Origin of the sequence: Paraburkholderia sp. GAS199 (assembly GCF_050436585.1) — a bacterium.
GTDB lineage: Bacteria > Pseudomonadota > Gammaproteobacteria > Burkholderiales > Burkholderiaceae > Paraburkholderia.
The window spans coordinates 745,947-1,207,319 of the sequence record NZ_JBNDMM010000002.1; the positions used below are offsets into that span (position 1 = coordinate 745,947).

At 62.5% G+C, this 461,373-nt stretch carries 398 protein-coding genes, 4 tRNA genes, 4 pseudogenes and 4 riboswitches (2 of these 410 running past the window's edge); of the genes and pseudogenes, 232 read left to right on the top strand and 174 right to left on the bottom strand.

Going from position 1 to position 461,373, the window contains the following annotated elements; all coding sequences use genetic code 11:
• The 4 genes in view from bioA to bioB are tightly spaced (at most 34 nt apart) and all read left to right on the top strand, a layout consistent with a single transcriptional unit that may run on beyond the window.
• Positions 1-294, top strand: partial view of an adenosylmethionine--8-amino-7-oxononanoate transaminase gene (gene bioA, locus P3T18_RS09445; protein ID WP_429299647.1) — the 3' end only. 1,056 nt of this gene lie to the left of the window's left edge; 294 of the gene's 1,350 nt are visible here — the last part of the coding sequence; its start codon lies off the left edge, out of view; the stop codon is at positions 292-294.
• The gene (gene bioF / locus P3T18_RS09450; protein WP_429299648.1) at positions 294-1,478 is read left to right on the top strand and encodes an 8-amino-7-oxononanoate synthase; all 1,185 of its coding nucleotides are present in this window, start codon (positions 294-296) and stop codon (positions 1,476-1,478) included. Before bioA ends, bioF begins: the two co-directional genes overlap by 1 nt.
• Positions 1,475-2,206: a dethiobiotin synthase gene (gene bioD / locus P3T18_RS09455; protein ID WP_429299649.1), complete on the top strand. Its 732-nt coding sequence runs from the start codon at positions 1,475-1,477 to the stop codon at positions 2,204-2,206. The genes bioF and bioD overlap by 4 nt, the downstream gene beginning before the upstream one ends.
• A gap of 34 nt (positions 2,207-2,240) precedes the next feature.
• Positions 2,241-3,338 carry a biotin synthase BioB gene (gene bioB / locus P3T18_RS09460; protein WP_429299650.1) on the top strand — a complete coding sequence of 366 codons (1,098 nt, stop codon included), beginning with the start codon at positions 2,241-2,243 and terminating at the stop codon, positions 3,336-3,338.
• An 89-nt stretch (positions 3,339-3,427) separates the two neighbouring features.
• On the opposite strand, the gene P3T18_RS09465 is transcribed toward bioB, so the two are convergent.
• The gene (locus P3T18_RS09465; protein ID WP_429299651.1) at positions 3,428-4,453 is read right to left on the bottom strand and encodes a sulfate ABC transporter substrate-binding protein; all 1,026 of its coding nucleotides are present in this window, start codon (positions 4,451-4,453) and stop codon (positions 3,428-3,430) included.
• A gap of 135 nt (positions 4,454-4,588) precedes the next feature.
• A complete protein-coding gene (locus tag P3T18_RS09470) occupies positions 4,589-5,191 on the bottom strand; it encodes an RBBP9/YdeN family alpha/beta hydrolase (protein WP_429299652.1) in 603 nt (200 codons plus the stop codon).
• Positions 5,192-5,502: 311 nt separating this feature from the next.
• Between P3T18_RS09470 and P3T18_RS09475 the strand changes: the two genes are divergently transcribed.
• The 6 genes from P3T18_RS09475 (at position 5,503) to P3T18_RS09500 (ending at position 9,735) form a co-directional block, all read left to right on the top strand.
• Complete coding sequence (locus tag P3T18_RS09475) at positions 5,503-6,444, top strand: 2-hydroxyacid dehydrogenase (protein WP_429299653.1); 942 nt, start codon at positions 5,503-5,505, stop codon at positions 6,442-6,444.
• Between the two features lie 155 nt (positions 6,445-6,599).
• Complete coding sequence (locus P3T18_RS09480; RefSeq protein ID WP_429299654.1) at positions 6,600-7,526, top strand: hydroxymethylglutaryl-CoA lyase; 927 nt, start codon at positions 6,600-6,602, stop codon at positions 7,524-7,526.
• 50 nt (positions 7,527-7,576) lie between these two features.
• Entirely contained in the window at positions 7,577-8,098 is a 522-nt protein-coding gene (locus P3T18_RS09485) for a YbaK/EbsC family protein (RefSeq protein ID WP_429299655.1), read from the top strand.
• Between the two features lie 4 nt (positions 8,099-8,102).
• The gene (locus P3T18_RS09490) at positions 8,103-8,357 is read left to right on the top strand and encodes a DUF1289 domain-containing protein (RefSeq protein ID WP_429299656.1); all 255 of its coding nucleotides are present in this window, start codon (positions 8,103-8,105) and stop codon (positions 8,355-8,357) included.
• The gene (locus P3T18_RS09495; protein WP_429299657.1) at positions 8,354-8,818 is read left to right on the top strand and encodes a MaoC family dehydratase; all 465 of its coding nucleotides are present in this window, start codon (positions 8,354-8,356) and stop codon (positions 8,816-8,818) included. The genes P3T18_RS09490 and P3T18_RS09495 overlap by 4 nt, the downstream gene beginning before the upstream one ends.
• Positions 8,815-9,735 (top strand): MBL fold metallo-hydrolase, encoded by a 921-nt coding sequence (locus P3T18_RS09500; RefSeq protein ID WP_429299658.1) that lies wholly within the window; start codon positions 8,815-8,817, stop codon positions 9,733-9,735. The genes P3T18_RS09495 and P3T18_RS09500 overlap by 4 nt, the downstream gene beginning before the upstream one ends.
• 272 nt (positions 9,736-10,007) lie before the next feature.
• Here P3T18_RS09500 and P3T18_RS09505 read toward each other — a convergent pair whose 3' ends face one another.
• Positions 10,008-10,898, bottom strand: a complete 891-nt coding sequence (locus tag P3T18_RS09505; protein ID WP_429299659.1) for an alpha/beta fold hydrolase — start codon at positions 10,896-10,898, stop codon at positions 10,008-10,010.
• A gap of 305 nt (positions 10,899-11,203) precedes the next feature.
• Between P3T18_RS09505 and P3T18_RS09510 the strand changes: the two genes are divergently transcribed.
• Positions 11,204-12,163, top strand: coding sequence for an NAD(P)H-dependent flavin oxidoreductase (locus tag P3T18_RS09510; protein ID WP_429299660.1), 960 nt, complete (start codon positions 11,204-11,206; stop codon positions 12,161-12,163).
• Between the two features lie 99 nt (positions 12,164-12,262).
• On the opposite strand, the gene icmF is transcribed toward P3T18_RS09510, so the two are convergent.
• From icmF to P3T18_RS09530, 4 genes are all read right to left on the bottom strand, one after another.
• A complete protein-coding gene (icmF, locus tag P3T18_RS09515) occupies positions 12,263-15,601 on the bottom strand; it encodes a fused isobutyryl-CoA mutase/GTPase IcmF (protein WP_429299661.1) in 3,339 nt (1,112 codons plus the stop codon).
• Positions 15,602-15,676: 75 nt separating this feature from the next.
• Entirely contained in the window at positions 15,677-16,624 is a 948-nt protein-coding gene (locus P3T18_RS09520) for a LysR family transcriptional regulator (protein ID WP_429299662.1), read from the bottom strand.
• Positions 16,625-16,859: 235 nt separating this feature from the next.
• Positions 16,860-17,945, bottom strand: coding sequence for a porin (locus P3T18_RS09525; protein WP_429299663.1), 1,086 nt, complete (start codon positions 17,943-17,945; stop codon positions 16,860-16,862).
• A gap of 563 nt (positions 17,946-18,508) precedes the next feature.
• On the bottom strand, positions 18,509-19,093 hold the full coding sequence (locus P3T18_RS09530) for a hypothetical protein (protein ID WP_429299664.1): 585 nt from the start codon (positions 19,091-19,093) through the stop codon (positions 18,509-18,511).
• An 11-nt stretch (positions 19,094-19,104) separates the two neighbouring features.
• On the opposite strand from P3T18_RS09530, the gene P3T18_RS09535 reads away from it, so the two are divergent.
• The 10 genes from P3T18_RS09535 (at position 19,105) to P3T18_RS09580 (ending at position 32,391) form a co-directional block, all read left to right on the top strand.
• The gene (locus P3T18_RS09535; RefSeq protein ID WP_429299665.1) at positions 19,105-19,404 is read left to right on the top strand and encodes a hypothetical protein; all 300 of its coding nucleotides are present in this window, start codon (positions 19,105-19,107) and stop codon (positions 19,402-19,404) included.
• 266 nt (positions 19,405-19,670) lie between these two features.
• The gene (locus tag P3T18_RS09540) at positions 19,671-20,699 is read left to right on the top strand and encodes a bile acid:sodium symporter family protein (protein WP_429299666.1); all 1,029 of its coding nucleotides are present in this window, start codon (positions 19,671-19,673) and stop codon (positions 20,697-20,699) included.
• A 243-nt stretch (positions 20,700-20,942) separates the two neighbouring features.
• Positions 20,943-22,805, top strand: coding sequence for an EAL domain-containing protein (locus tag P3T18_RS09545; protein WP_429299667.1), 1,863 nt, complete (start codon positions 20,943-20,945; stop codon positions 22,803-22,805).
• Between the two features lie 183 nt (positions 22,806-22,988).
• On the top strand, positions 22,989-23,975 hold the full coding sequence (locus P3T18_RS09550; RefSeq protein WP_429299668.1) for a LacI family DNA-binding transcriptional regulator: 987 nt from the start codon (positions 22,989-22,991) through the stop codon (positions 23,973-23,975).
• Positions 23,972-25,252, top strand: coding sequence for an AGE family epimerase/isomerase (locus tag P3T18_RS09555; RefSeq protein ID WP_429299669.1), 1,281 nt, complete (start codon positions 23,972-23,974; stop codon positions 25,250-25,252). The genes P3T18_RS09550 and P3T18_RS09555 overlap by 4 nt, the downstream gene beginning before the upstream one ends.
• 5 nt (positions 25,253-25,257) lie before the next feature.
• Entirely contained in the window at positions 25,258-26,175 is a 918-nt protein-coding gene (locus P3T18_RS09560) for a carbohydrate kinase family protein (protein ID WP_429299670.1), read from the top strand.
• A gap of 759 nt (positions 26,176-26,934) precedes the next feature.
• On the top strand, positions 26,935-27,162 hold the full coding sequence (locus tag P3T18_RS09565) for a hypothetical protein (RefSeq protein ID WP_429299671.1): 228 nt from the start codon (positions 26,935-26,937) through the stop codon (positions 27,160-27,162).
• A gap of 69 nt (positions 27,163-27,231) precedes the next feature.
• Positions 27,232-27,477 carry a hypothetical protein gene (locus tag P3T18_RS09570; protein WP_429299672.1) on the top strand — a complete coding sequence of 82 codons (246 nt, stop codon included), beginning with the start codon at positions 27,232-27,234 and terminating at the stop codon, positions 27,475-27,477.
• 106 nt (positions 27,478-27,583) lie between these two features.
• Complete coding sequence (locus tag P3T18_RS09575; protein WP_429299673.1) at positions 27,584-28,561, top strand: ion channel; 978 nt, start codon at positions 27,584-27,586, stop codon at positions 28,559-28,561.
• 242 nt (positions 28,562-28,803) lie between these two features.
• The gene (locus tag P3T18_RS09580) at positions 28,804-32,391 is read left to right on the top strand and encodes an indolepyruvate ferredoxin oxidoreductase family protein (RefSeq protein WP_429299674.1); all 3,588 of its coding nucleotides are present in this window, start codon (positions 28,804-28,806) and stop codon (positions 32,389-32,391) included.
• A gap of 111 nt (positions 32,392-32,502) precedes the next feature.
• Here the strand turns inward: P3T18_RS09580 and P3T18_RS09585 are convergent, their stop codons facing one another.
• Positions 32,503-33,204: a copper homeostasis protein CutC gene (locus P3T18_RS09585; RefSeq protein ID WP_429299675.1), complete on the bottom strand. Its 702-nt coding sequence runs from the start codon at positions 33,202-33,204 to the stop codon at positions 32,503-32,505.
• A 43-nt stretch (positions 33,205-33,247) separates the two neighbouring features.
• Complete coding sequence (locus P3T18_RS09590) at positions 33,248-34,528, bottom strand: sensor domain-containing phosphodiesterase (protein WP_429299676.1); 1,281 nt, start codon at positions 34,526-34,528, stop codon at positions 33,248-33,250.
• Between the two features lie 393 nt (positions 34,529-34,921).
• Here P3T18_RS09590 and P3T18_RS09595 point away from each other — a divergent pair, with 393 nt between their 5' ends.
• A complete protein-coding gene (locus P3T18_RS09595) occupies positions 34,922-36,577 on the top strand; it encodes a Na+/H+ antiporter (protein WP_429299677.1) in 1,656 nt (551 codons plus the stop codon).
• 66 nt (positions 36,578-36,643) lie between these two features.
• Here P3T18_RS09595 and P3T18_RS09600 read toward each other — a convergent pair whose 3' ends face one another.
• The 6 genes from P3T18_RS09600 to P3T18_RS09625 form a co-directional block, all read right to left on the bottom strand.
• Positions 36,644-37,951: a solute carrier family 23 protein gene (locus P3T18_RS09600; RefSeq protein ID WP_429299678.1), complete on the bottom strand. Its 1,308-nt coding sequence runs from the start codon at positions 37,949-37,951 to the stop codon at positions 36,644-36,646.
• Positions 37,952-38,099: 148 nt separating this feature from the next.
• Complete coding sequence (locus tag P3T18_RS09605; RefSeq protein ID WP_429299679.1) at positions 38,100-39,659, bottom strand: methyl-accepting chemotaxis protein; 1,560 nt, start codon at positions 39,657-39,659, stop codon at positions 38,100-38,102.
• Positions 39,660-40,022: 363 nt separating this feature from the next.
• Entirely contained in the window at positions 40,023-40,637 is a 615-nt protein-coding gene (locus P3T18_RS09610) for a DUF2239 family protein (RefSeq protein ID WP_429299680.1), read from the bottom strand.
• A 112-nt stretch (positions 40,638-40,749) separates the two neighbouring features.
• Entirely contained in the window at positions 40,750-42,261 is a 1,512-nt protein-coding gene (locus P3T18_RS09615; protein WP_429299681.1) for a sensor domain-containing diguanylate cyclase, read from the bottom strand.
• A gap of 182 nt (positions 42,262-42,443) precedes the next feature.
• Positions 42,444-43,145, bottom strand: a complete 702-nt coding sequence (locus P3T18_RS09620; protein ID WP_429299682.1) for an NAD(P)H-binding protein — start codon at positions 43,143-43,145, stop codon at positions 42,444-42,446.
• A 227-nt stretch (positions 43,146-43,372) separates the two neighbouring features.
• Complete coding sequence (locus P3T18_RS09625) at positions 43,373-43,945, bottom strand: TetR/AcrR family transcriptional regulator (RefSeq protein WP_429299683.1); 573 nt, start codon at positions 43,943-43,945, stop codon at positions 43,373-43,375.
• Between the two features lie 470 nt (positions 43,946-44,415).
• Between P3T18_RS09625 and P3T18_RS09630 the strand changes: the two genes are divergently transcribed.
• From P3T18_RS09630 to P3T18_RS09640, 3 genes and pseudogenes are all read left to right on the top strand, one after another.
• Positions 44,416-46,128, top strand: coding sequence for a methyl-accepting chemotaxis protein (locus P3T18_RS09630; protein ID WP_429299684.1), 1,713 nt, complete (start codon positions 44,416-44,418; stop codon positions 46,126-46,128).
• Between the two features lie 417 nt (positions 46,129-46,545).
• Positions 46,546-47,033, top strand: a pseudogene (locus tag P3T18_RS09635) (DUF3237 family protein).
• Positions 47,034-47,277: 244 nt separating this feature from the next.
• Positions 47,278-48,258 (top strand): integrase, encoded by a 981-nt coding sequence (locus P3T18_RS09640; RefSeq protein ID WP_429299685.1) that lies wholly within the window; start codon positions 47,278-47,280, stop codon positions 48,256-48,258.
• A 63-nt stretch (positions 48,259-48,321) separates the two neighbouring features.
• Here P3T18_RS09640 and P3T18_RS09645 read toward each other — a convergent pair whose 3' ends face one another.
• The 6 genes from P3T18_RS09645 to P3T18_RS09670 all read right to left on the bottom strand — a co-directional run bounded on the left by P3T18_RS09645 (position 48,322) and on the right by P3T18_RS09670 (position 54,209).
• Positions 48,322-48,675, bottom strand: coding sequence for a hypothetical protein (locus P3T18_RS09645; protein WP_429299686.1), 354 nt, complete (start codon positions 48,673-48,675; stop codon positions 48,322-48,324).
• Positions 48,676-48,938: 263 nt separating this feature from the next.
• On the bottom strand, positions 48,939-49,661 hold the full coding sequence (locus P3T18_RS09650) for a hypothetical protein (RefSeq protein WP_429299687.1): 723 nt from the start codon (positions 49,659-49,661) through the stop codon (positions 48,939-48,941).
• Between the two features lie 32 nt (positions 49,662-49,693).
• Entirely contained in the window at positions 49,694-50,671 is a 978-nt protein-coding gene (locus tag P3T18_RS09655) for an ADP-ribosylglycohydrolase family protein (protein ID WP_429299688.1), read from the bottom strand.
• 206 nt (positions 50,672-50,877) lie between these two features.
• Positions 50,878-51,486 carry a PH domain-containing protein gene (locus tag P3T18_RS09660; protein ID WP_429299689.1) on the bottom strand — a complete coding sequence of 203 codons (609 nt, stop codon included), beginning with the start codon at positions 51,484-51,486 and terminating at the stop codon, positions 50,878-50,880.
• Between the two features lie 128 nt (positions 51,487-51,614).
• Positions 51,615-52,364: a lysozyme inhibitor LprI family protein gene (locus P3T18_RS09665; protein WP_429299690.1), complete on the bottom strand. Its 750-nt coding sequence runs from the start codon at positions 52,362-52,364 to the stop codon at positions 51,615-51,617.
• 81 nt (positions 52,365-52,445) lie between these two features.
• On the bottom strand, positions 52,446-54,209 hold the full coding sequence (locus P3T18_RS09670; protein ID WP_429299691.1) for a lysozyme inhibitor LprI family protein: 1,764 nt from the start codon (positions 54,207-54,209) through the stop codon (positions 52,446-52,448).
• A gap of 290 nt (positions 54,210-54,499) precedes the next feature.
• On the opposite strand from P3T18_RS09670, the gene P3T18_RS09675 reads away from it, so the two are divergent.
• On the top strand, positions 54,500-54,742 hold the full coding sequence (locus P3T18_RS09675; protein ID WP_429299692.1) for a helix-turn-helix domain-containing protein: 243 nt from the start codon (positions 54,500-54,502) through the stop codon (positions 54,740-54,742).
• 3 nt (positions 54,743-54,745) lie between these two features.
• Here the strand turns inward: P3T18_RS09675 and P3T18_RS09680 are convergent, their stop codons facing one another.
• The gene (locus tag P3T18_RS09680) at positions 54,746-55,444 is read right to left on the bottom strand and encodes a recombinase family protein (protein WP_429299693.1); all 699 of its coding nucleotides are present in this window, start codon (positions 55,442-55,444) and stop codon (positions 54,746-54,748) included.
• A 180-nt stretch (positions 55,445-55,624) separates the two neighbouring features.
• On the opposite strand from P3T18_RS09680, the gene P3T18_RS09685 reads away from it, so the two are divergent.
• The 3 genes from P3T18_RS09685 (at position 55,625) to P3T18_RS09695 (ending at position 61,207) form a co-directional block, all read left to right on the top strand.
• A complete protein-coding gene (locus P3T18_RS09685) occupies positions 55,625-56,548 on the top strand; it encodes a hypothetical protein (protein ID WP_429299694.1) in 924 nt (307 codons plus the stop codon).
• A gap of 2,693 nt (positions 56,549-59,241) precedes the next feature.
• Complete coding sequence (locus tag P3T18_RS09690; protein WP_429299695.1) at positions 59,242-60,498, top strand: reverse transcriptase family protein; 1,257 nt, start codon at positions 59,242-59,244, stop codon at positions 60,496-60,498.
• Positions 60,491-61,207 carry a retron Ec48 family effector membrane protein gene (locus P3T18_RS09695; protein WP_429299696.1) on the top strand — a complete coding sequence of 239 codons (717 nt, stop codon included), beginning with the start codon at positions 60,491-60,493 and terminating at the stop codon, positions 61,205-61,207. The genes P3T18_RS09690 and P3T18_RS09695 overlap by 8 nt, the downstream gene beginning before the upstream one ends.
• A gap of 218 nt (positions 61,208-61,425) precedes the next feature.
• On the opposite strand, the gene P3T18_RS09700 is transcribed toward P3T18_RS09695, so the two are convergent.
• The 8 genes from P3T18_RS09700 to P3T18_RS09735 form a co-directional block, all read right to left on the bottom strand.
• Entirely contained in the window at positions 61,426-62,379 is a 954-nt protein-coding gene (locus P3T18_RS09700) for a hypothetical protein (RefSeq protein ID WP_429299697.1), read from the bottom strand.
• A gap of 191 nt (positions 62,380-62,570) precedes the next feature.
• On the bottom strand, positions 62,571-67,550 hold the full coding sequence (locus tag P3T18_RS09705) for a DEAD/DEAH box helicase (protein WP_429299698.1): 4,980 nt from the start codon (positions 67,548-67,550) through the stop codon (positions 62,571-62,573).
• A gap of 133 nt (positions 67,551-67,683) precedes the next feature.
• Positions 67,684-68,217: an AlpA family phage regulatory protein gene (locus P3T18_RS09710; protein WP_429299699.1), complete on the bottom strand. Its 534-nt coding sequence runs from the start codon at positions 68,215-68,217 to the stop codon at positions 67,684-67,686.
• Positions 68,218-68,552: 335 nt separating this feature from the next.
• A tRNA-Ala gene (locus tag P3T18_RS09715) sits at positions 68,553-68,628 on the bottom strand.
• Positions 68,629-68,698: 70 nt separating this feature from the next.
• The gene (locus P3T18_RS09720; protein WP_429300078.1) at positions 68,699-69,043 is read right to left on the bottom strand and encodes a c-type cytochrome; all 345 of its coding nucleotides are present in this window, start codon (positions 69,041-69,043) and stop codon (positions 68,699-68,701) included.
• Between the two features lie 26 nt (positions 69,044-69,069).
• The gene (locus P3T18_RS09725) at positions 69,070-69,861 is read right to left on the bottom strand and encodes a BON domain-containing protein (protein ID WP_429299700.1); all 792 of its coding nucleotides are present in this window, start codon (positions 69,859-69,861) and stop codon (positions 69,070-69,072) included.
• Positions 69,862-69,887: 26 nt separating this feature from the next.
• Positions 69,888-70,475: a phosphoheptose isomerase gene (locus P3T18_RS09730; protein WP_429299701.1), complete on the bottom strand. Its 588-nt coding sequence runs from the start codon at positions 70,473-70,475 to the stop codon at positions 69,888-69,890.
• Positions 70,476-70,693: 218 nt separating this feature from the next.
• Positions 70,694-71,197, bottom strand: a complete 504-nt coding sequence (locus tag P3T18_RS09735) for a YraN family protein (protein WP_429300079.1) — start codon at positions 71,195-71,197, stop codon at positions 70,694-70,696.
• A gap of 37 nt (positions 71,198-71,234) precedes the next feature.
• On the opposite strand from P3T18_RS09735, the gene rsmI reads away from it, so the two are divergent.
• The gene (gene rsmI / locus P3T18_RS09740; RefSeq protein ID WP_429299702.1) at positions 71,235-72,113 is read left to right on the top strand and encodes a 16S rRNA (cytidine(1402)-2'-O)-methyltransferase; all 879 of its coding nucleotides are present in this window, start codon (positions 71,235-71,237) and stop codon (positions 72,111-72,113) included.
• Between the two features lie 104 nt (positions 72,114-72,217).
• Here rsmI and P3T18_RS09745 read toward each other — a convergent pair whose 3' ends face one another.
• Positions 72,218-72,820 (bottom strand): septal ring lytic transglycosylase RlpA family protein, encoded by a 603-nt coding sequence (locus P3T18_RS09745; protein ID WP_429299703.1) that lies wholly within the window; start codon positions 72,818-72,820, stop codon positions 72,218-72,220.
• A 636-nt stretch (positions 72,821-73,456) separates the two neighbouring features.
• On the opposite strand from P3T18_RS09745, the gene P3T18_RS09750 reads away from it, so the two are divergent.
• From P3T18_RS09750 to P3T18_RS09760, 3 genes are all read left to right on the top strand, one after another.
• On the top strand, positions 73,457-74,101 hold the full coding sequence (locus tag P3T18_RS09750) for an MBL fold metallo-hydrolase (RefSeq protein ID WP_429299704.1): 645 nt from the start codon (positions 73,457-73,459) through the stop codon (positions 74,099-74,101).
• Positions 74,098-74,727: an exonuclease gene (locus P3T18_RS09755; protein ID WP_429299705.1), complete on the top strand. Its 630-nt coding sequence runs from the start codon at positions 74,098-74,100 to the stop codon at positions 74,725-74,727. Before P3T18_RS09750 ends, P3T18_RS09755 begins: the two co-directional genes overlap by 4 nt.
• A gap of 90 nt (positions 74,728-74,817) precedes the next feature.
• Positions 74,818-75,276 carry an Lrp/AsnC family transcriptional regulator gene (locus tag P3T18_RS09760; RefSeq protein WP_012431468.1) on the top strand — a complete coding sequence of 153 codons (459 nt, stop codon included), beginning with the start codon at positions 74,818-74,820 and terminating at the stop codon, positions 75,274-75,276.
• Positions 75,277-75,319: 43 nt separating this feature from the next.
• On the opposite strand, the gene P3T18_RS09765 is transcribed toward P3T18_RS09760, so the two are convergent.
• From P3T18_RS09765 to P3T18_RS09775, 3 genes are all read right to left on the bottom strand, one after another.
• Positions 75,320-76,573, bottom strand: a complete 1,254-nt coding sequence (locus P3T18_RS09765; protein WP_429299706.1) for a cation diffusion facilitator family transporter — start codon at positions 76,571-76,573, stop codon at positions 75,320-75,322.
• 251 nt (positions 76,574-76,824) lie between these two features.
• On the bottom strand, positions 76,825-77,127 hold the full coding sequence (locus P3T18_RS09770) for an H-NS family nucleoid-associated regulatory protein (RefSeq protein ID WP_429299707.1): 303 nt from the start codon (positions 77,125-77,127) through the stop codon (positions 76,825-76,827).
• A gap of 394 nt (positions 77,128-77,521) precedes the next feature.
• Positions 77,522-78,184: a HugZ family protein gene (locus tag P3T18_RS09775; RefSeq protein WP_429299708.1), complete on the bottom strand. Its 663-nt coding sequence runs from the start codon at positions 78,182-78,184 to the stop codon at positions 77,522-77,524.
• A gap of 249 nt (positions 78,185-78,433) precedes the next feature.
• Here P3T18_RS09775 and P3T18_RS09780 point away from each other — a divergent pair, with 249 nt between their 5' ends.
• A complete protein-coding gene (locus tag P3T18_RS09780) occupies positions 78,434-79,645 on the top strand; it encodes an MFS transporter (protein ID WP_429299709.1) in 1,212 nt (403 codons plus the stop codon).
• A 537-nt stretch (positions 79,646-80,182) separates the two neighbouring features.
• Here the strand turns inward: P3T18_RS09780 and P3T18_RS09785 are convergent.
• The gene (locus P3T18_RS09785) at positions 80,183-80,512 is read right to left on the bottom strand and encodes a hypothetical protein (RefSeq protein ID WP_429300095.1); all 330 of its coding nucleotides are present in this window, start codon (positions 80,510-80,512) and stop codon (positions 80,183-80,185) included.
• Between P3T18_RS09785 and P3T18_RS09790 the strand changes: the two are divergent.
• Positions 80,449-81,756: pseudogene (locus P3T18_RS09790) on the top strand (collagen-like triple helix repeat-containing protein); the annotation flags it as partial. The gene P3T18_RS09785 and the pseudogene P3T18_RS09790 overlap by 64 nt on opposite strands.
• 155 nt (positions 81,757-81,911) lie before the next feature.
• Here P3T18_RS09790 and P3T18_RS09795 read toward each other — a convergent pair.
• The 3 genes from P3T18_RS09795 to P3T18_RS09805 form a co-directional block, all read right to left on the bottom strand.
• A complete protein-coding gene (locus tag P3T18_RS09795) occupies positions 81,912-82,928 on the bottom strand; it encodes a cupin-like domain-containing protein (protein WP_429299710.1) in 1,017 nt (338 codons plus the stop codon).
• 141 nt (positions 82,929-83,069) lie between these two features.
• A complete protein-coding gene (locus tag P3T18_RS09800; protein ID WP_106283890.1) occupies positions 83,070-84,215 on the bottom strand; it encodes a branched-chain amino acid ABC transporter substrate-binding protein in 1,146 nt (381 codons plus the stop codon).
• A gap of 433 nt (positions 84,216-84,648) precedes the next feature.
• Positions 84,649-85,752 (bottom strand): NAD(P)H-dependent flavin oxidoreductase, encoded by a 1,104-nt coding sequence (locus P3T18_RS09805; protein WP_429299711.1) that lies wholly within the window; start codon positions 85,750-85,752, stop codon positions 84,649-84,651.
• A 272-nt stretch (positions 85,753-86,024) separates the two neighbouring features.
• On the opposite strand from P3T18_RS09805, the gene P3T18_RS09810 reads away from it, so the two are divergent.
• Entirely contained in the window at positions 86,025-86,723 is a 699-nt protein-coding gene (locus P3T18_RS09810; protein ID WP_429299712.1) for a dienelactone hydrolase family protein, read from the top strand.
• A 220-nt stretch (positions 86,724-86,943) separates the two neighbouring features.
• Positions 86,944-88,485 (top strand): amidase, encoded by a 1,542-nt coding sequence (locus P3T18_RS09815; RefSeq protein ID WP_429299713.1) that lies wholly within the window; start codon positions 86,944-86,946, stop codon positions 88,483-88,485.
• Between the two features lie 217 nt (positions 88,486-88,702).
• Here the strand turns inward: P3T18_RS09815 and P3T18_RS09820 are convergent, their stop codons facing one another.
• From P3T18_RS09820 to P3T18_RS09835, 4 genes are all read right to left on the bottom strand, one after another.
• Positions 88,703-89,014: a high-potential iron-sulfur protein gene (locus P3T18_RS09820; protein WP_429299714.1), complete on the bottom strand. Its 312-nt coding sequence runs from the start codon at positions 89,012-89,014 to the stop codon at positions 88,703-88,705.
• 197 nt (positions 89,015-89,211) lie between these two features.
• Positions 89,212-90,318, bottom strand: coding sequence for an NAD(P)/FAD-dependent oxidoreductase (locus P3T18_RS09825; RefSeq protein ID WP_429299715.1), 1,107 nt, complete (start codon positions 90,316-90,318; stop codon positions 89,212-89,214).
• 317 nt (positions 90,319-90,635) lie between these two features.
• Positions 90,636-90,827 (bottom strand): hypothetical protein, encoded by a 192-nt coding sequence (locus P3T18_RS09830; RefSeq protein ID WP_429299716.1) that lies wholly within the window; start codon positions 90,825-90,827, stop codon positions 90,636-90,638.
• Positions 90,828-91,086: 259 nt separating this feature from the next.
• Positions 91,087-92,064 (bottom strand): AAA family ATPase, encoded by a 978-nt coding sequence (locus tag P3T18_RS09835; protein ID WP_429299717.1) that lies wholly within the window; start codon positions 92,062-92,064, stop codon positions 91,087-91,089.
• A gap of 271 nt (positions 92,065-92,335) precedes the next feature.
• Here P3T18_RS09835 and P3T18_RS09840 point away from each other — a divergent pair, with 271 nt between their 5' ends.
• The gene (locus tag P3T18_RS09840) at positions 92,336-92,833 is read left to right on the top strand and encodes a hypothetical protein (RefSeq protein ID WP_429299718.1); all 498 of its coding nucleotides are present in this window, start codon (positions 92,336-92,338) and stop codon (positions 92,831-92,833) included.
• Positions 92,834-92,897: 64 nt separating this feature from the next.
• Positions 92,898-93,695 (top strand): endonuclease/exonuclease/phosphatase family protein, encoded by a 798-nt coding sequence (locus P3T18_RS09845; RefSeq protein ID WP_429299719.1) that lies wholly within the window; start codon positions 92,898-92,900, stop codon positions 93,693-93,695.
• A gap of 68 nt (positions 93,696-93,763) precedes the next feature.
• On the opposite strand, the gene P3T18_RS09850 is transcribed toward P3T18_RS09845, so the two are convergent.
• On the bottom strand, positions 93,764-94,744 hold the full coding sequence (locus P3T18_RS09850) for an aldose 1-epimerase (protein ID WP_429299720.1): 981 nt from the start codon (positions 94,742-94,744) through the stop codon (positions 93,764-93,766).
• 308 nt (positions 94,745-95,052) lie between these two features.
• Between P3T18_RS09850 and P3T18_RS09855 the strand changes: the two genes are divergently transcribed.
• The 16 genes from P3T18_RS09855 (at position 95,053) to P3T18_RS09930 (ending at position 114,012) form a co-directional block, all read left to right on the top strand.
• On the top strand, positions 95,053-96,135 hold the full coding sequence (locus P3T18_RS09855; protein WP_429299721.1) for a LacI family DNA-binding transcriptional regulator: 1,083 nt from the start codon (positions 95,053-95,055) through the stop codon (positions 96,133-96,135).
• 110 nt (positions 96,136-96,245) lie between these two features.
• The gene (locus P3T18_RS09860; protein WP_429299722.1) at positions 96,246-97,265 is read left to right on the top strand and encodes an ABC transporter substrate-binding protein; all 1,020 of its coding nucleotides are present in this window, start codon (positions 96,246-96,248) and stop codon (positions 97,263-97,265) included.
• A 391-nt stretch (positions 97,266-97,656) separates the two neighbouring features.
• On the top strand, positions 97,657-99,222 hold the full coding sequence (locus P3T18_RS09865; RefSeq protein ID WP_429300080.1) for a sugar ABC transporter ATP-binding protein: 1,566 nt from the start codon (positions 97,657-97,659) through the stop codon (positions 99,220-99,222).
• Between the two features lie 25 nt (positions 99,223-99,247).
• The gene (locus tag P3T18_RS09870; protein ID WP_429300081.1) at positions 99,248-100,222 is read left to right on the top strand and encodes an ABC transporter permease; all 975 of its coding nucleotides are present in this window, start codon (positions 99,248-99,250) and stop codon (positions 100,220-100,222) included.
• 55 nt (positions 100,223-100,277) lie between these two features.
• Complete coding sequence (locus P3T18_RS09875; RefSeq protein WP_429299723.1) at positions 100,278-101,237, top strand: ABC transporter permease; 960 nt, start codon at positions 100,278-100,280, stop codon at positions 101,235-101,237.
• A 591-nt stretch (positions 101,238-101,828) separates the two neighbouring features.
• A complete protein-coding gene (locus P3T18_RS09880) occupies positions 101,829-102,599 on the top strand; it encodes a ferredoxin--NADP reductase (RefSeq protein ID WP_429299724.1) in 771 nt (256 codons plus the stop codon).
• A 448-nt stretch (positions 102,600-103,047) separates the two neighbouring features.
• On the top strand, positions 103,048-103,848 hold the full coding sequence (locus tag P3T18_RS09885; RefSeq protein WP_429299725.1) for a sensor histidine kinase: 801 nt from the start codon (positions 103,048-103,050) through the stop codon (positions 103,846-103,848).
• A 10-nt stretch (positions 103,849-103,858) separates the two neighbouring features.
• The gene (gene rqpR, locus P3T18_RS09890) at positions 103,859-104,515 is read left to right on the top strand and encodes a response regulator transcription factor RqpR (protein ID WP_429299726.1); all 657 of its coding nucleotides are present in this window, start codon (positions 103,859-103,861) and stop codon (positions 104,513-104,515) included.
• Between the two features lie 146 nt (positions 104,516-104,661).
• Positions 104,662-106,059, top strand: coding sequence for an amino acid permease (locus tag P3T18_RS09895; protein WP_429299727.1), 1,398 nt, complete (start codon positions 104,662-104,664; stop codon positions 106,057-106,059).
• A gap of 298 nt (positions 106,060-106,357) precedes the next feature.
• Positions 106,358-106,888, top strand: a complete 531-nt coding sequence (locus tag P3T18_RS09900) for a (2Fe-2S)-binding protein (RefSeq protein ID WP_429299728.1) — start codon at positions 106,358-106,360, stop codon at positions 106,886-106,888.
• Positions 106,889-106,898: 10 nt separating this feature from the next.
• On the top strand, positions 106,899-109,283 hold the full coding sequence (locus P3T18_RS09905) for a xanthine dehydrogenase family protein molybdopterin-binding subunit (RefSeq protein ID WP_429299729.1): 2,385 nt from the start codon (positions 106,899-106,901) through the stop codon (positions 109,281-109,283).
• Between the two features lie 22 nt (positions 109,284-109,305).
• A complete protein-coding gene (locus P3T18_RS09910; protein ID WP_429299730.1) occupies positions 109,306-110,103 on the top strand; it encodes an FAD binding domain-containing protein in 798 nt (265 codons plus the stop codon).
• Positions 110,104-110,217: 114 nt separating this feature from the next.
• On the top strand, positions 110,218-111,105 hold the full coding sequence (locus P3T18_RS09915) for an AAA family ATPase (protein ID WP_429299731.1): 888 nt from the start codon (positions 110,218-110,220) through the stop codon (positions 111,103-111,105).
• Positions 111,106-111,176: 71 nt separating this feature from the next.
• Entirely contained in the window at positions 111,177-112,436 is a 1,260-nt protein-coding gene (locus tag P3T18_RS09920) for a vWA domain-containing protein (protein ID WP_429300082.1), read from the top strand.
• Positions 112,427-113,017 carry a CoxG family protein gene (locus P3T18_RS09925; protein ID WP_429299732.1) on the top strand — a complete coding sequence of 197 codons (591 nt, stop codon included), beginning with the start codon at positions 112,427-112,429 and terminating at the stop codon, positions 113,015-113,017. The genes P3T18_RS09920 and P3T18_RS09925 overlap by 10 nt, the downstream gene beginning before the upstream one ends.
• Complete coding sequence (locus P3T18_RS09930; RefSeq protein WP_429299733.1) at positions 112,990-114,012, top strand: XdhC family protein; 1,023 nt, start codon at positions 112,990-112,992, stop codon at positions 114,010-114,012. Before P3T18_RS09925 ends, P3T18_RS09930 begins: the two co-directional genes overlap by 28 nt.
• A 20-nt stretch (positions 114,013-114,032) precedes the next feature.
• Here P3T18_RS09930 and P3T18_RS09935 read toward each other — a convergent pair whose 3' ends face one another.
• Positions 114,033-114,773: a PepSY-associated TM helix domain-containing protein gene (locus P3T18_RS09935; RefSeq protein WP_429299734.1), complete on the bottom strand. Its 741-nt coding sequence runs from the start codon at positions 114,771-114,773 to the stop codon at positions 114,033-114,035.
• 341 nt (positions 114,774-115,114) lie between these two features.
• Between P3T18_RS09935 and P3T18_RS09940 the strand changes: the two genes are divergently transcribed.
• Positions 115,115-117,019, top strand: a complete 1,905-nt coding sequence (locus tag P3T18_RS09940; protein ID WP_429299735.1) for a DUF3857 domain-containing transglutaminase family protein — start codon at positions 115,115-115,117, stop codon at positions 117,017-117,019.
• A 31-nt stretch (positions 117,020-117,050) separates the two neighbouring features.
• Here the strand turns inward: P3T18_RS09940 and P3T18_RS09945 are convergent, their stop codons facing one another.
• Together P3T18_RS09945 and P3T18_RS09950 are read right to left on the bottom strand one after the other, a co-directional pair.
• Positions 117,051-118,079 (bottom strand): serine/threonine protein kinase, encoded by a 1,029-nt coding sequence (locus P3T18_RS09945; RefSeq protein ID WP_429299736.1) that lies wholly within the window; start codon positions 118,077-118,079, stop codon positions 117,051-117,053.
• Positions 118,080-118,191: 112 nt separating this feature from the next.
• On the bottom strand, positions 118,192-118,404 hold the full coding sequence (locus P3T18_RS09950) for a hypothetical protein (RefSeq protein WP_408499083.1): 213 nt from the start codon (positions 118,402-118,404) through the stop codon (positions 118,192-118,194).
• Positions 118,405-118,722: 318 nt separating this feature from the next.
• On the opposite strand from P3T18_RS09950, the gene P3T18_RS09955 reads away from it, so the two are divergent.
• From P3T18_RS09955 to P3T18_RS09975, 5 genes are all read left to right on the top strand, one after another.
• Positions 118,723-121,905: an efflux RND transporter permease subunit gene (locus P3T18_RS09955; RefSeq protein ID WP_429299737.1), complete on the top strand. Its 3,183-nt coding sequence runs from the start codon at positions 118,723-118,725 to the stop codon at positions 121,903-121,905.
• 108 nt (positions 121,906-122,013) lie between these two features.
• Positions 122,014-123,210 (top strand): efflux RND transporter periplasmic adaptor subunit, encoded by a 1,197-nt coding sequence (locus P3T18_RS09960; protein WP_429299738.1) that lies wholly within the window; start codon positions 122,014-122,016, stop codon positions 123,208-123,210.
• 35 nt (positions 123,211-123,245) lie between these two features.
• On the top strand, positions 123,246-124,718 hold the full coding sequence (locus tag P3T18_RS09965; protein ID WP_429300083.1) for an efflux transporter outer membrane subunit: 1,473 nt from the start codon (positions 123,246-123,248) through the stop codon (positions 124,716-124,718).
• A 118-nt stretch (positions 124,719-124,836) separates the two neighbouring features.
• Positions 124,837-126,117 carry an MFS transporter gene (locus tag P3T18_RS09970; RefSeq protein WP_429299739.1) on the top strand — a complete coding sequence of 427 codons (1,281 nt, stop codon included), beginning with the start codon at positions 124,837-124,839 and terminating at the stop codon, positions 126,115-126,117.
• Between the two features lie 269 nt (positions 126,118-126,386).
• On the top strand, positions 126,387-126,572 hold the full coding sequence (locus P3T18_RS09975; RefSeq protein WP_120297341.1) for a hypothetical protein: 186 nt from the start codon (positions 126,387-126,389) through the stop codon (positions 126,570-126,572).
• 180 nt (positions 126,573-126,752) lie between these two features.
• Here P3T18_RS09975 and mgrA read toward each other — a convergent pair whose 3' ends face one another.
• Complete coding sequence (gene mgrA, locus P3T18_RS09980) at positions 126,753-127,796, bottom strand: L-glyceraldehyde 3-phosphate reductase (protein ID WP_429299740.1); 1,044 nt, start codon at positions 127,794-127,796, stop codon at positions 126,753-126,755.
• A 219-nt stretch (positions 127,797-128,015) separates the two neighbouring features.
• Here mgrA and P3T18_RS09985 point away from each other — a divergent pair, with 219 nt between their 5' ends.
• The gene (locus tag P3T18_RS09985) at positions 128,016-128,222 is read left to right on the top strand and encodes a DUF3185 family protein (protein ID WP_429299741.1); all 207 of its coding nucleotides are present in this window, start codon (positions 128,016-128,018) and stop codon (positions 128,220-128,222) included.
• Between the two features lie 17 nt (positions 128,223-128,239).
• Here P3T18_RS09985 and P3T18_RS09990 read toward each other — a convergent pair whose 3' ends face one another.
• Positions 128,240-129,001, bottom strand: a complete 762-nt coding sequence (locus tag P3T18_RS09990; protein ID WP_429299742.1) for a phytanoyl-CoA dioxygenase family protein — start codon at positions 128,999-129,001, stop codon at positions 128,240-128,242.
• Between the two features lie 460 nt (positions 129,002-129,461).
• On the opposite strand from P3T18_RS09990, the gene P3T18_RS09995 reads away from it, so the two are divergent.
• The gene (locus P3T18_RS09995; protein WP_429300084.1) at positions 129,462-129,830 is read left to right on the top strand and encodes a hypothetical protein; all 369 of its coding nucleotides are present in this window, start codon (positions 129,462-129,464) and stop codon (positions 129,828-129,830) included.
• 159 nt (positions 129,831-129,989) lie between these two features.
• On the opposite strand, the gene metK is transcribed toward P3T18_RS09995, so the two are convergent.
• Positions 129,990-131,180 carry a methionine adenosyltransferase gene (gene metK / locus P3T18_RS10000; protein WP_429299743.1) on the bottom strand — a complete coding sequence of 397 codons (1,191 nt, stop codon included), beginning with the start codon at positions 131,178-131,180 and terminating at the stop codon, positions 129,990-129,992.
• A 305-nt stretch (positions 131,181-131,485) separates the two neighbouring features.
• On the opposite strand from metK, the gene P3T18_RS10005 reads away from it, so the two are divergent.
• The 9 genes from P3T18_RS10005 to hslU all read left to right on the top strand — a co-directional run bounded on the left by P3T18_RS10005 (position 131,486) and on the right by hslU (position 141,196).
• Positions 131,486-132,370, top strand: a complete 885-nt coding sequence (locus P3T18_RS10005) for a lipid A biosynthesis lauroyl acyltransferase (RefSeq protein WP_429299744.1) — start codon at positions 131,486-131,488, stop codon at positions 132,368-132,370.
• A gap of 82 nt (positions 132,371-132,452) precedes the next feature.
• The gene (gene dapF / locus P3T18_RS10010) at positions 132,453-133,316 is read left to right on the top strand and encodes a diaminopimelate epimerase (protein WP_429299745.1); all 864 of its coding nucleotides are present in this window, start codon (positions 132,453-132,455) and stop codon (positions 133,314-133,316) included.
• Between the two features lie 176 nt (positions 133,317-133,492).
• Positions 133,493-134,206 (top strand): DUF484 family protein, encoded by a 714-nt coding sequence (locus tag P3T18_RS10015; protein ID WP_429299746.1) that lies wholly within the window; start codon positions 133,493-133,495, stop codon positions 134,204-134,206.
• A 34-nt stretch (positions 134,207-134,240) separates the two neighbouring features.
• Positions 134,241-135,164, top strand: a complete 924-nt coding sequence (gene xerC / locus P3T18_RS10020; protein WP_429299747.1) for a tyrosine recombinase XerC — start codon at positions 134,241-134,243, stop codon at positions 135,162-135,164.
• Between the two features lie 85 nt (positions 135,165-135,249).
• On the top strand, positions 135,250-136,452 hold the full coding sequence (locus P3T18_RS10025) for a class I SAM-dependent rRNA methyltransferase (RefSeq protein ID WP_429299748.1): 1,203 nt from the start codon (positions 135,250-135,252) through the stop codon (positions 136,450-136,452).
• Between the two features lie 265 nt (positions 136,453-136,717).
• Positions 136,718-137,812, top strand: a complete 1,095-nt coding sequence (locus P3T18_RS10030; protein WP_429299749.1) for a CobW family GTP-binding protein — start codon at positions 136,718-136,720, stop codon at positions 137,810-137,812.
• A gap of 645 nt (positions 137,813-138,457) precedes the next feature.
• Positions 138,458-138,877, top strand: a complete 420-nt coding sequence (gene dksA / locus P3T18_RS10035) for an RNA polymerase-binding protein DksA (protein WP_012431412.1) — start codon at positions 138,458-138,460, stop codon at positions 138,875-138,877.
• A 426-nt stretch (positions 138,878-139,303) separates the two neighbouring features.
• Positions 139,304-139,840 (top strand): ATP-dependent protease subunit HslV, encoded by a 537-nt coding sequence (gene hslV, locus P3T18_RS10040; RefSeq protein ID WP_429299750.1) that lies wholly within the window; start codon positions 139,304-139,306, stop codon positions 139,838-139,840.
• Positions 139,841-139,849: 9 nt separating this feature from the next.
• Entirely contained in the window at positions 139,850-141,196 is a 1,347-nt protein-coding gene (gene hslU / locus P3T18_RS10045; RefSeq protein ID WP_429299751.1) for an ATP-dependent protease ATPase subunit HslU, read from the top strand.
• A 137-nt stretch (positions 141,197-141,333) separates the two neighbouring features.
• Here the strand turns inward: hslU and P3T18_RS10050 are convergent, their stop codons facing one another.
• Positions 141,334-141,876, bottom strand: coding sequence for a response regulator transcription factor (locus P3T18_RS10050; protein ID WP_429299752.1), 543 nt, complete (start codon positions 141,874-141,876; stop codon positions 141,334-141,336).
• Positions 141,873-143,183 (bottom strand): ATP-binding protein, encoded by a 1,311-nt coding sequence (locus P3T18_RS10055; protein ID WP_429300085.1) that lies wholly within the window; start codon positions 143,181-143,183, stop codon positions 141,873-141,875. Before P3T18_RS10055 ends, P3T18_RS10050 begins: the two co-directional genes overlap by 4 nt.
• 138 nt (positions 143,184-143,321) lie before the next feature.
• On the opposite strand from P3T18_RS10055, the gene P3T18_RS10060 reads away from it, so the two are divergent.
• Entirely contained in the window at positions 143,322-144,959 is a 1,638-nt protein-coding gene (locus P3T18_RS10060) for a tetratricopeptide repeat protein (protein ID WP_429299753.1), read from the top strand.
• A 17-nt stretch (positions 144,960-144,976) separates the two neighbouring features.
• Here P3T18_RS10060 and P3T18_RS10065 read toward each other — a convergent pair whose 3' ends face one another.
• Entirely contained in the window at positions 144,977-145,201 is a 225-nt protein-coding gene (locus P3T18_RS10065; protein ID WP_429299754.1) for a cysteine-rich CWC family protein, read from the bottom strand.
• A 263-nt stretch (positions 145,202-145,464) separates the two neighbouring features.
• On the opposite strand from P3T18_RS10065, the gene argB reads away from it, so the two are divergent.
• The 7 genes from argB (at position 145,465) to P3T18_RS10100 (ending at position 152,837) form a co-directional block, all read left to right on the top strand.
• Entirely contained in the window at positions 145,465-146,364 is a 900-nt protein-coding gene (gene argB / locus P3T18_RS10070; protein ID WP_007179687.1) for an acetylglutamate kinase, read from the top strand.
• A 265-nt stretch (positions 146,365-146,629) separates the two neighbouring features.
• Positions 146,630-147,430 (top strand): pyrimidine 5'-nucleotidase, encoded by an 801-nt coding sequence (locus P3T18_RS10075; protein WP_429299755.1) that lies wholly within the window; start codon positions 146,630-146,632, stop codon positions 147,428-147,430.
• Positions 147,400-148,149, top strand: a complete 750-nt coding sequence (slmA, locus tag P3T18_RS10080; RefSeq protein WP_429299756.1) for a nucleoid occlusion factor SlmA — start codon at positions 147,400-147,402, stop codon at positions 148,147-148,149. Before P3T18_RS10075 ends, slmA begins: the two co-directional genes overlap by 31 nt.
• 296 nt (positions 148,150-148,445) lie before the next feature.
• Positions 148,446-149,591 carry a homoserine O-succinyltransferase MetX gene (gene metX, locus P3T18_RS10085; RefSeq protein WP_429299757.1) on the top strand — a complete coding sequence of 382 codons (1,146 nt, stop codon included), beginning with the start codon at positions 148,446-148,448 and terminating at the stop codon, positions 149,589-149,591.
• The gene (metW, locus tag P3T18_RS10090; RefSeq protein WP_168792234.1) at positions 149,588-150,196 is read left to right on the top strand and encodes a methionine biosynthesis protein MetW; all 609 of its coding nucleotides are present in this window, start codon (positions 149,588-149,590) and stop codon (positions 150,194-150,196) included. Before metX ends, metW begins: the two co-directional genes overlap by 4 nt.
• A 14-nt stretch (positions 150,197-150,210) precedes the next feature.
• On the top strand, positions 150,211-151,605 hold the full coding sequence (locus P3T18_RS10095) for an AmpG family muropeptide MFS transporter (protein WP_429299758.1): 1,395 nt from the start codon (positions 150,211-150,213) through the stop codon (positions 151,603-151,605).
• Complete coding sequence (locus P3T18_RS10100) at positions 151,602-152,837, top strand: M48 family metallopeptidase (RefSeq protein ID WP_429299759.1); 1,236 nt, start codon at positions 151,602-151,604, stop codon at positions 152,835-152,837. Before P3T18_RS10095 ends, P3T18_RS10100 begins: the two co-directional genes overlap by 4 nt.
• 52 nt (positions 152,838-152,889) lie before the next feature.
• Here P3T18_RS10100 and P3T18_RS10105 read toward each other — a convergent pair whose 3' ends face one another.
• The 5 genes from P3T18_RS10105 to gatC all read right to left on the bottom strand — a co-directional run bounded on the left by P3T18_RS10105 (position 152,890) and on the right by gatC (position 158,018).
• Positions 152,890-153,669 carry an exodeoxyribonuclease III gene (locus P3T18_RS10105; protein ID WP_429299760.1) on the bottom strand — a complete coding sequence of 260 codons (780 nt, stop codon included), beginning with the start codon at positions 153,667-153,669 and terminating at the stop codon, positions 152,890-152,892.
• A 65-nt stretch (positions 153,670-153,734) separates the two neighbouring features.
• On the bottom strand, positions 153,735-154,574 hold the full coding sequence (locus tag P3T18_RS10110) for a PPK2 family polyphosphate kinase (RefSeq protein ID WP_429299761.1): 840 nt from the start codon (positions 154,572-154,574) through the stop codon (positions 153,735-153,737).
• A gap of 132 nt (positions 154,575-154,706) precedes the next feature.
• Positions 154,707-156,182 (bottom strand): Asp-tRNA(Asn)/Glu-tRNA(Gln) amidotransferase subunit GatB, encoded by a 1,476-nt coding sequence (gatB, locus tag P3T18_RS10115; RefSeq protein ID WP_429299762.1) that lies wholly within the window; start codon positions 156,180-156,182, stop codon positions 154,707-154,709.
• Positions 156,183-156,187: 5 nt separating this feature from the next.
• Positions 156,188-157,675: an Asp-tRNA(Asn)/Glu-tRNA(Gln) amidotransferase subunit GatA gene (gene gatA, locus P3T18_RS10120; protein WP_429299763.1), complete on the bottom strand. Its 1,488-nt coding sequence runs from the start codon at positions 157,673-157,675 to the stop codon at positions 156,188-156,190.
• Positions 157,676-157,718: 43 nt separating this feature from the next.
• Positions 157,719-158,018: an Asp-tRNA(Asn)/Glu-tRNA(Gln) amidotransferase subunit GatC gene (gatC, locus tag P3T18_RS10125; RefSeq protein ID WP_429300086.1), complete on the bottom strand. Its 300-nt coding sequence runs from the start codon at positions 158,016-158,018 to the stop codon at positions 157,719-157,721.
• A gap of 380 nt (positions 158,019-158,398) precedes the next feature.
• On the opposite strand from gatC, the gene P3T18_RS10130 reads away from it, so the two are divergent.
• The 5 genes from P3T18_RS10130 (at position 158,399) to rodA (ending at position 164,844) form a co-directional block, all read left to right on the top strand.
• Positions 158,399-159,442: a rod shape-determining protein gene (locus P3T18_RS10130; protein WP_004189550.1), complete on the top strand. Its 1,044-nt coding sequence runs from the start codon at positions 158,399-158,401 to the stop codon at positions 159,440-159,442.
• Positions 159,443-159,595: 153 nt separating this feature from the next.
• Positions 159,596-160,690 carry a rod shape-determining protein MreC gene (mreC, locus tag P3T18_RS10135; RefSeq protein ID WP_429299764.1) on the top strand — a complete coding sequence of 365 codons (1,095 nt, stop codon included), beginning with the start codon at positions 159,596-159,598 and terminating at the stop codon, positions 160,688-160,690.
• Positions 160,687-161,199 (top strand): rod shape-determining protein MreD, encoded by a 513-nt coding sequence (mreD, locus tag P3T18_RS10140; protein ID WP_429299765.1) that lies wholly within the window; start codon positions 160,687-160,689, stop codon positions 161,197-161,199. The genes mreC and mreD overlap by 4 nt, the downstream gene beginning before the upstream one ends.
• Positions 161,200-161,345: 146 nt before the next feature.
• Positions 161,346-163,685, top strand: a complete 2,340-nt coding sequence (mrdA, locus tag P3T18_RS10145) for a penicillin-binding protein 2 (protein WP_429299766.1) — start codon at positions 161,346-161,348, stop codon at positions 163,683-163,685.
• A gap of 10 nt (positions 163,686-163,695) precedes the next feature.
• Complete coding sequence (rodA, locus tag P3T18_RS10150) at positions 163,696-164,844, top strand: rod shape-determining protein RodA (protein WP_429299767.1); 1,149 nt, start codon at positions 163,696-163,698, stop codon at positions 164,842-164,844.
• Between the two features lie 75 nt (positions 164,845-164,919).
• On the opposite strand, the gene P3T18_RS10155 is transcribed toward rodA, so the two are convergent.
• From P3T18_RS10155 to def, 14 genes are all read right to left on the bottom strand, one after another.
• Positions 164,920-165,618 carry a tetratricopeptide repeat protein gene (locus P3T18_RS10155; RefSeq protein WP_429299768.1) on the bottom strand — a complete coding sequence of 233 codons (699 nt, stop codon included), beginning with the start codon at positions 165,616-165,618 and terminating at the stop codon, positions 164,920-164,922.
• Positions 165,615-166,397, bottom strand: coding sequence for an HpcH/HpaI aldolase family protein (locus P3T18_RS10160; RefSeq protein ID WP_429299769.1), 783 nt, complete (start codon positions 166,395-166,397; stop codon positions 165,615-165,617). Before P3T18_RS10160 ends, P3T18_RS10155 begins: the two co-directional genes overlap by 4 nt.
• 255 nt (positions 166,398-166,652) lie before the next feature.
• Entirely contained in the window at positions 166,653-167,099 is a 447-nt protein-coding gene (gene queD / locus P3T18_RS10165; protein ID WP_429299770.1) for a 6-carboxytetrahydropterin synthase QueD, read from the bottom strand.
• A gap of 6 nt (positions 167,100-167,105) precedes the next feature.
• Entirely contained in the window at positions 167,106-167,738 is a 633-nt protein-coding gene (queE, locus tag P3T18_RS10170; protein WP_429299771.1) for a 7-carboxy-7-deazaguanine synthase, read from the bottom strand.
• Between the two features lie 95 nt (positions 167,739-167,833).
• Positions 167,834-168,565 (bottom strand): 7-cyano-7-deazaguanine synthase QueC, encoded by a 732-nt coding sequence (queC, locus tag P3T18_RS10175; protein ID WP_429299772.1) that lies wholly within the window; start codon positions 168,563-168,565, stop codon positions 167,834-167,836.
• Positions 168,566-169,005: 440 nt separating this feature from the next.
• Positions 169,006-169,081, bottom strand: a tRNA-Phe gene (locus P3T18_RS10180).
• Between the two features lie 103 nt (positions 169,082-169,184).
• On the bottom strand, positions 169,185-169,874 hold the full coding sequence (esaR, locus tag P3T18_RS10185; protein WP_429299773.1) for a response regulator transcription factor EsaR: 690 nt from the start codon (positions 169,872-169,874) through the stop codon (positions 169,185-169,187).
• On the bottom strand, positions 169,875-172,289 hold the full coding sequence (locus P3T18_RS10190; RefSeq protein ID WP_429299774.1) for an ATP-binding protein: 2,415 nt from the start codon (positions 172,287-172,289) through the stop codon (positions 169,875-169,877).
• Positions 172,279-172,878: a DUF4390 domain-containing protein gene (locus P3T18_RS10195; RefSeq protein WP_429299775.1), complete on the bottom strand. Its 600-nt coding sequence runs from the start codon at positions 172,876-172,878 to the stop codon at positions 172,279-172,281. Before P3T18_RS10195 ends, P3T18_RS10190 begins: the two co-directional genes overlap by 11 nt.
• Positions 172,875-174,314 (bottom strand): 16S rRNA (cytosine(967)-C(5))-methyltransferase RsmB, encoded by a 1,440-nt coding sequence (rsmB, locus tag P3T18_RS10200; RefSeq protein WP_429299776.1) that lies wholly within the window; start codon positions 174,312-174,314, stop codon positions 172,875-172,877. Before rsmB ends, P3T18_RS10195 begins: the two co-directional genes overlap by 4 nt.
• 239 nt (positions 174,315-174,553) lie before the next feature.
• A complete protein-coding gene (gene htpX, locus P3T18_RS10205) occupies positions 174,554-175,411 on the bottom strand; it encodes a zinc metalloprotease HtpX (protein ID WP_429299777.1) in 858 nt (285 codons plus the stop codon).
• Between the two features lie 103 nt (positions 175,412-175,514).
• Positions 175,515-176,156, bottom strand: coding sequence for a LysE family translocator (locus tag P3T18_RS10210; RefSeq protein WP_429299778.1), 642 nt, complete (start codon positions 176,154-176,156; stop codon positions 175,515-175,517).
• A gap of 110 nt (positions 176,157-176,266) precedes the next feature.
• On the bottom strand, positions 176,267-177,253 hold the full coding sequence (gene fmt, locus P3T18_RS10215) for a methionyl-tRNA formyltransferase (RefSeq protein WP_429299779.1): 987 nt from the start codon (positions 177,251-177,253) through the stop codon (positions 176,267-176,269).
• 31 nt (positions 177,254-177,284) lie between these two features.
• Positions 177,285-177,788 (bottom strand): peptide deformylase, encoded by a 504-nt coding sequence (def, locus tag P3T18_RS10220; protein ID WP_429299780.1) that lies wholly within the window; start codon positions 177,786-177,788, stop codon positions 177,285-177,287.
• Positions 177,789-178,028: 240 nt separating this feature from the next.
• Here def and dprA point away from each other — a divergent pair, with 240 nt between their 5' ends.
• The 3 genes from dprA (at position 178,029) to P3T18_RS10235 (ending at position 182,639) form a co-directional block, all read left to right on the top strand.
• Positions 178,029-179,255 (top strand): DNA-processing protein DprA, encoded by a 1,227-nt coding sequence (gene dprA / locus P3T18_RS10225; RefSeq protein WP_429299781.1) that lies wholly within the window; start codon positions 178,029-178,031, stop codon positions 179,253-179,255.
• A gap of 67 nt (positions 179,256-179,322) precedes the next feature.
• Entirely contained in the window at positions 179,323-179,703 is a 381-nt protein-coding gene (locus P3T18_RS10230; protein WP_429299782.1) for a thioredoxin family protein, read from the top strand.
• A 248-nt stretch (positions 179,704-179,951) separates the two neighbouring features.
• Positions 179,952-182,639: a DNA topoisomerase III gene (locus P3T18_RS10235; protein WP_429299783.1), complete on the top strand. Its 2,688-nt coding sequence runs from the start codon at positions 179,952-179,954 to the stop codon at positions 182,637-182,639.
• 153 nt (positions 182,640-182,792) lie between these two features.
• On the opposite strand, the gene P3T18_RS10240 is transcribed toward P3T18_RS10235, so the two are convergent.
• Both P3T18_RS10240 and P3T18_RS10245 read right to left on the bottom strand, forming a co-directional pair.
• A complete protein-coding gene (locus P3T18_RS10240; RefSeq protein WP_429299784.1) occupies positions 182,793-183,893 on the bottom strand; it encodes a LysR family transcriptional regulator in 1,101 nt (366 codons plus the stop codon).
• 344 nt (positions 183,894-184,237) lie between these two features.
• The gene (locus P3T18_RS10245) at positions 184,238-186,106 is read right to left on the bottom strand and encodes a phosphoenolpyruvate carboxykinase (GTP) (RefSeq protein ID WP_429299785.1); all 1,869 of its coding nucleotides are present in this window, start codon (positions 186,104-186,106) and stop codon (positions 184,238-184,240) included.
• Positions 186,107-186,482: 376 nt separating this feature from the next.
• On the opposite strand from P3T18_RS10245, the gene P3T18_RS10250 reads away from it, so the two are divergent.
• Entirely contained in the window at positions 186,483-187,496 is a 1,014-nt protein-coding gene (locus P3T18_RS10250; RefSeq protein ID WP_429299786.1) for a D-2-hydroxyacid dehydrogenase family protein, read from the top strand.
• A 54-nt stretch (positions 187,497-187,550) separates the two neighbouring features.
• Here the strand turns inward: P3T18_RS10250 and P3T18_RS10255 are convergent, their stop codons facing one another.
• Positions 187,551-188,426, bottom strand: a complete 876-nt coding sequence (locus P3T18_RS10255) for a patatin-like phospholipase family protein (protein WP_429299787.1) — start codon at positions 188,424-188,426, stop codon at positions 187,551-187,553.
• Between the two features lie 49 nt (positions 188,427-188,475).
• Positions 188,476-188,880 (bottom strand): PaaI family thioesterase, encoded by a 405-nt coding sequence (locus P3T18_RS10260; RefSeq protein ID WP_429299788.1) that lies wholly within the window; start codon positions 188,878-188,880, stop codon positions 188,476-188,478.
• Positions 188,881-189,083: 203 nt separating this feature from the next.
• On the opposite strand from P3T18_RS10260, the gene P3T18_RS10265 reads away from it, so the two are divergent.
• Positions 189,084-189,159, top strand: a tRNA-Lys gene (locus P3T18_RS10265).
• 83 nt (positions 189,160-189,242) lie between these two features.
• Entirely contained in the window at positions 189,243-189,977 is a 735-nt protein-coding gene (locus tag P3T18_RS10270) for a UPF0149 family protein (RefSeq protein WP_429299789.1), read from the top strand.
• 58 nt (positions 189,978-190,035) lie between these two features.
• On the opposite strand, the gene P3T18_RS10275 is transcribed toward P3T18_RS10270, so the two are convergent.
• From P3T18_RS10275 to cadR, 5 genes are all read right to left on the bottom strand, one after another.
• On the bottom strand, positions 190,036-190,830 hold the full coding sequence (locus P3T18_RS10275; RefSeq protein ID WP_429299790.1) for an ABC transporter substrate-binding protein: 795 nt from the start codon (positions 190,828-190,830) through the stop codon (positions 190,036-190,038).
• A gap of 123 nt (positions 190,831-190,953) precedes the next feature.
• Positions 190,954-192,108 (bottom strand): pyridoxal phosphate-dependent aminotransferase, encoded by a 1,155-nt coding sequence (locus tag P3T18_RS10280; RefSeq protein WP_429299791.1) that lies wholly within the window; start codon positions 192,106-192,108, stop codon positions 190,954-190,956.
• Between the two features lie 298 nt (positions 192,109-192,406).
• Complete coding sequence (dbpA, locus tag P3T18_RS10285; protein WP_429299792.1) at positions 192,407-193,810, bottom strand: ATP-dependent RNA helicase DbpA; 1,404 nt, start codon at positions 193,808-193,810, stop codon at positions 192,407-192,409.
• A gap of 73 nt (positions 193,811-193,883) precedes the next feature.
• The gene (locus P3T18_RS10290; protein WP_429299793.1) at positions 193,884-194,084 is read right to left on the bottom strand and encodes a hypothetical protein; all 201 of its coding nucleotides are present in this window, start codon (positions 194,082-194,084) and stop codon (positions 193,884-193,886) included.
• 100 nt (positions 194,085-194,184) lie between these two features.
• Positions 194,185-194,616 carry a Cd(II)/Pb(II)-responsive transcriptional regulator gene (cadR, locus tag P3T18_RS10295; RefSeq protein ID WP_429299794.1) on the bottom strand — a complete coding sequence of 144 codons (432 nt, stop codon included), beginning with the start codon at positions 194,614-194,616 and terminating at the stop codon, positions 194,185-194,187.
• A 79-nt stretch (positions 194,617-194,695) separates the two neighbouring features.
• Between cadR and P3T18_RS10300 the strand changes: the two genes are divergently transcribed.
• Entirely contained in the window at positions 194,696-197,071 is a 2,376-nt protein-coding gene (locus tag P3T18_RS10300) for a heavy metal translocating P-type ATPase (protein ID WP_429299795.1), read from the top strand.
• Positions 197,072-197,103: 32 nt separating this feature from the next.
• Here P3T18_RS10300 and P3T18_RS10305 read toward each other — a convergent pair whose 3' ends face one another.
• Positions 197,104-198,141 (bottom strand): helix-turn-helix domain-containing protein, encoded by a 1,038-nt coding sequence (locus P3T18_RS10305; RefSeq protein WP_429299796.1) that lies wholly within the window; start codon positions 198,139-198,141, stop codon positions 197,104-197,106.
• Positions 198,142-198,476: 335 nt separating this feature from the next.
• Here P3T18_RS10305 and adh point away from each other — a divergent pair, with 335 nt between their 5' ends.
• On the top strand, positions 198,477-199,997 hold the full coding sequence (gene adh, locus P3T18_RS10310) for an aldehyde dehydrogenase (RefSeq protein ID WP_429299797.1): 1,521 nt from the start codon (positions 198,477-198,479) through the stop codon (positions 199,995-199,997).
• A 75-nt stretch (positions 199,998-200,072) separates the two neighbouring features.
• Complete coding sequence (locus P3T18_RS10315) at positions 200,073-200,468, top strand: DUF779 domain-containing protein (protein ID WP_429299798.1); 396 nt, start codon at positions 200,073-200,075, stop codon at positions 200,466-200,468.
• A gap of 16 nt (positions 200,469-200,484) precedes the next feature.
• Here the strand turns inward: P3T18_RS10315 and eutC are convergent, their stop codons facing one another.
• The 3 genes from eutC to eat are packed head-to-tail and all read right to left on the bottom strand — an operon-like array spanning position 200,485 to position 204,129.
• Complete coding sequence (gene eutC, locus P3T18_RS10320) at positions 200,485-201,279, bottom strand: ethanolamine ammonia-lyase subunit EutC (RefSeq protein WP_429299799.1); 795 nt, start codon at positions 201,277-201,279, stop codon at positions 200,485-200,487.
• The gene (locus P3T18_RS10325) at positions 201,276-202,670 is read right to left on the bottom strand and encodes an ethanolamine ammonia-lyase subunit EutB (RefSeq protein ID WP_429299800.1); all 1,395 of its coding nucleotides are present in this window, start codon (positions 202,668-202,670) and stop codon (positions 201,276-201,278) included. The genes eutC and P3T18_RS10325 overlap by 4 nt, the downstream gene beginning before the upstream one ends.
• Before the next feature lie 43 nt (positions 202,671-202,713).
• Positions 202,714-204,129, bottom strand: a complete 1,416-nt coding sequence (eat, locus tag P3T18_RS10330; protein WP_429299801.1) for an ethanolamine permease — start codon at positions 204,127-204,129, stop codon at positions 202,714-202,716.
• A 236-nt stretch (positions 204,130-204,365) separates the two neighbouring features.
• Here eat and P3T18_RS10335 point away from each other — a divergent pair, with 236 nt between their 5' ends.
• Both P3T18_RS10335 and P3T18_RS10340 read left to right on the top strand, forming a co-directional pair.
• Positions 204,366-205,232: an AraC family transcriptional regulator gene (locus tag P3T18_RS10335; protein ID WP_429299802.1), complete on the top strand. Its 867-nt coding sequence runs from the start codon at positions 204,366-204,368 to the stop codon at positions 205,230-205,232.
• 599 nt (positions 205,233-205,831) lie between these two features.
• The gene (locus P3T18_RS10340; RefSeq protein ID WP_429299803.1) at positions 205,832-207,202 is read left to right on the top strand and encodes a reverse transcriptase family protein; all 1,371 of its coding nucleotides are present in this window, start codon (positions 205,832-205,834) and stop codon (positions 207,200-207,202) included.
• A 36-nt stretch (positions 207,203-207,238) separates the two neighbouring features.
• Here P3T18_RS10340 and rtcR read toward each other — a convergent pair whose 3' ends face one another.
• Positions 207,239-208,849 (bottom strand): RNA repair transcriptional activator RtcR, encoded by a 1,611-nt coding sequence (gene rtcR / locus P3T18_RS10345; protein ID WP_429299804.1) that lies wholly within the window; start codon positions 208,847-208,849, stop codon positions 207,239-207,241.
• A 436-nt stretch (positions 208,850-209,285) separates the two neighbouring features.
• Between rtcR and P3T18_RS10350 the strand changes: the two genes are divergently transcribed.
• A complete protein-coding gene (locus tag P3T18_RS10350) occupies positions 209,286-210,509 on the top strand; it encodes an RtcB family protein (RefSeq protein WP_429299805.1) in 1,224 nt (407 codons plus the stop codon).
• Between the two features lie 65 nt (positions 210,510-210,574).
• Positions 210,575-211,390: a nucleotidyltransferase domain-containing protein gene (locus tag P3T18_RS10355; protein WP_429299806.1), complete on the top strand. Its 816-nt coding sequence runs from the start codon at positions 210,575-210,577 to the stop codon at positions 211,388-211,390.
• A 252-nt stretch (positions 211,391-211,642) separates the two neighbouring features.
• On the opposite strand, the gene gyrB is transcribed toward P3T18_RS10355, so the two are convergent.
• The 3 genes from gyrB to dnaA all read right to left on the bottom strand — a co-directional run bounded on the left by gyrB (position 211,643) and on the right by dnaA (position 217,182).
• The gene (gene gyrB, locus P3T18_RS10360; RefSeq protein WP_429299807.1) at positions 211,643-214,114 is read right to left on the bottom strand and encodes a DNA topoisomerase (ATP-hydrolyzing) subunit B; all 2,472 of its coding nucleotides are present in this window, start codon (positions 214,112-214,114) and stop codon (positions 211,643-211,645) included.
• A gap of 113 nt (positions 214,115-214,227) precedes the next feature.
• Positions 214,228-215,331 carry a DNA polymerase III subunit beta gene (dnaN, locus tag P3T18_RS10365; protein ID WP_429299808.1) on the bottom strand — a complete coding sequence of 368 codons (1,104 nt, stop codon included), beginning with the start codon at positions 215,329-215,331 and terminating at the stop codon, positions 214,228-214,230.
• A gap of 219 nt (positions 215,332-215,550) precedes the next feature.
• Positions 215,551-217,182: a chromosomal replication initiator protein DnaA gene (gene dnaA / locus P3T18_RS10370; protein WP_429299809.1), complete on the bottom strand. Its 1,632-nt coding sequence runs from the start codon at positions 217,180-217,182 to the stop codon at positions 215,551-215,553.
• Between the two features lie 394 nt (positions 217,183-217,576).
• Here dnaA and rpmH point away from each other — a divergent pair, with 394 nt between their 5' ends.
• From rpmH to yidC, 4 genes are all read left to right on the top strand, one after another.
• Positions 217,577-217,711: a 50S ribosomal protein L34 gene (gene rpmH / locus P3T18_RS10375; RefSeq protein WP_004198824.1), complete on the top strand. Its 135-nt coding sequence runs from the start codon at positions 217,577-217,579 to the stop codon at positions 217,709-217,711.
• Positions 217,712-217,740: 29 nt separating this feature from the next.
• Positions 217,741-218,223 (top strand): ribonuclease P protein component, encoded by a 483-nt coding sequence (locus P3T18_RS10380; RefSeq protein ID WP_429300087.1) that lies wholly within the window; start codon positions 217,741-217,743, stop codon positions 218,221-218,223.
• 118 nt (positions 218,224-218,341) lie between these two features.
• On the top strand, positions 218,342-218,572 hold the full coding sequence (gene yidD, locus P3T18_RS10385) for a membrane protein insertion efficiency factor YidD (RefSeq protein WP_081936011.1): 231 nt from the start codon (positions 218,342-218,344) through the stop codon (positions 218,570-218,572).
• A gap of 30 nt (positions 218,573-218,602) precedes the next feature.
• Positions 218,603-220,261, top strand: coding sequence for a membrane protein insertase YidC (yidC, locus tag P3T18_RS10390; protein WP_429299810.1), 1,659 nt, complete (start codon positions 218,603-218,605; stop codon positions 220,259-220,261).
• A 129-nt stretch (positions 220,262-220,390) separates the two neighbouring features.
• Here yidC and P3T18_RS10395 read toward each other — a convergent pair whose 3' ends face one another.
• Positions 220,391-220,795 (bottom strand): XRE family transcriptional regulator, encoded by a 405-nt coding sequence (locus P3T18_RS10395; RefSeq protein ID WP_429299811.1) that lies wholly within the window; start codon positions 220,793-220,795, stop codon positions 220,391-220,393.
• 391 nt (positions 220,796-221,186) lie between these two features.
• Between P3T18_RS10395 and mnmE the strand changes: the two genes are divergently transcribed.
• The 3 genes from mnmE to P3T18_RS10410 all read left to right on the top strand — a co-directional run bounded on the left by mnmE (position 221,187) and on the right by P3T18_RS10410 (position 224,273).
• Positions 221,187-222,581: a tRNA uridine-5-carboxymethylaminomethyl(34) synthesis GTPase MnmE gene (mnmE, locus tag P3T18_RS10400; protein WP_429299812.1), complete on the top strand. Its 1,395-nt coding sequence runs from the start codon at positions 221,187-221,189 to the stop codon at positions 222,579-222,581.
• A 176-nt stretch (positions 222,582-222,757) separates the two neighbouring features.
• Positions 222,758-223,954: a tyrosine-type recombinase/integrase gene (locus P3T18_RS10405; RefSeq protein WP_429299813.1), complete on the top strand. Its 1,197-nt coding sequence runs from the start codon at positions 222,758-222,760 to the stop codon at positions 223,952-223,954.
• A gap of 157 nt (positions 223,955-224,111) precedes the next feature.
• A complete protein-coding gene (locus P3T18_RS10410) occupies positions 224,112-224,273 on the top strand; it encodes a hypothetical protein (RefSeq protein ID WP_429299814.1) in 162 nt (53 codons plus the stop codon).
• An 89-nt stretch (positions 224,274-224,362) separates the two neighbouring features.
• Here P3T18_RS10410 and P3T18_RS10415 read toward each other — a convergent pair whose 3' ends face one another.
• The gene (locus tag P3T18_RS10415; RefSeq protein ID WP_429299815.1) at positions 224,363-224,683 is read right to left on the bottom strand and encodes an ecotin precursor; all 321 of its coding nucleotides are present in this window, start codon (positions 224,681-224,683) and stop codon (positions 224,363-224,365) included.
• Between the two features lie 308 nt (positions 224,684-224,991).
• Between P3T18_RS10415 and P3T18_RS10420 the strand changes: the two genes are divergently transcribed.
• The 7 genes from P3T18_RS10420 to P3T18_RS10450 all read left to right on the top strand — a co-directional run bounded on the left by P3T18_RS10420 (position 224,992) and on the right by P3T18_RS10450 (position 233,988).
• Positions 224,992-226,617 carry a methyl-accepting chemotaxis protein gene (locus P3T18_RS10420; protein ID WP_429299816.1) on the top strand — a complete coding sequence of 542 codons (1,626 nt, stop codon included), beginning with the start codon at positions 224,992-224,994 and terminating at the stop codon, positions 226,615-226,617.
• Positions 226,618-226,680: 63 nt separating this feature from the next.
• Positions 226,681-227,145: a chemotaxis protein CheW gene (locus P3T18_RS10425; protein WP_429299817.1), complete on the top strand. Its 465-nt coding sequence runs from the start codon at positions 226,681-226,683 to the stop codon at positions 227,143-227,145.
• Positions 227,142-228,626, top strand: coding sequence for a CheR family methyltransferase (locus P3T18_RS10430; RefSeq protein WP_429299818.1), 1,485 nt, complete (start codon positions 227,142-227,144; stop codon positions 228,624-228,626). The genes P3T18_RS10425 and P3T18_RS10430 overlap by 4 nt, the downstream gene beginning before the upstream one ends.
• Positions 228,619-229,308 (top strand): chemotaxis protein CheW, encoded by a 690-nt coding sequence (locus tag P3T18_RS10435; RefSeq protein WP_429299819.1) that lies wholly within the window; start codon positions 228,619-228,621, stop codon positions 229,306-229,308. The genes P3T18_RS10430 and P3T18_RS10435 overlap by 8 nt, the downstream gene beginning before the upstream one ends.
• A complete protein-coding gene (locus tag P3T18_RS10440; protein ID WP_429299820.1) occupies positions 229,305-231,728 on the top strand; it encodes a hybrid sensor histidine kinase/response regulator in 2,424 nt (807 codons plus the stop codon). The genes P3T18_RS10435 and P3T18_RS10440 overlap by 4 nt, the downstream gene beginning before the upstream one ends.
• A 17-nt stretch (positions 231,729-231,745) precedes the next feature.
• Positions 231,746-232,762 carry a chemotaxis response regulator protein-glutamate methylesterase gene (locus tag P3T18_RS10445; RefSeq protein ID WP_429299821.1) on the top strand — a complete coding sequence of 339 codons (1,017 nt, stop codon included), beginning with the start codon at positions 231,746-231,748 and terminating at the stop codon, positions 232,760-232,762.
• Positions 232,763-232,866: 104 nt separating this feature from the next.
• Positions 232,867-233,988: a diguanylate cyclase gene (locus tag P3T18_RS10450; RefSeq protein ID WP_429299822.1), complete on the top strand. Its 1,122-nt coding sequence runs from the start codon at positions 232,867-232,869 to the stop codon at positions 233,986-233,988.
• On the opposite strand, the gene mdeB is transcribed toward P3T18_RS10450, so the two are convergent.
• Positions 233,974-236,721 (bottom strand): alpha-ketoglutarate dehydrogenase, encoded by a 2,748-nt coding sequence (mdeB, locus tag P3T18_RS10455; protein WP_429299823.1) that lies wholly within the window; start codon positions 236,719-236,721, stop codon positions 233,974-233,976. The two genes, P3T18_RS10450 and mdeB, sit on opposite strands and share 15 nt — an antisense overlap.
• Positions 236,722-236,872: 151 nt before the next feature.
• Here mdeB and P3T18_RS10460 point away from each other — a divergent pair, with 151 nt between their 5' ends.
• Both P3T18_RS10460 and P3T18_RS10465 read left to right on the top strand, forming a co-directional pair.
• Positions 236,873-237,400: an Lrp/AsnC family transcriptional regulator gene (locus tag P3T18_RS10460; RefSeq protein ID WP_429299824.1), complete on the top strand. Its 528-nt coding sequence runs from the start codon at positions 236,873-236,875 to the stop codon at positions 237,398-237,400.
• Positions 237,401-237,524: 124 nt separating this feature from the next.
• Positions 237,525-237,950 (top strand): HIT family protein, encoded by a 426-nt coding sequence (locus P3T18_RS10465; protein WP_429299825.1) that lies wholly within the window; start codon positions 237,525-237,527, stop codon positions 237,948-237,950.
• 49 nt (positions 237,951-237,999) lie between these two features.
• Here P3T18_RS10465 and P3T18_RS10470 read toward each other — a convergent pair whose 3' ends face one another.
• Positions 238,000-238,308 carry a hypothetical protein gene (locus P3T18_RS10470; RefSeq protein WP_429299826.1) on the bottom strand — a complete coding sequence of 103 codons (309 nt, stop codon included), beginning with the start codon at positions 238,306-238,308 and terminating at the stop codon, positions 238,000-238,002.
• 372 nt (positions 238,309-238,680) lie between these two features.
• On the opposite strand from P3T18_RS10470, the gene sap1 reads away from it, so the two are divergent.
• Positions 238,681-239,019, top strand: coding sequence for a surface attachment protein Sap1 (sap1, locus tag P3T18_RS10475; protein WP_429299827.1), 339 nt, complete (start codon positions 238,681-238,683; stop codon positions 239,017-239,019).
• 275 nt (positions 239,020-239,294) lie between these two features.
• Here the strand turns inward: sap1 and P3T18_RS10480 are convergent, their stop codons facing one another.
• The 5 genes from P3T18_RS10480 to P3T18_RS10500 form a co-directional block, all read right to left on the bottom strand.
• Positions 239,295-241,028: an IlvD/Edd family dehydratase gene (locus P3T18_RS10480; RefSeq protein WP_429299828.1), complete on the bottom strand. Its 1,734-nt coding sequence runs from the start codon at positions 241,026-241,028 to the stop codon at positions 239,295-239,297.
• Between the two features lie 53 nt (positions 241,029-241,081).
• Positions 241,082-242,086: an L-arabinose ABC transporter permease AraH gene (gene araH, locus P3T18_RS10485; protein WP_429299829.1), complete on the bottom strand. Its 1,005-nt coding sequence runs from the start codon at positions 242,084-242,086 to the stop codon at positions 241,082-241,084.
• An 88-nt stretch (positions 242,087-242,174) separates the two neighbouring features.
• Positions 242,175-243,734 (bottom strand): L-arabinose ABC transporter ATP-binding protein AraG, encoded by a 1,560-nt coding sequence (gene araG, locus P3T18_RS10490; protein ID WP_429299830.1) that lies wholly within the window; start codon positions 243,732-243,734, stop codon positions 242,175-242,177.
• A gap of 78 nt (positions 243,735-243,812) precedes the next feature.
• Entirely contained in the window at positions 243,813-244,817 is a 1,005-nt protein-coding gene (locus tag P3T18_RS10495) for an arabinose ABC transporter substrate-binding protein (RefSeq protein WP_429299831.1), read from the bottom strand.
• 123 nt (positions 244,818-244,940) lie between these two features.
• Positions 244,941-246,389: an aldehyde dehydrogenase family protein gene (locus P3T18_RS10500; RefSeq protein ID WP_429299832.1), complete on the bottom strand. Its 1,449-nt coding sequence runs from the start codon at positions 246,387-246,389 to the stop codon at positions 244,941-244,943.
• Between the two features lie 201 nt (positions 246,390-246,590).
• On the opposite strand from P3T18_RS10500, the gene P3T18_RS10505 reads away from it, so the two are divergent.
• Positions 246,591-247,568, top strand: coding sequence for a LysR family transcriptional regulator (locus tag P3T18_RS10505; protein ID WP_429299833.1), 978 nt, complete (start codon positions 246,591-246,593; stop codon positions 247,566-247,568).
• 145 nt (positions 247,569-247,713) lie between these two features.
• The gene (locus tag P3T18_RS10510; protein WP_429300088.1) at positions 247,714-248,268 is read left to right on the top strand and encodes a YaeQ family protein; all 555 of its coding nucleotides are present in this window, start codon (positions 247,714-247,716) and stop codon (positions 248,266-248,268) included.
• 7 nt (positions 248,269-248,275) lie between these two features.
• Here the strand turns inward: P3T18_RS10510 and P3T18_RS10515 are convergent, their stop codons facing one another.
• Positions 248,276-248,701, bottom strand: coding sequence for a VOC family protein (locus tag P3T18_RS10515; RefSeq protein ID WP_429299834.1), 426 nt, complete (start codon positions 248,699-248,701; stop codon positions 248,276-248,278).
• Positions 248,702-249,111: 410 nt separating this feature from the next.
• On the opposite strand from P3T18_RS10515, the gene ada reads away from it, so the two are divergent.
• The 4 genes and pseudogenes from ada to P3T18_RS10535 all read left to right on the top strand — a co-directional run bounded on the left by ada (position 249,112) and on the right by P3T18_RS10535 (position 253,079).
• Positions 249,112-250,275: a bifunctional DNA-binding transcriptional regulator/O6-methylguanine-DNA methyltransferase Ada gene (ada, locus tag P3T18_RS10520; RefSeq protein WP_429299835.1), complete on the top strand. Its 1,164-nt coding sequence runs from the start codon at positions 249,112-249,114 to the stop codon at positions 250,273-250,275.
• Positions 250,276-250,297: 22 nt separating this feature from the next.
• Positions 250,298-250,461: pseudogene (locus P3T18_RS10525) on the top strand (AlkA N-terminal domain-containing protein); the annotation flags it as partial.
• Between the two features lie 279 nt (positions 250,462-250,740).
• Positions 250,741-252,357 carry a glutamate--cysteine ligase gene (gshA, locus tag P3T18_RS10530; RefSeq protein WP_429299836.1) on the top strand — a complete coding sequence of 539 codons (1,617 nt, stop codon included), beginning with the start codon at positions 250,741-250,743 and terminating at the stop codon, positions 252,355-252,357.
• 209 nt (positions 252,358-252,566) lie between these two features.
• The gene (locus P3T18_RS10535) at positions 252,567-253,079 is read left to right on the top strand and encodes a hypothetical protein (RefSeq protein WP_429299837.1); all 513 of its coding nucleotides are present in this window, start codon (positions 252,567-252,569) and stop codon (positions 253,077-253,079) included.
• 34 nt (positions 253,080-253,113) lie between these two features.
• On the opposite strand, the gene P3T18_RS10540 is transcribed toward P3T18_RS10535, so the two are convergent.
• Both P3T18_RS10540 and P3T18_RS10545 read right to left on the bottom strand, forming a co-directional pair.
• Complete coding sequence (locus tag P3T18_RS10540) at positions 253,114-254,700, bottom strand: DHA2 family efflux MFS transporter permease subunit (RefSeq protein ID WP_429299838.1); 1,587 nt, start codon at positions 254,698-254,700, stop codon at positions 253,114-253,116.
• 146 nt (positions 254,701-254,846) lie between these two features.
• Complete coding sequence (locus tag P3T18_RS10545; protein ID WP_429299839.1) at positions 254,847-255,395, bottom strand: MarR family winged helix-turn-helix transcriptional regulator; 549 nt, start codon at positions 255,393-255,395, stop codon at positions 254,847-254,849.
• Between the two features lie 248 nt (positions 255,396-255,643).
• Between P3T18_RS10545 and P3T18_RS10550 the strand changes: the two genes are divergently transcribed.
• Together P3T18_RS10550 and P3T18_RS10555 are read left to right on the top strand one after the other, a co-directional pair.
• The gene (locus P3T18_RS10550; RefSeq protein WP_429299840.1) at positions 255,644-256,009 is read left to right on the top strand and encodes a hypothetical protein; all 366 of its coding nucleotides are present in this window, start codon (positions 255,644-255,646) and stop codon (positions 256,007-256,009) included.
• A gap of 277 nt (positions 256,010-256,286) precedes the next feature.
• Positions 256,287-257,843 carry an efflux transporter outer membrane subunit gene (locus P3T18_RS10555; RefSeq protein WP_429299841.1) on the top strand — a complete coding sequence of 519 codons (1,557 nt, stop codon included), beginning with the start codon at positions 256,287-256,289 and terminating at the stop codon, positions 257,841-257,843.
• A 159-nt stretch (positions 257,844-258,002) separates the two neighbouring features.
• Here the strand turns inward: P3T18_RS10555 and P3T18_RS10560 are convergent, their stop codons facing one another.
• From P3T18_RS10560 to gspG, 8 genes are all read right to left on the bottom strand, one after another.
• The gene (locus P3T18_RS10560; RefSeq protein WP_429299842.1) at positions 258,003-258,782 is read right to left on the bottom strand and encodes a type II secretion system protein N; all 780 of its coding nucleotides are present in this window, start codon (positions 258,780-258,782) and stop codon (positions 258,003-258,005) included.
• A gap of 22 nt (positions 258,783-258,804) precedes the next feature.
• Positions 258,805-259,308, bottom strand: coding sequence for a type II secretion system protein M (locus P3T18_RS10565; RefSeq protein ID WP_429299843.1), 504 nt, complete (start codon positions 259,306-259,308; stop codon positions 258,805-258,807).
• Entirely contained in the window at positions 259,305-260,726 is a 1,422-nt protein-coding gene (gene gspL, locus P3T18_RS10570) for a type II secretion system protein GspL (protein WP_429299844.1), read from the bottom strand. The genes P3T18_RS10565 and gspL overlap by 4 nt, the downstream gene beginning before the upstream one ends.
• 28 nt (positions 260,727-260,754) lie before the next feature.
• The gene (gene gspK / locus P3T18_RS10575) at positions 260,755-261,870 is read right to left on the bottom strand and encodes a type II secretion system minor pseudopilin GspK (protein WP_429300089.1); all 1,116 of its coding nucleotides are present in this window, start codon (positions 261,868-261,870) and stop codon (positions 260,755-260,757) included.
• Between the two features lie 679 nt (positions 261,871-262,549).
• A complete protein-coding gene (locus tag P3T18_RS10580; RefSeq protein WP_429299845.1) occupies positions 262,550-263,227 on the bottom strand; it encodes a PulJ/GspJ family protein in 678 nt (225 codons plus the stop codon).
• On the bottom strand, positions 263,205-263,609 hold the full coding sequence (gene gspI / locus P3T18_RS10585) for a type II secretion system minor pseudopilin GspI (RefSeq protein WP_429299846.1): 405 nt from the start codon (positions 263,607-263,609) through the stop codon (positions 263,205-263,207). Before gspI ends, P3T18_RS10580 begins: the two co-directional genes overlap by 23 nt.
• A gap of 1 nt (position 263,610) precedes the next feature.
• On the bottom strand, positions 263,611-264,159 hold the full coding sequence (locus tag P3T18_RS10590; protein WP_429299847.1) for a GspH/FimT family pseudopilin: 549 nt from the start codon (positions 264,157-264,159) through the stop codon (positions 263,611-263,613).
• Between the two features lie 97 nt (positions 264,160-264,256).
• Positions 264,257-264,721 (bottom strand): type II secretion system major pseudopilin GspG, encoded by a 465-nt coding sequence (gene gspG / locus P3T18_RS10595; RefSeq protein WP_429299848.1) that lies wholly within the window; start codon positions 264,719-264,721, stop codon positions 264,257-264,259.
• A 193-nt stretch (positions 264,722-264,914) separates the two neighbouring features.
• Between gspG and P3T18_RS10600 the strand changes: the two genes are divergently transcribed.
• Positions 264,915-265,328 carry a type II secretion system protein N gene (locus tag P3T18_RS10600; RefSeq protein WP_429299849.1) on the top strand — a complete coding sequence of 138 codons (414 nt, stop codon included), beginning with the start codon at positions 264,915-264,917 and terminating at the stop codon, positions 265,326-265,328.
• Positions 265,329-265,345: 17 nt separating this feature from the next.
• Here P3T18_RS10600 and gspF read toward each other — a convergent pair whose 3' ends face one another.
• The 3 genes from gspF to gspD are packed head-to-tail and all read right to left on the bottom strand — an operon-like array spanning position 265,346 to position 270,433.
• Positions 265,346-266,563 (bottom strand): type II secretion system inner membrane protein GspF, encoded by a 1,218-nt coding sequence (gene gspF, locus P3T18_RS10605; protein WP_429299850.1) that lies wholly within the window; start codon positions 266,561-266,563, stop codon positions 265,346-265,348.
• A gap of 4 nt (positions 266,564-266,567) precedes the next feature.
• A complete protein-coding gene (gene gspE / locus P3T18_RS10610; RefSeq protein ID WP_429299851.1) occupies positions 266,568-268,127 on the bottom strand; it encodes a type II secretion system ATPase GspE in 1,560 nt (519 codons plus the stop codon).
• A complete protein-coding gene (gene gspD / locus P3T18_RS10615) occupies positions 268,124-270,433 on the bottom strand; it encodes a type II secretion system secretin GspD (RefSeq protein WP_429299852.1) in 2,310 nt (769 codons plus the stop codon). The genes gspE and gspD overlap by 4 nt, the downstream gene beginning before the upstream one ends.
• Before the next feature lie 556 nt (positions 270,434-270,989).
• Here gspD and P3T18_RS10620 point away from each other — a divergent pair.
• Together P3T18_RS10620 and P3T18_RS10625 are read left to right on the top strand one after the other, a co-directional pair.
• Positions 270,990-271,436 (top strand): lytic transglycosylase domain-containing protein, encoded by a 447-nt coding sequence (locus P3T18_RS10620; protein ID WP_429299853.1) that lies wholly within the window; start codon positions 270,990-270,992, stop codon positions 271,434-271,436.
• 164 nt (positions 271,437-271,600) lie between these two features.
• Entirely contained in the window at positions 271,601-272,932 is a 1,332-nt protein-coding gene (locus P3T18_RS10625; RefSeq protein ID WP_429299854.1) for a GTP-binding protein, read from the top strand.
• A gap of 119 nt (positions 272,933-273,051) precedes the next feature.
• Here P3T18_RS10625 and P3T18_RS10630 read toward each other — a convergent pair whose 3' ends face one another.
• Positions 273,052-273,330, bottom strand: a complete 279-nt coding sequence (locus P3T18_RS10630) for an HU family DNA-binding protein (RefSeq protein ID WP_006050811.1) — start codon at positions 273,328-273,330, stop codon at positions 273,052-273,054.
• Between the two features lie 415 nt (positions 273,331-273,745).
• Between P3T18_RS10630 and mnmC the strand changes: the two genes are divergently transcribed.
• From mnmC to P3T18_RS10665, 7 genes are all read left to right on the top strand, one after another.
• Complete coding sequence (mnmC, locus tag P3T18_RS10635) at positions 273,746-275,719, top strand: bifunctional tRNA (5-methylaminomethyl-2-thiouridine)(34)-methyltransferase MnmD/FAD-dependent 5-carboxymethylaminomethyl-2-thiouridine(34) oxidoreductase MnmC (protein WP_429299855.1); 1,974 nt, start codon at positions 273,746-273,748, stop codon at positions 275,717-275,719.
• A gap of 876 nt (positions 275,720-276,595) precedes the next feature.
• Positions 276,596-277,801: a cation:proton antiporter gene (locus tag P3T18_RS10640; protein WP_429299856.1), complete on the top strand. Its 1,206-nt coding sequence runs from the start codon at positions 276,596-276,598 to the stop codon at positions 277,799-277,801.
• Positions 277,802-277,920: 119 nt separating this feature from the next.
• The gene (locus P3T18_RS10645) at positions 277,921-279,036 is read left to right on the top strand and encodes a YbdK family carboxylate-amine ligase (protein ID WP_429299857.1); all 1,116 of its coding nucleotides are present in this window, start codon (positions 277,921-277,923) and stop codon (positions 279,034-279,036) included.
• A 547-nt stretch (positions 279,037-279,583) separates the two neighbouring features.
• Positions 279,584-280,222: a MarR family winged helix-turn-helix transcriptional regulator gene (locus P3T18_RS10650; RefSeq protein WP_429299858.1), complete on the top strand. Its 639-nt coding sequence runs from the start codon at positions 279,584-279,586 to the stop codon at positions 280,220-280,222.
• Positions 280,223-280,349: 127 nt separating this feature from the next.
• The gene (locus tag P3T18_RS10655) at positions 280,350-281,063 is read left to right on the top strand and encodes a glutamine amidotransferase (protein ID WP_429299859.1); all 714 of its coding nucleotides are present in this window, start codon (positions 280,350-280,352) and stop codon (positions 281,061-281,063) included.
• A gap of 91 nt (positions 281,064-281,154) precedes the next feature.
• Entirely contained in the window at positions 281,155-282,267 is a 1,113-nt protein-coding gene (locus P3T18_RS10660) for an NADH:flavin oxidoreductase/NADH oxidase (RefSeq protein ID WP_429299860.1), read from the top strand.
• Positions 282,268-282,487: 220 nt separating this feature from the next.
• Entirely contained in the window at positions 282,488-283,027 is a 540-nt protein-coding gene (locus P3T18_RS10665; RefSeq protein WP_429299861.1) for an SET domain-containing protein, read from the top strand.
• Positions 283,028-283,086: 59 nt separating this feature from the next.
• Here P3T18_RS10665 and P3T18_RS10670 read toward each other — a convergent pair whose 3' ends face one another.
• Together P3T18_RS10670 and P3T18_RS10675 are read right to left on the bottom strand one after the other, a co-directional pair.
• Positions 283,087-284,589, bottom strand: coding sequence for a sensor histidine kinase (locus P3T18_RS10670; RefSeq protein ID WP_429299862.1), 1,503 nt, complete (start codon positions 284,587-284,589; stop codon positions 283,087-283,089).
• Between the two features lie 134 nt (positions 284,590-284,723).
• Positions 284,724-285,410, bottom strand: coding sequence for a response regulator (locus P3T18_RS10675; RefSeq protein WP_013590077.1), 687 nt, complete (start codon positions 285,408-285,410; stop codon positions 284,724-284,726).
• 160 nt (positions 285,411-285,570) lie between these two features.
• On the opposite strand from P3T18_RS10675, the gene P3T18_RS10680 reads away from it, so the two are divergent.
• Positions 285,571-285,795: a DUF3717 domain-containing protein gene (locus P3T18_RS10680; protein WP_429299863.1), complete on the top strand. Its 225-nt coding sequence runs from the start codon at positions 285,571-285,573 to the stop codon at positions 285,793-285,795.
• A 96-nt stretch (positions 285,796-285,891) separates the two neighbouring features.
• On the opposite strand, the gene P3T18_RS10685 is transcribed toward P3T18_RS10680, so the two are convergent.
• Positions 285,892-286,182, bottom strand: coding sequence for a 4a-hydroxytetrahydrobiopterin dehydratase (locus tag P3T18_RS10685; RefSeq protein ID WP_429299864.1), 291 nt, complete (start codon positions 286,180-286,182; stop codon positions 285,892-285,894).
• Between the two features lie 102 nt (positions 286,183-286,284).
• Complete coding sequence (phhA, locus tag P3T18_RS10690; protein WP_429299865.1) at positions 286,285-287,175, bottom strand: phenylalanine 4-monooxygenase; 891 nt, start codon at positions 287,173-287,175, stop codon at positions 286,285-286,287.
• A gap of 148 nt (positions 287,176-287,323) precedes the next feature.
• Here phhA and P3T18_RS10695 point away from each other — a divergent pair, with 148 nt between their 5' ends.
• A complete protein-coding gene (locus P3T18_RS10695; RefSeq protein WP_429299866.1) occupies positions 287,324-287,815 on the top strand; it encodes an Lrp/AsnC family transcriptional regulator in 492 nt (163 codons plus the stop codon).
• A gap of 74 nt (positions 287,816-287,889) precedes the next feature.
• Here P3T18_RS10695 and P3T18_RS10700 read toward each other — a convergent pair whose 3' ends face one another.
• Together P3T18_RS10700 and P3T18_RS10705 are read right to left on the bottom strand one after the other, a co-directional pair.
• Positions 287,890-288,426 carry a class IV adenylate cyclase gene (locus P3T18_RS10700; RefSeq protein WP_429299867.1) on the bottom strand — a complete coding sequence of 179 codons (537 nt, stop codon included), beginning with the start codon at positions 288,424-288,426 and terminating at the stop codon, positions 287,890-287,892.
• A gap of 263 nt (positions 288,427-288,689) precedes the next feature.
• Positions 288,690-289,589, bottom strand: a complete 900-nt coding sequence (locus P3T18_RS10705; protein WP_429299868.1) for a LysR family transcriptional regulator — start codon at positions 289,587-289,589, stop codon at positions 288,690-288,692.
• A 131-nt stretch (positions 289,590-289,720) separates the two neighbouring features.
• Between P3T18_RS10705 and P3T18_RS10710 the strand changes: the two genes are divergently transcribed.
• From P3T18_RS10710 to P3T18_RS10750, 9 genes are all read left to right on the top strand, one after another.
• Positions 289,721-291,259 (top strand): CoA-acylating methylmalonate-semialdehyde dehydrogenase, encoded by a 1,539-nt coding sequence (locus P3T18_RS10710; protein WP_429299869.1) that lies wholly within the window; start codon positions 289,721-289,723, stop codon positions 291,257-291,259.
• Positions 291,260-291,364: 105 nt separating this feature from the next.
• Positions 291,365-293,065 (top strand): GMC family oxidoreductase, encoded by a 1,701-nt coding sequence (locus tag P3T18_RS10715; RefSeq protein WP_429299870.1) that lies wholly within the window; start codon positions 291,365-291,367, stop codon positions 293,063-293,065.
• Between the two features lie 311 nt (positions 293,066-293,376).
• Positions 293,377-294,156 carry an ABC transporter ATP-binding protein gene (locus P3T18_RS10720; RefSeq protein WP_429299871.1) on the top strand — a complete coding sequence of 260 codons (780 nt, stop codon included), beginning with the start codon at positions 293,377-293,379 and terminating at the stop codon, positions 294,154-294,156.
• Positions 294,153-294,911 (top strand): ABC transporter ATP-binding protein, encoded by a 759-nt coding sequence (locus tag P3T18_RS10725; protein WP_429299872.1) that lies wholly within the window; start codon positions 294,153-294,155, stop codon positions 294,909-294,911. The genes P3T18_RS10720 and P3T18_RS10725 overlap by 4 nt, the downstream gene beginning before the upstream one ends.
• A gap of 88 nt (positions 294,912-294,999) precedes the next feature.
• Positions 295,000-296,214 (top strand): ABC transporter substrate-binding protein, encoded by a 1,215-nt coding sequence (locus tag P3T18_RS10730; protein WP_429299873.1) that lies wholly within the window; start codon positions 295,000-295,002, stop codon positions 296,212-296,214.
• 196 nt (positions 296,215-296,410) lie between these two features.
• Positions 296,411-297,295: a branched-chain amino acid ABC transporter permease gene (locus tag P3T18_RS10735; protein ID WP_429299874.1), complete on the top strand. Its 885-nt coding sequence runs from the start codon at positions 296,411-296,413 to the stop codon at positions 297,293-297,295.
• Positions 297,295-298,266: a branched-chain amino acid ABC transporter permease gene (locus P3T18_RS10740; RefSeq protein WP_429300090.1), complete on the top strand. Its 972-nt coding sequence runs from the start codon at positions 297,295-297,297 to the stop codon at positions 298,264-298,266. Before P3T18_RS10735 ends, P3T18_RS10740 begins: the two co-directional genes overlap by 1 nt.
• A gap of 503 nt (positions 298,267-298,769) precedes the next feature.
• A complete protein-coding gene (locus P3T18_RS10745; protein ID WP_429299875.1) occupies positions 298,770-299,936 on the top strand; it encodes an ABC transporter substrate-binding protein in 1,167 nt (388 codons plus the stop codon).
• A gap of 369 nt (positions 299,937-300,305) precedes the next feature.
• A complete protein-coding gene (locus P3T18_RS10750) occupies positions 300,306-301,466 on the top strand; it encodes an ABC transporter substrate-binding protein (RefSeq protein ID WP_429299876.1) in 1,161 nt (386 codons plus the stop codon).
• On the opposite strand, the gene P3T18_RS10755 is transcribed toward P3T18_RS10750, so the two are convergent.
• Positions 301,463-301,630 (bottom strand): hypothetical protein, encoded by a 168-nt coding sequence (locus P3T18_RS10755; RefSeq protein ID WP_429299877.1) that lies wholly within the window; start codon positions 301,628-301,630, stop codon positions 301,463-301,465. The two genes, P3T18_RS10750 and P3T18_RS10755, sit on opposite strands and share 4 nt — an antisense overlap.
• A gap of 43 nt (positions 301,631-301,673) precedes the next feature.
• Between P3T18_RS10755 and P3T18_RS10760 the strand changes: the two genes are divergently transcribed.
• The 17 genes from P3T18_RS10760 (at position 301,674) to P3T18_RS10840 (ending at position 320,268) form a co-directional block, all read left to right on the top strand.
• Positions 301,674-302,729 carry a branched-chain amino acid ABC transporter permease gene (locus tag P3T18_RS10760; RefSeq protein ID WP_429299878.1) on the top strand — a complete coding sequence of 352 codons (1,056 nt, stop codon included), beginning with the start codon at positions 301,674-301,676 and terminating at the stop codon, positions 302,727-302,729.
• Between the two features lie 4 nt (positions 302,730-302,733).
• Entirely contained in the window at positions 302,734-304,518 is a 1,785-nt protein-coding gene (locus P3T18_RS10765) for an ABC transporter permease subunit (protein ID WP_429299879.1), read from the top strand.
• Between the two features lie 11 nt (positions 304,519-304,529).
• Positions 304,530-305,282: an ABC transporter ATP-binding protein gene (locus P3T18_RS10770; protein ID WP_429299880.1), complete on the top strand. Its 753-nt coding sequence runs from the start codon at positions 304,530-304,532 to the stop codon at positions 305,280-305,282.
• Between the two features lie 175 nt (positions 305,283-305,457).
• On the top strand, positions 305,458-307,416 hold the full coding sequence (gene mnmG, locus P3T18_RS10775) for a tRNA uridine-5-carboxymethylaminomethyl(34) synthesis enzyme MnmG (RefSeq protein WP_429299881.1): 1,959 nt from the start codon (positions 305,458-305,460) through the stop codon (positions 307,414-307,416).
• On the top strand, positions 307,413-308,093 hold the full coding sequence (gene rsmG / locus P3T18_RS10780; protein ID WP_429299882.1) for a 16S rRNA (guanine(527)-N(7))-methyltransferase RsmG: 681 nt from the start codon (positions 307,413-307,415) through the stop codon (positions 308,091-308,093). Before mnmG ends, rsmG begins: the two co-directional genes overlap by 4 nt.
• 74 nt (positions 308,094-308,167) lie before the next feature.
• A complete protein-coding gene (locus tag P3T18_RS10785; protein ID WP_429299883.1) occupies positions 308,168-308,959 on the top strand; it encodes a ParA family protein in 792 nt (263 codons plus the stop codon).
• A gap of 18 nt (positions 308,960-308,977) precedes the next feature.
• Positions 308,978-309,865 (top strand): ParB/RepB/Spo0J family partition protein, encoded by an 888-nt coding sequence (locus P3T18_RS10790; protein WP_429299884.1) that lies wholly within the window; start codon positions 308,978-308,980, stop codon positions 309,863-309,865.
• 603 nt (positions 309,866-310,468) lie between these two features.
• Positions 310,469-311,014 carry an ATP synthase subunit I gene (locus tag P3T18_RS10795; protein WP_429299885.1) on the top strand — a complete coding sequence of 182 codons (546 nt, stop codon included), beginning with the start codon at positions 310,469-310,471 and terminating at the stop codon, positions 311,012-311,014.
• 159 nt (positions 311,015-311,173) lie between these two features.
• Positions 311,174-312,025, top strand: a complete 852-nt coding sequence (gene atpB, locus P3T18_RS10800; protein ID WP_429299886.1) for a F0F1 ATP synthase subunit A — start codon at positions 311,174-311,176, stop codon at positions 312,023-312,025.
• An 81-nt stretch (positions 312,026-312,106) separates the two neighbouring features.
• A complete protein-coding gene (atpE, locus tag P3T18_RS10805; RefSeq protein WP_007180033.1) occupies positions 312,107-312,376 on the top strand; it encodes a F0F1 ATP synthase subunit C in 270 nt (89 codons plus the stop codon).
• 138 nt (positions 312,377-312,514) lie between these two features.
• The gene (locus P3T18_RS10810; RefSeq protein ID WP_429299887.1) at positions 312,515-312,985 is read left to right on the top strand and encodes a F0F1 ATP synthase subunit B; all 471 of its coding nucleotides are present in this window, start codon (positions 312,515-312,517) and stop codon (positions 312,983-312,985) included.
• A 2-nt stretch (positions 312,986-312,987) separates the two neighbouring features.
• Complete coding sequence (locus P3T18_RS10815; protein ID WP_429299888.1) at positions 312,988-313,527, top strand: F0F1 ATP synthase subunit delta; 540 nt, start codon at positions 312,988-312,990, stop codon at positions 313,525-313,527.
• A 58-nt stretch (positions 313,528-313,585) separates the two neighbouring features.
• The gene (atpA, locus tag P3T18_RS10820) at positions 313,586-315,127 is read left to right on the top strand and encodes a F0F1 ATP synthase subunit alpha (RefSeq protein ID WP_429299889.1); all 1,542 of its coding nucleotides are present in this window, start codon (positions 313,586-313,588) and stop codon (positions 315,125-315,127) included.
• A 139-nt stretch (positions 315,128-315,266) separates the two neighbouring features.
• Positions 315,267-316,151 (top strand): F0F1 ATP synthase subunit gamma, encoded by an 885-nt coding sequence (atpG, locus tag P3T18_RS10825; protein ID WP_011490290.1) that lies wholly within the window; start codon positions 315,267-315,269, stop codon positions 316,149-316,151.
• Positions 316,152-316,264: 113 nt separating this feature from the next.
• Positions 316,265-317,659 carry a F0F1 ATP synthase subunit beta gene (atpD, locus tag P3T18_RS10830; protein WP_429299890.1) on the top strand — a complete coding sequence of 465 codons (1,395 nt, stop codon included), beginning with the start codon at positions 316,265-316,267 and terminating at the stop codon, positions 317,657-317,659.
• 207 nt (positions 317,660-317,866) lie between these two features.
• Positions 317,867-318,292 (top strand): F0F1 ATP synthase subunit epsilon, encoded by a 426-nt coding sequence (locus P3T18_RS10835; protein WP_012434800.1) that lies wholly within the window; start codon positions 317,867-317,869, stop codon positions 318,290-318,292.
• Positions 318,293-318,537: 245 nt separating this feature from the next.
• Positions 318,538-320,268, top strand: a complete 1,731-nt coding sequence (locus tag P3T18_RS10840; protein ID WP_429299891.1) for an AMP-binding protein — start codon at positions 318,538-318,540, stop codon at positions 320,266-320,268.
• A gap of 830 nt (positions 320,269-321,098) precedes the next feature.
• Here P3T18_RS10840 and P3T18_RS10845 read toward each other — a convergent pair.
• Positions 321,099-321,893, bottom strand: a complete 795-nt coding sequence (locus P3T18_RS10845; RefSeq protein WP_429299892.1) for a transporter substrate-binding domain-containing protein — start codon at positions 321,891-321,893, stop codon at positions 321,099-321,101.
• 212 nt (positions 321,894-322,105) lie between these two features.
• Between P3T18_RS10845 and hemE the strand changes: the two genes are divergently transcribed.
• The gene (hemE, locus tag P3T18_RS10850) at positions 322,106-323,206 is read left to right on the top strand and encodes a uroporphyrinogen decarboxylase (protein ID WP_429299893.1); all 1,101 of its coding nucleotides are present in this window, start codon (positions 322,106-322,108) and stop codon (positions 323,204-323,206) included.
• A gap of 464 nt (positions 323,207-323,670) precedes the next feature.
• Positions 323,671-325,914 (top strand): primosomal protein N', encoded by a 2,244-nt coding sequence (locus tag P3T18_RS10855; RefSeq protein WP_429299894.1) that lies wholly within the window; start codon positions 323,671-323,673, stop codon positions 325,912-325,914.
• Between the two features lie 240 nt (positions 325,915-326,154).
• Here the strand turns inward: P3T18_RS10855 and P3T18_RS10860 are convergent, their stop codons facing one another.
• Positions 326,155-326,325 (bottom strand): hypothetical protein, encoded by a 171-nt coding sequence (locus tag P3T18_RS10860; RefSeq protein WP_429299895.1) that lies wholly within the window; start codon positions 326,323-326,325, stop codon positions 326,155-326,157.
• A gap of 311 nt (positions 326,326-326,636) precedes the next feature.
• On the opposite strand from P3T18_RS10860, the gene putA reads away from it, so the two are divergent.
• The gene (putA, locus tag P3T18_RS10865) at positions 326,637-330,575 is read left to right on the top strand and encodes a trifunctional transcriptional regulator/proline dehydrogenase/L-glutamate gamma-semialdehyde dehydrogenase (protein ID WP_429299896.1); all 3,939 of its coding nucleotides are present in this window, start codon (positions 326,637-326,639) and stop codon (positions 330,573-330,575) included.
• A gap of 87 nt (positions 330,576-330,662) precedes the next feature.
• The gene (locus tag P3T18_RS10870) at positions 330,663-331,811 is read left to right on the top strand and encodes a branched-chain amino acid ABC transporter substrate-binding protein (RefSeq protein WP_429299897.1); all 1,149 of its coding nucleotides are present in this window, start codon (positions 330,663-330,665) and stop codon (positions 331,809-331,811) included.
• 141 nt (positions 331,812-331,952) lie between these two features.
• Here the strand turns inward: P3T18_RS10870 and P3T18_RS10875 are convergent, their stop codons facing one another.
• From P3T18_RS10875 to P3T18_RS10910, 8 genes are all read right to left on the bottom strand, one after another.
• Positions 331,953-333,677: a thiamine pyrophosphate-binding protein gene (locus tag P3T18_RS10875; RefSeq protein ID WP_429299898.1), complete on the bottom strand. Its 1,725-nt coding sequence runs from the start codon at positions 333,675-333,677 to the stop codon at positions 331,953-331,955.
• 156 nt (positions 333,678-333,833) lie between these two features.
• Positions 333,834-335,222, bottom strand: a complete 1,389-nt coding sequence (locus P3T18_RS10880) for an L-serine ammonia-lyase (protein WP_429299899.1) — start codon at positions 335,220-335,222, stop codon at positions 333,834-333,836.
• A gap of 26 nt (positions 335,223-335,248) precedes the next feature.
• The gene (locus P3T18_RS10885) at positions 335,249-336,382 is read right to left on the bottom strand and encodes an alginate lyase family protein (protein ID WP_429299900.1); all 1,134 of its coding nucleotides are present in this window, start codon (positions 336,380-336,382) and stop codon (positions 335,249-335,251) included.
• Positions 336,383-336,522: 140 nt separating this feature from the next.
• The gene (gene gcvP / locus P3T18_RS10890) at positions 336,523-339,459 is read right to left on the bottom strand and encodes an aminomethyl-transferring glycine dehydrogenase (protein ID WP_429299901.1); all 2,937 of its coding nucleotides are present in this window, start codon (positions 339,457-339,459) and stop codon (positions 336,523-336,525) included.
• 77 nt (positions 339,460-339,536) lie between these two features.
• Positions 339,537-339,917 carry a glycine cleavage system protein GcvH gene (gene gcvH / locus P3T18_RS10895; RefSeq protein ID WP_429299902.1) on the bottom strand — a complete coding sequence of 127 codons (381 nt, stop codon included), beginning with the start codon at positions 339,915-339,917 and terminating at the stop codon, positions 339,537-339,539.
• A gap of 63 nt (positions 339,918-339,980) precedes the next feature.
• A complete protein-coding gene (gene gcvT, locus P3T18_RS10900) occupies positions 339,981-341,099 on the bottom strand; it encodes a glycine cleavage system aminomethyltransferase GcvT (protein ID WP_429299903.1) in 1,119 nt (372 codons plus the stop codon).
• Between the two features lie 80 nt (positions 341,100-341,179).
• Positions 341,180-341,338, bottom strand: a riboswitch (glycine riboswitch).
• A gap of 34 nt (positions 341,339-341,372) precedes the next feature.
• Positions 341,373-341,473, bottom strand: a riboswitch (glycine riboswitch).
• 148 nt (positions 341,474-341,621) lie between these two features.
• Positions 341,622-341,972, bottom strand: coding sequence for a hypothetical protein (locus tag P3T18_RS10905; protein WP_429299904.1), 351 nt, complete (start codon positions 341,970-341,972; stop codon positions 341,622-341,624).
• Positions 341,973-342,146: 174 nt separating this feature from the next.
• The gene (locus tag P3T18_RS10910; protein ID WP_429299905.1) at positions 342,147-343,196 is read right to left on the bottom strand and encodes an oxidoreductase; all 1,050 of its coding nucleotides are present in this window, start codon (positions 343,194-343,196) and stop codon (positions 342,147-342,149) included.
• Positions 343,197-343,432: 236 nt separating this feature from the next.
• On the opposite strand from P3T18_RS10910, the gene P3T18_RS10915 reads away from it, so the two are divergent.
• Complete coding sequence (locus tag P3T18_RS10915; protein WP_429299906.1) at positions 343,433-345,523, top strand: UvrD-helicase domain-containing protein; 2,091 nt, start codon at positions 343,433-343,435, stop codon at positions 345,521-345,523.
• A 92-nt stretch (positions 345,524-345,615) separates the two neighbouring features.
• Here P3T18_RS10915 and P3T18_RS10920 read toward each other — a convergent pair whose 3' ends face one another.
• On the bottom strand, positions 345,616-346,521 hold the full coding sequence (locus P3T18_RS10920; RefSeq protein WP_429299907.1) for a c-type cytochrome: 906 nt from the start codon (positions 346,519-346,521) through the stop codon (positions 345,616-345,618).
• Between the two features lie 285 nt (positions 346,522-346,806).
• Between P3T18_RS10920 and P3T18_RS10925 the strand changes: the two genes are divergently transcribed.
• Positions 346,807-346,882: transfer RNA gene (locus P3T18_RS10925), tRNA-Arg, on the top strand.
• A gap of 153 nt (positions 346,883-347,035) precedes the next feature.
• On the opposite strand, the gene P3T18_RS10930 is transcribed toward P3T18_RS10925, so the two are convergent.
• The gene (locus tag P3T18_RS10930) at positions 347,036-348,055 is read right to left on the bottom strand and encodes an NADP-dependent oxidoreductase (protein ID WP_429299908.1); all 1,020 of its coding nucleotides are present in this window, start codon (positions 348,053-348,055) and stop codon (positions 347,036-347,038) included.
• A 104-nt stretch (positions 348,056-348,159) separates the two neighbouring features.
• Positions 348,160-348,331, top strand: a riboswitch (yybP-ykoY riboswitch).
• A gap of 154 nt (positions 348,332-348,485) precedes the next feature.
• On the opposite strand from P3T18_RS10930, the gene P3T18_RS10935 reads away from it, so the two are divergent.
• On the top strand, positions 348,486-349,496 hold the full coding sequence (locus tag P3T18_RS10935) for a sodium:calcium antiporter (RefSeq protein WP_429299909.1): 1,011 nt from the start codon (positions 348,486-348,488) through the stop codon (positions 349,494-349,496).
• A 581-nt stretch (positions 349,497-350,077) separates the two neighbouring features.
• Positions 350,078-351,022: a SphA family protein gene (locus P3T18_RS10940; RefSeq protein ID WP_429299910.1), complete on the top strand. Its 945-nt coding sequence runs from the start codon at positions 350,078-350,080 to the stop codon at positions 351,020-351,022.
• A 75-nt stretch (positions 351,023-351,097) separates the two neighbouring features.
• Here the strand turns inward: P3T18_RS10940 and P3T18_RS10945 are convergent, their stop codons facing one another.
• The 9 genes from P3T18_RS10945 to P3T18_RS10985 form a co-directional block, all read right to left on the bottom strand.
• On the bottom strand, positions 351,098-351,883 hold the full coding sequence (locus P3T18_RS10945; RefSeq protein WP_429299911.1) for a phytanoyl-CoA dioxygenase family protein: 786 nt from the start codon (positions 351,881-351,883) through the stop codon (positions 351,098-351,100).
• Between the two features lie 30 nt (positions 351,884-351,913).
• Positions 351,914-352,438, bottom strand: coding sequence for a GNAT family N-acetyltransferase (locus P3T18_RS10950; protein ID WP_429299912.1), 525 nt, complete (start codon positions 352,436-352,438; stop codon positions 351,914-351,916).
• Positions 352,435-353,412 carry a hypothetical protein gene (locus P3T18_RS10955; RefSeq protein ID WP_429299913.1) on the bottom strand — a complete coding sequence of 326 codons (978 nt, stop codon included), beginning with the start codon at positions 353,410-353,412 and terminating at the stop codon, positions 352,435-352,437. The genes P3T18_RS10950 and P3T18_RS10955 overlap by 4 nt, the downstream gene beginning before the upstream one ends.
• A complete protein-coding gene (locus tag P3T18_RS10960; RefSeq protein ID WP_429299914.1) occupies positions 353,409-354,107 on the bottom strand; it encodes a WbqC family protein in 699 nt (232 codons plus the stop codon). The genes P3T18_RS10955 and P3T18_RS10960 overlap by 4 nt, the downstream gene beginning before the upstream one ends.
• A gap of 5 nt (positions 354,108-354,112) precedes the next feature.
• Positions 354,113-355,258 (bottom strand): dTDP-4-amino-4,6-dideoxy-D-glucose aminotransferase VioA, encoded by a 1,146-nt coding sequence (vioA, locus tag P3T18_RS10965; RefSeq protein ID WP_429299915.1) that lies wholly within the window; start codon positions 355,256-355,258, stop codon positions 354,113-354,115.
• The gene (locus P3T18_RS10970; protein WP_429299916.1) at positions 355,255-357,636 is read right to left on the bottom strand and encodes a tetratricopeptide repeat protein; all 2,382 of its coding nucleotides are present in this window, start codon (positions 357,634-357,636) and stop codon (positions 355,255-355,257) included. The genes vioA and P3T18_RS10970 overlap by 4 nt, the downstream gene beginning before the upstream one ends.
• 250 nt (positions 357,637-357,886) lie before the next feature.
• Positions 357,887-358,186, bottom strand: coding sequence for a flagellar protein FliT (locus P3T18_RS10975; protein WP_429299917.1), 300 nt, complete (start codon positions 358,184-358,186; stop codon positions 357,887-357,889).
• Positions 358,187-358,205: 19 nt separating this feature from the next.
• Entirely contained in the window at positions 358,206-359,714 is a 1,509-nt protein-coding gene (gene fliD / locus P3T18_RS10980) for a flagellar filament capping protein FliD (RefSeq protein ID WP_429299918.1), read from the bottom strand.
• A gap of 156 nt (positions 359,715-359,870) precedes the next feature.
• On the bottom strand, positions 359,871-361,019 hold the full coding sequence (locus P3T18_RS10985) for a flagellin (protein ID WP_429299919.1): 1,149 nt from the start codon (positions 361,017-361,019) through the stop codon (positions 359,871-359,873).
• Between the two features lie 269 nt (positions 361,020-361,288).
• Here P3T18_RS10985 and P3T18_RS10990 point away from each other — a divergent pair, with 269 nt between their 5' ends.
• Together P3T18_RS10990 and rpsU are read left to right on the top strand one after the other, a co-directional pair.
• Positions 361,289-362,230, top strand: a complete 942-nt coding sequence (locus tag P3T18_RS10990; protein ID WP_429299920.1) for an aldo/keto reductase — start codon at positions 361,289-361,291, stop codon at positions 362,228-362,230.
• A 358-nt stretch (positions 362,231-362,588) separates the two neighbouring features.
• Positions 362,589-362,801, top strand: a complete 213-nt coding sequence (gene rpsU, locus P3T18_RS10995; RefSeq protein WP_006050883.1) for a 30S ribosomal protein S21 — start codon at positions 362,589-362,591, stop codon at positions 362,799-362,801.
• Between the two features lie 134 nt (positions 362,802-362,935).
• Here rpsU and P3T18_RS11000 read toward each other — a convergent pair whose 3' ends face one another.
• Positions 362,936-363,361 carry a hypothetical protein gene (locus tag P3T18_RS11000; RefSeq protein WP_429299921.1) on the bottom strand — a complete coding sequence of 142 codons (426 nt, stop codon included), beginning with the start codon at positions 363,359-363,361 and terminating at the stop codon, positions 362,936-362,938.
• A gap of 280 nt (positions 363,362-363,641) precedes the next feature.
• Positions 363,642-364,238 (bottom strand): DNA-3-methyladenine glycosylase I, encoded by a 597-nt coding sequence (locus P3T18_RS11005; protein ID WP_429299922.1) that lies wholly within the window; start codon positions 364,236-364,238, stop codon positions 363,642-363,644.
• Positions 364,239-364,378: 140 nt separating this feature from the next.
• Between P3T18_RS11005 and P3T18_RS11010 the strand changes: the two genes are divergently transcribed.
• Both P3T18_RS11010 and P3T18_RS11015 read left to right on the top strand, forming a co-directional pair.
• A complete protein-coding gene (locus P3T18_RS11010; RefSeq protein ID WP_429299923.1) occupies positions 364,379-365,260 on the top strand; it encodes a BadF/BadG/BcrA/BcrD ATPase family protein in 882 nt (293 codons plus the stop codon).
• Positions 365,261-365,345: 85 nt separating this feature from the next.
• Positions 365,346-366,167 carry a Cof-type HAD-IIB family hydrolase gene (locus tag P3T18_RS11015; RefSeq protein WP_429299924.1) on the top strand — a complete coding sequence of 274 codons (822 nt, stop codon included), beginning with the start codon at positions 365,346-365,348 and terminating at the stop codon, positions 366,165-366,167.
• A 65-nt stretch (positions 366,168-366,232) separates the two neighbouring features.
• Here the strand turns inward: P3T18_RS11015 and P3T18_RS11020 are convergent, their stop codons facing one another.
• The 3 genes from P3T18_RS11020 to aqpZ form a co-directional block, all read right to left on the bottom strand.
• A complete protein-coding gene (locus P3T18_RS11020; RefSeq protein ID WP_429299925.1) occupies positions 366,233-366,532 on the bottom strand; it encodes a PXPV repeat protein in 300 nt (99 codons plus the stop codon).
• Positions 366,533-366,817: 285 nt separating this feature from the next.
• Positions 366,818-367,522 carry a histidine phosphatase family protein gene (locus P3T18_RS11025; RefSeq protein WP_429299926.1) on the bottom strand — a complete coding sequence of 235 codons (705 nt, stop codon included), beginning with the start codon at positions 367,520-367,522 and terminating at the stop codon, positions 366,818-366,820.
• Positions 367,523-367,705: 183 nt separating this feature from the next.
• Positions 367,706-368,446 carry an aquaporin Z gene (gene aqpZ / locus P3T18_RS11030; protein WP_429299927.1) on the bottom strand — a complete coding sequence of 247 codons (741 nt, stop codon included), beginning with the start codon at positions 368,444-368,446 and terminating at the stop codon, positions 367,706-367,708.
• A gap of 290 nt (positions 368,447-368,736) precedes the next feature.
• On the opposite strand from aqpZ, the gene P3T18_RS11035 reads away from it, so the two are divergent.
• A complete protein-coding gene (locus P3T18_RS11035; protein ID WP_429300091.1) occupies positions 368,737-369,039 on the top strand; it encodes an H-NS family nucleoid-associated regulatory protein in 303 nt (100 codons plus the stop codon).
• A gap of 319 nt (positions 369,040-369,358) precedes the next feature.
• Here P3T18_RS11035 and P3T18_RS11040 read toward each other — a convergent pair whose 3' ends face one another.
• Entirely contained in the window at positions 369,359-370,423 is a 1,065-nt protein-coding gene (locus P3T18_RS11040; protein ID WP_429299928.1) for a glycosyltransferase family 4 protein, read from the bottom strand.
• Positions 370,424-371,127: 704 nt separating this feature from the next.
• Between P3T18_RS11040 and flhD the strand changes: the two genes are divergently transcribed.
• From flhD to P3T18_RS11140, 20 genes are all read left to right on the top strand, one after another.
• Positions 371,128-371,448 (top strand): flagellar transcriptional regulator FlhD, encoded by a 321-nt coding sequence (flhD, locus tag P3T18_RS11045; protein WP_093640793.1) that lies wholly within the window; start codon positions 371,128-371,130, stop codon positions 371,446-371,448.
• Between the two features lie 70 nt (positions 371,449-371,518).
• On the top strand, positions 371,519-372,079 hold the full coding sequence (flhC, locus tag P3T18_RS11050) for a flagellar transcriptional regulator FlhC (protein WP_429299929.1): 561 nt from the start codon (positions 371,519-371,521) through the stop codon (positions 372,077-372,079).
• A 205-nt stretch (positions 372,080-372,284) separates the two neighbouring features.
• Positions 372,285-373,145, top strand: a complete 861-nt coding sequence (motA, locus tag P3T18_RS11055; RefSeq protein WP_429299930.1) for a flagellar motor stator protein MotA — start codon at positions 372,285-372,287, stop codon at positions 373,143-373,145.
• Between the two features lie 32 nt (positions 373,146-373,177).
• A complete protein-coding gene (motB, locus tag P3T18_RS11060; RefSeq protein WP_429299931.1) occupies positions 373,178-374,185 on the top strand; it encodes a flagellar motor protein MotB in 1,008 nt (335 codons plus the stop codon).
• An 84-nt stretch (positions 374,186-374,269) separates the two neighbouring features.
• The gene (locus P3T18_RS11065) at positions 374,270-374,647 is read left to right on the top strand and encodes a response regulator (RefSeq protein WP_429299932.1); all 378 of its coding nucleotides are present in this window, start codon (positions 374,270-374,272) and stop codon (positions 374,645-374,647) included.
• 87 nt (positions 374,648-374,734) lie between these two features.
• Entirely contained in the window at positions 374,735-377,026 is a 2,292-nt protein-coding gene (cheA, locus tag P3T18_RS11070; RefSeq protein ID WP_429299933.1) for a chemotaxis protein CheA, read from the top strand.
• 69 nt (positions 377,027-377,095) lie between these two features.
• The gene (locus tag P3T18_RS11075; RefSeq protein WP_429299934.1) at positions 377,096-377,632 is read left to right on the top strand and encodes a chemotaxis protein CheW; all 537 of its coding nucleotides are present in this window, start codon (positions 377,096-377,098) and stop codon (positions 377,630-377,632) included.
• A 39-nt stretch (positions 377,633-377,671) separates the two neighbouring features.
• Positions 377,672-379,519 (top strand): methyl-accepting chemotaxis protein, encoded by a 1,848-nt coding sequence (locus P3T18_RS11080; RefSeq protein WP_429299935.1) that lies wholly within the window; start codon positions 377,672-377,674, stop codon positions 379,517-379,519.
• A 205-nt stretch (positions 379,520-379,724) separates the two neighbouring features.
• Positions 379,725-380,687, top strand: a complete 963-nt coding sequence (locus P3T18_RS11085; protein ID WP_429299936.1) for a CheR family methyltransferase — start codon at positions 379,725-379,727, stop codon at positions 380,685-380,687.
• Positions 380,684-381,457, top strand: coding sequence for a chemoreceptor glutamine deamidase CheD (gene cheD / locus P3T18_RS11090; protein WP_429299937.1), 774 nt, complete (start codon positions 380,684-380,686; stop codon positions 381,455-381,457). Before P3T18_RS11085 ends, cheD begins: the two co-directional genes overlap by 4 nt.
• A gap of 5 nt (positions 381,458-381,462) precedes the next feature.
• Entirely contained in the window at positions 381,463-382,551 is a 1,089-nt protein-coding gene (locus P3T18_RS11095) for a protein-glutamate methylesterase/protein-glutamine glutaminase (RefSeq protein ID WP_429300092.1), read from the top strand.
• 73 nt (positions 382,552-382,624) lie between these two features.
• The gene (gene cheY, locus P3T18_RS11100) at positions 382,625-383,020 is read left to right on the top strand and encodes a chemotaxis response regulator CheY (protein WP_429299938.1); all 396 of its coding nucleotides are present in this window, start codon (positions 382,625-382,627) and stop codon (positions 383,018-383,020) included.
• Position 383,021: 1 nt separating this feature from the next.
• Entirely contained in the window at positions 383,022-383,732 is a 711-nt protein-coding gene (gene cheZ / locus P3T18_RS11105) for a protein phosphatase CheZ (RefSeq protein ID WP_429299939.1), read from the top strand.
• Positions 383,733-384,060: 328 nt separating this feature from the next.
• Positions 384,061-384,615, top strand: coding sequence for a DUF2844 domain-containing protein (locus P3T18_RS11110; protein WP_429299940.1), 555 nt, complete (start codon positions 384,061-384,063; stop codon positions 384,613-384,615).
• A gap of 15 nt (positions 384,616-384,630) precedes the next feature.
• Positions 384,631-385,932: a DUF3443 domain-containing protein gene (locus P3T18_RS11115; protein ID WP_429299941.1), complete on the top strand. Its 1,302-nt coding sequence runs from the start codon at positions 384,631-384,633 to the stop codon at positions 385,930-385,932.
• 165 nt (positions 385,933-386,097) lie between these two features.
• On the top strand, positions 386,098-387,315 hold the full coding sequence (gene flhB / locus P3T18_RS11120) for a flagellar biosynthesis protein FlhB (protein WP_429299942.1): 1,218 nt from the start codon (positions 386,098-386,100) through the stop codon (positions 387,313-387,315).
• Positions 387,312-389,411, top strand: a complete 2,100-nt coding sequence (gene flhA / locus P3T18_RS11125) for a flagellar biosynthesis protein FlhA (RefSeq protein WP_429299943.1) — start codon at positions 387,312-387,314, stop codon at positions 389,409-389,411. Before flhB ends, flhA begins: the two co-directional genes overlap by 4 nt.
• Before the next feature lie 360 nt (positions 389,412-389,771).
• Positions 389,772-391,706: a flagellar biosynthesis protein FlhF gene (flhF, locus tag P3T18_RS11130; protein ID WP_429299944.1), complete on the top strand. Its 1,935-nt coding sequence runs from the start codon at positions 389,772-389,774 to the stop codon at positions 391,704-391,706.
• Positions 391,699-392,568, top strand: coding sequence for a MinD/ParA family ATP-binding protein (locus P3T18_RS11135; RefSeq protein ID WP_429299945.1), 870 nt, complete (start codon positions 391,699-391,701; stop codon positions 392,566-392,568). The genes flhF and P3T18_RS11135 overlap by 8 nt, the downstream gene beginning before the upstream one ends.
• Positions 392,569-392,596: 28 nt before the next feature.
• Positions 392,597-393,331, top strand: a complete 735-nt coding sequence (locus P3T18_RS11140; protein ID WP_429299946.1) for an RNA polymerase sigma factor FliA — start codon at positions 392,597-392,599, stop codon at positions 393,329-393,331.
• A gap of 75 nt (positions 393,332-393,406) precedes the next feature.
• Here P3T18_RS11140 and P3T18_RS11145 read toward each other — a convergent pair whose 3' ends face one another.
• The 5 genes and pseudogenes from P3T18_RS11145 to flgA form a co-directional block, all read right to left on the bottom strand.
• Positions 393,407-393,823 carry a type II toxin-antitoxin system HicB family antitoxin gene (locus tag P3T18_RS11145; RefSeq protein ID WP_429299947.1) on the bottom strand — a complete coding sequence of 139 codons (417 nt, stop codon included), beginning with the start codon at positions 393,821-393,823 and terminating at the stop codon, positions 393,407-393,409.
• Positions 393,820-394,001: pseudogene (locus tag P3T18_RS11150) on the bottom strand (type II toxin-antitoxin system HicA family toxin). Before P3T18_RS11150 ends, P3T18_RS11145 begins: the two are co-directional and overlap by 4 nt.
• A gap of 282 nt (positions 394,002-394,283) precedes the next feature.
• Entirely contained in the window at positions 394,284-394,730 is a 447-nt protein-coding gene (locus P3T18_RS11155) for a flagella synthesis protein FlgN (RefSeq protein ID WP_429299948.1), read from the bottom strand.
• Positions 394,731-394,824: 94 nt separating this feature from the next.
• A complete protein-coding gene (gene flgM, locus P3T18_RS11160) occupies positions 394,825-395,178 on the bottom strand; it encodes a flagellar biosynthesis anti-sigma factor FlgM (protein WP_429299949.1) in 354 nt (117 codons plus the stop codon).
• A 150-nt stretch (positions 395,179-395,328) separates the two neighbouring features.
• On the bottom strand, positions 395,329-396,819 hold the full coding sequence (flgA, locus tag P3T18_RS11165; protein ID WP_429299950.1) for a flagellar basal body P-ring formation chaperone FlgA: 1,491 nt from the start codon (positions 396,817-396,819) through the stop codon (positions 395,329-395,331).
• A gap of 215 nt (positions 396,820-397,034) precedes the next feature.
• Between flgA and flgB the strand changes: the two genes are divergently transcribed.
• The 12 genes from flgB (at position 397,035) to flgL (ending at position 409,540) form a co-directional block, all read left to right on the top strand.
• On the top strand, positions 397,035-397,526 hold the full coding sequence (gene flgB, locus P3T18_RS11170) for a flagellar basal body rod protein FlgB (protein WP_429299951.1): 492 nt from the start codon (positions 397,035-397,037) through the stop codon (positions 397,524-397,526).
• Between the two features lie 111 nt (positions 397,527-397,637).
• Complete coding sequence (gene flgC, locus P3T18_RS11175) at positions 397,638-398,063, top strand: flagellar basal body rod protein FlgC (RefSeq protein ID WP_429299952.1); 426 nt, start codon at positions 397,638-397,640, stop codon at positions 398,061-398,063.
• 10 nt (positions 398,064-398,073) lie between these two features.
• Positions 398,074-398,793 (top strand): flagellar hook assembly protein FlgD, encoded by a 720-nt coding sequence (locus P3T18_RS11180; protein ID WP_429299953.1) that lies wholly within the window; start codon positions 398,074-398,076, stop codon positions 398,791-398,793.
• Between the two features lie 43 nt (positions 398,794-398,836).
• The gene (locus tag P3T18_RS11185) at positions 398,837-400,354 is read left to right on the top strand and encodes a flagellar hook protein FlgE (RefSeq protein ID WP_429299954.1); all 1,518 of its coding nucleotides are present in this window, start codon (positions 398,837-398,839) and stop codon (positions 400,352-400,354) included.
• Between the two features lie 20 nt (positions 400,355-400,374).
• Positions 400,375-401,133 carry a flagellar basal-body rod protein FlgF gene (gene flgF, locus P3T18_RS11190; RefSeq protein WP_429299955.1) on the top strand — a complete coding sequence of 253 codons (759 nt, stop codon included), beginning with the start codon at positions 400,375-400,377 and terminating at the stop codon, positions 401,131-401,133.
• A gap of 81 nt (positions 401,134-401,214) precedes the next feature.
• Positions 401,215-402,003, top strand: a complete 789-nt coding sequence (gene flgG / locus P3T18_RS11195) for a flagellar basal-body rod protein FlgG (protein WP_012434703.1) — start codon at positions 401,215-401,217, stop codon at positions 402,001-402,003.
• A 30-nt stretch (positions 402,004-402,033) separates the two neighbouring features.
• Positions 402,034-402,732 (top strand): flagellar basal body L-ring protein FlgH, encoded by a 699-nt coding sequence (gene flgH / locus P3T18_RS11200; protein ID WP_429299956.1) that lies wholly within the window; start codon positions 402,034-402,036, stop codon positions 402,730-402,732.
• Between the two features lie 2 nt (positions 402,733-402,734).
• Positions 402,735-403,910 carry a flagellar basal body P-ring protein FlgI gene (locus tag P3T18_RS11205; protein WP_429299957.1) on the top strand — a complete coding sequence of 392 codons (1,176 nt, stop codon included), beginning with the start codon at positions 402,735-402,737 and terminating at the stop codon, positions 403,908-403,910.
• 12 nt (positions 403,911-403,922) lie between these two features.
• The gene (gene flgJ / locus P3T18_RS11210) at positions 403,923-404,930 is read left to right on the top strand and encodes a flagellar assembly peptidoglycan hydrolase FlgJ (RefSeq protein ID WP_429299958.1); all 1,008 of its coding nucleotides are present in this window, start codon (positions 403,923-403,925) and stop codon (positions 404,928-404,930) included.
• A 402-nt stretch (positions 404,931-405,332) separates the two neighbouring features.
• The gene (locus P3T18_RS11215) at positions 405,333-406,106 is read left to right on the top strand and encodes a flagellar brake protein (RefSeq protein WP_429299959.1); all 774 of its coding nucleotides are present in this window, start codon (positions 405,333-405,335) and stop codon (positions 406,104-406,106) included.
• 223 nt (positions 406,107-406,329) lie between these two features.
• A complete protein-coding gene (gene flgK / locus P3T18_RS11220; RefSeq protein ID WP_429299960.1) occupies positions 406,330-408,306 on the top strand; it encodes a flagellar hook-associated protein FlgK in 1,977 nt (658 codons plus the stop codon).
• A 10-nt stretch (positions 408,307-408,316) separates the two neighbouring features.
• Positions 408,317-409,540: a flagellar hook-associated protein FlgL gene (gene flgL, locus P3T18_RS11225; RefSeq protein WP_429299961.1), complete on the top strand. Its 1,224-nt coding sequence runs from the start codon at positions 408,317-408,319 to the stop codon at positions 409,538-409,540.
• Between the two features lie 91 nt (positions 409,541-409,631).
• Here the strand turns inward: flgL and fliR are convergent, their stop codons facing one another.
• The 13 genes from fliR to fliF form a co-directional block, all read right to left on the bottom strand.
• A complete protein-coding gene (fliR, locus tag P3T18_RS11230; protein WP_429299962.1) occupies positions 409,632-410,414 on the bottom strand; it encodes a flagellar biosynthetic protein FliR in 783 nt (260 codons plus the stop codon).
• Positions 410,415-410,451: 37 nt separating this feature from the next.
• Positions 410,452-410,721 carry a flagellar biosynthesis protein FliQ gene (fliQ, locus tag P3T18_RS11235; RefSeq protein ID WP_429299963.1) on the bottom strand — a complete coding sequence of 90 codons (270 nt, stop codon included), beginning with the start codon at positions 410,719-410,721 and terminating at the stop codon, positions 410,452-410,454.
• A gap of 22 nt (positions 410,722-410,743) precedes the next feature.
• Positions 410,744-411,514, bottom strand: coding sequence for a flagellar type III secretion system pore protein FliP (gene fliP, locus P3T18_RS11240; protein ID WP_429299964.1), 771 nt, complete (start codon positions 411,512-411,514; stop codon positions 410,744-410,746).
• A 65-nt stretch (positions 411,515-411,579) separates the two neighbouring features.
• The gene (gene fliO, locus P3T18_RS11245) at positions 411,580-412,143 is read right to left on the bottom strand and encodes a flagellar biosynthetic protein FliO (protein WP_429299965.1); all 564 of its coding nucleotides are present in this window, start codon (positions 412,141-412,143) and stop codon (positions 411,580-411,582) included.
• Entirely contained in the window at positions 412,140-412,604 is a 465-nt protein-coding gene (fliN, locus tag P3T18_RS11250) for a flagellar motor switch protein FliN (protein ID WP_429299966.1), read from the bottom strand. Before fliN ends, fliO begins: the two co-directional genes overlap by 4 nt.
• Positions 412,597-413,595 carry a flagellar motor switch protein FliM gene (gene fliM, locus P3T18_RS11255; protein ID WP_429299967.1) on the bottom strand — a complete coding sequence of 333 codons (999 nt, stop codon included), beginning with the start codon at positions 413,593-413,595 and terminating at the stop codon, positions 412,597-412,599. The genes fliN and fliM overlap by 8 nt, the downstream gene beginning before the upstream one ends.
• Before the next feature lie 65 nt (positions 413,596-413,660).
• Positions 413,661-414,161, bottom strand: coding sequence for a flagellar basal body-associated protein FliL (gene fliL / locus P3T18_RS11260; protein WP_429299968.1), 501 nt, complete (start codon positions 414,159-414,161; stop codon positions 413,661-413,663).
• Positions 414,162-414,941: 780 nt separating this feature from the next.
• Complete coding sequence (locus tag P3T18_RS11265; RefSeq protein WP_429299969.1) at positions 414,942-416,456, bottom strand: flagellar hook-length control protein FliK; 1,515 nt, start codon at positions 416,454-416,456, stop codon at positions 414,942-414,944.
• A 50-nt stretch (positions 416,457-416,506) separates the two neighbouring features.
• Positions 416,507-416,956 carry a flagellar export protein FliJ gene (fliJ, locus tag P3T18_RS11270; RefSeq protein WP_429299970.1) on the bottom strand — a complete coding sequence of 150 codons (450 nt, stop codon included), beginning with the start codon at positions 416,954-416,956 and terminating at the stop codon, positions 416,507-416,509.
• 2 nt (positions 416,957-416,958) lie between these two features.
• Complete coding sequence (gene fliI, locus P3T18_RS11275; protein ID WP_429299971.1) at positions 416,959-418,593, bottom strand: flagellar protein export ATPase FliI; 1,635 nt, start codon at positions 418,591-418,593, stop codon at positions 416,959-416,961.
• Entirely contained in the window at positions 418,587-419,270 is a 684-nt protein-coding gene (fliH, locus tag P3T18_RS11280) for a flagellar assembly protein FliH (RefSeq protein WP_429299972.1), read from the bottom strand. The genes fliI and fliH overlap by 7 nt, the downstream gene beginning before the upstream one ends.
• Complete coding sequence (gene fliG / locus P3T18_RS11285) at positions 419,257-420,252, bottom strand: flagellar motor switch protein FliG (RefSeq protein ID WP_429299973.1); 996 nt, start codon at positions 420,250-420,252, stop codon at positions 419,257-419,259. The genes fliH and fliG overlap by 14 nt, the downstream gene beginning before the upstream one ends.
• Entirely contained in the window at positions 420,242-422,035 is a 1,794-nt protein-coding gene (gene fliF, locus P3T18_RS11290; protein WP_429299974.1) for a flagellar basal-body MS-ring/collar protein FliF, read from the bottom strand. The genes fliG and fliF overlap by 11 nt, the downstream gene beginning before the upstream one ends.
• Before the next feature lie 237 nt (positions 422,036-422,272).
• Between fliF and fliE the strand changes: the two genes are divergently transcribed.
• The 5 genes from fliE (at position 422,273) to P3T18_RS11315 (ending at position 425,468) form a co-directional block, all read left to right on the top strand.
• Complete coding sequence (gene fliE, locus P3T18_RS11295; RefSeq protein ID WP_429299975.1) at positions 422,273-422,608, top strand: flagellar hook-basal body complex protein FliE; 336 nt, start codon at positions 422,273-422,275, stop codon at positions 422,606-422,608.
• A gap of 232 nt (positions 422,609-422,840) precedes the next feature.
• Positions 422,841-423,275, top strand: a complete 435-nt coding sequence (gene fliS, locus P3T18_RS11300) for a flagellar export chaperone FliS (RefSeq protein ID WP_429299976.1) — start codon at positions 422,841-422,843, stop codon at positions 423,273-423,275.
• A complete protein-coding gene (locus tag P3T18_RS11305; RefSeq protein ID WP_429299977.1) occupies positions 423,272-423,598 on the top strand; it encodes a flagellar protein FliT in 327 nt (108 codons plus the stop codon). Before fliS ends, P3T18_RS11305 begins: the two co-directional genes overlap by 4 nt.
• A gap of 98 nt (positions 423,599-423,696) precedes the next feature.
• Positions 423,697-425,112: a flagellar hook-length control protein FliK gene (locus P3T18_RS11310; protein ID WP_429299978.1), complete on the top strand. Its 1,416-nt coding sequence runs from the start codon at positions 423,697-423,699 to the stop codon at positions 425,110-425,112.
• Positions 425,112-425,468, top strand: coding sequence for an EscU/YscU/HrcU family type III secretion system export apparatus switch protein (locus tag P3T18_RS11315; protein ID WP_429299979.1), 357 nt, complete (start codon positions 425,112-425,114; stop codon positions 425,466-425,468). The genes P3T18_RS11310 and P3T18_RS11315 overlap by 1 nt, the downstream gene beginning before the upstream one ends.
• A gap of 24 nt (positions 425,469-425,492) precedes the next feature.
• Here P3T18_RS11315 and P3T18_RS11320 read toward each other — a convergent pair whose 3' ends face one another.
• Both P3T18_RS11320 and P3T18_RS11325 read right to left on the bottom strand, forming a co-directional pair.
• On the bottom strand, positions 425,493-426,911 hold the full coding sequence (locus P3T18_RS11320) for a coniferyl aldehyde dehydrogenase (protein WP_429299980.1): 1,419 nt from the start codon (positions 426,909-426,911) through the stop codon (positions 425,493-425,495).
• Positions 426,912-427,025: 114 nt separating this feature from the next.
• Complete coding sequence (locus P3T18_RS11325; protein ID WP_429299981.1) at positions 427,026-428,735, bottom strand: isovaleryl-CoA dehydrogenase; 1,710 nt, start codon at positions 428,733-428,735, stop codon at positions 427,026-427,028.
• Positions 428,736-429,041: 306 nt separating this feature from the next.
• Here P3T18_RS11325 and P3T18_RS11330 point away from each other — a divergent pair, with 306 nt between their 5' ends.
• Positions 429,042-430,697 carry a GMC family oxidoreductase gene (locus P3T18_RS11330; RefSeq protein ID WP_429299982.1) on the top strand — a complete coding sequence of 552 codons (1,656 nt, stop codon included), beginning with the start codon at positions 429,042-429,044 and terminating at the stop codon, positions 430,695-430,697.
• A gap of 264 nt (positions 430,698-430,961) precedes the next feature.
• A complete protein-coding gene (locus tag P3T18_RS11335) occupies positions 430,962-432,710 on the top strand; it encodes an OmpA family protein (protein ID WP_429299983.1) in 1,749 nt (582 codons plus the stop codon).
• Positions 432,711-432,798: 88 nt separating this feature from the next.
• Here the strand turns inward: P3T18_RS11335 and P3T18_RS11340 are convergent, their stop codons facing one another.
• The gene (locus tag P3T18_RS11340; protein ID WP_429299984.1) at positions 432,799-433,761 is read right to left on the bottom strand and encodes a LysR substrate-binding domain-containing protein; all 963 of its coding nucleotides are present in this window, start codon (positions 433,759-433,761) and stop codon (positions 432,799-432,801) included.
• Between the two features lie 114 nt (positions 433,762-433,875).
• Here P3T18_RS11340 and P3T18_RS11345 point away from each other — a divergent pair, with 114 nt between their 5' ends.
• From P3T18_RS11345 to P3T18_RS11405, 13 genes are all read left to right on the top strand, one after another.
• A complete protein-coding gene (locus P3T18_RS11345) occupies positions 433,876-434,334 on the top strand; it encodes a CidA/LrgA family protein (RefSeq protein WP_429299985.1) in 459 nt (152 codons plus the stop codon).
• Between the two features lie 24 nt (positions 434,335-434,358).
• Positions 434,359-435,093 (top strand): LrgB family protein, encoded by a 735-nt coding sequence (locus P3T18_RS11350; protein WP_429299986.1) that lies wholly within the window; start codon positions 434,359-434,361, stop codon positions 435,091-435,093.
• Between the two features lie 148 nt (positions 435,094-435,241).
• A complete protein-coding gene (locus P3T18_RS11355; protein ID WP_429299987.1) occupies positions 435,242-436,039 on the top strand; it encodes a glycosyltransferase family 2 protein in 798 nt (265 codons plus the stop codon).
• A gap of 51 nt (positions 436,040-436,090) precedes the next feature.
• A riboswitch (S-adenosyl-L-homocysteine riboswitch) is annotated at positions 436,091-436,227 on the top strand.
• 33 nt (positions 436,228-436,260) lie between these two features.
• Entirely contained in the window at positions 436,261-437,679 is a 1,419-nt protein-coding gene (gene ahcY, locus P3T18_RS11360; RefSeq protein WP_429299988.1) for an adenosylhomocysteinase, read from the top strand.
• A 139-nt stretch (positions 437,680-437,818) separates the two neighbouring features.
• Complete coding sequence (locus P3T18_RS11365) at positions 437,819-438,172, top strand: phage holin family protein (RefSeq protein WP_013340808.1); 354 nt, start codon at positions 437,819-437,821, stop codon at positions 438,170-438,172.
• Positions 438,173-438,193: 21 nt separating this feature from the next.
• A complete protein-coding gene (gene metF / locus P3T18_RS11370) occupies positions 438,194-439,024 on the top strand; it encodes a methylenetetrahydrofolate reductase [NAD(P)H] (protein ID WP_429299989.1) in 831 nt (276 codons plus the stop codon).
• Between the two features lie 218 nt (positions 439,025-439,242).
• On the top strand, positions 439,243-440,886 hold the full coding sequence (locus P3T18_RS11375) for an ABC transporter substrate-binding protein (protein ID WP_429300093.1): 1,644 nt from the start codon (positions 439,243-439,245) through the stop codon (positions 440,884-440,886).
• Between the two features lie 204 nt (positions 440,887-441,090).
• Positions 441,091-442,719, top strand: coding sequence for an ABC transporter substrate-binding protein (locus tag P3T18_RS11380; RefSeq protein WP_429299990.1), 1,629 nt, complete (start codon positions 441,091-441,093; stop codon positions 442,717-442,719).
• A gap of 132 nt (positions 442,720-442,851) precedes the next feature.
• Positions 442,852-443,862 carry an ABC transporter permease subunit gene (locus P3T18_RS11385; RefSeq protein ID WP_310813610.1) on the top strand — a complete coding sequence of 337 codons (1,011 nt, stop codon included), beginning with the start codon at positions 442,852-442,854 and terminating at the stop codon, positions 443,860-443,862.
• Positions 443,863-443,869: 7 nt separating this feature from the next.
• The gene (locus tag P3T18_RS11390; RefSeq protein ID WP_429299991.1) at positions 443,870-444,787 is read left to right on the top strand and encodes an ABC transporter permease subunit; all 918 of its coding nucleotides are present in this window, start codon (positions 443,870-443,872) and stop codon (positions 444,785-444,787) included.
• Complete coding sequence (locus P3T18_RS11395) at positions 444,787-445,791, top strand: ABC transporter ATP-binding protein (RefSeq protein WP_429299992.1); 1,005 nt, start codon at positions 444,787-444,789, stop codon at positions 445,789-445,791. Before P3T18_RS11390 ends, P3T18_RS11395 begins: the two co-directional genes overlap by 1 nt.
• Positions 445,788-446,807, top strand: coding sequence for a peptide ABC transporter ATP-binding protein (locus tag P3T18_RS11400; RefSeq protein WP_429299993.1), 1,020 nt, complete (start codon positions 445,788-445,790; stop codon positions 446,805-446,807). The genes P3T18_RS11395 and P3T18_RS11400 overlap by 4 nt, the downstream gene beginning before the upstream one ends.
• A complete protein-coding gene (locus tag P3T18_RS11405; RefSeq protein ID WP_429299994.1) occupies positions 446,800-447,963 on the top strand; it encodes a TraB/GumN family protein in 1,164 nt (387 codons plus the stop codon). Before P3T18_RS11400 ends, P3T18_RS11405 begins: the two co-directional genes overlap by 8 nt.
• Positions 447,964-447,980: 17 nt before the next feature.
• Here P3T18_RS11405 and P3T18_RS11410 read toward each other — a convergent pair whose 3' ends face one another.
• Positions 447,981-449,780, bottom strand: coding sequence for a tetratricopeptide repeat protein (locus tag P3T18_RS11410; protein ID WP_429299995.1), 1,800 nt, complete (start codon positions 449,778-449,780; stop codon positions 447,981-447,983).
• A gap of 350 nt (positions 449,781-450,130) precedes the next feature.
• Here P3T18_RS11410 and P3T18_RS11415 point away from each other — a divergent pair, with 350 nt between their 5' ends.
• Positions 450,131-451,660, top strand: coding sequence for a tetratricopeptide repeat protein (locus tag P3T18_RS11415; RefSeq protein WP_429299996.1), 1,530 nt, complete (start codon positions 450,131-450,133; stop codon positions 451,658-451,660).
• A gap of 57 nt (positions 451,661-451,717) precedes the next feature.
• On the opposite strand, the gene P3T18_RS11420 is transcribed toward P3T18_RS11415, so the two are convergent.
• The 5 genes from P3T18_RS11420 to pxpB form a co-directional block, all read right to left on the bottom strand.
• Positions 451,718-452,674: a DUF979 domain-containing protein gene (locus P3T18_RS11420; RefSeq protein ID WP_429299997.1), complete on the bottom strand. Its 957-nt coding sequence runs from the start codon at positions 452,672-452,674 to the stop codon at positions 451,718-451,720.
• Positions 452,671-453,417, bottom strand: coding sequence for a DUF969 domain-containing protein (locus tag P3T18_RS11425; protein ID WP_429299998.1), 747 nt, complete (start codon positions 453,415-453,417; stop codon positions 452,671-452,673). Before P3T18_RS11425 ends, P3T18_RS11420 begins: the two co-directional genes overlap by 4 nt.
• 336 nt (positions 453,418-453,753) lie before the next feature.
• Positions 453,754-454,506 (bottom strand): 5-oxoprolinase subunit PxpA, encoded by a 753-nt coding sequence (gene pxpA, locus P3T18_RS11430; protein ID WP_429299999.1) that lies wholly within the window; start codon positions 454,504-454,506, stop codon positions 453,754-453,756.
• Positions 454,507-454,525: 19 nt separating this feature from the next.
• Entirely contained in the window at positions 454,526-455,578 is a 1,053-nt protein-coding gene (locus P3T18_RS11435; RefSeq protein WP_429300000.1) for a biotin-dependent carboxyltransferase family protein, read from the bottom strand.
• On the bottom strand, positions 455,575-456,228 hold the full coding sequence (gene pxpB / locus P3T18_RS11440) for a 5-oxoprolinase subunit PxpB (protein WP_429300001.1): 654 nt from the start codon (positions 456,226-456,228) through the stop codon (positions 455,575-455,577). The genes P3T18_RS11435 and pxpB overlap by 4 nt, the downstream gene beginning before the upstream one ends.
• Before the next feature lie 204 nt (positions 456,229-456,432).
• On the opposite strand from pxpB, the gene P3T18_RS11445 reads away from it, so the two are divergent.
• Entirely contained in the window at positions 456,433-456,945 is a 513-nt protein-coding gene (locus tag P3T18_RS11445) for a winged helix DNA-binding protein (protein ID WP_429300002.1), read from the top strand.
• A gap of 12 nt (positions 456,946-456,957) precedes the next feature.
• Here P3T18_RS11445 and P3T18_RS11450 read toward each other — a convergent pair whose 3' ends face one another.
• On the bottom strand, positions 456,958-457,554 hold the full coding sequence (locus P3T18_RS11450) for a 5-formyltetrahydrofolate cyclo-ligase (protein ID WP_429300003.1): 597 nt from the start codon (positions 457,552-457,554) through the stop codon (positions 456,958-456,960).
• 20 nt (positions 457,555-457,574) lie between these two features.
• On the opposite strand from P3T18_RS11450, the gene P3T18_RS11455 reads away from it, so the two are divergent.
• From P3T18_RS11455 to P3T18_RS11470, 4 genes are all read left to right on the top strand, one after another.
• Positions 457,575-459,542, top strand: a complete 1,968-nt coding sequence (locus P3T18_RS11455; protein WP_429300004.1) for a transglycosylase SLT domain-containing protein — start codon at positions 457,575-457,577, stop codon at positions 459,540-459,542.
• Positions 459,543-459,624: 82 nt separating this feature from the next.
• Entirely contained in the window at positions 459,625-460,578 is a 954-nt protein-coding gene (locus P3T18_RS11460) for a complex I NDUFA9 subunit family protein (RefSeq protein WP_429300005.1), read from the top strand.
• 29 nt (positions 460,579-460,607) lie between these two features.
• The gene (locus P3T18_RS11465) at positions 460,608-461,261 is read left to right on the top strand and encodes a glutathione S-transferase family protein (RefSeq protein WP_429300006.1); all 654 of its coding nucleotides are present in this window, start codon (positions 460,608-460,610) and stop codon (positions 461,259-461,261) included.
• On the top strand, positions 461,258-461,373 hold the 5' portion of the coding sequence (locus P3T18_RS11470; RefSeq protein WP_429300007.1) for a multifunctional CCA addition/repair protein. The gene runs 1,126 nt beyond the window's last position; only the first 116 of its 1,242 coding nucleotides appear in the window; it begins with the start codon at positions 461,258-461,260; the stop codon falls past the right edge of the window. The genes P3T18_RS11465 and P3T18_RS11470 overlap by 4 nt, the downstream gene beginning before the upstream one ends.

The window sequence follows — 461,373 nt, forward strand, 5'->3', positions numbered from 1 at the left end:
AAGTCCGCGAAACTGAAGGCGGCGCTCGCGCCGCTGGCCGATCACGCGCGCGTACGCAACCTGCGCCAGTGCGGCACGATCTTCGCGTTCGACGCTGTCATCGACGACACCGAACACGCCCGCACCTTCTCGCGGCGTTTCTTCGAGAACGCGTTGCAACGCGAACTGCTGCTGCGCCCGATCTCGACCACGGTATATCTGATGCCGCCGTACATTCTCGACGACGAAGAACTCGCGCTGCTCGCCACGCGCACGCGCGAAACCTTCGACGCCACGCTTTCGGAGGCGCGCTGATGCATCTGCTCGATACGCTGGCCGAAGGACTGAAGGACATCGACGAACGCGGCTTGCGCCGCCGCCGCCGCACGGCCGACACACCTTGCGCCGCGCACATGACCGTGGACGGCCGCGAGATCATCGGCTTCGCCAGTAACGACTATCTCGGCCTCGCCGCGCATCCGCAACTGATCGCGGCAATCGCCGAAGGCGCGCAGCGCTACGGTGCGGGCAGCGGCGGCTCGCATCTGCTCGGCGGCCATTCGCGCGCCCACGCGCAACTCGAAGACGATCTCGCCGCGTTCGTCGGCGGCTTCGTCGATAACGCGCGCGCGCTCTACTTCAGCACCGGCTACATGGCGAATCTCGCCACGCTCACCGCGCTCGCCGGACGCGGCACGACGTTGTTCTGCGACGCGCTCAATCACGCTTCGCTGATCGACGGTGCGCGTTTGTCGCGCGCGGACGTGCAGATCTATCCGCACTGCGACGTAGACGCTTTGAGCGCGATGCTCGAAGCGTCGGACTCCGACGTGAAGGTGATCGTCTCCGACACCGTGTTCAGCATGGACGGCAACGTTGCGCCGCTGACGCGTCTGCTCGAACTCGCGGAGCGGCACGGCGCATGGCTGATCGTCGACGACGCGCACGGCTTCGGCGTGCTGGGTCCGCAAGGACGCGGCGCGGTCGCCGAAGCGGGATTGCGCTCGCCGAACGTGATTTCGATCGGCACGCTGGGCAAAGCCGCGGGCGTGTCCGGCGCGTTCGTCGCCGCGCACGAGACCGTGATCGAATGGCTCGTGCAGCGCGCGCGTCCGTACATTTTCACGACGGCCTCGGTGCCGGCGGCGGCGCATGCCGTGTCGGCGAGCTTGCGCATTATCGGCGGCGAGGAAGGCGACGCACGGCGCGCGCATCTGCGTCAGTTGATCGAGCGCACGCGCGCCATGCTGAAGGCGACGCCGTGGCTGCCGGTCGATTCGCACACTGCCGTGCAACCGCTCATCATCGGCGCAAACGAAGCCACGCTCGACATCGCGGCCACGCTGGAGCGCAACGGTCTGTGGGTGCCGGCCATCCGTCCGCCGACCGTGCCCGTAGGCACCTCGCGTCTGCGCATTTCGCTGTCGGCGGCGCATTCGCAAGCGGATCTGGACCGCCTCGAAGCCGGTCTGCATCAGGTCGGAGCCACTAACGCATGAGCACGATGAACCACTCCGCACTTTCGCTCTTCGTCACCGGCACGGATACGGAAATCGGCAAGACTTTCGTCTCGGCGGCGCTGTTGCGCGGATTCGTGCGCGCGGGCCTGCAAGCCGCGGCGATGAAGCCGATCGCGGCCGGCGCGTTCGAAGTAGACGGCGTGCTGCACAACGAAGACGCCGACCAGCTCGACGCCGCGTCGAGCGTTCTGCTGCCGCCCGCGATCCGCACGCCGTATCTGCTGAAAGAGCCGGCCGCGCCGCACATCGTCGCCGCGCTGGAAAACGTCACGCTCGATATCGATCACATCGTCGACTGCCACGCGAAGGCGCTGCGCGAAGCGGATATCGTGGTGGTGGAAGGCGTGGGCGGTTTTCGCGTGCCGTTGACACCGACGCAGGACACCGCCGATCTCGCCGTCGCCTTGAAATTGCCGGTGGTGCTGGTGGTCGGCATGCGGCTCGGCTGCATCAGCCACGCGCTGCTCACCGCCGAAGCGATCGCGGCTCGCGGTCTGACGCTCGCAGGCTGGGTGGCGAACCGCGTCGATCCCGACATGACCTTCCCCGACGAAAACATTGCGTCGATTCGCGAGCATCTCGCACGCGAACACGACGCACCGCTGCTCGGCATCGTGCCGCATCTGAGTCCGGCCGCGCCCGAACTCGCCGCCGATCAACTCGACATCGACCGACTTCTGCAGACGCTGCGCCACGCGCAGCGCTGATCGACCCGACTATCCATCCACGAGGATTGACCCCATGACGCAACTGAACCTCACGCCGCAAACCGCCAGGCCCGCACAAGCCGCACAGGGCACCGAAGGCACGCAACAAGTCGCGCGCTGGCGCGTCGCCGACATCGTCGCGCTGTACGAATTGCCGTTCAACGATCTGATGTTCCGCGCGCAGCAAACGCATCGCGAACACTTCGACGCCAACACCGTGCAACTCTCCACGCTGCTGTCGATCAAGACCGGTGGCTGCGAGGAAGATTGCGCGTACTGCCCGCAGTCGGTGCATCACGACACGGGCCTGCAAGCCGACAAGCTCATGCCCGTCGACGAAGTGCTCGCCGCCGCGAAGGTCGCGAAAGAAAACGGCGCGACGCGCTTCTGCATGGGCGCGGCGTGGCGCAATCCGAAAGATCGTCACCTGGAGCCGATCAAGGACATGATCCGCGGCGTGAAGGCGATGGGTCTCGAAACCTGCGTGACGCTCGGCATGCTCGAAACGCACCAGGCGCAAGCGCTGCGCGATGCGGGCCTCGACTACTACAACCACAATCTCGACACGTCGCCGGAGTTCTACGGCCAGATCATCTCGACGCGCACGTATCAGGACCGCCTCGACACGCTCGAACGCGTGCGCGACGCGGGCATCAACGTGTGCTGCGGCGGCATCGTCGGGCTGGGTGAATCGCGCCGCGAACGCGCGGGTCTCATCACGCAACTCGCGAACATGGACCCGTATCCGGAGTCGGTGCCCATCAACAATCTCGTGCAGGTGGAAGGCACGCCGCTGACCGGCACCGAAGCAATCGATCCGTTCGAATTCGTTCGCACGATCGCGGTGGCGCGCATCACCATGCCGCGCGCCATGGTGCGTCTGTCCGCCGGCCGTGAGCAGATGGACGAAGCGTTGCAGGCGCTGTGCTTCCTCGCCGGCGCGAACTCGATTTTCTACGGCGATCAATTGCTGACCACTAGCAATCCGCAGGCGGAAGCCGACCGCAAACTGCTGGAACGCCTCGGCATTCGCGCCGAAGCCGCGCAGCAGATGCCGCTGGACCAGAAGGGTTGCGAGCATGGCTGCGAGCACGATCACTCGGCCCATGAGGCGCAAGGCGCGCCGAACTAAGCGATAGTCCACGGCAAAAAACAGAAGGCCGCCTCGTTGCCGGGGCGGCCTTTTTTCATTTCGGCGTTCACATCCGCTGAATCGAACGCTTACTTCCGGTCGACGATGATCTGATCGAAGGTGCCACCGTCGGAGAAATGCGTTTGCTGCGCTTTCTGCCAGCCGCCGAACATGTCTTCGACCGTGAAGGTCTTGATCGGCTTGAACTCGGCGGCGTGCTTCGCCAGCACGTTCTTGTCGCGCGGACGCAGATGGTGCTGGGCGATGATTTCCTGCGCCGCCGGCGACCACAGATAGTCCACATAGGCCTGCGCCTGCTTGCGCGTGCCGCGCTTGTCGACCACCTTGTCGACGATCGAAACCGGCGGCGCGGCCAGCAGGCTCACCGACGGATACACCGCTTCGAAATTGCCCGCGCCCACGCCGCTGTCGATCAGCGACACTTCGTTTTCGAACGTCACCAGCACGTCGCCGATGCCGCGTTGCGTGAAGGTCGTGGTTGCGCCGCGGCCGCCCGTATCCAGCACGGGCACATTCCTGAAGATCGCCTTTTCGAAGTCGATGGCCTGCGCGTCGGTGCCGCCGTGCTGCTTGCGATAACCCCACGCGGCCAGATAAGCGTAGCGGCCGTTGCCTGAGGTCTTCGGGTTGGCGATCACCACCTGCACGCCGGGTTTGGCGAGATCGTCCCAGTCCTTGATGTGCTTCGGGTTGCCCTTGTGCACGAGGAACACCATGGTCGTGGTGTACGGCGCGCTGTCGTCAGGCAGACGGGTGCGCCAGTTGGCCGGCACCAGTTGGCCTTTCTCCGCGAGCAGATCGATGTCGTTCGGCTGATTCATCGTCACGACGTCCGCCTGCAAGCCTTGCAGCACGGAGAGCGCCTGTGCGCTCGACGCGCCGTGCGACTGGCGCACCGACACGGTCTCGCCGCTCTTCTGCTTGTAGGCCGCGATGAAGCCGGCGTCGATGTCCTTGTACAGTTCGCGCGTCACGTCGTACGACACGTTCAGCAGCGATGTGTCCGCGTGCGCCGTCGAGACGCCGCCCAACGCGAGCGTGATTGCCGTCATGCCGGCTGCCAGCCAGCGCGATGTCCCCGTCTTGCCTGCCATCCTGTCCCCGCCTGTCGATGAAGAAAACCTGAGGCCGCAAGAAGATGCGGCGTGGAAACGGGATTCTAACGGATCGTTTACGTGTTGACCTGCGCGTGTTCGCGCGTTCACGGCCGACATCCGGCTCGCGGCCGTTCACACGAACGCATGCTGTGCGACGTCGATGCGCTCCTCGCGAAAGCGCAGCGGCGCCGCGCAATGCACCAGCGTATCGATGAAATACTTGGCGCGCGGCCATGGCCCGAATCCCGCCGCGGTGTTGATATGCCCGGCGTCGCCGAGATTCACGAACGCGCTGCCGAAGCGCTGCGCAAGATCGCGCGCGCCGGCAAGCGGCATCCACGGATCGGTTTCGCTGCCGATCAGGATCGACGGCACGCCGAGACGGCGCGCCTCGAACGCGCCGGCGAAGGCGAATTTCTGCGGACTCGCGGGCGCGACGAACAGCACGCCCACGACGTCATTGGCGTAGGACGCCTGCTGCAATGCATGCGCGGCCGCGAGGCAACCGAAGCTGTGCGCCGCCAGCACGAACGGACCGCGCTCGCGCGCGAGCAGATCGCGCAGCGAGTGCGCCCAGCCGGCGAGATCCGGCGCATCCCAGTCCGCCTGTTCGACGCGCAAGGAGCGCGCGAATTGCCGCTCGAGCCAGCTTTGCCAGTGCGCGCCTTCACTGCCGTGCAGGCCCGGAACCGTGACGAGGCGCGGCGGCCATGTGGATTTGGTGCAGTCGAGCATGTCTGTCCCTCGCAGCAGGAGTTCGGGAGACGATTGTCCTGCCGCGCGCGACGCGGGCGAACCAAGTTTTTGTGCTTTGGTTATGGCGCAATTGCGCGGACTTCCGCATCGAAGCGCACGTCCGTGCGGAAACGCGCGCGGTCGGCCTCGAAAACGTAGAATGAAGCCTATCCATAAAACGGGGACCCCGAACGCGGCGCATGTCGCGCGTCCGGGTGAGCGGGCCATGGCGGGCTGTCGCGGGCTTCGCGGCCCGGCGGGACCGCCTTCCTCGTTATCCGACCCAATCACGTGCGCAGCTTCCGGACCGTATGAAAATCCTCTTCTACATGCCTCACGCCGACGCCGCCGCCTGGCTGCATGATTTCGCGCGCGCGTTGCCTGAAGCCGACATCCGCGAGTGGCAAGCGGGCGATACCGCACCGGCCGACTTCGCGGTCGTCTGGCGGCCGCCGCGCGAGATGCTGGCGGGCCGTGACGGCCTGCGCGCAATCTTCAATCTCGGCGCGGGCGTGGACGCGATCCTCGGGCTGGAGCGCGATGTTCCCGGCACCTTGCCACGCAGCGCGGCTCTGATCCGTCTCGAAGACGGCGGCATGGCGTCGCAAATGGCCGAATATGTGTCGCACGCGGTACTGCGCTATCTGCGCCGCTTCGACGAATATCAGACGCTGCAGGCCGAGCGCCGCTGGCACGTGCTCGAACCGCATCCGCGCAGCACGTTCACGGTCGGTGTACTCGGACTCGGCGTGCTGGGCGCGCACGTCGCGCAGACGCTCGCGTCGTTCGGCCTGCCGGTACGCGGTTATAGCCGCAGCGCGCGGCAGATCGACGGCATCGCGACCTTCGCGGGCGACGCGCAGTTCGACGCTTTTCTCGACGGCGTGAAAGTGCTGGTGAACCTGCTGCCGCATACGCCGGACACCGAAGGCGTGCTGAACGCCCGCACCTTCTCGAAGCTCGCGCGCGGCGCGTATCTGGTGAACGTGGCGCGCGGCGGTCATCTGGTCGAGCAGGACCTGCTCGACGCGCTTGCAAGCGGTCAGGTCGCGGCCGCCACGCTCGACGTGTTCCGCGAAGAACCTTTGCCGCCCGATCATCCGTTCTGGCGCGAACCGCGCATCGCCATCACGCCGCATGTGTCGGCGCTGACTTTGCGCGAAGAGAGCGTCGCCCAGGTGGTGCGGAAAATGGTGGCGCTGATGCGTGGCGAAGCAGTGAGCGGCGTGGTGGACGTCGAGCGTGGTTACTGAAAGCGGCGTGAACGCACTACGCGACGGTGAAAGCCGCGCGAGAATGTCGAACACCGTTGTCGAACGCCGTTGTCGAATACCATTGAACCATGCTGAAGCATCGAACCGAAGAATCGAACTGAAAAGCGCCGCCTCGCGCGGCAGGAGACATGATCATGGCCTTGCCCCAACAAGTGAAGATCGTCGAAGTCGGTCCGCGTGACGGACTGCAGAACGAGAAGGAATTCGTCGCCACCGCGATCAAGATCGAACTGATCGACCGGTTGTCCGCAGCGGGCTTCCGCAACGTCGAATCGGCGTCGTTCGTCTCGCCGAAGTGGGTGCCGCAGATGGCCGACGGCGCCGACGTGATGAACGGCATCGCGCGCCGTCCGGGCACGATCTACTCGGTGCTCACGCCGAACCTGCGCGGTTTTGAAGGCGCGCTCGCCGCACGCGCGGACGAGATCGTGATTTTCGGCGCAGCGAGCGAAGCGTTTTCGCAGAAAAACATCAACTGCAGCATTGCGGAGAGCATCGACCGCTTCGCGCCGGTTGCGCAGGCAGCCAAGGACAACGGCGTGCGCATTCGCGGCAGCGTCTCGTGCGCGCTCGGCTGCCCATATCAGGGCGAAGTGCCGGTGGCGTCGGTGGTGGACGTGGTGCAACGCTTCGCGGCGCTCGGCTGCGACGAGATCGATATCGCCGATACGATCGGCGTCGGCACACCGAAGCGCACGCGCGAAGTGTTCGAAGCCGTGACCCGCGTGTTCCCGCGCGAGCGTCTGTCGGGCCACTTCCACGATACCTACGGTCAGGCGCTGGCAAACATTTACGCCGCCTTGCAGGAAGGCATCGAGATCTATCATGCGTCGGTGGCGGGCCTCGGCGGCTGTCCTTATGCGAAAGGCGCGACCGGCAATGTCGCGACCGAAGACGTGCTGTATCTGATGAACGGCCTCGGCATCGACACCGGCATCGACCTCGCGCAAGTCGTCGAGATCGGCGATTTCATCTCGACCGCGATCGGCCGCCCGAACGTGTCGCGCGCCGGCAAGGCGCTGCTCGCCAAGGCGCGCAGCGAAGCGGCCAACTGCGTCTGACGCGTCATGTCGAACCCCGCATCACTTTGCCATTACTCAGGACCCGAACGATGACGGACCACGCTTCTCTCGATTCCGACGATCTCGCCGCGCTGCCCGACTCGGCGCGCCGCGTTGCGCTGCTGCTGCGCGAACGCGGTCACGCCGGCCGGATCGTCATGTTGCCGGAAACCGGCAAGACTTCCGCCGAAGCGGCCGCCGGACTCGGCTGCTCGGTCGCGCAGATCGCCAAGTCGATCCTGTTCCGCCGTCGTGAAGACGATGCGCCGGTGCTGGTGGTCGCGAGCGGCGCGAATCGCGTCGACGAAAAGAAAGTGGCCGCGCAGGTCGGCGAGATCGGCCGCGCGGACGCGAAGTTCGTCCGCGAGAAAACGGGCTATGCGATCGGCGGTGTGTGTCCGATCGGTCACGCGGTCGAGCCTGTCACGCTGATCGACGCCGATCTGCTGGAACTCGACAGCCTGTGGGCCGCCGCCGGTCATCCGCATGCGGTGTTCAACCTGACCGCGCAGGAACTGGTGACGCTGACGAACGCGCCGGTGGTGGACGTGGCATTGCGCGAGCCGGCCTGACACCATGACAGCCGGGCTCGCCAACGACGAAGACGAGGCTGCCGTGCCGTCGCCGTGCATCAGCGTCTGCAGGATGGATGCGGCGACCGGCTGGTGCGAGGGATGTCTGCGCACCATCGACGAAATCGCCGGCTGGTCGTCATTCGACGACGAAGCGAAGCGCGCCGTCTGGGACGCGATCGAAAGCCGTCACGCGGAATTCATGGCGAATCAGGCGAGACTGGCTGAACAGATGCACGTGACAAAGGAGCGGCCATGACGAGCGCGCCGCGCATCGTAACCCTGGGCGAAACGTTCAGCTCCACGCTGGCGCTATCGGCGGATTCGGTCAAGACGTTCGCCACGCTCGTCAACGATTTCAACCCGCTCCATCACGACGACGCCTACGCCGCGCAGAGCCGTTTCGGCGGTCTGATCGCGTCCGGCACGCAGCCCACGGCGCATTTCATGGCGCTGCTGGCGACGCATTTTTCGACCTACGCGCAGCCGCTCGGGCTCGAGTTCGATATCAAGCTGAAGAAGGCGGTTCGCGCAGACGACACGCTCACCTTCACCTGGCGTGTGCGCGACGCGTACTGGAAGTCGAGTCTGAACGGCGACCTGACGCATCTCGACGGCCATGCGGTGAACCAGCGCGGCGAGATCATGCTCACCGGCGCCTCGACCATTCTCGTCATGCCGAAGGCCGAAGCAGCGGCATCGTCGGCGGGTACGTCATGATCGCGCTGCCCGCGTCGATGCGCGTCTTCGAACGCGGCTGGCTCTCGTCGAACAACGTGCTGCTGATCGACGAGCATTGCGCCGCGCTCGTCGATACCGGCTATGCAACCCACGCGCCGCAAACCCGCGCGCTGGTGCAGCAGTCGCTGGGCGCGCGGCCGCTCGATCTGATCGTCAACACGCATCTGCACTCGGACCATTGCGGCGGCAACGCGCTGCTGCAAGCCACATGGCCGTGCCGCACCGCCATTCCCGCCTCCGAAGCCGACGCGGTCCGCAACTGGGACGAAGCACGTCTGACGTTTCGCGTCACCGGCCAGACTTGCGAGCGCTTCGGCTTCAGCGAAACCATCGCGCCCGGCGCGAGTTTGCGGCTCGGCGCGCTCGACTGGGAAGTGCTCGGCGCGCCCGGTCACGATCCGCATTCGCTGATGCTCTATTGCGCGCACGAACGCATCCTGATCAGCGCCGACGCGCTATGGGAAAACGGCTTTGGCGTCATTTTTCCCGAGCTGGAAGGGGAAAGCGGCTTCGCCGAAGAGCAGGCCGTGCTCGAAGCCATTGCGAAGCTCGACGTACGCGTCGTGATTCCCGGTCATGGTGCGCCCTTCACGAAGATCGACGAGGCACTCGAACGCGCGTTTTCACGCCTTGCCTGGCTGCGCGCCGACCCGGCGCGCAATGCGAAGAATGCGTTGAAAGTGTTGATCGTGTTCAAGCTGCTGGAAGTGCGCTCGATGAGCTTCGACACGCTGCTGAAGATGCTCGACGACGCTGCCGTGATGGGCGCAGCGGCGGCGATGCTCAAGCCGCGCGACGAATGGCGTGCGCTGCTGCAAGGAATCGTGGAAGAACTAGCGGCGAAGAACGGTCCGCTCGCGATCGACGGAGCGCGTGTCGTGGCGCGTCAAGGGTAAGACGCGCGCGCTGCCTGGTTGAGCCGCCGCGCAAAAACCGTCGCCACAAAAAGAAAGCCGCTCGACCATCGAGGCGAGCGGCGGAAATTCTGTCGGACGTGATCAGCGTCAGAGTGGATGATACGCGTGCCTGTTTTTTGATCGCATCGGTGATTTCCCTACAGAAGCATGACGCCGCCTTTTAAAGCCGCATACACGCACGCTTTGATCCGTCCATATGACTAATCGACCGGTTCGGTTGCTCCGGAATCCGTAGCATTCGCGAGTCGCAATTATTGCTCGACCGCTTCGAAGAAAGACAGCATCTCGGCAACCAGTTCGTCGGGGGCTTCTTCTGGAATGTAATGGCCGCACGACAGCGCGCGCCCGCTCACGTCACGCGCGACATGACGCCATTCCGCCAGCGCGTCGAAGCATTTTTCGATCACCCCTTTGTCGCCCCACAGCACGCGCAGCGGACAGCCGATCTTGTGACCGCGCTCGATGTCCGCACGGTCGTGCTCCAGATCGATGCTCGCCGACGCACGATAGTCCTCGCACATCGCATGCACGGCGCCGGGTTGCGCGAGCGCGCTGCGATAGGCGTCGAGCGACTTCGGTGCGAACGGCGCAAGACCCGCATGACGGCTGCCCATCACCGCATCCACGTAGGCTGACGGATTGGCGCCGATCAGCGTTTCGGGCAGCGGCTCGGGCTGGATCAGGAAGAACCAGTGGAAATAGTGCGTGGCGAAGGTGCGGTCGGTGGCTTCGTACATCGCCAGCGTCGGCGCGATGTCCAGCAGCATGAGACGCTCGACCGCGTCGGCGTGGTCGAGCGCCATGCGGTGCGCGACACGTGCGCCGCGATCGTGCGCGCAAACCAGAAACCGTTCGAAGCCGAAGTGACGCATGACCGCGACCTGATCGGCGGCCATGGTGCGCTTCGAATACGGCGTGTGGGCGGCGTCGCTGGGCGGCTTGCCCGATGCGCCATAGCCGCGCAGGTCGGTGGCGATGACGGTGAAATGTTCGGCGAGTTGCGCCGCGCACCGTTCCCAGATCAAGTGGCTCTGCGGATGACCGTGCAGCAGCAGAAGCGGCGGTCCTGATCCGCCCTTTACTCCGAAAATGTCGACGTCGCCCGCGGCGACGCGAAAGGGCGTGAAATCCTCGAAGGCCATGGCGCGTCTCTTGTCGTTTGGAAGACAACGCATTGTAGGAGCCCAATGTGTCGACGCGGGGTGGGTTAGCCCACGCAAGCATAGAACCTGAACACTCCTTCCAACTGTTCTAAACGAACTCGACGGCGCGGTTCGTGGGCATCGCCTATAATCGAACGATCGTTCTTAAATTTGCTGCGGTGCAACGGTTGGCGCATGCTTGAGGTCTGTCCGATCCCACGCAGCGCGAGCCGCGTGCCGCTAAACTCACGAATCAGCCGGACGCCCAAGGCGCTATCGGCCCGATCAATCAGGAGACTTGCACCATGGCATTGCCCGCCGTCCTGCAGAACCTTGCGCTGCCCGTCGTCGCTTCGCCGATGTTCATCGTCAGCTATCCCGAACTCGTGTTGGCTCAATGTAAGGCCGGTATCGTCGGCTCGTTCCCGGCGCTCAATGCGCGCCCGGCCGAGTTGCTCGACGAATGGCTCACGCAGCTTCAGGCGCAACTCGCCGAACACAAAGCCGCCAATCCCGACGCCGTGATCGGGCCGATCGCCGTCAACCAGATCGTCCATCAGTCGAATACGCGGCTCGAACACGACGTGCGCGTGTGCGTCGAGCACAAGGTACCGATCTTCATCACGAGCCTGCGCGCGCCGGCTCGCGAGATCGTGGACGCGGTGCACAGCTACGGCGGCATCGTGCTGCACGACGTCATCAATCTGCGTCATGCGCAGAAGGCGCTTGAAGCGGGCGTGGATGGCCTGATCCTGGTGGCGTCCGGTGCCGGCGGCCACGCCGGTACGACCTCGCCGTTCGCGCTGGTCGGCGAAGTGCGCCGCATGTTCGACGGCCCGATCGTGCTGTCGGGCTCGATCGCCAACGGCGGCTCGATCCTCGCCGCGCAGGCCATGGGCGCCGACCTCGCCTACATGGGCACGCGTTTCATCGCGACCAAAGAAGCGCATGCCGTGGACAGCTACAAGCAGGCCATCGTCAATTCCACGGCGTCGGACATCATCTACACGAACCTGTTCACCGGTGTGCACGGCAACTATATCCGCGAGAGCATCGTGAATGCCGGACTCGATCCGGACGCCTTGCCGCAATCGGACAAGACCGCGATGAACTTCGGCAACGACAAGGCCAAGGCGTGGAAAGACATCTGGGGCGCAGGCCAGGGCGTGGGTCTGATGGACGACGTGCCGAGCGTCGGTGAACTGGTGCAGCGTCTGTCGAAGGAATACGACGACGCGAAGCAGCGGCTCGGGATCGCGCGCTAACCGCGCTGGCGTGCTGAACGCGCCGCGTGGCCTGTTACGGAAGCGCGGCGCGTATTGACGTCACAAGCCGGCTTCAGAAGCGACCTTCAGAAGCCGCGCTCACATATTGCGGCGGTACTGTCCGCCCACTTCGAACAACGCGTGCGTGATCTGCCCGATCGAGCAGACGCGCACCGCATCCATCAGCACGGCAAAAACGTTCTCGTCGTCGATCACGGCGCGCTTCAGGCGGTCGAGCGCGGCCGGCGCGGCGTCGCCGTGTTGCGCCTGGAATTCGCGCAGTCGCTGCAACTGACTCTGCTTTTCCGCTTCCGTGGAACGCGCCAGCGCGATCGGCTGCGGCGCGTCGTGAGGATGCGCGCTCAAAAACGTATTCACGCCGACAATCGGATACGAACCATCGTGCTTGCGATGTTCGTACAGCATCGACTCGTCCTGAATGCGCCCACGCTGATAGCCGGTTTCCATTGCGCCCAGCACGCCGCCTCGTTCGGTGAGTCGCTCGAACTCGGCGAGCACGGCTTCCTCCACCAGATCGGTGAGTTCCTCGATCACGAAGCTGCCCTGGTTCGGATTCTGATTCTTCGCGAGACCCCACTCACGGTTGATGATCAACTGGATGGCCACGGCGCGGCGAACCGAGTCTTCCGTGGGCGTCGTGATTGCTTCGTCGAATGCGTTGGTGTGCAGCGAATTGCAGTTGTCGTAGATGGCGATCAGCGCCTGCAAGGTGGTGCGAATATCGTTGAAGTCGATTTCCTGCGCATGCAGACTGCGGCCCGATGTCTGCACGTGATACTTCAGCTTCTGGCTGCGCTCGTTCGCGCCGTAGCGTTCGCGCATCGCAATAGCCCAGATGCGGCGCGCAACCCGGCCTAGCACCGTGTATTCGGGGTCCATGCCGTTCGAAAAGAAAAACGACAGGTTGGGCGCGAAGTCGTCGATCGACATGCCGCGCGCGAGATAGGCCTCGACATACGTGAAACCGTTGGCGAGCGTGTAGGCCAGTTGCGAAATCGGATTCGCGCCGGCCTCGGCAATGTGATAGCCGGAAATCGACACCGAATAGAAATTGCGGACACCGTGCTCCACGAAGTACGCCTGAATATCGCCCATGACTTTCAGACTGAACTCGGTGGAGAAAATGCACGTGTTCTGGCCTTGATCCTCTTTCAGGATATCGGCCTGCACCGTGCCGCGCACGTTTTCCAGCGCGGTACGGCGGGCTGCGTCGAGTTCTTCGCCGGTCAACTCGCGGCCATACCGTTCACGCGACCGTTCGATCTGCTGATCGATGGCGACGTTGAAGAACATGGCGAGGATGGTCGGCGCGGGTCCGTTGATGGTCATCGAGACCGAGGTTTCCGGCGCGCACAAATCGAAGCCATCGTAGAGCGCTCTCATATCGTCGAGCGTTGCCACCGAGACGCCGGAGTTACCGACTTTGCCGTAGATGTCGGGACGCTCGTGAGGTTCTTCACCGTAGAGCGTAACGGAGTCGAACGCCGTTGAAAGACGTTTGGCCGGCATGCCTTCGGAGAGCAGCTTGAAACGGCGATTGGTGCGAAACGGGTCGCCCTCGCCCGCGAACATGCGCGTCGGGTCTTCGTTTTCGCGACGAAACGGAAACACGCCCGCGGTGAACGGAAAATAGCCGGGCAGATTGTCGAGCATCAACCAGCGCAGGATTTCACCGTGGTCCACGAAGCGAGGTAGCGACACTTTGCGAATCGGCAAGCCGGACAGCGTGGTGACGGTGAGCGTCGTGCGGATCTCACGGTCACGCACGCGGGTGACGTGCTCGTCGCCGGCGTAGGCTGCGACGGTCTGCGGCCATGCGTCGAGCAGCCCGCGTTCACGCTCGCCGAGAGCAACGTCGCGTTGGGTGATGAGCGAATCGAGATCGGGCTGTGCGTGATTCGCGCCGCCGTTCGCCTCGGCCAGCAGGCGGCGCGCTTCCACGAGTTGCCAGCGCTCGCGCGCGATCCGCGCCTGAGCGTCGGCGCGCTCGCGATAATCGTGGATGGTCAGCGCGACATCCGCCAGATAGCGCACGCGCGAAGGCGGCACGATCGCGTTCCGGCCGCTCGAAAAACGCAGCTGGTGAAATACCGGCAAACGGCCGCCGCCGTCACGCAAACCACGCGCGCGCAAAGCCGCCGCGATGGGCTGATATAGGGCGCTCACGCCGTCGTCGTTAAAACGTGAAGCAATCGTGCCGAACACGGGCATCGTCTCGGGCGCCTGGCCGAAGTCGCCGCGATTGCGCTGCACCTGCTTCGCCACGTCGCGCAACGCATCTGGCGCGCCTTTGCGGTCGAACTTGTTGATCGCGACGAAGCTGGCGAAATCGAGCATGTCGATCTTCTCCAACTGGCTCGCCGCGCCGAACTCCGGCGTCATCACGTAAAGCGTTTCGTCGACGAACGGCACGATGGCCGCATCGCCCTGCCCGATGCCCGACGTCTCGACCACGATCAGGTCGAACGCCGCCGCTTTGCACGCGGTCAGCACGTCGGCGAGAGATTCCGTGATTTCGCTCGACGCGTCGCGCGTCGCCATCGAGCGCATGTAGACGCGCTCCCCGTTACCCCAGTCTCCGATCGCATTCATGCGGATGCGGTCGCCGAGCAACGCGCCGCCCGATTTGCGGCGCGACGGATCGATCGCCAGCACGGCAATCGAAAGCGCGTCGCCGTAATCGAGCCGGAAACGCCGGATCAGTTCGTCGGTCAGCGAGGACTTGCCCGCGCCGCCCGTGCCGGTGATACCGAGAACGGGAACCCGCACGGTGCGCGCCTGCGCGACGAGCCTCTCCTGCTCGCGCGGATCGACGCGCTTCGCCTCGATTGCGCTGACGAGTTGCGCGAGACGGCGAAATGCCAGCGGCGGATCGGACTGCGTGAGCCCCGGCTTCAGCAGCTCGGCCACCCACGCGCTCTCCGACGCTTCGTGCGCCGCCGCCGCAAGACGAGCCTCTTCGGCGCAGCGCGCAATCATGTCGTCGATCATGCCTTGCAGACCGAGGCGCTGGCCGTCTTGCGGCGAGTAGATTTTTTCGACGCCGTAGCGTTCGAGTTCGGCAATTTCCTCGGGGACGATCACCCCGCCGCCGCCGCCGAATACCTTGATGCGCTCGCCGCCGCGTTCGCGCAGAAGATCGACGAGATAGCGGAAGTATTCGTTGTGGCCGCCCTGATAGCTCGACACGGCGACGCCGTCGGCGTCTTCCTGCAGTGCGGCGGTGGCGACCTCGGCGACCGAGCGGTTGTGGCCCAGGTGGATCACCTCGACCCCGCTCGCCTGGAGAATGCGCCGCATGATGTTGATCGACGCATCGTGGCCGTCGAACAGCGCGGCCGCTGTGACGAAACGCAGGCGCCGGCCCGCCGGCAGCTCGTGGCTGCCGGCGCGCTGCGGCGTGGACAGATCGGTCATGTCTCCCCCAGATCGTTACGCGTATGGGTGCTGGCAACCAGTATAGCGAAACGGGGTGCGACGAACTTGCGGTGCCTAACGCGCGGGGAGCGCCTTAGCCAGCGCCTTGATCTGTTCGAGCGACGGCCACAGCGATTCGTTGGCGAAGCGGTCGGCAAAGAAGTCGACGAACGAGCGCACCTTGGCCGACAGATGGCGGCGGCTCGCATAGACCACGTGGATCGGCAACTCGCGCGGCGGCACTTCGTCGACCAGCAGCGGCACCAGACGGCCGGTGGCGAGGTCGTCGCCGATCACTTCGGTGCCGAGCATGGCAATGCCCGCGCCCTGCAGCACGATGACCCGCTGCGCTTCCAGATGGTTGACGATCAGATTGCCGGACAGACGCACGCGCGGCGTGGCGTCGCCCGCGGCGGCGATGTCGAGCGTCGAGACGCCTGCGTATTGCAGATAGTTGTGACGCGCGAGGTCGGCGACCGTCTTCGGCGTGCCGTGGCGGCGCAGGTACTCGGGCGAGGCGCATAGCACCAGATGCGCGGTCGCGATCTGGCGGGCAATCAGCGAAGACGACTTCAGGCCGCCCGGCGAGGCGCGGATCGCGACGTCGAAGCCTTCGTCGATCAACTCCACGACGCGATCGGACAGCGTCATATCGACGGTGACCTGCGGATACTGCGCGGCGTAGTCGGCCACCGCCGCCATCACGTGACTCAACCCAAACGCCGACAACGACGACACCCGCAAGCGCCCTTGTGGCACCACGCTCGCCGCGCCGACCACCTGCTCGGCCTCTTCCAGCTCGGTCAACACCTGCGAGAGACGCTCGTAGTATTCGCGGCCCGCCTCGGTGGGCGCGACTCGCCGTGTGGTCCGATTCAACAGCCGCGCACCGAGTTGCTGCTCCAGATGCATGACGTGCTTGCTCGCCATCGCCGCCGACATCTCCATGCGTTCGGCCGCGCCGACGAAGCTGCCGACTTCGACCACGTGGCGGAACACTTTCATGCTGACGAGGGTGTCCATCTCAATCACTCGCTTCAGGAATTAATCCGCGTCATTTTGCCGGGTTTATCAAAAACTGGTGCGCAAATCCCCTATTTGCGAGTTGTGTGAGCGAGTTGCGCGGTGGCTGGCGCCCCGGCGCTGACGCTCAAAACGACAAAGCCCGCCTTCTTCGCAGAAGGCGGGCTTTGCCGGTCAGACCTGTTCGGGCGCGCCGCCTGCTCGAAAGCCGGCGGCGCGTCGCGATAGAAGCCGCTTAGAACTTCACGCGCAGACCTGCGCCATACGTGTTGCCGCTCGACTGGCTCGAAATCTTGTCGTACATGTACGCAGCGTAGACGTCCGTGCGCTTCGAGAGCGGATAGTCGTAGCCGAGTGCTGCCGTCTGACGGGTCTGGTCGAAGCCGCCGCCGTCACGCGAGTACGCGTACGAGGCCATCACCGTGCCCGGGCCGAACGGAATCGACGCGCCGCCCTGCGCCGTGTTGACGTGCCAGCTCGTGATCTGCTGGTCATTGTACGTGTACATGTACTGGCCGAAGAACTTCACGAACTTCAGGTCGTACGACAGACCGACTTGCGCGACGCTCTGGCTCTTCAGACCCGGCACGCCCGACGTGCCGAAGCTGCCGAGGTCGCCCGGCGTGTTGTTGAAGTTCACGTACTGATACACGGCCGTTGCCGCGAACGGGCCGTGGAAGTACAGCACCTGGCCGCTCCACTTCTTCGCGCCGTTCTGCGTCGTGTTGCCGAGTGCGTACATCACGTTAGCCGACAGGCCGTTGAAGTTCGGCGACGAGTACTGCACCGCGTTGCTCCAGCCGGAGTCGCCGGTCACGCCCTGATCGGTCGAGTAGGTCGGGAACGTGCCGAGGCCGAGGTACGTGTGCCACACCATCGGCGAGAATTCGTACGAGTCGATGAACGGGTTGAACAGAATCGTCGACACGAACAGCGGCGTCGTCAGACGGCCGGCCGTGACCGTACCGTACGGCGATTCGACACCGACGTACGCGTTACGCGAAAACATCGTGTCGCCCGTGAAGCGGCCGTACTGACCGTTTTGCGCCAGGAAGAAGCCTTCTAACGCGAAGATCGCCTTGTAGCCGTTACCCAGATCTTCGGCCCCCTTCAAACCCCAGTAAGACGTCGACATGCCGCCGCCGGACACCTGAACCGCGGTCTTGCCGCCCGGGAATTTCTGCGCGCCGACCCATTCGTCGACCTGACCGTACAGTTGCACGCTCGACTGCGCAAAAGCGGACGATGCACTGGCCAGCAAAGCGGCGCACGCGGTTGCCTTAAGGGTGGTCTTCAGCGCACCGCTGATGCTTGTTTTCATGGGTTCTCCTGTCTTTGTCAAAAAGGGTGTGGCTGTGCGAAAGGGGGAGCTCGCGCGAACCATTAGTTGTTGTCCGTTCGGTGATCGAGCCAATCTGGGCGGGACCATCTTTGCGGACCATTTTTATGAACAAAAATATCGCTGGTTATTGCGGGTATATCGGTCTGATTAGTTTTGTCGCTTATCGGCCTGATAAAGCACGGTCCAGGTGACGAATCATTGCGCCGCCGCGACTCGCACGGTTGGGCGCAAAGCGGTGCTGATCCACGCCTGCCCGGCTGATAACGGTTCAGATGACATGCGGATGACGCACCGCCGCATAAACGACCAAATTTGACGACGGGAGGCGGTCTCGTGCCGAGTGTTTTTCAAAAAAGTGTGGTGTCGAAACGTCACATTGACGAAGACATGGAGAGGCCGAAGACGCGCGCAGCCCCGGCTAAGCCGATTGAAAGCCGGAAACGGGCTGCCGGTGTGAGGGAATGATGCTGTTAGAGGCTTCAGTCGAACCGGCGAGGAATGGTCGCCGGTTGATCGTGTGGAATGCGGATGTGGCTGGCTGCCTAGTTACGATAAGGCGAGCCGTCGGGCTGACGCGGATCGTCGACCTGACGCTGCATGGCGCGCGACGCGCCGCGCTCTTCGTTGTAGCGGGCGACGTCGGCGCGAATCGAGCCGGTGCGAACCGGCGCGTTGGGCGGCGGCCGCGGCACGGAACGCGATTCGGCGCTCACGGGCTGGATGGCACCCGCGTATTGCATGCCGCCGCGAGTCTCGTTGGCATAGCCAGGTGTCGGCGCGATGCGACGCGCACCGCCGTTGTAGGCCCCAAAGCCGTTGCCGTAGTTGCCGGCGGCAAAGCCGGCCCCGGCGTTCTGCTGCGGTCGGGACATAGCGCGAGCGGACTCGGGATAGCTGTTGTTGCGTGCGGGACGTGCCGCGACGCCGTAAGACGGAGCGCCATTGCGAGCAGCACCGCGAAACGCGTAGCCCGAGCCTTGATAACCGCCGGGTGCGCCACGAGTGAAGCCGCCGCCATGACCGCCACCGCCGTGCGGCATGCCAGGCGCTTTGGCATGGGCGAACGAGCACAGCGCGGCGATAACCGCGCCCAACGCCCAATGCTTCGTTCTCGACAACACGTCCACCCGTGACTCACATGCCCGAAGACCTGCCTGAAACCCACCGTTCGAGCTGCGATGGATTTGTTCTGGAAGCGGCGCACACACCGCGATCGATTCGCGAAGCGGGCCGTCCCGATGGCTTGTGGACAGTAATTTATGGGTGTGCGCAAAAGGTGTCGAGCCAAAAAGTGTTAGGCCTCAAGCGCTGTTGTAACACCTTGTTACTGCGACGTTTTTCCGCGACAGAGACCTTGCGCGGAAGTCTCGAAAACGCTTGGCTGACGGGCTTCTCAAGGGCATTTTGGAAGCCGTTGAAGTATGACGAAAGCCTCTAACTTTTTCGCCTCGATTGTTAAATCGTTAGTGGACCAAAACAGGGGTGTCACCAATACTTGAAGGTGACATGCCGCATGCTTGCTCGAACGATGCCCCTAGCGCATTGCGCCTGTTTTGATGCACGATGTTCATTAATCAATTCGGCAAATGAATTTGCTTTTTCAATCGCTTTTCAACAACAATAGCCGTCTTGCATAGACTTGCGCACGCGCCGTGGCGCGCGCGTTGTTTGCTCCGCCCGCATCACCGAAACGAGATTTCTGACATGGCTCGCCCGAAACTGCTTCCCGACAATTTCACCTTGTGCCTCGTCGGCACCGTGATCCTTGCCAGCCTGCTGCCGGTACACGGACAGGCGGCCGTCGGGTTCAACTGGGTGACGAACATTGCCGTGGGCCTGCTGTTCTTCCTGCACGGCGCCAAGCTGTCACGCGAAGCGATTGTTGCGGGGGCGACGCACTGGCGTCTGCATCTTGTAGTGCTGCTCAGCACGTTCGCGCTGTTTCCACTGCTCGGACTCGCGCTTAAGCCGCTCCTTTCGCCACTTGTCACGCCGGCGCTCTACGCGGGGGTCCTCTTCCTCTGCACGCTGCCCTCGACGGTCCAGTCGTCGATCGCGTTTACTTCCATCGCCAAAGGCAATGTGCCGGCTGCCGTATGCAGTGCGTCGGCTTCGAGCCTGCTCGGCATCTTCATCACGCCCGCGCTCGTCAGTCTCGTCGTCACCAATCAGGCGGCGAGCGGCGGCGCCTCGCCGTGGCATACGGTCGGCAACATCGTTCTGCAACTGCTGGTGCCGTTCGTGGCCGGCCAGTTGCTGCGCCCCGTGATCGGGAAGTGGATCGAGCGCAATCGCGGCGTGCTGAAGTTCGTCGACCAGGGCTCGATCCTGCTCGTGGTGTACGGCGCGTTCAGCGAGGCCGTCAACGAAGGTTTGTGGCATCAGATTCCCTTGTCGGCACTCGGCGGCCTGGTGCTGATCAGCGCGGTGCTGCTGGCGCTCGCGCTGGGCATCACGATTTTCGTGAGCAAGCGGCTCGGCTTCAATCGCGCGGACCAGATCACGATCATCTTCTGCGGCTCCAAGAAGAGCCTCGCCGCCGGCGTGCCGATGGCCAAGGTGATCTTTGCCTCGCACGCGGTGGGCGCCGTGGTCTTGCCGCTCATGCTGTTTCACCAGATCCAGCTGATGGTGTGTGCCGCGCTCGCGCAGCGCTGGGGCGCTCGCGACATGAGCGGCGAAACCCGCGCGGCTTCGCGCGAGCGGGCCGCCGCCGCCGTTGCCCGCCGTTGAATACGCGCGCAATGCAAACAGGACATTCATAAGCGCCCTCCAGAGCGTGATTCGAAGAAAGCCGCCTCGTGCGGCTTTTTTGTTATTTCACGCGCAAAGGCCCGTGCTGTCGCCTCGGCCGGATGTCATAGGACGACTCTCAAGCCGTGAGCACCATGACGGTGCAAGGCGTCATTAAAAATTCACTTAATTTCAAGGTAGGCCGGCCGATATGTCGAAGGTCGATCGCTACGCCTACCTGCCATGCAACCTAGCTCGCCCTCCCGACCCGCCGCGCCGCGCATCGAGGAGTTGATCGCCCGGCGCGATCTTTCCGCCGTGTTCCAGCCGATCATCGATTTCGACGACGGCGCCATCCTCGGCTACGAAGGACTGATTCGCGGCCCCGCAGGGACGTCGCTGGAATCGCCGTACGCCCTGTTTTCGCAGGCGCTCGCCGAGGGCTGCGGCATCGCGCTCGAACGCGCCGCCGCGCGCACCTGCATCGAGGCATTCGCGAAGCTGGGTTGCGAAGGCAAGCTGTTCCTCAACTTCAGCGCGGGCGCGATCCGCCAGTTGGCCGATGCGCGTGACGACATCCTCTCGCTGCTGCGCCACTGCAATGTCGACCCGCAACGGATCGTGATCGAGTTGACCGAGCAAAGCGCGATTCCCGACGTCGCCAGCTTCCTGCCGGTCATTTCGATGCTGCGCACGACCGGCGCGCAATTCGCGCTCGACGACTACGGCACCGCGAACGCCAGCATGAATCTGTGGGTGCGTTTGCAACCGGACGTGGTGAAGATCGACCGTTATTTCATCCACGACATTGCCAGCGATCCGCTCAAGTTCGAAGCCGTGCGCGCGATGCAGCACTTCGCGAGCGCAAGCGGCGCGCGGCTGGTTGCCGAGGGCATCGAGAACGAAGCCGATCTGATCGTGGTGCGCGATATGGGCATCGGTTGCGGCCAGGGCTATTTCTTCGGCCGACCGGACGCGCATCCACCGCGGCAAGTCACCGACGACGCTCGCGACGCCTTGCGCGCCGGCCACATCGCCGTGTTCCCGGAAAGCACGCGCACCGTGAACAGCGCGTCGCCGTCGGGCGGCATGGCGTCGGAGAAAATGCTGGTACACGCGCCCGCCTTGCCGCGCCGCGCCACCAACAACGACGTGCTCGACCTGTTCAACCGCCTGCCCGAATTGCACGCCGTTGCCGTAGTCGAAGACGACGTGCCGGTCGCGCTGATCAACCGGCGCAGTTTCATGGACCGCTACGCGCTGCCGTATCACCGCGAGCTGTTCGGCAAGCGGCCGTGTCTGCAGTTTGCGAACGCGTCGCCGGTGATCATCGAGAAATCGATGACGGTCGAGCAGATGGCGAAACTGCTCGCCAGCGACGACCAGCGCTACCTCGCCGACGGCTTCGTCATCACCGACAACGGCAAGTACGCCGGCCTCGGCACCGGCGAGAACCTGGTGCGCGCGGTGACGGAAGTACGCATCGAAGCCGCGCGCTACGCCAATCCGCTGACCTTCCTGCCGGGCAACATTCCCATCAGTTCACACATTGCGCGCCTGCTCGGCAACGACGCCGGCTTCTACGCGTGCTACGTCGATCTGAATCACTTCAAGCCCTTCAACGACGAGTACGGTTACTGGCAAGGCGACGAAGTGCTGAAGTTCGCCGCGGTCGTGCTGGCCGACGTGTGCGACCCGACCCGCGACTTCCTCGGGCATGTCGGCGGCGACGATTTCATGATCCTGTTCCAGAGCGACGACTGGCGCGAACGTGTGCTGCGCGCCATCCACGTGTTCAACGAAGGCGCGCAGCGTTTCTACGCGCCGGCCGACCGTCTGGCAGGCGGCATTCATGGCGAGGACCGCCGCGGCAATCCGACCTTCTTCGGTTTCGTGACGATGGCAATCGGCTGCGTGCGAGTCGAACCGGACGGCGGCCCGTCGCTTTACAGCAGCGAAGAGATCGCCTCGGTGGCGGCGCTCGCCAAGCGGCGCGCAAAGCACGAAACGAGCGGCTTCGTGCTGATCGACGCGGACGAAAGCGTGGCGTTGCTGCGCGGCCAGACGGAAGCCGCCGATCTGCCGTTGGCCGACATCATGCCCTGAACCGGCCCTAACGGCGATTTGTTTAGCATTTTTACTAAACAACATAATTCACGCTTTACGTAATCTATACGGGTATTTACGAAGACAACCCGTCGGTGCGTTGCGCGGTTTTCGGCGCGTTTTACTATACAATCGCCCGAACTCAAATAACGCGCGGCCGCGCTTTCGCGACCGCCTGATTCGATGGCCACAACCATCCGCGACGTTGCCCGCGCCGCCAGCGTGTCGATCGGCACCGTTTCACGCGCCCTGAAAAATCAGCCGGGCCTTTCCGAGGCCACCCGTGAGCGCGTCGTCGAGGCGGCGCGGCAGCTCGGCTACGACTCGGCGCAATTGCGCCCGCGCATCCGCCGGCTGACGTTCCTGCTGCATCGTCAGCACAACAACTTCGCGGTCAGCCCGTTCTTCTCGCACGTGCTGCACGGTGTGGAAGACGCCTGCCGCGAACGCGGCATCGTGCCTTCCGTGCTGACCGCCGGTCCCACCGAAGACGTGATCCAGCAGATGCGCGTGCACGCGCCCGACGCCATGGCGATCGCCGGTTTCGTCGAACCGGAAACGCTCGCCACGCTGGTCGCGATGCAACGCCCGCTCGTGCTGATCGACCTGTGGGCGCCCGGCTTGCGCTCGGTGAATCTCGACAACGCCATGGGCGCGACGCTCGCCATGCGTCATCTGTTCGACCAGGGACGCAAACGCGTCGCCTTCATCGGCGGATCGCTCGCGCACTTCAGCATCGCGCAGCGCGCGCTCGGCTACCGGCGCGCATTCTTCGAAGCGGGTCTACTGTTCGACCCGTCGCTCGAAGCGACCATCGACGCCGGGCTCGACCCCGACAGCGGCGCCGCGCTCGCGATGCACCGTCTGCTCGACGCACCCGGTCCGCGCCCCGACGCCGTATTTGCCTACAACGACGCCGCCGCGCTCGCCGCGCTGCGCGCGTGCCTCGCGCGCGGCCTGCGCGTGCCGCAAGACATCGCCATCATCGGCTTCGACGACATTCCCGCTGCCGCTCACGCCACGCCGCCGCTGTCGACCATCTCGGTCGACAAGGAGGCGCTCGGACGCCGCGGCGTCGAGTTGCTGCTCGAAGACGCTCCCGACGAACTCGAAGTCCGCTTGCCCGTCAACCTCATTGCCCGAGCCAGTACTCTGGTGACAACGCCATGACGCAAACCGATACGCTGCACACCGCCACTCACTCGACCAGCGCCCCCGTGCCGCCCGTCGAGAGTTATCGCAATCGCGACTTCCTGCTCGCTCACGTGCAGGACACGCTGCGCTTCTACGCGCCCCACGTGTTCGACCCGAGCGGCGGCTTCTTCCATTTCTTCCGCGACGACGGCTCGATCTACGACCGCACCACGCGCCATCTGGTGAGCAGTTGCCGCTACGTGTTCAACTACGCGATGGCCTATCGCCAGTTCGGCGATCCGCAACACCTGGAATACGCGCGCCACGGCCTGCGTTTTCTGCGTGAAGCGCATTGGGACGCGCAGCACGAAGGCTACGACTGGGAACTCGAATGGCGCGACGGCCATAAGCGCACGCTCGACGCCACGCGTCACTGCTACGGCCTCGCGTTCGTGCTGCTCGCGTATTCGCATGCCGCGATGGCGGGTATCGAAGAAGCCAAACCGATGATCGGCGCGACCTTCGAGTTGATGGAGCGCCGTTTCTGGGACCCGGCCGCCGGTCTTTACGCCGACGAAGCCACGCCCGAATGGACCGTGAGTTCGTATCGCGGGCAGAACGCGAACATGCACACCACCGAAGCACTGCTGGCCGCGCACGAGGCGACCGGGCATCTCGTTTATCTGGATCGCGCGGAACGGGTGGCGTCGAACATCACGCTGCGTCAGGCGAAGCTTTCGCAAGGACTCGTGTGGGAGCACTTTCACGCGGACTGGTCCGTGGACTGGCACTACAACGAGGAAGACAGCTCGAACATTTTCCGCCCGTGGGGTTTCCAGCCCGGCCATCAAACCGAGTGGGCGAAGCTGCTGCTGATCCTCGAACGGTTCCGTCCGCTGCCCTGGTTGCTGCCGCGCGCCATCGAACTCTTCGACGCCGCGATGACGCATGCGTGGGACGAAGATCACGGTGGTCTCTATTACGGCTTCGGCCCCGACGGCACCGTGTGCGATCACGACAAGTATTTCTGGGTGCAGGCCGAGACATTCGCGACGGCTGCGTTGCTCGGCAAGCGCACCGGCAACGAGCGCTTCTGGGACTGGTACGACGAAATCTGGCGTTATAGCTGGACGCATTTCGTCGATCACAAATACGGCGCGTGGTATCGCATCCTCACCTGCGACAACCGCAAATACAGCGACGAGAAAAGTCCGGCCGGCAAGACCGACTATCACACGATGGGCGCGTGTTACGAAGTGCTGGCGCATGCGTTGCCCGACGGCGCAGCGGCGACGTCCGAATCCGCGGAGTGAACGACATGACCCAGGCAAGCGCGAACCACGAATTTCCCGTTTTCATTTCCGCCGGCGACATCCTCACCGATCTCGTACGGACCGGCCCCGCGCAGTGGCTCTCGGTGCCGGGCGGCGCCGGCTGGAACGTGGCGCGCTGCGTAGCGCGCCTCGGTTTGCCGACCGCCTGCGCAGGCTCGCTGGGCGTCGACAATTTCTCCGACGACTTGTGGAACGCGAGCGTTGCCGCCGGTCTCGACATGCGCTTCATGCAGCGTGTGGAGCGTCCGCCGTTGCTGGCGATCGTTCACCAGACGCATCCGCCTGCGTACTTTTTCATGGGCGAAAACAGCGCCGACCTCGCATTCGATCCGTCACGCCTGCCGGCCGGCTGGGCCGGACAGGTGAAGTGGGCGCACTTCGGCTGCATCAGCCTCGTGCGTCAACCGCTCGGCGACACGCTCGCGGCGCTCGCCGCCGATCTGCGTTCGCGCGGCGTGAAGATCAGTTTCGATCCGAACTACCGGAATCTGATGGCGCAGGGTTACGAACCCATCCTGCGCAAGATGGCCGCGCTCGCGGACCTCATCAAGGTATCGGACGAAGATTTGCGCCTGCTGTTCAAGACCGACGACGAAGCCGCCGCCCTCGCCGAACTGCGCGCCATGAACCCGGCGGCAACCGTGCTGGTGACACGCGGCCCCGACACCGCCATGTTGATGGACGGCGCGATGGTGGTCGAAGCACGCCCACCGCGCGTGGAAGTGGTCGACACGGTTGGTGCGGGCGATGCGTCGATTGGCGGCCTGCTGTTCAGTTTGATGACGGCACCGCAGCGGGGATGGGGGGAGCATCTGCAGTTTGCGTTGGCCGCTGGCGCGGCGGCCTGTCGACATTCGGGGGGACATGCGCCTTCTTTGGATGAGGTGGTGGCTTTAATATAGATTTGGTTTTTTTGCCGTGCGGCAGGGTGCTTCTTTTTGTTTGCCTGCGGCGGTGGGGTTTCTTTGCGTTATTGGTTTATTAGTGTTGCCCCTGTGCGGGGCGGCACTTACTTTCTTTGTCCACCAAGCGGACTTCCTTCGGGGCGCCGCGGCAAAGAAAGTAAGCAAAGAAAGCCGCTCACACCGCTAACCCTAAGCGGGCATCTCTCATAACCACACGGAGTGGCAGCCGATAGGGCCGACCGTGGATCGTCATTTCTAGTGGTACAGCAGTCATCCGTTCCGGCGACGCTACGCGCGCCGGAGCGGTACTTCACCCAACCACTCACTTCGTTTTCCGTTAGCGGAGCCGTCGGCTTTGCCTCGGCGAAACGCTTAATGGAAACCTTCGGTTTCCCTTTATGTGCCCCTCGGCGCGCGAAGCGCCGCCGGAACTGATGACGGCCTTGTCACTCACGCGGAGTGCGCGACACGCCGGACGCTCCGGGGCCACCGCCGCCAAGAGCCGCCACCGATAACGAATAGCATTGGCGGTGTGAGCGGCTTTCTTTGCTTACCTTTCTTTGCCGCGGCAAAGAAAGTAAGTGCCGCCCCGCACAGGGGCAACACTAATAAACCACAAACATAAGAAACACAGCCGCCACAGGCAACCAACAAAACCAGCCCCCGGCAGGCAAAAACCTCATTCCACCCCATCGTGCTACGATAAAAACCACCCCCGCCCCCCGTCCGGGAAAAAAACCCAAGAGGAGCCTCACCATGGAAGACATCACCTACACCAAAGGTGTCTACACCGCGGTAGCGTCGATAAAACAGGTGCAGGCAGACTCGTGGCAAGGCACGGTGAAACTCTCCCGCGACGACGGCGACGCTTCCGATCAGGAAGCCAAAGCGTATGAAGTCGACGCTACATCGTCGACGCCCGAAGAAGCGCTGGAGGAAGCCAAAGCTCTCGCCCATCGCATCCTCGGGGCAATCGAACTCTAGCGTCACAGGCGCCGCGCCGGTCGCGCTACGCCAACCCTGCATCCTTGATCCAACCGGCTGGAGGCGATCATGGTCGAACAACTTTTCCTCTACGGCGTCTACTCGATTCACGTGCGCCCCATCGAACTCAACGGCGCGCGCTGGGACGCGGAATACGAAATCCGTCATCGGGAAAAAGCCGTGAAATCGTGGACGACGATCGGCGGCGACAGCGGTTACGCAGACGAAGCCGAAGCCGTCGCGGCAGCCCATCAGCAGGCCGTCGACGACATCGAACACGGCGCCGGCATTCCTAAGCCACGCGCATTTCCGTAAGCCCGACACGGTGCTTGCGCGGCGTATCAGATACACCGTCGCGTGACGGACGAAACGCCAGAGCTGCGTGCTAATCTTTGCGCGTTTTCACTTCCCCGAGCACACGATGGCATCCGAACCGTCAGATCGCATTCCCGGCATCGGCGACGCCGACACCGGCGCGCAGACACGTCGCGCGCGCGGCAGCCGCGAACTGCGTCTGGACGATCGCGTAGTCATCACGCACGGCATGCCGACGCCGCTCTGGCAAGACTTCTACCATCGCGCACTGGTGGTGCGCTGGCCGACGTTCTTCGTGTCGCTCGCGGTGCTGTTCCTGCTGCTCAACACCGCGTTCGCCTCGCTTTACATGCTCGGCGGCGCATCGATCGCCAACCAGTTTCCGAAGGGTTTCGGCGGCGCATTCTTCTTCAGCGTGGAGACGCTCGCCACCGTCGGCTACGGCGACATGCATCCGCAAACGGTCTACGCGCACTGGATCGCCACGCTGGAGATTTTTGTCGGCATGTCGAGCATCGCCTTGGCCACCGGACTCATCTTCGCGCGCTTTTCGCGGCCGCACGCCAAGATCATGTTCGCGCGCTACGCCGTAGTGCGGCCGCTCGAAGGCCGCATGACGCTGATGGTGCGCGCCGCCAACGCGCGCCAGAACGTGATCGCCGAAGCGCGCGCGCGTCTGCGCATCATGCGTCAGGAAACGACAGTGGAAGGCTTCACGCTGCGCAAGCTCTACGACCTGACGCTCGTGCGCGAACAACATCCCGTCTTCAAGCTCGGCTGGATTCTGATGCACGTGATCGACGAAAGCAGCCCGCTGTTCGGCGAGACGGCCGAAACGCTCAAGGCGGTCGACACCATGCTGCTGCTCACGCTCGAAGGCGTCGACGAGTCGACTTCGCAGAACATGCAGGCGCGCTACATGTGGAGTTGCGACATGATCCGCTGGCAGCATCGTTTCGCCGACATCATGACGGACGTCGACGGCGTGAGCCACATCGACTACTCGCACTTCGACGAAATCGTGCCGCTCGACTCCGCGCCCGTCGTGCCGCTCACACCGGTCCACAAAGCCAGCGGCGCCTGACATTTCAGAGGCGTTGCGCGCGGGCGGTTTCGCACCAGGGCTTACCCGAATGCGCCGCGCGCGTGGTAGATCCATCTCAAAACTTCATTAAAACGTGCGGGCCGTCGCGCCATTTCGTCTTCCCTCGGATCAAGTAGAAAAAATTCACTCTAATCGGCGCTAAAAAATAGAGTCTCTTTCGCTGCGTCACCTCTGTGGTCCCCACCCACGGCGCGCGAATGCAAAACAACGGAGACTCACCCATGACCGCTCGCCTGCCCATCGACGGCACGCCCGCTCTCGCCGACTACAAGCTGTCCGATAACCTCACCGCCACGCGCGGCCGCATCTTCCTGACCGGCACGCAGGCCCTGGTGCGACTCGCGCTGATGCAACGCGCGCTGGATCGGGCGCACGGCCTGAATACCGCCGGCTTCATCAGCGGCTATCGCGGCTCGCCGCTGGGCATGGTCGACCAGCAGTTGTGGAAAGCGAAAAAACTGCTCAGCGCGAGTGAAATCCGCTTCTTGCCCGCCATCAACGAAGAGTTGGGCGGCACGGCGGTCCTCGGCACGCAACGGGTGGAATCGGACCCGGAACGCACCGTCGAAGGCGTCTTCGCGATGTGGTACGGCAAGGGTCCGGGCGTGGATCGCGCCGGCGACGCGCTCAAGCACGGCAACGCCTACGGTTCCTCGCCGCACGGCGGTGTGCTCGTGGTGGCGGGCGACGATCACGGCTGCGTGTCGTCGTCGATGCCGCATCAAAGCGACTTCGCGATGATGGCGTGGCACATGCCCGTGGTGAATCCGTCGAATATCGCGGACATGCTCGAATTCGGGCTGTACGGCTGGGCGCTGTCGCGGTTCTCCGGCGCGTGGGTCGGCTACAAGGCGATTTCGGAAACGGTCGAGTCGGGCACCACGGTCGATCTCGACGCGCTGCAAACCGAATGGGCCGTACCGCAAGATTTCGAGTCGCCCGCGGGCGGCCTGCACAATCGCTGGCCGGATCTGCCGAGCCTGACGATCGAGTCGCGCATGCATGCCAAGCTCGACGCGGTCCGTCACTTTGCACGCACCAACAGCATCGACAAATGGATTGCGCCGAGTCCGCATGCCAACGTGGGCATCGTGACCTGCGGCAAGGCGCATCTGGATCTGATGGAAACCTTGCGCCGGCTCGATCTGACCGTGGCCGATCTCGAAGCGGCCGGCGTGCGGATCTACAAGGTCGGCTTGTCGTTCCCGCTCGAAATGACACGCATCGACGCTTTCGTCTCCGGTCTGTCCGAAGTGCTGGTGATCGAAGAAAAAGGCCCGGTGATCGAGCAACAGATCAAGGACTACCTCTACAACCGCACGCAGGGCACGCGTCCCATCGTGATCGGCAAGCATGCCGAAGACGGCACGCTGCTGCTGTCGTCGCTCGGCGAATTGCGGCCTTCGCGCATCCTGCCGGTGTTTGCAAACTGGCTCGCCAGGCACAAGCCCGCGCTCGACCGCCGCGAACGCGTGGTCGATCTGGTCGCGCCGCAAATTCTCTCGAACGCCGCGGACAGCGTGAAGCGCACGCCTTATTTCTGCTCGGGCTGTCCGCACAATACGTCCACCAAAGTGCCGGACGGTTCGATCGCGCATGCAGGCATCGGCTGTCACTTCATGGCCTCGTGGATGGAGCGCGACACCACCGGTCTGATCCAGATGGGCGGCGAAGGCGTGGACTGGGCGTCGCATTCGATGTTCACGAAAACGCGTCACGTCTTCCAGAATCTCGGCGACGGCACCTATTTCCACTCCGGCATCCTCGCCATCCGTCAGGCCGTCGCGGCAAAAGCGACGATCACTTACAAGATTCTCTACAACGACGCCGTCGCCATGACGGGCGGTCAGCCGGTGGACGGCAGCATTTCCGTGCCGCAGATCGCGCGTCAGGTGGAAGCCGAAGGCGTATCGCGCTTCGTCGTAGTGAGCGACGAACCCGAGAAATACGACGGCCATCACGACCTGTTCCCGAAAGGCACGACGTTCCACCATCGCAGCGAAATGGACACGGTGCAGCGCGAATTGCGCGACACCGACGGCGTGACCGTGCTGATCTACGACCAGACCTGTGCAGCCGAGAAGCGCCGTCGCCGGAAAAAAGGCGAGTTTCCCGATCCGGACAAGCGTCTGTTCATCAACGAAGAAGTGTGCGAAGGCTGCGGCGATTGCGGCGTGCAATCGAACTGCCTCTCGGTCGAACCAGTGGAAACCGCGCTGGGGCGCAAGCGCCGCATCGATCAGTCATCGTGCAATAAAGACTACTCATGCGTGAACGGCTTCTGCCCGAGCTTCGTGACGGTGGAAGGCGGCAAGCTGAAGAAAGCGGCCGGCGCCGCCTTCGATCCGGCCGCGCTGGCCGCTCGCGTGCAAGCCCTGCCGGTTCCCGCCACGCATCTCGACGCCGCGCCGTTCGACATTCTGGTGACCGGCGTAGGCGGCACGGGTGTCGTCACGGTGGGCGCGCTGATCAGCATGGCGGCGCACCTGGAAGGCAAGAGCGCGTCGGTGCTCGACTTCATGGGCTTCGCGCAGAAGGGCGGCTCGGTGCTGTCGTTCGTGCGTTTCGCCGCGAGCGACGAGTGGCTCAATCAGGTGCGTATCGACACGCAACAGGCCGACGTGCTGCTCGCCTGCGACATGGTGGTGGGCGCCAGTGCCGATGCGTTGCAAACGGTGCGTCATGGCCGCACGCGCATCGTCGTCAATACGCACGCTATTCCGAACGCCAGCTTCGTGACGAATCCGGATGCCACGCTGCACGCCGACGCGCTGATCGACAAGATGCGTCACGCAGCAGGCGAAGAGCGCATGTCGACCTGCGACGCGCAGGCGCTCGCCACGCGCTTTCTCGGCGACACCATCGGCGCGAACATTCTGATGCTCGGCTACGCGTGGCAACTCGGCCTCGTGCCGGTGTCGTTCGGTGCAATGATGCGCGCCATCGAACTGAACAACGTCGCCGTGCAGATGAATCAGCTGGCGTTCTCGATCGGCCGTCTGGCCGCCGAAGATCCGGCCGCGCTCGAATCGCTGTGGCAAACGCGTCATCTGGCGAAGCAGGCCGTGCGCGTCGATACGCTTGACGAACTGATCGCGCATCGCGAAGCTCGTCTGCAAACCTACGGTGGCGCAAGCTACGTGAAGCGGTATCGCGCGCTGGTGGACGCGGCTCGCCGCGCGGAGAGCGCCGTCGACGCGAACAGCGAACGCCTGACGCGCGCCGTGGCGACGACGTTCTATCGCCTGCTCGCCGTCAAGGACGAGTATGAAGTGGCACGTCTGCATACGGACAAGGCTTTCCGCGACGCACTCGAAGCGCAGTTCGAAGGCGTGGCCGGCAAGGACTTCGGCATCAAGTTCAACCTCGCGCCGCCGACGCTCACGCGCGCTCAAGCGGGCGTGAACCCGACCAAGAAGACCTTCGGCCAGTGGATGTGGCCGGTGCTGGGCGTGATGGCGAAATTCAGCAGCCTGCGCGGCACGATGCTCGATCCGTTCGGCCGGACGCTCGAACGAAAAATGGAGCGCAGTCTCGCGGACGACTACGAACTCACGCTGCAACGCGCGTTTGGCAAGCTCGATCCGGGCACGCTCGAAGACGTCGCTAAGCTCGCCGATCTGCATGCGCGTGTGCGCGGCTACGGTCACGTGAAACTGGCGAATCTGGCCGGCGTGAAGCGCGGCGAACGCGATCTCGCAGCACGCCTGCAGATCGAAGCCGCGACGAGCGAAGCGGTGAAGAAGTCGCTGGAAGAGATGAAGGGCGCAGGACAGTTGCGCGGCATTCCGGTGGTGGTCGCGAAGTGACGTTGAAGTGAAGCCGATTGCCGGGTGAAGCTGTTTTCACCACGTCGATGAAAAAAGCCGCTTCGGGTGTGTTGCCCGAAGCGGCTTTTTAATGCGCCATGCCGCGAACGCTCAGTGCTCGCTCTGGCCCAGCAACGCTCTCACTTTGGCTACCTTGTTCGCGTCGACCGGTGCGAGGCCGTTGCCGTCCACACGCACGCCCGAACCGAAGTGGACCGCGCGAACCTGCGTCGCATTCACGAAGCCGGCCAGCGCATCGACCGTCAGCCCCGCGCCCGCGAGCACGGTGCAATGCGATCCGGACACGTGCCGCACCCATTCTCCAATCTCCGCTTGCGCCTGCAATACCGACGGTTTGCCGCCGGAAGTCAGCACGCTGGTTATTGCGGGGAAAGCCAGCAGAACGTCGAGCGCCTTGCGCTGATCGCGCACTTCGTCGAAGGCGCGATGGAAGGTGATGGCGAGTCCGTCGGCGGCGTCGATGGCATGCGAGAGACCTTCACGGTCGATCTCACCGTGGTCGTCCAGCATGCCGATCACGATGCCGTTCGCACCCGCCGCCTTGACGGCGCGCACGTCGCGCAGCATCACGGCGTAGTCGTCGGCGTCGTAGACAAACGAGCGGCTGTGCGGCCGCACGATCACGTTGACGGGAATCGGCACGGCGGCCACCACTGCTTCGATCAGACCGAGGCTGGGCGTGAGGCCGCCCTCGCCCATCGCGGTGACGAGTTCGAGACGGTCCGCGCCGGCTTGCGCGGCAACGCGCGCGTCGGCGACGGTGGTGGCAATGACTTCGAGCAGTACGGGCATGGCGGTGCTGAGTGTCGTCTAAAACGACATCATCGCAGAACCGTCACGCGTCCTCACGTTCCTCGAACCAGTCGATATCGCCGCACAGCACACAGGTCTGCTCGCCGACGCGCGTCGCCACCGAAAGCGTCACGCACGGCAACGCCTCGTTGATCGACAGATACGGCCGCGTCACGTGCACGCGTTCCGGCGCACTGATCGCCGCACGGAAATACGGACGACGCAGCCAGTTGGCGCCCTGTGCATCCGCCAGCGGCAGAAAGCGCGTTTCGTGCGCCGCGCGGTCGGCGCGCAGCACGACGTTGCGGCCGGCCTGCTTACCCTTTGCGTCGAGCAGAAAGCAACGCGCGGCATGATCGAGCGCGAGAAAATTCCAGCACACTTCCTCAAGCGGTTCGCCGGCGGTGAGACGCTCGGCCGCGCGCTCGAAGGCGCGCAGATAAGGCGCGAGCCGGGCCGTGTTGCGGCGTTCGCGCGCTTCGGCCTGGTCACGGTAACGGTCGGTGAGTTCGCCGATGCATGCGCTCGCGTGTGCGGCGTCGGCCGCGCCGGGGTTCGGTCGGCCGAAGAAAAAACCCTGCACGAAGTCGGCGTCGCAAGCGAGCGCCATTTGCGCCTCGTGTTCGGTTTCGACGCCTTCGATCAGCACCAGCTTGCCGGCTTCGTGCAACAACGACACGAGGCCCGGCAGAATCGTCGCCATGTCGGCGCGATGCGCGGCATGCGAAAGCATGATGCGGTCGAGCTTCACGATGTCGGGGTTCAGCTGCCAGATACGCTCGACGTTCGAATGGCCGGCGCCGAAATCGTCGAGCGCGATCAGGAAGCCGCGCTCGCGGAACTGCTTCACGGCTTCGGCCAGACGTTCGAGATCTTCGGCACGATGTTCGAGCACTTCCAGCACGATGCGCCGCGGCGGCAGATCGAGACGCCGCAGCGTCGCCAGCAGGGCGGCGGACAGATACGGATCGGTGAGCGCGCCGGGATGAATGTTCAGGAACAGCCACTCGCGCTCGGCTCCGAGCACCTTGAAGTTTTCCAGATGCAGCGTCTGCGCGAGCCGGTCGAGTTGCAGCACGTCGCCGATGCGGGCGGCTTCGCCGAACACGTCGAGTGGAGACACGGGGCGATCGAGCGCGTCATGCGCGCGCAGCAGCCCTTCGTAGCCGACCGCACGCATGTGCGACAAGCTGAAGATCGGTTGGAACACGCTGGTCAGCGTCAACTCGCCGTGTTGCACCGAAAAACGTTCGAGCCCCGACGTCACCTCGACATCGAAACCATGCGGCGGCGCGGCCGCCCTTTCCTGTTGCGCAATCGTCATGCAATCCTCTCACGCGAGAGTCGGGCCGGTCCGAACGCGGAAGCGAACAACCTCGGCGCCGTCTCTCAAAATGTGCGTCATCCCCTTCCCTTAAGCAAGCTCCATGCGCACGCTGGCGCACATTCGAATGAACTTTGCATGTCCTATTGCACCGACGAAAGGGTCAATGCGCCGCGCGTGGGCGCATCACGCACCGTCGCGGTGCATGGACGCGCGGCCGCCCGATTCTCTTCACGACGCGGACACTGCCCGTTTGGTGAAGCCGCTTGCCGGTGCTGGGCTAAACTTTGCCCTCGTGCCTGTCCCGGCGCCCGACCAGAACCCTGCGTCATCGGACACGATGAACCCGACTGCGACCACAAATCGCGCCGCTATATCCGCACAAATAGATCGATGGAAATTGTCTTTACCGTACTGATTCTGCTGCTTGCCGTTGCCGCGTCCGGCATCCTCACCCGCTCGCTGCGCTTCGCTTTACCCTTGCCGCTCGTGCAGATCGCGATCGGCGCGCTGCTCGCATGGCCGGCGCTCGGCATGCACGTCAGCTTCGATCCGGAAATCTTCATGATGCTGTTCATTCCGCCGCTGCTGTTCGCGGACGGCTGGCGCATCCCGAAGCGTGAACTGTTCATGGCGCGCCGCGCAGTGCTGATGCTTGCACTCGGGCTAGTCTTCATGACGGTGCTGGTGGTCGGCTATTTCGTGCACGCGTTGGTGCCGTCGATTTCGCTGCCAGTGGCGTTCGCACTCGCCGCGGTTCTCTCGCCGACCGACGCGGTGGCGTTGAGCGGCATTGTCGGCAAAGGCAAGATTCCCTCGCGTCTGATGCATATTCTGGAAGGCGAAGCGTTGATGAACGACGCCTCCGGTCTGGTCGCGCTCAAGTTCGCCATTGCCGCCGCGCTTACCGGCGTGTTCTCCATCCGCGAGGCGTCGATCAGCTTCGTGATTATCGCGGCCGGCGGTCTGGCGACCGGCGCGGCGGTGAGCTGGCTGTTCAGCTTCGTTTCCGCGCACTTTTTCAGCCTCACGGAAGAAGGCGATCCCGCGCCCGGCGTCGTGATGACGTTGCTGATTCCGTTCGCCGCGTATCTGATCGCGGAGCGCTTCGAAGTGTCGGGCATTCTGTCGGCCGTCGCCGCGGGCATGATGATGAATTACGCCAGCGTCGCGCATTCGGGTTCGGTCGCGTCGCGAGTACGGGCCGGCAGCACGTGGACGATGATCGAGTTCGTCTTCAACGGCATGGTGTTCATTCTGCTGGGCCTGCAGTTTCCCCATACCATCGGACGCGCGCTGCTCGACGCGCACGAAACCAGCGACGCGCTGGTGTGGCGGCTGATCGGCTATATCGTCGCGGTGGCGGCGGCGCTGTATGCCATGCGTTTCGTGTGGGTCTGGCTGTTGCGCTGGTTCGCCAGCCGCTCGGCGGCCCGGCATGGCGTGGCGAATGCCGTACCCGGCTTGCGCACCGTGACGGTCACCACAGTGGCCGGCGTGCGCGGCGCGGTGACGCTGGCCGGTGTGCTGTCCCTGCCCGAACTGCTGCCGGGCGGCGCGCCGTTGCCCGGCCGCGATCTCGCGATCTTCATCGCGTCTGGCGTGATTCTGCTTTCGCTGCTGGTCGCGGTGGTTGCGTTGCCGTTATTGCTGCGCGGCTGGCGACGCAGCAAAGACCCGCACGCCGCTGAAGAAACCATGGCGCGCACGATGGCCGCGCAAGCCGCGATTCGCGCCATCGACGAAGTACACGATGAGAAATGCTCGGATCTGGATGAGTCGGAGTCCGCGTATGCGGCCGACGTGACAGCGCGAGTGATGGACCTGTATCGGCGGCGGCTCGCTACGCTCGACGAAGAGCAGGAGCCGCGCGAGTTGGCACGTCGCGCCGACGCACTCGAATTCCAGATGAAGCTGGCGGCGATGCGCGCCGAGCGCACCACCCTGCTCGCACTGCGCAACAGTCACGCGATCAACGACGAAACGCTGAACAAGCTGATGCGCGAAGTGGATCTACTGGAAACGGCGCTGACTGCGCACCGCAAATAAATGCTTTGACGCCGGACGGTCGACCCCGCCACCGCCCGGCAAGCGCTCAGATCAGCAAGCGACGAATCAGGCCACCGGACCTTGTGCCGGCTTGCGTCGCAGAAGCGCGTAGAGAATGATTGCGCCGAACGTCGCGGTGCCGATGCCGCCGAGACCGAAGCCGCCCAGTTTCAATGAGAAGTCGCCGGCACCCAGCACGAGCGTGACGGCCGCGACGATCAGATTGCGGTTGTCGGAGAAATCGACCTTGTTCACCACCCAGATGCGTGCGCCGGTCACGGCAATCAGACCGAACACGACGATCGACACGCCACCCAGCACCGGGCCCGGAATGGTCTGGATCACCGCGCCGAACTTCGGCGAAAAACCCAGCACCAGCGCGATCACCGCGGCAATCACGAAGACCAGCGTCGAATAGATCTTGGTGACGGCCATCACGCCGATGTTCTCGGCGTAGGTGGTGACGCCCGTGCCGCCGGCGAAACCGGAGACGATCGTTGCGAGTCCGTCGCCGAGGAAAGCGCGGCCGACGTAACGGTCCAGATTCTGGCCGGTCATCGCACTGACGGCCTTGATGTGTCCGAGGTTTTCCGCCACCAGAATCACGGCGATCGGTGCGAGCAGCGTCATGGCTTGCACGTTGAAAACCGGCGCCGTGAAGTGCGGCAGACCGAACCATGCGGCGTTGGCGACGATCGAAAAATCGATCGGCTTGCCCATGCCCAGACCGTTCGTCACGATTGCGTAGATCACGTACGCCATCAGCAGACCCACGAGAATCAGCAGGCGCTGCAGCATGCCGCGGGCAAACACCGCCACTGCACCGACGCACAGCACCGTGACCAGCGCCATCCACGAATCGAAATTGCTGCCGCTCACGCCGTGCACGGCGATCGGCGCGAGGTTCAGCCCGATCACGCAGACGATCGCGCCCGTCACCACCGGCGGCATCAAGGTTTCGATCCAGCGCGTGCCGACCGCCGACACGATCAGGCCAATGATCGCGTACACCACCCCGCACGCGATGATTCCGCCCAGCGCGACCGGAATGTTCATGTTCGGACCGTGACCGCCGTAACCCGTCACCGCGATCACGAGGCCGATGAACGCGAAGCTGGAGCCGAGATAACTCGGCACGCGGCCGCCCACCAGCACGAAGAACAACAACGTGCCGATGCCCGACATGAAGATGCACAGGTTCGGATCGAAGCCCATCAGAAGCGGCGCGAGCACGGTCGAACCGAACATGGCGACGACGTGCTGAACGCCCATCGCGATCATCTGTGGCCAGGCGAGGCGCTCGTCGGTGCCGACGATGCGCCCCTCGGCAGCGGCTGGCTGGACGCGCCAGCGGGGGAAGTGGGAATCGGCCATGGCGGGGGTTCTCCTCTATCGGCGTTTTAATGGACGGCGCGTGAACGGCGCCGTCTGCGAATTACGCGCGAGTGTACGGAGTGCCATTAGCCCTGGCAAGCACGCGGCGCAGCATGCACACCGGCATTATCGGCGGATGCTGCCTGCTTCAGCGCGCTTCGAGCGAAAACACCGTCACCGCCGACTGCAACTGCCTCGCCTGGTCGGCCATCGAGGCCGCCGCGGCCGCGGCCTGCTCGACCAGCGCCGCATTCTGCTGGGTGACGTCGTCCATTTGCGCGACGGCGCGATTCACTTCTTCGATACCGGTGCTCTGTTCCTGCGACGCCGACGAAATCTCGCCCATGATGTCCGTCACGCGTTTGACCGCGTGCGTGACTTCCGCCATGGTCTGGCCGGCACGCTCGGCGAGTTCGGCGCCGCTGCCCACGCGCGCGGTCGAGTTCTCGATCAGTTCCTTGATCTCTTTCGCGGATATCGCGCTGCGCTGCGCAAGCGAACGCACTTCGCCCGCCACCACCGCGAAGCCGCGCCCCTGCTCGCCGGCGCGCGCCGCTTCCACGGCGGCATTCAACGCGAGAATGTTGGTCTGGAACGCGATGCCCTCGATCACCGCGATGATGTCGGTCATGCGCTTCGACCCCGCGGCCAGCTCGCGCATCGTTTCCACGACATCGCTTACCAACGTGCTGCCGCGCTCGGCGATCTCCGATGCGCCATGCGCCACGCCGCCCGCCTGCTGCGCATTCTCGGCGTTCATCTTCACCGTGGATGTCAGCTCCTGCATGCTCGACGCAGTCTGCTGCAATGCGGCGGCCTGCTCCTCGGTACGCTGCGACAGATCCGTATTGCCCTGTGCGATCTCGCCCGACGCCATCAGAATCGATTCGCTCGATTCGCTGATGCCCGAGACGATGCCCGCAAGCCGCTCGCGCATATTGCGCAAGGCGAACAGCAGGCTGCCGGTGTCGCCGGCGCGAATCTCGACACGCACGCCCAGGTCGCCACCCGCGATGCGATTGGCGATCTGCATGGCGTAGTCCGGCTCGCCGCCCAGTTGACGCGAAAGACGCCGCGCGATCACGGTGGCGAGCAACATGCCCGCCGCGATGGCGCCGAGCACCAGAACCAGCATGCTGACGCGCATGTGTTCGTAATTGACGGTGGCGCGGTGCTGCGCGTCGTTGGCTTGCTGACGCCGATAATCGATCAGCGCCGTGATGCGATCGCGCAATGCCTCGCTCGAAGCAATCGCGCGGTGCACGAGTTCGTTGTTGTCGACGCCCGCTGGAATCGGTTCGAGTCCGATCTGCTGATGCACGATGCCTTCCCACACCGCCGACTTGCGCAGCACGTCGTCGAACAATTCCTGACCCTTGCTGGTGGCGATGGTGGCGCGATACTGGTCGTACGCACCGTGCATGTCTTTCAGCGAGTCGACGATGCTCTCTTTCAGTTTCTGACGGCCCGCGTCGTCGGCTGCGTAGCCGAGATTCGCGGCGGCGAGGTCGGAATCGATCTTGTGACGATTCGCTTCTTCCATCCAGTAGAGACCGTTCATGTGACGCACCGCGATTTCGTCGGTGATGTCATGCATGGACGACAGCGTCGTGAGCGAAGTCCCACCGATCACCACGCAAAACCCGATCACGACGGCAAATGCCAACAGCAACTTCCTGAATACGGTCATGCGATCGAACCACTTCATTTCACCATCCTTCACAAGTCCACGAGAGACGCTCTCGCCACTGCGCTGTCGCGAAACATTTCGCGATCCTTCGAATTCGCAGCGACGCTCCCCCTTCTTTTACGGCTGCCGTCAGGTGGACTTGATGCGCCCAATGCCGGGCATAACCGGGACAGGATGATGTAAGCAATGCTTAGCGGCTGCTCGATCGTCACGATTGGGATTCGTCTGATGGAAGATCGGCGGCCTCGCACCTAAGCTTTCTTTTGCTACGTTTTTCCCCGAAACGTAGCGAAGTTGTTGACGTGTGATGTTGTTGTAACTCTCCGACTTTCCGCTCACGCTCCCTGGCGTGAGCGGTTTTTTTTTGCCCGTCGCATTTGCTTACGAACGTGCGCCGAAAACATCGGCGGCCAGCTTCAGCGTGTGATCGCGCACATCGTCGGGCCAGCGCTTGACGATTGCGTCGAAGCGCGACGCGTCGTGGGCATACAAAGCTCGCGTCGCCTCTTCATACTCCGGCAGGTTGCCCGCCAGCGCGGTCATGAACCGATACACCGATTCCTGCGCCGCGCGCTGGCGATCTTTGTCCTCGCTGCCGGCCCGCGCAGCGTCCACCAGCTTGCGCAACGCCACCGACGCACCGCCCGTCTGCGCATTCAGCCAGTCCCAATGACGCGGCAACAAAGTCACTTCTCTCGCGACCACGCCAAGCCTGGGCCGCCCGCGTCCTCGCGGCGCGTCGTCTTCGGTGGGTGCATCGGCCGGCGTGGTTGGCGCGGCGGTCTCGTTGGCTGAAAGACGCGCGAGGATCTGTTCCGGTGTGCCGCGCAAGTCGAATTCGATCGGCTGACTGGTCGTGTCGTCGAAGATCAGCACGGGCGCCTGTTCGCCGCGCGTCAGCACGTCATGGACGGCGAGCGCGACGTCGGCCGCGGCGCCCGAGGCAATCCGGCGGTGTCCCTCGAAGGCAATGCAAGTGGTGGCGTGGTTCGTCACGACAAACTCCAGAAGAAGAATTTGTCGAATTATATCCGGGTATAAATAAGGTGCAACTTATTACCCGGGTTAAATTGGTCTGCGTTGCGGGGCAACGACACGGTCCGAACGCTCAGTGCTGCGGCACCGCCGATTGAAAGCCCGCTTCCGCCCGCGCGGCGACCGGATAGGACAGCACCTGATTGCGACCGGCGTCTTTGGCTTCGTAAAGCGCTTCGTCGGCGGCGTTGACCAGCTCACGGCTCGTCGTGAAAGTCTGACCCGTGGTGCAGGCGAGTCCGATACTCACCGTCAGCACGTGATGCGAACTCGCGACATGGCGCAGTTCGAGCGCCTGAACCGCGGTGCGAATCTTTTCGCCGATGAACGCCGCGCCCGCTGCGTCGGTGTCGGGCAACAGCACGGCAAACTCTTCGCCGCCGTAACGCGCCGCCGTGTCGCCTGGACGGCGCACGTTCTGCGCGATGCAGCGGGCTACGGCGATCAACGCGTCGTCGCCGGCGGAATGGCCGTAGAGGTCGTTGAAGCCTTTGAAACTGTCGACGTCGATCAGCAGCATCGACAGCGGCCAGTCGTTGCGTTGCGCACGACGCCATTCGTCTTCCGCATGTTCTTCGAACGTGCGCCGGTTGTTCAGCGCGGTCAGGCCGTCGGTGCGCGCGAGTATGCGCAGTTCTTCCTCGGCCGCGCGACGTTGACGAAGCTGCTGCGAGAACAGCACGGCGAGCGCGAGAATCGCGATGTCCAGCGCGGCGATCAGCGAGCCGATGATCCACGCGCGATGCCGCCACTCCACGTAGATGTCGCGCGTGGAAAGCGCGACGTCGAGGATCAGCGGGTACATGTCGATATGACGGAAGGCGTACCAGCGCTCGACGTTATCGATCGCCGCCGTGCCGAAGAAATCGCCGCTCGGACGCTCGACGAAACGCGAGTAATTGGACGTGCCGGTGAGATTGCGGCCGATGATCTTCGGGTCGTAAGGACGCCGCATCAGCATCGTGCCGTCGCTGAGCATCAGCGCCATCGAACCGCCCGCGCCGAGATTCATGCCCGCGAACAGACGCCGGAAGTACGTCAGGCGCAAGGTGCCGATCACCACACCGCCGAAGCTGCCGTCCGGCCGCGAAATGCGCCGGCTCAACGCAATGCTGGTATCCGTGCCGCTGATCTTCGGCACGAACGGACGGCTGACGTACAGACCCACGTTCGGCGAGTCGCGCTGCACCTTGAAGTAATCGCGGTCGGCGAGATTGAAGTGACGCGGCGGATAAGCCTGCGAGTCGTATTCGATATCGCCGTTGGCGTCGAGCACGAGAATCGAGCCCATGTCTTTCGCGCTGGCGGATCCGTCGAATAGCACCATCTGGCGAATCGTAGGCGGCAGGTCGCGGAAGCCGGGCTGCTTGAGACCGTCGATTGCCGCGCGCAAGGACAGGTCGTAGATTTCCAGATTGCGCGAGACGTCGCGCTCGACCAGCAAGGAGACGTTGAAGACGGAATCCTGCGCGCGCCTCAATGCGTCGTCGCGCATCTGCGCCAGCACCCAAACTGCAATTGCAAGGATCGCGCTGGCCAGCACGATACTGATCGCAATCACGATGTTCGGTCGGCGCGTCACCATGGGCTTGTCGTTCGAGCATGCGCTAACGGCGCGCGTGAAGAAGAGGCCGGCATGTGCAAGCGCGACCCGCGAATCGTCAGCGTACCAGACCTCGCGACGCCGCAAATGCTCGAACAGACAGGTTTTTCGTGCCTTAGGCGGACCTTGGGCAGACCGTGAGTGGAAGTCCGCCGTTGGCGCGCCTAACCAGTATGCAGATCGAATAAAGGCTGCGCGGCCGCGCGACTGAGCGCCCGGATATCGGCCGATTCAAGCACGGCTTTCGGCGCACCGTGTCGCGCGACGGCCAGCATCGCCTGACCGACGTCTTCTGTGCTGAGAATCTGGTTGGGCAACAGTGCGCGCAGCGTCGACAGAAAAGGTTTGGCCGCTGCGTAGAACAGGCGGTAGGAGCGCGTTTTCGAGCGCGCGCCGTTCAGCGGCTGAATGACGCCGGGCCGGAACAGATACACGCCCTTGAACGGCAGACGCAGCAGCGCGTTTTCAGTTCGGCCCTTGACGCGCGCCCACATGCTGCGACCGCGCTCGGTACTGTCCGTGCCGGCTCCCGAGACGTAGACGAAGGTCATGTGAGGATTAATGCGAGCGAGCGTCTGCGCGGCGGCCAGAGTCACGTCATAGGTGAGACGTGCGTAATCGGCTTCGTTCATGCCCGCCGACGAAACGCCCAGACAGAAGAAGCAGGCGTCGAAACCTTTGAACGCGGCTTCCGTTTGCCGATAGTCCATCAGGTCGGGCTGAATCAGTTCGGTGAGACGCGGGTCCAGTTGTCCCGTGCGCGTGCGGCCGACGGTCAGGACAGCGTCCACGTCAGGCGCGCGCAGACTTTCGCGCAATACGCCCTGGCCGACCATTCCTGTCGCGCCGAATATCATCACCTTCATGTCGTGTACTCCGTGGTCGCGCCAGGCCAGCGCGTGTTGTTCAACGTTTCTGAATGGATCACCGTCGAGCCGCGACGGCCTCGCCTCGCGCAAGCCGGACAATCTGCGCTTCGTCCCGCGGACCGTTGCGCTCGATCATTGGCGTGGGTTCATCATCGGCACTCACATTTGCTTCGGGCGCGGCTGCCAACGCGAACGCAATGTCGGGACCGAGTCCGGCGGTCACGCTAAGGCTGTGCAATCGCATGCCAGAACGCTTCGAAACCGGCGCGGCGATAACGCTCCGCCTCGGCCGGTTCGCGGGCGATGAAATCCATGGTGGTCTCCGCAAGCGCCGCCATGATCGCCGACACGAACGCAGGCGGCTGATCGCGCAATGCACCGCTCGCGACGCTCGCCTGGATCATCGCGTTGATGTCCGCGAACGATTGCATGCCCGTCTCGCGCACGCAGTCGGTCAGGCGATCGGATACCGACAATTGCGCCATCGCGCGACGCTTTTGCGGCTGCGCGACGCCCCAGTCGACGAACTTGTCCCACACGTACTGCGCCCGCTCCCGCACGCTCGCGTCCTGCGGATACGTCGCCATCATCACTTCGCGCAATTCGCCTTTGATGACGAGGTACAACTCGTTGAGCAACGCGTCCTTGTTATCGAAATACGTGAACAGCGTGCCTTCCGCGACGCCGGCCACTTTCGCGATGCGTGACGTTGGCGCACTCATCCCCTGCTCCGCGACGACTTCAGCGGCGGCGGCAAGAATGGCGTTGCGCTTGTCTTCGCTCTTCGGACGGGCCATCTGAATTCCAGCTGTTGAACCGGCAATAAATGAGTGATTGCTCAATCATAGACTATCCGCGCGAATTTTGCCGAAGCATGGTCCATGCGTTTGAAACGGTCGATGCATAGCCCTCGCCTTTCACAGCCGACCGGAATGAAGGGTTCACGTAAGACAAACACGCTTCCATCTGGCGCTTAAATACGTCGATCTATGCGTGATAACGCATTTTCCACGTTCATCTCGTGCAAGCTTTGTAGTGACATACCCGAGTTTGCTTAAGTCACGGTGACTCGGTTCCGATATCCGGTAAATGGGATACCCATTTGATGCGTGACGCACGTCAGTTTTACCGACCGACGCGCCCGCGAAACATCGAAGGGTCAACAACGCGGGGCCGCACGTTGTGGTGCGGTCAGATAGACGTCCCCATGCCCGGACCTGAGAGTCCATTGCGAACGCAATCACGTTTCGTTATTGGAGAATTAATCGTGACACTGAAGCATCTCACCATCAAAACCAAGCTCATTGCCGGCTTCGGCATGCTGTCGCTCATCGTCGTCGCGGTTTCCGGCCTCTCGCTGAAAGCACTTAGCGATTCAACCGACGGATTTTCGAGCTTCGTGCATGGCATCAACGCACGCGCCGATATGGCCGTGCAGGTGCGGACCGCCGTCGACCGTCGCGCCATCGCGGCGCGCAATCTCGTGCTCGTGACCAAGCCGCAGGATCTCGACCTGGAAAAAGCCGACGTCACGCGCGCGCACGAAGACGTGCAGTCGGACCTCAAAAAGCTCAACGACATGATCGCGACCGCGACCGATTCGTCGGAGAAGGCGCGCAGTCTCGTCGCGGAAATCAATCGTGTGGAGGCAGCGTACGGTCCGGTGGCGCTCGATATCGTCAACCTCGCGCTGACCAATAAGCGCGACGACGCGATCGTCAAAATGGACGAGCAATGCCGTCCGCTTCTCGCCGCGCTGATTCGCGCGACCAACGCCTATGCCGACTACACGCATACGCGCCAGGAACAGATCATCGGCGAGTACGCGGAACACTATCAAAGCCAGCGCAACGTGCTGATCGCCATCTGCCTGATCGCGCTCGGCATTGCGTTCGGCGCATGCCTGCTGATCACGCGCGCCGTGACCGGACCGCTCGGTGTAGCGATCGACGTGGCGCGCACCGTATCGCAAGGCGATTTGCGCACACGCATTACCGTAGAAGGCAAGGACGAAACCAGCAAGCTGCTCAGCGCCTTGCGCGAGATGAACGATCGGCTGACGGCCATCGTGGCGCGCGTGCGCGACAGCAGTTCCAGCATCGCCGGCGCCGCGCGTCAGATCGCCGCCGGCAACATGGATCTGAGCCAGCGTACGGAACAGCAGGCAGCGTCGTTGCAGGAAACCGCCGCCAGCATGGAAGAACTCACCTCGACCGTGAAGCAGAACGCCGACAACGCGCAGCAAGGCAGCACGCTGGCAGCGAATGCGTCGTCCGTCGCGAAGAAAGGCAGCGAAGTGGTGGGCCAGGTGGTCAACACCATGCAGGACATCAGCGACAGCTCGACCAAGATCGCCGACATCACCGGCATCATCGAAGGGATTGCTTTCCAGACCAACATCCTCGCGCTGAATGCCGCCGTCGAAGCCGCACGCGCCGGCGAGCAGGGCCGCGGCTTTGCCGTGGTGGCGAGCGAAGTCAGAAGCCTGGCGCAACGCTCGTCGAGCGCGGCGAAGGAGATCAAGGACCTGATCGCGACCTCCGTCGACAAGATTCGCGACGGCTCCGCACTCGCGGGCGAAGCAGGCAAAACGATGAACGAAGTGACGCAAGCCGTCGCGCGCGTGACCGACATCATGGCCGAGATCGCGGCGGCGTCGAGCGAACAGAGCCGCGGGATCGAACAGGTCAATCAGGCCATCACGCAAATGGACAACGTCACGCAGCAGAACGCGGCGCTCGTCGAGGAAGCAGCGGCGGCTTCGAGGTCGATGGAAGATCAGGGCGCGCAGCTGAATCAGGCCGTGGCGTTCTTCCAGATTGTCGAAGATAACGGCGTGACGTTGACGAGAAGCGAGCCTGTCGAACGCGAAACCGTGACACGTGCGCCGGTTGCTGCGGCAAAGCGTGTTGCACGGCCGGCGATGCCGGCACTGGCGATCGCCGCTGTAGGTGGCGACGATGGGTGGGACAAGTTTTGAGTGAGGTCTGATGTCGCCGTCGCATGACGGTGACGCGTTGAGGGGGCTGGCGTTTTCTGGGGTTGGTCGGGGGCGTCGGCTTTTTTATTTGCTCGCGACAGGTTGTATGCGGAGGGGGCTTTCACCGAACCTGGATTGGTTGCGTGTCAGGTTCTTTGGTGATGGATTTTTTTGTCAGGCTTCCTGACACGGTCGGGTCTGGATGGTCTTGTGATGGCGTCGTTGTGTTGGATCGCTCGCCGTTGCTTATTTTGGTTTGCTGAGTGAGTTCTCACGACGACTGCGGTGCGCGGATAGGCGCGTTAGCGATTCATTCGACGCTTTTGAATTTTCCCTGACGGCCACTTGGCCGAGTACCTCAATGCAGAAGTTCTTCAGACTTCTGCTGGCGACGATGTTTGCCGCGCGCTCGATCATGTGTTCACTGGCCGCGGAATCGGACGCGGCACATACCGAATTCGAGCCGTCCAAACCCGACCAGGCTTATATGGGCCGTTGGTTGATCTGATTTCGCCGATCTGCGAATTGGGCGAAACCACCGATGCCGGAAAGCGCCGCATCATTTCGATCACGGACGGCAATTTTAAAGAGCCAATAGTGAACGGTGAGATTCTGAATAAAGGGGCCGACTGGCAGGCGGTTAATTCCGATGGACTCGCGATGATCGACACGCGGTATCTGCTGAAGATGGACGGTGGCGAACTGGTCTATTTGCAAACCAAAGGACTGCGGTATGGGCCAGCCGATGTGTTGGCGGATTTGGTGAAAGGAAACCGGTGGATCCGAGTAAGTATTACTTTCGGCTTTGTATGATGTTCGAGACTAGTTCGAAGAATTACGCGTGGTTGAATCGTGCGATGGCGGTGGGCGGTGCGATGAGGTTGTTTATGGTGCTTATTTGTTGAGATGAGGGGCTCTCGTGAATGCTGTGGGGCTTGGTGGGCTTTAAAAGAAAACCCCGCGACCTTGCGGGACGCGGGGTTTGCGGAACTGATTGGATCTGGTTGGGAGGAGGAGGATCGAACTCCCGACCTTCGCATTGCGAACGCGACGCTCTCCCAGCTTAAACTATGCAATATCAAAGGGTTAGCATTGCGCACCCTCATCGTCAGACCGGTTTGTCACCCCGCTGTCACCCTTGGAGAAGTGATGGCAACCATACGACAACGCAGCGACCGCTGGCAGGCGATTGTGAAGCGTCAAGGTTATCCAGTTCAATCGAAGACATTCGCCCTGAAGAAAGACGCGGAGAAGTGGGCGAGACAGCAAGAGCGGCTAATCGACGCCGGGCAGTGGATCGACAGTCCCGAAGATCGCCAAACCACCTTGGCGGCACTGTTAGATCGCTATGCAACGGAGGTCAGCAAAAGCAAGCGAGGAAGCCGCGCTGAGTGCTACCGAATTGAAAGTTTCAAGAAACTCAGTCTCGCAAAGCACGCTCTATCCGTCATAACGCCACAGATGGTTGCGTCTTGGCGGGACGCCCGCCTCAGCGAAGTCTCATCCGGCACAGCACTACGAGAACTGCAACTTCTTAGCCACGTTTTCTCCATCGCCATCCGCGAATGGGGCATTCGTTTGCCGAGCAATCCCGTGAGCCTCATCAGAAAGCCGCGGTCTGGCAAAGCGCGAGACCGCGTGCTCACCGTCCCGGAAAGGACCGCATTAGTCTCGGCGTGCGGGCAGTGCCATAACTCATGGATCAGACCAGTGGTGATTTTCGCGTTGGAGACCGCAGCGCGGCGCGGCGAAATACTTTCGCTGTCATGGAACGATGTTGATTTGGCCCACCGAACCGCGACCCTTCAGGTGACGAAGAGCGGGCAGCCTCGAAGAATTCCCCTATCGAAGAATTGTGTCGCCATGCTGGAATCACTACCGCGCAGCGTAGACGGTCGGGTCTTCCCGGTCTCCATGGAAGCCGTGAAACAAGCATACGAAAGAGCGGTTGTAAGGGCTGGTATCCGCAACTTTACTTTTCACGATCTAAGGCATGATGCGCTGACACGGCTGGCGAAAAATGGTCTGTCGGTTTTGGAACTCCGAGCAATCTCCGGCCACACAACGGCAAATATGCTTCAGCGATACGTGTCGATTGATGCCGGTGATTTGGCAGCAAAGCTCGGCTAATCTTCATTGAACAGGCCGCCGCTTGACGGGGCGGCGGACTAAAGCGGTGTCACATGCATGACTTCAACTTTCGTCGTCGGGCGGTCGCGTGGTGAAATTGACGCTGACGATTAATGCGGATCGATGGAACGGCACCGTGAACGCGACGTGACACCACGACAGTCGGCCAGAAGCGGCAAGCGTTAGCAGGTCTCGGAAATGCCCTTCCGACATATCAACCACGCCCTGTAACTCAGGTTTGATCGATATGAAAGCGCCAACATTAGGCATATCGGCGTTACCGACGCTCGGCTTGCTAGTCGGGCTGACTTGAATCAAAAACCGGATCACATCGCGCACCGGTTCGATGAACTCCCCTTCCAACACAATCGAGGTACGATTTTCGCGCTCAGGGGGGAAACCGCGAGGGCGGTCCACACGCTCCGTGAGACTTGCGTGCCAAGCGGTAATACGCCCATAGCGACTCAGCAGTTCGCGTCGATAGCGTGGGTGCTTCGCGTTAGGCATATCTCAATAGCCAAGACATCGCGCCGTCCAACAAGATCGCTGAATCATGACGCGACAGCCCGTGGACACCGACGTAACGCTTCGTTCAGCGAGTGGTTGTAGTCGAGTCAAAGGAGGCCCATCCTCACATGGCTTTATGGGTAGCTTCTGACCATCTCGTCATTGCGCCTACATCAGATCGGATCGTATGCTAGTTTCGAGCGCCGCACTTCTACAGGTAGCCCGTACCTTTGAACAATGTTTCGAATCAACGATTCGAACCACCCCTGTGCCTCTGGGTGAATGACTATGCTACGAATCAAATCTGCAAGGACGACGGGTATCGACATGCCGGGCGGCAAGTCCGAATCTTCGATGTTTTCCTCGTACCGGTCGATCAAGACCCGGACTTCTTCTTCGTACTCGTAGGCTTTGACCTTATAGGTAAAGACATTCGCGTAAGGTTCATACTGCAACGCCGGATCACGCCAATGTTTGACGTATCGAACCTGCTTGATCTCACTCTGGTAGGGGAACGGTATCTTCAAAGAAGTGCGTAGTTGACTTACCGTAGTGGTGACCGCAACTGCGGCAGTGGAGCGGCCATACAGGCTCCACATTGCCATGCTGTCGTCACCGCTTCCACGCCAACAGTTCACAAAGACACGTTTCCTCAGCCGTTCCTTGAATTCATCGAACGTCAGTCCCGTGCTTTCCTTTTGAAAAGCTTCCTCAATGGCATGCTTGGCTGAAGCCGTGAACGCTCCCTCGAACTTATCCTCGAATTTGTCCGCCCGGCAGAAGAACAATGCACGATTTTCGAGCAGATCGAGAAACTTCGCCATGTCAAGATAACGCCACATCACCAACGTCTCGTCGAGATTCTTTGCGACGTGCGGAATGCTGTTCACCGTCATTCTCTTTCTCCAAGTCGAAGCCATTTTCCTCGTTACTCCCAGCGGGCGCGAAGGCGTGAGATCAGGGGCTCGACGAGATCATATCCCTGAAGCGCCGATAACCATCGAACCGGAATGCCATCAAGACCGTACATGATCCCGGCAAGACCGCATGCGACGGCTGCCGTGGTATCGGTATCGTTGCCGAAACAAATCGCCGCCGTCGCAACGTCCTCAAAAGAGGTTTCCTTCATCGCTTCTCTCGCGGACCATATTGTGTCCAGCACGTATCCAGTGCCACGTGGCTGGTCGGTCTTCGGAAAGCTTCGCAGCATGTCAAGTTCGGCCTGAAGCGCAATCTGCTCCTGCCGATCCGGCCAACCGTTGTATATCTCTTCGAGGCGTTGGTCCGCCCATGACCAAGGGTCCGCAACCTTGCGCAGATATGCCCTCGCGACCAACACACAGAACGCACACGCAACGAGCGAACGCGGATGGGCGTGGGTCGGCAACGATTGCATATGAGCGTCATGAACAAGTGTCTCGTCGGTCCCAACATGCCACAGGGCAAGCGGCAGCACTCTCATCAAGCTTCCGTTCCCGTTGCTCCACTCGTCGCGACCACCGGACTCACACGGTGACACACCGTCACGTAGTCTCGACAAGGCTTTACCCGTCTGGATTCCGACATCAAATACGTGGCCGTCTACGGCCATGTAACCGTCATCCAACCATCGCAGCAGCCGACTGGCGAAGTCGGCGAGGATTAGACGCCCATTGTCTTGGAGACTGGCAAGCAAACACAATGCTTGTGCCCCATCGTCGGACCACGTTCCGGGCGGCACGCCAGCATGTGCACGATGGAAACCAACGGGTGGGATCATCTCGATCAGATGTCGCGCCGGAATTCGTTCAGGCGGTGTGAACTCAAACGGGACGCCGAGTGCATCGCCGACCAGTAGGCCGACTAGCCCTGCAATCCGTGCGTCAGTGCATCCACGCAACCTCGAAAAGCCTGTTACTTGTTCCATGTCTTGGCCCTCAAGTCGCGGTTGAGATGTTGATCGAAGCGGCTTCACGCCGTGACGATGCTGCAAATTGGTAGCGCAAACAAAAAGGCCGTCCAGACATGCGACGGCCAAAACACACGCCGCACAACGTCTTAACGGCAGTTCCAGAGGCTGGATATTGCATGGACACGCAGCGCGGCAGATCACACCGCACCGCATGGAACCCATCAAAATTGGCTGATTACCCGAGCTTTGATGGTCTCGAATTCCGAGTCACTTATCAACCCAGCGTCAAGCATGCCCTTCGCTTTTTTCAATCGTTCGGTCGGGTCCTCGTTGGCTGTTGAGGATGCACCATCCGCCCCAAGCGAACCTTGGAAGCCGCCAGATTTAGCCCGTAGCTCTTCCAGTTCACGAAGGCGTCGTTTTTCGCGCCAAGCCTGTTCCTGTGCTTGGCAGATGCGGTAGACGGCCTGAGCTTCTGCCTTCCGAAGACCGGAGAATTCGAACGGGCGGATCGCGCCGTTGATCGCGAGGTCCGGCATAGTCAAGGCAGTCACTCGCAAGGTGCTGCCAAAGATGCCCGCCTTCACGTGCGCGGACTTGATGTCCTGCCAGCGGATGTCAACTGGTGTAAATCCACCGATCAAGCCACGGCTAACACCGATCAAGCGGCCCGTTGTGGCTGCGACAAGTGAACGACGGTGCAGCAACGCGAAAAGCCTGCGTTGCACAGCCGTAGATTGAATTTTCTCGCCGGTCACAAGCATTGAGTCCAGCGGCGCATACGCTTTTTCGAGTCCCGCTTCACGCGGGTTGGTCTGTTGTTCGCTCATTCATATTCCCGATGGTCTAGCTTTTAGTTCCGCACCCCGCACGCATTGACTTCGAACGGGTGCGCAAGTGTATCTTGAGCGCACAGCCGAGACGACTTGCAGATTAGGGCCGTCCCGACTCACGTTTTTCAGTCCCCGCCAGTATCGCAATTGCACTCGATAGTCGCGCCAGCAGCACCGGACATCGACTGATCGGCAATCGACCGCTGAATACCACCGGGACATGCCTTGCTCTTGGGAAACTTGCTCGTCTTCGCGAATTCGGGGAACTTGGCCTTGAAGTCCGTCGCTGACATAGTCAAACGCACGGACACAAGACTAGACCCACCGGCGTCAGCAGAATCAATAGCCGCGACCCTGACGCCTCGAAACGCCACGTTCCCCGCACGAACCTGACTATCAAGGGCGGTCGGTGCGGTCAGTGGCGTGCAGGTTTTGACCCAAGCCTGCATGACCGGATTTTCCTTTGCCGGTGCGTTTGCCAATGGGGAATCGACCTGTGTTGCAGGCGTCACCGAACCGGCACTGATGTCGCTGCCTTGCACGCAATCCGCATGAACGCCGGACACGACAGGCGCGTCACAGACATCGTCCACACGCTTGCGGTACATATCGATCAGGCATTGGTCGTTCGTGCATTTGTTGCGTTGCGCGATCCATGACCGCTCCTCCTTCTTCAAGGAAGCGCCGCCATCCCCCAAGTCAGTCGCCAACATCGCGTTGTAGTTTTCCGTCAGGGCATCATCCAGCTTCCCAAGCAACGGGCTGGCACAAATCGTCTTCTCCACGAAGGTCGATGCCTTCTTGCAATCGAAGGACGTAGCGTGCACCAGTGGCGACACGACCAGCAAGGCCACAAGTAGGTGACGAAATTTCATAGATTTCCCCGGTTTATTAATGGTCAAATCGTGATGAACCGCCAATGAAGGGCGGTTGCCATATTGTTTTGGACGGGCGGATCACATGGCAGAGAGCACCTGAATGCGGGCTTCTGTGACCGTGACCAAACAGGTGGTATCGCCACAAGCGTTACGCTCCTTGGTAAGCCAGTCCCGCTGCTGTTGCTTCAGAGCCGACTGGTCTGCCGACTTCGAAGCTGCGGTGCGGTACACAGATGCGAGTCTGCGATCTGCATCCGCCGTTTGCGGGCTTGAACAGATCAATTTTTCGATCTTCGACGATGCCTTTGAACAGTCAAACGACGCAGCAATTGAAGGCTGCGACGATTGCGTGGTTTCCGACTTCGCTGCTGTCGCCACCTGATCCTGCTGAGTTGATTGCGCTTGCGCCGCGACGGTTTCAGTCGCTTGGGCTGCCGACTGCTCCGTTGTCTGATTCAAAGGCGCAGCGTTCAAATCCCGCGTATCAGTTTCAGCGTTGGCCGGTGTCGCGCTATCGTCACCAAGAATCGACGCAAGGTTTCGTGTCATCGGACACTGCTGACCGAGTGCTCCAACCAGCTTCTTAAAATTGACGTATCGAGTGGCGATAGCCGGGCTGTCCTGCATCGCAAAGGCGATCCGCCCCATCTCCTTCTCGCTGACAACCTTCTCCAAGGCATCTACCCGGCAGGTGCATTTTTCGACGCCCAATGACGTACCGCATGACTGGATGGTGCTGTCCTTAAATTCCTTGGACCAAGGTGTTGCGTTGGTCGATGTCGCAGTGATGTCCGGCGACGCCAGCGACAGCACCTCATACGCAGCCGCATAGGTTTGCAGTTGCTGGTCAACGGCGTGGTCTTTGTTTGTCGTCATTGCGACGATCAACCCTTGTTTCTTCTCCGTTGCGTCCGCTGGGACGGCGACCTGATAAGTCACGGCGGCAGCGAAAGTTGGGCTGGACAGCGGAGCATAGCCATGCGACTGCATCACCAGAGTGAAGAGTTCATTCTGCTGCGTTGCGCGGACCAAATCGTCGTTCGGAAAATCAATCACCAGATTTGCAGCACAGTCGGCGTTCTTCGAATCGGTGTTCCGCGCCGTCTCGCGAATCGTGTCTACGCGAACCTTGACCCGGTTGTCGGCCACTGCCGAGACCAGATCAGGGATGCCGGTCTTCACAAGCTGATCGGTGTACGTCTCGGCAATGTTTTGCTTAACGCTGTCAGCGGCGCAATCCAGTTTCGGACCGGTGCTGAACAGACCGGTCAAGGCAGACAACGGACTGGCCGACGACACTGGCTCACTCGACTGAGCTTCCTCGCTGTTCGTCCCGTGAGCGGCGACCAGCAGACCAAACACGACTGCGGCATACGCCACGATACATACGAGTGCCGCCAGTACCGGTTTTGCCATCGACTTCTTGGCGTACTGCTTCCCGAACGTGTTTTTTACATAATTGATCTGTCGGCGACCTGAAGCGTAATACCACACCGCGAAGTAGATGAAGCCGCCAAGATTGACGACGCCGCGAACCGCGTCGTTGCCGTCGGCGGTTTTACCTGCGAAGAGTGCGGTGACTCCGGCCATCGCAGCCAACACGATGAGACTGATAAAGAACCAAATCTTAGAAGATGCTGCCCGCTCAGGCTGCCCGAGCGATTTCCAGTTCGATGACTGTAAATACGAACCGAATGCCGGTGTGAAAACGAAGCTCAGTCCGGCAACCCTTGATGGGTTCCAAATCGGACTTTGAATTCGTGTTGTGGCGAGTTGAGTGCCGCATTTCGCGCAGAAGCTGCTGGCGGAACTGTTTTCGGTCCCGCATTGCGTACATTGCATATGGTCTTTTTCCTATTAGCTGGATTATCTGGCTGAGCCATCAGCCATCTCTCTTTAGCGGTCGTATCGTCACCCAACGGATGTATAAGCGACTGCCGATTCTTCGTCGTTACGCTCTTCATAGCGCCGCATAGGCAATGCAACCTCGTCAGCGCCTATCATCGACACATCAGCACTGCGTTAACGGCAGACAGCGCCCCGAACTTGAACGCATTTGTCTATTTTGTAATACACGTTATTGCGGTACATGGACCGTCGATTCGTCGTGATGATACCGCAATGATTCGGGGGTGCCGAATCTATCATCTCAACGTCAAAATCCCACCCTTGTCGCGCTTGGACAGGCTGTTCGCCGTCTTCGTGAAACGAAAGGGCTTTCGCAAGAAAGCCTTGCGCTTCGCGCTGAGGTTGACAGGGCCTACGTCGGTCGGGTCGAGCGAGGCGACAACGCCGCAGCCCTGCTTACATTGAAACGGATCGCCGATGCGCTCGGCATTTCGATGTCGGCACTGATGGCCGAAGCTGGTCTGTGAAGACTAATGTGACTTGCGAGGGTCTGCCCAATCAATCAACGCGCACGGCACACCATCCGGGCCGATTGCACTCAATGACGTTTCCGCCTGTTCCTGTTTGATCTGCTGACTGAGTCGTGACAGCGTAGAACGCGAACAACCGGTTGCTGCGATGATGGAATTCCACGAATCGCCCCGTCGAAGCAAATTCATAATTGCCGCGTTGCGTTGGTCATCGGGCTTTCTGCCTCTGTAGCCACCGGCCTCTTTCAACTTCGCGATCCCTTGGGCTTGTCGGCGACGACGGTCGTCGTAGTCCTTACGTGCGATAGCGGCCAGCATATCGAGCATCATGCTGTTGAGCGCATCCAGCATGCGCCCTGTGATGTCGTCGGTCTGGCTGGTCATCATCCATGAAGTGGGAAGGTCCAGTGCGACCACCCGGACACGGCGTGATTGCAGTTCGTGCTTCAGTCGGTTCCAGTCTTCGGCATTCAATCGCGACAATCGGTCAACCTGTTCGACCAGCAGCACGTCGCCTTCATGGCAATCCGACAGCAGCCGAAAAAGTTCAGGTCGTTGAAGCGATGCGCCCGATTCATGTTCGATGTAGAACGACGCGATTCGAAGACCCCGCTCCTTCGCAAAACCAACCAAGTCAGTCTTTGCCCGACTGGCGTCTTGTTCTTTGGTTGATGCACGAAGGTATGCGCGGATGTACATCGATCACCTGCCGGTCTGGTTTGGATAGTTCGCAATATACCAGTTCGATTAGGGTTATGTAAAGAAATATAACGAACCAGATTCAACCACTCAGGCACCAGTTCGCTTGAAGTACACCGTCCGGGAACCATCAGAAAAGGTGTATGCTTACACAGGCTGTCTATCCATACAGGGGTAAGTATGCAATACACGGTTGACAAGCGGTTAATCAGATTCGAAAACATCGAAGAAATTAGAACGCGTCCTGCCTTTCGGGACGAGATCGCCGCAACGTCAGCGATTCCCAAGGAAGCCATCGGGGTCTACCGGTTTCCCAAAGACGCACAGGAGCAATGCGGCCTGTCAAATTGTCGAACATCGCACATGAACGGCTTTGTGGTCGCGATGGAGTCGGGCGAAGAAACACTTATCGGCTGCGACTGCGGTGCGAAGAAGATGGGACTGGCCTTTCAAGAAATCATCAATCGAGCGCAGTTAGCTGATCGCATTCAGGGACACAGAGATGCGATTGTTGCGGCGCTTGCGAATGCGGACACTTTCAACGAACAACTCACTGATCTGTTGGACCGACAGTGCGGTGCCAAGTGGCTTGGAAAGCGCATGGTGGATTGCAGTTCCACCTTGCCATCAGAAGCGAATTCCGTAATCGGCAGGATGGCGAGAAGGCAAGAACCGAATGTCTTCGAATCCGTACCAATGACTGATAAGGAAGTGGCGATTGCGCGTGAGACGGGCGCATTACCGAAAGGACAACCCGGTCCGTATTATCGGCAGGAAAAAGTTGGTGAAATTGTTGGGCTGGAAATCTGGCAAACCGATCTGCGGGCGCTACTAATTGACGATCTGCAACAAGGCATACGCACCTTACAAGCGCTCGATGTCGCATCAATTCGGTCGGAATATACATTGCGCAACCATGCGCGGTGGGTGGATGAGATTCCGGGGAAACTCTTGGATGCAGAACGCGTAATCTTGGCTGGGAGCAAATTCTTTGGCGGCGAAAATCTACAGCTTCTCAAGCGACTCAGCACAACTGAAAGAGAAATCAAAGGATTGGCCGGTGCTGTGGACGCCTTGATTTCTCGGTCTGAGATGAATCGGTAGATTACTGGTGGTGAAGATGCCCGTCATCTACCGGAGAACCAGCCCAAGACTGGTGTGACATCGAGCATCAGTGATGCATAAACTGACGCGAAACGGACCTGTGCGGGCGGCGGTGTTCGCGAAGCGGACGCCGACAGTCTTGCGATGAAGTGACGCGAAGCGGAACGACGGAGCAAGTGAAGGCTGAAAGACAAAAAGCCCCACTAGCCGAAATGACTAGTGGGGCTTTTTGTTTGTCTGGCTGGAATCAGTGAGTTCAGCAACCTGTGGTCGCGAAGCGGCACCGCAGGTGCTACATGAAGTCCAATCGGCGAAGGCCAGTCGATGTCCGGTGCTGATTGACTTCTCATCTGAACCAGTTAGTTCAAGGACTCGTCGTCGCGAAGCGGCACCGCAGGTGCTACATGATGTCCAACCAGCGAAGATCAGTCGATGTCTGGTGCTGATCTACTTCCTCACCTAAACCAGTGAATTTAAGGACTTGTGTTCGCGAAGCGGCGCGGTACGCGCTACATCATTATCAATTGGTTTAGTCGGACTTCATGTAGCGGCTTCGCAGGTATCCGTCGCTTCGCGCCGTCTAACCGAACTGGTTGGATTTCATCGCCGAAGAACTGGTGTTCGCGAAGCGGTCCCGTAGGGACTTCATTGGTCCCGATTGGACCTCATTGGTAACTAGTCTGGCGCTTCGCGCACTCGCTGCGCTCGTATCAGTGGTTTGTGGTGACTGATTTAGAAACAGATTATTAACAATCGTGTCTTCCCCACTTTACGCTTTGAAGGTAGCGAATGCGTGACGAGGGGGACCGCCCGGCATATAACCTGTATTCTATAGACATGCCAGTTCCTTCCTAGGGGATGGGGTTGAAACTGGTGTCTGCCAGCCGACAGGTTTTCACTGTCTCCATGTTTTTCTGCTCACCGCCTAAGCGGGTGGCTAATCGATCATTCGATCTTTCGCTTTAGACTCGACTGCATGTTGGTGGAAATCCCATGCCCCCGTCTCAGAATGCTGCTCAATTTCTGAAACTTCGTCATGTAAGGGCCACCGTTCGTTCTTCGAGTGTCACCGGGAGAGATAGGTTTCCCGGATTTGATTGGTTTGCGCGTCCTGACTGGACTAACGCTGGACTGTTCTTCCGCTTCATCGGTTCGGTCTGTTTCCCGCCCGGTTTTACTGTTCTACCTAATATTTATACAAACGAAGATTTTGAGATTTCCGATACGGGCAAGATTAGGCTTACCAATACAGCACGCGCATGCGGTGCGCACTGATCGATCCTTCCGCATAATGATGCGAAGATGCAAACCATGCGCCCATAGCGCATCGCCCCAAGAGAAACTTCTGTACAGCAAAGGGAGTTCATATAGACGCTTGACCAGAACGGTCAAGCGGTGCGGAGATACCGCTCAGAAAAGCACTCGGATTGCGAATGCTATCACTACCAAATAAGAAATAACATTATACATTAATGCACTGGTTTTGTCGATCATTCTGGTTGACGAACGCTTGATAATGTGGTGTCGCGCCAACATGTGAATTTACTGGTGTCGCCGTCACTAATGGTGTCGCTGCCACTGGTGGTGCGGAAATGTCCATTGCCAACAGTCGCGGATGCGACGGTCAGCAGCAGGGTTACCAGTGCTACCACCATTCCATCATCCAATGGTTCGGCGGCAACAGGTAACAGTCCGGTCCAGCGGTATTATCACTGCCATTGATACAGTGCCGCACAGTGGTTCACAGTGCAACAGTCACCGGTGTGCGCCAGTGCGTTAACCAATAGTCACCGTCTGTCGCACCATTCGGGCCGAATAATACCAGTGCAGCCGGACTGTGCAACTGTACCGCCGTACAGTGTTATTACCATTGGTACAGTGCCACGTGCGCGACAGTCCGTGGACGCACCATCTTTACAGTGCTACACGGTGGTCCACAGTCTATTGGACGCACCGTCGCTACCATCATCGACAGTGTGCCAATGGTCCGTGTGGCCGGGAAACCCGCACTTACTGGTCTGCGGCACCATTAAGCCCGCCGCCAGCAGTGGAACCGGACGGTGCAACAGTGATGCGGGCGGCTTGCCTACCATTGCAACATTGGTGCGGTACTGTTGGTCGCCCGGACCGGTACGGGCGATTACCATCGGAACCGCGTACCGCTGGTCAATGGTAGTGTGACCGTTAGTTGCCACAGTGGCGTTATTGGTGGTCCTACCGCTGCAACAGTGTGTCGCTGCCGCTTGAAACAGTCACCTACAGTACCAATGGCAACGGTCCCCAACAGGCGAACAATTAAATGAATTGGGTCGTCTGCTGACCGTCGCAGCATCATCCACCGATGTCAAGTGCAATGGTTGAGTGGGTGCTGTAGCTACCCACTGCGAACCCATCGACAGTCAACGCCGAATTCTGAAAGTTGGGATTTCACCCCTTACTCGACAGTTTTACCGGTTAACGTCTGACCTATTGCGACTGGAAGGAACTTCCGATAATCTAAGCAAACGTAAGCGTCTCGCTTATTTGCTGCAATCGAGAATAGCAATCGCTGGACTGTTGCCCGGAAACGGGCGTTTGATGCTTCGCGTCAAGCTAGTGCGGAGGCTCACACTCTCCGTCTCCCCGGCGACCCCGAGGAGAGTTGGATGGTAGGTCCGGTCATGTGAAGAATGGCTGTTACCAGCGATAACTCGATGAAAGCAACATTCTTCACTGCGCCCTATTGTATGGGCTGGTCGGACCTATACTTACAAATGGCAACTTGGTCGCTTGACTCACCTGTCAAAGTAGCAACGGGATCGATTTCTAGCATAGACAACCTATGCGACGCGCTTGACATCACAAGATCAGAACTCGATGTCGCACTGAATCTTCCAGACAGCGAGAAGTACGAACAGAAGGACACGCCCAAAAAAGACGGCACGAAGCGCGTGATATTCAATCCGGACTTTAGACTGCGCCGAATCCAACGCCGAATCAACAAGAGAATTTTTAGTAACGGCAATGCAGTTCGATGGCCGAGTTATGTCTTTGGCTCAATTCCTAACAGCATCGGTCCGGATAACGAAATCGTAGAAAAAGACTATGTCGCTTGCGCCCGGAAACATTGCGGGTCGAAGAGCATTCTTAACATTGACATAAAAAACTTCTTCGAAAATATCCATCAGCGCTATGTGGAAGACATTTTCGAAAATTTCTTCAAATATCCATCCGACATATCAAAAATTCTGGCAGAACTTTGCTGTTATCGATCTCATGTTGTCCAGGGAGCGTTAACTTCAAGTTACATCGCAAGTCTTTGCCTATACGATATTGAGGGAGATGTCGCTGAGCGCCTTACTCGAAAAAATCTTATCTACACAAGATTGGTGGATGACATAACAATTTCCTCAAAAATTTCGGACTATAACTTTGACTATGCCAGTCAGATCATTGAGGGAATGCTGCTGAAAAAGGAGCTTCCCATTAACTCATCAAAAACGCGGGTTCAATACATTTCAACGGCGCCTTTGATGGTTCACGGGCTACGCGTCGCCTTTTCAGAACCCAGACTCCCAAGCGACGAGGTTCGGCGCATACGGTCTGCCGTTAAAAATATCGAAACCTTGGCGCAAGAATGCAGCTATCGGACGTCGCATCCATACAGACACGACTTTAATCGCTGCATGGGACGAGTCAATAAACTTAGCCGGGTGGGGCATAAACAACATGCGAATTTAGTAGGTCGTATGAAGAAGATTTTGCCATTGCCATCGAAAAAGGACATTGAACGGACCACAAAAATCGTCGAGAGACTCGCTGGAGACTTTGCAGCAAAGAAAGATACGTATTGGTACTGGAAGCGATTCTATCTCGCTCATGAGCGACTTAACGTTTTACAACGGTCCTTCCCCTCTATTGCAGGAATTCTTCGAAAAAAATTGAAATACCTAAGATCGACTTATGAATAAATCTGGGTGGAGATGGATTTGGTGGCTCCTGTCTGGTCTTGTCGCCACGGCGTTGATCGGATATGGTTTCTCCCTCGCTTCGTTGCTTTGGACGTCCTATAAACTTCAACTTTTCTCTTTGCATTTTTGCTTGACAGATGGCTGCTTGAAATATTGGCTAGAGTCTGTGCCAAACGCACTAGCTGTGGCAAAGGCGACCTCCGATTTCTTGGTAGCGGTTGCCACGACTGGCGGCATAATAGTCGCATTAATGAGTTACGTCAGTAGTGTTAGCAATTCTGCGATTACAAACCACATCTCACATTATTCCGTCTTTCAAAGCTATGTTTCAAATGAGATACACAAACGTCGCCGAATTGACCCAAGTGCTGTGGACACATTTTTGTGGTACAACCTGATTTTTCCACAGTCACGCGATGGAAGCATAAAAATATCACTGGAATATCGAAACCTTGTGCTTGCTTTGGGCGCATGCATATGCGAATCGAATGCACAAGCGCAATACGCCGCCGAAGGATCGTTCCGTTTTAAGCCGCATCAATCGAAGATAATTGAACAATTGAAGAAATTCGGCATCGCCTTGGAACATCAACCAAGGAACGATTTTTACGAAATAGAAGATCAGGTAATTTCTCTTGTCGATAGCGTAAATAAATCCTTTTGTTTCTCGCACACTATTCCAATGATCGACAAACGTCTCTACGTCTAGATCGCTTTGGTGGGTATCCTCAATAGATGCGAAGCATGACCTGATCGCCGCCGGTCTTGGCACCCGCTTACAGCAGTATTAGAAACCCCGACAGCGGCACAATTCATGCTTTGCCACCGTTGGAACCGATGTCTGCAATGGTGCCGCATAGTCGTCAGCGGTCGGCGCACTGGAATGACTGACGACCGGAACGGTTCGATAAGCAGCCGCCGAAACAATTATTCTTGCAAAAGGCTCCCATCCTTTACGGTAACCTCAATCTCGTCATGTGTTAATTTTTTCTTGAGGAGATCAAATGTATCGACCTTTGAAGACAGACTGTCCTTCGTTTCTTTCACTATGTCATCAATTTTTAGCACGTACTCTTCAAGCAATCTGTCTTCGGCACCGCACTCATATTTCCAGCGTTCCCTAAAAATCTCCTCCGCACGGCCTATCGTGTCATCGAAAATCGACATCAGGGAGTTGCGCATATCATCGATTTCATTCCTCGCCGAGTTCAAATAGGTCGATGTAAAATTTCTTGTAATAAAGACTTCGCATAGCTTGCCGACGGCAAAGCGCTCGAACGCACCAAACACGTTGTCAGTGAGCAATCCCCTGATTATTTGGCCTCTCTGCCAATATAAAAGTCTTCCGCTCATTAACTCACCCCGAACCTCTCGGCATCGCTCTTCAAATTCCTCTCGAAAGAAAACAAATAATTCGTAGCAATCATTGTTGCATGCAATCATTTGATTTAAGTAGGCCGCCCTCAGTTCGCCATCAACAAGCAATTCGGGCATTATGTCGAAAGTATTTTTTATTATATAACCTATCCTTTCGAATTTGGCCTGCTTCTCTCGCAGCTTAACTTTGTGCAACACCGCTATCGATCTAGCCACATCGCCTATACTCTTAGAAACGCTCAAGAATAGTGCAATACTCAAGAATAAATAAGCGTTTTCCTCTATTTGGTCATTTTTTTCAAGCCCCGCCGTTCCTACTATCTTCCCATCGCGCACGATTGATGTTGTCTTCAATCCCTTGAGCGGGCCACTCGCATGGCGCATCAAGTCTTGACCACAATCCTTTGAAAAGACAATTTTAAACGATGTAGCTTCGCCATCTCCCCGTGACGATAGCAACCGATTAATCGCGAGTGAAATATATTCATTGTCAACCGGTCGCATTCCGGTTGCTTTCGCATTGAACTCAATACGAAACCGCGGCTCTATCTTCATAGACTTGATGTGACTTTAACGAGGTAACTACTGTTTATTTCGGATGCCGTTTGCGATCTTCCGCCTGAGAAATTAGATGGTCACCGTCGCACGAACTGCCGCGTCCTCTCCCAATCCCATCCGGCTATCCCCGAGACCAATCACGCAGTCAGCGCGTCCGGCGCGTCCTTTGCCATCAACTCGCCTACAGTCGGTCCCGGTAATTGAACATCGAGACGCGGCAGCGACTTCACGATCTTCATGGTTTCGAGACTGACCGTCACGACCCGCTGGAACAGTTCCAAAGGATAGCGAGGATTGTTCATCGTCTCGACGGCCCAATCGTTGGCGTCGTTGACGATGCCGCTATCTTTGTCCGTTTTCACACATTGACGCTCGACGACCCAATCCAGTGCTGGTTTACCGTTGACTACATATTCGTAGGCTTCTAGCGGGATACCTTTCGCCGTGATCTTATCGTTGTAGATTAAGGCGGTACGGTCCTTGCCCTTCCCGTAGCGCATCTTCTCGACCCGGTAGTCGGCGTCCGTCAGAAGTAGCCCACCGCCTTCGATCTGCAATGGGTACTTCTCGACCGTCTCATAGTTGACGTGCAGGTGGGCCAAGTCGCGGCCAGCCTTGGAAAACGCCCAGAAGTCAGGGGCGGTCTTCGCGCATGGAATACGTGGCAATTGTTTTTTAAGATTGTCAGAATATCGTTCACGGTAATCCACCGAATGCAGTATCCCGTATACGTAATAGAAGACATCTTCTTTCTCAAACCGATCCCCGGGATACGCTTTCAAAAAATGTGCAAGACCTGCATCGGTCAATGCCTCTCGCCGTCTGGCTTGGGTTCCTCCTGCAGAACCCTCACCAAACAGTGCCACCTGCGACTCGACTGCAGCGTCTTCCTTTCCCGCGACTTCATACAAATAGAGGGGAAAGCACTGGCCGGTTTGCAATAAATGCAGGTCTGGCAAATACCGGGTCATAAGCGCAGAAAAATCCTTCTGCGAACCAACTGCGTTTATGCAGATAGCAAGATTCTCCGCCTTCTCATCTGGAAAAATTCTCGGTATCTGAAGAACCCGCTCGTTTAAGCGCCGGTTGAAATACATCCACTGCTTGCAAAAGGGTCGGTACATGCTCTGGACAAGGTCGGCATTAGCAAACGACAATCGCTGCCCTCTGACAAGCTCCTGCTTAAGATTAACCGACCAACTGATTTTTGCAGGATCGGTGTCAACAAAACGGTCAACCGCCGCTTCCCTCGTTCGCTTGTCCAAGGAAAGATAGATGCGGTCGAAACGTTCAACCTCGCGGTTGTAAAAGTCGAGCATCCGAGACATATTAGCCGTTACTCCGGCCTTGGATGCGTTATAACACCATGCGTCTCGATTTGTTGCCACTCCCAATGAGAAGTTGTCGAAGAGCTTTAATGTCTCTCCTTTCTTGTCACCCAATACGATGTAATCGTTGAAACCATCATCACGTTGACCCAGCCAATCGCCATGGTGATCGGGAGTAATTGTGTTCCAGCCACCTGATTCAGAAACGCCTTTGATACTGGCAAACATGCTGAGCTTACTCAGTTTCTCCTCACGACTGAGGTAGTCACCAATATCATGAAAGTAAAGTTGACCATGAACTCCAGCGCTTGGATTCTTTACTAGAATGGATATCGCAATTGGGGCGCGACTCCCGCTTCCAAAGATCTTGCCACCTTCTTTTCGCGACATTTCCCCGGAAGTACGTTGATTTCCACGTAAATGGAACACGTAGATGCTCGAAAACTCCTCGCATAAACATTCACGTAGGCCGGAGAAGGTACCTGTATCTAGGAAGCTTGCATTGGTGACAAAGCCAATCACACCGTTAGTGCCAAGGCGGTCACTGGCCCATCTGATAGCTCGGATATAGCTGTCATATAGACCTTTCGTGAGTGCGGCCTTCGAGCGATCACCGTATGTAACGCGTATGCGGTTGTCCAAGTCGGGGTATTCGATGTTTTCGGTTCCATCGCCATCTGTCTTTGCTCCTACCGAGTACGGCGGGTTGCCAATGACAACGCGGATGTCCAGCTTCTTCTGGCGCTTACGACGGGCGCTGTTCTCTACAAGCAGAGCGTCCACCATATCTTCCTTTTCATACATCTGAAAGGTGTCTGTTAGACAAATTCCCTCGAAAGGCTGGTACGTGCCGCCGACTATCCCGTGGTACACGGCTTCGATGTTGATGCATGCAATGTAGTACGCCAGCAGCACGATCTCGTTGGCATGAATTTCGTGCTTGTACTTGTTCGGTAGTTCTTCGGCTTTGATGAGGCCGCTTTGCAGCAGGCGAGTCACGAACGTCCCGGTACCGACGAAGGGATCAATGATATGGACGCCCGTGCTACCCAAGCTTAGCCCGAACTCGGTCTGCAGCACGTGCGCAACGCTGTGGATGACGAAATCCACGACTTCGACCGGCGTGTAAACAATGCCTAGTCGCTCCGTCATCTTTGGGAAGGCATTGCGGAAAAATTTGTCGTACAGCTCGACAACGATTTTCTGCTTCCCGGATGCATTGTCGATGCCTTCAGCCCGCATCTTCACGCTCTCGTAGAAACGTTCCAGCGTGTCGGCTTCTTTATCCAGCCGGTGTTCCTGCAACACATCGAGCACACCTTGCATAGCAAGCGACATTGGGTTGTGCTTGGCGAAGCTGTAGTCTTCGAACAGGGCGTCGAAGACCGGCTTCGTAATCAGATGCTGCGCAAGCATCTCGATGATTTCACCGTCTGTGATACTGCCGTTCAGGTCATCGCGCAGTTCGTGAGCAAATGCGTTAAATGCCTCGCGTTCCTTCACGTTTTGAGGGTTCTCGACGATGCCTGCGATGCGGTCGATGTGGGTACGGGCGATCTTGGCTATGTCGTTGGCCCAATCTTCCCAATGGTGTCGGTTGCCGACCTTCTGCACAAGCTTGGCATAGATAGCCTTCTCGATTTCGCCAATCTCGAATTCAAGTTCGCCCTGCTGACTAGGCTCGGTCTTCTTCTTGGCAACGTCACCAATGTCGAAGCTGCCTTTTCCGGCGTTCTTTTTCTTCGCATCCTTGGGGCTTTTTTGCTTCTTCTGGACCTTGTCGGTGATAGCGATAACTTCCATCTTGCTGGTATCGCGACCGACGAGATCAAGCTTGTTCACCATTGCATCGAACTTGTCATCGTGCGAACGCAAAGCTTGAAGCACCTGCCACACGACCTTGTACGTCTGGTTGTCGTTCAGCGCTTCGTGCGGCTCCACGCCAGCAGGGATGACCACCGGCAAGATTACGTAGCCGCGTTTCTTGCCGGGCGCATTGCGCATCACGCGTCCGACCGACTGAACCACATCCACCTGTGAGTTACGCGGCGTGAGGAACAACACGGCATCGAGCGAAGGAACATCGACTCCTTCAGACAGGCAGCGCACATTGCTGAGAATCCGACACGTATTTTCAGGTGCATCGGCCTTCAGCCAAGCCAGCTTTGCTTCCTTCTGACTGGCATTCATACCACCGTCAACGTGTTCAGCTTCGCAAGTCAGGCGAACCGCCTGTTCAAATTCTTCGGTCGCTTCGGCGTTCTGATAGGCCTCAACGACCTCTTGGAACATCCCGGAAATCTGCTTTGAACTGACCTTGTGGGACTTGGCACCCTTCGAGATTTCGATAACTTGGCAGAACGCCACGGCCCGTTTCATTGGGTCGTCGTCTCCGACCAACTCTTCCGCCAAGCCTTGCTTCGACATTGCCTTCCAGCAGCCGACAATTCTCGCAGCATCGTCAACCTTCAACTGGTTGTTCTCATCCTTTAACAAGTCTTGCAAACGACGGCTCACGTGCGCTTCCTCGACCGCCAGCACAATCACCTTGTAATCGACCAACAACTCGCGCTTGACCGCTTCGGAGAAGGTAATGACGAACAGTTCGTCACCGTATAAGGCCTTGTCGTCCATCGAACAGAGCGCGACGTTGTCTCGCTCGGCGGTTGCCTTAGCTGTGTCCGCGTAGATGCGCGGGGTCGCGGTCATGTACAGGCGTTTGGCGGCACTGATGTATCCGGCGTCATGCACCCGGACAAACGTGCTTTCATCGTCGCTGTCGAACGTCGCGCCGGTTGTGCGGTGGGCTTCGTCGCATACGATCAGATCGAAGTCGGCCAGCCCATGTTCCTTCTGCGCCCGACTGATGACATCAATTGAGTGATAGGTGCTGAACACGACGCTCATATGGTCGTTGTCGTGCCGCCTCAGCATTTCCGAAGCAAGTCTGGCGGGGTTCGTTGTGGCCGGATAGCGCAGTTCATGGACGAAGGTTTGGACGGAATCCTCTTCCTTTTTGCGTTTCTTACCCACATCGCTGTCGGAACACACCGCGAAGCTATGCAGCGGCGTCTCGGATTCCTGTGTCCACTCAGTCAGCGTCTGCGAAAGCAGGGACAAGCTCGGAACGAGAAACAGGACCCGCTTGCCAGCACCAGCTACCTGCTCGGCGATTTTCAGGCTGGTGAATGTCTTCCCGGTTCCACAGGCCATTATCAGCTTGCCCCGGTCGGCATCAGCCAATCCAGCAATGACGCCGTTCAGAGCGTTGGTTTGGTGGTCACGCAGTGACTTCTTCGCCTTAATAACCGGCGCAGTCTTCGGCTGGTATTTACTCCAATCAATTTGACTGCTTTCCAGAGCAAACAAGTCGATCTTCGATACGGGCGGCTGTTGGTCAAACAGTGCGTGTTCGGCGTGTTCGCTCCAAGGGGCGTTGGTCGTCGCAACGATAACCCGCTGTGTAAATGGCTTCTTGCCCGATGCAGTGAAGAAGCTGTCGATGTCGCCTTTCTGCACGCGGTAATCCGACGCATACATCTTGCACTGGATCGCATGGTACTCGCCTGTTCCAGCAGTCCTCGCCACCAGATCAATACCCGCATCTCGCTTGTCCAACCCTTGCAAGTTCGCCCATTCCGCATAAGTCCACACGTCGCTGTACAGGTCGCGGTAAGTGGCTTCGTTCCGTAGGTAGCAGACGATCAACTCTTCAAAGTAGGTCCCCTTCTCCCGCTCTGTAACGGCGGCGTGGCGGAAGGTTTCGAGAAGCGTTTGGAGATCGGTCATTTCGGTTATGGCTGGCTGTTAGCGACAAGAACCGGCGTATTATGCCCGCCGAACGTGCCGTAAACCACGGGTAAAAGCGATGTCGAGCACTGGCACGGTCTCGACCCGGCCTTCCGGGCGGCTGCAACAACCCTCATGTTTGTTTTGTCGCATGGATATAGCTTGCCGGGCTTTCCAAAAAGGCCTCTATATCGGCAACGCGCCATGCCACCGAGCGTTCGCCCAACTTCACGGGGGCAGGAAACGTCCCGTCTTTCACCCGCTTATATATTGTTGATCGAGATAGTCCAGTTTCGCGCTGGACTTCCATTCGGCGCATGAGAGCATGTGGACCGCGCCGCCTGTACGTTGGAGTCACGTCCGGGCTGGTCGCCGCTTCTGGTGGCGGGCCCAGATCGGTTGCGCTTTGGTATTTGATCTCATTGCGGGATGTCACCCCTAAATCGATTAGCATCTTCGCGAGGTCGTCCCCCATCGCGGACCATCGCGCAAAAGCCTCGCAATAGGCAGCCACCAGCCGCCCGTCTACGGAACCCAGCACACCTGAATTGGTCAGTTGCTTCGCTACCGCAGGCCAACACGTCAACGCTGCTGGCGACAGAAGTCCCAGTAGCTTCGTCTCGGACATCCCGCTTTTTCGGGCACGCGCCAAATTCGAATTAGGCATGACTCTCTCCGCTAAAGTGCTGACGGACGGGGTCAAGTCAATGTAAATGCGGAGATATGCGGTAGACGGACGGCGGTCACCAGAAAGACCGCTCAACCCGCATCAAAATGTCCGTGAGCGACGGGGGGCCGAAGGATGAGGGGTACGGCATAACAAAGACTACGTTCCGCTGGATGAGTTGACCTCACCTGACAGCATATGCGATCCTCCGCCCGGACAGACAGGCAACTGTCTTGTCACCCTAATGTCACCCTGCGGGGTGTCGAACCAGACAACGATGAACGGTGGCGCAAAAAGAAAAACCGGCCTAAGTGGCCGGTTTTAAAGAGTTTTCTTGGTGGAGAGGAGGAGGATCGAACTCCCGACCTTCGCATTGCGAACGCGACGCTCTCCCAGCTGAGCTACCCCCCCAACGTGCAAATTATTCTAGCACAAGGTTTTCGGCTTTCCTCAAGCCCAAAACCCACCCAACAAACCCCAATCACTTAGCAGCAGAAGGCGACGGAGCCCCCGCCAGCACCCAATCCACCACCGTCCGGATGTCCGCGTCACTCATCGACTGATGCGCCGGCATCGGAATCATGCCCCATACGCCGGAGCCGCCGTCCTTTACCTTCCGCGCCAGTTTTGCCGGCGCCTGCGGGTCGCCTTTGTACTTCGCGGCAATCTGCTGGAAAGACGGCCCAACCAGCTTTCGGTCCACGGCGTGACAACCCATGCAGGCATTGGCGTTGGCAATCGCCTGACCACGCTGCGCGTCGGCAGCATGCGCGACAGGCGCAAAACCCATCGTCATCACACCGGTCGCCAAAGCCGCGGTAAACATCAGCCGACGCAGCGCATCGTGAACCCTCATTGCGCGGCCTTCGGGTTACCCGGATGCACCGAGTTCGAATTGGTGACGGGCGCCGGCGATTGCTGATCGAGCGGACGTGCGCTCACCGACGAGTCCGGGATCGCACCGACGGTCGGCGCACTGGCGTCCGGCTGCGACGCCGGCACCGGCGCCGTTGCAGCCGCAGCGGCCGCCGCGGCGGCTTCTTGCGGCTGGATGTACTGGAACACCTTCACGACCTGCGTCACGCCGGGCACGCGGCTCGCGACGTCCGCGCCGCGATTACCCTCGTCCATCGTGACGAGGCCCATCAGGTACACGGAACCGCGCTCGGCCACGACCTTGAAGTTGTTCGCCGAAATGTCCTTCTCGGCGATCAGCGCGGTCTTCACGCGCGTCTCGAGATAAGTGTCGTTGGTCCGCGAAGAGAAGGAACTGGCCGGCATGATCGCGAGTTCATTGACGATCGTGTTGACGTTGTTCAGTCCGCGCACGATGCTCTCGGCACGCTGCTTGGACGCGTCGCCCGCCACTTCACCGGTCAGCAGCACGCGACGGTTGAATACGGTCACGTTCACGTGCGCGGAGTCAGGCAGATTCTGGCTGATCTGCGAGAGCGCCTTCACCTGCATTTCGCGGTCCTCGGTCTGCGCGCCGAGCGTGCGCCGGTCGGTCGCGACCAGCGCGCCGCCGCCCGCCGCGCCGGCAACGGCGAGAAAGCAACCCTGCAACGTCGCGGACAGCCCCGCCGCGAACCCAACCACCAGCACGGTTCTCACCAGTGTCTTCTTGACGCGGAATACGCTCATCAACTAGCTCTCCTTCGGAATCAGTCTCAGTCTTCGCCCAGCAACATGGCATCGATGCCGTCGCACAGACAGTGGATGGTCAGCAAATGTACTTCCTGAATGCGCGCTGTCCGGTCGGACGGCACGCAGACGTGAATGTCGGTGTCGCTCAAAACTTCGTGCGCGCGTCCGCCGCCCTTGCCGGTCAGCGCGATCACGATCATTTCGCGTTCGTGCGCGGCCTCGATCGCGGCGAGCACGTTGGCCGAATTGCCGGACGTGCTGATGGCAAGCAGCACGTCGCCCGGTTGACCGAGCGCCCAAACCTGTTTGGAGTAGATCTGTTCGAACGAGTAGTCGTTCGCGATCGCGGTCAACACGGAGGTGTCGGTGCTCAGAGCGATCGCAGGCAAACCGGGCCGCTCCCGTTCGAAGCGGCCGATCAGTTCCGCGGCGAAATGCTGCGCGTCGGCAGCGGAGCCGCCGTTGCCGCACGAGAGAATGCGATTGCCGTTGGCGAGCGCGGCGAACATCGTGTCGATCGCTGCGGCGATCGGCATCGACAGTGTTTCAAGGGCTTCGAGTTTGACTGCCGCGCTGTCGCGGAAGTGTTGTTGAATGCGTTCGACTGACATCGAGTCTCTATCTTCTACCGCGAATGGACCGCACTGCGCGGCCGTGTTGTGAAGTCATGTTGCGAAGTCGCGCTGCCCGATGAACTACGTCGCCAACGCAGTGCATCCGCGCGCGAAACGTCGCGAATTGCGCTGCTTCCCGAGTTGTCGACGCTAACGCCGGGGCCTGCACGCGAGCGCAAGTTTATCGCACTCACGCGCCTTGTCCCCACGCCGCGTCAGACTTCGTCGACGCGAAACGCATCGCGCAGCCAGACGAGGTGGCCCGCTTCGAACGCGATCACATCGAAACGGCAGGCGGGTTCGTCGCGAGAAAGTGCGCAACGGCTCGCCAGATAATGTCGCGCGGCGCGTACGATGCGCTGCCTCTTCTGCCACCCGACGCTCGCCGCCGCGCCGCCGTAACTCCGCTGCGCCCGCGCCCGCACTTCGACGAACACGAGCGAGCCGTCGCGTTCGCGCATGACCAGATCGATCTCGCCGCCACGGCACGACACGTTGCGCGCGACGACCCGCAGACGCTGGCGCTGCAAAAACTCCAGCGCTCGCGTTTCGAATGCATCGCCGACGAACTTGGACCCGCTCTGTCCTGAAAAGTTGTGCGGCCCGTTGGCGGTCGGCATCGCGGACAGTTTTTGTCGGCTAACACGCGGCGCAACTGCCCCGACGCCAGGCTGCGCCGTCCGCGTGGCATCCGGTACGCCAGCCGCTGCGTGGCACAATGACGGCCTCGTTCTGTCTGTCTGCGTCTTCTGTCTCATGACTCCTCTCTCCGAACTCGCGCAAGGGCAGCAGTACCCCGCTGCCGCGCTATATGTGGTGGCCACGCCGATCGGCAATATCGCGGACGTGACGCTGCGCGCGTTGCACGTGCTCGGACTGGTGGATCGCATCGCCGCCGAAGACACCCGCAACACCGGTCAGTTGCTCGCGCGATACGGCATCTCGAAACCGCTCATGGCGGTTCACCAGCACAACGAACGCGACGCGGCGGTGCGCCTCGTCGAACATCTGCAAGCGGGCGAGCGCGTGGCTTACGTTTCGGACGCGGGCACACCGGGCATTTCCGACCCTGGCGCCAAACTCGTCGACGCGGTGCGCGAAGCCGGCTTTCCGGTCATTCCGCTACCCGGCGCAAGCGCGCTCGCGACCGCGCTGAGCGCGGCCGGCGATTGGGTCGCGACATTCTCGTTTCTCGGTTTCCTGCCGCCCAAAACGAAAGCACGCGCGGCGACGCTGCAAACCCTGGCGCAACATCCACACGCCATGGTTTTTTACGAAGCACCCCACCGCATCGTCGAAACAGTGCAGGCGTTGGCCGACGCGTTCGGCGGCGAGCGCAAGCTGCTGATCGCGCGAGAACTGACGAAGTTACATGAAGCGCTGCATCGCGGCACCCTGGCCGAAGGGCCAACGTGGCTTGCCGCAGACCCGAACCGTCAACGTGGCGAGTTCGTGCTGGTGGTGGAAGGCGCGCAGCCGGAAACCGCCGGCGAGCACGATCACGACACGTTGCTGGGCATTCTGCTGGAAGAGTTGACGGTGAGCAGCGCGGCGAAGGTCGCGGCGGCCATCACGGGCGCGTCGCGCAACGCGTTGTACACGCGCGCGCTCGCCCTGAAGAAAGACGAAGAGTAAAAAGCTGACCAGCAAAAACAAAGGGCCGCTCGAAGCGGCCCTTTGTCATGTGAACATCGACTTGATCTCGCGACGCTGAAGCCAGCGCCCGCGGTTCGGTCAGATTACTTCTCTGCGGTCGAACCCGAGTTCGACGCCAGCATTTCGTTGCGCGCGGCGCGTGCTTCCTGCGCGGTCAGACCTTCGATCTGCACGCGTGCCGTGCCGGCGTGACGCATTTCGAGCGCGTTGGCGGCGGCCATCGACAGATCGATGACCCGACCGCGAGCGTACGGACCACGGTCGTTGATACGCACGACGACCGAGCGCGACGTGGCCGGATTGGTCACGCGAACGTACGAACCCAGCGGCAACGTGCGATGCGCGGCGGTGAGCGCGTGCATGTCGTAGCGCTCGCCGTTGGCCGTGCGGCGGCCGTGGAAGCCGCGGCCGTACCACGAGGCGCGGCCGGTCTGATGGAAGTCAGACACGCCGGAACTGTCGTCCGTGAGAGGCTGCGCGTCGGCCAGCGGCGTACCTTTGGCAGCTGCGCCAGAAGCCGGCGCGTTGCCATAGGATTGCGGTCCGAAGGAGCTAGCCTGCACGTTTTTCGTGCTCAGCGGAGCGCCGCTGTCGGACGTACTGGTCGCGCCCGGAGGCGTGGCACAGCCGGCCAGCACAAAAAAGGCAAAAAGAGTCCCCAGACCACGGGATAACCGAGTTTTCATAAGACGTAAAATCACAATGTCGAGCCGCATCACGCCAAAGTTGAGCGTGTTGCCTGCGACTCCGGCGGCAAAGGACGACAGCGCGCCGCGCAGATTGCGCAGAACGTAGTAGCCCGGATGCGACTCCCTCAGCCGCTACCGCACGGTTAATTTTCACGTCTGGCGCAACCTGTCCCCGGCAGCCTGACCAGACCCCACATGCCGCCATCGAACGTGGCAAACACGTTCTTGCGCGCGGAACTCAGCGCACAGGAACGGCGGCGTAGGCCCCACCCAGCGTCACGGAAGTTAGGTCCGTAGCAGGCGCGCGGCGCCTGGCTGGGCAAGACGTGTGCATCGAACGCATCGATACTTGATGGCTGCCGACAACAGCGACAGCCCTTACTTGAGTGGCGATCCGCGCTCCCATTTTTGATGGGGACGCATCGCCGTGTGGCAACACAGTGAACCTGTGTATGACCGCATTATACCCAAAACAAAATTTTGGGACGGCAAGCGACTGAAAACCTTGATGAATTTTCACGCCTGTTGCAAAAATGAGCAGACGAAAGCCTGTTGCAGCGCGCCATACAGGCCATCGACGAGGCGCGCGAAGAGGCCGGTACAATCGATCTTTTACCAGCGGCGCCGACCTCCATGAAAGTCACATTGATCCCCGTCACGCCGTTCCAGCAGAACAGTTCGCTGCTCGTTTGCGAGGCAACGGGACGCGCGGCCGTCGTCGATCCGGGCGGCGATCTCGATGTCATTCAAGGCGAAGTGACGCGTCAGAACGTGAGCGTCGAAAAGATTTTTTTGACGCACGGTCATATCGACCACTGCGCCGGCGCCAAGACTCTCGCGGCGCACTATGGCGTGCCGATCGAAGGACCGCATCCGGACGAGCGCTTCTGGCTCGACAAACTACCCGACCAGAGCACGCGCTTCGGATTTCCCGCTGCTGAAGCGTTCGAGCCGGACCGCTGGCTCGACACCGGCGAGACCGTGCAGTTCGGCGCCGAAACGCTGGAGGTCTATCACTGTCCCGGCCACACGCCCGGACATGTGGTGTTTTTCAGCCGCGCGCACCGGCTCGCGCTCGTCGGCGACGTGCTGTTCGCCGGTTCGATCGGACGCACGGATTTTCCGCGCGGCAATCACGAAGATCTGGTGCGGTCGATCCGCGAAAAACTCTGGCCGCTCGGCGACGACGTCACCTTCGTGCCCGGCCACGGCCCCACCTCGACGTTCGGCGCTGAGCGTCGCACGAACCCCTATGTCGCCGACGGAGTAGCAGCATGAGCAGCGAAATTTACGTGAGTACAGATGTCGAAGCGGACGGCCCGATTCCCGGTCCGCATTCGATGCTCAGTTTCGCCTCCGCCGCCTATACGGAAGACAAACAGTTGATCGCCACTTTTTCGGCGAATCTCGAACTGCTCGACGGCGCTGCGCCGCATCCGGTTCAGGAAGCCTGGTGGAAAACGCAGCCGGAAGCATGGGAAGCCTGCCGCAAAGATCTGCAACAGCCCCAAGCAGCGTTGACCGCTTACGTGGACTGGGTCGAAGCCTTGCCGGGCAAGCCCGTTTTCGTGGCAATGCCCGCCGGTTTCGACTTCACCTACATGTTCTGGTACATGATGCGCTTCGTCGGACGCTGTCCGTTTTCGTGGTCAGCGCTCGACATCAAAACGCTCGCCTTCGCGATGACCGGCCTGCCCTATCGCAAGAACATCAAGCCGCGCTTTCCCAAACACTGGTTCGACGAACATCCGCACACGCACGTCGCGCTCGACGACGCCATCGAACAGGGCGCGCTCTTCTGCAACATGCTGAAAGACCTGCGCGCCGCCCAGGCCATCACGCTGGCAGCCCGACAAGATGGGGACGGCTTAGGACAAAACGCCGCCGAGGAACCGGCAAATTAGGTAATCTCCCTCGCGAGACGCGTTTTACATTGCGTTTCGTTTTCGCGCCCTCTACCATGCGTTGATACGGCGACGCCAACGGAGGCGCAGTTGACACTCGACACTTTCTCTCAAAAAATCCTGCGCCTACTGCAGCTCGACGCACGCCGCTCCGTGCAAGAAATTTCCGACCAGGTCGGTCTGTCGAGCACGCCATGCTGGCGGCGCATCAAGGACATGGAGCAGTCGGGGGTCATCCAGCGCTACACGGCGTTGCTCGACCGCGAAAAGTTGGGTCTGCACGTCTGCGCGCTCGCGCATATTCACCTGACCCGCCACACCGAAGGCGGGGTCGAGCAGTTCGAGCGCGAAATCGCCACCTGTCCGGAAGTCACCGAGTGCTACAGCACGACCGGCGAGTCCGACTACATCCTCAAAATCGTCGCGCCGGATATCAAGGCGTACGACAGCTTCCTGCACGAACGCATCTTCAAGATTCCAGCCGTCGCGCAAGTGCGCACGAGCGTCGTATTGCGCGAAATCAAATTCGATACGCAGTTGCCGCTGTAAAGCGCCGGGATCGACGCGTCCGACGCGCTCGCCGAGCCGCAGGTCAAAGCGTTTTGTAGCGCGAGATTTTGACGGCAGCGGCGCGTGCCTCGTCGGTGCTTTCCTGCGCCGCGGCACTGGAGCCGGCCTCGGCGGATTGCGCACTCAGTGCGCGCAGCACGTCGAGTTTGCGCGCGCCGAGGCGGCGTCTCAGCGCGTCCAGGTCGACGCGTTCGAGCTTGCGTCCGTCCGTTTCCAGAATCGACGACTCCGCCACCGCCGGGAGTATCACCTCGACGTCGAGCCCCGCGTCCAGGTAATGCAGATTCACCGCCGCCACGCTCATGCCGCCCGAGCCGAACGCCGCCTTCACTTCCGACAGCACGCGCTTTCGCGCGGGCAGACTGACGAGCGGCTTCGATTGCGTGTCGCTCTCCGGATCGACGTGGATCAGCGCATCGAGCACGCGGCTGTCGGTCAAAAGACGCATACGCGCCGACTCCGCGATGTAGTGACCTTCCGACACCGAGATCAGCGGATCGACCAGGATGTGTGCGTCGACGAGCGCGAAATCGCCCATCTTGCGAGTGCGCATTTCGTGCACGTCCAGCACGCCGGGCGTCGAGAGCAGCAATGCGCGAATATCGGCGGCGGCGGTATCGTCGAGCGCGCGGTCGGAGAGATCCTGAAGCGCGTCCCAACCGAAAGTCCAACCCATGCGCGCCACCATGAAGCCGACGATGGCAGCCGCGATCGGATCGAGCAGACGCACGCCCGCGAGACTGCCGACAATGCCGATCGCCACCACCAGCGAAGACGCCGCATCCGAACGCGCATGCCATGCGTTCGCGATCAGCATGGCGGAGCGCACGCGCTGCGCGTCGCGCAACATATAGCGGAACAGACATTCTTTTGAAACCAGCACGAGCACCGCGACGAACAGCGCACTCGTATGGACGGCAGGAATGCTTTGAAGATCGGTGAGCCGGACGCCGGCGCGCCACAACATGCCGACGCCCACCGCAATCAATAACGCACCGAGAAACAGCGACGCGACGGTCTCGTAACGGCTATGGCCGTAATTGTGATCTTCGTCGGGTTCGGCGCCGCTGTGACGATTGGCGATCAGAACGACAAAATCGGAAATCAGATCGGCCAGCGAATGAACGCCGTCGGCAACCAGCGCCTGAGAATGCGCAAACACGCCGATGACAACCTGTAATGTCATCAGCACCGTATTGAGCGCGATACTCACAAAGGTCGTTTTGCGCGCGACGTGGTATTTCTCGGAGGACTGGACGGCGGCAGCGGAAGGCATCTGAGAAGCGGCATAAGAGGTTCAATGCCTGCATTCTAACCGGCAGTTCTCACACGGCGTCCGGGCTTTTTTGGATTCCTCTTTCAAATCATGCGCTTATACAAATGAAAAAGATTCGCATTCGACTTCAAAGCGGTCGCGCCCGCAAAAACCCGCAGACAATTTGACGCGGCAATAAAAAAACCGCGTCCGGTTCGGTACGCGGTTTTCTTCAACAGCGACGCGCCGGATAAGCGCGCTTGATGCGGGTATTACTTCTCGATCAGAAACTTCTCGCGATCGAGACCGGCGATCCAGCGCGGCGGCTTGCCACGGCCCGACCACGTGCTACCGCTATCCGGATCGCGATACTTGGGCGCGACACCAGCGCGCGGGCGACCGGCTTTAACATTTTTAGCCGCACGGCCGCCACCGAGTTCAGCCAGCGTAATGCCGTAGTCAGCCATTTTTTGCTTGATCTCATTCAAGACTTCCGCGTATTCGCGCGACTTGGCTTCTTCGATCTGCTTTTCGAGCTTCTCGCGCTGCGCGAGTAGTTCCTTGTAGGAAGACATAGATTCCCTTGTGGTTTGGATAAATGACTGCCAGTCTTAAGCCAGCTTGCCCTTAGAAGGTGTACATGCCATCGGAATTTGATGGCGAGATTAACACAAAATAGAAAGACGACAGAAGCGCATTCGTTAAATTAATCCAATTTCGTTTCAAAAAATTTCCCGCGTGACACGGAGTTACATGCGTTCTTTGAATAAGCTGATTTCGCATTTTGCTGAAAAGTTCCGACAGGGACTTGTTAGCACGGGATTAATTATCAAAGCATGCTATTTAAAAAGATTATTTCTCGCCAACATTTCATGCCATGAAAGCTTAATGGGCAGAGTCGGAAGATATTGCTGCCTATGCGCGCCCGTGGTTATTGGCGCATAGGCGTTTCCCCGAATCGCTCAAAGCCTATTCGGCATAGCGCTCGATGCAATCTTGAAGCGCGGCACGCAAGCTTTCGGTATTGAGTTTGGCGTCTTCGAAGTGAAACCGCGTGCGAACCGCGTCGATTTTCAGATCGACGCCGTAACGGTCGACGCCCATAACCTGGAGTTTGGCGGTAAGCGCCGAATGACTCGAGATCAGATCGAGCATCGCGCTTTCTTCTTCGAAGTCGAGCGGCGGCAGTGGATCGAGATCGACGCCGTCGAGCCAGCCCATTGCACCGAAGCCGCCGATGTAGCGCATCCGTTCGAGCCGCATGGTCCAGAACGAAAAGTCGCCCAGCACAAGATAGCGTTCCGCGTCCGGGTGATAGCGCAAGTAGCGGCGCACCAGCTCCTGCGCCGGCTCGACCTGCTCGAAGCGGCCGAGCAAGGTCAGACGCTGGCCACTCAGGACGTCATCGTCCGGCGTGTCGACCACCAGAAAACCGGCGCGCGAGTCGGCGTGCAGATTATGCGTATGCTCGGCGAGCCGACTGACGAGAATAGTTGGACGATGCCTTGCATCCAGCGCAAACGGCAGCAAGGTCGGATACGGAAAACCTTCGGGCTGGCGCGCGTGAGTCGCGAGCGTTCCGGTGGCCGCGCTGTGCAGCAGATGCAAGGGAGCGTGAGCGGGAATATTCAAGTGCGTTCCTCGATGATCGAACCACTGCAGATAATCGCCACGACCGTGATCCGTGGCATGACAGGAGCGGCATCGACAAACTGAGCCGTCGATGGGCGATTCGATATCGCGATCGTGTCGGCGGCCGATTCAAACAATCGTATGTGCTCGGCGACTGCGCGCCAAGCATAAGACAGTCCGCTTCGTTAGAATCGGAACTTTCGCTTTCAACGCGCTTTCTTCGCGTTCGCGCGCCTCTCCGAGATCTCCGTGTCCGACCGCTCTTCCGAATTCGACCTCATCCCCGCCGCCCACCGCGATCTCACCGACACGGCGCGCCAGCGCGCGAGGTTCGCCACGATGGCGGTGTTCTTCATCGCCGGCATGATGTACGCGTCATGGGGGGTGCACGTCCCGACCGTGCGCGACCGTTTCCATCTGAACGCGGCCATGCTTTCGTTCGCGCTACTCGCCGTGGCCGGCGGCTCGATTGGTGCGATGGCGGCAAATGCGTCGTGGATAGCGCGGGTCGGCACGCGCCGCGCGTGTCTCGCCGGCGGTCTCACGATGTCGGTCTGCGCCACGTTGATTCTGATCGTGCCGGCGTACTGGATGCTGCTGGTTGTGCTTGCCGTTTTCGGCGCAGGCATGGCCACGCTCGATGTCGCCATGAACGCAGAAGCCAGTGCAGTGGAAAAAGCGCTCGGCAAGCCGATCATGTCGTCGCTGCACGGCATGTTCAGCGTCGGCGGCATGATCGGCGCGGCGGTGGGTGGCGCGTTGCTGTCGCGCGGCATGGCGCCCGCCGTGCACCTGGTATTGGCCGCGGCGGTGAGCGCGCTCGTGCTGATCGCCGCGGCGCCGTCCGTGCTGCCGCATGTGCCGCACGCCGATCATCCGGACGGCGCCACGCCGCGCGCCAATCGCTGGCGCTCGCCGGCCTTGTGGGCGCTCGGCGCGGTTGCGCTGGTTGCCTTGATCGCCGAGGGCGCGATGTACGACTGGGCCACGGTGTACATGCGCGACGTGGTGCTCGCCACGCCAGCATTCGCGAGCGCCGCCTACGCTGCGTTTTCCGGTGGCATGGCCGCCGCCCGTTTTGCCGGCGATGCCGTGCGCGCCCGCTTCGGCGCGCCGCAACTGGTGATGGCGAGCGCGTCGCTTGCCTGTGCCGGGATGGTCGGTGCACTGTTGCTGCCGAATCCGGTCGCCGCGTTGATCGGCTTCGCGCTGATGGGTTTGGGGCTCGCCAACATGATGCCGGTGCTGTTTGCCGCCGCGGCGAACGTCAAGGGGATTCATGCGGCCGAAGGACTCGCGCACGTCGCGGGGCTCGCTTACTTCGGACTGCTGCTCGGCCCGGTGATTATCGGCGCGGTGACGCAGGTGACGAACTTGCCGATCGGGCTCTCCGTCGTGGCTGCGTGTTCGGCGCTGATCGCGGTGGTCGGTCCGAAGGTTTTACGGCGACTGAAAATCTGACGTCCGGCATTCGGCCATGCGCTTCGAGGCCTCGTCACGCCCGCGTGATCGTGGTCTTACGTTACGTTACGCGTCGAGCGCGCGCCGCTGTGTTCCGCGCCACATCCGTTTGACGGATGCCTTGCCCGGCACTTTTCACGAAATACAAATCCCTGTTTTATAAGGATTTTTTAGCCTGAAATCGATCGCTGAAGAAATGGCATAGGCCTTGCAGTTAGCTCTCCAACGTTTTTCCAAACAAACGGGGGAGAGGGGCCATGAATCGCAATTTCAAACTCACGACAATCGCCATGTGCGTGTCGTCGATGATCGCATTAACGGGCTGTGGCAGCACGCTGACACGACCGACTGTTTCGACGGGTGCAGGAAGCGCAGCGGGCGGTGGCGCAGGCGGCGCTCTGGGTGGCGGCTCGGGTTCGGGTAGCGGCGGTGGCGGCGGGACTACGCCTACGCCGACTCCTACACCGACTCCTACGCCGACGCCGACGCCGACGCCGACGCCGACTCCTACACCGACGCCGACTCCGACTCCGACTCCTACACCGACGCCGACTCCGACTCCGACTCCGACTCCGACTCCGACTCCGACTCCGACTCCGACTCCAACTCCCACACCGACGCCGACTCCGACGCCGACTCCCACGCCGACGCCGACTCCGACGCCGACTCCCACGCCGACGCCGACTCCCACACCGACGCCGACTCCGACTCCCACACCGACGCCAACGCCAACGCCAACGCCGACGCCGACACCGACACCGACGCCAACACCAACACCGACGCCAACACCGACGCCGACGCCGACTCCGACGCCGACACCGACGCCGACACCGACACCAACACCGACACCGACACCGACGCCAACACCGACGCCGACGCCGACGCCCACCAGCGCCAACCCGATCGGCATCGTTGTCCAGAACGGCGGCAACGTCGTTACCGCGACGGGTCAAACCGTGTCCGCGATCGGCAGTCAGATTGGCCTCACGCCGATCCCCGGCGGCAATCCGGCAACGACGACCGCGCTCGGCGGCGTCGTGTCGAATCTCGGCGATGGCGTGACGGCGCTCGGCACCGGTCTGTCGAGCGGCCTTGGTCAACTGGGCAACTCGAAAGATCCGCTCGGCACCACGCTCGCGAGCAGCGGCAACCTTGTGTATGACGCAGGTCAAGCCGTCAACAGCGCGGGCAAACTCGTGACGAGTCTCGGCAGTGGCCCCACCGCGCCGCTCAGCCCGTTGACGACACCGCTCGGCGCCACGGTCTCGACGCTCGGCAACGTGGTCAGTGGCATCGGCACGAAGCTCGGCGATCAGTTGACCAACGGTCCGATCCAGCAAGTCACGCAGACGGTCAGCACCGCGATCACGCCGATCACCAGCACGCTCGCGCAGACGACCCAAACCGTCGGCGATACGACGGGACTCGGCAAACCGCTGAACGGTCTGTTGTCGACGATCGGTCACGGACTCGACAGCGCAGGCGGCAAACTGAGCGGCGCCACCGACAATCCGATCGGTCAGAATCTCGGCAACGTCGTCACGAAGCTCGGTGACACCGTCACGTCGGCCGGCGGTCTGCTGACCGCGGGCGGTTCCGGCAGCGGCAATCCGTTGGGCGGCCTCACGGGCATTCTCAATCCGGGCGGCAGCGGCGGCACCTCGGGCAATCCGCTCGCTCCGCTGACCAGCATTCTCACGGCGCTTCCCGGCACCTTGAGCGGCGGTCTGACGGGCGGCAGCGGCACCGGCCCGCTTGCACCGCTGACCAACGTCCTCACCACGTTGACCGGCTCGCTCAGCGGCGCCACCGGCGGCTCGGGCAGTCCGCTCGCACCGTTGACCGGCGTGGTCACCACCGTCACCGGCGCGCTCAGCGGCGCGACCAGCGGCGGCAGCAACCCGCTTGCGCCGGTCACGTCGGCCGTAACCTCGTTGACCAACGCGCTCGGCGGGGCGACCGGATCAAGCGGAACCAGCAATCCGCTCGCGCCGGTCACGGGCCTGCTGACCACCGTCACCGGAACGCTGACAGGTGCGGTCAGCTCGACTGGCGGAACCTCGGGCGGCGGTCTGCTGAGCGGCCTCGGTGCATTGACCAGCAAGAAGTAACGCAACGAATAACGACAGCAAATAACGGCGCAATAAAAAAACGCGCTAGAAGGGAGGCGGCGAGCCGGGCAACCGGTTCGCCGTTTTTTTTATTCGCGGGAAGAAGCGGACCGGCAGCGACCGTGATCATCTTCGGCCACTGCGTCCATGAAGTTTTACAGCTCGTGATACGTGTCGTAATTGGCGGAGAAATCGTTTCGCTGCAAAAAGTTAGTGAAGGTCATCGTGACGGACGCATCGAGTCCTTCGACGTAATGCCACCAGCCGATCGGCAGAAACAGCAACTCGCCGGGCGACAGCGTGCATTCGATCAGTTGCGCGTGATGCATCGAAGGAAAACGGTCGTAATCGATCGCGCTGCCGTCCACCTGCGAATAACAATGCAGATCGTTCGCCATGTGCGGCGTGTCGGACAACGGCACGAGTCTGATCTTCTTGCGCCCGATTACCTGCGCCATGAAGTTGTTGGTGAGATCGTGATGAAACGGCGTTCGGGTGCCGGCCGGTCCCATCCAGAAAAAGCCGGTATCGGGCGAACCGGCGTCGAGATATTCGGCAATAGGCGGCACGTCCGGCCATAACGCCGACAGCGCCGCGCGATTGTGCGAGGTGTTATTGGCCGTCATGTAGAAGTCGTTGGTCGAACCGCTGCGCTCGACCAGATCGACATAATCGGCAAAGCGCATCATGCGCTTGAGTTTCGGCTGGTTGATTTCGTAGTTCGCGTCGGAGTCTCGGCCGAACTGCACTTCGACCTGACAATCGCCGCAAAGCTCGCGGAAATAATCGAAGCTCCATTTTTGCCGCGCCGGCCAGAAATCAAATGCACCCGTGATGATGACCGGCCGGTTCTGAAAGTAGTACTGCTCGAAGAATTCGTCGCGCGATAAACGCTCGCGTCTTTCGACGACGCCACTACCTGCGCGCATGCGGTTCAACGTGCCATACACCGACAATATCCACTCGCGCTTACGCAAACGATTGCGCATACGCGTGGCGCCCTGCAGATAAGGACTGGCCAGCGCGATCTCGATTTCGCGCGCGGCCTGTGTCGCGTCGAAACCATGTCCGACCAGCGCACCGTGCAAGGAAGGCGGCGGTGCATCGAGCATCAGATTTTCGGCGATCCAGCGCCGCCAGCCGTCGTCGAACGAACGGGTCACAGTGCTCACGACTTTCTCCCAGATATTTATTTTTCGAACTGCCAGCCTCTCATGCCGAGGCCCAAAAGAAAAGGCACGCGAACCTTGCGGCGCGCGTGCCTTTTTACGACAGGATCGAAGCCAGACGAGGCTCGCTTCGATCGAGCGGATTTACATCTTCACCACGTCGAGCAGCGTCTTCTTGCCCGACTTGTAGTTGTACAGCGAGATCACGCCGTGTTGAAGGTCGCCCTTCGAGTCGAACGTGGTTTCGCCGATCACACCCTTGTAGTCCGTCGACGGCATTGCTGCCAGAATCTTCGCCGGATCGGTGGAGTTAGCACGCTTCATAGCGTCAACGATGATGTACACAGCGTCATACGTGAACGGTGCGTAGATCTGGATCGGTTGACCGAAACGCTTTTGGTACTTGGCGAGGAACGCCGAGCCGCCAGCCATCTTCTCGAGCGCCATACCGGCTTCCGAGCAGACGATGTTGTCGGTTGCGTCGCCAGCCAGGTCCGACAGCTTGTCGGTACACACGCCGTCGCCTGCCAGAACCTTCGCGCGCAGGCCGAGTTGCTTGGCTTGCTTGGCGAACGGGCCGCCGGTTGCGTCCATACCGCCGTACATGATCGCGTCCGGGTTTTCGCCCTTGATCTTCGTCAGAATCGCGCGGAAGTCGACAGCCTTGTCGTTCGTCGCGTCGTGCGACATCACGTTCAGGCCCAGCGACTTGGCGGTCTTTTCGAATTCGTTAGCCAGACCCTGGCCGTAAGCGGTCGAGTCGTCGACGATCGCGACGCTCTTCACTTTCAGACCCTTGGCTGCGTAGTTAGCCAGCGCCGGACCTTGTTGCGCATCGGTCGCAACGACGCGGTACGTCGTCTTGAAACCTTGTTGCGTGTAAGCCGGGTTCGTTGCCGACGGCGAGATCTGCACGATGCCAGCATCGCTATAGATCTTCGAAGCCGGGATCGACGTGCCCGAATTCAAGTGGCCAACCACTGCGACGACCTTGTCGTCGACCAGTTTCTGCGCGACTTGAGTAGCCGTACGCGGGTCGGCTGCGTCGTCTTGCGGATCCAGTTGCAGCGTGATCTTCTGACCACCGATCGTCAGGCCCTTGGCGTTGATTTCTTCAACTGCCAGGCGCGCGCCGTTTTCGTTGTCTTTACCCAGGTGAGCGATACCGCCAGTCAACGGTGCAACGTGACCGATCTTGACGACCGTGTCGGCTGCCGCCGAAGTTGCCAACGTCGCGAACAGCATCGCCGCAGCGCTGATCGGCAACAGCTTTTGAATCTTGATGTTCATGTAAGTCTCCAGTTTCGGTCCCAAAAACAACGTAATCGCCCTGTGCCCCCGCTTCCCCAACACGTGTCGCTCAGTCCCGTGGACGATCACGCCGGTTGCATCGTTCATGCACTTGGCCAGCACGTTTACCTGTCTGTTTGTGGCAGGCGGCAAACCGTACTTGCGCGCAAGTGTAGGCCATCAAATTAAATTGTGGGACTTTTTTGAGGAAGTGGGATGAACACTAATAGCGTTTATCCAACAGGCACCGGTTCCGGCTGGACAAGCAGGCCGGAAAGCGCCAGCCCATGCGGGTTTCCGCTACGTGAGGGTTTCGTCTAACTGCGCGGCCTAAAGGTTTTATCGGGTAAAACCGTTAATGCTTCGAAGGGCCTTTTTGGGTCGAAAGAAGGCGCGCGCGCACAGTGCCGCGACGCGCCCGAGGCTTGCCGAATCAGCGTTGCAGCGCGCCGATCCGTGACGCCGCCGCATGCCACTCTTCTTCCAGTTGCGCGACCAGTTCCGCCGCGCCGACATCTTCCGCGCGCCGGCGGCCGAGCGACGCACCCTGCCCCGCCCACAACGACAGGTAATCGCTATTTCCCGCGCGGCTCGCGGTCTGACGCAGCTCCTGCGTGAGCGCGTTCTGCACGGGATAAGGCGCGGTCTGGCCGGCCGTCTCCGTCAGACGCTGCATCAGCGGATTACGTATGCCACGCGCATGGCGCCCGGTAATCACGCGCGTGACCGAGGTCGACGTATCGGACGCCGCGCGCACCCGCGCCTTCCAGACTTGCGGGATGCCACTCTCTTTCGACGTGAGAAACGCCGTCCCCATCACAGCGGCTTGCGCACCCAGCGCCAGCGACGCCACGATGCCGCGGCCGTCCATGATGCCGCCCGCGGCCAGCACCGGCAGTCCGGTTGCGTCGACGAGTTGCGGCACGAGCGCCATCGTGCCGACCAGCGCGTCTTCGAACGCGCCGATAAACGTGCCGCGATGCGCGCCCGCTTCCGAACCCTGTGCGGCAATCGCGTCCGCGCCCACTTCGCGCCAGGCCTCGCCTTCGGCAACATGCGTCGCGGTGCCTATTACATAGGTGCCGTTTGCATGCAGACGCGCGACGTCCTGCGCGCTGAGCAGCCCGAAAGTGAAGCTCGCGATCGGCACGCGCAATTCGATCAGGGTCTCGAGTTGCGCGCGAAAGTCCGGCGCATAGCGTTCGAGGGCCTGCCCCGGCGGCAAATCGAATTCCGCGCGCAGCGGATCGATGGCGTCGAGCGCGCGGCGCACCGTGGCCTCGTCCGGCGCGGCCGGGTCGAGCACGAACAGATTGACGCCGAACGGACGATCCGTCAGCGCGCGAATCGCCGCGACTTCACTCGCGATCTTCTCCGGCGAAAGCGCGGCGCCCGCCAGAAAACCCAGCCCGCCCGCATTCGACACCGCCGCGACCAGCGCGGGTGTCGTCGCGCCGCCGGCCATCGGCGCTTGCACCACCGGCACACGCAATTCGAAACGCGCCGCGAACGGCGTCACGAAACTGTCTTCATTCATGATCTATTCCTCTACCGACACGGCGCGCGCAGCGTGCGTGCGTCAACTCATACGACTGTACTCAGCCGCACTCGTGCAGTGAAATGAATTATCGAGAACGTTTCAATCGCCTTACGAGAACGACGTTGCGACGCAAGCCCTGGCGGCCGGCGCGGGACTCGCTGCAAGGCGTTTCTTTTGATGGCAAACTGACCGCCCGCTTCAGGCACTCAGACCTCTGGCATTCATTCAGACCGACCTCGTGCCTCACAGCACGGCAAATGGAGAGCAACATGAGCACGACTTCCCGATGGATCGACATCCCCGCCGGCAACGAAAGTTTCGGCGGCTACCTTGCGTTGCCCAAGGGCGGCAAGGGCCCGGCCGTCATCATTCTTCAGGAAATCTTCGGCGTGAACAGCCATATCCGCTCGGTTGCGGATCAGTACGCGCAAGACGGCTACGTGGCACTGGCACCGGACGTGTTCTGGCGCGTGCAGCCGCGTGTCGAACTCACGTATGACGGCGCGGACCGCGACAAGGGCATCGAACTGATGCAGAAGCTCAAGATCGAAGACGCCGTGACCGACGTCGGCTACGCAGCAGCGGCGCTGCGCGCATTGCCGGAAGTGACCGGCAAGGTCGCGGCAATCGGCTACTGCTTCGGCGGCCGGCTGGCGTATCTCGCAGCGGCCCAAGGCTCGCTCGACGGCGCGATTGCGTACTACGGCGGCGGCATCCAGAACTCGCTCGACGAAGCAGCGAAGATCAAGGTGCCGATGCAATTCCACTACGGCGAACTCGACGCGCACATTCCGCTGTCGGCAGTCGGCCAGGTTCAGGAACGTTTCGCCGGTCGCACGGACGCGGACTTCCATATCTACGCCAACGCCGATCACGGCTTCAACTGTTCGGACCGCGCATCGTACAACCAGCACGCCGCAGCGCTGGCACACGGCCGCACGCTGACGTTCCTCGGCGAACGTCTGTGATTCACGCGCTCTGATCGGCCGCGGTCGATCAGAGCGTTCGCTCCCGCAACTGGCTTGCGTCTCGAAGTCGCGCCGCCAGTTCGCGTCAAGTCAGTTAATCTCTCGAAGACGGCGCGTCGAACGTGCCGTCTGCCACGCGTGCCGGTGACGCCGCAACAAAGTCACCGCGCGCGGATTCATTCCGCCGCTTCCACAAACGAAACACGAGGGCTCACCCATCGTGCAATCAGACTATCTCGCCCACGACGCCATCGGCCTCGCTGAACTGGTTCGCACCGGCGAAACGAGTGCGCGCGAATTGCTGGATATCGCCATCTCACGTACCGAGGCCGTCAATCCGGCAATCAACGCGATCGTTCTGAAGGACTACGACGCGGCCCGGCGACGCGCTTCGCAAAGCGACGCCGCCAGAGGCACCAACGGCACGAGCGGCACGAATGCAACGAACGGCGCGAGTCAGACCAGCGCGCAGGACGCGCTCAAGGACGTGCCCTATCTCATCAAGGATCTGGGCGCGCCGGTCGCCGGATTGCGCATGGCAATGGGCAGCCGTCACTACCGCCATTTCATTCCGACGGTGGATGCGCCGGTGGTCGCGCTCGCCAAGGCGGCCGGCCTCAACATCTTCGCCAAGACCAGCACGTCCGAACTCGGGCAGATGCCTTATACGGAACCCGAACTATTCGGCGCGTGCCGCAATCCATGGAGTCTCGACCATACGCCGGGCGGGTCGAGCGGTGGCGCCGCGGCGGCCGTCGCGGCGGGCATCGTGCCGCTCGCGCATGCGTCCGACGGCGGCGGCTCGATCCGCATTCCTGCGTCGTGTTGCGGACTCTTCGGCCTCAAGCCGTCGCGCGGACGCGTACCGCGCGCGACGCCGGTGCCGTCAGCGGGCGAACTCGGCGTCGATCACGCGGTATCGCGCAGCGTTCGCGACAGCGCCTTGCTGCTCGATCTGCTTGCCGGCAACGCGGAGCGCCCGCTCGGTGCACCGGGTACATTCCTCGGCGCCAGCCGCGAGCCCTGCAAGCCGCTGAATATCGCGTACGTCACCGAGCCGATGCTCGCGCCGTCTTTGTCCGCGGATGCACGCGCGGCACTCGACGACGCCGCGCAACTCGCGATCTCACTCGGACACAACATCGAGCCGGTCTCGCTCGGCATCGATTTCGCCGCGGTGAGGCACGCGTTTCTGTCGTTGTGGTCCGTGACGGCCGAGGAACTCGTGCTGAACGCCGAGCGCATCAGCGGACGCAAACCGTTGCGCGCCGAATTCGAAATTTCGACTTGGGCGATGGCGCACGTGGGTCGCAAACTCGGCGAACGCGGATTGCCTGCCGCGCTCGAAGAACAACGTCGCATCACCGAGCGGCTCACCGATCTGTTGAACCGCTTCGACGTGATTTTGTGCGCGACGCTCGCCAGCGCGCCGATCAAGATCGGCGAAATGCAGCCCACGTCGGCGGAGCGTATGCAGATGCGCGCCGTCACCGCCATGCCGCTCGAATCGCTGATGAAGAAGCTGCTCACCGAAGCATCGAACAAGGCGTTCGCCTGGGCAGGTTGCACGGAACTGTTCAATCTGAGCGGCCAGCCGGCGATGTCGGTGCCGCTCTACTGGAATGCACGGGGCTTGCCGATCGGCGTACAGTTCGCCGCGCGCGACGGTGGTGAAGCGACGCTATTGCGCCTCGCCGCGCAACTCGAAGCGGCTCGTCCGTGGTTCGATCGGCGGCCGCCGTTGATTCAGGCGCGCAGTTAGCGTCGGGCTTTATGTTGGCTTGCGCTAGCGGTGAGGGTCGAGGTCCGCGCAGCTTTGCGCGACGAGGTTCGCAGAGCGACTTGCGGCAAGCCGTTTTCAAACGACAAAAGACGTCCGCCCCGCACTGCGGCAGACGCCTCGATGGACGGGGAACATTCAGGCACCGTCACGCTGCAACGCATTTGCCGCCACGCTCACGGCGCGCGGCAGACGGTCATCAAGCCTTCTTGTTATAGGCGCTGCACCAGCCCTTGCCTGCCACCTGCTTGCCGGCGAACATCGGGCAACCGCCGAAGGCGTCGGTGGGTTTGGCCTGATAGAAACTGCAGTTGCTGCAATCCTGGCCTGCTGCGTATTTTGCGAACTTGGCCTTATCGACTTTGGTCGCATCCGCTTTATAGCCGAGTGCTTGCGCGGTCGGATCGGTTTCGGCCACCTTGGGTGCGTCGGCGAATGCCTGGCGCGACAACGCGAGCGAAGACGCGACACCAATGCTCGTAATCAGAAACGTACGACGGGAAGTTTTCATGGGGGACTCACTCCATTTATATAGAACTGATCGCCGTTCTGTGACAGCGGTCCCCAAGGATAGCAACGAAGCCCCGGCGTGTGACGCTCCAAATGATAGAGATAACCGAATTGGTACGAAGCCGGCGCGCCGCTTCGCCCGCACGCATCGAGCGACGCCCGACGACGGTGCAGGGATCGAAGCGCGAAAAAATGCGCTTAGGCGCGTCCGCTCAATTCGCACACGCGCGCGGCGATTGCCAGCGACGCCGTCAATCCCGGCGACTCGATGCCGAACAGATTCACCAGACCACGCACACCATGCGCGGCCGGTCCCTGAATCACGAAATCGGCGGCCGGTTCGCCCGGACCCGAGAGCTTCGGACGAATCCCCGCATACGCCGGTTGCAGCGCGTGGTCCGGTAGCGCCGGCCAATAGGCGCGAATGGCGGCGTAGAAGGAATCGGCGCGACGCGGATCGACGTCGTAATTGATTGCGTCGACCCATTCGACGTCTGGACCGAAGCGCGCCTGGCCGCCGAGGTCGATGGTCAGGTGGACGCCGAGACCGGCTTCGTTCGGCATCGGATAAATCAGACGGCTGAACGGTGCACGGCCGGAGATGCTGAAGTAGTTGCCGCGCGCGAGATAGAGCGGCGGTACGTGGCGCGCGTCGAGTCCGCGAATCCTGCGGGCCAGCGCGTTGGCCTGCAGCCCGGCGCTGTTGATGACACACGCGGCGCTGATGGTGGTTGGCGCATCGCCGCCCACCTTGATGATGAAACGGCCGTTGCTCGCTTCGACCGCTTCGACGGGTGCATGAAACGCACACACGGCGCCGTCGCGCTCGGCGTCGCCCTGAAGCGCCAGCATGAACTGATGACTATCGACGATACCCGTCTGCGGAGAAAACACGGCTTCGACGCACTCGAGCGCGGGTTCGAGTTCCTGCGCCTGCTCGCCGCTGATTCGCATCAGATCGAGCACGCCGTTGTCGCGGCCTTTCGCCATGATGCTTTCGAGCTGAGGAATCTGATTGCGCGATGTCGCGACCAGCAGTTTGCCGCAGCGCGAATGCGGCACGTTACGCTCGGCGCAATAGTCGTACAGCATTTCGCGGCCGCGCACGCAGAGCGCCGCCTTGAGCGAACCGCGCGGATAGTAGATGCCCGCATGAATGACTTCGCTATTGCGAGAGCTGGTGCCCACGCCGATCGCCTCGGCCGCCTCCAGGACAATCACTTCGCGTCCACGCGCCGCGAGAGCACGTGCCACGGCAAGACCGACCACGCCCGCGCCGATCACTACACATTCGATTTGATCCATGTCTGTTGACGCGGCTCTTGTCGCCGCGCGCTGCCTCGTTCACCCGATGTAGATGAGGGCAGCATGCGGCTATCGAGTGCCGCACACTGCTCGCTGTCGAACGCACCTGCACAAACGCAACCCATGCGTGAAATTGTACGACGCCGCACAGACACAAATGCCCGCAGTCGCAAACGACTGCGGGCATTCGGTCACTAGCGGTGGCTGAACGTATGGGCCGGACTGATTCAGTGTACGCCGTGAAGGCTCATCGCGCTCGGGTCTCGAGGTGAAGACGCTCAGCGTGCTGCATGCGCTGCGGGTCTAGCCTTGCGCATTTAGCCTTGCGTGCCGACGTGGCGGGACAGACCCTCGGCCGCGCCCGTCACCGTCTGTGCGAGCAAGGCGTCGTCCGGCTGCGCGCGGCTCGCATCGCTTTCGCGAAACGAAACCGCTGCGCCGTCACGGCCGGCGAAAGCCGGCGCGGCGAGTGTCGAGGAGAAAAGCAAAGCGAGGGAAGCAGTTCTCATGATGGTGTCCAATAGTCGTTGATCGTGCGTATCGAATCGAGTGGAAGTGCGCCGAGCGATGAGTCGTTCAGGCGCAACTCGTTGAAGCACAGTCTACGCATTCACTATCGGCAAGCTAGACCGATTGGAACAATTGAAAGTCTCAAAAAGGGAAACAATTGCCACGGCATTAACCATGTTCGCAGTAGTTAATTGGCTTTTCGGGGCATAAAAAAAGCCGCTCGAGGGCGAATTTTTGCCAAAAAACGGCCAAAAACGCTCAAAAACCGATCGTTTTCCGCCGATTTCCGTAATCCAGCCGGATATCGGCCGGCTCGATGTGATCGCGGCCATTAATTCGCGCCGCGCCGAAGCCATTCAGGATCGCGCGCCGCATTTCACGCGGCGACGCGGACTTCAGCGTATCCAGCGCCGGTTCGCCCAGCATGTCCGGAAAACGCAGACCCCAGTTGTGCGCGGTGCGAATCTCGTCGTAGATCGATTGGGCAATGCGACGCGCGCCGTCGCGATCCGGCGGCGGAATTTCGTACACGTTCATCCGGTTGAGTATCGGCTCGGGAATCGAGCGTTCGTCGTTGGCCGTGGCGAGCCAGATCACGTGACCCGCATTGATCGGAATTTCGGCGAATTCGTCGATGAAACTGTGCGCCGTGTCGTGCTCCAGCAGCGCGTAAAGCGCGCCGAGCGGATCGTATTGCGAATCGCCGGTGGCCTTGTCGATTTCGTCGACGGTAATCACCGGATTGGCATAACTGCCGTTCACGAGTGCATCGAACACCTTGCCGGGCTTGGCGTTCTTCCATTGCGACGACGCGCCGGACAGGATCCACCCCGCCGTCAGCGAACTCATCGCCACATATTGGTAAGCCGTGCCGAGCAGGCGCGCCAACTGCTTGGCAAAGTGTGTCTTGCCGATTCCAGGATCGCCGAGCAGCAGCATCGGCATCAGTTCGAGACGGTCTTCCGTCTCCAGACATAGGGCGACCTGCTTGCGGATGTCGTCGAGCGGTTCGGCGAAATTGGGCAGTGCATCGATCAGATCGTCGATCGACGGCATCCGGTTCGGCTTGACGCAGAAGCGCAAGTTACCGGTTTTCAGCATCTTTTCGTACGTGGCGCGCAGTGCGTCGTTCGCGCCCTCGCCGAGGTCGTTCAGCGCGGTTTCGACCTGATCGAGGTCGTACACCTGACTGAAAGAGGCTACGGCGATTTCCTGTCTGACCATGACTGTTGTCATGTTTCACCCCGTCGAGCTGGCCTGGCTACTGCGGCACCCTGTTGGACGCCGTTTCAAGTCCAGTGTAACGACGACATATTCGTGTGCAAGCCAGCAGTCTCGTGGCATTGCTGCTAACAGGAGGCTTGCTTTCGGCCTTGACCGGCCTCACCTGAAATGCATTGTTGCTGAACCCGGCCCTCTTTGGCGTGTCAGAAAGGCGTGGTATCCATCAGGCGTAAGATGGCTTTTTGACTGGCGGAAAGGGCCTGGTCGCCCGGAGAAACTTTCTATGTGGAAAAACAGTATCGTGGCCGTGCTGCTCGGCACTTCGTTGCTTGCGAACGCACAACAACGGCCAGCGCAGCAGGTCGTGCAGTGGCAGTTGCAGGTGATGCGCGACGGCCAGCAGATCGACGCCTTCGACGGCACCACCACGGTGGGCCAGGCACGCACGGATACGCATCACAAGATGGTGCAGCATAACGTCGGCTGTAAAGACCAGCCCGGCGGCAGCATCGATCTCGCGCGCACGCTGACTGTGTCGCCGCTGCGCGCCGACGCAAACACGGTCACACTGTCGATCGAGGCTCAGGAAACTTTCGAGGAAGACGCGGCACGCCAGACCGACACGGGCTGCAAGCTGCCGCCGCAGCCGCGTCAGGTGAGCGCGAGCCATCCGGGGCTGTCGGTGCCGGTCGGCCAGTGGGCCACCTGGACCATCGTCGACAAGAACCCGAACCTGGTTTATCGCGTTCGCGCGGGCCTCTCGGACAACCCAGCGAACTGAACGAACCCAGTTACCACCAGGCGAACCGCTGAACCCTAAAACAGAACACGTGGACACACGCGGCATGCGAAACCCCGAAGAATTGATCCGCGAAAGTGCAGCACCCAAAGACTTCATTGCGGTGAGCTGGAACCTGCACAAAGGCCGCACGCCGCTCGGATTTCAGGCGTGGCAGGCGATGCAGCGCTGGGTGCAATCCACCCATGCCGACGCGTATTTCCTGCAGGAAGCGATGGCGCGGCGCATGCCGTCGCCGGTATTGGCGAGCAGTTTCGGCGAGCCGCTCAGCGATCCGTTGAGCGACGTATGGCATTGCCAGGCAACCGAGATCGCGCGCGCGCTCGAACTCGAAATCGCGCTTGGGCCGAATGTTTTCAAACCGTCATGGCGACACGGCAACGCGATTCTCTCGCCGCATCCGCTCGACCTCGGCGGCCGGTGGGACATCTCGGCGCATCGATTCGAGAAGCGTGGTCTGCTGGTCGCGCGGGCCACGTTCGGCGGCCACTCGGTCACGCTGCTGTGCGCGCATCTGGCGCTCACGCGTTCTGCGCGTCTGCGTCAGATGAACTGGATCGCGCACTGGATCGCGAAAGAAGCGCCCGAAGGCCCGCTCGTGCTGGCCGGCGACTTCAACGACTGGCGCAACGATTCGGTGCCGCTGTTCGGCGAGCATGGCCTGCAGGAAGTGGCCACACTGCTCGGCGAATCGGGCCGCACTTTCCCGGCTTTTTCGCCGGCCCTGGCGCTCGACAAAATGTTCGTGCGCGGCATGAAACCGATCGAGTGGATTCAACCCACGCAGGAAACCGCGTGGCTGTCGGATCACTTGCCGTATATGGCGCGGCTGCGGGTGGAGTAAGCGCAAAGCAATTCGAAAAAAGGGCGCTCCTGAGGAGCGCCCTTTTTCATTGCCCATGACCGGATGCCCTAGCCCCGATGCGGCGTCCACATGAGCGCCGCGGCCAGTACTTCACCGGGCTTTAGTACGCAACCGCCCACGTGATCGCGCGGCCCGGTTGCGTTGAAGCAGTCGGTGGTGTTGGTCACCGGTTCGACGCATAGCTGCGGGTCGTTCGCGGGCGCGAACACCACCATATGATCGAACGGCGCGTCGGCGATCATCGTCAGGCGGCGGTGTTCGTCGGGCCACGCGATCGTCGCTTCGTGTGACCAGTTCGCGAAGTTGTTGTCCAGATCGAACGCGTCCGCGGACATGCCGTGACGCAACGCGTCCACCGCCGCGTGCGGCCCGAGATGCGTCGGCAGCACGTTCGCGTCTGCATGCCACATGGCTTGCACGTCGGCGTAGATGAGCGTGTTGGCGGTGCGCGGATAGTACGGATGATGTCCCATGCCGAACGGCATCGGCCGATCCGCCAGGTTTTGCGCCGACAACGTCACCCGCAGCGCGTCACCGATCAGTTCGAAGCGTTGTGTCGCGCGATAGCGAAACGGCCAGTCGCCGACGATGCTTGCGTCGGGTTCATGTTCGAAATGCAGTTCCACCGAACTCGCGGTGCGTGCGCCGACTCGCCACGGCTGCCGCCAGGCATTGCCATGCAACGCATGCGCGAAGCGCGGATCGTTGCCGCCCAGATCGATCGTCTCGCCCTCGAATTCGAAACGCGCATCGCGAATCCGGTTGCAATACGGGAACAGCGGAAAGCTCGCCATGCGCAGCGGATCGCGCTGTTCGAAGGCGGCGCGCGTCGCGGGACGCAGCCAGTGCAAAGGGCCATCGGCCGTGCATTCGTAGTATGCGGCCAGCGCGCCGCCCACGTCGGGCGCGAGTACGACGCGCATTGCGCCGGCGCTCAAGGTGACGAGCGTCGGTGCAATCGCGGGGTCGTCGAGCCAGGCAAGGTCGGCGGCGAGCGAAGGGGGCGTGGTCAGGGAAACGTCGCGCATGGTCAGAAAAAGCGGGGCCTCAGGCGGGCGGCGGAATGGACGCGCATCGTTGTCTCCTGTGACGTGCCGCGCACAGCGCGCGGCCGGCGGACTATCGGGGTCCGCGCGACCGAGAATCGCACGACAAAGCGCATCGGTCAATATTATTAGTAATAAATTTATCGAAAGACGCCGACAAAGCGGCAGGTCGCCACTCCCAAATGGCGGGTTAGCGCGCGTTGCCGCGCGCATATTATTAGTGGTACCGTCAGAGCCACGATGCCACCGGCATGCTCCCGCTTCCGCGCCGCTGCAACGCGGCCCGCACAATGAAAAAATCGACTCAACGCCGTCCCACCATGACCGACATCGCCAAGCAGACTGGCGTGTCGCAATCGACTGTCTCGCTGGTGCTCAACAACGCCACCGGCGCGAAGTTTTCCGAGGCCACCCGCAACAAGGTTCTGAAGGCCGCGCACGATCTCGGCTATCGCCTCTCGCTGCGCGAACCGCTGCCCGCGTCCACCGACGAACGCAATCTGATCGTCTATCTCGCCGACGAAATCTCGACCAGTCCGCATCCGGTCGTGAACGTGGACGGCGCGCGCGACGCCGCCTACGCGAGCGGCAAGATGCTCGCCGTCTACTCGACGCACGGCAATGCCGACATAGAGAAACAGGTACTCGACACCACGCTGTCGAATCCGCATGTTTTCGGCGTGATCTACGCCACCGTCTACACCCGCAAAGTGACCTTGCCGGCCGCGCTCTCGCAGGTGCCGACCGTCCTGCTGAACTGCTACACGAGCGAAGGCGGGCTGTCGTCCGTGGTGCCCGCCGAAGTCGCGGGCGGCCATCTCGCCACCGACTATCTGCTGCAAGCCGGCCATCGCCGGATTGCGTATATCAACGGCGAACCGTGGCAGGACGCGTCGAAAGATCGCCTCAAGGGCTATCGCACCGCGCTCGCCACCGCCGATCTGCCGTATGCGCCGGAACTCGTCCGCGACGGCGACTGGAGTTCGGGCCTGGGCTTCGAACTGACGCTCTCGCTGATGCGCGAAACTAATCCGCCCACCGCCATTTTCTGCGCCAACGACCTGACCGCCATCGGCGCAATTGAAGCGCTGAAACAGCTTGGCCTGCGCGTGCCGGAAGACGTCTCCGTGCTCGGCTACGACGATCAGGAAATCGCGCGTCACACTCACCCGCCGCTCTCGACCGTGGTGTTGCCGAACTACGAACTGGGACGCTGGGCCGTCGAAACCTTGCTGCAGGAGGAACACAACCGCGCGGCCGGCGCGCCGGTACGGCATCGCATGGTCAAGCTCGACGGACCGCTCGTCGAACGCGGCTCGGTCAGGGTAATTACCGAGGCAAAAAAGCCAATAATTAATATTATTAGTGATTGACCGATAATAATTCTGGATGGAATAATCGGCACGACCGGTCAGGGTGAAAAACCCGGCCGGTGAGAGAAACACAAAAAGCAAATACACCTCACCAGGTACTGGAGGAAGACATGGCGTCGCTCAACACGCATTCGCGCAAACACGTGCGCAAGCAGCAGATTCGTCCGCTGGCGGGTTCGCTGCTGGCTCTGGCAATCGGATTCGGCGTCGCAACGGCCCATGCCGACGACGCCCTGCCCAAACTGCCCAACAAGACTCCGCTGAAGGTCGGCTTCGCGCAGACCGAAAGCAACAACCCGTGGCGTCTCGCGGAAACCAAAAGCTTCAAGGACATCGCCGCGAAATGCGGCTGGCAGGTCGTGATGACCGACGCCAACGGTTCCAACTCCAAACAGGTCTCGGACATCCAGAGCATGATCGCGCAGCACGTCGATCTGCTGGTGTTCCCGCCGCGTGAAGAAAAACCGCTCGCACCGATCGTGCTGCAAGCCAAGAAGGCCGGCATTCCGGTGATTCTGGTCGACCGCGACGTCGATCAGTCGGTTGCCAAGGCGGGCCGCGACTACATCACCTTCATCGGCTCGGACTTCATCGACCAGGGCCATCGCGCGGCCGACTGGCTCGTGAAGGCAACCGGCGGCAAGGCGAAGATCATTGAACTGGAAGGCACCACCGGCGCCTCCGCGGCGAACGATCGCAAGAAGGGCTTCGACGAAGTCATCGCGAAGAACCCGGGCATGTCGATCATCGCTTCGCAAAGCGGTGACTTCGCGCGCGACAAGGGCCGTCAGGTAATGGAAACGCTGTTGCAGGCGCATCCGGACGTCACCGCCGTCTACGCGCACAACGACGAAATGGCGCTCGGCGCGATTGCCGCGATCAAGGCGGCCGGCAAGCAACCGGGCAAGGACATCCAGATCGTCACGATCGACGGCACCAAGGGCGGCATGGACGCCATTGCGGCCGGCGAACTGGGCGCAAGCGTGCAATCGAGCCCGTTCTTCGGCCCGCTCGCCTGCGACGTCGCACAACGCTACGCGAAGGGCGAAAAAATCCCGACGTGGGTCAAGGTCTCGGACCGCTTCTACGACAAGAGCAACGTGCAGCAAAACATGCAGTACGGCTATTGATCGTCGCCACTGTCGTACACGCTGTTTTATAGCTTGAGGGTGGTGTCGCCGCGGCGTGTCCACGCGCGCCGCATTCTGGAGAGCGCTTCTCCGGCGACATGGCTCGCAGGACGTCCCCGCCCCGAATCTGTCTCCTCGGGGGGCGGGTGACGGGGAAGGGTTCGGAGCGACGCGTTCGTGGCAGCACGGGCCGTCGCTTCGCTTTTATGCGGCGTAATATGGATCGACCACAGAGGTTCGACCCGCGCCGGCACAAAACTCGAACGAACGGCCAGCACGGCGCGATGCGCCCGGCAGCACACCCAGCAGCACTCGCATCAGGAGGACACCCGTGACGGAATCCGGCACGCAGACGCCACACTCATCCCCTACCCGTTCGCCGCTGCTCGAGATGCAGGACATCGGCATCAGCTTCGGCGGCGTCGCCGCGCTGCGCAGCGCCAATCTGAGCGTCGCCGCGGGCGAAGTGCACGCGCTGATCGGCCAGAACGGCGCAGGCAAATCGACCATGATCAAGATCCTGACCGGCGCGTATCGGCGCGGCTCGGGCAGCGTGCGCTTCGAAGGCCGCGAGGTCGACTTTCGCACGCCGAAGCAGGCGCGTGAAGCGGGCATCAGCACGATCTATCAGGAGATCAATCTGGTGCCGTTCCGCTCGGTGGCGGAGAACATTTTTCTTGGCCGCGAGCCGCGCCGTTTCGGTCTGATCGACTGGCGCGCGGTGCAAACGCGCGCCGCCGCGCTGCTCGAATCGTTCGGCTTGCAGATCGACGTGAAGAAGCCCGTCAGCCGCTATTCGACCGCGATCCAGCAGATGGTGGCGCTGGCGCGCGCGGTGTCGTCCGACGCGAAGATGGTCATCATGGACGAGTCCACGTCGTCGCTCGACGAACGCGAAGTGGAACTGCTGTTCAACGTGGTGCGCAAGCTGCGCGACGACGGCCGCGCGGTGATCTTCGTCTCGCACCGGCTCGACGAACTCTATGCGCTGTGCGACCGCGTTACCGTGATGCGCGACGGCCAGACCGTTGCGCAAAGCACGATGGCCGAGATGGACAAGCTGCAACTCGTCACCACCATGCTCGGCCGCACGCTCGCGGCCGTCGTGCAGGAAGACGCGGCCGCGCGCGAAGCCAATCTGGCGCGGCGCGGCAAGGAAGTGATCGGCGCGGCCGGGATCGGCGCGCATCCGAAAGTGAGCAATGTGTCACTGCAGGTCCACGCGGGCGAAGCGGTCGGCCTCGCCGGTTTGCTCGGCTCGGGCCGCACCGAGACCATGCGCCTGATGTTCGGCGCGGACGAACTCGAACACGGCGCGCTGTCGATCGGCGGCGATGCGGTGAGCTTGAAGTCGCCGCAGGACGCGATCGCGCGCGGTCTCGCGTATCTCACCGAAGACCGCAAGGCCGAAGGCATCGTCCCCGAACTGTCGGTGCGCGACAACCTCACTCTGGTGTGCCTGCGAACGCTGGCGAAAAACGGTGTGGTGGATGTGAAGAAGCAGCAGGTAATCGTCGATCGATTCATCGCCTCGCTGGGCATCAAGCTGCGCTCGGCCGATCAGCCGATCCGCGAACTGTCGGGCGGCAATCAGCAAAAGGTGCTGCTCGCCCGCTGGCTGGCCGCGCAGCCGTCCCTGCTGCTACTCGACGAACCCACGCGCGGCATCGACGTCGGCGCCAAGGCGGACGTGGCGAAGATCGTGCGTGAACTGCGCGACACCGGCATGGCCGTGCTGCTGTCCGCGTCGGAACTGGAAGAACTGACCGCCGTGGCCGACCGCGCCGTGGTGATTCGCGACGGCCGCACCGTCGCCGAACTGAACGGCGCGGACATGAGCGAAACCGCCATCATGGACGCGATTGCCTACGGCAGCGAAGGTCCGTCGCAACTGGCCGAAGCCGCGCAGACCGCGCATATCGAAGACGCGTTGGAGGGCGACCGTCATGGCGCTTAAGCTGGATTCCGAAACCGCGGCGCAAATGCCCGCCGCCACCGTGCGCACGAAGCCGGCCACCACGGTGAAGAAATGGCGCCATCTCGCGATGCAGCGTGAAGTCATCGTGTTGCTCGCCATGGTGCTTTTCAATCTGATCTTCACGCCGCACTTCTGGTCGCTGCAAACCTTCAACGTCAACATGACGCAGGTGGTGACGATCGTGATCGTCGGCATCGGCATGACGCTGGTCGTGGCGACCGGCGGCATCGATCTGTCGGTGGGCGCCTCGATGGCGATTTCCGGCGCGCTAGCGCCGATGCTCTTCCTCAATATCGCCGGACCCGGCGGCATCGCGCTCGCGTTCGTGCTGCCGGTGCTGGCCGCCGCCGTCTGCGGCGCGTTCAACGGTTTGCTGGTGACGAGGTTATCCGTCCAGCCGATTGTCGCGACGCTGGTCCTGTTCATCGCGGGACGCGGCATCGCCCAGGTCGTCACCGACGGCAGCCTGCAGGCGTTCAACAATCCCGCGTTCCAGTGGATTGCGCTCGGCAAGGTAGCCGGCGTGCCCTTCCAGGTGCTGCTCATGCTCGCGCTGGTCGCGCTGTTCGCGTGGATCGTGCGCAAGACGCTGTTTGGCCAATACCTGCTGATCACCGGAGGCAACGAGAAAGCTGCGTATCTGTGCGGCGTACCGACGGCCACCGTCAAGCTGATCGCCTATACGTTGTGCGCCGCGCTCGCCGGACTGGCCGGCCTGATTTCGATCTCGGTGAATTCGTCTTCCGACGCGAACGTGGTCGGGCTCGGCGTGGAACTCGACGCGATCGCCGCCGTGGCGGTGGGCGGCACGGCGCTGACGGGCGGCAAGGCGTTTATCGGCGGGACGCTGATCGGCGCGCTGATCATCCAGTTGCTGCGCTACACGCTGCTCGCGCACGGCATTCCCGACGCGGCGGCGCTGGTGGTGAAGGCCGGCATCATCGTCGCGGCCGTGTACGTGCAGCGGCGCTCACGCTGATGCACCGACGTCTGTTCCAACGATTCGTTTCAGGACCGCTCCCGGATTCGCTGCGATGAAAAAAAACCTTCCTATCCTGCTCGCGCTCGCCGCCCTGGTGGTGCTCGGGCTCGTGCGCTACGAGCATTTCGCCTCGGCGTACAACATCACCTCGTTCTGGCGCTACAACTCGATGTTCGCGCTGATCTCGATCGGCATGGCCTTCGTCATCATCACGGGCGGCATCGACCTGTCGGTCGGCACGGTGGCGGCACTCGCGAGCGTCGTTGCCGCACTGGCCAGCGCGCACGGCGGCTGGGTGGCTGTGGTGGCGGGCTGCGCAGCGGGACTCGCGGTGGGCGTGCTGAACGGCGTCATCATCACGCGCCTGAAAATCCTGCCCTTCATCGTGACGCTGGCAACCAGCCTCGGCGCGCACGGTGTCGCGCTGCTGCTCGGCAAGAACGACGCGGTGTCGATCGATTCCGCTTCCAATTTCGGCAACTTCGGCCAGGGCGATCTGTTCGGCCTGCCGATTCCCGGCATCGTCGCGGTGGTGGCGGCGCTGGCGGGCTGGCTCGCGCTGCGCAGCACGCGGTTTGGCCGGCATTCGCTGGCGATCGGCGGCAGCGAAGAAGCCGCGCGGCTGATGGGCCTGAACGTCGATCGCACGCTGATCATGGCTTATGCGGTGAGCGGCCTGCTGGCCGGCATGGCGGGCGTGATCCTCGCGGCGCAGTTCGGCGCGGGTCAACCGAACGAAGGCGTCGGCTGGGAGCTATTCGCGATTTCGGCGGTGGTTCTCGGCGGAACCTTGCTGACAGGCGGCGAAGGTTCGATCGCGATGACGATTGCGGGCGTGCTGCTGCTCGGCCTCGTCTTCAATCTGCTGAACTTCGAAAACGGGCTCGGCTTCATCAGTTTGTCGGCGTACTGGCAGTCGGTGATTCGCGGCGTGTTTCTGCTGCTCGTGATCGTGCTCCAGGCGCGCGTGCTGAAGCAACGCGGCAAGAAGCGCGTCACTGCGCCGGCGTGAACGATTCGCCAAAGCGCTCAACCTTTATTCCAACTGGCGATCCGGCAGAACCATGTGCTGCCGGATACGTCCTGTGTACCAACTTCGCGCCGCGTTCGCGAATCTGACGTCTCTCGCCGATGCCGCGCGTCCCGCACCCACGATAAGTGCGCTTTGCTCGCCTTTTCAGGCAGTTTGAGCCGCTTTTGCCAGCTTTATCAGCAGGGTCAATGCTGCAGCGCACGGCGGCTTTCGGTATCATCCTGAAAATGTTGCCCGCGCGGCGCGCCTATCCGGCGCATGCCGGACATCCGATGGTAGCCGCCCAGCGCGGCTTTCGCCCATCGCCGAACCCCTGTTGAAGCGCGGCTGCATCCACGCCGACGTCCTTCGCGCCGCCAGTCGTATCGATCGACCGCCGGCGCCGACGCTTCCGGGTCCGGTACCCCGCTTGACCTCGCTCAACCGTCGCGCCGCCGCCCTCAGGCTGCGGGCGCGGTAAAATAGCGGATTGCGCGTGATTTCCGATCACGGGTCAGCGCAGCATTGCCCTTGCCGTGCCGGCCGGCTGAAACGACTGGCCGCCTTTGTTTTCGCACTATCCAAGAAGCCATGAGCAACCTGAATTCACAAACCGTCCTGAGCGTCCATCACTGGACCGATACGCTTTTCAGCTTCACCTGCACGCGCGACCCGGGATTCCGTTTCGAAAACGGTCAATTCACGATGGTGGGCCTCGAAGTCGACGGCAAGCCGCTGATCCGCGCCTATAGCCTCGCGAGCGCGAACTACGAAGAGCATCTCGAATTCCTGAGCATCAAGGTGCAGGACGGCCCGCTCACGTCGCGCCTGCAACATTTGAAGGTCGGCGACGAAGTCCTGATCGGCAAGAAGCCGGTCGGCACGCTGATGGCCGACAACCTGCTGCCCGGCAAGACGCTGTGGCTGCTGTCCACCGGCACGGGCCTCGCGCCGTTCATGTCGATCATCAAAGATCCGGACATCTACGACCGTTACGAGCGCGTGGTGCTGACGCACACCTGCCGTTTCGTCGACGAACTGGCCTACAAGGAATACATCACCGACCACCTGCCGGCACACGAGCATCTGGGCGAGCTGGTGCAGGAAAAGCTGCTGTACTACCCCACGGTCACGCGCGAAGCGTTCCAGAACCGCGGCCGCATCACGGAACTGATCGAAACCGAAAAGCTGTTCGCCGACCTCGGCGTGCCGGGCTTCTCGCTCGAAAACGACCGCGTGATGCTCTGCGGCAGCCCGCACATGCTGCGCGACACCCGCAAGCTGCTCGACGACCTGGGCTTCCAGGAAGGCAGCAACAACTCGCCGGGTCATTACGTCGTCGAAAAGGCTTTCGTGGGTTGAGCGAAAGTCCGAATTCGCGAAGTCTGTCGCGTTTTCAGCAAAAAGGAGCCTTCGGGCTCCTTTTTTGTTGCCCGCGACAATTTTGCGCAGTTACAAATATCCAGTCGTCATCCGACATTCGGTGTAGGCATTCTTCCTACAAATACGTTGTGACAAAACATCAACCATTGCGTGAGATATCCTCGCTAACCCTTGCTACGACTGCATTTTTTCTTTTTTTAAGATATCATCGCGGCGCATCGTCGGTCGTTTCGACCTACCTGTCGTCATCCGCCCGCCTTGTTACTGAATGTAAATTTCGTTACGTCTAACCGTAGCGATTTATCTGTCGCGCCGATCGCGTGACGGATGCACCTGGAGGCCAGAGATTCGCATGCGTTCTTTCGTCTTCGCGCAACCGATGCGCAGCCGCTTCGCCATCCACACCGCTTCCTGATAAGGAAAGTTCATGGATACGTCGACTGTCGTCCCGTTCAACCGCCGCCCTGCTCCCAGCATCGACACCGAGCGCGAACTCGCGCGGCTGCGGGCGCGCGTGCGTGAACTGTCGGCTGAACTGGTGCAGGCGCAAGAGGCCGCCTGCCGCCACGTCGCGCGTGAATTGCACGACGGCGTGGGCGCCGAGGTGACGGCAACGCGCTTTGCGCTGGCCAACGTCGAAACCTGGCTGCCCGCGGACGCGCCGCCGCAGTGCGCCGCGGCGCTGGCGGTCGCCAACCGCTCGCTCGACGCCGTGTACGACGCAAGCCGCCAGGCGGTTGCGGATCTGCACGCGCCGTCGCTGGAAGCCGGTATCGTCGGTGCATTGGCGCAATGGACCGGCGACTTCGCCACGCGCACGCAACTGCGCACCAGCTTTGTCTGCGCCGCCGACGTGCGACTCACCCGACTGCCCGCCGACGCCGTGCTGGCCGTGTTCCGCGTCGCCCAGGAAGCCCTGAACAACATCGCGAAGCACGCCCGCGCCGAAGCCGCCGACGTGCGGATCGAAGCCGGCCGCCGCCACCTGACGCTGATCGTCAGCGACGACGGCATCGGCCTGACCCGCAACGCACGCACGCGCCGCGGTCATTTCGGCCTGAGCGGCATGCGGGCACGCTGCGCCGCCTTCGACGGCACGCTGCGGCTCGGCTCGCGCCGCGTCGCGACCGGCAAGGAATCGCGCGGCACCGTGGTGATCGCGCGGTTCGCATGGGACGCGATGCTTGCCGCCGCGCCCGCGCCCGAACGTCGCGTCCTGCAATCGTGAGCGTCCAGTCATGAGCCTGCGCATCCTGCTCGCCGACGACCACGCCGTGGTCCGCCAGGGCGTCCGCCAGTTGCTGCTCGACCGTTGCGTGGCGCGTGAAGTCGTCGAGGCGCAGACGGGCGCCGAAACGCTCGACGAAGTGACCAAGCGCAGCTACGACGTCGTGCTGCTCGATATTTCGCTGCCCGACATGAACGGCGTGGAAGTGCTCAAACGCCTGAAGCGCAAGGCGCCGCGCGTGGCCGTGCTGATGTTTTCCATGTATCGCGAAGACCAGTACGCCGTCCGCGCGCTGAAAGCCGGCGCCGCCGGTTATCTCTCCAAGACGGTCGATGCCGCGCAGATGATCGGCGCGATCCAGCAGGTCGCGGCGGGCCGCAAATACGTGAGCCCGGCGATGGCCGAAGCGCTCGCCGATTACGTCTCGTTCGACGGCGAACAACTCCCGCACGAAAAACTGTCCGACCGCGAATATCAGACGCTCTGCATGCTGGCGTCCGGCAAACGGCTGACCGACATCGCCAATACGCTGTCGCTCTCGGTCAAGACGGTCAGCGTGTATCGCACGCGTCTGCTCGAAAAAATGAAGCTGCAAAACAACGCCGAGCTCACTTTTTACGTGATGAGCAACCGTCTGGTCGATCTGAATCCGGCTATGGCGGGCTGAACGCCGCGTGCCGCGTCACGCTTTTTCCTCGCTTCCCCGCCGCAGGTGTGCCGTCCAGAACGGCCCAAATGCGCGCATCCGTTAAAATCTAAGGTTTCCCGACATTCGGCGCGCAAGACGCGTGCACTACCGGAGACCACCCGCCAATGTCCCTGTTTCGCAAGAAAAACGTCGAGCAGATGATCGCTGCAAGCGCTCAGAACGCCGGCCTCAAAAAAGCGCTCGGCGCACTCGACCTGACCTTCCTCGGGGTTGGCGCCATCATCGGCACCGGTATTTTCGTGCTGACCGGCACGGGCGCGGTCCAGGCCGGCCCGGCCCTGATGATCTCGTTCCTGATCGCCGCGGTCGCGTGCGGTTTCGCTGCGCTCGCTTACGCTGAATTTGCCTCGACCATCCCGGTCGCCGGCTCCATCTATACGTATTCCTACGCGACGCTCGGCGAACTGGCGGCGTGGATCATCGGCTGGGATCTGATGCTCGAATACGGCCTCGCTACGTCGGCCGTTTCGGTGGGCTGGTCCGGATATCTGCAATCGCTGCTGTCCGGCTTCGGCGTTGCGCTGCCGGTCGCGCTGAGCGCGGCGCCCGGCGCGCTGCCCGGCCACGAGACGCTATTCAATCTGCCGGCGTTTCTCGTCATGATGGCGATCACGGCGCTGTTGTCGGTCGGCATTCGCGAATCCGCGCGCATCAACAACATCATGGTGGCGATCAAGGTGACGGTGGTGCTGCTGGTGATCGGCGTCGGCGTGTTTCACGTCACGCCCGCGAACTGGCATCCGTTCATGCCAAACGGCTGGAACGGCGTGTTCGGCGCGGCGGCGGTCATGTTCTTCGCCTTTATCGGCTTCGATTCGGTGTCGTCCGCGGCGGAAGAAGTGAAGAACCCGAAGCGCGACCTGCCGATCGGCATCATCGCCTCGCTGGGCGTGTGCGCGGTGCTCTACGTGGCGGTGGCCGCGGTCGTGACGGGCATCGTGCCGTCTGCGCAATTTGCGAATATTTCACACCCGGTTTCATACGCACTGCAGGTGGCGGGTCAGAAATGGGTCGCGGGCTTCATCGACCTCGGCGCCGTGCTGGGCATGCTCACCGTGATTCTCGTCATGGCTTACGGCCAGACGCGCGTGATCTTCGCGATGTCGCGCGACGGTCTGTTGCCTGCCAAACTCTCGAAAGTGCACCCGAAATTCGCCACGCCGTTCTTTACCACCTGGCTCGTCGGCATCTTCTTCGGACTGATCGGCGCGCTGGTGCCCCTGAACGTACTGGCCGAACTAATCAATATCGGCACGCTCGCCGCATTCTCGATGGTGTCGATCGCCGTGCTCGTCTTGCGCCGTACGCATCCGGAACTGCCGCGCGCGTTCCGCTGCCCCGGCGTGCCGGTCGTGCCGGTGCTCGCCGTGGCCTCGTGCCTGTTCCTGATGATCAACCTGCAAGCCGTGACGTGGATCGCATTCGTGGTCTGGCTGCTGATCGGCATGGTCATTTACTTCGGCTATTCGCGCCGCCATTCGAAGCTGGCGCATCGACGCTAAGGTTTTCGTCATCCAGGTAGTACGGTTCGCGACGCTGGCCGGCTCCCCGCCGGCCGCGCCGCGAATGCGCCACGTTACCTCGGCCACCGCACCCTCTCTGCCCCTCTTCGCCGCCTTTCGCATTGGCGCCCACGCCCATGCCAACACACTTCCCCTCATAGCGCGGCCGTCGGATTTGTGCTTTACTTTTCCGCACGCTCATATAAAAAACCGCAGTCCCCGTATCGGACCCCACGAAACAGGTAGCTGAAGGCAGAAGAACGGAAAGGTCCGGTCTCACCTATCAGGAGACAGCTTCATGGCGATCAGCATCAGTCTGACGGTGAACGGCGCGCCCATCAGCGCCTCAATCGACCCCTCCACCCTGCTTGTCCAGTTTCTGCGCGACCAGCTCCGCCTGACCGGCACGCACGTCGGCTGCGACACCGCCCAGTGCGGCGCCTGCACCGTTCACCTGAACGGCCGCGCGATCAAATCGTGCAACATGCTCGCCGTGCAGGCAGAAGGCGCGCAGATCACCACCATCGAAGGTCTGGCCACGAACGGCACGCTGCATCCGATGCAAGCCGCCTTCAAACATTGTCACGGTTTGCAGTGCGGCTTCTGTACGCCCGGCATGGTGATGAGCGCGGTGTCGCTCGTCCAGCGTCAGCCCGATCTCACCGGCGACGACGTTCGCGCGCAGCTCGACGGCAATCTGTGCCGCTGCACGGGCTATCACAACATCGTCAAGGCGGTGCTCGAAGGCGCCGAAGGCATGAAGTGTTCCGCGCCGGCTGGCGCAGCTGTATCGACCGACGCGACCGCCGCCGCGCCGGTCACCGCCTGAGGAGCCGACCATGAACGCTCCCGAAAGCCACAGCATGATCGGCGCTTCCGTCGAACGTAAGGAAGACTACCGTTTCCTGACCGGGAACGGCCAGTACACCGACGACATCGTGCTGCCCCAGCAAACCTTCGCGGTATTCCTGCGCTCGCCGCACGCGCACGCGAAAATCAACAGCGTGGATACGTCGGCGGCAAAACAGTCGCCCGGCGTAGTCGCGATCTTCACCGGCGCGGACATGGCCGCCGACAACGTGGGCGGTCTGCCGTGCGGCTGGCTGATCCACAGCACGGACGGCAAGCCGATGAACGAGCCGCCGCATCCGATCATCGCGCACACCAAGGTGCGTCACGTCGGCGATCAGGTGGCGCTCGTCATCGCGGATTCGATCAAGGCGGCGAAAGACGCGGCCGAACTGATCGAGGTGGACTACGACGTGCTGCCGGCGGTGGTCGACACCGCGCACGCAGCCGACGCCGGCCAGGCCGCCGTGCACGACGAAGTGCCCGATAACATCTGCTACAACTGGGGCCACGGCGACAAAGCCGCCACCGACGCCGCGTTCGCCAAAGCCGCGCACGTCACCACGCTCGAGATCGTCAACAACCGGCTGATTCCCAACGCAATCGAACCGCGCGCGGTCAACGCGAGCTATTCCGTGCAGGACGACAGCTACACGCTGTACGTCGCGAATCAGAATCCGCACGTGGAGCGTCTGCTGATGGCGGCGTTCGTGCTGTCGCTACCGGAGTCGAAACTACGCGTGATCGCGCCGGACGTGGGCGGCGGCTTCGGCTCGAAAATCTTTCTGTACGCCGAAGACGTCGCGCTGACGTGGGCGTCTAAAAAGATTCGTCGTCCGATCAAATGGACCGCCGAGCGCTCGGAAGCTTTCATCTCGGACGCACACGGCCGCGATCACGTGACCAAAGCCGAACTGGCCATGGACGCCGACGGCAAATTCCTCGGCATGCGTATTCATACGACCGCCAACATGGGCGCGTATCTGTCCACGTTCGCGTCGAGCGTGCCGACCATTCTGTACGCCACATTGCTCGCCGGTCAGTACGCGACGCCCGCGATCTATGCCGAAGTAAAGGCCGTCTTCACCAATACGGTTCCCGTCGATGCGTATCGCGGCGCGGGCCGTCCCGAGGCGACGTACGTCGTCGAGCGGCTGGTGGAAACGGCTGCGCGCGAGATGAAGCTCGATCCGGCGGAAATTCGCCGCCGCAATTTCATCCGCGAATTTCCTTACGCGACGCCCGTTGGCCTCACCTACGACACCGGCGATTACGAGACGATACTCGCGCGTTCGCTCGAACTCGCGGACGTCAAAGGCTTCGCCGCGCGCCGCGAGCAATCCGAGAAAAACGGCAAGCGTCGCGGACTCGGCTACTCGTGCTACATCGAAGCGTGCGGTCTTGCGCCATCGAATATCGCGGGCGCACTCGGCGCGCGGGCCGGTCTCTTCGAAGTCGGTCAGATTCGCGTTCATCCGACCGGCTCCGTCACGGTGTTCACCGGCTCGCACAGTCACGGACAAGGTCACGAAACGACCTTCGCGCAAGTGGTCGCGGAGCGGCTCGGCATTCCGCTGGAAAGCGTCGAGATCGTTCACGGCGACACGGGACGCATTCCGTTCGGCATGGGCACCTACGGCTCACGCTCGATTGCGGTGGGCGGCTCGGCCATCATGAAGGCGCTCGACAAGATCGAAGCCAAGGCGAAGAAGATCGCCGCGCACCTGCTCGAAGCCGCGGCCGAAGACATCGAGTTCAAGGACGGCGTATTCCGCGTCGCGGGCACCGATCGTACCAAGGCGTTCGCCGAAATTTCGCTCGCCGCGTACGTGCCGCACAACTATCCGCTCGACGTGCTCGAACCCGGACTCGAAGAAAGCGCGTTCTACGATCCGACCAACTTCACTTATCCGTCGGGCGCGTACATCTGCGAAATCGAAGTCGATCCGGAGACGGGCGTGTGCCGCATCCAGCAGTTCACCGCCGTCGACGATTTCGGCAACGTGATCAATCCGATGATCGTGGAAGGACAGGTGCACGGCGGACTTGCGCAAGGCATCGGTCAGGCAATGCTGGAGCGCTGCGTGTACGACAACGAGAGCGGCCAGTTGCTGTCCGGTTCTTACATGGACTACGCGATGCCGCACGCGTCCGATCTGCCCGACTTCACCGTCGAAACCGCGAAGGGCACACCGTGCACGCACAATCCGCTTGGCGTAAAAGGCTGCGGCGAGGCGGGCGCGATCGGCTCGCCGCCCGCCGTCATCAACGCGATTCTCGATGCACTCGCGCCGCTCGGCGTGACCGATCTGCAAATGCCGGCCACGCCACATCGCGTGTGGTCCGCGATTCACGCAGCGCAACGAGCCCATTGAGATTCTGAGCGGAGCATTCGACATGTATTCATTCGAGTATCAACGCGCGACGGACCCGCAAGCAGCAGCCGCCGCTCTCATCGCCGACAGCGACGCGAAGTTCATTGCCGGCGGCCAGAGTCTGCTGCCGACCATGCGTCTGCGTCTCGCGCAGCCCTCGCAACTGATCGACATCACGCGCATCCCGGCGCTAAAGTCGATTGCCGTGGACGCGAACAAAGTGACCATCGGCGCCGCCGTTTGCCACGCCGACGTCGCGGATCACGCCGACCTGCGGCGCGTGCTGCCGGGCCTCGCCGATCTCGCCGCGCATATCGGCGACCGGCAGGTGCGTGCGCTCGGCACGATCGGCGGTTCGCTCGCCAACAACGATCCGGCCGCCTGCTATCCGGCCGCGGCGATGGCGCTGGACGCGACCATCGTCACCGACCGGCGGCGTATCACCGCGAACGATTTTTTCGTCGGCATGTACGAAACCGCGCTCGCGCCCGACGAGCTGATCGTGGCGGTCGAATTTCCTGTGCCGGAGAAAGCGGCCTACGAGAAATTCCGCAATCCGGCGTCGCACTTCGCGCTGGTCGGCGTATTCGTTGCGAAGTTCGCGAGCGGCGCGCGTGTGGCGGTGACGGGCGCGGCGCCTTCGGTATTTCGCGTGCCTGAACTGGAAAGCGCGCTGTCCGCGAATTTCACGCCGGACGCAGCGCGCGCCGTGACGGTCTCCGATTCCACGCTGAACACCGACATGCACGCGAGCGCGGAATATCGCGCGCATCTGATTCCCGTGCTGGCCGCGCGGGCGGTGACGAAGGCGAGCGGCTAAACGCGAATGCGTGTCGCAGCGGCATGCCGCCGCGACACGCGGGGCCGATGCGATGGGCGGCATGCGCCGCGCGCCGACCCAGCGTTCAGCTTCTCCGCGCCCTTCAGGACGATCATGCAGCCCGCTTCCATCGACGACACGCTCGCGCAACTCGCGGCGCAACGCTACTTCGCCAGCCGCGAGCTTGCGACCGCGCTCTATCTCGCGTTGCGCATGGAGCGGCCGCTGTTCGTCGAAGGCGAGCCGGGCGTCGGCAAGACCGAACTCGCCAAAGCGGCGGCCGGGATGCTCGGCACCTCGATGCTGCGGCTGCAATGTTACGAAGGACTCGATACCGCGAGCGCGCTCTACGAGTGGGACTATCCGCGTCAGATCATGGCGCTGCGCCTCGCCGAAGCCGCCGGCGAGCGGCCCGGCAACGACACGCTCTATCGCAGCGAATTCCTGCTCAAGCGTCCGCTGTTGCAGGCGCTGATGCCCGACGAAAATCATCCGGATGCGCGCCGCGTCCTGCTGATCGACGAGATCGACCGCGCCGACGAACCATTCGAAGCGTTCCTGCTGGAACTGCTGTCGGACTTCCAGGTGTCGATTCCCGAATACGGCACCGTGCGCGCGGCCCAACCGCCGCTCGTCGTGATGACGTCGAACCGTACGCGCGAAGTGCACGATGCGTTGAAACGCCGCTGTCTTTACCAGTGGATTGGCTATCCCGAACGCGACCGCGAACTGGAGATCGTCGCCGCGCGCGCGCCGCACGCGTCGGCGGAATTGCAGCGGCGTGCGGTCGATTTCGTGCACCGGCTGCGTGGCATGGATCTGTTCAAGGCGCCCGGCATTGCCGAGACGATCGACTGGTGTCGCGCGCTCGAAGCGCTTTCGGTAACGGAACTCGATCCGCAATCGGTGCAGAACACGTTAGGCGTGCTGCTCAAGTATCAGGATGATCTGGCGCGCGTGGATGCTGCGCAGATTGCTCAATGTCTCGCGGTGCCGGAGTAATCTCGATGACACAGCCCGCGCGCGAAGACGACGACGGCAAGACGCACGGCGATGCGTCCGCAGGGTTCCGCATGAGCGGTGCGCTCTCCGATGCATCTTCCAGTGCGCTTGCCGACGCGCCCATCCTGGCGCGCAATGTCGTGCATTTCGTGCGCGTGCTGCGCGCGGCCGGTCTGCCGATGTCGCCTGCCCAGTCCGTCGACGCGCTCGCTGCCTTGCACTGGATCGACCTCGCCCGCCGCGACGACGTGCGCGCCGCGCTCGCCGCGACGCTGGTCTGCGCCCCCGATCAACGCGACCTGTTCAATGCGGCCTTCGACCTCTTCTGGCGCGATCCCGATTGGGAAGGCAAGTTGCGCGCGTTGCTTTTGCCGAAAGTGCGCGACGGGTTGCCGCCGCCCAAACGCAACAATCGTCTCGCCGACGCTCTCGCCGTGCGCGCGCAGCGTTCGCCGCACCACCAGCCGCCGCCGGAAACCGAACAGCACGAACTGCGCGCCCACCTTACCTTCAGCGCCGAGGAAAAACTGCGTCATCGCGATTTCGACACGCTGTCGGCCGACGAATGGCGCGCGCTGCGTCATCTGATTCGCGGTCAACGCGTGCCTCTCGCCACGGAGCCGACGCGCCGCCTGAAAGCGGCATCGCACGGCACGCATGCCGACCTGCGAGCGAGCGCCCGGCATGCGGTACGCGCGGGCGGCGACTGGACCGTGTGGAAATATCGCGCGGTGGTCCAGCGCAAGCCGCCGCTGGTGTTGCTGCTCGATATCTCGGGTTCCATGAGCCACTACTCGCGCGCGGTGCTCTACTACTGTCATGCACTGCTGCAATCGCGTGAGCGTCTGCAGGTGTTTCTGTTCGGCACGCGCCTCACCAATGCGACGCGCGCGCTGCGCGAACGCGATCCCGACGTGGCGATCGCCACGCTCACCGATCAGGTGGTGGACTGGTCGGGCGGCACGCGGATCGGCGCGGCGCTTGCCGAGTTCAACCGTCGCTGGGCGCGGCGCGTACTCACCGGACGCGCCACCGTACTGCTCGTCACCGACGGCCTCGACCATGCGGCGATCGACGTGCTCGACGCGGAGATGGCGCGCCTGCATCGTTTCGCGCATCGCATCGTGTGGCTCAATCCGTTGTTGCGCTTCAGCGGTTTCTCACCGAAAGCGCGCGGCGTGCAGGCGATTCTGCCGTACGTCGACGCGCATCGCCCGGCTCACAATCTGGACAGTCTGGCCGCGTTCGGCCGCGACCTCGCGCATCTCACGCGAGCGCCGCGAGCCGAGCTTCGCGCCAGGCCACCCGCAGGAGCAATGCCATGGAATTGAGCGAAACGCACACGCTGCCGGTTTCCCAGCAACGCGCGTGGGAAGCATTGAACGACACGTCCATCCTGCGCGCCTGCATTCCCGGCTGCGAAAGCATCGAACCGGACGGCGAGAACGCCTACGCGGTGGCGATGAGCGCGGCGGTCGGTCCGGTGAAGGCGCGCTTCAAAGGGCGTATGCTGCTCACCGACATCGACGCGCCGCGCACCTACACCATCGTTTTCGAAGGTCAGGGCGGCGCCGCCGGCTTCGGCAAAGGCAATGCGCGCGTCACGCTCGAACCGGAAAACGACGATGCAACCCGGCTGACCTACGTCGCCACCGCTCAGGTGGGCGGCAAGCTGGCGCAGATAGGTTCGCGTCTCGTCGACGGCGCGGCCCGTAAAATCGCCGGCGAATTTTTCAAACGCTTCGGCGAACAGTTGAGCGGCCAGCAGGCCGACGACGCCAATGGCGCGTCGTCGGCAGGCTCCGCGATGTCGGCGCAAAATACGGAATTGGATCAAACGCCGGACTCCGAGTCCGGCGACGAAGGAACGAAGAGGAAGAAATCATGGACAGCGTGGATCTCGAAGTCCTGAAGAGCAGCGCACGCTGGCTCGAGGAAGGACATCGCGCGCTACTGGTAACGGTGGTGAAGACGTGGGGCTCGTCGCCGCGTCCCGAAGGCGCGATGCTTGCGGTGCGCGACGACGGGCTGGTGGTCGGCTCGGTGTCGGGCGGTTGCATCGAAGACGATCTGATCGAACGTGTCCGGCAGCGCGGCATCGAGCAGTCGCATCCGGAAGCGGTCAAATACGGCATCAGCGCGGAAGAAGCGCATCGTTTCGGCTTGCCGTGCGGTGGCACGATCCAGCTGGTGCTCGAACCGCTCACGCTGCAAAGCGGTATCGCCGAACTCTGCGCGGCCGTCGAAGACGGGCGCCTCGTGGCGCGCGAAGTGGACATGGTGTCGGGCGCCGCTCGGCTCGAACCCGCACAGGCGACGGACGGCGTCGACTTCGACGGCGCACGCCTGCTGACCATTCACGGTCCGCGTTACCGGATGCTGGTGATCGGCGCGGGACAACTGTCGCGCTATCTGTGCCAGATCGCGGTCGGGCTCGATTATCAGGTCACGGTGTGCGATCCGCGTGAGGAATACACCGAGGAATGGAGCATTCCCGGCACGAAGATCGTTCGCACGATGCCCGACGATACCGTGATCGACATGAAACTCGACGAACGTTGCGCCGTCATCGCGCTGACGCACGACCCGAAGCTCGACGATCTGGCGCTGATGGAAGCACTCAAAACGCCGGCGTTTTACGTCGGTGCGCTGGGTTCCAGGCGGAACAATCAGGCGCGCCGCGAGCGTCTGAAGGAATTCGATCTGAACGACACCGAACTGGCGCGCCTGCACGGGCCGGTCGGCATCTATATCGGCAGCCGCACGCCGCCGGAGATCGCGGTATCGATTCTCGCCGAAGTCACGGCGGCGAAAAACGGCGTTTCTTTGCCGACGCTGCTTCAGGTCGAAGGGGCGAAAGCGGCACGTGAGATTGCCGCCACGGGTGGCGCTGCCTGTCGCGTTTGACGGTGCCGGCTTCGCGCGGCTTACATCAAGCCGCACGTCACGGCGGCCACGAGCGACGCGCCCACCAGTACCACGCCCACGGTGCGGCGCTTGTTGAGTTCGGTCCATAGCAACACGCCGGTCAGCGAAAGCAGAATCATCGAACCGGCGATCGTGTCGATCAGCAACACCCAGCCGATGCTCAGACCCACGCCGCGGTGCAGGTTGTTCATGGTCGTGAGAAACGAGTGGTGAGTGCGCTTCACGCTCACGAAACCATTGCCGACCCAGTATTCGGCCTGCACGTTCTGCGTCGGCGAAAAAATGCCGACTTGCCACTGCTCCGGCTGCATCGCGCTACGGTCGCCCCAGGCGACGGCATGAGCCGGCTCGCGCTTCACCCTGCCCGGTTTGCCGTCGATCTTCAGTTCGGCCTTCAGCCATTTCGTCAGCTCGGCGGGCGAGCCGAGCTTTTGCTGCGGCATGGGAATCTGCAACTCGTCGACCTGCGGCTCGCCCGACGACACCTTCAGCGGACCCGCCCGGTGATTCAGCAGAAAGCCCGTCACGCCGAACAGAAGACCCAGCACCGCGCCCCACAAGCCGACCCAGCCGTGCACCTTGCGCAACCATTTGATGAAAGTCGAGCGTCGCGAGCGGCGGCGGCGCGCGGCCTGCCCGGCGTCGTCCATCAGACGATGACCGCGCTCATCGGCATGCGCCTCGTATTGCGTGCCGCCGTCGACAGCAGCTTTCATATCGATCAGGTCAGGCGCGTTCACGTCGGGGCTCCGGGTACTGAAAGTCGAGCATCGCAGGCGCGGCGCGTTCGGGCGCCAAGGCGTTCTGCCGGCGATGAGGCAATCGGGAAAGTTAGCGAAAGGAAGGGCCAGACAGCCCGGCTTGCGGTCCGGGCGTCCGGCTGAAAGGTTGGCTGGCAGCCACAGAGGAGGAGAAATGTGGCAGGAAGCTGGCGATACCTTTCAAATAAGAATGACTATCATTACATATTTGAGCATTTTGCTCAATCCCGGCACCGACTCCTCTTGACATCGCGTCGCCGCAAACGGACTCTAGGCACCGTTCCCATCTCAATTTTTGTTTGCCCGGAAATCTGCTCGCCATGCGCCTCTTCCCGCTCGTTTGTGTTGCAACCGCCGGCTGGTTCGCCGGTATCCCCGTCGCGGGTGCGAGCTTTCCAGCCAGACTGGACGATCCCTATACCAACGAAGGCGAAACGCAGACCTTCACCGTCAACGCAGACGGTTCGTTTTCCAAACTCGACTCGATGACGCTGCTCGTGAACAACGAGGCCGGCGTCGCCCGCGTGGCGCAGCAATACGTGTGGTTCAACCGCAATATGGCCGACGTGCAGATTCTGGAGGCTTACACGACGAGCGCCGACGGTGTGCGCCACGACGTGCAGCCCGACCAGATCCGCGACGTGCAGGAAGCGCGTTCGTTCGACGCGCCGATGTTCCAAGACATTCAGGAGAAGGTGATCGTGTTCCCGGCGGTCGAACCGGGCGCGCGCGTGCATCTCACCTATCGCAAGACGCAGAAGCAGCCGATCGTGCCGGGCGAGTTCAGCGACTTCACGCCGCCCGATCTCGCGCCGACCCACAACTTCCGCCTGATCTACGATCTGCCCGCGGGCAAGCCGCTCTATGCCGACGCGCGCGGTTTCACCGTCGTGCCGCCGGTCACACAGGACGGCCGCACGCGTTACGAATATCGCTACGACAAGGCGCATTACAGCCGCCTCGAACGCGGCTCGGTGGCTTACGTTTCGTATGGCGACCGTCTGATGGTCTCGACTTTCCCGGATTACGCCGCGTTCGCCGCGACCTACCGCAGTTCAGCGACCGACCCGAGCGCGCACGACGCCACCCTGGTGCGTCTCGCGCAAAACCTGACGGCGCGCGATCGCACGCCGCGCGACAAAGCCAAAACGCTCTACGACTGGGTTCGCCGCAACGTTCGCTACGTGGCGATCAACGTCGGACGCGGCGCCGTGGTGCCGCACAACGCGAGCGCGGTGCTCGCCAACCGCTACGGCGACTGCAAGGACCACGTCGCGCTTTACGGCGCACTGCTGGACGCGGTCGGCGTGCGCAACGAGCCCGCGTTGATCAGCAGCGGCACCATCTACACGCTGCCCGACGTGCCGGGCTACGGCGTCATCAATCACATCATCACGTGGCTGCCGGATCTGCAGCAATACGCGGATTCGACGGCCTCGAATGTCGAATTCGGTTTCTTGCCCGCGTCGGACATGAACCGGCCGACCGTGCTGGTCGATCAGGGCGTGGTGGCGCGCACGCCGGCCACGGCGCTGATGAGCCGCAGCACCGATCTGTCGATCAAGGTGGAAGCCGACGGCTCGGCGAGCTTCACGTACCGGCTGGATGCGTCGGGACCGTCGGCCGAGCAGACCCGCGCGATGTTGCGCATGCAGACGCCGGCGCAGCGTGAGGAATCGATTCAGGCGGAGTTGCGCAGCGTCAATCTGCGCGGCACGGCCACGCTCACCACCAGCGATCTGACCGTCGCCGACGGTCCGTTGACGATCACCATGAAGGGCACCATCGAAAGTCTCGTGGTGCCCGGCGCGGCCGCGGCCATTCCGGCGCTGACGAGTCTCGCGGGCGGCTTCGACTCCGACACGCGCTACTGGCTCGGCGAACGTCGGCGCACGCAGCCGTTCGTGTGCCATAACCTGGCGCTGCATGAACGCGCGCGCATCGAACTGCCGGCGAATTTCCGCGTGCTCGACATGCCGGAGGCGAAGCGCACGCAGGACCATTTCGTCGAATTCCAGTCGCAGTACGCGTTCGATCCGTTGACCAACGTGGTGACGATGACGCGCGACGGTACGACGCATTTCGACAGCGAAGTCTGCTCGCCCGACGACTTCGCGCAGATGCGTCCCGCGATCGAAGCGATCGGACGGGACGTGCGTGCCGAAGTGATCGTAAAGTCGACGCTGGTCGAAGAACCGTCGAGCGTGGCGTCGGGCGCGCCGTAAAACGCAGACGACGGGCGGCGCCGTTCGTGGCTCAAACCGGCCAGAGCGGTCCTTCCTGCATCGCGCCGAGTTGCTCGCGCAATTCCAGAATGCGGTCTTCCCAGTAACGCTGCGTGTTGAACCACGGGAAGGCCGCCGGAAATGCCGGGTCGTCCCAGCGGCGCGCGAGCCACGCCTGATAGTGAATCAGACGCAGCGTACGCAAGGCTTCGACCAGATACAGTTCGCGCGGCTCGAAGTCGCAGAAATCTTCGTAACCGGCGAGCAGGTCGGCTAGCGCGCGCGACGCCTCGGCACGCTCGCCCGGCAGCAGCAGCCACAAATCCTGCACCGCCGGACCCATGCGGCTATCGTCGAAGTCGACGAAATGCGGACCTGCATCGGTCCACAGCACGTTACTCGGATGACAGTCGCCGTGCATTCGCAGCATGCGAATATCGCCGGCACGCTCGAACGCGCGTTCGACACCTTCCAGCGCGAGATTGACCACGGTTTCCCACGCGGTGCGCACGTCGTCGGGCACGAAGCGCTGCGCCAGCAGGAAGTCGCGCGGCTCGTAACCGAACGTGTGAATGTCGAGCGTGGGACGTTCGGTGTAGTTCTGCGTCTGCCCGACTGCGTGAATGCGGCCGATGAAACGCCCCAGCCATTCGAGCGTGTCGCGCCGGTCCAGATCGGGCGCGCGGCCGCCGCGCCGCTCGAAGATCGAAAAACGGAAACCGTCGAACGTATGCAGCGTGCGGCCTTCGTAGACACGCGCCGGCACGGCGGGAATCTCGCGCGCGGCCAGATCGGCGACGAAAGCGTGCTCTTCGAGAATCGCGGCGTCGCTCCAGCGTTCCGGCCGATAGAACTTCGCCACCACCGGCGGCCCGTCTTCGACGCCCACTTGGTACACGCGGTTTTCGTAGCTGTTGAGCGGCAGCATGCGGCCGTCGGTGCGCACACCGACGGTGTCGAGCACGCTGTCGAGCGCGTCGAGCACGATTTCCGGCTTGAGCCGGGCGAAAGGAACGGCGCTGTCGGCGCCGTCCTGAGGTTCGATGATGTCGTCGTTCATGCCCGCATTGTGCGCCGCGCCGCCGTCAAAGACGAGGGCAACGGCTCATGCGGGCAACTTTGCCGGCGTTGACAGCGCGAGCGCGGCTCTCAAGAATCCGGCCGGAACGCCGTCAATGCACCTGCGCGCTCGACGGACGCACCATCTCGCCAGTATCGATCAGATCTTCAAGGAAAAAGGGTTCTGTGTTCAGATGCTCCGAAGTGCCGGGTTCGCCGGCATACCACGCCACCATGGCCATGTCGCCAAGAATACGCATGACGATTCCGCGCGCGCCTTGTGGCACGGCGATATGCACCGATCGGACAATGGAACCGATTTGCATGATGTTTCCCCGTTTCTCCCATAGCCGGCTTTATGGATTCCGTGCCGGTCAAGGTGATGATAAAAGCGCCGCTTCGCCGTGAACGTTGCGTACGCACCCAATCTGCTGCGCGTAGACCGCGTGAAAGCTTCAAGTGATTGTTCCCGGATTGCGGGGCCGTGGAAAGTGCGAACAGAAGGGGTTTAACCCGTCGTTTCGCCCTATTCCCATTACGCCGCCACGGACCGATGATCTGGGCTGACGCGTCGCAACGAGACCATCATAAACCCAGCCGGGCCGATATATCAAAATCATCCGGCATTACCGACCGCACACGATATGTGGATCGTTCGTCTGGCGCTACGGCGCCCTTATACCTTCGTGGTGCTGGCCCTGCTTCTGCTGATCGTCGGACCATTGACGATCCTGCGCACTCCCACCGACATCTTCCCTAATATCGACATTCCGGTGCTCTCGGTGATCTGGTCGTATAACGGCCTGCCCGCCGACGAAATGGAGCGGCGCATCGTGCTGAACTACGAGCGCGGCCTGTCGACGGCGGTCAACGATATCGAGCACACGGAGTCGACCTCGCTGAACGGTATTGCGGTGGTGAAGATCTTTTTCCAGCCGCACGCGAACATCGACGAAGCGCTCGCCGAAGTCACCGCGCTCTCGCAAACGCAGTTGCGCTCGTTGCCGCCCGGCATCACGCCGCCGAATATCCTGCGCTACAACGCCTCGACCGTGCCGATCCTGCGGCTCGCGTTGTCGTCCGCGTCGCTCACCGAGCAGGAACTGTTCGATTTCGGCAACAACTTTCTGAAGACGCAACTCGCCACGGTGCCCGGCGCATCGGCGCCGCTGCCGTACGGCGGCAAGCAGCGTCAGATCATGGTGGACATCGATTCGCGCAAACTGCAGGAGCGCAACCTTTCGCCGATGGACGTCGTGAACGCCGTCACCGCGCAGAATCTGATCCTGCCCTCGGGCACCGCGAAGATCGGTTCAACGGAATATTCGGTGGAACTGAACGGCAGCCCGGATTCACTCGCCGGACTCAACAACATCCCGATTCGGTCCACCGCCAACGGCACGGTCTATATTCGCGACGTGGCTCACGTGCGCGACGGTTTCCAGCCGCAAACCAACATCGTGCGCGTGAACGGCCAGCGCGCCGCGCTGCTCACCATCAACAAAAGCGGTAATACGTCAACGCTGGAAATCGTCGACCGCATCAAGAAGATGATGCCGACGCTGCGCAATCTCGTGCCCGCTTCGCTGAACATCGATCCGGTGGCGGACCAGTCGCTGTTCGTGCGTGCTTCCGTGCAGGGCGTGCTACGTGAAGCGCTGATCGCCGCCTGCCTTACGGGTCTGATGATTCTGCTGTTCCTCGGCAACTGGCGCGCCACGCTCATCATCGCCGTGTCGATTCCGCTCTCGATGATCACGTCGATCATCGCGCTTTCGATGCTCGGCGAAACCATCAATATCATGACGCTCGGCGGCCTCGCGCTCGCCGTCGGCATTCTGGTGGACGATGCCACGGTGGCGATCGAAAACATCAGCCATCAACTGGAACAGGGCAAGACGCTGGAGCAGGCGATTCTCGACGGCGCGCATCAGATCGCGATTCCGACACTGGTCTCGACGCTGTCCATCTGCATCGTGTTCGTGCCGATGTTTCTGCTCACGGGCGTCGCGCATTATCTGTTCATTCCGCTCGCGGAAGCGGTGGTGTTTGCGATGCTCGCGTCGTATTTCTTCTCGCGTACGCTGGTGCCGACGCTCGCGAAATACCTGCTGCGTTATCACCATAAGCCGGCCGACCTGCACCCCGCGCCCGAACAGACGCGCAATCCCTTCATGAGGGTGCACTACGCGTTCGAGGGCGGCTTCGCGCGGTTTCGCGATCGCTATCGCAGCTTTCTCGAAGCGCGCGTTGCGCGGCCGGGTCTGTTCGTGACGCTGTTTCTGGTGTGCTGCGGCGCTTCGATGCTGTTGATGCCGTTTCTCGGCCGCGACTTTTTTCCAGCCGTGGACGCCGGCACGATCGCGCTGCATCTGCGCGCGAAAACCGGCATGCGGGTCGAAGAAACCGCTGTCGTAACGGATCGTGTGGACACGCGGATTCGTCAGTTGATACCGCCCGCCGAACTGCATTCGATCATCGACAACATCGGCCTGCCGGTCTCGGGCATCAACCTCTCGTATAGCAACACGGGCACGATCGGCACGTCCGACGCCGACGTGCTGATCACGCTCAACGCCGAGCATCGCGCGAGCGCCGATTACGTGCGTCTGTTGCGGCGAACGCTGACCGACGAATTCCCCGGCGTGCAGTTCGCTTTTCTGCCTGCCGACATCGTCAGCCAGACCTTGAATTTCGGCATGCCTTCGCCGATCGACATTCAGATCGTGGGCCGCGACGTGGCCGGCAACCGGGTGTTCGCGGCGAAGCTGCTGAACCGGCTGCGCGCGGTGCCCGGACTCGCCGACGCGCGCATCCAGCAACCTGCCGATTTGCCGCGTATTTTCATCGACGTGGATCGCACCCGCGCGCAACAGGCCGGTTTTTCGCAGCGCGATATCGCGAGCAATCTGCTTATTACGCTGTCCGGCAGTCAACAGACCACGCCTACGTTCTGGCTCAATCCGCGCAATGGCGTGAGTTACAACGTCATCACGGAAGCACCGCAATACACGATCGATTCGTTGCAATCGCTCGCGAACATTCCGTTGAACGCCAACGGGCGCAGCAACATTCTCGGCTCGTTCGCCACGATGAAACGCGAGGCCGGCAACGCCGTGCTCACCCACTACAACGCGCAGACCACCATCGACATTTTCGGCACCGCCGACGGCCGCGATCTCGGCGGCGTTTCCGACGACATCCGCAAGATCATCGACGACGCGCGCGTCGACTTGCCGAAGACCTCGACCATCGAACTTCGCGGTCAGGTGCAAACGATGAACGACTCCTTCTCGGGTCTGTTCGCCGGTCTGGTGTTCGCGATCCTGCTGGTCTATCTGCTGATCGTGGTGAACTTCCAGTCGTGGCTCGATCCGTTCATCATCATCACCGCATTGCCGGGGGCGCTGGCGGGCATCGTGTGGATGCTGTTCCTCACGCACACCACGCTGTCGATTCCTGCCCTCACCGGCGCGATCATGTGTATCGGCATTGCCACGGCCAACTCGATTCTCGTGATCAGCTTTGCACGCGAACAGTTGCTCGAACACGGCGACGCGACGCGCGCAGCCATCGAAGCAGGCTTCACGCGTTTTCGGCCCGTGCTGATGACAGCGCTCGCGATGATCATCGGCATGGTGCCGATGGCAATCGGACTCGGCGAAGGCGGCGAACAGAATGCGCCGCTCGGCCGCGCGGTGATCGGCGGTTTGACGATCGGCACGTTGGCCACGCTTATCTTCGTGCCCGTCGTGTTTTCGATGATTTATCGCCGGCTTGCCGCGCGACGTCAACGCGCCGCCGAGCATGTGGTGCAGAAATCCTGAACACGTCGAAGGCGGCAGCGACCGTCCGCGCATTCGCACAGCAATCATTTTGCAATGGGCCGCGAGCATGACGCCGAAGCGTCTGCCCGGCCCGACAGGGGAAGTTTGATGGAAGGAAAACGTCCGGACGATGAGTCCAACGCAATACGTGACACGGCAACGGGAAAGCGCTCGCGCTGGATCTTCGCCGCGGTGACCGTGGTCGTGATCGCGCTCGCCGCACAAGGTATCTGGTCGCGTCACGACGCGCACGCGGCACTCGAGCGCGACGCCGAGCATGTGAGTCAGATGAGCGTCGAAATCGTGCATCCGCAGAAATCGACTGCCGGGCTCGATCTGGTTTTGCCCGGCAACGTGCAGGCTTTTCTCGACACGCCGATCTACGCGCGCACCAACGGTTATCTGAAGAAGTGGTACGCGGACATCGGCGCGAAGGTGAAGAACGGTCAGCTGCTCGCGGAGATCGACACGCCTGAAGTGGACGACCAGCTTCGCGCCGCGCGCGCCGACCTCGCGAATGCAAATGCCAACTACGCGCTGGCGAAAAGCACCGCCGACCGCTGGACCGACATGCTGCAAAGCAAGTCGGTGTCGAAGCAGGAAACCGACGAAAAAGTGGGCGACATGCTCGCGAAAAAAGCCACGCTCGACGCCGCGCGCTTCAACGTCGCGCGGCTCGAAAAGACGCAGTCGTTCCAGAAGGTCTACGCCCCGTTCGACGGCACGGTGACGGCGCGCAACGTGGACGTCGGCGCGTTGATCGACGCGGGCAGCGCGGGCGGCCCGGCCAAGGAACTGTTCCATGTCGCGCAGGCCGACCGTCTGCGTGTGTACGTGAACGTGCCGCAGGCCTATGCGCAGCAGGTCCGCGCGCAGCAGAGCGCCTTTCTGACGCTGACCGAAACGCCGACGAAACACTATCCTGGCACGGTAGCGCGCACGGCCGGCGCCGTCGATGCGCAGCAGCGCACGATGCTCGTGGAAGTGGATGTCGACAATCGCAACGGCGACCTGCTGCCGGGCGCCTATGCGCAAGTGCATTTCGCGCTCGGCACTGGCGCCGCGCCCTTCACGCTGCCCGGCAATGCGTTCCTGTTCCGACCGGACGGCGTGAAGGTCGCCGTGGTCGACGCACAGAGCAAGGTGAAACTGATGCCGGTCGCGCTCGGCACGGACTTCGGCACGCGCGTCGCGGTTGCGTCCGGCCTCCACGGCGACGAGCGCGTGATTCTGAATCCGCAGGACTCGATCGTCGACGGTGCGCCGGTCAGGGTCGTCGCCGCCAAAGCGACGGAGGCGAAGTGAACGCGCGCCTGGTTCGTCGTGCCGACGCACGGGCCGTGGCGGCCGTGGCGCTGGCCGCTTCGCTGACCGTTTCGCTCGCGGCCTGCACCATGGGCCCGGACTACGTGAAGCCGCCCACCACGAGCGCCGCCACGTACAAGGAACTCGACGGCAGCGGCTGGAAACCCGCCCAACCCGCCGACACGATCGCGCGCGGCGCATGGTGGAGCGTCTACGCGGACCCGTCGCTCGATGCGCTCGAACAGCAGGTCGCGACGGCCAACCAGAACGTGCAGGCCGCCGAGGCGCGCTTTCGCGCCGCCCGTGCGACCGTCGCGCAATACCGGTCGAGCTTCTTCCCGCTCGTCACCGCGGGCGGCGATTATTCGCGCGCGCGGTCGTCGGCGAACGTGCTGCATAAATCGACTGCCGGTCTCACGCTGAACGACTATCTCGTGCAAGCCGACGCGTCATGGGAGCCGGATCTGTGGGGCCGGGTATCGCGCAGCGTCGAAGGCGCGAAAGCCGAAGCGCAAGCCAGCGCCGCCGACGCACAGGCCGCCTTGCTCTCGATGCAGGCCGAACTGGCCACGGATTACTTCGAGCTGCGCGGTCTCGATCAGGAGCGCCAACTACTCGACGCCACGATCACGGCCTACAAGGAAGCGCTCGATCTGACGCAGCACCGCTACGCCGGCGGCATCGCCACGGACGCCGATGTCGCGCAGGCACAGACCCAACTCAAGACGACCCAGGCGCAGGCGCTCGACCTCGGCGTGCAACGCGCGCAACTCGAACACGCCATTGCGATCCTGACTGGCCAATCTCCTTCGACGTTTTCGCTGCCGGTTGCGCCGCTCGCGGCCGTGCCGGTGGTGGCGGCAACCGGTGTGCCGTCCGCGCTGCTCGAACGTCGGCCCGATATTGCCGCCGCCGAGCGGCGCGTCGCCGACATGAACGCGCAGATCGGCGTGGCGACGGCGGCGTTCTTCCCGAACCTCGTTCTGTCGGTCACCGGCGGTCTCGAAGCGACCAACTTCAGCCAGTGGCTGCTGGCGCCGAGCCGTCTGTGGTCGCTCGGTCCGAGTCTCGCGGGAACGCTGCTGGACTTCGGCGGCCGGGCGTCGGTGAAAGAGCAGGCACGCGCGCATTACGACGAAAGCGTCGCGCAGTACCGGCAAACGGTGCTGAACGCCTTCGGTCAGGTCGAAGACAATCTCGCGGCGCTGCGCGTGCTCGAAGAAGAAGCCGCCGCCCAGGACGACGCCGTGACAGCCGCTCAGCGCTCGCTCGCCGTGGTATCCAATCGGTACAAAAACGGCGCGATCACGTATCTCGACGTCGTGGTTGCGCAAACCACGGCGCTCACGAACGAACGCAATGCCGTGTCGATCGCGCGCCGGCGAATGGCTGCAAGCGTCGCGCTGATCAAGGCGCTAGGCGGCGGCTGGGACAGCTCCACGCTGCCGACGGACGAGCAGATCGTGCATCCGGACGCATCGGCGAGCGGGACGGCGGCGCACGGTTAGCAGGCCGCTTCGCCAAGGCTTTGCGCGGCGGCTTTGCACGGGTCGCCGTCCCCGGAAATGTTTTCAGCGTATCCTTAAACAATTTGACTACGCTCGCATTCCCCAAGGGAGATTTTTTGTGACCGCATCGCCGGAATCCCACCGGACTGCTGCTTCGGCTGTTCCTTCCACTTCACACGCTTCCACACCGTCCGCCGTGTCCGACATTCCCTATCTCGAACGTGGCACGCGCGCCTACTGGCGCGCCAGCATCGCGCTTCTATTCGCCGGTTACGCGACCTTCTCGCTGCTGTATTGCGTGCAGCCGCTGCTCCCCGCATTTTCGGCGGCGTTCGATGTCACGCCGGCGCAAAGCAGTCTTTCGCTGTCGTTCACCACTGCGGCGCTCGCACTGGCGATCTTCGTCGCGGGCTTCGTCTCGGAAGGCTGGAGCCGTCACAAGCTGATGACGCTGTCGCTGACAGTCTCGGCGCTGCTGACCGTCGGCGTCTCGTTCGCGCCGCATTGGCATCAACTGCTCGTGTTGCGCATGCTCGAAGGGCTCGCGCTCGGCGGCGTGCCGGCCGTCGCGATGGCTTATCTCGCCGAGGAAGTCCATCCGGACGGCCTCGGTCTCGCCATGGGTCTGTACGTGGGCGGAACGGCGATCGGCGGGATGGCGGGACGCGTCATCACCGGTATCGTCGCGGATCTGTTTTCGTGGCGCGTGGCGATCGGCACGATCGGCGTACTCGGCGTTCTGTCGATGCTCGCGTTTCGCGCGCTACTGCCGCCGTCACGCCATTTCGTGCCGCGCCGTGGTCTCGGCTTCACGCATCACCGCAGCGCGCTGCTCAAGCAGTTCACGCGACCCGGCCTGCCGTGGCTTTTTCTGCTCGGCTTCGTGCTGATGGGCAGCTTCGTGACCCTGTACAACTACATCGGCTTCCGTTTGCTCGCGCCGCCGTATCAGCTCAGCCAGACCGAGATCGGCGCGATTTTCGTGGTTTATCTGACGGGCGTGGTGGCCTCGCCATGGTCGGGACGCATGGCCGATACCTTTGGCCGCGCGCGCGTGTTGACGGCGAGTCTTCTGCTGATGCTCGTCGGTCTCGGCCTCACCATGCTGCATCCGCTGGCAGCGATTGCCGCAGGCATCGCGTGCGTGACGTTCGGCTTTTTTGCCGGGCATTCCGTCGCGAGCGGCTGGGTGGGACGTCTGGCGAAAGAGGCAAAAGGACAGGCCGCAGCGCTGTATCTGCTCGCCTACTACCTGGGCTCCAGCGTGATTGGATCGTACGGCGGCCACGTGTGGGCGAATTACGGCTGGAACGGCGTGACGGGACTCGTCGGTGGCCTGCTCGTGCTCGGACTCATCGCAACGCTGCGTCTGCGCGAGCGCGAACGGGTCGCCGCGTAATCGCGCGCGCGACCCAGCGCGCATGGAATCGTCACGAAAAGTAAGGCCTGTGTAAGCAAACGCTTCACAAGCCGGTGGCGTATTTGCTGCGCTGCGCCAAACCGAACGGCCTTGCGCCATCGGGTTCAGCGCCTTGCGAATACGCGCTGCAACGCGGCAAAGCAGCGTTACGTCGCATCACGCGTCACCTATACTCGAATCGAGCCTTGGCAGTGCATGACTCCACAAAACCGAGCCGCTGCCCGGGAGGCAATAAAAAGGAGACGAGTATGACGACCTATTTCACGATTGGCGACTTCATCCTGGTGATTCCGATGGCGCTGGCTGGCGCATTGTTTGTCGGGGCGCTACCGTGCAAAACCGAGTTGCGGCACAACGCGCTGCGTGTGCTTGGCGCGCTCATCGGCGTCGTGTTCGCGGTCGTGCTGGTCGAAGGACTGCCGGCGCTGGTGTAGCAGAACGTCGGGCCAGCCGAAGCGCTGCGACGTGATTCGCAGCGTGGGGCGAGTGTGGTCTGCGCGTTTGTGATCGCGCTTGCGGTCGTATTCGGACCTCGCGCGATTGTTCGACGCTAAGTGAATCACACGCACAAAAAAAGCCGCCCTGAGGCGGCTTTTTTCATTCCGACGCAGGCTTTAGATGGCCTGATCCGTCGACGGCTTTTCCCACAGGTTGATGCCGCCTTCCGTCGCGTAACGGTCGATCTCCGCGAGTTCCTCTTTCGAGAACGCGAGGTTCTTCAGCGCGCCGACATTCTCGCGCACCTGCTCCGCACGACTCGCGCCGATCAGCACGGACGTCACGCGCGGATCGCGCAGTGCCCACGCGAGCGCCATTTGCGCGAGGCTTTGTCCGCGACGCTGCGCGATGTCGTTGAGCTTGCGCACGTGTTCAATGTTCTGCTCGCTCAGGTGTTCCTGCTTGAGCGAACCGCCACCGGGTTTGTTGACGCGCGCGTCGTCCGGCACGCCATTCAGATACTTGCCGGTCAACAGACCTTGCGCGAGCGGCGTGAACGCAATCGTGCCCGCGCCGACCTTCTCCAGCGTATCGAGCAGTTCATGCTCGATCCAGCGGTTGAGCATGTTGTACGCCGGTTGATGGATCAGCAGCGGCACCTTGTACTCGGCAAGCAGCTTCGCCATTTCCAGCGTTTTGGTGGCGGAGTACGACGAAATACCGATGTACAGCGCCTTGCCCTGCTGCACGGCGCTCGCCAGCGCGCCCGCGGTTTCTTCGAGCGGCGTATCGGCATCGAAGCGATGCGAATAGAAAATGTCGACGTAATCGAGGCCCATGCGCTGCAGGCTCTGATCGAGACTCGCCAGCACGTATTTACGCGAACCGCCGCCCTGGCCATACGGACCCGGCCACATATCCCAGCCCGCCTTCGACGAAATGAGCAGTTCGTCGCGATACGGCTTGAAGTCGTCCTTGAAAAGACGGCCGAAGTTGGTTTCCGCGCTGCCGTACGGAGGGCCGTAGTTGTTGGCCAGGTCGAAGTGCGTGATACCCAGGTCGAATGCCGTGCGCAGAATGTCGCGTTGCGTGGAAATCGGCGTGGTGTCGCCGAAGTTGTGCCACAGACCGAGCGACAGTGCCGGCAGCTTGAGGCCCGACTTGCCGCTAACGCGGTACTGCATGTCCGAATAGCGTTCTGAAGCTGCTTCGTAAGCCATTGCTAGAGTCCTTGATGGTGAAGTGGCCCGACGCGAGTGCGGGCGTGAGGAGTTCACATGCTGCGGGAGGCTTGCAGAATCTTGTTTTTATGGAGGTGAAGCGAGACCGCTATGTTAGCCAATCGAGGCGATGCCTGCAGACGCCCAGTATGCGGGATGGACGACCTCGGAACGCTCCCCTACACTCTGGCCGGTCGAAGCCCCTAGAGAGAGAAGTTCATGACGAAAGCGATTTCCATCGCGCTGATTGTCGGCGGTATCGTGTTGCTGTATTTCGGCGGACAGGCGTTCAACTCGGTGAGCAGCGAAGTGTCGCGCGTCTTCACCGGATCGCCGACCAACAAGGCGATCATGCTGATCGTGGGCGGTGTGATTGCGACGATTGCAGGCCTCACCGGCCTCGCGCTGTCGGGCCGCAAGCGCTAACGGCGCTTGCGTAAAAACTAGAAGGCGATTTCCGGCTTCGCGGCCGAGCGCGTTCCCGGCAACGGCACATTGCTCGCGCCGTGATAGGTGTACACGAGCGAGAACTTCACCTGGTCGCTGAGGTTCTTGCCGGCCGAATGCAGCGTGTTGCAGTGGAAGAACACCACGTCGCCCGGTTGCAGTTCCGGCGAAACCGCCGTACGAATCAACGCCTGATTTTCTTCCAGATCGGAACGGAAGAATTTGGCTTCGTCGAAACGATCGGACGTGAAAGTCGCGTTGTGCGACTTCGGCACCAGCCACAACGCGCCGTTGTCCACCTTTTCGGCCCCGACGGCCAGCCAGACCGACACCAGATCGTCGCGCTCGAACGACCAGTACCGCACATCCCGATGCCAGCCCGTCAGGCTGCCGTACGCTGGATGCTTGGTCATCATGCAGTTGTGATGCGCGCGCGACAGGCGCGGTTCTTCACCGAAGTAAAGCTCCATCCAGCCGCGAATTTCGGGCGCGGTCGCCCATTGAGCGAATGCGGGATGGCGTCCGTATGCGTCCAGCAATCGGCGCACCGTATGGCCGCCCGGCGCGTACTTGGATTCCGGTGCGCCCGGATAACGCAAGTCGGCTTCGAACTCGATCGGCTCCGCCGCTTCCAGCAACTGGCGCTCGGCAATCTGCTTCAACTCACTGCAACGTTCGGCCGGCACCAATCCTGGCACGACGACGAATCCTTGCTCCCGCAGTGTTTGAATCTGCTCTTTCTTCGAGTGAAGTGACATGGTGTTCCGTTACTTTCGACTGGCTGATGCTCGATTGTAAAACGGGCGCGATCGGACTGCGCGGGGATTCGCTTTCTGCAAACTGCCACCTTACGCACTACTTTCAGGCGCCCGAGCGCGCTACGCGGCACTTCGACGGGGCAAGCACGCACGAAGAACGGTCGCGCTCGGCATGTTCTGACACTGTATTACCGCGAATTACCCCGTAAAAACCCTTAATCGCAGGGTAAAAACGGACTTTCTGACGTCACGATTCGCGTGTAGCCTGCTCGCATGTTGACCGCTACAACCGCATTTTTCCGGCACGCAATGGCCACCAAGCCCGCGCCCGCCGCATTTCGTGCTCTCTTTCGACGTTTTCAGGGCTTTCGCGCCGTCCGCGACGCTGCCGCCATTGGCACATTTGGTGCTCCAGATGGCGCACCCTCCGTCGCGCGACACATTGCCAACCTGTGAAGCCATGCATACTCTTTTGAATACCCGTCTCACCCGCGCAGCACTTAAAGCGGCGCGTCCTGCCCGCCGCCATGTCGTCCGCGCCTTGCGCCACCATGCCACCCGCACACGCGCCCTCGGCGCGCAATGGCGCGATGCAAAGGCCGTGGACAGCGTCCGCACCTGGTTCCACACGTTCTTCTCGGCGCTGCGTCTGCAAGGCAGCACGCGTCGTTTTTCGCTGCGCACGCTGCTGCGCAAACCGACGCCGCTTCGTCTGAGCGCTCCGCGCCGCGACGCCGTCGTGGCGCCGCGTAGTTCGACGCGCCGTCCGCGACGTGCGTCGACGAATGGCAGCACCGGCTGGTTCGCCTTCACGTTCGCGAGCCGTTAGACAAGACTTTCGCGGTCGAAGCAGATGCTGGCGGCGATCGCAGGGCGCGGCCCGGCAGCGTTGTCCGCGCAAAACGTCAACGCGTCGTCAGTGAGCGACGGCGATAAAAAACCCCGCACGGCTTGCGCCGGCGGGGTTTTTGTCTAGTGAAGCGCGCGCTTATTCTGCGAGCGCGACAACCGGTTCCGTGCCGGCGGCTTCGGCGAGTGCCAGAGCCTTGTCGGTGGCTTCCCACGTGAATTCCGGCTCTTCGCGGCCGAAGTGACCGTAGGCCGCGCTCTTTTCATAGATCGGGCGCAGCAGGTCGAGCATCTGGATGATGCCCTTCGGACGCAGGTCGAAATGTTCCTGCACCAGACGCGTGATGGTTGCATCCGACACGCGGCCCGTGCCGAACGTGTTGACCATTACCGAAGTCGGTTGAGCAACGCCGATTGCGTACGACACCTGGATCAGGCAGCGCGACGCCAGACCAGCAGCCACGATGTTCTTCGCGACATAACGGCCGGCGTAGGCAGCCGAACGGTCGACCTTCGAAGGATCCTTGCCCGAAAACGCGCCGCCGCCGTGCGGCGCAGCGCCGCCGTACGTGTCGACGATGATCTTGCGGCCGGTCAGGCCGCAATCGCCTTGCGGACCACCAATCACGAAACGGCCAGTCGGGTTCACGAGGAACTTGATGTCGCCCTTGATGAGGTCGGCCGGCAGCGTCGGCTTGATCACTTCTTCGATCACGGCTTCGCGCAGCGTGTCCAGATCGATGTCCGGCGAATGCTGCGTGGACAGCACCACGGTGTCGATGGCGTGCGGCTTGCCGTCGACGTAACGCACGGTGACCTGCGACTTCGCATCCGGACGCAGCCACGGCAGACGGCCGTCGCGGCGCAGATTAGCCTGACGCTCGACCAGACGGTGCGACAGGTGGATCGGCAGCGGCATCAGTTCCGGCGTTTCTTCGCACGCGTAACCGAACATCAGGCCCTGGTCGCCAGCGCCTTGATCGAGGTTGTTGTCGTGCGCGCGGTCCACGCCTTGGGCGATGTCCGGCGACTGCTTGTCGTACGCGACCAGCACGGCGCAGCCGCGGTAGTCGATGCCGTAGTCGGTGTTGTCGTAGCCGATGCGCTTGATCGTATTGCGCGCGACCTGGATGTAGTCGACGTTCGCCGTGGTGGTGATTTCACCGGCCAGCACGACCAGACCCGTGTTGCACAGCGTTTCCGCCGCTACGCGCGAGTATTTGTCTTGCGCCAGGATGGCGTCGAGAATGGCGTCCGAGATCTGATCCGCGACTTTGTCGGGATGGCCTTCGGAGACGGATTCGGAAGTGAAGAGATAGTCGTTTGCCACGTTGCAGACTCCTTTTGTGTGGTTACGGTTGAGTTTCACGTAGCCAGCTTCGGGAGCCTTGAAGCGGCGACGCTTTAGCGGATTACCTTACCGTTGGGCGTAATTCGCGTTTGATAACGCGCTTCACACCCGCTGGCTTCGCCCCGCAAGTTGTCTATTAACTCGGCGAAGCCCTTATTATAGCGACTTCCTTTGTTTGTCACAGAGTGTCCACGAGTGCGGTATTACGTCAACTCATACGCTTTTCTTGAATCAGTCACGCGCGGCGGCTCATGCGCCCGCCCTGTTTCCATGCGGGAGGCCGCATGCTGAGCCGTTACGGCGCGAAGCTCGCAATCGGCTTGCTGAAACTGTTTGCGCTTCTTCCCTATGGCTTGGTGGCTCGTCTCGGCGACGGCCTCGGCTGGCTGCTTTACCAGATTCCGAGCCGCCGCAAGCGCATTGTTCACATCAATCTGAAGCTGTGTTTTCCGGAATGGAGCGAAGAGCGGCGTGAAGAAGTCGCGCAGAAGCATTTCCGGCACGCCATCCGCAGCTATCTGGAGCGCAGCGTGCAATGGTTCGGCTCGGCGAAGAAGCTCGAAAAGCTGATCCAGCTCGACAGCGCGATCGACCTCACCGATCCGAATCTGCCGCCCACGCTGTTCCTGGGCCTGCACTTCGTCGGCATCGAAGCAGGGTCGATCTTTCTGAACTACTCGCTCAAGCGCCAATGCGGCTCGCTGTATCAGCCCATGTCGAACCCCGAACTCGAGGAAGTGGCCAAGGCGGCACGCGCGCGTTTCGGCGCGGACATGGCGAGCCGCGCCGACAGCGCGCGCATCGTGCTGCGCTGGCTGCGCGACCGCAAACCGGTGATGCTCGGCGCCGACATGGATTACGGTGCGCGCAACTCGACGTTCGTGCCGTTCTTTGGCGTGCCGACCTGCACGCTGACCGCCGTCGGCCGGCTGGCGAAAGTCGGACACGCGCAGGTCGTGCCGTTCATCGGCGAGGTGCTGCCGAACTACAAGGGCTATCGCCTGAAAGTCTTCAAGCCGTGGGACAACTATCCGACCGGCGACGACGACGCCGACGCCCGCCGCATGAACGCGTTCCTCGAAGAGCAGATCCCGCTGATGCCCGAGCAGTATTACTGGGTTCACAAGCGTTTCAAGACGCGTCCGCCGGGCGACCCGAGCTTTTATTGACTCTCGCGCGGCTGGCGGCAGCAGAAGTGCAAATTCAATCGACGTTAGGCGCACCTGCGGGTGCGTCACTTACAATAGCGTGATGAAACTGAAATTCACCAAAATGCACGGCGCGGGCAACGACTTCGTCGTGCTCGACGGCTACACCCAACCGGTCAACCTGACGCCGGCGCAGGTGCGCTCGCTCGCGGACCGGCATTTCGGCGTCGGCGCCGATCAATTGCTGCTGGTCGAACGACCGAGCATCGAAGGCGTCGATTTCAGATACCGCATCTTCAATTGCGACGGCGGTGAGGTCGAGCATTGCGGCAACGGCGCGCGCTGCTTCGTCAAATTCGTGCGCGACACGGGTCTGACCGACAAACGCACCGTGCGCGTGCAGGTGCAGAACGGCACCATCACGCTCACCATGCAGGAAAACGGCGAAGTGCTGGTCGACATGGGCGCGCCGGTGTTCGATCCGGAACGCGTGCCGTTCGCCACCAAGGGTATCGAAGGTCGCCGCGAAGGCGCGGACACGCTCTGGCCACTCGACGTCAACGGCACGACACGCTGGGTGTCGGTAGTCTCGATGGGCAATCCGCACGCAGTTCAGGTGGTGGACGACGTCGAGAAATTCCCGGTCCTGGTCGAAGGTCCGGTCATCGAGCGTCATGCGCGCTTTCCGCAACGTGTGAACGCGGGTTTCATGCAGATCGTCGGCCGTAGCGAAATCAAATTGCGCGTCTACGAACGCGGCGCGGGCGAGACGCTTGCGTGCGGCACGGGCGCTTGCGCGGCGGTGGCCGCAGGCATTCGCCGCGGGCTGCTGGATGCGCCGGTGCTGGTGCACACGCACGGCGGCAAGCTGACCATCACGTGGGACCTCGCGCAGCAAGATACGCCGCTCTTCATGGCCGGCCCGGCGGCAACCGTGTTTCAGGGCGAGATCGAACTGGCCGACTGAACGGGCAGCGCAGAACAGCAATACCCGCACGACCGATCCGGCGCCCCCGAGTAGCAGACAGGTGGTCCGAATCAGAGCCGACGAGCGGCCGCACTTCGCGGCGCTGGTCGGCGCATTGAACTCATTGACCGATGCGCCGCCGCAAGGCGTCGTCCCGTAGTCCTTTAGCCGAAACCATGAACGATCGCGAAGTCGCCGAATATCTGCTCGCCAACCCCGAATTCTTCGCCGAACACGCGGAAATGCTCGCGACGATCCGGCTTGCGAACCCGCACGGCAAAGCCGCGGTGTCGCTGCAGGAACGGCAGATGGAAATGCTGCGCGACAAGAACAAGCACCTCGAACGCCGTCTCGCCGAACTGCTGCGTTACGGTCACGAGAACGACAGCATCGCGTCGAAATTCAACCGCTGGACCATCCGCGTGATGGCCGAGCGCGATCCGTACTCCTTGCCACGCACCATCGCCACCGGTCTGCGCGAAGTGTTCGACGTGCCGCAAGCGGCGCTGCGTGTGTGGGACGTCGCCGAGCCGTACGCGCAAGCGGAATTCGCCCGGCATGTCGGCGAAGAAGTGCGTATTTTCGCCAATAGCCTCACCACGCCGTACTGCGGCGCAAATACCGGCTTCGAAGCCGCGCAATGGCTGGTGCCGGCGGTTTCCGCCGTCAGCGAGGAAGCGCCGGCCGGCAGCGCCGGAGAGCATGTCACCGAATCGATCGCGCTGCTCGCGCTGCGCGATCCCGAGGGCAAGGAAGACGCGGCCACGTTCGGCCTGCTGGTCATGGGCTCGGCCGACGCGCGCCGTTTCCACGACGGCATGGCCACCGACTTCCTCACGCAGATCGGCGCTCTGGCCAGTGCCGCGCTGAGCCGTTTGCTGCCACGCTGATTTCCAGCGTAGCCGACCGCCACCCCAGCCCATCGTGACCGACGCCGACCCGATCGCCGCTTATCTGTCGAATCTCGAACACGAGCGGCGCCTGTCGGCGCACACGTTGCGCGGTTACACCCACGAACTCGAAGAACTCAGGCTGCTCGCCAAGGGTCGGCCGCTCGAAAGCCTCACGGCAGTGGATATGCGCGGCGCCGTGTCGCGCGCTCACGCGGGCGGCCTGACGGCGCGCTCGATCAGCCACCGGCTTTCCGCGTGGCGTGCGTTCTACCGCTGGCTGGCCGGCCGCGTCGATCTGCCGGCCAATCCGGTCGCCACGGTGCGCGCGCCGAAGCAGCCCAAGGCGCTGCCCAAAGCACTATCCGTCGACGACGCCGCGCGCCTGATGGAAAGTCCGGCGGACGCCTCGGCCGAAGGTCTGCGCGATCACGCCATGCTCGAACTGTTCTACTCGTCGGGCTTGCGGTTGTCCGAGCTGGTCGGCCTCGACGTCCGGTTCGCGGACGCCGACGGCTACCGCTCCGCCGGCTGGCTCAAACTCGATTCCGCCGAAGTGGAAGTGCTCGGCAAGGGCAACCGGCGCCGCGTCGTGCCGGTCGGCAGCAAGGCGCTGGAAGCCTTGCACGCGTGGCTCGGCGTGCGCGACCAGATGGTCCGGCACGATCCGCATGCGCTGTTTCTGTCGGCGCGCGGCAACCGGCTTTCACCGAACGTCGTGCGCGATCGCGTGAAACGCGCGGCGCTGGTCGCCGGTATTCCCGCCAACGTTCATCCGCACGTCTTGCGCCACTCGTTCGCCACGCACGTGCTGCAGTCGAGCGGCGATCTGCGCGCCGTGCAGGAATTGCTCGGCCACGCCAGCATTACCGCGACGCAGGTGTACACGGCGCTCGATTTCCAGCATCTCGCGCACGTCTACGATCAGGCGCATCCACGCGCCAAAAAACGCGACTGACGCGGCCGTTTGCGGCCCGACAGTTCCCGCTTTCGCTTCACCCGCCAGGGCGCCTCGTCGCCTGGCCGAACCTGTTGATTACCCAATGAATATCGTTACGCTCAAACCGTCGAAAGAGAAGTCGCTGCTGCGCCGCCACCCGTGGGTCTATGCGAACGCAATCGATCGCGTCGACGGCAATCCCGCGCCGGGCGCAACCGTGCTGGTGCGCGCGCACGACGGCCGCTTTCTCGCGCGCGCCGCGTACAGCCCGCAATCGCAGATCCGCGCGCGCGTGTGGAGCTTCGACGAAAGCGAGCCGATCGATCACGCGTTCTTCAAACGCCGCGTGCAACGCGCGCTCGCCCATCGCCAGACGATGGTGCACAACACCGGCGCTGTGCGTCTGATCTTCGGCGAAGCGGACGGCCTGCCGGGTCTGATCGTCGATTACTACACGGCCGAGGACGAAGGCCAGCGCAGCCAGCTGGTGTGTCAGTTCATGGCGGCCGGCGTGGAAGCGTGGAAAGAGGCGATCGTCGCCGCGCTGACCGGCGCGACCGGCTGCGCGAACGTCTACGAACGCTCGGACGTGTCGATTCGCCAGAAAGAAGGCCTCGAGCAGATTACCGGCGTGCTGGCGGGCGAAGCGCCGTCGGACACGCTGATTGCAAGTGAAAACGGCGTGCGTTATCACGTCGACGTGCGCAACGGCCACAAAACGGGCTTCTACGTCGATCAGCGTGACAACCGTCTGCTGGTGCAGGAACTGTCGAAAGACCGCGACGTGCTGAACTGCTTCTGCTACACCGGCGGCTTTTCGCTCGCTGCGCTCAAGGGCGGCGCCAAACGCGTGGTGTCGATCGATTCGTCGGGCGACGCCCTCGCGATCGCCCAGCAGAACGTGACGGCCAACGGCTTCGACGCCGAGCGCGCCACCTGGCTCGACGCGGACGCCTTCAAGACGCTGCGCCGTTTGCACGACGAAGGCGAGCGCTTCGACCTGGTCGTGCTCGATCCGCCCAAGTTCGCGCCTTCGCGCGAGCACGTGGACCGCGCGTCGCGCGCCTACAAGGACATCAACCTGACCGGCCTGAAGCTGCTGCGTCCGGGCGGCCTGTTGTTCACCTATTCGTGCTCCGGCGCGATCGACTCCGAGTTGTTCCAGAAGATCGTCTCCGGCGCGGCGGCGGACGCGCGCGTCGACGCACGCATTCTCAAGCGCCTCGGCGCGGGTGTCGACCATCCGTTGCTCACGGCTTTCCCGGAAGGCGAATACCTGAAGGGCCTGCTGTTGCAAATCGCCTGATCGCCCATACTTGCAGGACTATTTCCGGTGCCGGCGGCCCGGCACTGAAGCGGGCCCAGCGGCGGCCGTGAGCACCGGTCCGGCAGATATGTTTCAATATCCGGCTAGATCGGGCCGTGCGCCAGCAGGCTGTCACGCCCGGCAAGCCGGATTCGCAGACGCTTTTCGCGGCGCCCGCCCGGCACCTTCGGGTTGCGGTGCGGGCCGCGAAGTCGGCGCTGCTGTTTCGATCACGCATAGATTCACGTACATACAGGCGATCACCATGATTCCAGTCACTATCCTGACCGGCTTTCTCGGCAGCGGCAAAACCACCCTGCTCAAGCGCATCCTGAACGAAAAGCACGGCATGAAGATCGCCGTGATCGAAAACGAGTTCGGCGAAGAGAACATCGACAACGAAATTCTCGTGCAGGACACCACCGAGCAGATCATCCAGATGAGCAACGGCTGCATCTGCTGCACGATTCGCGGCGACCTGTCGCGCGTGCTCGGCGATCTGGCCGCGAAGAAGCAGTCCGGCGAACTGGATTTCGATCGCGTCGTGATCGAAACCACCGGCCTGGCTAATCCGGGTCCGGTGGCGCAGACGTTCTTCATGGACGACCAGATCGCCAACGAATTCCTGCTCGACGCGATCATCACGCTGGTCGACGCGAAGCACGCGAACCACCAGCTCGACGAACACGAAGTGGTGCAACGTCAGGTCGGCTTCGCCGATCGCCTGTTCATTACCAAGTCGGACACGGTCGACGAAAAGCATCTCGACGACCTGCGTCACCGTTTGCTGCACATGAACCCGCGCGCGGCGATCAAGATCGTCAATTTCGGCGAAGCGGACATCAAGGAAATCTTCGACCTGCGCGGCTTCAATCTGAATTCGAAGCTCGAGATCGATCCGGACTTTCTGGTCGAAGACGAACACGCGCACAGCCACGCTCACGCGCACGACGAGCACGGCCACACGCACGACGATCACGACCACGCCCATTGCGATCACGATCACGGCAAGTGCGACCATGAAGGCCACGATCACGCGCATCATCATCACGCGCACCACGACGACAAGATCAAGTCGTTCGTCTATCGCAACGATCGTCCGTTCGACCCGAACAAGCTCGAAGACTTCCTCGGCGGCATTCTGCAGATTTACGGCGAGCGTCTGCTGCGCTACAAGGGCGTGCTGTACATGAAGGGCGTGGACCGCAAAGTGGTGTTCCAGGGCGTGCACCAGATGATGGGCAGCGACCTGGCCGCCAAGTGGATGCCGGCCGAAAAGAAGACCAACAAGATGGTGTTCATCGGCATCGAACTGCCGCAAGACCTGATCACCGACGGTCTGGACGCCTGCCTCGTCTAAACGGCCGTTCGAGCCTCGCAGCAGGACGCGGCACGCGTCCTGCTGATACGCGTAAATCACCGGATGTAGTCAGTTGCGCACTTTGAATCGTCTGCTGAAATATGATTTGCAGGCGACGAAAGCTCACTGAAAAGTCGTGCGTGTGAAAAGCGCGTGAAAACCCTGCTGTATTAAAGCGTGCACGACCATCGCTTTTTGGTCGTGCGCGCGTTATATTTTCGGGATATCTACGCGTTGAGGCGGGATTTTCACCAGTTGCGGTGGCGGATTGTGATTCAGTTACAATACGACCCCACTGGAGAATGACAACAAATTGCCCGATCAGCGTGCATTGCGCGACGGGCCTGAATGGCGCCGGAAAATCTTGTCCGGAGACACGCCAACAATGCCGGCTGGCACTTGCCTGTGTCAGGTACGCTGCCGGCAAGCAATGCCTCAGGAGCATTTGAGAACCGGTTTCCAGAGGAGTTCGGCCCCGCAACGGCGTAGCGACGCCCGGCGCGTGGGCGCCAGGCGCTTCGGCGTCACGACGGTCCATCGTCCGTGCCTGCCTTGGCGTTTAGCGTCCTCGTGGCGCCTTTGCGGGCAACACGAAAGTGCGGGCACTATGTATGAGTTCTGCCTCACATTGAAGAAGCAAGCCAGATGACGACGAAACGACTCTTGACTGAAGCCGAAATCCTGAAGATGAGCGACAAGGATTACATGAATGAGGATCAGCTCGCTTTCTTCAAGAATAAGCTCGAACAGCTGCAGGCGGACATTCTCCGCAATGCCGGCCAGACGACCGAAAACCTGCGCGAAACGGTAATCGTGCCGGACCCGGCCGATCGTGCAACGATCGAGGAAGAGCATGCGCTGGAACTGCGCACGCGCGACCGCGAACGCAAGCTGCTGAAGAAAGTGCAGCAGTCGATTGCGCGCATCGATTCTGGCGATTACGGCTGGTGCGAAGAAACGGGCGAGCCGATCGGTATTCCGCGTCTGCTCGCACGGCCCACGGCCACCCTGTCGCTCGAAGCGCAGGAACGCCGCGAACTGCGCCAGAAGCTGTTCGGCGACTGAACGCCGCGGCGCGGCTTCGGCTCCGCGCCCCTTTACGCTGCTTCGTCGAGAGGCGCACGGTGCTCCGTGCGCCTTTTTTCTTTTGCGCGACGCCTGACGGCGTTCGTTCCGCACTTATTCCCCCGCTTATTCCCACTGATTCGCCTGGCTCGCGCATTCGCCCTTTCGCAAGGCGTTTTTCAGTTTGCCTTCAAGGCCAGCCATGCCGGGTCTCGCCGATCTGTCGACCGGTCTTTCGCGGGTTTTTTGTCTTATGCCATTCGCCGGCTCTTGATATGACCGCGCACGCCCTAAAATAAATCGGACATGCGCTGAACGAGCGCGCGCCGACTGGCGGTTTTGTCGTCACGCGCCGTCCGCTTTCAGGATTCATGCGGTGGTGCATCGTGCCACCGCGTCTTACCCGTTTTGCAAAGAGGAACGCATATGGAGCAATTTCACGGCACGACGATCGTTTCCGTGCGCCGCGGCGATAAAGTCGCGCTCGGCGGCGACGGCCAGGTGACACTGGGCAACATCGTCATGAAAGGCGGTGCGAAGAAAGTCCGGCGCATCTACAACGGCAAGGTGCTGGTCGGCTTCGCCGGCGGCACGGCCGACGCCTTTTCGCTGCTCGACCGTTTCGAGGCGAAGCTGGAAAAACATCAAGGCAATCTGACGCGCGCCGCCGTCGAACTCGCCAAAGACTGGCGCACCGACCGCATGCTGCGCCGCCTCGAGGCCATGCTCATCACGGCCGACGCCACCACCACCCTCGTGATCACCGGCAACGGCGACGTGCTGGACCCGGAAGGCGGCATCTGCGCGATCGGTTCGGGCGGCTCTTACGCTCAGGCTGCGGCCATCGCGCTCGCCCAGAACACCGAACTATCGCCGCGCGAGATCGTGGAGAAGTCGCTGGAGATTGCCGGCGACATGTGCATCTACACGAACCATAACCGCGTCATCGAGACGATCGAGTAAGGACCCACGATGAGCACAATGACCCCTGCCGAGATCGTCTCGGAACTCGACAAACACATCATCGGCCAAGGCCGCGCGAAGAAAGCGGTCGCGGTGGCGCTGCGCAATCGCTGGCGCCGTCAGCAGGTCGAAGAGCCGCTGCGTCAGGAAATCACGCCGAAAAACATTCTGATGATCGGACCGACTGGTGTCGGTAAAACCGAAATCGCGCGCCGTCTGGCCAAGCTGGCAGACGCGCCGTTCATCAAGATCGAAGCCACCAAGTTCACCGAAGTCGGTTACGTGGGCCGCGACGTCGACAGCATCGTGCGTGACCTGATCGAAATCTCGGTCAAGCAGACGCGTGAAACCGAGATGCGCAAAGTGCGAACCAAGGCAGAAGATCAGGCCGAAGACCGCATTCTCGACATCCTGTTGCCGAGCGCGCGTCCGGTCGGCTTCGGCGCGAGTTCGAGCGCAACGGATACCGCCGACGAAGGCAGCGCCACGCGTCAGACGTTCCGCAAGCGCCTGCGTGAAGGCCTGCTCGACGACAAGGAAATCGAACTCGACGTCGAGCAACCGCAAGTCGGTATGGACATCATGGGTCCTCCGGGCATGGAAGACATGACCGAGCAGATCCGCTCGATGTTCGCCAACATCGGCGGCGGCAAAAAGACGCGCCGCAAGCTGAAGGTGAAAGAAGCGCTCAAGGTGCTCACCGACGAAGAAGCCGGCAAGATGCTCAACGACGAAGAGGTGAAAACCAAGGCGGTGCAGAACGTCGAGCAGAACGGCATCGTGTTCCTCGATGAAATCGACAAGATCGCGTCGCGCGCCGAAGCGGGCGGCGGCGAGGTGTCGCGTCAGGGCGTGCAGCGCGATCTGCTGCCGCTGGTCGAAGGCACCACGATCAACACCAAGTACGGCATGGTGAAAACCGACCACATCCTGTTCATCGCGAGCGGCGCGTTTCATCTGGCGAAGCCGAGCGACCTGATTCCGGAACTGCAAGGCCGCTTCCCGATTCGCGTCGAACTGGATTCGCTGTCGGTGAACGACTTCGAATCGATTCTGGTCTCCACCGACGCGAGCCTCGTCAAGCAATACCAGGCGCTGCTCGCCACCGAAGACGTGCACCTTGAATTTGCCGACGACGGTATTCGTCGACTCGCGGAAATCGCCTTCTCGGTCAACGAGAAGACCGAGAACATCGGTGCGCGCCGGCTTTACACGGTGATCGAAAAACTGCTCGAGGAAGTCTCTTTTTCGGCGGGCAACCACTCGGGCAAAGCGGTGCAGATCGACGCAGATTATGTGGATCGCGCGTTGAACGAAGTCGCGGAAGACGAGGATCTGTCGCGTTACGTGCTGTGATTTTCAGACGCCACGTGTGACGATCGAGACGTAAAAAACGGGCTGCCTTTCACGAGGCAGCCCGTTTTGTTTTTATCTCACCCACGATGCGCGTCATGCCTGCCACGCGTATTGCGGCCGGCAAATCGAATCTCCGCTTACTGCTTGACCGGCCGCTTCGCCAGCTTGCGCTGCAGCGTGCGCCGATGCATGTTCAACGCTCGCGCCGTGGCTGAAATATTGCCACCGTGTTCGGCGAGCACGCGTTGAATGTGCTCCCATTCAAGACGCGCGACCGACAGCGGCGTGGGATGCTCGATTGCCTCTTCGGCCTGCAGCGCACTCGCTTCGCTTTGCAATGCGGACAAAATCGTTTCGACGTTGGCCGGCTTTGCGAGGTAGTTGTCGGCACCGTCTTTCACGGCTTGCACAGCGGTGGCGATACTCGCGTAGCCGGTCAGAACGAGCATGCGCGCGTCCGGTTGAAGATCGCGCAACGGCGCGACCAGCGTGAGGCCGGAGTCGTTGCCGAGATGCAGGTCGACCGTGATCTCGCTGAATTTCTGCTGGTTCGCCAGCTTGATCGCTTCGTCCGCGTTGTGCGCCTCGGCCACGGTATAGCCGCGCCGCGTCAACCCGCGCGCGAGAATGCCGGAGAACACCTCATCGTCGTCGATCACCAGAAAATTCTTGTCGCTCATGCCTGTTTCTCCGTGTTGGAAGGCGCAGCACCCTGACGGCCCACGCCTGTAAATTTGCGCGCCGCCAGCGGCAGCTTCAGCACTGCGCGCGTGCCACGCGGCTTGATATCGCTCACATCGGTCAGCTCGATCGAACCTTTCAGACGCGCCGCCGCCGAGAACGCCAGATAGAGACCCACGCCGTGTCCGCCTTGCGTACTCTCGACCGGCATCGAGCCGAGCGAGCCGCGCAGCGTAGCCGGAATGCCCGGACCCGCGTCGCACACCTCGAACTCGATCTGGTCGCCGCGCGACGTGAGCTTGCTCGCCAGCGTGACGTGATCGCGGCTCGCGCGCGCTGCGTTGTCGAGCAGGATCGTCAAAATCTGACTGACGGCCACGGTGTCGTCAAGACTGACGTCCGCGGGCGGCACGTCGATCCGCTCGAACTTCACATGCGGATGACGCAAACGCCATTGCTCGGCAAACGAATCGAGCCACTCGCCGACCGGCTGCCGGCTCGTCGCCGTCGACGCCCGGCTGCGCAGTCGTGCAAGCGCCGAGGTACACAAGGTCATTTGCTGTTCGAGCAGTTCGAGGTCGGCGCTATACGGCGCAAGACCGGCGTCCGAGCGCGCGGCGTCGCGCAACTCCTCGGACAACATCGCGATTGTAGACAGCGGCGTACCGATTTCGTGTGCCACCGTGGCCGCCTGCACCCCCAGCGCGACCGCGCGTTCGTCGTGCAGCAAGCGCTGCTGCGCGTCTCCGAGCGCTGCGTCACGTAGCCGCAGGGCGCGAGACATGCGCGCGACGAACCACGCAATCAGGCCCACGCTCACCATGAAGTTCACCCACATGCCGGCGCGATAGTAGTCGAACAGGTTAGCCGGATTGTCCAGATTCAGCGGCACGGAATCGAAACCGAGCACCGCGTAGCAGGCCACGGCGAACGCGGCGAGCCAGGCCATCAATTGCCACGGCAAAACCGCGGCGGCAATCGCAAGCGAGGGCAAGTAAAGCGAGACGAAGGGATTGGTGGTGCCGCCGGATAGAAATAGCAGCGCGGACAGCGCGCCGAGGTCGACCCAGATCTGGCCGAACAGTTCGAGATTGGACTCGGGCCGCTGCTGCGAAACGCGCCACCAGGTCAGGCCATTGAAGATGACTTCGAGCGAGATCACCAGCAGCATGGCGGGCAGCGGCAAATGCACGCCGATGAAAATCTGCACGACGGCGATCGTCACCAGTTGGCCGATGATCGCGAGGCTGCGCAGCCAGAACAGATGACCGAGATTGACCCGGCCGGTGTTGGTTATACGGTGCATCACATCAGTCTACCTGTTCGGAGTTGTCCGACAGCCTTCGTGCTGTCACGCCGATACCATGCAATTTTGCGACAGCGCTGCACGGAGCATTCGCCCAACGCCGGCGCATCGATCGCCTCTCCCCTTCCCCTCACGCAAATGCCGTCCAGACCCACCGATTCCGAACCTGCTTCATCAGCTTTCCTGAGCTTTCTGCGGCATGCCGCCGCGGCCGATCACGACGGCAATATCGAAGCCCGTTCCAATTGGCTCGACATGGCTGCACGACTTTATCCGCTCGACGAACCCACGCTCGCCGCGCTGAGCGCACAGCTCTTTCAGCAGCATCGACACGGCGAAGCGATCGAACTCGCCGCCATTATTGCCCAACTGCAAACTGACAACGCCGTGGCGCATTTCCGTCTCGGCTACGCGTTGCAGATGGCGAACCGGCATGTCGACGCAATCGCGGCCTATCGTCGCGCGCTGGCTCTGAATCCGCAACTCCCGCAACTCCGCAACAACCTCGCCGGAGCATTGACGCTAACCGGCGGCGACCTGAGTGAAACGATCGGGCTGCTGGAAGGATCGCTCGCAACGAACCCGGCCGAGGGTGACGCGTGGATCAATCTGACTCACGCCTATCGCATGAGCATGAAGCTGCCGCACGCACTCGAAGCCGGCGCGCAAGCGGTGAAATACGCGCCGCTCAGTGCCTTGGCCCATAACAACTATGCGCTGGCGCTGCGTGAAGCGCAACGCTGGGACGACGCGCAACATCACGCGGAAGCCGCCTGCGAGCTGGCCCCCAACGACGCCACCATGCGCTCGAATCTGGGCATGCTGCAACTCCTGCGGGGCGACTACGCGCGTGGATGGCCGGCTCACGAAGCGCGCTGGGATGGATCGATCGAGTTGGGCGGCAATCGACCCGCCATGCCGGCGCCAATCTGGCGCGGCGAGCCGCTATCCGGCAAGACGCTGCTCGTGTGGGGCGAACAGGGCATGGGCGATGTGCTGCAATTCAGCCGGTACATTCCCTTGCTGGCGGAGCGCGTTCACCGCGAGGGCGGGCGCCTCGTCTGGAATTCGTTTCCGCAGATGGGCGCGTTGCTGGTTCGCAGCGTGAGCAAGTGTGTGGATCAATACACGGCGGGCGGCGGTGTCGAATCCCTGCCGCCCTTCGACTACGAAATTCCGCTACTGAGTCTGCCGCTCGTGTTCGGCACGCATGAGCAAACTATTCCCACCGGTTCGCCTTATCTCCACGCTGACACCGCCGCCAGCGCGGCATGGCGAACCAGGCTCGCCGCCGAAACCCGGCTCAAAGTGGGGCTGGTCTGGACCGGCAGTCCCGGCCATCAGCGCAACCGCTTCCGGCGCGTGGGATGGGAACGCTATGCCGAATATCTCGGCGGTATGCAAAACGTGGCGTTCTATTCGCTGCAACCGGGCGCTTCTGCCGACGTCTCGGCGGCTCGCCAGGCCGACCTCGCCATGCTCGACTACACCGGAGAATTTGCCACTTTCGACGACACGGCCGCGTTCGTCGACGCACTCGACCTCGTCATTACGGTTTGCACGTCGGTGTCGCACCTGAGCGGCGCGCTCGGGCAACGCACGTGGGTGCTGCTCGACACCAATCCGCATTGGGTCTGGCTGCTCGGCCGACAGGATTCGCCGTGGTATCCAACGGCCAGGCTCTACCGGCAATCGCACTTTGGCCACTGGGACAACGCGCTGGAAGCCGTTGCGCATGACCTGCGCCAACTCGCGGCCCAGCACGGCGCGACGTAACGTCTCCCGCGCGGGTCTTAACCCGCATCGGCCGCGCCCGGCCCTTCTTGCGCAGCCCGCGCGATCTCCGCCGCCAGGCACTCCGGACACAGACAGCGGCCGCCCGGTTCGAGCCGGTCGGCCGGCAAGGGCGGCAGCGCGCTACACCAGCATTCGAACGGTTGCGCGTGCATGCCGCAGTCGAACGCATTGCCGCAGCGCGGACAGCGTGCGCTTGCAGGATCGGGAGATGACGGTTTCATGACGTGACAAGCTGTCTCGCTTCAGACATTTCCAAAGATGATGCCACGTCTGGCGGCGCACGGTGAGTCGGCCATCCGGCCTATTCCGGCTGACACGGAATAGCGGTACGCTTGCCCCTCAGCAGTCTTCGCCCACCTGCGATTGCGCATTGCGCAATCCACGTGTCGCCCGTCGCCGGGGCCGGTATGGAAAACCCTGTTGCGCCGCGCCAGTCCTGTACAATTCGCCCTGTTTTAACTGTTCCGTGCCTGAGCCTGCCGCCATGTCCGAGCTTCCCGACCTTTCGCAGATCGCGCCCACCCTGAAGGCTGAAATCCTGGCCGAGGCGCTGCCCTACATCCGTCAATATCACGGTAAGACCGTGGTCATCAAATACGGCGGCAACGCCATGACCGAAGAGCGCCTGAAGCAGGGCTTCGCGCGCGACGTGATCCTGCTGAAGCTCGTGGGCATCAATCCGGTCATCGTGCACGGCGGCGGTCCGCAAATCGACCAGGCGCTGAAGAAAATCGGCAAGCAAGGCACGTTCATTCAAGGCATGCGCGTCACCGACGAAGAGACGATGGAAGTCGTCGAATGGGTGCTCGGCGGCGAAGTGCAGCAGGACATCGTCACGCTGATCAACCACTTCGGCGGCCATGCGGTCGGTCTGACGGGTAAAGACGGCGGCCTGATCCACGCACGCAAGATGCTGATGCCGGATCGCGACAATCCCGGCCAGTACGTCGACATCGGTCAGGTCGGCGAGGTCGAGGCGATCAACCCGGCGGTCGTGAAAGCGTTGCAGGACGACGCGTTCATTCCGGTGATCTCGCCGATCGGCTTCGGCGAAGACGGTCTGTCGTACAACATCAACGCGGATCTGGTCGCGGGCAAGCTGGCGGTCGTGCTGAACGCCGAAAAGCTCGTGATGATGACCAACATTCCTGGCGTGATGGACAAGGAAGGCAATCTGCTCACCGATCTGTCGGCGCGCGAAATCGACGGTCTGTTCGCAGACGGCACGATTTCCGGCGGCATGCTGCCGAAAATCTCCTCGGCGCTCGACGCGGCGAAGAGCGGCGTGCGCTCGGTCCACATCATCGACGGCCGCATCGAACACTCGGTGCTGCTGGAAATTCTCACCGAACAACCGTTCGGCACGATGATCCGCTCGCATTGATTCGAGCCCGTCACCCGGCACACACGGTACGCCGCCACGGCGTGCCTCGTGTGCCGTGCGGCACCGGCTACGCTGCCGGCACAACCCGCGGCGTCATGGCTGCCTCGGTCCCGGCGGCATCCGGCGGAACGCGCCACGCCGCACTACGGCGTCGAATGGCCACTCCACCGCCAGCTTCAACATTCCCAGTTTGCTCCCCCACCACCAGCCGCGCGGCAAATCCGCCGCGTGATGCGACCGCTCGCGCCTGAACGGCGCTTCGATCATGCGCACTCCCACTTCCCGACGCCGTCGTCCGCACATCGCAGGTGGCAGTCCCGTCTGGCTATTCGATCTCGACAACACGCTGCACCACGCGTCCCACGCGATCTTCCCGGCCATCAACAAAGGCATGACGCAGTACATCGTCGATGCGCTCGGCGTGGACGTCGACGAAGCCAACCGTCTGCGCACCGGTTACACGCAGCGCTACGGCGCAGCGCTTCTTGGGCTGACGCGCCATCATCCGCTAGACGCGAACGACTTCCTAAAGGTCGTGCACACGTTCCCCGACCTCGGTTCGATGATCCGCCACGAACGCGGCGTGGCGCGCCTCGTCGCCGCGCTGCCAGGGCGCAAGATCGTGCTGACCAACGCGCCCGAAGCCTACGCGCGCGCCGTGCTCCGGGAATTGCGCATCGAGCGGCTGTTCGAACAGGTGATCGCCATCGAACATATGCGCGACCGGCGCTTCTGGCGCGCCAAGCCGGACCACTCGATGCTGCGCAAGGCCATGCGTGACGCGCACGTGTCGCTCAAGGACGCCATCCTCGTCGAAGACACGCGCTCGCATCTGAAAAACTACCGGCGGCTCGGCATCCGCACCGTGTGGATCACCGGGCATCTGCCGCGCAAGCCGCATGCGGACGGCATTCCGACGCGTTTGCCGGGCACTGGCCGTCCGCACTATGTCGACCAGAGCATTCGTTCGTTAAAATCGCTACGACTGGGCACCCGCTCGGTTCGATTGAAGGGACAGCAGACGGGACGACAGCCATGCCGATCGACAAGCCTGACGAAGCCTTGAGTACCCATGAAAGCGAACACGAGCACGCACAGGCAGGCGCAGGCGCAGGCGAGCCTGAGCAACGCGAACCCGCGCCGCCCGCTGCCCAACGCGCCGCGCGCCTGAAGCCGGGCGAGCGCCGCGTGCACATCCTGCAAACGCTGGCCGCGATGCTCGAAGTGCCCAAGACCGAGAAGATCACCACGGCGGCGCTCGCTGCCCGGCTCGGCGTTTCCGAAGCCGCGTTATATCGCCACTTCGCCAGCAAGGCGCAAATGTTCGAAGGTCTCATCGAGTTCATCGAACAGACCATCTTCGGACTCATCAACCAGATCGCCGACAAGGAAAGCAACGGTGTGCTGCAGGCGCGCGCCATCGCCCTGATGCTCCTCAACTTTCCCGCGAAGAATCCGGGCATGACGCGCGTGTTGACCTGCGAAGCGCTGGTCGGCGAACACGAACGGCTGACCGAGCGCGTCAATCAGATGCTCGAACGCGTCGAGGCGTCGCTGAAACAATGCTTGCGCCTCGCACAGACGGAAGCCAATGCGCCCACGTCGGCGAATACCGAAACCGCCGCCCGAACCGCCGTGCCGCTGCCTGCCGGCTACGATCCCGCCGTGCGCGCGAGTCTGTTGTTGAGCTACATCATCGGACGCTGGCACCGCTACGTGCGCAGCGGCTTCGCCCGGCCGCCCGCCGAACATGCCGACGCCCAGCTGTTGCTGATTCTTCAGTAGTCCACGTGGCAATCGTGGCGTCGCGCCGGTCGCGCTCGACGCTGCCGCAGAAAATTTTCCGCTATACTTTGCGCCTGACTGCGGTGCATCGCTTATGTGAAAACGCGGTCTCAAGCACCTGAACACAACACGCGCCGATTTGCTGACTCGATTGCGGGCGCGCGAGCCACTGGGAATGTCTCCCGGAGGTTCACTACAAATGCGGCTAAAGAGGTCGTCAGCCGCGCACATCGTCTCTCCTCCGTGCTTCGCCGACGCCATCCTAGCCGCCCTGTTTTTGTCAAATGGCGGAATGAATGGAATCGATCGGTATCGTCGCTCCCCAAAAAATGCATTTCAGCGAGCCGCTTCGCTTGCAGAACGGCAGCTCGCTCGCTGGTTACGATCTGATGATCGAAACCTACGGCACACTCAACGCCGCGCGCAGTAACGCGGTGCTGGTTTGTCACGCGCTCAATGCGTCGCACCACGTCGCGGGCGTCTACGCGGACAATCCCAAAGACATCGGCTGGTGGGACAACATGGTCGGCCCCGGCAAGCCGCTCGACACCGACAGGTTCTTCGTGATCGGCGTGAACAATCTGGGTTCGTGCTTCGGATCCACCGGACCGATGAGCATCGATCCCGCCACCGGCAAGCCGTACGGCGCGTCGTTCCCGGTGGTCACGGTCGAAGACTGGGTGAACGCCCAGGCGCGCGTCGCCGACGAGTTCGGCATCACTCGCTTCGCCGCGGTGATGGGCGGCAGCCTCGGCGGCATGCAGGCGCTCGCGTGGAGCATGATGTATCCCGAGCGCGTCGCGCATTGCATCGTGGTGGCGTCCACGCCGAAGCTGTCGGCGCAAAATATTGCGTTCAACGAAGTGGCGCGCTCGGCGATCCTCTCGGACCCCGACTTCCACGGCGGCGATTACTACGCGCACGACGTGAAGCCGAAACGCGGCTTGCGCGTGGCGCGCATGATCGGCCACATCACGTATCTGTCGGACGACGACATGGCCGAGAAATTCGGCCGTTCGCTGCGCCGTGCCGAAGGCGCACTCGACGCATACAACTTCAATTTCGATGTCGAGTTCGAAGTGGAGTCGTATCTGCGCTATCAAGGCGACAAATTCGCCGATTACTTCGACGCGAACACGTATCTGCTGATTACCCGCGCGCTCGATTATTTCGACCCGGCCAAAGCGTTCGAAGGCGATCTGACCGCCGCCGTCGCCCACACCACGGCGAAATATCTGATTGCCAGCTTCACGACCGACTGGCGGTTCGCGCCGGCCCGCTCGCGCGAACTGGTGAAGGCGCTGCTCGACCACAAGCGCACCGTCACCTACGCGGAAATCGACGCGCCGCACGGTCACGACGCCTTCCTGCTCGACGACGCGCGCTATCACAACCTGATGCGCGCCTATTACGAACGAATTGCCAACGAGGTGAACGCATGAACCAGCGCGCACTGGACTATCTGGCGCTGCGCCCGGACTTTCGCGCGATTGCGCGCTGGGTCGAGCCGCGCGCGACCGTGCTCGATCTCGGTTGCGGCGACGGCTCGTTGCTGTCGCTGCTGACCGAAGAGCTCGAAGTGCAAGGCTACGGCATCGAAATCAACGACGCGGGCGTGCTGGCTTCGACGCAGAACGGCGTCAACGTCATCCAGCAGAATCTGGAAGACGGGCTACGTCTGTTCGAAGACGGCAGTTTCGACTTCGCGATCCTCTCGCAGACCCTGCAAACCATTCATCAGACGGCCGCGATCCTGCGTGAAACCGTACGGGTGGGCAAAGAATGCATCGTGTCGTTCCCGAACTTCGGCTACTGGGCGCACCGGCTGTCGGTGTTGCAGGGCCGCATGCCGGTGTCGAAATCGCTGCCTTATCAGTGGCACAACACGCCGAACGTGCGTGTGCTGACCATCGAGGACTTCGAGGCGCTTGCGCCGGAAGTCGGCATCGAAATTCTCGACCGCGTGGTGCTGCACGACGGCCAGGTGGTGCGATGGGGCGTGAACTGGCGTGGTAGTCTTGCGGTCTATCGCGTCAAGAAAAGCTAACGCCACTTATCCACATGTCGAACCCGCCGCACGAGGCGCCTGCACTTACCGCTCACGAAGAACATCCCGGCTGGCGCGCGTTCCTGAATACGCGCATGCTGATCTGCGTCTTTCTCGGCTTTACGTCGGGATTGCCGCTGTTCACGCTCGTCTATCTGGTGCAGGCATGGCTACGCTCAGAAGGCGTGAATCTGAAGGAAATCGGCCTGTTCGCGCTGATCCAGTTCCCGTACACGTGGAAATTCGTCTGGGCGCCGCTGATGGACCGCTACGTGCCGCGTTTCCCCGGCTGGCGTCCGGGCCGACGGCGCGGCTGGATGCTGGTCACGCAGATTCTCGTCGCCGGCGCGATCGGCACGCTCGGGCTCGTCTCGCCGAAAGAGTCGATCTGGACGGTTGCGGCGCTCACGGCGCTCGTCGCGTTCTTCGGCGCGAGCCAGGACATCGTAATCGACGCCTATCGTCGTGAATTGCTGAGCGACTCGCAGCAAGGTCTCGGTAACGCGGTCCATGTGAACGCTTACAAAATCGCCGCATTGGTGCCGGGTTCGCTGGCACTGATTCTGTCCGACCATTTGCCCTGGTCCACGGTGTTCATCGTGACCGCTGCGTTCATGTTGCCCGGCATGATCATGACGCTGGTCGTGCGCGAACCCGAAGTGCACGGCACGCCGCCGAAAAATCTGCGTGACGCGATCGTGCTGCCGTTCCGCGAGTTCCTAGAGCGCGATGGCTGGCGCGGTGCGCTGTTCGTGCTCGGCTTCATCTTCCTCTACAAGCTCGGCGATACGATGGCCACGACGCTATCGACGTCGTTCTTCCTCGACATCGGTTTCTCGCGCACCCAGATCGGCGTGATCGCAAAGACCACCGCGTTCGGCGCGAGTCTCGCGGGCGGCATCGTGGGCGGCATCTGGCTGATGAAAATCGGCATCGGCCGCGGCCTGTGGATCTTCGGCATCCTGCAGATGGTGTCCACGCTAGGCTTCGCGTGGCTGGCGCATCTCGGTCCGGCGTCGCCCGGTTTGACGGCCATCTACGACATCGCCGTCGGCCTGAGCCAGGGCACGACGAAGCTGCTGGCCACTGTCGGCATCGACTGGGCCGTGCAGCTCGAACCGCGCTCGGTCGCGCTGGCGCTCGTCTACGGCTTCGAGACCTTCGCCACCGGGCTGACCATGGCGGCGTTCACCGCGTACATCGCCAGCACCACCGATCCGCGCTACACGGCCACCCAGTTCGCGCTATTTACGAGTCTCGCGTCGGTGCCGCGCACGCTGGCGTCGGCGGCGAGCGGGTATGTGGTCGCGCAGATCGGCTGGTTCGACTACTTCATCGTGTGCACCGCGTTGGCGTTGCCCGGCATGCTGCTGCTGTTGCGCATCGCGCCGTGGAGGGTCCGGTCGTGACGAGGCATCTGCCGGAGCGCGTCGCGCGCAAGCATTCAACCGCGGCCGGTTCGCTCACGACGGCCCGCGCGACCGCGTTCGCCATCTGGGCCATCGCGAGCGCGAGTCTGACGCTCGCGGCGCCGCTCGATGCCCGCGCGACCGCCATGCCGGCAGCCGCTGCCAACACGGCCACGTCGCCGACTTCGGCGCCTGCAACGTCGTCCGCCAAACCGGCCACGGCAAACCCCGACGCCGCGACGTCGGCCACCAGCGGCGCGAACGCCGGCAGCGCACCTGCGGCCGCCGTGCCGCCGTCGTCGACCTCCGCCGCGCCTGCACCGAATACCCCGCCGCCAGCGCCGGTCACGGCGAGAACGCCCGCGGCCACCTCGACGCCGTCCGCCGCTGGAGCGAGTGCGCCCGCGTCCTCGTACAGTCCCAATTCACAGCTGCGTTTCGGCGGCTATCTGGTGTTTCGCAACCTGATTCCGTCGCCGGTGCTCGAGGCTCAGGCGGCCGAAGAGTTCAATCAGATCGCGTACGGCGCCGAACACGCAAACCGTCTCTATGGCGACACGGACGCTCACGTCACGCGCGTACGCTCGATCGTCGACAAGCTGATTCCCTATTCGCTGAAGTGGAACGAGCGCGCGAAAAACTGGAAGTGGGACGTGGCGGTGGTGCGTTCGACCGATATCCGCATGTACTGTCTGCCGGGCGGCAAGATCGTCGTGTACGGCGGCTTGCTCGACCGCGCGCATCTGAACGACAACGAACTCGGCGTGTTGATCGGCCACGAAATCGCGCACGCTCTGCGCGAACACGCGCGCGAGCGTCTCGGCGAACTTCAGTCGAGCCAGCTCGACTCGTCCGGCACGATTCCGCAGCTATTCGGACTCGCCGATCTCGGCATGGCGCCGCTCGGCATCGGCTCGCGCCTGCTGGAAATGAAGTACGAGAACACGGACGAAACCGAAGCCGACGTGATTGGCAGCGACGTCGCTTCGCGTGCCGGATTCGATCCGCGCGCGGCGGTGACGCTGTGGGACAAGCTGGCGGCACTCACGCGCAGCGATCGTGACCGGGGCTTCATCTACGTGCATCCGTACACGCCCGCGCGCCGCCAGGACATCATCAAGCGCCTGCCGGATATGTTGCCGCTCTACGCCAAGGCAATCGGCAAGACCGTAGATGCATTGCCGGACTACGCGGGCATTGGTCGCCCGCGTCGCCAGTCGATTCGCGAGTGATAACTTCAGCTAACCTGCGCTTGCAGGCTCGCTAAGCCTCACCCGACGCGCTTTACTTCTTCACCTTGTGATCGTAGTCGACCGTCAGCGGCGCATGGTCGCTGAACTTGATGTCGCGGAAAACGTCGGTGCGTTTCGCCTTCGCCGCAATACCTGCCGTCGCGATCTGATAATCGATCCGCCACCCAACGTTCTTCGCATACGCCTGACCGCGATTGCTCCACCACGTGTATTGCTCGGGACGCTGATCCAGCGTGCGGAACACGTCGACGTAACCGACTTCGTCGAACAGCTTGGTCAGCCACGCACGCTCTTCCGGCAAGCAGCCCGAATTCTTCTGGTTGCTCTTCCAGTTCTTGATGTCGATTTCCTTGTGGACGATGTTCACGTCGCCGCACACGATCACTTCGCGCTCTTTGGCAAGCTCGGCCAGGTGCGGCATGAACTCGTCCATGAAGCGGTACTTGGCCTGTTGACGCTCTTCGCCGCTCGAACCCGACGGCACGTATACCGAAATCACCGAGAGTTTGCCGAAACGCAACTCGACGTATCGCCCTTCCGCGTCGAATTCCTCGCTGCCGAAACCGATGATGACTTCATCCGGTTCGTGGCGCGTATAAACGCCCGCACCGCTATAGCCTTTTTTCACCGCATGCTGGAAATAGCCGGTGAAATTGTGCGGCGCCATGAATTCCGGCGTCATGTCGTCTTGCGAGCATTTGATTTCCTGCACGCACAATACGTCGGCCTTCTGCTCGCCGAACCAGTCGAAAAAACCCTTCTTCGCCGCTGAACGGATGCCGTTCAGGTTGGCGGTAATCACACGCAACATGTCGTTCCTTTTATGTCGATTCGTTTGCCGGAGCAAAGGGCAACCGGCGAGATTTTATTGACCGCTCACTCGACCTTGACGCCCTTCAGCGATTCCTTGGCCGGCGGATATTCGAGCTTTAACGCCTCGAACGTGCGCAGCAGCAATTCGGCCACCATCACATTGCGATGCGTTTTCGAATCGGCCGGAATCACGTACCACGGCGCGTATTCGGTGGACGTGACGGCCAGCGCGTCCTGATACGCCGCCTGATACTTGTCCCATTGCTTGCGCGCGTCGAGATCGGCGACGTCGAATTTCCAGTGCTTGGTCGGGTCGTCGATGCGCGCCTGCAGGCGCTTGCGCTGCTCGTCCTTCGAGATGTGCAACATGCATTTGACGATGGCGGTGCCGCTGTCGGCCAGCAGCTTCTCGAACTCACGAATGTGCGTGCAACGTAGTTCGAACTCCGACGCATTCAGTTCGCCGAGCACGGTCGGCACCAGCAGGTCTTCATAGTGGCTGCGGTTGAAAATGGTCAGCTCGCCGGCAGCCGGTGTCTGCGAATGAACCCGCCAGAGAAAGTCGTGCGCGAGTTCGACGGGCGTGGGCGCCTTGAATGGCACGATGCGCAAGCCGAGCGGATCGACTTCGTGAAACACCGCGCGGATCGTGCCGTCCTTGCCGCTCGTATCCATACCTTGCAGCACGAGCAACACGCGACGTTTGCGCTGCGCATGCAGACATTCCTGCAGCGTATCGAGCTTCGCACCGATCTCCGACAAGCGCTCGCGATCGGTGTCTTTCGCGCCAGTCGAAAAAGGCTTCGCGGACGGGTCGAACTGCTCGAGCGCGAATTTATCGTTTTTCTTCCCCTCGACGAAATACGGCACACGGAAATCGTCGAGTTCGGGTTGCTTCGCCATTCATACCCTCCGTGATCTGCGTTTGAACGGACCCACAAATAAAACGGGCCGTTGCCCTACTTTCGTTTCCGGCAACAGCCCGCGATGGTCGAAGCATGCGCCTCGACCGTACTGCTTCGTTTCAGCTTCGAATCACGACAGCTTTTTCTTCAACAGATCGTTCACCTGCGCCGGATTGGCCTTGCCCTTGGTTGCCTTCATGGCCTGACCGATCAGCGCATTGAACGCCTTTTCCTTGCCGGCGCGGAATTCCTCGACCGACTTCTGGTTCGCGGCGAGCACCTCGTCGATGATCGCTTCCAGCGCGCCGGTGTCCGAGATCTGCTTCAAGCCCTTCGCCTCGATGATGCGATCGGCGGCGGCTTCGTCGGTGGCCTTCTCTTCCCAGATAGCGAGGAAAATTTCCTTGGCGATCTTGTTCGAGATCGTGCCGTCGGCGATGCGTTGCAGCAGCAAAGCGAGTTGCGCGGACGACACCGGACTATCGGCGAAATCCAGGTTTTCGCGGTTCAGTTGCGACGACACTTCGCCCATCAGCCAGTTCGCCGCGACCTTCGCCTGCGCCGGACCGACCTTCACTACCACGGCTTCGTAATACGCCGCCATGGCTTTGCTCGACGTCAGCACGTTGGCGTCGTACGGCGTCAGACCGTATTGCGACACGAAGCGCTGCTGAATGGCTTCAGGCAGTTCGGGCATCTCGCTCTTGACACGCTCGACCCACGCCGCGTCGATCACCAGCGGCATCAGATCGGGATCTGGGAAATAGCGGTAGTCGTGCGCGTCTTCCTTGCTGCGCATGGAACGCGTTTCGCGCTTGTCCGGATCGTACAGACGCGTTTCCTGCACCACGGTGCCGCCGTCTTCGATCAGCTCGATCTGACGGCGCACTTCGTACTGGATCGCTTCTTCGAGGAAGCGGAACGAGTTCAGGTTCTTGATCTCGGCACGCGTGCCGAATTCCGCCTGACCCACCGGACGCACCGACACGTTCGCGTCGCAACGGAACGAACCTTCCTGCATGTTGCCGTCGCAGATGCCGAGCCAGGTGACGAGCGTGTGCAGCGTCTTGGCATAAGCCACCGCTTCGGCCGCGCTGCGCATTTCCGGCTCGGTGACGATTTCGAGCAGCGGCGTGCCGGCGCGATTCAGGTCGATGCCCGTCATGCCCGCGAAGTCTTCGTGCAGCGACTTGCCCGCGTCTTCCTCGAGGTGAGCGCGCGTGAGGTTGACGACCTTCTCGTACGCTTCCTTGCCGGCTTTTTCGTTAGCCGGCACCTGAATCTTCACCTGACCGCCTTGTACGACGGGAATCTCGTACTGGCTGATCTGATAGCCCTTCGGCAGATCGGGATAAAAGTAGTTCTTGCGTGCGAAGATGCTGCGCGGCGCCACCGTTGCGCCGATCGCCAGACCGAACTCGATGGCGCGCTCGACCGCGCCGCGGTTCATCACCGGCAGCGTGCCCGGCAATGCGAGATCGACGGGACACGCCTGCGTGTTCGGCGCAGCGCCGAACTGCGTGGCAGCACCCGAGAAGATCTTCGATTTCGTCGACAGTTGCGCGTGGGTCTCCAGACCGATCACGACTTCCCATTGCTTGGTCATGGTGCTCACACTCCTGCCGGTGCTTTGCGGTGCCAGTCGGTCGCACGCTGGAAGGCGTCGGCCACTTGCAGCATCCGGGCTTCATTGAAATAGTTGCCGATGATCTGCAGACCCACCGGACGCCGCGCATTCGCGCCCGCGCCGAAGCCGCAAGGCACGCTCATGCCAGGCAGACCGGCGAGGCTCACCGACAGCGTGTAGATGTCGGCCAGATACATCTGCATCGGATCGTCGCCCTTTGCGCCGAGATCCCATGCCACCGACGGCGCGACCGGTCCCATGATCACGTCGCACTGCTTGAACGCTTCCTGGAAATCTTGCGCGATGATGCGGCGAATTTTCTGCGCTTGCAGGTAGTACGCGTCGTAGTAGCCGTGCGACAGCACGTAGGCGCCCACCAGAATGCGACGCTTTACTTCCGGGCCGAAGCCTTCTGCGCGCGACTTCTTGTACATGTCGAGCAGATCGCGATATTCCGCGGCGCGATGACCGAAGCGCACGCCGTCGAAACGCGACAGGTTGGACGAAGCCTCCGCCGGCGCGATCACGTAATACACGGGGATCGACAGTTCGGTTTTCGGCAGCGAGACGTCGACGAGCGTGGCGCCGAGCGCTTCGTATTGCTTCAGCGCGGCGTCGATCGAGGCGCGCACGTCTGCCGCGAGGCCTTCGCCGAAATACTCTTTGGGCAAACCGATGCGCAGGCCGGCCAGCGGCTTGTCGGCGCCGTCTTCCTTCCACGGCTTGCCGATGTAGCGCGTGAAGTCTTCGTCTTCGCGCGTGAGGCTGGTGGAATCGCGCTCGTCGAACCCGGCCATGGCGTTGAGCAGCGTGGCGCAATCAGCGGCGTTCTGTGCCATCGGACCGCCCTGATCCAGCGACGACGCGAACGCGATCATGCCGTAACGCGAAACGCGGCCGTACGTCGGCTTGATGCCCGTAATGCCGGAGAACGAGGCCGGCTGACGGATCGAGCCGCCGGTGTCGGTGCCGGTGGCGGCAGGTGCGAGACGCGCGGCAACGGCCGCGGCCGAGCCGCCCGACGAACCGCCCGGCACGGCCTTGACGTCCCACGGATTCTGCACGGGGCCGAAGTACGAGTTTTCGTTCGACGAGCCCATCGCGAACTCGTCCATGTTGGTCTTGCCCACGCAGACCATGCCGGCGTTCTGCAGACGCGCGACCACGGTGGCGTCGAACGGGCTCGCGTAGTTCGACAACATCTTCGAGCCGGCGGTGGAGCGCCAGCCCTTCGTCACGAACACGTCTTTGTGCGCGATCGGCAGGCCGACCAGCGGACCGGCGTGGCCGGTGTGCAGCAGCGCGTCGGCGGCTTTGGCCTGCTCGAGCGTCAGGTCGGCGTCGACCTGGATGAAGGCGTTCAGGCTGTTCGCCGCTTCGATCCGCTTCAGATACAGCTGCGCCAGTTCGACGGCGGAACACTCTTTGGCTGCCAGCGCGGCGCGCAGTTCGGTCAAGCTTTTTTCATGCATTGCGTTTTATCCTGGGCTTGATTCGCGAGTCTTGCTCGATCAATTACTCGATCACCTTCGGCACGAGGTACAGGCCGTCCTGAACGGCCGGCGCCGGGCGCTGGAAGGCTTCGCGTTCGACGGTTTCGGTCACTGCATCGTTACGCAGACGCAATGCGACGTCTTCGATCTGCTCGATCGGATGGGCAAGCGGGGCGATGCCGGTGGTATCGACCGCCTGCATCTGCTCGACGAGGCCGAAGAAATCATTGAGCTGGACAAGCGTGTGCTCGGCTTCGGCTTCGGCCAGTTCGAGCCGCGCTAGATGCGCGATACGCTTAACATCGGTCAGGGTCAGGGCCATGCGGTCACCGGAAAATGGGGTGGAGTGCCGCAGCATGAAAAAAACGATGCTGCGACAGCGGGTTACGACGCTGGAGGGACACCTCGAAAAAGGGGCCAGCGGTGGCAAAAAGTGCCACCCGTTTCCTTCAAAACATCCAAAATTATAAGGTATCATTACGCGTTCGACCCAAACCCGGACCGACTTACCAAGGCCTTTCTGAACAATTCACAGAGATCGTTCGGATTTTTCTGACCAGGCCTTGCCCCGGCCTCCGGTAGATTCCCTCGCAGCTTCAAATTCCTGTGGCGTCGCTTCGCCCGGTTGAGGCTGTTATTTTTTCCGCTGCCGCCCTGCGCATACGTTGCGAAGCTCGGCCCCAAGCGAGACAGGATTTTTGAATGTTCGGTTTTTTGCGCAGCTACTTCTCCAACGATCTGGCGATTGACCTTGGCACTGCCAACACGCTCATCTACATGCGTGGTAAGGGAATCGTACTTGACGAACCGTCGGTGGTCTCGATCCGCCAGGAAGGCGGTCCCAACGGCAAGAAAACCATTCAGGCAGTCGGCAAGGAAGCCAAGCAGATGCTCGGCAAGGTGCCGGGCAACATCGAGGCGATCCGCCCGATGAAAGATGGCGTGATCGCCGACTTCACGGTCACCGAGCAGATGATCAAGCAGTTCATCAAAACTGCTCACGAATCGCGCATGTTCTCGCCGTCACCGCGCATCATCATTTGCGTGCCGTGCGGTTCGACCCAGGTCGAGCGCCGCGCAATCAAGGAAGCCGCGCACGGCGCGGGCGCCTCGCAGGTTTATCTCATCGAAGAACCGATGGCTGCGGCAATCGGCGCCGGCCTGCCGGTGTCGGAAGCAACTGGCTCGATGGTCGTCGACATCGGCGGCGGCACGACCGAAGTGGGCGTGATCTCGCTCGGCGGCATCGTGTACAAGGGTTCGGTGCGCGTCGGCGGCGACAAGTTCGACGAAGCTATCGTCAACTACATCCGCCGCAACTACGGCATGCTGATCGGCGAGCAAACCGCCGAAGCGATCAAGAAGGAAATCGGCTCCGCTTTCCCGGGTTCCGAAGTCAAGGAAATGGAAGTGAAGGGCCGCAACCTGTCGGAAGGCATTCCGCGCAGCTTCACGATCTCCAGCAACGAAATCCTCGAAGCCCTCACCGACCCGCTCAACCAGATCGTGTCGTCGGTCAAGATCGCGCTCGAACAAACGCCGCCGGAACTCGGCGCGGACATCGCCGAGCGCGGCATGATGCTCACGGGCGGTGGCGCACTTCTGCGCGATCTGGACCGCCTGCTCGCCGAAGAAACCGGTCTGCCGGTGCTCGTCGCTGAAGACCCGCTGACCTGCGTTGTGCGCGGCTCGGGCATGGCGCTCGAACGCATGGACAAGCTGGGCAGCATCTTCTCGTACGAGTAAGCGAGCCCGTCTCCATGTCAGTGGCACGGACCAGGCAAACGGCCCTTCGCGGGCCAGTTTGCCGCTGGCTGGGCCAACCAGCCTCCGCGCACTGAACGCGCGCCGCTAGCGCGCCGCCGTCTCACCCAACCGCTCACGCCCCCGGCGCCGACCATGGAATACAGTCCGCCGCCCCTGTTCAAGCAAGGCCCTTCGGCACTCGCACGGCTGGTGTTTTTCGTCGTGCTCGCGCTGGCTTTGCTGATCTCCGATGCACGTTTCAAAACGCTCGAAATCGTTCGCGGCGTGCTCGGCGCGGGTCTCTATCCGTTGCAACGTGCGGCGCTCGTGCCGCGCGACGTCTTCATGGGCGCGGCCGATCTCGCCGTGACCAGCGCGACGCTGCGCAGCGAAAACGACAAGCTGCGCACCAAAGACCTTCAGCTGTCGCAGCGCGCCAATACCGCCGCCGAACTGGCTGCCGAAAATACGCACTTGCGTGCCCTGCTGCAATTGTCGCAGCGCTCCACCACGCAGACCCTTCCCGCCGAGATCCAGTACGACACGCGCGACCCGTTCACGCAGAAGGTCGTGATCAATCGCGGCGCGCAGCAAGGTATCCAGAACGGTTCACCGGTCGTCAACGAAGACGGCGTGATCGGCCAGGTGACGCGCGTATTCCCGCTGCAGGCCGAAGTCACCCTGCTGACCGACAAAGACCAGGCCGTGCCGGTGGAAATCGTGCGCACCGGCTTGCGCAGCGTGATCTACGGTACGCCGAAGGGCGACACGCTCGATCTGCGCTTCGTGCCGATCAGCGCCGACGTTCAAACCGACGACGAACTCGTCACCAGCGGACTCGACGGCATTTATCCGCCGGGACTGCCGGTCGCCCGCGTGGTGCGGGTCGACAAACAGGCCGATACGGCGTTTGCTCGCGTGATCTGCCTGCCCGTGGCGCCGGTGCGCGGCGCGCGCCAATTGCTGGTGCTTCACTACCTGAACAACGTGCCGCCACGGCCGCCGGAAGAGCCGGATGCGGCCACCGCCGCCAAAGACGCGAAAGCGAAAAAAGGCGCGAAACCTGCCGACGGTAAAGCGGTCACAGACAAAGCCGCCGCTGCCAAGCCGGGTGAAAAGCCCGCGGAAAAGCCGGCCGACAAGACACCGCCGGCCAAGCCCGCAGCGGCCGACAAGAAGTCCGCCACCGAGAAAAAGGGCGCTGAAAAGAGCGCCAAGCCGCAAGCGAAGCCGGGGGCGCAGCCATGAACCGTCCGCAATACATCCTGCAGCCGGTCAATCCGTACTTCATCGCGTTCAGCCTCGCCGCGGCGTTCCTGCTGAACCTGATGCCGTGGGGCCGTCTCATCGGCGTGCCTGATTTCGTCGCGCTGGTGCTGCTGTTCTGGAACGTGCATCAGCCCCGCAAGGTGGGCATGGGCATCGCTTTCTCGCTCGGCTTGCTGATGGACGTCCACAACGCCAGCCTGCTCGGCGAACACGCGCTGGCTTATACGCTGCTGTCGTACGGCGCCATTACGATCCACCGCCGGGTGTTGTGGATGTCGCTCGGCGTGCAGACGTTTGCCGTGATGCCGTTGCTGGTCGTGGCGCAACTGGTGCCGTTCGTGATCCGGCTGCTGACCGGTGCGGCGTTTCCGGGCTGGGGTTATCTGATCGACGGCTTTGTCGAGGCCGCGCTATGGCCGATCGCAAGCGTCCTGCTGCTCATGCCGCAGCGCCGCCCGGCCGATCCCGACGATACGCGGCCCATTTAATCAAGCATAGCGCGTGCCGGTTGTTCTCGCGGAACACCGCGACCGGCTCGTTCCATGCATTTCGTTGTTCATGCCTCCCGGTTCCGGCCGGTTTAGGCGCACACTCATGATGGCCGTACGTTGAAAGCGGCCTTTTGCAGAATCGCATGACCGAATTCAAGGACACCCAGCAACAGCTCTCGAAGTTCCGCCTGCGCGTCGCGGCGGCGGGCCTGTTCGTGTTCGTCTGCTTCGGGTTGATCGGCTTCCGCTTCCTGTTCCTGCAGGTCTGGCACTACAGCAAATATTCGCTGCAAGCCGACGAAAACCGCATCTCGGTCGCGCCGATCGTGCCGAATCGCGGCATCATCACCGATCGTAACGGCGTGGTGCTGGCCAAGAACTACTCGGCCTACACACTCGAAATCACGCCGTCGAAGCTGAACGACTCGCTCGAAAACGTGATCGACAATCTCGCCACCGTGATTTCGATCGACGCGCGCGACCGTCGCCGCTTCAAGAAACTGCAGGAAGACTCGAAGAATTTCGAAAGCCTGCCGATCCGCACCCGCCTGACGGACGATGAAGTCGCGCGCTTCACCGCGCAGCGTTTCCGCTTCCCCGGCGTCGAAGTGCGCGCCCGTCTGTTCCGCCAATATCCGCTCGGTCCGACGGCGGCGCACGTGATCGGCTACATCGGCCGGATTTCGCAGCGCGATCAGGACCGTATCGACGACGCCAGCGACCAGAACGACAGCGATCCCGATCACTACGATCCGCGTCTGGATGCGAACAACTACAAGGGCACCGATTACATCGGCAAGATCGGCGTCGAGCAGAGCTACGAAACGGAGTTGCACGGCCAGACCGGTTTCGAGGAAGTCGAAGTGACCGCCGGCGGTCGTCCGGTGCGCACCTTGTCGCGCACTCAGGCCACGCCGGGCAACAACCTCCAGTTGTCGATCGATATCGGTTTGCAGCAGGTCGCCGAGCAAGCCTTTGCGGGCCGGCGCGGCGCGCTCGTCGCCATCGAACCGGCTACGGGCGACATTCTCGCCTTCGTGTCCGCACCGAGTTTCGATCCGAACTCGTTTGTCGACGGTATCGATCAGCAGACCTGGGACGAGCTGAACAATTCACCGGACCACCCGCTGCTGAACCGTCCGCTGCACGGCACCTATCCGCCCGGTTCGACCTACAAGCCGTTCATGGCGCTCGCCGCGCTCACGCTACATAAGCGCACGCCCGGCTGGGGCTTCCAGGATCCGGGCTCGTACACGTTCGGCGGTCACACGTTCCGTAACGACGTGCGGTCCGGCCAGGGCTGGGTCGACATGAACCGCGCGATTACCGTGTCGAACGACACCTATTTCTACATGCTGGCGCACGACCTCGGCGTCAACAACATCGCGAATTTCATGAAGCCGTGGGGCTTCGGTCAGATCACGGGCATCGATATTTCGGGCGAAGCGCGCGGCATCCTGCCGTCCACGGAATGGAAGCGCAAAGCGTATCGCAAGCCCGAGCAGCAACGCTGGTATGAAGGCGAGACGATCAGCCTCGGCATCGGCCAGGGCTACAACTCGTTCACCATCCTGCAACTGGCGCACGCCACTGCCACGCTCGCGAACAACGGTGTCGTGATGAAGCCGCACCTCGTGCGCGATATCGAAAATCCGATCACGAAAAGCACGCGGCCGGTCGTGCGCGACCCGAGCGACAAGATCGCTGTGAAGCAATCGGATATCGACATCATCAAGCGCGCCATGGAAAACGTGGTCAACAACGGCACGGCGTCGAAGCTGTTCATCGGCGCGCAATATCAGGCGGCCGGCAAAACCGGGACCGCTCAGGTCTATTCGTTGCAGGGCGCGAACTACAAGGGTCACGCCGTCGCCGAGCATTTGCGCGACCACGCTCTGTTCATCGCCTTCGCGCCGGTCGAGCAACCGAAGATCGCACTCGCGCTGATCGTCGAAAACGGCGGCTGGGGCGCGGAGTCCGCAGGCCCGATCGCGCGGCGCGTGCTCGACTATTACCTGGTCGGCAAGACCAAGCCGGGCGTCGAGGCGGCCGCCGTTGAAGCCGCAGCGTCCGCAACACAAGACGCGTCGGCGCCCGAGGTGGGTGACGCCCCGGCGCCGCAGGACGGCGTGCAGCCGGTCAAGGTCGCGGCGGGCTTCGTCGCGCTGCCGATGCCGGGTGCAGCGTCGGCGGCGGCAGCAGCGTCTGCGGCAGCGGCGGCATCTGCCGCGGCAGCGGCTTCGGCTCCAGTAGCGGCATCGGCTGAGACGGCCGTGCCCGCATCGGCGTCCGCGAAGGCATCCACGAAGGCGGCGACCGCCACGGCAGCGTCAGCCACCGCCAAGGCGTCGCGCAAAACCGGCGCGCCACATAAACCCCGCCCCGCGAGCGAGCCGGTCCCGACCGCCGCAGCGCCGTCGCGGGAAGACGATATTCAGTCCGCGTCGCCACGCCAGCCGGTTTCCGGCGGCATCGACGAGTAAGGAGAAAGGCATGCAATTCGACAAGCGCGCCTGGCTCGATCGCATCAAGCGAATGTTCGCGGGTTTTGACCGTCCGCTCGCGCTGATCGTGTTTCTGCTGCTGTGCGTCGGCATCGTCACGCTGTATAGCGCGAGCCTGGATGTTCCCGGCCGCGTGGAAGATCAACTGCGCAACATCCTGCTGACGTTCGTGCTGATGTGGGGGCTCGCTAACGTGCCACCCACCACGCTCATGCGCTTCGCGGTCCCGCTCTACACCTTCGGCATCGCGCTACTGGTGGCGGTGGCGCTATTCGGCCTGACGCGCAAGGGCGCCAAGCGCTGGATCAATGTCGGCGTGGTGATTCAGCCGTCCGAGATACTGAAGATCGCCACACCGCTAATGCTCGCCTGGTACTACCAGCGCCGCGAAGGCGTGATGCGCTGGTACGACTACCTCGTCGGTTTATTGATACTCGCCGTGCCGGTCGGTCTGATCGCCAAGCAGCCCGACCTCGGCACCGCCGTGCTGGTTTTCGCTGCGGGCCTGTTCGTCATCTACTTCGCGGGGCTCAGCTTCAAACTGATCGTGCCGGTGCTGATCGCAGGCGTGATCGCGGTCGCTTCGATCGCGGCCTTCCAGGACAAGATCTGTCAGCCCGAAGTGCAATGGCCGCTGATGCACGATTACCAGAAGCACCGCATCTGCACCCTGCTCGATCCGACTTCCGATCCGCTCGGCAAGGGCTTCCACACCATTCAGGCGGTCATCGCAATCGGTTCCGGTGGTCCGCTTGGCAAGGGCTGGTTGAAGGGCACGCAGGCGCATCTGGAGTTCATTCCCGAGAAGCACACCGACTTTATTTTCGCGGTGTTTTCCGAAGAATTCGGTCTCGCTGGCGGAGTCGTGCTGTTGACGCTCTACATGCTGCTGATCGCGCGCGGTCTGTATATCGCGGCCAATGGCGCGACCCTGTTCGGGCGATTATTGGCCGGCTCGCTCACCATGGCGTTCTTCACCTACGCGTTCGTCAACATCGGCATGGTGAGTGGAATTTTGCCCGTGGTCGGCGTGCCACTGCCCTTCATGAGTTATGGCGGCACTGCGCTCACCACGCTTGGCATTGCGGTCGGACTCATCATGAGCGTCGCGCGACAAAAGCGTCTGATGCAGAGTTAGCGCCGACGAGCCAAGGCTCAAACAGAAAAGGGCGTTCCGTACGGAACGCCCTTTTCTTTTCCACCGCAGCTCGAGTTACTGCGGCTTCACTTCCTTCTGATCGCGCAGTTGCGCGCTCAGTTGCTGATACTTGAGTTTCGCCGCCGGATCGCCCTGCGCCGCCGCAGCGGCGTAGTACGCGCGCGCCACGTTGAGATTCTTATCCACGCCGTCGCCGCCACGCTCGTAAAACGAGCCGGCCACGTACTGCGCCGTCATGTCGCCACCTTCGGCCGCTTTCTTGTACCAGACGAACGCCTGCTTGTTGTCACGCGGCGTGCCGCGACCGTCGAGGAACTGGTTGGCGAGCGCAAGCTCGGCCTGCACATGCCCCTGCTGCGCCGCTTTGAGAAACCAGCGATGCGCTTCCACCGGATCACGACCGACAAACTCGCCGTCGTCGTACATCTTGCCGTAGACGTATTGCGCGTGCGACATGTTGGCGTCGGCGGCTTTGCGCAGCCACTTCTTGCCTTCGTCGACATTAACCGCCGTGCCCTCGCCGTTGAGCAACATCATCGCGTAGTTGAACTCGGCGAGCCGGCTGCCGCGCTCCGCGGCCTTACGGAATTCGCTCAGCGCCGCGCCCATATTGCCGGCGTTGTAATCGGCGACCGCAGTCTGCGTCTCCGGATCGTTCGGTTTCGCCACCCGGTCCTGCGCGTAAGCCGTCGCGCCGATCGTCAATGCTGCCGCCAAAGTCACGCGCACCGCACCCTGCACCATCCACTTCATGACCTCACCTCCTGCAACGCCTGGCGAGTTGCGCGCAACATCCACATGACGTCCGCGGCCAGAGCGATAAAACGGAAACCGGCGTCGCGATGCTGCTTTGCACTCGCGGCGTCCATGGAAAAAATACCCGCCGCGATGCCCGCTTTGTCAGCCGCGCTGACGATACGCGCCATCGCGGCCTGCACGTCGGCGTGCTTCGAATCGCCGAGATGCCCGAGGCTCGCGGCGAGATCGGCCGGTCCGACGAACAGGCAATCGACGCCCGGCGTCGACGCGATCTTTTCGACTTCCTGCAGACCGCGCGCCGACTCGATCTGCATGATCGTCGCGATCTGCGCGTTGGCCGTCTGCACGTAATCGCGGCGCATGCCGTACGACGCCGCGCGCACCATACCGGCGACTCCGCGCAAACCGTCGGGCGCCTCGGCGCTCGGATACTGCGTCAGACGCACGGCGTGAGCGGCCTCGTCGGCGGTCTCGATGTTGGGGAACATCAGCGTGCGCGCGCCGGCATCCAGCACGCGCTTGACCAGCCAAGCTTCGCTCGCCGGCACGCGGACCACCGGTTCGCTCGGCAGATGCGCAGCGGCGATCGCGCGCAATTGCGAGGTGACGTCCGCGCTATCGTTCGGCGCGTGCTCCATGTCGACCAGAAGCCAGTCGAAGCCGGCATGCGCGAGCGCTTCCGCCGCGGCGTCGCTGCCGAGCGAAAGCCACAGGCCGAACAAGGGGTCGGCGTCTTTCAGACGTTGTTTGAGAGGATTTGTGAAGGTGCTCATCGCAACGCTCCGCAGCGAGCCAAAGCGTCGCCTGAAGCGCAAAAAAACACGGGGTCGCGGCCAGCGCCGACGTTCAGGCGCGAATGGCCAAAACGTCTGCTGCGGCGCAATTCGATAGCGGACATGTCTCGCTCCGTATGGTTATCGGAGCGATCATACCGTGACAATAACGCGGAGGTTGGGTTGCGTTCAGACGCGCGCGAGACGGGCGATGGATGCGGCATGGCGCGTTGCGCGCCATGCGCGAAAGACAGCCTAGTCGCGGACGACTTCGGCCCAGCAGTTCGGCGTCTCGAACAGACGCACCTTGTGCAAACGCAGATTCACGCCGTAATGCGCGTCGTAGACATTCGCGAGAATGTCGAACGCGACGGCGGCCAGATTTTCGACGGTCGGAATGCGATCGAGCACGACGGTCTTGTGGCCCGCCATGGTGTCGAGAAAGCCGCGCACCTGAGTGTCGCCTTCGTAGACGAGGAACGCGTGATCCCACTTGTCGACGAGATGCTCGTTGGCAAGCGATTTTACGTCGGCGAAATCCATTACCATGCCGCGATCCGGCGCACCTTCGGTGTCGACCAGATCGCCTTGCAGCGTAATTTCGAGCACATAGCGATGACCGTGCAGGTTACGGCACTGGCTGCGGTGATCGGGGATGCGGTGACCCGCGTCGAATTCGAGTTTTCGTGTAATCGTGAGCACGGCGAATCAGGGAATGTTCAGATACTTGTGGGTCTGCATCGACAGGCGCCATTGCGGATGGCGTTTGCACCAGTCGATCGCGAGCTTGGTGTTGATGTCGCGCGACGGACCGTCCATTGGCTGGACGAGGAAATACTCGAAGTCGAGCTTGGCGTAATCGGACAAACGCTGGTTGTCTTGTGGAATCACGACCTTCAGTTCGTTGCCCTTCGTGACGACGAGCGGCGCGTCGGCCTTCGGGCTCACGCAGATCCAGTCGATCGTTTCGAGCACCGGCAGCGAGCCGTTCGTTTCGATAGCGATTTCGAAGCCGGCAGCATGCAACGCGTCGACGAGCGGCTGGTCGATCTGCAGCATCGGTTCACCGCCCGTGCACACGACGAAACGCTCGCCCTCGCCTTCCGGCCACTGCGACGCGATCATGCGTACCAAATCGTCCGCCGTGCGGTACTTGCCGCCGTTCTCGCCATCCGTGCCGACGAAATCCGTATCGCAGAAGCGGCACACGGCTTCCTCGCGATCCTCTTCGCGGCCCGACCACAGGTTGCAGCCGGCGAACCGGCAGAACACGGCCGGACGCCCGGCATTCGCGCCCTCGCCTTGCAACGTGTAGAAGATTTCCTTGACCGCGTACGTCATGCTGCTTTCTGCCTTGTGTCCTCAGATACACGAGCGCTCGATGTACCTGAATGAAGAACCTGAAAAGATATTGTGCGACTTGCGCTACCTGGAACTCAAACCGGCTCGGTTACTTTCTCACCGGCCAGATACGCCTCGTAACCGCGCTTGCGCAAGCGGCACGCCGGACATTCGCCACAGCCGAAACCCCAGGCGTGCAGTTCAGCGCGCTCACCGACATAGCAGGTATGCGTTTCGACGCGAACCAGTTCGACGAGTTCGTCGCCGCCCAACTCGTGAGCGAGACGCCACGTGTCGGCCTTGTCGAGCCACATCAACGGCGTTTCGAGCAGGAAACGCGTGTCCATGCCGAGATTCAACGCGACTTGCAGCGCCTTCATGGTGTCGTCGCGGCAATCGGGGTAGCCCGAAAAATCCGTCTCGCACATTCCGCCGACCAGCACCTGCAATCCACGACGATAAGCAATGGCCGACGCGATCGTCATGAACATCAGGTTGCGTCCCGGCACGAAGGTGTTCGGCAAACCGTTCGCCGTGGCGTGAATCTCGATCTCGCGCGTCATCGCGGTGTCGCTGATCGCACCCAGCACCGACAGGTCGATCATGTGATCTTCGCCGAGCCGCCTGGCCCACGCCGGAAATGCTCGCGTGACGGCATTGCGGAACCCTTCGCGACATTCCAGTTCGACGCGGTGCCGTTGACCGTAATCGAATCCGAGCGTCTCGACCGTGTCATATCGTTCGAGCGCCCAGGCGAGGCACGTGGCGGAATCCTGGCCGCCGGAAAACAGCACCAGAGCGCTACGTTTAGCGTCGTTGCGGATCACCGTGAAACTCCGTGAATGAATGAGTGCCACGTCGCGCTGCGCGAGGTGCGCCATGCAAGCAACGCGGCGCGACGCGTGCCGGCACTGCTGCCGGCCCAAAGCAGTATAGGCCGCGCCTTCCGCATGCAGAGTCGCTGGGCGCTTATACCGCTAATCGTCGGGCGAAGGGTTTGGCATCTTCAGCGCCTTCGCCTCGAAGGGCGAAACGGGCGCAAAGCTGCGGCTTCCGGAGACAAAAAGACTTGCCCTGTGCGTGAGCGTGACGCCCCGAAAAACGGCAACACGTTCGCATGCAAGTCCTTGAACTGGCGCGATTTTATCACGCGACGCCAAACGCCGCCGAGCACGCCATTGCGCATGGATGCGCAAACCGGACCTCGACAATCCCTTCCGGAAAAGGAAAAGCCCCAGGAATCTTGCGATTTCCTGGGGCTGAATCCTGGTGGCCTGGGACGGAATCGAACCATCGACACGCGGATTTTCAATCCGCTGCTCTACCAACTGAGCTACCGGGCCAACGAAGAACGAAATAATATCAAAGGGTCAGCAGTCCGACAAGCCCCCTCTCGAAAAAAACTGCGGGCACTCGTGGTTCGCCGGATCTGCCTTACTCGCCGTGTTACTCGCCTTTATTTTTGCCGAGGTCCACGCCCAGTTGCTTGAGCTTGCGATACAGGTGCGTGCGCTCCAGCCCGGTCTTTTCGGCGACGCGCGTCATGCTGCCGTTTTCGCGCGCGAGGTGATACTCGAAGTACGCGCGCTCGAATGCGTCGCGTGCGTCGCGCAACGGGATGTCGAACGAGATCGATGCCGTTTGCGCCGCCAGCGCGCCGCCGCCGAGCGCGTCCGGCGACAGCATCGGCAACGCCGCCGCCGACGCCACCGCCGACGCACTGACCGGCAACGTTGGCTTCGCCGCCGCGCCGCCCGGCGCACCTGCCGCATTGCCGCGCGCCAGACCCTGCTCGACTGCCTTCAGCAGCTTTTGCAGCGCAATCGGTTTCTCGAGAAAGTTGAGCGCGCCGATCTTGGTCGCTTCGACAGCGGTGTCGATGGTCGCGTGGCCGGACATCATGATGACCGGCATGGTCAGCTGTCCTTGCGCGGCCCACTCCTTGAGCAGCGTGACGCCGTCGGTGTCGGGCATCCAGATGTCGAGCAGCACCAGATCCGGCGCCTGGCGCAAACGGAAGTCGCGCGCTTCCTGCGCGTTTTCCGCCGCCTCCACGACATGCCCCTCGTCGCTCAGGATCTCCGAGAGCAATTCCCGGATGCCCATTTCATCATCTACCACCAGGATGGTTGCCATTTACGCTGCCCTTGTCTGCACTGTTGCTTTTGTCGTTCCCTGCGGCGCGTTGCCATGCGCCGGCCGCGAACCTGACCCAGGCGTCGCGGCATCGTCTGCCAGTTGAAGGAAGAGGATCGAGATCTGCGCGCCTTCGATCACATCACCCGCTTTCATGCGATTACGGATGTCGATTCGCGCGCCGTGTTCGTCGACGATCTTCTTGACCATCGCAAGACCCAAGCCCGTACCTTTGGCCTTGGTCGTCACGTAAGGTTCGAATGCACGTGTGAGGATACGTGCGGGGAAGCCCGGTCCGTTATCCGACACGGTCAGACGCACCGCGACGCGCACCTTGCCGTCAGCGTCGGGGTCTCCGTATTCTACTGTCCTCGTCTCGAGCAGGACACGTGGCTGTCCGACGTCGGCCACCGCATCCTGCGCATTCTGCAGCAGGTTGTGAATCACTTGTCGCAATTGCGTCGCATCGCCCTTGATAGCGGGCAGATTCGCGAGCTCGACCTTGATGGCGCTCTTGCCTTCTTCGATACCGTACAGCGTCAGCACCTCGCTGACCAGTTCGTTCAGTTGCAGATGCGCGAGAACGGCGGGCGGTGTGCGTGCATAGTCGCGGAAATTGTCGACCATCTGCTTCATCGCGGCGACCTGATTGACGATCGTGGTCGCGCCGCGTTTGAGCACGTCGGCGTCGGACGGCGAGAGTTTGTCCGCGAGCTTCATCTGCAGACGTTCGGCGGAAAGCTGGATCGGCGTGAGCGGATTCTTGATTTCGTGCGCGAGACGCCGCGCGACTTCGCCCCAGGCAATCGAGCGCTGTGCCGAGATCACGTCGGAGATATCGTCGAACACGATCACATAGCCGGATGTCTGCAGATCGTCTGCATCGCGATCGGTTGCGGAGACGAGTCGCGCGCCGCGCACGAGCAGGGTAAGCGGATCGGTTTCGCCCGGCGCCTGAATCGAGAACTGTTGTTGCCAGTGACCGCGGTCGTCGTGACCGTCGCCGCTCGCGGCTTCACGGTCGGCAAACGCCTTGCGCACCATTCCGCCAAACTCGCTCAGCACGCCGATCTGTTCCAGCGAGGAACCCAGCAACTCCTGGAACGGCTGCCTGAAAATACGCTCGGCGCCGCGATTCGCGGTGGTCAGGCGGAACTGCCTGTCGAACACGAAAACGCCCGCCGTGAGATTGGCGAGAATACTTTCCAGATACGCCTTCGAATGCTCGAGCGCAATGCGGTTGTTCTCGACAGCCGCACGCGCCTCCGACAACTGCCGCGTCATGGCATTGAACGATTGCGTCAGGAAGCCTAATTCATCGCGCGACTTGATTTCGCGCTTCGGCGTGTAGTCGCCCTCGGTCACTTCCTTCGTGCCCTGCGCGAGCAGGAACAACGGCCGCGCCAGCTGATTGCCGAGCGCGAGCGCGAGCATCATCGCGATGAAGGTGGCGAGGAAAAGCGCCAGCGTCAGCGTGCCGATATACATCTTGCGCAAGCCGGTGCGGCCGAGCGCCTTTTCCTGGTACTCGCGATACGCGCGCTGCACCGCGTCGGCGTTACGTGCGAGCGACGGCGAAACGGGCTGCGTGAGTTGCAGGAAACGCTCGGTGGGCTGCAACAACGAAGCGTTCGAATCCGGAATGCGCTGCACGACGCGCAATCTCAGCGCGCCCTTGCTGCCGTGCGCGTGCGGATCGCCGTCGACCTCACCTTCGATCGCGGCAAACCCGCGGCCGCGCGCCTGATCGATCATCAGTTGCGTGGGCAGGTCGTTCGGCACGAGCGTCGCGTAATTGCCGGATGCCTGCGCGACGACGTGCATATCCGGCGTCGCGCCCGACATGCTGCGCGTCGGCTCGACGATGGTGGCATCCTGCACGCCGAACTGGTCACGCAGACGCAGCAGCGTGAGCGTGGTGCCGGCCGCGTCCGCGCTTGCCAACTGTTCCGACATTAACCGGCCTTTGGTCTGCAGATCGGACAGCGAGGCGTCCAGCATGCCGCGCCCGAGATTCAGGCCCGACGTCAATGCGGTTTCCACGTTCACGTCGAACCACGACTCGATACTGCGCGACACGAACTGATACGAGACGACGTAAATGATGCCGCCCGGCACCACGCCGACCAGCGCCATGAAGAACGCGAGCTTGGCGAGTAATCGGGTGCCGAACTTACCCTTCTTCAACCGCGCGATGATGATGACGACGAGCGTCGCCACCACCAGCAGAAAGATCATGGCGACCGCGACGTTCGCCGCGTAGAGCCACTGGTAGTAACGGTCGAAGAATTCGGTATTCGCACTCGCCGCCGCGAGCAGCACGAGCAGCAACACGGCCGTCACGGCGACCGTGGACACCAGCACGCGCACGACGATGCTGCTGACACTGGTGGCGCGGCGCACTTTATTTAGCACGTTCGGTCACCGTGAAAGTGAAACGCTTCCAGTCCGATTCGAGGTTCCAGTCGCGATTGTTCACCGCGTCGATCTGGAACGGCTTGGGCATCAGCGCGATATCGAGCTGCATGCGTACGGAAGCGTTATAGGTTTCGCCGGGATGCACCTGGTTGCGGTCGAACACATGCCATGACGTGACATGCTTGATCACCGCGAGAGCGTCTTTCAAGGTACTGAAACCGAGTTGCAAACCGCCGGACGACACGCTCGACACGCGGTATTCACGCGTGAGCGGCTGGAACGACAGTCGAATGCTCTGCGACACGCTCACCGGCTGTTCGTCGAACCAGTACCAGCGCGGCCGGCTCAGTTCGAAGTCGGTCGTGAAGTAAAGCGGAATGCCTTTGTTGACCGCGTCTTCGAGATTGCTGTTCAGGTCGAAGTCGAAACGCGCGTCGAGACTCCAGCCGCTGGTGTCGGACTGCAGCGACGCGCGCTGCACCGCAATTGAATCGGCAAACGCCGCGCCGGGAGCGGCAAGCCAGACGGCCAGCGCGATCCAGAGCACGGCAGCGAGCCGAAGCGGGAAGAAGCGTTTGATGGTCACCGTTTCTGGAAGCGCGCGTAGAAAAATCCGTCGTGGTCTGAGTTCGAGCCGGCGCTATCTTCAGCGACGTGTCCGGCATGGGAACCGGCCGATGTGTCGGCGGGCGCGCGGGCAACAGAGGGTAAAAGTTGCCCCGGCGCGTCCAATCGTACCGCATCCTGGTACTTGTTTCCAAACCACTGCGCCTGCAACTCGCCTTCTTCGGGAAAGATCGAGCACGTAACGTAAAGCAACTCGCCGCCCGGTTTCAGCAGCGGCCACAGCGCGTCGAGAATGCGGCGCTGCTCGGCGACCAGCGCCGGAATATCCGACGCGCGACGCAACCAGCGAATGTCCGGATGACGCCGCACGATGCCCGACGCCGAGCACGGCACGTCGGCCAGAATGCGGTCGAACGGCTGGTCGATGTCGTCGTGCCATTTGGCGGGCGCGCCGGCGTCGCCGATGCGCACTTCCGCTTCGAGATGCAAACGCTGCAGATTTTCGCCGATACGACGCGCGCGCGACGCGTCGCTTTCCAGCGCGACGAGCTGGAGATTGGCGAGTTCGAGAAGATGCCCGGTCTTGCCGCCCGGTGCCGCGCAGGCGTCGAGCACGCGCATGCCGTCGCGCGCGCCGAGCAGCGGCGCCGCGAGTTGCGCGGCGGCGTCCTGCACGGAGACCACGCCGTCCGCGAAACCGGGAATACGGTCGACCGGCATCGGCGTGGCCAGCTTCACGGCGTACTCGCCGGCCCGGCTGGCGGGAATGTGATGATCCAGCAGGACCTGCAGGTAAGCGTCGACCGTCGAGCGGCGCGCGTTCACCCGCAACGTCAACGGACCTTGCGTATTGCCGGCCGCGAGCACCGCTTGCCACGCATCCGGCAACGCGCTTCGTACGGCGTCGATCCACCACGACGGGTAGTTCCAGCGCGCGACTTCGTCGGCTTGCGCGGCGGCGAGCAAGGTGTCGCGCTCACGCAGAAAGTTGCGCAGCACGGCGTTGACGAGACCCTTCGCGAACGAGAACTCGCGACGCGCGGCAATCGCGCTCACCGCCTGATCGACAACCGTGAACGGTGCGTACGCAGCGTTCTCTTCCTCGTCGACGAGCAAAGCCAAGGCGCAAGCGAGGACGTGCCCCACGTGCGGCGGCGGTGCTTTCTTCACCAGCTTCGCGATCAGCCATTCCACCGTGCCGAGGCGACGCATCGTGCGATAAGCGATGTCCTGCACGGCGCCGCGCGCTGCCGCCGCATTGCCTTCGGGCGCAGCGACAAACACGGATTGCAGCGCGGCCGGCAACGCCGCGCCGAGACGCACCGCGCCGACGGCCTGGCCGGCGCAATCGAGCGCGAAGCCGAGCGACTCGGGCGCCAGATGCAGCACGGACAGACGGGATTCGCGCGGACGCGCCGACAAGGAAGCAGAACGCGAAGAAGGCTTTGGAGTCATGAAAGAGACAAAGGCAGGCCGCGCGGAGCGCGCAACGCAAACAGCACCCATTGTAGCGTGGCGCGGCGCAGGGGCTTGTGCGGGCGCCTCGCCGGACTGCGTGGTGCGCTCCGCACCTTGCATCTATGGGCTTGAAAAAGCGAGAGATGAGGTCGGGATCGACGCTGCTCGCAATAAAAAAGGCGAACCCGTGCGAGTTCGCCTTTGTTTCACCGCTCCGGTTTTGCGCCGTCGGGGCTTTACTCGAAGCGCCCCGTTCGCGCCATTTCCGTCAGACGCGCAATGCGCTCTTCGGTGGCCGGGTGAGTCGAGAACAGATTCGCGATGCCGCCGCCCGCGAGCGGATTCATGATCATCATCTGCGCCGTGGCCGGATGCTGCTCCGCCGTGGGGAACGGAATGCCGCTCGCGTAGCGATGAATCTTGTCCAGCGCGGAAGCAAGCGCCTGCGGGTCGCCGGAAATCTGCGCGCCGCCACGGTCTGCTTCGAATTCACGTGCACGCGAAATCGCCATCTGGATCAGCGCACCGGCGATCGGCGCAAGCAATGCCACGGCGATACCCGCAATCGGATTCGTCGGACGACCGTTTTCGTCGCGGCTGCCGAAAAACATTGCGAAGTTCGCCAGCGCCGAAATCGCACCCGCCATGGTGGCCGAGACCGTGGAGATCAGAATGTCGCGATGCTTCACGTGCGCCAGTTCGTGCGCCATCACGCCACGCATTTCCCGCTCGGACAACACCCGCAGGATGCCCGTGGTGGCTGCCACCGCCGCATGTTCCGGATTGCGGCCGGTAGCAAACGCATTCGGCGCATCTTCGTTGATGAGGTAGACGCGCGGCATCGGCAAACTGGCGCGCGTCGCAAGCTCACGCACCATGCGATAGAACTGCGGCGCACTGTTTTCGTCGACTTCCTGCGCGTTGTACATGCGCAGAACCATCTTGTCCGAGAACCAGTACGAGAAGAAATTCATGCCGAGCGCGATCACGAGCGCGATCATCATGCCGCGCGATCCGCCGATCATCCCGCCGATCACGATGAAAAGGGCCGTGATCGCGGCCATCAACATCGCGGTTTTGACCCAATTGAACATGTCTGCCACTCCTTGCCCTAACGCGGGTTCATATCTGCGCCACGCAATCGCGGCGCCTGATTGTAAGCGAAATGTTAGATATGGGCGCGCGCGGAAAATTCAATCATTTCGATGCGGTGGCGAGCTTGATACCCAAGCCGACGAAAGCGCTGCCGACACCGCGATCCAGCCATTTCTTCACCGACGGCTTGCCGGAGAAGCGTCGCGTCACGCTACCGGCGATCCACGCCACGAAACTGTTCCACACCATGCTCATGACGACGAACACAGCGCCAAGGGTGAGAAAGGCCAGCGCTTTATGATCGCTGTCTGTCGTGACGAATTGCGGAAAGAAAGAGACGAAAAACAGCACGACCTTCGGATTGAGGACGTTGGTCCAGAAACCCTGCAGGAAAAGCTGACGCAACGATTTAGGCGCACCGGCCGGGCGAGCTTCGCCAGCAGCCTGATCCTCCGCCGGTTTGGCGAAAACCAGACGCACACCCAGATAGATCAGATAAATGGCGCCGACAAATTTGATGATGGTGAAAGCCGTGGCCGACGCCGCCAGCAGCGCGGTCAGCCCGAACGCGCAGGCCAGCGAGTGCACGCAGCACCCTGCAGAAATACCGAGCGCCGACATCAGACCCGCGCCGCGACCTTGCGCGACACTGCGCCCGACGATGTAAGCCGTATCGGGACCGGGCGTCACGTTCAGCAGAAAAACTGCGACGACGAAAAACTCGAAATGGGTGATGCCAAACATGAAAACCTCGAGACACGACTATTGACAGCGATTCTAACGCGCCGCGAGCGAGCAAACAGGGCGTTCGAACATCGTCCGAACGGACGATGTTCGCAGCGTGCATACGTCGGTTATTTTGTTTCAGGAAGCTGAAAACGCTGACCTGCGACGAGCGTCGCGCCCGCCAGGAATTCGCGCACCGGCAGACGCTTGCCGCCGGGTTTCTGCAACTGGGTAAGACGCAACGCGCCTTCGCCGCACGCCACCAGCACGCCTTCCGGCGAGATATCGACGATCGTGCCGGGCGCTTTGCCGTCCGCGCCGCCGGCCGGCAATGCCGCCCAGATCTTGATTGCCGTGCCGTCTTCCAGCGTGCCGACGCCGCCTGGAAACGGATCAAACGCTCGCACCTGGCGAGCGAGAACCGCGGCGGGCTTGCGCCAGTCGAGCGCCGCCTCCTGCTTGCCGATCTTTTCCGCGTAGGTGGTGCCGTCTTCCGGCTGCGATGTGGCCGCGAGTTTGCCGGTGCGTTCGAGTTCGATCAGCGCGGCGACGATCAGCTTCGCGCCGTCTTGCGCCAGCCGGTCATGCAAGGTGGCCGTGGTGTCGTTATCCGAAATGGGCGTGCGCGCTTCGGAGATCATTGCGCCGGTGTCGAGGCCCACGTCCATCTGCATCAGCGTGATGCCGGTTTCGGCGTCGCCCGCTTCGATGGCGCGGTGGATCGGCGCCGCGCCGCGCCAACGCGGCAACAGCGACGCGTGAATGTTGATGCAGCCGTGCGGCGGAATATCGAGCACTTCCTGCGGCAGGATCAGCCCGTACGCAGCCACGACCATGACGTCGTGCGGCGTGGCGCGCAGTTGCTCGATGGCGTCAGCGGCTTCGGCGGGATACTTGCCCGCGCGGCGCAACGAAGGCGGCTGCGCGACAGCCAGCCCGTGCTCCTGCGCGTAGCGCTTCACGGGACTCGCCTGCAGTTTCATGCCGCGGCCGGCGGGCCGGTCGGGCTGGGTGAGCACGAGCGGCACCGGAAAGCCCGCTTCGTGAATGGCGGCTAATGCCGCCGCGGCGAATTCCGGCGTACCGGCAAAAATGACGCGCAGCGAATGGCTCATGAACAGGTGCGGTAGGCGAAGTGAACGCGCATTACATCGCGTGGGCGAGTTTCTTCATCTTGCTCTTGATGCGCGTCTGCTTCAGCGAAGACAGGTACTCGACGAACACGCGACCCATCAGGTGATCCATCTCATGCTGGATGCACACGGCGAGCAGGCCTTCGCAATCCAGCTCGAACGTCTCGCCCTTCTCGTTGAGCGCGCGCACGCGCACTTTCTCGGCGCGCTCGACGTTGTCGTAGATACCCGGCACGGAGAGGCAGCCTTCCTCAGACAGCTTTTTCTCGTCGCTCGACCAGACGATTTCCGGATTGATGAACGCCAGCAGTTCGTTGTGATCGTCCGACACGTCGATCACGATCACGCGCTCATGCACGTCGACCTGGGTTGCGGCGAGGCCGACGCCCGGTGCGGCGTACATCGTTTCGGCCATGTCGGCGACGAGACGGCGAATACGGTCGTTGACCACTTCGACCGGCTTCGCGACCTTGTGCAGCCGTTTGTCGGGGTAATTGAGGATATTCAGTAAAGCCATGATTTCGAGGTGTTTTTTAGGCGCCGCTGGCCGGGGGAAGGCTCGCGTTGGCCATTCGGCCAGGTTGTGAGCTCACCGTGTTACGCACAGGATAGATGGTGTCGAACCGGTTCGATTCAACGCGCCACTGTGCGCCAGACGACGAGCCCGCGCGGGTGGGCGCGGCGCTGCAGTTATTTCGGATGATGAAAATTTTAGCATGGCGCCCGTCTGCCCGCAGGCGCTGTAAGGATCGACAGCATGCATACCTTGCCCGCAACTGATACGGAACTGGCCGCATGGCTGCGGCTTTCGCTCGCGCCCGGCCTGAAACCGGCGGCGCTGCGCTTACTATTAGGCGCATTCGGACTGCCGGAAGCGATCGTCGAGCAATCGTTCGATGCGCTCGCCGACGTCGCCGGCGAGTCCGTTGCGCGCGCGGCGCTATCCCCGCCGGCCGACGATTTCGACGCCCAACTGGACGCCGTTCGTGCCTGGCGCGAGGTGCCCGGCAACCATCTCGTGACGCTCGACGATCCGGTCTATCCGCCGGCGCTGCTCACCATGCCGGATCCGCCACCGCTGCTATATATAAAGGGCCGGCTGGATCTGCTGCACACCCAGGCAATCGCCATCGTGGGAAGCCGCAGCGCCACGCCGCAAGGTATCGAAGACGCCGAACGGTTCGCGCGGGAGTTTTCGGCGGCCGGCGTGACGGTCGTGTCGGGACTGGCGCTCGGCATCGACGGCGCGGCGCATCGCGGCGGCCTTGCGGGTGCCGGCGGCACGGTGGCGGTGATCGGCACGGGCGCGGACCTCGTCTATCCCGCCGCGCATCATCCTTTGGCACATCAGATCGCTGCCAACGGCGCGATTCTGTCCGAATGGCCGCTGGGCACGCCTGCGCGCGCCGCCAATTTCCCGCAACGAAACCGGCTCATCGCCGGCCTCGTGAGCGGCGTGCTGATCGTCGAGGCAGCCATGCGCTCGGGTTCGCTGATCACCGCGCGGCTCGCCAATGAAATGGGTCGCGATGTCTTCGCGTTGCCGGGCTCCATTCATGCGCCGTTGTCGCGTGGATGCCATCGGGTCATTAAACAGGGCGCGAAGCTGGTCGAGACACCGGACGACGTGCTGGAGGAAATCGGCTTCAAAAGACCACCGCTGCCCGCACGCGTCCGGGCGCCCGGTTGCAGTACGCAGACTGCGCTCTGGGACGCCGGACCGATGCCGGGCCTCTCGCTGCCGCCCTGCACGCAAGCGCCGGCACCAGAAGCCGTCTCTGGAGCCGATGCAAGCGCGCAAGCCGAACCCGACCACCAGAAACTGCTCGCCGCGCTTGGCCATTCGCCGTCCACGCTTGAAATTCTTGCCACCCGCACCGAGATGGAGGGCGCGGCATTGCAAAACGCCTTGCTGCACCTCGAACTCGCCGGCCACGTCACCGCTTTGCCCGGTGGTCGCTACACGCGAGCCACGCACGGTTGACCACCGCCCGCTACCGGCCATGCTACATTCGCGCCAAAGCACCTGATTAAAGCACTAAGGAACCACCATGCCCGCGCTGAACCTCGACACCGACCAAGACCGGATCGCCGAGCGCGTCAACGAACCTGACACGCTGTTCGTTGCCTGCCTGTGCGCAGAGTGGTGCGGCACGTGCCGCGACTATCGGGAAGCGTTCGATCAGTTGGCCGACCGGCATCCGGATATGTGTTTCGCATGGATCGACATCGAGACCCATGCGGATCGCTTCGACGATCTGGATGTCGAGAACTTCCCGACGATCCTGATCGAAGATTCGGTCACGACACGTTTTTTTGGCACGGTACTGCCGCAAGCCGCCATCGTGGAGCGGATGCTGGCGGATCTGACGGCCGTGCCCGGCATCAGCGGTGCGCCGAAGTTGCGGCCTGCCCTGATGACGGAAGCCTGACCCGTCGGCTGTCTGCGCAGCCTTATCGCGCCTGTGTTGCGCACTATGCGCAGCCGGCGCGGCAATGCCCGGCCGATGCCTGCACGCGTCGTCACGAAGACGCGCTTTTTTATGCTGTTGACACGCCGCTTTCACGGCGTGTGCTATAAAGCGGTCGTTAATGGGTCGCCAAGGTCGCAAACGAGGGTGGCGCTGCGAAAAGCGCACTCAAGGCTATCAACCCTGATCTACCAACCTCACATCGAGTCATGTCCAAAGCACTGATCATCGCCGAAAAGCCATCCGTCGCGAACGACATCGCGCGCGCTTTGGGCGGCTTTACCAAGCATGACGAGTACTACGAGAGCGACGACTACGTCCTTTCCTCGGCAGTCGGTCACCTGCTGGAAATCGCTGCGCCCGAAGATTACGAGGTCAAGCGCGGCAAGTGGAGCTTCGCCAACCTGCCCGTCATTCCGCCGCATTTCGATCTGAATCCGATCGCCAAGAGCGAGTCGCGCCTGAAGGTGCTGACTAAGCTGCTCAAGCGCAAAGACATCGATCGCCTGATCAACGCATGCGACGCGGGGCGCGAGGGCGAGCTGATTTTCCGCCTGATTGCGCAACACGCGAAAGCCAAACAGCCGGTGCAGCGTCTGTGGTTGCAGTCGATGACCGCAGGCGCGATCCGCGACGGCTTCGCCCGTCTGCGTAGCGACGAAGAAATGCAGCCGCTCGCCGACGCCGCGCGTTGTCGTTCCGAAGCGGACTGGCTGGTCGGCATCAACGGCACCCGCGCGATGACCGCGTTCAACAGCAAGGGCGGCGGCTTCTTCCTGACCACGGTCGGACGCGTGCAAACGCCGACGCTGTCGATCGTCGTGGAACGCGAAGAGAAAATTCGCCGTTTCGTGCCGCGCGATTACTGGGAAGTAAAGGCGGAGTTCGTCTGCGCTGCCGGCTTCTACGAAGGCCGCTGGTTCGATCCGAAATTCAAGCGCGACGAGTTCGACCCCGAAAAACGCGATTCGCGTTTGTGGGCGCTGCCCGCGGCCGAAACGATCGTCGCGGCCTGCCGCGGCCAGATCGGCACGGTCACGGAAGAATCGAAGCCGTCCACGCAACTGTCGCCGGCGCTGTTCGACCTCACGAGCCTGCAGCGTGAAGCGAACGGCCGCTTTGGTTTCTCGGCCAAGAACACGCTCGGTCTCGCTCAGGCGCTGTACGAAAAGCACAAGGTGCTGACCTATCCCCGGACCGACGCTCGCGCGCTGCCGGAAGACTATATGGATACGGTCAAAGAGACGCTGGGCATGCTCAAGGAGAGCAACAACTATCTCCCGTACGCCAAGCAGGTGCTCGACAAGGGCTGGGTGAAACCGAACAAGCGAATCTTCGATAACTCGAAGATCAGCGACCACTTCGCAATCATCCCGACGGCGCAAGCGCCGAAGAACCTCTCCGAGCCGGAGCAGAAACTTTACGACCTCGTCGTGAAGCGCTTCCTGTCGGTGTTCTTCCCGGCTGCCGAATATCGCGTCACCACGCGTATCACGGAAGTGGTCGGTCATCATTTCAAGACCGAAGGCAAGGTGCTGGTCGAACCGGGCTGGTTGCAGGTGTACGGCCGCGAAATCAGCGGTGAAGACGCCAACCTCGTGCCGGTGCAGAAAGACGAGAAGGTCAAGACGGACAAGATCGCCGCACAGCAACTGGTCACGAAACCGCCGGCACGCTACAACGAAGCCACGTTGCTTTCCGCCATGGAAGGCGCGGGCAAACTGGTCGAAGACGACGAACTGCGCGAAGCGATGGCGGCCAAGGGTCTCGGCACGCCGGCGACGCGCGCCGCCATCATCGAAGGTTTGCTGGGCGAAAAGTATCTGATCCGCGAAGGCCGCGACCTGATCCCGACCGCCAAGGCGTTCCAGCTGATGACGCTGCTGCGCGGCCTCGGCGTGAAGGAACTGACCGCGCCCGAATTGACCGGCGAGTGGGAATACAAGCTCTCGCAAATGGAGCGGGGCAATCTGCCGCGCGACGCGTTCATGCAGGAAATCGCCCGCATGACGCAAACCATCGTCAAGCGCGCGAAGGAATACGATTCCGACACGATCCCCGGCGACTACGCGACGCTTCAGACGCCGTGTCCGAATTGCGGCGGTCAGGTGAAGGAAAACTACCGTCGCTTTGCCTGCACGAAGTGCGAGTTCTCCATCTCCAAGATTCCGGGCGGCCGCCAGTTCGAAATCGAAGAAGTCGAGGAGTTGCTGACGAACAAGACGATCGGGCCGCTGTCGGGTTTCCGCAGCAAGATGGGCCGGCCGTTCTCGGCCATCCTGAAGCTCTCGCTCGACGACGAGATCAAGAACTACAAGCTCGAATTCGACTTCGGTCAGGATTCGGGCGGCGAAGACGGCGAACCGCCTGACTTCTCCGATCAACAGCCGGTCGGCGCGTGCCCGAAGTGCAAGGGCCGCGTCTTCGAGCACGGCATGAGCTACGTCTGCGAGAACTCGGTGGCGAACCCGAAGACTTGCGACTTCCGCTCGGGCAAAGTCATCCTGCAGCAGGAAATCGCGCGCGAGCAGATGGCCAAGCTGCTGGAGGAAGGCCGCACCGATCTGCTGACGAACTTCAAATCGTCACGCACCGGTCGCAACTTCAAGGCTTTCCTCGTCAAGCAGAACGACGGCAAGATCGGCTTCGAGTTCGAAAAGAAGGAGCCGTCCGCCAAGACAGCTGCGAAGACCGCGGCGGCCAAATCGGCCGTTAAGGCAGCGCCGGAATCGGATGACGCCGAAGCCGACGTCGCAGTAGCGCCGGTGAAAGCCGCGCCCGCAGCGAAGAAGGTCGCGGCGAAAAAAGCACCGGCCGCAAAAACGGCGGCAAAAAAGACGGTCGCGGCGAAGAAAGCGCCGGCGAAAAAGGCCGTCGCGCGGAAGACGGGATCGTAACGCGCGTTGCGCCACTAGCAACACGGTCGAGCCACGAAGACTCTTTCGGGCTCGAACCGCCGACACATGAAAAAGGGGCAGTCACTCACGTGACTGCCCCTTTTCCTATTCAACCGGACGATGCTCCCGAACCAGGAGCGCGCGCCGGCGAATTTACAGCGGCGACAAGGCCGTCGGTCGCGGACGGTTGGTCGGCTTGGTCAAGGTCTTCGGCACCGGCGACAGCTCGCTGTCTAGAAGGCGCGACAGCGGCTCAGCGCCGTCGAACGCTTCCGGCGGCATGGTGTCCGCGGAATCGAGTTCCGGGACCGTGGCGGGCCGTTCCAGGCCGTCCTTGATCCACTGTTCGCCAAGCAGACTGTTCGGCGTCTGGCTGAAGTGCTCCACCAGATGGTCGATGAACGTGCGCACCTTGGCTGGCAAGTGACGGCGGCTCGGATACGCAATGTTGATTTCCACCTGCGGCAGACGGAAGTCGCCGAGCAGACGCACGAGGCGGCCACGCGTCATGTCGCGGCCAATCAGGTAGCTCGGCAGAATCGCGATGCCCATGCCGAGCAGCGCGAACTGACGCAGCATTTCCGTGTTGTTCGCCACGATCACGTTGGACGGACGCACGCGCACTTCGCCTTCCGAACCCGTGAACACGCGTTCGTCGCCCCAGTACTCGGACGGCAGGCTCAGACACGGATGTTCGAGCAGATGCTCGGGACGCGTGGGCGTACCGTGCTTCTCCAGATACGCCGGCGTCGCGCACACCGTCATGCAACCGGTGGTCAGACGCCGCGTGACGATGCTCGCGCTGCGCATCTGCCGCGTGACCACGACGCCAACGTCGAAGCCTTCTTCGACCAGATCAACCTGCCGATCGACCAGCGTCACATCGGGAATCACTTTCGGATAGCGCTCCGCGTACGTCTGGAGCACCGGCGCGAGGTTATGAAGCCCGAACACCACTGGCGCGACGATTCGCAACGTGCCGACGGGTTCGTGATTGCGCGCCACCACCATCTGCTCGACATCTTCCAGTTCGTCGAGAATCTGGCGCGCGCGTTCGAGATAAACCTGACCCGATTCGGTCAGCGACAAGCTGCGGGTGGTGCGGTTGAGCAGTCGTGTACCGAGACGACCTTCGAGGTCGGCAACGTGACGGGTGGCAACTGCGTTGGAAATATCCATCGCGCTAGCAGCGCGGGCAAAACTGCCGAGATCCGCCACTTTGACGAAAACTCGCATCGACTGCAAATGATCCATAAGACAACTCCTGCCGTGTTACAGCTTCCTGACAATCGGTGAAAACCAGCGAAGCGAACTTGGGATTCTCCTACGACTCGCGAAATCGTGCAGAAGTTGCCCGCAATAGCGGAATTTTTGTCTAAATCTGTGCCATTTTGCGCCCCACCGTGGGGCTCGACGCCCGATTGTTCCCGTAACAGAAACAATCTGCTGCAATGCAGCTTGCATCGTCTTTTTTGTTCGAACAGACGCAACGGTGCAGACTGAGCGCTGCCCGACAGAGCAACGGCGGCATTCACAGCAACGTGGATGAAAAAAGCCGCCCAAAGGCGGCTTTCAATGCGAAGTGAATGCTCACATGACTAAGCAGCGAGCTTGTTTTCAAGCGATCGTTTCGCTTCGGTCAAAGCCTGCGGCAGACCTTGCTGCAACGTGTCAAATAGCTCGGCGTGCAATTTGAGTTCTTCGCGCCAGGCCGCGTCGTCGACGGAAATCACCTGCTCGAATTGCTCGCGGCTGAAATCCAGTCCGCTCCAGTCGATGTCCTTGTAATGCGGCGACACGCCGAACGCGTGCTCTTCGCCTTGCGCCGAACCTTCGATGCGCCCCACCATCCAGTTCAGCACGCGCATATTCTCGCCGAAACCCGGCCAGACGAACTTGCCATCCGGACCTTTGCGGAACCAGTTCACGCAGAAGATTTTCGGCACCTTGGCGTTCATCTCCGCGAGACGCGCACCGGTTTTCAGCCAGTGTCCGAAGTAATCGCTCATGTTGTAGCCGCAGAACGGCAGCATCGCGAACGGGTCGCGGCGCACCACGCCTTGCTGGCCGGCCGCTGCGGCCGTGGTCTCGGAGCCCATGGTCGCGGCCATGTAGACGCCTTCCACCCAGTTGCGCGCCTCGGTGACGAGCGGCACGGTCGTCGAGCGACGGCCGCCGAAAATGAAGGCGTCGATTGGCACACCGGCCGGGTTCTCCCAGTCGGCGTCGATCGACGGACATTGCGCAGCCGGGGCCGTAAAGCGTGCGTTGGGGTGCGCCGCCTTGCGACCGCTCTCTTTCGCGCTGGCCGGCGTCCAGTCCTTGCCTTGCCAGTCGATCAGATGCGCGGGCGGTTCGTCGGTCATGCCTTCCCACCAGACGTCGCCGTCGTCGGTGAGCGCGACGTTCGTGAAGATGACGTTTTCCTTCAGCGTCGCCATGGCGTTGAAATTGGTCTTTTCGCTCGTGCCCGGCGCAACGCCGAAATAGCCGGCTTCCGGATTGATGGCGTAGAGGCGGCCGTCGGCTCCCGGCTTGATCCACGCGATGTCGTCGCCGATCGTGGAAATCTTCCAGCCATTCAGGCCTTCGGGCGGAATCAGCATCGCGAAGTTGGTCTTGCCGCACGCCGACGGGAATGCCGCGGCGACGTGATGCTTGCGTCCTTCGGGCGACGTCACGCCGAGAATCAGCATGTGTTCGGCGAGCCAGCCTTCGTCGCGGCCCATGGTCGAGGCAATGCGCAATGCAAAGCACTTCTTGCCCAGCAGCGCGTTGCCGCCGTAGCCGGAGCCATAGCTCCAGATTTCACGCGATTCGGGGAAATGGACGATGTATTTGGTGCTGTTGCAGGGCCACGGCACGTCGTTCGCGCCAGCGGCGAGCGGCGCGCCAACCGAATGGACGCACGGCACGAACTCGCCGTCGTCACCGAGCACGTCGTACACCTTGCGGCCCATGCGCGTCATGATGCGCATGTTCGTCACCACGTACGGACTGTCGCTCAGTTCGACGCCGATGTGCGCGATCGGCGAACCGAGCGGCCCCATCGAGAACGGCACCACATACATCGTGCGGCCACGCATCGCGCCGTCGAACAGGCCGTCGAGCGTCGAGCGCATGTCGGCTGGGGCAATCCAGTTGTTGGTGGGGCCTGCGTCCTCGCGGCGCTGCGAGCAGATGAAGGTGCGATCTTCGACGCGCGCCACGTCGGACGGGTCGGACCAGGCGAGATAGGAATTGGGACGTTTCGCCGGATTGAGCCTCTTCAGCGTGCCGGCTTCGACCATCTGGGCGCACAAGCGGTCGTACTCCTCCTGCGACCCATCGCACCATTCGATCCGCTCGGGCTGCGTCAAAGCGGCAACGCGCTCGACCCACTCGATGAGTTTCTTGTTCCTGACCCACGCGGGCGCCCCTGCGGACGCTTCGACGGCGGGCTGTCCTTCGAATGCGGGATGATTCATCGACCTGTCTCCGTTTTGTTAGCAATAGAAAAACGGTACAAGCCCAAGGGACGCTGCTCGCGAGAGGCGTTTCGTTCGCCGCGCCGAAGTTCCAGGAACACGGCGCGCGACTGCACAGGTCATCATGGGCTACACAGCCCGTTGCGCAAGGCTCACCGCCAGCGGTGTCTGCAACCGTCTGTAAAGCGGCTTGCCTCAACACGCAACAAACTGTTAAAAACGATGTCAATCGGCCTTGCCGTAACGCTTCCGTTCTTTGCGGGAGCTTCTACGGTAAGGCATTCAGCCAGACCGGCATGTGACCTAGGTCACATGGTGGGACAGTCAGCATAACACTCCGTTCCGCACCGCTATGGTGCGCCGCAAGACACATACCATGAAGATTGCCATCCTCGACGATTATCAGGACGCCGTTCGTAAGCTCGACTGCTTTCAGTTGCTGGCCGACCATGAGGTCAAAGTTTTCAACAACACCGTGCGCGGTCTCGGCCAGCTCGCCAGCCGTCTCGCCGAAGTCGACGCACTCGTTCTGATTCGCGAACGTACCCGCATCAGCTCTCAATTGCTCGACAAATTGCCTCGTTTGCGCATGATCAGCCAGACCGGCAAAGTCTCCAGCCACATCGATCTGAACGCCTGTACCGAGCGCGGCATCGCCGTCCTCGAAGGCACCGGTTCGCCGTATGCGCCGGCCGAACTGACTTGGGCCCTCATCATGGCTGCCCAACGGCGCATTCCACAATACGTAGCAAACCTTAAGCAGGGAGCCTGGCAGCAGTCCGGCCTGAAGACTTCGGCCTTGCCGCCGAACTTCGGCCTCGGGCAGGTTTTGCGGGGACAAACGCTCGGTATCTGGGGTTACGGCAAGATCGGCCGCCTGCTCGCGGGCTACGGCAAGGCGTTCGGCATGAACGTGCTGGTCTGGGGGCGGGAACATTCGCGCGAAGCGGCGCGTGAGCACGGCTACGGCGTTGCCGAAAGCCGGGAAGCGTTGTTCGAACAGAGTGACGTGCTTTCGCTGCACTTGCGCCTGCACGACGACACCCGAGGCATCGTCACGCAGGAAGATCTGATGCGTATGAAGCCGACTGCCTTGCTCGTCAACACGAGCCGCGCCGAACTGCTCGAGGAAAACGCGCTGGTGAACGCGCTGTCGCACAACCGTCCGGGGATGGTTGCCATCGACGTGTACGAAAGCGAGCCGATTTTGCAGGGCTACAGCCTGCTGCGCATGGAAAACGTGATCTGCACGCCGCACATCGGCTACGTGGAGCGCGAAAGCTACGAGCAGTACTTCACCGCGGCGTTCAACAACATCCTGGCTTTCGACGCCGGCGACACGGCCAGCGTGGCGAACCCGGAAGCTTTGCAAGGCGGCCGTCGCCGCTAAACGTTGGGGCCCGCTGCGGCGGCCTCGATCACGAACGCGCCGCCACGCAGAGATTCAGCGCGTTTCGTGTGCGCCCGCTTCGAGCAGTGCCGGCATGCGCTCGAGGAACGTTTCGCCGTCGACGCGGCCGAGATTGTAGGCGTGCGACATCTGCGAAGGACTCGTGTAGTCCCAGCTCGAAATCGGCACCTTGCGCGACGGCTGCACGTACAGCCGTTGCTGCACGCCATGCGGCACGACGAACATCTGCGGCCGCGGATACAGGCGCGTCACCATCACGAGGACGTTGCCGGGCGCATCGGCGTCGAGCGCGCCGACCGGCACGTTGTCCACCATGCCACCGTCCAGCACCGGACGGCCATTGCGCCGCAAAACCGGCGTAAAAGGCGGCGTACTCGACGATTGCAGGATCAGATCGGCCAGATCTTCGACCGTCGCACAATCCTGCGCCCGCACGAACTCCGGATGAAAGCCGAGCGTTTGCCCGAGTGTCGGGTGCAGCGTTTTGCGAACGTATTTTTCGATGTTGTACGCGATGAGCCCCGCTGCGACCGCGCTGCGTGCGCCCAGCCAGCGCGGCAGATGCGACACGCCGATGCGAATCTCGGGCGCGTCGGCGAGCGTCGAGAAACGGTCGCCGTAGATGTCGAGCAAGGCCTGCCGATAGATGCGGTAGTGCGGAAAAACCGATTCGCCGCGCAGCAGATTGCCCCAGTACGCGTTGCGGGTATTGTGGCGCAGCGCGTCTTCGTAATAGCGCATGACCCAGTTGGAATCGCGCGTGTAGAGCATGCACGCCGTCGCCGCGCCGGCCGAAATGCCGGTGATGACGCGAGGACGAATGCGCAGTTCGGGCTGCACCACGTCCCAGAAACCCGCCTGCCACCAGCAGCGATTGCCGCCGCCAGCGAATACGACCTGATCGAACATCCGTTTTTTCCTTTCTTGCGGCCTTCCGGCTCGTCGACGAGCCTGTTTTCTAATCCAGCAACGCGTACGTCGTGGTGGCGTGGACGGCCATATTGCCGGACTCGTCGAACAATTCGACCTCGCCGAACACCAGATTGCGGCCCATGCGCAGCACGCGCGCGGTGATGAGCACGTCGCCCTTGCGGACCGCCCGCATGAAACTGATGTTGAGCGACACCGTGCTCATCGGCTTGAAGCCGCCGAGCGCGGCGGAAATGGCGACGATCATTGCCGTGTCGGCGGCGGCCATGAAGACTTGTCCGCAGATCACGCCGCCGGAATGACGCAGCCCGCCGGAAAACGGCAGGCGCAACGTCGCGCTTTCCTCGTCGACCTTGACCGGCGTCAACGTGAGCGACCGGACCCAAGGCGCAAGAATGCGGTCGAGCAACTCGAGAATCTCTTTTTCATCCATGGCTGCCCCCGGTCGAATGCCGCGCGACGCTTCGTGCGGCTGGCTCTCCGCGACATGATACCGGGACACCGCAGCCAGCGCCTTTTCGGCGATGCGGTTCGGACCGAGGCCATCCTCGACCGGTCTATCTCAATTTTTTTAGGAAATCTGCTAACGAGGGCTTGGCAAGTCAGAAAAGTTACTGCATAATTTCGCTTCTGTTGGGGGCGTTAGCTCAGTTGGTAGAGCAGCGGACTCTTAATCCGTAGGTCGAGTGTTCGAGTCACTCACGCCCCACCAAGCATTCAACAAAAAGCCCGGTCCTTGCGACTGGGCTTTTTGCTTTTCTCGCGCGCTTTCGTCGACCTTCTCCGGAGCCTCTGGTGTCCAAGTCCAAACTCAATCCTGCTGAGCTCACCGTGCCGCTGTCCGAGAAGGAATTCGAAGAACTCGACGAGTTTCTGATCTCCGACGCCACATCCGAGGAGACGCTGACGATCGAAAGCCTCGACGGTTATCTGACGGCTTTAGCGATCGGGCCGGCCACCGTACCGCCGAGCCACTGGCTGCCGGGCGTGTGGGGGCCGAGCGAGGACGACACTCCGGCGTTCGACAGCGTGGATCAGGCGCAGCGCATTCTCGGGCTGATCATTCGCCATCAGAACGGCATCATCGCGAGTCTGGAAAACGATCCTGATGGATTCGAGCCGGTTTTCGGTTTCAGCCGTGTCGACGACAGCGAGCGCGAGTACATCGACGGCGAAGCGTGGGCCATGGGTTTCGTGCAAGCGCTCGCGCGGGTGCGGCGCGACTGGCAACCGCTGCTCGACGACGAGCAGGCGCGGCATCATCTGCGTCCGCTGCACCTGATGGGCGCGATCGATCTCACGGACGAAGAAGCGCAACTGGTCGAGACGCCGGAGCAGCAGGAAACGCTCACGCGGGAAATTCCCGGCAGCATCGCCGCGATTTATCGCTACTGGCAGCCTCATTGCGAAGCTGCCGCGCAGTCAGCGTCCAGCGCCGCACAGCGAACCGAGCCGAAAGTCGGACGCAATGATCCGTGCCCATGCGGCAGCGGCAAGAAATTCAAGAAATGCTGCGGACTCGCTCAATGAGGTGACCGCCGGCCGTCGTCGACAGTGACGACGGCTGGCGCAACTCCGCGCGGCCGTCTTACTTCGACGACACGTCGATATCGCCGAGGTACTTCGCGGCCAACGTCTTCACCGTGCCGTCGCTCTGCACTTTCGCGATCGCGGCGTTCAGACGGTTGCGCAATTCGGTGTCGCCCTTGCGGATGCCGTAAGCGATGCCGCTGCCGAGAATCTTGTCGTCACGCACCGGTTGACCGACAAAAGCGTAATCGCGGCCATTCGGCTTCGACAAAAATCCCGTCTGTCCCGCGGGCGCCAGAACGAGCGTAGCGTCGAGACGTCCGGCAACGATGTCCGTGTACACCTGGTTCTGATCCTGATACGGCACGACCGTCACGCCGGCCGGCTCCCAATGCGTCTTCGCAAAGGTTTCCTGAATGGACCCCTGCAACACGCCCACACGCTTGCCCTTCAACGATTCCGGCGTCGGCAGCAGACCGCTATCGCGTTTGGCGATCAGTTGCGTCGGCACGCGATACACGACGCTGGTGAAATCGATTGCCTGACGACGCTGCTCGGTGGCGTTCATCGCCGAATTGATGGCGTCGAACTTGCGGCCTTGCAGCGCGGGAATCAGGCCGTCGAACGAAGTCTCGACCCATTTGCACGTCATATGCGCGGCCACGCAAACCGCTTTGCCGACGTCGATATCGAGCCCTTGCAACTCACCGTTGGGCCCTTTCGATTCGAACGGCGGATACTGCGCTTCGAGTCCGAAACGCAAGGTCGAGGTATCGGCGGCATACGCGGCGGAAGACGCCGCGATCGACGCGAATGCGCAGGCCAGTGCCAGCAGAGGCTTGAGCAGTGTCATGACAGGTCCCTTCTCTTCGATATTGTTGTAACTCGGCGCGCTTGCACCGTTGCATGTGTGCGCGACGATCATACTGCGATCAAAAAACCGGCCATTCGCGATGGCCCGTCACACAGCGTCGAATCAGATTGCGCACAGACGTCGTGCGCCTTCGATCAGCGTCGCGTCGTCTTTCGAAAAACTCAGGCGGATCAGGCCGGAATCCGTTCCGTCGGAGTAGAACGCCGACAACGGAATGGTTGCGACGCGCGCATCGCGAATCAGGCGCAACACGAAATCGCTGTCGCTCTCGTCGGAGAAGCCGCGAAAACGCGCCAGCATGAAAAAGGAACCTTCGCTCGGCAACAACTCGAAGCGCGAGTCGCGCAACGCGTCGGCCAGCAGATCGCGCTTCTGCTGATAGAACGCGGACAGGCCGAGATAACTGTCGCGATTCGCCAACGCATCGACGAACGCGTACTGCATCGGCGTATCCGTGGAAAACACCATGAACTGATGGACCTTGCGAATTTCGTCCATCAGCGCGGCGGGCGCGAGGCAATAACCGACGCGCCAACCGGTTACGTGATACGACTTGCCGAACGACGACACGATCACGCTGCGCTCCGCGAGTTGCGGATCGCACGCCATGCTTTGATGCTTCGCGCCGTCGAACACGACGTGTTCGTAGACCTCGTCGGCGAGAATCACGATGTCGGTGTTGCGCGTCACGGCCTTGAGCCGCTCGATATCGGCCGCGCTGAACACGGTGGCGGTCGGATTGTGCGGCGTATTGATGATGATCATGCGCGTCTTCGGCGTGATCGCGGCAGCAACTTCGTCCCAGTCCACGCGAAAGCCGTCGAGCGACAACTTGATCGCCACCGGCGTCGCGCCCTGCAAGCGCACGATCGGGCCGTAACTGTCGAACGAGGGCTCGAAGTAAATCACTTCGTCGCCGGGATGCACGAGCGCGCTGATGGTCGAGTACAAACCTTCGCTCGCGCTGGCGATCACGGTCACTTCGGTCGCGGGGTCGTAGCGCACGCCGTAGAGCGTCTCGACCTTGTCGGCGAGCGCTTCGCGCAGCGTGGCAATGCCGGCCATCGGCGCGTACTGGTTATGACCGGCACGCATGGCCTGCGCGACGCCGTCCACCAGCTTCGGGTCCGGCGCGAAATTCGGCGCACCCTGCGACAGATTCAGTGCGTCGTGCTCCGCGGCCAGTTGACCGATCACGGTAAAAATCGTCGTGCCCACATCAGGCAGTTTCGAGCGGGCTTGAGTAGCGCTCTGCATAACTTTCTCCCTATCTCCATCCGGCAGTGGATTCGCGAACGGCCAGCCACGCGGCGGTTCCTTCCGGTTCGAATGAATTAGGCATCAGCCAAAGAACCGTCACAATCGAAACTTTGTCATGCGCGGCATGCAATTACGTCATGGCTCGCGCAAACACGCGCGGGCACGCGCAAAGGCAGTGGAATCGGGGATGTGGCGGGAAAATGAAGCCGCGCGGGGAGCGCGAAAATCCACCGAGGTATGACGTAATGTGATGCTTGCGCACCCGGACGACCGGGTGCGCACGTGCTTCGGACGATCAGATTTCGTCCATCAGACGGACTTTGACCTTCTTGCCCTTGACCTTGCCGGCGCTGAGCTTACGCAGCGCCTCGCGGGCGATGCTGCGCTCCACGGCGACGTAGGTCGACATTTCGGTCACGTTGATCTTGCCGATCTGCGAGCCGGCGAAACCCGCCTCGCCGGTCAGCGCGCCGAGCACGTCGCCCGGACGGATCTTTTCCTTGCGGCCGCCGAGAATCTGCAGCGTTTCCATCGGCGGCAAAAGACGCTCGCTGCTTTCGGCCTTCAGCTCAGAGAGCTTGTGCCATTCCACTTCGCGCTTTTGCGCCTGTTCCAGACTGCCGACGCGGCCCATCTCGTTCATGCTCGCGAGACTCAGCGCCCAGCCTTCCTGGTCCGCGCGGCCCGTACGGCCGATGCGGTGCACGTGTACTTCCGGGTCTGGCGTCACGTCGACATTGATCACCGCTTCGAGCTGTGCAATGTCGAGCCCGCGCGCGGCGACGTCCGTGGCGACCAGCACCGAGCAACTCCGGTTCGCGAACTGGATCAGCACCTGATCGCGTTCACGCTGGTCGAGTTCGCCATGCAGGGCGAGCGCATGAAAACCCTGCGCGCGCAGCACGTCGAGCAGATCGCGGCATTGCTGCTTGGTATTGCAGAACGCCAGCGTGCTGACCGGGCGATAGTGGTTGAGCAGCAGCCCCACGGCGTGCAGACGCTGATCCTCGGTCACTTCATAGAAGCGCTGACGGATCTTCGTGTTGTCGTGCCGCTCGGCGAGCTTCACTTCCTTCGGCTGACGCAGAAACTGCTGGCTCAGCTTGACGATGCCTTCGGGGTACGTCGCGGAAAACAGCAGAGTCTGGCGTTCTTTCGGGCATTGCTTCACGACGGTCGCGATGTCGTCGAAGAAACCCATGTCGAGCATGCGGTCGGCTTCGTCGAGCACCAGCGTATTGAGCGACTGCAACGGCAGGCTGCCGCGCTCGAGGTGATCCATGATGCGCCCCGGCGTGCCGACCACGATATGTGCGCCGTGTTCGAGGCTGGCCGTTTGCGGACGCATCGGCGTGCCGCCGCAGAGCGTCAGCACCTTGATGTTTTCTTCGGCACGGGCGAGGCGGCGGATTTCCTGCGTGACCTGATCCGCGAGTTCGCGCGTCGGGCACAGCACCATCGCCTGCACGGCGAAGTTGCGCACGTCGAGACGCGAAAGCAGCGCCAGCGAAAACGCCGCGGTCTTGCCGCTGCCGGTTTTCGCCTGCGCGATCAGATCGTGGCCGGCCAGCGCGATCGGCAAACTCGCGGCCTGGATCGGCGTCATCTCGACGTAGCCGAGCTGCGTGAGATTGGCGAGCGTTGCGGCGGGTAGCGCCAGTTCGCTGAATGGCGCGCCGGCGGGTGTGGGACTGTTCATAAGGATGTGGGCTCGCGTTCGGCTGAAATGGCGGCTAAAAAAACTGAAGTCCTGATGGTGCGGGACGTCGAAACTATTCGGCCATCGGGCCGGCAGCCGGGCGTCCTTCGATCTGCTCGTACAGCACCTCGCCGTCTTCACCGTCGAAACGCTCGACGTAATTGCGCGCGCCGCACATCGGGCAACGGAACAGAAGCCCTTGCCCTTCATTCTTGATTACGACGTCCGACAGTTCCCACTTCTCGCCGCAGGGCTGATTTCTACAGGTAAACACGTTGATTCTCCAACTCGATTCGATTGTTCGTGGGGCGGGCAGCACAAGCCGCCTCGCCTGGCATGCAATGACTATCCGGTGACGATGCCGGGTTTCAGCGTCAACCCAGATGCGTATGCCGTGCGCGGGTCGCGCTCACATCCATTTCCGTGAGACCCTGGACGATGCCGCAGTCGACGACGGCCTGCTCGCCGTGGCACTGGTCGCGCAGCGTGCTCAATTGCGATTTCAGTTGCTTCAATTCTTCGATGCGCGTGTCGACGTGGGCAATGTGTTCGTCGATCAACGCATTGATGCCGCCGCAGCCGTCCGCGGGCGCGTCGGTGAGACGCAGCAAGGCGCGGATTTCGTCGTGGGTCATGTCGAGCGCGCGGCAATTACGGATGAAACGCAGCCGTTCGACATGCTTTGCCGTGTAACTGCGGTAATTGGCCTCGGTACGCTCCGCTTCGGGCAACAGACCTTCTTTCTCGTAGAAACGGATGGTTTCGGTCGTGCAATGGGCAATTTTCGCCAATTCGCCGATTTTCATGAACCCTCCGTATGGCGTTCTTGACCTTGTAGTGGCTTCAAGGTGTTTACTAGACCACAAATCGCCCCAGGAAGCCACCATGCCGCACCGCTCGCACGACCCGTACGATTCGCATGACGCACTGCTCGACGCGGCTAGCCCCGCCCAGAACGAAGGTCATTCGCCTGCCCACGAAGGCCATGAGCACGGCGAAAGCTGCGGACATGACCACGCGAAAGCGGCACACGTTCATCGACACGATCACGACCACACGGGCGGAGCTTGCTGCGCATCGCCGGTTGCGTCGACGCCGGTCCCCTTGCCTCGCCCCGAGTCCGTCGGCGACGACGTGCGCGCGGCGATCCGCATTCTGCAGATGGACTGCCCGACCGAAGAGGCGCTGATCCGCAAGAAATTCAGCCGCATGCCCGACGTTCGCAGCATGGACTTCAATCTGATTCAGCGCGTACTCACCGTTGTTCACGCGCCCGAAGCGCTGGACTCGATCCTCGCGGCGCTCCGCTCGCTCGATTTCACGCCCGAACTGGCCGACGACTTGCCCAGCGACCAGGTCGCCGCGATGGCGAATCCCGCGACGCCCAAACCGTGGTGGCCGCTCGCGCTCGCTGGCGTCGCCGCGGTCGCGTCAGAGGCCGCGAGCTGGCTCGGCGCACCCGCCTGGGTGCCAGCGGGTCTGGCAATCATCGCGATCGCCTCCTGCGGCCTCACGACCTACAGGAAAGGCTGGCTCGCGATTCGCAACGGCAATCTCAACATCAACGCGCTGATGAGCATTGCCGTGAGCGGCGCCCTGCTCCTCGGACAGTGGCCGGAAGCCGCGATGGTAATGACGCTTTTCACGCTGGCCGAGTTGATCGAGGCGAAGTCGCTCGACCGGGCCCGCAACGCGATCCAGGGACTGATGCGCCTCACGCCGGCGCAGGCCAGCGTCCGACAACCGGATGGCGCGTGGCTGCCCATGGAGCTCGCGGCGATTCCGCTCGGCGCCGTCGTGCGCGTGAAGCCGGGCGAACGGATCGCGCTCGACGGCGAAATCGTGACCGGTCGATCGAGTGTCGATCAGGCGCCGATCACTGGCGAAAGCCTGCCGGTCGACAAAGCCGCCGGCGACACCGTGTTTGCCGGCACGATCAACCAGGCCGGCTCGTTCGACTATCGCGTGACGGCGGCCGCCGCCGACACGACTCTCGCGCGCATCATCCACGCGGTCGAGGAAGCGCAGGGCGCCAAAGCGCCGACCCAGCGTTTCGTCGACCAGTTCGCCCGCGTCTATACGCCAATCGTCTTCGCGCTGGCAGTTGCCGTCGCGGTGTTGCCGCCGCTGCTGGCGGGCGGCTCGTGGCACGACTGGATCTACAAGGCGCTGGTGATGCTGGTGATCGCGTGTCCGTGCGCGCTCGTGATTTCCACGCCGGTGACGATCGTCAGCGGTCTGGCGTCGGCTGCCCGCAAGGGCATCCTGATCAAGGGCGGCACGTATCTCGAACAGGGCCGCAAGCTGAGCCGACTCGCGCTCGACAAAACCGGCACGCTGACTCACGGCAAACCGCAGCAGACCGACTTCGCAATGCTGGTCGAGAACGAAAGCGGTGCTAACTCGCTTCATTACCGCTCGCTCGCGGCAAGTCTCGCGGCACGTTCGGATCACCCGGTGTCGATGGCGATTGCGACGGCCGCCCAGAGCGACGGCGTGGCGACTTCAAACGTCGACGAATTCGAGGCGCTGGCGGGACGCGGCGTACGCGGCGATATCGACGGTGCGACTTACTGGCTCGGCAATCAACGGCTGGTCGACGAACTCGGGCGTGAATCGGCGTCGCCGCCTGCCGCGCTTCGAACCCGGCTCGACGCGCTGGAGCAGCAAGGCAAAACGGTCGTCATGCTGAAGGACGACAAACGCGTGCTCGCACTTTTCGCCGTTGCCGACACGGTGAAGGCAACGAGCCGCGCGGCCATCGCGGAATTGCAGCGGCTCGGCGTTCGCACCGCCATGCTCACCGGCGACAACCGGCACACGGCGGCGGCCATCGCGCAGCAGGTCGGCGTGGACGAAGCGCGCGGCGATCAGTTGCCGCAAGACAAGCTGAACGCCGTCGATACGTGGTCGAAAGACGGCGCGATGGTCGGCATGGTCGGCGACGGCATCAACGACGCGCCGGCGCTCGCACGCGCGGACATCGGCTTCGCGATGGGCGCCATGGGCACCGACACGGCGATCGAAACCGCCGACGTCGCCTTGATGGACGACGACTTACGCAAAATCCCGCAGTTCATCCGGCTTTCGAAGGCCACGCATGCCGTGCTGGTGCAAAACATCAGCGTAGCGCTCGGCATCAAATGCGTGTTTCTCGTGCTGACGCTGATCGGTCTCGGCACGATGTGGATGGCCGTGTTCGCCGATGTCGGCGCGAGCCTGCTCGTGGTGGCGAACGGACTGCGATTACTGCGCAAATAAGCTTCGTTGGTTCGCGCGGCTTCAGCGCGCGTTCAATGCGCAACCTCGGCGAATGGCTTCGATGCGCGGCCGTTCGCGCCCGCTTTCAGCGTCTCCGACGGCAACACGCCGAAGAGCTTCCGGTAGTCGGTTGCGAACTGGCTCAGATGCCAGAAACCCCAAGCCGCGGCGACATCCTGAACCGAGCGCGCCGCCCGTGACGCGTCGCACAGATCGCGCCGCGCTCCGTTCAGACGGATGGCGCGCAGATACGTAGCCGGGGCCATCCCGAGCACGTCCTGAAAACTGTATTGCAACGTGCGCCGGCTGACGTGCAGACGCTCGCACAACTCGGGCACGTTGATCGCCCGGTCACGATTGGCCAGCAGGTACTCGCGCGCCTCGGCAACGATCGACTGACGCCGCGGACGCGCGGGCAGTTCCGTTTGCGGATCGGCGGGCAATGCGCCCACATCAAATAACGCGGCCAGTACCGACATCTGCAAGTTGCCACGCGCTGCGGGCGACATGGGCGCACCGCTTGTCGCGCCACCGTCGAGCAGTTGTCGCAACGAGGCGCACAGATGCGCCTTGCGCGCCACGCCGACCGGTACGACGCGAGTGTGCGGCAGGCGGTCGGTGAGATCGACCCGCTCGACCTCGGCCGCATAGCGGCGCAACACGTCCGCTTTCACGACCACCCCAAAAATCTCGTAGCCCGGCGACGTCAGCAATTCAAATTCGATGCCGCCCGGACGAAACGCGAGCGCATCGCCGCCGACCATTTGCGCATCGATCCGTCCGCTGCCATTGGGACACGTGGGAATGCCGAACCAGTATGCGTCTTCCTGAATCTCGCAGGTTTGCCGCAGCGTGTGACTCGTGGTCTCGACGAACACCTGCATGTCGTCGAGGCACAACTCCGTCAAACCGCCCAGGAATCGGCCCGCAGTGAGCTGATCGTACGTCTGACTCCAGCCGTGCAGATTGCGCGCCTGTTCATCGGCGTCGTAAGCGACGAGTGTTTGCACGCGGAAGTCTGGCTTCGAGGCGGGATCGGTCCGGCTGTCGCAGGCGAGGTCGATGGTCATACGGAGTCGGCGAAAACGGGAAATGGCCAGAATGGCAGGCAAGTCTTATGCCGAACGCGCGGGACCGCTCGAACAGTCACCCGGATCGACCGGTCAGCCGGAACACGGGCGGCATGTGTTCAATTCGTGAACATCCGATTGCGCAGTGTTCAGAATGCGCGCGTCTCTTGGGCTCCCTGTGAACAGTGCGACGCGAACATGCTGCGCAACAGTGCTTGCTGCACCTGCATGCGTCACCAGCGAGGTGCATTGGCACACTTCTGGCTCTCACCAATCGCGGCCAAGCGAAATATCGCGCCGAATATAGCCCATTCAAACATGTGAGGAGCACACAGATGAATCATGCAGAGATGCAGTTTCTGACCACCGAATTCCCGTACAAGAAGCAGTATGCGAATTTTATCGGCGGCGAATGGGTCAAGCCGCTAGGCGGCGAGTACTTCGATAACGTCTCGCCGATCACCGGTGAAGCGTTCACGTCGATTCCCCGCTCACGCGAAGCCGACATCGAACTCGCGCTCGACGCCGCGCATCGCGCCAAGACGGCGTGGGGCAAAACGTCCACCACGGAACGCGCCAACATCCTGAACAAGATTGCCGACCGGATGGAAGCGAATCTGCAGCGTCTGGCCGTCGCGGAAACGATCGACAACGGCAAGCCGCTGCGCGAATCGATGGCCGCCGACATCCCACTCGCAATCGACCACTTCCGCTATTTCGCCGGCGCCGTGCGCGCACAGGAAGGCTCGCTGTCGCAAATCGACGACGACACGGTTGCCTATCACTTCCACGAACCGCTCGGCGTAGTCGGCCAGATCATTCCGTGGAATTTCCCGATTCTGATGGCCGTGTGGAAGCTCGCGCCCGCACTCGCCGCCGGCAATTGCGTCGTGCTGAAACCGGCGGAGCAAACGCCCGCGTCCATCCTCGTTCTGATGGAACTGATTCACGACCTGCTGCCCGCCGGCGTCGTGAATATCGTGAACGGTTTCGGCCTCGAAGCAGGCAAGCCGCTCGCCTCGAACAAGCGTATCGCGAAGATTGCGTTCACTGGCGAAACCACCACCGGTCGTCTCATCATGCAGTACGCGAGCCAGAACATCATTCCGGTGACGCTCGAACTCGGCGGCAAGAGCCCGAACATTTTCTTCGCCGACGTGATGAACGCAGACGACAGCTTCTTCGACAAGGCGCTCGAAGGCTTCACCATGTTCGCGCTGAATCAGGGCGAAGTCTGCACGTGTCCGTCACGCGTTTTGATCGACGAAAAGATCTACGACGCTTTCATGGAACGCGCATTGAAACGCGTCGCCGCGATTTCGCAAGGCCATCCGCTCGACGCTAAAACGATGATCGGCGCGCAAGCTTCGCAGGAACAACTGGAGAAGATTCTCTCGTACGTCGATCTCGGCAAGAAGGAAGGCGCCGAATGCCTGATCGGCGGCGAGCGCAATCAACTCGACGGCGAACTGAGCAAAGGCTATTACGTCAAGCCGACCGTCTTCCGCGGTCACAACAAGATGCGCATCTTCCAGGAAGAAATCTTCGGACCGGTTGTGTCGGTCACCACGTTCAAGAACGAGGAAGAAGCGCTGCAGATCGCCAACGATACGCTCTACGGCCTCGGCGCCGGCGTCTGGACTCGCGACGGTACGCGTGCGTATCGCTTCGGCCGCGAAATTCAGGCTGGACGTGTGTGGACCAATTGCTATCACGCCTATCCGGCGCATGCGGCGTTTGGCGGCTACAAGCAATCGGGTATCGGGCGCGAGAATCACAAGATGATGCTCGATCACTATCAGCAAACCAAGAACCTGCTCGTCAGCTACAGCGACAAGCCGCTCGGTTTCTTCTAAGCGTCGCGGCGCAATAGCGATACTGCTCGGGCGAGCCGCTTCGTGCGGCTCGCTCTTTTTCAGGGAGGACTTGCGATGGCCGATGAGAAAGAAGTGGAGCGCGTAATTGCGACACCGGCAGCCGTCGAATTGATCGAGAAGCTCAGCGCGGAACATGGCGCCGTGCTGTTTCATCAATCCGGCGGATGCTGCGACGGCAGTGCGCCGATGATGTTTCCGCAAAACGAGTTCATGCTCGGTTCGTCGGACGTCAAACTCGGCATCATTGCCGGCGTGCCGTTTTACATGAGCGAATCGCAATTCGAATACTGGCAGCACACGCAGTTGATCATCGACGCGGTGCCGGGCAATGGCGGCATGTTTTCGCTGGAGCGACCGAGCGGATTGCGATTCCTCACCCGCTCACGTCTGTTCGAAGACGACGAAAACGCGTGGCTCGACAAGCATCCTGTCGAACGGGCGGAAGCCTGATCGGACAGAACGCCCGTCAGTTCGAGTCGTCGCGAGCGGCGGGAATGGCGGACGTTGGGGACGCGTTGGTCAGCAACGCGTCGCTGTCGTCTTTCAGACCGACGCCGGTTAGACCCAAACGCCGTGCATGCGTCAGCAGATAATGCAGCTTGTGCGCCGCCGCGTCGTAGTTCAGGCCTTCGGGACGCACGTTTGAAATGCAGTTGCGCTGCGCGTCGCTGCAACCCACTTTCGGCGCGTACGTCAGATAGATGCCGAGACTGTCGGGCGAACTCAATCCCGGACGTTCGCCGATCAGCATCACCACCAGCTTTGCACCCAGCAATTCGCCAATCTCGTCGCCCAGCGCAACGCGCGCCTGACGGGCGACCACCACGGGCCCAAGCTTCCAGTCGGTTAAACGCGGCAATACGGTTTGCAACAAAGGCACCGATTGCTTCGACGCAGCGAACGCCGAGAGACCGTCGCCAATCACGAACACCACCTCGGGCGATTCCGCTGCGCGTTGTTTGAGCGCCTCACGGCTTTCGTCATTCAGACGACGCCCGAGATCCGGTCGCCGCAAATAATGCTCACGGTCGGGCGCTGCACTGTGGACGTCGAGCGTGGCGAGGTTCTGTGCGCGCAACTGCTCGTGCAAGGCGTCGGTGTCGAGCGGATGATGCACGGCGTCGCGCGCCTGCGCGTGCGACAGGTTGAACGCGAGCAACGGCGCAGTCGGCAAACTGTTGCCGGCGCGTCCCAATGCGATGCGCGCGTTGGTGAATTGCCGCAACGCGTTCCACGGGTTCTTTTCCAGAAAGTCGCTCATGCGATGCCCATCCAGTCATTCGCGCTTTCCAGCAAGGGTTGCTGCGACGAGGCACTCAGCAGTGCGCCTCGCGAGTCGGTAATCTGCATCGACTCCAGCCACTCTTCGAATTCCGGCGCGCGACGCAAGCCGAGCACGTCGCGCACGTAGAGCGCGTCGTGGAACGAGGTGCTTTGATAGTTGAGCATCACGTCGTCCGCGCCGGGAATGCCCATGATGAAATTGATGCCTGCCACGCCGAGCAGCGTGAGCAGGTTGTCCATATCGTCCTGATCGGCCTCGGCGTGATTCGTGTAGCAGATGTCGCATCCCATCGGCACGCCGAGCAGCTTGCCGCAGAAGTGATCTTCGAGACCGGCGCGCGTGATCTGTTTGCCGTCGTAGAGATATTCCGGTCCGATGAAACCGACTACCGTGTTGACCAGAAAGGGATTGAACTTGCGCGCGACCGCGTACGCGCGCACTTCGCAGGTTTGCTGATCGACGCCGAAATGCGCATCGGCCGAAAGCGCGCTGCCCTGGCCGGTTTCGAAATACATCAGGTTGTTGCCGACGGTGCCGCGCTTGAGCGACAGTCCGGCTTCATACGCTTCCTGCAACAGACCGAGCGAAATACCGAAGCCCGCGTTCGCCTTTTCCGTGCCGGCAATCGACTGGAACACGAGGTCGACCGGTGCGCCTTTTTCGATCGCGGCAATCGTGTTGGTGACGTGGGTCAACACGCACGATTGCGTCGGCACCTGGAAGCGCTGACGGAATTCGTCGATCATCAGCAGCAACCGTGTGATCGCAGCGAGGTTGTCGCTTGCCGGGTTGATGCCGATCATCGCGTCGCCGCAACCGTACATCAGGCCGTCGAGCATCGAGGCGGCGATGCCTTTGACGTCGTCGGTCGGATGATTCGGTTGCAGCCGCACCGACATGCGCCCCGGCAAACCAACCGTATTGCGGAATCGCGTAATCACCGGACGTTTGCGCGCCGCCGCGATCAGATCCTGGTTGCGCATCAGCTTCGACACGGCCGCCACCATTTCCGGCGTCAGGCCGGCGGCGATACGCGTGAGCGCGTCGGCATCCGTCGTGCTGCTCAACAGCCAGTTGCGAAAATCGCCGACCGTCAGATGCGAAATCTCGGCGAATGCCTGCGGCGAATGATCGTCGATGACGAGACGCGTGACTTCGTCGCTCTCGTAGGGAATCACCGCTTCGTTCAGGAAGGTGCGCAGCGGCACCTGCGCGAGCGCCATCTTCGCAGCCACGCGTTCTTCCTCGCTCGCCGCCGCCACGCCCGCAAGCTGGTCGCCGGAGCGCTGCGGGCTCGCTTTCGCCAGCAGAGTTTTCAGATCGGCAAAACGGTAAGTGCGATTGCCGACTGTCTCGGTGTAGCTCATTTTTACGACTCCATCGCCGCTGCTCGCGCAGCGGCTCGATCCGTCATTCTTCGAGCAGGGCGTCCGACGGCGCCGCGTCGCGTTGGTGGCGCGTCAGCAAAAAGTAGACGTAACCCAGCGCGAGGAAAATCGCGAACACGATCGCCACCAGAAAGTTGAAGTAAACCATGGTCGCGAGGCAAATGAGTGCGGCCACCAACGCGAACGCCGGAAACAGCGGAAACAACGGCGCGCGGAACGGGCGCTCCATGTTCGGCTCGGCGCGACGCAGCTTGAATAGCGCCAACATGCTGATGATATACATCACGATAGCGCCAAACACCGACATCGTCACGATGTTGGCGGTAAGCGTCTGTCCGCCGAACTGGATCAACTCGTCGCTATAGATGGCGGCGATGCCGACCACGCCGCCCGCGATGATCGCCCGATGTGGAGTCTTGAAGCGCGGATGCACCTTGGACAGCCACTCCGGCAGGTAACCCGCGCGGGCCAGCGCGAAGATCTGCCGCGAATAGCCGAGGATGATGCCGTGAAACGAGGCGACCAGGCCGAACAGACCCAGCCACACGAGCATATGCATCCAGCCGCTATGTTCGCCGACGATGAATTTCATCGCCTGCGGCAGCGGGTCGTTGATGTTCGAGAGCTTGGTCCAGTCGCCCGCCGCACCGGCAAACACCATGACGCCAATGGCGAGCACCACTAGTGTCAGGATGCCCGCCACGTAGGCGATCGGAATCGAGCGCTTCGGGTTTTTCGCTTCTTCGGCGGCCATCGCGACGCCTTCGATCGCGAGAAAGAACCAGATCGCGAACGGAATCGCCGCGAACATGCCGTGAAACGAGCCCATGCTGAAGGTGTCCGCGCCCGACCAGCCGCCCTTTGTGAAGTTGGACCATTCGAAGCCCGGCGACACGACGCCCATGAACACCAGCAGTTCGAAGATCGCGAGCAACGTCACGCACAGTTCGAACGCCGCCGCGATCTGCACGCCGACGATGTTCAGCGCCATGAAGACCAGATACGCGCCCATGGCCGCATGCTTCGGCTCCAGACCGGGAAACTGCACGTGCAGATACGCGCCGATCGCCAGCGCGATGGCCGGCGGCGCAAACACGAATTCGACCAGCGTGGCTGCGCCCGCCAGATAGCCGCCCGTCGGACCGAATGCGTGGCGCGCGTAGGCGAACGGGCCGCCGGCGTGAGGAATCGACGTCGTCAATTCGGTGAAACTGAAGATGAAGGTGGTATACATCGCGGCGATAAAAATCGCCGTGAATACGAAGCCGAGCGTGCCGGCGCTGGCCCAGCCGTAGCTCCAGCCAAAATATTCGCCGGAAATGACCAGGCCGACCGCGATGCCCCACAACTGCCATGTGCCGAGCGTCTGCTTCAACTCGTGATGCGTGACTTTGCCGGCCTGCCGACCGCTTTTTCCACTTCCGGACTCTGTTTTCATCGCGCGCTCCCTGTTGTTGCCGCTTGCCCGGCGCCGCAAGGCTTTGCGGCGCACGGGCGGACAGGCTTCAGCCGATGGTAGAGAGCCAATATTCGAGGTGTTATCGAAATTCGGCAAAGTTGGACCGGGTGCGATCGCGTGGGCTCGGGATTCAGCAGGATTTGGTAAATCAGGACGTGGTACTTTTGTCTGCATCTGCGTTGTTCGTGACTGGCAAATTTTCCGTCGACAGGCTTATGAACCAATCAGGCAACCGGGCACGCTACGCGACACGACTAGCACGCGTGCTCGATCATATTTACGACCACCTCGACGAGCCGCTCGATATCGAGCGACTGGCGGCCATCGCCTGTTTGTCGCCGTATCACTGGCATCGCATTTATCAGGCGATGTACGGCGAAGCCGTCGCCACGACCGTGCGGCGTCTGCGTTTGCATCGCGCGGCCGGTCAACTCGCCAACAGTTCGACGCCGATCGCCGAGATCGCCGGGCGGGCTGGCTACAGCAGCCTGCAATCTTTCTCTCGGAGCTTCCGCGCGTCGTTCGGCATACCGCCGGCGCAATATCGCGCGCGAGGCACACACAGCCGGTTTCGTCCGGCACTTTCAGGAGACGATCAAATGACTATGCGCGAAGTAGTGATTCGTCACGTGGAGCCGATGGACATCTTGTCGGTCGACCACGTCGGGCCTTATATGCAGATCGGCAAAGCCTTCGACAGTCTGTTCGGCTGGCTGGCGAAGCACAATCTGCTGGCGGCGCAGATGCGCATGATCGCCGTTTACTACGACGATCCCGGCGTGGTGGCCGAAGACGCGTTGCGCTCGAAGGCGGGTGTGCTGTTGCCGCATCCCGTCCAGGCGTCGGTCACGATGACGCCGCCCGTTTCGCTCGCGCACGTGCGCGGCGGCGAATACGCGGTGCTGCGTCACAAGGGACCCTACAGCGACATGCGCGCGGCGTACGAGTGGTTGTACGGCACATGGCTCGTGCAGTCGGGCCGCGAAGCAGCGGATGCACCGGCCTTCGAGGAATATCTGAATACCCCGAAAGACACGCCGCCTGCCGAACTGCTCACGGAAATCTGCTTGCCGCTCGTTTGATGCGGTGACGGTGGGGTATGCCGTTGCATGTTTACGCTGCGCGCCTGGTGGCTGCCTTTCTGGTTTTTATAGTCTTTGTATATGTATACGTAGTAATAATTAACAAGCATCGCTGTTAACTGTGGATAACCCCGAACTTCGTTTACGTATCAAGAGGCTGCGGATCCGATAACCGTGCGTTGATTACGCGGGAAGACTCAAGGAGCCAGGGACAACTTTTGTGCGACCTGGCTCCTTGATGGATTTATCAAGGTTTCGTTCACATGGAGTGAGGTGGGTTTTACAGGAGTTGTCCAGAGGGGGGTGTGGATAAGTTGGGGGACGCGCGTGATTGTTATAAGCGAGATGCTTATCGCAAATTAGTTCGTAGTACCAAGGCATTGACAAGGCTCTAGCCGCTCGCTTATCTTCGCTTCGCGGGACGGCCGGTCAAGCTTGCCTCGGTATGGGAAGTATGACGTTCCGGGCACTACGGGGTTACCCCGTGGATACGATTGATCTTTGCACTTCGTCGCATGAGCCTTATCTTTCGCTTCGCGCAAGAGGCGCTCACGCAGCACCAGACGCGTTGACTGGCCTTCCCGCCCTCTTCCTGCTTTATGTCCCTATCTGCCCTGCAACTCGTTACCTGTGCAATCGCCGACGGCATGCTGGCCGGGCCGCCAGAACCCGCTTCGATGATCGAGCGGACGACGCAGGTACTCGGCGAGCCCGCCGATTGGATGGACCGCGTTGTGCGCATGATTGCGAAACGGTTCGCGAGGCAATGGGACACCGTCGACCGTAAAAAACTGGCATACGTGATTGCCGATGCGCCTGCGTTCTACGCAAGGTGGATAAGCGAAAACCGTCCCAAAGTGGTACGCGTATTGCGCCGCGCTCCGCAGCAACGCGCGGCGCCCGCGTGGTTAGCCGGCGTAACCTTGCCGCAACTGGTCACGTCCGTCGATCTGGCAACGTGGCTCGAAGTCGAACCGCAGGAACTCGACTGGTTTGCCGACCAGTGGCGTGTCAACGCGTGCGCAGCGACGACGCCGCTGCATCACTATTCCTACAAAACCGTCGAGAAACGCGACGGCCGTCGCCGCATCATCGAAATTCCGAAGTCACGATTGCGCGCGTTACAGCGGAAAGTACTGCACGGTCTGCTCGACCGGATTCCCACTCACGAAGCAGCGCACGGTTTTCGGTGCGGCCGAAACATCGTGACGTTTGCCGCACCTCACGTGGGTAAAGCGATCGTGGTTCGCTTCGATCTCGAAGATTTTTTTGCTTCCATCCATGCGGGGCGCGTTTACTCCACGTTTGATGCTCTCGGATATCCGGAGAAGATTGCGCGTTCGCTTACCGCACTGTGTACCAACCGCGTACCCAGCAGCGAACTTTTGCTAGCCGACGTTCGCGACAGAATGGATTGGCAGGAACGGCGGCGTTATCGAGCTCGACATTTGCCGCAGGGTGCGCCCACTTCACCGGCGTTAGCCAATCTCTGCGCCTTCCGTTTCGACATGCGGCTTGGCGAACTTGCACGATCCATGGGGGCGGTCTACACGCGCTACGCCGACGACCTCGCTTTTTCAGGCAACGAAGGACTTGCGCGCATGGCGTCGCGGTTAGAAATTCAGGTCGCGGCGATTGCCATCGAAGAAGGGTTTTCGCTCAATCTGAGGAAAACGCGTGTGATGCGACGTGGCACGCGGCAGCATCTCGCCGGCGTTGTGGTCAACCGGCATCCTAACGTTGCCCGGCCCGCGTTCGATGCGTTGAAGGCGACGCTAACCAACTGCGTGCGATTCGGGCCGCACTCGCAAAACCGCGACAATCGTCAGGATTTTCGAGCCCATCTGACGGGACGAGTCGCGCACGTTGCGATGCTTAATGCAACAAGAGGTGCCAAGCTGAAGGCAATTCTGGATCGGGTGGAGTGGGATGAGGGTTTATCGAGCGGGCGCGCTATCGATAAGCAGTAGACAGGTGATCGGCATGGCTGAGTGCGAGATCCGCGCTCAATACGCAGTGTCGAGTGTTTGCCGCACGCCGTCCCATTCGAGGCCGAAACGTGCGAGGTACTTGCGCAAGCGATCCGCATCGTTCGGCTGTTTCTTCCCTTGCCGTGAGACAGCGAACAGAGTGCGGCCGGCTTCCGACAGGCTCGGCGAGACGCGGCATACGTCGAGGACGTGCTCGAGTTGTACCCGGTCGAACAGATCGATTTCGCTCGCGCCTGACCCCAGCACGGTGTCGACAAGATCGCTCGCGTCACGCGTCGGCGACCAGGTCCGAGCGAGCCGCCCCACTTCCTCCTCGGCAATTGCCTCGGTGATCCGACCGGCGTCTGCCAACGTCGCCATTCGCGTAACCGATGCCGACAGTTCGCGGAAGTTGCCTGTCCATACCGCGCGCGGCGAGGTCGCAAATCCAACATATCGCCGCTTTGCTTCGACGTTAAAACGTACCTGCTCACCCTGCTCGCGACCAAAGCGGTCGAGTTCGAACTCCAGATTGGGCTCGATGTCCTCACGGCGTTCGGCAAGGCCGGGCAATCCATATGTCCAGAGATTGATCCGCGCGTAGAGATCTTCGCGAAACGCGCCGGCTGCCACCATCTGACGCAAATCGCGGTGCGTGCCGGCGATCAGTTCAAAATCGCTCGTCACTTCGGCGTCCGATCCCACCGGAAAAAATCGCTTTTCCTCGATTGCCTTCAGCAGCATGGCCTGTTCGTCGAGACCAAGCTCACCGATTTCATCGAGAAAAAGCAGGCCGCCGTCAGCCGCGCGCAGCAAGCCCGCACGCGCCGTCTGCGCACCGGTAAACGCCCCCTTCACGTGACCGAACAGCGTGGACATGGCGGCGTCCCCTCGCAGCGTTGCACAATTGACTTCGATGAACGGGCCCGCAACCCGATGACGGCCACGCTTGAGTTCGTACACACGTTTTGCGAGAAACGATTTGCCCGCGCCGGTCGGCCCGACCAGCAACATCGGCGCACGCGAGCGCACGGCGACGCGCTCCAGTTGCTCGATCAGTGCGTTGAAGCGGACATTGCGTGTTGCGATGCCGGCCTTCAAGAACGATACGGTTTCGTCGCGCTCACGCCTGAAACGTTGAGCGATCCGGTTGTAGCGCGACAGGTCGAGATCGATCACCGAGACTGTGCCAGGACCGCTCGGACCTTCATCGGTCCGTTGAGGCGGCGCCGTCTGTACAAGCCGCGCAGGCAGATAGCGCGCTTCGGCGAGCAGGAACCAGCAGATCTGCGCTACGTGCGTGCCTGTCGTGATATGGATCAGGTAATCCTCCTGGTCAATATCGAACGGATAGGCGCGCGCGAAGTCGTGCAACGTCGCGTAGACCTCTTCGAAATCCCACGGATCGCGAATCGTTAGCGATGTAAGCCGGACATCGGTATGCGGCGATATTTGCGCAAGGTCGTCTTTTACGCGAGTCGCAAGACGCTCGTAGTCGTGCGAATGCAGCAACTCGAGCCGGTCGATAGGCGAATCTGGCTGAGCGCACAACGAAATTGTCGGGCGCCATTTCTGCCAGCGGCGCGGCGCGCGTCCGCCTTGATCAAGCACGGTGCCGAGAAAGCCGATCGCAACTGTCTTACGCATGTTTATCTTTTTAGATAAAGATTGATTCCATTGTATAGAAAATCGCCGTCTGAGCGGTTGACGGAAAGCGGTTCAACTTCGCCTATTCGCAAGGAAATTTCTTTGATTTCATCAATTTAAGAAACATCGCAGATTGTCGGATGCCTTCTTGGCACAGTCTTCGCTAAATATGCTCAGCCGGACATCCCGCTGCTCCGCGAGCCGAGATGCAAGGCCAGCCGCTGCGCCCGCCCAACCCGTTCATCGCGATACCCGACGGCGCGGACTGAAAACTCTGTCGCACGTCGGCCTAGTCGCGGGTCAGTGCGATCGGCCAGGAAAGGGACGGCCTGCGCAAACGTGTGAGGTATAGCCGTGCAGTGCGACTGCACGCACGGAAAAAGTCGGCGCAGCGCGTTGGCGCGCGCCGCCAAACAGAAACAGATTGGATAGTGAAATGAGTGAACTGGACTATCAGGTAATGGAGCTTGCGAATGGCAAGCCGGTGAAGATGTGGACGAACGGCGTCGCCGTCGAAGAAGAAGCGCGCGCCCAGTTGCGCAACACTGCGCAGATGCCATTCGTTTTCCGACACCTTGCGGTAATGCCGGATGTGCATCTCGGCAAGGGCTCGACGATTGGCAGCGTGATTCCGACGAAAGGCGCAATCATTCCGGCCGCGGTCGGCGTCGACATCGGGTGCGGAATGATGGCCGCACGCACGACGTTGACAGCATCGGATTTGCCGGACTCGCTCGCCGGGTTGCGCAGCGCAATCGAACGCGCGGTGCCGCATGGTCGCGCACCGGGACGACGCGATCCGGGTGCGTGGGGCAACCGCGCGCCGGCTGCGGTCGATGAAATGTGGAGCACGCTGCAGCCAGGATTCCGGCGCATCGTCGACAAGTACCCGAAGCTCGAGAAAACGAACCACTATGCGCATCTCGGGACACTCGGCACGGGCAACCATTTCATCGAAGTGTGTCTCGACGAAAGCGCTAGCGTGTGGTTCATGTTGCACAGCGGTTCGCGTGGCGTCGGCAATGCGATCGGCAATCTGTTCATCGAACTCGCGCAGAACGATATGCGTCAGCACATCGCCAATCTGCCGGATCGCAACCTGGCGTATTTCACCGAGGGCAGCCAGCATTTCGACGATTACATCGAAGCCGTCGGCTGGGCGCAGGATTTCGCGCGACGCAACCGGCTAGCGATGATGGACGCGGTGATCGGCGCGACGCGAAGTGTGATTGGCAAGCCGTTCAGCGTGGACGAACACGCCGTGAATTGCCACCACAACTATGTGCAACAGGAACGTCACTACGGCGAAGACGTGCTCGTCACGCGCAAGGGAGCCGTCTCTGCGCAGAAAGGACAACTCGGCATCATTCCGGGTTCGATGGGTGCGAAAAGCTTCATTGTGCGTGGGCTCGGCAATCCGGAGAGTTTCTGCTCATGCAGCCACGGTGCAGGCCGGACCATGAGCAGGACGGAAGCTAAGCGCCGCTTCACCGTTGCTGATCAGGTTAGGGCGACGGAGGGCGTGGAATGCCGGAAGGACGCCGGCGTTGTCGACGAAATTCCGATGGCCTACAAGGACATCGATACGGTAATGGCAGCGCAGAGCAGTCTCGTTGAAGTTGTCCATACACTTCGTCAGGTCGTTTGCGTAAAGGGATAACGCGGCAGGAATAGCGCGGTCGGCGATGGAGGCCCGGCTGGCGCCGCATAATCAAAGGAAACGTGATGAATAGGAAAGAAGAACTAAAAATGGTGCGCAGCGAGCACCCAGTCGCCGAAACTGTTCGTGCGCGCGTGCTGGCCGAACTCGCGGATATCGAAAGCCGTCACGATGTGACCGTGTTATTTGCGTGTGAGTCGGGTAGCCGCGGCTGGGGTTTTGCGTCGCCGGACAGCGACTACGATGTGCGCTTCGTTTATGCGCACCGCCGTGACTGGTACTTGCGCGTCGAGCCGCAGCGAGACGTGATCGAAAGGCCACTCGACGACGTACTCGACGTCAGCGGTTGGGAATTACGAAAGGCGTTGCAACTGTTGCATCGCTCGAATCCAACGCTGCTCGAATGGCTCGACTCGCCAATCGTCTATCGCGAGGACATGCGCTGGGCGCCGAGGCTGAAGTCGCTTGCATCGGCGTTTTTTTCGCCGATGCGCGGACGGCATCACTATCTGTCGATGGCGAAGAAGAACTTTCGCGGATATCTACAGGGCGATACGGTTCGCTTCAAGAAATATCTGTATGTATTGCGACCGCTGCTCGCTGCGAGGTGGGTCGACATGGGACTCGGGATGCCGCCGATGCGGTTTGCCGATCTTGTCGCCGGCACCGTGCATGACTCGACGATACTAACTGAGATCGATGACCTGCTTGCGCTCAAGATGCGCGCGAACGAAAGCGACTACGGGCCACGTCGACCGGCGATTCACGCGTTGATCGAATCGATGCTCGCCGACGCCGAACTTGAACGCGAATACAAGCGCCCATGGGGCGAAGTGGCGATGCTCGACGCTTTTTTGCTCGACGTACTTGAAGGCACATGATGAACAGGTGACGTAGCGCTTCTTGCGTTGCGTTGCCTGTTTGTCTACCGCCGACTTCCTGGCGCCACTGACTTCTGTCGAGGCGATACGCCGCCGCGCCGTCTGTCATATTGATGATAGTTGCCTGGTTTTGCAGCCGCTGCCAACTTCTTCGATCAGAGAGCAAGACTCGGACTATCAAGAAAAAGACCCATAAGTTTCTCAACTTATGGGTCCCGGATTTTCAGGTCAGGGGTTTATTTGCAACCCACCTCAAACATCAATATTCCCCGCCCGCAACGCATTCGACTCGATAAACGCGCGCCGCGGCTCCACATCATCGCCCATGAGCGTGGTGAAAATACCGTCAGCCGCAATCGCATCCTCGATCTGCACGCGCAGCAAGCGACGCACCGTCGGGTCCATCGTGGTTTCCCACAACTGGCCGGGGTTCATCTCACCGAGACCCTTATAGCGCTGCTTGGAGACGTTGCGCTCGGCATCCGCCAGCAACCATTTCATCGCCGACTTGAAGTCGGTCACAGCCATGCTGCGCTCGCCACGTTTGATGACAGCGCCAATCCCAATCAAACCCTTGAAGGTATTCGCGGTATTGATCAGCTGCTGATAATCGGCGGTCAGCTGGAAATCCTGATCCAGCACGGAAATCTTCTGATTGCCGTGATGCGTGCGCGCGACGCGCAGCGAGCGCAACTCACGCACCGGGTCGTACATTGTCGTGACCTTGACTTCAGGCTTCAGCGGGTCGTCGCGCAGCTTCGCTTCCAGAGCCACAGCGGATGCGTCCGCCGCTTCTTCGCTGGACAGATCGACAGCGATGCCATCCATTATTGCCTCGAGCGCGCCCGCGTCGTACAAGCGGCTCAGGCGATTGACCACGGCCTGCGCCAGCAAGTAAGCGCGCGCCAATTCGCCGAGCGCGTCGCCGGTGATCGGCGTAGCACCTTCGGCCGCCACGAGTTCCGAACCCTGCAACGCCAGCTTCAGGATGTGCGCGTTGACTTCGGCCTCGTCCTTCAAATACCGCTCGTCCTTACCCGCCTTGATCTTGAACAGCGGCGGTTGCGCGATGTAGATATAGCCGCGCTCGATCATCTCCGGCATCTGACGATAGAAGAACGTCAGCAGCAGCGTGCGAATGTGCGCGCCGTCCACGTCAGCATCGGTCATGATGATGATGCGGTGATAACGCAGCTTGTCGAGGTTGTAGTCTTCCTTGCCGATGCCGCAACCCAGCGCGGTAATCAGCGTGACGATCTGCTCGGAGGAAAGCAGCTTGTCGTAGCGCGCTTTCTCAACATTGAGCACCTTGCCGCGCAGCGGCAGGATCGCCTGAAACTTACGGTCACGCCCCTGCTTCGCCGAGCCGCCTGCCGAGTCGCCCTCGACGATATAAATTTCGGACTTCGCCGGATCTTTTTCCTGGCAATCCGCCAGCTTGCCAGGCAAACCGACGCCGTCGAGCACGCCTTTGCGGCGCGTCATTTCGCGCGCCTTGCGCGCTGCATCGCGCGCACGTGCCGCGTCGACAATCTTGCTGCAAATGATCTTGGCGTCGTTCGGCGTTTCGAGCAGGAATTCTTCGAGCGCCTTCGCAACGACGTCTTCGACCGGCGCGCGCACTTCCGACGACACCAGCTTGTCCTTGGTCTGCGCGCTGAACTTCGGCTCCGGCACCTTCACCGACAGCACGCACGAAAGTCCTTCGCGCATGTCGTCGCCCGACGTCTCGACCTTCGCTTTCTTCGCGACTTCGTGATCGTTGATGTACTTGTTCAGCACACGCGTCATGGCCGCGCGCAGGCCGGTCAGGTGAGTGCCGCCGTCGCGCTGCGGAATGTTGTTCGTGAAGCACAGCACGTTTTCGTTGTAGCTGTCGTTCCACTGCATGGCCACTTCCACGCCTACGCCGTCTTTCTCGCCGCTGATGTGGAAAATGTTCGGGTGCAGCACGGACTTGTTCTTGTTGATGTACTCAACGAAACCCTTCACGCCGCCCACGAAAGCGAAATCCTCTTCCTTGCCGGTGCGCTGGTCGAGCAGGCGGATTCGCACGCCGTTATTCAGGAACGACAGTTCGCGAATGCGCTTGGCCAGAATGTCGTAGTGATATTCGATGTTGCCGAAGATGGTTTCGTCGGCGAGGAAGTGCACTTCGGTGCCGCGGTTTTCGGTGTCGCCGGTGATCTGGATCGGCGAAACGGCCACACCGTCGATTTCTTCGATGATGCGGTTTTGCGGCACGCCACGGTGGAATTCCATGAAGTGCTTCTTGCCGTCGCGACGGATAGTCAAACGCAGCCACGCCGACAACGCGTTCACGCACGACACGCCCACGCCGTGCAGGCCGCCGGACACCTTGTAGCTGTTCTGGTCGAACTTGCCGCCGGCGTGCAACTCGGTCATCACGATTTCAGCGGCGCTGCGCTTCGGGTCGTGCTTGTCGTCCATCTTCAGACCGGTCGGCACGCCGCGGCCGTTGTCGGTGATGGAAATCGAGTTGTCCGCGTGAATGATCACCTGGATGTCGTTGCAATGCCCCGCCAACGCTTCGTCGATGGAGTTGTCCAGCACTTCGAATACGAGGTGGTGCAGACCGGTCCCGTCCGATGTATCCCCGATGTACATCCCGGGCCGCTTGCGCACCGCCTCCAGACCTTCGAGGATCTGAATCGAGGATGCGCCGTAGCTGTTGTCGGGTTGCGAATTGTTCGTTTCAGTCATGGATTTTTTCCGGTTCTGCGTTGCTGCAAGGTTGCTGCTCGGGACTTTTCAAAACACCATAAAAACGCCAAAGGGGCGCTGCGCCCCTTGGTGTGTTCTGGATTTTGGACGCGTTAGATGCGCATCGGCATCACGACGTATTTGAATTCGTCGTTCTCGGGAATCGTGATCAACGCGCTGGAGCTGGCGTCGCCCAGGCTCACTTGCAACGTGTCGACCTTCAGGTTCGCGAGCACGTCGAGCAGATACGTGACGTTGAACCCGATATCGACGCTGTCGCCGTCGTACGCGATTTCCAGTTCTTCCTGCGCCTCTTCCTGATCGGCGTTGGTCGACATGATCTTCAACTGGCCCGGCTCGATGATGCAGCGCACGCCCTTGAATTTGTCCGACGTCAGAATTGCGGCGCGTTGCAACGAACGCTGCAGTTCTTCACGGCCGATCACGAACTGATTCTTGTGCGACTTCGGAATCACACGCTGGAAGTCGGGGAATTTGCCTTCCACCAGCTTCGACACGAGTTCGACCTGGCCGAACGTGAATTTCACCTGCGTGGGCGCGATGTCGATCTTCAGCGTGTCGTCGATGTCTTCCAGCAGACGCTGCAGTTCGAGAATCGTCTTGCGCGGAATGATGACTTCCTGGCGCGGGAACGAGCCCTCGATCTTCATGGACGAGAACGCCAGACGGTGGCCGTCGGTCGCGACTGCCATCAGCTGGTCGCCATCTACCACCAGCAGCATGCCGTTCAGGTAGTAGCGAATGTCTTGCTGGGCCATCGAAAAATGGACCATGCCGAGCAACTGGCGGAACGTTTTCTGGGGAACCACCAGGTTCGCGCCGAAGTCTTTAGCTTGAGCGACAGTCGGGAACTCGTCGGCCGCCAGCGTTTGCAGGGCAAAGCGGCTTTTGCCGGATTGCACGGTCAGACGCTTGTCGTTCAGCGTGAGCGTAACTTGCCCGTCGGGCATGGCACGCAGGATGTCGAGGAGCTTTCTTGCTGCTACCGTGGTCGCGACCGAATCGCCGCCCACGCCGAAATCGGCACGCGTGGTGATCTGCAACTCGAGGTCGGTCGACAGGAACGACACGTCCGGGCCGTTCTTGGTAATCAGCAAATTGGCGAGGATCGGCAACGTATGGCGGCGTTCGACGATGCCGCTCACGGTTTGCAGCGGCCTGAGGAGGTTATCGCGTTCGGTCTTGACCAGTTGCATAGAGTTCCTTCGTTGATAAGACGGCCTGCGCGCCTTGCCAGACGGCTTTCCCGCGCGCAGCCGCGACTCCCCGCCGGCGCTACGCAGCGCCTGTCACGGCGTGAATTCCGCCCGCGGCCGCCGGGCGGTTAAACCTGTATTGTGCCTGAAAACGGGAGCGCCCCACTAAATTGGGGGCGAGTTCCGAAATAAACAGGTCGTTTTTTCATCCCAGGCTGCTCAACCCTTGAGCGTTTGCTCCAGAACGTGCAGTTCGTGGTTCAGTTGGGCGTCTTTACTGCGCTCGTCGGCAATCTTGCGAACCGCGTGCAGAACCGTAGTGTGGTCGCGGCCGCCGAACAATTCGCCGATTTCCGGCAAACTTTTCTGCGTCAGCTCTTTCGCCAGATACATGGCGATCTGCCGCGGACGCGCGATGTTCGCCGGACGCTTCTTCGAATACATGTCCGCGACCTTGATACTGTAGAAATCAGCCACGGTCTTCTGGATGTTTTCCACCGAAATCTGCCGGTTTTGTACCGTCAACAGGTCTTTCAGCGCTTCTTTCGTCAGTTCGATCGAAATTTCACGGCCATGGAACTTCGAGTACGCGAGGATCTTGCGCAGCGCGCCTTCGAGTTCGCGCACGTTCGAACGCAAATGTTTCGCGACGAAAAACGCGACGTCTTCGTTCAGACTGACGAACTCCGATTGCGCCTTGCGCATCAGAATGGCCACGCGCATCTCCAGCTCCGGCGGCTCGATGGCCACGGTGAGGCCGGAGTCGAAGCGCGAGATCAGGCGGTCGTCGATACCCGAAATTTCCTTCGGATACGTGTCGCTGGTGATGATCACCTGCGCCTTGTTGGCCACCAGCGCCTCGAACGCGTAGAAGAATTCTTCCTGCGTACGCGATTTGCCGGAAAAGAACTGAATATCGTCGATCAGCAGCAGGTCGAGCGAGTGGTAGTAGCGCTTGAAGTCGTCGAACGCCTTGCGCTGGTACGCCTTCACCACGTCGGATACATATTGTTCCGCGTGGATGTAGCGAATCCGCGCGCCGGCCTTGTCCATCAGAAGCTGGTTGCCGATGGCGTGGATCAGGTGAGTCTTGCCCAGACCGACGCCGCCATACAGGAACAGCGGGTTGTACGAGATGCCGGGATTGTCCGCGACCTGAATTGCCGCAGCGCGCGCCAGTTGGTTGGCCTTACCGGTCACGAAGTTGTCGAAGGTCAGGACCGGATTGAGCTTGGAACGCTCGTACATCGAGTCGTTTTCGCCATTGCCGTTCGAGCCCGCGCTCTGGCCCGGACGCCACGTGCGGCGAGCGGCCGCGGCTTCGTTGGCGTCGAGGCTGGGAAGATCGAGGTCGGCGGCGTCATCAGCCGATGCCCGCGCGTTGGCGTTCTGTTCGGCAGCTGCGCGCGCATTCGCGTTGAGGTTAGCCATGGCGCTGTTCGCGCCGTTGGAACGCGCGGCCTGCGACGCCTGGACTGCACCGACGGCGGCGTCCACCGCGGCCGAGCCGCCATTCGAGGCAGACGAATAGCCACCGTTGCCGGCAGGCGAGGAAGCCGGGCGAGCCGGCGCCGGCGCTGCTGCTACGGGAGCGCGCATGCCTGCTTTCGGGTCGAGCACGAATTGGACATCGACCGGCGCCTGCCAGAAATCGCGGGCCATATCGGCAATGCGGCCGGAGAACTGGCTCTTGACCCAGTCGAGCTTGAAGCGGTTCGGCGCGGCGATGCTAAGCGTGTTCGCATCGGCGTCGAAGGCGACCGGGGCCAACGGTTTGATCCACGTCACGTACTGCTGGGGCGTCAGCTCGCGCTCCAGCAATGCGGAACAGTGTTGCCAGAAATCGTTCATCGAGTTGCTGTCGTTATGATGTGCACGGAGGTTCGCCGCTGCCCCTGTCGCGCAGCCGCAACAAGGCCCTGAGCAGTCGGCCAAACCAGGCGTAAGCGCTCCAGGCGCTTGTGCCACAAGGGTTTGCGGGCGCAAGCGAGCCGGAGCGGCGTGCAGGATTTTTGGGAAGTAAGGCGAGATTCTAACGCCAAAACGGAGCCGAAAGGGAGTTATCCACAGGGACGGATCATCCGGCGAAGTCTTCCTGGAGCAAGGCCGAACCAGGCTAAACTATTGACGGCCAACGGAAAACGGGTTTAAATAGCGGGTTCCGCGAAAACCAATTCAGTAAACCACCGGCCATTGCGCTTTCAGCGATGATCGCGCGGTTATTTTTCGATCAAGTGAGAGCAACATGAAACGTACTTACCAACCTTCCGTTACCCGTCGCAAGCGTACCCACGGCTTCCGCGTTCGCATGAAGACCGCAGGTGGCCGCAAGGTCATCAACGCACGTCGCGCGAAGGGCCGCAAGCGCCTCGCCATCTAAGGCAGGCGAGCGGATTGCGCGCTCCCTTTATGCCGGACGAGACCTGCGGTAACGCGGGAACGGTTGGGGCGCCGCAACAGGGCTCGGTTCCGTTGCGAGCGCAAGCCGCCTTCCCCAAAGCCGCAAGGCTACTGAAAACGGATGAATTTTCATCCGTTTTTCGTTTGCGCCCGTGGCGCCGTACTGCGCACTTCGTCGTGTACGGCCGGCCCACCGGCAACGACGCACGCCTCGGCCTCGTAATCGGCAAGAAATATGCGCCGCGTGCGGCCACGCGTAATCTGGTACGCCGCATTGCGCGCGAAGCCTTCCGGTTGCGTCGCGCGGAATTCGGCGGTTGGGATGTGCTGCTGCGTCTGCACACGCGCTTCGACAAGAAAGCTTTGCCGAGCGCGTCGTCGCCCCCGTTGAGGGCGCTGTGCCGCAGCGAGATAGAGGCGCTGCTCGATAAGGCAGCGCGCGAAATTGTCCGTCGCGAGGCGCCGCCCGCGGAAGCGCCCAAGACGGAATGACGCTCAAGTGAGCGCCCGCTTCGCAGTTGTCCGGCTTGCCGGAGCAGCTTCGGCAGCTCCGCTGCACGGGCCTCACCCGGTACTCCACGTTGCGCGGCGCCGTCCGGCCGCTTCAGCCATGCAAACGGTACTCTTCGCTTTATTGCGTTTCTACAAGGTTGCCGTCAGCCCCATGCTCGGCAACCGGTGCCGTTTTTACCCTTCCTGCTCTGATTACGCGCGCGAAGCAATCCAGTATCATGGCGCCGCGCGCGGGACTTATCTCGCCGCCAGGCGTATTTGCCGCTGCCACCCGTTTTCCGCGGGCGGCATCGATCTCGTCCCGCCTCCCACTTCTGAAAAGCGCTGACGCGCCGTTCCATCGACACTGAGACAACGCATGGATATCAAACGCACCGTCCTATGGGTCATCTTTTTCATGTCAGCGGTCATGCTGTTCGACAACTGGCAACGCGACCACGGACGCCCGTCGATGTTCTTCCCGAGCGCCACGCCGACCAAGACCGTCGGCAGCGCCGCACCGGGAACCACGACGCCGGGAACCCAGCCCGCCGATTTGCCGGCCACCAACGCAGCAGCACCGGGCAATGCGCCAGCGGCAGCGCAATCGCAACTGATCAAGTTCAGCACCGACGTCTATAGCGGCGAGATCGACACTCGCGGCGGCACGCTGTCGAAGCTGTCGCTCGTCAAGCAGGGCGACGGCAAGCAGCCTGACCTGGTCATCACGCTGTTCGACCGCACCGCGAACCATACGTATCTGGCGCGCACGGGTCTGCTCGGCGGCGATTTCCCGAACCACAACGACATCTTCACGCCGCTGCCGAACCAGCCGCACGATCTGACGGGTGACGAAAAGTCATTCCAGATCAGCTTCGAATCGCCGGTCAAGGGTGGGCTGAAGGTCATCAAGACCTACACGTTCACGCGCGGCAGCTATGTGATCGGCGTGGACACGAAGATCCAGAACGTCGGCACGGCACCCGTGAGCCCGTCGGTCTATATGGAACTGGTGCGCGACGACCAGCCGGTGGAAACGCCGCGCTTCTCGCACACGTTCATCGGACCGGCTGTCTACACGGAGCAGCACCACTTCCAGAAGATGACGTTCAGCGACATCGACAAGAACAAGGAAGACTTCGTCAATTCGGCCGACAACGGCTGGATCGCGATGGTGCAGCACTATTTCGCGTCGGCGTGGATTCCGCAGCAAGGCGCCAAGCGTGACATCTACGTCGAGAAGATCGACCCGACGCTGTATCGCGTCGGCGTGAAGCAACCGGTGGCCGCTATCGCACCGGGTCAGACGGTCGACGTGTCGGCACGCCTGTTCGCCGGTCCGGAAGAAGAGCGCATGCTCGAAGGCATCGCGCCGGGCCTGGAACTCGTGAAAGACTACGGCTGGGTGACGATCATCGCGAAGCCGCTGTTCTGGCTGCTCGAAAAGATCCACAGCTATGTCGGCAACTGGGGCTGGTCGATCGTGCTGCTTACGCTGCTCATCAAGGCCGTGTTCTTCCCGCTGTCGGCGGCGAGCTACAAGTCGATGGCGCGCATGAAGGCGATCACGCCGCGTATGCAGGCGCTGCGCGAACGCTTCAAGGGCGATCCGCAGAAGATGAATGCCGCGCTGATGGAGTTGTACAAGACCGAGAAGGTCAATCCGTTCGGCGGCTGTCTGCCGGTCGTGATTCAGATTCCGGTGTTCATCTCGCTGTACTGGGTGCTGCTGTCGTCGGTTGAAATGCGTGGCGCACCGTGGATTCTCTGGATTCACGATCTGTCGCAACAGGATCCGTTCTTCATCCTGCCGGTGTTGATGGCCGTCTCGATGTTCCTGCAGACCAAGCTGAACCCGACGCCGCCGGACCCGGTTCAGGCAAAGATGATGATGTTCATGCCGATCGCATTCTCGGTCATGTTCTTCTTCTTCCCGGCCGGTCTGGTGCTGTACTACGTCGTGAATAACGTGCTCTCGATCGCCCAGCAGTACTACATCACGCGCATGATGGGGCAGTCGAAAACCAAGGCAGCCTGACGCCGATTTGCCATCGACGGACAATCCACCGCGATTCGTCCGTCAGACGGCAACGGTCGATACAGACAAGCCGCAAAAAAAGCCGCCCGGTGCAAACCGGGCGGCTTTTTTATTTGCTTCACGTAACGCTTATTCCTCGTCGTCTTCGCCGTAGAAACGGTCGATCATTTCTTCCACGAGATTGCGGTCTTTCGGCGTGAGCGAAGCGATCTTCGAAGCCAGCTCGATCGTCTCGGGCGACGGCGGATAAGGCTCGCCGCGCGGCACCTGCCGCTGACGCACACCCGGCGAGGGCCCGTAGTGCAACCAGTGCACTTCCACCTTCAACCACTCAGCCAGCGTCTGCAACTTATCCGGCGTCGGAATCGTCGTACCCTTGAGCCACTTGTGCGCGGTTTGCGGCGAAACCGGCTGAGCGCCCCGATGCCGGAGATTGAATTGCTCGGCGAGTTTCGTCCCACCGCGAATTTTCAGCGGCTCCAATGAATCCCTCAGCCGCTTGGCGAAGGCGTTTTTTTCTTTAACGGTTGGCATGCGCCAGATTGTGCAATTCAGCGCATCACCAGTTGACAACTACGCAAGCTAATGATTGCCTTATTTAAGATAGCTTTTAGCTTGAATCGTGTGATGGACAATGGATGCCGGCGATGTCACTTTTTCTGAAAATTTCCTTATTTGACGCGGCTTTCCGCGCCCCGTTGTCTCAAGACCGCACAGCCAGTTCTTAAGAGTCGCGCTTGCCATCCTAGCTTGTTTAAGATAAATCTTAAATTCGCAGCTGGGAGTTGTCGACGGGTCGATCGAGGACGGATACGAGCCGCCAGCCCTTCCCGCCCGCGAATCGATATCGACGCCCGCGTTACAATGCCTCGCGCCGTGCCGACAGCGGCGCGCCGCCCTTCTCTACGTATTCTTCGCCCTTCCCATGCTCGCCACCGATTCCGATCCGATTGTCGCCATAGCCACCGCTCCCGGTCGAGGCGGCATCGGGGTCGTGCGGATTTCGTTCGGCCGCGCGGGCGAAGCGGCGGCGCAACCGCTGATGCAGGCGCTCACCGGCCAAACGCTGGCGCCGCGCCACGCGAGCTATGTGCCGTTTCTCGACAGCAACGGCAGCGCGCTCGACCGTGGTATCGCGCTGTATTTTCCGGCGCCGCATTCCTACACCGGTGAGCACGTGCTCGAGTTGCAGGGCCACGGCGGACCGGTCGTGCTGCAACTCGTCCTGCAACGTTGCATCGACGCCGGTCGTGCCTTCGGACTGCGTCTGGCCGAACCGGGTGAATTCACGCGTCGCGCGTTTCTGAACGACAAGCTGGATCTGGCGCAAGCCGAGGCGGTCGCCGATCTGATTGAGGCCAGCACCGAAGCCGCCGCGCGCTCGGCCGGACGCTCGCTCGACGGCGCGTTCTCGCGCGACATCCATGCGCTCGTCGAAGACGTCATCACGCTGCGCATGCTGGTGGAAGCAACGCTTGATTTCCCTGAAGAAGAAATCGACTTTCTCGAGGCGGCGGATGCCCGCGGCAAGCTCGCCCGCATTCGCGAGCGTCTGGCCCACGTTCTGAGCGAGGCACGTCAGGGCGCGTTGCTGCGTGAAGGCTTGTCGGTCGTGCTGGCCGGTCAGCCGAACGTCGGGAAATCGTCGCTGCTGAATGCGCTGGCGGGCGCGGAACTGGCCATCGTGACACCGATCGCCGGCACCACGCGCGACAAGGTCGCGCAAACCATCCAGATCGAAGGCATTCCGCTGCACGTGATCGATACCGCCGGGCTGCGCGACACGGAAGACGAGGTCGAGAAAATCGGCATTGCGCGGACGTGGAGTGAGATCGAGCGCGCCGACGTCGTCTTGCATCTGCTCGATTCGCGCACCGGCATGACGGCCGAAGACGAACTGATCGCCCACCGTTTTCCCGGAGGCGTGCCGGTGGTCCGTGTGCTGAACAAGACCGATCTTGCCGGCCTTGCGCCGTCGGTGAACACGCTCGACGAGACCGCCGAGTTGAGCGAAGTGCGCCTCTCCGCGAAGCAGGGCGACGGCGTTGCGCTCCTGCGCGACGAACTGCTGAGAATCGCAGGCTGGCAGGCCGGCGCCGAAAGCGTTTATCTGGCGCGGGAGCGTCATCTGATCGCGCTGCGCGCCGCCGCCGAACATCTGGCCACGGCCGCCGCACACGCGGACCAGAACTCGCAGGCGTTGGATCTCTTCGCGGAAGAACTGCGCCTGGCGCAGGATCAATTGAATTCCATCACCGGTGAATTCAGCTCGGACGACCTGCTCGGCGTGATTTTCAGCCGGTTCTGTATCGGCAAGTAAGCACGTAAATCGAACCCCGAAAAATGGCTTCGAATTCGGCTCAAATGCGCAAAATTCCAACGCGCACATCCACCACCGCCACGACATTTGTAGACCCAAATAGCGGCAAATCATTGGTACACAAACCGTTCCCGGTTTAAACTCACGGCATCCGTGTATCGACGATTCCGCTGCTCATGCCGAAGCTCGCTGTTCCCCTCACCGAAAGCCAGGTGCGCGCCCTCGAACCGCGCGCCGTCCGCTATTCCGTCGCAGACGGCAACGGCCTGGTCATCGAGGTCATGACCACCGGGACCAAGGTCTGGCGCTTCCGTTATTCGCTGGGCGGCAAGCGTCAGCCGCTGGCGACCATTGGCGACTACCGCATGATTTCTCTGCGCGTCGCGCGGGCGAAGGCGCAAAAGTATGCGGAAATGGTGGCCAACGGCGTTTCGCCGGTTGCCACGGCACGCCGCGATCGTGGCGCGGAAGCCAAAGCCGAGGTGCTGCGCGAAGGCGCCGAGCTTTATCTCGCAACGGAAATGGCGGGCAAGTCGGACGAATACCGCCGCACCACGCGCCGCGCGCTCGACAAAGACGTGCTGCCCGCCATCGGCGCCAAGCCGATCAAGTCCGTGACGGACGCCGATGTCCGCGCAATCTGCGAGCAGATCAAAAGCCGTGGCTCGCCGAAGATGGCGCTGCATACGCGCAACGTCGTCAAGCGCCTCTACGAATTCCTGATTGCCCGTCAGCTTGCCACCGCCAATCCGGCCGAACTCGTCCCGGCGCGCTTCATCGCGACGCCCGACAGCCGTACCCGCGTGCTCGCGCCTGACGAAATCGGCGCGATGCTGCGCGCAATCTATGCGTCCGACATTCGCCGTCCGCTGAAACTGGCGCTGCATCTGCTCGTGCTGACCATGGTCCGCAAATCCGAGTTGATCGAAGCAAGCTGGTCGGAATTCAATCTGGATAAGGCGCTCTGGAAAATTCCCGCCGAGCGCACACCGAAAGAGCGCGAACATCGCGTCTACCTGTCCAGTCAGGCGGTCGCCTTGTTGCGCGAACTTCAGGCTTCGCGCACCGCGGCGAGCTTCGTGTTCCCGAGCGTCAGAGGAGACGAGCGGCCGATCGCAAAGAGCACGCTCAATCAGGCCGTGAAGGCGCTCGGTCTCGACGTCGAACATTTCGTGCTGCACGATTTCCGGCGCACGGCGTCGACGCATCTTCTGGCGATGGGACAGCCGGCCGACGCCATCGACAGCGCCCTCGCCCGCGTGGCCAAAGACGCCGACGCCCAACCGGCCGCCCGCGCCGGACAGAAAGAAGCGCAGCGCAAGACCTTGCAACTATGGGCGGATTTTGTCGACGCGCAGATGAGCAGCAGATGAACAACCGGTGAACCGCGAGCGGACGCCCGCCAGCCCCACCTTCGGCCATCTACGTCTTTCTCCCCGCGCTTGCCGCCAACCGTTTTTTTCACCGCTGCTTTCCGTCGATCCATCGCCTAAACTGGAAAATTGACGTGGCCCGACACGGAGGCTCCCCATGTCTGAATCCTTGATGGCTTACCTGCTGGGACCTTTGGTCATGATCGTGATCGGTGGGGCGATCTGGGCTGTGTCCCACTCGCGTCACAAGTCGAAGCCCGAACGCCTGGAGCGCTGGCTCGACACTCACTATGCCGAGTGGTTACACCACCGCCATTGAATTCGTCCCGTTGATACAAAAAAGGCCGTCGCGCATTGCGACGGCCTTTCTGTCTTTGCCAGCCTTCTGCCGGGCTTAGATTACGCCCGTTACCAGCCCTGCTGCTGCGGATAACCGTATTGCGCCGGCGGCGGAGCGCCGCATGCCACATAGGCGCGCTGATACTGGTCGTAGCAATATCCCGGCGGCGGCCCGGCGTACACCGGCGCCGGCTGATAAACCGGCTGCGCATACACGGGCTGCTGATACGCGACCACGGGCGCGGGATTCAGCGCCGACGTCACCACCGCACCCAGCACCGCGCCGCCGATCAGCGCACCGACTACATCGCCCCCGTTGCCATGCGCGGACGCTTGTCCCGCCATGCTCAGGCCACCGACCATCAACAACGCAACCGCAATCTTTTTCATGTTTTCGCTCCCGCCGTTTAGGCATGGAACAGATTGTGGCGGTGCCGCGCCGAAATAGATGCTGCAAGTGGTAACGGGGCATTACCGGTGTAACGTGGGTACGGCGCCACACCGAGTCCGCGACGCGGTCAGGAAAACCCGTTAGAGGCCATGCACGAGCCGCCTGATTCCCCCGATCAATGTAAAATTCGCCGACATAAGCCGTCGGACGAATCCGACGACCCGCAAAGCTTTCCGGTCTATCGATCACGCGATCGTGAGCGTCGAGCGACAGGCATCGAGACAAGCAAAAAGTAAGGGGCGTTCGCGTGAAACAATGGACCATCCGGCAACGGATTCTGTGCAGCTTCGGCATTGTGCTGATCGTCATGCTGGCCATGGCAGTCGTCACTTTCGAACAGCTCGGCGGCATCGATCGCAACGCGAAGAGCCAGCAGCAGGACTCGATGCCCGGTCTCTACTACGCCACGGCGATGCGCGCCGCATGGTTCGAGAACTACACGGTCACGCAGCGACTGATCTACGTCGACGGCGATCCGGAATCGGTGAAGCGCGACACGTCCCGCCTCAACGACACTCAGCAAACGCTTCAGAAGTTGCTGAACGATTACGGCGGCACGATCTTCCGCCAGGCCGACCGCGACACCTTCAACGACTTCCGTCAGCAACACGCCCAGTACCTGCCGATCCAGGCGTCGCTGCTGAACGCTTTGCCCACGTCGAAAGACAACGCCGCGCGCATCTTCAACTCGCAACTCACGCCGACCTGGGAAGCGGGCCGGCTGGCCATGCGCAAGCTGGTCGACAACAACAAGGGTTACGCCGACGAAGCCGCCGAAAGCATCCGCAGTTCGGTCGAAGCCACGCGCATCGTGTTGCTGGTCATGCTGCTGATCGCGGCGATCGTCGCCGTGCTGGCCGGCTACTGGCTGCTACGCGCCGTCACGACGCCGATGGCGAAGGTGCTGCAGGTGGTGGACGTGATGCGCACCGGCGATCTCACGCAGCGTTTGCAACTGAATCGCGCGGACGAAATCGGCGCGCTCGAGGCGGGCTTCAATCGCATGACGGACGAACTGACCGCGCTGGTCGGACAGGCGCAGAAGTCGGCCGTGCAGGTGACGACTTCCGTGACGGAAATTGCCGCGACCTCACGCGAACAGCAAGCCACCGCGAACGAAACCGCGGCGACCACTACCGAGATCGGCGCGACCTCGCGTGAGATTTTCGCGACGTCGCGCGATCTGCTGCGCACCATGAACGAAGTCTCGGAAGTCGCCGGCCAGTCGGCGGCGCTCGCGGGCACCGGTCACGCCGGCCTCGCGCGCATGGAAGAAACCATGCGCCTCGTGATGGAAGCGGCCGGTTCCGTCAACGCCAAGCTCGCGATCCTCAACGAGAAGGCGAGCAACATCAATCAGGTGGTGGCCACCATCACCAAGGTCGCGGACCAGACCAACCTGCTCTCGCTCAACGCGGCAATCGAAGCGGAAAAGGCCGGCGAATACGGTCGCGGCTTCGCGGTGGTCGCAACCGAAATCCGCCGTCTCGCCGACCAGACCGCTGTCGCCACTTACGACATCGAACAGATGGTCAAAGAAATTCAGTCGGCGGTCGCCGCCGGCGTGATGGGCATGGACAAGTTCTCCGAGGAAGTGCGGCGCGGCATGCTCGACGTGCAGAACGTGGGCGGCCATCTCACGCAGATCATCCAGCAGGTTCAGGCGCTCGCGCCGCGCTTCTCGATGGTCAACGAAGGCATGCAGACTCAGGCCACCGGCGCCGAGCAGATCACCCAGGCGCTGACGCAGCTGTCCGAGGCCGCGCAGCAGACGGCGGAATCGCTGCGCCAGTCGACCCAGGCGATCGACGATCTGACGCACGTCGCCAACAGCCTGCGCACCGGCGTTTCGCGCTTCAAGGTGCAAGCCTGACGCCCCGCGGCGGGCCATTCAGGCATTGCGCCAGCCCGCCACTTCACATCGACGCCCACGCCCATGCTCTTCATCCTCTTCACGCTCGATAGCGAACGCTACGTGATCGACGCGACGCAGGTTGAGCGCATGATGCCGCTCACGCCGCATGCACCGCCGCGTCAGATTCCCGGCGCACCGGCGTGGGTCGCAGGCGTGGCCGAGTACGACGGCGCGCCGCTGCCGGTGATCGATCTGCCCATGCTCGCGCTTGGACGACCGGCCGCGCAACTGATGTCGACGCGTGTGGTGATCGTGCGCTATCCGTTCGCCGGCACGGTGCGCCTGCTCGCGCTGCTGCTGGAAAACGCCACGCGCACCATCCGTCTCGACGCCGCTGCCTTCCGCGATGCCGGCATCGATATGCCGAACGCGCGTTATCTCGGCCCGGTCGCAAGCGAAGCCGGCGCGCTGGTGCAATGGATTCGCGTCGAACATCTGCTGCCCGACGACGTCAAGGCATTGCTGTTTCCCGAGGCGCACGCATGAACGCGCATCACGACAACGCGCCGCTCTACCGGCGCTTCGCCGATCTGCTGTATCGGACCATCGGGCTCGACGCGGCCTCGCTCGGGCATCACGCCATCGAGCGCGCCGTGGACGTGCGCTTTGCCGCCTGGTGCGCGGACGGTCACGCGGACGCCACCCTCGCGGACTACTGGGACGCGGCGCAGCGATCGCCGGCCACGATCCAGATGCTGGTGGAAACCATCGTGGTGCCGGAAACCTGGTTCTACCGCGACGTGGAAGCGTTCAGAGCGCTCGCGCGGCTTGCGCAGGAACGCCTCGCGCAACGTGGCACGGCTTTCCCGCTGCGCGTCCTGAGCCTGCCCTGTTCGACCGGTGAGGAGCCGTACACGATCGCGATGACCCTGCTCGATGCCGGCATCGACGCGGCGCATCTGCGCATCGACGCGATGGACGTCAGCGAACGCTCGCTCGCCGTCGCGCAGCGCGCGGTCTATGGACGCAATTCGTTTCGCGGCAACGCGTTCCCGTTTCGCGACGCCCATTTCACGCGTACCGAAGACGGCTGGCGGCTCGCACCGCGCATCGTCGACGCGGTGCGCTTTACGCGTGCCAACCTGATGCAACTCGACGCCACCGCACTCGGCGTCTACGATTTCGTGTTCTGCCGCAACGTGCTGATCTACTTCGATCGCGACGCGCAACACGCCGCCTTGCAAGCGCTCGATAGCGTGCTGGCCGAGAACGGCACCTTGTTCGTCGGTCCGTCCGAAACCGGCGTGCTGATGCGTTACGGCATGCAGTCCGCGAAAATTCCGTTGGCGTTTGCGTTTCATCGCGCCGCGCCTGGCGAAGCCGCAACCGCCAGTTGGTCCACCGCTCCGCTCGCGACAGCCGCCGCACTCGCGATGACACACGCGCCGGTTCCGGCGCTCGCGCCGCTGCAGGTTTTCTCGGCTGCGCCGTTTGCATGGCCCGATCCGGTGGCGCCGTCGCCTTCGAACGCCGACGCGGTGCACGCGGGCATGGCCGGCGCGTCGGCGGACACGCACGTCCCCACAAACCCGGCGGCCCATTTGCCGCATGCGTCGCCAGGTACGTTGCCGCCTAAAGCGGTTTGGCCCTCGCCCGCTCACGCACTCGCGCGCGACCCTGCTGCGGCGCAAGCCAGCCTGCCGGTCAACGCGGCGCGCGAGACCTTGCAGGCGGCGCAGACATTGGCCGATGCCGGTCAGTTGAGCGAAGCAGCCGTCATGATCAATGCCTATCTGGAACAGCACGCACCGCACGCCGACGCGTTCTATCTGCTCGGCGTGCTGGCCGATGCCAGCGGCGAAAGCCAGCAGGCGCGCGGTCACTATCGCAAGGCGCTGTATCTCGATCCGCAGCACGCCGAAGCGCTCGCGCATCTGGCCACCCTGCTCGAACTCGAAGGCGATCGCGCCGGTGCGCGTCTGCTGATGCAACGCGCCTCGCGCGTACAGGGAGCCCAGCGTGGCTGAGCAGACCGCCATCCATCAAGCGAGCTTCGACGACTGCTGGAACCGCATCGGCGTGCGCGGCGACTCGTCGTGCGAGCGTCTCGAGGAATACGTCCGTTGCCTGAACTGCCCGGTGTTCGAAACCGCCGCCGCCAGGCTGCTCGAACGGCCGATTCCGCTCGTGGATCTGGCGCGGCACGAAGCCGGCGCCACAACGCATGCGCAGCATCAGCCGCGCGGCGCGACGCAATCTTTTCTCGTGTTCCGGATCGGCGACGAATGGCTTGCGCTGCCCACCGCCATTTTCAAACGCATCGTGCAGACGCGGCCGGTCCACACGTTACCGCACCGACAGCATCGCGCCGTGCTCGGCGTGGTCAACGTGCAAGGTGAATTGCTCGTGTGTCTGTCGCTCGCGCATCTGCTGGGCTTCGAACCCGACACCGCTTCGCGCGACGACCGGGCGCGTCACGATATGCCGCGCCTGCTGGTGGTGTCGCGCGCCGAGGAACACGCGGTGTTTCCGGTCGATCAGGTGGACGGCGTGCATCGGCTCGCGGTCGATACCTTCTGCCCGCCGCCCGCCACGCTGTCGCACGCAGCGGCTGCGCATACTCGCGCCGTGGCGCCGTGGCGCGGCATGAGCGTCGGCCTGCTCGACGCCGACGCACTCTTCGACACCTTGAACCGGAGCCTCGGATGACGGACGACCCGCGCCGCCCGTCGCTGATCGACCTCTTCCGCGAAGAAGCGCGGACTCAGGCACGCGTGCTCAACGACGGCCTGCTCGCGCTCGACCGCACGCCGACCGACGCCGCCGCGCTGGAGGCCTGCATGCGCGCCGCGCATTCGCTGAAAGGCGCGGCACGAATCGTCGGTGTGCAGGTCGGCGTCGAACTCGCGCACGCCATGGAAGATTGCTTCGTCGCCGCGCAGGAAGGCCGCGCGTTGCTCGACGCCGCGTGGATCGACGAATTACTGCGCGGAGTGGATATCGTCGCGCGCATCGGCAACGACGAAGACGACTCGGCGCAGGACGCAGTCGGCGCCTGCGTGACGTCGTTGCAGGCGCGCATGGCGAATGTCGCGCCGCACGGCGCGGCACCGCGCCGGGATGTCGCTGCGCCCGAAGCGGCCGCCGCGCCCGACGCTTCGTCTCCCGCCGAATTCGATCCCGACGCTGCCTTCAACGAAATCGCCCGCGCTCTGCGCGCCGAAGCCGACGCGGCGGCCAGCGCTCCGGCGGCCTCGGTGCCGGTTCAAACGGTTGCCGTCGACGTAACACCCGCGCCCGCCGCTGCGAGCGTTGCGGCTGCTGCGGTAGAACCGTTGCCGGCCGCGACACCTGCGCCGGCCAGTCCATCCGGCAACGAAGCCGGCCGCATGTTGCGTGTGCGCGCCGACAACCTCGACCGTCTGCTTTCGCTCTCCGGCGAGTCGCTCGTGGAGTCGCGCTGGCTCAAGCCCTTCGCGCAATCGATGTTGCGCGTCAAACGCGTGCAACGTGACAGCACGCGCGCACTGGACCAGTTGCACGAAACACTCGCCGATCTGAAGCTCGATCCGCGCGCGCAAGCGATGCTCGAAGAACTGCGCCGCCTCACGGCCGAGTCGCAACAACTGCTGGCCGAACGCCTCGCCGATCTCGAAAGCTTCGACCGCCGCTCGACGCATCTGTCGCAACAGCTTTACGACGCCGCGTTGCAATGCCGTATGCGTCCTTTCGGCGACGGCACCAGCGGCCTCGCGCGCATGGTCCGCGACGTGGCGCGTTCGCTCGGCAAGAAAGTGCGCTGGCAACTGGTCGGCGAAGCGACCCAGGTGGACCGCGACATTCTCGATCTGCTCGAGGCGCCGCTCGGTCACATGCTGCGCAATGCAATCGACCACGGCATCGAAGCGCCCGCCGTGCGTCTCGCGCGCGGCAAGCCGGAAGAAGGCACGCTCACGCTCGACGCGCGTCACACGGCCGGCGCGCTGCTGATCTCGGTATCCGACGACGGCGCCGGGATCGACCTCGCGGCGCTGCGTGAATCGATCGTCCGCAAGAAGCTGGCGAGTGCAGAAACCGCCGCGCGGCTCTCGGAAGCCGAGCTGCTCGAATTCCTGCTGTTGCCGGGCTTTTCGCTGCGCGATCAGGTCACCGAAGTCTCGGGCCGCGGCGTGGGACTCGACGCCGTGCACGACGTGGTCAAGCGCGTGCGCGGAACGGTGCGCATCACTCACGAACCGGGCTTCGGCACGCGCGTACAACTGCAGTTGCCGCTGACGCTCTCCGTGATCCGCAGCCTGCTCGTCGAAATCGCCGGCGAACCGTACGCCGTGCCGCTCGCCCACGTGAATCGCACGCTGAACGTGAGCCGCGCCGACATCGAACTGCTCGAAGGCCATCAGCACATCGCTTTCGACGGCCGCCGCATCGGCGTCGTCACCGCGCATCAGATTCTGGAAACCGCGCCGTCCGCGGATCAAACCGACGCGGTCAGCCTCGTCGTGATCGGCGACGGTGCGCAAACTTACGGTGTGGTGGTGGACCGCTTTCTCGGCGAACGCATGCTGGTCGTGCAGCCGCTCGACCCGCGGCTGGGCAAGATTCGCAACATCACGGCGGGCGCGTTGATGGAAAACGGCGACCCCGTGCTGATCGCCGATGTCGACGACTGGCTGCGCTCGGTCGAAAAGCTCGTCGCCGGCGGCGATCTGCAACACGCGCGGCAAGGCGCCGCGCAAGCCGCGCAGCGCACCACGCGGCGCGTGCTGGTGGTCGACGACTCGCTCACCGTGCGCGAACTCGAACGCAAGCTGCTAGCCACGCGCGGTTACGACGTGACGATCGCCGTCGACGGCATGGACGGCTGGAACGCCGTGCGCGGCGAGCGCTTCGATCTCGTCATTACCGATATCGACATGCCGCGCATGGACGGCATCGAACTCGTCACGCTCATCAAGCGCGATCCGCAGTTGCAGTCGCTGCCGGTGATGATCGTGTCGTACAAGGATCGCGAAGAAGATCGCCGCGCCGGATTGAATGCCGGCGCGGACTATTACCTCGCGAAAGGCAGCTTTCACGACGAAGCATTGCTCGACGCAGTGCGCGACCTGATCGGCGAAGCGTACGGTTAAACCCACGGGTGACAAGCATGAAGATCGGAATCGTCAACGACATGCCGCTCGCCATCGAGGCGCTGCGGCGGGCGCTCGCGGCGCGCCTCGACTACGACGTGCTGTGGGTCGCGCAGGATGGCCAGCAGGCGCTCGATTTCTGCACGGCGCAACGGCCCGACATCGTTCTGATGGACCTCGTGATGCCGAATGTCGACGGGATCGAGGCAACGCGGCGTATCATGGCGCGCGCGCCGTGCGCGATCCTGATCGTGACGGTCGACGTGGGCGCCAACGCGTGGCGTGTCTACGAAGCGATGGGCGCGGGCGCGCTCGATGCCGTGGATACGCCGTCGCTGAGCGGCCCGGACGCACACAAGAGCATCGCCATGCTGATCGCGAAAATCGACCGCATCGGCGCGCTGGTGAAGGAGCGCAACGCGCCCGGCGCGGCCTGCGCGACGCCGTCGGCCAATCCGACCAGCCGCGAGACGCCGCTGGTGGCGATCGGCGCGTCGGCGGGCGGCCCCGCGGCGCTCGCGACCTTGCTCGCCGGCCTGCCGAAAGACTTCGCCGCCGCCGTCGTGATCGTGCAGCACGTGGACGCCGCGTTCGCTGCCGGCATGGCCGACTGGCTCAACCAGCAGTCGGCGCTGCCGGTACGGATCGCGCTCGAAGGCGACCGTCCGCAAGCGGGCGTGGTGCTGCTCGCCGCGACCGACGATCACCTGCACCTGAAGTTACCCAACGTGCTCGGCTATACGCGCATACCGGCGGAAACGCCGTACCGGCCGTCCGTCGACGTGTTCTTTCATAGCGTGGTGGCGCGCTGGCCGGCGCGCGCGGTGGGCGTGCTGCTCACCGGCATGGGACGCGACGGCGCAATCGGCCTCAAGGCGATGCGGACCAAGGGCTATCACACGATCGCCCAGGACGAGGCGACCTGCGCGGTGTACGGCATGCCGAAGGCGGCCGCCGCGCTCGACGCCGCCGCCGCCATCCTGCCGTTGCCGCGCATTGCGGCAGCGGTGGTCGCGGCCGTGTCGGCACGTTAGGGCGCGTCAGGACGCGCCGGACCGATAACAGCACACAGACGCCGAACGAACGACGCCGACTACGAGCCGATTGGAAACATTGAACATTTTTTTGGCAGACCGACATGGACACTCGCAAACCGCCTCAGGACGACGCTACGCAGGAACTCGCGGAACACACCGCGAATGCGCAGGCGCACGCGGTGGACGCGCCCAATCACGCGATCGACGACGCGCTGGCGCGCATCCTCGGTAATCCGCCCGCGGCGGAATGCCCGATCATGGTCTTGCTGGTGGACGATCAGGCGATCATCGCCGAGGCCATCCGGCAGGCGCTGGCCGGCGAGGAAAGCGTCGATTTTCACTATTGCGCGTCGCCCGAAGAAGCCGTGCGGTGCGCCGAGGAAACGCGCCCGACCGTGATCCTGCAAGACCTGGTGATGCCGGGCACCGACGGGCTCACGCTCGTGCGTCAATACCGGCAGAATCCGGCGACGCGCGACATCCCGATCATCATGCTGTCGACGAAGGAAGAGCCGCTCGTGAAGAGCGCGGCGTTCTCCGCCGGCGCCAACGACTATCTCGTGAAGCTGCCCGACCGCATCGAGCTGCTCGCGCGGATTCGCTATCACTCGCGCTCGTACCTGAACCTGTTGCAACGTGACGAGGCGTATCAGGCGTTGCGCCAGTCGCAGCAGCAACTGCTCGCCACCAATCTGGAACTGCAGCGGCTCACGCATTCCGACGGTCTGACGGGTCTGTCGAACCGCCGTTATCTCGACCAGTACCTGTCCGCCGAATGGCGCAGGGGCACGCGCGACCAGAGCGGTCTCGGCTTCCTGATGATCGACGTGGATAACTTCAAGGCCTACAACGATACCTACGGACACGTAGCCGGCGACGAAGTGCTCAAGCAGGTCGCGCAAACCATCGAGTCCTGTCTCGGACGTTCGCCCGATCTCGCGGCGCGTTTTGGCGGCGAAGAATTCGCGGTGGTGGTGCCGGGAACGTCGTCGGGCGGATTGCGCTTGCTGGCCGAAAAAATCCGCCGCGCCATCGAGGCGCTCGGCCTCGCCCATTCGGGTTCGGCCACCGGTGTGGTGACGATCAGCATCGGTGCGGCGACGGTCGTGCCGACGCTCAACGAGCCGGTCACCAAACTCATCGAAGCAGCGGACATCGGCCTGTACCAGGCCAAGCGCGACGGCAAGAATCAGGTGGCGGTGCGGGAATCAACATTGCCATGAGGCAGCGCCGCTAGCGGAATCGCCCAGATACTTCCGGCGCGCTTCGGCAAGCACGCTTGCCTCGATCTGATTCTCGTCGGCCAGCGCCTTCAGCGCGGCCATCACGATCGCCTTGCGATCCACTTCGAAGAACTCCCGCAACGCCTGGCGCGTGTCGCTGCGGCCGAAGCCATCGGTGCCGAGCGTCACATAACGGCGCGGCACGTAGGCGCGAATCAGCTCGGGCACCGCCCGCACGTAATCGGTTGCCGCGATCACCGGACCTTGCGATGCCGCGAGTGCGCGCGTCACGTAGGGCGCGTCCGCCGGTTCGCCGTGCCGGTCGAGCCGTTCCGCCGTCATGCCGTCGCGCTGCAGTTCGGTGAAGCTCGTCACGCTCCACACGGCGGCTTCGATCTGCCAGTCTTCCTTAAGAATCTGCTGCGCGGCGATCGCTTCGCCGAGAATCGCGCCAGCGCCGAGCAATTGCACGCGTGCGCGGGCGGGCGACTGCGGATCGAGCGGATAAATCCCTTTGAGAATGCCTTCGCGCACGGCTTGCGAAATGCCCGCAGGCGCCGACGGCTGCGCGTAGTTTTCGTTCATCACCGTCACGTAATAGAACACGTCGTGCTGCTGCTCGACCATCTCGCGCATGCCTTCGTCGACGATCGTGGCAAGTTCGTACGCGAACGCCGGATCGTAGGCACGGCAGTTGGGAATGGTCGACGCCGCGAGGTGGCTCGTGCCGTCCTGATGCTGCAGACCTTCGCCGCCGAGCGTGGTCTTGCCCGACGTCGCGCCGATCAGGAAACCGCGCGCGCGTTGATCGGCCGCGGCCCAGATCAGGTCGCCGATACGCTGGAAGCCGAACATCGAGTAGTAGATATAGAACGGCAGCATGGATAAATCGTGCACGCTGTAGGACGTTGCCGCCGCGATCCACGACGACACCGCGCCCGCCTCCGAAATGCCCTCCTCCAGAATCTGGCCTTGCGTGTCTTCGCGGTAATACAGCATGGAACCGAGGTCTTCCGGCTCGTACAACTGGCCGAGCGGCGAGTAAATGCCGACCTGCCTGAACATGTTCGCCATGCCGAAGGTGCGCGCTTCGTCGGCGACGATCGGCACCACGCGCGAACCGAGTTCGCTGTCTTTCAGCAGCGCGGTCAGCATGCGGACCAGCGCCATCGTCGTGGACATCTCGCGGCCGTTCGATTCCAGCGCGAATTGCCCCCAGGAGGACATCGACGGCACGATCAGCCCCGTCGATGCAACTCTCCGCCTTCTGGGCAGATAGCCTCCCAGGGCAGCCCGGCGAGCGTGCAGGTATTGCATCTCCGGACTGTCTTCCGCTGGCTTGTAAAACTTCACCTGTTCGACGTCCGCGTCGGTGAGCGGCAGGCGAAAGCGGTCGCGAAACGCCTTGAGGTCGTCGAAACCGAGCTTCTTCTGCTGATGCGTGGTCATGCGGCCCTGCCCCGACGTGCCCATGCCGAAGCCCTTCATGGTCTTGGCGAGCACCACGGTGGGTTGACCGCGATGCGCCAGCGCCTGGGCGTACGCCGCGTGCAGCTTGCGCACATCGTGACCGCCGCGCCGCAAGCGGTCGATGTCGTCGTCGCTCAGTTGCTCGGCAAGCGCGGCCAGTTCGGGGTTCTGCCCGAAGAAGCGCTCGCGGTTGTAGGCGCCGTCGTTCGCCGAAAAGGTCTGGAACTGGCCGTCCACGGTGTGCGCGAACGCGCGCAGCAAGGCGCCGGTGCGGTCGCGCGAGAACAGCGCGTCCCAGTCGGAACCCCAGATCACCTTGATGACGTTCCAGCCCGCGCCGATGAAATGCGCCTCCAGTTCGTCGATGATGCGGCCGTTGCTGCGCACCGGACCGTCCAGGCGCTGCAAATTGCAGTTGATGACGAACACCAGATTGTCGAGTCCTTCCCGCGCCGCGAGCGACAACGCGCCCGTGGATTCCGGCTCGTCCATTTCACCGTCGCCGAAGAAGCCCCACACCTTGCGCCCTTCCGTTTGCGCGAGTTTGCGATTGGCGAGGTAGCGCATGAAGCGCGCCTGGTAAATCGCGTTGATCGGCCCGATGCCCATCGAGCCGGTGGGGAACTGCCAGAAGTCCGGCATCAACCACGGATGCGGATACGAACACAGACCCGGTCCGCCGATTTCGCGCCGATAGCGCTCCAGGTTTTCTTCGGACAGGAAACCTTCGAGGTAAGCCCGCGCATACACACCCGGCGACGAATGCGGCTGGAAATAGACGAGATCGCCCGTCCCCGCGTTTTCGTTCGATGATCCGCCCGGCGCCGCCGCGCGAAAGAAGTGATTGAAGCCGACCTCGAACAGATCCGCCGCCGACGCGTAGCTCGCGATGTGGCCGCCGAGTTCGCCGTACGCCTGATTGGCGCGCACCACCATGGCGAGCGCGTTCCAGCGCAATGCGGCGGCCAGTCGCTCTTCCAGTTCGAGATTGCCGGGATAGCGCGGCTGGCGCTCCAGCGGAATCGTGTTCTGGTAAGGCGTGATGGTCGTTCGCGCGGATTCGACACCGAGCGACAGCGCATGGCTGGCCAGCCTGTCGAACAGGAACTGCGCGCGCTCGCGTCCGACGTGCGCGACGACGGCGTCGAGCGCCTCCAGCCATTCGGCGGTTTCCTGCGGATCGCTGTCGTGCTTCTGCGCGGCGTCGCCGCTGCGGTGATGCATCGATTCCAACTGCTTGCTACCGCTGGATAAATCCGTCATGGCGCCACTCCGGCAAGAAGGCATTCGACTCGAATCAGGTTAAGTCATGGTATCTGTCGGTCCACAAAATGAGCATCTCATTTGCTTGCATTCCCGGGCTGCGATAGGCTATTTATTCCGGATTTTCCGCCTACCAAGGAATTTTTCATCTATGAGCACGCCACCCAGAAGGCTCGATCGCATCGACATCGGCATCCTGAGCCAGTTGCAGCAGAACGCGCGCATCACCAATGCGGACCTGGCGCGCTCGGTCAATCTGTCGCCAACGCCCTGCTTCAACCGCGTTCGCGCGCTGGAAAAACTCGGCCTGTTCAAGCAGCAGGTCACGCTGCTGAACCCGGAGCCGCTGGGTCTGCGTATCAACGTGTTCATTCAGGTGAGTCTGGAAAAGCAGGTGGAAGACGCGCTGCGGCGCTTCGAGGAGGCCATTTCAGAACGGCCCGAGGTGATGGAGTGCTATCTGATGACCGGCGACGCCGATTACCTGCTGCGCGTGGTGATGCCCGATATGCAAACGCTGGAGCGGTTTATCGTCGACCATCTGACGAAGATTCCGGGCATCTCGAACATCCGTTCGAGTTTTGCGCTCAAGCAGGTTCGCTACAAGACGGCGTTGCCGCTGCCGGCTTCGGGACTGACGCTGGTCGATCCCGACGACGTGGCGACCGACTGGCGCTGACGGCGGGCGCGTGCATCGTAACGTCGCGCTGTAATAGATGTGAGGGACAATGTCCGCATGCGCCGTCCGGCGCGGCAACTTCCCTCTTCATGCCGGCCTGTCCGGCAATCAGAAAGGACGTGTGATGAACTACGACAACAGCAATCCGTTCGCGAGAATCCTGCGTGGCGAACTGCCCTGCATCAAAGTGGCGGAGACCGACGCAGCACTCGCCTTCATGGACCTGATGCCGCAAGCCGATGGCCACGTGCTGGTCGTGCCGAAAGAAGCCGCGGTCGAGATATTCGATTTGTCGGATGCGTCGGTGATCGCCTGCATGCGCATGACGCAGAAGCTCGCCATTGCCCTACGCGCCACGCTCAAGCCGGACGGCATGTTCATCGGACAGTTCAACGGAAGCGCGGCCGGGCAAACCGTGCCGCACGTGCACTTTCACGTGATCCCGCGCTGGGAAGGCGAAGCGCTGCGCATGCACGCGCGCGAAATGGCGGACACGGACGCGCTCGAAGCGCTCGCCAAACGCATTCGCGCCCACTGGCGCGCAGACTGAAGCCGGTCGAGCCGGATTTCCATGCAGACCGCGCGACCGGTCGCGCAGATCACAGATCGTGTCGCCGGCGACGCAGCGGATGCCGCCAGTCGATGCGGCGCGGCTTTGCGTGCGCCGGCCGCAGTTCGTGGAGATGGCGGTGTTCCTGCCACAATTCGTCCGAGAAAAGGAACGCCACGATCACTAGCGGAACGACCAGAAAAACGCCCAGAATCAGATGCTCGATCACAGTAACCTCCGATCGCAGAAATCTGATTTCATTGTAGAGCACGTCGCTTAAGGCCGCGTCCGGCTGGCGCTCCGATTCGATATGCCGGAGAGCGTCGATCAGGAGGCTGGCACCGAATATCTTCTGCATCTACACCGTTATTTCGCCGTTTTTTATTCGTCCTTCAAATGACTTTGTGTGCGACGCACCAAGATCGTTAATGGAATGTATTCAATCGTTTAAATAGACTTACTCGTTTACGCGAATACGCTGCGCGAACCGTTACTGGATAAAGCGCAGCGCCCTGCCCCTTCTTTAGTTATCCCTTGTAATTCCAAGGTGTCATTCGGCTGCCTAAGGTTTAAGCACCTGCGACGCCGGGTGCGACATTTCGCCACTGTTGCGACCGCACACAAGATGTGCTTGTCGTTCTGCCGCGTTCTCCTAAAGTGCAAGTTGCGGGTTCAATCTTATAGTTAAATAGATAGCTAACCTGAGTAATCACCCGCACCGGAGGAAAATATGAAAACGCGAATCGCCCTTCTTTTCGCCATTGCGGGTTTGGCTGCTGCTTCCGTTCAGGCGCAAGACGCCATGGTCAAGCCGCAGCAAACTATCCAGTTCAAGGCCAACGCCTACGGCTGTCTGTCGAAAGATAAACTCGACGCCGCCGACCAGCACGCGCAAGCCGGTGAACAGCAAAAGATGCAGGAATTCTTCTCCGGTTATCAATGCGTTTCGACGCCTGAAAACTCGAGTTTCCGCGTCGTGCGCGTGGTCGGACATGATGTGGAATTCGTGAATTCCGGTAATAGCGATACGCAAGGCCTTTGGGCGAACGATCGCTTTATCAAGCAATAAGATTTTGCCGGGTGCCCGCGCTTTGCCTTGACGCCGATATTGGCAGAGGCGAGGTCGCCTAATAAAAATCCTCTGGTTCTTAAAACCCGGAGATAGAGAACCTGTGAGTTAAAAATTGGCTGGACATGAAGATGTCCGGCCTTTTTTATTTCGCGGATGCGCATTGCGCCGCTATCGAGCAGACGGAAATAAAAAAGCCGGTGCGAATCGTCGATTCGCACCGGCAGTCGCCTTCTCGCAAAAGCGCAGGAACAACTCGTTGGATTCGCCGTGGCTCAGTGCGAATCGCGCGGCACCGGTGCGCCGCTCGATCCCACGAGGAAGTCGAGGTCGGCGCCCTGGTCCGCTTGCAGCACATGCTCCACGTAGAGCTTGTAATAGCCGCGTTTGGGCGATTCCGGCGCCTGCCATGCGGCGCGCCGGCGCGACAGTTCTTCGTCGCTCACGTCCAGATGCAGACGGCGCGCTTCCACGTCCAGCTCAATCATGTCGCCGGTCTGCACGAACGCCAGCGGACCACCCGCCGCGGCTTCCGGCGAGACGTGCAGGACGACCGCGCCGTAGGCCGTGCCGCTCATCCGGCCGTCCGAGATGCGCACCATGTCCGTGATGCCTTTTTGCAGCACCTTTTTCGGCAGCGGCATATTGCCGACTTCCGCGAATCCCGGATAACCCTTCGGTCCCGCGCCCTTGAGCACCATGATGCAGTGCTCGTCGATATCGAGCGCTTCGTCGTCGATCTTTGCGTGCAGTTCTTCGATGTTTTCGAAGACGACCGCGCGTCCGCGATGCTTCAACAACTTCGCCGTGGCCGCCGACGGTTTGATCACCGCGCCGTTGGGCGCCAGGTTGCCCTTGAGCACGGCAATACCGGCCTTCGGCTTGAACGGTTCGGCGAAAGTCGTGATGACTTTCTCGTCGTGGTTCGGCGCATTGCGCACGTTGTCCCAGAGCGTCTTGCCGTTCACGGTGAGCGCTTCCTTGTGCAGCAAGCCCTGTTCACCGAGTTGCTTCAGCACGGCGGGCAAGCCGCCCGCGTAGTAAAAATCTTCCATCAGGTACTCGCCGGATGGCTGCAGATTGACCAGGCACGGCACGTCGGAACCGAGTTCCCAGTCTTCCAGCGACAGCTCCACGCCGATGCGCTTGGCCAGCGCGATCAGATGCACGACCGCATTGGTCGAGCCGCCGATTGCCGCGTTCGTGCGGATCGCGTTTTCGAAAGCCTGGCGCGTGAGGATCTTGTCCATCGTCAGATCTTCGCGAACCATGTCGACGATGCGCCGTCCCGCCAGATGCGCCAGCACCTGCCGGCGCGCGTCCACGGCGGGAATCGCTGCGTTGTGCGGCAAACCCATGCCGAGCGATTCGACCATCGAGGCCATCGTCGAGGCCGTACCCATGGTCATGCAATGGCCACGCGAACGGTTCATGCACGATTCGGCTTCGGTGAATTCTTCCTGCGTCATCGAACCGGCGCGCACTTCCTCGGACATCTGCCAGACGCCCGTGCCCGAGCCGATATGCTTGCCGCGGAAGCGGCCATTGAGCATCGGTCCGCCCGATACGGCCAGCGCCGGCAAATTGCACGACGCCGCGCCCATCAGCAACGCCGGCGTGGTCTTGTCGCAGCCCACCAGCAGAATGACGCCGTCCATCGGATTGCCGCGAATCGACTCTTCCACGTCCATGGACGCCAGGTTGCGAAACAGCATGGCGGTGGGCCGCAAATTCGTTTCACCGAGCGACATGACCGGAAATTCGAGCGGCAAGCCGCCGGCTTCGTGCACGCCTTTTTTCACGTACTCGGCCAGTTCGCGAAAGTGCGCGTTGCATGGCGTCAATTCCGACCACGTATTGCAGATGCCGATGACCGGGCGGCCATCGAACTCGTCGTGCGGAATGCCCTGGTTCTTCATCCACGAGCGATGCAGAAAACCGTCGCGGTCCTTGAGGCCGAACCACGCCTGGCTGCGCAGCGGCTTTTTAGTCTCATTCGAATCAGCCATGAAATCTCCTGTTGGCAAGCATGTAGAGGGGAAAGTCGCGCCCGTGTGGCCGCTCAGTGCACGCGCTTGCTGCGGCGGAACTGATCGAACAGCACGGCAAGCAGCAGAATCCCGCCTCGAATCAGGTATTGATAGAAAGTCGGCACGTTCATCAGGCTCATTGCGTCCTGCACCGAACCCATGATGAGCACGCCGACCAGCACACCGGAAATCGTCGCCACGCCGCCCGTCAGCGAGACGCCGCCGAGCACGCACGCGGAAATCACGCCGAGTTCGAGACCGACCGACGTTTTCGGGTCGCCGAGACTCATGCGTGACGCAAGCATCACGCCTGCAAAACCCGTGACGAGGCCCTGCAATACGAACACAGTGATCTTGATTCGCGTGACAGGCAAGCCCGCCAGCAACGCGGCTTCGCTATTGCCGCCGACCGCCAGGACGTTTTTGCCGAACACCGTTTTCTTCAGCAAAAAGCCGAACAGCACGAAGCCGACGATGTTGCTCCAGATCGGATACGAAATGCCGAGAAACGAGCCGCCGCCGAGTTCGAAAAAGCTCTCTTCGGAGATCATCACCGCATCGCCGTTCGAGGTGATGTAGGCCAGCCCGCGCACGACTTCCATCATGGCAAGCGTGACGATCAGCGAGTTGATCTTGTAGCGCGCCACCAGCACGCCGTTCACGAGACCGACCGCGCCGCCCGCCAGCACGCCGGCCGCGATGCCGAGCATCACGCTATGCGTCGCCGTAATGAGCGTGGACGCGACCACGCCGGCGAACGCGACGATCGACGCCACCGAGAGGTCGACTTCGCCGAGCGCGAGCACGAACATCATCGTCACCGAGATCGAGCCGATCAGCGTGACGGAGAGCAGCAGGCCCTGAATGTTGCGCGAGCTCAGAAAATCCGGCACGGTGAACGACAAGGCCGCGAACAGAATGACGAACACCATCACGATGCCGGACTTGTTGATCAGATCCCAGGTGCGTGCGGCACGCGCGCTGAGTCCCGCGGACGCGACCGCCGGCGTGGAGGAATCGGTAGAAGGTGTCTGCATGATGATTATTCCGTTTTCAATTGCGCGAGATGGGCGACTGGATTCGGTTGCGCGCCCAGTGAAACGCTGTTGATCGTTGCATGGCTGGTCAGCGGGGCAGCGCGAGTTTGATGAGCGCGTCGGGTGTGGCCTGTGCCTTCGGCAGGTCGCCGACAATGCGGCCTTCCTTCATCACGATCACGCGATCGGCCACGCCGATCACTTCGGCCAGGTCGCTCGACACGACGATCACCGTGCGACCCGCATCGGCAAGCCCATACAGCAGGCCGTAGATTTCGCTGCGCGCGCCGACGTCGATGCCGCGCGTGGGTTCGTCCATCAGGAAGACGTCGATGTCTTCGGCCAGCCAGCGCGACAGAATCACTTTTTGCTGATTGCCGCCCGAGAGCGTGCCGATCGGCGTCTCGCCGTTACGCGTCTTGATCGCGAGCTTGCCGATGAATTCTTTCGCGGTCCGCGCTTCCTTGCGGCGGTTGAGCACGTTGAAGCGGCTGAAATGACGGCGGCAACTGATGTTGAGGTTGTCCGATACCGACGCGATCGAAACGATGCCTTCCTGCTTGCGGTCTTCCGGACACAACGCGACTCCGGCGCGCACCGCGTCGCGCGGCGTGGCGAAGCGAACGCGTTCGCCTTTGAGGGTGATTTCGCCGGCCACGGGTTTCACCGCGCCGTAGATCAGCTTCATCAATTCGGAGCGGCCCGCGCCCACCAGTCCGAAGAAGCCGACAATTTCGCCTTTGCGCGCGGTGAAAGAAGCGGGCTCGCGCAAACCGCGTCCGAGCAGCGCTTTCACGTCGAGTTGCACGTCGCCGAGTTCGCGCGACCGGTAACCGTACACGTCGGCGATCGAGCGGCCCACCATGCAACTGATCAGGCGATCGCGATCGAGTCCTTCACCGGCTTCGAACGTGTCGATGCGACGGCCGTCACGAAACACCGTCACGCGGTCGCACAGTTCGTAGACCTCGTCCATACGATGCGTGACGTAGATAATCGCGCGGCCTTCGGCCCTCAGTGCACGAATGATCCGGAACAGTTGCGTGGTTTCGCGCGACGACAGCGAACTGGTCGGCTCGTCGAATGCGATCACGCGCGCATCGCGCATCAACGCCTTGCCGATCTCGATCATCTGACGCTGACCGATCGAAAGATTCTTCACCTGTTGCGACGGATCGATCTTTTCGCCGAGCCGTTCGAGTTCACGCACGGCCCGCGCAACCATCGTTTTTTCGTCCAGTACACCGAAACGATTCGGCAGGGCACCGAGCATCAGGTTTTCGGCCACCGTCAATTCCGGCACCAGATGCAGTTCCTGATAGATGATCGCGACACCCGCCGCGATGGCCGCCTTGGTGGTGACGAACTGTTGTTCGACGCCATCGAGCGACAGCGTTCCCGCTGCCGGTTGATTGACGCCCGACAGCACTTTGAGCAAGGTCGATTTGCCTGCGCCGTTTTCGCCCATCAAGCCATGCACTTCGCCGCGCCGCACGTCGAGCGATACCTGGTCGAGCGCGAGCACGCCGGGAAAGCGCACGGTAATGCCGTCGAGTTGCAGATACGGCGCGTTGGAATCGACAGGCGAGGGCGCCTGCGTCGGCGCCGCCGCTTCGTCGGGATGAATGCCAGTGTGTGAAGCCGTCATCGAAAACCTCTAACCGGTGGACACTTTGCGCGGGCTCGCGTCGCTTGACGACGACGCGGCCCGCGTCACGCGCAAGACTCAGATGCCGAGTTCTTTACGCACGTCCTGCCAGTTGCCGCGCACCATCAGCTTGCCGGTGGTCTGCGTGTCGGCGGGCGGCTGCTTACCGTCCTTGATCCATTCGACGAGGTTCTCCGTGCTCTCCTTGCCGTGCATGGTCGAGCTCACCGCGATCGTGCCGTAGAAGCCGGTCGGCTCTTTCTTCTGGAACTCGGCGAAGGCTTCGCCCGCACCGTTGATGCCGACGCCGATCACATCGGCAGCGGGAATATGCAACTGCTCGGTCGCGCGTACGCCGCCCAGCACGCTTTCCTCGTTCAGCGCGAAGATCACCCATTTCTTGATGTTTGGATGCTGCGCCAGCACCGGCGAGGACGCGTTGAAGCCGCCTTCGTCGTCGGTGGTTTTTTGCGGCGCGTCGAAAATGTTTTCCTTCTTGAAGCCGCCGGCCAGCAGCGACTGCGTCGCGCCGTCGGTGCGCAACTTGGCGGTCGGCAACTCGTAATTGGTGATGCGCAGCGCGCCGACTTCTTCGGGCTTCCAGCCGCGCCGTTTCATTTCTTCGCTGATCGCCTGACCGACCTGGTTGCCGATCTTGAACGCGGACATGCCGAGATGCGGCACGTTCGGCAACGGCTTGCCGGTCGAATCGACGAGTTGATCGTCGACCGTGACGAACTTCATGTTGTAGCGCTTCGCACGCGCCTGAATGGCCGGTCCGAGGCGCACGTCGGGCGCGCAGATCACGAAGCCTTTGGCCCCTTGCGCGCCGAGATTGTCGATCGCTGCGAGCACTTTTTCACCGTCCGGCGTGCCGATATTCACCACCGAAAAACCGTCTTTCTGGCCGAGCGCGCTGGCGGCTTTCTGTTCGTTGATGAACCACGCCTGTTCCGGCATCTTCACGAGGAAGCCGACCTTGAGCGGCTGGTCGGCGTGCGCGGAAAACTGGGCGGCGAAGGGGGCCGAGAGTGCGGCGGCGGCGAGCGCGGATAGCGTCAAACGGCGAAGCTTGCGGGTCATGTCTGTCTCCTGTCGTACTGAGGTTGAAAGCTGCATTGGTCTGGTTTATTTGCAGCGGGTCGTTGCGCGCGGCGCTAGCCGGGGCGCGAAAAGGCGGTGGTGTCGGTGGACGTCATGGCGGTGTCAGCTCGCGAAGTAGGCTGCTTTGGCGGTGGTCCAGAAGGCGGCGTCGGTGGCGCCGTAGGCCGAGGCCTTGCGGCCGCCCACCGGCGCGTGATGTTCGACGGCGCTGGTCGGCAGATTGATCGTGACGAGCCCGCACTGCGCGTGGCGGCGAAAATGCCGCGCGCGGACCAGCGAGCGCGTGCAGATGCCGGCGCACAGACCGTAGGCGGTGTCGTTGGCGAGATGCAGTGCGTGGTCGTAATCGTCGGCGGGCAGCACGACGGCGAGCGGGCCGAACACTTCTTCGCGCGCAATCCGATGGTCAGGCTCGCCGACGAACAGCGCGGGCTCGACGTAATAGCCGCGCGTCGCCCGTTCGAGCGCGACGCCGCCGCGCAGCAGTTGCGCGCCTTCCTGCTGGCCGACGCGCACGTAATCGAAGGTGCGCTCGAGTTGCATGGCGTTCGCGAGCGGACCGATATCGGTGCCGTGCTTGAGCGCGTGATCGACCGTGAGTCGGGCGAGCCGCGCCTGCAATGCATCCACGAAAGGTTGGAACACGGCGCGCGACACGATCAGGCGGGACGCGGAGGTGGCGCGCTGTCCGGCGGCGCCGTAGGCGCCCGTCACGGCGGCTTCTACGGCGGCGTCGAGATCGGCGTCGTCCAGCACGACGAATGGGTTCTTCCCGCCCATCTCCAGTTGCACGCGCGCCTGGCGAGCGGCGGCGGCTTGCAACACGCGTGTGCCGTTTTCCACCGAGCCGGTGAAGCTCACGGCCGCGACCTGCGGATGCGTCGCGATGCGCGCGCCGACCTGTCGGCCGCTGCCCATCACGAGATTGAAGACGCCCGCTGGCAGTCCCGCGCGACTGACGATCGACGCCAGCGCCGCCGCGCAAGCCGGCGTCGCTTCAGCCGGCTTGTAGACGACGCAGTTGCCGTAGGCGAGGGCGGCGCCGATCTTCGCCGCGGCGATCGCCAGCGGCGCGCTCCACGGCGTAATGATGCCGACCACGCCGAGCGGTTCGCGGGTCGCGTCGATCTCCACGCCGCCGCGCGCGGACGCAAACGGCTCGCTCGCGCCGCGCAGCGCTTCGGCCGCGAACAGCTTGAAGGTCTGGCCGGCGCGCGTGGCTTCGGCGTGCGCCTCCGGCAAGGTCTTGCCGATTTCTCTTGCAATCAGACGCGCCAACTCGTCGCGGCGCGCCAGCATGTCGTTGCCGATTGCGTCGAGCGCATCGGCACGGCGTTGCGGCGCGCTCAGCGACCACTCGCGGAACGCCGCGCTCGCCGCGTCGATGGCGGCATCGGTCTGACGCGCGTCGGCACGCACGTACTCGCCGACAGGTTCGTCGAGGTCCGACGGGTTGATCGACACGCCCGTGGTTGCGCCCGTCTCCCAGCCGCCATTGATGTAATGGCGGAACGGGCTGCTGACGAGTGGAACGAGCGGATCGCGATTCATCGAAAGGACGGCGTTTTGGATAGAGGCTCGGAAAGTCCCACGAATGGTATGAGCCGGCCCAATAACTTTCCAATCCCTTTTCAGGCTGTCCCGATATCAATTTCGATATGGCATCATGGCGCTTGAATACGGGCGTCTCATTGGCCACGCCGACGAGCCACGCCCGTCAGACGGCACCGAACCGCCAACGGGAGACAGGCCATGACGCGTAGCTATTCGAACTGGTTCGTGCGTGCGAGGCTCAAGACGCGGCAGTTGTTGCTGCTGGCCGCGATGGAAGAAGAGGGCAACGTGCGGCGAGCCGCCGACGTGCTCGGCATGACGCAGCCCGCCGCGTCGCGCCTGCTGAAAGAGTTGGAAGACATGCTCGAAGTCAGCCTGTTCGACCGCACGCCGCATGGCATGCACGCCACGCTCTACGGCGAAGTGATGATCCGTCACGCGCGCATGGTGTTGTCGAACCTGAGCCACGCCCACGACGAAATCTCGGCGCTGCGTTCGGGGCTCGCGGGTCAGGTGCGTATCGGCGTCATCGCTTCGGCGGCCGCGACGATGGTGCCGCGTGCTATCGCCAACGTGAAAGACCGCTATCCGCAATTGCAAATCTGGGTGGAAGTGGAAACCTCGGATGTCATGCTTCCACGGCTCGCCGAAGGTGAGTTGGAGATCATGGTGGGTCGCGTGCTGGAGCGGCAAAACCAGTTCAAGACCGAAGTGCGCTACGAGCCGCTTGCCGACGAACCGCTCTGCGTGGTCGCCCGGCCCGGCCATCCTCTCGAAAATGAGACAGGTTTGACACTGCGCGGAATCGTCAACGCGGGCTGGATTCTGCATCCGCCAGGCAGCGTTCTGCGACATCGTTTCGATCTGATGTTTTCGCAGATTGGGCTGAATCCGCCGCAAAACGTGGTCAATACCAACAATTTTCTGGCAATTTCGAGCTTGCTGCTGCAAAGCGATATGTTGGCGGTTTTACCTGACGAAGTGGCGCGTCAATACCAACAGTACGGTGTGCTCAAGCGGATCCCGATCGATTTGCCGTACAGAATGGATACATTCGGTATCATCACGCGCCAGTCGCATCTGCTTTCTCCAGCGGCCTCGGTGGTGCTCGACGCCTTGCGGGAAGCCGCCACGGCGGTCTACGGCGCACCGCTCGACGCGACCGTGGCGCGATAAATGCTTCGATCCTTGCGTCGGCGGCCGCACATCGGCGCGCAAGGAGCAGGCAATGTACAACCAACACCGTCGCAAGCGGCAACGCGCCGTCGACGACTCATTTTCCGTTCGCTCCGGTGGAGCGAGCGTCTGGTATAGCAACGGCATGGCTCTCAAATCGACGATTTACAAGGCGGAACTTCAGATCGCCGACATGGACCGGCATTATTACGCCGACCATTCGCTGACGATCGCGCGTCATCCCTCGGAAACGGACGAACGGATGATGGTCCGCGTCGCCGCATTTGCGCTGTTCGCGCAGGAGCGCCTCGAATTCTGCAAAGGACTCTCGGATGTCGACGAACCCGATCTCTGGCAGAAAGACCTGACCGGCCAGATCGAAACGTGGATCGAAGTCGGCCAACCCGACGAACGGCGCATCGCGAAGGCGAGCGGGCGCTCGAACGAGGTGGTGGTCATCGCCTACGGCGGCCGCACCTCGGACATCTGGTGGCAGGGCGTGAAGAACAAGGTGGAGCGGATGCGCAACGTGACCGTGTGGTCGCTCGGCGAAGATGTCGCCGCGGCGCTCGGCTCGCTCGCCGAACGCACGATGCGTCTGCAATGCACCGTCCAGGACGGCGAAGCGTGGCTCGGCAGCGCCGACGCGGATGCGGTGAAAATCGAGTGGACGGTGTTGAAGGCGCCGAACAACGCCTGACGATGTGCTAGAGGGAAGTCGCCCGCGCCGCGTCGGGCGGTCCCTTCAGTTCGACGGTATTGCCTTCCGGATCGGACAGATACAGCGACGGTCCGAAGCCGTCCGCGCCATACCGCAAAGCCGGTTCTCCCACCTGCGTCCCATGTTCCGCCAGATGCGCCTTGAGCGCGTCGGCGTCGAACGGATCGACTCGCAGACACACGTGGTCCATATTCCTGCCCGCACCCGGCACGCCGTTTTCGGCGTGATCGAGCTTTGCGCCGACCTGCAGCAGATCGATCAACGAACGACCGGCGCGCAACTGCGTCAGCCCCAGATCGCGCTGTTCTTTTTCCAGGCTACAACCGAGTACGTCGCAGTAAAAGCGCACCATGGACTCGACGTTCCGTGCCCGAATGACAACGTGATCGATTTCGCGAATATGGATTTTCATGACAATCGCCCTTTGGCCGGTTCTGGGAACCGCTGCCTAGCCAGTGTAGAAGATCGGGGCGGGTTGCGAGAGCCGCATGTAAAAGCGGTTGAACGGGGCCGGATCAGAAACGAATAGGCGAAAAAAAGCCCGCTCTCTGTGGAACGGGCTGAATCCATATCAGGAGGAGACATGGAGGAGACAGGTACTAATATACACACGGGGTTGGTGCGACGCAATAACTTTTTAAGGGAAAACCCGATATCGTGCCAAATTGTCGCAGTTTGAACTGCCGGGGCGACCGAAACCGGCGCCTGGCGGGGCTTCGTGCCTCAACGGGCGAACGCCAATGACAGAGCAAGAACCGGAGCGTACTGTGTCGGCATGCGGCTTACATTGGTGAGCATCGATACAGCCATTCCGGGACCATCATGAACCGCACCGACATCACCGCAGAACAGTCCGACACCGCCGGCTGGACTTCCGACGCCGAACGCTGGGACGCCGTCACGCACCGCAATGCGCAAGCCGACGGCGCGTTTTTCTACGCCGTCAAAACCACCGGCGTGTTTTGCCGGCCGTCGTGCGCGTCGCGCCAGCCGCGTCGTGAGAATGTCGATTTCTTCACCAATGTCGACGCCGCACGCGCCGCGGGCTATCGCGATTGCAAACGCTGCCAGCCCGGCGGCTTGCCGCGTGAGCTGGAAATCGTCCGACGCGCTTGCGCGGTGCTGGACGCCGAGCCGCAGCAGCGTCTTACGCTCGCGCAGCTGAGCGACGCCGTGCACGTCAGCGCGTTTCACCTGCAGCGCCTGTTCAAGCGCGTGGTCGGCGTGTCGCCCCGGCAGTATCAGGCGGCGCAGCGAGGCGCGGCTCTGCGCGGCGCGCTGCAGAGCGGCGCCGACGTCACGCGCGCCACGCTGGATGCCGGTTTCGGCTCGCCGTCGCGGATGTACGACAGCGCATCGGCCGAACTGGGCATGGCACCGTCGGCGTTCCGCCGCAAGGGCGCGGGCCTCACCGTGCGCTACGCCCACGCGCCGACTTCGCTCGGCTACGTGCTGATCGCCGCCACGGGCAAAGGCATCTGCAAGATCGCTTTCGGCGACGACGCAACGCTGCTCGCCGCCGAGCTGCGCGACGAGTTTTCCAACGCCGAACTCGTCGAAGATACGGCGTCGCTGGCGCCCTTTCTGGCCCAGATCGACGCTTACCTGCGCGGCACGCGGCAAGACTTCGATCTGCCGCTCGACATTGCCGCGACGGCGTTTCGTCAGCGCGTGTGGGACGCGCTGCGGCGCATTCCGTACGGCGAGACGCGCAGCTACTCCGAGATCGCCGAGGCGGTCGGCTCGCCGCGTGCGGTGCGTGCCGTCGCGACCGCCTGCGCGACGAATCCGGTGGCACTGGCCATTCCCTGTCATCGGGTGGTGCAAAAAGGCGGGGCGCTCGCGGGTTATCGGTGGGGCTTGCCGCGCAAGGCCGCATTGCTCGACAACGAGGCGCAGCACGCGAGCGACGCATCGTCCAGATCATCGCGCCGCAATGAAGACGCCGCTGCCGAGTTGATCGGCAGCCAGGATCACGCTGCGTGAGTCTGCTGCACGAGTTTGCTGCATGAGCACGCTCGATGAAGTCGTCGCGCTCGAACTGCCCTTCAAAGCGCCTTTCGATTGGCGCGTCTGCTGCGTTTTTTCGGCGGACGCGCGACGCCTGGCGTAGAAGCGGTGGAAGAGGGTGTCTATCGCCGCGCGATCGATTGGGAAGGCGACAGCGGCACGCGGGCGTCGATCGGCGCGAACCGCGCGCGGAGAGGTGGAACGGTCTGCAAAAAGTCGCTGCGAACGGACCGGAAAAGGGCGAAGATCGAGGTTGACGGCAACGCGAAAAGCGGGCGCCGCGCCGGGCCAAAATCGGCCCCGAAGCGACCGCAAGCAGGGGTCGTGGCGAGATGTTAAAGTGCCCGCTACTGAAAATTCCGCCGAACGTTGTCAACCGCGCAGTGCTGCATGTCCGCAGCGTAGCGGCACATGGCGGCCGACAACGCCCGATTCGCATCAATGCCAAACACGACACCCTCCCGCACGACCGACGCGTTTTCGCACCGCCTGTCCGTGCTGACCTCCGGCCCGCAGCGCGATGCGCTCAAGCGCGGGCTGCGCGGCATCGAGAAGGAAAGCCTGCGCGTCACGCACGAAGGCCAGCTCGCCTTGACGCCGCATCCGCGCGCGCTGGGTTCGGCGCTCACGCATCCGTCGCTCACCACCGACTACTCCGAAGCGCTGCTCGAACTGATCACGCCGGCCGAGCAGGACGTGGCCGTGACGCTCGACAAACTCGACACGCTGCACCGGTTCGTCTATTCACAACTCGATGACGAAATTCTGTGGAACAACTCGATGCCGGGTCTGCTGCCCGAGCACGACGAGGGCATTCCGATTGCGGATTACGGCAGCTCGAATATCGGCAAACTGAAGTACGTCTACCGGATCGGTCTTGCGCTGCGCTATGGCCGCACCATGCAGTGCATCGCGGGCATTCACTACAACTATTCGCTGAACGAAGAAGTGTGGCGCGTGCTGCATGCCGACCAGCAATCCACGGCAAGCGCCGTCGATTTCCAGTCCGAACGTTATCTCGCGCTGATCCGCAATTTCCGTCGCACCAACTGGCTGCTGATGTACCTGTTCGGTGCGTCGCCGGCGCTGGATCGACGGTTTCTCCGCGATCGCAAACATACGCTGGAATCGTTCGACGCCGACACCTTGTACCGCCCGTACGCGACCAGTCTGCGCATGAGCGATCTCGGCTATTCGAACACCACGGCGCAAGCCGCGCTGCACGCCGACTACGACACCTTGCCGGGCTATCTCGACGCGCTCGCGAAAGCCGTGAGTCAGCCGTATCCTGCGTATGAAGCCATTGGCACGCAGCGCGACGGCGAGTGGGTGCAGATCAACACCAACGTGTTGCAGATCGAAAACGAGTTCTACTCGACAATCCGTCCGAAGCGCGTCACGCATCCTGGCGAGCGTCCGTTGCATGCGTTGGCCGCGCGCGGCGTGCAGTATGTCGAAGTGCGTTGCATGGACATCGATCCGTTCGAACCGACCGGCATTTCGCTCGAAACCTCGCGCTTTCTCGACGCCTATCTTCTGGTCTGCGCGCTCGACGACAGCGCGACCTTGCCGCCCGATGCTTACGCCGAAGCCAATCAGAACTTCGGCCGCGTCACCATGGAAGGACGCAAGCCGGGCCTCGAACTGACACGCGACGGCCAAACCGTCGCGATGACCGCGTGGGCCGAAGAGCTGCTGGTGAAAATCGACGCCGCCGCCGCGGCACTCGACGCCTTGCAGGGCGGCGACGCGCACGCCCGCTCGGTGGCGGAGCAACGCAAAAAACTCGCAGACCCGTCGCTCACGCCGTCGGCGCGCGTGCTTCAAACCATGCGCGACAAGCAGCAGGGTTTTCTCGCGTTCGGACTCGAGCAGAGCGAGGCGCACGCCGCCTATTTCCGTGCGCGTCCGCTCGACGCCGCGCAAACCAAAGAGTTTGCCGATCTCGCGGAACAGTCACTTGCGGAACAGGCCAAGCTCGAACGGGAAGAAGTCGGTTCCTTCGACGCCTTCGTCGCGGCTTACCGCGCGTACACGCTCAATCGCTTCAGCGTCTGAGTTGCCCGTGTAACGCACGACAGCAGAAGCGGCCCGCATGGGCCGCTTTTTTATTGTGCGCAGGTAACGTGTACGCATCGTGCGATGCGCGAGCGTTGCACCGGCAAGTTTTCCTGCCGTTTCGAGGATTCGTCGTCGCGTATGAAACACCGCCGCGCAGTCGCGGTCCAACGTGTATGACGCGCTCCACACAGGGAGGCAGCACCGTGATGAACAAGAGTCTGTTGGCAGTCTTTTGCGCAGCGGCAACATTCGTGACAGCGGGATGTTCGACGCAGGGGCAGGTCGATCCCGATGTCATGCAGGTGGCAACCACGCCGTTGACGTGTTCCAGCAAAGCGGAATGCGACACGTGGTGGCAGCGCGCCCAGACATGGGTCACGAGCCATTCGACCTACAAGATCGAGTCCGCGACGGACACGTTGATCCAGACGGCGGGTCCGGACGGCGGCAAGCGCGCTCTCGCGTATCAGATCACGCGAACCGCGAACCCGGACGGCACCGCCACCATCGGCTTTGCTGCGCATTGCGACGGTTCGATGGGCTGCAAGCCGAACCCGTGGGAAGCCGGTGCGGACTTCAAAGCCTACGTGCGAGGCGCCGCTTCGGGCACCGCACCGAATGGCGCGAAGCCGGCGCAAGCGGCGCCGACTGCCCTCCATCCGGATTCGGTGCAGGGACAGTCGCAGCCGTCGTCCACCGGCGAGCCGGTCACACAGTGAGCAACGGCCGGAACGATGTGTCTGCGTCGCGCGCCTAGTGGCCCATCGAAGGGCCGACGCCCTTGCGCGGTTTCGTGATCCAGACGAGCACCGCGAGCACGAGAAAGGCCGCACACGAAACGCGGAAGAAGTCGTTCGTCGCGAGCATGTAGGCCTGCGCCGTGACCGTCTGATTGAGCTGTGCCGTGAGCGAGTCGCCGGACAAACCGATGCTCGCCAGCGTGTTCGTGTAGTCGTTGGTGGTCGCGGCGTACACGTTCACCGAATCGGTCAGCATCGCGTGATGGCGGATCGTGTCGTTTTCCCAATACGTCGTGCTGATTGCCGTGCCGATTGCGCCGGACAAGGTCCGGAAAAAGTTGGACAGCCCCGACGCACTCGCAAGACGTTCGTCCGATACGCTGGACAAGGTAATCGTGGTCATCGGCACGAAGAAGCACGCTACCCCGATCCCTTGTACGAGACGCGGCCAGATGACGTGATTGAACGGCACGTCGAGCGTGAACGTGGAGTTCCAGAACGAAACGAACGCAAAGACGATGAACGCGAAACTCGCCACCACGCGCAAATTGAGCCGGTGCATGTTCTTGCCGATCATCGGCGACAGAAACAGCGCGAGAATGCCGACCGGCGCGGTTGCCAGACCGGCGAGTCCGGCGGTGTAGCCCATCACCGTCTGCAGCCATAACGGGAAGATCACCACCGACCCGAAGAAGGCCATGAAGCCGAACGAAATGATCACCACGCCAAGCGCGAAGTTGCGATCCCTGAACAGCGAAAGATCGACCACCGGCTCGCTCTCGGTCATTTCCCACACCAGCATGAACGCGATCGAAATGACCGCGATCACCGCCAGCGTGACGATAAACGTGGAGTTGAACCAGTCGCGGTCCTTGCCAAGGTCGAGGACCATCTGCAGGCACGACACGCCGATCACCAGCAGCGTCAGCCCGACCGCGTCGATACGCTGCTGGGTGGTTTTCGTCTCACGGCCGCGCAGCAGCAGGAACGCGCAGACTGCAGAGAACAGGCCGATCGGCACGTTGATGTAGAAGATCCACGGCCACGTGTAGTTGTCGGTGATGTAGCCGCCCATCACGGGGCCGAAAATCGGCGCGCAGATCACGGTCATGGCCCAGAGGCCAAGCGCGAGTCCACGCTTCTCGGGTGGATACGAGCGCATGAGAATCGTCTGCGAGAGCGGGACCATCGGACCGGACACGAGTCCTTGCACGAGCCGGAACGCGATTAGCGATTCGAAATTCTGCGCGAAGCCGCACAACGCCGAAGCAATCGTGAAAAGCAGCACGGACAAAGTAAAAAGCCGCACCTCGCCGACGCGTCGCGCCAGCCAGCCGGTCAACGGCACCGCGATCGCCGACGCCACGGAATACGACGAAATGACCCACGTACCCTGGCTGGTCGCCACGCCCAGGCTGCCGGAGATGGTCGGCACGGCGACGTTCGCGATCGACGTGTCGAGCACCTCCATGAAGGTGCCGAGCGCGAGGCCGACAGTCAGCAAGGCGAGCGCCGCGCCTTGAAGCGGGGCGGGTTGCGGCGCAGGTTGCGCGGCGGGTGATGGGTCGCTTAGAACGTCGGCGGGGGCCGTACCAGCCATGGTTTTTCTCCTCAATCGGGAAAGCTTGTCGCGGCAGCTTTATCGCGCGGACTGTTTGGCGCGCTTACATGCCGGATCATCCTCTGCCCAGACAGATATCTGCAAGTAGCGGCGCCTTCAAAAGACGCCTCCTGGGTACTGCTGGCTTAGTGCTTGCCGCCTTTTTGCGGCGTTACGACAGGCGACTCGTCTGCCGATTCTTCTGTTTCTGCTGCTCCAATCCCGCAGCCGACGTTCTCGCCGCCGCCGATGCCGTTGGCGATAAACCGCCCCAGCAAGTCCAACAACGTCGCGTGGTCCGACTGCGAAAAACCGCGCAGTTGCTCGTTGAGCACCGCCGCACCGAGGGCGGGCAGTTGCCGGGCGGCCTCGTGACCTTGCTCCGTGAGTTCGAGCATGACCATGCGGCGGTCGGCGTCGCTACGCGTGCGCACGACAAAGCCTTTCTTTTCAAGGCGATCCAGCAGACGCGTCATCGACCCGCTGTCGTACGACATGACACGCGACAACTCGAACGGCGTGCTCGCACGCCGCGCCGACAGAAGCAGAATCACGCCGATCTGCTGCGCCGTCAGACCCAACGGCTTGACCGCACGATCCATCCGCTCAACCAGTACGTTGCGCGCTTTCGTCAGGTAATAGCCGAGACTCGATTCGAGGTGAATCTCGTCGGCGTCGTAAGGTCCGTCAGTCATCGTATCCGGAACATCGTCAAGCTGAATGGAGTTTAGCTGCCTAAGCAGGCGAGTCAAATCCGGTTTCGCGTCGCGCGATCTGCGGAAAAACAACACAGCGAAGTCACGCCAGCCGAAGTATCTTGAAATTTAATTGCATAGTCAATATTATTGTAGGCAACGAGTTACGCGCGACCCGCGCCACCCGAGACCATGTTCTGACCGATTGCAGCGCGCCGCGCATGTGGCGCGCATCAAGGATTCCCTCCATGCTGTACCTGAAAAACACCCTTGGCGGCCTCAGCCGCTCCCTGACCGATTCCGCGCTCAACAGCTTTCAAGGCCCGCACCGCTGGTGGAAACTCGCGCTGTTCGCCGTGCTGTTCGTTTTGCCGGGCGGGTCGGTGGGTGTCGCGGTGCTGGCCTGGGTGGAGCATCGTCGGGCGCAGAAGGGGAAGGGCGCGAAAGTGGTCGTGGAGACTGCGGCGGGCAGTGCGGTAGCGAAGAGCAACCCGGCTGCGGCAACAGCTGTTGGCGGTCCGGTCGTCGCCTGTCACGCCAAGGGGGACGCGCCTTGCCGTGCCGCCGCCGGCAAACTCGCACGTCAAACAACGACGGCCGATTCGCGCGTCTGACACGTTCGGCTCGGGAGATTCCGCCTTCCGCGGATCACGTCGACCATCTGCGTCGTGTCATCGCGCGATGTCCGTGCCGTTGCCGACGGCACGCGTCGTAACAACGCGTAACCTTCCCGACACCCTAAGTAACACACCTGCCTCCCGCCTCGCATTACCCTTTCAGTTTCCCGCGCCCGCGCGGGCTCATACGCTAACATTCCGGCAGAGCCATGATCTCGCCCGGCCGATGGAATCGCCATCGGCCATCCTGCGGCGTCCAGAAGGAATCCATTGCATGCAGTCTGATCGAATCTCGCGCGCGCGGATGCTTACGCCTCGCGCCCTGACCATCGCAGTAGCGGCGGCCCTCGCGGCCATGCTGGCTGCCTGTGCGGTCGGCCCCGACTACCAGCGGCCCGCCGCCGACGTGCCGGCGTCGTACAAGGAAGCCGCGCCGGGCTGGAAGGTCGCGCAGCCGGCCGATCAGCACGATCGCGGCGACTGGTGGACGAACTATCAGGACCCGCAGCTGAACGCGCTCGAAGACCGACTCAACACGGCGAACCAGACGATCGCGCAATACGCGGCGGCTTACCGTCAGGCGCGCGCGCTGGTCGGCGAAGCGCGGGCAGCGTATTTCCCCACGGTCGGTGCGTCGCTGGGCGGCACGCGCTCGGGCACCGGCGCGGGCTCGGCATCGTCGGGTAGCACGCAAACCCGTAGCGGCATCACCAACAGCGTCAGCGTCCAGCTAGACGCGACGTGGGAGCCCGACCTCTGGGGCTCGGTCACGCGCTCGGTCAATTCGCAGAAGGCCGGTCAGCAGGGCGCCGCCGCCGACCTCGCGAACGCGCGTCTGTCCGCGCAAGCCACGTTGGCACAAACGTACTTTTCGCTGCGCGCGCTCGACTCCACCCAGAAGCTGCTCGACGACACCGTCGCGGCTTACCAGCGCTCGCTGCAACTCACGCAAAATCAGTATGCGGCCGGCGTCGCCGCACGCTCGGACGTGATCCAGGCGCAGACGCAATTGCAGTCGGCGCAAGCGTCCGCGATCGACAACGGCGTGCAGCGCGCACAAGACGAACACGCCATCGCCGTGCTCGTCGGCGAACCGGCTTCCACCTTCTCGATTCCGCCCATGCCGCTGACGGCCACGCCGCCGGCCGTGCCTGCGCAAATGCCGTCGGCGCTGCTCGAGCGGCGTCCGGATATCGCGTCGGCGGAACGCAAAGCCGCCGCCGCGAACGAACAGATCGGCGTCGCGATTGCCGCGTTCTTCCCAACGCTCACGCTGTCGGCAACAGGCGGTTTCGAAAACTCCGTGTTCTCGCAACTGCTCACGGTGCCGTCGCGGTTCTGGACGCTTGGCCCGCAACTCGCCGCCACGCTGTTCGACGCGGGCCTGCGCCAGGCCAAGACCGACGCGGCTCGCGCCACCTACGACCAGGATGTCGCAACGTACCGTCAAACCGTGCTCACCGCTTTCCAGGACGTCGAAGACAACCTCGCGTCGCAGCGCATTCTGGAGCAGGAAATCGTCGTGCAGCAGCAGGCGGTGGCATCGGCCCGTCAGGCGCTCGACATCGTCACCAACGAGTACAAGGCGGGCACGGTCGGCTTCGTCAACGTGTTGACCGCGCAAACCACGGCCTTCACTGCCGAACAGAAACTCGAGTCGATTGCAGGACAGCGCATGGTGTCGTCGGTGGGTCTGGTGAAAGCGCTGGGCGGCGGTTGGGACGCGTCGCAGATGAATCGCGAAACCGGCGACGTGGCCGCGCCCGTCGCGCCGGCCGCGTCGGCGGTACCCGTCGCGCAAAGTGCCGCGCCGCAACCGGCGGTGCAATAGGCAAGGCGCACCCTATCGTAGCCGCGAAGGAGCCAGTCCTTCGGATCAAAAAAGAGGCACGACCGCATGACGCGGTCGTGCCTCTTTTTCTTTGTCACTGAACAATCCACACCGCGAATCGAGCGTCGAGCTCGCGCCGCTTTCCTGCCGCGCGTGCAATCAATGCACGAAGCTCAGCGCCACGGTGTCCGGTCCGCTCGGCCGTCCCAGCAGGTTGAGCAGGCCCGCGAGATTGTCGCGCGCTTCCGGCGCCGAACTCGCCGTGCCGTGAAACGACGTCGAGACCGCCGACACCGTGCCATTGCCGGTCAGCATCAGCGGACCCTTCAGCGTCGTCAGATCCAGCGTCGACGACTCGCCTTGCGCCTGAAACAGCAGCCGGTACGAACCGAGCGGCTTGACCAGCGAAACGCGCGAGCTGACATCGTTCAGCGTAACGGTCATCTGCCCGAATGCCTCGCGATTGAAGCTGCGCCAGTCCGACCACGCGAGCCGCACGTCGCCCTGCAGATCGAGCGTGTTGAAGGGCGCGCCGAGGCCGCTCAGCAGCGAGGCCGGCACGGCGATCGCGCCGGCGGTGACCGTCGCGGTGCGCGGCGTGGCGTCGACGGTGATCGGCTCGGGCATCGCTTCGCTATGTCGCATGGTCATGTGGACGCGGCCGGTGAAAAGCGGCCAGAACGACGTGCGCCATTCGATACGCCCCGGCAGCAAGGTGGCCGCGCTCATGTCGGAACCGGCCGCGAGCATCAGCGTGGCCGAACCGTGCCACAGCGACCCCGCCGGATCGACGAGATTGACGTGGCCGCGCGTTTGTCTGGCGAATTGCGGCGTGATCCACGCGGCGGGCAGCAGGGTGAGCAACACGGCCGCGCTCGCCAGCACGGCGACCGCGATCCACGGCAAGGCGAAACGCAGGCGTCGCGTCCAGTAACTCATGCGAAATCCCGGGTCGGCCCGCTCATTTGACGGTGGACGGTTGCAACGACGCCGTCAGATCCACCTGACCGTCGTCCTTCAGGGCGGTGACGTGCGCCTCGGCAACCTGCACCTTGAACTGCTTGCGAGCGTCGTCGACCCATTGCGTCCACGCCGGGAACGAGGCGTTCTTCATCTGCACCTGCACGGCATTGCCGATGACCTGAACCTGCGTAGCGGCAAGCCCGTGATCGCCGAGCGAGGCCGTGAGCGCGTCGCGCAGCGCGGCGCCGGTCGGCGCGACACCCTGCGCCGCCGCCGACAACTGCCGCGCCTCGTTGGCCTCGGCCGTCATCTGCGCGAGCTGGCGTTGCAGACTCGGCAGCGATTCACGCAGACGCGAACGGCCTTCCTGGGCGGGCGCCCACAGCACCGACCACGCGATCACGACGGCCAGCACACCACCGCCCCACGCGAGCAGCGTCTTTTCGCGTTCGGTGCGCTGGTCCCAGAATCCGGCCCATGTTTGAGCGAGTTCAGCTTTCATTGTCCGTTCCTGATGGTCCACTTGCCGGTGTTGCTGTCGATCGCGCCGCTCAGGCCGTTACGGCCGAGACGTTTGGCGAAATCCGGGTCGACTTTCACCTCGGGCTTGAAGGTCACGTCGAGCCGATGGTCGTGATAATCGAGCCCGGCAATGCCGTTCACCGGAATCGGCGCGAGCGAACGGGCGACGCCGTCGGCGAGCGAGAGGAAATCGTCCGGTGAAAGCTCGCCTGCTGCCACGCGCAACTGTTGAAGCTGGCGCGACATCTGACCGGGCGCGTCCAGCACGACCGTGGTCTTCGGGAAGGTGTTGAGCAGCAATTCGGTCATCTGCGTGTTGATGGCGTCGCGCTGACGCGACAGCAGCAGCCACTGGACGTTTGCGCCGATCAGGGCGATCACCAGCGCGCCGATTGCCAGCGCGACCGGCAGACGCAGACGCCGCAGCGTCGCGCGATCGAGCCGCCACGGCTGCGAAGCGAATTCGAACTGACACAGATCGAAGCGGCACGCCAAAGCACGCCGCGCCAGTTGCTCGAACGGCAGCGGACTGGCGCCATGTACGTAAGAAGCCAGTTTGGCCGGGCCGGTTGCGGCAAGCCGCGGTTCGCTGCCCGGCACTTCCGTCAGCATGTACAGCGAGACCGGCGCGGCGCCCGCGAGCGCACCCAGCGTCGCGTTCACTGCATTGGCCGGCACCGCCAGCCCTTCGCCCTGCACGCCGCGCGCGACGGCCAGCTCGACACGCGGCACGCCGCTTTCGATCGCACCTTCGACCGCGCCTTCCAGCAGCAGCGCGGGCGCCGTTTGCACCACTGCGCCGAGTACCGCCGCCACCATCGGCACGACGGCCGCGAGGCCCGGCGCCATCACCGGCGCCACGCCCGGCAGCGAGGTGGCCACGCTTGCCGAACCGGCCATCACCGGTTCGCCCGCATTGACCATTTCGGCGACTTCCGCCGGCGTATCGAGCGGCACGCCTTGCGGCAGGCAGCGCGTCACCGGCACGGCGCGCACGCTGCGATGGCCGGCTGTCTGAAAGGCTTCCCAGATGAAACGGAACCAGCCCCGGTCGACGATCGCGAGCAACTGGCGACCGCCGGCGAGCGGCTGCGGGTCCACCGCGATGTGGCACGTCTGCGGATCCTGGATCAGCTGATCCTCGACCACGTTCGGCAGCGCCTGACGCAGTCGCGGACCGCGCAAGGGCGGCAGCGTGGCGGGCATCATGAGGAGGTCGCGCGCGGCGACCATCAGCACCGTCGACGACGCGCGCGGCAGCAGCGCAAGCGCCGAGCGCCCGGCGCGTTGCGTACGGCCCGATTTGTCGAGCAGCAGGAACGGCAATTCCGGCAGTTGCCATTCCTGCGACGGCACCGCCGGATCACGCGGCGGCAATAGAACGATCAGCGTGCTCAAAGGCCACTCTCTCTGGGAAAGGCGTTATTCATAGTTGGTCTTGTATCCGCACGATACGCGTAGTGTGAGTCAAAGCGTCGCGATAGACGAGTGTCGTGCGGTCCACCTCGGCGCGTTCGTGCTGCACGCGGCCGTGGATCAGAAAGTAGTTCGTGTTGACGTCCATTTCATTGGGGTCGATCGATACCGATTGAACCCCCGCGCCGCGCAGCGCGAGTTGCACGTCGCCGACGTTATGGAAAAACACCGTCTGACGGCGCGCGACGAACGCCTGCGCCGACGACAGGTTCATCCCCGGCACGATGGCCGCGACGACTTCGGCCGATGCCGTGTTCATGTTGACCGCCGAGACGGTGGGCAGCACGGTGACGAACGGACGCAGCCGCGCCACCATTTCCGGCGTGTAACCGGGCACGTCGAGCAGCGAATCGACGCTGGTCATTTGCAGGGGCGCGGCGTCCGCGTTGTCGGCGCCGTCCTCGATGCCGGGTTTGTCGGTGAAATTGCTGCCGGTGCCGCCGCCTTGTGGCGACACGGCGGCCGGCGCGCCGACCGCCGAGGTGACTGTCTGAAACCGTGTCGCCGACTGCGCGAGACTCGTGCGGACCTGCACGGCAGTGGCCTTCGCGAGCTGGCTGTTCACGCCGAGCGACACCAGCAGACGCTGATAGGCGGCGATCTGCTCGATGTCCAGTTGCAGCACGCCGGGCGCCGGGCTCGACACCAGGTTACGCAGGTTGAACTTGGCTTGCGCGTCTTCGATCGACCCGGACAGAAACGTTTCCTGACCTTGTGCGGCTCGGACTTCGCCGATCTGACCGAGGAAATCCGACAGCCGTGTTTTGGCGATCGGCACGCCCCACAGACCGCCCAGATAGGTGATCCCCGCCGAGGTGTCGCCTTCCGAGCGAAGAATGAGGCGAGTCCAGTCGAGTGCGCCGCGGGAAACCCATTGCGCCTGGGCCAGCAAACGCTGGTTTTCGATCCGGCGGACCTGGATTTGCTGACGCCAGAGCATGCCGGATACGAGGATGGCGGATAGCGCCACCACGAGGAGGGCGCTGATTATGGCGGCGCCATGTTGGTGGTTTTTGCCTGCGGCGTGCGGTTTTTTTCTGGTTTGTTTTGGTGGTTGTTGGTCGATTTGTTGGTCGCCTTTTGGCGGGTGTGTTTCTGTTTTTAGTGGTTTATTAGTGTTGCCCCTGTGCGGGGCGGCACTTACTTTCTTTGCTGCGGCAAAGAAAGATAAGCAAAGAAAGCCGCTCACACCGCCAATGCTATTCGTTATCCGTGGCGCTTCTTCGCTGCGGTGGCCCCGGAGCGTCCGTGTCGTCGCGCACTCCGCGTGAGTGACAAGGCCGTCATCAGTTCCGGCGGCGCTGCGCGCGCCGAGCGGCATGCGTGGGAAACCAAGGGTTGGGGCGTATCGCCGAGGCAAAGCCGACGGCCCACGCTGACGCGACGCGAAGCGACTGGTTTGTTGAAGTACCGCCGCGGCGCGCGAAGCGCCGCCGGAACTGATGACGGCCTTGTCACTCACGTCGAATGTGCGACGCGTCGGATGCTCCGGGGCCACTGGCAGCAACCGGCCACCGGTAACGCCTAGCACTAGCGGTGTGAGCGGCTTTCTTTGCTTATCTTTCTTTGCCGCGGCAAAGAAAGTAAGTGCCGCCCCGCACAGGGGCAACACCAATAAACCACGAACATAAGAAACACCGCCGCCGCAGGCAAAAACGAAACGCAGCCACCGCATGGCAACCCCAAACCAGCGCTGCACAAGCAAACCCCAAACCCCGTCGGAAGACAAACCCATCACCCTCATATCACTCTCCGACGAGAAAAACCCGCACAACCGGCCGCGCCAGCGTCTTTCCACCGACGCTCACTTCCAGTCCGGTCACCGAGCGCGGCAACGGCGCGCTCCCCAGTTGGGGTACTTTGAGGTTATTGTCCGCCTCCGTGATGGCGTTCTGCACATCATTCATCTGCATGGTCCAGCCGACCTTCGGTACGTACAGGCGCGCGGAAATCGAACCGACGCCGCCCATCAACGGTACCGCCGCCCAGCCGTTGCCTTCGCTGCCGCGCAACGCGCGCCGCAGTTCGCCGACGTTTCCGAGCGGCGGCGACGCGTAACGCACCACGCGTCCCTCGGACACGCGATACCGCACGACCTGCAAACGCGGCGCAGTGCCCGGCAAGGTCATGTGCCGCACGATCTGCAGCACGCTGCCGCTCACCGACACCGCCGCCTGACCCGATTCGTCATCGGATGCGGCCTGGCGCGCGTCGATGCGCAACTGATCGAAAAGCTGCGCGAACACGCGCTCGTCTTCCATCGCGCTCGTGATGGCCTGCCGCCCACGGATGATCTGATCCAGACCGCGCCATGACAGCACGGCGATCACCGCCATGATGGCAATCGCCACCAGCAACTCGATCAGCGTGAAACCACGCGCGCCCGAACGGCGACGGCGCTCAGAGCGAACGGTTGCTTTCATTCGCGACCACCGTGACCATCTGGGCAAGATTGCCGGAGCGCCCAGGCATCGCCACGCTCACTTCCACTCGACGAAACACCGGGTTCGGTGTCGCGCTTACCTGCTCGGTACAGATCAACGGCAAATTCCCTTGCGAACAATCGAAGCTCGTTGCGCCGACGTTCGGCCACGCATGCGTGAGATGCAGTTGCGCCAGCGCGTTGTCGGCACTCCAGCCGGCCAGCAGACGCCGATGCAGATCGGCCTCGCCAGTCGCGAGACTGCCCACCGCACGCAGCGACGCCGCCAGCGCGATGGCGATGATCGCGAGCGCCACCAGCACTTCGATCATCGTGAAACCGCGCTGCGATGCGCGACGCCTCATGCTCCTGCAACGACGCATGTCAGTGCACCTCGTAGCGGCCATTGCCGGTGCCGACGATCGTCGCGCGCCCTGCCGCCGAAAACAGCGTGATCTGCACCGGCACGTCGATCGCTTCGGTGCCGAACACGATGCGGCTCGGATGCGTGTCCGAACCGGGGTAATCGATCGTCACGCCCGTCACGCCGCCTTCCCATTGACGCGGTCCGAGCAGATCGTCACGCAGCGGACGCCAGCCGTCTTCGGTGCGCTGGTCGAAACGAAAACCGCCATCGGTAGGCTGCCATGCAATCGGACGGGCCCGCACCTGCGCTTCGTCGCCCGCCGATTCGAACAGCAACGCGAGACGCTGCGCCTCTTCGTTCAGATCGGTGCGAGGGTTGCGGGTCATCGTCAGCGCGGTGAGCGAAACCAGCAGGCCCGCGATCACCAGCACCACCATCATTTCCAGCAACGTAAAGCCGCCCGCGCGCCGCGCACCATGTATGCGTGAGCGCGCGACGGCCCACGCCGGGCGCGGCGAAGCCGTACACGGAGTGTCCACACGGGACTTGCAAGCGGACATACGCATAGTGCCGGCCACGAACGATCAGATACGGTGAGTCGTTAAAACATACGGCGGAGCGCCGGCTTACTGGAACCGGCGCGGCGCGCGTGAGTGCGTCGGCTTATTGCCACGAACCGACGTCCGCGTCGTTGCCTTCGCCGCCGGCTTTGCCGTCCGCGCCATAACTGAACACGTCGATCTCACCGTGCACGCCCGGATTCAGATACTGGTACGAATTGCCCCACGGATCGTTCGGCAGACGTTCGAGGTAGCCGCCGTCTTTCCAGTTGTTCGGCACCGGGTCCGTGCCGGGCTTTTCGATCAGCGCGCGCAGACCTTGCTCCTGCGTCGGATAACGGCCGTTGTCGAGGCGATAGAGCTTCAAGGCCTGCATGACGGTACCGATGTCCTGCTTGGCGGCCACGCGACGGGCTTCGTCCGGACGACTCATGATCTTCGGCACGATGAGCGCCGCGAGAATGCCGAGAATCGCGATCACGACCATGATTTCGATCAGCGTGAAACCGCGTTGACGACGGCTGCGTTGACCCGCGATTTCATGACGGCGAAGGGTCGACAGTTGCATAGCTTGCTACCTCTTTTCAGATGAATTTCGATCGGCGGGTTTTGCCCTGGCTGTCTTTGGCTTTCGAGTCGCCATTGAACACGCCCAGCCGGTCATTTTAATGTCATGGAGTTGAAGGGTTGCGAGAAAAACCCGGGTTGGAAAACCCCTTCAACACAACGCAATTTTCACAATAGTCCGTACAATGATGTGCATGAACGCCATCCAAATTCGCCTTCTGTCGCTCACGCTGTTTGCCGTGTTCTGCGCGACGCTGACCTACTGGGTCATTACGCTCACCACGATGTCCGGTGCGCCGTTGCCCGCTGCCGCCGCGCACAACCAGGTCTCCACCGACCAGGCCGCCACGCTGTTCGGCGGTCAGCTCACGCGCAACGCGAACCAGGACGTGCATCTGTTCGGCATCCTCGCGTTGAGTCAGGGCTCCGCGGCCATCGTCAGCGTCGGCGGTGAACCGCCGCATGCGGTCTCGCTCGGCGGCGCACTGATGCAAGGCGCCAAACTCTCCGAAGTGCGCCCCCGCTCGATCATCATCGACCGCAACGGCGCGCACTCCGAAGTATTCCTGCCGGCCAATCCTGCCGGCCCCACCATCTACGTGCGCTGAACGACCTGCCGCAACGCTTACTGCACCAGGTTGTTCAGTTCGATGATCGGCAGCATCACCGCCAGCACGATCACGAGCACCACGCCACCCATCGCCAGAATCAGCAGCGGCTCGAGCAGGCTCGTCAGGAACATCGTGCGACGCTCGAGTTCGCGCGCTTCACCGTCGGCCGCGCGGTCCAGCATCGTGGTCACGTCGCCGGTCGCTTCGCCCGAGCGGATCAGGTGCACCAGCACCGGCGGAAACGTCTTCGTATTGCCCAACGCGCGCGATAGCGACGTGCCTTCGCGCACACGCACGATCGCGTCGTCGATGTTCTCGCGCATCGCGTTGTTGCTGAGCGTTTCGGCCGCGGCCTGCAGGGCGCGCAGGATCGGCACGCCGGCTGCCGTCAGAATGCCAAGCGTGCTGGCAAAACGCACGGTGTTATAGCCGCGCACGAGTTTGCCGAGCAGGGGAGCGGTGAGCAGCCAGCGGTCGAAACCGAGCCGCGGTCCGGGCTGCCGCAGGATCGAGCGCACCAGATAGACCAGCACGACCACGCCGATCAGCATCGCCCACCACCAGTGCCGCACAAATCCGGATAGCGCCATCATCATGATGGTGAGGAAGGGCAGTTGCTGCTTGGTGCTGGCGAACACGTTCACCACTTGCGGCACCACATAGCTCAACAGAAACGTGACGATGCCGAACGCGATCAGCGTGACGATGGCCGGGTAAGTGAACGCCAGCACGATCTTCTGCTTGAGCGCGTTGCGTTGCTCGATGTAGTCGGCCAGACGCGAAAGCACCAGCCCGAGCTTGCCGGTGTGTTCACCGGCCGCGACCAGCGCGCGATAAATCTCGGGGAAGTCTTTCGGATGCTGCGTCAATGCATTGGCGAGCGAATGACCGCCGAGCACTTCCGCGCGAATCGAGGCCATCAATTCGCGGATGTAGTCGCGCTCCGATTGCTCGGTGAGCACGGCGAGCGCTTCGTCGAGCGGCAGACCGGCGATCAGCAGACTCGCCAGTTGACGCGTGAGAATCGCCTGCTCGCGCTGCGACAAACGCCGCCCCAGCGACAGCCGCTGGTTGCGCTCGCCGCGTGTGCGCGTCGCGGCCGGTTCGACCACCAGCGGGGTGAGTCCTTGCGAGCGCAGATTGGTTCGCGCGCCGCGCGCGCTGTCCGCGTCGAGTACGCCTTTTTGCGCCTTGCCTGCCGCGTCGATGGCTTCGAAACGAAATGCCGGCATGCGCTTAAGCTCCGCCCGTGACGCGGATCACTTCTTCGAGCGAGGTCAACCCGGAGGCAAGCCAGCGATCCGCATCTTCGCGCAGCGTACGCATGCCGTGCGCGCGTCCCGACTCCAGAATTTCCGCGTCGGATGCGTTACGGTGAACCAGCGCGCGAATGTCTTCGTCGATCAGCAGCAATTCATAGACGCCGCGGCGTCCCGCATAGCCGGACTGCCCGCACCTGTCGCAGCCCACCGGATGCCAGCGCACGCTGCCGTCTTCTTCGACGCGCTCTTCGCGGCATACCGGACACAGACGCCGCACGAGTCGCTGCGCCAGCACGCCGAGCAGCGACGACGCCAGCAGATACGGCTCGACGCCCATGTCGGTGAGACGCGTGACGGCGGACGCGGCGTCGTTGGTGTGCAGCGTGGCGAGCACGAGGTGGCCCGTCAGCGACGCCTGCACTGCAATTTGCGCGGTTTCGAGGTCGCGGATTTCACCGATCATGATGACGTCCGGGTCCTGCCGCAAAATCGAGCGCAGCGCGCGCGCGAAGGTCATGCCGATACGTTCGTTGACCTGCGTCTGGCCGATGCCGGAGAGGTCGTATTCGATCGGATCTTCCACCGTCATGATGTTGGTGGTGGCCGTTTCGAGCCGCGACATCGACGCATATAGCGTGGTCGTTTTACCCGAACCGGTCGGACCGGTCACGAGCACGATGCCGTGCGGCTTGCCGATCAGCTTGTCGAATTTGACGAGCGTGTCGGGCGCCATGCCGAGCGCTTCGAGGTTCAGGCGCGACGCGTCTTTTTCCAGCAGACGCAGCACCGCACGCTCGCCATGACCCGTGGGCAAGGTAGAAACGCGCACGTCGACCGGACGTCCGCCGACGCGCAGCGTGATACGACCGTCTTGCGGCAAACGCTTCTCGGCAATGTCGAGCTGCGCCATGATCTTGATCCGCGAAATCAGCGCGCCATGCAGCGCTTTTTTCGGACGCACCACGTCGCGCAGCGTGCCGTCCACACGGAAGCGCACCACCGACGACGTCTCGAACGGCTCGATGTGAATATCCGACGCCTGTTCGCGCGCCGCTTGCGTGAGCAGCGCATTGATCATGCGGATGATCGGCGCGTCGTCTTCCGATTCGAGCAGATCCTCGACCTCGGGAATGTCCTGCATCAGACGCGATAGATCGACTTCGCCTTCCACTTCACCGACCACCTGAGCCGCGCTGCCGTCCTGGCGCGCGTAGGCCTGATTGATCGCCTGCGCGAGTTCGTCGGCCGGCAGACGCACGACCGACAGCGCGCCGAAGTTGCGCGCGATCTCGGCGAGCGCGGCGTCGCTGGTGCGCTCGCTGATCCACACTTCCAGGCTGTCGGCATGCTGATGCGCCACCAGAACCTGGCCGTTTCGAGCGAAGCCATACGGCACCAGCCGTGCGGCAACCGCCGAAGGCGCGCTGCGCTCGGCGTGCTCCGTCACGACCGCCGGCGGCACCGTGGAGGCAAGCGCCGCCGGCGATGTCGCCGTTGAAGCGGTCGATGACGACGGCGTGGACGGCGTGCTCACGGCTGCACTCCAGGCGCCGCCGTGGACGGCACCGGATTCGTCTGCACGGCGCCGCCGTTGGTGGTCGGCGCGGGTGCCTGAGGCGGCGGCGGTGCGTTCTGCTGACGACGCATCTGGTCGAGGTTGAACAGATTCATCGCCGGCGAGCCACCCTGGCTCGGGCCGAGCGGCATCGGCGGCACCACCGGATCGTCCTTGTCCTTGATCAGGTTGTTGTCCGACTTATACGCACCGGTCACGCCCTGGATGTAGTCGTAACGGTTCGACGTGACGGTCTGCGCGGTCTCGCGATCGGCGATGATCACGGGGCGCAGGAACACCATCAGGTTGGTTTTCTGACGTGTTTTCTGCTCCGAACGGAACAGTTGGCCGATCCACGGAATATCGCCGAGCAACGGCACCTTGCTGTTGCTGACCTGGTAGTTGTCCTGCATCAAGCCGCCCAGCACGATGATCTCGCCGTTATCGGCAAGCACGGTCGACTGGATGGAGCGCTTGGTGAATTGCGGACCCGCCGGATTGGTCGTGGCGTTGGTCGTGCCGTTCACGATCGCCGAGTCTTCGGTGTAGAGCTGCAGCTTGAGAATCCCGCCGTCGGTGATTTGCGGCTTGATGTGCAAGGTGAGACCCACGTCGACGCGGTCGTACGTGTTGAACGCCGAACTCGTGCTGCCGCTCGTCAGGTTCGAATACGAACCGGTCTGGATCGGCACGTTCGTACCGACGACGATCTTGGCTTCTTCGTTGTCGAGCGTAATCAGGTTAGGCGTGGACAGCACGTTCGCATCCTGATTCTGCGAAAGCGCCTGGAGCAACGCGCCGAGTCCCTTCACGCCGAACACGTTGTGAATCCAGCCGACGTTCAGGCCCTGCTGCAAGGCACCGCCGCCGAGCGCCGTGGCGAGTCCGCCGGTTGCCGCACCGGCTGCCGCGGCCGCCGTCAGATCGACGATGCCGTTACTGTTGCCAGTCGCGAGGTTGGTGCCCGCGAAAACCGAATTGTTGGCGATCTGCCATTGAATACCGAGGTTGCCGTTGGTGGTCGAATTCAACTCGACGATCAGCGCCTCGATATAGACCTGCGCGCGCCGTGCGTCGAGCTGGTCGATCACCGCGCGCAGATTGCGGTAGACCGGTTCGGATGCCGTGATGATGAGCGAGTTGGTGGCGGAGTCGGCCTGAATCATGCCGCCCGGCTGGTTGTCGTCGCTCTTTTCCTTGTCGTTGCCGAGCAGGCCGCCCGAGCCGGAATTGCCGTTCGAGCCATAGCCGCCGCCGCTGCCGCCGCCCATCGGCGAAGACAGGGAGCTGCTGCCGAGGCCGCCCGAAGGCAAGGGCGGTGTGCCCGACGTGCCGGTCGAGTTGTTGCCGAGGCCTCCGCCGCCGCTGCCGTTCTGGTTGAACGAGTTGGCTTCGTTCGACCCGCCCGACGCGTTGTTGTCGCCGCCCTTGCCGAGCATGCCGCGCAAGGTCTTGGCGAGCCGCGTGGCGTCCGCGTTACGCAGCGGCACGACGTGCATGTTGCCGGGGATCGAGGTCGGTGCGTCCAGTTCCTTCGCCAGCTGTTTGGCCGCCGCGAGGCGCGCGCCGTTCGAGGCACGGAACAGCAGCGAGTTGGTGCGCGGGTCGGCGGTGATCGACACCTTCAGCGTGGCGTCGGTGCTGCCGATCGCGCCGGGGTCGAGCATCTTGGTCAGTTGCGTGGCGACGTCGAGCGCGTTGGCATTCCGCAGTTGCACGACGGACACCGATTGACCCGCCGCCGTATCCACGCCCGCGATGATCTGCGCGATGCGCCGCACGTTGTCGGCGTAATCGGTGACGACGATCGTATTGTTGGCCGGGTAAGCCGCCACGGTATTGTTCGGCGAGATCAGCGGACGCAACACCGGCAGCAGGTTGTTGGCCGATTCGTTCTTCAGCACGAACACCTGCGTGACCACCTGGTCGCCGCGCGCCACCGGCGTGTTGCCGACATAGGTCGGTACGCCCTGCAGCTTGGCATCGGCCTCTGGCACGACCTTCAGAACGCCGTGGTCCTGCACCAGCGAGAAGCCCTGCATCCGCAAAGCGGATTGCAGCGTCTTGAGCGCCTGGTCTTCGGGGACCGCGTTTTCGGACACGAGATTGAGCTGACCCTTGACGCGTGGGTCGACGATGATCGTTTTGCCGGTCGCCGCGCCGATCGCCTTGGCGACCTGATCGATATCGGCGTTGACGAAGTTGAGTGTCACCTGTGCCTGTGCTGTCTGCGCGGTGATCAATCCAGCCACCAGCAGCGCCGTTGCGACGCGACGCAATGCCATACGATTTCTTCTCATGGAAAGTGGGATCGATGCCAACGGCTCAAGCCGTCGACGGTCAAGCAGTGCGGACATATGAGCAGGCCGCCGCCCTGAAGGTCTGCAAGCAAGCTTCAGGGACGTTCACAACCCCGGATGCCGGCCACTCAATATCCGAAAAAAAGGAACAGTAACAGTTTTTCATGTCGGATTTGTCACAAATGGAAAGGCTCCGTGCGAATCCTCTAAAGCGACACGATCGAAAGTGCCGCCGTCGACAAGCAAATGAAAGCCGCGCTGTGCGTGCTTATGTGCGAAATCTCGCAGACAAGCTTCGCTTTCTTAGCCGATTATGCCGATAAGCCAGCTTGACGCTCCCCCATCTGCCGGTATGATACGAGCCGTTCGTGGTGCTGGCTGCAGCTTGCCAATACGGGTTTTCCCCGGTGCGCCGCCCCGACGCCCGCCCATTGGGCCTCGCAGTCTGACAGCGGCTGAACTATGGCCGATGGCGTGTCTTACCGCGCCTTACGCTGCGTCTGCTGCGTTTTTGTTTAGTCGTCTTGACCGATCCGGATCGATGAAACTACCTTTCGTTACTTTCGCCGCAGGACTCGCCTTGCTGTTCGCAGCCGGGTCCGCACGCGCCGACTGTTTCGACCAGGCCGCCGGTTACCAGAAGGTCAATCCGCTGATTCTGCGCGCAATTGCCTGGCAGGAGTCGCACAATCGTCCGGACGCAACACATAAGAACGCCAACGGCTCGACCGACTACGGTCTGATGCAGATCAACTCGATCCATCTGCCCTCGCTCGCGCAGTACGGCATCTCGCAGGGCACGCTGATGGAGCCGTGCAAGAACGTCTACATTGCCGCGTGGCATCTGCGCCGTCAGATGAACAAGTACGGCAATACCTGGCAGGCGGTCGGCGCTTACCATTCGGAAACACCCGCCCTGCGCGACAAATATGCCCAGCAGATCGCTGCGATCCTGCGCAAGTGGAATCTCATGCCGGCTACGCGCTGAGCGTCGTTTTCCGGTTTCTCCCGTTCCCGCTTCGACGTGACCATTGGCCGTTTGGTGCACAATGCGGCTTCGTGCTGCCGCCGCGCGAGACCGGCTTTCCGGTCGCGGGTCAGACTACCCCGAGCCCGGCACGCCTTCCTTTCCTCTAGCTTTTCCGTACCGCGATGAACCAGCCGCTATTGCCCGTCACCGTGCTCTCCGGTTTTCTGGGCGCCGGCAAGACCACGCTCCTGAACCACATCCTCGCGAACCGCGCCGGCTTGCGCGTGGCCGTGATCGTCAACGATCTGGCCGCCGTCAACATCGACGCCACCCTCGTGCGCGACGCAGCCGAGCTTTCGCATGTCGAGGAGCAGCTCGTCGAGTTGTCCAATGGCTGCATCTGCTGCACGCTGCGTGACGATCTGTTGATCGAGGTCAAGCGCCTCGCCGCGGAGCAGCGCTTCGACGCGATCCTGATCGAATCGACCGGCGTGGCCGAGCCGATGCCGATCGCTGAAACCTTCACCTTCGTCGACGATGACGGCAGTTCGCTGTCCGATGTCGCCCGTCTCGACACGATGGTCACGGTGGTCGACGCGTTCAACTTCCTGCGCGACTACGGTTCGGCCGACGCGCTCGCCGAGCGTGGCATCGCCGCGACCGAAGAAGACGACCGCACGCTGGTCGAATTGCTCATCGAGCAGATCGAATTCTGCGACGTGCTGGTGGTGAACAAGGCCGATCTCGTCAGCGCCGACGAACTGACCCGGCTGCAGCGCATCCTTAACCGCATCAACCCGCGCGCCGTGCAGGTCGTGGCCCGCTTCGGCGCGGTGCCGCTCGCGGAAGTGCTGAACACGGGGCGTTTCGATTTCGACGAAGCGTCGAGCGCGCCGGGCTGGCTGGCTTCGCTCGACCATCAGCACGAGCATCACCATCACGGTGAGGCGGACGAGTTCGGCATCGGGAACTTCATCTACCGGGCGCGCCGGCCGTTCCATCCCGAGCGGCTATGGGCGCTGTTGCACGAGGAATGGAAGGGCGTTCTGCGCAGCAAAGGCTTCTTCTGGCTGTCGACGCGCAACGACATCGCGGGTTCGCTGTCGCAGGCGGGCGGCGCTTGCCGGCATGGTCCGGCGGGCATGTGGTGGGCGGCGCAGGATCGCAGCGAATGGCCGGACGGCGACGACGAACTGACTGCCGAAATCGCCGCCGACTGGCATGGCGATCCGAATGATCTGAGCATCGGCGACCGGCGTCAGGAACTGGTGATGATCGGCGTGGGCATCGATCCGGCGATCTGGCAGGCAAAGTTCGACGCCTGTCTGCTGACCGACGCGGAATATGCGCTGGGACCGCAAGGCTGGCAGCAGTTCGCCGACCCGTTCCCGGTCTGGGATTTCGACGAAGACGACCACGACCACGACCATGATCATCACGGTCACGATCATGGGTACGACCACAGTCACGGCCACGATCACGGCCATGGTGAAATCGTGCATCGTCACGACTGATGCAGTGGGGCAGGTCCGCATGAGGCCTGCCGCGTTATGGTTCACGCGGCAGGCTTCAGAAATCGCGGACGAAAAAAAACCCGCCATCGGCGGGTGTCAACTGCCAGGCAGTAATCTGCTTAGCGCTTGTTGACTGCGTCTTTGAACGCCTTGCCAGCCGTGAACTTGACGGTCTTGGCAGCCGGGATCTTGATAGTCTCGCCGGTCTTGGGATTGCGACCCGTACGCGCCGCGCGCTTGCCCGAACCAAAGCTACCGAAGCCGATCAACTGTACCGCGTCACCCTTCGACACAGACTTCTTGATCACTTCAAGCAACGTGTCCAGCGTTTCACCGGTTTGAGCCTTGCTGGCGCCCGTCTGACCTGCGACGGCGTCGATCAGTTCCTGTTTGTTCATTAAGGTTCCTTTCTGAGTTTAGGTTGACACGAACAGCGCGAACGCGCCGATTATACGTGCGCGGGCCGCGCCGTCGAGCAGCTGCGGCTCCGGATCCCCTCCGGACAATGAGCGTCGGGCAGTTGACTGCCCGTCGGCCGTGCTGCCGCTCCCTTTGCGGCGCTTGCTATGATAGCGCAGCGCAAACCCAATCAGGATAAGGGTTTCGTAGAATTACGCGGTTCCAGGGCCGATACAGTAAGGAAATTGCTATTTTTGCGGTTTGCCGGCTCCAACCAAGGGCTGAAACCCAGTACGGACGGGGCTTGGCGTTGGTTTTTGCCAACGTTTGGCGCGTCTTTTTCGCCGCCTGGCGAGTCGCGCGCGTGGGCGGTAACGCTAGAGCGTCCATTCGAATGCCAATTCGCCTTCGCGCATGACCGATCCGCTGATCCCCGCCGTCCTCGCATTCCGCGACAACGGAACGCCTTATTCGCCGCGTTACGACGATATCTATCACAGCGCCGTCGGCGGTCTGGAGCAGGCGCGCTACGTCTTTCTGCAAGGCAATTCGCTGCCGCAACGCTGGCAGAACCGGCGCATTTTCACCGTGCTCGAGGCCGGCTTCGGCATGGGCATCAACTTCCTCACGACCTGGGCAGCCTGGCGCGCCGATCCGGCGCGCTGCGAGCGCCTGCATTTCGTATCGATCGAGAAGCATCCGTTTACTCAGAGCGATTTGCGCGAGCTTTACGCCGCGACGATTTCCGATCCGGAAATCGCAGCGCTTGCCGGCCTGCTGGCCGACGAGTGGCCGATGCTCGTCCCCGGCGCGCATCGGCTCGAATTCGAGAACGGCCGGGTCACACTTACGCTGATTTTCGCCGACGCCGCGGAAAGCCTGCCAGCATTGAGTTTAAGCGCCGATGCGTTCTATCTCGACGGTTTCTCGCCGGCCAAGAATCCCGAACTCTGGACACCGGCTATCTTCAAGGCGCTGGCGCGAATGGCTGGCGAGGGCGCGACTTTCTCGACCTGTAGCAACGCCGACGAGATCGAGCGAGCGCTCACGCAAAACGGCTTTGTGTACCAAAAAATAGACGCCTTCGGCGGGAAACGGACGATGCTCGCCGGGCACTTCGCGCCGCGCTGGCGCGTGCGTCGCTACGAGCCGCCGGCGCCGGCGATGATCGGTGAACGGCATGCCATCGTGGTCGGCACCGGGCTCGCCGGCTGCGCGGTGATCGAACGGCTGGCGGCTCGCGGTTGGCGCGTGACCTCGCTGGAACGGCATCCGCAGGTCGCGCAGGATGCGTCGGGTAATCCGGCGGGCGTATTCCATCCCATGATTTCACGTAACGACAGCGTCGCGTCGCGCGTCACGCGAGCAGGCTTTCTGTACACGCTCCGGCGTTGGGCGGCGCTCGAACGGTCCGGTTATTCGCTGCGGCGCGGTGCGCCCGGCCTTCTGCAGATTGCGGCGGACAACGACGAAGCGCGCTCGGTGAGCGAAGCCATCGCCGCTTTCGACTATCCCGCCGACTACGTCACGCCGCTCTCGCTCGCGGATGCGCAGCACCTCGCCGGTCAACCGCTCGAGCGAAGCGGCTGGCTGTTTCCTCACGGCGGATGGATCGATCCCGCTTCGCTGTGTGCAGCGCAATGCGCGGCGGCCGGCGCTGCACTCGAACGCCGCTTCGGCATCGACGTCGGCCGTATCGAGCGATCGGACGCCGACGGACTATGGACCGTGTTCGATCGCGCCGGGCAGACCGTGGCGCGCGCGCCGGTCGTGATCGTGGCCACCGCTCACGATGCCGCGCGCATCGCCGGGTTGAACTACGCGCCGACCCGCAGTATCCGCGGACAACTGAGCCTGCTGCCTGCAGGAAGCGTTCAGCCGCTCGCAATGCCGGTCATCGGCGAAGGCTATGCCGTGCCGCTCGACAGCGGCGTGACGCTGACCGGCGCCACCTATGAACTCGACGATCCCGACACCACGCTGCGCCCGGATGGTCATCTGGAAAATCTGCTGCGCGTGGCGCAAATGCTGCCCGCGTTCGCCGACGCCGCCACGCCGGATCGAACGGCAGGGCTCGACGGACGCGTGGCCTTTCGCTGCGTCACCAGCGACCGCATGCCGATGATCGGAAACCTCGCCGACGAAACCGCGGCAATACGCGACGCCCAGCGTCTGCGCGGCGCATGGCCGCTCGATCTGCCACGCGCCGAGGGTCTCTACGGCGCATTCGCATATGGATCGCGCGGCCTGGTTTGGGCCGCGCTCGGCGCAGAATTGATCGCCTCGCAAATCGAAGGCGAGCCTTGGCCGATCGAACGGGATCTGGCAGAAGACATCGATCCCGCGCGCTTTCTGCTGCGCGCATTGCGGCAAGGCACCGTCGGCTGAATACAGTCGGCCACCAGGTTAACTCACAGTTTTCGCAGCGAAGTTATCCACCGTTTCTTGTGGATAACCGCTCTGTTAACACGCAAAACTCGTGTGGAACCGTTGTGGACGTAAACGGGGTAACTCGGCGACCGGGCAAAAGCGCCAAAAGTTACCCTCGGCTACCCGCTGCGAGCGCACATGCTGTGCATCCGGTTATGCCGCCGGCAAGTTAATGATTCGTTTCGGTAAACAGAGGTTATCCACAGAAACCGAGGCAGCTTGTTAACTGTTACTACGTATACATACAGTAAACCTGTAAACAGAAAGACCGAAGGTCGATCGCGCTCATCAGTTCGTCAAACCGATAAGAAAACCGGGCAGACGGGAGGTCGAATGGTTTTGTTTCTTTGACCCGAAAAGCACATCTGCCTGGTTCAATCTACGATGGCCGAACGCCAATTGATCGCGTAAAACGGTCGCTTTTTCCTCGTCTTGCGAAGATAACGTACGTTTTTACCGTTTTGTCAGCATGTTCGTGTCTTTTCGGTCGAGCCTGAAAAAGCTATGGCACAATCGCCGTTCTTTCCGCGTCGTGCCTCGCCTCTAGCGGCGGCACGCGCACCAACGGAACGGTGTCGCGCAATCAGAATCTGATTCAAAGCGGCGGCGTTCTTTCACCGTGCCGCGCCGGTAGCTACGGCCGCACCTGGAATGCGCCGTGCTCCTGGCAGCTGCGGCGCATTCAGATCATCCGATCGTTAAAAAATCGCAAGGCCGGTCACGCGAGACGATCGCGACGGTGAGCGCGCAGCGCGCTTGTCCGTTCGCCGGTGTTTGCGCCGGTCCATGTCGTCTGTGTCGTCCGCCGTTGCCGCAAAAGGAGAACCCAACATAATGAAGTCGGCGTTTTCATTTTTTCCAGCCTGGCCACTGTCGCCCGACGCCATTTTTTGGGCTGGTCTAGCATTGCTCGCCGCCGGTCTGTGCGGTGAACTCTGTTATCGCGCGTGGCGCTTGCCGCGTATTTCGGGTTATGCGGTCATCGGTCTGATTGCCGGCGCGGCCGGTTCGGGCGTGATCGACGCGGATTCCGCCAGCGCCGCGCGTCCTTTGCTCGACGTCGCGCTCGGTCTGCTGCTGTTCGAACTCGGCAGCCGACTCGATCTGCGCTGGATTCGCCGCAACCCGTGGCTGATCCTGTCGAGCGTCGCCGAAGCCACGCTGACTTTCGCGCTCGTTCTGCCTGTGCTGCTGTTCCTCAACGTCCCGCTGATGGTGGCCACGGTACTCGCCGCTATCGCCATGGCGACGTCGCCGGCCATGGTGATCCAGCTGAAAACCGAGTTGCGCGCGGAAGGGCAGGTTACGCAGCGTCTGCTGACCTTGACCGCGCTGAACAGCATGTATGCCGTGGTGATCGAAAAGCTCGTGTCGAGCTGGTTGCATCAGGAGGTGTACGGCAACGTCTTCGCGACGATCCTTCAGCCGCTTTATCTGCTGGTCGGCTCGCTCGTGCTGGCCTATTTGCTCGCGCGAACCTGCACGTTTTTCTATCGCCGTTTGAACATGCAGGACGAGCACTCGTTCGTCGCGTTGTTCGGCCTCGTTCTGCTGGCCATCGCGGTTGCGCATCTGTTCAAGCTGTCCACGATTCTCGCGTTGCTGGCAGCCGGCATCATCGTGAAAAACCATGAAGCGCGTCCGCAGTTGTGGCCGCAGCATTTCGGCACGGCCGGCTGGTTGTTGACCGTGATTCTGTTCGTGCTGACGCTCACGTCGTTCGAATGGAAAGACATTGCGCTCGGCGGCGTTGCGGCGCTCGGGCTGATCGTTGCCCGGCTGGTCGCGAAGGTGGTGGGCGTCATGGCATTCGCCAAACCTAGCGGCCTGAACTGGAAGCAGGGCATAGCGCTCGGTTTATCGCTATCGCCTATGTCGGCGATGGCCTATCTGCTCGTCGACGACACCTACAACCTGTATCCGAACTTCGATCCGCAATTGCGCGCCATCGTGATGTGCTCGATTTTCGTGCTGCAGATTCTCGGGCCGTGGCTCGTGTATCGCAGCCTCGCGCTGGTGAACGAACGGCGCGAAGAGTAAATGTGAAAGAGCGTTAGCCGGCACGCAAGGCGTGCCCGCCCAACTCATCCGATTCCAAAACGGCCGGTGCGTGCCGCAGCAATGCCGCACTCACCGGTCCTCCTGACTCAGGGGACGTCATGTCACTCGAACCCTTCATCGATTCGAAACCGTTCACCTTCGGTGTCGAACTCGAGATGCAGATCGTCAATACGCACGACTATGATCTGACCAAAGCCGGATCGGATCTGCTGCGTCTCATCAAGGACGAAAAAATCCCCGGCAATATCACGCCGGAAATCACCGAAAGCATGATCGAACTGTCGACCGGCATCTGCACGTCGCACGAGCAGGCCGTCACCGATCTGCGCAAGATTCGCGACACGCTGGTTTCCGCTGCCGATCATCTGAACGTCGGTCTATGCGGCGGCGGCACGCACGCTTTCCAGCAATGGAGCGAACGGCAGATCGTCGACACACCGCGTTTTCAGTATCTGTCGGAGTTGTACGGCTACCTTGCCAAGCAATTCACGGTGTTTGGTCAGCACGTGCATATCGGCTGTCCTGATCCGAACAGCGCGCTGTATCTGTTGCACTCCATGTCGCGCTTCATTCCGCACTTCATCGCGTTGTCCGCGTCGTCGCCGTTCGTGCAGGGCGTCGACACCGGTTTTCATTCGGCACGCCTGAATTCCGTGTTCGCCTTTCCGCTTTCCGGACGCGCACCGTTCGTGCTGACGTGGGACAGCTTCGAGGAATATTTCTCGAAGATGGTCCACACGGGCGTGGTCAACAGCATGAAGGATTTTTACTGGGACATCCGGCCGAAGCCGGGTTTCGGCACGATCGAAGTGCGCGTGATGGACACGCCGCTTTCAGTGGATCGCGCCGCGGCGATCGCCTGCTACATTCAAACGCTTGCCCGCCACTTGTTGCTCGACAAACCGATCACGCCGAAGGAAGACGATTACCTCGTGTACACCTTCAATCGTTTCGAGGCGTGCCGTTTCGGGCTGGCGGGCAACTGCATCAACCCGCAAACGAGCGAACGCAAGACGATTTCCGAGGACATCCTCGAAACGCTCGATCTGATCGCGCCGCATGCCGAAGCGCTGGGATCGGGCAACGCGCTTGCCGAAATCGGCGCGATTGCGCGCGGTCAGGTCAACGACGCAACCTGGCTACGCGGTGTATTCGAACAGGAAAAGTCCTTGCACGAAGCTGTCAGACAGCAATGTTTGCAGTGGAGGGCGTAAGCGCGCGACTGGCGGCTTGCCAGGAACCGTAAGGAAACCCGCTTCGGCGGGTTTTTTTTCGTAATTAATTTTTCGACCTTTTCCAGATCGAAGCCCTTCAGGTTTTTAGATAATTTACGTATACAAACGTAGTAGTAGTTAACAAGCCTTGCATCAGCCTGTGGACAACTGAATAATTCCCTGAAAAGTCAAAGTGCTGCGTAAACCATAACTACGCGGTTCCGCAGCACTTTTCCGGCGGTAAACAAGGATAACTTCGAGTGACGTAAACGGTGCCCGGCCGCTTATCAAGAATCGGCGCACAAGCCGTCCCCCGGTTTTCCCGCGGTTATCCACAGCTCGCGTTGGATAAGTTAGCTGTACGATTCTCTGCTCTCGCATAGAATGTCGTTTTTGTCGCCGGACTTGGACGGCGACGAATTTTGAGATAGTCGCAAACCGTCTCGTCTTGCGTATCGGACGAGGCTACCCCACACAGGCTACGGGCGTGTTCGGCATGAGGTTCGCCGGCATGGCTCGAAAGCTGTAAATAAACTAATCGAAGATTATGAGCGAAGGCGTATACGGAGAACAGGCAACCGGGCGAGTGACCCACAGCCTATTGCGACTGAGCACGGCGATGCGTAGCCAGGCTTGGGAATGGGCGGAGGGCGCGGGCCTCACGCCGACTCAGGGCGAAATTCTCGTCCTGTTGATGCAACGGAAAGGCCCGATGCGTCTCGGCGAAATCGCTCGCGAAACAGCCCTGACCGCCGCGACCACCAGCGACGCTGTCAGCACGCTCGAAACCAAGGGTCTGGTAGAAAAGCGCCGTGCACTCGACGACGGCCGCGCACTCGCGGTTCGCCTCACGGCACGTGGCCGCACCGCCGCCAAGCGCGCCGCGCAATGGCCTGACTTCCTCGCGAAGGCAGTCGGCACGCTGCGTGACGACGAACAGGCCATCTTCTATCGCACGCTGCTCAAGACCGTTCATCAGCTCGAAGCGCAGGGCACCATTCCCGCGCACCGCATGTGCCTGACCTGCACGCACTTCGAACCGAGCAAGAATCCGAAGAAGACGCCGCATCAGTGCGCGTTGCTCGGCATGAAAATGTCGGACACGGATCTGCGTCTCGATTGCTCGGTGTACGAAACCGCAGACGTCGCCACCCAGAAAAAGACCTGGAAGATCTTCGCCCAATAAGGCGTCTTCTTCCGCAGCGATCCGCTACACTGCGAAGCCAGCCCGGCAGATGGTTCGTTCCATCAGCCGGGCTCTTCGACGCCGCGTAGCGGCAACTGTTTAGTCAACCTGAAGGTGGAACAGGCTGATGAATCGCGAAGTTCTGGCCATTCGCCATGTGCACTTCGAGGATCTGGGCAGTTTTGAACTGGTGCTCGGCGAACGTGGCCGTCCGGTTCGCTATCTCGATGTCGGCTTTGCCCGTATTGAGGCGCCGGATCCCGTTGCCGCTTCGGTCATGGTGGTGCTCGGCGGTCCGATCAGTGCCACGGACGACGCGCTATATCCGACGCTCGTCCCGCTGCTTGCCATGATCGAAAAGCGCATCGCGGCAGGTTTGCCTACGCTCGGCATCTGCCTCGGCGCCCAGCTGATTGCGCGTGCGCTCGGTGCGCGGGTGTATCCCGCCGGCCACACCGAACTCGGCTGGACACCGCTCACACTCACCGACGCCGGCCGCGCGTCGCCGGTACGTCATCTGGATGGCGCGCATACGTCGATGCTGCATTGGCACGGCGACACCTTCGATCTCCCGGACAACGCCACGCGCCTCGCGTCCACGCCCGCGTGCGAAAACCAGGCGTTCGCGTGGGGTAATCACGTGCTCGGTCTGCAATGCCACCCGGAGATTCGCGCCGATCGTTTCGAACCGTGGCTGATCGGCAATGCAGGCGAACTCGCCGGTCACGGTATCGACGCACGCCGTCTACGCGCCGAAACCGCGCAGTGGGGCCCGGCGCTTGAGACGGCCGCGCGCCGCATGTTCGGCGAATGGCTCGACGGCTTCGAGCCGAAGCCCTGAGCGGCACGCATCGTTCCAGCCGGTCTGGTCAGCACTAATTCACCTGCGGTGCTATGCTCGTCCGCTCCTGGGTTTCTACTGGACACAACTCATGAGCGCGCTTTTTTCTCCGCTCACGCTGCGCAGCGTGACGCTTCCCAACCGTATCGTCGTGTCCCCCATGTGTCAGTACTCCGCCGACCGCGGCGAGGCGACCGCATGGCACATGATCCACCTCGGCAGTCTCGCGTTGTCCGGTGCCGGCTTGCTCTGTATCGAGGCGACCTCGGTGGAGCCGGACGGCCGCATCACGCCGGGCGATCTCGGACTGTGGGACGACGTGACCGAAGCAGCGCTGGTGCCCGTGCTTGCGGCTATTCGCAAGCATTCGCACATTCGCGTGGCGATGCAGTTGTCGCATGCCGGCCGCAAGGCGTCGAGTCATGCGCCATGGGAAGGTGGCCAACTGATCCCGGTGTCGCAAGGCGGCTGGTTGCCGCACGCGCCGTCGGCGTTGCCGCATAAGGCTGGCGAAGAGCCGCCGCTCGCGCTGGACGCGCCGGCGCTCAACCGGATTCGCGAGGCGTTCGCCGCTTCTGCGCGGCGTGCTGCGCGCCTTGGCATCGACGCGCTGGAAGTGCACGCGGCGCACGGTTATCTGCTGCATCAATTTCTCTCGCCGATCGCCAATCAACGTACCGACGACTACGGCGGCTCGCTTGAAAACCGCATGCGTTTTCCGCTCGAAATTTTCGACATCGTGCGTGCCGCGTTTCCCGCCGACAAACCGGTCGGCGTGCGCGTCTCGGCGACGGACTGGGTCGAGGGCGGCTGGACGCTCGAAGATACGATCGCGTTTTCGCAGGAGTTGAAAAAGCGCGGCTGCGACTGGATCGACGTGTCGTCCGGCGGGGTCTCGCCGCTGCAAAAAATTCCGCTCGAGCCGGGCTATCAGATTCCGTTCGCGAGGGCCGTCAAGCAGGCGACCGGGCTGACCACCATCGGCGTGGGTCTGATTACCGATCCGCTGCACGCAGAGCAGTTGATCGAAGCCGGCGACGCCGACTTGATCGCACTGGCGCGTGCGCTGCTCTACAACCCGCGTTGGCCGTGGCATGCGGCCGCGCAACTCGGCGCAACGGTCGAGGCGCCGCCGCAATACTGGCGTTCGCAGCCGCGCGACCAGAAAGCGCTATTCGGCGACATTTCGTTCGGACAACGGTGAAGCGCGTCGCACGGCTCGCGTGATCACGTCATTTTGACGGTTGAACGAAGCTGTCTTGAACGTGTAGGATGCCGGATGTGGCGCATGAGCGTCGCAAGTCGACGCGGCGCTCGCAAGGCGCCGCGTTTGCTATCCGCGTCAGAAAAAGCGGCGCGTCAGACGCGGGCGTTTCTGGCGGTTGCCGGAACTTCACCCCCAGTTCTTCACAAGGATTCGTTCAATGAGTTCACGCAGGATCGCCGTGCGCCGTTCGGGAGTGCACGGCAAAGGCGTGTTTGCCACCGAGCCGATTGCGGCGGGCGAACGGCTGATCGAATACAAGGGTGAGCGCATCTCGTGGAAAGAGGCGTTGCGTCGTCATCCGCACAATCCTGACGAGCCGAATCACACGTTCTATTTTGCGCTCGACAGCGGCAAGGTCATCGACGGCAAAGTCGACGGCAACAGCGCACGCTGGATCAACCATTCGTGTGCGCCGAACTGCGAAGCGGAAGAAATCGACGGGCACGTCTACGTCCACGCTTTGCGCGACATCGCGGAAGGCGAGGAGGTCTTTTACGACTACGGCCTCGTGATCGACGCACGTCAGACGAAGAAGCTGAAGAAGGAATACGAATGCCGCTGCGGCGCGCGCAAGTGCCGCGGCACGATGCTGGCGCCGCCGGAAAAAGAAAAAGGCTCGAAGGCTTCGAAGGACGCCGACAAAGCGGAGAAATCCGCAAAAACCGTGAAGAAGGCGAAAGCCGCGAAGAAGAAATGAAAAACGGGCCGTCTCGCATTCGTGCAGGGCGGCCCGTTTGTAACTGGTGACAGCAGGAATCACATATCGATCGGCGCCGAGAGCGCCGTTTTTTTCGCCTGACGTGGCACGTCGTTCTCGGGCTCGACATTCACGCTGATCGGCACGAGCGGAATACGCACGATGAAGCGGGCGCCGCCTTCCGGCGCGTCTTCGTAATGCACGCTGCCACGATGCAGCACCATGATGTCGTGCACGATGGCGAGACCGAGACCGGCGCCGCTGTCGACGCCGCTTTCGCTCTGCCCGTCACCACGGAAGAAGCGCTTGAACAGATCGGCTTGCTGATTGAGCGGCACGCCGGGTCCGTTGTCTTCCACGACGATCTCGGCCATGCGCAGATTGTCGATCGTGGTTTGCGAGACCGTCACGGTGATGCGGCCGCCGTCGTAACGCGATGGCGGCACGTATTTCAACGCGTTATCCAGCAGGTTGGCGATTACCTCGTGCAGCAGCACCGGGTTGCCGCGCGCGGTCAATGGATGATCGTTCGCTGGGTCGTCGAGCCGCTGGAAGCCGAGATCGATGTGGAAGGTGAGCGCACGCGGCACCCATTCGGCGCCGGTATCGAACGCAAGCGCCGCCATATCCACGTTGACGAAACGTGCCGCCTGTTCGCCCGGCTCGGCGCGTGCCAGCGAGAGCAGCTGATTCGACAGACGCACCGCGCGGTCCGCCGCGGCGCGCAACTCGCGTACGGCAACAAGCGTCTGCTGCGGATCGCGCGCCACCACGGCCTGTTCCGCATGCAACTTGACCGCGGTGAGCGGCGTGCGCAATTGATGCGCGGCGTCGGCGATGAATTTACGCTGACCGTCGAGCGCGGTTTTCAGGCGATCGAGCAGGGCGTTCAGCGCGCCCGTCAGCGGACGAATCTCGACCGGCACGTAAGTTTCGTCGACCGGTTCGAGCGACGTGTGCGTTTGACGGTTCAGCGAGTCGGCGAGGTCGGTGAGCGGATTGAGCTGCTGATTGACCACGCGCCACACGATCACCCAGCCGGCCAGCAGCAGCAACAGCAACGGCATCATGATCGCGACCAGAAACTCGGCGGCAATCTGGAAACGGTGATGAACCGGCTGGCCCACTTCGACCACGATCGGATTACCCGACGGCTGATCGACCCGTACCTGAGCCACCCGAACGGTCACGCCTTCGTGCTGCGTTTCGAATACGTACGCATAGTGCATGCGGCGCACGCTCGTGCCTTGCAGCGGCAGATTGTGATCGCCGGCAATTTCCGTTTCACCGTTGCTGATCCGGTACACGAGCTGTTCGACCGGATCGGAGAACATGGCTTGCGCGAGCGGCGGCACGGTGACTTTGGCATTCGGACCGGCAATCTGGATCTGCTTCGAAATCGCGGTGGCGAGATCGGCCAATGAACGGTCGACCACGTGCTGCGTGTATTGCCACGCGAGCCAGTAGGCGATCAGGCCGCTCATGAGCGCGAGCAGGGAGAGGGGAGCAGCGAGGCGCCGCAACAGCGTGCGGCGCAGACTATTGGCGGCCGGCTGGGGCATGATCGAACGCGCGGGAAAGAGGCAACGGCGCGGGGCGCCGTGAAATTCCGCCGATGCCGGCGAAGTGCGCACCGAGTGCGCGGCGCCGGCCCGGCGCCGTCAGGCCGCAAGATGCATCGCGGCCTTCGTGACGATTATGCGGCTTGACGGATTTCCTGCAACAGGTAACCGAAGCCACGCACCGTGACGATCTCGACACGGCAGTTTTCCAGCTTTTTGCGCACACGGTGGACGTAGACTTCGATCGCGGTGTCGCCGAGATCGCCGCCGAAATGCGTGAGGTGGTCTTGCAGTTGCGCCTTGCTGACCACGCGGCCATGACGCAGCAGCAGCATTTCGAGCACCGCGAATTCGCGCGGCGACAGTTCGAGCGGCTTGTCGTCGTTGAAGATACGACGATCGACGCCCGACAGACGCACGCCACCCAGCGACACTTCCGGACGCGGCATGTCGCCGTGCGGACCGCTGCGGCGCATCACTGCGCGAATACGCGCTTCGAGTTCGGTGGGTTCGAACGGCTTCAGCATGTAGTCGTCGGCGCCGGAGTTCAGGCCTTGCACGCGGTCGTTCAGTTCGTCGCGCGCGGTGAGAATGATCACCGGCGTGTGACGATTGCTCTGACGGAAACGCGAGAGCAGCGTCATGCCGTCGATGCCGGGCAGACCCAGATCGAGGATCACGAGCTCGTGGCGGTTTTGCGTGAGGGCCTGCTCGGCGAAAATGCCGTCGTGGACCATGTCGACGGTGAAGCCGGCTTGTTCGAGACTGCTTTGGATGCCGCGTGCGATGGGGCGGTCATCTTCGATCAGAAGGAGTCGCATGGATTTCGCTCAAGTACAATGGGTTAGGCGTTTGGGCAAGCGGTTCGCCGGGGCGCCTGCTGCACAGCCAACGTGCGGTGTGGTCTTGCCGAACGGCTTGAACCGGCCACGAACCGACTTTCGAGCAGCCTGACAGCGCCCGTCTTGCGATCACGCAATCATGTCCGAGATAACCATTCACGAACTGGAAGCCGCGATCAACTTCTGGCGTGCCCGCTCACCTTCGAGCGGCGACGAACTCGTTCTGTGCAAGGAGGCAAGCGCGCTCTCCAAGCCGTATGCGCTGATGATTGTACAGCGTCAGCAGACGCTATCGCCGGATCGTTTAGACGGGTTTGCCAGGCAAGCCTGGGAATCTTACGTGCACCTTAAGAATAGCCTGTAAGACTGAAGGCTTGAACACAAACTTGCCTGCATTGCCCTTTCATCAGTATCGAATTGCACGCTGAAAGCGGGTCCGGCCGCAACTTCTGAGTTTGTATTAAGCGGTAATACTATTAATGAAGCGGGCGAGTGTAATGTCGCGCTCGGTGATGCCGTTGGCGTCGTGCGTCGACAGCGTGATGGCCACCTTGTTGTAGACATTGAACCATTCCGGATGGTGGTCCATTTCCTGTGCCTTGATCGCCACGCGCGTCATGAAGCCGAACGCTTCGTTGAAATCGGCGAAGTTGAACTCGCGCTGGATGGCGTCGCGGTCGGCCACGCTTTGCCAGCCGTCGAGCTGGCCGAGTTGGGTGGCGCGGTCTGCTGAACTCAGTTTCTGAATCATGGTGCTACCTCGTGTGATCGGAACCGGCGCGCCGGTGGACGCGCGCATCCGCTATTTTTTCACGGATGCGCGACGTCGGCTGAATCGAGTCGGTTTGCCGGATCAGACGTCGCCGTCGGCCAGCCAGCCTTCCTGCGAACCGCGCGTGAGGATACGGTCGTCGGCCAGCACGTCGCCGGCGGAGAAGGCGGGCAGCGCGGTCAGCCTGGCGAGCAGCGGCGCAAAGTCGGTTTGCGCGACGTTGAACAGCTGGGCGAAGTCGTCGATCACGAAATAGGTCTTCTGGAAGGAGTCGATGCGATAGCGCGTGCGCATCACGCGCTCCAGATCGAAGCCGAGCCGGTTCGGCGCGGCGCTCTGCTGGCTGTAGATCGTCTCGCCCTTGCTCGACACGATGCCCGCGCCGTAGATGCGCACGCCGTTCGGGCTGGCCGCGTCGCGAATCAGGCCGAACTCCACCGTGTACCAGTAGAGCCGCGCGAGAAGCGGCAGGGCGCCGGCATCGTCGGCGGCGAGCGCGGCGCGGCCGTAGGCGTGCATGTAGTCGGCGAACACGGGATTGATCAGCAGCGGCACGTGACCGAAGAGATCGTGGAAGCAATCTGGTTCCTGGAGGTAATCGAGCTGGTCGGGACGGCGCATCCACCAGGTGACGGGAAATCGGCGATTCGCCAGATGCTCGAAGAACACCTGATCGGGCACAAGGCCCGGCACGGCGACGATCTGCCAGCCGGTCGCGGGCGTGAGCTTCGCGTTGATTTCGTCGAACGACGGCACGCGGTCAGTCGGCATGGCGATCCGTTCCACGCCTTCCAGAAACTCCGCGCACACGCGGCCATCGAGAAGCGCGGTCTGGCGCGCATAGAGTTGGCGCCACACGGCGTGATCGACGGCGCCGTAGCGCTCGTACGGTTGGTCGATGGTGAAATCGGCGCGGGTTTCGAGGCCGGCGTCGAACTGTTCCTTGAGTTTTGCAGTATTGGCTGTGGACATGATGCTGCCGCGATCTAAATGCATTCGTGGTAATGATTGAATGCAAGTGTAGTGCGGCGCACACGCGGGAAGGGCGCAAAGATGGCATTCCACGCCTTAAATATGCAATAATCGTGCATGTAAAGACGATTATTTGCGGATTTCAATCATGCTAGAACTGGATCACTTCGATCTCGCGCTGCTCGACGTGTTGCAGCGCTTCGGCCGGGCCACGCATCAGCAGTTAGCCGAACAGGTGCCGCTGTCGCCCTCGCAGATCGGGCGGCGTTTGCAGCGGCTGGAGCAGGTCGGTGTGGTCGACGGTTACCGCGTGGTGCTGCGCCCCGAGAAGCTCGGGCTTGGCGTGACGGCTTTCACCAGTCTGAAACTGAAGCACCACGGCGATTCCATCATCGAACAGTTTCAGCAGCAGATCGACGTGCTGCCCGAGGTGCTGGAGTGTCATGCGGTGGTTGGCGACGCAGATTATCTGTTACGCATCGTCGCGCCGGATTTGAACTATCTGTCCACCTTCGTCATGAAAAAGCTGATGCGCGTGCCGGGTGTCGACAGCGTGCGCTCGAACATCGTGCTGACCACTTTCAAGCGAAACGGCCCGTTGCCGCTCGGGCATCTTTCGCCGGGCGCAGCCACTGCCTGAGCGTGGCCGCTGCCTGTTGCCCTGAAATGGCGGTCGCCGAAACGGGGGCGCCGTACAACCGCCGCTGCTGATTTTTATGCGGCCTGCTTAGGCTCGCTCTCGGCGTTGAGCAGATCCACGTAAGCCACGGCCACCAGATCCGATTCCGGCACGCCAAGGGTGGCGAACATGGCGTGGGCTTCGGCGTGTCCGCCTTCTTCGTCGTCGTCCTGGGCGAGGAGCACTTCCAGTTCGACGAAGTCGCCCAACCCATCGACACGGTCCAGATGGATCCGCGTGCGGCCCGTCAGGTACACATGCCGTTCCTTCGTGACGATGCCGCGCGTGGTCAGCGCCGTGGCAAGGAGCGAATGCATCGCTTCCGGGTTGGTCACCGGGCTGCGCGTGTAGTACGACGCTTTCGGGCCGTCACGATCGTCGCGTTGATAGAAGATCAGTTCGGCCGGCGTGCCGTCGTCGAACTGGCGCAGCTTGAGGCGGCCACGCGGCACGTCGTAGAAAAAGTCCTGCTGGCGGAAGATCAGCGGCGCGTCGGTGGCGAGTTGGGCCGCGCGTTCGCGCAGCTGCTCGAAATGCTGGGCGCGGGCTTTGATTTCGATGTTGCGTGCCATGTCAGGCTCCTGTCGAGGAATGGAGTGATCGGCAGCTTCCGGTGTTGCCGGGGCGAAGCTGCCGGGAAGGACAAAGTCAAACGGAACAGAAAACGATGCGGGGCCGGCGCGTGAGCGCGAACCCTCAATCTAACAAAAAGTGCGTGACGTTGTAGTTTCACGTGCGAGCCGGTTACATCACGCGTCGGGAAGGGCGGCTGACATGAGGGCGCCTTATCATGCGAGCGAGGCAAGCCTCGCGGGCGGCCGGCTTCAGTTGCGGCTCAGGTCGCCCATTGCTGCTCGATCAGCTTCAACGCGGCGGCGATCGCCGGCTCTTCCTTGCGCGTGTCGAGCGCGATGAAACTCAGCTGCGTCGGCACCGTAATGCCTTCGACGATGGTCAGCGCGTGTGCATGCGCTTCGGCAATGGCGGTGGCGTCGCGCGCCAGCGTCAGCCCGACGCCCGACTTCACCAGATCGAGCATCGACGGCTCCTGATCCACCTCGGCCACCTTCACCGGTTTCACGCCGGCTTCGGCAAAGCGCCGCGACAGCAGACGGTTGTGCGCGGAAGCCGGCGGCGTCCAGATCCACGGCAGCGCCGCGAGCGAGGCCCAGTCGCGCATGCCTTTCACGCGATCCTTCCAGCCGGCCGGCGCCAGCACGCGATACTGGAAGTGCGTCAGGGTGACGGCGTGGAAAGCCAGTCCGTCGCGTGTGTCGTCGTCGGACGGCTCGCCGATGTAGTAGCCGACATCCAGCTCACCTGCGCGGATCTGCTCCAGCACCCAGCCCGACATGCCGTGCCGCAACGCGGTCTCGATGTGCGGCCACGTCTCCACCAGTTGCCGCAGGAAGCCGCCGAGGCGCAGGAACGCGGGGTCGAGAATCGTGCCGATTCGCAGTCGCCCGCGTACTTCGTGACGAAGCGAGGCCGCGGCGCGCTGCACGTCGCGGGCGGCGCCCAGCGCGCGTTCGGCATGCGGCAGTAACGCCTGACCGTCGCGCGTCAGCGAAAGGCCGTGCGAGGTTCGCGTGAACAGCGTCACGCCGAGCGTCTCCTGCAGATGCTTGATCTGCAGACTGACGGCCGGTTGCGTCAGATGAAGTTGCACTGCAGCACGCGTGAGGTTTCCCTCGCGTGCCACCGTGACGAATGCCCGAAGCAGAGTCAGATCCATATCCTGATATTAGCGCGCCTTATAGCGCAGTTGAGCATTACTCATTGGATTTGTCCGCGGGATGCGCCGTACGCTTGCGTTTATCACGCCGGATACGTCCGGCAGAAGACTTCCCATCATGAGGACTGGAAATGAGCGAGACATATCAGGACAAGGCCGTCCGTAGCGAAGCGGGCGTTCAGGCGCTGACCCATTTCATCGGCAACAGGAAGGTCGAAGGCGCGAGCGGCCGTTTCGGCGACGTCTTCAATCCCGCGCTCGGCAGCGTGAGCGCGCGCGTGCCGCTGGCGAGCGTGGCCGAAGTCGACGCGGCGGTTGCCGCTGCGAAGGCCGCGTTTCCCGCCTGGAGCGAAACGGCGCCGATCAAACGCGCGCGCGTGCTGTTCAAGTTCAAGGAATTGCTCGACCGTCACCACGACGAACTGGCGGAACTGATCACGCGCGAACACGGCAAGGTGTTCTCCGATGCGAAGGGCGAAGTGATGCGCGGCATCGAGATCGTCGAGTTCGCGTGCGGCATTCCAAATCTGCTGAAGACCGACTTTACCGATCAGATCGGCGGTGGCATCGACAACTGGAATTTGCGTCAGCCGCTCGGCGTGGTCGCCGGCATCACGCCTTTTAATTTTCCGATGATGGTGCCGTGCTGGATGTTTCCGGTGGCGATCGCATGCGGCAATACGTTTGTGCTGAAGCCTTCGGAGCGCGATCCTTCCGCATCGAACCGGCTTGCCGAATTGCTCAAGGAAGCAGGTTTGCCCGACGGCGTGTTCAACGTCGTGCACGGTGACAAGGTCGCCGTCGACGCGCTGCTTGCTCATCCCGATGTGAGCGCGCTGTCGTTCGTCGGATCGACGCCGATCGCGGAATACATCTACACGGAAGGCACGAAGCGCGGCAAACGCGTGCAGGCGTTGGGCGGTGCGAAGAATCACCTGGTGGTGATGCCCGACGCCGATCTCGATCAGGCCGTGGACGCGTTGATCGGCGCTGCGTACGGTTCGGCAGGCGAGCGCTGCATGGCCATTTCGGTGGCCGTCGCGGTCGGCCATATCGCGGACGAACTGATCGAGCGACTCACACCGCGCGTGAAGAGCCTGAAGATTCTCAACGGCATGGAATCGGAAGCCGAGATGGGACCGCTCGTGACCGCGGCGCATCGCGAGAAAGTGGCGGGCTATATCGACGCCGGTGTCGCGGCGGGCGCGAAGCTGGTGGTCGACGGACGCGGTCATCGTGTGGCGGGACACGAGGACGGTTTCTTCCTCGGCGGCACCTTGTTCGACGACGTCTCCACCGACATGAAGATTTATCGCGAAGAGATTTTCGGTCCGGTGCTGTGCGTAGTTCGCGTGCCGGATTTCGCGTCGGCAGTCGAGCTGATCAACGGCAACGAGTTTGCCAATGGCGTTTCGCTGTTCACCTCCGATGGCGGTGTGGCGCGCGCGTTCTCGCGGCAAATCCAGATCGGCATGGTGGGTATCAACGTACCGATTCCCGTGCCGATGGCGTGGCATTCTTTTGGCGGCTGGAAGAAGTCGCTGTTCGGCGATCACCATGCTTATGGTGAAGAGGGCGTGCGGTTCTACACGCGCTACAAGAGCATCATGCAGCGATGGCCGGACAGCATTGCAAAGGGCGCGGAGTTCACGATGCCTGTTGCCAAATAAAGTTTGTGCCGTCGACGGCCAGTTGTTTTGCAGGGCCTATGAATGGATTGCAGGCCCCGAAACATCAGCCGCGTTGCAAGCATAAAACGCCGGGAGACAAAACAAATGACTGACGCCAAAGCTCGCCGTCTGGAAGGCGAATTCGATTACATCATTGTCGGTGCCGGCACGGCGGGCTGCGTGCTCGCCAATCGACTGACGCAAGATCCGGATATTCAGGTCCTCCTGCTCGAAGCCGGCGGCAAAGACGATTACCACTGGATTCACGTGCCGGTCGGTTACCTCTATTGCATCGGCAATCCACGCACGGACTGGCTCTATAAAACGCAGGCCGAAGCGGGTCTGAATGGCCGCGCGCTTTCCTATCCACGCGGCCGGGTTCTGGGCGGCAGCTCGTCCATCAACGGCATGATCTACATGCGCGGTCAGCGTGAAGATTACGACGAGTGGGCACGCGTAACCAACGACGCATCGTGGTCGTGGAATTCGGTGTTGCCTGTCTTCAAACGCAGCGAAGACCATCATGCCGGTGCGAGCGAATCGCACGGCGCGGGTGGTCCGTGGCGCGTCGAGAAGCAGCGCCTCAAGTGGAAAATACTCGAAGAGTTTTCGAAGGCCGCGCAACAGGCCGGCATTCCGGCAACCGACGACTTCAATCGCGGTGACAACACCGGCGTCGGCTATTTCGACGTCAATCAGAAACGCGGTATTCGCTGGAACGCATCGAAGGCATTCCTGCGACCGGCGATGAAGCGGCCGAACCTCACGGTCATCACCGGCGCGCATACGCAACGCGTCGTGTTCGAAGGACGGCGTTGCATCGGCGTGGAGTATCGCGGCGACGGCGTCGACTATCTCGCGAAAGCACGTTGCGAAGTTGTCCTGAGTTCGGGCGCGGTCAACTCGCCGCAATTGCTGGAACTGTCTGGTATCGGCAACGGCGAGCGTCTGCGCAATCTCGGCATCGACGTGGTCAGCGATCTGCGCGGCGTGGGCGAAAATCTGCAGGACCATCTGCAGTTGCGCATGGCCTATAAAGTGGATGGCGTGCGCACGCTCAACACGGCGTCCGCGCATTGGTGGGGAAAATTGCTGATCGGCATGCAGTACGCGTTTTTTCAAAGCGGCCCGATGTCGATGTCACCTTCGCAACTCGGCGCGTTTGCCAAATCCGATCCGCAAGACCGCTCGATCACGCGGCCGGACCTCGAGTATCACGTGCAGCCGCTTTCGCTCGATCGCTTTGGCGAACCGCTGCATCGCTTCAATGCGTTCACGGCATCGGTGTGTCAGTTGCGACCCACTTCGCGCGGCAGCATCCACATCGAATCCGCCGATCCTTCCGCTGCGCCGCTGATCGCGCCGAATTACCTGTCCACGGATTACGACCGTCACGTTGCCGCCAACGCGTTGCGTCTTACGCGGCGCATTGCCGAAGCGCCGGCGTTGTCGCGTTATCGGCCGCAGGAGATTCTGGCGGGCATCCAGTATCAGACAGAAGAAGAACTGCGGCAGGCGGCGGGCGCGTTGGGCACGACGATCTTCCATCCGGTCGGCACCTGTCGCATGGGGACGACCGACGACCCCGGCGCGGTGGTCGACAATCGCCTACGAGTGATCGGTGTCGACGGTCTGCGCGTGGTCGACGCGTCGGTCATGCCCAATATCACCTCGGGCAATACCAATTCGCCGACGCTGATGATCGCCGAACGCGCCAGCGAGATGATTCGCGAAGACCGGCGCTCCCGCGTTTCCGGTGCCACCGCGGCGCAGGCCGGCGCGGAACGCACTATGTCCGCGGTGTGACAGCCGCGCTCGCCACCGTGTCCGATTTGCACGGGTTCTGATCGGACACGGTGGCGCAGGTCTTTCCCGGCGCGCGCTGACATACTGTGTCGACACCGCTGCACGCGTCTTCCTCTAAGTGCAAATCCCAATGAATGCGCTGCATCATTGGCGCGACAATGGCAGCCATGCTGCGTGTCGCGCCAGGGATTACCGTCCGTATTGGTGCAGCACGCCAACGAGCGGCCAAGGGGTGCCGCCGTCATAAAAAGTCGCGCAGCGGTTCGCGCGGAAGATCGTAATGCTTCGCCTTACTCCGTATGGAAGGGAACATGATTCTCGGCGATACGATTCTCGAAACGCGCGGCCTCACCCGTGAGTTCAAAGGCTTTATTGCCGTGAACGGGGTGAACCTGCGCGTGCGCCGTGGTTCGATTCATGCGCTGATCGGCCCGAACGGGGCAGGCAAGACCACCTGCTTCAATCTGCTCACCAAATTTCTCGAACCCACTGCGGGCCAGATCGTCTTCAATGGCGTCGATATCACGAAGGAACGCCCCGCGCAGATTGCGCGCCGCGGCATCATCCGTTCGTTCCAGATTTCCGCTGTATTTCCACATCTGACGGCATTGCAGAATGTGCGCATCGGTTTGCAGCGTCAGCTCGGCACGGCTTTTCATTTCTGGAAGAGCGAGCGCAGCCTGCGTCAACTCGACGACCGCGCGATGGATCTGCTCACGCAGGTCGGCTTGACCGATTTCGCCGATGTGCTGACGGTCGAGCTTTCGTACGGACGCAAACGTGCGCTGGAAATCGCCACCACGCTTGCTATGGAACCCGAGTTGATGCTGCTCGACGAACCGACTCAGGGCATGGGCCATGAAGACGTCGATCGCGTCACGGCGCTGATCAAAAAAGTATCGAGCGGCCGCACCATTCTGATGGTCGAACACAACATGAATGTGATTGCCGGCATCTCCGACACGATCACCGTTCTGCAACGAGGCGAAGTGCTCGCCGAAGGCAGCTACGCCGAAGTGTCGAAGAATCCGCTCGTGATGCAAGCCTATATGGGCAGCGCCGACGCGGCGCTCGCCGGAGCCCACGCATGAATACGATGGCCGAGCACGAAAGTCTCGAAGTGAGCGGCACGGTTGGGGGTGCCCCCGCGCTGGAGATCGCGGGTTTGCAGGCATGGTACGGGGAGTCCCATATCCTGCATGGCGTCGATCTGACGGTGAATCGCGGCGAAGTCGTTACGCTGCTGGGCCGTAACGGCGCGGGGCGCACCACCACTTTACGCGCCATCATGGGCCTGACCGGCCGGCGCACGGGTTCGATCCGCATTGGCGGACGCGAAACCATCGACCTTCCCACGCATCGCATCGCGCACTGCGGCATTGGATATTGTCCGGAAGAGCGCGGCATTTTTTCGAGTCTGTCCTGCGAGGAAAATCTGTTGCTGCCACCGCCGGTCGGCGACAAGGCGCACATGATGTCGCTCGAAGAAATCTACGCGATGTTCCCGAATCTGCACGAACGCCGCATGAGCCAGGGCACGCGTCTGTCGGGCGGCGAGCAGCAGATGCTCGCGGTGGCGCGCATTCTGCGCACGGGCGCGAGTCTGCTGCTGCTCGACGAAATCTCGGAAGGTCTTGCGCCCGTCATCGTGCAGGCGCTTGCGCGCATGATCATTACGCTGAAAGAGCGCGGCTACACGGTGGTGATGGTCGAACAGAATTTCCGCTTTGCCGCGCCGCTCGCGGATCGTTTTTACGTCATGGAACACGGTGGCATCGTCGAACACTTCGGGGCGAGTGAACTCGAAACCAAGATGCCAGTGCTGCACGATCTGCTGGGCGTCTAGGTGAAACGCACGGCAAAGCAACGTTGAACGCAACCAGAAGCGCCCGATTGCCTCTGATAACCACAAGCGAAGAAACCAGGAGACAGGAATGAAAAAGAACCCACTCGCGCGGATTGCATCAGTTTGTTTCGCGGTCGCCGCCGGCGCCGCCCTCACGATGAGCAGCGCGCAAGCGGCCGACGATGCAGTGAAGATCGGCTTCATCACCGATCTCTCGGGACTGTACGCGGACATCGACGGACAGGGCGGCCTCGAAGCCATTCGTATGGCCATCGCGGACTTCGGCGGCAAGGTCAACGGCAAGCCGATCACGCTGGTCTACGCGGACCACCAGAACAAGGCGGACATTGCCGCTTCGCGCGCACGTGAGTGGTTCGACCGCGACGGCGTGGACATGCTGATCGGCGGCACGAACTCGGCGACGGGTCTGTCGATGAATACCGTGGCGGGTGAGAAGAAGAAGGTCTATATCAGCATCGGTGCGGGCGCCGACAATCTCACCAACGAGCAATGCACGCCGTACACCGTGCACTACGCGTACGACACGACGGCGCTCGCCAAGGGCACTGGTTCGGCCGTGACGAAGCAGGGCGGCAAGACGTGGTACTTCCTGACCGCCGATTACGCGTTCGGCAAGGCGCTCGAGAAAAACACCTCCGACGTGGTGAAGGCAAACGGCGGCCAGGTGCTGGGCTCGGTGCGTCATCCGCTGTCGGCGTCGGACTTCTCGTCGTTCCTGTTGCAGGCGCAGTCGTCGAAGGCGCAGATTCTCGGTCTGGCCAACGCGGGTGGCGACACGGTCAACTCGATCAAGGCGGCCAAGGAATTCGGTATCACCAAAACGATGAAGATCGCCGCGCTGCTGGTGTTCATCGACGACATCCACAGCCTGGGTCTCGAAACCACGCAAGGTCTCGTGCTGACCGACAGCTGGTACTGGAACAAGGACGCCAACACCCGCAAGTGGGCGCAGCGCTACTTCGACAAGACGCGCAAGATGCCGTCGAGCCTGCAGGCCGCCGACTACTCGGCGACCATGACCTACCTGAACGCAGTCAAGGCGGTGGGTTCGACCGACTCCGACAAGGTAATGGCGCAACTGAAGAAGACCAAGATCGACGACTTCTACGCGAAGGGCTACATCCGTCAGGACGGCAGCATGATCCACGACATGTATCTGATGCAGGTGAAGACGCCGGCCGAATCCAAGGAGCCGTGGGACTACTACAAGATCACCGCAACGATTCCGGGCGAACAGGCCTTTACGACCAAGGCCGAAACGCGCTGCGCGTTGTGGAAGTAAGTGTGGTTTCATAACCAGTCAATCGTTGGAGATGTCCTGCTGGCGGGATTCTGATTTCGCCAGTTTGGTACACAAACCGATGATGGACCGTTTCATGCGCCGCGCGCGAAGGCTCTTTGCGGAGCCGTTCGCGCGCCGGCCGGATCGCGCGTCGGCCGATCTCACCTTGGCGACGGGTTAAAGGGTTAAGGCTTCAATGGATATCTTTGGCATTCCGCTACCGGCGATGCTGAGCCAGCTGCTGCTGGGGCTCGTGAACGGCTCGTTTTACGCGATTCTGAGCCTCGGCCTCGCGGTGATTTTCGGCTTGCTCAACGTGATCAACTTCGCGCACGGCGCGTTGTTCATGCTCGGCGCAATGCTCGCGTGGATGGGCTTTTCCTACTTCGGGCTGCCTTACTGGGTCATGCTTGTGCTGGCTCCGCTGATCGTCGGCCTGTTTGGCGTCGTGATCGAGCGCTCCATGCTGCGCTGGCTATACAAGCTCGATCATCTTTACGGCTTGCTGCTCACTTTCGGGCTGACGCTCGTCGTGGAAGGCGTGTTCCGGTCGATCTACGGTTCGTCGGGTCAGCCTTACGACGTGCCGTCGGCGTTGGCCGGCGCGACCAACCTCGGCTTCATGTTCCTGCCGAACTACCGGGCGTGGGTCGTGGTGGCGTCGCTGGTGGTGTGCTTCGCGACCTGGTTCGTGATCGAGAAGACACGGCTTGGCGCCTATCTGCGCGCGGGCACCGAAAACCCGAAGCTGGTCGAGGCGTTCGGCATCAACGTGCCGCTGATGATCACGCTCACGTATGGCTTCGGCGTCGCGCTCGCGGCGTTCGCGGGTGTGCTGGCCGCACCGATCATCCAGGTCTCGCCGCTGATGGGCCAGCCGATGATCATCACCGTGTTCGCGGTCGTGGTGATCGGCGGGATGGGTTCGATCATGGGCTCGATCGTCACGGGTCTGCTGCTCGGCGTGATCGAAGGGCTGACGCGCGTGTTCTATCCGGAAGCGTCGGCAACCGTCGTCTTCGTCATCATGGCGCTCGTGCTGCTGGTGCGTCCGGCGGGTCTTTTCGGCAAGGAAAAATGATGCAGAGAAAAGTGCTCTACGGTCTGCTGCTGATCGTGCTGCTGGCGGTGCCGGTGCTCGGCATCTACCCGTTGTTCGTCATGAAGGTGATGTGCTTCGCGCTGTTTGCCGCGGCGTTCAATCTGTTGATCGGCTACACGGGTTTGCTGTCGTTCGGTCACGCCATGTTTCTCGCGTCGGCGGGCTACGTGACCGGCTATGCCATGCAGACGCTCGGCTTGTCGCCGGAACTCGGCGTGCTTGCCGGCACGGCAACCGCCACTGTGCTCGGGCTGGTGGTCGGTCTGTTCGCGATCCGGCGGCAGGGGATTTACTTTGCCATGGTGACGCTGGCGCTCGCGCAGATGGTCTACTTCGTGTTTCTGCAAGCGCCATTCACGCGCGGTGAAGACGGTTTGCAAGGCGTGCCGCGCGGCAAGCTGTTCGGCGTGCTCGATCTGTCGTCCGACGTCACGTTGTATTTCGTCGTGCTGGCGCTGATGGTGCTGGCGTTCCTGCTGATCGTGCGGATCGTTCATTCGCCGTTCGGACAGGTGCTGGTGGCGATCAAGGAAAACGAGCCGCGCGCGGTGTCGCTCGGTTACGATACGGATCGCTTCAAGCTGCTGGCGTTCATTCTCTCGGCGGGTCTTGCGGGCCTGGCGGGTTCGCTGAAAGTGCTGGTGCAAGGCTTCGAAACCTTGAGCGACGCCTACTGGACGATGTCCGGACTGGTCATCCTGATGACACTGGTCGGCGGCATGGGGACGTTGTTCGGTCCGCTGCTGGGCGCAACGTTGATCGTCGCGCTGGAAGACCGGCTCGGCGATATCGGCGCTTCGCTCGCTTCGGCAACCGGCGTCGAATGGTTTCGGTCGCTGGGCGAATCGGTCACCATCGTTACGGGTTTGATCTTCATTGCGTGCGTGCTGGCATTCAGGCGCGGTATCGTTGGCGAGATCATTGCGCGAGTGAAACCGCTGCGTGCGTAAGGGCGAAACGTCTGCGATTGATTCGGCCTCCGATCTATTTTCAGGCGCTCTCGTCGGCAATGTTTTCCGGCATAATGCCCCGATCGCGCCCTACCGGCCAAATCTGCCCCAATTCAGTGCCGCAGTGCACCACTAGGGTAATTGCTAGTTGTTGCAAATGGGGTGCTCGTTTAATCTTCATGCAGTTCTGATGCACCACGAAATTTGCAGGTGGAGAACGAGGAGACAATGAGGCACTCAGTGCCCAGACGAAAGCGCTGTTGGATTGATATCCAACAGCGCTTTTTATTTGTGCTTTTCAAAAAGCCGCATTCGATTTCACGCTAAATCGCTGCCCCTTTTTTATTCCCCGACATACGTCTTTTTTCGCCCACTCGTACCCTGCAAAACGCTTGCAGGGCGCGGGTCTGCTCCGCTAAACTCGCTATTCACCGACCGCTGGGTCGGGATTTAAGTCTTTGGATTTAAATCCAAATGATTAACGGGGCAGATAGAGGAGCGGGATGAAGTCGGCATTACGTTGGATTAGCGCGGCATTGGTCGCCACCGGGGTTTGCGCAGGATGGAGCGGTTACGCATTCGCAGACGTGAAAATCGGCGTGACGGTGTCGGCAACAGGGCCGGCGGCCTCGCTGGGCATTCCCGAAAAGAACACGATCGCGTTGCTGCCGAAAGAAGTGGCAGGTCAGAAAATCGAGTACATCGTGCTCGACGACGCCACCGATTCCACCCAGGCCGTCAAGAACGCCCGCAAGCTCACCAGTGAAGACCACGTCGACGCGCTGATCGGGTCGACCGTCGTGCCGAACTCGCTCGCCATGATCGACGTGGCGGCGGAAAGCACCACGCCGATGATCTCCATGGCCGCCGCGGCAACCATCGTCGAACCGATGGACGCGAAGCGCGCATGGGTCTTCAAGACGCCGCAAAACGACATCCTGATGGCAACGGCCATCGCGCAGCACATGTCCAATCACGGCGTGAAAACCGTGGCCTTCATCGGCTTCTCCGACGCTTACGGCGAGAGCTGGTTCAAGGAGTTCGGCAAGGCCGCGGATCTCGCGAAGATCAAGGTCGTGGCGAACGAACGCTTCGCGCGTAACGATGCGTCGGTCACGGGCCAGGTGCTCAAGATCATGTCGCAGAATCCGGATGCGGTGCTGATCGCGGGCGCTGGTACGCCGGCCGCGTTGCCGCAGAAAACGCTGAAGGAGCGCGGCTACAAAGGCAAGTACTACCAGACGCACGGCGTCGCCAATAACGACTTCCTGCGCGTGTGCGGCAAGGATTGCGAAAGCACGTATCTGCCGGCCGGTCCACTGCTGGTGGCGGAGCAACTGCCCGACTCGAATCCGGTGAAGAAGAGTGCGCTGGCCTACAAGCATGCCTACGAAACCGCCTACGGCGCGGGTTCGGTGTCGACCTTCGGCGGCCACGCCTGGGACGCCGGCCTGCTGCTGCAACGCGCGATTCCGCTGGCGCTGAAGAAAGGTCAGCCCGGCACGCCGGCATTCCGTGAGGCGCTGCGCGCCGCACTGGAAGGCACCAAAGACATGCCCGCTTCCCACGGCATTTTCAACATGAGCGCGAATGACCACGCTGGCCTCGACCAGCGGGCGCGCGTCATGGTGGAGATTGTCGGCGGCAAGTGGAAGCTGTCCGGCGATTGAGCGAAGGCGAAGCGATACGGAAACCTGACTAAAAAGACGCGTGCAGTTGACGCGTCTTTTTTATTGTCCGTGTGACGCGAGCGGTGTGGCGCGACGGCTTCAGGACAAACCCGCATTGGGGCGACAGTCTATTGACCGTCAATGATGCAGAACGCAATACTACTAACATGTTAGTAGTTTATTCGCAGCAGATTCGTGAGCAGAAATTCGCAGTAGCGGTACGCAGCAGGGGAGTGGCACCAGAACGGCGAGGGATCCGCGTCGAGCAGGGAAAACCATGCTTGGCACGCCCGAACCCTATAACTAGATTCAGACACCCGGCCCACGAGCCGGATTCAGATACGCGCCTCAAAGCGTTTGGAGACTTGAATGAAAAACACAAAGCACTGGGTTCGCACCAGCATCGCGATGGCGTTGATGTGCGGCGCGGGCGCCGCTCTCGCGCAGGTGAAAATCGGCGTCACGTTGTCCACGACCGGTCCGGCTGCATCGCTCGGGATTCCTGAAAAGAACACGATTGCCTTGTTGCCGAAGGAGATCGGCGGCAAGACGGTGCAGTACATCGTGCTCGACGACGCATCGGATACCGGCAAGGCCGTGCAGAACACGCGCAAGCTGATCGACGAAGACCACGTCGACGCGATCATCGGTTCGACGGTCACACCGAATTCGCTGGCTATGCTCGACCCCGCCGCGGAAGGCAAGACGCCGGTGATCTCGCTGGCTGCGTCGGCCGCGATCATCTCGCCGATGGACGCCAAGCGCGCATGGGCCTTCAAGCCGCCGCAAAACGACAGCCTGATGGCCGACGCGATCGCCGACTACATGGAGCATCACGGCGTGAAAACCGTGGGCTTCATCGGCTTCGCGGATGCGTACGGCGACGGCTGGAACAACGTGTTCACGGCTGCGGCCGCTGCGCATCATCTGAAGATCGTCTCGAACGAGCGCTTCAACCGCACCGATGCGTCGGTCACGGGTCAGGTGCTCAAGACGATGGGCGCGAATCCGGACGCCGTGCTGATCGCGGGTGCGGGCACGCCGTCGGCACTGCCGGCCAAGACGCTCAAGGAGCGCGGCTACAAGGGCAAGGTCTATCAGACGCACGGTGTCGCGAATAACGACTTCCTGCGCGTGTGCGGCAAGGATTGCGAAGGTGAATTCCTGCCGGCCGGCCCGATCCTCGTCGCAGACCAGTTGCCTGACGGCAATCCGGTGAAGAAGTCGTCGCTGGCGTACAAGGCGGCTTACGAGAAGGCCTATGGCGCCGGTTCGGTCGCCACGTTCGGCGGTCATGCATGGGACGCGGGTCAGATGCTGCAGGTGGCGATTCCCGAGGCGCTCAAGACGGCGCAGCCGGGCACGGAAGCGTTCCGCGTGGCGTTGCGTGGCGCGCTTGAAAGCATCAAGGAACTGCCGGTCTCGCACGGCATCATGAACACCACGACGACCGACCACAACGGCCTCGACAAGCGTGCACGCGTGATCGTGCAGATCGTCGACGGCAAGTGGAAGCTGCAGAACGACTAACAATAAAAAGCGGTACGCGCCTCTCGCGCAAAACGTGCGGCATAAGACGCCGCATTGCCATTCTGTTCGATGACAATGGCATCGACCGCCGCGCCGTGTTCCGACGCGGCGGTCGCCTTTTCGGGCATTGCAGGTCGATGGCCAGCTGCGGGTTCTGCGGCCATTACCGTTTCCAGTTTCGATTTCGACGCTTCAGGACGAGGAAGTATGGATCTATCAATTGCGGCGATCCTCGCGCAGGACGGCATCACCACGGGCGCGATTTACGCGTTGCTCGCGCTCGCGCTGGTGTTGGTGTTCTCCGTGACGCGGGTGATCTTCATCCCGCAGGGGGAGTTTGTTTCGTACGGCGCGTTGACGCTCGCCGCACTTCAGACACAAAAGTTTCCGGCGACCTGCTGGTTGCTGATGGCGATGGGCGCGGCCTGCTTCGTCGTCGAGGTCGCGGGAATGGTGCGGCATCCCGAGCGACGCCGGCATGCGGCGCGCGCGCTGGTGACGATGGTCGGCAAGTACCTGCTGTTTCCGGTCGCCGTCTACGCGCTGACGCAAGGCGTTTTCCTGCATCAGCTGCCGATGATTGCGCAGATCGCGCTCACGCTGCTGATCGTGATTCCGATGGGACCGTTCGTTTATCGGCTCGCCTATGAGCCGATTGCCGAAGCGACCACGCTGTTGCTGCTGATCGTGGCGGTGGCGGTGCACTTCGCGATGGTCGGTCTCGGGTTGGTGATGTTCGGCGCCGAAGGCTCGCGCACCACGGCGTTCTCGGATGCCACGTTCAACCTCGGCAGCCTGTCGATTTCCGGGCAAAGCCTGTGGGTGGTCGGCACGGCGGTGGTGCTGATCGGCGGCCTGTATCTGTACTTCGATCGCTCGATCTCGGGCAAGGCGTTGCGCGCGACCTCGGTCAACCGGCTCGGCGCGCGACTCGTCGGCATCGGCACGACGCAAGCGGGGCGCCTCGCGTTCACGCTGGCAGCAGGGCTCGGCGCGCTGTGCGGCATCCTCGTGGCGCCGCTGACCACCATCTACTACGACTCGGGCTTCCTGATCGGTCTGAAGGGCTTCGTGGGCGCGATTATCGGCGGTCTGGTGAGCTATCCGCTGGCAGCCGCAGGTTCGATCCTCGTGGGCCTGCTGGAGTCGTATTCGTCGTTCTGGGCGAGTTCTTATAAGGAAGTGATCGTGTTCACGCTGATCATCCCGGTGCTGCTGTGGCGAAGTCTGGCCAGCCCGCACACCGAAGAGGACGAGGAGTGACGCGATGAAACGGATCATGCAAAACAAGTTCTTCTGGTTGTTCCTCGTCGTGCTGTTCGCGTTGCCGGTCCTGCCGCAGCCGATTCACGTGCCTGAGTACTGGGTGACGCTGCTCAACTACATCGGCCTTTACTCGATCGTCGCCATCGGTCTGGTGCTGCTGACGGGTATCGGCGGAATGACGAGCTTCGGGCAGGCTGCGTTCGTCGGCATCGGCGCGTACGCCACCGCGTATCTGACGACGCAGTTCGGCATCTCGCCGTGGCTCGCGCTGATTGCCGGCGTCATCGTCACGGCCTTGGTCGCGCTGATGCTGGGTCTCGTCACGATGCGGCTGTCGGGCCACTTTTTGCCGCTCGGTACGATCGCCTGGGGGCTCGCGCTGTTCTATCTGTTCGGCAATCTGGACATGCTGGGCAAGTACGACGGCATCAACGGGATTCCGGTGCTGAATGTTTTTGGCATCAATCTCGAATCGGGCAGGCACATCTATTACCTGATCTGGGTCGTGGTGCTCGGTTCGGTGATTTCTGTTCAGAATCTGCTTAATAGCCGACCGGGACGGGCGATTCGCGCACTGCGCGGTGGCGGCATGATGGCCGAAGCGATGGGCGTGAATACCGGCTGGATGCGCGTGGTGATCTTCGTCTACGCGGCGGTGTTGGCGTCGATTTCGGGCTTTCTGTACGCGCATTTGCAGCGCGCGGTGAACCCGACGCCGTTTGGTCTGAATCACGGTATCGAGTTTCTGTTCATGGCCGTAGTGGGCGGTGTATCGCACGTCTGGGGCGCCGTGCTGGGCGCAGCAATCCTGACCTTGCTGCAGGATTATCTGCAGACTCTGCTGCCGAAGCTCCTCGGTGAAAACGGCAACTTCGAAGTGATCGTGTTCGGCATTTTGATGGTGCTGCTGCTGCAGTACGCCCGGCAAGGTGTATGGCCGTTCGTTGCGCGTTTCTTCCCGAAAGGACCGCGCGCCCATCTTTCGGAGCACGCCGATCCGCTGCCGCAGCGCAGCAAGCCGGCCGCCGGCGAAGATTTACTCACCGTCGACAAAGCCCGCAAACAGTTCGGCGGCCTCGTTGCGGTGAACGACGTCAGCTTCGAGGTGAAGGCGGGGCAGATCATCGGCTTGATCGGTCCGAACGGCGCCGGCAAGTCCACCACCTTCAATCTGGTCACCGGCGTACTTCAGGCGACGAGCGGCGCGATCACGTTCCGTGGCGAACGGATCGACTCGCTGACTTCACGTGAAATCGTCAAACGAGGCATCGGCCGCACGTTCCAGCACGTCAAGCTCCTGCCGGGTATGACCGTGCTGGAGAACGTCGCGATCGGCGCGCATCTGCGTGGCCAGGCCGGCGTTTGGCGTAGCGTTGCGCGACTCAACGGCGCCGAAGAAGCGCGTCTGATGGCCGAAGCGGCGCGCCAGATCCGCCGGGTTGGGCTCGAGCAGTACATGTACGACGAGGCAGGCAGTCTGGCCTTGGGGCAGCAGCGCATTCTGGAAATCGCGCGAGCGCTTTGCTGCGACCCGACCTTGCTTCTGCTGGACGAACCGGCTGCTGGCCTGCGTTATCAGGAAAAGCTGCAACTCGCCGATCTGTTGCGCAGGCTCAAGGCTGAAGGCATGAGCGTGCTGCTCGTCGAGCACGACATGGACTTCGTGATGAATCTCACCGATCGCCTGGTCGTCATGGAGTTTGGTACGCGGATCGCCGAAGGTTTGCCGCAAGAGGTACAGCAAGACCCCGCTGTGCTGGAAGCCTATCTGGGCGGGGTGGAGTGATGGAGAACACGATGAACACTGCTGCACCGATTCTCGAAGTCGATGGTTTGTCCGTGCGGTACGGCAAGGTCGAGGCCCTGCACAACGCCGCGATCAAGGTGCGTGCCGGGCAGATCGTTTCCGTCATCGGACCGAACGGCGCCGGCAAGTCCACCTTGCTCAACGCCATCATGGGCGCACTGCCGACCACGGGACACGCGAAAGGCGCGATCCGCTACCAGAGCGAAGAGGTCAGCGCGGTGCCGGTGGAAAAGCGCGTTGCACGTGGCATGTGCCTGGTGCCGGAGAAGCGCGAGTTGTTTGCGTCGATGACCGTCGAGGACAATCTGGTGCTCGGCGCGTATCGCCGCAAACGCGCCGGCGAACGGAATTTCCTCGATCAACTCGATCCGGTTTTCACGTTGTTTCCGCGACTGAAAGAGCGCCGGAAACAGGCAGCGGGCACGTTGTCAGGCGGTGAACGGCAAATGCTAGCGGTCGGCCGGGCATTGATGGGCAAGCCCGATTTGCTGATGCTCGACGAACCGAGCCTTGGGCTCGCACCGTTGATCGTGAAGGAAATTTTCCACATTATCAGCGCACTGCGACAAACCGGCGTTGCGACGCTGTTGATCGAACAGAACGCTCGCGCTGCGCTGCAGATTTCTGATTACGGCTATGTCCTGGAAACCGGAGAGTTGGCGCTAGAAGGGCAGGCTGCTGAATTGGCTCAGAATCCTCGAGTCATCGAAACATATCTCGGCCTGGCGAAGAAAGTGGCTTAGGGCCCGAGAATTTTCAGATTGATGGCTGGATTGAGCGGTGTGTTTCACGTGAAACACACCGCTTTTTTCATGGTTGGCCATTCGGACGAAATTCGGGCCTAAACCGAACCCGTTATAATTCGCCCATACATTTTCCTCTGAAAGGCTCACGCGATGATCTGGCGTGAGATCCGCGATGCTTTTTCCCACAGAATTTGACGTAATTGTCGTCGGCGGCGGTCATGCCGGCACAGAAGCCGCGTTGGCGTCGGCCCGTATGGGCAATACCACGCTGCTGCTGACGCACAATATTGAGACCCTCGGGCAGATGAGCTGCAATCCGTCGATTGGCGGAATTGGTAAAGGCCATCTGGTGAAAGAGGTGGATGCCTTGGGTGGCGCGATGGCGGCGGCGACGGACGAGGGCGGAATTCAATTCCGCATTCTCAATTCGTCCAAAGGGCCTGCTGTCCGCGCGACGCGTGCGCAAGCCGACCGCCTGCTGTACAAGCAGGCGATCCGGCATCGCCTCGAGAATCAGCCGAATCTGTGGCTATTCCAGCAGGCCGTCGATGACCTGATGGTGGAGGGCGATCGCGTTGTCGGCGCGGTGACGCAGGTGGGAATCCGTTTCCGCTCGCGTGCCGTCGTGCTGACGGCCGGGACTTTCCTCGACGGCAAGATCCACGTGGGCCTGAACAACTATACCGGCGGACGGGCGGGTGATCCGGCGTCCGTGTCTTTGTCGGCACGATTGAAAGAGCTGAAGCTGCCGCAAGGACGACTCAAAACCGGTACGCCGCCGCGCATCGACGGCCGCACGATCGATTTTTCGAAGCTGGAAGAGCAGCCGGGCGATCTGGATCCAGTGCCGGTATTCTCGTTCCTGGGCCGTGTGGAGCAGCATCCGCGGCAGGTTCCGTGCTGGGTAACGCACACAAACGAGCGGACGCACGACATCATTCGCGGCGGCTTGGACCGGTCGCCGATGTATACGGGCGTGATTGAAGGGGTGGGCCCGCGTTATTGCCCGTCCATTGAGGACAAGATTCATCGCTTTGCGTCGAAGGAATCGCACCAGATTTTCCTGGAGCCGGAAGGGCTGACGACCAACGAGTTCTATCCGAACGGTATTTCCACCAGCTTGCCGTTCGACGTCCAGCTCGAACTGGTGCGCTCCATGCGTGGCCTGGAGCACGCGCACATTCTGCGGCCCGGCTACGCCATCGAGTATGACTATTTCGATCCGCGCGGACTGAAGGCATCGCTGGAAACGAAGGTGATCAACGGTTTGTTCTTTGCAGGCCAGATCAACGGGACGACGGGCTACGAAGAAGCTGCCGCGCAAGGCTTGCTGGCGGGCATCAACGCCGGTCTGTTCGTGCAGGGCAAGGACGCGTGGTGTCCGCGCCGTGATCAGGCGTATCTGGGCGTGCTCGTCGATGACCTTGTCACGCGCGGTGTGTCAGAGCCGTATCGCATGTTCACGAGCCGCGCGGAATATCGTTTGAGTCTTCGCGAAGACAACGCGGACATGCGTCTGACGGAAATCGGCCGCGAGCTTGGTGTGGTGGACGACGTACGTTGGGATGCATTCAGCCGAAAGCGTGACGCTGTTTCACGTGAAACAGAGCGCTTGAGGACGACGTGGGTGAATCCTAAGACGTTGCCCGCGGAAGAGGCGACTGCATTACTCGGCAAGCCCATCGACCACGAGTACAGTCTGGCAGACTTGCTGCGCCGTCCCGGCGTGTCCTATGACGGCGTTTGTGGTCTGCGCGGAGGTGAGTGCGCTGCCCCGGAAACGCTGGCTGAGGACGACGTTTTGCTCGCGCAGATCAAGGAGCAGATCGAGATCGGCATCAAGTATCAAGGCTATATCGACCGTCAGGCTGGTGAGATCGAGCGCAATGAAGCGCACGAAAGCACACGACTGCCGGAAGGATTGGACTATGCCGAAGTGCGGGGACTGTCGTTCGAGGCGCGTCAAAAGCTGACGCAGTTCCGCCCAGAGACCATCGGTCAGGCGTCGCGCATCTCCGGCATCACGCCTGCTGCGATTTCGCTGTTGATGGTCCATCTGAAGCGCGGCCTTGGACGCCGTGCGCCGAAGTCCGCCGAACCGGGCAGCGACAACACGCCGGTGACGCAATGACGAGTGGTCAGAAGGGCAGTAGCCGGGAAGTGTTGGCGCCGATTCTCGAGGACGGCGTTCGCGAACTGGGGCTCGATTTAACCGATGCGCAACTCGGCAAGCTGCTGGACTACGTCGCTCTGCTGGCGAAATGGAACGCCGTATATAACCTGACGGCGATCCGCGATCCGCGTCAAATGCTGATCCAGCATATCCTCGACTCGCTGTCGATCGTGCCGCATCTCGCGCCACTGGGACCGTCGTCGGCGCTCGACGTTGGATCGGGTGGCGGCCTGCCGGGCATCGTGCTGGCGATCGTCCTGCCTGACTGGACGGTGACGGTGAACGATATCGTGCACAAGAAAACGGCCTTCCAGTCGCAAGCCAAGGCCGAGCTTGGTCTGACGAATCTGTCGGTAGTCACCGGTCGGGTGGAGACGCTGCAACCAGGCGTCGAAGTGCCTGCAAAGTTCGACGTAATCGTGTCGCGCGCATTCGCAGAACTCACGGATTTCGTTACACTGGCCCGTCATCTTGTCGCGGGGCAGGGTGCGATCTGGGCGATGAAGGGCGTGCGCCCAGATGCGGAAATCGATCGGCTGCCGGCAGGCTCCCACGTGGAACAGACCATTCGACTCACCGTGCCGTTTCTGGATGCCGAGCGGCATCTGGTGAAGGTTCAGGTCGACGCAAGCTGAGACAGCACATCAGAGCCACCGCACCAGCGCGACACTTTTAATTTCATTCAGGCAGCAAAAGGGACACACCGACGATGGCAAAAATCTTCTGCGTTGCGAACCAGAAAGGCGGCGTCGGCAAGACGACGACGACAGTCAATCTGGCCGCGAGCTTGGCAGCGCAGGGACAGCGAGTCCTTCTCATCGATCTGGACCCGCAGGGTAACGCCACGATGGGCAGCGGCATCGACAAAGCCGCCTGCGCGAACACAGTCTACGAAGTTCTCGTGGACGGCGTCACGGTAGCCGATGCTCGTATTCGCCCGGAGGCGGTCGGGTACGACGTGTTGCCCGCCAACCGTGAACTGGCCGGCGCCGAGGTCGAACTGGTCAGCGTGCAAAATCGCGAACGACAGTTGAGAGCCGCCTTGCAGAGCGTCGAAGGCGAATATGACTTTGTGCTGATCGACTGCCCACCCGCATTGTCGTTGCTGACGTTGAATGGCTTGTGTGCCGCACACGGCGTTGTGATCCCCATGCAGTGCGAGTACTTCGCACTGGAGGGCTTGTCGGACCTCGTCAACACGATCAAACAGGTTCACGCGAATCTGAACCGCGACCTGAAGGTGATCGGCCTACTGCGCGTGATGTTCGATCCGCGCATCACCTTGCAACAGCAAGTTTCGGATCAATTGAAAGAGCATTTCGGCGACAAGGTGTTCGACGCGGTCATCCCGCGCAACGTACGCCTTGCGGAGGCGCCGAGCTATGGCTTGCCCGGCGTGGTGTTCGACAGAGCGTCACGCGGTGCACAGGCCTACGTGCAGTTTGGCGCGGAAATGATTGAGCGGGTGCGCGCATTGAACGACGCGCCCCTGGCGTCCTAAGCGGATCGAGGAAGCACGATGAATGCAGTAGCAAGAAAGAAGGGATTGGGTCGCGGCCTGGAAGCGCTGCTTGGCGGCAGTCCGGACATCACCGAGGCGGTGCCGATCGTCGGCGCGCCGAACGTGTTGCCGCTCGGCAAGTTGCAAGCGGGCAAGTACCAGCCGCGCACGCGCATGGATGAGGGCGCGTTGCAGGAACTCGCTGCCAGCATCCGTGCGCAAGGTCTGATGCAACCCATTCTCGTGCGTCCGGTTTCCGCGGATAAGTACGAAATCATTGCCGGCGAACGGCGATTCCGCGCGGCGCGCCTTGCCGGACTCGAAGAGGTGCCGGTGCTGGTAAAGGACGTACCGGATCAGGCCGCCGCCGCTATGGCGCTGATTGAGAATATTCAGCGCGAAGATCTGAATCCTCTTGAAGAAGCGCAGGGCATTCAACGCTTACTCGACGAGTTTAATTTCACGCATGAGCAGGCTGCGGAATCGGTCGGACGCTCGCGTAGTGCGGTGTCGAATCTGTTGCGCCTGTTGAATCTCGCTTCGCCGGTCCAGACCATGTTGCTTGCCGGCGACCTCGATATGGGCCATGCGCGCGCATTGTTGGCCGTGGACGGCGCAACACAAATCACGTTGGCCAATCAGGTCATCAATAAGCGCATGTCGGTGCGCGAAACCGAAAAGCTGGTGACGGCAACCACGAAGGCCGCACCGGCAGTAAAAGCGCGCGCCAACCAGGACGGCGGCCGTGATACACGACGGCTCGAAGAAGAGTTGTCCGACCTGCTGGCTGCAACCGTGAAAATCAAACTCGGCCGACGTGGCCGCGGTCAGGTCTTAGTGGACTTTGGCGACCTCGACGCGTTGGAAGGCATCCTCGTTCGTCTGCGTGGTAACGCGACGGCGTGATTGATTGCGGGTGCGTGGCGAAGTCCGCGCACCCGGCTTGACACTTATCCAGGAAAGAGCTTGCCTAATTTGATTAGGAATCCGGAGTGTTGCGGGCGGACTTTTTTGCGCATGTAATGGCGTCATCGGTTCGACGAGTCTTAATCGAGCAGCATCGAGATAGAAGGGCGCCGTAGCGTTGGCCGTAGTCAAAGTGCGGCGCGTTACACACGGTCTGTGTAGATCAACGACGCTTCGCGTCGACGATTGTTAATTCCCTAACCTGGGCGCGTTGCGCCTGTCCATCAAAGCACGTCGAAAATTGTGTCTGTTGCATTTTTGAGACGTCCGCATCAGCGTCGGAGAGAGCGCTCTGGAAGTGCGATTCGATGTGCGACAAAATGCGCGATTCACGAGTGCCCGACTGCCTTACATTTGACGTCCAGTCACCGTCGAATGAGCGTTTCCCGCATCGTGATGAGCGTTTTCACGCGGGTTATTGAACGGCCTAAAGTCTTGAATTGCCTGCAACTATCGCTTACAATCGCCCGGATTTAATTGCACGGCAACCCCGTAAGCGCAGCGTAAGCTCGCGGGCTGAAACAAGACTTTCGGAACACTGCGATGGCGGTTAAAACGTCGAATCAAGCGCCGAAGAATGGGCACGACGAACACCGCGCTGAACGCACCGGTTCCGACGTGTCGACCGGTCAGCACGCTACGCATGACGATGCGTGGGATGTCGAGCAACAAGATAACAATATCGTTCCGCTCACGCGGGCCGAGGCTGAAAAGCTGTTTGGTCCGAATGTGAGTCGTCCATCGCGCGTTACGCCGTTCAAGGTCGTAGCTGCGCAAATGGTTTTGTCCCTGGGTGCTACGCTGGTGTGGTGGCTGTTTTATAAGCCGCCGGGCGCTGCTGCGCTGTCCGCGTTCCTGGGGGGAGCGATTTGCTGGGTGCCGGGCGCGCTGTTCGCGGCACGACTTAGAACGCTGAGCGGCGCCGAAACAGTCATGAGCTGGATGATCGGCGAAGCGCTCAAGATGGGGACAACGATCGCGATGTTTGTAGCCATCGCCTTCTGGTATCACGACGTACGCTGGGTGCCGCTGCTCGTGACATACCTCATCGCGCTTAAGACGTACTGGATCGCTTTAGCCTGGCGCTGAGGCAGTATCAAGGTAGCAGCAACAAATTCAGGTCGGCGCGTAGCGCCGGCACAAGGTGTGCGGATATGACACGGTCCGCACCCGGCGTGTTCCCGCAATACAGTATTGCCGCGGGTACGGCCTAAGACGATTTTCGACAATTTGGGTGGCTTTAACGATATGGCAGCTAGCGAAGGCACGCGCGCAATGGATCCGTCCGAGTACATCGCGCACCACTTGCAGAACTTTTCCACCGCGCACCAGACGTCGATTTTCGACATTCACGTGTGGAATCTGGACACCCTCTTCTGGTCGATCGTTTGCGGTCTGGCCACGATCTTCATTTTGCATCTCGCTGCCCGCAAGGCGACGTCCGGCGTTCCCGGCCGTTTCCAATGCGCCATCGAGATGCTGGTCGAGATGGTCGAGGATCAATCGAAGTCGATGATCCACGGCTCGCGCACTTTCATCGCACCGCTGGCCCTGACCGTGTTCGTCTGGGTCGCGCTGATGAACTCGCTCGACTTTATCCCTGTCGACCTCCCCGGCCACGTGATTGGCTGGCTCGGTCTGTCTGAAGTCATCCCGCATCACCGTATCGTTCCGACTGCCGACCTCAACGGCACGCTCGGTATCGCCCTCGGTGTTTTCGCGCTGATGATTTACTACAACTTCAAGATCAAGGGCGCTGGCGGCTTCGTGCATGAACTGCTGTCCGCTCCGTTCGGCTCGCATCCGCTGCTGTGGATCCCGAACCTTGCACTGAACATCATCGAGTTCGTCGCGAAGACGGTCTCCCTCGGCATGCGGCTGTTCGGCAACATGTACGCGGGCGAACTGTTGTTCCTGCTGATTGCCCTGCTCGGCAGCATCTGGAGCTTCGGCGCGGACACGACGGTGCTTGGCTTCATCGGCCACGTGATCGCCGGCAGCGTGTGGGCAATCTTCCACATCCTGATCGTTCTGCTGCAGGCGTTCATTTTCATGATGCTGACGCTGGTGTACATCGGCCAGGCACACGACACGCACTAACCTGCGCCGTCAAAAGAATCGCTTTAGTTTTTAAATCCCAGTTCCAACCAGTTCTAAAAGACTTTTCACAAAGGAGTGATCATGCAAGCTTTCATCGCCAACATCCAGGGTCTGACCGCCATCGGTATCGGCATCATCATCGGCCTGGGTGCAATCGGCGCCTGTATCGGTATCGGCCTGATGGGCGGCAAGTACATCGAAGCATGTGCTCGTCAACCGGAACTGATGAACCCGCTGCAAACCAAGATGTTCCTGCTGGCTGGTCTGATCGATGCGGCGTTCCTGATTGGCGTTGGTGTGGCAATGCTGTTTGCGTTCGCGAACCCGCTGCTGTCGAAGCTGGCAGGCTGAGGTTCCTCGGAAGTTTGCGCCTGAGCTATAACTGGTGAAGGCGCAGGGCGGAACGGGCACTTAGGCGCTGATCGAATACAGAATCGATGAGCGCCTTGCCGTTTCACTTTCCGAACTAGCAACGTTTAAGGAAACACCGTGAATCTCAACGCAACCCTGTTTGCGCAAATGGTCGTGTTCCTGATCCTCGCGTGGTTCACGATGAAGTTCGTGTGGCCGCCGCTGATCAACGCCCTCGACGAGCGCTCCAAGAAGATTGCTGACGGTTTGTCTGCCGCTGAAAAGGGTAAGGCTGAACTCGAAGCCGCTCACAAGCGCGTCGACCAGGAACTCGCTCAGGCACGCACCGATGGTCAGCAACGCATTGCCGACGCGGAAAAGCGCGCTGTGGCAGTCGCTGACGAAATCAAGGCTCAAGCACAAGCTGAAGCTGCTCGCATCATCGCGCAAGCGAAGGCCGACGCGGAACAGCAAGTCGTGAAGGCGCGCGAAACGCTGCGCGGTGAAGTTGCCGCACTGGCAGTGAAGGGCGCTGAACAGATCCTGAAGCGCGAAGTCGACCAGGCAGCGCACGCTGACCTGCTGAATCAACTGAAAGCCGAGCTCTGATCATGGCCGAACTTGCAACCATCGCCCGTCCGTACGCAGAAGCGCTGTTTGGCGTGGCCGAAGCTGGTGACATCGCCGCCTGGTCCACGCTCGTGCAGGAGCTGGCACAGGTTGCGCGTCTGCCCGAAGTGCTGTCGATCGCCTCGAGCCCGAAAGTAAGCCGCGCCCAGGTCAGCGAACTGCTGCTGGCCGCGGTCAAGTCGCCGCTCAAGGACAACGCGCAAGCGAAGAATCTGGTGCAAATGCTGGTCGATAACCATCGCCTGCAATTGCTGCCGGAAATCGCCGCGCAGTTCGAAGAGTTGAAGAACGCCCGCGAAGGGGCGGCAGATGTGCTGATCGTTAGCGCATTCCCGCTCGAAGGCGCGCAGTTGAACGACCTCGTCGCAAGTCTCGAACGCAAATTCAAGCGCAAGCTGAAGCCGACGGTCGAAGTCGACTCGTCGCTGATCGGCGGCGTGCGCGTGACGGTCGGCGATGAAGTGCTCGATACCTCGGTCCGCGCGCGGCTTGCCAGCATGCAGACGGCTCTGACGGCCTGAAGCGCTAGATGCGCTGAAGCGGCTGGCACGCAACAGAATTGACTATCAGGAGCGAATAATGCAACTCAATCCCTCTGAGATCAGCGAGCTGATCAAGAGCCGGATCCAGGGTCTTGACGCGAGCGCAGACGTTCGCAATCAAGGCACCGTGATCTCCGTGACCGACGGTATCGTGCGTATCCACGGCCTGTCGGAAGTGATGCAGGGCGAAATGCTCGAGTTTCCGGGCAACACCTTCGGCCTTGCACTGAACCTCGAGCGCGACTCGGTCGGCGCCGTGATTCTGGGTGAATACGAACACATTTCGGAAGGCGACATCGTCAAGACGACGGGCCGCATTCTGGAAGTGCCGGTGGGCCCGGAACTGCTCGGCCGCGTGGTCGACGCACTGGGTAACCCGATCGACGGCAAAGGCCCGATCAACGCAAAGAAAACCGACGCAATCGAAAAGATCGCTCCGGGCGTGATCTGGCGTAAGTCGGTTTCGGAGCCGGTTCAAACCGGTCTGAAATCGATCGACGCGATGGTGCCGGTTGGCCGTGGCCAGCGTGAGCTGATCATCGGCGACCGTCAGTGCGGCAAGACGGCAGTTGCAGTCGACGCGATCATCAACCAGAAGGGCAAGAACCTCTTCTGTATCTACGTCGCAATCGGCCAGAAGGCTTCGTCGATCATGAACGTGGTCCGCAAGCTGGAAGAAACCGGCGCGCTGGAATACACGATCGTCGTCGCGGCTTCGGCTTCGGAATCGGCAGCGATGCAATACCTCGCACCGTACGCCGGCTGCACGATGGGCGAATACTTCCGCGATCGCGGCCAGGACGCGCTGATCGTTTATGACGACTTGACCAAGCAAGCATGGGCATACCGTCAGATCTCGCTGCTGCTGCGCCGTCCGCCGGGCCGCGAAGCCTATCCGGGTGACGTGTTCTATCTGCACTCGCGTCTGCTCGAGCGTGCTGCTCGCGTCTCGGAAGAGTACGTCGAGAAGTTCACGAACGGTGAAGTCAAGGGTAAGAGCGGTTCGCTGACGGCACTGCCGGTCATTGAAACGCAAGCAGGCGACGTGACCGCATTCGTTCCGACGAACGTGATTTCGATTACCGACGGCCAGATCTTCCTGGAAACCGACTTGTTCAACGCAGGTATCCGCCCGGCAATTAACGCCGGCGTGTCGGTGTCGCGCGTTGGTGGTGCGGCTCAAACCAAGGTCGTGAAGAAGCTGTCGGGCGGTATCCGTACCGACCTCGCACAGTACCGTGAACTGGCTGCGTTCGCGCAGTTCGCATCGGACCTCGACGAAGCTACCCGCAAGCAACTGGAGCGCGGCCGCCGCGTGACGGAACTGCTGAAGCAGCCGCAATATCAGCCGCTGCAAGTGTGGGAACTGGCTGTCTCGTTGTTCGCCGCGAACAACGGCTACCTCGACGATCTGGAAGTTTCGCAAGTGCTGCCGTTCGAAAAGGGCCTGCGCGAATATCTGAAAGCGAGCCACGCTGACCTGGTCAAGCGCGTCGAAGAAACGAAGGAACTCTCGAAGGACGACGAAGGCCTGCTGCATACGGCCGTCAAAGACTTCAAGAAGTCCGGCGCTTATTGATCCGCGAGTGATCCGCAAGGCATAAACGGACCTTGAAGCGGCGCGGGCCGCAGTCAACTGAACCCGCGCTGCTTCAATCGCTTTGCATGGGACCCAAGTAAGCGCTCAAGCGCTAACTCGGGCCGACAAGGAGCAAGCAATGGCTGGAATGAAGGAAATTCGCGGCAAGATCAAGAGCGTGCAAAACACGCGCAAGATCACGAAAGCGATGGAGATGGTGGCCGCATCGAAGATGCGCCGCGCTCAGGAGCGCATGCGCGCTGCTCGCCCATACGCCGACAAGGTCCGCGATATCGCTGCGCACATGAGCCGTGCGAACCCGGAGTATCGTCACCCGTTCATGGTGTCGAACGAAGGCGCGAAGACGGCCGGCATCATCCTCGTCACGACTGATAAGGGTCTGTGCGGCGGGATGAATACCAACGTGCTGCGTGCGTCGCTGCAGAAGTTCAAGGAACTGGAAGGCCAGGGCAAGACGATCGAAGCAACGGCGATCGGCACCAAGGGTCTGGGTTTCCTGAATCGTCTGCGCGCCAAGGTGGTGTCGAATGTCGTGCATCTGGGCGACACGCCGCATCTGGAAAAGCTGATTGGCGCGGTGAAGGTGCAGCTCGACCTGTACTCGGAAGGCAAGGTTTCGGCGGTGTACCTGGCGTACACGCGCTTCGTCAACACGATGAAGCAGGAGCCGGTGATCGAGCAACTGTTGCCGCTGTCGGCAGACCAGTTCGAGCGCAAGGAAGAAGACGGCACGACGCCGAGCACGCAGTGGGACTACATCTACGAGCCGGATGCGCAAGCGGTGGTGGACGAACTGCTGGTGCGTTATGTCGAAGCGCTGGTCTATCAGGCCGTCGCGGAAAACATGGCATCGGAGCAGTCGGCACGAATGGTCGCGATGAAGGCCGCTTCGGACAACGCGAAGACGGTCATCAACGAACTGCAGCTCGTGTACAACAAGAGCCGTCAGGCCGCGATCACGAAAGAACTGTCGGAAATCGTCGGTGGCGCGGCGGCAGTCTGACCGTCACGGTCAGTCATGCTGCAACGTGTGCGCCCGAGGCGCGCACGTCCAGGCGACCCCACTGAAACTGCGCCTTTGCGCGAGTGAAGAATTGAGTATCTAAAGGAAAAGCGATGAGTACTACTGCTTTGGTAGAAGGCAAGATCGTACAGTGCATCGGCGCGGTGATCGACGTGGAATTTCCGCGTGAATCCATGCCGAAGATTTACGACGCGCTCATTCTCGAAGGTTCGGAACTGACGCTCGAAGTCCAGCAACAGCTGGGTGACGGCGTGGTCCGCACCATCTGTCTGGGTGCATCCGACGGCCTGCGCCGCGGTACGGTCGTGAAGAACACGGGCAAGCCGATCAGCGTTCCGGTCGGCAAGCCGACTCTGGGCCGCATCATGGACGTGCTGGGTCGTCCGATCGACGAAGCCGGTCCGATCAACTCGGACGTGGTTCGCGGTATTCACCAGAAGGCTCCGGCGTTCGACGAACTGTCGCCGTCGACGGAACTGCTGGAAACCGGCATCAAGGTTATCGACCTGATCTGCCCGTTCGCAAAGGGCGGTAAGGTCGGTCTGTTCGGTGGCGCCGGCGTGGGCAAGACCGTGAACATGATGGAACTGATCAACAACATCGCTAAGGAACACGGTGGTTACTCCGTGTTCGCAGGTGTTGGCGAGCGTACCCGCGAAGGGAACGACTTCTATCACGAAATGAAGGACTCGAACGTTCTCGACAAGGTCGCGCTGGTGTACGGCCAGATGAACGAGCCGCCGGGCAACCGTCTGCGCGTTGCGCTGACCGGCCTGACGATGGCTGAGCACTTCCGTGACGAAGGCCTCGACGTGCTGTTCTTCGTCGACAACATCTACCGTTTCACGCTGGCAGGCACGGAAGTGTCGGCACTGCTCGGCCGTATGCCGTCGGCAGTGGGCTATCAGCCGACGCTGGCTGAAGAAATGGGTAAGCTGCAAGAGCGTATTACGTCGACCAAGACTGGCTCGATCACGTCGGTTCAGGCCGTGTACGTCCCTGCGGACGACTTGACCGACCCGTCGCCGGCTACGACCTTCGGCCACCTTGACGCAACCGTCGTGTTGTCGCGTGACATCGCTTCGCTGGGTATCTACCCGGCAGTCGACCCGCTCGATTCGACCTCGCGTCAGATCGACCCGAACGTGATTGGCGAAGAGCACTACTCGATCACGCGTGGTGTTCAGCAAACGCTGCAACGCTACAAGGAACTGCGCGACATTATCGCGATTCTGGGCATGGACGAACTCGCGCCGGAAGACAAGCTCGCCGTGGCGCGCGCTCGTAAGATCCAGCGTTTCCTGTCGCAGCCGTTCCACGTCGCTGAAGTGTTCACGGGCTCGCCGGGCAAGTACGTGCCGCTGAAGGAAACGATCCGTGGCTTCAAGATGATCGTTGACGGCGAGTGCGACCACCTGCCGGAGCAAGCGTTCTACATGGTCGGCACGATCGACGAAGCCTTCGAAAAGGCCAAGAAGATCCAGTAAAGGTCGGGTGTAACGAAGCGGGCGCCGGCCTCGCGCGTATGAAATGCTTCGCGCATCGATACGCAAAGCCGGCGCTTCTTACTACGCTCAACCCAGCCTTGCATGAGACGAGAGCGTGCTGCGTGATGCAACGGGAAGATGGGCTGCAAAGCACCGAACCTCGTCCGCCTGAGCGCTGTGCACTAACCCTCGTCGACAGGAGTCGATATGGCAACCATTAAAGTAGACGTCGTCAGCGCGGAAGAGCAGATCTTCTCGGGCCAGGCGAAGTTCGTCGCGCTGCCGGGCGAGGCGGGTGAACTCGGCATTCTGCCGGGCCACACGCCGCTCATCACGCGGATTCGTCCGGGTGCGGTGCGCATCGAAGCTGAAAACGGTGAAGAAGAGTTTGTGTTCGTCGCCGGTGGCATTCTCGAAATCCAGCCGGGCGCAGTGACGGTTCTGGCCGACACCGCGATTCGCGGCAAGGACCTCGACGAAGCCAAAGCTGAAGATGCACGCAAGCGTGCGGAAGAAGCGCTGCAGAACACGGGTTCGAACCTCGAGTACGCCACCGCTCAAGCGGAATTGGCCTACGCGACGGCTCAGCTCGCTGCGATCCAGCGTCTGCGTAAGCTGCGCGGTCAGAACTAAGCATCACGTTTCAGAGAGAAAGCAGCCCTTGTGGCTGCTTTTTTTTCGACCTCGACTTGACGTTTACGGAAAGGTAAGAGAAATTCCCTTGTCGGCAGTACCGCGAGGGGTCATCGGGATTGACGCGGCAGCGAATCAGCGATGCGCTGCGGGTAAGACTTGATGCCAACGCGATATGTGCCGGTGGCACAATCGGTTCCAAAACCATTTCAATAGGGCGATCAACCGCTCACGGAGACAGCACCATGGCAACGCAAATGTCAGGCGAAGGCGCACTCATCGAACCTAAGGACGGCTTGTCCTACGTCCGCGGCGCGACCGACATTCCGTTGAGCGAAGCGACCGTCGGCGAGTTTTTACGCGATACCGCGCGACGCTTTCCCGACCGTCCGGCCGTGGTGTTCCGCGAACAGCGTATCCGCTGGACGTGGCAGGAATTCGCAGACGAAGTCGACGTACTGGCGGCCGGCCTGCTGGCGCTTGGAATCGAGAAGGGCGACCGCGTGGGTATCTGGTCGCCGAATCGGGTTGAATGGCTGCTGACTCAATTCGCGACCGCGCGGATCGGCGCGGTGCTGGTCAACATCAATCCGGCATATCGGTTGGCGGAACTCGAATACGCGCTGAACAAGGTGGGTTGCAAGGCGATAATCGCGGCCGAGCGTTTCAAGACCTCGATGTATCTCGAAATGCTTCAGGAGCTCGCGCCAGAGCTCGCCACGCAGGCGCCCGGCGAGTTGCGTGCCGCCCGGTTGCCCGAGTTGCGCTACGTGATCCGCATGTGCGACACGCAAACGCCCGGCATGCTGAGTTTTTCCGACGTGATCGAACAGGGGCGCGCGACGCTCGACGTCGCCCGGCTCGATGCGATTGGCTCGGGCCTGACCTGCCACGAGCCGATCAACATTCAGTTCACCAGCGGCACCACCGGCAATCCGAAAGGCGCCACGCTGACGCACAGCAACGTCGTCAACAATGCGCGTTATATCGCGATGGCAATGCGTCTCTCGGAGCAGGACGCGTTGTGTATCCCGGTCCCGCTTTACCACTGCTTCGGAATGGTGCTCGCCGTGTTGGCGTGCGTGTCGGTCGGTGCAAATATGGTTTTCCCGGGCGAGGCGTTCGACCCGGTCGCAACGCTGGCGGCGGTCGCCGAGGAGCAATGTACGGCGCTTCATGGCGTGCCGACCATGTTCATCGCGGAACTCGATCATCCGGATTTTGGCAAGTTCGATCTCTCGCGCTTGCGCACGGGGATCATGGCCGGCTCGCCGTGTCCGATCGAAACGATGAAAAAGGTCGTGTCCAGGATGCACCTGAGCGAAATTACGATCGCGTACGGCATGACGGAAACCAGCCCCGTGTCGTTCCAGAGCTCGACCACCGATCCGCTCGACAAGCGAACCACGACCGTCGGCCGCATCCAGCCGCATCTCGAAGTGAAGATCGTCGATCCACTCGGCGAGATCGTGCCGGTTGGCGAGACGGGCGAGTTGTGCACACGCGGCTATTCGGTGATGCAAGGCTATTGGGGCGACGAGGCGAAGACGCGCGAAAGTGTCGTCGACGGCTGGATGCATACAGGCGACCTGGCGACGCTCGACGCGCAAGGCTACTGCAACATCGTCGGCCGTCTAAAGGACATGCTGATCCGCGGCGGCGAAAATATTTATCCGCGCGAGATCGAGGAGTTCCTGTTTCGCCACCCGAAGATTCAGAGCGTGCAGGTGTTCGGCGTGCCGGACGCGAAATACGGTGAAGAGGTCTGCGCGTGGATCGTGCTGCGCGCCGGTGAGCACGCTTCGGCCGAAGAGATCCAGCAGTTCTGCAACGGCCAGATTGCGCACTACAAAGTGCCGAAGTACATCCGCTTCGTCGACGAATTACCCATGACCGTGACCGGCAAAGTGCAGAAATTCATCATGCGCGAACGGATGATCGGCGAGTTGAATGTGCGGGAAGACAAGACAGCCTGATGGACTTGCACGGGGCAAAGCCAGGACCAAAGCAAACCGGCGCTGTGCGGAATCCGCAGAGCGCCGGCTGACCATAACAGGCGGAAAACCGTTTGCCGAATGTGCCGCGTAGATCCCGAGAAGACAACTCGGGCCGAACACGCAAACGTTTGACCAGACGAAAAAAAAGCGGGCCTGGAGCCCGCTAAAAACCACACGCTACGGGGTTAGCGCGAGGAGACCAAAGTAGGAACCGACTGAGACGACGACCCTGCGTCGACTACGGCCCCAGCAGGGATGCCCCTTCACAGGGCTTCGGCGTACGCCGACCGGCAAGTGCATCGTATCCGCTCACACCACGCACCCAGCCACATCCGTGTTGAAACCGTTGAGGGCATTGTGGGCGAATTAACCTATGTGCGCGGTAACAAAGTGTTTCAGGTTGTAACGCCCGCCAGATAAGGCGCTGCGGGACTAATTGCCAAAGAAATGCGTTTTAAACGTAATTTTTACCGATGACTGAGTGGCAATTTCATACGCCTGATTGATGCTATTCGAGACGCATATTGCAGCGTAATTTTTCGGTCGATTGCGCATAAATTCGTTGCACGCGCATCTTTTGTGGGAAGAATAGACTGTGTAACAAGGCATTTTTCATACGCAAGAACTGCATATATTTTTAGCCCCTTTCAGCGCCGCGCCGCAGCATTTTCCTTTTCTCGGCACCTCACAAAAAGGGGCAGGCCGATGCGGCGACGCCTGCCCCGGTGTTCATGCGGTCATTTTGAACGTCGAGCCGCCAGTTACACCAATATAGTTTCCGGCTTTGACGGCTCGAAGTCGGCGCGCCGCTATTTCAGCCACTTGTCCTGAATCGCCTGATACTCGCCTGTTGCGCGAGCCATGTGCAGCCATTGATCCACGTATTGCTGGAAGACCACGTCACCGCGCGGCACCAGCCACGCTTTCTCACCGTACTGAAACGGCTTGTCCGGATGCACCGAGCAAAGTCCCGGATTCAGCTTCTGCTGAAGTAGCGTTTCGGAAGCGTCCGTCACCATGACATCGGCTTTGCCCTCCAGGATCTGCTTGAAGATCGTCACGTTGTCCGGATAAACGGTGAGGTTCGCGTGCTGAAAATACTGCTTCGCAAAACGCTCGTTGGTGCCGCCCGGATTTACGATCACGCGCGTCTCGGGCCGGTCGATCTGCGCGACGGTCTGGTACTTCTGCACGTCGCCACATCGGACGATCGGCGTCTTGCCGTCCACCATATAGGCCTGCGTGAAGAACGCGTGCTTCTGGCGCTCGAGCGTCGGCGAGACGCCGCCCACGGCCACGTCGCATTTTTCGGTGAAATCCTTCATCAGATTCGACCACGACGTCTTCACGAACTCCGTCTTCACGCCCAGCGACTTCGCGAGCGATTCGGTCATGTCGATGTCGATTCCTTCGAAAGTGCCGTCCGCCTTGTAGTACGAGTACGGTTTGTAGTCGCCAGTCGTGCAGGCGCGCAAGGTGCCGCGCGCCATGATTTCGTCGAGTCGGGAGGCGGGCGCGGGTGACGCGCTCTGCGCCTGGGCCGCACCTGCGTGCATCAGTACGCCGGCAAGCATGCCGAGCAATGTGGCGGATGTCTTTTTCATCGAGTCTCCTTTGTTGTATGTAGTTGCTGGTCCACGCAACCGCAGAATAGCCCGCGCGCCCTCGCTTGAATAACCGGTTCTTCACCAGGTAAAGAGAGAACGCCGCGCGTCATGGCGCGGAACCACGTCGCGCCGCAGTTATTGCCCGCATCAAGCGCGATGCGGCGAGCGGCGTCCGGTAAAATGCCCTTTTGCCTTCAGTCGTACGCAACGTGGCCCATAAACTCCTGAACGACACATTCCTGCGCGCGTTGCTGCGCCAGCCGACCGATTACACGCCGATCTGGCTGATGCGACAGGCGGGCCGCTACCTGCCGGAATACAACGCCACGCGTAGTCGCGCGGGCAGTTTTCTGGGGCTCGCGAAGAATCCCGCGTACGCGACCGAGGTCACGCTGCAGCCGCTCGAACGCTATCCGCTCGACGCCGCGATCCTGTTTTCCGACATTCTCACCGTACCCGACGCCATGGGCCTCGGCCTCGAGTTCGTCGCCGGCGAAGGGCCGAAATTCGCCCGACCGGTGCGCACCGAGGAAGACGTGGCGCGCCTCGCCGTGCCCGATATCGACGCAACGCTGCGCTACGTAACCGATGCGGTGCGCGAGATCCGCACCGCGCTGACCGACGCGCAAGGCCGCCAGCGTGTCCCGCTAATCGGCTTCTCCGGCAGCCCGTGGACGCTCGCCTGCTACATGGTGGAGGGCGCGGGGTCGTCCGATTTCCGCACGGTCAAGTCCATGCTGTACGCGCGCCCCGACCTGATGCACCGTATTCTGGATGTCAATGCGAAGTCGGTCGCGGCGTATCTGAATGCCCAGATCGAAGCGGGCGCGCAGGCCGTGATGATTTTCGACACGTGGGGCGGAGCGCTGGCGGACGGCGTCTACCAACGCTTCTCGTTGCACTACATTCAGCAGGTCGTGAGTCAGTTGAAGCGCGAGCACGACGGCGAAAAAGTGCCGGTCATCACGTTCACCAAAGGCGGCGGTCTCTGGCTGGACGAAATCGCCGAGATCGGCGTCGACGCTGTCGGCCTCGACTGGACGGTGAATCTTGCGAAAGCGCGCGAGCGCGTGGGCGGCAAAGTCGCGCTCCAAGGCAATATCGATCCTTCGGTGCTGTTTGCCCCGCCGGCCTCGATTCGCATGGAAGCGCGTGCCGTGCTCGACAGTTTCGGCAATCATCCCGGCCACGTTTTCAACCTCGGCCACGGTATTTCGCAGTTCACGCCACCGGAAAACGTGGCGGAACTCGTCGACGAAGTGCATCGCCATAGCCGCGCCATTCGCAGCGGCGCGCATGCACCAGCCTGAGGCCGTAATCGTTACCCATTTTGCTGCGCTGCGGCGAAGTGGGCTCTCGGCCTAAGGGGAAATTTGCAGTGAACGGGCCGTCAGATGGCGGTCCCGAGAATGTCAAGACTTGACTTATGCACATTCTTCACGCTGCGGCGCGGTAGAAGCTTTCGTCGTACATTGACCCTTGCACACCGGCGGCGCATTTGATCTAAGCCTTGTCTGGCAAGGGTTTCACGGGATTGCGGACCAATGTGCGGTACCCCACAGAAGGCCGCTGCGTCGCGGTTTGCGGGCAATCCGAACGAAGTTCTCAACAAAGTTATCCACAGGCACTTGGACCGATCGCAATTGTTCAGCCGAATCCAAAACTTAGCGGCGAAATTCAAGTTTTACTTTAACTTCGAAGCGTTCGACGGCCCCACGATGCGCGCCGTGCCGCGGCGTCACGCCGCATCCACTCAACTGGATTGCATCGCCTCGTGAGCGAAGCCTTCGTTCACGTCGCGCTAGACCATCCTTTGTCGACCTTATTCGACTACCGGTGCGACACGCCGGAAGCCGTGGCGCCGGGCATGCTGGTCAGCGTGCCGTTCGGCAAGCGCCACGTCGTGGGACTCGTGTGCGAAGTGACCGCTCACAGCGACGTGCCCGCCGAGCGGCTCAAGACAGTCGAAAACATCTGCACCGCATGTCCGCCCCTTTCCGCGGAGTGGCTGAAACTGGCCGGCTTTGCCGCCGACTACTATCAGCGCGGGCTCGGCGAGGTCGCCTTGCCCGCTTTGCCGCAGGCCTTGCGCGATGCGTCCCGCTGGTCGCGGCTGTTCGCGCCGGAAGAGCGGTACAGCCTCACGCCGGCCGGCCGCACGGCGTTGCCCGACGCGCTGCCCACCCGAGCCAGCGCCTTGCGAAAACTGGCGCAGGCTCTCGCCGAAGCCGAGTTCCTTCTTGCCGCAGATGCCCGCGCGCTTCACCCCAAAGCCATTGCGACCTTCGACGCCTGGCGCGCCGAAGGCTGGGTCGCGCTCGAAGTCATCGAGGCCGCCGACGTCACCGGTCGCGCGTCGACCGAGGCGTCCGCGCCCCAGCTCCCCACGCTGACCGACGAACAAACCGCCGCCGTCGAAGCGATTCGCGACGCGGACGGCTTCGCCCCTTTCCTTCTGCATGGCGTGACCGGCAGTGGCAAGACCGAAGTCTATCTGCGAGCGCTCGCTGAAATTCTGGCCGCGCGGCCCGAGGCGCAGGCGCTGGTGCTCGTCCCCGAAATCAATCTGACGCCGCAGTTCGAGGCGGCTTTTCGCGCGCGTTTCGCCGCGCTCGAAGGCTCCTCGATCGTCACGCTGCATAGCGGTCTCGCCGAAGGCGAGCGCGCGCGCAACTGGTTTGCCGCGCACACCGGACGCGCGCGCATCGTGCTCGGCACGCGGCTGGCGATATTGGCGTCGCTGCCGAAGCTCGCCATCATCGTCGTCGACGAGGAACACGATCCTGCTTACAAGCAGCAGGAAGGGCTGCGCTATTCCGCGCGCGATCTGGCGATCTATCGCGCCAAGCAGCTCGGTCTGCCGGTCGTGCTGGGTTCGGCCACGCCGTCGCTCGAAAGCTGGTGGCAAGCGGATCAGGGGCGCTACACGCGCCTCACCTTGTCGCGTCGCGCGGTGGCCGACGCCGTGCTGCCGACCGTCCGCCTGATCGACCTCGAAGAAGAACGGCGACGCGGACGCGCCTCGGTGGAAGGTCTTTCCGGACCGCTGATCGCTGCGCTAAAAGCGCGGCTCGAACGCGGCGAACAAAGCCTCGTGTTTCTGAACCGCCGAGGCTACGCGCCGCAACTCGCCTGCGACTCGTGCGGCTGGGTCGCCGGTTGTCCGCGCTGCAGTGCTTACGTCGTGCTGCACAAACCCGAGCGCGCGCTACGCTGCCACCACTGCGGCTGGGAAGCGCGCATTCCGCGTTCATGTCCCGAATGCGGCAACGTGGACATCGCGCCAATGGGGCGCGGCACGCAGCGTGTCGAGGAAACGCTGGCGAGCGCGGTGCCGGGCGCGCGTGTCTTGCGCATCGACGCCGACAGCACGCGGCGCAAAGGCAGCGCGCAGGCGCTCTTCTCGGACGTTCATGCCGGCGAGGTGGATATTCTGGTCGGCACGCAAATGATCGCGAAGGGCCACGACTTCCAGCGGGTCTCGCTCGTCGGCGTGCTGAACGCCGACACGGCGCTGTTCTCGCACGACTTCCGCGCGAGCGAACGCCTCTTTGCGCAGCTGATGCAGGTGAGTGGTCGCGCCGGCCGCGCGGGTTTGCCGGGCGAAGTGCTCGTGCAGACGCGTTATCCGCGACACGCGCTGTATCACGCGCTCTCGCGGCACGACTACGTCGGCTTTGCGAATTCCACGCTCGGCGAACGACGCGACGCGCATCTGCCGCCGTTCGTCTATCAGGCCTTGCTGCGAGCGGAAGGCCGCACGCTCGACGCGGCACTCGCGTTTCTGCAGCAGGCGGCCGCCGAGTTGACCGGCATTCCGGCGGCCGAACGCGTGACCGTCTACGACGCCGTTCCGCTCACTATCGTTAAGGTGATGCATGTGCACCGTGCGCAACTGTTGATCGAAAGTCAGTCGCGTGCCGCGCTGCAGGCCACGTTGCGTGCGTGGCAGCCTCTGCTGCGCGGACTGAAAGGCGTGTTGCGCTGGAGCGTCGAAGTCGATCCGCTCGACATGTGACGCTCGCCGGCCGACGTTCTGCGAACGTCAGGCCATGACTTCTTCAGGTTGTGTTTATCCAGCTTCGGCGGGAGCGTGGCCTACGCACACTTCGCGCCGATCTCACGACTCTGCGCACGCACGTAAGCAACGCCGCCGGACGCAAAGTCAGGCAGCCGTTTCACGCGTGATCGTGACGTGACCGTGCCGATCCGGTTATCACCGGATCGAAACGGACCACCCGTTGACGCATCCCGTCGATCAGTCGTTCAGTGCCGCGCGTGCATCGCCGCTCGACGCGCGCGACGCCGCGCTCGGGCGTCCCTGCGCGGCAGCGCGCTTGTCGGCGCTACCGGTTGCGCCGCGAATGAACAGCACTGCGCAAGTCGCGCACATCGCCCAGATGCCCAATACCACCAGCCACTTTTCCATTTCGCTCGTCCTCAAAACCCCGTACGTTTTTTTATGCGTGCCGAGTAGGCCGCGTACTGCCCTGTTCTGTATAACGGCGCGTCGAGCGATTCGATAAGGGTAAAAGCAAAAAGAAACACGCCAGGGAAAGTACTGAGCGCAACCGTTGCCGCCCGGCTCGGCGCCATCCGGCGCAAACCCCCGTCGCGTAAGGCTTCGCCATAGGTGCAACCATAGGCGAAACATGGTTGCACCTTTTTATTGGGAGGCGTACGATTCGCCCAACTTTTAGTCTTTCCCAGCGCTTCTGGCTGGCATCCGAAGAAGGAACCATGGCTAGCACCACCCTCGGCGTCAAGGTCGACGACCTCCTCCGTTCCCGGCTGAAAGACGCCGCGACCCGTCTCGAACGCACTCCGCACTGGCTCATCAAGCAGGCGATCTTCGCGTACCTCGAAAAGATCGAACACGGCCAGTTGCCGCCCGAACTGTCGGGCGCAACCGGCTCGGCCGATCTTGCCGACGGCGCCGCCGTCGAGCACGAGGAAGACGGTGCTTCGCATCCGTTCCTCGAGTTCGCGCAGAACGTGCAGCCGCAATCGGTGCTGCGTGCGGCGATCACCGCGGCGTACCGTCGTCCGGAGCCGGAATGCGTGCCGTTCCTCTTGGGTCAGGCGCGTTTGCCCGCGAATCTCGCGGGTGACGTGCAGGCCATGGCCGGCAAGCTGGTCGAAACGCTGCGCGGCAAGAGCAAGGGCGGCGGCGTCGAAGGGCTGATCCACGAATTCTCGCTGTCGAGCCAGGAAGGCGTCGCGCTGATGTGCCTCGCCGAAGCGCTGCTGCGCATTCCCGATCGCGCCACCCGCGACGCGTTGATCCGCGACAAGATCAGCAAGGGCGACTGGAAGTCGCACATGGGTCAGGCGCCGTCGATGTTCGTCAACGCCGCGACCTGGGGTTTGATGATCACCGGCAAGCTGATCACGACCAATAGCGAAACGAGTCTGTCGTCGGCGCTCACACGTATGATCGGCAAGGGCGGCGAGCCGCTGATCCGCAAGGGCGTGGACATGGCGATGCGTCTGATGGGCGAGCAGTTCGTCACGGGCGAAAACATTTCCGAAGCGCTGGCCAACAGCCGCAAGTACGAAGCGCGCGGTTTCCGCTACTCGTACGACATGCTCGGCGAAGCGGCCACCACCGAAGCCGACGCACAGCGCTACTACGCGTCGTACGAGCAGGCGATCCACGCCATCGGCAAGGCGGCCGGCGGCCGTGGCATCTACGAAGGTCCCGGCATCTCGATCAAGCTCTCGGCACTGCACGCACGCTACTCGCGTTCGCAGCAGGAGCGCACCATGAGCGAACTGCTGCCGCGCGTGCGCTCGCTGGCGATCCTCGCGCGCCGCTACGACATCGGCCTGAACATCGACGCCGAAGAAGCCGACCGCCTCGAAATCTCGCTCGACCTGCTCGAAGCGCTGTGTTTCGATCCTGAACTGGCCGGCTGGAACGGCATTGGTTTCGTGGTGCAGGCGTATCAGAAACGTTGCCCGTTCGTGATCGAATACATCGTCGATCTGGCGCGCCGCAGCCGTCACCGCATCATGGTTCGCCTCGTGAAGGGCGCGTACTGGGACACCGAAATCAAGCGTGCACAAGTGGACGGCCTCGAAGGCTATCCGGTCTACACGCGCAAGATCTACACGGACGTCTCGTACCTCGCCTGCGCCAAGAAACTGCTGAGCGCGCCGGACGCGGTCTATCCGCAGTTCGCCACGCACAACGCGCATACGCTGTCGGCGATCTATCACCTCGCGGGCAACAACTACTATCCTGGTCAGTACGAGTTCCAGTGTCTGCACGGCATGGGCGAACCGCTGTACGAGGAAGTCACGGGCCGCGACAAGCTGAACCGTCCGTGCCGCGTGTACGCACCGGTCGGCACGCACGAAACGCTGCTGGCGTATCTCGTGCGCCGTCTGCTGGAAAACGGCGCGAATACGTCGTTCGTGAACCGTATTGCCGATGAAAACGTCGCCATCAAAGACCTGATCGCCGATCCGGTCGACGAAGCCTCGAAGATCGTGCCGCTCGGCGCGCCGCACGCGAAGATTCCGCTGCCGCGCAATCTGTATGGCGCCGAGCGTCTCAACTCGATGGGCCTCGACCTGTCGAACGAACATCGGCTGGCGTCGCTGTCGTCGGCTTTGCTGGCGAGCGCGCATCATCCGTGGCGCGCCGCGCCGATGCTCGAAGACAACGAGATCGCCGTGGGCGTGGCGCGCGACGTGCGCAATCCCGCCGACCAGCGCGACCTCGTCGGTACGGTGGTCGAAGCCACGCCGGAACACGTGAGCGCGGCGCTCGCGCACGCGGTGGCCGCCGCGCCGATCTGGCAGGCTACGCCGGTCGAAGCGCGCGCCGATTGCCTCGCCCGCGCCGCTGATCTGCTCGAAGCGCAGATGCACACGCTGATGGGTCTGGTGGTGCGTGAGGCCGGCAAGTCGCTGGCGAACGCCGTCGCGGAAATCCGCGAAGCGATCGACTTCCTGCGCTACTACTCCACGCAGATCCGCAACGAGTTTTCGAACGACACGCATCGTCCGCTGGGTCCGGTGGTCTGTATCAGTCCGTGGAATTTCCCGCTGGCCATTTTCATGGGTCAGGTGGCCGCGGCGCTGGCTGCCGGCAACACGGTGCTCGCAAAGCCCGCCGAGCAGACACCGCTGATCGCCGCGCAAGCCGTGCGCATTCTGCGCGAAGCCGGCGTGCCGGCAGGCGCGGTGCAACTGCTGCCGGGCAACGGCGAGACGGTCGGCGCCGCGCTGGTGGCCGATCCGCGCACGCGTGCCGTGATGTTCACCGGTTCGACGGAAGTGGCGCGTCTCATCAACAAGACCTTGTCGAGCCGCCTCGATCCGGACGGCAAGCCGATCCCGCTGATCGCCGAAACGGGTGGTCAGAACGCGATGATCGTCGACTCGTCGGCGCTTGCCGAACAGGTGGTCGCGGACGTCCTGCAATCGTCTTTCGACTCTGCCGGTCAACGGTGTTCCGCTTTGCGCGTTCTTTGTCTACAGGACGATGTTGCGGACCGTACGCTGGAAATGCTGACGGGCGCGATGCGCGAACTGGCGGTGGGTAATCCGGACCGGCTGTCGATCGACGTCGGCCCGGTGATCGATCTCGACGCGAAACGCGGCATCGACGCACACGTTGCGGCGATGCGCGAGAAAGGCCGCAAGGTCGAGCAACTGCCGATGCCGGATGGCTGCGCGCAAGGCACGTTCGTGCCGCCGACGTTGATCGAACTCGACAGCATCGACGAACTGAAGCGCGAAGTGTTCGGCCCGGTGCTGCACGTCGTGCGTTATCGCCGCAGCCAGCTCGACAAGCTGCTCGAACAGATCCGCACGACGGGTTACGGCCTGACGCTCGGCATCCACACGCGGATCGACGAAACCATCGCTCACGTGATCAGCCGCGCGCATGTCGGCAACATCTACGTGAACCGCAACGTGATCGGCGCGGTGGTGGGTGTGCAGCCGTTCGGCGGCGAAGGTTTGTCGGGTACGGGACCGAAGGCGGGCGGCGCGTTGTATCTGCAGCGTCTGCTGGCGACGCGTCCGGCGGGTTTGCCGAAGTCGCTGGCCGATTCGCTGGTTCTGGATACGCCCCAGGTGTCGCAAACTTCGCAAAGCGGCGACAATCCGTCCGCAGCATTGACGGCTTACCGCGACTGGCTGATCGGCGAGCAGCAGGCAGTGCTGGCCGCACGCGTCGACGGTTATCTGTCGCACGTGCTGGCAGGTGCCACGGCGGTGCTGTCCGGTCCGACCGGCGAGCGCAATACGTACACGCTGGGCGCGCGCGGCACGGTGCTGTGTGTCGCGTCGACGGCAAGCGGCGCGCGCGTGCAGTTCGCGGCGGCGCTGGCTACGGGAAATCGCGCGTTGTTCGAAGGCGCGGCGGGTGAACAATTGGTGTCTCAACTGCCTGCTTCGCTGAAGTCGTATGCGAGCGTCAAGAAGAGCGCCGATACGCCGTTCGACGCCGTGCTGTTCGAAGGCGACAGCGACGAACTGCTGACGCTGGTGAAGGAAGTCGCGAAACGTCCGGGGCCGATCGTGTCGGTGCAAGGCGTCGCGGCTCGGGCACTGGAGAGCGGCGATGAAGACTACGCACTCGAACGTCTGCTGACGGAACGTTCGGTCAGCGTGAACACGGCCGCGGCAGGCGGCAATGCGAATTTGATGACGATCGGTTGAGCGAACCTCATTGATCTTTTCAATAAAACGGAAGCGGTACGGCGACCCCAAAGCCGCTCCATCCACACCTGGTACCAAGGAGAAGCTATGCAACACAAGATGACAAAGCTGGCAGGCGCAGCGCTGGTTGCGGCAATGTCGCTGGCGGGGACGGCCAACGCTCAATCGACGGAAGACGTGAAGATCGGTTTCGCCGGTCCGATGACGGGCGCACAGGCGCACTACGGCAAAGACTTCCAGAACGGCATCACGCTGGCTGTCGAAGACATGAACGCGACCAAGCCGATGATCGGCGGCAAGCAGGTTCGCTTCGTGCTGGATTCGGCCGACGACCAGGCTGACCCGCGCACCGGCACGACCGTTGCACAGAAGCTGGTGGATGACGGCATCAAGGGCATGCTCGGCCACTTCAACTCGGGCACCACGATCCCGGCTTCGCGCATTTACGCGAACGCAGGCATCCCCGAAATCGCCATGGCGACGGCGCCTGAATACACGCAGCAAGGCTTCAAGACCACGTTCCGCATGATGACGTCCGACACGCAGCAAGGTTCGGTCGCCGGCACGTTCGCCGTGAAGACGCTGGGCGTGAAGAAGATCGTGATCGTCGACGACCGCACGGCATACGGCCAGGGTCTGGCAGATCAGTTCGAAAAGGCAGCGAAGGCAGCGGGTGGCCAGATCGTCGATCGTGAATACACGAACGACAAAGCGGTCGACTTCAAGTCGATCCTGACCAAGCTGAAGTCGGTCAACCCGGACCTGATCTATTACGGCGGCGCAGATTCGCAAGCGGCTCCGATGGTCAAGCAGATGAAGGCACTGGGCATCAAGGCACCGCTGATGGGCGGCGAAATGGTTCACACGCCGACGTTCATCCAGATCGCGGGTGACGCGGCAAACGGCACGGTGGCGTCGCTCGCCGGCCTGCCGCTGGAAGAAATGCCGGGTGGCAAGGACTACGTCGCCAAGTACAAGAAGCGTTTCAACGAAGACGTGCAAACGTACTCGCCGTACGCTTACGACGGCGCAATGGCCATGTTCGACGCAATGAAGAAGGCGAACTCGACCGATCCGGCCAAGTACCTGCCGCTGCTCGCGAAGACCTCGATGCCGGCTGTGACCGCAGCTAACCTCGCGTACGACTCGAAGGGCGACCTGAAGAACGGCGGCATCACGCTGTACAAGGTTGTCGACGGCAAGTGGACGACGCTGCAAAGCGTGGGCGGCAAGTAAGTACCGCTTCTCCGCTTTTGGGCACCGCACGCAGGCCGGTGCGGCGCCCGAAACAAAAAAGCCCTGCGGCTCTTTCGAGCTTCAGGGCTTTTTCTTTGCCAGGCGGCGAACGGTTGAACGGTCGAACCGTCGCCGTGCGTCTCACTCGCCGCGCAGCTTTCTTCCCTGCTCGCGGATCTGGTCCAGCGTCGCGCCCGGCGTGCTCGCTTCCTGCGGCATGCGGATCTCGATGACCGCCGCGCGTTTAGCTTCCATCGAACGCTGCAAGGCAGGCAGAAAATCTTCCGTGCGCTCGACGGTTTCGCCATGCGCGCCGAACGATCGCGCGAATGCCGCAAAGTCCGGATTCGTCAGCGCGGTGCCGTGAACGCGATTCGGATAATGCCGCTCCTGATGCATGCGGATCGTGCCGAACTGGCTGTTGTTGACCACGATAAATATCACGTGCAGATCGTACTGCATGGCCGTCGCGAGTTCTTGCGCGGACATCATGAAGCAGCCGTCGCCGGCCAGCGCGACCACGGCGCGCTGCGGATAGAGCGACTTCGCCGCGATCGCAGCCGGCACGCCGTAACCCATCGCGCCGCTGGTCGGCGCGAGTTGCGAGCGGTAGTGGCGATACGAAAAATGCCGATGCAGCCAGGTCGCGTAATTGCCCGCGCCGTTGGTGAGAATCGCGTCGGCGGGAAGCGTGTCTCGCAACTGCTGAATCACTTCGCCCATCTGCACGTCGCCGGGAATCGGCCGTGGCTTGCGCCAGTCGAGATACGCGCGATGCGCTTCGTCTGCCGTGCCGCGCCATGCGAGCGTAGCCGTCGACGGCTTCAGGTCGGCCAGCAACGCGGCCATCTCCGGCATGCCCGAGACGATCGGCAGATCGGCCGCATAAACGCGTCCGAGCTCCTCCGCGCCCTGGTGGATGTGAACCAGCGTCTGCCGCGTCTTCGGGATGTCGAGCAGCGTGTAGCCGTTGGTCGTCGCTTCGCCGAGCCGCGGACCGAGCGTGATCAGCAGATCGGCGTCGCGGATACGTTGCGCCAACGCGGGATTGATGCCGAGACCGACGTCGCCGGCATAGTTCGGATGCTCGTTGTCGAGCGTGTCCTGAAAGCGGAACGCGAGACCGACCGGCAGTTGCCAGTTCTCGACGAAGCGCTGCAGGTCCGCGCACGCCGCCGGCGTCCAGCCGCTGCCGCCGGCGATCATCATGGGACGCTGGGCGCCTTCGAGCAGCACGCGCAACTGTTCGATCTGCGCCGTCGACGGCGACGCCGCTACGCGGTGATAACGCGGCGCGCCGGCAACGGCGTCGCAGGCATCGCTCAACACGTCTTCCGGCAACGACAACACCACCGGTCCGGGACGGCCGGAAGTGGCCGTGTGGAAGGCGTGACTCAGATATTCGGGAATACGCTTCGGGTCGTCGATCTGCGCGACCCATTTCGCCATCTGGCCGAACATGCGGCGATAGTCGATTTCCTGGAAGGCTTCGCGATCCAGATGTTCGCGCGCGCACTGGCCGATCAGCAGAATCATCGGCGTCGAATCCTGGAATGCCGTGTGTACGCCGATCGACGCATGGGTGGCGCCGGGACCGCGCGTGACGATTGCGACGCCGGGACGGCCGGTCAGTTTGCCGACCGCTTCGGCCATGTTGGCCGCGGCCGCTTCGTGACGACACACCACCGTCTGTATGCGGCCGGTTTCGTCGTGCAGCGAATCGAGCACGGCAAGAAAGCTCTCGCCGGGCACACAGAAAACACGTTCGACGCCGTGCGTGAGCAGCGCATCGACGACGAGGCGCGCGCCCGTGGTGGGAGCGGCGGAAGACTCAGCAGCGGTTTCAGATGCAGAAGCGAGCGGCATGGCGATGAAGCCTCCGGACATGACGAAAAGTGCAGGTCAGATACAGTACGTTTCACGCTGCCGCAACCTTGGACCAAGCCGCCGCAGCGCATCGACAGCTTACGCCGGGCACGCGCGCCGTGTCATGTCACAGCGCGGCGCCCGATCGTCGAGCCGTCAGCATTCGACGATATTCACCGCCAGCCCGCCGCGCGACGTTTCCTTGTACTTGGTCTTCATATCCGCGCCGGTCTGCATCATCGTCTTGATGACGGAATCGAGCGACACATAATGCGTGCCGTCGCCACGCAGCGCCATGCGCGCAGCGTTGACGGCCTTGACCGACCCCATCGCATTGCGTTCGATGCAGGGAATCTGCACCATGCCGCCGACCGGATCGCAGGTGAGGCCGAGGTTGTGTTCCATGCCGATCTCGGCGGCGTTCTCGACCTGTCGCGGCGTGCCGCCCATGACGGCGGCAAGCGCGCCGGCCGCCATCGAACACGCCACGCCGACTTCGCCCTGGCAGCCTACTTCTGCGCCCGAGATGGACGCGTTCAACTTGTACAGGATGCCGATGGCGGCGGCGGTCATGAGGAAGTCGATCACGCCTTGCTGGTTCGAACCCGGCATGAAGCGCATGTAGTAATGCAGCACCGCCGGGATGATGCCGGCCGCGCCATTGGTCGGTGCCGTGACCACGCGACCGCCCGCGGCGTTTTCTTCGTTCACCGCGATGGCGTACAGGTTGATCCAGTCGATCATGGAAAGCGGATCGCGCAACGCGCTTTCCGGATTGCCCGATAGCGCGCGATACAACTGCGGCGCGCGGCGTTTCACCTGAAAAGGACCGGGCAGATTGCCGTCGGCGGCAGGATTATTGATGCCGCAACCGCGCGACACGCACGATTGCATCACGTCCCAGATTTTCAGAAGACCCGCGCGCGTTTCTTCTTCGGTGTGCCAGGCGCGTTCGTTTTCCCACATGACCTGCGCGATGCTTTTGCCGGTCGATTCGCATAGCGCCAGCAGTTCGTTGCCGCTGCGAAACGAGTGCGGCAACTGGTCGACGGCGCTCAGCACCTTGGTATTCGGCGCGCCCGCGGTGACCACGAAACCGCCGCCCACCGAGAGATACGTCGCTTCGCGCAGCGTCTTGCCCTGCGCGTCGAACGCGCGCAGCTTCAGGCCATTCGGATGCTCGGCCAGCGCCTGACGATAAAACGAAATGTGTTCCTTCTGCACGAACGGTACGTCGTGCGTGCCGAGCAGCGCGAGCTTGCGCGACACGCGCACGGCTTCGAGCCGCTCGACGATGGTATCGGGGTCGACCGTGTCCGGTGCGTCGCCCATCAGGCCGAGCATGACGCCGCGGTCGGTGCCGTGGCCCTTGCCGGTTGCGCCGAGCGAACCGTACAGATCCACTTTGACCGAAGCCGTGGCGGCGAGCAGTCCGTCGCGTTCAAGCCCTTGAGCGAACATCAGTGCCGCGCGCATCGGACCGACCGTATGCGAACTGGACGGACCGATGCCGATTTTGAAAAGGTCGAACACGCTGACTGCCATTACTGCTCCTGCTGATTGAAGTTGGTTTAGCGCGCCGGCAGCGGCAAACACACGGCGAGCCACGCGGGCGGCGTCGGTGCGAGCTGTAGCGCGGTCGGCGTATAGCGTCCATCGAGACGCGCCGCCAGATGAAACAGTTCCGTCGCGTTCTTCGGGTCCCACTGACCCGAATAGCCGGGCAAACCGGCCTCGCGACGTTGAGCGTCGAACGGCACGCTCGAATGCACGAATTCCTCGTGGGTCTTGCTGCCGTCCGCGTACGGCTTGAGCCAGTTGAGCGCGGCTTGCAGCGAGGCGCCGTTCGCGCCTTTCTCCGGCAACCAGTTGCGGTTGTGGCGGCGCGCGGCAAGCGCCGCCGTGACCAGCGGCTGAAGATCGTAGGTCACGTAATGCAGCGCGTCGCGCTCGCTGAAATCGATGGTCGAACCATCGGGTTCGATGTTGTCCGCCAGATGTTCGTCGAACAGACGCTGCGCCGCGTTGATCATCTTGCGGTTGTCGAGCGTGAACGCGGCCATGGCGATCAGCTTGATGCGATGGCTCTGCCAGTTGTTGCGAAAGTTGCCCTTCAGCGGCCGCGGCTGCGCGTCGATCTGCGCGATATAGCCGTTCGCGAGTTTCGTCAGGAACGCCATCGACGCATTGCGCGTTTTCACGGGCAGCGCGCTCGCGGTCATGTCGTAGGCGAGGATCAGTCCTTCGAAACTCGTTTCGTCGATGGGATTGAAGCTGGGCTGGTAGGTCGTGACCCACGCGTACAACAGGCGATCCACCAGCTTCAGATAACGGTCGTCGCTGGTGGCGCGCCAGGCGAGCGCAGCGTCGCGCAACAGATCGAGATCTTTCTCGGCTTCGATACTTTGATCGCGAATGCCTTCGTGCGGTAACGTGCCTTCGGTATGCAGTTTCGCGAGCGCATGCGGCTGGTCGTTCAGATGCGACTGCACGTTGCTCACGAGCGCCTTCACACCGGGATCGGCGTTGGTGCGCTCGCTGGTTTGCAGCGCCGGTGCGGCGCAAAAATTCATCGCGGCTTGCGCCTCGTGCAGCGGCAGCAGCGCCGCTGCACCAGCCAGTGCGAACGCACAAGCCTGCTGCCACGTTTTTCGGGCGTGTCCCGTTCCGGTCCGGCTTTGCATCAATCGCACCTGTCGCGCCATGCGAAACTCCTCGTTAGGCTGATTCGGTGTGTGATGTTAGCCGTTTGCGGCCATGAGCAACAGAACCGCACAACGCCTGCTTACAACCTTCGAGACGTTGCGCGGCAGAGCCGTGCCGACAGGCGTGCTGACCGCCGTGCTTACTCGTAATCCGCGATAGGCACGCACGAGCAGAACAGGTTGCGGTCGCCGTACACGTTGTCCGCGCGGCCAACCGGCGGCCAGTACTTCTTCGCGATCAGCGTGGGCAGCGGATACGCGGCGGTTTCGCGCGGGTACGCATGCTTCCACTCGTTGGCGATGACCACCGCCGCCGTGTGCGGCGCATGCTTGAGCGGATTGTCTTCGCGGTCCGAGCGGCCTTCTTCGACCGCGCGGATTTCCTCGCGGATCGCGATCATGGCTTCGATGAAACGGTCGAGTTCTTCTTTCGATTCCGATTCGGTCGGCTCGACCATCAAGGTGCCCGGTACCGGGAAGCTCATGGTCGGCGCGTGGAAGCCGTAGTCGGCGAGACGCTTGGCGACGTCGTCGACGGTGATGCCGCTCGTTTCCTTGATCGGACGCAGGTCGAGAATGCACTCGTGCGCGACGAGTCCGCCGGGGCCCGAGTACAGCACGGGGTAATGCGGCGCCAGTTTCTTCGCGACGTAGTTCGCGTTCAGGATCGCGGTTTCGGTAGCGGCGGTGAGGTTCTTCGCGCCCATCATCGCGATGTACATCCACGAGATCGGCAGGATCGACGCGGAGCCGTACGGCGCGCCCGACACTGCACCGATGCCGTTCGGTGCGCGTTCGTAACCCGACGAGATCTGGTTCGGCAGGAACTGCGCGAGATGCGCGCCGACCGCCACCGGACCCACGCCCGGTCCGCCGCCACCGTGCGGAATGCAGAAGGTCTTGTGCAGGTTCAGGTGCGAGACGTCGCCGCCGAACTGACCCGGCGCGCACAGACCGACCATCGCGTTCATGTTCGCGCCGTCCACATAAACCTGGCCGCCGTGCGCATGCACGATTTCGCAGATTTCGCGCACGTTCGCTTCGAACACGCCATGCGTGGACGGATACGTGATCATGATGGCCGCGAGCTTGTCAGCGTGCTGCGCAGCCTTCTTCTTCAGGTCTTCGATATCGACGTTGCCTTGCGCGTCGCATGCCACCACGACCACCTGCATGCCGGCCATCTGCGCCGACGCCGGGTTCGTGCCGTGCGCGGACGCGGGAATCAGGCAGACGTTGCGATGCGCTTCGCCGCGCGACGCGTGGTAAGCGTGGATGATGAGCAGGCCGGCGTACTCGCCTTGCGAGCCCGCGTTCGGTTGCAGCGAAATAGCCGCGTAGCCGGTGGCGGCCACCAGCATTTCTTCGAGCTGGTCGATCATCTCGCGGTAGCCGACGGTTTGCTCGGCCGGTGCGAACGGATGGATCTGACCGAATTCGGGCCACGTGACCGGCAGCATTTCGGACGTCGCGTTCAGCTTCATCGTGCACGAGCCGAGCGGGATCATCGAGCGGTCGAGCGCGAGGTCTTTGTCGGACAGGCTACGCAGGTAGCGCAGCATTTCCGTTTCGGAATGGTGACGGTTGAAGACGTGGTGCGTGAGATACGCGCTGGTGCGTTCCAGCGAGGCGGGCACCGATGCCGTGTCCGACGCGGCGAGCTTTTCGTCGAGCGCATCGATTTGCGGCACGTCGTTCGAACCGGCGGCTTCCGCGAAGACGGCGAGCAGATCGGCCAGATCGCGGCGCGAGGTGGTTTCGTCGATCGACAGACCGACTTGCGTGTCGCTCACGCGGCGCAGGTTGATGCGCTTCGCTTTGGCCGCGTCGTGCAACGCCTGCGTACGCGCGCCGCTGTCGAAGGTGAGCGTATCGAAGAACGTTTCGTTGACTAGCGTGTAGCCGAGTTGCCTCGCGCCTTGCGCGAGCAACGCCGCGATGCGGTTCACGCGCAGCGCGATGGTTTTCAGGCCGTGCGGGCCGTGATACACGGCGTACATGCTGGCCATGATCGCGAGCAGCGCCTGTGCGGTACAGACGTTCGAGGTCGCTTTCTCGCGGCGAATGTGCTGTTCGCGCGTTTGCAGTGCGAGTCGCAATGCGGAATTGCCTTGTGCGTCGACGGTCACGCCGACGAGCCGGCCCGGCATCTGACGCTTGAACTCGTCGCGCACGGCGAGATAGGCGGCGTGCGGGCCGCCGAAGCCGACCGGTACGCCGAAACGCTGCGTATTGCCGACCGCCACGTCCGCGCCCCATTCGCCCGGCGGCGTGAGGACGGTCAGTGCGAGCAGGTCGGCGGCGACCACCACGTGGCCGCCCGCTGCGTGGATCGCGTCGGCCAGCGCGCGGTAGTCGCGCACGTCGCCGTTGACGCCCGGATACTGCAGCAGCACGCCGAATGCGTTGGCATGGGCGGCGTCCGCAGCCGGGCCGACTTTCACTTCGATGCCGACCGGCGTGGCGCGCGTCTTCACCACTTCGATGGTTTGCGGCAGCACGTCGTCGGCGACGTAGAAGATGTTCGACTTCGGCTTGCCGACGCGCTGCAGCAGCGTCATGGCTTCCGCGGCGGCGGTGGCTTCGTCGAGCAGCGAGGCGTTGGAAATCGCCAGACCGGTGAGGTCGACGATCATCTGCTGGAAGTTCAGCAGCGCTTCCAGACGACCCTGCGAAATTTCAGGCTGATACGGCGTGTAGGCCGTGTACCACGCCGGATTTTCCAGCACGTTGCGCAGGATGACCGTGGGCGTGTGGGCGTTGTAGTAGCCCTGGCCGATGTACGAGCGGAACACCTGGTTCTTGTCCGCGAGTTCGCGCAGCGCGGCGAGCGCTTCGGCTTCGCTTTTCGGCTGCGAGAAGGGACCGAGCGGCAAGGCTTCGGTGCGGCGGATCGTCTTCGGAATGACGGCGTCGATCAGCGCGGCGCGCGACGCGAAGCCGAGAGCTTCGAGCATCGCTTGCTGGTCGGCCGAATCCGGGCCGATGTGCCGTTCGGCGAAGGCGTCATGCACTTCGAGCGCGGCGAGCGAGAGAGGAGTGCGGTTCATCAGACGATCCGGGTGTTCGAGCTTCATGAGGTGTTCCTGGCGGTGCGGCGGTCCGTCTGGCGAATCGGACTTGCCGCACCTTGCGGGTTAAACGTAAAGGTGAATCAGGCGTCGATCGACTTCGAGTACGCGTCGGCGTCGATCAGACGCTCCTGCGTGGCGCCTGCTGCCGGCTTGATCTTGAAGAGCCAGCTGTCGTACGGCGTGGTGTTGACTGAATCCGGCGTGTCCGCCACCGCGGTGTTCGCTTCGATGATCTCGCCCGAGACCGGCGCGTAGATGTCGGAAGCGGCTTTCACGGATTCGATCACGGCCACGGTGTCGCCCGCGTTCACGGTCTTGCCCAGTTCCTGGACTTCGAAAAAGACGATGTCGCCGAGCGCTTCCTGCGCGTGGTCGGTGATGCCGACCGTCAGCGTGCCGTCCGCCTCGGTGCGGACCCACTCGTGCGATTCGGTGTATTTCAGATCGGCCGGGATGCTCATCGGATGCTCCTATGCGGTGTGATTCGGTATGAACTTGAAAGGGTGACGCACGCGCCGGTCGGCTTAAACCGCGAGCACTTTGCCGTTGCGTACGAACGGCAGTTTTACCACGCTTGCGGGAACGTTTTTGTCGCGAATCTGGACTTGAACGGTATCGCCCGGCTGCACGCCTTTCGGCACGCGCGCAAAGGCGATGGATTCCTGCATGGTGGGAGAAAACGTACCGCTGGTGATTTCGCCTTCGCCGTGCGGCGTGACGACTTTCTGGTGAGCACGCAGCACGCCTGCCGCCTTGCCGTTTTCCTTCAGGAGGATCAGGCCGACGAACGCGGCTTGCGAACCGTCTGCTTCGAGTTTGCCCTTGCCGACGAAGTCGCGCGGCGAAGTGAGGTCGACCGTCCAGGCGAGGCCGGCGTCGAGCGGCGAGACGTTGTCGTCCATATCCTGGCCGTACAGGTTCATGCCGGCTTCGAGGCGCAGCGTGTCGCGCGCGCCGAGGCCGGCGGGGCGTACGCCCTGAGCCTGCAGCGCGTTCCACAGCGCGATCACGTGATCCGCCGGGACGATGATCTCGAAGCCGTCTTCGCCGGTGTAGCCGGTGCGGGCGACGGTCAGTTCGCCGAACGGCGTGTCCTGAAGGCGGGCCGCGTTGAACGGTTTCAGGCCTTCCGTGGCGGCGCGTGCGGCCGGCACGGTTTGCCAGACTTTTTCGCGTGCGTTCGGACCTTGCACGGCGACGATCGCGTAATCGCGGCGCGGCGTGATGGTGAGGCCGAAGCTGCCCTCGGCGTTGAGCTGGCCGAACCAGGCGATGTCTTTATCGGCGGTACCCGCGTTGACGACCACGCGGAAATGATCTTCGCCGAAGTAATAGACGATCAGGTCGTCGATCACGCCGCCGTTCGGGTTCAGCAGACAGGAGTAGAGCGCGCGGCCCGGCGTTTGCAATTTGGCGACGTTGTTCGCCAGCGCGAATTCGAAGAAAGCGCGCACGCGCTCGCCGGTGAAGTCGACGACGCACATGTGCGAGACGTCGAACATGCCGGCGTCGGTGCGCACGGCGCGGTGTTCGTCGATCTGCGAGCCGTAGTTGACAGGCATGTCCCAGCCGCCGAAATCGACCATGCGAGCGTTGAGCGCACGATGGGTGGCGTTGAGCGGGGTGTGTTTGAGTTCGGTCATGGGGCCTCGGGCATCTCGCGAAACAAAAAAGGCCATGCGACGCTGCGCCTCGCGGCGTGTGCCTGCGAGCGAGTGCGATGCATGACCCCTCTGTCCTCGATACCTGAGAGATTGCGCTGCCGTGCGGGACTGGAATGCAGTCGACACGGTGAAACGCGCGCCCCTTCGGTGGGCAGCTTGCCGGGTTTGCATGATGCGAACCATGCAAACGGCTACTGCCGCTCTCCAGAGTGCGAAAAACCGGTGCCCGAATGTGGCCTGGGCGCGGATTCTTCGACGCGGTCGGTCCTTTTGCCTGAGAGTTTGCGGGTGTGCCCCTTCGGCGGCGCGGCCTACGATTTTCTGCGGCCAGCACGCTCTCCCGACGCGTGCGGCGAATGTACGCGAGGGCCGATGGCTTGTCAAATAAAGGCCCGCGAGCGGCGTGGGGGTTGACGCGGCGGCTGCGCGCCTGTCAAAAAAAAGCGCGGGACGTGATGCCCGCGCTGTGTTTCTACCGCTTCTCGCACGAACTGGAGCGAATTATTCGCCGATGGCGTGAGCCGCGTTATCCAGTTCCTGGTTCAGCACGCGCTGTTCGTCGCCGGACAGGCCGCCGCCGTGTTGCGCGGACATGTCGCGCGCTTCCTGACGGATCACGTCGAGGCGATGATGCAGCGCGCCGCCTTGCGGAGGCGGATAGTAGCCCTGGTTGACGTGGTTATCGATGCGGCGGCTCAGGTTGTCGATACGGCCTTCGACCTGATGCAGACGCTGGTCCGCGATCTGCTGCGGGCTGGGACGCGGTGCCGGTGCGGGTTGCGGCGCCACCACGCAGGCGGCGAGGGAGCTGAGCAAGGCGCACGCGGCAAGCGCGCGAGTGGTTCGATGCATGGACTCTCCGGAAGTCGTTGTCGTTTTGTCGTGCTACTCGGTAGCAACGGTTGGGTTCGGCTTCGCGCTGACCGGACAGCGACCCTTATTTGTAACGTTATGTACTTGTCGGGCGCGCGGGCATTTGTAAGCCGCGCCGCGAAGCGCAGGGTTGCGGCACGGCAAGGCGGCCGATCAGCGAACGCGTTCGAACGGCAGGCGCACGCCTTCGTCCGAGCTGCGCGCGGCCAGTTCGACGATGGTCATCACGTCGACGGCGTCCTGTGCGCTGACGGGAAACTTCACGCCGTTCTGGATCGCGTCGGCGACGGCGATATAGAAGCCGCTGTAGTCGCCGTCGCGGGTCCGCAATTCGCGCTCCACTTCCTTGTCGCCTTCGACCACGCGCAGCAGGCCGGCGGTGTTGCCGGCGCCGAAGCCGTCGTCGCCCGGACGCAGGCCGGCCTTCAGCTGATCTTCCTGCGTGTCGAGCCCGTACTTCACATAGCTGCCGCGCGTGCCGTGGATCGAGAAGCGCGGCGCGACCAGTGCGGTCAGCGCGCTGGCGTGCAGGACCACTTCGAATTCGCCGTATCCCAGCTGGATGTGCACGTAGTCGGGTGCGCCTGCCTGATCGCGATGCGTGCGAACCGTGGCGGAGACGGTTTGCGGCGCGCCGAACAGCGCCAGCGACTGGTCGATCAGATGCGGTCCGAGATCAAGCAGCAGGCCGCCGCCGCGCGACGCTTCCTCGCGCCAACGCTGCCGGACTTCCGGACGGAAGCGGTCGAAGTGCGATTCGTATTGCGTGACGCGTCCCAGCTCACCGCTGGCAAGCAGTTCGCGCACTGTCAGAAAATCGCCGTCCCAGCGACGGTTGTGAAACGGAATGAACAGCTTGCCGCGCGCCAGCGCAATGTTGGCGAGGGTGTGCGCGTCGGCGGCGGTGAGCGTGACGGGTTTGTCGACGACTACGTGCTTGCCGGCTTCCAGCGTGCGGCGCGCGAGGTCGAAGTGCGTGTCGTTGGGCGTGGCGATGACGATGCAGTCGAGTTCGTCGAGTGCGAGCAGCGCGTCGAGATCCGCGACGATTTTGGCGTGCGGATAATCGGCCAGCGCGTGTTCTGGCTTGCTGGTTGCAATGGCCGCGACGTTCGCGCGGCCGCAGTGCTCGATGACCGGTGCGTGAAACGTCGCGCCGGCAAAACCGTAACCCATCAATCCAATCTTCAGCGATGCGGACATGCGTGTCTTCCTGCAAAAACGGCGCGCCGCTTTGCCACCGCGGCGGCGGCGCGCAACACCCCGATTGTGGCATGTATCCGTGTTAACATCGCTCCTCTCGCGCGGATCGCGGCGAGCCGGAAAGCCCGCAACGATTTGCTTCGGCGCCCGCTCACAGCCCGCGCAGCATGCCCCCGGGCCTCGGTTTCGCATTTTCGTGCACGAGCGCCCTCAACCGTTTTACCCGTCCACAAAGTATGTCCGCAGGCCTGAATCCCGCTCAAAGTGAAGCGGTCCGTTATCTCGACGGTCCGTGTCTCGTGCTCGCCGGCGCAGGCAGCGGCAAAACGCGCGTCATCACGCAGAAAATCGCGCACCTGATCGAAGCCAAAGGCTTCGAGCCGCGCCACATCGCCGCCGTCACCTTCACGAACAAGGCCGCGGCGGAAATGCGCGAGCGCGTGGGCAAACTGCTCGAAGGCAAGACGCTCACCACGCCCGGCAAGGAAGGCCGCAAAGTGCCCGTCAACCAGTTGACGGTTTGCACCTTCCACTCGCTCGGCGTGCAGATTCTGCGGCAGGAAGCGGAACACGTCGGCCTCAAACCGCAGTTCTCGATCATGGATTCGGACGACTGCTTCGGCATGATCCAGGAGCAGGTCGGTTCGACGGACAAAGGCTTCATCCGCAAGATCCAGTCGATCATCTCGCTGTGGAAGAACGGCCTCATCATGCCCGAGCAGGCCATCGCGATTGCCGCGAACGAAGACGAGCATCAGGCGGCGATCGTCTACCGCAATTACGTCGCCACGCTGCACGCGTATCAGGCCGTCGATTTCGACGACCTGATCCGTCTGCCCGCCGAACTCTTCGCACAGAACGAGCAGGTGCGCGAGCGCTGGCAGAACAAGCTGCGCTATCTGCTGATCGACGAATACCAGGACACCAACGCCTGTCAGTACGAACTGGTGAAACTGCTGGCCGGCCCGCGCGCGGCCTTCACGGCGGTGGGCGACGACGACCAGGCCATTTACGGCTGGCGCGGTGCCACGCTCGAAAATCTTGGCCAGCTCAGCAAGGATTTTCCGAAGCTGCATCTGATCAAACTGGAGCAGAACTACCGCTCCACGGTGCGCATTCTCACCGCCGCGAACAACGTGATCGCGAACAATCCCAAGCTGTTCGAGAAGAAGCTGTGGTCCGAACACGGCATGGGCGACACGATCACCGTCACGCCGTGCAACGACGAAGAGCACGAGGCCGAATCGGTGGTGTTTCGCCTGTCGGCGCACAAGTTCGAGCGGCGTGCGAATTTCCGCGATTACGCAATCCTGTATCGCGGCAATTTTCAGGCGCGCATCTTCGAACAGGTGTTGCGTCGCGAGCGGATTCCGTACGTGCTCTCGGGCGGTCAGTCGTTCTTCGACAAAGCCGAAATCAAGGACATCTGCGCGTACCTGCGTCTGATCGCCAACGCCAACGACGACCCCGCGTTCATCCGCGCGATCACCACACCACGGCGCGGCGTCGGCAATACGACGCTCGAAGCGCTCGGCTCGTTTGCCGGGCAGGCCAAGGTGTCGCTGTTCGAAGCGGTGTACATGGGCGGCATCGAAGCGCGTCTGTCGCCGCGTCAGATCGAGCCGATGCGCGTGTTCTGCGACTTCATGCAGCGTCTCACCGATCGCGCCGAAAAAGATGCCGCCGGCACCTTGCTCGACGAACTGATGGACGCGATCCACTACGAGGCGTATCTGTACGACGCGTTCGACGAACGTCAGGCGCAGGCCAAGTGGCAGAACGTGCTGGAGTTCATGGAATGGCTCAAGCGCAAAGGCACCAAGGCCGAGCCGGCCGGCGCAGAAAATAGCGAGGCAACCGGCTACGACACCGCCGACGGTTTCGGCGACACGGGCAAGAATCTGCTCGGCCTGATCCAGACGGTCGCGTTGATGTCGATGCTCGAAGGACGCGAAGAAGACCCCGACGCCGTGCGGCTTTCCACCGTGCATGCGTCGAAGGGACTGGAGTATCCGCACGTGTTTCTGGTGGGCGTCGAGGAAGGCATCATGCCCCATCGCGGCGGCCCCGACGACGAGCCGATCGACGACGCGCGCATCGAGGAAGAACGCCGCCTGATGTATGTCGCGATCACGCGCGCGCAGCGCAGTTTGCATCTGAACTGGTGCAAGAAGCGCAAGCGCGCGAGAGAGACGGTGGTGTGCGAGCCGTCGCGTTTCATCCCCGAAATGCTGCTCGACGACGCTCCGCCGCCGACGCCCGAAGAAGCGCCGATGTCACCGAAAGACCGGCTCGCGAGTCTGAAGGCGCTGTTGCAGAAGCCTTGAGCGCGTCGAGTGTGGCTGGCGTATGAAAAAATCCCTGCCCGTGTTGCCACGGAGCAGGGATTTTTTATGCGGAATGCAGCAGTGGACGCGGCTTATTTGACGGCGCTCACCATGTAATCGACGGCGGCTTTCACGTCCGCATCGGAGGCGTTGGAGCCGCCTTTGGCCGGCATCGCGCCCTTGCCGTGCAGTGCATAGTTGTAGACCGTGTCCATCGGGTCTTTCAGACGCGGTGCCCACGCGTCCTTGTCGCCGAACTTCGGTGCGTTCAGCACGCCGGCCGCGTGACACGCCTGACAGACCTGCTGATACAGCGCCTTGCCCGCCTGCGATGCGTCCGCGCTCTGCGTGCCGCCGGCGGCCGGCGCCGCGGCTTGCGGCACGCTCGCCATGGCGGCCATCGCGGCGGCGGCCTGCGCCGCGCCTGCGTCCGATGCGCCGGCGGCAGCCGCACCCGATGCCGCCGCGGCACCCGACGCTGCGGCCGCACCCGCGACGGGTTGCGCCGGTTCAGGGAAGCTCGCGCCGGAATTGTTCGCCATGTAGACCACCGCGCGGGCGATTTCGAAGTCGCTGTAGTCGTCCGGGCTGGTGCCGCCGCGCGGCGGCATCGCGCCCTTGCCGGCGAGTGCCGTGTGCCAGAGCGTATCGAAGCCTTGCGAGATGCGCGGCGCCCAGTCGGCGGTATTGGTGAACTTCGGCGCGCCCGCCGCACCCGACGCGTGACACGCCGAGCAGACTGCCTTGTAGACTTCTTCGCCGCTCTTGTAGACGCGCGGCGCATTGGCGTCGCGAATGTCGACCTGAGCGAACGGCTTGATGCGAGCGGTGACTTCGGCGTCGGAGAGAGAGTCGGTGCCGGCGCCTGTGCGCGTCGAGTTGTCGACGTAGACAGCCAGTAGAACGATGATGACGATCGGTACAGCAAACCCGGCGATGATCGCGGCGATGAGCTGTGCGGGGGTCTTGATCGGGGCTCCGTGTGGTGCTTCGCTCATGCTTGTCTCGTCTCCGTGGGTATGTGAGCGGTACAGCGTGACGGCAACTTCTTGTTCTTTAATCAGCCACGGACGATTATAGACGCAAGATTTCGACGACGGCGAGGACCGCGGCGCGGTGTTCAGCAGGCGTTTACCCGCATCGCGAGGCGCGTCGGCGAGTGGCCTCAAAGCGCCGGAAACCGCGTCGCAGGCCGTCCGGTGGACGGTTCAGCCGAAACCGGGTATCCTTTCGGTCTCGCTTTGGCGTCGCTTCCGTTCAGGTTGCCGCGCTTTCGTGTTGAAGCGCCCGTAGCTCAATGGATAGAGTACTGCCCTCCGAAGGCAGGGGTTGCTGGTTCGATCCCAGCCGGGCGCACCAATTCTGGTCAAGTCTCAACGCGGTTTTCCCCCGTCTTTCCCATTCCAGTCTTACTCGAGACCGCAAGCCCGCGCGCCGCTCACGCATCGCCGCGAACAGCAGCCGTCGTTCCACCGACTGCCGCCCGCGCCGACTCACGCAGTCAACTACGCATCAAACGCGCACCAGCAGCTTGCCGAGATTCTTTCCTTCGAACAGGCTGTTCAGCGCTTGCGGCAGCACGTCGAAACTGTCCATATAAGTTTCCTGGTAAACGATTTCACCGTTCTTGACCCACGGCGCGACCGTTTTCAGCATCTCGTCCATGCGGTAGACGAAGTCGCGCGCGAGGATGCCCTGAATCGTGGCGCGCTGAAACAGCATGTGTTGCAGGAAGCGCGGCGCGAGGTCCGGTGTGTCGAGGCCGCCGTCGTACTGCGCGATCGCGCCGCAGATCACGATGCGCGCGCGGCGTTTGATGAGCGGAATGACCGCGTCGGTGACCATGCCGCCCACGTTGTCGAAATAGACATCGACGCCGCCGGTCGCCGCTTGCACGGCCGCCTGCAAACCTTCGAGCGTCGGATGCGCGCGGTAATCGACCGCGCCATCCAGTTTGAGCGTGTCGGTCAGGAATGCGCATTTGTCCGGACCGCCCGCGATGCCGACGACCCGGCATCCCGCGCGCTTGCCGAACTGCGCCACCAGCGAGCCGACCGCGCCCGCCGCGCCGCTCACGACGAGGGTGTCGCCGGGGCGCGGCTTGCCGGCTTCCATCAGGCCGAACCATGCGGTGCGGCCGGGCATGCCGAGCACGCCGAGCGCGGTGGAGACCGGTGCGGCGTCCGGGTCGAGCCGCGTCAGTTCGCTATGGTGACATTTGGCGTACAACTGCCAGCCGCTGTAGGCGGATACCCAGTCGCCCGCTTTGAATAGCGGACTCGCCGAGGCCACCACTTCGCCCACCACGCCGGCGCGTTGCACGATGCCGAGCGGATGCGGCACGTCGTAGGTATTGCGCTCGTGCTGCTGAATGCGGATATACGGATCGACGCTGACAATGCGCGCGCGGATCAGCACTTCGTTTGCGGCGAGCTGCGTGTCGATCTCGCTTTCGCGCAATTCATAATGTTCGTCGCCGACGCGGCCTTCGGGGCGCTTGACGTAAAACCACTGGCGGTTCTGGTAACTCATGTGAGGACTCACTGCTGTCGAATACGGTTGTCGATCTTACCAGTGGCGCGCTGGCCGCCTGTCATATGTCGAAGCTTGTTGAAAGCACGATGCGCCGTTAGAATCGCCCGGTCATTGGGGAGTAGCCTTCCTTCATTCCTTGAAGGAGAACGCGTCAACATACTTGGCCTGCGGGTCATGGCGCGTTCGACCGGGTTGGTTTGGCGAGACCATTGGCGTACTGCTTCGTTCTGGTCGGACGGGTGGCGGTGCGTCATGGGTTCGTCACTATCGTCCGACCACGGAGTTGCCCTGTGAATCATCGTCGTGCCCTGTCTGTTTTCCCGTTTGTTTGCACGATGCACCGCCCGTTGCGCGGCATGCCGTTTGCACGTCCGTTCGCCGTCACGTCCCAGTTCACCATTGCGCTTTCGTTTGCGGGGAGCCGCGCATGACCGGTCTTCTGTTCGAACTCGCCATCATGCTGGTGATCATTCTGGTGGCGGCGGAGTTGTTCACCAATGCGCTGGAGCATCTCGGCGAGCGTCTGAAAATTTCCGAGGGCGTGACGGGTTCGCTATTCGCGGCGGTGGGCACGGCTTTGCCGGAGACGCTCGTGCCGCTGCTGGCTATCGCCGGCGGCACGACCGACAGCGCGGTCAATCAGGAGATCGGCGTCGGCGCCATTCTGGGCGCACCGCTGATGCTGTCCACCCTGTCGACATTCCTGATGACACTCGCGATTCTCGGCTCGCGCGGCGTCACGGGTTGGGTGACGCCGGAGCGCACGGGTTTCACGCGCGACCTGAATTACTTTCTGTGCGCCTTCGTGCTGGCGGCGGTGGCGATGTACGTTCCGCACGAGCAGATGCTGGTGCGGGCGCTTTTTAGCGTAGCGCTGGTCGGCGTCTATGTCACCTACGTGGTGATGACGTTCCGTGCGTCGGATCAGCTGGTGGACGCTGGTCACGGTACGGAAGCGCCAGGCAAAATGCTGCTCTCGCGGATCGGCATTCCGACGAATCTCGCGACCATTGCCGTGCAACTGGCGCTCGCCGTCGCACTGCTGGTGTGGGGCGCGGAAGGTTTCATCCATGGCGTGCGCGGCGTGTCACAGGCGCTCGGCGTGTCGCCGTTGCTGCTGTCGCTGCTCATTATTCCGATCGCGACAGAGTTGCCGGAGAAGGTCAACAGCATCCTGTGGATTCGTCGCGGCAAGGATACGCTCGCATTCGGCAACATCACCGGCGCGATGGTGTTTCAGGGGACGCTGCTGCCGGCAATCGGCATCTTGCTGACGCCGTGGACACCGCGCATCGAAGTGGTGACCGGCATCGTGATCACGCTCGCCGCCGCTGCATGGTTGCGGCTCAACGTGCGCGAACGCGGCGTGCCGGTGTGGGCGTTGCTGGTGAGCGGCGTGTTGTATGCCGTCTATCTGGCAATCACGCTGACTCGCTGAAGAATGGGATCGGCGGGAAGATTCGCCGATCCTCGCCGACTGTTTTACGCAGCCGAATGACGATGAAAACGCGACGATTACCGCAAGCTTTTAAACCCGGAGTGAGTGCACCCGCAACCGAACGCAGAAAATGCCGCTTGAATGGCCGATGAATTCGGGCGCTGGCGGAAATGCGCTGGTTCTGGTCCGGTTACAAAATTTATCTCTGTTCTTTTACGGGACGTTTGCTAGTATTTCTGAACGACGTTTCTCGCTGTTCCCGTTGCGCCTCCCGCATAGTCAATGCGGCGTCCGTGTGTTGCTGAAGGAGCGTCCATGCCCGCCATGTCTTCCGTCACGCCATCCAGACAACGCTTCTTTTCTTTGCGGCAACCCGGGTTGCGCTGTGCCCGCTCGCTTATTTTCGCTTCACGAAAGAAATAAAGTTTGAGTTGTCGCGATTATGAATCGGCTAATGTCGGTCTGAAAAATCACGCGGTGTCGGGCAAAAAAATCACAATGCCCTCTGCCTTTTCATAATCGTCGAATGGCAACGAACTGCACTCGCGTACAAATGAAAGTTTGATAGACGAGGCGAAAAAATGGCCGTTCTGCGTTTGCCTGGATCCGCAGCACTTCTCACCACCGTCGGCCTCGCTTTGTCGCAGCCGGCGCTCGCAACCGAAGGCGGAATCGGCCGGCCGATCACCGGTATGCAGGTCACGCCTTATGCCGGCGTCGTGCCGCCCACCAGCGACTGGGTCGTATCGGCCAGCACCATTTACTACGAAGGTTCGCTGGGCGCGAGCAAATCCATTCCGATTGCCGGAACGGTGACGGCGGGCATCAATGTGACGGCGATCTACACCATCGTCAGCGCGATCAAAACCTGGGGCATCACCGTGGGCGGCTGGAACTTCGCGTCGGTGTTCGGCGTGCCGTTTCAATACACCGACATCTCGTCCTTCCACGGCATCCTGCCGAACGATTCCAACACGCAGTTTGCCGACGTCTTCTTCGCGCCGGTCGTGGCGGGCTACCACCTGACGAAGACCGACCATGTGTCGTTCAGCGTGCAGATTTACGCACCGACGGGCGCTTACAGCACGACCCGGCTGGCCAATGCCGGGCAGAACACGTGGACCTTCACGCCGACTGTCGCCTATACGAAGCTGTTCCCGAAGGAGTCGATCGAGCTGTCGTTGAACTACGGCATCAACTTCTACACGCCGAATAACGACACCCACTATCACAACGCGCCGTTGAGCGTGCTCGACTTGCTCGCGCTCAAGCGTTTCGCGTCGGGCTGGGGCGTGGGCGTGGTGGGCGGCTACATCCAGCAACTCGGCGGCGATTCCGGCGGCCTGGCCGACATCACGGGCGGCGACCAGGGGCACTCGGTGGGTCTTGGTCCGGTGGTCACCTGGTCGGGCAAGGTGCAGAACACGCCGTTGTCGGCGTCGCTGCGTTGGGTCAATGAGTTCAACGTGAGCAAACGGCCGAAGGGGAATGCGGTGCTGTTGTCGGTGAGTGCGACGTTTCAGTAACGACCATCGAATACCGTGCCTCTTGTCTTGGAAGCAACGCGGGCCTACAGATTGCGCCGATCTGGAATCGCAAAATCAATCCTGCCCGCGTTGGTAAAAACGCTGCTCGACCGGCACGTAGAATTCGTCGAGCGATTCGGGCACCCGAGCGTTGAAACCCAAAACCTGCTTCATCCACGCGCTGCTACGGTTGAAATTGCTGTAACCGAACAGGCGAGCGTAGTCGAGTTGCGGCTTAAAAAATGGACTCGTGAATGTCAACGTCAGGGCACGTCGTGGGGCGTCGGTGGTGTTGCGTCCGGTTGCGTGCCACATGCGTGAATCGAACAGCAGAACCGTTCCGCGCTTGCCAGTTGCACGTGAGGCCTCGGCATAGAACGCTTCGTCGCAGGGTGGTTGTTCTGTGTTTTGCGAATGACCGAGGACATGAGTCGCGCCGTTTTCCAGCGTGAAATCATCGAGCATCACGAGTGCGTTCAGCATGAAGCGCCGCGTGTCGGAGCCGAAACGAATATCACGGTGTACATTCTGAACGTAGGAGCGCGTGTCACGCTCGTTTATGACACCACCATACGAATTGAGAATGAAGTTGCCGTTGAAATACGCTTTGAAAAGCGGCTCGAGGGTCGAGAGTTCGGCCAGTAGTTCGACATAGCAGGCATCGTCCATCAACAGATGATGAAGTGTGCCGGCGCTGTTCTCCGAGACACCATTGCGTTGCCGGATTTCGTCGCGTCGGGCGAGTGACGCGGGCAACGCTTCCACTAGCGATGAAATCAGTTCCGAATGGATCAGATTAGGCACTACGGTCCAGCCTGCTGTCGCAAGCGCAGCACCATGTTGAGTGTCGATCGTATTCATTTTGAAAAACAGAAAGCTGAAATGGGAACGTTACGAGCGTTCGGCCGCGAGCACGGCCATCGAGATGACGTCCTGATAGCGGCCGCCTTTGAAGACTGCTTGCCGCATCAGCCCTTCCGCGCGAAAGCCGACCTTCTCGTATAACTTGATCGCGCGTGCGTTAGACGCGAGCACAGTTAGCGAGATTCGGTGCAGATTGAGATCGTCGAATGCATGGGCCAGGATCGAGCGCGTTGCGATCTCGCCGATGCCTTGGCCACGTGCCGACTCAACGCCTATCTGGATCGAGAATTCTGCACATCGGTTCGTCCAATCGATGTTCAGCAGATAGGTCACGCCAATCGCTTCACGTGCAGGCGCAAGGCATATGGCAAGCCGCACATTATTCGAGCGGGCGCCAAGATAGTTGTCGAACCATCTGTCGTCGATCTCCGGTCCGACGTGCCGGAAGTTACCGCCAAGCAGTCCGACCAGAGCCTGATCGGCACGCCACGAGTTGATGACAGCAAGATCGTCGCGTTCGATTTCTCGCAGGAATATCTCGTTGGTAGTCACGTCAGTCGGTCGATTAGGTGCTGTGCGATCGGAGCAAGATCTTCTGGCGTCAGTCGTTGGTCGCAAGGTAGGAAGAGCATCGCGTTGGGCAATTGACGTTCGAAGGCCGGCGCGCCGGGTGTCGTTTCGATGTCGGGCCAGTACGACGGCGTATAGATACGCATCGAACGCAGCAATTCGCGCAAACCGGCAGTGGCGCCCAGAAACGGGTAGCAAAGCGGTACTGCGTCGCGCCGATAGCGTAACGGCAGTTGGTTGTGTTGCCGCAAGCGCTCGTGCAAATAGGTGAAATTTGCGACTCGCCGTTCGCGCACGTAGTCGTAATCGATACTTGCTAGCATGCGGTGAGTCAGTGCCGACATCCGCAGCGGCTCCTGTTCCTTCAGGCTATCTTCGGCTTTTGCGTAGGCACCGTAGCCGGCTTCAGCATCGTGTGCGAGACGCTCCAGCAGATGAGTGCATCGCCGCAACGAGTTCGGGTCGACATCGACAGGCGGCTCGACCCGCTGTTGCGTGACGAGATGCCCGCCATCCGGCACGCCAACGAATTTCCGCGGCGAATAGAGCGTCGCGAGGCAATGGCGAGGTTTTGCGAACATAGCCTGAGCGTTGTCGATCACCACGCAATCGGCCGGATATCTTCCGAGTATCTCGTCGACCTGATCATCACAAAGGCCGAAGTAATTCACGTAAAGCAGCCACTCGCCGTGCGCAAGCGCAGTGGAGCGTGGTCGAAATTGCGCATCGAGCTCGTAGCGCCTGACCGATATTCCGGCCATTCGCAGCGGCTCGATCATGGCGTCACAAATGTACCAAGGCATCCAGACGGCGGTGGGACGGAGTGTGCGCAGCAAGGCGAGAAAAGCGGCGCGCGACGACTGGAAATGCAACGCGCCTTCGTGCAGAAGGCCGCGGTTGCGCGGCATTTCAAGCTCGAAATATCCGCCGATTGCACGGGAAACGGGCAGGTTCATGCGATCACTTCAACGGCGAGCATGTCACGCACCCGATCTCTGGTATTGAACATCAGCACATCGAGGATCGAGAGTGCCGGTTGAAATGCTGCACCAGATTGCTCATAAGCACGGAGATTGGGTTCGATGAACGCTAACTCGATACCGCGTGCAGCGAAGGTGTCGGCGTCGTACAGCGCGCGGCCACCTGGCAGGTTCAGATAAAGATCGGCTTTTTCCATGGCGCAGATGTCGATCACGCGGCTCGCGCCTCTCAGTTGCTCATTTCCGTATTGTGCGGAGGACGCAACGAATTCTGTTTCCAGTTCGAGGTAGTTGCAGACTTCAACGACCGTGTGCGACGCAAGCATGGCGATATGTTCGACCGGCGCGGACAGAATTTCCCCGATCAGTTCGCTGATGCGCGCATAGTGCGGGGCTTTTCTGTACGCGTGACGGATAGATTCGAGCAACTTGCGCAACCAGCGGTCGCGCGGCTCGATTAAAACTTCGTTGATCTTCAGCGACGGACTTGCCCCGGCCAGCGGGATAGTAATGTATCGGGCTTCGCCGTTGAGCAGCACACGGTTGCGATTGATCCAGCCGTTCTTGATGAAATTCACGTCGTCATAGAAGACGAACTTGTCGGCCGCCGCCGCCAGCTGAAAATAGCCGATATACGGAAACAGATACGGCTGCATGATGGCGAGCTTCATGGCGTTCAGCAATCTGCGATCAGTCCAACGATGCGGTCGATCATGTTGTCGGTTAGCGCAGGGAAAATCGGCAGACACAACACCTGCTGCGCGGCGGCATATGCGACCGGCAGGTTTTCACGGCTTGCCGAAGGGAGCCCGCGATAGATCGGAAAGTCCGAAATAAGCGGATAAAAATAGCGGCGCGCGTAGATGTCGTGATCGCGGAATTTCTGATAGAGCGCGTCGCGGCTGATGGGGAATTCCGGTGTGACGAGAATCGGGAAATAGGAGTGGTTCGCCACTTTTTCGCCGGTTTTCGGCAGGCAGCGAATGCCTGGAATTTCGCTCAACCGGGTGCGATAGGTCGCGTCGATCTGTGCGCGACGCGCGAGCGCTTCGTCGATATGCTGAAGTTGCAGCAGGCCGAACGCTGCATTGATCTCGCTCATTTTGCCGTTGATGCCGGCGGCCACGACCGTCACTTCGTCCACGAAGCCGAAGTTCTTCAGGTGGTCGATACGTTGCTTGGTCTTGGCGTCCTGACAAATGATCGCGCCACCTTCGAAGGTATTGAAAACCTTGGTCGCGTGAAAGCTCAGGACAGCCAGATCGCCGTGTTCGAGCACGCTACCGGTATCGGTCTGCACACCAAACGCATGTGCCGCGTCATAAATCACCTTCAGGTTGTAGTTGTCGGCAATCTTCTGAATAGCCTCGACGTCGCAAGGCTTGCCGTAGCAGTGCACAGGCATGATCGCGGTGGTTTGCGGCGTAATCGCCGCTTCGATTCGCGCGGGATCGAGATTCAGCGTGTGCGGATCGACGTCGGCGAACACCGGTTTGATGCCGTTCCACACCAGCGAGTGCGCGGTCGCGACAAACGAATAGGGTGTCGTGATGACTTCGCCGGTCACGCGCAGCGCCTGTAGCGCCGTAAGCAGTGCAAGAGTGCCGTTCGTGAACAGTGCGAGATGGCGCACGCCGAGATACTTGCAAAGCGCTGCTTCGAATTGTTGATGAAACGGGCCGCCATTGGTCAGCACCTTGCTATCCCAGATCTGCTGGAGATAAGGGATAAATTCTTCGAGCGGGGCAAGGTGAGGCTGCGTAACGTAGATACGCTCGTCGGTTTGAGGCTCGAGAGCCCGAAGCGGTACGGCTGCGTTCATTTGCGATCCCCTGTTTCCGTTTGCGTGCCTGCTTCGCTAACCGAGGCCATGGCGTCTTCGGTCGATACCTCGAATGCCGCGGCGGGCTGGCCGTCGCACCAGCGCTGCCACATGATTCGCAACGCACGAGACAAACCTGCTGCAACCATGTCGGGGCGGAATGCGGCCGATGCCATGCAGCGTTGACGCAACCCGTTTCTGAGTTCTGCGAGCGCTTCGATGTTGGAAGACAACGCCACGCCTTTTGCGACGAAGTCTGCTTTGTCTGCTGCAACAAATTGCTGCAACCCGACGTGCGACATCCAGGTAGCGCCAGCGCGACTCGGAAGCGTATCGCCGGCAATCGTTAGCGTGGGAACACCCATCCACAGAGAATTGAGAACCGTGGTCGAACCCGTGTAGGGGAACGTGTCGAGACAGATATCGACGTGAAAATGTTGCTGAAGATAGACGGGCACCCTCGAACGACGCCGGAACATGAGGCGTTCGCGATCAATGCCTGCATCAGCAAACCATTCAATCAGTAACTGCTCATCGTCTTCGTTGCCGATAGCGCCGAGCAACATCCGCGATGACGGCTGGGCACGTAACAATTCGGCCCACAGCGCGATGACGTCGGCGCGCAGTTTATTCATGCGGTTGAAACTGCCGAAGGTCACGTAACCGTTGTGCATCGCAGGCAGGATGTTGACAGGCGGAGCGCTTTGCTCGGGCAGGAACGACGCGTTCGCCGGCAGGTGAACCATCGTTTCGGAGAACATCCGCTCCGAATCGCCGAACGGCACGCCGAACCGGTCGGTGATGTAGTAATCCATCGCGCTCAGGCCGGTGGTCGCGGGATATCCGAGCCAACTCACCTGAATCGGCGCAGGTTTCCTCGCGAACGTCAGAAGCCGGTTGCGCCCAGTGTGACCAGAGAGGTCGAACAGGACATCGATTCGCTCTTCGCGGATCTTGTTTGCCAACTGTGCATCCGCCATGCCAGTAATCTGGTGCCATTCAACAGCAAACCCGCGTAGAAGTTCGGTGTAGTCGTCTTCCACGACGTGATTGCTGTAAACGTGAAGAGACACACTGGGATCACTCGCCAGTTGCTCCATTACCGGCAAAAGGTAGGAAGCAACGGCATGCCGGAACAGGTCGCCGGAAACGAGTCCGATCTTCAGTTTGCGGTTCGGCACGCGCTTGTTTACGTGAGCAGGCCACTGTGAGCGCACGGGGGCTTCATGGTGCTCGGCGAATTTTGCGTGTTCGGCGAAGAGCACGTTCTGATCGATCGCGGGATTGTGGGTCAGCGCGAACAGGAAGTTGTCGGCGGCAATCGCGTCTTTCGGATTTTTTTCGACCGCGATACGGAAGCTCTGCTCCGCCTCGGCCACGAGGCCAAGATCCAGCAGCAACACGCCGAGCGTGCTGTGTGCGCTGGAATTTTCCGGCGCCAGTTCGACCGCGCGCCGTGCTGCTGCCAGGCCTTCTGCAACCTGACCTTGGTGGACCAGTGCCATGCCGAGGATACGCAGCGCTTCGGCATGATTCGGATTGATCGCCAGCGACGCCCGGCCGACCTGTTCGGCCTCTTTATACAGTCCCTTCAGGCGAAGCGTGTCTGCAAGAACCGCGCGGCTTTCGAGTTCTTCCGGTAGCAGTTCGGCCGCTTTGCGCAACGGTTCGAGTGCTTCGTCATAGCGGCCCAGCCGATGCATCGTGATGCCGAGCCAGCGCCACGCGTTGCCATCCGCAGGGAAGCGACTGGTGAGTGACCGCGCCAGTTTGACGGCTTCAGAATACTGGCCGCGGTTGTAAATCGCCGTGAAGCGATTCGTTTCCTGCTGGCTGACGCGCCTGCCGGAGGCGATATTGGTCTTCGCGGCGGTCGCCTTCGGCGCCTCGACTTCGGCGTTGGTGCCAGCGCCGGTTTGCGCTTCAGTCGTCTCGTGCGGTACGGGAACGGTTTGAACAATTTTGCCCGGATTCGCCAGCTTCACGATCAATCCGTCGATAGCCGGGCCTTTGACGCCGAGTTTCTGCGCCATCTCCAGCGCGATCCACGCGGCCGCGGACTGGCCTGCTTCGCTCAGGGCGTTGATATAGCCGACCCAATACTGGCCGTTGAGCGGCTGGACACCCAGGCCATGCTGGAACAGCGGCACGGCGTCTGCTGCTCTGGCTGTCTGGGTAAGCAGTACGGCGAGGTTGTACAGCACGTCGCCGTGATTCGGATTCGTATCGAGAATGATGCGATACAGGGCTTCGGCGTCGTCGAATTCGCTTTTGTGGTGGTGGTCGAGCGCCGTTTGCAAGACGAGCGCAATGTCTTGCTCGAGTTGTTGTTCGGGCGTTTGGGTTTCAGCCGACGGCTGCTCGTACAGAAGAGTCATGGTCTCAGCGCGGAATGATCTATGAAAGAAATTGTGCGACGAGGCCGGCGTTTCCGATGCGCGGAGATGACGGTAAAAAGGCCGCCTGTTTGGCGTATGGGCAGGCCGGCGGGAGCGCGCCGGCAAGAAAAAAGCCCGCACGAGGCGGGCCGAGGGAACGAGCGCGCCTCACTTCGGCGCGTAGTTCTTATTGTTGGGTGAAACGGTCACCTTGATCATTTGAGCGAGTGACCGCTTGCGATTCAAGCACTTACATCCGGGCGATTCTCTGATATTCGCCGGCAGCTTTGGTACGTCCGATCGCTGCTTCGAACTCCACTTGCAACTCGGTCTGGGTGACTTCCGCGTCGGCCAGCAAGGCGGCGTCGATCGCCTGAATACGGCGGATCATGTCCAGCGCAGCGGGTTCCTGATCGGCGCTGAGCGACATCAGCAACGGCGAGCGGGCTTCGGTGAGACGAGCCGCTTCCGGCCAGTCGGCAAGGCCGGCCGCCTGTTCGATTTCACGGGTGATAGCAAGTACGCGCTCGACCAATTCCGTCTGGTTCATTTTCAGCGGCTCCTAACGATTAGCTCTTGTTGGTGGCCAGCGCGCCTGCGCTGTTGGTGCCGCCGAACAGGGCCGTAAGGTACTGCGAGTTGTTGTTCATCGTCGCCATCAACGTGTTCAGTGCGGTGAATTGCGCCTGATACTGGTTCGTCAGTTGCGTCGTGTAGTCCGCCAGCGTGCTCTGTTGCGCGGTGATGCTCTTCAGATCGGCGTTCAACGCGGTGTTGCGCGTGTCGATGATGCCGCCAGTCCGCGTAAAGTTCGTGATGGCGCTGTTCAGCTGTTCGCCGATCCCGTTGGTCGAGTTGAACAACGAGGCGACGGTCGCCGGGCTAGTGGTGAGGGCCGTGCTCAGCTTGGTAGCGTCGCTCACGACCAGCGTTCCGTCGGCCGGATCGTCTTTCAGGTTGATACCGATCGACGCCAGCGTGGTGGCGTTGCTGCCCGATCCAACCACACCGCCGATGATCGTCGCGAGATCGTTCTTGATGGTCTGCAGGGTCGAATCGCCGATCAGCGGGCCTTGCGAACTCGCGCCGGCGGAAAACGAGCTGAGCGAGGACATCGTCGTCACGACGGTGTTGTACAGGCTCACGAAGTTGTTGATCGCGGTGGTTTCCGCCGTGGTGTCCGCCGCGATATTCAGCTGTTGCGTGGTGCCGACGGAGTCCGACGTCAGGTTCATCGTCACGCCGGAAATCGCGGTCGTGATGGCGTTGCTGGAGCTGGTCGCCGCGATGCCGCCAACTGAGAACGCCGCGTCCTGAGCGTACGCGCTTTGCGTCCACGCGTTATTGGTATCCGACGAAACGATGGTGGACGTGCCGCCCGTCGTGCTGGGCGTCGACGTCACGCCGAGGCTCGACAAGCCGTTGTCGGTCGTGACGTTGCTGGTCGACACGTTGATCGTGTTGGCCGCGCCCGTGGTCGACGAACGCAGCACCAGGTGGGCGCCGTCCGTGCCGGTGACGACCGTCGCCGTGACGCCGGGGTTGTTGCTGCTGGCGTTGATCGCCGAGGCGATGCCGGCCAGCGTATTGTTGGTGTCGTCCAGACTGATGTCCATGGACTTGCTGCCCACGCCGATCGTCAGCGTGCCCGTGCCGAGCTTGGTACTCGCGCCGAAGGCTGCGGACGACAGGGCCTGAGAACTGGCGATTTGCGTGACGGTAACGGCGTAGCTGCCTGCCGATGCGCCGGCGCCGGCCGTTGCCGTCAGTCCCTTGCCGGTCGCGGTTGCCGCGAAGGTGGACAACGTGCTGCCGTTGGCGAGACCCGCGATGCCCGACTGCAACGCGCTCAGCGCGGAGCTCAATGCACCGTAGGCCGACAACGTAGTCGTGTCCTTGGTTTGCTGCGCCGTGAGAGCCGCGCTCTGTCCTGCGGTCTTCGCGTTCACGAGTGCCGTAACGAGCGTCGACACGTCCATCGACGAGTTGCCGGTCGAGCCGCTGATGATCGACTGTGCTGCCGACGCCAGCGCGGAATTGGCGCTAGCTGTAGAAGACGTGGTTGAGATCGAGGACATGCAGAGGCTCCGGGCGTCTGGGTATCTGTATTAGGTGGTGCGCGATGCTACATCACTACGGTACGGAAATGCACAGCGGGAGGCATGCCTCCCGTCGTTTCAAACCGGCAAGGCGCTACGCTTGCGCGCGGCGCCTTGCCGTTACTGCGTCAGCTCTTACTGCAGGAGCTTCAGAACTTGCTGCGGGTTCGAGTTAGCTTGCGCCAACACCGAGATACCAGCTTGTTGCAGCACTTGCGCCTTGCTCAGGTTCGCCGTTTCTTGTGCGAAGTTGGCGTCCGTGATTTGCGACTGTGCCGACGACAGGTCGGTCGATTCAGCTTGTTGCGACGTCGAGATTGCCGTGAAACGGTTTTGTGCCGCGCCGAGTGCAGCTTGCAGCGTGTTGACCGTTTGCAGTGCGTTCGAGATCGAGACGAGTGCCTGGTTGGCGCCGGTCACCGTGCTGATGTCGAGGCCCGAAACCGTCGGCGGGTTGTTGATCGAGTTGATCTGAGCGATTGCTGCCGTTGCCACGCCCGAAGCCGTTGCACCCATCGAAGTTGCCAGCGAGGCCTTCAACGTCAGGTTGGTCACTGCCGTGCCCGTACCTGCTGCGGTACCTGCCGAGAAGATGTTGGAAACTGCGCCCGACGAAATCGCCTGGTTGTTCTGGTCGGTGAACGTGTAACCGCCCTTGCCGTCCGACAACACGTTGACCGACGTGATCGATGCGCCCGTGCTGGTGTACGTGCCGGTCGAATCGAGGCTGACAGCGATCGTGCCGACCGTCTGACCCGTTTGCACCAGGCCGCCACCGATCTTCGCTGCCGACATCGATTGGCTCAGGTCCAGGCTGATCGTCTGACCGACGTTCGCGCCGACCTGGAACGTCACGCTGCCTGCCGAGCCGTCCAGAATGTTCGTGCCGTTGTACGTCGTTTGCGAAGCGATACGGTTCACTTCAGCGATCTGCGCCGACACTTCCTTCTGCAGAGCTGCCTGGTCGCTCGACGACATCGTGCCGTTAGCTGCTTGCGATGCCAGTTGGCTGATACGTTGCAGGCTTGCGGTCAGCGAGGACAGTGCGCTCGATGCGGTTTGAATCATCGACACGCCGTCGTTCGCGTTCGAAACGCCCTGGTTCAGGCCGTTGATCTGCGTTTGCATACGCGTCGAGATCGCCAGACCTGCTGCGTCGTCTGCTGCGCTGTTGATGCGCTTGCCCGACGACAGGCGCGTGATGGCTTGCGAGAGGGCGCTTTGCGAGCCATTAAGGTTTTGCTGTGCAACCAGCGAGTTGATGTTGCTATTGATTCCGAGCATGGAAAATCTCCTAAATAAGCCTTGAGCCCAATACGCCACGTTGGCATCGGCGGAAGCACTCGTTCATTGCTGGCCGCCTCAGTGAAGGTTGACGGCCCGACTAAAAAAAACTTGAGGAACTTTGTGCAATGGAGACCCAATTGTTTTCCAGGCAGGAAAGGGTGCCGCGCGCCGCTGAGCCGCTTCCAGCGTCGTTTGCCCGATGCACTGCGAGTAATGAAAAGTCGGCGTATTCTCTTTTTTCTCCTGTGACAAACCCTGGTGAAATTATGCAAAAACGCAGAATTGGACGTTCGGAATTAGAGGTTTCGCCGCTTATGTTCGGTGGCAATGTATTCGGCTGGACCGCCGATGAAGCGACCTCGTTTTCGATTCTCGACGCGTTCGTCGACGCCGGTCTCGACTTCATCGATACCGCCGACGTTTATTCGGCCTGGGTGCCGGGCAACCAGGGCGGCGAGTCGGAAACCATCATCGGCAAGTGGTTTCGTCAGAGCGGCAAGCGCGACAAGATCGTGCTGGCCACCAAGGTGTCCAAGCATCCGCAGCGTAAAGGTTTGTCGGCCGCGAATATCCAGGCGGCCGTAGAAGATTCGCTGCGCCGCCTTCAAACCGATTACATCGACGTCTATTTTTCCCACGACGACGACGCGGCAACGCCGCTCACCGAAACGCTCGGCGCATATCAGAAGCTGATCGAAGCGGGCAAGGTGAGGGTGATCGGCGCATCTAATTACACGGGGGCGCGCGTCGAAGAAGCGCTGGCGGTTTCGCGCGAGCACGGGCTGCCGGAATATCAGTTGTTGCAGCCCGAATACAATCTGTACGACCGCGCCGAATACGAGCGCGACATCGAACCCGTCGCGCTCGCCAATCAACTGGGCGTGGTGGTGTACTACAGTCTTGCAAGCGGCTTTCTGTCCGGCAAGTACCGTTCGCAAGCGGACCTCGCCGGCAAGGCGCGCGGCAGCCGGGTCGAAAAATATCTGAACGAGCGTGGACTGCGGATCCTCGGTGCGCTCGACCGTGTCGCGCAACAGCACGGCAGCACGCCTGCGACGGTCGCGCTCGCATGGCTGATTGCGAGACCCAGCGTTACGGCCCCAATTGCCAGTGCGACCTCGGTTGAACAGCTCAAAAGCCTTGCTGCCGCGGCTCACCTGATGCTCACGGGCGCCGATATCCGCGAGTTGGACGAAGCAAGTGCCTGACGGCGTCGGACGGCCTGGCGCAATCGTTAAACCCCTGGTAGGATGGAGAGTTTCCTGATATCATCGGGAGTGAAATGAGATCTTTGCCTGTTTCGTCAACGGTTTTTGTTGGTGAACGATTGGCGAAACGGCAGCAGACGCGGCTTAAGCAGTACGTCTGTCCGCGGTCCGCGGTGAACTCCCCACCTCTCTTTTCCGGCCTCCGTGGCCGATATGCCTCTCGTTTCATTTGTGGTTTGGCCGGGTTCTACCCGCGTTTGCCTGTTACTGGCCACGAATCGAAACGACCGGAGGGCCGGCGCGTGAGCGGTATCCGCCACGCAATTTACCCCTATCAAGTGATTGAGTTAGGAATTACATGACGACGATTCTTCTGAAAGAAAACGAGCCGTTCGAAGTGGCGATTCGCCGCTTTCGTCGCGCTATCGAAAAGAATGGCCTGATCGCTGAACTGCGTGAGCGTCAATCGTACGAAAAGCCGACCACGGCACGTAAGCGCAAGAAGGCTGCTGCTGTGAAGCGCCTGCACAAGCGCCTGCGCAGCCAGATGCTGCCGAAAAAGCTGCACTAAGCACGCTTTTTCGCGCTGTATCTAGCGCTGTAGTACGCCGAACGGCGGTGTGAGCTTCGAAAGAAGTCACATCGCCGTTTTGCTTTGGTGCGTCGATTTCGTGCGAGCACCGGTTCGACCGGGGCGGAAAGCGCTTATGCCGCGCTTTTCAGGCGCTCAGCAGACAAGTTGAATTGAGCGGCGATCGAGCTGAGTCGCTCGTGCCATTCCCACGTGCCGAAGACGTCGTGAACGTTCTGCAGGCAACTGAGCAAGGTGATCGTGGCGGCGTCGTAGACGTTGATGCGTGAACGCAGCAGCGCCCGCTTGAGCGCCGATACGCCGACGTCCATATAAGCCGGCACTTCGACGGAGCTTTTGCCGATGTAGCGCACCGGCACGCCTTCCATCGCCGTCATGTAATCGCGTGGGTGAATGAAGTTGCCGACGGGGCAGCCTCCGCAATATCCGCGGTAGGCGCCTCCGCCACGCGGCAGCAGGGCGGCCTGTTTCTGGCCGAGCAGATGGCCGACGGCCTGGTCGAAAATTTCCTGATGCGTCAGGAAGCAAAGGCTTTTCATGGTTGGTCTCCATGCGATACGCAGCGGCTATTCGTTGTTCAAGCGTTCTTCGAGCGCATGTCTGCAGTATCCAACCGGCGCCGGTTTGCGAAACCCGGACTAGGGCCACGAAAAGCCCTCAGTTCAGAGAATTGCCGCTTGCCGTCGGACCGTGCCCGCGCTGATGCTCGTCACTGCTATAACGGACCGTGCACGTGAAACTCGAAGAGAGGGCTTTCCCGATGGCCAAGGCTTTGAGCTGTTTGCGTGCTTTCTACGCACGGAGTTTCCAGACGTCGCATCAACCCGCTTTGCGATTTCGGCCCTTCTTGCCGAGCGCGGCGCATCGCGCGCGGCACTCGCAGCTGGCCTCGTGATCGTTCACCATGCCGACTGCCTGCATGAACGCATAGCAGATCGTCGAACCCACGAATTTGCATCCGTAGCGCTTCAAGGCCTTGCTGAGCGCGTCCGAGATTTCTGTCGACGCCGGTGCCTGCTTGTACGAAGCCCAGTCGTTCTGGATCGGCGTCTGATCGACGAAGGACCAGACGAAATTCGCCAGCGAACCATGCTCGGCCTGAATCTGCTGGACGGCGCGCGCATTGGTGATCGCCGACTCGATCTTGCCGCGATGCCGGACGATGCTCTCGTCGAGTACGAGTTTGTCGACGTGTTTAGGCGTGAGGCGCGCCACCTTGTCGATTTCGAAGTTGGCGAACGCGCGCCGGTAGCCGGCGCGCTTGTTGAGAATGGTCGACCATGACAACCCGGCCTGCGCGCCCTCCAGCACCAGCATTTCGAACAGATGCTGGTCGTCGCGCGAAGGCACGCCCCACTCGGCGTCGTGATACTGTGCGAGCGCTTCGCTCGATACCCAGTTGCATCGCTGTGTCACCTTTGCGCTCCTGCATAGTATTGTCGACCGCCAGCATAGCGGATTGGTCCCGTGCTGCAAGCTGGCCGTCCGGCCAATTGCCGAATCGCTTCTGACCTGCCACGCTACGCGCTATTCACCACCTCAACTCACTCGATTCGATGAACAAAGACTTCTTTCTGATCGGCATTGACGGCGGCGGCAGCGGTACGCGTGTCGTCCTCGGCGACGCGAGCGGCCGTGAACTGGCGCAGGCGGCGAGCGGGCCGTCTGGTCTCGGACTTGGCATCGAGCGAGCGTGGCAGTCCATCGAGGCAGGCTGCCGCGAAGCGTTCGAAGTTGCCGGGCTGACCTTGGACTGGTCGCGATGCGTGCTGGGTTGTGGCCTCGCCGGCGTCAACAATCGCGACTGGCTTGCCGATTTTCGCGCAAAGGCGCCGGCCGTGGCGGCGCTCGCGGTGGAATCCGATGCTTACACGACATTGCTCGGCGCCCACGGCGGCGCGCCCGGCGTGATCGTCGCGCTCGGCACGGGCAGCGTGGCGGCCGTGCTCGATCACAACGACGCATGCCGCACGGTCAGCGGCTACGGATATCCGTCCGGCGACGAGGCGAGCGGGGCATGGATCGGCTTGCGGATCGTGGTGCACGCGCAGCAGGCGCTGGATGGCCGCGTGCCGCGCGACGACCTCGCCGACGCGCTCCTCGCCCATATCGGCACGGACGATCGCGACGGACTGGTGGTCTGGCTGTGCGAAGCGAACCAGACCGCCTACGCGCGACTCGCGAAAATCGCCGTCGAGCAACGCGCCCATCCGTTTGCGGCTCGCCTGCTCGGCGACGCCGGCGTCGAAGTCGGCAAGATGATTGCCGCGCTCGATCCTTCGTCGACGCTACCCGTCGCCATGTGCGGCGGCCTCGGCGCGCCGTTGAGCGCCTACGTACCGCAAATTTATCAGTCGCGCCTGCGCGGACCGTTGGCCGACTCGGCGCATGGCGGCTTGCAACTCGCGCAGCGCGAAGCGGCGCGTCTGGCCGGTTGATGAGCGGATGTCGATCCGGCGGCAACCGTCAGTGTCATCGGGCAACGGTAAAATGTATGTTTTGACGCTGCCCGGCTGCCCAACTATGTACAAAGTCATCGCCACGGATCTCGACGGCACGCTGCTAAACGCCGACCATCAGGTGGACCCGTTCACCATCGCCACGGTGCGCAAGCTCGAGAGCGACGGCCTGCACTTCGTCATCGCGACTGGCCGCCACTATTGCGACGTGGCGGGCATTCGCGACCTGCTCGGCATCAATCCCTACCTGATCACCTCGAACGGCGCGCGCATCCACGCGCCGGACAACACGGTCATCCACGCTGATGATCTGCCGCCGGCTATCGTGCAGCGGCTGGTGCAGCCGGAGATAGTGGGCACGCATGGTCGCGTGATCGTCAATCTGTTTGCCGACCAGGCGTGGCTGATCGATCGTGAAGCGCCGCATCTGCTCGCTTTCCATCAGGATTCGGGCTTCACCTACGAGGTGACGGATCTGCCGAAACACGACGGCGTGGATATCGCCAAGGCGCTTTACATTGGTGAGCCGGCCGACCTCGCGCAGGTCGCGGCAAACCTGGAGCACGAATTCGGCGACGCGCTGTACGTCACCTATTCGCTGCCGGACTGCCTCGAAGTCATGACGTCGAACGTTTCCAAAGGACGGGCGCTGCGAATCGTGCTCGACCGGCTCGGCGTGGACGCGTCGCAATGTGTCGCCTTCGGCGACAACATGAACGATATCGATCTGCTGGAAACGGCCGGTCATCCATTCATGATGAATAACGCCAATCCCGACCTGATGACTCGCCTGCCGAACGTGCCGCGCATCGGCAACAATTTCGAGGCGGGCGTCGCGCATCATTTGCGCAAACTTTTCTCGATTAACGACGAATTGACGGCCTGAACGAAAAAGCCGGCATCCACTTTCGCGGATGCCGGCCGGTTCAAGCCTCAACTGCCTTTAACGGCTTAGCCGTGCCATCCACCACGGCGGTCATCGTGACCGCGGCGGTCGTCATGTCCCCAGCGGCGATCGTTGTGATACCAACCATGGTCGTACCGGTGGTCGTCACGGTAATAGCCGCCGCGATGGTCCCAGCCGTTGCCGTAGTAGACCGGCTGCGGCGCCGCGTACACCGGCGCCGGCCGTGTATAAACGGGTGCGCCGAGCGACAGGCCGATGTTCAGATCCGTATGTGCTTGCGCGACACCGCATGCGCCCGCAGCGAGTCCGGCAGCAACCAGCAAATGAGTGACGATGCGTTTCATCTTGTTCTCCTGTGAGGCGACGTGTGTTTGTCGCACAGGACCAATTTACGCATTCCGAACGTCGATGACTGCGACCAGATGTTACGGACTGAAAGTAAGGTCGCAGGACGGGTGAAAGGTTGTTGACGGGCTTTTCTAACGCCGCACCGTTGCCTTGAGGCGGCTAAACCCTTGCTGGATAAGGCTTTTGCGGCTGCGCGGGCGCGCATTCGACAAATTTGGGGCCGCTGCAGAAAGTCTGAAAGTACGTCGGGCGTAATTCGGGCTTACATCTGTATTACCCAATTAATCTGCTGCGCTCCCGGAAGCGGCCGGTGCAGGCGAACTTGCCGCGCCTGAGGCGCCGGTCAATGCGGCGCACGGACAATCGACGGCGCGCCCATTCAAGCCTTGATGATCGTGCTTGAAACTGGCGCGCGGGCTGCCGTTTTGCCAATCGAGCCGGACAATATAAATACTGTCGAAATCTTCACTCGGCCAATTGGGGATATCGGCCGCGTTGCCACCGTGCTCGCTCATCATCTGGCGTAGCAATTTCACGATCAATTTGTGCTCCCACGCCACCACGACCAGCTTGTTGCGATTGGCCGGACTCAGGAGCGTTGCGCCGAGCTGGTCGATCTGGGCAAAGCCGTACGGCGTTTGCACCGGCATCTGGAATTGAATGGCAGTGGGTTCGATCGTCGCCAGCGGGCGCACATAATAATAGGGATGCCCGCTGTCGTCTTTGCGTTGACCCGGATCGGGCGCGTAAATCGCGTCGGGCTTGCCGAACTTGGCGGCGATAACGGCCGGAAGCGCTAGCGCGCGATTGAGTCCCTGGCAGTTCAGCTGGCCGTACCCTTGGGCCGGCTTTTCGCCATGGCGGACGAAGATCAGCGTTTCGACGTTGCTGTCCGCGGCGTGGGCGGCAGGCTGCGTCAGCGCAACGACACACAGACCACCGATCGTTAGCGCCACGCCATGCATGAATCTGCGAAAACGGTTCATCGGTAGCACCTGAGCGAGCTGAAGTCGCTCGATTCTAGCAGTCACCTGACATTGCCCGAGTGGGCGGTTCGCTGTTGCCAGGCGACTCGACGCGAACTGCGGCGACGCGCCTTGGCCGAATTGTCAAAAAGAAACGGGCGCTAGAGCGCCCGTTTCGATTGCATAAGACGTCGCATTACGCGATTAGTCGAGCGCGAGCCCTTGTGCATTGTTGCGGCGGCTTTCGGCGAGAGCCGGATACAAGACACCTGCGATCACAGCGCCGAGAATCGGGGCGACCCAGAACAGCCACAGTTGATCGACTGCTGCGCCACCGACGAAAAGTGCCGGGCCGGTGGAGCGCGCCGGATTGACCGACGTGTTCGTGACCGGAATCGAGATCAGGTGGATCAGTGTGAGGCAGAGGCCGATAGCGATCGGCGCGAAGCCGGCCGGTGCCCGCTTGTCCGTTGCGCCGAGAATGACGAACAGGAAGACGCAGGTCATGACCGTTTCGCAGACGAAAGCGGCGACGAGCGTGTAGTGACCCGGCGAGCGATCACCATAACCGTTGCTGGCGAAGCCGCTGGCGACCAGATCGAAGCTCGCGTTACCCGATGCGATGAGCGACAACACCAGCGCGCCCAGCACAGCGCCGACAACCTGCGCGACGATGTACGGCAGCAGGTCGCGCGCGGGAAAGCGTCCCGCGACGGTGAGCCCGACGCTGACGGCCGGGTTCAGATGGCAGCCCGAGATGTGGCCGATTGCATAGGCCATGGTGAGGACGGTGAGGCCGAACGCCAGCGAGACGCCGACGAAACCGATGCCGAGCCCGTGGACGGGGCCGGCGAAATTGGCGGCGAGGACAGCGCTGCCGCAGCCTCCAAGCACGAGCCAGAAGGTGCCGAACAACTCGGCTGCGAGACGCTTTGACAACTGCATGTTTGGTAATCCTAAAAAGTTTGACGCACACAATGTCATGCCGGTTTGAACCCGAGACATGACCTTGAGCGGCCAATTCTAGGCAAGGACGGACAAAATGGCTGTCAAGAATTGTCAATGCGACGCGCTGCCTTTCCGATTATTTTTGGATAAAGCACGGTTTTACATTTCAGCCACGCTTATTAATTATCTGAGGAAAACTTACCTAAATCGGTATTATTGGCCATTGCGAATTTTTATAATTGCAGCTAGTCTGCGATCGAATGAGTTCTAGAAAAGGGGAGAACCAAATGTCTCAATACGCAGACCTCAAGGCGCAGATCGCCAAATTGCAGGCACAGGCAGAAGAAGCGCGTCGTACTGAAGTCGACAATGTTGTCGCCGACATCCGCCAAAAGATCGCTGAATACGGTCTGACCGCGCAAGACCTCGGATTCGCCGTGGCCGCCAAGCGCGGACGCCCGCCCAAGAAGGCGCCGCTGCCGGCCAAGTACCAGGATCCGAAATCGGGTAATACATGGAGTGGACGCGGCAAACCGCCCAAGTGGATCGTCGGCAAAAATCGCGAGCGCTATTTGATTGGCGCGGCGTGAATGAATTCCAATCGCCGCGAAAGGCAACTGAAGGTTTGACGCGACTCAAACGCTTATTCGCGTAGTGCAAATTGCGGATGGAAGCGCATCCAGGAACTGCATTAAAAAAGCCGCCCCGAGGGGCGGCTTTTCTGTAGCGGCATCTGCTTAAGCGGTAGCAATCCGACTGCGCAAACGATTCACGTAGGACCCTTACGACGCAATCACTGGTGAATCGGACATTTCTGCATCAGGTAGGAAGCGGCAAACAAATCCGTATTGTTTGCCGTTTCCATCGCATTCCGGCTTTTCGGCATTACCGCGACAATCCCACTCGCAGTTAGCCCACTGCCACCTGGCGCAGAACCGGGCGACGCGTTGCCTCGATCAGTTCCGAATAGCCGTCGACGTAGTCTTGAGCCATCGTCTTCGAGCTGAAGCGGCGTTCGAACTGCGCGCGGATTTCCGTGCGCGACAATTCGTCCAGACGTTGAAGCGCGGCCACGGCGCCTTGCACGTCTTCGACGATGTAGCCCGTCACGCCATGGTCGATCACTTCCGGCACCGAACCACGGTTGAACGCGATCACCGGCGTGCCGCAAGCCATCGACTCGATCATCACGAGACCGAACGGCTCGGACCAGTCGATCGGGAACAGTAGCGCCTTGGCGCCCGACAGGAACTCGGGCTTCTGCGCTTCGTTGATCTCGCCGACGAATTCCACGTGCGCCATCGAGAGCAGCGGTTCGATTTCGCGCTTGAAGTATTCCTGGTCGACCTTGTCCACCTTGGCGGCGATCTTCAGCGGCAAACCGCTCTGTGCAGCGATCTTGATAGCTGTATCGACGCGCTTTTCCGGGCAGATACGACCGAGGAACGCCAGATATTCCGGCTTCTTGTGCGTTTGCGGCGTGAGCAGTTGCTCCGGCAAACCGTGATAGATCGTGTTCAGCCAGTTCGCCTGCGGCAACGGCGCACGCTGCGAATCGGAAATCGACACCACCGGCACGTCCGAGAATGCGTCGAACACCGGTTGCAGTTCCGGCAAGTCGAGACGGCCATGCAGCGTCGTCACGAACGGCGTGTCCATGGTCGAGAACAGCGGGAACGGCATGTAGTCGAGATGGAAATGCAGCACGTCGAATTCGTGGGCGTGCTTGCGAACCTTCTCCATCATCAGGATGTGCGGCGCCAATGCATCGCGAATAGTCGGGTCCAGACGCAGCGCGCGCGGCCAGCAGGCTTCGAGATTCGCGGACGTGACCGAGTCGCCGCTGGCGAACAGCGTGACGTCGTGGCCAAGGTCGACCAGCGCTTCGGTCAGGTACGAGACGACCCGTTCGGTGCCGCCATACAGCTTCGGCGGGACGGCTTCATACAAGGGCGCAATTTGTGCGATTCGCATGCGTATTCTCCTAATTCAGCGGCTTCGCACAGCGGCGCTCGGTTGGAGCGGTTAGCGAATGCCTGACGGACGGTTGGGCGCGGTAAGCCGCCGCCCGGGGGTGTTCCGAACCTGCATCGGGTTATCCCTTAGCGTCATTATCGGGATCGCCCACGCTAATTCGAGTTATTTTTCAAACGCTTAATGTTGTTACAGCGCGAAACATGGCGTGTTACAGGTCGGCTGGAGGCCTGTCCCGATAGTGGAGAGCCAGAACTGGAGGGACAATCCGAACGCCGCGACGAGACTCAGCAAGCCGCGGGCCCGCTCGTTGGAGGATCGCTCTAAACCCTATGTATTACATAAGAGTGAAAACGTCTTATAATTCTCGCTCACCGCTGTAAGGTGCGTAGAGCTCAGGTTCCCGACTTCACCGCTCATTTTCGGCGCATCAGAAATATTCAATTGGCATCGCAATTTGCAAATTGCCCGATGCATCTCCCGCTTCTTATTCCCCCAGCAATTCATCTTGTAGGAAAAATTCCTACACGAATGACGGATTAATCCGGCAAAGAGGCTGGGTGTCTGTCCGATTTTCGTCGAGCCCCCCTTTAGACACAATGCTCGCAAGACCAGAAACGAGCCGATTCGTGCGGTTTAAGTGCGCGCGTTCGAGCAAACGTTTCCGTAACGGCCTGACCAGCCAGATACACCCCGGGGGAATCATGAGCGCGACAAGCGAAATGCTCAATGAGATCAGAGAAGTAAACCTGTCTTATCTCCTGCTCGCCCAGCGTCTGCTGCGCGAAGACAAGCCGATGGGCATGTTCCGCATGGGGATTTCGGATCAGCTAGCCGACGTGCTCGCCAACCTCTCGTTGGCGCAGACCGTGAAGCTGGCGGCGTCCAACCAGGTGTTGTGCCGCTTCCGTTTCGACGACCACGCCGTGTTGTCCGCTCTCGCGGACAAAGGCAAATCCAGCGCCGTGGCCCAGGCGCACTCCGCGATCCTGATGGCGAGCCAGCCGGTCGAGCAACTCAGCTAATCGCTGTGTCGTCCGGCGGCGACGTCGCCCATTCAAGCAAAAACGATCAGGAAGCAGGAACTCGAAATCGATGGCTTATAAAAGTGTCGTGCTGGAAGTCAGGGAAATCACCCTGGCCATCGAACTGATCGAACTCGGTGCGCGCCTGCAGTTGCTGGAAGCTGAAACCAGCCTGTCGCGCGACCGGCTCATCAAGCTGTACAAGGAGTTGAAGGGGGTGTCGCCACCCAAGGGCATGCTGCCTTTTTCGACTGACTGGTTCATGACCTGGCAGCCGAACTTTCACTCGTCGCTGTTTTATAACATTTACCGGTTCATGGCCGATCACGGCGGCTGCGCGACGATCCAGTCGATCGTGAAGAGCTACCGGCTCTACCTCGAGCACGTCCAGTTGCACGACGACGAGCCCGTGCTCAGCCTCACGCGCGCCTGGACGCTAGTACGTTTCTTCGACTCCGGCATGCTCCAGCTCACCGCCTGCTGCCGATGCGGCGGGCATTTTGTCGCGCACGCGCACGATCCGCAGCACGCCTTCGTGTGCGGTCTGTGCCAGCCGCCGTCGCGCGCCGGTAAGACGAAGAAATTCGCCGACGCCCGCGCCCGCGAGAGTCTCGCCGCGCTCGAAGTTTGACTGGCAGCACCGCCGCCGGCCGGCGCGCCGCGGCTCGCATTCCCATCCGACGGGCTTCCCGTCCCGCATCCGCCACGCCAGGCCGGTGCGCTTCGCCTCTGGTTTACACCGGCTCGGGCCGCTGCTTTTCCGTCAAAGTTTTCTGCTCCGTTGCCGTAAACCAGATTAACGACGGTCACCGTCGCTTCTTTGTGAGGGCTCGGCAGTGCTGATTTTCGTGGGAACACTCGTGACGCTTTTGTCCGTTTTCGGCGGTTACGCGCTGGAAGGCGGCCATCTTGGCGCGCTGTTGCAACCCGTCGAAGTGCTGATGATCGTGGGCGCCGGGGTCGGCGCGTTCATTCTCGGCAACGGAATGAAGACGATCAAGGCGACGCTGCGCGTCATTCCAACCCTGTTCAAGGGCGCGAAGTACAACAAGGACGTGTACATGGAGCTGATGGCGCTTCTGTACGTCCTGCTGGCCAAGGCGCGTAAGGAAGGCACGCTGACGCTGGAAGCCGACATCGACGATCCGTCGAAAAGCCCGATCTTCACGCAATACCCGAAGATTCTCGCCGACGAGCATATCGTCGAGTTTCTGACCGACTACCTGCGTCTGATGGTCGGCGGCAACATGAATGCGTTCGAGATCGAAAGCCTGATGGACGAGGAGATCGAAACGCATCACCACGAAGGCGAAGCGCCGGCGCATGCGTTGAACAAGGTCGGCGACGCCATGCCGGCGTTCGGTATCGTGGCCGCGGTGATGGGCGTGGTGCACACCATGGCTTCCGCCGACAAGCCGCCCGCTGTGCTCGGCGAGATGATCGCCCAGGCGCTGGTCGGCACCTTCCTCGGCATTCTGCTTTCCTACGGCCTGATCGGACCGCTCGCCAGCGTCGCCGAACAGCGCGTGACCGAGTCGACCAAGATGTTCCAGTGCATCAAGGTGACGATTCTGGCCAGCCTGAACGGCTACGCACCGGCGATCGCCGTCGAATTCGGCCGCAAGGTGCTCTTCTCGACCGAACGCCCGTCGTTCGCCGAGCTGGAAGAGCACGTGCGCCGCGTCAAGGCCAAGTAAAGAACCGCTAGAGGCCACCGGGAACCGAATCGATGAGCAAGGACAAAGACCGCGCCATTGTCGTCAAGCGCGCCGCGCCGAAGAAGGCCGGCCACCATGGCGGCGCCTGGAAGCTCGCGTACGCGGACTTCATGACCGCGATGATGGCGTTCTTCCTGCTGATGTGGCTGCTGAGTTCGGCGTCCACCGTGCAGTTGCGCGGCATCGCGGACTACTTCAACCAGCCGTTGAAGATCACGCTGTGGGGCGGCGATCGCAGCGCCGAGGATTCGAGCATTCTGAAAGGCGGCGGCCGCGATATTTCGACCGACGCACAAGGCGTGACGCGCGCCACCGACGGCTCGACCGCGCGCGCCGAACGCACCGCTTCGCACAACAACGAAGAGTCGGTCAAGCAGTTGCAGGGTGAACTGGAGCGGCGCGAGCAGGCTCGGCTGCACGACCTGCAGGTCAAGCTGATGGCCGCGATCGAAGCGAATCCGGTGCTGCGTCAGTTCAAGCAGCAGATCCGCATCGACTCGACGCTCACGGGCCTGCGCATCGAAATCGTCGATTCGCAGAAACGGCCGATGTTTGCCACCGCCAGAGACGTGGTCGAACCGTATATGCGCGACATTCTGCGCGAGATCGGCCACACGCTGAACGACGTGCCGAACCGCATCATCGTGCAGGGTCACACCGACGCCGTGCAATACGCGGGTGGCGAGAAGGGCTACAGCAACTGGGAACTGTCGGCGGACCGCGCCAATGCGTCGCGCCGCGAGTTGATCAGCGGCGGCATGGACGAAGCGAAGGTGATGCGCGTGCTCGGCCTCGCGTCGACGCAGAACCTGAACAAGGCGAATCCGATGGACCCGGAAAATCGCCGCATCAGCATCATCGTGCTGAACAGGAAGTCCGAGGAGGCGCTCGATCACGACGACTCCACGACCACCACCCTGTCGGACGACGCAGCCGGCTCCAAGCCGCTGCTGCAAAAAATTGCGCAACCGGTGACGGTTGCTCCGAAGTTGCCGGCAGTGGTGCCGGCAGCCCAGTAACAGACAGCGACCGCCAGGCCGTCGCACGCGCCCGACCGGCGCGCACGGCAGGGTGGTCCATAGCGTAAGTGCAGCGAGGTTTTCATGATCAGGCACATCCTGGCAATCGACGATTCGGCATCGATGCGGCAGATTCTCTCCGCCACGCTGACGACGGCCGGCTATGAGGTGACGCTTGCGGCGGACGGCATCGAAGGGCTCGAAAACGCGCTCGCCATGTCGTTCGATCTCGTCCTCACCGACCAGCACATGCCCGGCAAGACCGGTCTCGATCTGATCACGGCGCTGCGCAACAACCCGGCTTATCAGGCAACGCCCATCCTCGTCCTCACGACGGAATCAGGCGAGCCTTTCAAGGCGGCGGCGCGGGCCGCGGGAGCCACCGGCTGGATCGAAAAGCCCCTCGACCCCGACATGTTGACCGAACTGGTGGCGGCGCTGGCCGAACAGGACCACGCATAAGCGCCACCCTTAAAACAGTTTTAGAAGCTATCGACGCGGCGGCACGGCAGCCCAAGCCTAGACAGGAACTCTCGCGGTGACCCAGGCATGACACTCGACATCACTCAGTTCTATCAGACGTTTTTCGACGAAGCGGACGAACTGCTCGCGCAGATGGAGCAGTTGCTGCTCGATCTGGACATCGCCCATCCGGACCCCGAAGACCTCGCGGCAATTTTCCGCGCGGCGCATTCGATCAAGGGTGGTGCGGCGACGTTCGGCTTTACCGCGCTGACGGAAACGACCCACATTCTCGAATCGCTGCTCGACCGCGCACGCAATAACGAACTCGTGCTGCGCAAGGACATGATCGACACGTTCCTCGAAACCAAGGACGTGTTGTCGGGCCAGCTCGCCGACTATCGGGCGAGCGCCGAGCCGGACGCCGCGGTCGCCAAGGCAATCTGCGCGAAGCTCGAAAAACTGAACGCCGAAAGCAGCATGGACGCCGCACCGGCAGCCAGCGCGGCACCGGCTGCAGTGCAGGCAGCACAGGCAGGTCCCGCAACACCCGGCGGTACGCCGCCGGAGCACGTCGTCGAACAGGTGGTGCAATCGGCGACGGGTGAATGGAACGACGGCGAACCGGCGCAGACCGGCGAGGCCGCAGGGAACGGCGCTGCAAACGACGGCGCCGGCCCGCATCTGAAAATTACGCTACGGGGCGTTGGTGAGAAGGACCAGGAACTGCTGGCCGAAGAGCTCGGCAACCTGGGGAACATCGTTGGGCAGGTCAAAAGCGGCGGCGATCTCACGCTGTGGCTCCAGACCGATGTGACCTCCGACGACATCATCGCCGTGTGCTGTTTCGTGATCGACGAAAGTCAGATCACGATCGGCCGCGGCACCGCACCGGCGGACGAGACACAGCAAGGCGAACCTGGAACGCCGGACGCTGGGTCTTCGTCGCCGGCGCAACCAGCACAGGCAGTACATGCTGAGCAGGCCGCATCGTCGGCACAGGCGGCCCACACCGCAGCGCCCGCTCACGCACCCACTCATGGTCTGTTCGACGCACCGGCTGCTTCGCCGGCCGCTTCGGTCCCCGCTGCGGCGCCTGCCGCCGCGGCGCCCGCGGCAGCCAGCGCGGCGCAGCCCGCGGCCGAGCAGGACCGCAAGGCAGCACGTCCGGCCGCGGCGGCCGGCGGCGCGGAAGGCAGCTCGATTCGCGTCGGCGTCGAAAAGGTCGATCAGCTGATCAACCTGGTCGGCGAACTGGTGATTACGCAAGCCATGCTGGCGGAAACCACCAGCACGTTCGATCCGGCGCTGCACGATCGCCTGTTCAACGGCATGGCGCAGCTCGAGCGCAACGCGCGCGATCTGCAGGAAGCGGTGATGTCGATCCGCATGATGCCGATGGATTACGTGTTCAGCCGCTTCCCGCGTCTGGTGCGCGATCTGGCGGCAAAACTCGGCAAGGAAGTGGAACTCGTCACCTTCGGTCAGGCGACCGAACTCGACAAGAGCCTGATCGAACGCATCATCGACCCGCTGACTCACCTGGTGCGCAACAGTCTCGACCACGGCATCGAAACCGTGGAAGCGCGGCGCGCGGCGGGCAAGGATTCGACCGGCCAGCTGGTGCTGTCGGCGGCACATCATGGCGGCAACATCGTCATCGAAGTGAGCGACGACGGCGCGGGTCTGCGCCGCGACAAGATTCTCGCGAAGGCGGCGAAGCAGGGCATGCAGGTCAGCGAGACCATGTCCGACGAAGAAGTCTGGAACCTGATTTTCCTGCCGGGATTCTCGACGGCGGAACAGGTCACGGACGTCTCGGGCCGTGGCGTCGGCATGGACGTGGTGAAGCGCAACATCCAGTCGATGGGTGGTCACGTGGAAATCACCTCGCATGCGGGCAAGGGCAGCACCACGCGCATCGTGTTGCCGCTCACGCTGGCGATTCTCGACGGCATGTCCGTCAAGGTCGGCAACGAGATTTTCATCCTGCCGCTGAACTTCGTGATGGAGTCGCTGCAACCGCAAGCCGAAGACATCTACACGGTCGCCAACGGCGAGCGCGTGGTGCGCGTGCGCGGAGAATATCTGCCGCTCGTCGCGTTGCACGAAGTGTTCAACGTCGAGGAAGCGAAGCAGGAACCGACGCAAGGCATCGTCACCATCATGCAGACGGAAGGACGCCGCTTTGCGATGTTGATCGACGAACTGGTCGGCCAGCAGCAGGTGGTCGTGAAGAATCTCGAAACGAATTACCGCAAGGTGCACGGCATTTCCGCCGCGACCATTCTGGGCGACGGCAGCGTCGCACTGATCGTGGACGTGGCGGCACTGAACCGCGAAACACGTCACGCGCACGGCGCAATGAGCCTTGCGTGATGAACACGATGCAAGCAGTACGCGCAACTCCGACTCAATTTAAATCATCCCAACCGTTTGGGGGCTAACGTGGCAGAAGTCCAATCCATCAATTCGAACGTCGCGAGCGCGAACGGTGCGAATGCCCGCCGCGACGCGCAGCAGGCAGACGCCGGCGGTCAGGAATTCCTCGTCTTCACGCTCGGCGCCGAAGAGTACGGCATCGACATTCTCAAGGTGCAGGAAATCCGCGGTTACGACAACGTGACGCGAATCGCCAATGCGCCGGATTTCATCAAGGGCGTGATCAATCTGCGCGGCATCATCGTGCCGATCGTGGACATGCGCATCAAGTTCCATCTCGGCCGCGTCGAATACGACCACCAGACCGTCGTGATCATCCTGAACGTCGCGCATCGCGTGGTCGGGATGGTGGTGGACGGCGTGTCGGACGTGCTCACGCTCGCCACCGACCAGATCATGCCGGCGCCGGAATTCGGCGCGACGCTCACGACCGAGTACCTCACGGGTCTGGGCACCGTCGACGGCCGCATGCTGATCCTGATGGACATCGAAAAGCTGATGACCAGCCGTGAGATGGCGCTGATCGAAACGCTCGGCGCCTGATTTTCGTAGCAGAGACAAATCGCAACAGGGAGCGTCAAGATGCTGAGCAGGTGGTCGATTCGCACTTCGCTGACGGTGGTGGGGATCATTCTGGTCGCGCTGACCGTGGTGGTCGGCGCGCTGGGTTTAACCGCGCTGAACGGCGCGAGCCAGTCGCTCGACCGGATCGCGCGCGGCGACCTCGTCGCCATTCACGCGCTCGACGACGCCTCGGCGTACCTGTTGCGCTCGCGTCTCGCCGTCGATCGTTTCAACACGCTGTCGGCCGCCGGTAACGCGGACGAAGCGAAGAAAGCGATCGACCGCGCGCAGGAACTGCTTACCAAGGGCAACCAGAGCTGGCAGACCTATCTCGATGCGCCGAAAACCGACATCGATCAGGCGCTGCTCGACGACGTGCTGGCGAAACATACGAGCGTGATGCACGAGGGCGTCGATCCCGAGTTCGCCGCGCTGAACGCCAACGACATGGCCGCCTATCACGCCATCGCCGATACGAAGATCAGCCCGATGTTCATCGCCTACGACGGCGCGGCGTCGGCGGTCATCAAGGCGTTGCAGCAGAGCGCGGTGGATCAGCAGGCAGCGGCGCAGTCGAACATTTCGCTGATGACCACGCTGATCATCGGCATCACCGTGCTGGCGCTGTTGCTGGTGGTGGCGATCCGTTTCGCGTTGCGCGGCCTGATCGTGCAGCCGCTCGCCGACGCCACGGCCTGCTTCGAGCGGATCGCTTCGGGCGATCTGTCGGAGCACATCGAAGTGTTCAGCCGTAACGAGATCGGCCGCCTGTTTTCCGGCATCAAGCGCATGCAGGAAAGCATGTCGAAGATGGTGAAAGCGGTTCATACCAGTACCGAATCGATCGACACCGGCGCGCGCGAAATCGCCATGGGCAATACGGACCTCTCGCAGCGCACCGAGCAGCAGGCTGCCTCGCTGCAGGAAACGGCGTCGAGCATGGAGCAACTGACCGGCACCGTGCGGCAGAACGCCGAGAACGCGCGTCAGGCGAGCCAATTGGCCGTCAACGCTTCGGACATCGCGACACGCGGCGGCGCCGTGGTGGGCGAAGTCGTCACGACGATGCAGGGCATCGCGGCCAGCTCGAACAAGGTCGTCGACATCATCGGCGTGATCGAAGGCATTGCCTTCCAGACCAATATTCTCGCGTTGAACGCGGCCGTGGAAGCGGCGCGGGCAGGCGAACAGGGCCGCGGCTTCGCGGTCGTGGCCGGCGAAGTGCGCAGCCTCGCGCAGCGCAGCGCGAGCGCTGCGAAGGAAATCAAGGAATTGATCGGCGACTCCGTCGACAAGGTGCAAAGCGGTTCGGCGCTGGTCGGCCGTGCCGGCACCACGATGGAAGAGATCGTGCAGGCCGTGCGCCGCGTGACCGACATCATGGGCGAAATCAGCGCGGCCTCGGAAGAGCAGTCGGGCGGCATCGAACAGGTGAATCGCGCTGTCGTGCAGATGGACGAAGTCACGCAGCAGAACGCGGCGCTGGTCGAACAGGCAGCTGCCGCGGCAGCGTCGCTCGAAGAGCAGACGCGTCAGTTGCAGTCGGTGGTGAACGTGTGGAAGGTGGCGGGCGCACAGACGGGCGGCGTATCGAATGCGGCGCGCGGCGGCAGCAGGCATGCGCCGTCGAAAGTGTCGGCGCAGGCGCCGGCCAGAACGTCGCACGTAGCGGGCAATCAGGCCGACAGCGGTGCGCTGAACGCGCCGTCGCAAGCAGGCAGAACGGTGACGGCCGAAGCCGGCGCCGCACGCGCCGAGCCGGTGTTGAAGCCGAAGGCGGCGCGCCCGGCAGCCGAATCCGCAGCACGCCCGGTTGTCGCGAGCGCGGCGTCGGCCGGCTCGGACGCGGACTGGGAAACGTTTTAGGACAGTGGTACAGAGACATGCAGTCATTCGGCATCTCGCTCCATGGTGAGCGAATCATCGAAGCACGCCCGCTCGGCGTGTCGCGGGCCGACTGCGTGTTGGCAGAACTCGCGGGCGGGCGCGACCCCGCGAACACAATCCCTTTCATCGGTGCCGAAGGCGCCGGCGAAAAGCGGGATGGCTCGTATTGCAGGCAGGAACATTCATGATGGCAACGCGCGCACAGCAACGTCCGCTTCCGGGAACGACGGAGCGGACTGAACCGGCCAGGTCCGGCGAGCAGGGACGGGATTTCGAATTCACGTCGGCGGACTTCGCCCGTATTCGTGACCTGATTCATCGCAGCGCGGGCATTTCGCTGTCCGATCACAAGCGCGACATGGCGTACAGCCGTCTGGCGCGCCGGCTGCGTTCACGCGGTCTCGACACGTTCAGGCAGTACCTCGATCTGCTCGAAGCGGAGAACGATCCCGCCGAGTGGGAAGCGTTCACCAACGCGCTGACGACCAACCTCACGGCTTTTTTCCGCGAAGCCCATCACTTTCCGATTCTTGCCGAATTCGTGCCGCGCCGCGCGCAGCCGGTTTCGGTGTGGTGCTCCGCTGCCTCGACCGGCGAAGAGCCGTATTCGATCGCGATGACGCTGATCGAAGCGCTCGGCGAAAGCGGCGCGCGTCAGGCTTCCGTACTGGCCACGGACATCGACACCCAGGTGCTGGCTAAAGCCGCTTCCGGCATGTACCAGTTCGACCAGGTGAAGCATCTGTCGCCCGAGCGTCTGAAGCGCTTTTTCCTGAAGGGCACCGGCGCGCATGCCGGCATGGTCAAGGTGCGTCCGGAAGTGCGCGCGATGGTGCGCTTCGAACAGCTCAATCTGACCGACCGCGATTACCAGTTGCGCACGCAGTTCGACGCGATCTTCTGCCGCAACGTGATGATCTATTTCGACAAGCCGACGCAGGCGCAAGTGCTCGCGCGCTTCGAACCGCTGATGAAGTCGGGCGGCCTGCTGTTCGCCGGTCACTCGGAAAACTTCACCTATGTGACGCAGGCGTTCAGGCTGCGCGGCCAGACTGTCTACGAACTGACGCGCGACGCCGGCACTTCGCCGCGCGCACCGGCACGCGGCGCGACGCACGGCAGCCACGCAGGCGGGGTGACCGTATGAGCACCCGTCTGCCGATCGCCACCAATCTCTATTTCGACAATCACTTCCAGCGTCCGGGCGTGAAGCTGTTGCCAAACGAGTTCTACACCACGCATGAAGACATGGTGCTCGTCACCGTGCTCGGCTCGTGCGTGGCGGCCTGCATTCAGGACCGCACGGCGGGCATCGGCGGCATGAACCATTTCATGCTGCCCGACGACGGCGCGGACGTCGGCCAGGCCGCGTCGGACTCGATGCGCTACGGCGCCTACGCCATGGAAGTGCTGATCAACGAACTCATCAAGGCCGGCGGCCGGCGCGAGCGTTTCGAAGCCAAGGTATTCGGCGGCGGCGCGGTGCTGGCCGGCATGACCACGATGAACATCGGCGACCGCAATTCGGAATTCGTGCGCCGTTATCTGGCGCTCGAAAAGATCCGCATCGTCGCCGAAGACCTGCAGGGCAATCACCCGCGCAAGGTCGCCTTCATGCCGCGCACCGGCCAGGTGATGGTGAAAAAACTGCGCCTGCAACAGGAGGCGGGCGTGGCGGAGCGCGAACAGGCGCTCGTGCGGCAAAGCGCGGAAGCGCGTGCCGAGCGTCTCGCGGCGGCGCGCAAGCGGGTTGAACTGTTTTCGACGCCGGCTGCGGCGCGTCCCAAGGTCGAACTGTTCGGCTCGACGGCGGCGCCCGCTGCACCTGCTCCGTCCGCGCGACCCAGGATCGAGCTGTTCGGCGCCGGCGCGCGCCCGGCCAATTCAAACAACGCCAGAACTACAGAGGAGGCGTGAGCGCTGTGCAAAAAATCAAGGTATTGTGCGTCGACGATTCGGCGCTGATCCGCAGCCTGATGACGGAAATCATCAATGGCCAGCCGGACATGACAGTCGTGGCGACCGCACCCGACCCGCTCGTGGCGCGTGATCTCATCAAGCAGCACAACCCGGACGTGTTGACGCTCGACGTCGAAATGCCGCGGATGGATGGCCTCGACTTTCTCGAGAAGCTGATGCGCCTGCGGCCGATGCCGGTCGTGATGGTGTCGTCGCTGACCGAACGCGGTAACGAAATCACGCTGCGCGCGCTCGAACTCGGCGCGGTGGATTTCGTCACCAAGCCGAAGGTCGGGATTCGCGACGGCATGCTCGACTACTCGGAAAAGCTCGCCGACAAGATTCGCGCGGCAGCCCGTGCGCGCGTGCGTCAGTCCGCGCCGGTGCAGCATGCCGCCGCCCACGCGGCGCATGCGCCGGTCGGCGCGGCGCCGCTGTTCAACAATCCGCTGCTGAGTACCGAGAAGCTGATCATCGTGGGCGCCTCGACGGGCGGCACCGAAGCGATCCGCGAAGTGCTCGTGCCGCTGCCGCCGGATGCGCCCGCCGTGCTGATCGCGCAGCATATGCCGCCGGGTTTCACAAAATCTTTTGCACAACGCCTCAATGGTTTGTGCCGGATTACCGTTAAAGAGGCAGAGCACGGCGAACGCGTGCTGCCGGGACATGCGTATATCGCGCCTGGTCACGCTCACCTGTTGCTTGCACGCAGCGGTGCGAACTATATTGCGCATCTGTCGGACGAACCGCCGGTCAACCGTCATCGTCCGTCGGTGGACGTGCTGTTCCGCTCGGCCGCGCAGCATGCCGGGAAGAACGCGGTCGGCGTGATCCTGACCGGCATGGGACGCGACGGCGCCGCGGGACTACTGGACATGAAAAAAGCAGGGGCGTATACCCTTGCGCAGGACGAAGCGAGCTGTATCGTGTTCGGCATGCCGCGCGAAGCCATTGCGCTCGGCGCCGCGGATGAAATTGCCGCGCTGCCGGAAATGAGCCGGCGTGTGATGGCGCGTCTGTCGTCGATGGGCGATCGCGTCCAGCGGGTATGATGCGCGGGCCTGACACAGGTCTGACAGAACTGGCGGTCATGCGCCGCACCATGGATCAAGCAAAGGGAATGAAATGGATAAGGGAATGAAGATTCTGGTAGTTGACGACTTTCCGACGATGCGCCGGATCGTCCGCAACCTCCTCAAGGAACTCGGTTACTCGAACGTCGACGAAGCGGAAGACGGTCAGGCTGGTCTCGCGCGTCTGCGCGGAGGCACCTACGAGTTCGTGATCTCCGACTGGAACATGCCGAACCTCGACGGTCTGGCCATGCTCAAGGAAATCCGCGCCGACGCTAACCTCTCGCACCTGCCGGTGCTGATGGTGACGGCCGAATCCAAGAAGGAAAACATCATCGCGGCGGCGCAAGCCGGTGCGAGCGGTTATGTCGTCAAGCCCTTCACGGCCGCGACGCTCGACGAGAAGCTCAACAAGATTCTCGAGAAGATGGCCAAGACCGGGAGCTGATGTGAATCTGCCGACCAACGCGCAAGACGCCGAAGCGGGCATCGAAAGCGGGGACTTCGCGTCCGACCGTATTCTGGCCCGTATCGGCCATCTGACCCGCACGCTGCGCGACTCGATGCGCGAGCTCGGGCTCGACAAGCATGTCGAGCGTGCGGCGGAAGCCGTGCCCGACGCCCGCGACCGTCTGAAGTACATCGCGAACATGACCGAGCAGGCCGCCGAACGCGTCCTGTCGGCAATCGACATCGCGAAGCCGATCCAGACGCAGTTGCAGCAGGACGCGGCCGAACTGGATGCGCGCTGGGAGAAGTGGTACGAGGCGCCGATCGAACGCGAGGAAGTGCGCGCGGTCATCAAGGACACGCGCACGTTCCTGCGCGGCGTGCCGGAAGCCACCACCGCCACCAATTCACAGCTGATGGAAATCATGCTGGCGCAAGACTTCCAGGATCTGACCGGCCAGGTCATCAAGAAGATTACGGAAGTCGTGTATCTGATCGAGCAGCAGCTGCTCGGCGTGCTGGTCGAGAACATCGCGCTCGAACGGCGCGAGCAGTTCGCGGCGAATGCGGCGGCGCTGGCGGCAGAGCCGTCGTCCACGGGTAGCCCCGAAGGTCTGCTGAATGGCCCGCAGATCAATCCGGAAGGCAAGACGGACGTGGTGCAGGATCAATCGCAAGTGGACGATCTGCTTGCGAGCCTGGGCTTCTAGGCCCGGCATTGAGCAGACCATAGCCGCGCGGCCTTGCCACGCGGCGCGTCCTCGGAGCGGCATGCCAACGGCGAGGTCGTGGCAAGGCGGAAGGAACGCGGTAGCAAGCTGCGCGCCTGCAAAAGCGTGCTTCCTTTCGTCACGAGAGCACAGGCATACTACGAGCGCAAGCAACGGCGCAGCTTCCCGGTGAGCGGTCGGCATCGGGCGGTGACACGGTGAAGAAGCCTTCCAGCGTGTGACCGGAGCGGTGCCGTATGATCTGCCTACATGCGGCCGGTTCGCACGACGTGCGTGCCGCGCGGCAGCCGCTCGGAGGAGCCTCGCTATGTGGAGTCGTGTGCGCCGCGCCGTGTCCGTCACGGCGATTGCCTTGATCAGTTCCCTGCTAGCCGTGCAGGCCGCTCATGCGGCGCTGGGCGGCACGCCAATGACACCCCCAGCCGACGCCTCGGTTTCCTCGCGCGTCGTCCAGCCTGTTTCGAATGCGTCCAGTGTGGCCCGCTCGGCCGCCAGCGCCGCGTCTTCCGCTTCTTCGTCTTCTGCTTCCAGTTCAAGTTCCGGGTCCTACACCGTCCGCGAGACCAAACTCGGCAACGGCACGGTGGTGCGCGAGTATCTGGCCGCGGACGGCTCGGTGTTCGGCCTTGCCTGGCGCGGACCTCAAATGCCGGATCTGAACGATCTGCTCGGCAGCTACTTCCCGCAATACGTGGCCGGTGTGAAGGCCGTGCGCGCCGCGCGCGGCGGCGGCCGTGGGCCGGTCGCGGTCGACCAGAGCAGCCTCGTCGTGCGAAGCGGCGGCCACATGGGCGCGTTCAGCGGCCAGGCCTGGCTGCCGCCCGCGCTGCCCGCCGGCGTCAGCGGTTCCGACATCCAGTAATGCGAGGACCGAACCATGCGAACCTTTCGTATCGCTGAGCAGTTCAGAAGCTGGATACAAGCCGCGGCAGTCGTGGCGCTGGTGTCGATCGTCGCGGCTTGCGGTGGTGGTGGCGGCTCCAGTTCCAGCAACAACACGCTCGACCCGCTGAACGGCGGCACGCTGCCCGCCAGCCCGACCCAGCAGCCGATTGCGTCGAACGCGTCCAATACCGTGCCGATCACGGTCGGACGAGGCGTGCAGGGCGTCATCAATATTCCGACGGTGAGTGTGTCGATCTGCGCGCCCGGCTCGACCACCAATTGTCAGACCATCAATAACATTCAGGTGGATACCGGTTCGTTCGGTCTGCGGATCGTGGGCTCGGTGCTCAATTCGGCACTGCTCAATGCGCTGCCGGTCAACAGCATTGGTTCGAGCGGCGCACAACTCGCCGAGTGCGCCACCTTCGCCGACGGCTACACCTGGGGCACCGTGCGCAACGCCAGCGTAGGAATTGGCGGCGAGGCGACGTCGACGGCCATCCCGATGCAGATCATCGGCGATCTGTCCGCGAGCAGCGTGCCCACGCGCGCCTGCGGCAGCGGGTCGGCGGAGAACACGGTGAGCGACCTCGGCGCGAACGGCATTCTCGGCATCGGCACCTCGACCACCGACTGCGGCGCGACTTGCGCCAACGCGGCGACCGCGGCCACCTACAGCAACTACTTCGCCTGCACGAACGGCGCCTCGTGCGTTCGCACGGCGGTGCCGCTCGCGCAGCAGGTGGCCAATCCGGTCGCCCATTTCACCGCCGACAACAACGGCGTGATCGTGCAGATGCCGCCGGTGTCGAATACCGGCCAGGCCTCGGCCGCCGGCACACTGGTGTTCGGGATCGGGACGCAGGCAAACAACGCGCTGACCGCCGCCCAGACCTACACCACGGATACCTTCGGCGATCTGAACAACAGCGTCTATAACGGCACGACGGTGCAGGCGTTCCTCGATTCGGGCTCGAACGGCTATTTCTTCGCCGACAGTTCGCTCGCCCAATGCACCGGCAATCTGGCGGGCTTCTATTGTCCGGGCTCGGCGCAGACCCGTTCCGTCACCCTGGTGGGGCTCAACGGCACGAAGAGCGCCGCCAGCATCGGGATCCTGAGTGCGGCGACGCTCTTCAGCAACACCAGCAATTACGCCTTCAACGACCTCGCCGGGCAGATCGGCGGCAACAGCAGCTTCGATGTCGGGCTGCCGTTCTTTTATGGCCGATATATCTACTACGGCTTCGATCTGACCGCGAACGGCGGCGCGGCGCCCTACGTCGCCTTCTAGCACGTTCGTCGATCCGGACGCCGCGCCGGGACGCGCGGCGTCCGGGTCATCCCTCGAAATACCCCCCTTTCTCCGCCCTTATCCGCCGATCGTCGCTTGCGTCGAGCGGGAATAATCGCTCTCACTGGAAAGAGGCGTCGTGCCTCGCCCGACTGGAGAGCTTTTGTGGCAGAGGATAGCGACCTCGAAAAAACCGAATCAGCCACTCCCCGGCGCCTGCAAAAGGCGCGCGAGGAAGGGCAGATCGTGCGTTCGCGGGAGCTGTCGACGTTTGCGCTGCTCGGCGCCGGCTTCTTCGGCGTGTGGGGCATGTCCGGCAGCATCGGCGAGCATCTGCAGAACATGCTGCGCGCCGCATTCACCTTCGACCACGCGAGCGTCTTCGAGACGCGGCGCATGCTGATCGGCGCGGGTGCGGCGAGCCGCGAAGGCTTGCTGACCCTGCTGCCGATCCTCGGCTTCACCGGCGCCGCCGCCCTGCTTGCGCCGATGGCGCTCGGCGGCTGGCAGTTGTCCGCGAAGGGACTCGAACCCAAGTTCGAACGCCTCAACCCGATCTCCGGGCTCGGCAAGATATTCTCGATCAACGGTCCGGCCCAGCTCGTCATGTCGCTTGCGAAGACGCTGGTGGTCGGTCTGATCGGCGGCACGGCGATCTGGAATCGCCGCGAAGAGATTCTCGCGCTGGCGACCCAGCCGTTGCAGCTCGCGCTCGCCAACACCGTCCATCTGATCGCCGTTTGCTGCGGCATGACGGTGGCCGGCATGTTCGTGGTGGCCGCGATGGACGTGCCGTATCAGCTCTGGCAGTTCCACAAGAAACTGCGCATGACCAAGGAAGAAGTGAAGCGCGAGCATCGCGAAAGCGAAGGCGACCCGCACGTGAAGGGCCGGATTCGCGCGCAGCAGCGTGCGATCGCCCGCCGCCGCATGATGACCAACGTGCCGAAGGCCGACGTGGTGGTGACCAACCCGACGCACTTCGCGGTGGCGCTGCAATACACCGACGGCGAGATGCGCGCACCGAAGGTGGTCGCCAAGGGCGTGAACCTGGTGGCCGCGCGGATTCGCGAAATCGCTGCGGAAAACAACGTGCCGTTGCTGGAAGCGCCGCCGCTCGCGCGGGCGCTGTATCACAACGTCGATCTGAATCGCGAGATTCCGGGGCCGTTGTACGGCGCCGTGGCCGAAGTGCTCGCCTGGGTCTATCAACTGCGCCGCTTCAAGACCGAAGGCGGCGAAAAGCCGGCCACGCCGACCGATTTCGACGTGCCTGCTGAACTCGACAAGGGTGGTGTATCGGATGAAGAAGCCGATCAGGAAGCCGCCGACACGCTCAACCCCGCTGTAAATAACGACGACGCTTCAGGAGCCTCCGCATGAACGCTCGCGCCGGATTCCTGTCCCGACGGCCGGATGCCTTCAGCAGCACCAATATGCGCGCCCTCGCCGGGCCGGTGCTGATCTGCATGATCCTCGGCATGATGATTTTGCCGTTGCCGCCGTTTTTGCTGGATCTGCTGTTCACCTTCAACATCGCGCTTTCCGTGATGGTGCTGCTCGTCAGCATGTACACGATGAAGCCGCTCGACTTCGCCGCTTTTCCGAGCGTGCTGCTGTTCTCGACCCTGCTGCGCCTTTCACTGAACGTGGCGTCCACCCGGGTCGTGCTGCTCGAAGGCCACACCGGCCCGGACGCGGCCGGCCAGGTGATCGAGTCGTTCGGCCACTTCCTCGTGGGCGGCAACTTCGCGGTCGGTATCGTCGTCTTTATCATTTTGATGGTGATCAACTTTTCGGTGATCACCAAGGGCGCGGGGCGGATCGCGGAAGTGTCCGCGCGCTTCACGCTCGACGCGATGCCCGGCAAGCAGATGGCGATCGACGCCGACCTGAATGCCGGTCTCATCAACGAAGAACAGGCCCGAAAGCGCCGCGCGGAAGTCTCGCAGGAAGCCGAGTTTTACGGCTCCATGGACGGCGCCAGCAAGTTCGTGCGCGGCGATGCGATTGCCGGTTTGCTGATCATGGTGATCAACATCATCGGCGGGCTGATTGTCGGTATCGTCCAGCACGACATGAGCTTTGCGGCGGCTGGGAAGAACTACACGCTGCTTACCATCGGTGACGGCCTCGTCGCGCAGATTCCTTCGTTGGTGATCTCGACGGCGGCCGGCGTGATCGTCTCGCGGGTGGCCACCAACGAAGACATCGGCACGCAATTGACGGGACAGCTGTTCACCAACCCGCGCGTGCTGATCATCACCGGCTGTATTCTCGTGCTGATGGGACTGATCCCCGGCATGCCGCATTTCGCGTTTCTGATTCTCGGCGGCGGTCTGATCCAACTCGGCCGCACGATGAAAAAGCGCGCCGACGAGCGCAAGAACACGACGGCGCTGGTCGACGTCGCGCCGGCCGCGATGGCACCGGTCGAGAACACCGAAGCCAGCTGGGACGACGTGACGATGATCGACACGCTCGGTCTCGAAGTCGGCTATCGCCTGATTCCGCTCGTCGACAAGAACTCGGACGGCGAACTGCTCAAGCGGATCAAGAGTATCCGCAAGAAGTTCGCACAGGAAATCGGCTTTTTGCCGCCGGTCATTCATATCCGCGACAACCTGGAATTGCGACCGAACGGTTATCGCATCGCGTTGAAGGGCGTGGAAGTGGGCGTGGGCGAGGCGTATCCGGGCCAGTGGCTCGCGATCAACCCCGGCCAGGTGTCCGCAGCGTTGCCCGGCACGCCGACGCAAGATCCGGCCTTCGGTCTGCCGGCCATCTGGATCGACACCAACCTGCGCGAGCAGGCGCAGGTGTACGGCTACACGGTGGTCGATTCGAGCACGGTGGTGGCGACCCACCTGAATCACCTGGTGGTGACGCACGCTTCCGAACTGCTCGGCCGCCGCGAAGTGCAGGCTTTGCTGGAGCGCATGCAGAAGGACACGCCGTCGCTGGTGGACGACCTGGTGCCGAAGTCGCTGCCGCTCACGACACTGCAGAAGGTGCTGCAGAATCTGCTGGAAGAAGGCGTGCCGATCCGCGACATGCGCACGATCCTCGAAGCGTTGTCCGAATACGCACCGAAGGTCACGGACGCACACGACCTCACCGCCGCCGTGCGCCTCGCGCTCGGCCGCGCGATCACGCAGCAGTGGTTCCCCGGCATCGGCGACATGCAGGTGATGGGCCTCGACTCCAACCTCGAACGGGTGCTGTCGCAGGCTTTGTCGACCGGTACCAATCCGGGCCTGGAGCCGGGTCTGGCGCATACGCTGCTGACGGAAACGCAGAAGGCGATGACGCGTCAGCAGAACCTCGGACTCGCGCCGGTGCTGCTGGTACAGCACGCCTTGCGGCCGATGCTCGCGCGCTTCCTGCGTCGCAGCCTGCCGCAGCTGAAGGTGCTCTCGTACGCCGAAGTGCCGGACACGCGCAACATCAAGGTGGTGAATCTGATCGGCGCGCATTGAGGCGAACCGCATTTGGTAGCAAGCCGGACAGCGAATGCCGGCAGATTCAGTTCGACGTCCAGCGTGACGTCTTTTACCGGCGCTTTTTAGCGCCGGTTTTCATTTCCGCGCCTAACTTTTTGCGCCGCGAATTGCCGCCGGGGTACATGCTGCGTCGGCGCGAGCGCCGCTCCGCGCGGCTCTTAAGCGTGTTTCAAACCCGCGTGCGTGTGAATCGGACAACGTTTCCATCGCCCGAATTGCCCGCGTTTATCCATCTTTATCCATCGATCGTCGCTCGACGGGTTTCGCAATAATGATCTCAATGGGAAGCGGTATATCGCCGGTCCGTTAGTCCGTTTACCTCATCGGGGGTCCAGCTTGAACATTCGTAAATTTGTCGGTGCTACCAGTCGTGATGCTCTGCGCCTCGTGCGCGAAGCACTGGGCGCGGACGCAGTCGTCCTGTCCAATCGCACGATGGACGACGGCAGCGTCGAGATCGTCGCACTGGCTGACCGCGACCTCGCGGCCATCGCGCCGAAAGCGCCGCGCAATGCCGCAGGCGCGCCGATGAATGCGCTGGCAGGACAAGCCCCGCTCGCCGCACCGCGCCCGCTGCCGACGATGCAAGCCAATCCGTATGCAGGCGGCATGAGCGGCATGCCCGATGTGTTTTCGTCGGTGTTCGGTGCCAGCCCGGAAGCGGGTGCCGAGAACATGAACAGCCACGCGGCTCACGCGGACACGGCCGACTCTGGCAGCGACACGCTTCCCGCCGTCGCCAAGCCCGTTCCCGCTGCGCCGAAGGCCGCGTTGCCGGGTCTGTCCGCAGCGAAACCGGTGGTGTCCGCCGCACCGTCCAGCGCAGCGCCTGCCGCGCAGCCGGCCGGCGTCGAACAGCCGAGCGCACGCGCTGCCGCTTCGCGCCTGACCGAAGACATCCGCGCCGATCTGCTCAAGGCAGCCGGTGTGCAGTCCGGTCCCGCCGCCAGCGCATCGAAGATCGACGCGCCGCGCACGATGGCCGAATCGAATCCCTGGCTGATCGACCACGCTCGCCGTATTGCCGCCGAACAGCAGGAAGAGGGCGCCTACAGCGCACGTCCCGCCGCGATGACGCCGGCCGCCGCAATGGCCAAAGGCCTGGGCGCCGCTGTCGAACCGGGCATGCACGCCGCGCCGTCGGCCGACAAGCCGGAATGGGCCCGCGAAGCCGCGCAGGTTGCCGCGCGCCGCGCCGCGCAAAAGAATGCGCCGCCGCCCGCAGCCAGCGACGACAGCCGCACGCCCGCGTCGGTTGCCGAAGCGATCAAGGTACGCATGGAACAGGTCGTCAACGACACCGTGATGAGCGAGCTGTCGTCGATGCGCGGCATGATGGAAGAACACTTCGCCGGTCTCCTGTGGGGCGAGCGCCAACGTCGCAACCCGGCGCGCGCCGCGCTCACCAAGCACATGTTCGCGGCGGGCTTCTCGGCGCAACTCGTGCAGATGATGGTCGATAACCTGCCCGACGAAGTCGACAGCATGGAAGGCGGCATGGACTGGGTGCGCTCGGTGCTCGAATCGAACTTGCCGGTGATGGAAGACGAAGACGCGCTGATGGAGCGCGGCGGCGTGTTCGCCCTGATGGGGCCGACGGGCGTCGGCAAGACCACGACTACCGCCAAGCTCGCCGCGCGCTGCGTGATGCGCTTCGGCGCGAGCAAGGTGGCGCTGCTGACCACCGACAGCTACCGTATCGGCGGTCACGAGCAACTGCGTATTTTCGGCAAGATTCTGGGCGTCTCGGTGCATGCCGTGAAAGACGGCGCCGACCTGCAACTCGCGCTCTCCGAGTTGCGCAACAAACACATCGTACTGATCGACACGATCGGTATGAGCCAGCGCGATCGCCTCGTGTCCGACCAGATCGCGATGCTGTGCCGCGCCGGTCAGCCGGTGCAGCGTCTGCTGCTGCTCAACGCAACCAGCCACGGCGACACGCTCAACGAAGTGGTGCAGGCCTATCAGCGCGCGCCGGATCAGCAACCGCTCGCCGGCTGCATCCTGACCAAGCTCGACGAAGCCACCAATCTGGGCGGCGTGCTCGACACGGTGATCCGCTACAAGCTGCCGGTGCATTACGTATCGACCGGTCAGAAAGTGCCGGAAAACCTGTACGTCGCGACGAAGAAGTTCCTCATCAAGAGCGCGTTCTGTATTCCACGCGACAACTCGCCATTCGTGCCGCACGACGACGATATTCCAGCGTTGTTATCCGCGCTGTCCGCGCGTTCGACGGCCGAACTGCACGAGGTGCGCTTTGGATAAGCTCATCTCCGATCAGGCAGAAGGACTGCGGCGGCTGCTGGCAAAGAGCGGTTCGCGGGTGATCGCGGTGACGGGCGGTTCGAGCGGAGTCGGCTGTACGACGACCGTGGTGAATCTCGCTGCAGCGCTCGCGCAGCAGGGCAAGGACGTGCTGGTGATCGACGAATGCCTCGGCGAACGTTCGGTGAGCGGCATGCTCGGCGGCTTGCGCGGGGCGGGCAATTTTTCCGCGGTGATGCGCGGCGACCTGTCGCTCGACGACGCCGCCGCGCGCCATGCGCTCGGGTTCTCGGTGCTGGCCGCGTCGCGCAATAACCGCGAAGGTTATACGGCTGCGCAACTGGGCGTGGTGCTGCACGGTTCCGCCGACGTCGTGCTGATCGATGCGCAACTCGACGAGCACGGTCATCTGTCTTCGCTCGCGATGCAGTCGCACGACGTGATGATCGTCACGCGCGTGGCTGCGCAGGCGATCACCGACACCTATGCCTGCATGAAGCGCCTGCACTACGCGCACGCCACCGCGCAGTTCCGCGTGCTGGTGAACCAGGTGCAGAGCGTGGACGACGCGCATACCGCGTTTGCAAACCTGGCCGGCGTGGCCGGGCGCTACCTGACGGTGGCGCTGGAAGACGCCGGTTGTATTGCCGCCGATGTGCGGATGGCGCGAGCCCTGGAGTTGTCGCGGTGTGTCGTCGATGCGTTTCCATCGACACCGGCCGCGCGGGACTTCCGGCACCTCGCCGCCGAATTGCAGTACTGGCCGATGCGGCCAGCGATGTCGTCGCAAACGCCCTGGATGGCGCCTGCGACAGTTACAGCGGCGCAACACGCCGACCAACCGTCTGCGCAGCTCGCCTGAGAGGCGGCACAAGGACAAGGGGAGCACGATGTATAACGCTCAGGGAAAGATTTCCCAAGCCGAAGTTCTGACGAAGTACGCACCGCTGGTGCGTCGCCTCGGCTTGCAGCTCGTCGCCAAGATGCCGGCGAGCGTCGATCTCGACGATCTGATTCAGGCCGGCATGATCGGTCTGCTGGACGCTGCGGGTCGCTACAAGGAAGATCAGGGCGCGCAGTTCGAGACTTACGCCAGCCAGCGGATTCGCGGCGCGATGCTCGACGAGTTGCGCAGCAACGACTGGTTGCCGCGTAGCTTGCGACGCACGTCGCGCGAAGTGGAAACGGCCGTGCACAAGGTGGAGCAGAACCTGGGCCGTTCCGCGAGCGAGACCGAGATCGCCGAGCATCTGCAGATGCCGCTCGACGAGTATCAGTCGATGCTGCAGGATCTGCACGGCAGCCAGCTGATCTACTACGAAGACTTCGACCGTTCCGCCGACGACGAGCCGTTTCTCGACCGCTACTGCGTCGATCATTCGGACCCGCTCTCCGCGTTGCTGGACGACAGCCTGCGTTCGGCGCTGGTCGAAGCAATCGACCGTTTGCCGGAGCGCGAAAAGCTGCTGATGTCGCTGTACTACGAACGCGGGATGAATCTGCGGGAGATCGGTGCCGTGATGGAAGTGAGCGAATCGCGGGTGTGCCAGTTGCACAGCCAGGCCGTGGCCCGTTTGCGTACACGCTTGCGTGAAATGGCGTGGGCCAACGCCGAAGCGACCTGATGCGCTGATCGGCGCCCGCGAGCCGCGGTATCGACAGGTAACATGCGGCGGCCGTGGCGTTCTTTCAGGGCGGCTTTACGCGTCGGCGTCCGCCATTTCATGTTCGGCGGCCAGCGCAAGAAACGCCGAGCGCGACATGCCACGCGCTTGCGCGTAAGTGTCGATATCGTGAACCAGCGCTTCCGGCAACGAGATGTTGATGCGCACCGCTTTTTTCAGCGCCGGAATGTTGCGTGTCGTGACGAACCCCCACGTAAAACCCGCGTAGTCCGGATTGCGCCGATGCTCGTCGAGCGTAAGACGTTCGGGGATCGGCAAGCCTTCGTCGAGCAGCGTATCGAGATGCGCCTCGATTGCCAGCTTCGCATTCGCGTAAGCGCCTTCCAGTGAATCGCCTGCCGAATGGCAGCCCGGAATGTCCGGCACCACGACGCCGAACGCGTGCTGCGTGTCGCCCGGTTCGATGGCGATCGGAAAAATCAGATTTTTCATTTCAAGCCTGCCTGTTTCAGGATGCTGTTCAGCGTGCCTGGCGGTAAATCCCGCTTTGGATGCGGGATGGTCACGAGACCGGCCACGGCGGGGGGCGGAAATGATGGTGACTGCCCGAAACCCGGACTAGCCGCCAGCCACTCGCCATGATGAGTTTGCCGACCTCGGCACTGGTCATTGCGCACTCCTCGAAGCATACACACGATTACACAACCTTGCTAGTTGGAGATACGTCGCGTGTCACGGCATGGGTGGCGCAAGCGGCAAAGCATCTCAGTGGAAGGAACCGGTGATTTCAACGCGGCGCGGCTGTTACCGCCACCTGGCCGGATGGCCAACGTCGAGGAGATGAGGTGGGAAAAGGGGGCGGGCGAAAACAGAAAGGGCCCGTCGAAGACGAGCCCTTCAGGGAATACTCAAGCAGTCATCAGCCGGGTCGTCAGACCCGGAGCGCAGGCGTCTAGACCGAGGCGCGCGCCGGAATCCGGCCGTCCGGTCCGTAGAAATTGGCTTTTTGCGGCACGGCAACCTGGAGCGCGGTGAGTGCGCGCTGGTTGTAGTCCATGCGTACGCGGATCAGTTCGCCGTTGCTGGTGTTGGTGCGCCGCGCGCGTTCGGCGGCTTGCTGCAGCAACGCCCATTGCTCGGCGAGCCGGGTGTCGGCGGCGGCGGCGAGTTCCATGCCGGGCCAGCCCGACGGCAAACCCATCTCGGCGAGTTGCGCGTCGCGCGCGCTTTCGAGATTGGCGAGTGCGCCGATCAGTTCGGTTTTCTTCTCGACGATAGGCGGCAACGTCTCCAGCGGCGACAAGGCGGTGAGAGCCCTGGTTTCGAGCGCCAGGATCGAGGCGAAAGCCTCGACGGCCGAATATTCTTCGATGAGGGTGGCAAGCAGGGCGTTTTTCATCTCAACATCTCGCTGAGCACGACGGCTCGCGCGTAATCCGCGAGCCGGGTTGGTCGAATGCCGCCCGGCAATTCACCGCACTTCGATGTGTCGATCAGTTGCCGGCCGACGAGGTTTTGCTTTGCAACAGGTCGCGTGCGGTGTTCAGCACGCCGTCGGCGATCTTGCCGGAGTCGATCGTCAGCGTGCCGTTCTTGATGGCCTGCTTGATCGACTCGACGTGCGCCGTGTCGATATCGGCCGAGCCCGACGCCGCGAGACTGCGCAGATGCTGCGACAGGCCCGACAGGCTGACGCTGGCGTCGCCCGAACCGCTGGTGGTGGTCTGCGAGGCCGTGCCCGCACTCTGCGCGTTGCTGTTCGCGGTCGTCGCGTCGCTCGTTTGCGAACGGGACAGGGCGTCTTTCAACGTCGGCAGATTCGAATTGGTTGTGGAATCGACTTTCACGATTGGCTTCCTGAACGATTTGATCCTTATAACGGCTACCGCTGATCAAAACTTTAGCGCAATCGCTCGAGGTTTTGCCTTGTCTTTCAAGACGATCCGGCCCCCTGGCCGCAAAGCCAGACTGGGCGGCGAATGTGACGTTGGACCAGGTCACAGCTGGATCTCCACCGTCGAGCCGTCCTTGACGATCCCGGAGATGATCTGGCCGTTGGCGGTCTTCACCCGGATCTGCTGGCCGGGCGACGCATTGTTCATCGCGCTGCCTTCGGCCGAGATGGAAAAGCCGTCGCCGGCCGCGACCACGTGCACCGTCTGGCCGATCGAGACCGCCGACGCGCTCTTGAGCATGTCGCGACGCAGCGGCATGCCGCCGGCGATGCGCACCATCGACGCCGAGCCGATCGCCTGCGACGGATCGGTGACGATGGCTTGCGGCAGGCCGGTCAGGTCGCCGTCGCGTGCCACGAGGTCGGCCGCGGTGAGCACGTCGCCCGGCGCCATTGCGCGGGCGGCGAGGTAGTAAGTGGCGTGCAGCGAGATGCGCGCCTGCAGGTAGATCGTCCACGGACGCTCGCCGGCGCAGCGCACGCCCACGGTCATGCGGCCCCACAGACGGGCGCCGGTCGGCATGAACGGTTCGAGCTGGGTGCAACTCGCGAGGCCGCGCGGAAAGGCCGGCGCAACGGTGATATCGACCTTGCCGGGCAAGCCCGCCGATTGCTGCTGCAGGAACGCGAGCGCGGCGCCGCGGATCGCCTCGGGGTCCTGCTGGCCGGGCAGCGGAGCTGCCGGCGCAAGCGTGGCGGGGCGCAGATTCTGTTGCACGACAGCCGGCGCAGCTTGCCGGGTCGCCGGCGTACGGGCGATCGTGGCGGGCTGCGGGGTGGTCTGTCCGGGCATCGGCACGGGCGTCACCACGGCTTTCGACGCCGCGGCGGCCTGAACCGGCTTGCCGTTGGCGCCGAGTTGCGGCGGCTCGCCGCGCGACGCCAGGCTGTCGAAGCCACTGACAGAAACGTTGCCCGGCGTGCTTTCGATGCCGTTTGCCGGCACGCCCATCGGCGCATTGGCGGCCACCGGCTGCGTGCCGATCGACGGCCGCGCGCCGTTCTGCGGCGTCATCACGACCGGGATGGCCTGACGTGCGCTGGGCGCGGGAATCGTCACCACGCCGTTGGCGTCAGGTTTGAAACTGGTGCGGATCATGGCCGGCGCGGCGGGCGCGTCGTCCGTGCCCGGAATCACGATCGAGCCGCTCGCATTGGCGGCGCGCGTGAACTGATCGGTGTCGCGCGCCACGGGGTTGCTTCTGAGCGACTGCGCGGTCGCGGCGGCCAGCGTCGCGGCGCTGCCGGCACGTTTGGCCGGCGCGGCCTGCATGTGCTCGGCCAGATCGGCGAGCGCGGCAGGATTCTTTTCACCGGGACCGGGAATCACGATCGGGCCGCCGGCGTCCTGTGCCTTGACGGTTGCCGGCAGCAGGACGATCCCGCCCGCCACCCAGACGGCAACACTGACGACGAGCCGCGTCACCAGACGGCACGTACCGCGCGCGGCACGCCGCACGGCAACCCCGCCCACGCGACGAGTCGCCGCCGCGCGAGCCGCGCGCTGCGTCAGATCGAAAGTGGGTTGGTCCATGGCGCTCTCCGTCAAATGCATCAGTACGAGTTGCATTCTAGAGAGCGCCCCCATTGCGCAAACGTTGAATAGAAGCCCCCTTTCCCGGTTATTCGTCCGATTGGTCCTTGCGTCCCGCCCATAAGATGCACCTCATGCAAAAAGGTCTTCCCGCCTGACGCAGGCTTGCAGGAGTTGCGTAGGGGAAGCCTCGGGAACGTACTCCGGAGATTTCCATGCTGGACAAACTCGATGCCGAATTCTCTTTTGGCCGTGAAGCGCTCGATGTGCGCGCCTACCGCCAGGAACTGCTGTCGTCGAATATCGCTAACGCCGATACCCCCGGGTACAAGGCGCGCGACGTCGACTTCGCTTCGTCGCTTGCCGGCGCGCTGAAGAAGTCGGGCGGCGCAAGCGTCGGCGCGTCGAACAATTCGACGCTCGCCATGACGCAACCCGCCGGCGTGACCAACGGTATGTCGATGGCCTCGACCGCGCCCGGTCACATGACGGGCAAGGCGACGCTGACGCCGACCGGCGGCACGCAGGACGACTACGGCAATTTGCAGTACCGCATTCCGACGCAACCCGCGCTCGACGGCAACACGGTCGATATCGACGCGGAGCGCGTGCAGTTCGCAGACAACACCTTGCATTTCGAATCTGGCATGACCGTGCTGTCAGGCCAGATCAAGACAATGCTCGCGGCCATCCAGTCGGGCTCGTAATAACCGGCGCCGCAGAAACACGCAGTACGCAAGAACAATCGCTACGGGAATCAACGTGAAGCCGGGTCGAACCGGGTGCAGCAATCCTGCATGAAGAGAGGTCAGGAAAACATGCCATCTTTAATGAACATTTTTGGTGTTGCCGGCTCCGCGATGTCCGCGCAGTCGCAACGGCTCAACGTGACGGCGTCGAATCTCGCCAACGCGGACAGCACGACCGGTCCGGACGGTCAGCCGTACAAGGCCAAGCAGGTCGTGTTCGCGGTGAATCCGCTCGGCGGCGCGCGTTCGGGCTCCGGTCAGCAGATCGGCGGCGTGCAGGTCACCGGCGTGGTCGACGACCCGACGCCGATGAAGACCGCGTACGACCCCGGCAATCCGGCAGCCAATTCAGATGGCTATGTGACCTTGCCTAACGTCGACCCGGTGCAGGAGATGGTCAACATGATCTCGGCCTCGCGCTCGTACCAGGCCAACGTCGAGACCCTGAACACCGCCAAAACACTGATGCTGAAAACGCTCACGATCGGAACCTGAGGAGACCTCCTTGACCACCAGCACCACAATCGGCAGCAGCGGCACGACCGTGTCGCAGACGTTGCTCGACACCATGAACGGCACGGGCAGCGCCTCGAGTTCCACGAGCTCGACGGGCAGCACGTCCGGCACGTCGGCGACCGACCTGCAGAACACCTTCCTGCAACTGCTCGTCGCGCAGTTGAAGAACCAGGATCCGACCAACCCGATGGACAGCTCGCAGATGACTTCGCAGCTGGCGCAGATCAACACGGTGTCGGGTATCAGCCAGCTGAATACCACGCTGACCTCGCTGTCGACCCAGCTGACGGCGGGCCAGCAGTCGCAGGCCGCACTGCTGATCGGCTCGACCGTGCTCGCGCCGGGAAGCTCGGTGGCGGTCGCGAGCGGCAAGGCCGGCGCGTTCGGCGTGCAGCTCGCCAACTCGGTGAGCGACCTGCAGGTGGTCGTGAAGAACTCGGCCGGTCAGATCGTCAACACGATCGACCTCGGCAAGCAGTCGGCCGGCACGATTCCGGTGGGCTGGACGCCGACCGATACGACGGGCGCGACGTTGCCCGACGGCACCTACACGATCAGCGCGGTCGGCACGATCAACGGCCAGCAAGCCACGGCGACCACGCTCACGGGCGCCACGGTGCAAAGCGTGGTCATGCAGAACGGCGCGCCGGGTCTCGTGCTGTCGAATGGTTCGACAGTCGGCCTGACGAGCGTCGCCGCGATCCTCTGATTCAGATTCTGTCAGTTACGACTTTCCAGATACGGAGACCGTCATGGGTTACCAACAAGGTTTGAGCGGTTTGTCGGCATCGTCGAGCGATCTCGACGTGATCGGCAACAACATTGCCAACGCGAATACGGTTGGCTTCAAGAGCGGCGCAGCGCAATTCGCCGACATGTACGCGAATTCGGTGGCGACGGCCGTCGGCAATCAGGTCGGCATCGGCACGAAGCTCGCCGACGTGCAGCAACAGTTCTCGCAAGGCACGATCACCAGCACGAATCAGGCGCTCGACGTCGCGATCAACGGCAACGGCTTCTTCCAGCTGTCGAACAACGGCTCGCTGGTGTACTCGCGCAACGGCGTGTTCCAGCTCGACAAGAACGGCTTCATCACCAACGCGCAAGGCCTGCAACTGATGGGCTACGCGGCAAATAGCTCGGGCATCATCAACACGGCGCAAACCGTGCCGCTGACCGTGCCGACGACGAATATCGCGCCGCAAGAAACCACCAAAATCGTTGCCGGCCTGAACCTGAACGCACAGGACGCGCTGATGCTCGGCACGCCGACCGTCACGCCGAGCCTGCAAACGGGCAGCACGCTGACCACGCCGGGCGCGACGATCACGAACACTGCGTCGGGCACGAACAACGACAACTACACCGTCACGTTCGACACCACGACTACGCCGACCTCGTACTCGGTCAAGGACAACACGCTCGGCACGACGACCAGCGGCACGTACACGTCGGGCTCGGCGATCTCGCTCGGCAACGGCCAGACGATCACGTTCAACGGCACGCCTGCCAACGGCGACAGCGTGGCAGTCGCGCCGACCGCCGTCGCGTTCAACCAGAACAGCTCGACGACGTACAACTACTCGACCAGCACGACGGTGTACGACTCGCTGGGCGGCTCGCAGAATGTCAACATGTACTTCGCCAAGACGGCGGCCGGTACGTGGAACGTGTATGCCGGCACGTCGACGGGCACCGCGCAGCTGATCGGTCACGCGAACTTCAATTCGTCGGGCACGCTGCTCGGCACGACGGATGCATCCGGTGTCGCGACTGCTACGCCGTTCGCCTACAACTTCTCGATCCCGACCACCGACGGTTCGTCGACGCCGCAGAATCTGACGCTGAACATCGCCGGCACGACGCAGTACGGCGGCAAGGACGGCGTGAACTCGCTGCAACCCGACGGCTACCCGGCCGGCACGCTGACGAGCTTCACGATCGGCGCCGACGGCACGCTGACCGGCAACTACTCGAACCAGCAAACTGCTGCGCTCGGCCAGATCGTGCTCGCGAACTTCTCGAACCAGAACGGTCTCGTGAACCTCGGCAACAACGAATTCCAGCAGACCTCGACCTCGGGCGTCGCGCAGATTTCGGCGCCGGGCTCGACCAACCACGGCGTGCTGCAAGGCGGCGCGGTCGAAAACTCGAACGTCGATCTGACGAGCGAACTGGTGAACCTGATCACCGCGCAACGCAACTATCAAGCGAACGCGCAGACGATCAAGACCCAGCAGACCGTCGACCAGACCCTGATCAACCTGTAAGCGACCGGGACTAACCCATCATGGATCGGCTGATCTACACCGCGATGTCGGGCAGCACGCAAGCGCTCGAACAGCAGGCTATCGTTGCCAACAATCTGGCGAATGCATCGACCACCGGATTTCGCGCGCAACTGGCGACGTTCCGTGCCGTGCCGATGTCGTTCGGCGACGGCAGTTCGGTGAACGACAACACCACGCGTACTTTCGTGCTGTCGTCGACGCCGGGCGCGGACTACACGCCGGGGCCGATCCAGCAGACGGGCAATCCGCTCGACGTGGCGATTCAGGGTCCGGGCTGGCTGGCCGTGCAAACCACCGACGGCGGCGAGGCGTACACACGGGCCGGCAATCTGCACGTGGACGAAAACGGTCAACTGGTGAACGCCACCAACCAGGTGGTGCTCGGCAACGGCGGTCCGGTTTCGGTGCCGCCGGGCGCGGAAATCACCATCGGCAAGGACGGCACGGTTTCGGCGCTGACGCCGGGCGATCCGCCCACGGCCGTGGTGACGGTGGATCAGCTGAAGCTGGTGAATCCGGATCCGCAAACCATGACGCGCGGCGACGACGGCCTGTTCCGCACCGCCGACGGCAACCCCGCCGACGCGGATCCGGCCGTCACGCTGGCACCGGCTTCGCTGGAAGGCAGCAACGTGAATCCGGTTTCGGCAATGGTTTCGATGATTACCAACGCCCGCCAGTTCCAGATGCAGACCAAGCTGCTGGAAAGCGCCGACAAGAACGACCAGTCCGCCAACCAGCTGCTCAGCTTCAGCTAACGGCGCCCAGGATTTGCAACTCTGTTGCATGACACCCGAGCGGATGCAGATGCAACCGCTCGGGTCGACAAAGGAACACACATGAATCGCTCACTTTACATCGCTGCCACCGGCATGAATGCGCAACAGGCGCAGATGGACGTGATCTCGAACAACCTCGCGAACGTCAGCACCAACGGCTTCAAGGGCTCGCGCGCGGTGTTCGAAGACCTGCTGTATCAGACCGTCCGCCAACCGGGTGCGAACTCGACGCAGAACACCGAATTGCCGTCCGGCATCCAGCTCGGCACGGGTGTTCAGCAGGTCGCGACCGAGCGTCTGTACACGCAGGGCAACCTGCAACAGACCGGCAACTCGAAAGACGTCGCCATCAACGGTCAAGGCTTTTTCCAGGTGCAGATGCCCGACGGCACGACGGCCTATACCCGCGACGGTTCGTTCCAGACCAACGCGCAGGGTCAGCTCGTCACGTCGAGCGGCTACCAGGTGATCCCGGCCATCACGATCCCGAACAACGCTACCTCGCTGACCATCGGCAGCGACGGCGTGGTGTCGATCACCGTGGCGGGCTCGACCAACAGCCAGCAGCTCGGCTCGATGCAGATCGCGACCTTCATCAACCCGGCCGGTCTCGACGCCAAGGGTGAAAACCTGTTCGCGGAAACCGCTTCGTCGGGCGCACCGAACGTCGCGCAACCGGGCCTGAACGGCGCCGGCACGCTGAATCAGGGCTACGTGGAAGCATCGAACGTGAACGTGGTGCAGGAACTGGTGAACATGATCCAGACGCAGCGCGCTTACGAAATCAACAGCAAGGCCGTGACGACCTCCGACCAGATGTTGCAGACCCTGAGCCAGATGCAGGTTTAAGGTTCTGAGATTTAACAGGTGTCAATCAAGATGTCGCACTTCACTCGTAATCCGGTTCATTCGCGCACCGCTCAGGCGCTCGTGCAGCTCACGCTGCTCGCCGCGCTGGGTGGCTGCGGCCTCGTGCCGAAGCAACCGATCACGCAGCAGCCGATGACGGCGTTGCCGCCGCTGCCGCCGTCGATGCAGGCGCCGGGCTCGATCTACAACCCGGGCTACGCGGGCCGTCCGCTGTTCGAAGACCAGCGGCCGCGCAACGTGGGCGACATCCTGACGATCGTGATTCAGGAAAACGTCAACGCCACGAAGTCGTCGGGCGCGGGCGTGAACCGCAGCGGCACGACGAGCTTCGACGTACCGACCGCCGGCTTCCTCGGCGGCCTGTTCGGCAAGACGAACCTGAGCGCGAACGGCGCCAACAAGTTCGCGGCGACGGGCGGCGCCAATGCATCGAACACGTTCAGCGGCGTGATTACCGTCACGGTGACGGGCGTGCTGCCGAACGGCAACCTGATGGTCAGCGGCGAAAAGCAGATGCTGATCAACCAGGGTAACGAGTTCGTGCGTTTCTCCGGCGTCGTCAATCCGAATACGATTTCGAATCTGAACGCGGTGTATTCCACCCAGGTGGCCGACGCGAAAATCGAATATTCCGCGAAGGGGTACATGGACGAGGCCGAGAACATGGGCTTCCTCCAGCGCTTCTTCCTCAACGTGTCGCCGTGGTGATCATGCGTACAGTCTTTTCCCGGTCCCGCTTCGCCCGCTTCGGCAAGCTGCTCGCTTTCGTGGCGCTCGCCTGCGCGGCCTTGCCGGCGGCAACGCCCGCACGCGCCGAGCGTCTCAAGGACCTCGTGCAGATTCAGGGCGTGCGCGACAACCCGCTGATCGGCTATGGCCTCGTCGTGGGTCTCGACGGCACCGGCGACCAGACCACGCAGACGCCGTTCACCACGCAGACGCTCGCCAACATGCTGGCGAACCTCGGCATCTCGATCAACAACCAGGCGGCCGGTTCGAGCAATTCGCAATCGTCGCTGTCGAACATCCAGCTGAAAAACGTCGCCGCGGTGATGGTGACGGCGGTGCTGCCGCCGTTCGCGCGTCCCGGCGAAGCGATCGACGTGACGGTGTCGTCGCTCGGTAACGCCAAGAGCCTGCGTGGCGGCACCTTGCTGCTGACGCCGCTCAAGGGCGCGGACGGCCAGGTGTATGCGCTGGGTCAGGGCAACCTCGCGGTCGGCGGTGCGGGTGCCAGCGCCAACGGCAGCAAGGTGCAGGTGAACACGCTGGCCGCGGGCCGCATTGCCGGCGGCGCGATCGTCGAGCGCGCGGTGCCCACGTCCGTCTCGCAGGCGGGCACCATGCAGCTCGATCTGAACGACATGGACTACGACACCACGCAGCGTGTCGTCGCAGCGGTCAACAATGCATTCGGCGGCGGCACGGCCACGGCGCTCGACGGCCGCACGATCCAGTTGCGCGCACCGACCGATCCGGAACAGCAGGTCGCCTTCATGGCGCAGTTGCAGAACCTCGACGTGAAGCCGGCCCAGGCCGCCGCGAAGGTGATTCTCAACGCACGCACCGGTTCGATCGTGATGAACCAGATGGTCACGCTGCAGAACTGCGCGGTCGCGCACGGCAATCTCTCCGTGGTGATCAACACGCAGCCGGTGGTCAGCCAGCCGGGCGCGTTCTCGAACGGTCAGACGGTAGCAGCCAAGCAGTCGCAGATTCAGCTCAAGCAGGACAACGGCGCGCTCAAGCTCGTGAGCGCCGGCGCGAACCTCGCCGAAGTGGTGAAAGCGCTCAACGCACTCGGTGCGACGCCGGCGGATCTGATGTCGATCCTGCAGGCCATGAAGGCGGCGGGCGCGTTGCGCGCCGACCTGGAAATCATCTAAGGAAGACAGCAGATGAATTCGGATACGACCAACTCCACCAGCTCGGCAAACGACCTCACCCAGCGCTTCGCGCTCGACGTGCAGGGCTTCGCCAAGCTGAGCGCGCAGGCCAAGGCCTCGCCGCAAGCCGGCATGAAAATGGCCGCGCAGCAGTTCGACGCCGTGTTCACGCAGATGATGCTCAAGAGCATGCGCGATGCGACGCCGCAGGACAGCCCGTTCGATTCGCACGACAGCGCGACCTTCACGTCGATGATGGATCAGCAGTTGTCGCAGCAGATGTCGCAGAAGGGTATCGGCGTGGCCGACGCCATGCTCAAGCAGTTGATGCGCAACCAGGGCATGCAGGTCGGTGCCGGCGGCTCGGCTGGCGCGGCGGGCGGACTGGCCGGCATGGCCAACGCGCTCGGCGGCGGCAGCAGCGGCGGCGACGAAGGTCAGACCGCGGCGCTCAACGCGCTCGCCAAGGCATACGGCAACGCGCAGGCCAACGGCCAGCTGGCGATGGGCAAGGGCTACTCGGCCAACAGCGCGTTGACTCCGCCGCTCAAGGGCGACGGCACCTCGCCGAAGGTCGATGCTTTCGTGGACAAACTGGCCGCGCCGGCGCAAGCCGCGAGCGCCGCCACCGGCATTCCGGCGCGCTTCATCATCGGTCAGGCCGCGCTCGAATCGGGCTGGGGCAAGAGCGAGATCAAGAAGGCCGACGGCTCGACCAGCCATAACGTGTTCGGCATCAAGGCGACCGGCGACTGGACCGGCAAGACCGTATCGACGGTCACGACCGAGTACATCAACGGCAAGCCGCAGCGCGTGGTCGAAAAATTCCGCGCCTACGATTCGTACCAGGAAGCGATGACCGACTACGCGAGTCTGCTCAAGGGCAACCCGCGTTACGCGCAGGTGATCAACTCGTCGCATGACGTGAACGGCTTCGCCACCGGCATGCAGCGCGCCGGCTATGCAACCGATCCGCACTACGCGCGCAAGTTGATGTCGATCATGCAGAAGATGGGCTGAGTTGCCGTCGATCCGGCCGGCGCCAACGAGGCCGCCGCCCGACGCAACGACACGAGCAGGACCGGTTTCACGCAGTCAGATTTGATCGGCAAAAGCATGCACGCGACGGGGCCAGGTGCATAACAAGACGGACGAGGCCGGTCGCCGATGGCGACCGGCCAAGCCGCGAGAGTCACGGATGCCACGCAGGTCGAATCTATCGGGAGTTAAACGTTTGCGGGAAATATTTCATTCCAGGCCCCTAAATTTTGGCTGGATGCTGCCGCTAAACAGTTAGACCCGATACCGGAACGCGCAGTACATCCGGTTGAACGCGTGTGCCACGGTTTGATGCAAACCGCATGAAGGCCCCGGCAGGAGCCTGCGGCACGCGCCCGCAAGAACATGCATACCGGCAAGCCCATGGATACTACCCAGTCGAACGGCCAGACCGAAGCGCCCGGCCACCTGCACGCCGCGCCAGATGAAAGCGGTCATGATTTTGGTCGTCGCAATCCGCTCGAAATCGGCGTTCAGTTGCGCAACCTCGTCAATCGAGGCGATTTCCTCACCGTTCAATACAGCGATGGTCAGCTGGTCACGCGTCTGCTCGACGTGGACGTGCGCGAGCGCACCTTCACCTTCGACTGGGGCGCGCTCTCCGAACAGAACAAAGGTTTGCTGGAGTCCAAGCGCTGCCAGTTCCATGCCGCGCCGGACGGCGTACGCGTCGAATTCGCCACTCCCACGCCGCGCGAAACCCGTTTCGAAGGACTGCCCGCGTTCGAGGCCGACTTTCCCGACGTGCTGTTTTACGTGCAGCGCCGCGAGTATTTCCGCGTCGACGCGCCGATCATCGACCCGTATATGTGCAGCGGGCGTCTGCCGGAAGGCGACACGTTCCGCTTCGAAGTGCACGATCTGTCGCTCGGCGGCGTGGGCATGCGTACCGCCGACATGCGCGTGGCCGAACTACCGATGGGCACGCGCCTGATGGACTGCGAGTTGACGCTCGGCGCGCTCGGCCGTCTGTCGCTCGATCTGCAACTCGTGTCGCATCGCTCCACCGCGTTGCCGAACGGCACGCAGCGCTTCCAGCTCGGCTTCCGTTTCCTGACCTTGCCGGGCAATGCGGAAAACACGCTGCAACGGCTGATCACGCAACTCGAAATGAAGCGCCGCTCGCTCGTGCGCTGACACGAAAGACAGGTTCAACGGCGTCGCGGCGACACCCGCGCGGCGCCTGTTTTCCGGGTGCCGGTCAATCTGGCCGAAGCCTTGCAGCACAAGCCTCGCAAACGTTGAAACAAACGTCGATCAAGCATCGAAACGGCCCTCAATTTTTCTCCTGCCAGGCCGTTAAACAAGATGTTCAAGCAACGCGGCGGCATGGGTACGCTGTCGCCCTTCAGGATGACGCATGTCGAGCAACCTCATTAATCTTGGCCTCAGTGGACTGAACGCAGCCCAGTGGGGACTCACGACGACCGGCCAGAACATCAGCAACGCGTCGACGCCGGGTTATACGATCGAAACCCCGGTCTACGCGGAAAGCGGTGGCCAGTACACAGGTTCCGGCTACTTGCCGCAAGGCGTCTCGACCACGACGGTGACGCGCCAGTACAGCCAGTATCTGACCACTGAGCTGAACAACGCGCAGAGTTCGAGCAGCTCGCTGGCAACGTACAACTCGCTGATCTCGCAGCTGAACAATCTGATCGGCAGCCCGACCTCCGGCATTGCCAGCGCGGTCACCAGCTACTTCACCGGTTTGCAGAACGTCTCGAACAACGCCTCCAGCCTGGCCACCCGCCAGACTGCGATGAGCGGCGCGCAGACGCTCGCGAACCAGATCAACGCCGCCGGCCAGCAATACGATGCGCTGCGTCAGAGCGTGAACACGCAACTCACCAACACCGTTTCGCAGATCAACAGCTACACGCAGCAGATTGCGCAACTGAACGGCCAGATCGCTCAGGCCAGCACGCAAGGTCAGCCGCCGAACCAGCTGATGGACCAGCGCGACCTCGCCGTGTCGAATCTGTCGCAACTGATCGGCGTGAACGTCGTGAACAGCAACGGCAGCTACAGCGTGTTCATGAGCAACGGTCAGCCGCTCGTGTCGACCACCAACAGCTACAACCTGGGTACGGCGCCTTCGACGGGCGACACCAGCGAACTGTCCGTGCAGTATCTCGGCCAGGCAGGAGCGAATCCGGCGGCCACGCCGCAGAATCTGCCCGACAGCAAGATCGACGGCGGCACCCTGGGTGGTCTGCTCTCGTTCCGCAGCCAGACGCTCGACCCGGCCGAAGCACAACTCGGCGCGATCGCCGTGAGCTTCGCTTCGCAGGTCAACGCGCAGAACTCGCTCGGTATTACGCTCGCGGGCGCTAAGGGCGGCGCGCTGTTTTCGGTGGGCAGCCCGACGGTCTACTCGAATTCCGGCAACACCGGCAATGCGTCGCTGAACGTCTCGTTCGCGGACCCGACGCAGCCGACCACCGGCGATTACACGCTGGCCTACAACGGCACCACCTACACGCTGACCGACAATTCGACCGGCAGCGTGGTGGGTTCGGCGACCAATCTGAGCCAGCCGATCAACGGCCTGAATTTCTCGGCTACCGGCACGATGAACGCAGGCGACTCGTTCACGGTCGAGCCTACGCGCGGCGCGCTGAACAGCTTCGCCACCGCGACGACCGACGCGTCGGCCATCGCGGCCGCGGCGCCCGTGCTCGGCGCGGCGGCATCGACCAACACCGGCACCGGCACGATCACGCAGGGTACGGTGTCGGCCGGCTACACGATGCCGAGTTCGACCACCACGCTGTCGTACGACGGCACCGGTCTGTCGGGTTTCCCGGTGGGTTCGACGGTGACGGTGGCGGGTTCGCCGGCCACCACGTATTCGATCACCAGCGCCACCACGGTCGTGCCGTATTCGTCGGCCACGGGTGCATCGCTGACGATCAACAACACCACCGCCGGCCAGATGAACAAGGTGTCGGTCACGATCAGCGGCGCGCCCGCTGCCGGCGACAAGTTCACCATCGGCCCGAACACCGGCGCGAGCAACGACGGCCGCAACGCGCTGGCCCTGTCGAACCTCTCGACCGCGAAGTCCATGTCGAACGGCACGGTCACGTTGACGGGCGCTTACGCGAACTACGTCAACCAGGTGGGCAACCAGACCAACCAGGTCCAGACCGCGAGCACCGCACAGGCTTCGCTGGTGACGCAGATCACCACCGCGCAGCAGTCGGTTTCCGGCGTGAACATTAACGAAGAAGCAGCCAATCTGCTTCAGTATCAGCAGCTGTATCAGGCGAACAGCAAGGTCATCCAGACCGCGCAAACCCTGTTCCAGACGCTGCTCGGCATCTTCCAGTGAGGCGTTGACGATGCGCATCTCCAGTTCGCAGTACTTCAATATGAACGTGTCGACAATGAGCGATCAGCAAGCTCAGTTGTCGCAGTTGTATGCCGAGATTTCGAGCGGCGTGAGCCTCTCCACGCCGTCGGACAATCCGCTCGGCGCGGCGCAGGCGGTGCAGTTGAGCTCGACGGCCACCAGCCTCGCGCAATACACCACCAACCAGAGCACGGCGCTCGCGTCGCTGCAACAGGAAGACACCACGCTCGGCAGCGTCAATACCGTGCTGCAAAGCATCCACACGCTGGTGCTGCGCGCCGGCGACGGCTCGCTGAACGACGGCGACCGCGGCGCGCTCGCCACGCAGTTGCAGAGTCTGCGCAGCCAGTTGATGACGCTCGCGAATTCGACCGACCCGCAGGGCAACTACCTGTTCGCCGGCTATCAAAGCACGGCGCAACCGTACAGCACGAATTCGGCCGGCGTGGTCGCGTATTCTGGCGACACCGGCACGCCGGTCGTGCAGATCACCGATTCGCACACGGTCCAGACCGGCGACAACGGCATCTCGATCTTCGGCAGCGTGGCGCCGATCGGCACGAGCGCGGTTCCGGCCGCAGCCACCGGCAATACCGGCACGGGCGTGGTCGGCGCGGTGAGCCTGAACAACCCGACCGATCCGACCAACGCCGACAAGTTTTCGATCAACTTCTCGTCGGCGACGACCTACACCGTGAGCCAGACCGATCCGGCGACCGGCACGGTCACGACCAGCGGTCCGCAAGCGTTCACGGCCGGTTCGGCGATCACGCTCGGCGGCCAGTCGGTCACGATCACCGGTGCGCCGAATGCTGGCGACAGCTTCTCGGTCACGCCCGCGACGCAAGGCAGCATGGACGTGTTCGCCAACCTGAGCCAGCTCATCACGACGCTGCAAACGCCGGTGTCGGGCGGTGCGTCGACGGCGAGCTTCCAGAGCGCGTTGACCACCAGCATGGCGCAGCTCGAAAACACGATGAACAATGTCGTCACCGCGCAGGCAGCGGTGGGTGGTCGTGAGCAGGAAGTGCAGGCCATTCAGACGGTCACCGGCACCAACACGTTGCAGACGACGAGCAACCTCTCGGATCTGACGCAGACCGACATGGTCAAGACGATCGGCAAGTACACGCTGACGCAAAACGCGCTGCAGGCTGCGCAACAGGCGTTCGCGAAGATCCAGAATATCTCGCTGTTCCAGTACCTGAACTGATCGGGCTGAACCAGCCGGAATGAAGAAGGGCGGAAGCCGGTGCAAACCGGGTTCCGCCCTTTCTGTTTGGTGCGGTGAAAAGCGCGTGACGCTATTTGAAGCCTGCTGCAACCCGTCCCATCTGATCGAGACCGACGTCGAACAGCCGCACGAAGAACGGAATCATGTTCGGGATCATGAGTTGCAGAAGCAGCATGCCGATCAGCATGGTGAGCGGAAAGCCGATCTGGAATACGCCGATTTGCGGTGCGGCGCGATTCAGAATGCCGAGCGCGAGGTTGGTGATGAGCAGGGCGGCGACCACCGGCAGAGACAGCAGCAAACCCGCCGAAAAAACCGTGCTGCCGAAGTTCGCCAGCGTGCGCCAGCCCGGCGCGCCGAGAATATTGGCCGACACCGGCACCGACTGGAAGGTGGCCAGCAGCGCGCTGATCATCTGGAGATGGCCGTCGATCACGAGGAACACCAGCATCGCGATGGTGTTCATGTAACTCGACAGCACCTGGCTCGAACTGGACGCCTGGGCGTCGAAAAAAGTCGCGAATCCGAGACCCATGCCGAGGCCGACGAAATCGCCGGTGGCGCTGATCGCCTGAAACACGATCTGCATGGTGAGGCCGAGCGCAATGCCGATCAGAAACTGATTGACGATGATCCACACGCCCTCGGCAGAAAACACCGTGACTTGCGGCAGGGCGCCGAGCGTCGGCGCGACGATGATGGTGATGAACGCGCCGAGGCCGATCTTCACGCGCATCGGCAGCGAACGGTTGCCGAGCACGGGTGCCGTGGCGATCAACGCGAGAATCCGCACGAACGGCCACAGGAACGCCGTGAGCCAGGCGTTCAACTGCGCATAGGTGACGGAAAACATGGCGGCGGGGAAACCTGGCGAAAGCGGGCGGCGGCGCTCAGTTGACGAGCGTGGGAATGTTGGTGAGCGTCTGGCGCAGATAGTCGAGCATGGTCGTCAACATCCACGGGCCGGCAATCACCATGGTGACAGCAATGGCGAGCAGCTTCGGAATGAACGAGAGCGTGCTTTCGTTGATCTGCGTGGCCGCCTGAAACAGACTCACCACCAGACCGACGACGAGTGCGACCAGCAACAGCGGTGCGGAGAGCAACAGGCCGACGTACATGGCCTGATGCGCGAGCGTCATGACGGATTCCTGATTCATGGCGTGTGACCCGAAGCGAAAGTTAGACGAAGCTCTGCGCGAGCGAGCCGAGCAGCAATTGCCAGCCATCGACCAGCACGAACAGCATCAGCTTGAACGGCAGGGAGATCGTGGCGGGCGACACCATCATCATGCCCATCGACATCAGCACGCTCGCCACCACCATGTCGATGATGAGGAACGGGATGAAAATCGTGAAGCCGATCTGGAAGCCGGTTTTGAGTTCGCTCGTCACGAAAGACGGCACCAGCAGCGAGAGCGGCACGTCTTCCGGACCTTGCATCGGCGCGGCGTGCGAGATGCGGGCGAACAGCGCGAGATCGCTTTCGCGGGTCTGGCGCAGCATGAATGTCTTGAACGGCGCGAGGCCGCGGTTCACGGCAGTTTCCATCGGCATCGAGCCTTCGGAGAACGGCTTGTAGCCGTCGGTGTAGGCTTTTTCGAGTACCGGGGACATCACGAACAGCGTGAGGAATAGCGCGAGACCGACCAGCACCTGGTTCGGCGGCGTGGTGGTCGTGCCGAGCGCCTGACGCAGCAGCGACAACACGATGATGATGCGCGTGAAGCTGGTCATCATCAGCACCATCGCCGGCAGGAACGACAGCATCGTGAGCAGCAGCATTGTCTGCACGCTCAACGAATACGTCGTGCCGCCGTTCGGGCCGGGGCTCGTGTTGAAGGCCGGCAGACCGGCGGCTTGCGCGAACGACAGCGTCGGCAGCGCGAGCATCAGCGCCGGTACGGCGAGCGGCGCAGCGCGACGCAGGCCGCGGCAAAGCAGTGAAATCATGCTGGAGGGGGCGCTGAGGACGTGCGCAGAGTGCGCTTCGCGCGCCGATTGAAGACTGGACTGCATTACCGAACTCCGCCGCCTTGCCCGTTGAAACGTTTGCCTACTTCGCCTTTCAAGGCGTCTCGAAAGCGTTGACCGAACGTACCGGGCAAAGCCGTGCCGCTCGCAGCCACACCCGGCGCGGACGGTTGTGCGCCCGTCACGGGGTCGAGTGCGCCGGAGCCTGCCGGCATCGTGTGAAGCAGACGGACATTGCCGGGCGCCGTGCCGAGCACGAGCCACGTGTCGCCGATCTCGACGACCGCGACCCGCTCCTTGCCGCCGAGCGAAGCGCCGCCGACCGTTTTCACGAGACCGCCGCGACTGGCCGGTTGCAGGCCGAAGCGGCGCGCAAGCCATGCGCAACCGAACACGAGACCGATCACCACCAGCAGACCGACCACGGTTTGCAACACCGCGCCCACGCCGAGCGCCGGGACGGCCGAGCCTGCGCCCACACCCGACGCGATTTTCGCGGCGTTGTTGACCGCGTTCATGTCGGCTGCCTGCGCCATCGGTGCGGCGCACAGCACAGCCGACGCGACCTTGGTCAGCGTCGCCATGGCGCGAACGGCAACTGCTTTCATCGATTCAGCTTCCGGATACGTTCGGACGGCGTGATGATGTCGGTCAGGCGAATCCCGAACTTGTCGTTCACCACCACCACTTCACCCTGCGCGATCAGGCAACCGTTGACGAGCACGTCCATCGGTTCGCCGGCCATGCCGTCCAGTTCCACCACCGAACCCTGCGCGAGTTGCAGCAGGTTGCGGATCGCGATCTTGGTGCGGCCGAGTTCGACGGTCATCTGAACGGGGATGTCCAGAATCATGTCGATGTCGTTGCGCGTCGAGGTCGGCTCGACCTTCGAGAGCGGCTGGAATACGCCGGCCGTGGCCGTGCTGACTTCCGCGTTGTCGTTCTGCTCGGCGAGCGCGCTCGCCCAGTCGGCCATCGCCGCTTCGTCTTCGGCGCTGGCTGCGTCGGCGGCCAGTTGCGGCTCGCCAGCGGCCAGTTCGGCCTCAGTCTTTGCGTTCAGGTCACTCATATCCACCTTCCTTCATCGTGTCGGCTGCGCTGATCATCTTCTGGACCCGCAACGCGTACTGACCATTGAAAATTCCGTAGCCGCACTCCATCACCGGCACACCGTCGACTTTCGCCGTGATGTGTTCGGGGATGTTGATCGGCAGAACATCGCCCTTGCGCATGTTCAGGATCTGTTCGAACGTGACCGGCACCTGCGCGAGGTCTGCCGTCAGTTCCACTTCCGCTGCCTGCACCTGCTGCGACAGCACGCGGATCCAGCGGCGGTCGACTTCGAGCGCCTCGCCCTGGATCGGCGACGAGAGAATGTCGCGAATCGGTTCGATCATCGAATACGGCATGCAGATATGCAGCGTGCCGCCGGTCGTGCCGAACTCGATCGAGAATTGCGTGACGATCACGATTTCGTTCGGCGTCGCGACGTTGGCGAACTGCGTGTGCATTTCCGAGCGCACGTATTCGAACGAAAGCGGGCGCACGCTTTTCCACGACGCCGTGTAGTTGTCGAACACCAGGTTCAGCAACTTGTTGATGATGCGTTGTTCGGTCTGCGTGAAATCGCGGCCTTCGACGCGGGTATGGAAACGCCCGTCGCCGCCGAACAGGTTATCGACCACGAAAAACACCAGATTCGGGTCGAACACGAACAGCGACGTACCGCGCAACGGCTTCACGTGGACCAGGTTCAGGTTGGTCGGGATCGGCAGGTTGCGGGTGAACTCGCTGTACTTCTGCACCTTCACCGGACCGACGGAGATTTCCGCCGAGCGCCGCATGAAGTTGAAGATGCCCACGCGCAGCAGGCGCGCGAAGCGGTCGTTGATGATTTCGAGGCCGGGCATCCGGCCGCGTACGATGCGTTCCTGCGTCGCGATGTTGTATGGGCGGACACCCACACGATCGGTCTGCTCGGCTTCCGAGTCGGACTCGCCGGTTACGCCCTTGAGGAGGGCATCGACCTCCTCCTGGGACATGAACTCTTCGTGGCCCATTCCTTATTCCTCGTGCGTCCCGTGACGGTTGATGATGGCGGCGCTGAATAACGTCCCGACGGACGTCACTGCACGACGAATTCGGTGAACAGCACGTCCTGAACGTGGATCGGCGCAGCGCCCTTGTCGGTCGGCTGTTCGATCAGCGTTTTCAGTTCCGTGGCGAGCGCGCGTTTGCCATCGAGCGGCGCGAGTTCTTCCGGGTGGTGATTCGACAGCGCGAGCAGGATGCGGCTGCGCACTTCCGGCATGTGGTCGGTGAGTTCCTGCTGGGTTTTCGGGTCCGTCAGCTTGAGCGTCAGGCCGATGCGCAGGAAGTGCTGCTGACCGTCGTCCGACTGAAGGTTCACCGTCATCGATTCGAGCGGGAAGAACAGCGGCGCGGGCGCCGGTGCCGGAGCTGCTTCAGCCGAGGCGGCGGCCGGCGCGCGTTTGGACATGAAGAACCACACACCCGCGCCGGCGGCGCCTGCGGCGATGATCGCGATGAGGGCGATCAGGATGATGCGCTTCAAGGGGCCCGGGGAAGCGGGCGCGACTTGCTGGTTTGCGGTCGTGGATGCCATGAGGTTAGCTTTGCTTGCCGTTAGTGCTGGTGATGGTGATTGTTGTTGATTTGCGCGGCGCGCGATGGGTCGAAAAGAAGGGTTATTGAGGGCTATCTCTGGTTATTGGTTTTTTGGCTGGCCGGCGGCTGGTGGTGTTTGTCTGCGCGCAGCGCTCATTCTTATGTTTTTGGTTTATTAGTGTTGCCCCTGTGCGGGGCGGCACTTACTTTCTTTGCTGCGGCAAAGAAAGGTAAGCAAAGAAAGCCGCTCACACCGCTAATGCTATTCGTTATCAGCGGCGCTTCTTGGCTGCAGTGGCCCCGGAGCATCCGACGTGTCGCGCACTCCGCGTGAGTGACAAGGCCGTCATCAGTTCCGGCGGCGCTCCGCGCGCCGAGCGGTTTGCATGGGAAACCGAAGGTTTCCATTGAGCTTTTCGCCGAGGCAAAGCCGACGGCTGGCACAGCGAAAAAACGAAGTGATTGGTTGAATGAAGTACCGCTCCGGCGCGCGCAGCGTCGCCGGAACGGATGACTGCTGTACCACTGCGGGTGACGATCCACGGTCGGCCCTATCGGTCTCCACTCCGCGTGGTTATGAGAGGTGCCCGCTTAGGGTTAGCGGTGTGAGCGGCTTTCTTTGCTTAGCTTTCTTTGCCGCGGCGCCCCGAAGGAAGTCCGCTTGGTGGACAAAGAAAGTAAGTGCCGCCCCGCACAGGGGCAACACTAATAAACCAATAACGCAAAGAAAGACCGCCTCGCGCAGGCAAAAATACCACCCGCCCGAAAGGGCAAAAACTCAAGCAAATGTATCCACCAACCCCACACTCCGCCTAACACCAACCCCACCACCAGCAACACCCGCAGCGTCAGCCACAACACCACCATCACCAAACGTCCCACCCGAAGCCCCACGCCCAGAGCGTCCATCACCGGCACCAGCCTGCTGCTGCCCGCTACTCTGACGCGCAAATCCATCACTCACGCTGGCGCTGCCCAACCCGATCCCGTTCGCTTCCATCGCCTCGCGCAACTTCGGCAACGCCGCCTCGACGGCCTCGCGCACCTGCTGATGCTGGGAAACGAACAACGCATGGGCGTGGTTATCGGCGACCTGCAACACCACCTGCAGCGGACCGAGGTCCTTCGGATTCAAGGTCAGCTCGGCGCTCTGCGAATGGGCGTTCGACAGAAATACGACCTTCTGGCTCAGCGCGTCTTCCCAGTCGGCGGTGCCGACATGCGGTGACAACGCGTTCGCGGCTTCCGCGGCACCGGCATTGCCGGTCGTCTGGACCGCCGAGGTCGTGCTCGCGGCGCTTGCCGCCGCCTGCGTGGCGGCGAGGGCTGCGGTCGCGGCGTCGGTGGCGCTCTTGAACGACGCCAGATCGCCGGCCTGCGCGCCGCTCGTCGCGTTCGACGCCAACGCGTCGGCCGCCGATTTGGCCGTCGCCGACGGATCGGCCACGGTGGTCGCGGCAGCCGTCAAAACGCTTTTCGTGGCGTTGCCGCCCTTGCCGTCGCCGAACAGCCCGCCTTGGGCGTTCTTGCCGTCGACCGTGCCGTTCAGACCGGCGTTGGCGTTGCCTGCAAGACTATTCGCCGCTGCGCCGCTCGCCATGGCCTGCTGCTGCGCGACGCCCTGACCGCCTGCGAGTGCGGCCAATGCCGCCTGTAACGCGTCCTGCACCGACTTCGGATCGGTCGCGGCGGTCTTCTTGCCGGTCGTCGTGCCCGTGGTGCCGTCGGTCGTCGTGCCGGGCAGGCCGGCGGCGGTGTCGGCGAGCGTCGTCGGGAGATCGGTGGTGTCGGGCGTGGCGGCGCTGTTCGCGTCGGCTTGCGCCTGAGCCTGGGCTTGGGCCTGAGCCGCAGCGGCGGCCGCTGCCGTGCCGGCGTTCGCCTGGCTTGCCGCGCTGCTGTTTTTCGGCGGCGTGGCGGTGGATTTATCGTTGCCGGCTTGCTGGGTCGCGTCCGAAGTCGAATTCGACGACGAAGCGTTCGCCGTGCTGCCGTTGTCCTTGCTGCTGCTCGCGGCGTCCGTGCTCTTCGTCGACGGATCGGCGGGCGGCGGTGCATCGTGAACGCTCGACGTATTCGCCTGCGACGACGGCGCCGGCGACGGGCTCGGCGCGACCTGAACCGGCGGCCGCGAGGACGCGCTGGCGCTCTGCGCGGCGGCATTGTTCTGCTGGTCGATGCTCTGCTGGAGAGTCTGCGAGAACGGCTTGGCGTTCGCCGCCGCAGCCATGGCCGCGTTGGTGGACGAGTTGCTGGCGGTGCCGAGCAACGAGCCGATCTGTGAAAGAAGCGACATAGGTGATCCTGTCAATCCGTCAAACGGGGTGTTCTAGTGTTCGAGGCGCGTCAGACGCCTTCCGCGCGCATCCGCAGAATCCGCGCGGCGTGCTCGTCGGCGTCGCGCTGTTCGCGGCGCGCCACCGTCTTTGCTTCGGCGGCTTCCCCGCGCGCCTGCAACACTTCGTACGAGCCGAGCTTCTGCTTCTGACGCTGCCAGTCGGGTTTGGCGGCTTCGACGCGCGCGTCGGCCGTCGCCAGCAGCTTGCGTTGCTGTTCGATGGCGGCGTCCAGCGTGTCGATGAATGCCTGGAAATTGCGCATGTTGCCGGCCGGCATGCCGCTCTGGGCGGTCGCCGTGAAGCGCGCGTGGTACTCGTCGCGATACTGCACCAGCGCGTCGAGCTGCGCCTTCACGTCGCTGCGCTCGCGCTGCGCGCGGCCGAGTCGTTGAGCCGCGGCGTCCACATCGTCTTTGGCCAGACCGATGAGTGTCTTGATCGGAAAGTGTTTTGCCATCGTCAGCCTCCTTGGGCGAACAGGGCGTCCAGCATTTGAAGACTCGGTTCAAAGTTCGCGCATTCGCGGAAACCTTGCTGCAAAAATGCTTCCATCCGCGGATACAGCGCAATGGCGCGGTCGAGCAGCTGGTCGCGCCCGGTGGAATAGGCGCCCACGTTGATCAGATCGCGGTTGCGCTGATAGCGCGACAGCATCTGCTTGAACATACGCGTTTTATCCAGATGGTTTTCGTCGATCAAAGCGGTCATTGCCCGGCTAATCGACGCTTCGATGTCGATGGCGGGGTAGTGGCCGGCCTCGGCGAGCGAACGCGACAGCACGATGTGGCCGTCGAGAATCGCGCGCGCGGAGTCGGCGATCGGGTCCTGCTGGTCGTCGCCTTCGGTCAGTACGGTGTAGAACGCGGTGATGGAACCGCCGCCCGCCGGACCGTTGCCGGTGCGCTCGACGAGCGCCGGCAGCTTGGCGAACACCGAAGGCGGATAACCCTTGGTGGCGGGCGGCTCACCCACGGCCAGCGCGATTTCGCGTTGCGCCATGGCGTAGCGGGTCAGCGAATCCATCAGCAGCAGCACGTGCTTGCCCTGGTCGCGGAAATATTCGGCGAGCGAGGTGGAATACGACGCGGCCTGCATCCGCAGCAGCGGCGAGACGTCGGCAGGCGCGGCGATCACCACGGAGCGCGCCAGACCTTCCTCGCCGAGAATCTGTTCGATGAATTCCTTCACTTCGCGGCCGCGTTCGCCGATCAGGCCGATCACGATCACTTCGGCGCTGGTGTAGCGCGCCATCGTGCCGAGCAGCACCGATTTACCGACACCCGAACCGGCGAACAGGCCCATGCGCTGACCGCGTCCCACGGTCAGCAGCGCATTGATCGCGCGCACGCCGACGTCGAGCACCTTGTGGATCGGCTCGCGATTCAGCGGATTGATGACCGGCGCGGAGAGCGGGGCGTCGGCGTGCGCGCCGAGCGGGCCGAGTCCGTCGAGCGGACGGCCGGACGCGTCGAGCACGCGGCCGAGCAATTCCCAGCCGACCGGCAGGCGCTTCGCGCCCGCCATGGGGTCGGCGATCGGCGCGCTTTCGAGCGGAAACACGCGCGCGCCGGGCAGCAGGCCGATCACTTCGGTGGTCGGCATCAGAAACAGTTTGTCGCCGGAGAAGCCCACCACCTCGGCTTCGGCCATCGGCAGCGAACTGCCGGCCGGCAGTTCGATCATCACCTCGGCGCCGACCGAAAGACGCAGGCCGACGGCTTCGAGCACCAGACCGGCGGCGCGCGTCAGGCGGCCACAAGCGCGCATCGGCTTGGCGATGGCGTTGCGCGCGCGCAGCGCGTCGAGACGGCCGCGCCATGCCTGCATGTGCGGATTGCTGTCGAGCGCGGGGTCGTACGGGGCGGGAGCCGGCGGAGCCGGCTTCGAGGCGGCGGTTTCGTTCGCCGGCGTGGCGTCCTGATCGCGCAGGGCGGCGTCGATGGCGGCCACAGCCGCGGCAGCGGACGGCAATGCGGGCGGCATTGCGGGTTCCGCTTCCACCAGCGCTTCGGCGCCGAACGAGGCCAGCGCCAGCTCGCGTTCGAGCGGCGTCAGGTCGCTTGCGCGAATCTCTTCGAGTGTCGGCTTTACCATGTGCTCACCTTGCCGAGTGCAGCAGCCACGCGCTCCCAGCGCGTGTCGATGCCGGCGTCCACTTCACCGGAATTGGCCTGAGCGCGGCAGCCGCCGCGTTCGACCGACGGGTCGGTGCGCACGGTCCAGCCGCGCGTTTGCAACTCTTCCATCAGATAGGCTTCGACCACCGGCAGGTCGGCCGGGCTGACGATCAGGGCGGGCGCGCCGACCAGCGTCGGTTCGGCGGCCAGCACCTCGCGCGCGGCGGCGATCAGCGCGGTCGGGTCGTGCTGCACGTGCTGGCGGACCACCTGTTGCGCGATATCCAGAGCGAGCGCCACTAGCGTCTCGGAGATCGCGCCCTGGGCGCCGTCGAGCGCGTCTTTAAAGGTGTGGGCGAGCGCCGCGAGCCGCATGGCTTCTTCGCGCGCTTCGCTCTGGCCTTGTTCGAAGCCTTGCGCGTGACCTTGCTCGTAGCCGGCCTGATAGCCGAGCGCCTGACCCGCGACGTGACCGGACGCAATGCCCTGGGCATGAGCCGCGTCGCGCAGACGTTCGAGTTCGGCCTCGAATGCGCCGTCGTCGACTTCGGGTTCGGGCGGTGCGGGCGGCGCCGGATCGAACGACGCCATCTCCCAGCGCTGGTAGGCCGAGAGGCTTGCCTTCGCCGGAGAGTTCTGATCAGACATATGCATCTTCCGCCTTGCCGCCTAGTACGATCTGGCCGCCTTCGGCCAGGTTGCGCACGATCTGCAGGATGCGGCGTTGCTGCGTCTCGACTTCGGAGACGCGGACCGGGCCGCGCGCATCGAGGTCTTCGGCGAGCAGTTCGGCGGCACGCTGCGACATGTTCGACAGGAACTTCTGGCGCAATGCGGGCGGTGCGCCCTTCAGCGAGATGATCAGCGCCTCGGACTCGACTTCCTTCAGCAGCAACTGGATCGCGCGGTCTTCCAGGTCGAGCAGGTTCTCGAACACAAACATCTGATCGATGATCTTCTGCGCGAGTTCCGCGTCGTACTGGCGAACGTTCTCGATGACGCCTTCTTCATGATTGCTCGACATGAAGTTGAGAATTTCGGCCGCCGTGCGAATGCCGCCCATCGGGCTGCGCTTGAGGTTGTCGCTGCCGGAGAGAAGGCCGGTCAGCACGTCGTCGAGTTCGCGCAGCGCAGCCGGCTGGATACCGTCGAGCGTGGCGATACGCAGCAGCACGTCGTTGCGCAGGCGGTCCGTGAAGCAGGCGACGATTTCCGACGCCTGATCGCGGTCCAGGTGAACGAGGATGGTCGCGATGATCTGCGGATGCTCGTTCTTGATGAGTTCGGCCACCGCTGCGGAATCCATCCACTTGAGGCCTTCGATACCGCTGGTATCGCTGCCCTGCAGAATCCGGTCGATGATCGCGCCGGCCTTGTCGTCGCCGAGCGCCTTGGTCAGCACCGAACGGATGTACTCGTTGGAATCGAGCGACATGCCGGTGTGCGTCTCCGCCTCGCGTACGAACTCCTGCAACACCTCGTCGACCTGCTCGCGGGTCACGCTTTTCAGCGCGGCCATCGCGACACCGATCTTCTGGACCTCGCGCGGTCCGAGGAACTTGAACACCTGCGCGGCTTCTTCCTCGCCGATCGACATCAGCAGGAGCGCGCTCTTCATTACGCCTTCAGCGCTCATCGGACACCCAATTTTTCACGACGGTTGCGACAATCTTCGGATCCTGGCGCGCGATATTGCGTGCGAATTCCAGGTTCCGTTCGTATTTGTGTTTCGAGCTTTCCAGCGCCAGCATCTCGCTGTCGGTTTCGATCTGCACGACCGCGCCTTCGCGTTCGGCGGCCGGGATGCCGTCGAGCAGCACCGGTTCGTCGTCCGGCGACGCCAGCGCGGCAACGGCGGCCGGCGCCGGCGGCGGGAACGCACGGCGCAGCGCCGGCTTCACCATCACGAAGTACAGGAACAGAGCGACTGCACCGATGCCGAGGTAGGTCGCGATCTGCTTGTAGAGCGCGATCATGTCCGGCGTGCGCCACCACGGCAGGTCGGCGTTCGGGTCGATGTCCATGTTGAACGGGCTGTTCACCACGTTGACCGAGTCGCCGCGCGCCTGGTCGAAGCCCATCGCGTCCTTCACCAGCTGGTTGACCTGCGCGAGCTTGTCGGCCGTGACCGGCTGCATGGTGGCGTGACCCTTGGCGTCGACCACGCGCATGTAGTTGACCACCACCGCAACCGAGAGACGCTTGATGCCGCCCATCGGCTGTTCCAGGTGGCGCACCGTCTTGTCGAGTTCGTAGTTGGTAGTCGCGTCCTTGTGATCGCTGACCGGCGTGGTCGTTACGCCGCTCGCGCCATTCGGTGCGTTGATCGGCGCCGACGCCGGTTGCGGCGGCTGGTTCGACAACGCGCCCGGCACGCCCGACGCACCGGCCTGCGACATTTCGGTGGCGGTGCTGGTTTGCTGGCTGCGGATCGCGGCCTGTTGCGGATTGCCGTTCGGGCCGTAGTTTTCCGAGGTCTGCTCGCTGTGCGAGAAGTCGATGTCGGCGCTGACCTGCGAATGCGCGTTACCCGAGCCGAACAGCGGCGAGAGAATCGCGTCGATCCGTTGCTGGGTGCTGCGCTCGATCTGCTGGCGGTATTTCAGCTGCGACGCGTCGAGGCCGCTGCCGGTGGACGGTTGCGTGAGCAGGTTGCCGTCCTGGTCGAGGATGGTCACGCCCTTGACCGGCATGTCCGGCACCGCCGACGACACCATGTGCGTGATCGCCAGCACCTGGCCTTCGTCGAGCGCACGGCCCGGATAGAGATTGACCAGCACTGACGCCGACGGCGCTTCCTTGTCGCGCACGAACACGGAGGGCTTCGGAATCGCCAGATGCACGCGTGCCGACTTCACCGAGGAAATCGACTCGATCGTGCGTTCGAGTTCGCCTTCCAGCGCGCGCTGATAGTTGATCTGCTCGGCGAACTGGCTGATGCCGAACTTCTGGTTGTCCATCAGTTCGAAGCCGACCGAACCGCTCTTGGGCAAACCTTGCGAAGCCAGACGCAGACGCATTTCATGCACCTGATCGGCCGGCACGAGGATTGCGCCACCGGCGTCGGAGAACTTGTAGGGAATGTTGGCCGCCTGGAGCGCCGTGATGATGGCGCCGCCGTCGCGGTCGGACAGATTGCTGTAGAGCACCTTGTAGTCCGGCGCGCGCGACCACAGGAACAGACCCGCGACGATCGCCACCAGCAGCGCGACCGCGAAGATGAGCGGGGCGCGCGGGTTGCCGCGCATTTGCGCGAGGCCCGACAGGCGTTGACCGAAGTTGCCGCCCAGGCTGTTCCCCAGGCCGAGGTCGGCAGCGCCGCCGGCCGGGGTCGAACCGCCCGCACCGGCGCCGGACTGCGCGCCGGCGAGGCCCATGCGGGCGTCGGGGTTGATCAAAGAGTTGGCTGACGAATCCATGCGTCGGGTTTCTCCGGAATGCCTTTTGCGTTCTGCCGCAGCCGCCGCACCGAGGGTCGGCGGGCGTGCGGACAGACACTTTCACCCTTGAAATTATCCGCATGGGCGGGGAAGCCGATTGCTTGAATAGAGCGGGGTTTCCCCCCTACTTTCGGGGCTTTCCCGCATGGGCCGCTGCTATGCTTTCGTCCAGACCGGTACCGTATCCGCATACCGGTCGTCATTCCTGGAGAGAACATGACTATGCCCGTGAACGCGCTTTCGTCGGCGCTGCAACAGATGCAGTCGATGGCGGCGCAAGCGGCCGGCAGCAGCAGTACCGTCGCAGACCAGTCCGGCGCCGCGTCGGCCGGCGGTTTCGCGTCGGCGCTGAAAGCCTCGCTGGACAAGATCAGCGGCGATCAGAACAAGGCGATCGGCGAGTCGAAGGCCTTCGAACTCGGCGCGTCGAACGTCTCGCTGAACGACGTGATGGTCGACATGCAGAAGGCCAATGTCGGCTTCCAGTTCGGCCTGCAGGTGCGCAACAAGCTGGTGTCCGCCTACAACGACATCATGCAGATGTCGGTGTGAGCACGACGGGGGCGGCAAGGCAGGTCCGCCCGCCCCGCGTCATGCACGCTCGCAGCCTTGTCGGGCGGCCCGGTCAGGCCGTCAAGCCATCGCGCCCCTTATTCCTCCTTACACCGGCCTAAAGCTTTCCGGCTGCCTATCCGATAACCAGATACAGGCAGAAATCGGGGCACGGAAACGTGGCCGGATGGGGGGCCACGACCAACCGCAGTGCAAGAGAGGAGGAGCGCCGATGTTTTCCCCAGGACACTCTGGAGCCAACGCGTATGCACGCGTCGGCGTCGAGACAGGGGTGATGGGCGCGAGTCCGCATCGTCTGATCGTGATGTTGTACCAAGGCGCCCGGCAGGCGATCGCGCAAGCACGCATGCATATCCAGCAGGGCAATGTGCCGGGTCGAGGAGAGTCGATCGGCAAGGCGATCCAGATCGTCGAAAGCGGGCTGCAACAATCGCTGAACCTCGAGGCAGGCGGCGAGATTGCAGAGCGGCTGAACGCGCTATATGGCTACATGTCGCGTCGGCTGCTCGAAGCCAACATAAAACAAAGCGAGGCGATGCTGGTCGAGGTCGATGGGTTGCTTGCGACGCTCGAAGAAGCATGGATCGGGATTGCCCCGGAGATCGCGCGGATGGCTGCCCAGCCCGCCGCGGAAAGCATGAGATGACATCGAACGCAGAATATTTCGCCCGCTACGAGGCGATTGCAGCGATTTCCCGCCGTATGTTGATGGTTGCACGGCGAGACCTGTGGAACGATCTGGTGCACTTGCAGGAGGAGTACCGGCATCTGGTGGAGGCATTACGCGACGCCGAGAGCGGCGTGAAACTCGACGATTCGGAGCGTCTGCGCAAGTACGAGCTGATCCGTCAGATTCTGGCGGACGACGCCGCTATTCGCGATCTCGCGAATCCGCGCATGGCCAATCTGTCGGCCTTGTTTACGGGACGCCCGACGCGCGTGCTCAAGGAACTGTACGGGGCGCGCTGAGCATGGACTTATGCAGACCGCTCGTCGGGTGCTGCAGTTCTGCTGTTATGCCAGAGGTGCCCTGAGCGCGCCGACGCAAATGTGACCAAGGAATCGGGATGAACGGAATCGACACGGTCGTCACTTCGCTGCTCGCGAACCGGGTCGACAGTCTGCTCAATATCGCGCCGGGCAGTGCGACGGCGTCGCAAACCGGCGCGGCGGACCTCGAGACCGCGCCCGCCATCGGCGCACCCATCGTCACGCAAGCGCCGCAGGCTTCCGCGCAAACCGCCTTGTCCGCCGTTGCGCTCACGCTCGACGCCATCATGCGTTCGGGCGGCGAAGCGACACCGGCGGTGCTCGGCCAGACGCCGATCTGGCCGGCTGCTCCCGCACTGGACGTCGAAATTGCCGGCTTGCCGCTTTTCGACACGGGCGTACCGCCTTCCGCCAATCCGAACACTGCCGGCGCCGCGACGGCAACCAATGCCACTGCGGCCACCGCCGCTACGGCGAATGTCGCGGCGGCGCAGGTGCCGGTCGCGGCGCTCGCCGCCGCCCTTCAGCAGACGGTCGACGACAGCGGACTCTTCTACGAAGCTCATCTCGCGCAATGGCTCGAAGGCCAGCGTTCACCCGCCCAGCTCGCGAGCGAGCCGCAGAATCGGCTCGTCGCCGCGTCCGCGCAATTGCCGCTCGACTGGGCGAACGACGGCGAAGCGTCGGCGTCCGGCAATCCGGCGACCAATGCGGCCGGTCGTCAAGGCGCGGGCAGCGCCAACGGCAACACGGCCGATGGTAATAACGCCGCGCGCATGATGCCGTCGATCCAGACCGCGCAGGCGGCACGCTTCGTCGCGGGCGAAGTGCTGGCCAGTTCGCTCTCCGATCTGAACAGCCAGTCCGCGCATGCCGGATTGCACAGCGCAACCACGCCGTCAGCGAGCGACGGCTCGACGCAGACTTCGCAATCGATGACGGCAGCGGTTCATCCCGCCACCGTGCCGCTGGTGCGTCAGCAACTCGACATGCTCGCCACCGGGCAATTCCGCTGGACCGGCGAAGCGTGGCCGGGCGCGCGGCTCGACTGGACCATCGAGCAGGACGGTGACGAATGGGATCGCGGCGGCGGCGGCGCGGCCAGCGAAGACGACCAGCCGTGGCGCACGCGCCTGACGCTGTCGCTACCGACGCTCGGCACCGTCGACGCCGAACTCACGCTCACCGGCATGCGCCTGATGGCGCGCGTGCAGGCGAGTCCCGGCGGCGCCGCCCGGCTCGTGACGCAGGGCGAACAGTTTCGTCAGCGGCTCGCGGCGGCCGGCATCGAATTGCATGGTTTGACGATTCGCGAGATCGGCGGCGGCGTGCCAGGTGCAGCGGCCGCCGGCAGTCCCGGCGCGGCGGCGGCTGCGCAGGCCGCGGCGTCGGCGTACGCCCGTTCGGCGTCGGTGGGCGCAACGGCGGCCGGCGCAGCAGGCCAGCGTGGTCCGCGCGCCACGCCGTCCGACGACTTCGACTGGGACATGTGATGAGCCGCAAACATCGCCGCAGCGCGGCTGCGCTCGCCTACGACCCGAAAGGCGCCGATCCGGCTCCGCGTGTGATCGCCAAGGGCTACGGCATGCTGGCCGAGATGATCGTGCAGCGCGCCAAGGAATCCGGTCTTTACGTACACGAGGCGCCGGAGATGGTCTCGCTGCTCATGCAGGTTGACCTCGATTCGCGTATTCCGCCTCAGCTTTATCAGGCGGTCGCGGAGTTGCTCGCGTGGCTGCATCGGCTCGAAAGCGGCGCGATCGAAGCCCCCGCAAGCGACACCGCCGACTCCGCCGACGTCACCGACGTGGTCGCCACCGACATCGGCGGCGCTGCAGCGGCGCGCTGAGTTTCGCGCGCCTTCGGGCTCGCCTCAGAAGCGCATCATCAATTTCAGCAGTGCATTCACGCGCTTGCCGTACGGCGGCGAAATCCAGCCGCGTGCGTTCAGACGCGCCTGCGTGAGCACCGGCTTCATCTTCGAGAAAGTCACGAAGCCTTCGTAGCCGTGATACGCGCCCATGCCGCTTGCGCCGACACCGCCGAACGGCAGGCTCTCGCACGCCAGATGCATCAGCGTTTCGTTGATCGCCATGCCGCCCGCGATGGTGTCGCGCGTGACGCGCTCGATGGTGGCGGAATCGTCGGCGTAGAGATAGAGCGCGAGCGGACGCGGTCGGGCGTTGACCCACGCGATCGCGTCGTCGAGCGTGTCGTACGGGACGATCGGCAGGAGCGGGCCGAAAATCTCTTCCTGCATCAGCGTGCTTTCGTCCGGCGCATTCGTGACCGCGATCAATGGAAAGCGGCGCGTGGCGGGGTCGGGCGTCCCGTCGGTGAGTCGATGAAGCTGCGCGCCCGCGGCCTGCGCTTCGTCGGCGAGACGTTGCAGGCGCGCGAAATGGCGCTCGGAGATGATCGAGGTGTAGTCGAGATTGGTGGCGAAATCCGGATACATCGCCGACATGCGCGCGCGGGCCCGTTCGATGAACGCCTGTTCCTTGCCGCGCGGCACCAGCACGTAGTCAGGCGCGATGCAGGTTTGCCCCGCGTTGAGCGTCTTGCCCGCGACGAGGTTGTCCACGGCATTGTCGAAACGCGCATGCGTGCCGATGATCGCCGGCGATTTGCCGCCCAGTTCCAGCGTGACCGGCGTCAGATGTTCGGCGGCCGCGCGCATGACCTCATGACCGACCTTCGTCGAGCCGGTGAACAGCAGATGGTCGAACGGCTGCGCGCTGAAGGCGGCGGCGAGCGCGGCGTCGCCGTTCACGACCGCGACGTGTTCACGCGCGAACGTCTGGCCGATGAGTTGCTCGAACAGCGCCGAGGTGCGCGGCGTCAGCTCCGACATCTTGATGATCGCGCGATTGCCGGCGGTCAGCGCGCTGATGAGCGGCCCGGCGGCGAGCAGCACCGGATAATTCCACGGCACGATGATGCCCACCACGCCGAGCGGTTGCGGCACGACCTTCGCCCGCGCAGGCATGAGCCATTTGTTGGTGCTGCGGCGCTGCGATTTCATCCAGCGTTTGCCGTGTCTGAGCGACGCGTCGATCTCTTCCTTCACGAGCAGGAACTCGGCGAGCAGCACTTCCTGCTTCGCGCGATTGCCGAAATCCGCGTTCATGGCTTCGGCGAGCGCATCGCGATTGTCGAGCATGACTTTACGCAGCGCGCGCAAATGCGCGGCGCGCGTTTCCCACGACGGATAGGGCGCGCGCAGATAGGCATGACGTTGATCGCGCAGCAGCGCTTCGAGCGCGGCTACTTCCGGCAGATCGTTCTTCATAGGTCCACTCCCTGATGGATGTCGATGCGCGTGAACCGCGCTTATTGATGTGTGAACTACGTTGCCGATGTTCCGGCGTGACGGCGAATGGCGTCGGCGAAACGTGTACGAAACTCAGGCCGGAAAAGCCCGTTCGACGATCGCCGCATGATCGATGGTGGCCGGCAGGGTGCCGTACACGCGACCGCTTTCGCCGCAGCCGTCGGCCAGACGCGTGGCGATGAAGGCGTCGGCGATGGCGGCGGGCGCGTGCTTCACGAGCAAGGCGGCCTGCGCGATCAGCACGATCTGCTGGGCGATCCGGCGCGCCGAGGCTTCGCGCGCGGCGGGCGCGCCTTCGAGGCTGGCGGCGAGCCGGCCGAGCGCGGCACCGAGCGCCGGGTGTCCTTGCGCGTCGTGCTGCCACGCGGCGAACAGCGCCTGCGCCGCTTCGGGCTCGCGTTCCATGGCACGCAGCACGTCGAGACACATCACGTTGCCCGAGCCCTCCCAGATCGAATTGACCGGCGCCTCGCGATAGAAGCGCGCCATCGGGCCGGTCTCGACGTAGCCGTTGCCGCCCCAGACTTCCATCGCCTCGCCGGTGAATTCCAGCGCGCGTTTGCAGACCCAGTATTTCGCCGCGGGGGTGACGATGCGACGCCACGCGCGCTCGGCGGGCGGCGCCGTCGCGGCGTCGGCGGACGCTTCGAAAGCGCGCGCGAGCCGCATGAACAGCACGGTCGCCGCTTCCGACTCCAGCGCGAGATCGGCGAGCACGTTGCGCATCAGCGGCTGATCGGCGAGCGGCTTGCCGAATGCGCTGCGATGCCGCGCGTGGTGGATGGCCTGCACGAGTGCCGCGCGCATCAGCGCCGCGCTGCCGATCACACAGTCGAGCCGCGTGTAGTTCGCCATTTCGATGATGGTCGGCACGCCGCGTCCTTCGTCGTCGATCATCACGCCGTACGCGTTGAAGAATTCGACTTCGCTGCTGGCGTTGGATCGATTGCCGAGCTTGTCTTTCAGACGCTGGATCTGCACCGCGTTCTTGCTGCCGTCCGGCGTGAAGCGCGGCACGAAGAAGCAGGAGAGGCCGTCGTGGTCGTCGGTGCGGGCGAGCACCAGATGCGCGTCGCACTGCGGCGCGGAGAAAAACCATTTGTGGCCGACCAGCTGATATTCGGCGCCGCGTCCGGTGCCGCGCGTCGCGTGGGCGCGAGTCCGATTGCTGCGCACGTCCGAGCCGCCCTGTTTTTCGGTCATACCCATGCCGATCATCGCCGAGCCTTTCTGCGCGAGCGGCACGTCGCGCGGATCGTGTTCGCGGGCGTACAGCTTGTCGCGCAACGTGTCGAAAAGCGCCGGTTCGCGCTGCAGCACCGGAATGCTCGCGAACGTCATGGTGAGCGGACACAGCGAGCCGGATTCGAGTTGCGCGTGCAGGAAGTAGCCGGCGCAGCGCGCGACCATCGCGCCGGGCTGCGGATCGGAAAACGGCAGCGCATGTAAACCTTCCTGGCGCAGCAGTCCGAGCAATTCATGCCACGATGGATGAAACTCCAGCGCGTCGATGCGCTCGCCGCGCGGGCTGTGTGTGAAGAGTTCGGGCGTGTGGCGATTCGCCAGTTCGGCGAGCGCGAGCGTTTGCGGCGTGCTGAGCGCTGCGCCGTGACGCAGCAGCGCGTCGCGATGCCACGCGGCGCCATCGCGTTCGAGTGCCGCGGACAAGGCGACGTCGCTCGCGAACAGGTTGTAATCGGCGAGCGGCGGCGCCTGATTGTCGACCTCGTGAGTGCGGCCGTGGGCGAGGTCGAGACCGACGCCTGGTTCGTGCGAATCCATCTGCTGTCTCCGTTCACCGGACACGCGCCGTCGTCGATCGACGGCGTGCTGTTTTATTGGTCTGCGCCGTGCCGTATTCTGCGAGCAGAACACGTGTCGGACCGCGTTTGAATGCTGTGCGCCGCAGTGCGACGGGCGTTGGCGCGTCTTTCATCATAGGGTCGCGAGGGGGCTTTCGTTTAGAGGAATCGCTCTGCCGCCGGCGCGCCGCGACCCCTGAACGCTCCCTACAATGCCGATGAACACACGTAGACAAGTGTGCACGAGACAGGGTCCGGCGGCGACGCGGCCCACCAGGAGGAACGTATGCAATACGACTACATCGTCGTCGGTGCAGGCTCGGGCGGCTGTTCGCTCGCGAGCCGTCTGGCCGATAGCTGCCCGGACGCCACGATCGCGCTGATCGAAGCCGGGCCGCACACGCAGCGCAATCTGTTCGTGAACATGCCGGTGGGCGTTGCGGCCGTCGTGCCGCACAAACTCAAGACCAACTACGGTTATCTCACCACGCCTCAACCCGGACTCGGCGGACGCCAGGGCTACCAGCCACGCGGGCGCGGTTTCGGCGGATCGAGCGCGATCAACGCCATGATCTACACGCGTGGTCATCCGCTCGATTACGACGAATGGGCGCAACTCGGCTGCGAAGGGTGGTCGTGGGCGGAAGTGCTGCCTTATTTCCGGCGCGCCGAGGGCAACGAACGCGGCGCCGACGCCTGGCACGGCGACAGCGGCCCGCTCACGGTGTCGGATTTGCGCTTCCGCAACCCGTTTTCGAAGCGCTTCGTGCAGGCCGCCACCGAAGCGGGTTATCGGCTGAACGACGACTTCAACGGTGCGGAACAGGAAGGCATCGGTTTCTATCAGGTGACGCAGCGCGACGGGCAACGCTGCAGCGTCGCGCGCGCCTATATCTACGATAAACAACGCCCCAATCTGCACACCATCGCCGATGCGACCGTGCTGCGCGTGAGCTTCGACGGCAAGCGGGCGAACGGCGTCGAAATCGTGCGTGGCGGCCGCACCGAGCATCTCGAAGCGCGAGCCGAAGTGGTGCTCGCCGCGGGCGCGTTCAATACGCCGCAATTGCTGATGTGCTCGGGCGTCGGGCCGGCGGCGCATTTGCAGTCGCTCGGTATTCCGGTGTTGCACGACGCGCCCGAAGTCGGCCAGAACCTGATCGATCACGTCGATTTCACGATCAACAAGCGCGTTTCGTCCATCGAACCGACGGGCTTCTCGATTCGCGGCATCGCGCGAATGCTGCCGCAATTCGTCACGTTCATGCGGCACGGGCGCGGCATGCTGTCGAGCAACGTGGCCGAGGCGGGCGGTTTCCTGAAGAGCCGTCCGACGCTCGAGCGGCCCGACCTGCAATTGCACTTTTGCGCGGCGCTCGTCGACGATCACAACCGGCACATGCACTGGGGCCACGGCTACTCGCTGCACGTATGCGTGCTGCGCCCGCACAGCCGCGGCACGGTGACGCTTGCGAGTGCGGACGCGCGCACCGCGCCGGTGATCGATCCACGCTTTTTCAGCGACTCGCGCGACCTCGACCTGCTGGTGGAAGGCGCACAGATTGCGCGGCGGATTCTGGCCGCACCCTCGCTCGCCTTGCATGGCGGCAAGGAGTTGTACACGCATCCTGGCCAGACCGAAGCCGAGTTGCGCCAGACCATTGCCGAGCACGCCGACACTATTTATCACCCTGTCGCGACCTGCCGGATGGGCGGCGACGCGCGCTCGGTCGTCGATCCGCAATTGCGGGTGCGCGGGGTCACGGGCCTGCGTATCGTCGACGCGTCCGTCATGCCGACGCTGATTGGCGGCAACACCAATTCGCCGACGGTGATGATCGGCGAACGCGCGGCCGAATTGATCGCACAGGCGCGCCGTGCCGGGCCGACGGTGGCTTCGGTGGCGGTGAAACCGGCGGGTGTGACCGGCGTCGCGGCCTGAACTTGCGGTCTGGTTGTGAATGCGAAGCGCGTCCGAATCGGCGAACGCGCTCGTAGTATTTCGAGCTGGCTTTCGTCCGGCGACTGCCAGGCCTCTTCCGCTACTTTCTTAATTTTGCACGCAAATTCAAGAAAAATGAGGCGAACATCGGCTAATTCGTCATAAATTGTGCTGCTTCGTTTATGAGATTCCCTCGCGCCTAAAATCGCGCCGCGAAAAGAGCGCGTCAGGTGACACGTTCGGGAAACTCAAGGAAGCGAAGCGATGAGTATCAATGTAATGCAGTTGATTCAGTCCGCATTGACGGACGGTGTGGTGCGACAACTGGCGGCCCGCTTCGGGCTGCCGCCAGACGCCACCCAGAAGGTATTGGCAACGACCGGCCCGGCGCTGGTTGCCGGTTTGATGCAGAAGGGCGCGACGCTGGACGGCGCACGCTCGCTGTTCGCCACGATGCTCTCGCCGGAAGTCAACGGGCACATCGCCGAACAGTTGCCGCAGTTGCTCGGCAGCACCGGCGGCATGAGCCAGCTGGAAACCACGGGCCGCAGCCTGCTGGAACGCGTGCTCGATCGCCGCGTCGACGCGCTCAGCGACGAAGTCGCGGGCCAGACGGGCGTGCCGGCTCACGCCGCGCATGCTATGACGGGCATCGTTGGCGCCACGATGCTGGGCATCCTCAAGAAGCACTTTCTCGAAGGCAAGGGCAACGTCGGGCAACTGCCTACCTTGCTCGGTCATCAATTGCCGATCATCGCTCCGTATCTGAACGACCGCGCGATGGGCGCGCTCGGCCTGAGCGGCCTCGGCGCCTTCACCGGCAACATTCTCGGTCAACTGAAAGCCGTGTCGGCGAGCCTCGACCATACGGCTGCCGTCAAGCCCGTCGCGGAAGCCATGTCGTCGGTCCGCGTGCCGGCGGATGCCGTGGTGCGTGCGGAGCCTCGCTCGCACAAGTGGCTCTGGTGGTTGCTCGCCGCGATTGCCGCCCTGCTCGCGTTCCTCTTCCTGCGTGGCTGCCACAACGAAACGGCCAGCGAGCCAGCCGGCAATGACACCGCAGCGAGCGCCGTGGCCGCTTCCGCGCCGGCCGCAGCGTCGGCTGACGTGGTCGCCTCGGCACCGGTTGCCGCCTCCGCCGACGCAACCGCTTCCGCACCCGTCGCCGCTTCGGCGATGGCGGCCAGCGAAGTGCAGCAACCGGCCGCCGCCCCCGCGCCGACCAAAGACAGCCAACTGACCTTCAAGGTCAACGCGGCAGGCAAACCGGCGATCACCGCCGTTGTCGGCAGCGAAGCCGAGCAGAAACAGCTTCTCGATGCGCTGACGCGTCGCCTCGGCGCCGGTCAATTCGACGCCGACATCTCGGTCAATGCCGACGTGAAGCCGGCTGATTGGCTCTCGCATCTGGACGACCTGTTGCCGCTGATGGCAACGCCCGGCGCGGAAGTGAAAATCGACGGACCGCATATCGAATTGAGCGGCTCGGCGGCCGATGCCAAGCTCGGCTGGCTCGACAAACTGAAGTCGCTGTTCGGCGCGTCGTACCAGATCGGCGCGTTCAACGTCGAACAGGCCGTGGCCAACGCAACCGAAAATTTCCGCGGCGCTATCAAGAACCTGCTGACGCCGGACAGCTCCTGTGCCGCCGCCGACGTGGTCAAGGTGCTGAACCTGCAAGTCATCAACTTTGCGAGCGCCAGCGCGCATGTGCCGGTTTCGGCGGTCGAAGATCTGAACCAGTCGGCGCAAGTGCTGCAGGCCTGCGCGAAGAATGGCAAGAGCGCGAAGCTCGAAGGGGCGGGCTACTCGGATAACGTCGGCGGTCAGCAGTCCAATCTGCAACTGTCGAAGAAGCGTGCCGAAGCCGTGCGTCTGTATCTCGTCAAGATGGGTGTGCCGGCTGATTCGCTGGTCGCGCAGGGCTACGGCGATGTGCGTCCGGTGCAGAGCAACGACACCGCGAGCGGCCGTTTTGCCAACCGCCGCATCGAGTTCGTCTCGCAGCAGTAAGCAGGGCGTTCAGGCGGCATCCCGCGCCGATGCGGGAAATGCCGTCCGCCGTCCGCGCCGCCCGGTTTGCACGCCGGGCGGCCCGTTGTCATTTGGCGTGCGGGGTTTGAGCCGGTGTCGTGATGCCGGTCATGCCGATGCCGGGTCCCAGCATGAAGTCGTCACCCGCCTGGCCCGGCAGCGTTTCGCGCGCAACCTCCAGCCACGCGCGCGCCGCGTGCGAGAGGTAGCCGTTGCGGCGCCAGCCGATTGCCATTTCCCATGGAATTTCCGGTTCGACCACCGGGCGGCAGGTGAACTGCGCCGGATCGAGCCGCCTGCAATACGGCGCGGGCAGCAGCGCAATGCCCACGCCCGCCAGCACCAGAGCGGCCATGAAGTCCCAGTGTCCGCTGCGCCCGACAATGGTCGGCGCAAACCCGGCGGTGCGGCATGCATTCAACACGACGTCGTTGAGCGCCAGGCTCTCGCCGTAGAACACGAACGGTTCGTTCGCGAGGTCGGCGAGCGGCACTTCATGCAGATCGTCCCAACGCGAACCCGTGCGCGCGACCAGCCACAGCAATTGGCGCGTCATCGGCAATACGTCGATATTTTCCGGGTCGACCGGTTGCAGCACGCCGCCCAACTCTAGCTCGCCGTTGATGAGCGCGGCCTCGATCGCACGTGAACCCTGCTCGAACAGCTTCAGTTCGATTTTCGGGTAGCGCTGACGGAAAGCGGCGATAGCAGGCGTGAAGAGCGAGCCGCCCATGGGCGGAATGCCGATGGTGAGTTCGCCGCGCCCGAGCTTGTCGAGATCGTTCAGTTCGGCCTGTAGTTGCGCATGCGCGGCGAGCACGTCCTGACCGCGCTGATAGACGATGCGTCCGGCGTCGGTCAGCACCATCTGACGGCCGTCGCGCAGCAGCAGCGGCGAGCCGATTTCGTCTTCCAGCGACTTGACCATCTTGCTGATAGTCGGCTGCGTCACGAACATGAGTTCAGCGGCGACCGTGAAGCTCTGTTGACGAACCACTTCGACGAAATACCGCAGCGCACGTAGTTCCACGATCTCTGGCTCCGAAATTCCAATTTGGAATGGTTCGAATGATTGTAAGTCATTATATTTATGTTGCGGCGAAACCCATACTGACTTTCAACAGATGTCCACTTAGGGATTGCCATGACGACGCCCGCTATTTCTCGATTCGACAAGTCCGCGCGCGCCGGCGGCGCGCTGCGTTTCGCGCGAATCGCGATTCAAAGCGCCGCGTTGTGCGGTCTCTGGTTCGTCGCTGATTACGCGGTCCGCTTGCTGCATCTGCCCGTGCCCGGCGGTGTCGTCGGACTGGTGGCGTTGCTTGCGCTGCTGTTTTGCGGCGGCGTGGCGCCGCGCTGGATCAAGGCAGGCGCCGACTGGCTGCTCTCGGACATGCTGCTGTTCTTCATTCCGGCCGCGGTCGCCGCCGTGCAATACGGCGGCCTGTTTCGCGAGGACGGCTGGCGTCTCGCGCTGGTGGTGGTGGCCGGCACGCTGATGGTGATGGTGGCCGTGGCGTTCGCGGTCGAACAGGCTGCGCGGCTCGAACGGCGGCTCGCGCTGCGTCGCGTGATGGTGGCGCGGCACGTCGCCCGCGCCTGAGTCGACTTCACACCAGGTTTCCCGATGAGCGCGCTCTACACCTCGCTTTATGCCGCATTGTTCGCCGACGACGCCTCGCGTCTGATCGCGGCCGGCTGCTTTGTGCTCACCGTGGCGCTGTATTTCGCGTCGAAGGCGCTGTACGCACGCGTCAGATCGCCGTGGCTGACGCCTTTGCTGGCGGTGCCGGCCGTGCTGGTGGCTCTGGTCGTGCTGCTGCACATTCCATATCCCGTCTACTTTCAGGACACCCGCTGGCTGATGTGGCTGCTCGGGCCTGCTACCGTCGCGTTCGCGGTGCCGATCTACGAGTACCGCGATCTGTTGAAGCGGCACTGGATTTCGCTGACGGTCGGCGTGACGGTGGGCATCGTGGTGGCGGTCGGCGGCTCGCTGGCCTTGGCCAAGCTGCTGCATCTGTCGCCGGAATTGCAGCGCAGCCTGATGACGCGCTCCGTGTCGACGCCGTTTGCGCTCGCCGTCTCCGACAAGATCCACGCGCCCAAAGATCTGACCGCGCTCTTCGTGATCGCAACAGGTGTCTGCGGCATGCTGTTCGGCGAGTTGGTGCTCGGACTCGTGCCGCTGCGCACGCGGCTCGCGCGCGGCGCGCTGTTCGGTGCGGCGGCGCATGGCGTGGGCACCGCCAAGGCGCGCGAACTCGGCAACGAGGAAGGCGTGGTCGCCAGCCTGACGATGATGATCGCCGGTGTCGTGATGGTGCTGCTCGCGCCGATGCTGGGCTTGCTGCCGATCTGACGCAACAAGGGACGCAAGAACGGACGCGCAAACCCGCGCGACATTCGGCAAGCACGCCGCACCCGCTCCATTTCAAGATGAGCACGGCCGAAGGCAGACTAACATCGACGCCCCTTCACCGCCCGGCCCATTGCGGCCCTCGCACGCCATGCTTCCCATCACGATCGTCATTCCCTGCTACAACGGTGCGGCGACCCTTGCCCGCGCGCTCGGCAGTTGCATGATCCAGCCGGAAGCGGCGCAAATCATCGTGGTCGACGACGGCTCGACCGACGCGAGCGCTGACATCGTGGCAAGTTGCGGAGCCATCGACGCGCGCATCGGTCTGCTGCGCATGCCGGTCAACGGCGGCGCGGCGCGCGCGCGCAACTGGGGTGCGATGCACGCCGAGCATGGTGTGCTGGCCTTCCTCGATGCCGACGACGAATATCTGCCCGGCGCGCTTGCCGCCGCGGCCGCTTTCCTCGCGGACCATCCCGCGGAGATGTCGATTCGCTTCGACGTCGACTACGTGGATTTCCCGCTCGCGCTCACGTCGCACGCTGAATTCGAACAGCATGCGGCCACGCTCAGCAATACGGTGCCGAGCAGTCTGGTGATTCGTCGCGCGGCATTCGCGGCGCTCGGCGGATTTCCGATGGACGACGCGTTTCGTCGCATTGGCGGCGAGGACGGCGCATTCTCATGGGCGTTGCGCGAAATCTTCGGCAACCGGCGTCTGACCGACGCGAAACGCGTGCGCATGCATTACCACGCCGGCATTCACGCCGAACGCTACTTCCGCATTGCGCTCGGCATGCAGATTGCCAGCCCGGTCGATACCGCCGAAGCGTTTCACTATTCGCAACGGTTTCTCGACGCGGCGCGAACGGGCGTCGGACAGTTGCTCGCGGCCCGGCCGCTGACCGCCTGCGTTGCAGACGCCACGCCAACGGCCGCCGGTTAACCCTGGGTCGACACGCCCCGAAGCCATCTCAATTTGCTACAATCGACGCTCGTCTTCGAGGAGCGTTGCGACGGGTACCGCGAATAGTCACATTCGCAGGACGCCCGCCAGGCTCGGAGGCTTCAATCGGAGGGTCAGGGCGCGCCACGCGCAGTCCTCGCCCCCGCATCGAACCGCGCTCACGTCAAATTTCTAGTCACTATTTTAGAAAGGAGGGCGTGATGAACGCCGCTGTTCTCGATTCAAAAAACACCGATTTCCACGTTGCCGATATGTCGCTTGCTGCCTGGGGCCGCAAGGAACTGAATATCGCTGAAACCGAAATGCCCGGCCTCATGCAAACGCGCGAGGAATACAAGACGTCGCAGCCGCTGAAGGGCGCGCGCGTCGCGGGTTCGCTGCACATGACGATTCAGACCGGCGTGCTGATCGAAACGCTGACGGCACTCGGCGCCGACGTGCGCTGGGCATCGTGCAACATCTTCTCGACGCAAGACCACGCTGCGGCCGCAATCGCGCAAGGCGGCGTGCCGGTGTTCGCGTTCAAGGGTGAGTCGCTCGACGAGTACTGGGAATTCTCGCACCGCATTTTCGAATGGCCGAATGGCGAATTTGCCAACATGATCCTCGACGACGGTGGCGACGCCACGTTGCTGCTGATCCTCGGCTCGAAGGCCGAGAAAGACCGTTCGGTGATCTCGAAGCCGGAAAACGAAGAAGAAGTCGCGCTGTACAAGTCGATCGCGCGTCATCTGGACGCCGACCCGGTGTGGTACTCCACGCGTCTCGCGCACATCAAGGGCGTGACCGAAGAAACCACGACCGGCGTGCATCGTCTGTATCAGATGGAAAAGGAAGGCCGCCTGCCGTTCCCGGCCATCAACGTGAACGATTCGGTCACGAAGTCGAAGTTCGACAACCTGTACGGCTGCCGTGAATCGCTGGTCGACGGCATCAAGCGTGCGACCGACGTGATGATCGCGGGCAAGATCGCGGTCGTGGCCGGTTACGGCGACGTGGGCAAGGGCTGCGCGCAATCGCTGCGCGGCCTCGGCGCTACCGTGTGGGTCACGGAAATCGATCCGATCTGCGCGCTGCAAGCGGCCATGGAAGGCTACCGCGTCGTGACGATGGAATACGCTGCCGACAAGGCCGACATCTTCGTGACGGCCACCGGCAACTTCCACGTGATCGGCCACGATCACATGGCTGCGATGCGCAATAACGCAATCGTCTGCAACATCGGTCACTTCGATTCGGAAATCGACGTCGCGTCGACCCGCAAGTACACGTGGGAAAACATCAAGCCGCAAGTCGACCACATCATTTTCCCGGACGGCAAGCGCGTCATCCTGCTGGCAGAAGGCCGCCTGGTGAATCTGGGTTGCGCGACGGGTCACCCGTCGTTCGTGATGTCGGCTTCGTTCACGAATCAGACGATCGCGCAGATCGAACTGTTCGTGCACGGCGACAAGTACGAAAACAAGGTCTACGTGCTGCCGAAGCATCTCGACGAAAAGGTCGCGCGCCTGCATCTGGGCCGCATCGGCGCGGAACTGACGGTGCTGTCGGACTATCAGGCAAGCTACATCAGCGTGGACAAGAACGGTCCGTTCAAGCCGAACCACTACCGTTATTGAACCCGCGCCAAGCGTGCGTTCAAGCCCGCGGGCGGTTTAAAAGCATGAAAGTCTGACGACGAGGCGGCGCGCAATGCGCCGCTTTGTCCGCCATGCCCGCCTTCTTTCATTCAACGGACATCCTGCCAAGGAGCTCTACATGACCGTGCTGCTGACCTGGCTGATCAACGCGCTCGCGCTGCTGATCATCACCTACCTGGTTCCGTCGATTCATATCCGCAGTTTCGGCACCGCATTGATCGTCGCGGTGGTGCTCGGATTGATCAACACGATTCTGCGGCCGGTGCTGATTCTGCTGACGCTGCCCGTGACGATTCTCACGCTCGGACTCTTCATTCTGGTGGTCAACGCGTTGTGCTTCTGGCTGTGCGCGTCGCTGCTCAAGGGCTTCGAAGTGTCGGGATTCTGGTCGGCGTTCTTCGGCTCGATTCTGTACAGCATCGTTTCGTGGCTGCTGTCCGCGCTTATTTTCGGCAACCGCAGTCTCGGTTGACCGTCGGTTGACTACTGAATCATGAACCCGATCGAACTTTCATTCGAATTCTTCCCGCCCAAGACGCAGGAAGGCGTCGATAAGCTGCGCGCCACGCGCGAGCAGCTTGCTCCGCTCAAGCCCAAGTTCGTGTCCGTCACGTTCGGCGCGGGCGGTTCGACGCAGCAGGGCACGCTCGACACGGTCGTCGATATCGCGAAGACCGGACTCGAGGCCGCGCCGCACGTCTCGTGCATCGGCTCGTCGAAAGACAGCCTGCGCGCGATCCTCAACGAATACCGCGCGCACGGCATTCGCCATATCGTCGCGTTGCGCGGCGATCTGCCGTCGGGCATGGGTGAAGTGGGTGAGCTGCGCTATGCGTCGGAACTGGTGAGCTTCATACGCGCCGAGTTCGGCGACTGGTTCCGTATCGAGGTGGCCGGCTATCCGGAGTATCACCCGCAGTCGCGCTCGCCGCGTCAGGATCTGGAGAACTTCGCCCGCAAGGTGAAGGCCGGCGCCGATTCCGCGATCACGCAGTACTTCTTCAACGGCGACGCGTATTTCCGTTTCGTCGAAGATGCGCGCAAGCTCGGCGTCGACGTGCCGATCGTGCCGGGCATCATGCCGATCACGAACTTCTCGCAGCTGATGCGCTTCTCGGAGATGTGCGGCGCGGAAGTGCCGCGCTGGGTGGCGCGCCGTCTGGAAAGTTTCGGCGACGACCGCGACTCGATTCGCGCATTCGGGCTGGATGTGGTGACCGACCTGTGCCAGCGTCTGATCGACGCCAAAGTGCCGGGTTTGCATTTCTACACGCTGAACGGCGCCGCGGCGACGAAGGCGGTGTGTGAGCGGCTCGGCGTCTGAAAGAGCGCCTGGCTGGTCGAGAAAACCGCGTGGCTCAAACGGCTGCGCGGTTTTTTTTCGTCCGCCGCCGGGCGGCGGTCCCGTTCCGAAATCCTGCTGCGGCGCAACAAGCGTGCCCATTCGAGATTGCCTTGCGGCGTGTAAGCCCGCATTGAACCCGAATTTTGTGCTGTCTATGATCGAACCGCAGCTGACGTGGCTGCTGTGCGGAGAACATGATGACAGTATCCCGGTTGCTGTTTGCAGTTCGCCATACCTGCCTTCCCGTTTTGAGCGCGTGCGCCGTTCTGGCCGGCGGCCTTTCCTCCGGCGCGGCCCAGGCGGCCTCGTTGCCCGACAAGACCCTCGTGTTCTGCTCCGAGGGCAGCCCGGCGGGCTTCGACACCGCGCAGTACACCACCAGCGTCGAGTTCAGCGCCGGGTCGTACACGGTCTATAACCGGCTCGTCGAGTTCGCCCACGGCAGCACCGACATCGAACCCGGTCTGGCCGAAAAGTGGGACGTGTCGCAGGACGGCCTGCAATACACCTTTCATTTACGTCACGGCGTGAAGTTCCAGACCACGTCGTTCTTCAAACCGACTCGCGAATTCAACGCCGACGACGTGCTTTTCACCTATCAGCGCATGCTCGATCCCGAGCAGCCGTTCAGAAAAGCGTACTCGGTCCCGTTCCCGTACTTCACCGATCTCGGTCTCGCCAAGAATATTGCGAGCATCGAAAAGCTCGATCCGTACACCGTCCGCTTCACGCTGAAGGAAGTCGACGCGCCGTTTTTGCAACAGATCGCGATGCCGTTCGCATCGGTTCTATCGGCGGAATACGGCGACCAGTTGTTGAAAGCGGGTAAGGCGTCGGATATCAACCAATATCCGGTCGGCACCGGCCCGTTCATTTTCCGCAGCTATACGAAAGACGATTCGATTCGCTTCGACGGTAATCCGGATTACTGGAAACCTGGCGTCGTCAAAGTCAGCAAGCTGATATTTGCGATTACCGTCGATCCGGCGGTTCGATTGCAAAAGTTAAAGCGCGGCGAATGTCAGGTGATGGCTTATCCGCGTCCTGCGGATATTGCCGCCGTGAAAGCCGATACTTCGCTCGTGATGCCGAGTCAGGTCGGTTTCAATCTCGGCTATATCGCGTACAACACCACCAAAAAGCCGCTCGATAACGTGCTGGTGCGCCGCGCACTCGATATGTCGATCAATAAGAAAGCGATTATCGACTCGGTGTATCAGGGCGCGGGTCAGGCGGCGACCAACCCCATGCCGCCCACGCAATGGGGTTACGACAAGAATCTCAAGGACGCGCCTTACGACGTCGACAAGGCGAAGGCGCTGCTCAAACAGGCCGGCTATCCCGACGGTTTCGACCTGACTTTGTGGGCGATGCCGGTGCAACGGCCGTACAACCCGAATGCGCGTCTGATGGCGGAAATGCTGCAGGCGGACTGGGCGAAAATCGGCGTGAAAGTGAAAATCACGACCTACGAATGGGGCGAATATATTCGCCGCGCGCATTCGGGCGAGCATGAAGCCATGCTGATCGGATGGACCGGCGATTATGGCGATCCCGATAACTGGCTGGGCGTTCTGCTGGGCTGCGACGCCGTGAATGGCAGTAACTTTTCCAAATGGTGCTACAAACCTTATGACGATCTGATCCGGAAAGGTCGCGGCACGACCAATCTCGCCGATCGGACCAAGGCTTATACGGAAGCCCAGGAAATTTTTAAAGACCAGGTGCCGTTCACGCCCATCGCCCATTCCACGGTGTATCAGCCCATCAGCAAGAACGTGACGGGTTTCAAGGTCGATCCCTTTGGGCCGACCCAATTCATGAATGTCGGTCTGAAATAGGCAGACGGCCCCGTCGCGGGCCGTTTTTTTGCTGAGTCCTTCCTCTAGTGCGCACGCTCCGGCCAGTGCCGGCGTGCGCCTGCGCGTATGCCCGATTGGTTTCCTATCGTCAACAGGGGTAATTTCCTCTGCTTGTTGCTGCGAGCCAAGCTCAAGTAATATCGCGCTACGCCGGCGGGAGCCGGCCACGAACCTGGAGGAAACATGAAGCAAAACAATCTGTTGCGCGCCGCGCGTGTTACGACGCTCGTCGCAGCTGCAGCGGCATCGATGGTGGGCGCCAGTGTCGCGCGCGCCGAGATTCCGAATAAAACCCTGGTCTACTGCTCAGAAGGCAGCCCTGCGGGTTTCGATCCGGCCCAATACACCACGGGCACCGATTTCACGGCTAACACGTTCACCGTCTACAACCGCCTCGTCGAGTTCGAGCGCGGCGGCACCAAGGTCGAGCCGGGCCTCGCCGAAAAGTGGGAAGTCTCCGCGGACGGCAAGACGTACACGTTCCACCTGCGTCATGGCGTGAAGTTCCAGACCACGTCGTTCTTCAAGCCGACGCGCGAATTCAACGCGGATGACGTCGTGTTCACGTTCCAGCGCATGCTGGATCCGAACTCGGCCTTCCACAAGGCTTACCCGGTCCAGTTCCCGTACTTCACCGACATGGGCCTCGACAAGCTCATCACGGGTGTCGAGAAGGTCGACCCGTACACGGTCAAGTTCACGCTGAAGGAAGTCAACGCGCCGTTCATCCAGAATCTGGCGATGGAATACGCGTCGATCCTGTCGAGCGAATATGGCGACCAGTTGATGAAGGCAGGCAAGGCCGCCGACATCAACCAGTTCCCGGTCGGCACCGGCCCGTTCATTTTCCGCAGCTACACGAAAGACGCGACGATCCGCTTCGACGGCAATCCGGATTACTGGAAGCCGAACGCAGTGAAGATTTCCAAGCTGATCTTCTCGATCACGCCGGACGCCGGCGTGCGCGTGCAGAAGATCAAGCGCGACGAATGCCAGGTGATGAGCTACCCGCGTCCGGCCGACATCGCGCCGCTGAAGGCCGAGTCGAGCATCGACATGCCGTCGCAGCCGGGCTTCAACCTCGGCTACCTCGCGTACAACGTGTCGCACAAGCCGGTGGACAAGGTCGAAGTGCGTCAGGCGCTCGACATGGCGATCAACAAGAAGGCGATCATCGATTCCGTCTACCAGGGCGCAGGCCAGGCCGCGACGAATCCGATGCCGCCGACCCAATGGTCGTATGACAAGAACCTGAAGGGCGCAGCCTACGATCCGGAAAAGGCGAAGGCGCTGCTGGCGAAGGCCGGTTTCCCGAACGGTTTCGACATCACCCTGTGGGCGATGCCGGTGCAACGCGCGTACAACCCGAACGCCCGTCTGATGGCGGAAATGATCCAGGCCGACTGGGCCAAGATCGGCGTGAAGGCGAAGATCGTCACGTATGAATGGGGCGAGTACATCAAGCGCGCGCACGCGGGTGAAGACGACACGATGCTGATCGGCTGGACCGGCGACAATGGCGATCCGGACAACTGGCTCGGCACGCTGCTCGGCTGCGAAGCGGTGAACGGCAACAACTTCTCGAAGTGGTGCTACAAGCCGTTCGACGATCTGATCCAGAAGGGTCGCGTCACGTCGGATCAGGCTGCACGCACGACGGCGTACACGCAGGCGCAACAGATTTTCGCGCAGCAACTGCCGTTCTCGCCGATCGCTCACTCGACCGTTTATCAGCCTGTCAGCAAGAAGGTGGTCGACATGCGTATCGAGCCGCTCGGTTATGCGCGCTTCGACGGCGTCAGCGTCAAGTAAAAGTAATACAGTCAAGCTTACGCAGTAGCTTTTCGCACGGTTAGAAAACTGGTCGAAATGGTCCGGCGACCGGGGTCACAAGCCCTCGTCGCCGGTTGCGTTTTTTCTTCATCAAGACCATAGGGACGAACCATGTTCCGCTTCGTTTTGCGCCGCATTGGCATGGTGATACCGACTTTCATCGGCATTACGATCCTCGCGTTCGCGCTGATTCACCTGATACCGGGCGACCCCATCGAAGTGATGATGGGCGAGCGCGGCGTCGATCCCGCCATGCACGCTGCCGCGATGCATCGTCTCGGGCTCGACGAGTCCTTGCCGATGCAATACGTTCACTACATCGGCCGCGCGCTGCATGGTGACCTCGGCACTTCCATCATCACCAACACCAGCGTGATGGGCGAGTTCCTCGCCCGCTTCCCCGCCACCGTCGAACTCTCCATTTGCGCCATGCTGTTCGCGCTGATCGTCGGCCTGCCGGCGGGCGTGTTCGCCGCCTTGCGGCGCGGCACGGTGGTCGATCACGGCGTGATGGGCACGGCACTCACCGGTTACTCGATGCCGATCTTCTGGTGGGGCCTGATTCTCATCATGGTGTTCTCCGTCAAACTGGGCTGGACGCCGGTGTCGGGCCGCATTGCGGTCGAATACGACATTCCGCACGTGACCGGCTTCATGCTGATCGACGCGATGATGTCCACCGACGAAGGCGCGTTCAAATCGGCGCTGAGCCACCTGATCCTGCCGGCCATCGTGCTCGGCACGATTCCTCTGGCGGTCGTCGCGCGCATGACGCGCTCGTCGATGCTCGAAGTGCTGCGCGAGGACTACATCCGTACCGCGCGCGCCAAGGGTTTGTCGCCGGCTCGCGTGATCGTCGTGCATGCCTTGCGCAATGCGTTGATTCCCGTGGTGACCGTGATCGGTCTGCAGGTCGGCACGCTGCTCGCCGGCGCAGTGCTGACCGAGACGCTGTTTTCCTGGCCGGGCATCGGCAAGTGGCTGATCGATGCGATCGGCCGACGCGACTATCCCGTGGTGCAGGGCGGTATCCTGATGATCGCCACGCTGGTGATCGTCGTGAACCTCGTCGTCGATCTGTTGTACGGCGTGCTGAATCCGCGTATCCGCCATACGAGGTAACACGAACATGGCAGACCTACAAAATACAGTCCCCCAGGCCGTCACTCCTCCGAGTGGCCGCGCCATCGCCGCCCGTGAATTCTGGGCGAATTTTTCCCGCAACCGTGGTGCGGTCGGTGCCGGCATCGTCGTGCTGGTGATCGTCTTCATTGCGATTTTCGCGCCGCTGATCGCGCCGCACAGCCCGATCGAACAGTACCGCGACTTCGTCAAGATTCCGCCTGCGTGGCTCGACGGCGGCAACTGGAAGTTCATTCTCGGCACCGACGAAGCGGGCCGCGACATTCTCTCGCGCCTGATGTACGGCGCGCGGCTGTCGTTCTGGATCGGCTTCGTTTCGGTGGTGCTCGCGCTGATTCCGGGCGTCGTGCTCGGCCTGATCGCGGCATTCTTCGAGAAGTGGGCCGACACGCCGATCATGCGCATCATGGACGTGCTGCTCGCGCTGCCTTCGCTGCTGCTGGCCGTCGCGGTCGTGGCGATCATCGGTCCGGGCCTCGTCAACACCATGCTCGCCATCGCAATCGTCGCGCTGCCGGGTTATGTGCGGTTGACGCGTGCGTCGGCGCAAGGCGAATTGCAGAAGGAGTACGTGACGGCTTCGCGCGTCGCGGGCGCCAGCACCTTGCGGCTGATGTTCTCGCAAGTGCTGCCGAACTGCACCGCGCCGCTGATCGTGCAGGCAACGCTCGGCTTTTCCTCGGCGATTCTCGATGCCGCGGCACTCGGCTTCCTCGGTCTCGGCGTGCAACCGCCGTCGGCGGAGTGGGGCGCGATGCTGGCCTCGGCGCGCGACTACATCGACAGCGCATGGTGGATCGTCACGATGCCTGGTCTTTCCATCCTGATCTCGGTGCTGGCGATCAATCTGCTCGGCGACGGGCTGCGCGACGCACTCGATCCCAAACTGAAAAGGATGGCGTGATGACTAGCCTATTGACCATCCGCAATCTAGCGGTGAACTTCAACGGCCTGCCCGCTGTCGACCGTATCAACCTCGACGTTGCGCCGGGCGAAGTGGTCGGCGTCGTCGGCGAATCGGGCTCGGGCAAAAGCGTGACGATGATGGCGCTGATGGGCCTGATCGACGCGCCGGGCAAAGTCTCCGCCGACGAAGTCACCTTCAACGGCAAGAATCTGCTGAAAGCGTCGGCCAAAGAGCGGCGCAAGATCATCGGCAAAGACATTGCCATGGTGTTTCAGGACGCGCTCACCAGTCTGAATCCGAGCTACACGGTCGGTTATCAGATCAAGGAAGTGCTGAAGCTGCACGAAGGTCTGCGCGGCAGCGCGCTAGACAAACGTGCGCTCGAACTGCTCGATCAGGTCGGCATTCCGGACGCGAAAAACCGCATCGGCTCGTTCCCGCACCAGATGTCGGGCGGCATGAACCAGCGTGTGATGATCGCGATGGCTATCGCCTGCAATCCCAAGCTGCTGATCGCCGACGAACCGACCACCGCGCTCGACGTCACGATCCAGGCGCAGATCATGGAGCTGCTGATCAAGCTGCAGAAGGAACGCGGCATGGCGCTCGTGCTGATCTCGCACGATCTGGCGGTGGTGTCCGAGGTCGCGCAACGTGTGGCGGTCATGTACGCGGGCGAGGTGATCGAGACGAATCGCGTGCCGGATATTTTCGCCGCGCCGCATCATCCGTACACGGAAGCGCTGCTGGCAGCGATTCCCGAGCACAATGTGGGCGCCGTGCGGCTCGCGGCGTTGCCGGGCATGGTGCCGGGCCGCGACGACCGTCCGAAAGGCTGCCTGTTCGCGCCGCGCTGCAAGTACGTGGTGGACGACTGCACCAAGGCACGGCCGGCGCTCGCGCCGATGCAAGGCCACGCCGAAGTGGCCCGCGTTCGCTGTATCAAACCCCTGAACCTGAGCGGCGACGCCAACGTTCACACCCATGGAGGCGCACGATGAACGCAGTACCCGAAACGCGGCGCCAGTCGAACCATGCGGGCGATCACGTGCTGGTCGCCGAGCAGTTGGCGCGCTATTACCCGGTGAAGCGCGGCATGTTCGGTCATGCCACGGTGAAAGCGTTGAACGGCGTGTCGTTTGCGCTGGAGCGCGGCAAGACGCTGGCAGTGGTCGGCGAGTCCGGCTGCGGCAAGTCCACGCTCGCGCGCCAGCTCACCATGATCGAAGCGCCCAGCGCCGGCCGTCTGCTGATCGACGGTGAAGACGTGGCCGGTGCCGGTCACGAGAAAATCGCGGCGTTGCGGCGGCGCGTGCAGATGGTGTTCCAGAATCCGTTTGCATCGCTCAATCCGCGCAAGACCGTCGAGCAGACGCTGGGCGAACCGCTCGCGATCAATACGCAACTCAGCGCCGCCGAGCGCGGCGAGCGCATCGCGCAGATGATGCGCACCGTCGGTCTGCGTCCGGAACATGCAAAACGCTATCCGCATATGTTCTCGGGCGGTCAGCGTCAGCGTGTGGCGATTGCGCGGGCGATGATTCTCGATCCGCAGATCGTGGTGGCCGACGAGCCGGTGTCCGCGCTCGACGTGTCGATCCAGGCGCAGATTCTCAATCTGTTCATGGATCTGCAGCAGCAGTTCAAGACCAGCTACGTGTTCATTTCGCACAATCTGTCGGTGGTCGAGCACATCGCCGACGACGTGATGGTCATGTACTTCGGTGGTGTGGCGGAACTCGGCGACAAGAAGCGAATCTTCTCGAACCCGCGTCATCCGTATACGCGCGCGTTGATGTCGGCCACGCCGTCTATCTTCGAGGCGGATCGCACGATCAAGATCAAGCTGCAAGGCGAAATGCCTTCGCCGCTGAATCCGCCGTCGGGCTGCACGTTCCATCAGCGCTGCCCGTACGTGATCGACCGCTGCCGCAGTGAAGAACCGAAGCTGCGTGAAGTGGATGGCCGCCAGGTATCCTGTCATCGTGCCGAGGAGGTGGGGGACGTGGATGCCTGATGGGTTGGCGGCGCGTCGTATTACGCGCCGCTCGCGTAATGGCGGCTGGATCGCCGCTTTTGCGCGGCGCTGGAGGGCGCGTGCACTGAGCTGCGTTGCGCTCTTCGGCGTCTGTTCCATGTTTTATCCGGGCTGCATGTTTGGCGGCGCGGCGCATGCCGCTGGCGCCGCGGCCAACGCGCCCGCTCAGGCGGGCCGTCCAGCCCTGCCGGTGCCCAACATGCCGGCACCGCCGCGCGCCAGTCTGCCGGGCTTCAATGCGCCGCCGTCGTTCTCGTCGTCGGCGCCGGGCACCACGGCGAGCGGGCCGGTACGCACCCAGCCCGCGCGCATGCCGTTCTATGTCGCGACTCGCGGCACCACCACCATCTACGTGCTCGGCACGCTGCACGTCGGCGATCCCGCCGACTATCCCGCGCGACAACCGTTTCGTCCGCCGATTCTCGGCGCGCTGGCCGCTTCGCCGACGCTCGCGCTCGAACTGTCGCCGGATGAATTGCTGGTCTCGCAGGACGACGTCTCGAAGTACGGCGTGTGCGCCCGCGACTGTCTGCCCGGCCTGCTGCCCGAGCCGTTGTGGCGCAAGCTCGCGTTCCGTCTGCGTGGCAATCCCGCGGCGCTCGACGCGATCAAGAAGATGCGGCCGTGGCTCGCGTCGCTGCTGGTCGAAACCTACGATTCGTTGAGCGCCGGTCTGCAAACCGAATACGGTACGGAAGCGCAGTTGCAGAACGTGTACATCCGCACGCGCGGCAAGATCGTCGGGCTGGAGACTCTGTCGCAGCAGATGCGCGCGTTCACCGGACTCAACCTGGCGCAGCAACGTGAAATGCTCGCGCAAGATCTCGTGCAGACGCCGGCCGAGAATGTCGCCGACGTGCATACCTTGCATCGCTTGTGGCAGGTGGGCGACGCGGACGCCATCGCCGCGTGGGAGGCGGCGAAGTCGGAAAAGCTGGCGCGCGACAAGCGCATTTCCAATCAGATCGACAACAAGATCGTGTACGAGCGCAATCGCCGGTTCGTGTCGCGCATGCTATTGATTGCGGCACCGAACAAGCCGGTGTTCGTCGCGATCGGCGCGTTGCATCTGGGAGGCAGGAAAGGCGTGCTGCAACTTTTGCGGCAGCACGGCTTCGTGGTGGAGGCTTACTGAGATTGGGTGCGCGCGCGTTACGCGTGCTTGCCCGCGCGAAGCGAGCGGAGTTCGTCGGCCACCTGTTTGACGACCGGTGTCCAGTCGCCCAGGCTGGTTTGCCGGAACAGTTTCATCGACGGATACCAGGGCGAATCGCCGCGATTTTCCAGCCAGCGCCAGTCGGCGTTGGCCGGCAACATTAACCACACAGGTTTGCCGAGCGCCGCGGCCAGATGCGCCACGGCGGTGTCGACGCTGATCACGAGGTCGAGGTTCATGACGAGCGCGGCGGTGTCGCCGAAATCGTGGAGACTCGCGGTGAAGTCATGAGCGCGAAATGCGGCGGGCGCGTCGGCCAACTGGCCGTGAGCTGCACCTCTCTGCAACGCATACCAGGCAATGCCGTTCGAACCGGCCAGTGAGTCCAGGTTGGACAACGCGATCGATCGGTAGCGATCGTTACCGAACGTCGGACTGCCGGCCCACACGAGGCCCACTCTGCAATTCCCGTCGCTCACGCTGTCAGTTGCGTCCATGCAATCGCGCCACGCTTCCATGCTGGCGGACTCCGCGAATACATACGGCAGATCGGCTGGAATCGTCGACAGTTCGGTGCCGACGCAACCCGGCACGCTCATCATCGGCACCCAGAAATCGTAGTCGTGTTCGATCGCGCCGCTGAACGCGCGATGTACGCCGGGCATGCGCGCGACCAGTCGCACGAGCGGTTCGCGGACGCGAACGTCGACTGTCGCGCCGCGCTGCTCCAGCACACGTGCGTAGCGCAAAAACTGGAAATGATCGCCGAATCCCTGTTCGCCGACGATCAGAATGCGCCGTCCCTGCAGCGATTCGCCATGCCATTCGGCGATGCCCGGCACCGCGATCGCTTCGTAGTCGTGCTTGCGCCACCGTTTGGCGAACGACGCCCAACCACGCGCATAGTCGCCGCGCTTGAGTTGCAGCCACGCGAGATTCTGATGCGCGTCGGCGTAGGTCGGGTCGAGCACCAGCGCGCGCTGATAGAAGCCTTCCTCTTCATCGAGGCGACCTTGCGCGCCGAGCGAGCCCCCGAGGCAAACCAGATTGGTGGGATTCGGCCTGAGCGCGACCGCTTGCCGATAGTGTGACTCGGCGCTCGCATAGTTGCCGAGTTTGCCGACCATGCTGCCGAGATTGATATGCGCTTCTGCGTAATTGGGACGCAGCGCCAGCGCGTTTTCAAAACTGGCGACCGCTTCGGCATGCCGGTCCAGCGCCTGGAATGCGTTACCCGCATTGAAGTGCGCCTCGGCGGATCGCGGATCGAGTGTCGCGGCCTGGTCGTAGCAGACGAGTGCTTCGTCGTAATGGTCCAGTTTGGCGAGCGCCGTGCCCAGGTTCAGATAAGCGTCGACGAAGGCCGGATTTGCTGCGAGCGCGAGGCGATATTGTTCGACCGCGATTTCCAGCGCGCCCTGCGCCTGCAACGCGACGCCGAAGTTGTTGCGGGCGTCGGCGAAATCCGGTTGCAACTGCAAGGCCTGGTCATAGCAGATCATGGCTTCCTGCGGATGGCCGAGCGCCGCGGCGACGAGACCGCGATTGCTCCAGCACGCGGCGTCGGTGCGGTCGAGTTCGAGCGAGGCGCTGAGCATCTGCGCGGCGAGTGCGTGCTGACCGCGCTGATGGTGCAGGACGCCGAGGTAATGCAATGCTTTGGCGTGCGCGGGATCGAGTGTCAGTGCTTCGCGGTAGAACGCTTCGGCTGAATCGAACCGGCCAGCCTGATGAGCCTCGAGGCCGGCTTCGATCAATGAGGTGACGTAGGCGGATGACGGCGTGTGATGTTCCATGATGACTCGCGAAGGAGCGCCGGCAACGGCATGATGCGCGCCGGCAAAAGTGAAAGCGGAAAGCTGTTCACGAGTCTATGTTTCGCCTTCGCGCGATGGATTCGGATGCGTCTGAATCTCGGTTGGGCTGCGTCGCCTTGCTAAGCGAGGGCGGTCGTGTTTGGGTTCGATCTTCGACGCGAAGTCATACGTGGATAGGTGCGGTGTTTATCCGCCTTCGGGATGTCGTTCAGCACGGCGTTTCAGAGCGCTCTGACTGACTCGCGCATAACACGGCACGGATAATCGTCGCCCGTCTGGCGGGCTCATGCCATGCCTCGCTCGCTCTCCCATCTCACTTCCAGCCCATCATGTCCAGCATCTCCACAACGTCACCCGAATCGACTGCCGCCTGGTACGCCGAGGCCGAACGCGCGCGTAGCGCGGGACACGCCGATCGCGCGCGCCTGCTTTTCGAGCGGATACTCGGCGCCGATCCCACGCACGCCGACGCCTTGTTTTCATGCGGTTTGCTCGCGCTGGACTCGGGTGAGCTGGAAGTGGCGCAGTACTGGATATCACGCGCTAACGAATGTCACCCGAGCGCTGTGTTTTGCGAAACCTTATGCCGCATTCAACTCCGGCTTGGCGTCTACGCGCGGGCCGCGCAAACGGCGCGGCAAGGATTGACGCTCGCACCGGACAGCGTGACGCTTCACTACTATCGCGCGTTGGCGTTGCAGGTCGAAGGGAAGATCGAAGACGCCGCGCCGGTATATCGCAGAGTGCTCGAACTCAAGCCCGATCACGCTTTCGCGCATGCCAACCTCGGCGCGCTCGCGCGGAACCTCGACGCACTCGACGACGCCGAGCGGCATCTGCGACGCGCCATCGCGCTGGCACCGGATCAGTTGGGTGCGCGCGCCAATCTCGCCACGGTCTTGCTGAGCGTCGGCCGCTATGAGGAAGCGTGGCCGCTTTTCGAGTACCGCTGGGCCAATTTCGTCGAGGCGAACGGCCGTCCCGCGCAGGGACATCCGCAATTGCCGCTGCCGCAGTGGAAAGGCGAGGGCGGCGCGAATCTCCGCACCCAGCGTTTGCTGGTCACGCCCGAGCAGGGCCATGGCGACAGCCTGCAATTCGTGCGCTATCTGTCGATGGCGACCGAACGCTTTGCGCAGGTCGGCTATGTCTGTCCGCCGGCGCTGCTGCGGCTCTATGAAGACTCGCTAAGCGCGCATTTGCCCGGTCTGCTGCTGCTCGACGAAGCGTCCGTGGATGCGCGTCACTGGGACTGGCACTGTCCGTTGATGTCTTTGCCGATGGCGTTCGGCACAAGGACCAACACCATCCCGGCCAGCAGCTATCTGTATGCGGACGCCGCGCGCGCGGCGTCGTGGGCGGCGAGGTTCGGCGTCCTGCCTGAACCGGCGTTGCCGCGAGTCGGCGTGGTGTGGGCGGGCGGCCATTCCGGCTTGCCCGAAGACAAAGTGCGCAGCATGAGCGCGACGCAGTTCGCGCCGCTTTTTACGTTGAAGCAGATACGCTGGGTGAGTCTGCAAAAAACGGACGACCCGGCGAAGCGCGCCGACCCGGCGGCCACGTCGTGTCTGATCGACTGGATGGATGACGTGAAGGATTTCGCCGACACCGCGGCGCTCATCGAAAATCTCGATCTCGTGATTTCCGTCGACACCTCGGTGGCGCATCTCGCGGCGGCGATGGGCAAACCGGTGTGGCTGCTCAACCGTTTCGCGGGATGCTGGCGCTGGTTGCGCGGGCGCGACGACAGCCCGTGGTATCCGGGCATGCGTCTATTCACGCAGACACGCAAGGGCGAGTGGAGCGACGTGCTGGATCGAATCGCGGCGGCGTTGCAGGTTCGCTTTCCCGCCGCGTGATCCATGCCGATGACGGCGCCGCGGCGCGCGACGCTCGCGCCGGGGCCGCCAGCGGTGTTACATGAACATCAGGAAATTCAGCAGGAAGATGTTCACGATCAGCAAGGTGAGTGCGGTCGGAACCTGAACCTTGATGACCGCATTCTTGTCCGGCAATTCCAGCAACGCTGCCGGCACCATGTTGAAGTTCGCCGCCATCGGCGTCATCAGCGTGCCGCAGTAGCCGGAGAACATGCCGATTGCCACCATCACCGCCGGGTTGCCGTGGAATACGCCAACCAGGATCGGCACGCCGACGCCGCCGGTCATCACCGGAAATGCGGCGAAGCCATTGCCCATCACCATCGTAAACAGCGCCATGCCGATGCAATAAACCGCGACCGCGACGAAGCGGTAGTCGAGACTGATGTACGCGGTGGTCACGTGCGCGACGGCCTTGCCGACGCCCGCGTCGGAGAACACGAGGCCGAGCATGCCGAGCATTTGCGGCAACACGGCCGCCCACGACAGCGCATCGACCAGGCGGCGCGCTTCCTTCATCGACTGGCCGACGGTGTCGCGCGTCATCACGCAGGCAATTGCCAGCGCGATCACGCAGCCGATGCCGAAGCCGATCAGCGTGACGTTCGCCTTCTCGAACAGCGGCATGCCGCCGAACACCAGATGACTCGCCGACAACGTGATGATGACCGTCACGACGGGAATCGTCAGCGCCGGCACGAAGAGCTTGTTGCCCAGCCGCGCGGCGCTCGCCTTGCGTGCTTCGAGCGACAGCACCTTCGGCTTCGCTGCCGTGACGCCACCAAAGCCCGCGATCAACGCCATCACGATAACCGCCAGACCGACCACGGCGGGCGGCAGCTTGTCGCCGATCAGGAAGATCAGTGCGTAGAGAATCCAGAAACCGCCCGCGGTCAGGCGGCGCGGATGGTCCTTGTCCGTGACGATCATGCCGCCGATGATCAGCAGCACCACGCCCAGCAGCCAGAAGAGATAAGTGATCGTGATCGTCATGCTTTGTCTCCCGCCGATTGCGTCGACGAAACCGTCGTGCCATGCGCGGCCGTATTGCCGCGCAATTCGCGTTCGAGCTTGCGGTCGAGCAGAAGCAGACGGAAGCCGTGCACGATGAACGCGCAGATCGCCGTCGGAATGCCCCACACGGCAACGTGAATCGGCTCGACGATGATGCCGGCTTCTTTCAGGAAGGTCGTCATCAGCACGATTGCGCCGAACGCCACGAAGATGTCTTCACCGAAGAACAGGCCGACGTTGTCGGTGGCGGCGGAAAACGCCCGCAGCTTGAAGCGCACCGCGTCGCTGATCTTGCCGAAACGTGTTTCGGTCGCGCCTTCGGCCATCGGCGCAATCAGCGGACGCACCATCTGCGGGTGGCCGCCGAGACCGGTGAGGCCGACCGCAGCGGTCAACTCCCGCACCAGCAGATAGACGATCAGCAGACGACCGGCCGTCGCTGCCTTGATGCCGCCGATCCACGCCTGCGCACGTTCGCGCAAACCGTGGCGCTCCAGTAGGCCGATCACCGCGAGCGGCAGCAGAATGATCAACGGGATGTTGCGGGTCTTGATGAAGCCGGTGCCGATTTCGGCGAGTATCTTTTCAGGCGGGAAGTGCGCGGCGAGTCCGGTGATGATCGCCGCGACGGCGACGATCAGCATCGGATTGAACCGTAATAAGAAGCCGACGATGATGACGGCCACTCCGATCAGTGGCCATAGACTGACAGTTGCTTGCATCTGGATCTCCAAACAGGGTTTCAACCTTGCCGCTCGTGGCGGCCGACGTGGGCCGGCGCGTGCTTGAGCCACGCGCCGTCTGGTTGCTGCGGCTCTATGCGGCCGCATGCCTCGACTACACCTGCAACTTCACCTGCACTTTCTTCCGCCTGAATTGCGCGGATACTGCAACCGGTATTGCCATGCGAGTCGTGCTGCACGGCCACGCGCTTAACGCCACGTGTCAGAAATCCCGTCCAAAGCCTGCCACCTGGCAAACGCCCCGCATGGAGCGGGGCGTTCGATGAGGCAATCTGGATACCTGGCTAAAGCGACTTCGCGCTGCTCGCCTCCGCGTCAGACGCGGGCGGCGCTGGCCGCGTGTACCTCGATGCCGGCATCCGCGAGCGCCGTGCGGATACGCCGCGCGAACGCCAGGGCATGCGGGCCGTCGCCGTGCAGACAGATGGTTTGCGCGTTCAGCGGCACCCACTGGCCGTCCACTGCCTGAACGCGACGCTCGCGCACCATCGCGAGCGTGCGTTCGAGCACCTGGTCTTCGTCGTCGAGCAACGCGCCCGGCTCCTTGCGCGGCACCAACGAACCGTCGGCGCGATAGCCGCGGTCTGCAAATACTTCTTCGATCGCGGTCAGTCCCGCGTTGCGTGCCGCCGTGACCAGTCCGCTGTTGGCAAGCGCGAACACCACCACCGACGGATCGAAGTCGTGCACCGCCGAGACGATCGCGTCGGCGATCTTCGCGTCGCGCGCGGCCTGGTTGTAGAGCGCGCCGTGCGGCTTGACGTGCGCGATGCGGCCGCCTTCGGCCTGTGCGATTGCCGAGAGCGCGCCGAGCTGATAGAGCACGCCCGCGTAGATTTCGCCGGCGGGCAGATCCATCTCCTTGCGGCCGAAGTTCTCCGGATCGTTGAAGCTCGGATGCGCGCCGATCGACACGCCTTTCTCCACCGCCCAGCGCACGCAGTCGCGCATGGCGTTGGCGCCGCCGGCATGCCAGCCGCACGCGATATTGGCCGAGCTCACGAGGTCGAGCAGCGCCTCGTCGGAGCCGCAGCCCTCGCCGAGGTCGGCGTTCAGATCGATTTCCATGGTGTTCCCCTACTCAGTGTTACAACGCCGCGACGGCCTGTTGCCGCGCGCAGCGTTCTTCGTGCATCGCGATCGCGGCGTCGATCTGCCGCAAGTACGTGCGTTCTTCCAGTAAAGCCTGACGCGCCTCGTAGGGCGTCGTCGGGATGAAGCGGATGGCGGCGTTCAGGCGCACTTGCGCGAGCTTCCACATGTCGGCCTGAATCACCGCGCCGATTTTCGGGTAGCCGCCGGTGGTCTGCGCGTCGCTCATCAGCACGATCGGTTGACCGTTCGGCGGCACCTGGATCGTGCCGGGCAACACCGCGTGCGAAAGCAGGTCAGCCTTGTGCGTGCGACGCAGTTCCGTGCCGGCGAGCCGATAACCCATGCGGTTGCTGTTCGGCGTGACGAGCCATTCGTCGGACCAGAAGGTTTCCTGCGCTTCCGGCGTGAAGCTGTCGTATTCCGGGCCGCGCAGCACGCGAATCGGCACGGCCCACGGCACGCCGGTCGGATGACGGCCGCGCCGCAGCGGCTCGTGAACCAGCACGAACTTGCACCAGGCCGGCGCCTTCACACCGAACTCCGGCGCCTCCGGGCTGAAGCCGACATGGCCGCGTTGCGGCGGTGCGCCGACCGGCAGACGGTCGCCGTCACGCAACGGCCGGCCGCCCAAGCCGCCGAACTGGCCGGCGAGGTCGGTGCTGCGCGAGCCGAGCATCGGCAGGACATCGACGCCGCCCGCGACGCACACATAGCCGCGCATGCCGCGCTTCGCCGCGTTCAGCACCAGTTCCTGACCGGCCTGCACCGGCAGACTCCACCACGAGTAGACGGGTTTGCCGTCGAGCGTGGCGCTGAATTCGGTGCCGGTGATGGCGACCCGCGTGGCGCGCAGAAAACGCAGCGCGGTCGGGCCGAAGGTAATTTCCAGGCCCGCCGCATCCGGACGGTTGCCGACCAGCCGGTTGCCGACTTCTAACGACAGGCGGTCGAGCGCGCCACCCATGGCGATGCCGAGATGCCGGTAGCCGTGCCGGCCGAGGTCCTGAATCGTGGTCAACAGACCCGCGCGAATCACGTCGATCATGCGTGTATCCCCGCAACGGTGAAGCGCACCCGGTCGCCGGGTTGCAGCAGGGTCGGGGGACGGCGCGTCGGATCGAACAGCGGCGTATCGGTGCGGCCGATCAGTTGCCAGCCGCCGGGCGAAGTGGCCGGATAGATGCCAGTCTGCTCACCGCCGATACCGACCGAGCCGGCCGGCACTTCCAGGCGCGGCGACGCGCGGCGCGGCGTGTGCAGGACGGTGTCGAGACCGCCCATATAGGCGAAGCCCGGCTGGAAGCCGAGAAAGAACACCACGTACTCGCCGTCCGAATGACGCTGGACGACCTCGCGCACACTCAACCCCGTGTGATCGGCCACGGCCTGGAGATCGGGGCCGAACTCGCCGCCGTATTGCACCGGGATCGCGACTTCGCGGCCGGCCGCTGAGACGCTGCCGCCCGCGTCCCACGCGGCTTGCAGCTGGCTCGCCAGCGCTTCGCGGTCGGCTTCGAGCGGATCGAACACGAGCGTCAGATTGTTCATGCCCGGGACGACTTCCAGCACGTGCGGCCAGTCGCGGGCGGCCTCGGCGGCAGCCCAGACGCGTCGCTGGCACTCCAGCGTGGCAGGCGGCGGCGCTTCGCAGACGAGCGCGGCGTCGCCCAGCGGGAAGATTCTTGGTTGGCTCATTGCTTAATGGCCCAGGTCGAGTCGGGAATTCCGGTACTGCGCATCTCATGACCGGATAACGGCGAAAGACACGCGACGATTGAAGCGTACATTATCAATAAAATATCAACAATTTCTCAATAAGCGTTTTTGCCAGGCTCCCGGTCGACGGTCGCTCGTCGTACACTCCCGTCAACTTTCCAAACTGTGTCGAGAATCGTCATCATGTCGCGCCATCCCACCAAGATCGTCTCCTCGGAACATCTCGTGTCCGACACAAGCGCGGAACTGTCCGAACTGGAGTACGCGCTCATCATGGCGGGCAACGCGTTCAACCGATGGATGGTGCGATGCATGTCGGCGGCCGGCGAAAAAGACATGACGGCCATCGAAGTCTCGTTGCTGCATCACGTCAGCCATCGCGAGCGGCGCAAGAAGCTGGCGGACATCTGCTTCGTGCTGAACATCGAGGACACGCACGTCGCGACCTACGCGCTGAAGAAGCTCGTAGCTAGAGGGTATGTAAAAAGCGAAAAGACCGGCAAGGAAGTGTTCTTTTCCGCAACGGACATCGGGCGCGAGCTGTGTCTGAAATATCGCGAAGTGCGCGAGAGCTGCCTGATTTCGACATTGAAGGAAAGCGGCCTGACCAACGAGCAGATCGGCGAGGCCGCGCAACTCATGCGCAATGCCTCCGGCCTGTACGACACGGCGGCGCGGGCGGCCGCCTCGCTCTAACGCCTATTGGATTCAGTCGGGCCGGGCGTGCAGACCGGCTTCGGTCACGATGAGATCGAGCGGGATGTCGTGCGCTTCGCGCTGCAACGCTTCGAGGCGGCAGGCTTCATAGGCGATGCCGACGGTGACCGGCCGCTGCGCGCCGGGCCATGCGGCCAGCGTGCGATCGTAGTAGCCGCCGCCGTAACCCAGCCGGTAGCCCGCGGCGTCGAAACCCACGCACGGCACGAACAGCAGATCGGGAATCGCCACGCGTCCCGAGACGGGCTCGGGGATGTTGTGATGACCCACCTGCATCGGCGTGTCGGGTGTCCAGACGTGAAACTCGAGCGGCACACCACGTTCCTTCACGATCGGCAGACTGGCCTCGCGATGCGCGCCGCTTGCGAGCCAGACGGCGATCGCGCCGCGCGCGTCGAACTCGCCCGCGAGCGGCCAGTAGAACCCCACGCTCGCCACGTCGTAGCGCTTTAACACGTCCAGCAGGCGACGTTCGAGCGCAGCCTGAACACCCGGCTCGGAAGCCGCGTGCAGCCTCGTTTCCAATAGCCTGCGACGCAGCGCCTTTTTCGATTCCGCGACGGGGTTGCATGCTATGCTTGGGTTCAATTCGCGCTCCAGAAACAACGATGTCAAAACGCCTCTATCGAGTATATCGCGCGGTCGGTCTTGCGCTGGCTGCCGGCGCACTCGTCGCGTGCAGCACGGCCTCCGCCGTCAAGCCCATCCCCATCACACAACTCACGAACGACGACCAGATTTTCGTCCAGCTTCGCGAAGCCGCCCGCAATAACGACGCGGGCCGTGCAGCGCAACTGGCGAGCATGATCCCGAGTTATCCGGCGCCTTCGTACCTCGAATACTTCCAGATCAAGCCGCAACTCTTCGACTCGTCCGGCCACGCGCGTATCGACGCGCCGGATGCGCCGGTGCTCGCGTTCCTGCAGAAGTACGACGGTCAGGCCATCGCCGACCGCCTGCGCAACGACTACCTCACGGTGCTCGGCGCCCGTCACGACTGGCGCAACTTCGACCAGCAATACGCGCGCTTCGTGCTGAACGACGACACGCAGGTCAAATGCTACGCGCTCGAATCGCGGGCCGCGCGCGGCGAAAACGTCGCGGACGCGGCGCGTGCGTTGCTGGTCGATCCGAAGTGGTACGGCGACGGCTGCATCGATCTGATCACGTCGCTCTCCGTGAACCAGCAGTTCACCTCAAACGACGTCTGGCAGCAGATCCGCCTCGCGTACGAACAGAACTACACCAACACCGGCAGCAAGATGGTCGACGCGCTGAGCAACCAGCCGCCCGATCCCGTGCTGTTCAACCAGGCCACCACTACGCCGCCGTTGCTGTTGGCGCGCGGTGTCGGTCCGGATGCGCAATCGCATCAACTGGCCTTGCTCGCGATCACGCGTATGGCGCGCAACGACCCGGCCATGGCCGCGGCCACGTTCGCTTCGGTGGCGCCGTCGTTGACCTCGCCCGAACGCGCAATCGGCTGGGGCACGATCGCCTATCAGGCGGCGACGAAGCAGATGCCGAGCGCGGTCGACTGGTATCGCCTGTCGGTGAACGCGCCGCTTTCCACGCCGGCGTACGAATGGCGCACCCGCACCGCGCTGCTCGCCGGCGACTGGACGATGGTCCGCTGGTCGATCGAACAGATGCCCGTCGCGCTGCGCAACCAGCCGTCGTGGGTGTACTGGCATGCGCGCTCGCTGAAGCAGGCCGGCGACACCACCACGGCGAATCAGGAGTTCGAGTCCATTTCGCAGGGCTACAACTTCTACGGCCAGCTCGCGGCTGAAGAACTCGGCCAGAAAATCACCGTGCCGCCGAAAACGATGGTGAGCGACGCCGAAGTGCAGCAAGCCGGCAACACGCCGGGCTTCGATCTCGCACAACGTTTCTATGCGCTGAACCTGCGTCTGGAAGGCAATCGCGAATGGAACTGGCCGCTGCGCAACATGACCGACCGCCAGCTGCTCGCCACGGCCGAATACGCTCGCCGCATCCAGCTGTACGATCGCACGGTCAATACGGCCGACCGTACCAAAGTCGAACACGACTTCTCGCTGCGTTACCTGTCGCCGTTCAAAGACATCGTCGAGCGCGATTCGCAGTCGAACGGGCTGGACGTCGAATGGGCGTATGGCCTGATCCGCCAGGAGTCGCGCTTCATCATGAATGCGCGCTCGGAAGTCGGCGCGAGTGGCCTCATGCAGTTGATGCCGGGCACGGCCCAACTCGTCGCGAAGAAGATCGGCCTCGGTCCGATTTCGCGCGAACAGATGAACGACATCAACACCAATATCCTGCTCGGTACGAACTATCTGTCGATGATCTACAATCAATTCGACGGTTCCGCCGTGTTGGCCACCGCAGGCTACAACGCCGGGCCGGGTCGTCCGCGCAACTGGCGTCAGCAGTTGCAGCATCCGGTTGAAGGCGCGATTTTCGCCGAGGCTATTCCTTTCCAGGAAACGCGTGACTACGTGAAGAATGTGTTGTCCAACACGGTCTACTACGCGGCGTTGTTCGAAGGCCGTCCGCAATCGCTGAAGGCGCGTCTGGGTTACATCGCGCCATGAGCGCCGTGCCGCCGCCGCGTCGTTCGCGACGCGGCGGTGCGCCACGCCAGCCGTTGCCGCGGCTTCCATCAGGGAGTCGAAAATGCGACATCAATCCATAGCCGTTATCGGCGGTTCCGGTTTCATCGGCAGTCATCTCGTCAACGCGCTCGTCGAGCTGGGCAAAGACGTGCGCATCGCCACCCGGCGGCGCTACAACGCGCGTCATCTCACCTTGCTCCCCATCGACGTGGTCGAGACCGACGTGTTCGACCCCGTCCAGCTCGCGCGTTTTGTCGAAAACGCGGATTGCGTGATCAACCTGGTAGCGACGCTGCAAGGCAAACGCGGCACGCCTTACGGACCCGAATTTGCGAAGTTGCACGTCGATCTGCCCACGAAGATCGTTGCCGCTTGCGAGGGCAAGGGCGTGCACCGGCTGATTCACATCAGCGCGCTCGGCGCGGACTCGAACGGTCCGAGCATGTACTCGCGCTCGAAGGGCGACGGCGAGAAAGCCGTGCATGCGGCCAACCTCGCGTGGACGATCTTCCAGCCGTCCGTGGTGTTCGGACCGGAAGACGAGTTCCTCAACAAGTTCGCCTTCCTGCAACGGGTCTTTCCCGTGATCCCGCTCGCCATGCCCGACGCAAAGTTCCAGCCGGTCTACGTCGCGGACGTCGCCAAAGCGATCTGCAACGTGCTCGATCTCGACGCCGCCAGTGGCCGCACCTACCAACTCGGCGGACCCACCGTCTACACGCTCGAAGATCTCGTCAAATATTGCGGCGACGCAATCGGCAAGCATGCGCGCATCGTCCGGTTGCCGGAACCGCTCGCCCGGTTGCAGGCGCTCACTTTCGAAATGGCGCCCGGCGAACCGGTGATTTCGCGCGACAATCTCGATTCGATGAAAGTCGACAACGTGCTGAGCGGTCCGCTCGCGCCCGAGCTCGGCATCGACCCGGCGAGTATCGAGACCATTGCGCCGGTGTATCTGACCGGCGCGTCGATGCGTTCGCGCTTCAACACCTTTCGCGCCAGCGCCGGCCGCTGAACCTTTTGCCCATTACTTTCTTCTGAAGCATGAAGCTGCTTATCGGTGACAAGAACTATTCGTCATGGTCGATGCGTCCGTGGCTGCTGCTGAAACACTTCGGCATTCCGTTCGACGAGGTGCTGATTCATCTGAACGAACCCGGCATGAAGGCCGCGATTCTCGCGTATGCGCCGGCGGGTTCGGGCAAGGTGCCGTGTCTGCTCGACGACGACGGCTCGGCCACCTGGGACTCTTTGGCCATTGCCGAGACGCTGGCCGAGCGCTTCCCGCAGCATGCGCTGTGGCCGCGTGACGCCGCGGCGCGTCGGCACGCCCGCTGCGTCAGCGCGGAAATGCATTCGGGTTTCGGCGAGTTGCGCGGAAACATGTGGATGAACATTCGCGCGTCGTTTCCCGGCAAGAACGCGACAGCCGGGGTGCTCGCCGACATCGCGCGGATCGAGGCAATCTGGCGTCAATGCCTCGACGCTTACGGCGGCCCGTTCCTGTTCGGCGAGTTCGGCATCGCCGACGCCATGTACGCGCCGGTGGCGATGCGCTTCAACACATGGCGTCCCGCGTTGTCGGAAGTCTCGGCGGCGTACGTGGAGCGGGTGACGGCGCAGCCCGCCGTCAAGGCGTGGATCGACGCTGCGCGTCAGGAAACGCACGCCATTCCCTATCAAGACGTATGCCCATGAACATTTACGCAGTAGGCGGCGCGATCCGCGACGAATTGCTGGGCGTACCCGTGCAGGACCGCGACTACGTGGTGGTCGGCGCCACGCCTGAACAGATGGTGGCGCAGGGTTA

Excerpts from the sequence above, each read along its gene's own strand:
- P3T18_RS09545 (WP_429299667.1), top strand. The coding sequence starts at position 20,943 with ATGCAACCTAGCTCGCCCTCCCGACCCGCCGCGCCGCGCATCGAGGAG.
- flgA (WP_429299950.1), bottom strand. The coding sequence starts at position 396,819 with ATGGACCAACCCACTTTCGATCTGACGCAGCGCGCGGCTCGCGCGGCG.
- mreD (WP_429299765.1), top strand. The coding sequence starts at position 160,687 with ATGAACCGTCCGCAATACATCCTGCAGCCGGTCAATCCGTACTTCATC.
- flgL (WP_429299961.1), top strand. The coding sequence starts at position 408,317 with ATGCGCATCTCCAGTTCGCAGTACTTCAATATGAACGTGTCGACAATG.
- P3T18_RS10280 (WP_429299791.1), bottom strand. The coding sequence starts at position 192,108 with ATGCAGAGCGCTACTCAAGCCCGCTCGAAACTGCCTGATGTGGGCACG.
- P3T18_RS10875 (WP_429299898.1), bottom strand. The coding sequence starts at position 333,677 with ATGCCGCTCGCTTCTGCATCTGAAACCGCTGCTGAGTCTTCCGCCGCT.
- P3T18_RS09915 (WP_429299731.1), top strand. The coding sequence starts at position 110,218 with ATGCAGCCCGCTTCCATCGACGACACGCTCGCGCAACTCGCGGCGCAA.
- cheD (WP_429299937.1), top strand. The coding sequence starts at position 380,684 with ATGAGCACCCGTCTGCCGATCGCCACCAATCTCTATTTCGACAATCAC.
- P3T18_RS11145 (WP_429299947.1), bottom strand. The coding sequence starts at position 393,823 with ATGAAAAATCTGATTTTTCCGATCGCCATCGAACCGGGCGACACGCAG.
- P3T18_RS11410 (WP_429299995.1), bottom strand. The coding sequence starts at position 449,780 with ATGGAACATCACACGCCGTCATCCGCCTACGTCACCTCATTGATCGAA.
- P3T18_RS10935 (WP_429299909.1), top strand. The coding sequence starts at position 348,486 with ATGACCGGTCTTCTGTTCGAACTCGCCATCATGCTGGTGATCATTCTG.
- P3T18_RS09975 (WP_120297341.1), top strand. The coding sequence starts at position 126,387 with ATGACGACCTATTTCACGATTGGCGACTTCATCCTGGTGATTCCGATG.
- flgG (WP_012434703.1), top strand. The coding sequence starts at position 401,215 with ATGAATCGCTCACTTTACATCGCTGCCACCGGCATGAATGCGCAACAG.
- fliQ (WP_429299963.1), bottom strand. The coding sequence starts at position 410,721 with ATGAATCAGGAATCCGTCATGACGCTCGCGCATCAGGCCATGTACGTC.
- P3T18_RS09465 (WP_429299651.1), bottom strand. The coding sequence starts at position 4,453 with ATGGCAGGCAAGACGGGGACATCGCGCTGGCTGGCAGCCGGCATGACG.
- P3T18_RS10355 (WP_429299806.1), top strand. The coding sequence starts at position 210,575 with ATGAATAGGAAAGAAGAACTAAAAATGGTGCGCAGCGAGCACCCAGTC.
- P3T18_RS10960 (WP_429299914.1), bottom strand. The coding sequence starts at position 354,107 with ATGAAGCTCGCCATCATGCAGCCGTATCTGTTTCCGTATATCGGCTAT.
- P3T18_RS10260 (WP_429299788.1), bottom strand. The coding sequence starts at position 188,880 with ATGGATGAAAAAGAGATTCTCGAGTTGCTCGACCGCATTCTTGCGCCT.
- P3T18_RS09865 (WP_429300080.1), top strand. The coding sequence starts at position 97,657 with ATGCAGGACATCGGCATCAGCTTCGGCGGCGTCGCCGCGCTGCGCAGC.
- vioA (WP_429299915.1), bottom strand. The coding sequence starts at position 355,258 with ATGAACGCAGCCGTACCGCTTCGGGCTCTCGAGCCTCAAACCGACGAG.
- P3T18_RS09845 (WP_429299719.1), top strand. The coding sequence starts at position 92,898 with ATGCGAAACCCCGAAGAATTGATCCGCGAAAGTGCAGCACCCAAAGAC.
- P3T18_RS09880 (WP_429299724.1), top strand. The coding sequence starts at position 101,829 with ATGAGCAACCTGAATTCACAAACCGTCCTGAGCGTCCATCACTGGACC.
- P3T18_RS09995 (WP_429300084.1), top strand. The coding sequence starts at position 129,462 with ATGCATACTCTTTTGAATACCCGTCTCACCCGCGCAGCACTTAAAGCG.
- P3T18_RS10685 (WP_429299864.1), bottom strand. The coding sequence starts at position 286,182 with ATGATTCAGAAACTGAGTTCAGCAGACCGCGCCACCCAACTCGGCCAG.
- P3T18_RS11215 (WP_429299959.1), top strand. The coding sequence starts at position 405,333 with ATGGATACTACCCAGTCGAACGGCCAGACCGAAGCGCCCGGCCACCTG.
- P3T18_RS10250 (WP_429299786.1), top strand. The coding sequence starts at position 186,483 with ATGAAGATTGCCATCCTCGACGATTATCAGGACGCCGTTCGTAAGCTC.
- P3T18_RS10845 (WP_429299892.1), bottom strand. The coding sequence starts at position 321,893 with ATGAAAAAGACATCCGCCACATTGCTCGGCATGCTTGCCGGCGTACTG.
- P3T18_RS11025 (WP_429299926.1), bottom strand. The coding sequence starts at position 367,522 with ATGAACCGTTTTCGCAGATTCATGCATGGCGTGGCGCTAACGATCGGT.
- gspD (WP_429299852.1), bottom strand. The coding sequence starts at position 270,433 with ATGGCATTGCGTCGCGTCGCAACGGCGCTGCTGGTGGCTGGATTGATC.
- P3T18_RS09550 (WP_429299668.1), top strand. The coding sequence starts at position 22,989 with ATGGCCACAACCATCCGCGACGTTGCCCGCGCCGCCAGCGTGTCGATC.
- P3T18_RS10325 (WP_429299800.1), bottom strand. The coding sequence starts at position 202,670 with ATGAGCTACACCGAGACAGTCGGCAATCGCACTTACCGTTTTGCCGAT.
- P3T18_RS09945 (WP_429299736.1), bottom strand. The coding sequence starts at position 118,079 with ATGAACGACGACATCATCGAACCTCAGGACGGCGCCGACAGCGCCGTT.
- P3T18_RS10990 (WP_429299920.1), top strand. The coding sequence starts at position 361,289 with ATGCAAAAACGCAGAATTGGACGTTCGGAATTAGAGGTTTCGCCGCTT.
- P3T18_RS09535 (WP_429299665.1), top strand. The coding sequence starts at position 19,105 with ATGCCCGAAGACCTGCCTGAAACCCACCGTTCGAGCTGCGATGGATTT.
- P3T18_RS11400 (WP_429299993.1), top strand. The coding sequence starts at position 445,788 with ATGAACGCAGTACCCGAAACGCGGCGCCAGTCGAACCATGCGGGCGAT.
- P3T18_RS10740 (WP_429300090.1), top strand. The coding sequence starts at position 297,295 with ATGCAGAGAAAAGTGCTCTACGGTCTGCTGCTGATCGTGCTGCTGGCG.
- P3T18_RS11445 (WP_429300002.1), top strand. The coding sequence starts at position 456,433 with ATGTCGCGCCATCCCACCAAGATCGTCTCCTCGGAACATCTCGTGTCC.
- P3T18_RS10495 (WP_429299831.1), bottom strand. The coding sequence starts at position 244,817 with ATGACCCGCAAGCTTCGCCGTTTGACGCTATCCGCGCTCGCCGCCGCC.
- P3T18_RS09690 (WP_429299695.1), top strand. The coding sequence starts at position 59,242 with ATGAAAGCAACATTCTTCACTGCGCCCTATTGTATGGGCTGGTCGGAC.
- P3T18_RS09475 (WP_429299653.1), top strand. The coding sequence starts at position 5,503 with ATGAAAATCCTCTTCTACATGCCTCACGCCGACGCCGCCGCCTGGCTG.
- P3T18_RS10870 (WP_429299897.1), top strand. The coding sequence starts at position 330,663 with ATGCAACACAAGATGACAAAGCTGGCAGGCGCAGCGCTGGTTGCGGCA.
- P3T18_RS10515 (WP_429299834.1), bottom strand. The coding sequence starts at position 248,701 with ATGAAAATCCATATTCGCGAAATCGATCACGTTGTCATTCGGGCACGG.
- gspI (WP_429299846.1), bottom strand. The coding sequence starts at position 263,609 with ATGCGTCGTTGCAGGAGCATGAGGCGTCGCGCATCGCAGCGCGGTTTC.
- P3T18_RS09730 (WP_429299701.1), bottom strand. The coding sequence starts at position 70,475 with ATGTCAGTCGAACGCATTCAACAACACTTCCGCGACAGCGCGGCAGTC.
- metF (WP_429299989.1), top strand. The coding sequence starts at position 438,194 with ATGAACCCGATCGAACTTTCATTCGAATTCTTCCCGCCCAAGACGCAG.
- P3T18_RS11435 (WP_429300000.1), bottom strand. The coding sequence starts at position 455,578 with ATGATCGACGTGATTCGCGCGGGTCTGTTGACCACGATTCAGGACCTC.
- flgF (WP_429299955.1), top strand. The coding sequence starts at position 400,375 with ATGGATCGGCTGATCTACACCGCGATGTCGGGCAGCACGCAAGCGCTC.
- P3T18_RS11365 (WP_013340808.1), top strand. The coding sequence starts at position 437,819 with ATGACCGTGCTGCTGACCTGGCTGATCAACGCGCTCGCGCTGCTGATC.
- sap1 (WP_429299827.1), top strand. The coding sequence starts at position 238,681 with ATGAAAACGCGAATCGCCCTTCTTTTCGCCATTGCGGGTTTGGCTGCT.
- yidC (WP_429299810.1), top strand. The coding sequence starts at position 218,603 with ATGGATATCAAACGCACCGTCCTATGGGTCATCTTTTTCATGTCAGCG.
- P3T18_RS11065 (WP_429299932.1), top strand. The coding sequence starts at position 374,270 with ATGATCAGGCACATCCTGGCAATCGACGATTCGGCATCGATGCGGCAG.
- P3T18_RS11265 (WP_429299969.1), bottom strand. The coding sequence starts at position 416,456 with ATGTCGCTTCTTTCACAGATCGGCTCGTTGCTCGGCACCGCCAGCAAC.
- P3T18_RS11140 (WP_429299946.1), top strand. The coding sequence starts at position 392,597 with ATGTATAACGCTCAGGGAAAGATTTCCCAAGCCGAAGTTCTGACGAAG.
- P3T18_RS11335 (WP_429299983.1), top strand. The coding sequence starts at position 430,962 with ATGAGTATCAATGTAATGCAGTTGATTCAGTCCGCATTGACGGACGGT.
- P3T18_RS09955 (WP_429299737.1), top strand. The coding sequence starts at position 118,723 with ATGTGGATCGTTCGTCTGGCGCTACGGCGCCCTTATACCTTCGTGGTG.
- P3T18_RS10885 (WP_429299900.1), bottom strand. The coding sequence starts at position 336,382 with ATGGCGCGACAGGTGCGATTGATGCAAAGCCGGACCGGAACGGGACAC.
- P3T18_RS09470 (WP_429299652.1), bottom strand. The coding sequence starts at position 5,191 with ATGCTCGACTGCACCAAATCCACATGGCCGCCGCGCCTCGTCACGGTT.
- P3T18_RS11035 (WP_429300091.1), top strand. The coding sequence starts at position 368,737 with ATGTCTCAATACGCAGACCTCAAGGCGCAGATCGCCAAATTGCAGGCA.
- icmF (WP_429299661.1), bottom strand. The coding sequence starts at position 15,601 with ATGACCGATCTGTCCACGCCGCAGCGCGCCGGCAGCCACGAGCTGCCG.
- P3T18_RS10675 (WP_013590077.1), bottom strand. The coding sequence starts at position 285,410 with ATGCGACTCCTTCTGATCGAAGATGACCGCCCCATCGCACGCGGCATC.
- P3T18_RS09905 (WP_429299729.1), top strand. The coding sequence starts at position 106,899 with ATGAACGCTCCCGAAAGCCACAGCATGATCGGCGCTTCCGTCGAACGT.
- P3T18_RS09495 (WP_429299657.1), top strand. The coding sequence starts at position 8,354 with ATGACGAGCGCGCCGCGCATCGTAACCCTGGGCGAAACGTTCAGCTCC.
- P3T18_RS09600 (WP_429299678.1), bottom strand. The coding sequence starts at position 37,951 with ATGGCCGATTCCCACTTCCCCCGCTGGCGCGTCCAGCCAGCCGCTGCC.
- P3T18_RS09920 (WP_429300082.1), top strand. The coding sequence starts at position 111,177 with ATGAGCGGTGCGCTCTCCGATGCATCTTCCAGTGCGCTTGCCGACGCG.
- rsmB (WP_429299776.1), bottom strand. The coding sequence starts at position 174,314 with ATGACTCCAAAGCCTTCTTCGCGTTCTGCTTCCTTGTCGGCGCGTCCG.
- P3T18_RS10095 (WP_429299758.1), top strand. The coding sequence starts at position 150,211 with ATGTCGAACCCGCCGCACGAGGCGCCTGCACTTACCGCTCACGAAGAA.
- P3T18_RS10055 (WP_429300085.1), bottom strand. The coding sequence starts at position 143,183 with ATGCACCGTATAACCAACACCGGCCGGGTCAATCTCGGTCATCTGTTC.
- P3T18_RS09685 (WP_429299694.1), top strand. The coding sequence starts at position 55,625 with ATGCAATACACGGTTGACAAGCGGTTAATCAGATTCGAAAACATCGAA.
- P3T18_RS10415 (WP_429299815.1), bottom strand. The coding sequence starts at position 224,683 with ATGAAAAAGATTGCGGTTGCGTTGTTGATGGTCGGTGGCCTGAGCATG.
- P3T18_RS09725 (WP_429299700.1), bottom strand. The coding sequence starts at position 69,861 with ATGAGCGTATTCCGCGTCAAGAAGACACTGGTGAGAACCGTGCTGGTG.
- slmA (WP_429299756.1), top strand. The coding sequence starts at position 147,400 with ATGCCGATCGACAAGCCTGACGAAGCCTTGAGTACCCATGAAAGCGAA.
- P3T18_RS10505 (WP_429299833.1), top strand. The coding sequence starts at position 246,591 with ATGACGCGTAGCTATTCGAACTGGTTCGTGCGTGCGAGGCTCAAGACG.
- eutC (WP_429299799.1), bottom strand. The coding sequence starts at position 201,279 with ATGAGCGACTTTCTGGAAAAGAACCCGTGGAACGCGTTGCGGCAATTC.
- P3T18_RS11000 (WP_429299921.1), bottom strand. The coding sequence starts at position 363,361 with ATGAAAAGCCTTTGCTTCCTGACGCATCAGGAAATTTTCGACCAGGCC.
- P3T18_RS09705 (WP_429299698.1), bottom strand. The coding sequence starts at position 67,550 with ATGACCGATCTCCAAACGCTTCTCGAAACCTTCCGCCACGCCGCCGTT.
- fliH (WP_429299972.1), bottom strand. The coding sequence starts at position 419,270 with ATGCATATGTCTGATCAGAACTCTCCGGCGAAGGCAAGCCTCTCGGCC.
- P3T18_RS09560 (WP_429299670.1), top strand. The coding sequence starts at position 25,258 with ATGACCCAGGCAAGCGCGAACCACGAATTTCCCGTTTTCATTTCCGCC.
- fliD (WP_429299918.1), bottom strand. The coding sequence starts at position 359,714 with ATGTCCTCGATCTCAACCACGTCTTCTACAGCTAGCGCCAATTCCGCG.
- P3T18_RS09595 (WP_429299677.1), top strand. The coding sequence starts at position 34,922 with ATGGAAATTGTCTTTACCGTACTGATTCTGCTGCTTGCCGTTGCCGCG.
- P3T18_RS10230 (WP_429299782.1), top strand. The coding sequence starts at position 179,323 with ATGCCCGCGCTGAACCTCGACACCGACCAAGACCGGATCGCCGAGCGC.
- P3T18_RS10725 (WP_429299872.1), top strand. The coding sequence starts at position 294,153 with ATGAATACGATGGCCGAGCACGAAAGTCTCGAAGTGAGCGGCACGGTT.
- P3T18_RS11320 (WP_429299980.1), bottom strand. The coding sequence starts at position 426,911 with ATGAAGAACGATCTGCCGGAAGTAGCCGCGCTCGAAGCGCTGCTGCGC.
- P3T18_RS10380 (WP_429300087.1), top strand. The coding sequence starts at position 217,741 with ATGCCGGACGAGACCTGCGGTAACGCGGGAACGGTTGGGGCGCCGCAA.
- gshA (WP_429299836.1), top strand. The coding sequence starts at position 250,741 with ATGCCAAACACGACACCCTCCCGCACGACCGACGCGTTTTCGCACCGC.
- P3T18_RS10860 (WP_429299895.1), bottom strand. The coding sequence starts at position 326,325 with ATGGAAAAGTGGCTGGTGGTATTGGGCATCTGGGCGATGTGCGCGACT.
- P3T18_RS10275 (WP_429299790.1), bottom strand. The coding sequence starts at position 190,830 with ATGACACTGCTCAAGCCTCTGCTGGCACTGGCCTGCGCATTCGCGTCG.
- P3T18_RS10395 (WP_429299811.1), bottom strand. The coding sequence starts at position 220,795 with ATGCCAACCGTTAAAGAAAAAAACGCCTTCGCCAAGCGGCTGAGGGAT.
- P3T18_RS09825 (WP_429299715.1), bottom strand. The coding sequence starts at position 90,318 with ATGGATCAAATCGAATGTGTAGTGATCGGCGCGGGCGTGGTCGGTCTT.
- P3T18_RS09615 (WP_429299681.1), bottom strand. The coding sequence starts at position 42,261 with ATGGTGACGCGCCGACCGAACATCGTGATTGCGATCAGTATCGTGCTG.
- flgH (WP_429299956.1), top strand. The coding sequence starts at position 402,034 with ATGTCGCACTTCACTCGTAATCCGGTTCATTCGCGCACCGCTCAGGCG.
- P3T18_RS10560 (WP_429299842.1), bottom strand. The coding sequence starts at position 258,782 with ATGAGTTACTGGACGCGACGCCTGCGTTTCGCCTTGCCGTGGATCGCG.
- P3T18_RS09925 (WP_429299732.1), top strand. The coding sequence starts at position 112,427 with ATGGAATTGAGCGAAACGCACACGCTGCCGGTTTCCCAGCAACGCGCG.
- P3T18_RS10655 (WP_429299859.1), top strand. The coding sequence starts at position 280,350 with ATGAATCGCGAAGTTCTGGCCATTCGCCATGTGCACTTCGAGGATCTG.
- P3T18_RS10650 (WP_429299858.1), top strand. The coding sequence starts at position 279,584 with ATGAGCGAAGGCGTATACGGAGAACAGGCAACCGGGCGAGTGACCCAC.
- hslV (WP_429299750.1), top strand. The coding sequence starts at position 139,304 with ATGGAGCAATTTCACGGCACGACGATCGTTTCCGTGCGCCGCGGCGAT.
- mrdA (WP_429299766.1), top strand. The coding sequence starts at position 161,346 with ATGACCGAATTCAAGGACACCCAGCAACAGCTCTCGAAGTTCCGCCTG.
- P3T18_RS10300 (WP_429299795.1), top strand. The coding sequence starts at position 194,696 with ATGCCGCACCGCTCGCACGACCCGTACGATTCGCATGACGCACTGCTC.
- P3T18_RS09650 (WP_429299687.1), bottom strand. The coding sequence starts at position 49,661 with ATGACGGTGAACAGCATTCCGCACGTCGCAAAGAATCTCGACGAGACG.
- P3T18_RS11310 (WP_429299978.1), top strand. The coding sequence starts at position 423,697 with ATGAACGGAATCGACACGGTCGTCACTTCGCTGCTCGCGAACCGGGTC.
- bioB (WP_429299650.1), top strand. The coding sequence starts at position 2,241 with ATGACGCAACTGAACCTCACGCCGCAAACCGCCAGGCCCGCACAAGCC.
- P3T18_RS09885 (WP_429299725.1), top strand. The coding sequence starts at position 103,048 with ATGGATACGTCGACTGTCGTCCCGTTCAACCGCCGCCCTGCTCCCAGC.
- P3T18_RS11425 (WP_429299998.1), bottom strand. The coding sequence starts at position 453,417 with ATGCAAGCAACTGTCAGTCTATGGCCACTGATCGGAGTGGCCGTCATC.
- P3T18_RS09665 (WP_429299690.1), bottom strand. The coding sequence starts at position 52,364 with ATGAAATTTCGTCACCTACTTGTGGCCTTGCTGGTCGTGTCGCCACTG.
- P3T18_RS10160 (WP_429299769.1), bottom strand. The coding sequence starts at position 166,397 with ATGAGCACCTTCACAAATCCTCTCAAACAACGTCTGAAAGACGCCGAC.
- P3T18_RS11395 (WP_429299992.1), top strand. The coding sequence starts at position 444,787 with ATGACTAGCCTATTGACCATCCGCAATCTAGCGGTGAACTTCAACGGC.
- P3T18_RS11385 (WP_310813610.1), top strand. The coding sequence starts at position 442,852 with ATGTTCCGCTTCGTTTTGCGCCGCATTGGCATGGTGATACCGACTTTC.
- P3T18_RS09805 (WP_429299711.1), bottom strand. The coding sequence starts at position 85,752 with ATGAATGAAGACAGTTTCGTGACGCCGTTCGCGGCGCGTTTCGAATTG.
- P3T18_RS10240 (WP_429299784.1), bottom strand. The coding sequence starts at position 183,893 with ATGGATCATTTGCAGTCGATGCGAGTTTTCGTCAAAGTGGCGGATCTC.
- P3T18_RS10930 (WP_429299908.1), bottom strand. The coding sequence starts at position 348,055 with ATGAGTTACCAGAACCGCCAGTGGTTTTACGTCAAGCGCCCCGAAGGC.
- cheA (WP_429299933.1), top strand. The coding sequence starts at position 374,735 with ATGACACTCGACATCACTCAGTTCTATCAGACGTTTTTCGACGAAGCG.
- fliI (WP_429299971.1), bottom strand. The coding sequence starts at position 418,593 with ATGGTAAAGCCGACACTCGAAGAGATTCGCGCAAGCGACCTGACGCCG.
- P3T18_RS10920 (WP_429299907.1), bottom strand. The coding sequence starts at position 346,521 with ATGAGCGAAGCACCACACGGAGCCCCGATCAAGACCCCCGCACAGCTC.
- P3T18_RS11375 (WP_429300093.1), top strand. The coding sequence starts at position 439,243 with ATGACAGTATCCCGGTTGCTGTTTGCAGTTCGCCATACCTGCCTTCCC.
- P3T18_RS09570 (WP_429299672.1), top strand. The coding sequence starts at position 27,232 with ATGGTCGAACAACTTTTCCTCTACGGCGTCTACTCGATTCACGTGCGC.
- atpE (WP_007180033.1), top strand. The coding sequence starts at position 312,107 with ATGCAAGCTTTCATCGCCAACATCCAGGGTCTGACCGCCATCGGTATC.
- P3T18_RS09820 (WP_429299714.1), bottom strand. The coding sequence starts at position 89,014 with ATGAAAACTTCCCGTCGTACGTTTCTGATTACGAGCATTGGTGTCGCG.
- rsmG (WP_429299882.1), top strand. The coding sequence starts at position 307,413 with ATGACGAGTGGTCAGAAGGGCAGTAGCCGGGAAGTGTTGGCGCCGATT.
- putA (WP_429299896.1), top strand. The coding sequence starts at position 326,637 with ATGGCTAGCACCACCCTCGGCGTCAAGGTCGACGACCTCCTCCGTTCC.
- P3T18_RS09950 (WP_408499083.1), bottom strand. The coding sequence starts at position 118,404 with ATGCAAATCGGTTCCATTGTCCGATCGGTGCATATCGCCGTGCCACAA.
- fliO (WP_429299965.1), bottom strand. The coding sequence starts at position 412,143 with ATGAAAGCAGTTGCCGTTCGCGCCATGGCGACGCTGACCAAGGTCGCG.
- P3T18_RS10450 (WP_429299822.1), top strand. The coding sequence starts at position 232,867 with ATGGACACTCGCAAACCGCCTCAGGACGACGCTACGCAGGAACTCGCG.
- P3T18_RS09605 (WP_429299679.1), bottom strand. The coding sequence starts at position 39,659 with ATGAAGTGGTTCGATCGCATGACCGTATTCAGGAAGTTGCTGTTGGCA.
- motB (WP_429299931.1), top strand. The coding sequence starts at position 373,178 with ATGAGCAAGGACAAAGACCGCGCCATTGTCGTCAAGCGCGCCGCGCCG.
- metX (WP_429299757.1), top strand. The coding sequence starts at position 148,446 with ATGGAATCGATCGGTATCGTCGCTCCCCAAAAAATGCATTTCAGCGAG.
- P3T18_RS09830 (WP_429299716.1), bottom strand. The coding sequence starts at position 90,827 with ATGAGAACTGCTTCCCTCGCTTTGCTTTTCTCCTCGACACTCGCCGCG.
- P3T18_RS10155 (WP_429299768.1), bottom strand. The coding sequence starts at position 165,618 with ATGAAGTGGATGGTGCAGGGTGCGGTGCGCGTGACTTTGGCGGCAGCA.
- rqpR (WP_429299726.1), top strand. The coding sequence starts at position 103,859 with ATGAGCCTGCGCATCCTGCTCGCCGACGACCACGCCGTGGTCCGCCAG.
- ahcY (WP_429299988.1), top strand. The coding sequence starts at position 436,261 with ATGAACGCCGCTGTTCTCGATTCAAAAAACACCGATTTCCACGTTGCC.
- P3T18_RS10350 (WP_429299805.1), top strand. The coding sequence starts at position 209,286 with ATGAGTGAACTGGACTATCAGGTAATGGAGCTTGCGAATGGCAAGCCG.
- adh (WP_429299797.1), top strand. The coding sequence starts at position 198,477 with ATGAATCATGCAGAGATGCAGTTTCTGACCACCGAATTCCCGTACAAG.
- P3T18_RS10245 (WP_429299785.1), bottom strand. The coding sequence starts at position 186,106 with ATGAATCATCCCGCATTCGAAGGACAGCCCGCCGTCGAAGCGTCCGCA.
- P3T18_RS11390 (WP_429299991.1), top strand. The coding sequence starts at position 443,870 with ATGGCAGACCTACAAAATACAGTCCCCCAGGCCGTCACTCCTCCGAGT.
- P3T18_RS09940 (WP_429299735.1), top strand. The coding sequence starts at position 115,115 with ATGCGCCTCTTCCCGCTCGTTTGTGTTGCAACCGCCGGCTGGTTCGCC.
- P3T18_RS10555 (WP_429299841.1), top strand. The coding sequence starts at position 256,287 with ATGCAGTCTGATCGAATCTCGCGCGCGCGGATGCTTACGCCTCGCGCC.
- P3T18_RS09875 (WP_429299723.1), top strand. The coding sequence starts at position 100,278 with ATGAAAAAAAACCTTCCTATCCTGCTCGCGCTCGCCGCCCTGGTGGTG.
- P3T18_RS09485 (WP_429299655.1), top strand. The coding sequence starts at position 7,577 with ATGACGGACCACGCTTCTCTCGATTCCGACGATCTCGCCGCGCTGCCC.
- P3T18_RS10565 (WP_429299843.1), bottom strand. The coding sequence starts at position 259,308 with ATGAAAGCTGAACTCGCTCAAACATGGGCCGGATTCTGGGACCAGCGC.
- P3T18_RS09930 (WP_429299733.1), top strand. The coding sequence starts at position 112,990 with ATGGACAGCGTGGATCTCGAAGTCCTGAAGAGCAGCGCACGCTGGCTC.
- P3T18_RS11355 (WP_429299987.1), top strand. The coding sequence starts at position 435,242 with ATGCTTCCCATCACGATCGTCATTCCCTGCTACAACGGTGCGGCGACC.
- mdeB (WP_429299823.1), bottom strand. The coding sequence starts at position 236,721 with ATGACGGATTTATCCAGCGGTAGCAAGCAGTTGGAATCGATGCATCAC.
- P3T18_RS11315 (WP_429299979.1), top strand. The coding sequence starts at position 425,112 with ATGAGCCGCAAACATCGCCGCAGCGCGGCTGCGCTCGCCTACGACCCG.
- P3T18_RS10940 (WP_429299910.1), top strand. The coding sequence starts at position 350,078 with ATGGCCGTTCTGCGTTTGCCTGGATCCGCAGCACTTCTCACCACCGTC.
- P3T18_RS10600 (WP_429299849.1), top strand. The coding sequence starts at position 264,915 with ATGAACGCCATCCAAATTCGCCTTCTGTCGCTCACGCTGTTTGCCGTG.
- P3T18_RS10340 (WP_429299803.1), top strand. The coding sequence starts at position 205,832 with ATGTCCCTATCTGCCCTGCAACTCGTTACCTGTGCAATCGCCGACGGC.
- fliG (WP_429299973.1), bottom strand. The coding sequence starts at position 420,252 with ATGAGCGCTGAAGGCGTAATGAAGAGCGCGCTCCTGCTGATGTCGATC.
- P3T18_RS10465 (WP_429299825.1), top strand. The coding sequence starts at position 237,525 with ATGAACTACGACAACAGCAATCCGTTCGCGAGAATCCTGCGTGGCGAA.
- P3T18_RS09585 (WP_429299675.1), bottom strand. The coding sequence starts at position 33,204 with ATGCCCGTACTGCTCGAAGTCATTGCCACCACCGTCGCCGACGCGCGC.
- P3T18_RS10625 (WP_429299854.1), top strand. The coding sequence starts at position 271,601 with ATGAACCAGCCGCTATTGCCCGTCACCGTGCTCTCCGGTTTTCTGGGC.
- P3T18_RS11345 (WP_429299985.1), top strand. The coding sequence starts at position 433,876 with ATGACGACGCCCGCTATTTCTCGATTCGACAAGTCCGCGCGCGCCGGC.
- P3T18_RS11305 (WP_429299977.1), top strand. The coding sequence starts at position 423,272 with ATGACATCGAACGCAGAATATTTCGCCCGCTACGAGGCGATTGCAGCG.
- P3T18_RS10255 (WP_429299787.1), bottom strand. The coding sequence starts at position 188,426 with ATGTTCGATCAGGTCGTATTCGCTGGCGGCGGCAATCGCTGCTGGTGG.
- P3T18_RS09895 (WP_429299727.1), top strand. The coding sequence starts at position 104,662 with ATGTCCCTGTTTCGCAAGAAAAACGTCGAGCAGATGATCGCTGCAAGC.
- P3T18_RS10500 (WP_429299832.1), bottom strand. The coding sequence starts at position 246,389 with ATGAATCGCGATCCGCTCGTTCCACTCGTCAGCAGCCCGTTCCGCCAT.
- fliR (WP_429299962.1), bottom strand. The coding sequence starts at position 410,414 with ATGTTTTCCGTCACCTATGCGCAGTTGAACGCCTGGCTCACGGCGTTC.
- P3T18_RS09625 (WP_429299683.1), bottom strand. The coding sequence starts at position 43,945 with ATGGCCCGTCCGAAGAGCGAAGACAAGCGCAACGCCATTCTTGCCGCC.
- cheY (WP_429299938.1), top strand. The coding sequence starts at position 382,625 with ATGGATAAGGGAATGAAGATTCTGGTAGTTGACGACTTTCCGACGATG.
- P3T18_RS11460 (WP_429300005.1), top strand. The coding sequence starts at position 459,625 with ATGCGACATCAATCCATAGCCGTTATCGGCGGTTCCGGTTTCATCGGC.
- P3T18_RS09745 (WP_429299703.1), bottom strand. The coding sequence starts at position 72,820 with ATGAAAACTCGGTTATCCCGTGGTCTGGGGACTCTTTTTGCCTTTTTT.
- P3T18_RS09710 (WP_429299699.1), bottom strand. The coding sequence starts at position 68,217 with ATGCCTAATTCGAATTTGGCGCGTGCCCGAAAAAGCGGGATGTCCGAG.
- P3T18_RS10025 (WP_429299748.1), top strand. The coding sequence starts at position 135,250 with ATGAATATCGTTACGCTCAAACCGTCGAAAGAGAAGTCGCTGCTGCGC.
- P3T18_RS10880 (WP_429299899.1), bottom strand. The coding sequence starts at position 335,222 with ATGGCAGTCAGCGTGTTCGACCTTTTCAAAATCGGCATCGGTCCGTCC.
- P3T18_RS10660 (WP_429299860.1), top strand. The coding sequence starts at position 281,155 with ATGAGCGCGCTTTTTTCTCCGCTCACGCTGCGCAGCGTGACGCTTCCC.
- rsmI (WP_429299702.1), top strand. The coding sequence starts at position 71,235 with ATGACTCCTCTCTCCGAACTCGCGCAAGGGCAGCAGTACCCCGCTGCC.
- P3T18_RS09855 (WP_429299721.1), top strand. The coding sequence starts at position 95,053 with ATGAAAAAATCGACTCAACGCCGTCCCACCATGACCGACATCGCCAAG.
- P3T18_RS09960 (WP_429299738.1), top strand. The coding sequence starts at position 122,014 with ATGGAAGGAAAACGTCCGGACGATGAGTCCAACGCAATACGTGACACG.
- P3T18_RS10665 (WP_429299861.1), top strand. The coding sequence starts at position 282,488 with ATGAGTTCACGCAGGATCGCCGTGCGCCGTTCGGGAGTGCACGGCAAA.
- gspG (WP_429299848.1), bottom strand. The coding sequence starts at position 264,721 with ATGCAACTGTCGACCCTTCGCCGTCATGAAATCGCGGGTCAACGCAGC.
- argB (WP_007179687.1), top strand. The coding sequence starts at position 145,465 with ATGTCCGAGCTTCCCGACCTTTCGCAGATCGCGCCCACCCTGAAGGCT.
- dapF (WP_429299745.1), top strand. The coding sequence starts at position 132,453 with ATGAAACTGAAATTCACCAAAATGCACGGCGCGGGCAACGACTTCGTC.
- P3T18_RS09575 (WP_429299673.1), top strand. The coding sequence starts at position 27,584 with ATGGCATCCGAACCGTCAGATCGCATTCCCGGCATCGGCGACGCCGAC.
- P3T18_RS10645 (WP_429299857.1), top strand. The coding sequence starts at position 277,921 with ATGTCACTCGAACCCTTCATCGATTCGAAACCGTTCACCTTCGGTGTC.
- P3T18_RS09900 (WP_429299728.1), top strand. The coding sequence starts at position 106,358 with ATGGCGATCAGCATCAGTCTGACGGTGAACGGCGCGCCCATCAGCGCC.
- P3T18_RS10050 (WP_429299752.1), bottom strand. The coding sequence starts at position 141,876 with ATGAGCGACAAGAATTTTCTGGTGATCGACGACGATGAGGTGTTCTCC.
- P3T18_RS11420 (WP_429299997.1), bottom strand. The coding sequence starts at position 452,674 with ATGACGATCACGATCACTTATCTCTTCTGGCTGCTGGGCGTGGTGCTG.
- P3T18_RS09840 (WP_429299718.1), top strand. The coding sequence starts at position 92,336 with ATGTGGAAAAACAGTATCGTGGCCGTGCTGCTCGGCACTTCGTTGCTT.
- P3T18_RS10905 (WP_429299904.1), bottom strand. The coding sequence starts at position 341,972 with ATGCATCGAACCACTCGCGCGCTTGCCGCGTGCGCCTTGCTCAGCTCC.
- P3T18_RS10760 (WP_429299878.1), top strand. The coding sequence starts at position 301,674 with ATGGATCTATCAATTGCGGCGATCCTCGCGCAGGACGGCATCACCACG.
- rodA (WP_429299767.1), top strand. The coding sequence starts at position 163,696 with ATGCAATTCGACAAGCGCGCCTGGCTCGATCGCATCAAGCGAATGTTC.
- P3T18_RS10835 (WP_012434800.1), top strand. The coding sequence starts at position 317,867 with ATGGCAACCATTAAAGTAGACGTCGTCAGCGCGGAAGAGCAGATCTTC.
- rpsU (WP_006050883.1), top strand. The coding sequence starts at position 362,589 with ATGACGACGATTCTTCTGAAAGAAAACGAGCCGTTCGAAGTGGCGATT.
- P3T18_RS11415 (WP_429299996.1), top strand. The coding sequence starts at position 450,131 with ATGTCCAGCATCTCCACAACGTCACCCGAATCGACTGCCGCCTGGTAC.
- P3T18_RS10060 (WP_429299753.1), top strand. The coding sequence starts at position 143,322 with ATGCCGTCCAGACCCACCGATTCCGAACCTGCTTCATCAGCTTTCCTG.
- P3T18_RS09700 (WP_429299697.1), bottom strand. The coding sequence starts at position 62,379 with ATGCGACCGGTTGACAATGAATATATTTCACTCGCGATTAATCGGTTG.
- P3T18_RS10720 (WP_429299871.1), top strand. The coding sequence starts at position 293,377 with ATGATTCTCGGCGATACGATTCTCGAAACGCGCGGCCTCACCCGTGAG.
- P3T18_RS09985 (WP_429299741.1), top strand. The coding sequence starts at position 128,016 with ATGACGAAAGCGATTTCCATCGCGCTGATTGTCGGCGGTATCGTGTTG.
- P3T18_RS10440 (WP_429299820.1), top strand. The coding sequence starts at position 229,305 with ATGACGGACGACCCGCGCCGCCCGTCGCTGATCGACCTCTTCCGCGAA.
- dksA (WP_012431412.1), top strand. The coding sequence starts at position 138,458 with ATGACGACGAAACGACTCTTGACTGAAGCCGAAATCCTGAAGATGAGC.
- P3T18_RS10335 (WP_429299802.1), top strand. The coding sequence starts at position 204,366 with ATGAACCAATCAGGCAACCGGGCACGCTACGCGACACGACTAGCACGC.
- P3T18_RS09770 (WP_429299707.1), bottom strand. The coding sequence starts at position 77,127 with ATGTCTTCCTACAAGGAACTACTCGCGCAGCGCGAGAAGCTCGAAAAG.
- P3T18_RS11205 (WP_429299957.1), top strand. The coding sequence starts at position 402,735 with ATGCGTACAGTCTTTTCCCGGTCCCGCTTCGCCCGCTTCGGCAAGCTG.
- flgJ (WP_429299958.1), top strand. The coding sequence starts at position 403,923 with ATGAATTCGGATACGACCAACTCCACCAGCTCGGCAAACGACCTCACC.
- P3T18_RS10430 (WP_429299818.1), top strand. The coding sequence starts at position 227,142 with ATGAACGCGCATCACGACAACGCGCCGCTCTACCGGCGCTTCGCCGAT.
- P3T18_RS10735 (WP_429299874.1), top strand. The coding sequence starts at position 296,411 with ATGGATATCTTTGGCATTCCGCTACCGGCGATGCTGAGCCAGCTGCTG.
- P3T18_RS11080 (WP_429299935.1), top strand. The coding sequence starts at position 377,672 with ATGCTGAGCAGGTGGTCGATTCGCACTTCGCTGACGGTGGTGGGGATC.
- P3T18_RS11325 (WP_429299981.1), bottom strand. The coding sequence starts at position 428,735 with ATGGATTCGCACGAACCAGGCGTCGGTCTCGACCTCGCCCACGGCCGC.
- gatA (WP_429299763.1), bottom strand. The coding sequence starts at position 157,675 with ATGCATGAAAAAAGCTTGACCGAACTGCGCGCCGCGCTGGCAGCCAAA.
- P3T18_RS11330 (WP_429299982.1), top strand. The coding sequence starts at position 429,042 with ATGCAATACGACTACATCGTCGTCGGTGCAGGCTCGGGCGGCTGTTCG.
- mnmG (WP_429299881.1), top strand. The coding sequence starts at position 305,458 with ATGCTTTTTCCCACAGAATTTGACGTAATTGTCGTCGGCGGCGGTCAT.
- P3T18_RS10910 (WP_429299905.1), bottom strand. The coding sequence starts at position 343,196 with ATGTCCGCATCGCTGAAGATTGGATTGATGGGTTACGGTTTTGCCGGC.
- flhD (WP_093640793.1), top strand. The coding sequence starts at position 371,128 with ATGAGCGCGACAAGCGAAATGCTCAATGAGATCAGAGAAGTAAACCTG.
- P3T18_RS10710 (WP_429299869.1), top strand. The coding sequence starts at position 289,721 with ATGAGCGAGACATATCAGGACAAGGCCGTCCGTAGCGAAGCGGGCGTT.
- P3T18_RS09640 (WP_429299685.1), top strand. The coding sequence starts at position 47,278 with ATGGCAACCATACGACAACGCAGCGACCGCTGGCAGGCGATTGTGAAG.
- P3T18_RS09490 (WP_429299656.1), top strand. The coding sequence starts at position 8,103 with ATGACAGCCGGGCTCGCCAACGACGAAGACGAGGCTGCCGTGCCGTCG.
- P3T18_RS10755 (WP_429299877.1), bottom strand. The coding sequence starts at position 301,630 with ATGGCCGCAGAACCCGCAGCTGGCCATCGACCTGCAATGCCCGAAAAG.
- mgrA (WP_429299740.1), bottom strand. The coding sequence starts at position 127,796 with ATGGCTTACGAAGCAGCTTCAGAACGCTATTCGGACATGCAGTACCGC.
- P3T18_RS10680 (WP_429299863.1), top strand. The coding sequence starts at position 285,571 with ATGTCCGAGATAACCATTCACGAACTGGAAGCCGCGATCAACTTCTGG.
- rtcR (WP_429299804.1), bottom strand. The coding sequence starts at position 208,849 with ATGCGTAAGACAGTTGCGATCGGCTTTCTCGGCACCGTGCTTGATCAA.
- P3T18_RS11455 (WP_429300004.1), top strand. The coding sequence starts at position 457,575 with ATGTCAAAACGCCTCTATCGAGTATATCGCGCGGTCGGTCTTGCGCTG.
- fliJ (WP_429299970.1), bottom strand. The coding sequence starts at position 416,956 with ATGGCAAAACACTTTCCGATCAAGACACTCATCGGTCTGGCCAAAGAC.
- fliM (WP_429299967.1), bottom strand. The coding sequence starts at position 413,595 with ATGGGCCACGAAGAGTTCATGTCCCAGGAGGAGGTCGATGCCCTCCTC.
- flhA (WP_429299943.1), top strand. The coding sequence starts at position 387,312 with ATGAACGCTCGCGCCGGATTCCTGTCCCGACGGCCGGATGCCTTCAGC.
- araH (WP_429299829.1), bottom strand. The coding sequence starts at position 242,086 with ATGCAGACACCTTCTACCGATTCCTCCACGCCGGCGGTCGCGTCCGCG.
- P3T18_RS10670 (WP_429299862.1), bottom strand. The coding sequence starts at position 284,589 with ATGCCCCAGCCGGCCGCCAATAGTCTGCGCCGCACGCTGTTGCGGCGC.
- P3T18_RS10550 (WP_429299840.1), top strand. The coding sequence starts at position 255,644 with ATGCTGTACCTGAAAAACACCCTTGGCGGCCTCAGCCGCTCCCTGACC.
- P3T18_RS10795 (WP_429299885.1), top strand. The coding sequence starts at position 310,469 with ATGGCGGTTAAAACGTCGAATCAAGCGCCGAAGAATGGGCACGACGAA.
- P3T18_RS10305 (WP_429299796.1), bottom strand. The coding sequence starts at position 198,141 with ATGACCATCGACCTCGCCTGCGACAGCCGGACCGATCCCGCCTCGAAG.
- P3T18_RS09525 (WP_429299663.1), bottom strand. The coding sequence starts at position 17,945 with ATGAAAACAAGCATCAGCGGTGCGCTGAAGACCACCCTTAAGGCAACC.
- P3T18_RS10630 (WP_006050811.1), bottom strand. The coding sequence starts at position 273,330 with ATGAACAAACAGGAACTGATCGACGCCGTCGCAGGTCAGACGGGCGCC.
- P3T18_RS10445 (WP_429299821.1), top strand. The coding sequence starts at position 231,746 with ATGAAGATCGGAATCGTCAACGACATGCCGCTCGCCATCGAGGCGCTG.
- P3T18_RS11115 (WP_429299941.1), top strand. The coding sequence starts at position 384,631 with ATGCGAACCTTTCGTATCGCTGAGCAGTTCAGAAGCTGGATACAAGCC.
- def (WP_429299780.1), bottom strand. The coding sequence starts at position 177,788 with ATGGCTTTACTGAATATCCTCAATTACCCCGACAAACGGCTGCACAAG.
- bioD (WP_429299649.1), top strand. The coding sequence starts at position 1,475 with ATGAGCACGATGAACCACTCCGCACTTTCGCTCTTCGTCACCGGCACG.
- fliS (WP_429299976.1), top strand. The coding sequence starts at position 422,841 with ATGTTTTCCCCAGGACACTCTGGAGCCAACGCGTATGCACGCGTCGGC.
- flgK (WP_429299960.1), top strand. The coding sequence starts at position 406,330 with ATGTCGAGCAACCTCATTAATCTTGGCCTCAGTGGACTGAACGCAGCC.
- P3T18_RS11085 (WP_429299936.1), top strand. The coding sequence starts at position 379,725 with ATGATGGCAACGCGCGCACAGCAACGTCCGCTTCCGGGAACGACGGAG.
- P3T18_RS10015 (WP_429299746.1), top strand. The coding sequence starts at position 133,493 with ATGAACGATCGCGAAGTCGCCGAATATCTGCTCGCCAACCCCGAATTC.
- P3T18_RS10510 (WP_429300088.1), top strand. The coding sequence starts at position 247,714 with ATGGCTCTCAAATCGACGATTTACAAGGCGGAACTTCAGATCGCCGAC.
- P3T18_RS11020 (WP_429299925.1), bottom strand. The coding sequence starts at position 366,532 with ATGAAACGCATCGTCACTCATTTGCTGGTTGCTGCCGGACTCGCTGCG.
- atpG (WP_011490290.1), top strand. The coding sequence starts at position 315,267 with ATGGCTGGAATGAAGGAAATTCGCGGCAAGATCAAGAGCGTGCAAAAC.
- P3T18_RS10005 (WP_429299744.1), top strand. The coding sequence starts at position 131,486 with ATGCTGAGCCGTTACGGCGCGAAGCTCGCAATCGGCTTGCTGAAACTG.
- fliN (WP_429299966.1), bottom strand. The coding sequence starts at position 412,604 with ATGAGTGACCTGAACGCAAAGACTGAGGCCGAACTGGCCGCTGGCGAG.
- P3T18_RS09800 (WP_106283890.1), bottom strand. The coding sequence starts at position 84,215 with ATGAACATCAAGATTCAAAAGCTGTTGCCGATCAGCGCTGCGGCGATG.
- P3T18_RS09835 (WP_429299717.1), bottom strand. The coding sequence starts at position 92,064 with ATGACAACAGTCATGGTCAGACAGGAAATCGCCGTAGCCTCTTTCAGT.
- P3T18_RS10815 (WP_429299888.1), top strand. The coding sequence starts at position 312,988 with ATGGCCGAACTTGCAACCATCGCCCGTCCGTACGCAGAAGCGCTGTTT.
- dnaA (WP_429299809.1), bottom strand. The coding sequence starts at position 217,182 with ATGAACGATTTCTGGCAACACTGTTCCGCATTGCTGGAGCGCGAGCTG.
- P3T18_RS10075 (WP_429299755.1), top strand. The coding sequence starts at position 146,630 with ATGCGCACTCCCACTTCCCGACGCCGTCGTCCGCACATCGCAGGTGGC.
- fmt (WP_429299779.1), bottom strand. The coding sequence starts at position 177,253 with ATGAGCCATTCGCTGCGCGTCATTTTTGCCGGTACGCCGGAATTCGCC.
- P3T18_RS09480 (WP_429299654.1), top strand. The coding sequence starts at position 6,600 with ATGGCCTTGCCCCAACAAGTGAAGATCGTCGAAGTCGGTCCGCGTGAC.
- P3T18_RS09520 (WP_429299662.1), bottom strand. The coding sequence starts at position 16,624 with ATGGACACCCTCGTCAGCATGAAAGTGTTCCGCCACGTGGTCGAAGTC.
- flhC (WP_429299929.1), top strand. The coding sequence starts at position 371,519 with ATGGCTTATAAAAGTGTCGTGCTGGAAGTCAGGGAAATCACCCTGGCC.
- P3T18_RS10590 (WP_429299847.1), bottom strand. The coding sequence starts at position 264,159 with ATGCGTATGTCCGCTTGCAAGTCCCGTGTGGACACTCCGTGTACGGCT.
- P3T18_RS09540 (WP_429299666.1), top strand. The coding sequence starts at position 19,671 with ATGGCTCGCCCGAAACTGCTTCCCGACAATTTCACCTTGTGCCTCGTC.
- P3T18_RS09860 (WP_429299722.1), top strand. The coding sequence starts at position 96,246 with ATGGCGTCGCTCAACACGCATTCGCGCAAACACGTGCGCAAGCAGCAG.
- atpD (WP_429299890.1), top strand. The coding sequence starts at position 316,265 with ATGAGTACTACTGCTTTGGTAGAAGGCAAGATCGTACAGTGCATCGGC.
- pxpB (WP_429300001.1), bottom strand. The coding sequence starts at position 456,228 with ATGAGCCAACCAAGAATCTTCCCGCTGGGCGACGCCGCGCTCGTCTGC.
- P3T18_RS09565 (WP_429299671.1), top strand. The coding sequence starts at position 26,935 with ATGGAAGACATCACCTACACCAAAGGTGTCTACACCGCGGTAGCGTCG.
- rpmH (WP_004198824.1), top strand. The coding sequence starts at position 217,577 with ATGAAACGTACTTACCAACCTTCCGTTACCCGTCGCAAGCGTACCCAC.
- mnmE (WP_429299812.1), top strand. The coding sequence starts at position 221,187 with ATGCTCGCCACCGATTCCGATCCGATTGTCGCCATAGCCACCGCTCCC.
- gcvT (WP_429299903.1), bottom strand. The coding sequence starts at position 341,099 with ATGACCGAACTCAAACACACCCCGCTCAACGCCACCCATCGTGCGCTC.
- gcvP (WP_429299901.1), bottom strand. The coding sequence starts at position 339,459 with ATGAAGCTCGAACACCCGGATCGTCTGATGAACCGCACTCCTCTCTCG.
- atpA (WP_429299889.1), top strand. The coding sequence starts at position 313,586 with ATGCAACTCAATCCCTCTGAGATCAGCGAGCTGATCAAGAGCCGGATC.
- P3T18_RS10540 (WP_429299838.1), bottom strand. The coding sequence starts at position 254,700 with ATGGCTGGTACGGCCCCCGCCGACGTTCTAAGCGACCCATCACCCGCC.
- P3T18_RS11350 (WP_429299986.1), top strand. The coding sequence starts at position 434,359 with ATGAGCGCGCTCTACACCTCGCTTTATGCCGCATTGTTCGCCGACGAC.
- eat (WP_429299801.1), bottom strand. The coding sequence starts at position 204,129 with ATGAAAACAGAGTCCGGAAGTGGAAAAAGCGGTCGGCAGGCCGGCAAA.
- P3T18_RS10640 (WP_429299856.1), top strand. The coding sequence starts at position 276,596 with ATGAAGTCGGCGTTTTCATTTTTTCCAGCCTGGCCACTGTCGCCCGAC.
- P3T18_RS09755 (WP_429299705.1), top strand. The coding sequence starts at position 74,098 with ATGAGCAGCGAAATTTACGTGAGTACAGATGTCGAAGCGGACGGCCCG.
- P3T18_RS10315 (WP_429299798.1), top strand. The coding sequence starts at position 200,073 with ATGGCCGATGAGAAAGAAGTGGAGCGCGTAATTGCGACACCGGCAGCC.
- P3T18_RS10970 (WP_429299916.1), bottom strand. The coding sequence starts at position 357,636 with ATGACTCTTCTGTACGAGCAGCCGTCGGCTGAAACCCAAACGCCCGAA.
- P3T18_RS11380 (WP_429299990.1), top strand. The coding sequence starts at position 441,091 with ATGAAGCAAAACAATCTGTTGCGCGCCGCGCGTGTTACGACGCTCGTC.
- P3T18_RS09580 (WP_429299674.1), top strand. The coding sequence starts at position 28,804 with ATGACCGCTCGCCTGCCCATCGACGGCACGCCCGCTCTCGCCGACTAC.
- bioF (WP_429299648.1), top strand. The coding sequence starts at position 294 with ATGCATCTGCTCGATACGCTGGCCGAAGGACTGAAGGACATCGACGAA.
- pxpA (WP_429299999.1), bottom strand. The coding sequence starts at position 454,506 with ATGGAAATCGATCTGAACGCCGACCTCGGCGAGGGCTGCGGCTCCGAC.
- mnmC (WP_429299855.1), top strand. The coding sequence starts at position 273,746 with ATGACCGATCCGCTGATCCCCGCCGTCCTCGCATTCCGCGACAACGGA.
- P3T18_RS10470 (WP_429299826.1), bottom strand. The coding sequence starts at position 238,308 with ATGCAGAAGATATTCGGTGCCAGCCTCCTGATCGACGCTCTCCGGCAT.
- P3T18_RS10915 (WP_429299906.1), top strand. The coding sequence starts at position 343,433 with ATGTCCGCAGGCCTGAATCCCGCTCAAAGTGAAGCGGTCCGTTATCTC.
- P3T18_RS10410 (WP_429299814.1), top strand. The coding sequence starts at position 224,112 with ATGTCTGAATCCTTGATGGCTTACCTGCTGGGACCTTTGGTCATGATC.
- flgC (WP_429299952.1), top strand. The coding sequence starts at position 397,638 with ATGCCATCTTTAATGAACATTTTTGGTGTTGCCGGCTCCGCGATGTCC.
- P3T18_RS09505 (WP_429299659.1), bottom strand. The coding sequence starts at position 10,898 with ATGGCCTTCGAGGATTTCACGCCCTTTCGCGTCGCCGCGGGCGACGTC.
- cadR (WP_429299794.1), bottom strand. The coding sequence starts at position 194,616 with ATGAAAATCGGCGAATTGGCGAAAATTGCCCATTGCACGACCGAAACC.
- gcvH (WP_429299902.1), bottom strand. The coding sequence starts at position 339,917 with ATGAGCATCCCGGCCGATCTGAAATACACCGAATCGCACGAGTGGGTC.
- P3T18_RS10730 (WP_429299873.1), top strand. The coding sequence starts at position 295,000 with ATGAAAAAGAACCCACTCGCGCGGATTGCATCAGTTTGTTTCGCGGTC.
- P3T18_RS09680 (WP_429299693.1), bottom strand. The coding sequence starts at position 55,444 with ATGTACATCCGCGCATACCTTCGTGCATCAACCAAAGAACAAGACGCC.
- P3T18_RS10110 (WP_429299761.1), bottom strand. The coding sequence starts at position 154,574 with ATGGCGAAGCAACCCGAACTCGACGATTTCCGTGTGCCGTATTTCGTC.
- P3T18_RS11185 (WP_429299954.1), top strand. The coding sequence starts at position 398,837 with ATGGGTTACCAACAAGGTTTGAGCGGTTTGTCGGCATCGTCGAGCGAT.
- metW (WP_168792234.1), top strand. The coding sequence starts at position 149,588 with ATGAACCAGCGCGCACTGGACTATCTGGCGCTGCGCCCGGACTTTCGC.
- dbpA (WP_429299792.1), bottom strand. The coding sequence starts at position 193,810 with ATGAACAGTCCCACACCCGCCGGCGCGCCATTCAGCGAACTGGCGCTA.
- P3T18_RS10955 (WP_429299913.1), bottom strand. The coding sequence starts at position 353,412 with ATGAACCTGCCCGTTTCCCGTGCAATCGGCGGATATTTCGAGCTTGAA.
- P3T18_RS10210 (WP_429299778.1), bottom strand. The coding sequence starts at position 176,156 with ATGTTTGGCATCACCCATTTCGAGTTTTTCGTCGTCGCAGTTTTTCTG.
- P3T18_RS11465 (WP_429300006.1), top strand. The coding sequence starts at position 460,608 with ATGAAGCTGCTTATCGGTGACAAGAACTATTCGTCATGGTCGATGCGT.
- P3T18_RS09870 (WP_429300081.1), top strand. The coding sequence starts at position 99,248 with ATGCCCGCCGCCACCGTGCGCACGAAGCCGGCCACCACGGTGAAGAAA.
- P3T18_RS10425 (WP_429299817.1), top strand. The coding sequence starts at position 226,681 with ATGCTCTTCATCCTCTTCACGCTCGATAGCGAACGCTACGTGATCGAC.
- mreC (WP_429299764.1), top strand. The coding sequence starts at position 159,596 with ATGGAATACAGTCCGCCGCCCCTGTTCAAGCAAGGCCCTTCGGCACTC.
- P3T18_RS10700 (WP_429299867.1), bottom strand. The coding sequence starts at position 288,426 with ATGGCACGCAACATCGAAATCAAAGCCCGCGCCCAGCATTTCGAGCAG.
- dnaN (WP_429299808.1), bottom strand. The coding sequence starts at position 215,331 with ATGCAACTGGTCAAGACCGAACGCGATAACCTCCTCAGGCCGCTGCAA.
- P3T18_RS09555 (WP_429299669.1), top strand. The coding sequence starts at position 23,972 with ATGACGCAAACCGATACGCTGCACACCGCCACTCACTCGACCAGCGCC.
- P3T18_RS10030 (WP_429299749.1), top strand. The coding sequence starts at position 136,718 with ATGATTCCAGTCACTATCCTGACCGGCTTTCTCGGCAGCGGCAAAACC.
- P3T18_RS10985 (WP_429299919.1), bottom strand. The coding sequence starts at position 361,019 with ATGCTCGGAATCAATAGCAACATCAACTCGCTGGTTGCACAGCAAAAC.
- P3T18_RS10765 (WP_429299879.1), top strand. The coding sequence starts at position 302,734 with ATGAAACGGATCATGCAAAACAAGTTCTTCTGGTTGTTCCTCGTCGTG.
- P3T18_RS10480 (WP_429299828.1), bottom strand. The coding sequence starts at position 241,028 with ATGGCTGATTCGAATGAGACTAAAAAGCCGCTGCGCAGCCAGGCGTGG.
- P3T18_RS10405 (WP_429299813.1), top strand. The coding sequence starts at position 222,758 with ATGCCGAAGCTCGCTGTTCCCCTCACCGAAAGCCAGGTGCGCGCCCTC.
- fliL (WP_429299968.1), bottom strand. The coding sequence starts at position 414,161 with ATGGCATCCACGACCGCAAACCAGCAAGTCGCGCCCGCTTCCCCGGGC.
- P3T18_RS10460 (WP_429299824.1), top strand. The coding sequence starts at position 236,873 with ATGAGCACGCCACCCAGAAGGCTCGATCGCATCGACATCGGCATCCTG.
- P3T18_RS10975 (WP_429299917.1), bottom strand. The coding sequence starts at position 358,186 with ATGAACCAGACGGAATTGGTCGAGCGCGTACTTGCTATCACCCGTGAA.
- atpB (WP_429299886.1), top strand. The coding sequence starts at position 311,174 with ATGGCAGCTAGCGAAGGCACGCGCGCAATGGATCCGTCCGAGTACATC.
- P3T18_RS10785 (WP_429299883.1), top strand. The coding sequence starts at position 308,168 with ATGGCAAAAATCTTCTGCGTTGCGAACCAGAAAGGCGGCGTCGGCAAG.
- P3T18_RS09590 (WP_429299676.1), bottom strand. The coding sequence starts at position 34,528 with ATGACGATTGCGCAACAGGAAAGGGCGGCCGCGCCGCCGCATGGTTTC.
- P3T18_RS09910 (WP_429299730.1), top strand. The coding sequence starts at position 109,306 with ATGTATTCATTCGAGTATCAACGCGCGACGGACCCGCAAGCAGCAGCC.
- P3T18_RS10945 (WP_429299911.1), bottom strand. The coding sequence starts at position 351,883 with ATGAATACGATCGACACTCAACATGGTGCTGCGCTTGCGACAGCAGGC.
- P3T18_RS11010 (WP_429299923.1), top strand. The coding sequence starts at position 364,379 with ATGAACAAAGACTTCTTTCTGATCGGCATTGACGGCGGCGGCAGCGGT.
- P3T18_RS09660 (WP_429299689.1), bottom strand. The coding sequence starts at position 51,486 with ATGAGCGAACAACAGACCAACCCGCGTGAAGCGGGACTCGAAAAAGCG.
- queE (WP_429299771.1), bottom strand. The coding sequence starts at position 167,738 with ATGACGTACGCGGTCAAGGAAATCTTCTACACGTTGCAAGGCGAGGGC.
- fliF (WP_429299974.1), bottom strand. The coding sequence starts at position 422,035 with ATGGATTCGTCAGCCAACTCTTTGATCAACCCCGACGCCCGCATGGGC.
- P3T18_RS10770 (WP_429299880.1), top strand. The coding sequence starts at position 304,530 with ATGAACACTGCTGCACCGATTCTCGAAGTCGATGGTTTGTCCGTGCGG.
- gatC (WP_429300086.1), bottom strand. The coding sequence starts at position 158,018 with ATGGCCCTGACCCTGACCGATGTTAAGCGTATCGCGCATCTAGCGCGG.
- gatB (WP_429299762.1), bottom strand. The coding sequence starts at position 156,182 with ATGACCAAGCAATGGGAAGTCGTGATCGGTCTGGAGACCCACGCGCAA.
- gspF (WP_429299850.1), bottom strand. The coding sequence starts at position 266,563 with ATGCCGGCATTTCGTTTCGAAGCCATCGACGCGGCAGGCAAGGCGCAA.
- P3T18_RS09695 (WP_429299696.1), top strand. The coding sequence starts at position 60,491 with ATGAATAAATCTGGGTGGAGATGGATTTGGTGGCTCCTGTCTGGTCTT.
- ada (WP_429299835.1), top strand. The coding sequence starts at position 249,112 with ATGAACCGCACCGACATCACCGCAGAACAGTCCGACACCGCCGGCTGG.
- P3T18_RS10620 (WP_429299853.1), top strand. The coding sequence starts at position 270,990 with ATGAAACTACCTTTCGTTACTTTCGCCGCAGGACTCGCCTTGCTGTTC.
- P3T18_RS09655 (WP_429299688.1), bottom strand. The coding sequence starts at position 50,671 with ATGGAACAAGTAACAGGCTTTTCGAGGTTGCGTGGATGCACTGACGCA.
- flgB (WP_429299951.1), top strand. The coding sequence starts at position 397,035 with ATGCTGGACAAACTCGATGCCGAATTCTCTTTTGGCCGTGAAGCGCTC.
- P3T18_RS09670 (WP_429299691.1), bottom strand. The coding sequence starts at position 54,209 with ATGCAATGTACGCAATGCGGGACCGAAAACAGTTCCGCCAGCAGCTTC.
- phhA (WP_429299865.1), bottom strand. The coding sequence starts at position 287,175 with ATGTCCACAGCCAATACTGCAAAACTCAAGGAACAGTTCGACGCCGGC.
- P3T18_RS10790 (WP_429299884.1), top strand. The coding sequence starts at position 308,978 with ATGAATGCAGTAGCAAGAAAGAAGGGATTGGGTCGCGGCCTGGAAGCG.
- esaR (WP_429299773.1), bottom strand. The coding sequence starts at position 169,874 with ATGGCAACCATCCTGGTGGTAGATGATGAAATGGGCATCCGGGAATTG.
- P3T18_RS10715 (WP_429299870.1), top strand. The coding sequence starts at position 291,365 with ATGACTGACGCCAAAGCTCGCCGTCTGGAAGGCGAATTCGATTACATC.
- htpX (WP_429299777.1), bottom strand. The coding sequence starts at position 175,411 with ATGTTCAATTGGGTCAAAACCGCGATGTTGATGGCCGCGATCACGGCC.
- fliP (WP_429299964.1), bottom strand. The coding sequence starts at position 411,514 with ATGATTTCACTGCTTTGCCGCGGCCTGCGTCGCGCTGCGCCGCTCGCC.
- hslU (WP_429299751.1), top strand. The coding sequence starts at position 139,850 with ATGAGCACAATGACCCCTGCCGAGATCGTCTCGGAACTCGACAAACAC.
- P3T18_RS10235 (WP_429299783.1), top strand. The coding sequence starts at position 179,952 with ATGTCCAAAGCACTGATCATCGCCGAAAAGCCATCCGTCGCGAACGAC.
- P3T18_RS09765 (WP_429299706.1), bottom strand. The coding sequence starts at position 76,573 with ATGCCTTCCGCTGCCGCCGTCCAGTCCTCCGAGAAATACCACGTCGCG.
- P3T18_RS11110 (WP_429299940.1), top strand. The coding sequence starts at position 384,061 with ATGTGGAGTCGTGTGCGCCGCGCCGTGTCCGTCACGGCGATTGCCTTG.
- P3T18_RS10695 (WP_429299866.1), top strand. The coding sequence starts at position 287,324 with ATGCTAGAACTGGATCACTTCGATCTCGCGCTGCTCGACGTGTTGCAG.
- aqpZ (WP_429299927.1), bottom strand. The coding sequence starts at position 368,446 with ATGCAGTTGTCAAAGCGTCTCGCAGCCGAGTTGTTCGGCACCTTCTGG.
- P3T18_RS11155 (WP_429299948.1), bottom strand. The coding sequence starts at position 394,730 with ATGAAAAACGCCCTGCTTGCCACCCTCATCGAAGAATATTCGGCCGTC.
- P3T18_RS09810 (WP_429299712.1), top strand. The coding sequence starts at position 86,025 with ATGAGCACGACTTCCCGATGGATCGACATCCCCGCCGGCAACGAAAGT.
- P3T18_RS09750 (WP_429299704.1), top strand. The coding sequence starts at position 73,457 with ATGAAAGTCACATTGATCCCCGTCACGCCGTTCCAGCAGAACAGTTCG.
- araG (WP_429299830.1), bottom strand. The coding sequence starts at position 243,734 with ATGACGGCTTCACACACTGGCATTCATCCCGACGAAGCGGCGGCGCCG.
- P3T18_RS09720 (WP_429300078.1), bottom strand. The coding sequence starts at position 69,043 with ATGTTTACCGCGGCTTTGGCGACCGGTGTGATGACGATGGGTTTTGCG.
- dprA (WP_429299781.1), top strand. The coding sequence starts at position 178,029 with ATGCATACCTTGCCCGCAACTGATACGGAACTGGCCGCATGGCTGCGG.
- P3T18_RS10750 (WP_429299876.1), top strand. The coding sequence starts at position 300,306 with ATGAAAAACACAAAGCACTGGGTTCGCACCAGCATCGCGATGGCGTTG.
- P3T18_RS10130 (WP_004189550.1), top strand. The coding sequence starts at position 158,399 with ATGTTCGGTTTTTTGCGCAGCTACTTCTCCAACGATCTGGCGATTGAC.
- fliE (WP_429299975.1), top strand. The coding sequence starts at position 422,273 with ATGACTATGCCCGTGAACGCGCTTTCGTCGGCGCTGCAACAGATGCAG.
- P3T18_RS11405 (WP_429299994.1), top strand. The coding sequence starts at position 446,800 with ATGCCTGATGGGTTGGCGGCGCGTCGTATTACGCGCCGCTCGCGTAAT.
- P3T18_RS10105 (WP_429299760.1), bottom strand. The coding sequence starts at position 153,669 with ATGTTGCGTGTGATTACCGCCAACCTGAACGGCATCCGTTCAGCGGCG.
- P3T18_RS09510 (WP_429299660.1), top strand. The coding sequence starts at position 11,204 with ATGGCATTGCCCGCCGTCCTGCAGAACCTTGCGCTGCCCGTCGTCGCT.
- P3T18_RS09620 (WP_429299682.1), bottom strand. The coding sequence starts at position 43,145 with ATGAAGGTGATGATATTCGGCGCGACAGGAATGGTCGGCCAGGGCGTA.
- P3T18_RS11040 (WP_429299928.1), bottom strand. The coding sequence starts at position 370,423 with ATGCGAATCGCACAAATTGCGCCCTTGTATGAAGCCGTCCCGCCGAAG.
- yidD (WP_081936011.1), top strand. The coding sequence starts at position 218,342 with ATGCAAACGGTACTCTTCGCTTTATTGCGTTTCTACAAGGTTGCCGTC.
- P3T18_RS09990 (WP_429299742.1), bottom strand. The coding sequence starts at position 129,001 with ATGTCACTTCACTCGAAGAAAGAGCAGATTCAAACACTGCGGGAGCAA.
- P3T18_RS10745 (WP_429299875.1), top strand. The coding sequence starts at position 298,770 with ATGAAGTCGGCATTACGTTGGATTAGCGCGGCATTGGTCGCCACCGGG.
- P3T18_RS11015 (WP_429299924.1), top strand. The coding sequence starts at position 365,346 with ATGTACAAAGTCATCGCCACGGATCTCGACGGCACGCTGCTAAACGCC.
- P3T18_RS10705 (WP_429299868.1), bottom strand. The coding sequence starts at position 289,589 with ATGGATCTGACTCTGCTTCGGGCATTCGTCACGGTGGCACGCGAGGGA.
- gyrB (WP_429299807.1), bottom strand. The coding sequence starts at position 214,114 with ATGACTGAAACGAACAATTCGCAACCCGACAACAGCTACGGCGCATCC.
- P3T18_RS10580 (WP_429299845.1), bottom strand. The coding sequence starts at position 263,227 with ATGAAAGCAACCGTTCGCTCTGAGCGCCGTCGCCGTTCGGGCGCGCGT.
- P3T18_RS10065 (WP_429299754.1), bottom strand. The coding sequence starts at position 145,201 with ATGAAACCGTCATCTCCCGATCCTGCAAGCGCACGCTGTCCGCGCTGC.
- P3T18_RS10545 (WP_429299839.1), bottom strand. The coding sequence starts at position 255,395 with ATGACTGACGGACCTTACGACGCCGACGAGATTCACCTCGAATCGAGT.
- P3T18_RS10840 (WP_429299891.1), top strand. The coding sequence starts at position 318,538 with ATGGCAACGCAAATGTCAGGCGAAGGCGCACTCATCGAACCTAAGGAC.
- P3T18_RS09850 (WP_429299720.1), bottom strand. The coding sequence starts at position 94,744 with ATGCGCGACGTTTCCCTGACCACGCCCCCTTCGCTCGCCGCCGACCTT.
- P3T18_RS10535 (WP_429299837.1), top strand. The coding sequence starts at position 252,567 with ATGAACAAGAGTCTGTTGGCAGTCTTTTGCGCAGCGGCAACATTCGTG.
- P3T18_RS09500 (WP_429299658.1), top strand. The coding sequence starts at position 8,815 with ATGATCGCGCTGCCCGCGTCGATGCGCGTCTTCGAACGCGGCTGGCTC.